288 protein-coding genes, 4 tRNA genes and 2 pseudogenes (2 of these 294 running past the window's edge) are annotated in these 324467 nt (G+C 63.0%); 152 read left to right on the forward strand and 142 right to left on the reverse strand.

Annotation, left to right across the window (positions count from 1 at the left end; all coding sequences use genetic code 11):
- The 7 genes from AC2T3R_RS00680 to AC2T3R_RS00710 all read left to right on the forward strand — a co-directional run.
- Positions 1–720 carry the 3' portion of a TauD/TfdA dioxygenase family protein gene (locus tag AC2T3R_RS00680; RefSeq protein WP_015268519.1) on the forward strand. 180 nt of this gene lie to the left of the window's left edge, so 720 of the gene's 900 nt are visible here — the last part of the coding sequence; its start codon lies off the left edge, out of view; the stop codon is at positions 718–720.
- 18 nt (positions 721–738) lie between these two features.
- Complete coding sequence (locus tag AC2T3R_RS00685; RefSeq protein ID WP_410953488.1) at positions 739–1758, forward strand: ABC transporter substrate-binding protein; 1020 nt, start codon at positions 739–741, stop codon at positions 1756–1758.
- Positions 1759–1764: 6 nt separating this feature from the next.
- Positions 1765–2628 carry an ABC transporter ATP-binding protein gene (locus AC2T3R_RS00690; RefSeq protein ID WP_085591750.1) on the forward strand — a complete coding sequence of 288 codons (864 nt, stop codon included), beginning with the start codon at positions 1765–1767 and terminating at the stop codon, positions 2626–2628.
- A gap of 14 nt (positions 2629–2642) precedes the next feature.
- Positions 2643–3506 carry an ABC transporter permease gene (locus AC2T3R_RS00695; RefSeq protein ID WP_015268522.1) on the forward strand — a complete coding sequence of 288 codons (864 nt, stop codon included), beginning with the start codon at positions 2643–2645 and terminating at the stop codon, positions 3504–3506.
- Positions 3507–3730: 224 nt separating this feature from the next.
- Positions 3731–4219, forward strand: a complete 489-nt coding sequence (locus AC2T3R_RS00700) for an Hcp family type VI secretion system effector (RefSeq protein WP_367245013.1) — start codon at positions 3731–3733, stop codon at positions 4217–4219.
- A gap of 9 nt (positions 4220–4228) precedes the next feature.
- Positions 4229–5206 (forward strand): hypothetical protein, encoded by a 978-nt coding sequence (locus AC2T3R_RS00705; protein WP_410953486.1) that lies wholly within the window; start codon positions 4229–4231, stop codon positions 5204–5206.
- 414 nt (positions 5207–5620) lie between these two features.
- Complete coding sequence (locus AC2T3R_RS00710; protein WP_486744488.1) at positions 5621–6073, forward strand: hypothetical protein; 453 nt, start codon at positions 5621–5623, stop codon at positions 6071–6073.
- A 542-nt stretch (positions 6074–6615) separates the two neighbouring features.
- On the opposite strand, the gene AC2T3R_RS00715 is transcribed toward AC2T3R_RS00710, so the two are convergent.
- The gene (locus tag AC2T3R_RS00715; RefSeq protein WP_486744489.1) at positions 6616–7185 is read right to left on the reverse strand and encodes a WCX domain-containing protein; all 570 of its coding nucleotides are present in this window, start codon (positions 7183–7185) and stop codon (positions 6616–6618) included.
- A gap of 207 nt (positions 7186–7392) precedes the next feature.
- Between AC2T3R_RS00715 and AC2T3R_RS00720 the strand changes: the two genes are divergently transcribed.
- From AC2T3R_RS00720 to AC2T3R_RS00755, 8 genes are all read left to right on the forward strand, one after another.
- Positions 7393–8187, forward strand: coding sequence for a tetratricopeptide repeat protein (locus AC2T3R_RS00720; RefSeq protein ID WP_410953485.1), 795 nt, complete (start codon positions 7393–7395; stop codon positions 8185–8187).
- A 233-nt stretch (positions 8188–8420) separates the two neighbouring features.
- A complete protein-coding gene (locus tag AC2T3R_RS00725; protein WP_025337266.1) occupies positions 8421–8873 on the forward strand; it encodes a MarR family winged helix-turn-helix transcriptional regulator in 453 nt (150 codons plus the stop codon).
- On the forward strand, positions 8870–10957 hold the full coding sequence (locus tag AC2T3R_RS00730) for an FUSC family protein (protein WP_025337267.1): 2088 nt from the start codon (positions 8870–8872) through the stop codon (positions 10955–10957). The genes AC2T3R_RS00725 and AC2T3R_RS00730 overlap by 4 nt, the downstream gene beginning before the upstream one ends.
- Positions 10954–11166, forward strand: a complete 213-nt coding sequence (locus tag AC2T3R_RS00735; protein ID WP_003255905.1) for a DUF1656 domain-containing protein — start codon at positions 10954–10956, stop codon at positions 11164–11166. The genes AC2T3R_RS00730 and AC2T3R_RS00735 overlap by 4 nt, the downstream gene beginning before the upstream one ends.
- A complete protein-coding gene (locus AC2T3R_RS00740) occupies positions 11163–12038 on the forward strand; it encodes an efflux RND transporter periplasmic adaptor subunit (RefSeq protein ID WP_410953484.1) in 876 nt (291 codons plus the stop codon). The genes AC2T3R_RS00735 and AC2T3R_RS00740 overlap by 4 nt, the downstream gene beginning before the upstream one ends.
- Positions 12035–13453, forward strand: a complete 1419-nt coding sequence (locus AC2T3R_RS00745; protein ID WP_015268531.1) for an efflux transporter outer membrane subunit — start codon at positions 12035–12037, stop codon at positions 13451–13453. Before AC2T3R_RS00740 ends, AC2T3R_RS00745 begins: the two co-directional genes overlap by 4 nt.
- Before the next feature lie 468 nt (positions 13454–13921).
- Complete coding sequence (locus AC2T3R_RS00750) at positions 13922–14197, forward strand: hypothetical protein (protein ID WP_075044274.1); 276 nt, start codon at positions 13922–13924, stop codon at positions 14195–14197.
- Positions 14194–14445 (forward strand): DUF3077 domain-containing protein, encoded by a 252-nt coding sequence (locus AC2T3R_RS00755; RefSeq protein ID WP_025337270.1) that lies wholly within the window; start codon positions 14194–14196, stop codon positions 14443–14445. The genes AC2T3R_RS00750 and AC2T3R_RS00755 overlap by 4 nt, the downstream gene beginning before the upstream one ends.
- 279 nt (positions 14446–14724) lie before the next feature.
- On the opposite strand, the gene AC2T3R_RS00760 is transcribed toward AC2T3R_RS00755, so the two are convergent.
- Positions 14725–15180, reverse strand: coding sequence for an REP-associated tyrosine transposase (locus tag AC2T3R_RS00760; RefSeq protein ID WP_486744490.1), 456 nt, complete (start codon positions 15178–15180; stop codon positions 14725–14727).
- Positions 15181–15562: 382 nt separating this feature from the next.
- Here AC2T3R_RS00760 and AC2T3R_RS00765 point away from each other — a divergent pair, with 382 nt between their 5' ends.
- Complete coding sequence (locus AC2T3R_RS00765) at positions 15563–17455, forward strand: FTR1 family protein (protein ID WP_486745260.1); 1893 nt, start codon at positions 15563–15565, stop codon at positions 17453–17455.
- Positions 17456–17588: 133 nt separating this feature from the next.
- Here the strand turns inward: AC2T3R_RS00765 and AC2T3R_RS00770 are convergent, their stop codons facing one another.
- The gene (locus AC2T3R_RS00770; protein WP_486744491.1) at positions 17589–17834 is read right to left on the reverse strand and encodes a TIGR02647 family protein; all 246 of its coding nucleotides are present in this window, start codon (positions 17832–17834) and stop codon (positions 17589–17591) included.
- 70 nt (positions 17835–17904) lie between these two features.
- Positions 17905–18207, reverse strand: a complete 303-nt coding sequence (locus AC2T3R_RS00775; RefSeq protein ID WP_085591763.1) for a hypothetical protein — start codon at positions 18205–18207, stop codon at positions 17905–17907.
- Between the two features lie 147 nt (positions 18208–18354).
- On the opposite strand from AC2T3R_RS00775, the gene AC2T3R_RS00780 reads away from it, so the two are divergent.
- Positions 18355–19017: a glutathione S-transferase gene (locus tag AC2T3R_RS00780; RefSeq protein WP_025337273.1), complete on the forward strand. Its 663-nt coding sequence runs from the start codon at positions 18355–18357 to the stop codon at positions 19015–19017.
- A gap of 132 nt (positions 19018–19149) precedes the next feature.
- Here the strand turns inward: AC2T3R_RS00780 and argH are convergent, their stop codons facing one another.
- Complete coding sequence (argH, locus tag AC2T3R_RS00785) at positions 19150–20544, reverse strand: argininosuccinate lyase (RefSeq protein ID WP_025337274.1); 1395 nt, start codon at positions 20542–20544, stop codon at positions 19150–19152.
- Between the two features lie 298 nt (positions 20545–20842).
- Between argH and AC2T3R_RS00790 the strand changes: the two genes are divergently transcribed.
- The 7 genes from AC2T3R_RS00790 (at position 20843) to rsd (ending at position 27294) form a co-directional block, all read left to right on the forward strand.
- On the forward strand, positions 20843–21586 hold the full coding sequence (locus tag AC2T3R_RS00790) for a LytR/AlgR family response regulator transcription factor (protein ID WP_015268539.1): 744 nt from the start codon (positions 20843–20845) through the stop codon (positions 21584–21586).
- 192 nt (positions 21587–21778) lie between these two features.
- Entirely contained in the window at positions 21779–22720 is a 942-nt protein-coding gene (gene hemC / locus AC2T3R_RS00795) for a hydroxymethylbilane synthase (RefSeq protein ID WP_486744492.1), read from the forward strand.
- A complete protein-coding gene (locus AC2T3R_RS00800; protein WP_410953480.1) occupies positions 22717–23484 on the forward strand; it encodes a uroporphyrinogen-III synthase in 768 nt (255 codons plus the stop codon). Before hemC ends, AC2T3R_RS00800 begins: the two co-directional genes overlap by 4 nt.
- 45 nt (positions 23485–23529) lie before the next feature.
- Positions 23530–24630 carry a uroporphyrinogen-III C-methyltransferase gene (locus AC2T3R_RS00805; protein WP_015268542.1) on the forward strand — a complete coding sequence of 367 codons (1101 nt, stop codon included), beginning with the start codon at positions 23530–23532 and terminating at the stop codon, positions 24628–24630.
- A complete protein-coding gene (locus AC2T3R_RS00810) occupies positions 24627–25865 on the forward strand; it encodes a heme biosynthesis protein HemY (protein WP_015268543.1) in 1239 nt (412 codons plus the stop codon). Before AC2T3R_RS00805 ends, AC2T3R_RS00810 begins: the two co-directional genes overlap by 4 nt.
- 221 nt (positions 25866–26086) lie before the next feature.
- On the forward strand, positions 26087–26593 hold the full coding sequence (locus AC2T3R_RS00815; protein WP_486744493.1) for a disulfide bond formation protein B: 507 nt from the start codon (positions 26087–26089) through the stop codon (positions 26591–26593).
- Between the two features lie 230 nt (positions 26594–26823).
- Positions 26824–27294: a sigma D regulator gene (gene rsd / locus AC2T3R_RS00820; RefSeq protein WP_486744494.1), complete on the forward strand. Its 471-nt coding sequence runs from the start codon at positions 26824–26826 to the stop codon at positions 27292–27294.
- Between the two features lie 9 nt (positions 27295–27303).
- Here the strand turns inward: rsd and AC2T3R_RS00825 are convergent, their stop codons facing one another.
- Positions 27304–27942, reverse strand: a complete 639-nt coding sequence (locus AC2T3R_RS00825; RefSeq protein ID WP_486744495.1) for an FKBP-type peptidyl-prolyl cis-trans isomerase — start codon at positions 27940–27942, stop codon at positions 27304–27306.
- Positions 27943–28322: 380 nt separating this feature from the next.
- Here AC2T3R_RS00825 and AC2T3R_RS00830 point away from each other — a divergent pair, with 380 nt between their 5' ends.
- Positions 28323–29441: an AlgP family protein gene (locus AC2T3R_RS00830; protein WP_486744496.1), complete on the forward strand. Its 1119-nt coding sequence runs from the start codon at positions 28323–28325 to the stop codon at positions 29439–29441.
- Here AC2T3R_RS00830 and AC2T3R_RS00835 read toward each other — a convergent pair.
- Complete coding sequence (locus AC2T3R_RS00835; protein WP_410953477.1) at positions 29417–29899, reverse strand: TIGR02444 family protein; 483 nt, start codon at positions 29897–29899, stop codon at positions 29417–29419. The two genes, AC2T3R_RS00830 and AC2T3R_RS00835, sit on opposite strands and share 25 nt — an antisense overlap.
- Before the next feature lie 50 nt (positions 29900–29949).
- Here AC2T3R_RS00835 and abc-f point away from each other — a divergent pair, with 50 nt between their 5' ends.
- From abc-f to AC2T3R_RS00850, 3 genes are all read left to right on the forward strand, one after another.
- Positions 29950–31860, forward strand: a complete 1911-nt coding sequence (abc-f, locus tag AC2T3R_RS00840) for a ribosomal protection-like ABC-F family protein (protein WP_410953476.1) — start codon at positions 29950–29952, stop codon at positions 31858–31860.
- Positions 31860–32447 carry a mechanosensitive ion channel domain-containing protein gene (locus AC2T3R_RS00845; RefSeq protein ID WP_486744497.1) on the forward strand — a complete coding sequence of 196 codons (588 nt, stop codon included), beginning with the start codon at positions 31860–31862 and terminating at the stop codon, positions 32445–32447. Before abc-f ends, AC2T3R_RS00845 begins: the two co-directional genes overlap by 1 nt.
- Positions 32448–32633: 186 nt before the next feature.
- Positions 32634–33266, forward strand: a complete 633-nt coding sequence (locus AC2T3R_RS00850; RefSeq protein ID WP_015268551.1) for a LysE family transporter — start codon at positions 32634–32636, stop codon at positions 33264–33266.
- A 48-nt stretch (positions 33267–33314) separates the two neighbouring features.
- Here AC2T3R_RS00850 and AC2T3R_RS00855 read toward each other — a convergent pair whose 3' ends face one another.
- Positions 33315–34067: a slipin family protein gene (locus AC2T3R_RS00855; protein ID WP_486744498.1), complete on the reverse strand. Its 753-nt coding sequence runs from the start codon at positions 34065–34067 to the stop codon at positions 33315–33317.
- 2 nt (positions 34068–34069) lie between these two features.
- On the reverse strand, positions 34070–35416 hold the full coding sequence (locus tag AC2T3R_RS00860) for an NfeD family protein (RefSeq protein ID WP_015268553.1): 1347 nt from the start codon (positions 35414–35416) through the stop codon (positions 34070–34072).
- Between the two features lie 98 nt (positions 35417–35514).
- Here AC2T3R_RS00860 and AC2T3R_RS00865 point away from each other — a divergent pair, with 98 nt between their 5' ends.
- From AC2T3R_RS00865 to AC2T3R_RS00875, 3 genes are all read left to right on the forward strand, one after another.
- Entirely contained in the window at positions 35515–35973 is a 459-nt protein-coding gene (locus AC2T3R_RS00865) for an aminoacyl-tRNA deacylase (RefSeq protein WP_015268554.1), read from the forward strand.
- A 61-nt stretch (positions 35974–36034) separates the two neighbouring features.
- Positions 36035–36277: a DUF2789 domain-containing protein gene (locus AC2T3R_RS00870; protein ID WP_015268555.1), complete on the forward strand. Its 243-nt coding sequence runs from the start codon at positions 36035–36037 to the stop codon at positions 36275–36277.
- A 69-nt stretch (positions 36278–36346) separates the two neighbouring features.
- Complete coding sequence (locus AC2T3R_RS00875) at positions 36347–36985, forward strand: NADH:ubiquinone oxidoreductase subunit N (protein WP_410953475.1); 639 nt, start codon at positions 36347–36349, stop codon at positions 36983–36985.
- 6 nt (positions 36986–36991) lie between these two features.
- On the opposite strand, the gene AC2T3R_RS00880 is transcribed toward AC2T3R_RS00875, so the two are convergent.
- The 6 genes from AC2T3R_RS00880 to AC2T3R_RS00905 form a co-directional block, all read right to left on the reverse strand.
- A complete protein-coding gene (locus tag AC2T3R_RS00880) occupies positions 36992–37429 on the reverse strand; it encodes a CBS domain-containing protein (protein ID WP_015268557.1) in 438 nt (145 codons plus the stop codon).
- Between the two features lie 295 nt (positions 37430–37724).
- On the reverse strand, positions 37725–39455 hold the full coding sequence (locus tag AC2T3R_RS00885) for a dipeptidase (protein WP_486744499.1): 1731 nt from the start codon (positions 39453–39455) through the stop codon (positions 37725–37727).
- A gap of 174 nt (positions 39456–39629) precedes the next feature.
- The gene (locus AC2T3R_RS00890; RefSeq protein WP_015268559.1) at positions 39630–39953 is read right to left on the reverse strand and encodes a hypothetical protein; all 324 of its coding nucleotides are present in this window, start codon (positions 39951–39953) and stop codon (positions 39630–39632) included.
- Positions 39954–40010: 57 nt separating this feature from the next.
- The gene (locus tag AC2T3R_RS00895; RefSeq protein WP_015268560.1) at positions 40011–40541 is read right to left on the reverse strand and encodes a DUF5384 family protein; all 531 of its coding nucleotides are present in this window, start codon (positions 40539–40541) and stop codon (positions 40011–40013) included.
- Between the two features lie 11 nt (positions 40542–40552).
- Complete coding sequence (locus tag AC2T3R_RS00900) at positions 40553–41056, reverse strand: hypothetical protein (RefSeq protein WP_015268561.1); 504 nt, start codon at positions 41054–41056, stop codon at positions 40553–40555.
- 216 nt (positions 41057–41272) lie between these two features.
- A tRNA-Arg gene (locus AC2T3R_RS00905) sits at positions 41273–41349 on the reverse strand.
- Between the two features lie 208 nt (positions 41350–41557).
- Here AC2T3R_RS00905 and AC2T3R_RS00910 point away from each other — a divergent pair.
- The 8 genes from AC2T3R_RS00910 (at position 41558) to AC2T3R_RS00945 (ending at position 48754) form a co-directional block, all read left to right on the forward strand.
- Positions 41558–42307, forward strand: coding sequence for a GntR family transcriptional regulator (locus AC2T3R_RS00910; protein ID WP_486744500.1), 750 nt, complete (start codon positions 41558–41560; stop codon positions 42305–42307).
- The gene (locus AC2T3R_RS00915) at positions 42304–44028 is read left to right on the forward strand and encodes a fumarate reductase/succinate dehydrogenase flavoprotein subunit (protein WP_486744501.1); all 1725 of its coding nucleotides are present in this window, start codon (positions 42304–42306) and stop codon (positions 44026–44028) included. Before AC2T3R_RS00910 ends, AC2T3R_RS00915 begins: the two co-directional genes overlap by 4 nt.
- A 63-nt stretch (positions 44029–44091) precedes the next feature.
- A complete protein-coding gene (locus AC2T3R_RS00920) occupies positions 44092–44337 on the forward strand; it encodes a 4Fe-4S dicluster domain-containing protein (RefSeq protein ID WP_486744502.1) in 246 nt (81 codons plus the stop codon).
- A gap of 118 nt (positions 44338–44455) precedes the next feature.
- Entirely contained in the window at positions 44456–45862 is a 1407-nt protein-coding gene (locus tag AC2T3R_RS00925) for an ABC transporter substrate-binding protein (RefSeq protein WP_486744503.1), read from the forward strand.
- A gap of 15 nt (positions 45863–45877) precedes the next feature.
- On the forward strand, positions 45878–46663 hold the full coding sequence (locus AC2T3R_RS00930) for an ABC transporter permease (RefSeq protein ID WP_410952668.1): 786 nt from the start codon (positions 45878–45880) through the stop codon (positions 46661–46663).
- Complete coding sequence (locus tag AC2T3R_RS00935; RefSeq protein ID WP_085618380.1) at positions 46660–47511, forward strand: ABC transporter ATP-binding protein; 852 nt, start codon at positions 46660–46662, stop codon at positions 47509–47511. Before AC2T3R_RS00930 ends, AC2T3R_RS00935 begins: the two co-directional genes overlap by 4 nt.
- Positions 47508–48473 carry a HEAT repeat domain-containing protein gene (locus AC2T3R_RS00940; protein WP_410952669.1) on the forward strand — a complete coding sequence of 322 codons (966 nt, stop codon included), beginning with the start codon at positions 47508–47510 and terminating at the stop codon, positions 48471–48473. The genes AC2T3R_RS00935 and AC2T3R_RS00940 overlap by 4 nt, the downstream gene beginning before the upstream one ends.
- Positions 48473–48754, forward strand: a complete 282-nt coding sequence (locus tag AC2T3R_RS00945; protein ID WP_085721676.1) for a DUF971 domain-containing protein — start codon at positions 48473–48475, stop codon at positions 48752–48754. Before AC2T3R_RS00940 ends, AC2T3R_RS00945 begins: the two co-directional genes overlap by 1 nt.
- Positions 48755–48943: 189 nt before the next feature.
- Here AC2T3R_RS00945 and AC2T3R_RS00950 read toward each other — a convergent pair whose 3' ends face one another.
- Both AC2T3R_RS00950 and AC2T3R_RS00955 read right to left on the reverse strand, forming a co-directional pair.
- Positions 48944–49807 carry an ABC transporter ATP-binding protein gene (locus tag AC2T3R_RS00950; RefSeq protein ID WP_410952670.1) on the reverse strand — a complete coding sequence of 288 codons (864 nt, stop codon included), beginning with the start codon at positions 49805–49807 and terminating at the stop codon, positions 48944–48946.
- Positions 49804–51393, reverse strand: a complete 1590-nt coding sequence (locus AC2T3R_RS00955) for an ABC transporter permease (protein ID WP_225903914.1) — start codon at positions 51391–51393, stop codon at positions 49804–49806. The genes AC2T3R_RS00950 and AC2T3R_RS00955 overlap by 4 nt, the downstream gene beginning before the upstream one ends.
- Before the next feature lie 297 nt (positions 51394–51690).
- Between AC2T3R_RS00955 and AC2T3R_RS00960 the strand changes: the two genes are divergently transcribed.
- Together AC2T3R_RS00960 and AC2T3R_RS00965 are read left to right on the forward strand one after the other, a co-directional pair.
- Complete coding sequence (locus tag AC2T3R_RS00960) at positions 51691–52728, forward strand: ABC transporter substrate-binding protein (RefSeq protein WP_486744504.1); 1038 nt, start codon at positions 51691–51693, stop codon at positions 52726–52728.
- 37 nt (positions 52729–52765) lie between these two features.
- A complete protein-coding gene (locus tag AC2T3R_RS00965; protein WP_486744505.1) occupies positions 52766–53671 on the forward strand; it encodes a TauD/TfdA dioxygenase family protein in 906 nt (301 codons plus the stop codon).
- 129 nt (positions 53672–53800) lie between these two features.
- Here AC2T3R_RS00965 and AC2T3R_RS00970 read toward each other — a convergent pair whose 3' ends face one another.
- Positions 53801–54715, reverse strand: a complete 915-nt coding sequence (locus AC2T3R_RS00970) for a LysR family transcriptional regulator (RefSeq protein WP_486744506.1) — start codon at positions 54713–54715, stop codon at positions 53801–53803.
- 156 nt (positions 54716–54871) lie between these two features.
- Here AC2T3R_RS00970 and AC2T3R_RS00975 point away from each other — a divergent pair, with 156 nt between their 5' ends.
- The 5 genes from AC2T3R_RS00975 to AC2T3R_RS00995 all read left to right on the forward strand — a co-directional run bounded on the left by AC2T3R_RS00975 (position 54872) and on the right by AC2T3R_RS00995 (position 63576).
- A complete protein-coding gene (locus AC2T3R_RS00975) occupies positions 54872–57244 on the forward strand; it encodes a TonB-dependent receptor (RefSeq protein WP_486744507.1) in 2373 nt (790 codons plus the stop codon).
- Positions 57245–57261: 17 nt separating this feature from the next.
- The gene (locus tag AC2T3R_RS00980; RefSeq protein WP_486744508.1) at positions 57262–58938 is read left to right on the forward strand and encodes an aryl-sulfate sulfotransferase; all 1677 of its coding nucleotides are present in this window, start codon (positions 57262–57264) and stop codon (positions 58936–58938) included.
- A 338-nt stretch (positions 58939–59276) separates the two neighbouring features.
- Positions 59277–60719, forward strand: a complete 1443-nt coding sequence (gabD, locus tag AC2T3R_RS00985) for an NADP-dependent succinate-semialdehyde dehydrogenase (protein ID WP_015268576.1) — start codon at positions 59277–59279, stop codon at positions 60717–60719.
- A 183-nt stretch (positions 60720–60902) separates the two neighbouring features.
- Complete coding sequence (gabT, locus tag AC2T3R_RS00990; RefSeq protein ID WP_023662096.1) at positions 60903–62180, forward strand: 4-aminobutyrate--2-oxoglutarate transaminase; 1278 nt, start codon at positions 60903–60905, stop codon at positions 62178–62180.
- Between the two features lie 136 nt (positions 62181–62316).
- Positions 62317–63576 carry a response regulator gene (locus tag AC2T3R_RS00995; RefSeq protein ID WP_410952677.1) on the forward strand — a complete coding sequence of 420 codons (1260 nt, stop codon included), beginning with the start codon at positions 62317–62319 and terminating at the stop codon, positions 63574–63576.
- A 130-nt stretch (positions 63577–63706) separates the two neighbouring features.
- Here AC2T3R_RS00995 and AC2T3R_RS01000 read toward each other — a convergent pair whose 3' ends face one another.
- Together AC2T3R_RS01000 and desA are read right to left on the reverse strand one after the other, a co-directional pair.
- The gene (locus AC2T3R_RS01000; RefSeq protein ID WP_486744509.1) at positions 63707–64735 is read right to left on the reverse strand and encodes a GGDEF domain-containing protein; all 1029 of its coding nucleotides are present in this window, start codon (positions 64733–64735) and stop codon (positions 63707–63709) included.
- Between the two features lie 100 nt (positions 64736–64835).
- Positions 64836–66020, reverse strand: a complete 1185-nt coding sequence (gene desA, locus AC2T3R_RS01005; protein ID WP_039614263.1) for a delta-9 fatty acid desaturase DesA — start codon at positions 66018–66020, stop codon at positions 64836–64838.
- Positions 66021–66166: 146 nt separating this feature from the next.
- On the opposite strand from desA, the gene dibA reads away from it, so the two are divergent.
- A complete protein-coding gene (gene dibA, locus AC2T3R_RS01010; RefSeq protein ID WP_486744510.1) occupies positions 66167–68062 on the forward strand; it encodes a phosphodiesterase DibA in 1896 nt (631 codons plus the stop codon).
- Between the two features lie 31 nt (positions 68063–68093).
- On the opposite strand, the gene AC2T3R_RS01015 is transcribed toward dibA, so the two are convergent.
- From AC2T3R_RS01015 to tcyJ, 9 genes are all read right to left on the reverse strand, one after another.
- Positions 68094–68738, reverse strand: a complete 645-nt coding sequence (locus AC2T3R_RS01015; protein ID WP_008096606.1) for a methionine ABC transporter permease — start codon at positions 68736–68738, stop codon at positions 68094–68096.
- Entirely contained in the window at positions 68728–69837 is a 1110-nt protein-coding gene (locus tag AC2T3R_RS01020; RefSeq protein WP_486744511.1) for a methionine ABC transporter ATP-binding protein, read from the reverse strand. Before AC2T3R_RS01020 ends, AC2T3R_RS01015 begins: the two co-directional genes overlap by 11 nt.
- Position 69838: 1 nt before the next feature.
- Positions 69839–70639, reverse strand: a complete 801-nt coding sequence (locus AC2T3R_RS01025) for a MetQ/NlpA family ABC transporter substrate-binding protein (protein ID WP_486744512.1) — start codon at positions 70637–70639, stop codon at positions 69839–69841.
- Positions 70632–72023 (reverse strand): LLM class flavin-dependent oxidoreductase, encoded by a 1392-nt coding sequence (locus AC2T3R_RS01030; RefSeq protein ID WP_486744513.1) that lies wholly within the window; start codon positions 72021–72023, stop codon positions 70632–70634. The genes AC2T3R_RS01025 and AC2T3R_RS01030 overlap by 8 nt, the downstream gene beginning before the upstream one ends.
- Positions 72023–73204, reverse strand: coding sequence for an SfnB family sulfur acquisition oxidoreductase (locus AC2T3R_RS01035; protein WP_486744514.1), 1182 nt, complete (start codon positions 73202–73204; stop codon positions 72023–72025). The genes AC2T3R_RS01030 and AC2T3R_RS01035 overlap by 1 nt, the downstream gene beginning before the upstream one ends.
- Positions 73205–73355: 151 nt before the next feature.
- Positions 73356–74597, reverse strand: a complete 1242-nt coding sequence (locus tag AC2T3R_RS01040; protein ID WP_486744515.1) for an SfnB family sulfur acquisition oxidoreductase — start codon at positions 74595–74597, stop codon at positions 73356–73358.
- Between the two features lie 326 nt (positions 74598–74923).
- On the reverse strand, positions 74924–75682 hold the full coding sequence (tcyN, locus tag AC2T3R_RS01045; RefSeq protein ID WP_013970435.1) for an L-cystine ABC transporter ATP-binding protein TcyN: 759 nt from the start codon (positions 75680–75682) through the stop codon (positions 74924–74926).
- Positions 75683–75684: 2 nt separating this feature from the next.
- Positions 75685–76353: a cystine ABC transporter permease gene (gene tcyL, locus AC2T3R_RS01050; protein ID WP_003255849.1), complete on the reverse strand. Its 669-nt coding sequence runs from the start codon at positions 76351–76353 to the stop codon at positions 75685–75687.
- Positions 76350–77144: a cystine ABC transporter substrate-binding protein gene (gene tcyJ / locus AC2T3R_RS01055; protein WP_015268587.1), complete on the reverse strand. Its 795-nt coding sequence runs from the start codon at positions 77142–77144 to the stop codon at positions 76350–76352. The genes tcyL and tcyJ overlap by 4 nt, the downstream gene beginning before the upstream one ends.
- 389 nt (positions 77145–77533) lie before the next feature.
- On the opposite strand from tcyJ, the gene epsC reads away from it, so the two are divergent.
- Together epsC and betT are read left to right on the forward strand one after the other, a co-directional pair.
- Entirely contained in the window at positions 77534–78466 is a 933-nt protein-coding gene (gene epsC / locus AC2T3R_RS01060; protein WP_486744516.1) for a serine O-acetyltransferase EpsC, read from the forward strand.
- Between the two features lie 333 nt (positions 78467–78799).
- Complete coding sequence (gene betT, locus AC2T3R_RS01065; RefSeq protein WP_170931082.1) at positions 78800–80761, forward strand: choline transporter BetT; 1962 nt, start codon at positions 78800–78802, stop codon at positions 80759–80761.
- A 114-nt stretch (positions 80762–80875) separates the two neighbouring features.
- On the opposite strand, the gene tauD is transcribed toward betT, so the two are convergent.
- The 4 genes from tauD to tauA are packed head-to-tail and all read right to left on the reverse strand — an operon-like array spanning position 80876 to position 84381.
- Positions 80876–81709 carry a taurine dioxygenase gene (tauD, locus tag AC2T3R_RS01070; protein ID WP_486744517.1) on the reverse strand — a complete coding sequence of 278 codons (834 nt, stop codon included), beginning with the start codon at positions 81707–81709 and terminating at the stop codon, positions 80876–80878.
- A 48-nt stretch (positions 81710–81757) separates the two neighbouring features.
- Positions 81758–82597, reverse strand: coding sequence for a taurine ABC transporter permease TauC (tauC, locus tag AC2T3R_RS01075; protein ID WP_085721692.1), 840 nt, complete (start codon positions 82595–82597; stop codon positions 81758–81760).
- Positions 82594–83382, reverse strand: coding sequence for a taurine ABC transporter ATP-binding subunit (gene tauB, locus AC2T3R_RS01080; protein WP_367244998.1), 789 nt, complete (start codon positions 83380–83382; stop codon positions 82594–82596). Before tauB ends, tauC begins: the two co-directional genes overlap by 4 nt.
- A 27-nt stretch (positions 83383–83409) precedes the next feature.
- On the reverse strand, positions 83410–84381 hold the full coding sequence (gene tauA, locus AC2T3R_RS01085; RefSeq protein WP_486744518.1) for a taurine ABC transporter substrate-binding protein: 972 nt from the start codon (positions 84379–84381) through the stop codon (positions 83410–83412).
- A gap of 508 nt (positions 84382–84889) precedes the next feature.
- Here tauA and AC2T3R_RS01090 point away from each other — a divergent pair.
- The 8 genes from AC2T3R_RS01090 (at position 84890) to AC2T3R_RS01125 (ending at position 92046) form a co-directional block, all read left to right on the forward strand.
- Complete coding sequence (locus AC2T3R_RS01090) at positions 84890–86224, forward strand: OprD family porin (RefSeq protein ID WP_015268593.1); 1335 nt, start codon at positions 84890–84892, stop codon at positions 86222–86224.
- Positions 86225–86389: 165 nt separating this feature from the next.
- Complete coding sequence (locus tag AC2T3R_RS01095) at positions 86390–87028, forward strand: peroxiredoxin (protein WP_013970445.1); 639 nt, start codon at positions 86390–86392, stop codon at positions 87026–87028.
- Between the two features lie 289 nt (positions 87029–87317).
- Entirely contained in the window at positions 87318–87911 is a 594-nt protein-coding gene (gene ssuE, locus AC2T3R_RS01100; protein WP_054573384.1) for an NADPH-dependent FMN reductase, read from the forward strand.
- An 84-nt stretch (positions 87912–87995) separates the two neighbouring features.
- Positions 87996–88961, forward strand: a complete 966-nt coding sequence (locus AC2T3R_RS01105; RefSeq protein WP_410952686.1) for a sulfonate ABC transporter substrate-binding protein — start codon at positions 87996–87998, stop codon at positions 88959–88961.
- Between the two features lie 59 nt (positions 88962–89020).
- Complete coding sequence (ssuD, locus tag AC2T3R_RS01110) at positions 89021–90169, forward strand: FMNH2-dependent alkanesulfonate monooxygenase (protein WP_013970448.1); 1149 nt, start codon at positions 89021–89023, stop codon at positions 90167–90169.
- Positions 90170–90179: 10 nt separating this feature from the next.
- A complete protein-coding gene (gene ssuC / locus AC2T3R_RS01115; protein WP_039614250.1) occupies positions 90180–90977 on the forward strand; it encodes an aliphatic sulfonate ABC transporter permease SsuC in 798 nt (265 codons plus the stop codon).
- Entirely contained in the window at positions 90974–91786 is an 813-nt protein-coding gene (gene ssuB, locus AC2T3R_RS01120) for an aliphatic sulfonates ABC transporter ATP-binding protein (RefSeq protein ID WP_486744519.1), read from the forward strand. The genes ssuC and ssuB overlap by 4 nt, the downstream gene beginning before the upstream one ends.
- Before the next feature lie 44 nt (positions 91787–91830).
- On the forward strand, positions 91831–92046 hold the full coding sequence (locus AC2T3R_RS01125; protein ID WP_003255829.1) for a TOBE domain-containing protein: 216 nt from the start codon (positions 91831–91833) through the stop codon (positions 92044–92046).
- 127 nt (positions 92047–92173) lie between these two features.
- Here the strand turns inward: AC2T3R_RS01125 and AC2T3R_RS01130 are convergent, their stop codons facing one another.
- The 4 genes from AC2T3R_RS01130 to AC2T3R_RS01145 all read right to left on the reverse strand — a co-directional run bounded on the left by AC2T3R_RS01130 (position 92174) and on the right by AC2T3R_RS01145 (position 97238).
- Entirely contained in the window at positions 92174–92800 is a 627-nt protein-coding gene (locus tag AC2T3R_RS01130) for a TetR/AcrR family transcriptional regulator (protein WP_486744520.1), read from the reverse strand.
- The gene (gene gshA / locus AC2T3R_RS01135) at positions 92800–94377 is read right to left on the reverse strand and encodes a glutamate--cysteine ligase (RefSeq protein ID WP_486744521.1); all 1578 of its coding nucleotides are present in this window, start codon (positions 94375–94377) and stop codon (positions 92800–92802) included. Before gshA ends, AC2T3R_RS01130 begins: the two co-directional genes overlap by 1 nt.
- 153 nt (positions 94378–94530) lie before the next feature.
- A complete protein-coding gene (locus AC2T3R_RS01140) occupies positions 94531–94914 on the reverse strand; it encodes a PaaI family thioesterase (protein ID WP_060501265.1) in 384 nt (127 codons plus the stop codon).
- A complete protein-coding gene (locus tag AC2T3R_RS01145; protein ID WP_015268601.1) occupies positions 94914–97238 on the reverse strand; it encodes a Tex family protein in 2325 nt (774 codons plus the stop codon). The genes AC2T3R_RS01140 and AC2T3R_RS01145 overlap by 1 nt, the downstream gene beginning before the upstream one ends.
- Before the next feature lie 217 nt (positions 97239–97455).
- On the opposite strand from AC2T3R_RS01145, the gene ompR reads away from it, so the two are divergent.
- Complete coding sequence (gene ompR / locus AC2T3R_RS01150; protein WP_012270052.1) at positions 97456–98196, forward strand: osmolarity response regulator transcription factor OmpR; 741 nt, start codon at positions 97456–97458, stop codon at positions 98194–98196.
- 13 nt (positions 98197–98209) lie between these two features.
- Positions 98210–99523: an ATP-binding protein gene (locus tag AC2T3R_RS01155; protein WP_013970454.1), complete on the forward strand. Its 1314-nt coding sequence runs from the start codon at positions 98210–98212 to the stop codon at positions 99521–99523.
- 114 nt (positions 99524–99637) lie between these two features.
- Here AC2T3R_RS01155 and rimK read toward each other — a convergent pair whose 3' ends face one another.
- On the reverse strand, positions 99638–100543 hold the full coding sequence (gene rimK / locus AC2T3R_RS01160; RefSeq protein ID WP_013970455.1) for a 30S ribosomal protein S6--L-glutamate ligase: 906 nt from the start codon (positions 100541–100543) through the stop codon (positions 99638–99640).
- Positions 100540–101022: a retropepsin-like aspartic endopeptidase RimB gene (rimB, locus tag AC2T3R_RS01165; protein ID WP_003257436.1), complete on the reverse strand. Its 483-nt coding sequence runs from the start codon at positions 101020–101022 to the stop codon at positions 100540–100542. Before rimB ends, rimK begins: the two co-directional genes overlap by 4 nt.
- A gap of 109 nt (positions 101023–101131) precedes the next feature.
- On the opposite strand from rimB, the gene AC2T3R_RS01170 reads away from it, so the two are divergent.
- Positions 101132–101533 (forward strand): RNA-binding S4 domain-containing protein, encoded by a 402-nt coding sequence (locus AC2T3R_RS01170; RefSeq protein WP_013970457.1) that lies wholly within the window; start codon positions 101132–101134, stop codon positions 101531–101533.
- 194 nt (positions 101534–101727) lie between these two features.
- Here AC2T3R_RS01170 and AC2T3R_RS01175 read toward each other — a convergent pair whose 3' ends face one another.
- The gene (locus AC2T3R_RS01175) at positions 101728–102522 is read right to left on the reverse strand and encodes a phosphatase PAP2 family protein (RefSeq protein ID WP_410952689.1); all 795 of its coding nucleotides are present in this window, start codon (positions 102520–102522) and stop codon (positions 101728–101730) included.
- Positions 102523–102644: 122 nt separating this feature from the next.
- Here AC2T3R_RS01175 and hslO point away from each other — a divergent pair, with 122 nt between their 5' ends.
- The 3 genes from hslO to AC2T3R_RS01190 all read left to right on the forward strand — a co-directional run bounded on the left by hslO (position 102645) and on the right by AC2T3R_RS01190 (position 105996).
- The gene (gene hslO / locus AC2T3R_RS01180) at positions 102645–103544 is read left to right on the forward strand and encodes an Hsp33 family molecular chaperone HslO (protein ID WP_013970459.1); all 900 of its coding nucleotides are present in this window, start codon (positions 102645–102647) and stop codon (positions 103542–103544) included.
- A gap of 179 nt (positions 103545–103723) precedes the next feature.
- The gene (locus AC2T3R_RS01185; protein WP_013970460.1) at positions 103724–105265 is read left to right on the forward strand and encodes a phosphoenolpyruvate carboxykinase; all 1542 of its coding nucleotides are present in this window, start codon (positions 103724–103726) and stop codon (positions 105263–105265) included.
- 290 nt (positions 105266–105555) lie between these two features.
- Complete coding sequence (locus AC2T3R_RS01190) at positions 105556–105996, forward strand: acyl-CoA thioesterase (protein WP_410952690.1); 441 nt, start codon at positions 105556–105558, stop codon at positions 105994–105996.
- A 55-nt stretch (positions 105997–106051) separates the two neighbouring features.
- Here the strand turns inward: AC2T3R_RS01190 and AC2T3R_RS01195 are convergent, their stop codons facing one another.
- From AC2T3R_RS01195 to fdhD, 3 genes are all read right to left on the reverse strand, one after another.
- Entirely contained in the window at positions 106052–106534 is a 483-nt protein-coding gene (locus AC2T3R_RS01195; RefSeq protein WP_025337335.1) for a glycine zipper domain-containing protein, read from the reverse strand.
- 256 nt (positions 106535–106790) lie between these two features.
- Positions 106791–109136: an FdhF/YdeP family oxidoreductase gene (locus AC2T3R_RS01200; protein WP_486744524.1), complete on the reverse strand. Its 2346-nt coding sequence runs from the start codon at positions 109134–109136 to the stop codon at positions 106791–106793.
- A gap of 5 nt (positions 109137–109141) precedes the next feature.
- On the reverse strand, positions 109142–109972 hold the full coding sequence (gene fdhD, locus AC2T3R_RS01205; RefSeq protein ID WP_486744525.1) for a formate dehydrogenase accessory sulfurtransferase FdhD: 831 nt from the start codon (positions 109970–109972) through the stop codon (positions 109142–109144).
- Positions 109973–110157: 185 nt separating this feature from the next.
- Here fdhD and lysM point away from each other — a divergent pair, with 185 nt between their 5' ends.
- A complete protein-coding gene (gene lysM / locus AC2T3R_RS01210) occupies positions 110158–110598 on the forward strand; it encodes a peptidoglycan-binding protein LysM (RefSeq protein ID WP_023661080.1) in 441 nt (146 codons plus the stop codon).
- 112 nt (positions 110599–110710) lie between these two features.
- On the opposite strand, the gene yrfG is transcribed toward lysM, so the two are convergent.
- The gene (gene yrfG / locus AC2T3R_RS01215) at positions 110711–111373 is read right to left on the reverse strand and encodes a GMP/IMP nucleotidase (protein ID WP_410952693.1); all 663 of its coding nucleotides are present in this window, start codon (positions 111371–111373) and stop codon (positions 110711–110713) included.
- A 64-nt stretch (positions 111374–111437) separates the two neighbouring features.
- On the opposite strand from yrfG, the gene nudE reads away from it, so the two are divergent.
- Both nudE and cysQ read left to right on the forward strand, forming a co-directional pair.
- Positions 111438–112004, forward strand: a complete 567-nt coding sequence (gene nudE / locus AC2T3R_RS01220; RefSeq protein WP_013970466.1) for an ADP compounds hydrolase NudE — start codon at positions 111438–111440, stop codon at positions 112002–112004.
- Positions 112001–112819 (forward strand): 3'(2'),5'-bisphosphate nucleotidase CysQ, encoded by an 819-nt coding sequence (gene cysQ / locus AC2T3R_RS01225; protein ID WP_486744526.1) that lies wholly within the window; start codon positions 112001–112003, stop codon positions 112817–112819. The genes nudE and cysQ overlap by 4 nt, the downstream gene beginning before the upstream one ends.
- Before the next feature lie 150 nt (positions 112820–112969).
- Here cysQ and AC2T3R_RS01230 read toward each other — a convergent pair whose 3' ends face one another.
- The 4 genes from AC2T3R_RS01230 to rfbC are packed head-to-tail and all read right to left on the reverse strand — an operon-like array spanning position 112970 to position 117230.
- Positions 112970–113425 carry a thioesterase domain-containing protein gene (locus AC2T3R_RS01230; RefSeq protein ID WP_486744527.1) on the reverse strand — a complete coding sequence of 152 codons (456 nt, stop codon included), beginning with the start codon at positions 113423–113425 and terminating at the stop codon, positions 112970–112972.
- Positions 113425–114831, reverse strand: coding sequence for a sigma-54-dependent transcriptional regulator (locus tag AC2T3R_RS01235; protein WP_486744528.1), 1407 nt, complete (start codon positions 114829–114831; stop codon positions 113425–113427). The genes AC2T3R_RS01230 and AC2T3R_RS01235 overlap by 1 nt, the downstream gene beginning before the upstream one ends.
- Positions 114828–116642, reverse strand: coding sequence for a sensor histidine kinase (locus AC2T3R_RS01240; protein ID WP_054573394.1), 1815 nt, complete (start codon positions 116640–116642; stop codon positions 114828–114830). Before AC2T3R_RS01240 ends, AC2T3R_RS01235 begins: the two co-directional genes overlap by 4 nt.
- Positions 116643–116684: 42 nt before the next feature.
- Positions 116685–117230, reverse strand: a complete 546-nt coding sequence (gene rfbC / locus AC2T3R_RS01245; RefSeq protein ID WP_486744529.1) for a dTDP-4-dehydrorhamnose 3,5-epimerase — start codon at positions 117228–117230, stop codon at positions 116685–116687.
- A gap of 279 nt (positions 117231–117509) precedes the next feature.
- On the opposite strand from rfbC, the gene aguA reads away from it, so the two are divergent.
- Positions 117510–118616, forward strand: coding sequence for an agmatine deiminase (gene aguA / locus AC2T3R_RS01250; RefSeq protein WP_486744530.1), 1107 nt, complete (start codon positions 117510–117512; stop codon positions 118614–118616).
- 514 nt (positions 118617–119130) lie between these two features.
- Here the strand turns inward: aguA and AC2T3R_RS01255 are convergent.
- Entirely contained in the window at positions 119131–121209 is a 2079-nt protein-coding gene (locus tag AC2T3R_RS01255) for a TonB-dependent receptor (RefSeq protein ID WP_486744531.1), read from the reverse strand.
- 502 nt (positions 121210–121711) lie between these two features.
- Here AC2T3R_RS01255 and AC2T3R_RS01260 point away from each other — a divergent pair.
- Positions 121712–123031 (forward strand): OprD family porin, encoded by a 1320-nt coding sequence (locus AC2T3R_RS01260; protein ID WP_013970474.1) that lies wholly within the window; start codon positions 121712–121714, stop codon positions 123029–123031.
- A 154-nt stretch (positions 123032–123185) separates the two neighbouring features.
- Here AC2T3R_RS01260 and AC2T3R_RS01265 read toward each other — a convergent pair whose 3' ends face one another.
- The 3 genes from AC2T3R_RS01265 to AC2T3R_RS01275 all read right to left on the reverse strand — a co-directional run bounded on the left by AC2T3R_RS01265 (position 123186) and on the right by AC2T3R_RS01275 (position 127185).
- Positions 123186–124856: an FMN-binding glutamate synthase family protein gene (locus tag AC2T3R_RS01265; protein ID WP_486744532.1), complete on the reverse strand. Its 1671-nt coding sequence runs from the start codon at positions 124854–124856 to the stop codon at positions 123186–123188.
- 240 nt (positions 124857–125096) lie between these two features.
- A complete protein-coding gene (locus tag AC2T3R_RS01270) occupies positions 125097–126464 on the reverse strand; it encodes an ATP-binding protein (RefSeq protein WP_486744533.1) in 1368 nt (455 codons plus the stop codon).
- 1 nt (position 126465) lies between these two features.
- Complete coding sequence (locus AC2T3R_RS01275) at positions 126466–127185, reverse strand: response regulator (protein ID WP_486744534.1); 720 nt, start codon at positions 127183–127185, stop codon at positions 126466–126468.
- A 140-nt stretch (positions 127186–127325) separates the two neighbouring features.
- On the opposite strand from AC2T3R_RS01275, the gene AC2T3R_RS01280 reads away from it, so the two are divergent.
- Positions 127326–129623, forward strand: a complete 2298-nt coding sequence (locus tag AC2T3R_RS01280) for a TonB-dependent siderophore receptor (protein ID WP_486744535.1) — start codon at positions 127326–127328, stop codon at positions 129621–129623.
- A gap of 475 nt (positions 129624–130098) precedes the next feature.
- Here AC2T3R_RS01280 and AC2T3R_RS01285 read toward each other — a convergent pair whose 3' ends face one another.
- The 5 genes and pseudogenes from AC2T3R_RS01285 to AC2T3R_RS01305 form a co-directional block, all read right to left on the reverse strand.
- Positions 130099–130305, reverse strand: coding sequence for a DUF3079 domain-containing protein (locus AC2T3R_RS01285; protein WP_486744536.1), 207 nt, complete (start codon positions 130303–130305; stop codon positions 130099–130101).
- Between the two features lie 125 nt (positions 130306–130430).
- Positions 130431–131063 (reverse strand): hypothetical protein, encoded by a 633-nt coding sequence (locus tag AC2T3R_RS01290; RefSeq protein ID WP_486744537.1) that lies wholly within the window; start codon positions 131061–131063, stop codon positions 130431–130433.
- Positions 131064–131072: 9 nt separating this feature from the next.
- Positions 131073–131260, reverse strand: a pseudogene (locus tag AC2T3R_RS01295) (XRE family transcriptional regulator); the annotation flags it as partial.
- Between the two features lie 260 nt (positions 131261–131520).
- Positions 131521–131596: transfer RNA gene (locus tag AC2T3R_RS01300), tRNA-Thr, on the reverse strand.
- Between the two features lie 98 nt (positions 131597–131694).
- Entirely contained in the window at positions 131695–131943 is a 249-nt protein-coding gene (locus AC2T3R_RS01305; RefSeq protein ID WP_486744538.1) for a hypothetical protein, read from the reverse strand.
- A 564-nt stretch (positions 131944–132507) separates the two neighbouring features.
- On the opposite strand from AC2T3R_RS01305, the gene AC2T3R_RS01310 reads away from it, so the two are divergent.
- On the forward strand, positions 132508–132783 hold the full coding sequence (locus AC2T3R_RS01310; protein WP_486744539.1) for a DUF3077 domain-containing protein: 276 nt from the start codon (positions 132508–132510) through the stop codon (positions 132781–132783).
- Between the two features lie 351 nt (positions 132784–133134).
- Here the strand turns inward: AC2T3R_RS01310 and AC2T3R_RS01315 are convergent, their stop codons facing one another.
- The 5 genes from AC2T3R_RS01315 to AC2T3R_RS01335 form a co-directional block, all read right to left on the reverse strand.
- Positions 133135–134340: a methyltransferase gene (locus AC2T3R_RS01315; RefSeq protein ID WP_486744541.1), complete on the reverse strand. Its 1206-nt coding sequence runs from the start codon at positions 134338–134340 to the stop codon at positions 133135–133137.
- 128 nt (positions 134341–134468) lie between these two features.
- Positions 134469–135158 (reverse strand): ABC transporter permease, encoded by a 690-nt coding sequence (locus AC2T3R_RS01320; protein ID WP_015268628.1) that lies wholly within the window; start codon positions 135156–135158, stop codon positions 134469–134471.
- On the reverse strand, positions 135158–135850 hold the full coding sequence (locus tag AC2T3R_RS01325) for an ABC transporter permease (protein WP_013970485.1): 693 nt from the start codon (positions 135848–135850) through the stop codon (positions 135158–135160). The genes AC2T3R_RS01320 and AC2T3R_RS01325 overlap by 1 nt, the downstream gene beginning before the upstream one ends.
- 54 nt (positions 135851–135904) lie before the next feature.
- Positions 135905–136660, reverse strand: a complete 756-nt coding sequence (locus tag AC2T3R_RS01330) for an ABC transporter substrate-binding protein (RefSeq protein WP_015268630.1) — start codon at positions 136658–136660, stop codon at positions 135905–135907.
- An 11-nt stretch (positions 136661–136671) separates the two neighbouring features.
- Positions 136672–137445, reverse strand: a complete 774-nt coding sequence (locus AC2T3R_RS01335; protein ID WP_003257472.1) for an ABC transporter ATP-binding protein — start codon at positions 137443–137445, stop codon at positions 136672–136674.
- A 665-nt stretch (positions 137446–138110) separates the two neighbouring features.
- Here AC2T3R_RS01335 and gabP point away from each other — a divergent pair.
- The gene (gene gabP, locus AC2T3R_RS01340) at positions 138111–139496 is read left to right on the forward strand and encodes a GABA permease (RefSeq protein ID WP_410952702.1); all 1386 of its coding nucleotides are present in this window, start codon (positions 138111–138113) and stop codon (positions 139494–139496) included.
- Positions 139497–139676: 180 nt separating this feature from the next.
- On the opposite strand, the gene AC2T3R_RS01345 is transcribed toward gabP, so the two are convergent.
- The 6 genes from AC2T3R_RS01345 to AC2T3R_RS01370 form a co-directional block, all read right to left on the reverse strand.
- On the reverse strand, positions 139677–140120 hold the full coding sequence (locus AC2T3R_RS01345; protein WP_013970488.1) for a hypothetical protein: 444 nt from the start codon (positions 140118–140120) through the stop codon (positions 139677–139679).
- 57 nt (positions 140121–140177) lie between these two features.
- Positions 140178–141158 (reverse strand): polyphosphate kinase 2, encoded by a 981-nt coding sequence (ppk2, locus tag AC2T3R_RS01350; RefSeq protein ID WP_486744542.1) that lies wholly within the window; start codon positions 141156–141158, stop codon positions 140178–140180.
- 207 nt (positions 141159–141365) lie between these two features.
- Positions 141366–141441: transfer RNA gene (locus AC2T3R_RS01355), tRNA-Phe, on the reverse strand.
- Positions 141442–141531: 90 nt separating this feature from the next.
- Positions 141532–141804 (reverse strand): oxidative damage protection protein, encoded by a 273-nt coding sequence (locus tag AC2T3R_RS01360; protein WP_003257478.1) that lies wholly within the window; start codon positions 141802–141804, stop codon positions 141532–141534.
- Complete coding sequence (gene mutY / locus AC2T3R_RS01365; RefSeq protein ID WP_013970490.1) at positions 141801–142868, reverse strand: A/G-specific adenine glycosylase; 1068 nt, start codon at positions 142866–142868, stop codon at positions 141801–141803. The genes AC2T3R_RS01360 and mutY overlap by 4 nt, the downstream gene beginning before the upstream one ends.
- Positions 142865–145111, reverse strand: coding sequence for an AsmA family protein (locus tag AC2T3R_RS01370; RefSeq protein ID WP_410952704.1), 2247 nt, complete (start codon positions 145109–145111; stop codon positions 142865–142867). Before AC2T3R_RS01370 ends, mutY begins: the two co-directional genes overlap by 4 nt.
- A gap of 387 nt (positions 145112–145498) precedes the next feature.
- Here AC2T3R_RS01370 and AC2T3R_RS01375 point away from each other — a divergent pair, with 387 nt between their 5' ends.
- The 6 genes from AC2T3R_RS01375 to hisF all read left to right on the forward strand — a co-directional run bounded on the left by AC2T3R_RS01375 (position 145499) and on the right by hisF (position 150483).
- Positions 145499–147160 carry an OFA family MFS transporter gene (locus AC2T3R_RS01375; RefSeq protein ID WP_015268635.1) on the forward strand — a complete coding sequence of 554 codons (1662 nt, stop codon included), beginning with the start codon at positions 145499–145501 and terminating at the stop codon, positions 147158–147160.
- 283 nt (positions 147161–147443) lie between these two features.
- Positions 147444–148037, forward strand: coding sequence for an imidazoleglycerol-phosphate dehydratase HisB (gene hisB / locus AC2T3R_RS01380; RefSeq protein ID WP_003255736.1), 594 nt, complete (start codon positions 147444–147446; stop codon positions 148035–148037).
- Positions 148038–148676, forward strand: a complete 639-nt coding sequence (gene hisH / locus AC2T3R_RS01385) for an imidazole glycerol phosphate synthase subunit HisH (protein ID WP_013970493.1) — start codon at positions 148038–148040, stop codon at positions 148674–148676.
- Positions 148677–148937: a DUF2164 domain-containing protein gene (locus AC2T3R_RS01390; RefSeq protein WP_410952705.1), complete on the forward strand. Its 261-nt coding sequence runs from the start codon at positions 148677–148679 to the stop codon at positions 148935–148937. It abuts the gene before it with no gap.
- A gap of 27 nt (positions 148938–148964) precedes the next feature.
- Positions 148965–149702, forward strand: a complete 738-nt coding sequence (gene hisA / locus AC2T3R_RS01395; protein WP_003257484.1) for a 1-(5-phosphoribosyl)-5-[(5-phosphoribosylamino)methylideneamino]imidazole-4-carboxamide isomerase — start codon at positions 148965–148967, stop codon at positions 149700–149702.
- A gap of 10 nt (positions 149703–149712) precedes the next feature.
- Positions 149713–150483 (forward strand): imidazole glycerol phosphate synthase subunit HisF, encoded by a 771-nt coding sequence (gene hisF, locus AC2T3R_RS01400; RefSeq protein WP_013970495.1) that lies wholly within the window; start codon positions 149713–149715, stop codon positions 150481–150483.
- Positions 150484–150603: 120 nt separating this feature from the next.
- On the opposite strand, the gene choV is transcribed toward hisF, so the two are convergent.
- From choV to AC2T3R_RS01415, 3 genes are all read right to left on the reverse strand, one after another.
- A complete protein-coding gene (choV, locus tag AC2T3R_RS01405) occupies positions 150604–151782 on the reverse strand; it encodes a choline ABC transporter ATP-binding protein (RefSeq protein ID WP_003257485.1) in 1179 nt (392 codons plus the stop codon).
- Positions 151779–152627: a choline ABC transporter permease subunit gene (gene choW / locus AC2T3R_RS01410; protein WP_169774667.1), complete on the reverse strand. Its 849-nt coding sequence runs from the start codon at positions 152625–152627 to the stop codon at positions 151779–151781. The genes choV and choW overlap by 4 nt, the downstream gene beginning before the upstream one ends.
- A gap of 81 nt (positions 152628–152708) precedes the next feature.
- On the reverse strand, positions 152709–153656 hold the full coding sequence (locus AC2T3R_RS01415; RefSeq protein WP_015268637.1) for a choline ABC transporter substrate-binding protein: 948 nt from the start codon (positions 153654–153656) through the stop codon (positions 152709–152711).
- A gap of 453 nt (positions 153657–154109) precedes the next feature.
- On the opposite strand from AC2T3R_RS01415, the gene AC2T3R_RS01420 reads away from it, so the two are divergent.
- Entirely contained in the window at positions 154110–155486 is a 1377-nt protein-coding gene (locus AC2T3R_RS01420; RefSeq protein WP_039613186.1) for an L-serine ammonia-lyase, read from the forward strand.
- 514 nt (positions 155487–156000) lie between these two features.
- Positions 156001–157107 (forward strand): choline metabolism transcriptional regulator GbdR, encoded by a 1107-nt coding sequence (gene gbdR, locus AC2T3R_RS01425; protein WP_015268639.1) that lies wholly within the window; start codon positions 156001–156003, stop codon positions 157105–157107.
- A 120-nt stretch (positions 157108–157227) separates the two neighbouring features.
- Here gbdR and AC2T3R_RS01430 read toward each other — a convergent pair whose 3' ends face one another.
- The 5 genes from AC2T3R_RS01430 to choX form a co-directional block, all read right to left on the reverse strand.
- Positions 157228–157485: a hypothetical protein gene (locus AC2T3R_RS01430; RefSeq protein WP_003257487.1), complete on the reverse strand. Its 258-nt coding sequence runs from the start codon at positions 157483–157485 to the stop codon at positions 157228–157230.
- A gap of 367 nt (positions 157486–157852) precedes the next feature.
- Positions 157853–158329: a thioesterase family protein gene (locus AC2T3R_RS01435; RefSeq protein ID WP_085721787.1), complete on the reverse strand. Its 477-nt coding sequence runs from the start codon at positions 158327–158329 to the stop codon at positions 157853–157855.
- Between the two features lie 10 nt (positions 158330–158339).
- Positions 158340–159305, reverse strand: a complete 966-nt coding sequence (locus AC2T3R_RS01440) for an L-carnitine dehydrogenase (protein WP_486744544.1) — start codon at positions 159303–159305, stop codon at positions 158340–158342.
- 18 nt (positions 159306–159323) lie between these two features.
- A complete protein-coding gene (gene cdhC, locus AC2T3R_RS01445; RefSeq protein ID WP_015268642.1) occupies positions 159324–160208 on the reverse strand; it encodes a 3-dehydrocarnitine:acetyl-CoA trimethylamine transferase CdhC in 885 nt (294 codons plus the stop codon).
- A 125-nt stretch (positions 160209–160333) separates the two neighbouring features.
- Positions 160334–161278, reverse strand: a complete 945-nt coding sequence (choX, locus tag AC2T3R_RS01450) for a choline ABC transporter substrate-binding protein (protein ID WP_015268643.1) — start codon at positions 161276–161278, stop codon at positions 160334–160336.
- A 147-nt stretch (positions 161279–161425) separates the two neighbouring features.
- Here choX and AC2T3R_RS01455 point away from each other — a divergent pair, with 147 nt between their 5' ends.
- A complete protein-coding gene (locus AC2T3R_RS01455) occupies positions 161426–162388 on the forward strand; it encodes a GlxA family transcriptional regulator (protein WP_189121507.1) in 963 nt (320 codons plus the stop codon).
- Here the strand turns inward: AC2T3R_RS01455 and AC2T3R_RS01460 are convergent.
- The 3 genes from AC2T3R_RS01460 to AC2T3R_RS01470 all read right to left on the reverse strand — a co-directional run bounded on the left by AC2T3R_RS01460 (position 162379) and on the right by AC2T3R_RS01470 (position 164230).
- Positions 162379–162930 carry a hypothetical protein gene (locus AC2T3R_RS01460; protein WP_486744545.1) on the reverse strand — a complete coding sequence of 184 codons (552 nt, stop codon included), beginning with the start codon at positions 162928–162930 and terminating at the stop codon, positions 162379–162381. The two genes, AC2T3R_RS01455 and AC2T3R_RS01460, sit on opposite strands and share 10 nt — an antisense overlap.
- Before the next feature lie 66 nt (positions 162931–162996).
- Positions 162997–163713 carry a hypothetical protein gene (locus AC2T3R_RS01465; RefSeq protein ID WP_080958440.1) on the reverse strand — a complete coding sequence of 239 codons (717 nt, stop codon included), beginning with the start codon at positions 163711–163713 and terminating at the stop codon, positions 162997–162999.
- Positions 163714–163828: 115 nt separating this feature from the next.
- Positions 163829–164230: a lysozyme inhibitor LprI family protein gene (locus AC2T3R_RS01470; protein WP_003257504.1), complete on the reverse strand. Its 402-nt coding sequence runs from the start codon at positions 164228–164230 to the stop codon at positions 163829–163831.
- 287 nt (positions 164231–164517) lie between these two features.
- Here AC2T3R_RS01470 and AC2T3R_RS01475 point away from each other — a divergent pair, with 287 nt between their 5' ends.
- The 7 genes from AC2T3R_RS01475 to AC2T3R_RS01505 all read left to right on the forward strand — a co-directional run bounded on the left by AC2T3R_RS01475 (position 164518) and on the right by AC2T3R_RS01505 (position 173874).
- A complete protein-coding gene (locus tag AC2T3R_RS01475; protein ID WP_003257506.1) occupies positions 164518–165495 on the forward strand; it encodes a dipeptidase in 978 nt (325 codons plus the stop codon).
- A 77-nt stretch (positions 165496–165572) separates the two neighbouring features.
- Positions 165573–166103, forward strand: a complete 531-nt coding sequence (locus AC2T3R_RS01480; RefSeq protein ID WP_013970507.1) for a DUF5943 domain-containing protein — start codon at positions 165573–165575, stop codon at positions 166101–166103.
- A 15-nt stretch (positions 166104–166118) separates the two neighbouring features.
- Complete coding sequence (gene dgcA / locus AC2T3R_RS01485; protein WP_013970508.1) at positions 166119–168179, forward strand: dimethylglycine demethylation protein DgcA; 2061 nt, start codon at positions 166119–166121, stop codon at positions 168177–168179.
- Positions 168180–168356: 177 nt separating this feature from the next.
- Positions 168357–170309, forward strand: coding sequence for a dimethylglycine demethylation protein DgcB (gene dgcB, locus AC2T3R_RS01490; protein ID WP_410952127.1), 1953 nt, complete (start codon positions 168357–168359; stop codon positions 170307–170309).
- Positions 170309–171541, forward strand: coding sequence for an electron transfer flavoprotein subunit alpha (gene etfA, locus AC2T3R_RS01495; protein WP_039613190.1), 1233 nt, complete (start codon positions 170309–170311; stop codon positions 171539–171541). The genes dgcB and etfA overlap by 1 nt, the downstream gene beginning before the upstream one ends.
- Positions 171542–171551: 10 nt before the next feature.
- Positions 171552–172322 (forward strand): electron transfer flavoprotein subunit beta, encoded by a 771-nt coding sequence (etfB, locus tag AC2T3R_RS01500; protein ID WP_400738071.1) that lies wholly within the window; start codon positions 171552–171554, stop codon positions 172320–172322.
- Between the two features lie 679 nt (positions 172323–173001).
- Positions 173002–173874, forward strand: a complete 873-nt coding sequence (locus tag AC2T3R_RS01505) for an RHS repeat-associated core domain-containing protein (RefSeq protein WP_486744546.1) — start codon at positions 173002–173004, stop codon at positions 173872–173874.
- A 43-nt stretch (positions 173875–173917) separates the two neighbouring features.
- Here the strand turns inward: AC2T3R_RS01505 and gbcA are convergent, their stop codons facing one another.
- On the reverse strand, positions 173918–175210 hold the full coding sequence (gene gbcA / locus AC2T3R_RS01510; RefSeq protein WP_410952124.1) for a glycine-betaine demethylase subunit GbcA: 1293 nt from the start codon (positions 175208–175210) through the stop codon (positions 173918–173920).
- 294 nt (positions 175211–175504) lie between these two features.
- Between gbcA and gbcB the strand changes: the two genes are divergently transcribed.
- From gbcB to AC2T3R_RS01540, 6 genes and pseudogenes are all read left to right on the forward strand, one after another.
- Complete coding sequence (gbcB, locus tag AC2T3R_RS01515; RefSeq protein WP_015268654.1) at positions 175505–176605, forward strand: glycine-betaine demethylase subunit GbcB; 1101 nt, start codon at positions 175505–175507, stop codon at positions 176603–176605.
- A 118-nt stretch (positions 176606–176723) separates the two neighbouring features.
- A complete protein-coding gene (locus AC2T3R_RS01520; RefSeq protein WP_486744548.1) occupies positions 176724–177431 on the forward strand; it encodes an RHS repeat-associated core domain-containing protein in 708 nt (235 codons plus the stop codon).
- Positions 177432–177773: 342 nt separating this feature from the next.
- Positions 177774–178004, forward strand: coding sequence for a hypothetical protein (locus AC2T3R_RS01525; RefSeq protein WP_003257514.1), 231 nt, complete (start codon positions 177774–177776; stop codon positions 178002–178004).
- Positions 178001–178303 (forward strand): cell division protein ZapA, encoded by a 303-nt coding sequence (locus AC2T3R_RS01530; RefSeq protein WP_003257516.1) that lies wholly within the window; start codon positions 178001–178003, stop codon positions 178301–178303. Before AC2T3R_RS01525 ends, AC2T3R_RS01530 begins: the two co-directional genes overlap by 4 nt.
- A 223-nt stretch (positions 178304–178526) precedes the next feature.
- Positions 178527–179555 (forward strand): annotated as a pseudogene (locus tag AC2T3R_RS01535) (HAMP domain-containing protein); the annotation flags it as partial.
- A 135-nt stretch (positions 179556–179690) separates the two neighbouring features.
- Positions 179691–180419, forward strand: a complete 729-nt coding sequence (locus AC2T3R_RS01540) for a methyl-accepting chemotaxis protein (RefSeq protein ID WP_486745261.1) — start codon at positions 179691–179693, stop codon at positions 180417–180419.
- Positions 180420–180526: 107 nt separating this feature from the next.
- Here the strand turns inward: AC2T3R_RS01540 and AC2T3R_RS01545 are convergent, their stop codons facing one another.
- A complete protein-coding gene (locus AC2T3R_RS01545; RefSeq protein WP_410952122.1) occupies positions 180527–181567 on the reverse strand; it encodes a threonine aldolase family protein in 1041 nt (346 codons plus the stop codon).
- Positions 181568–181905: 338 nt separating this feature from the next.
- Here AC2T3R_RS01545 and AC2T3R_RS01550 point away from each other — a divergent pair, with 338 nt between their 5' ends.
- From AC2T3R_RS01550 to purU, 6 genes are all read left to right on the forward strand, one after another.
- A complete protein-coding gene (locus AC2T3R_RS01550; RefSeq protein WP_025337394.1) occupies positions 181906–183159 on the forward strand; it encodes a serine hydroxymethyltransferase in 1254 nt (417 codons plus the stop codon).
- Positions 183160–183174: 15 nt separating this feature from the next.
- Positions 183175–184425, forward strand: coding sequence for a sarcosine oxidase subunit beta family protein (locus tag AC2T3R_RS01555; RefSeq protein WP_003255680.1), 1251 nt, complete (start codon positions 183175–183177; stop codon positions 184423–184425).
- Positions 184426–184439: 14 nt separating this feature from the next.
- Positions 184440–184775 carry a sarcosine oxidase subunit delta gene (locus AC2T3R_RS01560; protein ID WP_486744549.1) on the forward strand — a complete coding sequence of 112 codons (336 nt, stop codon included), beginning with the start codon at positions 184440–184442 and terminating at the stop codon, positions 184773–184775.
- Positions 184772–187789, forward strand: a complete 3018-nt coding sequence (locus tag AC2T3R_RS01565; protein ID WP_410952121.1) for a sarcosine oxidase subunit alpha — start codon at positions 184772–184774, stop codon at positions 187787–187789. Before AC2T3R_RS01560 ends, AC2T3R_RS01565 begins: the two co-directional genes overlap by 4 nt.
- 179 nt (positions 187790–187968) lie before the next feature.
- A complete protein-coding gene (locus AC2T3R_RS01570; RefSeq protein WP_013970521.1) occupies positions 187969–188601 on the forward strand; it encodes a sarcosine oxidase subunit gamma in 633 nt (210 codons plus the stop codon).
- 12 nt (positions 188602–188613) lie between these two features.
- The gene (gene purU, locus AC2T3R_RS01575) at positions 188614–189471 is read left to right on the forward strand and encodes a formyltetrahydrofolate deformylase (protein WP_013970522.1); all 858 of its coding nucleotides are present in this window, start codon (positions 188614–188616) and stop codon (positions 189469–189471) included.
- Between the two features lie 6 nt (positions 189472–189477).
- Here the strand turns inward: purU and AC2T3R_RS01580 are convergent, their stop codons facing one another.
- Positions 189478–189810, reverse strand: a complete 333-nt coding sequence (locus tag AC2T3R_RS01580; RefSeq protein ID WP_410952119.1) for a hypothetical protein — start codon at positions 189808–189810, stop codon at positions 189478–189480.
- Positions 189811–190081: 271 nt separating this feature from the next.
- Between AC2T3R_RS01580 and fdhA the strand changes: the two genes are divergently transcribed.
- A complete protein-coding gene (fdhA, locus tag AC2T3R_RS01585; protein WP_015268662.1) occupies positions 190082–191281 on the forward strand; it encodes a formaldehyde dehydrogenase, glutathione-independent in 1200 nt (399 codons plus the stop codon).
- Positions 191282–191403: 122 nt separating this feature from the next.
- Here the strand turns inward: fdhA and AC2T3R_RS01590 are convergent, their stop codons facing one another.
- Entirely contained in the window at positions 191404–192309 is a 906-nt protein-coding gene (locus AC2T3R_RS01590; RefSeq protein WP_410952118.1) for an RHS repeat-associated core domain-containing protein, read from the reverse strand.
- 196 nt (positions 192310–192505) lie between these two features.
- Between AC2T3R_RS01590 and AC2T3R_RS01595 the strand changes: the two genes are divergently transcribed.
- Entirely contained in the window at positions 192506–193087 is a 582-nt protein-coding gene (locus AC2T3R_RS01595; protein ID WP_013970525.1) for a DUF2780 domain-containing protein, read from the forward strand.
- A 214-nt stretch (positions 193088–193301) separates the two neighbouring features.
- Here AC2T3R_RS01595 and AC2T3R_RS01600 read toward each other — a convergent pair whose 3' ends face one another.
- Together AC2T3R_RS01600 and AC2T3R_RS01605 are read right to left on the reverse strand one after the other, a co-directional pair.
- A complete protein-coding gene (locus AC2T3R_RS01600) occupies positions 193302–194651 on the reverse strand; it encodes an APC family permease (RefSeq protein ID WP_024088008.1) in 1350 nt (449 codons plus the stop codon).
- A 245-nt stretch (positions 194652–194896) separates the two neighbouring features.
- Positions 194897–195784 carry a 1-acylglycerol-3-phosphate O-acyltransferase, YihG family gene (locus AC2T3R_RS01605; RefSeq protein ID WP_013970527.1) on the reverse strand — a complete coding sequence of 296 codons (888 nt, stop codon included), beginning with the start codon at positions 195782–195784 and terminating at the stop codon, positions 194897–194899.
- 182 nt (positions 195785–195966) lie between these two features.
- Here AC2T3R_RS01605 and rloA2 point away from each other — a divergent pair, with 182 nt between their 5' ends.
- The 4 genes from rloA2 to creD all read left to right on the forward strand — a co-directional run bounded on the left by rloA2 (position 195967) and on the right by creD (position 200344).
- A complete protein-coding gene (gene rloA2 / locus AC2T3R_RS01610) occupies positions 195967–196467 on the forward strand; it encodes a retropepsin-like aspartic peptidase RloA2 (RefSeq protein ID WP_003257529.1) in 501 nt (166 codons plus the stop codon).
- 241 nt (positions 196468–196708) lie between these two features.
- The gene (creB, locus tag AC2T3R_RS01615) at positions 196709–197389 is read left to right on the forward strand and encodes a two-component system response regulator CreB (RefSeq protein ID WP_039613202.1); all 681 of its coding nucleotides are present in this window, start codon (positions 196709–196711) and stop codon (positions 197387–197389) included.
- Positions 197389–198825: a two-component system sensor histidine kinase CreC gene (creC, locus tag AC2T3R_RS01620; protein WP_486744551.1), complete on the forward strand. Its 1437-nt coding sequence runs from the start codon at positions 197389–197391 to the stop codon at positions 198823–198825. The genes creB and creC overlap by 1 nt, the downstream gene beginning before the upstream one ends.
- A gap of 190 nt (positions 198826–199015) precedes the next feature.
- Entirely contained in the window at positions 199016–200344 is a 1329-nt protein-coding gene (gene creD, locus AC2T3R_RS01625) for a cell envelope integrity protein CreD (protein WP_486744553.1), read from the forward strand.
- A 164-nt stretch (positions 200345–200508) separates the two neighbouring features.
- Here the strand turns inward: creD and AC2T3R_RS01630 are convergent, their stop codons facing one another.
- The 3 genes from AC2T3R_RS01630 to AC2T3R_RS01640 form a co-directional block, all read right to left on the reverse strand.
- Complete coding sequence (locus AC2T3R_RS01630; protein ID WP_013970531.1) at positions 200509–201132, reverse strand: glutathione S-transferase; 624 nt, start codon at positions 201130–201132, stop codon at positions 200509–200511.
- Positions 201133–201135: 3 nt separating this feature from the next.
- Positions 201136–201804, reverse strand: coding sequence for a peptide-methionine (S)-S-oxide reductase MsrA (msrA, locus tag AC2T3R_RS01635; RefSeq protein ID WP_003257532.1), 669 nt, complete (start codon positions 201802–201804; stop codon positions 201136–201138).
- Between the two features lie 168 nt (positions 201805–201972).
- A complete protein-coding gene (locus tag AC2T3R_RS01640) occupies positions 201973–204663 on the reverse strand; it encodes a putative bifunctional diguanylate cyclase/phosphodiesterase (RefSeq protein ID WP_486744554.1) in 2691 nt (896 codons plus the stop codon).
- Positions 204664–205063: 400 nt separating this feature from the next.
- Here AC2T3R_RS01640 and AC2T3R_RS01645 point away from each other — a divergent pair, with 400 nt between their 5' ends.
- Complete coding sequence (locus tag AC2T3R_RS01645; protein ID WP_486743821.1) at positions 205064–206014, forward strand: IS110 family transposase; 951 nt, start codon at positions 205064–205066, stop codon at positions 206012–206014.
- Positions 206015–206305: 291 nt separating this feature from the next.
- Here the strand turns inward: AC2T3R_RS01645 and aceF are convergent, their stop codons facing one another.
- Complete coding sequence (gene aceF / locus AC2T3R_RS01650; RefSeq protein WP_015268676.1) at positions 206306–207946, reverse strand: dihydrolipoyllysine-residue acetyltransferase; 1641 nt, start codon at positions 207944–207946, stop codon at positions 206306–206308.
- A gap of 13 nt (positions 207947–207959) precedes the next feature.
- Positions 207960–210605 (reverse strand): pyruvate dehydrogenase (acetyl-transferring), homodimeric type, encoded by a 2646-nt coding sequence (gene aceE, locus AC2T3R_RS01655; RefSeq protein WP_003258640.1) that lies wholly within the window; start codon positions 210603–210605, stop codon positions 207960–207962.
- 383 nt (positions 210606–210988) lie between these two features.
- Here aceE and glnE point away from each other — a divergent pair, with 383 nt between their 5' ends.
- From glnE to AC2T3R_RS01695, 8 genes are all read left to right on the forward strand, one after another.
- Positions 210989–213922 carry a bifunctional [glutamate--ammonia ligase]-adenylyl-L-tyrosine phosphorylase/[glutamate--ammonia-ligase] adenylyltransferase gene (glnE, locus tag AC2T3R_RS01660; protein ID WP_486744555.1) on the forward strand — a complete coding sequence of 978 codons (2934 nt, stop codon included), beginning with the start codon at positions 210989–210991 and terminating at the stop codon, positions 213920–213922.
- Between the two features lie 203 nt (positions 213923–214125).
- The gene (gene waaF, locus AC2T3R_RS01665) at positions 214126–215175 is read left to right on the forward strand and encodes a lipopolysaccharide heptosyltransferase II (RefSeq protein ID WP_013970536.1); all 1050 of its coding nucleotides are present in this window, start codon (positions 214126–214128) and stop codon (positions 215173–215175) included.
- Complete coding sequence (gene waaC, locus AC2T3R_RS01670) at positions 215176–216234, forward strand: lipopolysaccharide heptosyltransferase I (RefSeq protein WP_015268679.1); 1059 nt, start codon at positions 215176–215178, stop codon at positions 216232–216234.
- Complete coding sequence (locus AC2T3R_RS01675) at positions 216234–217358, forward strand: glycosyltransferase family 4 protein (RefSeq protein WP_289805326.1); 1125 nt, start codon at positions 216234–216236, stop codon at positions 217356–217358. The genes waaC and AC2T3R_RS01675 overlap by 1 nt, the downstream gene beginning before the upstream one ends.
- On the forward strand, positions 217355–218161 hold the full coding sequence (rfaP, locus tag AC2T3R_RS01680) for a lipopolysaccharide core heptose(I) kinase RfaP (RefSeq protein ID WP_013970539.1): 807 nt from the start codon (positions 217355–217357) through the stop codon (positions 218159–218161). The genes AC2T3R_RS01675 and rfaP overlap by 4 nt, the downstream gene beginning before the upstream one ends.
- Positions 218161–218895, forward strand: a complete 735-nt coding sequence (locus AC2T3R_RS01685) for a lipopolysaccharide kinase InaA family protein (protein WP_421397167.1) — start codon at positions 218161–218163, stop codon at positions 218893–218895. Before rfaP ends, AC2T3R_RS01685 begins: the two co-directional genes overlap by 1 nt.
- Positions 218892–219644: a lipopolysaccharide kinase InaA family protein gene (locus tag AC2T3R_RS01690; RefSeq protein ID WP_367244975.1), complete on the forward strand. Its 753-nt coding sequence runs from the start codon at positions 218892–218894 to the stop codon at positions 219642–219644. Before AC2T3R_RS01685 ends, AC2T3R_RS01690 begins: the two co-directional genes overlap by 4 nt.
- A complete protein-coding gene (locus AC2T3R_RS01695) occupies positions 219644–221086 on the forward strand; it encodes a lipopolysaccharide kinase InaA family protein (RefSeq protein ID WP_013970541.1) in 1443 nt (480 codons plus the stop codon). Before AC2T3R_RS01690 ends, AC2T3R_RS01695 begins: the two co-directional genes overlap by 1 nt.
- On the opposite strand, the gene AC2T3R_RS01700 is transcribed toward AC2T3R_RS01695, so the two are convergent.
- From AC2T3R_RS01700 to AC2T3R_RS01735, 8 genes are all read right to left on the reverse strand, one after another.
- Entirely contained in the window at positions 221047–223866 is a 2820-nt protein-coding gene (locus AC2T3R_RS01700) for a dermonecrotic toxin domain-containing protein (protein WP_486744556.1), read from the reverse strand. The two genes, AC2T3R_RS01695 and AC2T3R_RS01700, sit on opposite strands and share 40 nt — an antisense overlap.
- A gap of 66 nt (positions 223867–223932) precedes the next feature.
- Positions 223933–224118 carry a hypothetical protein gene (locus tag AC2T3R_RS01705; protein ID WP_486744557.1) on the reverse strand — a complete coding sequence of 62 codons (186 nt, stop codon included), beginning with the start codon at positions 224116–224118 and terminating at the stop codon, positions 223933–223935.
- A complete protein-coding gene (locus AC2T3R_RS01710; RefSeq protein WP_486744558.1) occupies positions 224115–225227 on the reverse strand; it encodes a PepSY-associated TM helix domain-containing protein in 1113 nt (370 codons plus the stop codon). The genes AC2T3R_RS01705 and AC2T3R_RS01710 overlap by 4 nt, the downstream gene beginning before the upstream one ends.
- A 141-nt stretch (positions 225228–225368) precedes the next feature.
- A complete protein-coding gene (locus AC2T3R_RS01715) occupies positions 225369–227804 on the reverse strand; it encodes a TonB-dependent siderophore receptor (protein ID WP_410952112.1) in 2436 nt (811 codons plus the stop codon).
- A gap of 220 nt (positions 227805–228024) precedes the next feature.
- Positions 228025–228981, reverse strand: coding sequence for a FecR domain-containing protein (locus AC2T3R_RS01720; protein ID WP_486744559.1), 957 nt, complete (start codon positions 228979–228981; stop codon positions 228025–228027).
- Positions 228978–229496 carry an RNA polymerase sigma factor gene (locus AC2T3R_RS01725; protein ID WP_486744560.1) on the reverse strand — a complete coding sequence of 173 codons (519 nt, stop codon included), beginning with the start codon at positions 229494–229496 and terminating at the stop codon, positions 228978–228980. Before AC2T3R_RS01725 ends, AC2T3R_RS01720 begins: the two co-directional genes overlap by 4 nt.
- A 227-nt stretch (positions 229497–229723) precedes the next feature.
- On the reverse strand, positions 229724–230434 hold the full coding sequence (locus AC2T3R_RS01730) for a 3'-5' exonuclease (protein WP_486744561.1): 711 nt from the start codon (positions 230432–230434) through the stop codon (positions 229724–229726).
- Positions 230431–232368 (reverse strand): DUF294 nucleotidyltransferase-like domain-containing protein, encoded by a 1938-nt coding sequence (locus AC2T3R_RS01735; protein ID WP_486744562.1) that lies wholly within the window; start codon positions 232366–232368, stop codon positions 230431–230433. The genes AC2T3R_RS01730 and AC2T3R_RS01735 overlap by 4 nt, the downstream gene beginning before the upstream one ends.
- A 116-nt stretch (positions 232369–232484) precedes the next feature.
- Here AC2T3R_RS01735 and AC2T3R_RS01740 point away from each other — a divergent pair, with 116 nt between their 5' ends.
- A complete protein-coding gene (locus AC2T3R_RS01740) occupies positions 232485–233024 on the forward strand; it encodes a response regulator (RefSeq protein ID WP_085721480.1) in 540 nt (179 codons plus the stop codon).
- Between the two features lie 139 nt (positions 233025–233163).
- Here AC2T3R_RS01740 and AC2T3R_RS01745 read toward each other — a convergent pair whose 3' ends face one another.
- Complete coding sequence (locus tag AC2T3R_RS01745; RefSeq protein WP_486744563.1) at positions 233164–235341, reverse strand: malate synthase G; 2178 nt, start codon at positions 235339–235341, stop codon at positions 233164–233166.
- Positions 235342–235792: 451 nt separating this feature from the next.
- Between AC2T3R_RS01745 and AC2T3R_RS01750 the strand changes: the two genes are divergently transcribed.
- Positions 235793–236311, forward strand: coding sequence for a glycine cleavage system transcriptional repressor (locus tag AC2T3R_RS01750; protein WP_410952109.1), 519 nt, complete (start codon positions 235793–235795; stop codon positions 236309–236311).
- Positions 236312–236643: 332 nt separating this feature from the next.
- Here AC2T3R_RS01750 and rarD read toward each other — a convergent pair whose 3' ends face one another.
- The 4 genes from rarD to AC2T3R_RS01770 all read right to left on the reverse strand — a co-directional run bounded on the left by rarD (position 236644) and on the right by AC2T3R_RS01770 (position 240402).
- On the reverse strand, positions 236644–237531 hold the full coding sequence (gene rarD / locus AC2T3R_RS01755) for an EamA family transporter RarD (RefSeq protein WP_486744564.1): 888 nt from the start codon (positions 237529–237531) through the stop codon (positions 236644–236646).
- Positions 237532–237595: 64 nt separating this feature from the next.
- On the reverse strand, positions 237596–238570 hold the full coding sequence (locus AC2T3R_RS01760; RefSeq protein ID WP_486744565.1) for a serine/threonine protein kinase: 975 nt from the start codon (positions 238568–238570) through the stop codon (positions 237596–237598).
- A 162-nt stretch (positions 238571–238732) separates the two neighbouring features.
- A complete protein-coding gene (locus AC2T3R_RS01765) occupies positions 238733–239497 on the reverse strand; it encodes a TOBE domain-containing protein (protein WP_410952106.1) in 765 nt (254 codons plus the stop codon).
- Positions 239498–239670: 173 nt separating this feature from the next.
- Complete coding sequence (locus tag AC2T3R_RS01770) at positions 239671–240402, reverse strand: ComFC family protein (RefSeq protein ID WP_486744566.1); 732 nt, start codon at positions 240400–240402, stop codon at positions 239671–239673.
- Positions 240403–240491: 89 nt separating this feature from the next.
- On the opposite strand from AC2T3R_RS01770, the gene bioB reads away from it, so the two are divergent.
- From bioB to AC2T3R_RS01815, 9 genes are all read left to right on the forward strand, one after another.
- A complete protein-coding gene (bioB, locus tag AC2T3R_RS01775) occupies positions 240492–241550 on the forward strand; it encodes a biotin synthase BioB (protein ID WP_486744567.1) in 1059 nt (352 codons plus the stop codon).
- Between the two features lies 1 nt (position 241551).
- Complete coding sequence (gene bioF, locus AC2T3R_RS01780; protein WP_486744568.1) at positions 241552–242724, forward strand: 8-amino-7-oxononanoate synthase; 1173 nt, start codon at positions 241552–241554, stop codon at positions 242722–242724.
- Positions 242717–243448, forward strand: coding sequence for an alpha/beta fold hydrolase (locus tag AC2T3R_RS01785; RefSeq protein WP_015268698.1), 732 nt, complete (start codon positions 242717–242719; stop codon positions 243446–243448). The genes bioF and AC2T3R_RS01785 overlap by 8 nt, the downstream gene beginning before the upstream one ends.
- On the forward strand, positions 243441–244259 hold the full coding sequence (gene bioC, locus AC2T3R_RS01790; RefSeq protein WP_023662347.1) for a malonyl-ACP O-methyltransferase BioC: 819 nt from the start codon (positions 243441–243443) through the stop codon (positions 244257–244259). Before AC2T3R_RS01785 ends, bioC begins: the two co-directional genes overlap by 8 nt.
- 10 nt (positions 244260–244269) lie before the next feature.
- Entirely contained in the window at positions 244270–244950 is a 681-nt protein-coding gene (bioD, locus tag AC2T3R_RS01795; protein WP_024086137.1) for a dethiobiotin synthase, read from the forward strand.
- 230 nt (positions 244951–245180) lie between these two features.
- The gene (locus tag AC2T3R_RS01800; RefSeq protein ID WP_486744569.1) at positions 245181–245477 is read left to right on the forward strand and encodes a pyrroloquinoline quinone biosynthesis protein PqqE; all 297 of its coding nucleotides are present in this window, start codon (positions 245181–245183) and stop codon (positions 245475–245477) included.
- A 290-nt stretch (positions 245478–245767) separates the two neighbouring features.
- A complete protein-coding gene (locus AC2T3R_RS01805; RefSeq protein ID WP_015268701.1) occupies positions 245768–247573 on the forward strand; it encodes a phenylacyl-CoA dehydrogenase in 1806 nt (601 codons plus the stop codon).
- 281 nt (positions 247574–247854) lie between these two features.
- Positions 247855–249138, forward strand: a complete 1284-nt coding sequence (locus tag AC2T3R_RS01810) for a GGDEF domain-containing protein (RefSeq protein ID WP_013970563.1) — start codon at positions 247855–247857, stop codon at positions 249136–249138.
- A 123-nt stretch (positions 249139–249261) separates the two neighbouring features.
- Entirely contained in the window at positions 249262–251040 is a 1779-nt protein-coding gene (locus AC2T3R_RS01815; RefSeq protein WP_486744570.1) for an acyl-CoA dehydrogenase C-terminal domain-containing protein, read from the forward strand.
- Positions 251041–251394: 354 nt separating this feature from the next.
- On the opposite strand, the gene AC2T3R_RS01820 is transcribed toward AC2T3R_RS01815, so the two are convergent.
- Entirely contained in the window at positions 251395–252318 is a 924-nt protein-coding gene (locus AC2T3R_RS01820; RefSeq protein WP_004375209.1) for a LysR family transcriptional regulator, read from the reverse strand.
- A 208-nt stretch (positions 252319–252526) separates the two neighbouring features.
- Between AC2T3R_RS01820 and AC2T3R_RS01825 the strand changes: the two genes are divergently transcribed.
- Both AC2T3R_RS01825 and AC2T3R_RS01830 read left to right on the forward strand, forming a co-directional pair.
- A complete protein-coding gene (locus AC2T3R_RS01825) occupies positions 252527–253807 on the forward strand; it encodes an aspartate aminotransferase family protein (RefSeq protein ID WP_486744571.1) in 1281 nt (426 codons plus the stop codon).
- Between the two features lie 152 nt (positions 253808–253959).
- Entirely contained in the window at positions 253960–254118 is a 159-nt protein-coding gene (locus tag AC2T3R_RS01830; protein ID WP_009681539.1) for a YqaE/Pmp3 family membrane protein, read from the forward strand.
- A gap of 122 nt (positions 254119–254240) precedes the next feature.
- Here AC2T3R_RS01830 and AC2T3R_RS01835 read toward each other — a convergent pair whose 3' ends face one another.
- From AC2T3R_RS01835 to AC2T3R_RS01875, 9 genes are all read right to left on the reverse strand, one after another.
- Positions 254241–256064 (reverse strand): S9 family peptidase, encoded by a 1824-nt coding sequence (locus AC2T3R_RS01835; protein WP_486744572.1) that lies wholly within the window; start codon positions 256062–256064, stop codon positions 254241–254243.
- The gene (pqqE, locus tag AC2T3R_RS01840) at positions 256030–257190 is read right to left on the reverse strand and encodes a pyrroloquinoline quinone biosynthesis protein PqqE (protein ID WP_015268706.1); all 1161 of its coding nucleotides are present in this window, start codon (positions 257188–257190) and stop codon (positions 256030–256032) included. The genes AC2T3R_RS01835 and pqqE overlap by 35 nt, the downstream gene beginning before the upstream one ends.
- Complete coding sequence (pqqD, locus tag AC2T3R_RS01845) at positions 257162–257437, reverse strand: pyrroloquinoline quinone biosynthesis peptide chaperone PqqD (protein WP_004375207.1); 276 nt, start codon at positions 257435–257437, stop codon at positions 257162–257164. The genes pqqE and pqqD overlap by 29 nt, the downstream gene beginning before the upstream one ends.
- A complete protein-coding gene (pqqC, locus tag AC2T3R_RS01850) occupies positions 257434–258189 on the reverse strand; it encodes a pyrroloquinoline-quinone synthase PqqC (RefSeq protein ID WP_410952099.1) in 756 nt (251 codons plus the stop codon). Before pqqC ends, pqqD begins: the two co-directional genes overlap by 4 nt.
- Positions 258190–258344: 155 nt before the next feature.
- Positions 258345–259256 (reverse strand): pyrroloquinoline quinone biosynthesis protein PqqB, encoded by a 912-nt coding sequence (pqqB, locus tag AC2T3R_RS01855; protein WP_486744573.1) that lies wholly within the window; start codon positions 259254–259256, stop codon positions 258345–258347.
- Between the two features lie 78 nt (positions 259257–259334).
- Entirely contained in the window at positions 259335–259406 is a 72-nt protein-coding gene (pqqA, locus tag AC2T3R_RS01860) for a pyrroloquinoline quinone precursor peptide PqqA (RefSeq protein ID WP_003243383.1), read from the reverse strand.
- 158 nt (positions 259407–259564) lie between these two features.
- Positions 259565–261865, reverse strand: a complete 2301-nt coding sequence (gene pqqF, locus AC2T3R_RS01865; RefSeq protein ID WP_486744574.1) for a pyrroloquinoline quinone biosynthesis protein PqqF — start codon at positions 261863–261865, stop codon at positions 259565–259567.
- Between the two features lie 159 nt (positions 261866–262024).
- Positions 262025–262819 carry a carbon-nitrogen hydrolase family protein gene (locus AC2T3R_RS01870; protein ID WP_486744575.1) on the reverse strand — a complete coding sequence of 265 codons (795 nt, stop codon included), beginning with the start codon at positions 262817–262819 and terminating at the stop codon, positions 262025–262027.
- A 14-nt stretch (positions 262820–262833) separates the two neighbouring features.
- Entirely contained in the window at positions 262834–264516 is a 1683-nt protein-coding gene (locus AC2T3R_RS01875; RefSeq protein ID WP_486744576.1) for a flavin monoamine oxidase family protein, read from the reverse strand.
- A gap of 624 nt (positions 264517–265140) precedes the next feature.
- Between AC2T3R_RS01875 and AC2T3R_RS01880 the strand changes: the two genes are divergently transcribed.
- Positions 265141–265431, forward strand: coding sequence for a hypothetical protein (locus tag AC2T3R_RS01880; RefSeq protein ID WP_238067182.1), 291 nt, complete (start codon positions 265141–265143; stop codon positions 265429–265431).
- Between the two features lie 13 nt (positions 265432–265444).
- On the opposite strand, the gene AC2T3R_RS01885 is transcribed toward AC2T3R_RS01880, so the two are convergent.
- Complete coding sequence (locus AC2T3R_RS01885) at positions 265445–265906, reverse strand: Lrp/AsnC family transcriptional regulator (protein WP_015268712.1); 462 nt, start codon at positions 265904–265906, stop codon at positions 265445–265447.
- Positions 265907–266439: 533 nt separating this feature from the next.
- On the opposite strand from AC2T3R_RS01885, the gene nicB reads away from it, so the two are divergent.
- Positions 266440–267378: a 6-hydroxy-3-succinoylpyridine 3-monooxygenase gene (gene nicB, locus AC2T3R_RS01890; protein WP_410952095.1), complete on the forward strand. Its 939-nt coding sequence runs from the start codon at positions 266440–266442 to the stop codon at positions 267376–267378.
- Between the two features lie 73 nt (positions 267379–267451).
- Here the strand turns inward: nicB and AC2T3R_RS01895 are convergent.
- From AC2T3R_RS01895 to rpsU, 5 genes are all read right to left on the reverse strand, one after another.
- Positions 267452–267528, reverse strand: a tRNA-Ile gene (locus AC2T3R_RS01895).
- 16 nt (positions 267529–267544) lie between these two features.
- Complete coding sequence (locus AC2T3R_RS01900; RefSeq protein ID WP_486744577.1) at positions 267545–271288, reverse strand: EAL domain-containing protein; 3744 nt, start codon at positions 271286–271288, stop codon at positions 267545–267547.
- A gap of 281 nt (positions 271289–271569) precedes the next feature.
- Complete coding sequence (gene rpoD, locus AC2T3R_RS01905; RefSeq protein WP_013970578.1) at positions 271570–273420, reverse strand: RNA polymerase sigma factor RpoD; 1851 nt, start codon at positions 273418–273420, stop codon at positions 271570–271572.
- A 67-nt stretch (positions 273421–273487) separates the two neighbouring features.
- Complete coding sequence (gene dnaG, locus AC2T3R_RS01910) at positions 273488–275470, reverse strand: DNA primase (RefSeq protein WP_013970579.1); 1983 nt, start codon at positions 275468–275470, stop codon at positions 273488–273490.
- 303 nt (positions 275471–275773) lie between these two features.
- Entirely contained in the window at positions 275774–275989 is a 216-nt protein-coding gene (gene rpsU / locus AC2T3R_RS01915; protein ID WP_003255575.1) for a 30S ribosomal protein S21, read from the reverse strand.
- A 204-nt stretch (positions 275990–276193) separates the two neighbouring features.
- Between rpsU and tsaD the strand changes: the two genes are divergently transcribed.
- Complete coding sequence (gene tsaD / locus AC2T3R_RS01920; protein ID WP_015268715.1) at positions 276194–277219, forward strand: tRNA (adenosine(37)-N6)-threonylcarbamoyltransferase complex transferase subunit TsaD; 1026 nt, start codon at positions 276194–276196, stop codon at positions 277217–277219.
- A gap of 3 nt (positions 277220–277222) precedes the next feature.
- Here tsaD and plsY read toward each other — a convergent pair whose 3' ends face one another.
- Positions 277223–277792 carry a glycerol-3-phosphate 1-O-acyltransferase PlsY gene (gene plsY, locus AC2T3R_RS01925; protein ID WP_004375186.1) on the reverse strand — a complete coding sequence of 190 codons (570 nt, stop codon included), beginning with the start codon at positions 277790–277792 and terminating at the stop codon, positions 277223–277225.
- Positions 277793–277866: 74 nt separating this feature from the next.
- Here plsY and folB point away from each other — a divergent pair, with 74 nt between their 5' ends.
- Both folB and folK read left to right on the forward strand, forming a co-directional pair.
- Positions 277867–278223 carry a dihydroneopterin aldolase gene (gene folB, locus AC2T3R_RS01930; protein WP_004375185.1) on the forward strand — a complete coding sequence of 119 codons (357 nt, stop codon included), beginning with the start codon at positions 277867–277869 and terminating at the stop codon, positions 278221–278223.
- Positions 278214–278723: a 2-amino-4-hydroxy-6-hydroxymethyldihydropteridine diphosphokinase gene (gene folK, locus AC2T3R_RS01935; RefSeq protein ID WP_013970583.1), complete on the forward strand. Its 510-nt coding sequence runs from the start codon at positions 278214–278216 to the stop codon at positions 278721–278723. The genes folB and folK overlap by 10 nt, the downstream gene beginning before the upstream one ends.
- Positions 278724–278948: 225 nt before the next feature.
- Here folK and AC2T3R_RS01940 read toward each other — a convergent pair whose 3' ends face one another.
- From AC2T3R_RS01940 to AC2T3R_RS01990, 11 genes are all read right to left on the reverse strand, one after another.
- The gene (locus tag AC2T3R_RS01940; protein ID WP_410952091.1) at positions 278949–280055 is read right to left on the reverse strand and encodes a multifunctional CCA addition/repair protein; all 1107 of its coding nucleotides are present in this window, start codon (positions 280053–280055) and stop codon (positions 278949–278951) included.
- 55 nt (positions 280056–280110) lie between these two features.
- Positions 280111–281679 (reverse strand): SpoVR family protein, encoded by a 1569-nt coding sequence (locus AC2T3R_RS01945; RefSeq protein ID WP_013970585.1) that lies wholly within the window; start codon positions 281677–281679, stop codon positions 280111–280113.
- Positions 281676–282947, reverse strand: coding sequence for a YeaH/YhbH family protein (locus AC2T3R_RS01950; protein ID WP_013970586.1), 1272 nt, complete (start codon positions 282945–282947; stop codon positions 281676–281678). Before AC2T3R_RS01950 ends, AC2T3R_RS01945 begins: the two co-directional genes overlap by 4 nt.
- Positions 282948–283077: 130 nt before the next feature.
- Entirely contained in the window at positions 283078–285000 is a 1923-nt protein-coding gene (locus AC2T3R_RS01955; protein WP_015268718.1) for a PrkA family serine protein kinase, read from the reverse strand.
- A 283-nt stretch (positions 285001–285283) separates the two neighbouring features.
- Positions 285284–285613: a thiosulfate sulfurtransferase GlpE gene (gene glpE / locus AC2T3R_RS01960; protein WP_486744578.1), complete on the reverse strand. Its 330-nt coding sequence runs from the start codon at positions 285611–285613 to the stop codon at positions 285284–285286.
- 14 nt (positions 285614–285627) lie between these two features.
- On the reverse strand, positions 285628–286494 hold the full coding sequence (locus AC2T3R_RS01965) for a symmetrical bis(5'-nucleosyl)-tetraphosphatase (protein WP_486744579.1): 867 nt from the start codon (positions 286492–286494) through the stop codon (positions 285628–285630).
- A complete protein-coding gene (gene apaG / locus AC2T3R_RS01970; RefSeq protein ID WP_012270198.1) occupies positions 286494–286874 on the reverse strand; it encodes a Co2+/Mg2+ efflux protein ApaG in 381 nt (126 codons plus the stop codon). Before apaG ends, AC2T3R_RS01965 begins: the two co-directional genes overlap by 1 nt.
- A gap of 206 nt (positions 286875–287080) precedes the next feature.
- The gene (gene rsmA / locus AC2T3R_RS01975) at positions 287081–287881 is read right to left on the reverse strand and encodes a 16S rRNA (adenine(1518)-N(6)/adenine(1519)-N(6))-dimethyltransferase RsmA (RefSeq protein WP_410952089.1); all 801 of its coding nucleotides are present in this window, start codon (positions 287879–287881) and stop codon (positions 287081–287083) included.
- Entirely contained in the window at positions 287878–288867 is a 990-nt protein-coding gene (pdxA, locus tag AC2T3R_RS01980) for a 4-hydroxythreonine-4-phosphate dehydrogenase PdxA (protein WP_486744580.1), read from the reverse strand. The genes rsmA and pdxA overlap by 4 nt, the downstream gene beginning before the upstream one ends.
- Positions 288864–290183, reverse strand: a complete 1320-nt coding sequence (locus AC2T3R_RS01985; RefSeq protein ID WP_486744581.1) for a peptidylprolyl isomerase — start codon at positions 290181–290183, stop codon at positions 288864–288866. The genes pdxA and AC2T3R_RS01985 overlap by 4 nt, the downstream gene beginning before the upstream one ends.
- Positions 290164–292971: an LPS-assembly protein LptD gene (locus AC2T3R_RS01990; RefSeq protein ID WP_397462105.1), complete on the reverse strand. Its 2808-nt coding sequence runs from the start codon at positions 292969–292971 to the stop codon at positions 290164–290166. Before AC2T3R_RS01990 ends, AC2T3R_RS01985 begins: the two co-directional genes overlap by 20 nt.
- 130 nt (positions 292972–293101) lie before the next feature.
- On the opposite strand from AC2T3R_RS01990, the gene AC2T3R_RS01995 reads away from it, so the two are divergent.
- The 3 genes from AC2T3R_RS01995 to AC2T3R_RS02005 are packed head-to-tail and all read left to right on the forward strand — an operon-like array spanning position 293102 to position 295558.
- Positions 293102–294121: an aminoglycoside phosphotransferase family protein gene (locus tag AC2T3R_RS01995; protein WP_039613249.1), complete on the forward strand. Its 1020-nt coding sequence runs from the start codon at positions 293102–293104 to the stop codon at positions 294119–294121.
- Positions 294118–294789 carry an N-acetylmuramate alpha-1-phosphate uridylyltransferase MurU gene (gene murU, locus AC2T3R_RS02000; protein ID WP_486744582.1) on the forward strand — a complete coding sequence of 224 codons (672 nt, stop codon included), beginning with the start codon at positions 294118–294120 and terminating at the stop codon, positions 294787–294789. Before AC2T3R_RS01995 ends, murU begins: the two co-directional genes overlap by 4 nt.
- 1 nt (position 294790) lies before the next feature.
- Positions 294791–295558: a TerB family tellurite resistance protein gene (locus tag AC2T3R_RS02005; RefSeq protein WP_013970597.1), complete on the forward strand. Its 768-nt coding sequence runs from the start codon at positions 294791–294793 to the stop codon at positions 295556–295558.
- 108 nt (positions 295559–295666) lie between these two features.
- Here the strand turns inward: AC2T3R_RS02005 and AC2T3R_RS02010 are convergent, their stop codons facing one another.
- On the reverse strand, positions 295667–296665 hold the full coding sequence (locus AC2T3R_RS02010) for an alpha/beta hydrolase family protein (protein WP_486744583.1): 999 nt from the start codon (positions 296663–296665) through the stop codon (positions 295667–295669).
- Between the two features lie 94 nt (positions 296666–296759).
- Between AC2T3R_RS02010 and AC2T3R_RS02015 the strand changes: the two genes are divergently transcribed.
- From AC2T3R_RS02015 to trpE, 9 genes are all read left to right on the forward strand, one after another.
- Positions 296760–299147, forward strand: coding sequence for a PAS domain-containing sensor histidine kinase (locus tag AC2T3R_RS02015; RefSeq protein ID WP_486744584.1), 2388 nt, complete (start codon positions 296760–296762; stop codon positions 299145–299147).
- Between the two features lie 7 nt (positions 299148–299154).
- Positions 299155–299787 (forward strand): response regulator, encoded by a 633-nt coding sequence (locus AC2T3R_RS02020; RefSeq protein ID WP_169774891.1) that lies wholly within the window; start codon positions 299155–299157, stop codon positions 299785–299787.
- A 294-nt stretch (positions 299788–300081) separates the two neighbouring features.
- The gene (locus AC2T3R_RS02025) at positions 300082–301206 is read left to right on the forward strand and encodes an ABC transporter ATP-binding protein (protein ID WP_012270208.1); all 1125 of its coding nucleotides are present in this window, start codon (positions 300082–300084) and stop codon (positions 301204–301206) included.
- A 40-nt stretch (positions 301207–301246) separates the two neighbouring features.
- The gene (locus AC2T3R_RS02030) at positions 301247–302281 is read left to right on the forward strand and encodes an ABC transporter substrate-binding protein (RefSeq protein ID WP_410952083.1); all 1035 of its coding nucleotides are present in this window, start codon (positions 301247–301249) and stop codon (positions 302279–302281) included.
- 157 nt (positions 302282–302438) lie between these two features.
- Entirely contained in the window at positions 302439–303686 is a 1248-nt protein-coding gene (locus AC2T3R_RS02035) for an ABC transporter permease (protein WP_409279812.1), read from the forward strand.
- An 11-nt stretch (positions 303687–303697) separates the two neighbouring features.
- Positions 303698–304525, forward strand: a complete 828-nt coding sequence (locus AC2T3R_RS02040; protein WP_015268731.1) for an ABC transporter permease — start codon at positions 303698–303700, stop codon at positions 304523–304525.
- Positions 304526–304743: 218 nt separating this feature from the next.
- Positions 304744–305418, forward strand: a complete 675-nt coding sequence (gene rpe / locus AC2T3R_RS02045; RefSeq protein WP_003260678.1) for a ribulose-phosphate 3-epimerase — start codon at positions 304744–304746, stop codon at positions 305416–305418.
- Positions 305415–306233, forward strand: a complete 819-nt coding sequence (locus AC2T3R_RS02050; RefSeq protein WP_013970605.1) for a phosphoglycolate phosphatase — start codon at positions 305415–305417, stop codon at positions 306231–306233. The genes rpe and AC2T3R_RS02050 overlap by 4 nt, the downstream gene beginning before the upstream one ends.
- A 69-nt stretch (positions 306234–306302) precedes the next feature.
- Positions 306303–307784 carry an anthranilate synthase component I gene (gene trpE, locus AC2T3R_RS02055; protein ID WP_410952082.1) on the forward strand — a complete coding sequence of 494 codons (1482 nt, stop codon included), beginning with the start codon at positions 306303–306305 and terminating at the stop codon, positions 307782–307784.
- 131 nt (positions 307785–307915) lie between these two features.
- Here the strand turns inward: trpE and estP are convergent, their stop codons facing one another.
- Entirely contained in the window at positions 307916–309796 is a 1881-nt protein-coding gene (gene estP / locus AC2T3R_RS02060; protein WP_486744585.1) for an esterase EstP, read from the reverse strand.
- Positions 309797–310164: 368 nt separating this feature from the next.
- Here estP and AC2T3R_RS02065 point away from each other — a divergent pair, with 368 nt between their 5' ends.
- The 4 genes from AC2T3R_RS02065 to AC2T3R_RS02080 all read left to right on the forward strand — a co-directional run bounded on the left by AC2T3R_RS02065 (position 310165) and on the right by AC2T3R_RS02080 (position 313535).
- Positions 310165–310758, forward strand: coding sequence for an aminodeoxychorismate/anthranilate synthase component II (locus AC2T3R_RS02065; RefSeq protein ID WP_003259809.1), 594 nt, complete (start codon positions 310165–310167; stop codon positions 310756–310758).
- A gap of 9 nt (positions 310759–310767) precedes the next feature.
- Positions 310768–311817: an anthranilate phosphoribosyltransferase gene (trpD, locus tag AC2T3R_RS02070; RefSeq protein ID WP_013970609.1), complete on the forward strand. Its 1050-nt coding sequence runs from the start codon at positions 310768–310770 to the stop codon at positions 311815–311817.
- Entirely contained in the window at positions 311814–312647 is an 834-nt protein-coding gene (trpC, locus tag AC2T3R_RS02075; RefSeq protein WP_410952080.1) for an indole-3-glycerol phosphate synthase TrpC, read from the forward strand. Before trpD ends, trpC begins: the two co-directional genes overlap by 4 nt.
- A 183-nt stretch (positions 312648–312830) precedes the next feature.
- Positions 312831–313535 (forward strand): lipoate--protein ligase family protein, encoded by a 705-nt coding sequence (locus tag AC2T3R_RS02080; RefSeq protein WP_410952079.1) that lies wholly within the window; start codon positions 312831–312833, stop codon positions 313533–313535.
- Here the strand turns inward: AC2T3R_RS02080 and crp are convergent.
- Positions 313532–314176, reverse strand: coding sequence for a cAMP-activated global transcriptional regulator CRP (crp, locus tag AC2T3R_RS02085; protein ID WP_012270218.1), 645 nt, complete (start codon positions 314174–314176; stop codon positions 313532–313534). The genes AC2T3R_RS02080 and crp overlap by 4 nt on opposite strands.
- Positions 314177–314367: 191 nt before the next feature.
- Here crp and AC2T3R_RS02090 point away from each other — a divergent pair, with 191 nt between their 5' ends.
- Entirely contained in the window at positions 314368–314790 is a 423-nt protein-coding gene (locus tag AC2T3R_RS02090) for an OsmC family protein (protein WP_410952078.1), read from the forward strand.
- A 138-nt stretch (positions 314791–314928) separates the two neighbouring features.
- Here the strand turns inward: AC2T3R_RS02090 and AC2T3R_RS02095 are convergent, their stop codons facing one another.
- From AC2T3R_RS02095 to hemJ, 6 genes are all read right to left on the reverse strand, one after another.
- Positions 314929–315969: a hypothetical protein gene (locus tag AC2T3R_RS02095; RefSeq protein WP_015268737.1), complete on the reverse strand. Its 1041-nt coding sequence runs from the start codon at positions 315967–315969 to the stop codon at positions 314929–314931.
- 10 nt (positions 315970–315979) lie between these two features.
- Positions 315980–316627 (reverse strand): 2-polyprenyl-3-methyl-6-methoxy-1,4-benzoquinone monooxygenase, encoded by a 648-nt coding sequence (gene coq7 / locus AC2T3R_RS02100; protein WP_003258825.1) that lies wholly within the window; start codon positions 316625–316627, stop codon positions 315980–315982.
- Between the two features lie 65 nt (positions 316628–316692).
- The gene (locus AC2T3R_RS02105) at positions 316693–317031 is read right to left on the reverse strand and encodes a histidine triad nucleotide-binding protein (protein WP_085705561.1); all 339 of its coding nucleotides are present in this window, start codon (positions 317029–317031) and stop codon (positions 316693–316695) included.
- A gap of 63 nt (positions 317032–317094) precedes the next feature.
- The gene (locus AC2T3R_RS02110; protein ID WP_085618970.1) at positions 317095–317877 is read right to left on the reverse strand and encodes an SDR family NAD(P)-dependent oxidoreductase; all 783 of its coding nucleotides are present in this window, start codon (positions 317875–317877) and stop codon (positions 317095–317097) included.
- Between the two features lie 67 nt (positions 317878–317944).
- Entirely contained in the window at positions 317945–318901 is a 957-nt protein-coding gene (locus tag AC2T3R_RS02115; RefSeq protein ID WP_410952077.1) for an NAD(P)H-dependent flavin oxidoreductase, read from the reverse strand.
- Between the two features lie 28 nt (positions 318902–318929).
- On the reverse strand, positions 318930–319355 hold the full coding sequence (hemJ, locus tag AC2T3R_RS02120; protein ID WP_486744586.1) for a protoporphyrinogen oxidase HemJ: 426 nt from the start codon (positions 319353–319355) through the stop codon (positions 318930–318932).
- 141 nt (positions 319356–319496) lie between these two features.
- On the opposite strand from hemJ, the gene argC reads away from it, so the two are divergent.
- Together argC and erpA are read left to right on the forward strand one after the other, a co-directional pair.
- Positions 319497–320531: an N-acetyl-gamma-glutamyl-phosphate reductase gene (argC, locus tag AC2T3R_RS02125; protein ID WP_025337480.1), complete on the forward strand. Its 1035-nt coding sequence runs from the start codon at positions 319497–319499 to the stop codon at positions 320529–320531.
- A gap of 146 nt (positions 320532–320677) precedes the next feature.
- Positions 320678–321028, forward strand: coding sequence for an iron-sulfur cluster insertion protein ErpA (erpA, locus tag AC2T3R_RS02130; RefSeq protein ID WP_015268740.1), 351 nt, complete (start codon positions 320678–320680; stop codon positions 321026–321028).
- 59 nt (positions 321029–321087) lie between these two features.
- On the opposite strand, the gene AC2T3R_RS02135 is transcribed toward erpA, so the two are convergent.
- Both AC2T3R_RS02135 and AC2T3R_RS02140 read right to left on the reverse strand, forming a co-directional pair.
- A complete protein-coding gene (locus AC2T3R_RS02135) occupies positions 321088–322179 on the reverse strand; it encodes an anhydro-N-acetylmuramic acid kinase (RefSeq protein ID WP_486744587.1) in 1092 nt (363 codons plus the stop codon).
- 4 nt (positions 322180–322183) lie between these two features.
- Positions 322184–323605 (reverse strand): peptidoglycan DD-metalloendopeptidase family protein, encoded by a 1422-nt coding sequence (locus AC2T3R_RS02140; RefSeq protein ID WP_015268742.1) that lies wholly within the window; start codon positions 323603–323605, stop codon positions 322184–322186.
- Between the two features lie 213 nt (positions 323606–323818).
- Here AC2T3R_RS02140 and tyrS point away from each other — a divergent pair, with 213 nt between their 5' ends.
- Positions 323819–324467, forward strand: the 5' portion of a protein-coding gene (gene tyrS, locus AC2T3R_RS02145) for a tyrosine--tRNA ligase (RefSeq protein WP_486744588.1). The gene runs 551 nt beyond the window's last position; only the first 649 of its 1200 coding nucleotides appear in the window; it begins with the start codon at positions 323819–323821; its stop codon lies beyond the right edge, outside the window.

The following is a 324467-nucleotide window of genomic DNA, read 5'->3' on the forward strand; positions in this document are numbered from 1 at the left end:
TTTCGCGACCAACGCATCAGCCCTGACCAGCAGATCGCCTTCAGCCGCCGTTTTGGTCCATTGCAGATCCATGTGCTCAAGCAGTTCCTGCTCGCCGGCCACCCCGAGATCCTGATCGTTTCCAACATCATCGAGAATGGCCAGAACATCGGCTTGGGTGATGCCGGCAAGTTCTGGCACTCGGACCTGTCGTACAAGGAACTGCCCAGCCTCGGTTCCATGCTGCATGCCCAGGAACTGCCCGGCGAGGGCGGCGATACTCTGTTCGCCGACATGCACAAGGCCTGGGACGCTGTACCCGCGGCCCTGCGCAAGGTGGTCGAGGGCCGCAGTGCCGCTCACTCCTACACCGCCCGTTACGCCGAGACCAAGTTCGAAGGCAACTGGCGCCCGACCCTGACCGCCGAGCAGCTGGCGCAGGTACAGGAAGTCATCCATCCGGTGGTGCGTACCCACCCGGAAAACGGCCGCAAGGCGCTGTTCGTCAGCGAAGGCTTCACCACCCGTATCGTCGGCCTGCCAAGTGACGAAAGCCGCGACGTGCTGCAACAGCTGTATGCCCTGAGCGTGCTGGAGCAGAACATCTATCGCCACCAGTGGCAGCCTCACGACCTGGTGTTCTGGGACAACCGCTCGCTGATCCACCTAGCCACTGGCTGCCCCGCACACCTGCGGCGCAAGCTGTATCGCACCACCATCCAGGGCGATGCCCCGTTCTGACGACTGAGGAAACTCATCATGCGTAAATCCATCAGCCGCCTGGCGGCAAGCATCGGCCTGGGCGCAAGCCTTGTCGTCGGCAGCCTGGCGGCCCCCGCCACGGCGCAAGCAGAAGGCAAGATTCGCATCGCCGAACAGTTCGGTATCGTCTACCTGCTGCTGAACGTAGTGCGTGACCAGCATCTGATCGAAAAATATGGCAAGGAGCAGGGCATCGACATCGAAGTCGATTGGGCCCAGCTGTCGGGTGGTTCGGCTATCAACGACGCACTGCTGTCCGGTTCGGTGGACATCGCCGGTGCCGGCGTCGGCCCGCTGTTGACCGTGTGGGACCGTACCAAGGGCCGACAGAACGTCAAGGCCGTGGCCTCGCTGGGCAACTTCCCGTACTACCTGGTCAGCAGCAACCCCAATGTGAAGACCATTGCCGACATCTCCGACAAGGACCGCATCGCCGTACCGGCGGTAGGCGTTTCGGTGCAGTCGCGCTTCCTGCAGTACGCCGCCGCCCAGCAATGGGGCGACAAGGAATACAACCGCCTCGACAAGTACACCCTGGCCGTGCCGCACCCGGATGCAACTGCCGCGCTGCTGGCCGGCGGCACCGAACTCAACGGGCACTTCTCCAACCCGCCGTTCCAGGACCAGGTACTGGCCAACAAGAACGTGCACGTGGTGCTCAACAGCTACGACCTGCTCGGCCCCAACTCGCCGACCTTGCTGTTCGCCACCGAAAAATTCCGCAAGGACAACCCCAAGACCTACAAGGCCTTCGTCGATGCGCTGGCCGAAGCTGCGGACTTCGCCCAGAAGGACAAGGCGGCCGCCGCCGACACCTACATCCGCGTGACCAAGGCCAAGATCGACCGCGACACGTTGATCAAGCTGATCGACAGCCCGCAGTACGAATTCACCGTCACGCCAAAGAACACCTACAAGCTGGCCGACTTCCTCTATCGGGTAGGCGCCATCAAGCACAAGCCGGAATCGTGGAAGGACTACTTCTTCCAGGATGAACGCCCGCTGCAGGGGAGCTGACCGATCATGACCGCCCCATTGCCAGGCCACACGGCCAGCAACCTGAGCCGTGTCGCAACGCCGCCTTTGCTCAAGGTGGATAACCTCAGCCTCGAATACCGCACCGCACAACGCGTGGTGCGGGCCACCCACCAGGTCAGCTTCGAAGTCGACCGTGCCGACCGTTTCGTGCTGCTCGGCCCCTCCGGCTGCGGCAAGTCCACCTTGCTCAAGGCCGTGGCCGGGTTCATCTCGCCCCAGGAGGGGCAGATTCTGCTGCAAGGTCAGCCAGTCAGTGGCCCAGGCCCCGACCGCATCGTGGTGTTCCAGGAGTTCGACCAGCTGCCGCCATGGAAGACGGTGAAACAGAACGTCATGTTCCCTCTGCTGGTGTCGGGCCAGCTGAAACGCGCCGAGGCCGAGGAGCGGGCACTGCACTACCTGGAAAAAGTCGGCCTGGCCGCCTTCGCCGATGCCTACCCACACACACTGTCGGGCGGTATGAAGGCCCGCGTGGCGATTGCCCGGGCCTTGGCCACGCAGCCGAAGATCCTGCTGATGGACGAACCGTTCGCGGCACTTGATGCGCTGACCCGGCGCAAGATGCAGGAAGAATTGCTGCTGCTTTGGGAGGAGGTGCGTTTTACCCTGCTGTTCGTTACCCACTCCATCGAAGAAGCACTGGTGGTCGGCAACCGCATCCTGCTGCTGTCGCCCCACCCGGGGCGGGTGCGGGCCGAAGTGCACAGCCACCAGTACGACTTGGGCAGCCTGGGTGGTAGCGACTTCCAGGCCAGTGCCCGGCGCATCCATCGTTTGCTGTTCGATGAGGCGGATGCCCCCGAACAGCCCGACGATCTTGGTTTCAACGATATCCGTATCGCCTACTGACAGGAGCTTCAGCCATGACCACTACACCTGTACGCCAGGAATACGAGGTGCAGCTGGAGCCTTTGCTCAGTGTGCCTGTGGAACGCAACCTGCCATTGGCTCAGCGCCTGTGGCAGCACGGCTGGTTGCGCAAGGCGGTCATCCTGCTGGTGATCGCCGTACTGTGGGAGGCCATTGCCCGCTACCAGGGCAACGATCTGCTGCTACCGACCTTCCTGCAGACGGCCACGGCGTTGTGGGACGGCATGGTCAGCGGTGAGTTGCCGGCCAAGGTTGGCGTGTCGCTGGTGATTCTGCTCAAGGGTTACCTGCTGGGGATCATCCTGGCCTTCGGCCTCACCAGCTTGGCGGTGTCGACCCAGCTTGGGCGCGATCTGCTGGGCACTCTGACTTCGATGTTCAACCCGTTGCCGGCGATTGCTCTGTTGCCGCTGGCTTTGCTGTGGTTCGGGCTGGGCGACAACAGCCTGATCTTCGTGCTGGTGCACTCGGTGCTCTGGGCGCTGGCGCTGAACACCTATGCGGGCTTTCTCGGCGTGTCGGAAACCCTGCGCATGGCCGGGCGCAATTACGGCCTGAAGGGGCTGCGGCTGGTGCTGCATATCCTTGTCCCTGCGGCGCTGCCGTCGATCCTGTCGGGGCTGAAGATCGGCTGGGCGTTCGCCTGGCGTACACTGATCGCTGCCGAGCTGGTGTTCGGGGCCAGCAGTGGCAAAGGCGGGTTGGGCTGGTACATCTTCCAGAACCGCAACGAGCTGTACACCGACAAGGTGTTTGCCGGGTTGGCGGTGGTGATCCTGATCGGCTTGCTGGTGGAAGGGCTGGTGTTCAATACCCTGGAGCGGTTGACCGTTCGCCGCTGGGGGATGCAGCGCTGACGCGCATGTGCTTGGTTGGCCCGATCGTCGGCTTGCCGGTGATCGGGCTGATGTTGTCGGCCCAAATGGCGTAGCTCTGAAACACTTTCAAATATTTTCAAGCCGACTTGTCGTATAACTTGTAAGAAAACTCCTAATTTAGCATCGATCTCCGCAGAACGATTGCGTTGGAGTTTTTCCGTGCCTAGCCTGTTCCGCTCAATTGTTTACAAGGAACAGTAACCATGGCTTTCGACGCTTATATTCAAATCGCGGAAATCGCTGGCGAAGCAAAGGACGAGCAGTACAGTAACTGGATCGAAATCCTCGGCTACACGTTCGGCAGCAGCCAAAGCGCCTCCGCCACCGCCAGTTCCGCAGGCGGCGCCACTTCCGGGCGTACCACCCTGAGCAACCTCACCTTCACCAAGTACCTGGACAACGCCAGTTGCAAACTGCTCGAAGCCAGTTGCGCCGGGCAGCACCTGAAAGAGGTGAGGCTGGTCGTTTGCCGCGCTGGCGGCGATAAACTCAAGTACTACGAAGTGGTGCTCGAAGAAGTGATCATCGCCGACTACGCACAAAGCGCGCATGCCGGCGTACCGACTGAAATAATTCAGCTCGACTACGGCCGTATCAAGACCACCTACACCCGGCAGCAGCGTGTCGATGGTAGTGCCGGCGGCAATGTGACCGGTGGCTGGGACCGGATTGCCAACAAGAAGTTTGCGTGAGGACCGACCATGTCCGAGGCACGCAGCTTTATAAATCCCAAGGCGCAGAATTACGCGACGCTGAAGAACGGTACACCGATGAACGCCAACCAGCAGGCCAAGTTCGATGTGCTCAATGGGCATATCGTCAACACCGTGGTCTTGGCCGGCGAACTGGTGATCGTCGGTGACCCCGATACTTCTTCCTGCACCAGCCATGAAGCCTTTCTCATGGGCAAGGCGGCTGGCATCCACCGCGACATCATGCTCAACGGGGGCGGTGTTGACGGTTTCATGCTGGATAACTTCGAGATGCTGCAAAGTCTACTGGGCCATGCATCGATGGGGGCAGGGGCAGCGAGCGATGGCTGGGCCAGGTATCTGGATGCAATCAAGAAGACGCTGGAACAGATCGAGCAACTGCACCGCGAGCATATGAGTGGTGGTGCGTTCAGGGCGCGGGAAGAGTTCTATGCCAAGCGTGTGGAGCTGTTCAGGACGTTGGACGAACAGTTGGGGAGGACCGCCGCTTACGGTTCTGGATTACGAAATCAAGGATCGATCAAGCGGATGCTGCAGCTTTCTACCAAGCGTTATCTGAGTACCGGGGAGATTTCCGGGTATGCAGAGAAGGTAACGGGAGTGGCGAAGGCTGCGAATCTGATCAAGAAAGGGGCCTACATTGGGGTTGCATTGGATGTGGCGGCGACAGGGTTGTCCATTCATAAGGCGTGCACCATTGGCCGAGAAGAAGAATGTAGAAAGGCCAAATATGTGGAGGGAAGTGGTTTGGTCGGAGGTTTGAGTGGAAGCACCGTAATGGGGGCTGTCGGAGGTGCCGCAGGTACCCTTGTATGCGCTGTAGTACTCGGAATACCTAGTGGAGGGGCCGGTGCATTAGCGTGCGCGGTGGTCGGTGGAGCCGTAGGTGGAAAGATTGGTGGTGAAAATGGTAAAGAGGGTGGTGAGTGGCTTGGGGAAATTCTCTACGAGAGCATTAAGCCATGAGCTCATTTGAGATGAATGTGGTTGCGATTTGTTTTTTCTTCTTGGGTATAGTCGCGCTTTTAGTGCAAATATATATCGCCATAAGATATCTTGATGAGATTGAAGGGCTGCTATGGAAAAGTGATTTTGTATCGGGGAATAGGAAACTTTATTTGCATGCGGGCATCCTCGGTAAAATTATGCGTATCTGTACCATATCAACACTTCTGAGCACGCCATACCTATTTGCTCGCAAGGGATTGGTTGACGAGGCGCAACTGCAGAACTTTCCGGCGCGTATGAAAAGACTGCTTATAGTAACGTGGTGCACAATGTGTATTTCTTCAGTCGCATTCCTCGCGCTCGGGTCTTTTTAAGAAAGTGTTTGGAGGAAGCGCGCAGGCTGCAGTGTGATGCGCGGTGCTCCATTGCACCTTGTCTGAAGAAGCTTGCCGAGATGATGGGAGCAACACTGTTGTTGGTTTGATCCGCTTGGGAGGCGAGTGTGTGGAAAGAGGATTGAATGAAACAGTTGAAGTAATAGGAATGTCTATATTGCTAGTCTGGATGATGATTGGCGTGAGCCTTATGATTTATTTGGCATGCAGATATCTCGATCTGATTGAGTCGGAGCTTTCAGGATGCAGTTATGTGCGTGATAATCAGCTAAATTTCTCATCGGCGGGATTTTTAGGAAGGTTGTTGCGCACCTGCCTAGCCGCAAACATGCTTATGATGCCTGGGATCTTTGTACGCAGAGGAGTCGCGGATGCTTCCGATATATCGCGATTCCCAAGGCGTATTAAAATTAAGATACTAATTTCTTGGGGAGGGTTAATGGCTTCTACCATTCTATTTTTTGTTTTGCACAATATTTTGAAGTTTTAAGTTTGTCCAGTTGAATTTGCTCTCAAAGAGTTCTTCGCTAGGGCGGGAAAGGGCTCTGCTGTTATAAGTGACTTGCATTTTAATTTCATGGTGTCCTCATGGATAGGGTTCGGGGTTTCAGAATGATAGCATTTGAGCCGGGTTTCGTTGTGCTGGTTGTCTTTGGCTTGATATCAATAACGATGGCTGTCCTTGTATATGTATCTTATAGGTACATCAATGTGATTGAGGCCTTGCTCGAAAGATCTCACTATGTAAGAGGCGTAAAGGAGAACTTTTCCCAGGCGGGCTTGCCGGGCAAAGTTCTGCGTACGTGCAATATTGCATGTTTGTTGACTCTACCGGGACCTTACCTGCGGCGCGGATTCGTGAATCCCGAGGAAATGAAGAGCTTTCCGAGAGCTATGAAGCGGGTTTTAGTCGGCCTATGGCTAGCATTGACCATCGAAGTGTTGGCCGTGCTGGGGCTTCGGGCTTGGTTTTTTTTCTTTGAGCCAGGAGCCGAGTGAAATAACACAGCCCATGACTTTGCGTATTGATGCTCAAACTCGATGTACATTCTGATACTGTGCAGCCGCTTCAACGAGTGTCCTGGCAATCTCCATGCGTAGCTGGCTGGGCTGCTCGATCACCACGCCTGCTCCCTGGCTCAGCACCCACCAGCGCAACCCCCAGCCATCTTCCACGGTGGCCCGCAGCCGATGGCCATGCTCCAGCGCTGTCAGCTGCATATCGACACTCAACGGCGCTTCGCGCAACTGTCGAGCCAGCAGGTCGCTGACCCAGGCCTGTAGCTCGACCCCTTCACCTTGCGCCGGCTGCAGCGAACCACCGCGCAGAAAACCCTGCAGATCGAAATTCCCACGCAACTCGCCAGCAACGTTCGCCGACCAGTGCCAGCCAAACGGAATGCTCTTGTCATTGCGCTCCAGCGGAAATATCAGCGACAGCTCATTGAGATCACGCTCGACAGTGCGTTTGCTGACGGTGAAGCCCACGTCACGCAGGCGCCAGACCAATTCGGCGCTGGTAATGCCAGGGGAACGGCTGGGCAGCTGGCGCAGCAGCGCCCACTGTCGGCTGAGGGTGGCGCGAGTGGTGGCGAACGGCAAAAGATAACGTCCTTGTCTAGGCTTGCCGCAATAGGATGGCGGCAGGCGTGGGTCATGGCAATTGGCCACAGCCTGCTCAGATCAAGGAAGTCGCATTTGGTTGCCTGGTGCCGAATCGTTCGCGACAGGTTTTGACGTTACGTCACGCAGAATCACGCCTCATCACAGCCGAAGGTTGGGGTTGTGTGTCGTTCAATGAGGATGAACATGTCTGCTGCCAGCAATATCCATTCGCTGCTTGCCCGCCTTTTGCCCGAGCGGGTCATTGCCCCACCGGCCGCTGTCGGGAGGCGACAGCGACTGTTTGCCGGGATAGGGTTGCCCAGCCAGCGCTCGCTGCTGGTCAGTCGCCTGGACGAAGCCAGCGACTTGCAGACGGTTTACGTCGACCTGCGCCGCCAGGCCTTGCAAGGCAATGTGACGGCGCTCAACGACCTTGGCTGGATCTGGCTCAACGGCAAATATTGGCGTGCTGACACCGTGTTGGCCGGCCACCTGTTGCGCATGGCGGCCCTGCAAGGCAATGCCGCGGCGTGGTTCAACCTTGGGCAGCAACATTACTTCGGCAAAGGTATCGAACCCTCTTATCTACAGGCGGCGGAGTGCTACCGGCAGGCTTTCGAGCGGGGCATGCTGCATGCCGCTGCTGCGCTGGGTGACCTGTACGAGGAAGAAGTGTGCGATGGCAGCCTGCAGTGGCAGGTAGATCTTGTACAGGCCTACCAGTGGTTCCTGCGCGGGGCCGAGCAGGGCGAGGCACGCTGCCGTTTCGAGGTGGGCTACCGGTTGATGCACGGGCTGTACGTGGAGGCTGATCTCAAGGCCGCACTGTACTGGCTGGAACTGGCGGCAGCTGCGGGGGTGGTGCAGGCGGCCGAAGAGCTGGCGGTACACTTCAGCAGCCGTGACGAGGGCCGCTACCAGGAGTGGCGTGACCGGGCGGTGCAGATGGGCAGTACATTGGCCTTGACCATGAAGCTGGAAGACCAGATACAGCCCTGAATTTGCTGCTGCTTGTCCGGGCCCTTTCGCGGGCTCGCCCGCTCCCACAGGAATTGCACAAACTTCAGGTCCTGTGAGGTCCCTGTGGGAGCGGGCAAGCCCGCGAAAGGGCCTGTAAGACAAAAGCATGAACAACATTTCACCCAGGCTATCCGTCACCCCCGGTTGACGAAAGGGGGAGGCACAGGCGTATATTGATAGTTAGCAAACTATGAATATCCTTGGTTTCTGTCATGTCCCTTGATCTCCTGCGCCTGCAAGTCAGCAGTGGCATGGTGGTTGCTGCCCGCCATTGGCGGCGCATCTGCCATACCGCCCTGACCGGTTACGGCATTTCCGAGGCCTGCGCCGCGCCGTTGCTGATGATCGTGCGCCTGGGTGACGGCGTGCATCAGGTGGCCGTGGCCCAGGCCGCCGGCCTGGAAAGCCCGTCGCTGGTGCGCCTGCTCGACCAACTATGCAAGGCTGGCCTGGTATGCCGCAGCGAAGACCCGCTGGACCGCCGCGCCAAGGCCCTGAGCCTGACCGCCGAAGGCCGCACCCTGGCCGAGTCCATCGAAGCCGAACTGGTGCGCCTGCGCCGCGAGGTGCTGCATGGCATCGACCAGGCCGACCTGGAAGCCGCCTTGCGCGTGCTGCGTGCCTTCGAAGCCGCCGGCCTGGGCAACACAGGCGGGGCAGCATGAACGGTTTCTTCAGCTCGGTGCCCCCGGCCCGCGACTGGTTCTATGGCGTGCGTACCTTTGCCGCCTCCATGATCGCCCTGTACATCGCCCTGCTCATGCAGTTGCCGCGCCCCTATTGGGCCATGGCCACGGTGTACATCGTCTCCAGCCCGTTCCTTGGCCCCACCAGCTCCAAGGCCCTGTACCGTGCCGTGGGCACGCTGCTCGGCGCCGGCGGGGCGATTTTCCTGGTACCACCGCTGGTGCAGTCACCGTTGCTGCTGAGCATCGCCATCGCCCTGTGGACCGGCACCTTGCTGTTCCTTTCGCTGAACCTGCGCACCGCCAACAACTACGTGCTGATGCTGGCCGGCTACACCTTGCCGATGATTGCCCTGGCGGTGGTCGACAACCCGCTTGCTGTGTTCGATGTGGCGTCTTCCCGCGCCCAGGAAATCTGCCTGGGGATCGTCTGCGCGGCGGTGGTCGGAGCGATCTTCTGGCCACGCCGGCTGGCGCCGGTTGTAGTCGGTGCCACTGGTAGCTGGTTCACCGAGGCGATCCGCTATAGCGACACCTACCTGGCCCGCCAAGCCAGCGCAGACCAGGTTGGCGGCATGCGCGGGGCGATGGTTGCCACCTTCAACTCGCTGGAGCTGATGATCGGCCAGCTCGGCCATGAAGGTGCCGGTCCGCACACCCTGAAGAATGCCCGCGAGTTGCGCGGGCGCATGATCCACCTGCTGCCCGTGATCGATGCCCTCGACGACGCCCTGGTCGCCCTCGAAGGCCGCGCCCCGGCACAGTTCGCCCAGTTGCAACCGTTGCTCGATGCCGCCCGCGAATGGCTCAAGGGCACCGTCGACAGCGCCTCGGTCGCCCGCTGGACCGCCCTGCACGAACAGATCGAGCGCCTGCAGCCGGGCGCCGCTGCCCTCGACCAGCGCGCCGAACTGCTACTGTCCAACGCTCTGTACCGCCTGACCGAATGGGCCGACCTGTGGCAGGACTGCTGCAGCCTGCAACATGCCCTGCGCAGCGACGATTCCAAACCCTGGCGCGCGGTGTACCGCCACTGGCGCCTGGGCCGCCTGACGGCGTTCTTCGACCGTGGCCTGATGCTGTATTCGGTGGCCTCAACCGTGCTGGCGATCGTTGTAGCCTGCGGCCTGTGGATTGGCCTGGGCTGGAACGACGGCGCCAGCGCAGTGATCCTCGCCGCCGTGTCATGCAGCTTCTTCGCCGCCATGGACGACCCGGCGCCGCAGATCTACAGGTTCTTCTTCTGGACGCTGATGTCGGTCATCTTCTCCAGCCTGTACCTGTTCCTGGTGCTGCCCAACCTGCACGACTTCCCGATGCTGGTGCTGGCTTTCGCCGTGCCATTCATCTGCGTTGGCACCCTGACCGTGCAGCCGCGCTTCTACCTGGGTACCTTGCTGACCATCGTCAACACCTCGACCTTCATCAGCATCCAGGGTGCCTACGATGCTGATTTCTTCACCTTCCTCAATTCCAACCTGGCCGGTCCCGTGGGGCTGCTGTTCGCCTTCATCTGGACCTTGGTGATGCGCCCGTTCGGCGTGGAGCTGGCAGCCAAGCGCATGACCCGCTTCGCCTGGCGCGACATCGTCGAAATGACCGAGCCGGCCACCCTGGCCGAGCACCGCCAGGTCGGCGTGCAGATGCTCGACCGCCTGATGCAGCACCTGCCGCGCTTGTCGCAAACCGGGCAGGACAGCGGCGTGGCACTGCGCGACCTGCGCGTGGGGTTGAACCTGCTCGACCTGCTGGCCTATATGCCGCGTGCCGGGCAGCAGGCTCGCGAGCGCCTGAACACAGTGGTCGAGGAAGTCGGCGCGCACTACGCCGCCTGCCTGCGTGCCGGCGAGCGACTGCACGCCCCGGCTGCGCTGCTGCGCAACATGGAGCGCGCGCGCCTGGCGCTGAACCTGGATGAACTGTACGAGCGCGGCGATGCCCGTACCCACCTGCTGCACGCGCTGAGCGGCCTGCGCCTGGCGCTGCTGCCGGGCGTGGAGGTGATGCTCGAACCAGCCGAACAACCGCAACTGCCCCCCGGCCTCGACGGAGCGCCCCTGTGATTGGTGAACTGGATATCAGCGGGGTATTCCTGCCCACGCTGCTGGTGATGATGTTTGGCACCTACCTGCTGTTCCTCGGGGTGCACGCGGTGCTGGTGCGCCTGCATTTCTACCGTCTGGTCTGGCACCGGGCGTTGTTCAACGTTGCTCTGTATGCCGTGCTGCTTGGTGCGGTGGACCACTTTTGCCGAAACCTGATGCTGCCATGAAAAAACCTTTGCTGACCCTGGGCCGTGTGGTCCTGACCTTGCTGGTAGTGACCTTCGCCGCCGTGCTCGTGTGGCAGATGGTGGTGTACTACATGTTCGCCCCCTGGACTCGCGACGGCCACATCCGCGCCGACGTGATCCAGATTGCCCCGGACGTGTCCGGGCTGATCCAGAAGGTCGAGGTGCGTGACAACCAGACCGTCAACCGCGGCGATGTGCTGTTCACCATCGATCAGGACCGTTTCACCCTGGCCCTGCGCCAGGCCAAGGCGACCCTGGGCGAGCGCCAGGAAACCCTGGCCCAGGCCACCCGCGAAGCGCAGCGCAACCGCAAGCTGGGCAATCTGGTGGCCGCCGAGCAGCTGGAAGAAAGCCAGTCCCGCGAGGCCCGTGCCCGCTCTGCCGTCAGCGAGGCGCAGGTGGCCGTCGATACCGCCCAGCTAAACCTCGACCGCTCGGTGGTGCGCAGCCCGGTGGACGGTTACCTGAACGACCGAGCACCGCGTAATCACGAATTCGTCACCGCCGGCCGCCCGGTGCTGTCAGTCGTCGACAGCGCCTCGTACCACGTCGATGGCTACTTCGAGGAAACCAAGCTTGGCGGTATCCACATCGGCGATGCCGTGGACATTCGCGTCATGGGCGACAACACCCGCCTGAGTGGCCATGTGCAGAGCTTTGCCGCCGGCATCGAAGACCGCGACCGCAGCAGTGGCGCCAACCTGTTGCCCAACGTCAACCCCGCATTCAGCTGGGTGCGCCTGGCCCAGCGTATTCCGGTGCGCATCGCCTTTGATGAAGTGCCGCAAGACTTCCGCATGATTGCCGGGCGAACCGCCACGGTGTCGATCATCGAGGGCCAGCGCCCATGAAACAGCTGATCCTGGCGGGCCTGTGCCTGTCGTTGGGGGCCTGCATGATGGTCGGCCCCGACTATGAGGTGCCGAAGGACGCGGCGGTGCAACGCAGCGACCTCAACGGCCCGCTGCGCCAGGATGCCGACAGCGTGGTATCGGCACCGGTGCCTGAGGACTGGTGGCAGCTGTATCAGGATCAACGGCTGAACGAGCTGGTGCGCCAGGCCCTGAGTGCCAACACCGACCTGCGCGTGGCTGCCGCCAACATTGCCAAGGCGCGCGCCCAGGTCGAAGTGGCTGAGTCGCAAGGTGGCTTCAACGGCGGCGTCAAACTTGGCGCCCAGCGCCTGCAGGAATCGGGCGAGGCCTTCCTGCTGCCAGAGAAAGTGCCGGTGGCCAACATCGGCGAAGCCATCATCAGTGCCTCGTACCAGTTCGACCTGTGGGGTACTTTCAAGCGTGGCACCGAGGCGGCCAAGGCCAATGCCGACGCAGTGCAGGCCGCCGCCGATACCGCCCGCATCACCTTGGTGGCGGATGTGGTCAAGGCCTACACTCAGGTGTGCTCGGCCAACGAGGAATACCACATTGCCCGCGAGTCGCTCGACCTGCAGGAGCAGAGCGTGAAGCTTAACCAGCGCCTGCGTGATGCCGGGCGTGGCGACGAAACCCAGGTCACCCGCTCGCAGACCCAGTTCAAATCCTTGCGTGCCGAACTGCCACGCTTCAAGGCGGAGCGCGAGACCGGCATGTACACACTGGCTGCCTTGTTGGCAAAACCGGTTGATCAGCTGCCTGCCGGCACTGCCGATTGTGCCGAGCTGCCGCACCTGAACCAGCTGGTGCCGGTGGGCGATGGCGCGGCGTTGCTCAAGCGCCGTCCAGACGTGCGCCAGGCCGAACGGCAGCTGGCCGCTGCCACTGCCTACATCGGCGTGGCCACCGGCGCCCTGTACCCCGACATCAGCATCGGCGCCCAGGTTGGCACCATCGGTATCCTTGAGAACCTTGGCGAGCCGGCGACCAACCGCTGGGGCTTTGGCCCGCAGATCAGCTGGACCATCCCCACCAACGGCACCCGCGCCCGCATTCGCATGGCCGAAGCCTCGACCCAGGCAGCCCTGGCGAATTTTGATGGGGTAGTGCTGAACGCCATTCGCGAGACCCAGACCCGCCTGGCGCAGTACAGCGCCCTGCTGGACCGGCGTGACGCGCTGGCCGAGGCGGAGAAGTCGGCCAAGGAGGCGGCGGACCAGACGCACCGGTATTACCAGGCGGGGCGTGAATCGTTCCTGGCCGACCTGCAGGCGACGCGTACCTATACCGACATGCGCGCGCAGCTGGCAGCGGCCAATAGCCAAGTGGCTCAGGGGCAGATTGGTGTGTTCCTGGCGTTGGGTGGGGGGTGGAAGGGCACCGCCAAGCCTTGAGGCCCAATCGCCGGCAAGCCAGCTCCCACAGGTACTCCACCGCTTTTGGGGCCTGTGGTAGCCGGCTTGTACATGCCGCGAAGTTGGTGCGTACCCTGTGGGAGCTGGCTTGCCGGCGATCGAGGGCAAAGCCCTCGCCTAGGTTCTAGAGCTGTAAGACATTTCCGAACCAGAAACCAAATGCTTCAGTTCGGACGCCCTGTCGAATTATCCTACAGCACCTGTCGGAAGGTGCTGTCTTGGCTGGAAAGTGTTCCCGGAATACTGTCGCGGGGTCGCCTCGCAAGGCGATCGGGCGTGAGACACCCGGATTTCATTCGGTAGCACCGCTTTATGGCGGTCGTGTGCGGACAGGCTTCGGCCTGGCCGGGGTTACCGTATGTCCCGTGTCTCACACCGTACACGACTGCCACCTAACTTCGTGAGACAAGGAGGAGAGCAGTTCAATCCCCCATACGGAGTTCCTCCATGAACAAGCTCGTCCCCGATCCACCAGTTACCGATCTGCTTCTGCTCGACCCTCCCGCGCTCTCACTAATCGATCCACTCAGCCCCAAAGACTGCGAAGTGCTGATCAGCGCCATCACCCTGACCATCGACCACACCACCACAGTCCTGCTCGACAACCCTCCCGGCGACATGCGCAATGCCATGGGCATGAATATTCGATTGCTCTGCCGCCTGATCAATGCCGTGTGCGACCGCACCCATGCAACCCGCCACGATCAAGGAGCGACTCGATGAGCAATGACCCCAGAGACTCTGCAACCGCAGGAGTGGAAACCTTCGACTTGTTCCGCCTGCAGCCAAATGTGCCGTTCAGCCATGCTTTCTCGCAGCTTTCTGTGCTGCTGGGCTGTATTCGCCACCTGACCACCGAAGCGGAAATGGAAAACGACCGCATTGCCGGTAGCGCTGCGCGGATACTAAGCGAGATGGCCAAGGCCTTGATCGATGATATGGAGCGGGGGATGAACAAGGTTCTTCAATAGCCCTAAAGACCCCGGGGCCGCTGTGCGGCCCATCGCCGGCAAACCAGCTCCCACACCTGTACGCCACTGCTATCGAGTCCTGTGACTTACCTGTGTGGCTTACCGGCGATGAGGCCCAGACAGGTCAGCGCCTGCCACAGGCCTGATGTGTACCCTGTGGGAGCTGGTTTGCCGGCGATGAGGCCCAGGCAGGTCAGCGCCTGCCACAGGCCTGATGTGTACCCTGTGGGAGCTGGCTTGCCGGCGATAGGGCCCTGACAGGCAAAAGGCAAAGCCCCATCAAAGCCAAATTGCATCCCAATGCGGATAATCCCCCACCCTCGCGACCAATCCTGCCCGCTTCGGATTCATGACGATGTACCGCGCCATCGCCTGCACATCCTCCTCCCGGCGCAATGCCCGGTCATGAAATCCCTTCTGCCAGAGCTGGCCGCTTCGCCCTTGATACCTGTTGATCATCATGGTGCTGCGAGATTTCACCCTGCGCATCAAGCGCTTCAGGCTGCCCGGTCCAAGCTCGACCAGCCAATGAAAATGATCTGGCATCACCACCCAGGCCAGCGATCTGACGGCACCTTCCTCTTCAGCCTGGCGCAACTCGGCAACCAGCAAGCGGGCCAAGTGAAAGTCATTGAATATTGGGGCCCGGTCGAGGGTTGTGCTGGTAAGCAGATACAATCGACTGGTTTCCGAAAAACGGCCAAGCCGTAACTGGTCTGAGTGGGGACGATCCATGTTCCCTGTCTCCTGATGGTTTGCTCCTCAGGCTAGTGGCTATGGATCTGCGAATAACCAATCAATTGGTACCCGGTGTTTCCAGTGACATCGGCGCAACCTTTATCGCCGGCAAGCCAGCTCCCACCTCGACCTCATCTCCCTCAAGCCATGTGCAATACCTGTGGGAGTCTGGCTTGCCAGCGATGAGGCCCGAACCGGCAACACAAGACAGAATCTCCCACAGGTTCAGCGCATTCCCCCTCTTCATCTGATTTGTAGCAAGATTTTTCATGAAATCCGCCCAGCACCCTTGAGTGAAGCAAAGTGGAAGTGAACAATGTTCTCTTTCGCATTCCCTTCGAGACTGGCCATGAAAACCCGTTCCCGTCTGCTTGCCTAGCTGCCGGTTATTTTGCTCGGCCCGGTGCTGGCGCTGTGCAGCACCCTAGCGCTGGCCGAAGCCCCCGCCGAAGCCCCCGCCGAGGCCACCAAGGCCCTGCACCTGCTGGACTACATTGGCGCCGACTACCCGCCCACCGTGCAAGACGGCAAGGTGATCGACGATGGTGAATACCGCGAGCAGCAGGAGTTCAGCGCGGTATTGGCCGACTTGGTCAAAGGCCTGCCTGCGCATGCTGAACAAGCAGCCTTGGAGCAGGGCGTCCAGGCGCTGCGCCAGGCCATCGACCAGCGCCAGGACGGCCCGGCTGTTGCCAGGCAGGCCCGCCAGCTGGGCGCACGCCTGGCGGTGGCCTACGAGGTCAGCCAGGCTCCAGTGATTACCCCGGAGCCGGCCCGCGGCGCTTCGCTGTATGCGCAAAACTGCTCGATCTGCCACGGCGACACTGGCGCTGGCGACGGCCCGGCCGGCGTGGGCCTGGAGCCTGCACCCGCCAACCTGCGCGATGTTTCGCGCCTCGACCAGTTGAGCCTGTTCGACCTCTACAACACCCTGGCCCTGGGCATCGATGGCACCGAGATGCCTTCGTTTGCCGACCAGCTGGACGACCGCCAGCGTTGGGATGTGGCTGCCTACATCGCCAGCTTCACCGCCAAGCCAGAAGCCGGCAAAGGCGACAAGACCTGGAACATCGCCGACCTGGCCCGCCAGACGCCGGCCGAAGTCGCCGCCAGCGAAGGTGCCACGGCCGTGGAGGCGTTCCGCGCCCAGCGCGCCCAGCCGCCACAGGTCAAGCGAGGCCCTGCGCAATTGCTCGAATACACCGCGAGCACCTTGGACAAGAGCCTGGCGGCCTACCGCGCAGGTGATCACGACCAGGCCTATGACCTGTCAGTGGCGGCCTACCTGGAAGGCTTCGAGCTGGTGGAAAGCTCGCTGGACAACATCGACACCCAGGCGCGCAAGGACACCGAAAAATCGCTGATGGCCTACCGTCAGTCGCTGCAGGACGGCTTGCCCGTGGCCCAGGCCGAGCAACGCCTGAGCGAAGCCAAGGCCAAGCTCGAGCAGGCTTCCAAACTGCTGGGCAGCGATGGCCTGAGCTGGTCGCTGAGCTTTGTATCCGGCTTGCTGATCCTGCTGCGCGAAGGCCTGGAGGCGATTCTGGTGCTGGCGGCGATCCTGGCCTTCCTGCGCAATACCGGCCAGCAGTCGGCGGTGCGCAGCGTCAACATCGGCTGGGGCCTGGCGCTGGTGGCTGGTTTCGCAACCTGGGCGCTGGCAGCCTACGTGATCGACGTCGGTGGCGCCCAGCGCGAACTGCTGGAAGGCTGCACGGCGCTTTTCGCCGCGGTGATGGTGCTGTGGCTTGGCGTGTGGATGCACGATCGCCGCCATGCCGCCGCCTGGCAGGACTACATCAAGAGCAGCCTGGTCAGTGGTGGCGGACGGTTCGGTTTTGCCGTGCTGGCGTTCTTCTCGGTTTACCGCGAACTGTTCGAAGTGATCCTGTTCTACGAAACCCTGTGGCTGCAGGCCGGCCCAGCCGGGCACCAGGCGGTGCTGGCGGGTGGCGCCACGGCGCTGGTGCTGCTGGTGGGGTTGGCCTGGGTGATCCTGCGTGGCTCGGCCAAGCTGCCGCTGTCGCTGTTCTTCAGCATCAACGCCGCGCTGCTATGTGCCTTGTCGGTGGTGTTCGCCGGGCATGGCGTGAAGGCGCTGCAAGAGGCCGGGGTACTTGGCACGCGGCCGGTGGCGTTCTTCGAGTTCGACTGGCTGGGGATTCACGCTGACGCCTACTCGCTTTCGGCGCAGGCGCTGGCCTTGCTGGCCATCGTGTTCCTGTACGGGCGCTCGCGCCTGGCGGAAAGGCGCAGGGCAGCGGCCAACTGATTGGGGCCGCGCTGCGGCCCATCGCCGGCAAGCCAGCTCCCACCCTGACCGCATCGGCTTCAAGCCATTTGCAGTACCTGTGGGAGCCGGCTTGCCGGCGATGGGCTGCAAGGCAGCCCCTGGCATTATCAGTTCAGGCCGGCTGTGGCGCCTTGAGAATGTTCTGCAGCAACTGGACGCTTTCGACAGCGTCATGACCCAGGCTGGTCAGGTAGCCGCCATCAGGTTGATCGGTCAGCCCCTTTTCATGCAGGCGTTGCGCGGCGGCCACCAGGACGGGGGAAGCGTTCTTGTGAATCTTGATGCCTTCCTGGCTGCTGTCGTGCTTGAACAGCGAAAGGACTTCCAGTTCAGCGATCAGATCGGGGGTAAAAGGCATGGCGACTCCTGACTTCCAGACAAGGATGACGGCACCGTTCTACGGTGCCTGATCTTCGAGTGTAGCCGGGTTATTCGTCCTCGCCTTGATCCATCTCAGGCGGCAGCTCCGGCAGCGCGCGCAGGGCGTTCTCGTACCACTCGCGGTCGAACTCGCGGTCTTCCACCAGCATGTTGTCAATTTCGAAGGCCAGTACATGGGCCATCAGGTTGAGAATGTCTTCGCGCTCGTAACCGACCAGGGTCAGTTTGTTGAACGTGGCTTTCGCCGCCGCCGGGTCGCCGCTTTCGATCTGGTTCTCGATGGCCTGGGTCAGCGTTGCCTCGGCGAAGGCTTCGTCGTCGTCATTGTCGATGTCGGTGGGCTCGCTCATGGCGGTACTCCTGTGATGGGATGCACAGTGTGCCACGCCTGTGGCGGCAATGCCCGGGCATTGACGGGGCGCATGACGCTAGTCAGGAGCGGGCGTACGGTCTATAAAAGCCGGGCCAACCCCTTACGGCCTGGAGGCTGTTACCTCATGCTCAAGCTTCATGGATTTTCGGTCAGCAACTACTACAACATGGTCAAGCTGGCCCTGCTGGAAAAAGGCCTGCCCTTCGAGGAAGTCACCTTCTATGGCGGCCAGGCGCCACAGGCGCTGGAAGTGAGCCCGCGAGGCAAGGTGCCGGTGCTGCAGACCGAACACGGCTTCCTCAGCGAAACCAGCGTGATCCTCGACTATATCGAGCAGACCCAGGGCGGCAAGGCGCTGCTGCCGGCCGACCCGTTCGGGCAGGCCAAGGTGCGCGAGCTGCTCAAGGAAATCGAGCTGTACATCGAACTGCCGGCGCGTACCTGCTATGCCGAGTCTTTCTTTGGTATGCAGGTCGAGCCGCTGATAAAGGAAAAAGCCCGTGCCGACCTGCTGGCCGGTTTTGCCACGCTCAAGCGCAACGGCCGCTTCGCACCCTATGTGGCGGGTGAGCAACTGACCCTGGCAGACCTGATGTTCTGCTTCTCGGTCGACCTGGCCTGTGCGGTGGGCAAGAAGGTGCTGAACATCGACTTCCTGGCGGACTTCCCGCAGGCCAAGGCGTTGCTGCAGCTGATGGGCGACAACCCGCACATGGCGCGGATCGTGGCGGACAAGGAGGCGGCGATGCCGGCCTTCATGGAGATGATTCGCAGCGGCAAACGCTAAAAGCTGGGGCTGCTTTGCAGCCCATCGCCGGCAAGCCAGCTCCCACAGTTACAGCGCTTACCTTGAGGGTAACGCTATACCTGTGGGAGCTGGCTTGCCGGCGATCGAGGGCAAAGCCCTCGCCTTGAGGCCTTAACGCGAAGCCAGCAGCGCCTTGCCGCGGGCGACGGCCGCACGCACCTGCGCCGGTGCGGTACCACCAATGTGGTTACGGGCATTCACCGAGCCTTCCAGGGTCAGTACGGCAAACACATCCTGCTCGATCTGGTCGCTGAACTGGCGCAGTTCGTCCAGGCTCATTTCGGCCAGGTCCTTGCCGGTGTCCACGCCATACTTCACCGCGTGACCCACGATCTCGTGGCAGTCACGGAACGGCAGGCCACGGCGTACCAGGTAGTCGGCCAGGTCGGTGGCAGTGGAGAAACCGCGCAGAGCCGCTTCACGCATGATGGCGTGCTTGGGCTTGATTGCCGGGATCATGTCGGCAAAGGCACGCAGCGAGTCGCGCAGGGTGTCGGCGGCGTCGAACAGCGGTTCCTTGTCTTCCTGGTTGTCCTTGTTGTAGGCCAGCGGCTGGCCTTTCATCAGGGTCAGCAGGCCGGTCAGGGCGCCGAACACACGGCCGCTCTTGCCACGTACCAGTTCCGGCACGTCCGGGTTCTTTTTCTGCGGCATGATGGAGCTGCCGGTGCAGAAGCGGTCTGGCAGGTCGATGAACTGGAACTGCGCGCTGGTCCACAGCACCAGCTCTTCGGAGAAGCGCGACAGGTGCATCATCGCCACGCTGGCGGCGGCGCAGAATTCGATGGCGAAGTCGCGGTCCGACACGCCGTCCAGCGAGTTGCCGGCCACGGCTTCGAAGCCCAGCAGCTTGCAGGTGAGTTCACGGTCGATCGGGTAGGTGGTGCCTGCCAGCGCGGCGCTGCCCAGGGGCATGCGGTTAGCACGCTTGCGGCAGTCGACCAGGCGCTCGTAGTCACGGCTGAGCATTTCGAACCAGGCCAGCAGGTGGTGGCCGAAGGTGACCGGCTGGGCCGTCTGCAGGTGGGTGAAGCCGGGCATGATGGTTTCGGCTTCACGCTCGGCCTGCTCCAGCAGGCCCTGCTGCAGGCGAGTAATCTCGGCCAGGATCAGGTCGATTTCGTCGCGCAGCCACAGGCGAATGTCGGTGGCCACCTGGTCGTTGCGGCTACGGCCGGTGTGCAGCTTCTTGCCGGTGATGCCGATACGGTCGGTCAGGCGTGCCTCGATGTTCATGTGCACGTCTTCGAGATCGACGCGCCAGTCGAAGGTGCCGGCTTCGATTTCACCCTGGATGGTCTTCAGGCCATCGATGATGGTGTCGCGCTCGGCATCGCTGAGCACGCCGACCTGCGCCAGCATGGTGGCATGGGCGATCGAACCCATGATGTCGTGGCGGTACAGGCGCTTGTCGAAATCGACCGAGGCGGTGAAACGGGCGACGAAGGCGTCGACGGGTTCACTGAAGCGGCCGCCCCAGGACTGATTGGTCTTGTCGGTGCTCATGGATTCACTCATTGCAGGCGTGAACGAAAAAGTGGCGCCGATGATAGCAGGGTTTGGGCCGGCCGCCGCAGAGCGCTGGTCGACAGAATTGCGCGGAAAACGATAGAGAAGGATTTGCAGGAATGAACGGCAGTGTTCCACGGACCGTCTACAGTTGGACAGGAGGACTGGCAGTGAATCTGCCGGCCGAGTGAATCTTTGGCCTTCGCACCGGTCTAGAGCGTGACCTTAGTGTCGCTCGAACCATACCTGTCTACGCTATACCTGTGCGAGACTCATTCAGGAATCCAGCGCAATTATGAATGTCCTGATCGTTGATGACGAACCCCAAGGCCGTGAGCGCCTTAGCCGGCTGCTCGGCGAACTGGAGGGTTACACCGTGCTGGAGCCTAGCGCCACCAACGGCGAGGAGGCCTTGGCGCTGATCGAAAGCCTTAAGCCCGATGTGGTCCTGCTGGACATCGGCATGCCAGGCCTGGATGGCCTGCAGGTTGCTGCTCGCTTGTGCGAGCGCGAGGCGCCTCCGGCGGTGGTGTTTTGCACCGGGGACGATGAATACGGTGCCGAGGCTTTCAAGGACAGTACCCTCAGCCATGTGACCAAACCTTTCCAGGCCCAGGCCTTGCGCGATGCCCTGCGCAAGGCCGAAAAGCCCAACCGCGCCCAGTTGGCGGCGCTCACCAGGCCGGCCAACGAAGGCGGCGGCCCGCGTAGCCACATCAGTGCCCGCACGCGCAAAGGCATCGAGCTGATCCCTTTGCCCCAGGTCATCTATTTCATTGCCGACCACAAGTACGTGACCTTGCGCCACGAGGCCGGGGAAGTGTTGCTCGACGAGCCGCTCAAGGCCCTGGAAGACGAGTTTGGCGAACGCTTCGTGCGTATCCACCGCAATGCCCTGGTCGCCCGTGAGCGTATCGAACGCCTGCAGCGCACGCCGCTGGGGCATTTCCAGCTATACCTGAAAGGCCTGGACGGTGACGCCCTGACCGTCAGCCGGCGCCATGTGGCCGGTGTGCGCAAGATGATGCAAACCCTCTGAGCCTGTACCGGCCCAATCGCCGGCAAGCCAGCTCCCACAGGTATAGTGTCAGCCTTGAGCCTTGCACGGCTGAGGGAGCTGGCTTGCCGGCGATTGGGCGGTACAGGTAAGCACAGGATCCTGATCCACATCTGCTAGCGATACCGGCGATGCTGTTATCATCGACAGCATTTCTCTGGATCGGGGCGTTCCATGTCCACTCGCGAAATCCGCATTGCCACCCGTAAAAGTGCCTTGGCCCTGTGGCAGGCCGAATACGTCAAAGCCCGCCTCGAGCAGGCCCACCCCGGTCTGCTGGTGACCCTGGTGCCCATGGTCAGCCGTGGCGACAAGCTGCTCGACGCGCCGCTGGCAAAGATCGGTGGCAAGGGCCTGTTCGTCAAGGAACTGGAAACCGCCCTGCTGGACAACGAAGCCGACATCGCCGTGCATTCGATGAAGGACGTGCCCATGGACTTCCCCGAAGGCCTGGGCCTGTACTGCATCTGCGAGCGCGAAGACCCGCGCGATGCCTTCGTTTCCAATACCTTTGACAGCCTCGATGCGCTGCCTGCCGGCAGCATCGTCGGTACCTCCAGCCTGCGTCGCCAGGCCCAGTTGCTGGCGCGTCGCCCGGACCTGCAGATCCGCTTCCTGCGCGGCAACGTCAACACCCGCCTGGCCAAGCTGGATGCCGGTGAGTACGACGCCATCATCCTCGCCGCCGCCGGTTTGATCCGCCTGGGCTTCGAAGACCGCATCACCTCCACCATCAGCGTCGATGACAGCCTGCCGGCTGGCGGCCAGGGCGCGGTGGGCATCGAATGCCGCAGCGCCGACCGGGAAATCCACACGCTGCTGGCGCCGCTGCATCATGCCGATACCGCCGACCGGGTGGTGGCCGAGCGCGCCCTGAACAAACGCCTGAATGGCGGCTGCCAGGTACCGATTGCCTGCTATGCGGTACTGGAAGGTGACCAGCTGTGGCTGCGTGGCCTGGTCGGCCAGCCCAGCGGCGGTACCCTGCTGGTGGCCGATGCCCGCGCACCACGTACTGCCGCCGAAACCCTGGGCGTGCAGGTGGCCGAGGACCTGCTGGGGCAGGGCGCCGAGGCCATCCTCAAGGAAGTCTACGGCGAGGCCGGCCACCCGTGAGTTCGTGGCGCCTGTTGCTGACCCGGCCTGCCGAGGACTGTGCGGCACTGGCGCAAAGCCTGGCAGCGGCGGGGGTAGCCAGCAGCTGCCTGCCGCTGCTGGCAATCGAGCCCGTCGCTGTGGACAACCAGCAACGCCTGTTGCTGGAAGGCCTGCAGGGCTTCCAGGCGATCATCGTGGTCAGCAAGCCGGCAGCCCGTTTGTTGCTTGAGCAATTGGCCGAGGCCGGCCTGCGGCCACCCATGCAAGGTTGGTTCACCGTGGGCGAGGCGACCGCCGCCGTGCTTCAGGGTGCAGGCCTGGCGGTGAGCGTCCCGCCACGCGGCGATGACAGCGAAGCGTTGCTGGCGCTGCCAGCCCTGCGCCAGGCAGTTGCCGTGCCGGCACCGCGGATCTTGATCGTTCGTGGTGTGGGAGGTCGCGAACTGCTGGCAGAGCGTCTTGCAGAGCAAGGTGCTAGTGTCGATTATCTGGAACTGTATCGTCGCTGCCTGCCGGCTTACCCGGCGGGCACCCTGATGCGCCGCATCGAAGCGGAACGCCTCAATGGCCTGGTGGTCAGCAGTGGGCAGGGTTTTGAACACTTGCAGCAGATGGCCGGCGCCGATTGGCCGCAGCTGGCGCGTCTGCCGCTGTTCGTGCCCAGCCCTCGGGTTGCCGATCAGGCCAGGGCCGCCGGGGCCCAACAGGTTGTGGATTGCCGTGGCGCCAGTGCCACGGCCTTGCTGGCAGCCGTGCAGCGCAGCGCTGCACCTGCCTCTTAAGGCGCTAAGCTGAACGCGATGCGCCCCCATGCAAAGGATGGATACGTGAGCGAGACTGTCTTGTCCAATAACGATCAGCCGTCGGCACAGGCGCCGGCGGAACCCGTCACCACCCCACCTGCCAAGCGCTCCGGCAGTGGCCTGGCAACGCTGGCCCTGCTGTTGGGCGCGGCCGGGGTGGCGGTAGGTGGCTGGGGTGTCTGGCAGGTGCGTCAACTGCAAGGCAGCGAATTCAACCAGGGTCAGCACATCGAGGCGCTGAACCAGCGCGCCGAGGCCCTGCAGCAGCGTGAGCAGCAGATCAGCGCGCAACTGGCCAGCCTGCCGGCGGCCAGCGAGCTGGAAGACCGCCGCCGCCTGGTGGCACAGTTGCAGGGCGACCAGCAACGTCTCAGCCAGCGCCTGGAAACCATACTGGGCGAAAGCCGCAAGGAATGGCGCCTGGCCGAGGCCGAGCACCTGCTGCGCCTGGCCACCCTGCGCCTGTCGGCGCTGCAGGACATCACCAGTGCCAAGGCCTTGGTCGAGGGGGCGGACGAGATCCTGCGCGAGCAGAGCGATCCGGGTGCCTTCGCCGCCCGTGAGCAATTGGCGCGCAGCCTGGCCACGCTCAACAGCACTCAGCAACCGGACCGTACCGGCCTGTTCCTGAAACTCGCCGCTCAGCGCGAGCTGGTGCAGCAACTCAGCGCCCAGTCGCCAGAGTTCGACACCAATGCCGATGCCCTGGGCGCGCTCACCGCCGATGGTGATGGCGCCAGTCGCCTGTCCCAATGGTGGGCCGAAATCTCCAAGTACTTCCAGATCGACTTCAACGCCGATGACAACGTGCGTCCGCTGCTGGCCGGGCAGCAACTGAACCAGCTGCGCCTGGCCCTGAGCCTGACCATCGAACAGGCCCAGTGGGCAGCGCTCAATGGCGATAGCAAGGTCTACACCCAGGCGCTGGACGACGCCCGCAGCGTGCTGCTGGCCAACTTCAACGCCGACAACCCGCAAAGCAAGGCCATGCTTGACAGCCTCAATGCCTTGGCCGAACAGCCGGTGTCGGTGGTTACCCCTGACCTCAGCGAAAGTCTGGCTGCAGTGCAGGCCTATATCCAGCGCCGCCACCTGCCGGCCGATGCTGAAGGGGGCAAGCCATGAAGCGTGTCTACCTGCTGGCCGTGCTGGCGATCGTGGTCGCCGCGGCGCTAGGTATCGCGGTCGCCAAGCACAGCGGTTACGTGCTGATCTCCTATGGCAGCTTCCGCTACCAGTCGGGGCTGTGGGCGGCCCTGGCCGGCTTGCTGGTTGTGGTGCTGTTGCTGTGGCTGGTGCGCTACCTGGTCGGCCTGGTGCTGACTTCCAGTGGCGTGGTCAACCCGTGGTCGCGGCGTAATCGCAGCCGGCGTGTTCGTCTGGCCATCGAGCAGGGCCAGCTGGACCTCGCCGAGGGCCGTTGGGCCAGTGCCCAGCGCCATCTGCACCGTGCCGCCGAGGCCGAGCGCCAGCCGTTGCTTTATTACCTCGGTGCCGCGCGTGCCGCCAATGAGCAAGGCCGAACCGAAGACAGCGACAACCTGCTGGAACGTGCTCTGGAGCGCCAGCCGCAAGCGGAGCTGGCTATTGCCCTGACCCATGCGCAATTGCAGATGGACCGTGGCGAAAGCGACGGCGCGCTGGAAACCCTGCTGGCCATGCAGGAGCGCCACCCGCACAACGGCCAGGTGCTGCGCCTACTGCAGCGGCTGCACCTGGAACGCGGCGACTGGTCTGCCCTGATCCGCCTGCTGCCTGACCTGCGCAAGGGCAAGGTGCTGCCGGCCGCCGAGCTGGCTGCCCTGGAGCAACGTGCCTGGGGCCAGAACCTGAGCCTGGCCACCACCCGTGGCGAGGATGCGCAAAGCGCCCGTCAGGCTCTGGAGCGCGCCTGGCAGCAACTGACTGCTGCCCAGCGCCAGGAGCCACAACTGGTGCTGGCCTATGCCGAGCAATTGCGTCAGGTGGGCGCCCAGAGCGAAGCGGAACAAGTGCTTCGCACCGCCCTCAAGCGTGAATACGAAAGCCATCTGGCACGCCTGTACGGCCTGGTGCGCGGCGATGACCCGGCGCGCCAGCTGCAAACAGCCGAAGGTTGGCTCAAGGCCCACCCGCAAGATGCCAGCCTGCTGCTTACCCTGGGCCGTCTGAGCCTGCAGAACCGCCTGTGGGGCAAGGCGCGCGACTACCTGGAAAGCAGCCTGCGCATGGAGCGCAACCCCGAGGCTTGTGCCGAGCTGGCGCGCCTGCTCGCCGGCCTTGGCGAGACCGAGCGCAGCAACCAGCTGTTCCAAGAGGGCCTCGGCCTGCTGGACGAGCGCCTGCTGGCCCTGCCTTTGCCCGAAGGCGTACGCGCCTGACCTACCCCAGGGCCCGCGCAAAGGTGCGGGCTTCGGGGGCGGGTAACTTTTCTCTCTGTGTAAGTTAGATCTGCAGTCCATTTCTTCAGACGTTTCCTACCGCATGGTTGGAAATTTCCTTAGCGATTCAGCGACTTGTCCTTACTGTCGCGCCTTGAAACAAAGCGCTTCTTTCCTCTACCGTTTCAAGCATCTTCATTATCCCGGGACCTTCACCGCCCATGCTGCCGGCCCGTTTGCGCACCTTTTTCCTACCTGCCTGCCTTGCTGCACTGGCGGTACTGGCTGCGTCCTTCCACCTGGAAAGCGTCCTCGGGCTGGTGCCCTGCCCGTTGTGTTTCAGCCAGCGGTTGCTGCTTGGAGTGTACGCAATGCTGTGCCTGGCGGCAGTGCTGCAGGTACCGGGTACGGCGGGCATTCGTTGTTATGCGCGGGCGACGCTGGGCTGTTCGCTGGCCGGGGCGTTGCTGGCAGCGCGACATGTATGGTTGCAGGGGGATGACGGGGCCATCGCTGTCTGCCCGGTGCCGCTCGGGCGGCTGATCGAGCAATCCTGGGGCGAGGCAGCCCGGCAATTATTGTTCGGCGGCCCGGATTGCAACTCGCTGACCTGGAGCTTCCTCGACCTGACCCTGCCCGAGTGGAGCCTGTTGGCGTTCCTGCTGCTGGCAATGCTGCCCTTGAGTTGCCTGCTGGCGTATCGTTTCCGCACCCTGGCGAGAACATGACTTGGCGCAAGGTTGCACCATTGGCACGACCAATGGCCGTGTAACTGGGTATTAAACACTTGTATGAACTTTGTCCGCTGCGTACCTTGAAGGGCAGCACGCGCGGGAATAATCTCCCAGCACGCATACCGAAAACACAACTGCTCGATGCCGCCTGCTGATGTCACCTTTGTGCTGCACGGTCGTGGTGCGAGGTGCAGCGGCATCTACCCAGAAGGGAAGAGATTGCCATGCTCGATAGTTGTCAGAACGCTCAGGAACGCTGGGGTGGGGTTCACAAACTGATCGACCGCTGGCTGGAGGAGCGCCAGGAACTGGTGCAGGCTTTCCGCGCGCTGCGCGATGCCAAGCCGGCCTTCGCCGACAAGGACACGAACGGGGACTTTTGCGCGCTCCTCGTTGACTACGTTTCGGCGTGGCATTTCGAAGTCTGCGAGCAGTTGGTCAGTGAGGCCAAGGCCTTCGGCGACGAGAAGGCGCTGAAGCTGGCCGAAGATATCAACCCACGGATCAACGACAGTACTCAGGTCGCATTGGCCTTCAATGACCATTGCGCCAAGGGTGAGTGCAAGGACACCGAGCGCTTTGCCGAAAAGCTGGGCAAGCTGGGTGGCCTGCTGCACGAGCGCTTCGAACTGGAAGACTGCCTGATCGAAGTGTTGCACAACGCGCACAAGGAAGAAGGCGCATTACCGGCGTGAGTGTTGGCGTCAGTCGCCAACCGCCAGCAGTTCTATCTCGAACACCAGGGGGGTGTAGGGTGCAATCAGGTCGCCCGCACCCTCGGCGCCATACGCTAACGCCGACGGGATCACCAGGCGCCATTTGGCGCCAGCGTGCATCTTTGGCAAGGTCACCTGCCACCCTTCGATGACTGAGTCCAGGCTGAACCATTGGGGCGTCTGGTTCTGGTCGAACACCGAGCCGTCTGGCAGCCTGCCCACATAGCGCACCTGCACCTTGCCACCGGCTTTGGGCTGCGCGCCCGTGCCTGCTTGCAGTTCGCTGTAGAGCACACCCTCCGGTAGTTCGTGCACGCCATAACGACCACGCTCGTTGGCCATGAAGCGTGTTTCGGCAGCTTGCAGCTTCTGCATGGCGGCATCGCCTTCCTGTGCTTCCTGCTGCTGGAGCAAAGCCTGCATGCGTGCCTTGTCGAGTTTCAGCGGTTGCCCCTGGTAGGACTGGCGCAGGCCTTCTACCAGCGCATCCAACTGCAGGCGCGGCATATCCTGGCGCAGCCGCTCACCCAGGCTGGCGCCGATGCTGTAGGCGAGGTCATGTTCTTCGCTGTCGGCCAGGGCGATGGGTGCCAGCAGGCATAAACCTAAAAGAAGATATCGAGGCATGGTCAGTTCCTGCGCCAATGAGCGGGGAAGTATGCCAGTGTTCCGTTTTGTATTGTGTGCTCGCGGTCCCTGTAGGAGCGGCCTTGTGTCGCGACAGGGCTGCAAAGCAGCCCCGGCGATATCTGCGGTGGTGCTGAAATCAAGGGGCTGCTCCGCAGCCCATCGCGACACAAGGCCGCTCCTACAGGAGTGCTGTGCAATACAGATAACTGCCAAATATCAGCAATGATTTATTCAGCAACTACACTTGCTCGGAGCTGCAAGATAACAACTTTGCCCAGGCATGCAACGCGGCGTAAACAATACTGTCAACATGCCCTAGCGGCGGTAGCAGCAGAAGCATAGTATGAGCCGCAATCTCGTCAGCCAGGAGGTAAACCATGTCGGCTAAAAAGAAGCCAGTAAGCACGCCGTTACACCTGCTCCAGCAACTTTCGGGCAGCTTGCTCGAACACTTGGAAGATGCCTGCTCGCAAGCGCTGGCTGATGCGGAAAAACTGCTGGCCAAGTTGGAAAAGCAGCGTGGCAAGGCCCAGGAAAAACTGCACAACGGTCGCCTGAAACTGCAAGACGCGGCCAAGGCAGGTAAAGCCAAGGCGCAGACCAAGGCGCAAAAAGTCATTGGCGAACTTGAAGAACTGCTCGACTCCCTCAAGGAACGTCAAACCCAGACTCGTTCTTATATTCAGCAACTCAAGCGCGATGCCCAGGACAGCCTCAAGCTGGCCCAAGGTGTAGGCAAGGTTCGCGAAGCTGCAGCCAAGGCGCTTGACCAGCGTGCTGCCAAGACCTCCAAACCGGCAGCCGCCAAACCCGTCACCAAGGCTGCTGCTGCCAAACCTGCAGCCAAGCCGGCCGCCAAGGCCACTGCTGCTGCCAAACCTGCGGCCAAGCCAGCCGCCAAGGCCACTGCTGCTGCCAAACCTGCGGCCAAGCCAGCCGCCAAGGCCGCTGCTGCTGCCAAGCCTGCAGCCAAACCAGCTGCCAAAGCCACTGCTGCTGCCAAGCCTGCAGCGAAGCCAGCCGCCAAGGCCACTGCTGCTGCCAAGCCTGCAGCGAAGCCAGCCGCCAAGGCCACTGCTGCTGCCAAACCTGCAGCCAAGCCAACTGCCAAGGCTACTGCTGCTGCCAAACCTGCGGCCAAGCCAGCCGCCAAGGCCACTGCTGCTGCCAAACCTGCAGCCAAGCCAGCAGCCAAAGCCACCGCAGCCGCTAAACCTGCAGCCAAGCCAGCGGCGGCCAAAACGCCAGCCAAAGCCGCTGCTGCCAAGCCGGCCGCGAAACCAGCTGCCGCCAAGGCCCCAGCACGTACGGCCGCCAAACCCGCCGCCAAGCCAGCAGCTGCCAAGCCTGTTGCCAGCAAGCCAGCCGAAGCCAAACCGGCTACGCCAGCCGCCAGCACTCCGGCCGCCGCGACCAACTCGGCCACCCCGGCAGCTTCGGTAGCGCCATCGGCACCTGCCAGCACCCCGGCTCAGGCACCGTCTTCGGCGTCCTGAAGCGCTGCCGCCGCGACGCGCAATCCAACCAGCGCGTCGTGGTGGCGGGCCTGGTCCGGCGCCAGCCGGGCCAGCCAGTCGTCCATGGGCTCATGGGCGCTTGCCGGCCATTTTCGCGAACGCTCCTGCAAGCGTTCCAGCAAGGCTTTCTCGGCCTGTAATTCCAACCCTTTCACCTGCTCACGCAACGCCGCCAGCTGCGCATCACTTTGCGCTGCTGCTCGCCACTGTTGGCGCAAGCTACGTAATGGGTTGACCACTTCGCGCTGCCAGGGCTCGGTAACCTCGCGCAATGCCTGTACGCGTTCGTCCCGCACGGCCACGCCACGCGCCTGCAGCCAGGTTGCGCACAGCAGCAGACAGACATCGCCACCCAGCGCCTGCAGTTCAAGGCAGGCGGCTTCCACGCCGGGCCTGGCGTACAGGGCCAGGGCGTGATTCCACAGGTCGGTGTGCATGGTTCCACTCGCGCTATGGGCCGAGGAAGCTGGTAGACTCCGCGACCATCATGATCAGACTATCCAACCTCACTTTACAGCGTGGTCCGCAGCGCTTGCTAGAAGGCGCCGAGATGACCCTGCACACCGGTCACAAGGCCGGCCTGATCGGCGCCAACGGCGCCGGAAAATCCAGCCTGTTCGCCTTGCTGCGCGGTGAGCTGTCGCCCGATGCCGGCGATTGCCAGCTGCCCGGTGACTGGCGCATCGCCCACATGCGCCAGGAGGTCGATACCCTCGATCGCCTGGCCGTGGACTATGTGCTCGACGGTGACGTGCGCCTGCGCAAGGTCCAGGCCGAACTCGCTGCGGCCGAGCAGGCCCACGACGGTACCGCCCTGGCGCGCCTGCATATTGAGCTGGATAGCGCCGACGGCTATACCGCCGACGCCCGCGCACGCAAGTTGCTGGCCGGCCTTGGTTTCACCAACGAACAGATGGACCGCCGCGTCGGCGACTTCTCCGGTGGCTGGCGGATGCGCCTGAACCTGGCCCAGGCCCTGATGTGCCCCTCCGACCTGCTGCTGCTCGACGAGCCCACCAACCACCTGGACCTGGACGCTATCCTGTGGCTGGAGGACTGGCTCAAGGGCTACCCCGGCACGTTGTTGCTGATCTCCCACGACCGCGACTTCCTCGATGCCGTGGTCGACCATGTGCTGCACGTCGAGCAGCGCAAGCTGAACCTGTACAAGGGCGGCTACACCGCCTTCGAGCGCACCCGGGCCGAGCGCCTGGCGCAACAGCAGCAGGCCTACGAGAAACAGCAGGCCCAGCGTGCGCACATGGAAAAGTACATTGCCCGCTTCAAGGCCCAGGCCACCAAGGCCCGCCAGGCACAGAGCCGGATCAAGGCCCTGGAGCGCATGGAGGAGCTATCGGCGGCGCATGTCGATTCGCCGTTCGACTTCGTTTTCCGCGAGTCGCAGAAAATCTCCAGCCCGCTGCTGAGCCTGTCCGAAGGCCGCCTGGGCTACGGTGACAAGGCGATCCTCGACAAGGTCAAGCTGCAGCTCACCCCCGGTGCGCGCATTGGCCTGCTCGGCCCCAACGGCGCTGGCAAGTCGACCCTGATCAAGAACCTCGCTGGCGAGCTCGAGCCACTATCGGGCCGCCTGGTGCGGGGTGAGAACCTGGCCGTGGGCTACTTCGCCCAGCACCAGCTGGATTCGCTGGACGACAAGGCCAGCCCGCTGCTGCACCTGCAGCGCATTGCCCCCACCGAGCGTGAGCAGACCCTGCGCGACTTCCTGGGCGGCTTCGACTTCCATGGCGATCGCGTCGACGAGCCGGTGGTGAACTTCTCCGGTGGTGAGAAGGCCCGCCTGGCGTTGGCCCTGATCGCCTGGGAGCGACCGAACCTGCTGCTGCTCGACGAACCGACCAACCACCTCGACTTGGAAATGCGCCTGGCGCTGACCATGGCCCTGCAGGAGTTTGCCGGTGCCGTGGTGGTGGTGTCGCACGACCGTCACCTGCTCAAGAGCACCACCGACGACTTCCTGCTGGTGGCCGACGGCAAGGTCGACATCTTCGATGGTGACCTGGACGACTACAGCCGCTGGCTGGTCGAGTACCGCCAGCGCAGCGCGCCGGCCAGTACCACCCCGGTCAACCCGGACAAGACCGACAAGAAGGCCCAACGCCAGGCTGCCGCAGCCTTGCGTCAGCAACTGGCCCCGCACAAGAAGGCTGCCGACAAGCTGGAAGCCGACCTCAACCAGGTGCACGCGCAACTGGCCGAGATCGAGACCGCGCTGGGTGATGGTGGCCTCTACGACGCGTCGCGCAAGGACGAGTTGCGTGACCTGCTGGCGCGCCAGACCAAGCTGAAGCAGCGCGAAGGCGAACTGGAAGAGGCCTGGATGGAAGCGCTGGAAACCCTCGAAAGCATGCAGGCCGAGCTCGAGGCGCTGTCCTGATGGAGGAACTGCGTTCGCTGCTGCCAGGGCAATGGATGGACACCTTCTGGCTGGGCTTGCAGATACTGTTGATCCTGGTAGCGGCCTTCGTCCTGCAGCGCATCGTTGCACGCGGGCTGAGCCGCCTGAGCCAGCGTTACCCGTTGCCGCCGGAGCTGCTGGTGCCGGTGCGTGGTGGCCTGCGCTGGCTGATCATGGGCAGCGCGTTGCTGTTCGTACTGGAGCGCCTGGGTGTATCGGCGACGGTACTGTGGACAGCACTGTCCGGCTTCGTCGCGGTGGCAGCAGTGGCTTTCTTCGCCATGTGGAGCGTGCTGTCCAACCTGCTGTGCGCGGTGCTGATCTTCACCGTCGGGCCGTTTCGTATTGGTGATGTGGTCGAACTGGTTGACACCCTCGACAAGCCGGGCGTCAAGGGCCGGGTGATTGCCATCAACCTGCTGTTCACCACGCTGATGGAAATGCCCGAGGCGGGCGGGGCGCTGGTGCAGGTGCCCAATAGCCAGTTCTTCCAGAAGTCAGTACGGCGCTGGCGCGGGGCTGAGGTGCAGACGATGCACAAAGAGGCGCCCGCCGAAGCGGACTGATTAATCCTGTACCGTCCTCTTCGCAGCACAAGGCTGCTCCTACAGCGACCGCGTGACTCTGTAGGAGCAGCCTTGTGCTGCGAAGAGGACGGTACAGGTAGAACAAATCCTGCAAAATTTACTGGTTATTTTTTCACCAACACCTTAGCTTAACGTTTTGCAACATATGTCCGAGCGAGGTGTGTGATGTCGATGGAAGTGTGGTTGGGCTTCTTTGCCGCCTGTTGGGTGATCAGCCTTTCACCCGGCGCCGGGGCGATTGCCTCGATGTCCAGTGGCCTGCAATACGGTTTCTGGCGTGGTTACTGGAACGCCCTGGGCCTGCAACTGGGCCTGATCCTGCAGATCGCCATCATCGCCGCCGGCGTCGGTGCTGTTCTGGCTGCCTCGGCCACGGCGTTCCAGATAATCAAATGGTTCGGTGTCGCCTACCTTGTCTACCTGGCCTACAAACAGTGGCGTGCGCTGCCCTTGGACATGAGCGATGAATCCGCCGTGCGTCCGATCGGCAAACCGCTGAGCCTGGTGTTCCGTGGTTTCCTGGTCAACGTCAGCAACCCCAAGGCGCTGGTGTTCATGCTGGCGGTGCTGCCGCAGTTCATCAATCCGCATGAACCGCTGTTGCCCCAGTATGTGGCGATCACCGTGACCATGGTCGCCGTGGATATGCTGGTGATGGCGGGGTATACCGGGTTGGCTGCGCGGGTGTTGCGCCTGCTGCGTACGCCCAAACAGCAGAAGCGTTTGAACCGGACTTTCGCCGGGTTGTTCATTGGCGCGGCTACCTTCCTGGCGACTTTGCGTCGCGCGCCAGTCTGACAGACCGTATGTAGCCCATTCGCGGGCAAGCCCGCGAATGGGCCACCTCTATTTCTGCTTGTCCACCAACCCCTTGAGCAAATCCACCGGCAGCGGAAAGACGATGGTCGAGCTCTTGTCCCCGGCAATCGTCCCCAGCGTCTGCATGTAGCGCAACTGCATCGCCCCTGGCTCCTTGCTCAGCATCTGCGCCGCCTGCATCAACTTCTCCGAAGCCTGCAACTCACCTTCGGCATGGATCACCTTGGCCCGACGTTCACGCTCGGCCTCGGCCTGGCGGGCAATGGCGCGCACCATCGATTCGTTGAGATCGACGTGCTTGATCTCGACGTTGGCCACCTTGATACCCCAGGCATCGGTCTGTGCATCAAGCACCTGACGAATGTCCGAGTTCAGTTGCTCGCGTTCGGCCAACAGTTCATCCAGTTCGTGCTTGCCGAGCACCGCGCGCAGCGTGGTCTGGGCCAGCTGGCTGGTCGCCACGAGGAAATCCTCGACCTGGATGATCGCCTTCTGCGGGTCGAGCACTCGGAAGTAGAGCACGGCGTTGACCTTGACCGAGACGTTGTCGCGGGTGATCACATCCTGAGGTGGTACATCCAGCACCACGGTGCGCAGGTCCACCCGCACCATTTGCTGGATTATCGGGATCAGCAGGATCAGCCCCGGCCCCTTCACCTGCCAGAAGCGCCCCAGTTGGAACACCACGCCGCGCTCGTATTCGCGCAGGATGCGGAACGCCGACAGCAACAGCATCGCCAGCACGATCAGCACCGCGCCGAAGCCCAATTGCATGAACATGGTCATTCTCCTTGCGCCGCGGGCGCGGCGGCGCTCACTTCCAGCATGACGCCATGGCGCGCGGTCACCCGCACGTTCTGGCCCGCTTGCAGTGGCGTTGCACACTGCGCTTGCCATTGCTCGCCCTGGGCCAGCACAAAGCCACAGAACGGGTTGCCCGCCATCACCTGTGTGACGGTGACCAGGCTGCCGACCAGGCCGGCGTCACCGCTGACCAGCGCCCGTCGGCGGGCCTTGAGCGCCATGCCCAGCACACCGCCGATCAGCAGCGCCGAGAGCACCGCCAGGATGCCGATCAGGGCCAGCGGGATACCGAAGCCAGGGGCATCGGTGTCGATCAGGATCAGCGCGCCGACCACGAAGGCGACAATGCCGCCAAAGCCGACCACGCCGAAACTGGGCAGGAAGGCTTCGGCGATCATGAAGGCGATGCCGAGCAATATCAGCGCCACCCCGGCGAAGCTCACCGGCAACAGCTGCAGGGCATATAGCGCCAGCAGCAGGCATATACCGCCTACCACGCCGCCGACCGTCGAGCCGGGGTTCATGAATTCGAACAGCAGGCCGTACACACCGATCATGATCAGAATCAGCGCCACGCTGGGGTTGGTGATGACCGCCAACACCCGTGTGCGCCAGTCCGGCAGGTGCTCGACCAGGTTGGCGCCGGCGGTCTGCAGTTGCAGGGGCTGGCCAGCGACAGTGAGCGTTTTGCCATCGAGCTTGTGTAGCAGGTCACGCAGGTCATCGGCCATCAGGTCGATAACGTCAAGCCTCAAGGCCTCGCTGGCGGACAGGCTGACCGCCTCGCGCACGGCCTTCTCCGCCCAGTCGGCATTGCGGCCGCGCAGCTGCGCCAGGCCACGGATGTAGGCCGCCGCATCGTTGACCTGCTTGCGCGCGAGGGTATCGTCATCGCTGCCTTTGGCCTTGTCATCCTTGGGCGTGCCTGGCGGAGCACCGACCTGCACGGGGGTTGCGGCCCCCAGGTTGGTACCGGGCGCCATGGCCGCGACATGGCTGGCATAGAGGATATAAGTGCCGGCGCTGGCGGCGCGGGCTCCGCTGGGGGCGACGAAGGTTGCGACCGGCACTGGGCTGGCGAGAATCGCCTTGATCATCTGGCGCATGGCGCTGTCCAGCCCGCCCGGGGTGTCCATGCGGATAACCACCAGTTGTGCACCCTGTGCCTTGGCCTGGTCGAGGCTGCGCACCAGGTAGTCTGCGCTGGCAGGGCCGATGGCGTCATCGACACCCAGCACCCAGACTGCACCAGGCGCTGCCTGACCGCCTGGCGTAATGCCAAGCAGCAACACCAGCAACAGCCAGCGCCAGCAGCGGGCGATCACCTGTCGTCACCTCGTTTGCCTCTATTGCACAAGTTTAGCCCTGCCTGCTGGTACCCGGCCTAAAATTGGAAATTGGGGGGCGAAACCGGAGGTGCATCATGCGTATGGCAAAGACCCTGCAGGATCGCCTGGACAAGGCCAACTGCGATTACGACATCATTCCCCATCCACATTCGGCCACCAGCCTGGAGTCGGCCCGTACGGCCGGCGTGCCCGCCGAGCGGGTCGCCAAGTCGGTGATGCTCGATGACCGTCATGGCAACTACATCATGGCCGTTCTACCGGCCAACCGGCATCTGGACATGACCAAGGTGCGCATGTCCGGGGCCTGGCAACTAACCCGTGAAAGCGGCCTGCCGAGCCTGTTCGGCGACTGCGAGCGCGGTGCCGTACCGGCCCTTGGCGATGCCTACCAGATAAAAATGCTGGTCGACCCGAGCTTGACCCGCCAGGGCGATGTCTACCTGGAAGCGGGTGACCACGATCACCTGATCCACATGAGCATGGAGCAGTACATGAAACTGGTGCCGCACGCCGAAGTGCGCGAGCTGTGCTGATGTTTTCACACCAATGCCGGGCGGGCGTCGTGGACGGCTTGCCTGGCTCTCAGGAGGAACCATGGAAGCGCCGATTCATCCCTTTGCCGAGCTGTTCAAACAACTGGGCCTGCCTGACGATGCGGTGAGCATCGATCAGTTCATCGCCAGCCACTCGCCACTGAAGAACGACATCAAGTTGGTGGATGCGCCGTTCTGGACCGCTTCCCAGCGCGAGTTTCTCAACGACAGCATCAATGAGGATGCCGACTGGGCGGAGCCATTCGATCAACTCAACGAAGCGTTGCGCCGCCCTCGAAAATAAAGCGCCGAGTGGCACCTGACGAGTGATTGGCCGTTGCTATGCTCAGGAAAACAACAAGGGGATAGCGCGATGAAAGATCCCTACGCACCGGGTTTCTGGTGCTCCGTGACGATCCTGGGCACCCTGACGGCCAGTTACTTCTATGGCATCAGGCATTCGCAACAGATGAACCAGGCGGTGCATTTCCTGTATGCCGCTGCCGCTGTCACTGTGGCGGTTGCACTGGTGGCGCTGGCCTGGATCGCCTGGCAGCAACTGCACCTGAACAAGCGCGAAGTGGTGCAGGGGCGAACGTTGCTGACCATCTGGAACACCAAAGTTGCGCTGCGCCGCGTCGAGACGGTGTTCGACCGCTACTTCTGGGGCAGCTACTGGCATTCGGGGCGCACCTTCGAAGAGGTCATGGGCGAGCTCAAGGGCACGCCGCTGGAGCAGAGCCTGGATGCCCTGAAACGCCAGTGCCGCTTGCTCGACCGCGAAATTCATGACCACCACCACCACTGGCTGGCCAATGCCCGCGACCTGTCCAGCGTGGCCCAGGCCATGGCCCGTGAACGCTACCAGCTGGATCTGGGCGAACCAACCCGCAGCGGCAATGGCAACACTGCCGTGCTCAATCGGGATCTGGAAGTGCTGGTGTACACCTGGTCGGCGCGCCTGCGCAGCTTCGACCATCAGCTGGACGAACTGGAGCGCGCCTACCATTGAGGCGCTTCATTCACCGCGGATGTATTGCTCCAGTTGCAGGATCAGGCTGGCCTGTTCGGCGATGGTTTCCTTGACCAGGTCGCCGATCGACAGCAGGCCGAGCAGCTGGCCATTGTCGACCACCGGCAGGTGGCGCAGGTGGCGGTCGGTCATCAGGTTCATGCAGTAGTCGAGCTTCTGCTTCGGTTCCACGGTGACCACCGGCGCACTCATGATCTCGCGCACAGGGGTGGCGGCGGACGAGCGGCCCTTGAGTACCAGCTTGCGCGCATAGTCCCGTTCACTGACGATACCCACCACCTGGTTGGCCTCGACCACCGGGAGTGCACCGACGTTTTTTTCCGCCAGCATTTTCAGTGCGTCGAGTACCGAGTCATCCGGGCCGATGGTGTACACGGTCTGATGCTGGGACTTGGTCTTGAGGATTTGTTCGACGGTCTTCATACGGGCCTCTGCTGGGGAAAAAGCGATGTCTCGGAGTAAATAAAGCATCCGGCACGGCGCTCTGCACGGCAATGCAGGAAACGGCATCGAGTCGATTGAAAAACGTCATGAGTTGTCGCCTGTGCCGGCCTCTTCGCGGCTAAAGCCGCTCCCTCAGGGTGGGAGCAACTGTCTTGTGTTGCCTGTACTGGCCTCATCGCCGGCAAGCCAGCTCCCACAGGGATAGCACCTGGCTCGAGGCCGATGCGGTCGAGGTGGGAGCGGCTTTAGCCGCGAAGACGCCGGTAGAGTTGGCTCAGAGCTTCGGCATCTGCCCGATCCGCGCCACCATCTCACTCACCACCTGCAAGTCCAGCATGAACTGCTCCACGGTCTTGAACTCGTTGTCGTTGTGCCCGGTGTACTTCACATCCGGCATGGCCAGGCCGAACTGCACGCCGTTAGGCAGGTCGTGTACCGAGGTAGCACCCGCCGAGGTGCCGAACTCGTGCTTCATGCCCAGGTTCTCGGTGGCAACGTCCAGCAAGGCCTTGACCCATTCGCCTTCGGGGTTGCGGTACATCGGCTCGTCCAGGCTGTAGTCGAAGGCCACCGAGGTATGGCTCTGCCGGGTCCATTTGCCCAGCTTGTCAGCCAGTTCGTCCTTGATCTTGGCAATGGGCTTGCCCTTCGGAATGCGCAGGTTCACCGCCAGTTTCAGGCCTTTTTCATCCACCCCGACAAAGGTCAGCGAGGCGGTCAGAGGGCCCATGAACGAATCCTTGAAGGCCACGCCGAGCTTGTTGCCCAGGTAGTCCAGGCCCCAGTTGTCGGCGGCATAGCGGGCGGCATCGGTGAAGTGGTTGTGCTTGAGCGGCACATCCTTGCCCAGGCCGTTGATGAAACCAAGCATGCGCGCCACCGGGTTGACCCCGGACTCCGGCTCCGAAGAGTGGGCGGAAACGCCGGTCACGGTGAGCAACACCTGCTTGCCATCGGCCTTGGCAGCGATGCTGAAGTCGCCGCCATTGCGCTTCACGTAATCGGCGCCGGCTTTTTCCAGCTGGCTGGCCAGCTTCGCCGGGTTGTCGGTGACCAGGGTCGCGACCGAGGTTGTCGGGATCTGGTTGGTGGCCAGGCCGCCGGTCAGGTTGACGATCTCGGCACCCTTGCCACTGGCCTGGCGCTTGCTGAAGCTGGCCATGATCGTGCCGTAGCCTTTCTCGGCGATGACCACCGGGTAGCCGCCATCGAGGGCCAGGTTGTAGTCGGGCGTGGGGTTGCGCTCGAAGTAGTAGGGGATGGCATCACCGCTGGTTTCTTCAGTGGTGTCGATCAGCAGCTTGAACTGGCGGGCCAGCTGCAGGTTTTCGTCCTTGGCCACTTTCAGCGCGTACATCGCCACGACAATGCCGTTCTTGTCGTCTTCGGTGCCGCGGCCGTACATGCGGTCACCGACCAGGGTGACCTTGAACGGGTCCAGGCGCGTGCCATCGGCCAGCTTCCAGTTGTCCGGGTTGACCGGCACCACGTCGGCGTGGGCATGGATGCCGACCACTTCCTTACCGCTGCCCAGCGAAATCTCGTACACCCGGTTGTCGATATTGCGGAAAGCCAGGCCGAAGCTGTCGGCCAGGGCCTTGATCTTTTCGGCGATCCTGAGGAACTCGGGGTTCTCGTGCTGCGGCGTGCCTTCGACGTTGAAGGTGGGGATGGCCACCAGTTCACGCAGGGTTTCGCTGGCAGCCTTGCCGTACTTGATGCGGGTATACAGGCCGAGCAGGCGGTTGATCTCGTTCTGCTGCTCGGCGGCCAATGGCTTGCCGGCCAGGTAAGCATCCAGGGTTGCCGCGAGGTTGTCGGCCTTGGCCAGGTCGCTGCCTTTGAGCTTGCCGAGGAACTGCTTGAAGTCGCTTGGGTCGCTGCCGTCGAAGGCTTTGACGATGGCCGCGGACTGCTGCTGGGTAAGGTTGGCCTGTGCCGGTTGGGTGAACAGGCCGATGCTGGCCAGCAGCAGGGTGGTGGCGGTAAGTTTTTTCAGGTGCATGGTTGTGCGCATTCCTTCGCCAATCATTGTTGTGGGTTACCCGTCGGGAAACGGGAAGACGCCCACGCTAACACCAATGACCCGTGGCACGGGAGTGCCAGAAACGCGACATGTCGCACAAACGAAAAAGCCCCGGGCGCGTTGCCGGGGCCTTTCCAGTGCTTCCAACGGTGATTACAGCCCGTTGGGCAGGAACCTCGTGGCACCGCTGACATCGTCGATCTTCTTGATGCGGAAGGCCTTGATACAGGTTTCGTTGCGGGTATTGCTGTCCGGGCAGTATTGCTGGACGAAGTCGTTGAAGGCCATGTCCTGGCCATTCACGCTGAGGACGCGCTTGAAGTACTCGCCCTGGATGCCCTGCGCCTGACGCGATGCGGTCATTTCCTGGTCTACGACCAGGCGACCGTGCAGGTCGACGGTGGGGAACTTGGCTTCTTCCTGCAGGCAGCCGCTCAGCAGCAGGCCGGCCGTGGCCAGCATGATCAGACGTAGCATGATGTTGTCTCTGCAACGGGCGGTCACGGCCTGCGGGCCGGGACCGCACCTGGATGGTTACTCGCCGAACAGGCTACCGGCGCGTTTCACTTCCGCCTTGCCGGCGTCTTCGAGCAGTGACTTGGCGCCCGAGGTGACGTTGCGTGCGGAGTCTGCATTGGACTGGATCACGTCGGTGCGTGCAGCGCTGTCGCGCAGTTCGGCATCGATGTAGTCGTTGGCGCGGGCGACCTTTGCCTTTTTCGCTTGCAGGGCCAGGCGACGCTCTTCCAGCTCCAGCGCACGCAGGTCGTCCTCGTAGGCTTCTTCGCGGGTCTGCACGCGCTTGCGCTCGGCTGCTTGCGCCTGCTGTTTCTCGGCGGCACGCTGCGCGGAGGCACGTTGGGCCGCTGCGCGCTGCTGGCGGGCAGCAGCTTCGCGAGCTTCGGCGCGCTGCTCGGCGGCGGCGGCCTGGCGCAGGCGTTCGGTTTCCAGGGCGGCTTCGGATTGCTTGGTCTGCTGTTCGATCTGGTAGAGCTGATCGAACTGGCCTGCCATGGCAGTGGCGGCAGACAGTGCGAGGGCGGTGCCCAGAACAATGTGCTTCATGTGCTCAGGCCTCAGCTCTTTTTCGGATCTGGGCAGGTCGCATTTGGCTGGATGCGGGTTTCGTTGGAGATGGTCATGACCATCAGGGAGATGCCCCCCACTTCGAAATCGCACGGGCGGCCAACCTGGGCGGAGGTGTAGATCTTGCCGTTTTCCGAGTAGCCGATCAGCACGCCAGGCACCAGCGAGGTATCGCTGACCAGGGAACCGGCCAGGGCGCCGGCGCCACCGCCTGCCACGCCGCCGATGATCGCTGTGTCCTTGTTGTGGCCTGCACCCAGCGCCGCGCCACCCAGCGCACCCAGTACACCACCCACCATCATTGCGGCTTTCTGGTTCTTCTCGTTGCTGACCTTGATCTTGGTCGGCGAGACCGTGATGATTTTCACGGTCTTGGCTTCCTGCTGGGTGTTTACCTGGCTGGCATCGAACACATCGGATTGGTATTGCTCACCGGTCGCCTGGCAACCCACGAGGGTGGCGGCGATGGTCAAGGCCAGACAGTGTTTCAGCATTTTCATTCCTGATTCCCTGGAGGGTATGGTTAACCTTGCGACGATCCATCTGAAGGATGAGGCATAATGCCACTATTCTAGGCAGATGGATCCAACCAGGTAAAGCCATCAGGACTAAAGCCAGCTTCAGTAAGCGCCAAACGAAATAACGCGAGCAGGCCGACACTGTCTTGCAGAAACGACAAAGCCCGCGCAAGGCGGGCTTTGTGAGGGGTATGGCGCACTCGGCGGGATTCGAACCCACGACCCCTGCCTTCGGAGGGCAGTACTCTATCCAGCTGAGCTACGAGTGCAACGCGCACGCATGATACCCATCTGATCCGATGGCGTCCATCGCCTTGATCTGTAGCTGTTTTTACCTTTCGCCGAGAAGAGGCCGGCAGAAGCAATCACAAACGCATCTATCCATATGCGATATCGATATTTCCACGGCAGTTATTATGCCCTCTATTCTCTGGTCACAACTTGTTATAACAAGTATCCGATCAGCGAAGAGACCCCATGGCCGAACTGCTCCCCCTGTCCCCGGTACCGCTTTACACCCAGCTCAAGGAATTGCTGCGCGAGCGCATCCTCGACGGCACTTATCCATCGCATAGCCGCATGCCCTCGGAAAGCGAACTGGGCAAGGCTTTCGACGTCAGCCGCATCACCGTGCGCCAGGCGCTGGGCGATCTGCAGAAGGAAGGGCTGATTTTCAAGATCCACGGCAAGGGTACCTTCGTAGCCAAGCCCAAGGCTTTCCAGAACGTCAGTACCCTGCAGGGGTTGGGCGAGTCGATGACGCAAATGGGTTACGAGGTGATCAACCGCCTGCGCAGCCTCCGCCATGTGCCAGCCAATGCATTGGTGGCCGCGCGGCTGCAGGTCGAGGAGGGCAGCCTGGTCACCGAGATCCGCCGAGTACGGCTGATCAACCGCGAGCCGGTGTCGCTGGAGCTGACGTGGTTGCCCAAGGCCGTCGGCGAAAAGCTGGAAAAGGCCGACCTTGTCACCCGCGACATTTTCCTGCTCCTGGAAAACGACTGCGGCATTGCCCTTGGCCACGCCGACCTGGCCATCGATGCCGTGCTGGCCGACAGCGACCTGACCCAGGCCCTGGATGTTGAGGAAGGCTCGCCGATCATGCGCATCGAGCGCCTGACCCATGCCGTCGACGGTACGCCACTGGACTTCGAACACCTTTACTACCGCGGCGATGCTTTCCAGTACCGCCTGCGCATCGACCGCCAGAAGGGGAGCAAGGCATGAGCATCCAGACCCAGGACTACGACATCATCGTCATCGGTGGCGGTACCGCCGGGCCGATGGCGGCGATCAAGGCCAAGGAGCAGGACAAAAACCTGCGCGTGCTGCTGCTGGACAAAGCCAACGTCAAGCGCAGCGGAGCCATCAGCATGGGCATGGATGGCCTGAACAACGCGATCATCCCAGGCCATGCCACCCCCGAGCAGTACACCAAGGAAATCACCGTGGCCAATGACGGCATCGTCAACCAGGCCACGGTGCATGCCTACGCTACCCACAGCTTTGAAACCATCGAGCAACTCGACCGCTGGGGGGTGAAGTTCGAGAAGGACGAGACCGGCGACTACGCGGTGAAAAAGGTTCACCACATGGGCGCCTACGTGCTGCCCATGCCCGAAGGCCACGACATCAAAAAGGTGCTGTACCGTCAGCTCAAGCGTGCCCGGGTCGAAATCAGCAACCGTATGGTCTGCACTCGTGTGCTTCTCGATGGTGAAGGTGCGGCTGCTGGCGTGCTGGGTTTCGATTGCCGTAGCGGCGAGTTTCGCGTGGTGCGGGCCAAGGCGGTGATCCTTGCCTGCGGCGCGGCCGGGCGCCTGGGCCTGCCGTCGTCGGGCTATCTGATGGGCACCTACGAGAACCCGACCAACGCCGGTGATGGCTACGCCATGGCCTACCACGCAGGTGCCGAACTGGCCAACCTCGAGTGCTTCCAGATCAACCCGCTGATCAAGGACTACAACGGCCCGGCCTGTGCCTACGTCACCGGCCCACTGGGTGGATATACCGCCAACAGCAAGGGTGAGCGCTTTATCGAGTGCGACTACTGGAGCGGCCAGATGATGTGGGAGTTCCATCAGGAACTCGAGGGCGGCAATGGCCCGGTGTTCCTCAAGCTGGATCATTTGGCCGAGGAAACCATCCAGAACATCGAAGAGATCTTGCACAGCAACGAGCGCCCCAGTCGTGGCCAGTTCCACGCCGGGCGTGGCACCGATTATCGCCAGCACATGGTCGAGATGCATATCTCGGAGATCGGTTTCTGCTCTGGGCATTCGGCGTCGGGGGTGTGGGTCAATGAAAAGGCCGAGACCAGCGTCAAAGGGCTGTATGCCGCGGGCGATATGGCAGCGGTGCCGCACAACTACATGCTCGGGGCCTTCACCTATGGCTGGTTTGCCGGTGTGAACGCTGCGCATTACGTGACCGGGCGCGAATTCGCCGAGGTCGATGCCGAACAGGTCGAGCGCGAGCGCGCGCGGGTGTTTGCCCCGCTGCAGCGTCAGCATGGCCTGCCGCCGGCGCAGGTCGAGTACAAGCTCAGACGCATGGTCAACGATTACCTGCAACCGCCGAAGGTGACCAAAAAGATGGAAATCGGCCTGGAGCGCTTTGCAGAGATCGAACGTGACCTCGACCAGATGAAGGCCAGCAACCCTCATGAACTGATGCGTGCGATGGAAGTTTCGGTGATTCGCGATTGCGCCGAGATGGCGGCGCGGGCCTCGCTGTTCCGCGAGGAAAGCCGCTGGGGGCTGTACCACCACCGAGTGGACTTCCCCGAGCGCAACGATGGCGAGTGGTTCTGCCATTGCCATCTGAAAAAGGGCGAGAACGGTGAAATGACCAGCTTCAGGAAAGCGGTCGAGCCTTACCTGATTGCGTTGGACGCAGAAGAGCAGACCGCCTACGACCAGCTGCGGGTAAAGGCCGATGCAGCCTAGGCGACGCTGTGTCCTGTGAACACTTCGAAGAACGAGGGCCGCAGGCCCCGAGGACTCCGTGAAATGGCCTACCAGCCGCAAGAAATCTTCTTCCGCAGCAGCGCCCCCGTCACCATCGACGAAGACAAGTGCATCGCCGAAAAAGGCTGCACCGCCTGCGTGGAGGTTTGCCCCATGGACCTGCTGGCGATCAACCCGGCCACGCAGAAGGCCTACATGGCCTTCGACGAATGCTGGTACTGCATGCCCTGCGAAAAGGACTGCCCCACGGGTGCGGTGAAGGTCGACATCCCATACCTGCTGCGCTGATTCATCCCGCCATCCGGCGCACCACCGGACGCCCTCCTGCTGTGCCCCTCGTTTCCCACCACCCAAGCCGGGCGGCGGAGACGATCCAACTCTTATAACGACTCGAGGGGAAACACCCATGCGCCTTGTTGCAACCGTGGCCGGCCTCGCGCTGGCGCTCACTGGCCTGAATGCCAGCGCCGAAACCATCCGCATCGCCATTGGCACCCAGGACACCACCATCAACTGCGCCACTGGTGGCCTGCTGATACGCGAGCTTGGCCTGCTGGACAAGTACCTGCCGCATGACGGCAATTACAAAGATGCCAAGTATCAGGTGGAGTGGAAGAACTTCACCAGCGGTGCGCCACTGACCAATGAAATGGTCGCTGGCAAACTCGACTTCGGTGCAATGGCCGACTTCCCCGGGTCGTTCAACGGTGTTGCTCACCTGGATGCCAGCAAGCGCAGCCTGTTCGTAAGCGTGCTGTCGGGCAGCGTGCACGGCAGCGGCAATGGCATCGTCGTACCGGCGGCGTCCAGCGTGCAGTCGCTGGCTGAACTCAAGGGCAGGACCATTTCCGTGCCGTTCGCCTCCACCGCCCACGGCATGCTGCTGCGTGCCGTAGCAGCCCAGGGCTGGGACCCGCAGAAGGATGTGCGAATCATCGCCCAGGCGCCGGAAATCGCCGGTTCCGCCCTGCGTAGCAACCGCATCGAGGCCCATGCCGACTTCGTGCCGTTCGCCGAACTGTTCCCCAACCGCGGCTTCGCCCGCAAGATCTATGACGGCGCCCAGGCCAACGCACCGACCTTCCATGGCGCTTTGGTCGATGCCGATTATGCGAAGAAATACCCCGAAGTGGTCACCGCCTACCTGCGCGCCAGCCTCGAAGCCGATCGGCTGATCGCTGCGGAACCTGAGAAGTACAGCGAGTTGATCGAGAAAGTCACCGGCATCGAGGCCGAGGTCAATTACCTGTTCCACGGCCCGCTCGGCCTGCAGACCCGCGACCTGACATGGAAGCCTGAATACCGTCAGGCAGTCGCAACCTCCATCGATACGCTCAAGCTGCTTAAAAAGACCGACCGCGGCCTCGACACCGACAAGTTCATCGACGACCAATACATCCGTGCGGCCTTCAAGGAGGCTGGCCTGGACTACGACAAGGCGCTGAAAGACTACGATCCGCAGCCACTCAAGGCCAATGACGCGCTGACAGGCAAACCGATCACCGACTTCAGCCGCCTGGCACAGATCTGGGTGCGCGGCGAAGGCAAGGTCCGCCACTACGCTTCGCCGGAGGCCGCGCTTGGCGCCTTGGCCCAGCTGGAGCAGGAGGGCAAGGACATCCGCGCCATCTACGCCCAGGCCGCCGACAGCGGAATCAAGTTGCTGGCGAACCAGGCCTGGTTCGTGCGTAACGCCAAGGGTGAACTGGCGGCGTTCCTGCTCAAGGACCAGGCCGAGCAGTATGCCAAGGCCCATGGCGGTGAAGCGCTGGACTTCGTCAGCGCCAACCAGAAGCTGGTCGCCCAGCGCTGACCGGGAGGTACCGACATGACCTGCAACCTCAAGCGCTGGCCGGTGCGCCTGGCTTCGCTGCTGGCCTGCCTGCTGTTCTGGCAGGTCGCGGCGAGCGTGAAGCTGGACCTCGGGCTGCTGACGTTCACCTATGTCCCCACACCGAAGGCGGTGCTGGCAGCTGGCTGGCAGTTGCTGACCTCCAGCACCCTGCTGGCGCACCTGGGCAGTAGCCTGTCACGGGTTTTTGCCGGATATGGCGCCGCGGCGCTGATTGGCGTGGCCCTGGGGTTGTTGATCGGCCGCTCGAAATGGGCCGAGGACACCCTGCTGCCGCCACTCGAAGTGCTGCGGCCGATTCCGGCGGTGGCGTGGATCCCGCTGGCGATCCTGATGTTCCCATCGTCGGAACTGTCGATGGTGTTCATAACGTTCACTGGCGCGCTGTTCCCGATCCTGCTGAACACCGTGCACGGCGTCGAGGCCATCGACCCGCGCCTGGTGGCGTCGGCGCGCAGCCTCGGTGCAGAGCGTTGCTCGATCCTGCGCGAAGTGGTGTTGCCTGGAGCGTTGCCAAGCATCGTCACTGGCCTGGCCATCGGCATGGGTACTTCATGGTTCTGCCTGGTCACCGCCGAGATGATTTCCGGACAGTTCGGTATCGGCTACTACACCTGGGAGTCGTACACCTTGCAAAACTACCCGGACATCATCGTCGGCATGCTGCTGATCGGCGTGCTGGGCATGGGCAGCAGCGCCCTGGTCAAGCGCCTTGGGGAGTTGGCCACGCCTTGGTACCGCACGCGGAGGGCCAGTTGGTGAACAGTTATCAACCAGCACCAGGGCGGATCGACGGGCGTGGCCTGTCGATACGACTGGGGCACGGCAGCGAAGCATTCGAGGCGGTGCAGCGTCTGGACTTTGCCGTAGAGCCTGGCGAGTTCGTCTGCATCCTTGGCCCCTCCGGTTGTGGCAAGTCGACGTTGCTTGGCGCCCTGGCCGGGCACTTGGTGCCCAGCAGTGGCCAGTTGAGTGTGGATGGCCAGACCGTTGCCGGGCCGTCACCGCAGCGTGGCATGGTGTTTCAGCACCACACCTTGCTGCCTTGGCGTAGCGTGCTCGACAACGTGGCCTTTGGTCTGAAGATGCAGGGCCAGAGCCGCGCCGAACGTCGCCGGCAGGCTCGTGAAATGCTGCAACTGGTGGGGCTGGCCGACTTTGCCGGGCGCTGGCCCAGTCAGTTGTCCGGCGGTATGCAGCAACGGGCCGAGATTGCCCGGGTGCTGATCAACCGACCGCGCCTTTTGCTGATGGACGAACCCTTCGGTGCCCTGGATGCGCAAACCCGTGCACGCATGCAGGAGCTGTTGCTGGATATCTGGGCAAGCATCCGCACCACCGTGGTGTTCGTCACCCACGATATCGACGAGGCGCTGTTCCTGGCCGACCGTATCCTGGTGATGAGCCCGCGACCTGGCCGCTTTATCGAAGACCTGCACCTGGAGTTTCCGCGCCCACGCCGCGCCAGCCTGCTGACCAGCCCTGAATTCACTCACCTCAAGCGTCACTGTCTGGCCTTGCTCCGTCACGAGGAAGGCCGCGAACTCCCGCGCCTGACCCCGCTGGGCCTGCCGGACACTGAGCACCCACCGCTACGGATCGCGCTATGACTGAACGAACGACTGACAACCCCGACATCCTTGCTCTTCTGCCTCGCCTTGGTGCCGCTGATGCAGGCGTGCGCCGCATCGCCCTGATCGAACTGGCCGACCTGGAAGACCCGGATGGCTTGCCATGGCTCACCGATGCACTGCTGGTGGATGTCGCCGACGAGGTGCGTGCCGAGGCCGCGCGCCTGCTCGAGGCCTGGGAAGAACCCGAAGTTGTGCAGGCCCTGTGTGCTGCGCTGGCCGATGCTGCCGAGCCGGTACGGCTGGCTGCCGCCCAGAGCCTCAGCGAACTCAAGAGCCTTGAAACCGGTCAGCTGATCCTGCCATGGGTCAAGCATGCCGATGCCTTCGTCCGTGCCAGCGCCCTGCGTGCCTTGCGCGAGCTGCGCCTGGAAGATGCGGCAGAGCCTGCACTGCTGGCCCTGGCCGATGGCGACGCCGCGGTCCGGCGTGAGGCAGTGGGTATTCTTGGCTGGCTCAAACACCAGCCGGCATTGCCAGCATTGGCAAAGCTTGCCGCAGACGAGCCGGACACCGAGGTGCGCCGCGCGGCCATTGGTGCGCTGGGCCTCGCCCGCGACAGCGCGGTGGTGCCAGCATTGGTGGCTGCATTGGCTGACAAGGCCTGGCAAGTGCGCGAAGAAGCCGCCACCACGCTAGGCAAGGTGGGCCTGGCCCCAGCAGGCCCGGCACTGGTAAATGCCCTTGCCGATGACTTCTGGCAAGTCCGTCTGCGTGCGGCGCGGTCTCTGGGGCGGCTGCGTCATGTTGCGGCCCTGGACGCGCTTGGCGAGTTGCTTGGCCACGGCATTGCCAACCTGCGCAAGGAGGCGGCTCTGGCCCTGGGTGAGCTGGGCCAGGCGCGTGCCTTGCCGGTGCTGCAGGCCGCCGAGGCCGATAGCGATCCCGAGGTGCGCAAGGCTGTGCGGATCGCCATGGCGCAACTGCGCGGGGCCTACTGATGAACGCCCCGCAAGCTATTCGCAACATGCGCGGGCCCGGGCAACTGGTGCTGCAATGGCAAGACGGCGAACACAGCCTCAGCCATGCCCGCCTGCGCGGTGCTTGCCCCTGTTCACAATGCCGAGCGGCACGGCTGCAGGGGAGCATCAGTCTGGTGCGCGATGATGTGCGCGTGGTGCAAATCGAGCCGCAAGGATATGGCGTGCAGCTGGTGTTCAGCGATGGGCATGAACGGGGTATCTACCCTTGGGCTTACCTGCGTGACCTGATTGCCCTGTGAGTCTTCTTCGCGGGCATTCGCTGTCGCATAGAGACCTGAATTCGCAAGCGGTCCGCGTACCCTGTGGGAGCGGCTTTAGCCGCGAAGAATCCAACGCGGTGCATGGCACCGGCTGCGCCGGTGTTCGCGGCTAAAGCCGCTCCCACACGGTGTAGTTCTATGAGGAGGGGCATGCCCGCTCCCACAGGCTCAGAGCGCAATCAGCTCCGGCCTCAACCCTTCGACCCGGCGCACCGGCGGCGTCAGGTAGCCGCCATCCCCGGTGACCTGGTGCAGCACCTTCTCCCGCAGCTCGTGAAGTGCCGCGCCCGTACGCAACCGTGGGTGTGGCAGGTCGATCTCCACCACCGACTTGATCCGCCCCGGGCGCGGTTCCAGAACCACCACCCGGTCGGCCAGGTAGGTGGCCTCTTCGGCGTCATGGGTGACCAGCAGCGTGGTGATGCCTGCACGTTCGCGAATAGCCAGCAGCTCGTCCTGCAGTTGCTGGCGGGTCAGCGCATCCAGCGCGCCGAACGGCTCGTCGAGCAGCAGGATACGCGGGCTGGCTACCAGGCCTCGGGCGATCGCCACGCGCTGGGCCATGCCGCCGGACAGCTGGTGTGGGTAGGCTGACTCGAAGCCGACCAGCCCCACCAGTTGCACGAACTCGTGTACCCGCCGCGCGCGCTCACCCTGGGTGAGCGGTTCGTTGACCAGGCCCAGGGCAATGTTCTGTTCCACGCTCAGCCAGGGGAACAGCCGGTGCTCCTGAAACACGATGCCGCGTTCGCTACCAATGCCGCTGACAGTGTGGCCGTCCACACGGATGTTGCCGCTGTAGTCGGTATCCAGCCCCACCAGCAGGCGCAGCAGAGTAGATTTGCCACAGCCGGAAGCACCAACGATGGCGATGAATTCGCCTTGGTTGATCGACAGGTTGAAGTTGCGGATGGCTTCCAGCGGCTGCCCATCGACGCTGAACACTTTGCCGATCCCCTCGAAGCTGACCAGAGGCGGGGTGACGTCGGGCTGGTTGGCCGCGTGCAGGTGCGAGGTATTGAAGGCGTTCATGCGGTTCTCCAGCGCGTGGCGCGCGATTCGAGGCGTTGTCCAAGGGTGCCGAGCAGGGCGCCGACCAGGCCGATCAGCAGCATGGCGGCCATTACCTGGTCCATGCGGAACAGCTGCTGGGCGCCGATCATCAGGCTGGCGATGCCTCCGTCCGAGGGCATGAAGTATTCGGCACCGATGGTGCCCAGCCAGGCGTAGATCAGCGACAGGCGCAGGCCGGCAAAAATGGCCGGGGCTGCGCCGGGTAGCACCAGCAGCCGCAGGCGTTGCCACAGGTTCAGGCGCAGGGTGCGCGCCGCTTCGCCCAGCTGTGGCGAGAGGCTGGCGATACCGCGCTGGGTGGCGATCAGCAACGGGAAGAACGCAGCCATGCCGACGAATACCTGCTTGGCCCCTTCACCCAGGCCGAACCAGGCTGTGAGCAGCGGCACCCAGGCAAACAGCGCCACCTGACGCAACGCCGACAGGCTAGGCCCGAAGATACGTTCGGCATTGGCCGAAAGCCCCAACAGCAAACCGGCCAGCAGGCCAGCGCTACCGCCCAGCAGCAAGCCGGCCAAAGCGCGCTGCAGGCTCAGCAGCAAGGCTTGCGGCAGCGAACCATCGGCCAGGCCGGTCAGCAGGGTGCGCAACACTTCAAGTGGTGAGGTCAGGATGTTGCTGTCTACCCAGCCAAAACTGCTACTGAACTGCCACAGGGCCAACAGTGCCAGTGGCAGCAGCAGGCTTTGCCAACCCCGCGGCACGGGGCCACGGTGCTGCTCCCCTGTGGCCGCTTGCGGCCAGTACAGCAGGCGCTTTTCCAGGGCCGAGAAGCCGCGCTCCAGCAGTGCGCCGACCAGGCCGATCACCAGGATGCACAGCAGCACCAGGTCGAGCATGAACAGCTGCCGTCCCCACACCATCAGGTAGCCAATCCCTTCGCTGGAGGCCAGCAGTTCGACCGCCAGCAGCGAGGTCCAGCCGGTGGCCAGGGCGAGGCGTACGCCGGTGAGGAAGGCGGGCAGGGCAGCCGGTAGCAGCAGGCGCAGGAACAGTAGATGGCGAGGCAGGCGCAGCACCGCAGCGGCCTCTCGCAGCTTGGGCTGGGCATCGCGTACACCGACCAGCGTGTGCAAGGTGACGGGGACCACCACGGCTTTCACCAGCACCACCAACTTGAGCAGCTCGCCGATCCCGAAAAACAGCATGAACAACGGGATCCAGGCCAGGGTAGGAATCTGTGCCAGCGCCACGAAGGTCGGCAGCACCAGCGTTTGCGCCCGCCGCGAAGCTCCCAGCCAAACACCCAGCAGCAACCCGCTGCCGATGCCGACCGCCAGCCCCCAGAACAACCGCTGCAAGCTTATCCACAGGTGCCCCCACAGCTCGCCGGAGCCAAACTCCACCGCGCTCTGCCAAACCAATGCTGGCGCCGGCAGAATCTGCTCGCTCATCCAATGCTCCCGGCTGGCCACTACCCACAGCACGGCAATTGCTGCAGGCACCAGGTATGCGAGGCCTTTGTAGGAGCGGCCTTGTGTCGCGATAGGGCCGCACAGCGGCCCCCGGAGCCACCTCCGATTCCTGCTCAGAATTCCATTCATCGGCCATCTCTCAAGACGTTGTTAGATTATTCATTTATGGAATTAAAAATTCTGAAAAATGACTTTCAAGAGATAAGAGCATGCGTTTCATGCATACGGAAGCCCCCCGCCGTTGCGTTTTCCTCATATTTTCCATGCGCTTTTCGCAAGCCAGTCGCAGGCCCGCATGCCGCCTGATTTATGCCATTCAGTTACTGAAGAATGAATTTTCTGTCTTTGTAGGTTCTAGCCAGACCTGCCTAGCTTCTGGCCAAAGCGCCGGCCATCGCCGGTGGCAGCCTGCCAAGGAGCCTTGCCATGAAAACCCCGCTGCGCCACCTGATCACCGCCCTTGGGCTGGCCTTCACCCTCAGCGCCCACGCAGCTGAACCGGCCAAGCCAGCAAGCATCCGCATCGCCGTGCCCGACCTCAGCGCGGGCAGCAAGCCCAGCGCCGGTGGCGTGGTCGACGTGCTGCGTGACCAGCAACTGCTGGAGAAGGAATTCGCCAAGGACGGCATTCGCATCGACTGGCACTTCTTCAAGGGCGCCGGGCCGGTGGTGAACGAAGCGTTGGCCAACGGCCAGGCCGATTTCGCCTACCTCGGCGACCTGGCCGCCATCGTCGGCAAGGCCAATGGCCTGGATACCCGCGTGCTGTCGGCGGGGGTACGTGGGGTGAAGAGCTACCTGGGCGTGGTGCCCGGTTCCGGCATCAAGACCCTGCAAGACCTCAAAGGCAAGCGCCTGGCGGTGTTCCGTGGCACCGCCAACCAGCTGTCGTTCGCCAGCGCCCTGGCCAGCCAAGGGCTGAGCGAGCGCGATCTGAAGGTGATCAACCTGGACTTCAACGCCGCCAATGCCGCACTGGCCGCCAAGCAGATCGACGCCACCTGGGGCCTGTCCAACCTGCTGTCGCTGCGCGAACGCGGGCTGGTAGAGCTACCGGTCAACTCGCGTGACCTGGAAGGCGCCGGCAGTACCCAGGCAGTGCTACTGGGTACTGGCGATTTCATCCGCAAATACCCCGAGCTGGTGCAGCGCCTGGTCAATGCCCAGCAACAGGCCAGCGCCTGGCTGCGCGACGAACACAACCGCGAGGCCTATGTCGAGCTGGTGGCCAGCAATGCCAACTGGCCGCGCAGCATCCTCAGCGACGACCTGGCCAAGGAAGACCTGGCCCATTACTTCGATCCACGGCTGGACGCCGAATTCGTCGGCCAGCTGCAACAGGGCGTGGACCTGGCCGCCAAGGAGCGCCTGATCCGCCGTGGCTTCCAGGTGGCCGACTGGATCGAACCACGTTTCCTCGATGTTGCGCTGCAACAAAAACAGGCCGTGCAGGCCGCCCGCTGAACCCCGAAAACCCGACAATGACCGCAAGGACACGACCATGAGCAATGCCGCCCTGGCCACCGCGCCATATACCCTCGAACTCGACATCCACCCGGTTGCCGGCCGCATCGGTGCCGAAATTCGGGGGGTGAAATTGTCCGCCGACCTTGATGCCGCCACCCTCGACGCCATCCAGGCCGCGCTGGTGAAGCACAAGGTGATCTTCTTCCGTGGCCAGACCCACCTGGATGACCAAAGCCAGGAAGCCTTCGCCAAGTTGCTCGGTGAGCCGGTCGCCCACCCCACCGTGCCGGTGGTGGATGGCACCAGCTACCTGTTGCAGCTCGATGGTGCCGAAGGCCAGCGGGCCAACTCTTGGCACACCGACGTGACCTTCGTCGACGCCTACCCCAAGGCCTCGATCCTGCGCAGCGTGGTGGCGCCGGCATCCGGTGGTGATACCGTGTGGGCCAACACCGCCACGGCCTACCAGGAGCTGCCCGAGCCGCTGCGCGAGCTGGCCGACAAGCTATGGGCGGTGCACAGCAACGAATACGACTATGCCAGCGTGAAGCCCGATGTGGACCCCGCCAAGCTGGAGCGCTATCGCAAAGTGTTTACCTCCACGGTGTACGAGACCGAGCACCCGGTGGTGCGCGTGCATCCGATCAGTGGCGAGCGGGCGCTGCAGCTGGGGCATTTCGTGAAGCGCATCAAAGGTTATTCGCTGGCGGATTCGCAACACCTGTTCGCGGTGTTGCAAGGGCATGTGACGCGTCTGGAGAACACCGTTCGCTGGCGCTGGCAGGCGGGGGACGTGGCGATCTGGGATAACCGCGCGACGCAGCATTATGCGGTGGATGATTACGGGACCCAGCCGCGGGTGGTGCGGCGGGTGACCCTGGCGGGTGAGGTGCCGGTCGGGGTGGATGGCCAGTTGAGCCGCACCACGCGTAAAGGCTGATATCGCCGGGGCCGCTTTGCGGCCCTATCGCCGGCAAGCCAGCTCCCACAGGTACATCACAGGCCAGAAGGCTGCGGTGATCTTGTGGGAGCTGGCTTGCCGGCGATTCGGGGGCAAAGCCCCCGCCAGCTAAAACTCGGTATCGCAGGCAATCAACTGCCTGACCAGCCCCTGAGCCAACGGCGATAGCCCATACCCCACCCGGCTCACCACCCCATAACGGGTATAGAACGCTTCTTCCTGCTCCACCGTCAGGTCGGCCAGCTGCAATGCCACCAATCCCCCGTCACGCTGATACGGCCGCAAGTTGGCATTGCAGGCAATGCCGATGGTGTCCGAATGCATCACCACATTCAGCAGTGCATAGCCATGCTCGCACTCCACCGTCGGCAGAAAATCCTGCCGCCCGCTGAGGTCGCTGAGGATCTTGCGGATGTTCGGCGGGCGGAAGGTGGTGGCCAGGGGGTAGTCGAACAGGTCACGCGCCCGCACGCTCTCGCGCTCGGTCAACGGGTGCCCGACGCGGCAGCAGAAATGCCAGCGCTGCGGCGTCAGCTTGTGCACCTGGTAGTCCGGGTCGGACTCGAACTGGCGGGTGTCAGCGACGAAGAACTCGATCTCCTCGGCAACCAGCTTGCGGTTCAGCGCCTGCCAGTTATCCACCTGGAAGCAGGTACGCGCCGCGGGGTATTCGGCGACGAAGCGTGCCACCGCCCGCGGTACCAAACCCCCTGCCGGCGCCGGGCCGGAGCCGAAGCGCACCACGCCGGTAGTGGCACCGTTGAACTGGTGGATCTCGTTGACCAGGTTGTGCGCCCCATGCACCAGCCGCCGCGAATGCTCCAGCACCAGCAGGCCCTGGCGAGTCGGCGCCAGCTCCTTGCTGGCGCGGTCCACCAGGCGGCAGCCGATGTTGTGCTCGAGGGTCTGGATGCTGCGGCTGAACGCTGATTGCGACAGGTTCACCGCAGCCGCCGCAGCAACGAAGCTGCGGTGCTCGACAAGGGCAATGTAGTGGCGCAGCTGACGGAGATCGATATGCATTTTTTACATTGAAACTTTCGGTCGAATGCAATTGCTGACAAGGGTTAGCCCCCTTATAAAGGGAGTCACTTATTCCACAAAATATGATTTACAAATATTTATATCACCTAAAAGAATATAAGCCCGACTGACCGCGATTCGGTTCCGCCAACGGAAATGCTCGCCAGGGCCCATGCCTCAAGGAGCATTTGCATGTCCGGAGTTTCCCGTTGGCCTGCGCGCGCGTCGCGTTTCACCTTGCAACCCTTGGCTGCCGGCGTGCTGCTGGCGGCGTCCTCTGCCAGCTTCGCCGAAGAACCGGTCACTGCCACCCCGGCGGTGGAGCAGGAAGCCAAGCTCGGCACCGTCACGGTCAATGCCCGCCGCCGCGAAGAAACCGCGCAAAGCGTGCCCACGCCGATCAGCGTGCTCGACAGCGAAACCCTGGAAAGCCAACGCATCTACCGCGTGCAAGACCTGCAGCAACTGGTACCCAGCACCAACGTCGCCTACGTTCATGCCCGCCAGTCGAGCATTTCGATCCGTGGCCTGGGCAACAACCCCGCCAGTGATGGCCTGGAAGGCAGCGTCGGCATCTACCTGGACAACGTCTACCTCGGCCGCCCCGGCATGGCGGTGTTCGACCTGCTGGACGTGGAGCAGCTGGAGGTGCTGCGCGGCCCGCAAGGTACGCTGTTCGGCAAGAACACCACCGCTGGCGTGCTCAACATCACCACGCGCAAGCCCACCTTCCACCGCGAGGGCAGCATCCAGCAGTCGATTGGTGAAGACGGCTATCTGCAAACCCAAGGCAGCTTCTCGGGGCCGATCAGCGACACGCTGGCCGGGCGCATCAGCGCCTACCGCACTGAAGACGACGGCTATGTGAAGAACATCCACAACGGCGACGACCTCAACGGTGGCAAACGCCAAGGCTTTCGTACCCAGCTGCTGTTCAAACCGAGCGAAACCTTCAACCTGCGCTGGATCGGCGAATACAACGAAGAAGACTCCGACAACGGCATCCTCAGCTTGTACAGCACCGGCCCTACCATCAATGGCGTCAATCGCTACGAAAGCCTGGCCACCCAGGCCGGCGCGACGTTGGTGTCGGGCAAGCACCGCAAGGTCAACTTCGACGCCGACCAGCAGGTGACCGTTTTCCAGGGCGGTACCTCGGTGGAGGCCAACTGGACCCTGCCCAACGACTTCACCCTGACCTCGATCACCGCCTACCGCTGGTGGGATTTCACCCCGCGCAACGACGACGGCCTAAACGTGCCGGTGTTCTACAGCGCCGGGGTGTCGGTGCGCGACAAGCAGTACTCGCAAGAGATCCGCCTGGCTTCGCCCACTGGTGGTGCCTTCGACTACGTGCTGGGCGCGTACTACTTCAAGCAGGACCTGGACAACAAATCCTTCACTTTCTACGGGCCGCAGGCGGACATCTGGAACCTCACCCCGGCCGGCGCCCTGGCCAACGTCGACACCATTGGCAACGGGCACATCGACACGGACAGCTACGCGCTGTTCGCCCAGGGCACCTGGCACATCACCGACCGCCTGGACTTCACCGCCGGCGTTCGAGGCACCTATGAAGAAAAGAGCGCCTGGGTGACCCGCGATGCACCAACCGGCGGTGCGGCAGTAACCGGGGCCGCCGCAGCAGCACGCCAGGGCCGGGTAGGCGCCTACGATTCAGGCGACCTCAACCAGTACAGCTTCAGCCCCTCTGGCCTGCTGGGCCTGAGCTACCGCTTCAACGAGCAATTGCTGGGCTACGCCACCCTGACCCACGGCGAGAAGTCTGGCGGCATCAACCTTACCGTTGGCGCTGCGCCACGGCTGGGCACCGATTCGCTGCTGGTCGGCACCGAGCGGGTCAACAACGCCGAACTCGGCTTGAAAAGCTCGCTGTTCGACGACCGCCTGCAACTCAACACCAACCTGTTCTGGGCCGAAGTGCATGGCTACCAGGCCAACGTCTACGACCAGATCAACCGCGTGCAGTACCTGGCCAACGCCGGCCGCGTGCGCTCGCGTGGCCTGGAGTTCGAAGCCACGGCACTGCCGCTGCGCGGCCTCACGGTCAACTTCAACGGCTCGTGGAACGACGTGCGCTACACCGAGTACAAGGACGCCCCATGCCCGCCGGAAGTGAGCCTGGCCAATGCCACTGCCACCTGCGATTTGTCCGGCCACCAGGTGGTCGGCGCCTCCAAGTACATCGCCAACCTCAACACCCAGTACAAGTGGCAGGCCAGCGAGCACATCGAACCCTACGTCACCGCCAGCTACGCCTTCCGCTCCAAGGCGGTGGGCACCATCGACGATTCCGATTTCGGCCAGATCCCCAGCTACGCGCTGGTCAACCTTTCCGCCGGTGTGCGCCTGGACCAGGGCGACGGCGTGGTCGACCTGTCGCTGTGGGTGAAGAACGCCGGTGACAAGACCTACTTCACCAGCCTGTGGAACTCCGCCAACGGTGGCTATGCCGGCGTGCTCGGTACCCCGCGCACTTTCGGCGCCACCGCCCGTTACGACTTCTGAGCACAAGGAGCTATGCCATGAATGCCAAGACCGAAACCCCTGCATTGCCTGAAGGCGCCTGCCTGACCGCCAAGGTCCCCGAACGTGACGAGGCGCTGCTCGGCGACGTGGTGGTCAACCCTTATCGCCTGGCGCCGCTGACCGCGATCATTCGCGACGGTGGGCGCAGCCTGAGTGCCGCGCACGTGCGCGTGCTGGGGCGGGGCGAGCGTGGTGTGGACATCGCCTACGAGGTGTCCGACCGTTCGTTGTGGACCTATGGCGGCATCCCGGTATTCGGCCTGTACCCGGACCACGTCAACCAGGTGGAAGTGACCTACAAGCTCGACGGCGAGCGCATCCGCGAGCAGTACCAGATCTACGCTCCGGCCGTGCGCCTGCCGGTGGTGGCCAGGCAGACCGCTGCCTTGCCTGAAGTGCAGCCAGTCAAGGTAGCGCCAGGTTTTGAACAGCGCCTGTACCTGTTCAACCACCTGCAGGGGGACATCCCGGGCGGGCGTGCCTTCAAGTGGAATGCCCTGGGCGGTGCGGCGGAATGGGACCAGGTGGGCAACAACTGGATCGCCGACAGCAATGGCGACGTGCGCTGGTACCTGGACATCGAGCAGATCCACGACTCCAACCGCCGCGATGGCCTGGGCGGCACCATGGGCTTCCAGCAGACCCGCGACGGCATGCTGATCTGGGGCCAGGGCCAGACCTACTCCAAGTACGACCTGCTGGGCCGGCGCATCTGGCAGCGCAGCCTGCCCGACAAGTTTGCCGACTTCTCCCATGAAATCCGCGAGACCGCCAATGGCACCTACCTGCTGCGGGTGGGCACCAGCGACTATCGCCGGCCCGACGGCAAGCGCGTGCGCTCGATCCGTGATCACATCATCGAGGTCAACGAGGCCGGTGATGTGCTGGACTTCTGGGACCTCAACCAGATCCTCGACCCGTACCGTGGCGACCTGCTGGAAACCCTGGGCAAGGCAGCCATCCAGTTGCCGGCCGGGGTGCAGAAACAGGACGAGCGGCTGGCCAACGAACTGGCCGAAGGTGACCTGCCCTTTGGTGACACCCCGGGCGTGGGCACAGGGCGTAACTGGGCACACGTCAATGCCATCGACTACGACGCCGATGACGACAGCATCATCGTTTCAGCACGGCACCAGGGCGTGGTGAAGATAGGCCGCGACAAGCAGGTGAAGTGGATTCTCGCCTCGCCTCAAGGCTGGCCTGAGCGTCTGCGCGAGAAGGTGCTGACGCCGGTGGCGAGCGAAGGCTTCGACTGGTCGTGGACACAGCACACCGCCTGGCTGACCGGCAAAGGCACGCTGACCGTGTTCGACAACGGCTGGGGCCGCGACTTTGCGCCGACCAGGCTGACCGGCAACTACAGTCGGGCGGTGGAATACCGCATCGACGAGGCCAAGGGCACGGTCGAGCAGGTGTGGGAATACGGCAAGGAGCGCGGCGACGAGTGGTATAGCCCGGTGACCTCGGTGGTGGCCTACCGGCCGGAGACCGACACCCAGTTCATTTACTCGGCGTCGGTGAACTTCCTGACCCCGGAGAAACTGACCACCACCGTGCTCAACGAGGTGCGGCGCGGGACCCAGGAGGTGCTGGTGGAGCTGAAGGTGCACAGCCGGCAGCCGGGCAGCGTGGGTTACCGAGCCTTGGTGATCGACCTGGCCAAGGCCTTCTGACCCATCCCTCCGGGAGGGCCGTCGGTCCTCCCATCACATTTCCTTCAGCTCGTTCGTCTAACCTGTACTGGCCCTATCGCCGGCAAGCCAGCTCCCACAGGGCCCCCACAGGTGCCGAATTTTGTGGGGTCCCTGTGGGAGCTGGCTTGCCGGCGATAGGGCCGGTTGCTACGGCACAGAAATGTGAAATTTCCGCCAGGGTGTTCAACCATTCGTTCTTTTTTTCGAACAGCCTATTGTCCTACACCCCAGCAGCCGCTTAGCATTCGTTTGAGATTTCAAACGCTCGATGCCCTGCCTTGGGCGCTTTTCAACAATCAACAATTCGGGAAGCCGACATGCAGCTCAAAGACGCTCAGTTGTTCCGCCAGCAAGCCTACATCAATGGTGAGTGGCTGGATGCGGACAACGGCCAGACCATCAAGGTCACCAACCCGGCCACTGGTGAAGTCATCGGTACCGTGCCGAAGATGGGCACCGCGGAAACCCGCCGCGCCATCGAAGCCGCCGACAAGGCCTTGCCGGCCTGGCGTGCCCTGACCGCCAAGGAGCGTTCGGCCAAGCTGCGTCGCTGGTTCGAACTGATGATCGAGAACCAGGACGACCTGGCTCGCCTGATGACCACCGAACAAGGCAAGCCGCTGGCCGAAGCCAAGGGCGAAATCGCCTACGCTGCCTCGTTCATCGAGTGGTTCGCCGAAGAAGCCAAGCGTGTCTACGGTGACACCATCCCGGGCCACCAGCCAGACAAGCGCCTGATCGTCATCAAGCAGCCAATCGGTGTTACCGCGGCCATCACCCCGTGGAACTTCCCGGCCGCCATGATCACCCGTAAAGCCGGCCCGGCCCTGGCCGCCGGTTGCACCATGGTGCTCAAGCCTGCCTCGCAGACCCCATACTCCGCCCTGGCCCTGGTCGAGCTGGCCCACCGTGCCGGCATCCCGGCTGGCGTGCTGAGCGTGGTTACCGGCAGCGCTGGCGAAGTTGGCGGTGAACTGACCGGCAACTCCCTGGTCCGCAAGCTGTCCTTCACCGGCTCGACCGAAATCGGTCGCCAGCTGATGGAAGAATGCGCCAAGGACATCAAGAAGGTTTCCCTGGAGCTGGGTGGCAACGCCCCGTTCATCGTGTTCGACGACGCCGACCTGGACAAGGCGGTCGAGGGCGCGATCATCTCCAAGTACCGCAACAACGGGCAGACCTGCGTCTGCGCCAACCGTATCTACGTGCAGGACGGCGTCTACGACGCGTTCGCCCAGAAGCTGGCCGCCGCTGTTGCCAAGCTGAAGATCGGTAACGGCCTGGAAGAAGGCACCACCACTGGCCCGCTGATCGACGGCAAGGCTGTCGCCAAGGTCCAGGAACACATCGAAGACGCCGTTGGCAAAGGCGCCAAGGTACTGTCCGGTGGCAAGATCATCGAAGGCAACTTCTTCGAGCCGACCATTCTGGTCGACGTACCGAAGACCGCTGCCGTCGCCAAGGAAGAGACCTTCGGCCCGTTGGCGCCGCTGTTCCGCTTCAAGGACGAGGCCGAAGTGATCGCCATGTCCAACGACACCGAGTTCGGCCTGGCCTCGTACTTCTACGCCCGCGACATGAGCCGTGTGTTCCGTGTTGCCGAAGCCCTGGAATACGGCATGGTAGGTATCAACACCGGCCTGATCTCCAATGAAGTGGCACCGTTCGGTGGCATCAAGGCTTCGGGCCTGGGCCGCGAAGGTTCCAAGTACGGTATCGAGGACTACCTCGAAATCAAATACCTGTGCATCAGCGTCTGATAGCACGGTAAAGGCTTTACCTCTGCCAGCGGGGCGCGAGAGCGACGTCTCGCTGGCCTTTTTTACATCGCAGTACCTGGTGGCCAGGGCGTTCACGGCAGTCGATCAACGAATACTGTTCGCGAGCACTCCCAGCCACCCCCGAATAAAAGCGCCACTCCAGACCGGCGCAATGAGGGCATTATGAGCAAGACCAACGAATCCTTGATGCAACGTCGTGTCGCCGCCGTCCCACGTGGCGTTGGCCAGATCCACCCGATCTTCGTCGATACCGCGAAGAACTCGACCGTGATCGACGTTGAAGGCCGCGAACTGATCGACTTCGCCGGCGGCATCGCAGTACTGAACACCGGCCACCTGCACCCGAAAGTGGTTGCGGCCGTGCAAGAGCAGCTGACCAAAGTCAGCCACACCTGCTTCCAGGTGCTGGCCTACGAACCCTATGTAGAGTTGTGCGAAAAGATCAACAAGCTGGTCCCAGGCGACTTCGACAAGAAGACCCTGCTGGTCACCACCGGCTCCGAAGCCGTTGAAAACGCCGTCAAGATCGCCCGTGCCGCCACTGGCCGCGCTGGCGTAATCGCCTTCACCGGCGGCTACCACGGCCGTACCATGATGACCCTGGGCCTGACCGGCAAGGTCGTGCCGTACTCCGCTGGCATGGGCCTGATGCCAGGTGGCATCTTCCGCGCTCTGTTCCCTAGCGAACTGCACGGTATCAGCGTTGACGACGCCATCGCCTCGGTCGAGCGCATCTTCAAGAACGACGCCGAGCCGCGCGACATCGCCGCGATCATCCTCGAGCCGGTACAAGGCGAAGGCGGCTTCCTGCCAGCGCCGAAAGAGCTGATGAAGCGCCTGCGCGCCCTGTGCGACCAGCACGGCATCCTGCTGATCGCCGACGAAGTACAGACCGGCGCTGGCCGTACTGGCACCTTCTTCGCCATGGAACAGATGGGCGTTGCGCCTGACCTGACCACCTTCGCCAAATCCATCGCTGGCGGCTTCCCGCTGGCCGGTGTGTGCGGCAAGGCCGAATACATGGACGCCATCGCTCCTGGCGGCCTGGGTGGCACCTACGCCGGTTCGCCGATCGCTTGCGCCGCGGCCCTGGCCGTGATCGAAGTGTTCGAAGAAGAGAAACTGCTGGACCGCAGCAAAGCTGTTGGTGAGCGCCTGACCACCGGCCTGCGCGAAATCCAGAAGAAGTACCCGATCATCGGCGACGTCCGTGGTCTGGGCTCGATGATCGCTGTCGAAGTCTTCGAGAAAGGCACTCACACCCCGAACGCAGCTGCCGTTGGCCAGGTTGTCGCCAAGGCTCGCGAGAAGGGCCTGATCCTGCTGTCCTGCGGTACCTACGGCAACGTTCTGCGTATCCTGGTTCCGCTGACCGCAGAAGATGCTCTGCTGGACAAAGGCCTGGCTATCATCGAAGAGTGCTTCGCTGAAATCGCCTGATGTGACGTGCTTCAGAAAAAACCCGCTTCGGCGGGTTTTTTTTGTGCCCAGGAAAGCCTTGGGGCGCTATCGTTGTCGGAGGATTTGCTTAGGAAGCTGCGACGGACTGTGTGGCAGGGCTATTCAGGAGTTGGCGATGAACGCTGCAGACCCCACCCCACCAAGCGTACTTATTGTCGAGGGCGACCCCTGGGTACGTGACATGCTCAGCGAAATGCTGCTGAGCGTGCGCTGTGATGCCCGCTTGCAGCTCTGCGCCGACGGCTCGCAGGCCTTGAGCGCGCTGTCGAGCAAGCCCGACCTGATCATTGCCGCGCGCGAACTGGCAGGTGTCGATGGGCTCGACCTGTTGCGCAAGGTACGCGCGAAAGGCTCGAGGTTGCCGTTCATCCTCATGAGCAACCGCATTGACAGTGCCAGTGTGCATGAGGCGTTGCCCCTGCACCCTACTGCCTACCTGAGCAAGCCGCTGAACCTGGAAACTCTTCGCAAGCGCCTGGAAGAGCTGCTGCTGGCGGTTGGCGAAGAAATCGCCTGCCCGGTGCCGGCCTTGCAGCCAGGTGCCAGCCTGCCGGCCTACCTCGAGCAGCGTCGCGCTACCGCCGATGGCGGGCCGCTGCTGGCCGATGTGCAGGTGGCGATCAAGCGCGCGCTCAATCCCCAGGGCCTGAACCTGAGAGTGCTCGAAGAGGAAGTGCAGGGCGATCCGCAGATCACCGCTGTGCTGATTGCGGCGGCCAACAGCGCAGCGCTGCACCGCGAAGCACCAGTGCAGACGCTGCTGCAGGCCTTGAACAAGCTTGGCAGCACCCAGAGCATGAACCTGATCCTGGGCATGACCCTCAAGCGCAGCGCTCGCCTCAGCGACCCGCTGCTGGCGGAGCATGCTTCCCGCTACTGGGAGTTGTCGCTGCACGCTGCCGAATATGGCCGCACCTTGGCACGCATGCTCGAGCTGGACGAAGGGCGTTGTTATTGCGCGGGGTTGCTGCATTGCCTGGGCGACCTGGCGGTGCTGCGCTGCCTGCAGGAATGGCGGCTGGCCGGGGGCGAGCTGGATGAGGATCAGGTGCAGCTGTCGCTCAATGAGTTCGGTGCGGCGTTCGGCTCGGCGCTGCGCACGCGCTGGCGGTTGCCGCTGGGGTTGCGCGAGTTGATCGCGGCGATATACCAGCTGGGCGGCGGGGTGTACTCGCGGGAGATCCTGGCCATGAACCTGGCCGGGCAGTTGTCGCGGCTGTCGGCCGAGCAGGGGCTGGAGAAGGTGGCCAGCAGCAAGACTGCGCGGCTGCTCAAGCTTGGCCTGCCGGAGCTGAGGCGGTTGCGTAAGGTGGAGAACCCTGAGGTGAAGCCGCAGGAAGAGCCGCCGGTGGCTGAGGCCGAGGTTTCCAGCTGAGATTTTGGGGCCGCTTTGCGGCCCATCGCCGGCAAGCCAGCTCCCACAGGTACTGCACAAGGCTGGAGGATTGCGCCGTACCTGTGGGAGCTGGCTTGCCGGCGATTGGGGTGCAGAGCACCCCCAGAGCTCAGCCGCGGACGATCTGGTTCTTGCCCTGTCGCTTGGCCTGGTACATCGCCGCATCGGCCCGGGCATACAGGCTGTCCAGCGCCACATCCTCGTCAGTCAGCCCGGTCACCCCCTGGCTCACCGTCACCCCGTAGGTCTGCTCCCCATGGCTGAAGCTCAGCCGCTGGATCTGCCGCTGCAAGCGCTCGGCAATCTGCTCCGCGACCTGGGCACTACAGCCGGGGAACACTGCCGCGAACTCCTCGCCACCAATGCGCCCGAACAGGTCACCTCGGCGTAGCACGGCCTTGCCGCTGTCGGCGATCTGCTGCAACACCTGGTCGCCTTCCTGGTGACCGTAGCTGTCGTTGATGCGCTTGAAGTCGTCGATGTCCAGCAGCAGGAAGGCCAGTGGTGTACCGTCTTCGCGGGCGCTGTCGAAGGCTTGCTGGGCGCATTCGAAAAAGTGCCGGCGGTTGCTGCTCTGGGTCAGCACGTCGGTGGTGGCCAGGCGCTGCAGTTCACCTTCGAGCTGCTTCTTCTCGGTGATGTCTTCTGCGATGCCGACGATGATCACCCGGTCGCCATCGCGTTGCTGGTTGATGTAGCACTTGTCGCTCAGCCAGCGCAGCTGGCCGTCGGCATTGAGGATGCGGTACTCGCGGTCTTCCACCGAGCCCTTGAGCAGTACCTGGGCCAGGCTGCGCTCGGCGAACTCCAGGTCGTCGGGGTAGATGCTGTCGCGCCACTCGTTGTAGTCGGCCAGCACCAGGCTGGCCGAGCGGCCGAAGATGCGTTCGTAGGCGGGGCTGACGTACAGCACCTGACGGGTTTCCCAGTCGAAGGCCCATAGCACCGCATTGACGCTATCGAGCAGCGAGCTGAACAGCTGTTCGCGCTCGCTCAGGCGGGCAACCTCGCCTTGGGCGTGGAGCAGCGCAAGCAAGATCTGGGCGGCTTCCGGAGGCGGGGTGCCGGGCAGTGTCGTCGGAATGTTCTTGGCCATGTGCACGGAGCAGATCTCGGCGTGAAAGCGTGCGGCCAGCATCTGGCCCGCCACGCGGGCGATGTGCCAGATATGAGTGTAAACGAGAGGGCGAAGTTCCGGGCGGCACGCCCAGCCAAAGGGGCGTGCCGATCAACGGCGGTCAGGCGCCGGTCGGGCGCAGGGAGTACGTCTTCAGCTGTGCCGCGAAGTCCCGCAGGGCGTGGATGCCGCTGGTTTCCGCCTCATGTACCCAGTCCTTCATGGCGGCCAGCATGTCGTGGCCGTTGGCGCTGGTGCGCGCCCAGATCTGCTGCAGGGCCAGGCGTTTTTCGTAGATGGTCTTCAGCGCCTGGCTGTGGGCGAGCATCGACTCGATGCGCACATGGTGACGGTCTTCCAGCAGGCTGGTCTCGCGCGACAACAGGCGCTTGGCGCGGCGGAAGTGATGGCGCAGCGAAGCATCGACGCGGGCCAGCTCCTGCTTGACCAGCGGGCCGATCACCAGCTTGCGGTACTGGGCCATGATCTGGAAGCGGTTGTTGAGGATGGCCATGGCGGTGTCCATGTCCAGGCTGGCCTTGCCTGCCACCCGGTGGGCGATGGGCGCCACGCGCTGTACCTTGGCCAGGCGCAGCAGGCAGAACAGGCGGATCCACGCCCAACCCATGTCGAACTCCCAGCGCTTGACCGACAGCTTGGCCGAGTTGGGGTAGGTGTGGTGGTTGTTGTGCAGCTCTTCGCCACCGATGACGATGCCCCACGGCACCAGGTTGGTCGCGGCGTCGCGGCACTCGAAGTTGCGGTAACCGAGAGCGTGGCCCAGGCCGTTGACCACGCCGGCGGCCCAGAACGGAATCCACATCATCTGCACTGCCCAGATGGTGATGCCGATGGTGCCGAACAGCAGCAGGTCGATTACCGCCATCAGCGCGATGCCGCCCAGCTTGTAGCGCGAGTAGAGGTTGCGCTCGATCCAGTCGTCCGGGCAGTTCTTGCCATAGATGCGCAGGGTTTCAGGGTTGCGCGCCTCTTCCCGGTAAAGCTCGGCACCCTTGCGCAGCACCGTGCCCAGGCCCTTGTACAGCGGGCTGTGCGGGTCGTCGGGGGTTTCGCATTTGGCGTGGTGCTTGCGGTGGACGGCGGTCCATTCGCGGGTGTTCTGCGCCGTGGTCAGCCACAGCCAGAAACGGAAGAAGTGCTTGAGCGCGCCATTGAGCTCCAGGGCCCGGTGCGCGGAGTAGCGGTGCAGGTAGACCGTGACGCTGACGATGGTCACGTGGGTCATCAACAGTGTAATGCCGACCAGTTGCCAGGCCGACAAGTCGAGCAGGCCGTTGTACCACATAGGTGTAAATACCCTCGGAATGCGGGAGGAGGGGCTGATTATCCCTTGGGCAGGAAATAAATACAGTCACCCGTTCAGATAGGAAGTCACGACATGTTTCAGCCTTTATAATGCCCCATCATTTTTCATGGGCAATTGCACCCGACATGTCTGTTTCCGTTCGCGACGCCTTGCGCATGGCTGCGCTGTATGTGGTGCTCTCGATCCTCTGGCTGACGCTGGCCGAGGTGGTGTTGCACGGCATGACCGACGACCCCCTGGCACTGACCGTGGGCCGGCAGATCAACGTGGTGGTCTGGGTGCTGCTGAGCGCCGTGCTGATCTATGTGTCGCGGGTGCGGCTGCTCGACTTCATCGGTGTTGGCGCGCGTATGCGTGGTGAAGACCGTGAACGCCTGCGCATGGCTGCGGCAGTGTTCGACAGCACCCTCGAAGGCGTGCTGGTGACCGACCGCCATGGCCTGATCGTGCACGTCAACCGTGCCTTCATGCGTATCACCGGCTACCAGCAGGACGAGGTCATCGGCCAGCGCCCGAACAAGTTCAAGTCGGGCCGCCATGGCCTGGCGTTCTACCAGCAGATCTTCGCCACTCTGGCGGAAAAGGGCGAGTGGAGCGGCGAAATATGGAACCGGCGCAAGAGCGGTGAAATCTACCCGCAATGGCAGACCATTTGCGCCATCCGCGACGATCAAGGCGAGCTCAGCCATTACGTGGCGGTGTTCAGCGACATCAGCGCGATCAAGCATTCTGAACAGGAACTGGCCTACCTGGCCCACCATGACCCACTGACGGGCCTGCCCAACCGCCTGCTGTTCAACGACCGGGTCGAGCAGGCGCTGGCCGCAGCCCAGGCCAACAAGCGTGGTTGTGCCCTGCTGTTGCTGGACCTGGACCATTTCCAGAGCATCAACGACGGCCTTGGCCACACCATTGGCGACCAGTTGCTGAAGCTGGTGGGCGAGCGCCTGTCAGAGGTGCTGCGCAGCGGCGTGACCTTGGCGCGCCTGGGGGGCGACGAATTTGGCGTGCTGGCGGAAAACTGCCATGAGGTTGGCCAGGCGGGCAAGCTGGCGCAGGGCATCATCGAGCGCATGCGCGAGCCGTTCCAGTTCGACGGTCACCGCCTGTTCATCAGCGTCAGCGTGGGCATCAGCCTGTTCCCCAGCGATGCCTTGAGTGCCGAGCAGTTGCTGCGCAATGCCGACTCGGCGTTGTACAAGGCCAAGAGCAACGGGCGGGCCTGCTATGCGCTGTACACTGAAGAGCTGACCGCTCACGCCCAACACCGGGTCGAAACCGCCGGCGAGCTGCGCCGAGCCTTGGAGCAGGACGAGCTGCGGGTGTTCTACCAGCCGGTGCACGACCTGGCGACCGGCCGCCAGGTCGGCGTCGAAGCCTTGGTGCGTTGGCAGCACCCTGAGCGCGGCCTGGTTCCACCGGGCGAATTCATCCCGATTGCCGAGCGTACCGGGCTGATTGCCGAGATCGACGCCTGGGTACTACGCCAGGCGTGTCGGCAGATGGTGCGATGGCAGGGTGAAGGGCGGCAGTTGGCATTCGTGGCGGTGAACATTTCCAGCCGCCTGTTTGGCCAGCACGAGCTGTACCAGCAGGTGGCCGAGGTGCTGGACGACACCGGCCTGGCCCCGGCCTTGCTGGAGCTGGAGGTGACCGAGAGCGCGGTGATGGAGGACCCGGAGGTGGCGCTGGAGCAGTTGCATCGCCTGCGCGAGCTGGGGGTGACCTTGGCTATCGACGACTTTGGCACCGGTTATTCATCGCTGCTGCGGCTCAAGCGCTTGCCGGTGCAGAAGCTGAAGATCGACCAAGGCTTCGTTGCCGGGTTGCCGCTGGATGAGGACGATATCGCGATCGTCCGGGTGATCATCGCCCTGGCCCGCAGCATGGGCATGCAAGTGCATGCAGAGGGCATCGAGCAGGCCGAGCAGGCCAGCTTCCTGCTGCATGAGCAGTGTCAGCTTGGGCAGGGGTACTGGTTCGGGCGGCCGGTGCCTGCCGGGGATCTGCGCTGGGGTTGAAGGCCCCTTCGCGGGCATGCCCGCGAAGAATTCAGCGCTTGTTCAAGCCTTTCGCCAACCGGTCGCCACCCAACTGGATCAACGCCACCAACGCCACCAGCATGGCAATCACGGTCAGCATGATCTGGCTGTCGAAGCGCTGGTAGCCATAGCGGTAGGCGATATCCCCCAAGCCCCCGGCACCGATCGCTCCGGCCATGGCCGAGGAGTTGATCAGGGTCACCAGGGTAATGGTGAAGCCCCCGACAATTCCCGGCAGCGCCTCGGGCAGCAGCACGTGCCAGACGATGTGCCAGCGCCGGCAGCCCATGGCCTGTGCAGCCTCCACCAGGCCGTGGTCAACTTCGCGCAGGCTGACCTCGGCAATCCGCGCGAAGAACGGAGTGGCGGCAATGGTCAGTGGCACCACTGCCGCCCACACGCCATACGTGGTACCCACTACCAAGCGGGTGAAGGGGATCAGCGCGACCATCAGGATCAGGAACGGGATCGAGCGGAACAGGTTGACGAATGCACCCAGCACCCGGTTCAGCAGCGGCGCCTCGAAGATCCCGCCCTTGTCGCTGGTGACCAGCAGCACCGCCATCGGTACCCCCACCAGCAGGGCGATCAGCGACGACACACCGACCATCAGCAGGGTATCGAGCAAACCTTCCAGCAGGCGATCAAACCACATGGCCCAGTACCTCCACGTCCTCGGCCCAGCGGCGGGCGCGCTCCAGCAATTGATGGGTGTCGTGCGGTGAGTGCTGCACCGACAGGATCAGCTGCCCCAGGGCATGCTCGCCAATGGTTTCCACACCACCCTGCAGCAGGCGTACGCGGCCGCCAAGGTCGTTGAACAGGGCAGACAGTTCGGGCTCGCCGAGCAGGGTCAGCCTCAGCACCACGGCACTGTCGCGGCTTGCCGGGTTGGCCCGCAGGCTGGCTTGCAGCGCGGCTGGCAACCTGGCTTGCAACGGTGCCAGCAGGGTACGGGTGACTTCGTGGAGCGGTGAGCCAAACACCCGCCAGACCTCACCCTGCTCGACCACTTCTCCACGTTCAAGCACCACCACCCGGTGGCAGATATCGCGGATTACCGCCATCTCGTGGGTGATCAGCACGATGGTCAGGCCCAGGCGCTGGTTGATGTCGCGCAGCAGTTCGAGAATGGAAGCAGTGGTCTCCGGGTCCAGCGCCGAGGTGGCCTCGTCGCACAGCAGGATCTCGGGGTCATGCACCAACGCCCTGGCAATGCCCACGCGCTGCTTCTGCCCGCCGGACAGCTGCGCCGGGTACACGTGGTGCTTTTCCCGCAGGCCCACCAGCTCAAGCAGTTCGCGTACCTTGCGCTGGCGCTCCGCCTTGGCCACGCCGGCCACCTTGAGGGGCAGCTCGACGTTCTGCCACACGGTCTTGGCCGACATCAGGTTGAAGTGCTGGAAAATCATGCCGATACGCCGGCGCAGGGCTACCAGGTGGTCCTCGTCGAAGGGCGCGATGTCCACCTGGTCGATCAGCACCCGGCCCTGGCTGGGTTGCTCCAGGCGGTTGATGGTGCGCAGCAGCGATGACTTGCCGGCGCCGCTGCGGCCGATGATGCCGAAGATCTCGCCATGGCGGATGTTCAGGTCGATGCCTTGCAAGGCCGGTTGCGCCTGGCCCGGGTAGGTCTTGCCCAGGCCGATGAAGCGCACATGGGCTTCATTGACCTCCGGGCGCAGGGCCTGCTCCCTGGCCGTTGGCGGCAGTGGTTGTGTGGTGGGCGCCCGCAGCGCGCTGGCCTGGCTCATGTCAGCCCTCCCAACCGGCCTGGTAGAGCTTGCCGTGGGCTTTGTCCAAGGCTGCGCGCACCACTGGCGAGTGCTGGTAGATGTCGACGAACTTGGCCAGGCGTGGGTCGTCCTTGCTTTGCGGTCGAATGACGAACTGGATCACGTACTCCTTGTTCTCCAGGCCGTCGAACAGCAGTGCGGAGCCGGCGTCGAAGCTGTTGGCCAGGCGGATGTAGGCCGGGTAGCCCTGCACCAGGTCGGCGTCGTCATAGGCGCGAACCAGCTGTACGGCCTCGACCTGAAGGATCTTCAGTTTTTTCGGGTTGGCGACGATATCGTCCTCGGTGGCTTTGTAGCCGACCCCCGGCTTGAGGGTGATCAGCCCGGCCTTGGCCAGCAGCTGCAGGCCACGGCCGCTGTTGATCGGGTCGTTGGCGATGGCCACGCTGGCGCCTTCGGGCAGGTCGGCGAAGCTCTTGTACTTTTTCGAGTACAGGCCGACGTTGTTGATGATGCCCGGGGCGTAGGGCACCAGGTTGAAGCCCGCGGCTGCCTTGGCATTTTCCAGGAACGGGATGTGCTGGAAGTAGTTCGCGTCGATGTCGCCGCTGTTGAGGCTGACATTGGGTGCGATCCAGTCGCTGAATTCGACCAGCTTCACTTCCAGGCCTTGCTTGTGCGCTTCTTCCACTGCGGCTTCCAGCGGGATGGCAAAGGCCGAGGTGGTGCCGATCTTCAGCGGTTCGGCAGCCAGCGCGCTGGCGGACAGACCGAGGGAGAGGGCAATGGCCGCGACGGGCCGGAACAATTTATCAAGCATGGTGCAGGGCTCCAGTCGGGGCAGGGGTAGAGGTAAAGCGGTAGGCCGAGCCAGGGTGGTCGGCGGGCAAATGCGGGTGGTCGGCCTGGAACAGTTTTTCGCGCAGGGTGCCTTCGGCGTAGGCGGTCTTGTAGCGGCCACGCTGTTGCAACTGCGGGATGACCAGGTCGATGAAGTCCTCGAAGCTTTCCGGGGTTACGGTGCGGGTCAGGTTGAAACCGTCCAGGCCGGTTTCATCGACCCAGGCGATCAGCTGTTCGGCCACCTGCTCGGGCGCGCCGACCAGGGTCACGTAACGGCCACCCAGGGCGTGCTGCTGCAGCAGGCGCCGGCGGGTCCAGGCGCTGTCCTGCAACTGGCGCGTGGCCGACTGGATGGCGTTGCCCTGGCTGAAGGCAATCGGCTCGTCCAGGGCGTAGGCGGCGAAGTCGATGCCGGTGGACGCTGCGAAGTGCGCGACCCCGGCCTCGGCGCTGGCATGGCGCAGGTACTCGGCATGCTTGGCCTGGGCCTGCTGCTCGGTGGCGGCGACGATCACCGTGATGCCCATGAACACCTTGACCGCTTGCGGGGCGCGGCCAGCGGCTTGGGCGGCGGCGCGCACCTTGTCGACCTGGGCGCGGGTGGCGGCCTTGTCCTGGCCACTGATGAACACGCATTCGGCATGGTTGCCGGCGAAGGCCAGGCCACGCTGCGAGCTGCCGGCCTGGAACAGTACCGGTGTACGTTGCGGCGAGGGCTCGCACAGGTGGTAGCCGTCGACCTTGTAGAACTCGCCCTGGTGGTTGACCTTGCGCACCCTGTCGGGCCTGGCATAGACGCGCTGCTGGCGGTCGGCGACCACGGCATCGTCAGCCCAGCTGCCTTCCAGCAGCTTGTACAGCACCTGCAGGTACTCGTCGGCCTGGTCGTAGCGGCGGTCATGCTCGGGTTGCTGCGCCAGGCCCATGGCCCGGGCGGCGCTGTCGAGGTAGCCGGTGACGATGTTCCAGCCCACCCGGCCATGGCTCAGGTGGTCCAGGGTGGAAAGGCGCCGGGCGAACAGGTACGGCGCTTCGTAGGTGAGGTTGGCGGTAAGGCCGAAGCCCAGGTGGCGGGTGACGGCGGCCATCGCCGAGACCAGCAGCAGCGGGTCGTTGACCGGCAGCTGGATCGACTCCTTGAGGGTGACGTCCAGCGACTGGCCGTAGATGTCGTAGGTGCCGACGATGTCGGCGATGAACAAGCCGTCGAACAGCCCACGCTCCAGCAGGCGCGCCAGGCTGGTCCAGTAATCCAGGGTCTTGTACTGGGTCGAGGTGTCCCGTGGATGGGTCCACAGGCCGTGGTTGATGTGCCCGACGCAGTTCATGTTGAAGGCATTGAGCAGGATCTGCTTGGCCATCAGATGGTCCCCCGGCGTGGTGGGTTGGCATCGTTGAGGTAGTAGTTGCCGATGGCGTGGTACTTCCAGCGCACCGGGTCGTGCAGGGTGTGCACGCGGGCGTTGCGCCAGTGACGGTCGAGGTTGTGTTCGGCCAGGGTGGCCTGGCTACCGCCCAGTTCGAACAGGGTGGTGCCGGCCGCGAGGGAAATCTCGGTGCTGATGGCACGGGCCTCGGCCACCGCGATGGAGGCGGCGGCCACGTTTTCGGCAGTGCTGTCGTCGCGGGCGCGGTCCAGATATTCGCCCGCGCGCTCCAGCAAGGCTTCGGCGGCGTGCAGACGGATCGCCAGATGGCCAAAACTCTTCAGCGTCAGCGGGTCATCGCTGGCCTTGTCCAGGCCGGAGTCGACCCAGGGGCGGCTGCGGGTGCGCACGAAGTGCAGGGCATCTTCGTATGCGGCGCGGGCGATGCCGGTGTCGATGGCGGCATGAAGGATCTGCGCCAGCGGGCCGACCGGGGTGGGGCGTTCGAAGGCGCTCTGGAACGGCACCACGTCGGCGGCACTGACATACACGTTATCGAACACCACCGAGCCGCTGCCGGTGGTGCGCTGGCCGAAGCCGCTCCAGTCGTCGATCACCTGCAGGCCCTGGCTGTCGGCCGGGACGAAGGCCAGGTGCTGCACGCCCTGCTCATCGACCACCGAAGTGGGAATGCGCTGGGCGTATATGGCGCCGGTGGAGTAGAACTTGCGGCCGTTGATGCGAAAACCATCGCCGTCGCGGGACAGGCGCGTGGTGCGGTCGTTGGCGGTCTTGGTGCCCAGTTCGGCCAGGGCGTTGCCGAAGCGGCTGCCCGCCAGTACTTCGGCGTACAAGCGCTGTTGCTGTTCGGGCGTGCCGTTTACCCGCAGGACTTCCAGGCCGTAGAAATGGTTTTGCGGGATCTGCCCTAGCGAGCCGTCGGCCTGGGCGATGCGGGCGATTACCTTGGCCAGGGTGATGTTGGACACGCCGGCGCCGCCGAAGGCCTTGGGTACGCTGATGGCCCACAGGCCGGAGCGAGTGAACAGTTCCAGTTCGGCGTGCGGCAGACGGCGCTCGCGGTCGCGCAGGGCGCTGTCGCGGCGCAGGTGTCGGGCGACTTCTTCGGCGACGTTCAGGGCTTGGGTGTCGCTGGTGATGATTGCTGTCGTCATATTGCTCTCCGGGACCCTAGGGGCCGCTTCGCGCCCCAATCGCCGGCAAGCCAGCTCCCACATGGACCGCACAGGTCTTGAAGGCAGTGCAGGACCTGTGGGAGCTGGCTTGCCGGCGATTGGGCTGCAAAGCAGCCCCAAGGCCCTTAAATCAGATCCAGGAATGCCGTGCAGGCAAGGTGCCGTTGAGGTGGTAAGCGCCAACCGCGTGGTACTTCCAGCGCACTGGGTCATGCAGGGTGTGCACCCGGGCATTGCGCCAGTGGCGGTCGAGGTTGAACTCGGCGAGGGTGGCGCGGCTGCCGGCCAGCTCGAACAGCTTTTCGCTGGCCTGCAGGGCAATCTCGGTAGTCAGCACCTTCGCCTCGGCCACAGCGATCGAGGCCCGCGCCGCGCTTGCTGCATCGATCGGCTCGGCGTTGACCTCGTCAAGGACCCGCGCGGCCTTGCGCAGCAGGGCTTCGGCGGCGTGCAGCTCGAGCTTCAGGCGGCCGATGTCGGCGATTACGTAAGGGTCGTCGCTGGCGCGGTCGACCTTGGCTTCGATCCATGGCCGGGCCTTTTCACGCACGAAGCTGATGGCGTCTTCGATCGATGCTTCGGCAATGCCAGCATCGATCGCCGCCTGGATCAGTTGCGAGGCAGCGCCCTGGATGTTGGGAATGTCGCGCTGGCGCCAGTTGTCGATCACCAGGTCGGCATCCACCGGGACCTGGTCGAGCAGCACGGTGCCGCTTGCAGTGGTGCGCTGGCCGAAACCGGACCAGTCATCGACGATGCGCAGCCCCGGGCTGCCTCGGCGGACGAATGCCAGGCGCTGGCGACCTTCGTCGTCCAGTGCCTTGACCGCCACCCAGTGGGCGAACAGGGCACCGGTGGAATAGAACTTCTCGCCGCTGATGCGATAGCTGTCGCCGACGCGGGTGATCCTGGCCTTGAGAGTCAGGGTGTCCTTGGTGCCGCGCTCGGGGCCGGCATTGCCGATGCGCCAGCCATCGAGCACGCTGCGGTAGATCACCGCCTGCTGCGCCTCGGTGGCAGTCAGGCGCAACAGTTGCAGCATGCCGAACTGGTTCTGCGGGATCTGCCCCAGGGCCGGGTCGGCGGCGCTGATGATGCGGAACACTTCAGCCACGGTCTCGAACGACACCTCCGGGCCGCCATGTGCCTTGGGTACGCTGATGCTGCCAAGGCCGCTGCGGGTGAACAGTTCGATCTCGGCCCATGGCAGTTTGCGTTGCTGGTCGCGGCGGGCGGCCTGCTCGCGGGCGACCTCGGCCAGTTCGCGGGCTGCTTGCAGGGCTTCGGCGTCGTTGCGTAGAACCTTGGCCGGCAGCAGCAGGGGCGAGCTGTCGAGATCGCTGTGGAATTGGGTATCGGGTTGGCTGGACATCAGTACCGCTCCTTGGCTGCACTCAATGCCCTGGCGTTCCGTACTGGGGTGATCGTGATCCTGACCATTCCTGACCTCGCAAATGAATTATGTCGCTAACAGCTGATCGCGACAGATGTGTGCTGGTCCGGTGGTCCGGTTTATATACCCTAATGCTTTATAAAAAGTTTATGAACTAACTTTTTGGAATATATATAGAAGGAGGGATTTGCTGTGGATGTACTGGCCCTATCGCCGACAAGCCAGCTCCCACAGGACGCCACAGGTCTTGATTACTGTGGGGTATCTGTGGGAGCTGGCTTGCCGGCGATAGGGCCAGTGCAGGTTTACTCGGAAGCAGCAGTCCCCAGGAACTTGCGCAAGAACTGCCGGGTACGCTCTTCCTTCGGCGCCGCAAACAGCGCCTTGGCCTCGCCCTGCTCAACGATCACGCCCTTGTCGAAGAAGATCACCCGGTTCGCCACATCGCGGGCAAAGCTCATCTCGTGGGTAACGATGATCATGGTGCGCTTCTCCTCGGCCAGGCCGCGGATGGTCGCCAGCACTTCACCCACCAGTTCGGGGTCCAGCGCCGAGGTCGGTTCGTCGAACAGGATCACCTCCGGCTCCATGGCCAAGGCGCGGGCGATGGCCACCCGTTGTTGCTGGCCACCGGACAGGCGCCGCGGGTAGGCGTCTTCCTTGCCGGCCAGGCCGACCTTGGCCAGCAGGCGCCGGCCCAGTTCGATCGCCTGCTCGCGGGGTGTCTTCTTGACGATCACCGGCCCCTCGATCACGTTTTCCAGGGCGGTGCGATGAGGGAACAGGTTGAAGTTCTGGAACACGAACCCGGCCTGCTGGCGCAAGCGGCGAATCGCACTTTGCTGCCCACCCAGCGGGCGGTTGGCGTCGATGCTGATATCGCCAATCTGGATCTGCCCGGCATCGGGTGTTTCCAGCAGGTTCAGGCAACGCAGGAAGGTTGTCTTGCCCGAGCCGCTAGGGCCGATGATGGCCACCACTTCGCCGGGTTGTACGGTCAGGTCGATACCGTTGAGCACGGTCTGGCCTTTGAACCGCTTGGTCAGGCCTTTGACTTCAATCATGCTCAATGCTCCTGGTCATGCTGGTTGACTCGCGCTTCCATGCGGTTCTGGAAGTGCGCGAGGATGCTGCACAACACCCAGTAGATGACCGCCACCGCCACGTACATGGTGAACACTTCGAAGGTGCGTGCGGTGATCAGCTGGGCCTGGCGGAACAGCTCGGGCACCTGGATGGTTGCCGCCAGGGCAGTGTCCTTGACCAGCGAGATGAAGCTGTTGCCCAACGGCGGCAGTGCGGTGCGCAAGGCCTGGGGCAGGATCGCCCGGCGCATGGCCTGGACGCGGGTCATGCCGATACTGGCGGCGGCTTCCCACTGGCCACGGTCGATCGAGGAAATCGCCGCGCGCAGGATTTCGCAGATGTAGGCGGCCATGTTCAGCGACAGGCCGATCAGCGAAGCCGGGATCGGGTCGAGTTCTATGCCGATCTGCGGCATGCCGAAGTAGATGACGAACAGCTGCACCAGCAGCGGCGTGCCGCGGAAGAACGACACGTAGACCCGCGCCAGCCAGTTCAGGGGCAATATCTTCGACAACCGCATCAGTGCCAGGGCAAAGCCCAGCACCAAGCCGAAGAACATGCCGCCAACACTGAGCAGCACTGTATAGCCCGCGCCCTTCAGCAGGAAGGGCGCGGAGTCGACAACGAGTTGCAGGCTTTCAGCGATCATTTGGTGACATCGGCACCGAAGTATTTCTCGGACAGCTTGGCCAGCGTGCCGTCAGCCTTGAGCTTGTCCAGCGCCTTGTTGATCGCTGCCAGCAGTTCCGGTTCACCCTTGCGCAGGGCCACGCCGCTTTCCAGGCGCGAGAAGGCATCGCCGGCCAGTTCGGTGTCCTTGGCTTTTTGCGCGTACTCCAGCGCGGCCAGGCGGTCGATCAGGATGGCGTCGATGCGGCCGTTGCGCAGGTCGGCGAACTTGCTCGGGTCGTCTTCATAGGTGCGTACATCGGCTTGCGGCACGTCCTTCTTGACCCATTGCTCGTAGTTGGTGCCCAGGCCTACACCGACCTTCTTGCCTGCCAGGTCTGCGGCCTTGTGGATGTTCAGCTGCTCGGCCTTCTTCTTCAGGATCAGCGCCTGGATGCCGGAGATAGTGTAAGGCTCGGAGAAGTCATACTTCTTCTTGCGCTCTTCGGAAATGGTCACCTGGTTGATCACCACGTCCAGGCGCTTGGATTCCAGTGCGGCGAGGATGCCGTCCCACTTGGTCGGCTGCACCTTGGCCTTTACCCCCAGCTCCTTGGCCAGCAGCTCGGACAGTTCCACTTCGAAGCCGGTCAGCTTGCCGTTTTCGTCCTGGAAGCTGAACGGTGGGTAGGTGCCTTCGAGGCCGACGTTGATCACGCCTTTTTCCTGGATGGTCTTCAGCTGCTCGCCAGCGAAGGCCTGACTGAGCAGGCCGGCACCCAGCAGGAGTGCCAGGCTGGCGTTGAGTAGCGGTTTGGCGAATTTCGACATTTCAGAGCCCCGCGCTTGTTGTGTAAGTAGTGGGTGGCGACTATAGGGTCGGCTGCTTAGGCCAGGAAATACTAAAAAATTATTTTGTTATTTCCTTTTGGATTTTGCCAGGTGCTGGCTGCATTGAGGGTAGGCGAGGTTGCCTGCTCCGTCATCGCGGCTTATGCCTGACTTAGCGCAGGATGGAATAAAGCGTTGTTTTTTCCAAGGGATGGATTTGCCGTAGAGTGAATTGCGTGTAGGCAGGTCCGGCCTCTTCGCGGGTAAACCCGCTCCTACAGAGACCGCACAGGCATCGAAACCTGTGCAGTCCCTGTAGGAGCGGGTTTACCCGGGAAGAGGCCTGGCCTGGCGATAAAAATCGTTGGCCTCTCAGGCAGGAGAAAACCGTGAGCGAACAACCTTCATCCGGGCACTGGCAGTTGCAGAGCATCGTCACCGGCCTGCGCGGCGCCCGTGAACAATGGCGCACCCGCAATGGCCGCAGCAGCGGCGAGCAGGGCGGGCGTGAGCTGCCTTCGCGCGAAGCGATGCGGCACATCCTGGAGCAACTGTGCGGCGCACTGTTCCCCATGCGCCTTGGCCCGGTCGACCTGCGCGAAGAAAGCGAAGACTTCTACGTCGGCCATACGCTGGATGCCGCCCTGACCGCCTTGCTGGCCCAGGCCCGCCTGGAGCTGCGCTACGCCGCACGACAAAGCAAGGGCGAACTGGCCGGCGTCGATGCCCATGCGCTGAGCCTGGTGCAGGGATTCGCCGCCGCCCTGCCGGGCCTGCGCGTGCTGCTGGACACAGACGTGCTGGCCGCCTATCACGGCGACCCGGCTGCGCGCAGTGTCGATGAAGTGCTGCTGTGCTACCCGGGCATCCTGGCGATCATCCACCATCGCCTGGCGCACCATCTGTACCGGGCCGGCCTGCCGCTGCTGGCGCGCATCAGCTCGGAGCTGGCGCATTCGGCCACGGGGATCGACATTCACCCCGGGGCGCAGATCGGCCCGAGCTTCTTCATCGACCACGGTACCGGCGTGGTGATCGGCGAAACCGCGATCATCGGCGAGCGTGTGCGCATCTACCAGGCGGTGACCCTGGGCGCCAAGCGCTTCCCCAGCGATGAATCGGGCACCCTGCACAAGGGCCTGCCACGCCACCCGATCGTCGAGGACGATGTGGTGATCTATGCGGGGGCCACGGTGCTGGGGCGGATCACCATCGGCAAAGGCTCGACCATTGGCGGTAATGTGTGGCTGACCCGCAGTGTGCCGGCCGAAAGCAACATTACCCAGGCCAACCTGCAGCTGGATTGCCAGGACAAGAACTGATCTGGCATTTCATTGGCCTGTACCGGACTCTTCGCGGGCTTGCCCGCTCCCACAGCTACTGCACAAAATTCAATGTTCGTGCGGTCCCTGTGGGAGCGGGCGAGCCCGCGAAGAGGTCAGTGCAGGAGGGCACCAATCAGCGCCCCAATTCGCATTGAAATCCGATCCATGTTTAACTTGAACGCTTGTTCAATGAAAAAACGCTGGTCCGCTGCCGGTGTTCAACAGGAGGATTCCTTTGCTGAACCCGTTCATTCCGAGCCTTACGTCATTCGACGAGGTGCGCCCCCAATGAGTGCACCGAACCCTTCCCTTGCCAATGGCAAGATCCGCATGAACCCCCCGGTGTTCTATTTCGCGGCAAGTTTCATCCTCATCTTCGGCCTCGTGGTCATTTCCTATCCGCAAGCAGCAGGCGACTGGTTGCTGGCGGCGCAGAACTGGGCGGCCAACACGGTCGGCTGGTACTACATGCTGGCGATGACACTGTACCTGGTCTTCGTGGTGGTCACCGCCTTGTCCGGCTACGGCAAGATCAAGCTCGGTGCCGACCACGACGAGCCCGAGTTCAGTTACCTGTCGTGGGCCGGCATGCTGTTTGCCGCCGGCATCAGCATCACCTTGTTCTTCTTCTGCGTGTCCGAACCCCTGACCCACATGCTGCAGCCGCCCCAGGGCGAAGCGGGTACGGCCGAGGCCGGGCGCCAGGCGATGCAGATCCTGTTCCTGCACTGGGGCCTGCATGGCTGGGGCGTGTTCGCCTTCGTCGGCATGGCCCTGGCCTACTTCGCCTACCGGCACAACCTGCCGCTGGCCTTGCGATCGGCGTTGTACCCGTTGATCGGCAAGCGCATCAACGGGCCGATCGGTTATGCGGTGGACGGTTTCGGCATCATCGCAACGGTGTTCGGCCTGGGTGCCGATATGGGTTTTGGCGTGCTGCACCTGAACGCCGGCCTCGACTACCTGTTCGGCATCGATCACAGCCAGTGGGTGCAGGTACTGCTCATCACCCTGATGATGGGCGCGGCGGTGGCCGTGGCCGTGGCCGGGGTGGAGAAGGGGGTGCGGGTGATGAGCGACATCAACCTGTTCCTGGCCTGCGCGCTGCTGCTGTTCGTATTGTTCGCCGGGCCTACCCAGCACCTGTTCAACACGCTGATCCAGAACCTCGGCGATTACCTGGGTGCCTTGCCGCGCAAGAGCTTCGACGTTTATGCCTACGGCGAGAACCGCGACTGGCTGGGCGGTTGGACGGTGTTCTACTGGGCCTGGTGGATTGCCTGGGCGCCGTTCGTGGGCCTGTTCATCGCCCGCATCTCCCGTGGCCGCACCATCCGCGAGTTCGTCTTTGGTGTGCTGTTGATTCCGCTGGGCTTCACCTTGGCGTGGATGTCGATCTTCGGCAACAGTGCCCTGGACCAAGTCATCAACCACGGCATGACAGCGTTGGGCCAGTCGGCGCTGGATAACCCGTCGATGAGCCTGTACCTGCTGCTGGAGACCTACCCCTGGAGCAAGACGGTGATCGCCGTGACGGTGTTCATCAGCTTTGTGTTCTTCGTCACCTCGGCCGATTCGGGCACCGTGGTGCTGTCGACCTTGTCGGCCAAGGGCGGTGATGCGGACGAGGATGGGCCGAACTGGCTGCGTATCTTCTGGGGGGCGATGACCGCGCTGATCACCAGCGCGCTGCTGTTCGCCGGCAGCATCGACTCGCTGAAGTCGGCGGTGGTGCTGACCTCATTGCCGTTCTCGCTGATCCTGCTGTGCATGATGTGGGGGCTGCACAAGGCGTTCTACCTGGAATCGCAACGGCAGATCGCACAGATGCATTCGCTGGCCCCGTTCGCCCAGTCACGCCGCGGCCGTGGCGGCTGGCGCCAGCGTCTGAGCCAGGCGGTGCACTTCCCGTCGCGTGATGAGGTGTACCGCTTCATGGACGACGTGGTGCGCCCGGCAATTGCCGATGTGCGTGAAGTGTTCGAGCAGAAGGGCCTGGTGCTGATTACCCAGGACGACCCGAGCCACGACAACGTCAGCCTGAAGATTGGCCATGGCGAGGAACAGCCGTTCATTTACCAGGTGCAGATGCGTGGTTACTTCACGCCATCGTTCGCCCTGGGTGGGCTGGGTACGCAAGAGTTGAAGAACCGCCGTTACTACCGGGCGGAGGTGCACCTGAGCGAAGGCAGCCAGAACTATGACCTGGTGGGCTACAGCAAGGAGCAGATCATCAACGACATCCTCGACCAGTACGAACGGCACATGCAGTTCCTGCATCTGGTCCGCTAGATCGCTGGGGCCGCTTTGCGGCCCATTCGCAGCACAAGGCTGCTCCTACAAGGGATCGCGCTTCCCTGTAGGAGCAGCCTTGTGCTGCGAATGGAGGCCAAAGGCCTCCCAGTTTCAGAAGGGCGCATCCCCGAGGATGGTCGCCCGATGCATCACCCGCCGGTTCGGCCGGTAGTCATCCACCGCAAAATGCTGGGTCACGCGGTTGTCCCAGAACGCCACGTCATTCTCCTGCCACCGCCAGCGAATGCTGAACTCCGGCCGCGTCGCATGGGCGAACAGCAGTTTCAACAGTGCCTCGCTTTCCAGTTCGCCCAGCTCATTGATGCGCGTGGTGAACCCCTCATTGACGAACAGCGCCTTGCGCCCGCTCACCGGATGCGTGCGCACCACCGGGTGCGACAGCGGCGGGTTGTTGCGCCGGGTTGCTTCCCAGCGCGCCAGGTCTTCCGGCGTGGTACCAAAGCGCTCCAGCGGGAACGACTTGGTGAAGTCATGGGTGGCTGTCAGCCCGTCGAGCAGCTCGCGCAGCGGCGCCGACAAGGCTTCGAAGGCAGCGATGCCGCTGGCCCACAGGGTGTCGCCGCCGTAGGCCGGCAACTGCTTGGCGCTGAGCACCGCGCCCAGGGCCGGGGTCGGCAGGAAGGTCACGTCGGTGTGCCACACGGCGTTGTCGCGCACATCGGTAACCGCCGTGTCGAGGATCAGCACCTGCGGGGTTTCCGGCACGTTGGGATAGATCGGGTGGATGTGCAGCTCGCCGAAGCGGGCGGCAAACCGCGCCTGCTGCTGCGGGTTGATCGGCTGGTCGCGGAAGAACAGCACCTGGTGCTGCAGCAGCGCCTGCTCGATGGCGTCTCGTTCTTCGACGGTGATATCGCGGCTGATGTCCACGCCGCTGATCTGGGCGCCGAGCGCCGGGCTGAGGGGGGTGATGGTCAGGCTCATGTCGGTCTCTTCAATCAGGCGCCAGGCTGCTGGCGTGGTCAACAGGATTCAGTGGCTCTGCCCGTGCCAAGGCACCAGCCTGCGCTGCAAGGCACGCAGGCTCATTTCCAGTGCGAAGGCGATCAGGGCGATCAGCAAAATCCCCAGCACCACCACATCGGTGACCAGGAACTGCGCCGCCGACTGCACCATGAAGCCCAGGCCGCTGGTGGCGGCGATCAGCTCGGCAGCCACCAGGGTCGACCAGCCAACCCCCAGGCCAATGCGGATGCCGGTGAGGATGTCGGGCAGGGCGCTGGGCAGGATCACGTGGCGGATCAGCTGGGCCTTGGTCGCGCCGAGCGACTGCGCTGCACGCAGCTTGGCCGGGTCGACCGTGCGCACGCCGGTGGCAGTGGCAATGGCGATAGGAGCGAAGATTGCCAGGTAGATCAGCAGCACCTTGGACAGCTCGCCGATGCCGCACCAGATGACGATCAGTGGCAGGTAGGCCAGCGGCGGGATCGGCCGGTAGAACTCGATCAGCGGGTCGAGAATGCCGCGGGCCACGCGGTTGTAGCCGATGGCGATACCCACCGGGATGGCGGTGAGGGTGGCGGCAAGCAGGGCCACGCCGATGCGCCCCAGGCTGGCACCCAGGTGCTGCCACAGGCTGGCATCCATATAGCCTTGGGTCAGCAGGGTCCCGGCCTTGGCCAGGATGTCGGCGGGCGAGGGCAGGAATAGCGGCTCGATCCAGCCGGCCGCGGTCACCAGCCACCAGGCCAACAGCAGGCTGGCCAGGGTCAGGGTGCTGATCCAGCGGGTGGGCAGGGGGCGGCGCAGCTTGGTGGCTGGCCGGGGTTGGGTGTTGCGCTTGCCGGTGACCGGCAGGTCCAGGCTGCTCATGCGCGCTCCTGCAGGCTTTGGCGTTGAGAGAACACCCGCGCAAGTACGTGCTCGCGGGTTTCGATAAAAGCCGGGTCGGACTTGATAGCCCGCGCCGATTCACCCGCTGCGTAGCGCTGGCCGAAGTCCAGTTGCAGGCGCTCCACCACGCGCCCCGGGTTGGGCGCCAGCAGTACCAGTTCACTGGCGAGGAACACGGCTTCTTCGATGTCGTGGGTAATCAGGAACACCGGCTTGGCGGTGCGTTGCCATACCTGCAGCAACAACTCCTGCATCTGCTCGCGGGTGAAGGCATCAAGTGCGCCGAACGGTTCGTCCATCAGCAACACTCGTGGATCGGCTGCCAACGCCCGGGCCAGGCCAACACGCTGCTTCTGGCCACCGGACAATTGCCAGATACGCCGTTCGCCAAAGCCGTCGAGGTCGACCAGGGCCAGCATTTCGCGGGCCTTGGCCTCACGCTCGGCGCGTGGCACGCCGGCCAGTTCCAGGCCGAATGCGACGTTGCCCAGCACGTTCTGCCAGGGCAGCAGCGCATCGTCCTGGAACACTACGCCGCGCTCGGCGCCGGGGCCCTGGACGGGCAAGCCGTCCAGGGTGATGCGCCCGCCGCTGGGGGCGACGAAGCCTGCGATGAGGTTGAGCAGCGAGGTCTTGCCGCTGCCGGAAGGCCCCAGGGCCACCAGCAGTTGGCGTGGCCCCAGGCTCAGGTTGATGTCGGCCAGTACCGGGGTTTCGGCACCGGGGTACTGTGCGCTGATGCGCTCCAGTTCGAGCAAGGCCATGGCAGGCTCCGGTCGGTTTCTACAGGCTTAGTTGGGGAGGTACTTGGCGCTGACGTAGGGCGAGTAGTCCGGCAGCACCGCGTCGACCTTGCCTTGCTGCTTGAGGAAGGTGGCCGTGTCGGTCAGCGCCTGGGTGGTCGATGCGCCCAGTGCATTGGCCTGGTCGACGGCCAGTGGGTACACGTTGCCCTGCAGCAGCACCGGGATGTCGGCAGGCTTGGCGCCAGACAGTTTGGCCAGCTTGCTCACGTTGTCGGGGTTGGCCAGCCAGGCTTGCGGGTTCTTGCTGTAGTCGGCGTAGGCGTCGAGGGTGACCTTGGCGAAGGCCTTGACCACGTCGGGGTGCTTGGCGGCGAAGTCCTTGCGCACGATCCATGCGTCGAAGGTCGGTGCGCCTTTCTCGGCCAGCTCGCCGGAGGTGATCAGCACCTTGCCGTTTTCCTTGGCCACACCCAGGGCCGGGTCCCAGACATAGGTGGCGTCGATGTCGCCGCGCTTCCAGGCGGCAATGATTGCCGGTGGCGCCAGGTTGAGGATCTGCACCTTGGCCGGGTCGATGTTCCAGCTCTTCAGCGCGGCCAGCAGGCTGTAGTGGCCGGTGGAGACGAAAGGCACGGCGACTTTCTTGCCGACCAGGTCTTGCGGAGTCTTGATGCTGTCGCGGGCGACCAGTGCTTCACCGGCGCCAATCTGCGTGGCGATCAGGAAGGTCTCGACCGGCAGCTTGCGGGAGGCTGCGGCGGCCAGCGGGCTGGAGCCCAGGTAGCCGATCTGCACATCGCCGCTGGCTACGGCGGTGATCACGTCGGCGCCGTTATCGAATTTGCGCCAGTCGATGCTGGCCTTGCTGGCTTTTTCGTAATCGCCATCGACCTGCGCCACCTTGGCCGGGTCGACGGTGGTCTGGTAGGCCACGGTCAGGTCAGCAGCCTGGGCCAACCAGCTGGCGCTGGCGAGGGTCAGGGCGGCGAACAGGCGCAGCGGGGCGTGCGGGATCATGGTGAACCTCTCGTCAGGCAATCGGTGTGGTGGATGACGAGAAGGCTAATTGATCTAAGAAATGTAAAATAAATAACTTTTTTGCATTAGCTTAGGAGCCAATGGTTTGAGACGCGTTAACAGGGAAACGCTGTGATTTCGCTCAATGGTGAAATCCGAGAGTGCTGCTAGGCTTTTTCGTCCCGATAGAACGATACGGAATTAGGTTATGAGCAAACGTTTGCAAATAACCATTGGTTATGATGAGTCGGCTGCTTCTAACGAATAGCAGTAACAATTCCTAACATATTCCTTAAAAATCTTACCAATTCATAAAACGGTCATTTTGGATTTATAGGATTGTCATTATCCTGTAGCGCAGCTGGCGTCTTAGACCAAAGTCGCGAAACGTTTAGAAACGATTGACTTTACGGTCACGCTTTGGGACTAAATCGCCAATCCACGGTGAGCGGGGCAGCAGATCCCGCCACCAGAGATACACAAGAATTAGAACGTAGAGGAGCAAAACATGTACAAGTCCAGCCTGGCCCTGGCCGTGGCACTGGGGGTTCTCGCCCAACAAGCAGGCGCTGCCGGTTTCGTTGAAGACAGCAAGCTGTCGCTCAGCTCGCGCACCATGTACTTCAACGATGACAATCGCGAAAGCGGTATCGACCAGAAAGAAAGCGGTCAGGGCTTCAAGCTCGACTACCTGTCTGGTTTCACCGAAGGCACCGTAGGTTTTGGTGTCGACGTCCAGGCTTTGTGGGGCATTCACCTGGATGGTGGCCGTGGTAGCCGTCCAGATGCCAACAACACCTTCTTCCCAAGCGACTCCGATGGTTCGGCAGTTCACGACTGGGCACGCATTGGTGGTAACGCCAAGGCTCGCTTCTCCAAGACCGAGGTCCACTACGGTAGCGCCTTGGCGCCTATGCTGCCGATCCTGGTCTCCAACGACGGCCGTCTGCTGCCGCAGACCTTCGAGGGTGGCACCCTCCAGTCGAAGGAAATCGACAACCTGACCTTCAACGCAGGTCAACTGACCCACGCCATGGGTCGTGCTTCGAGCAACCGTACCGGTCTTTCCGTTTCTGGCGCCTTCCGCGACAGCAACAAGTTCCAGTTCGCCGGTGGTGACTACAAGCTCACTCCAGACCTGACCCTGCAGTACTACTACTCGAACCTGGAAGACTTCTACAAGCAGCACTTCCTGGGTGCTACCCACGTCTTCAAGATCGCCGACAACCAGTCGTTCAAGACCGACCTGCGCTACTTCGATAGCCGCAGCGACGGCAAGAATGGCGAGACAGGTTACGCCTTCGACAACAACGGTGGCTACGCGAAGAACGGGGGCGAGGTCGACAACAAGACCTGGAGCGCCATGTTCACCTACACCCTGGGTGGCCACGCGCTTATGCTCGGTCACCAGCAAGTGGGTGACGATGGTGGTTTCGTCTGGCTGAACCAAGGTAGCGTCCGCAAGGACGGCGCCACTTCCTCGCTGGAAGGCAATGGCGGCGCAAGCTTCTACCTGTTCACTGACAGCATGATCAACCAGTTCGCTCGTGCCGGTGAGAACACCACCTTCGGTCAGTACTCCTATGACTTCGCGTCCCTGGGCGTTCCAGGCCTGAAGGCTTCGGTGGCCTACCTGCGTGGTGACGACATCCGCAACAAGTCGGGCGACGGCAGCTACAACGAATGGGAACGTGACGCACGCGTCGACTACACCATTCAGCAAGGCTCCCTCAAAGGCCTGGGCTTCAGCCTGCGTCAGGGTGTCTACCGTGGTAGCGGCGAAAGCATCGGTGACAAAGACCAGACTCGCTTCATCGTGAACTACACTTACAACTTCCTGTAAGCCGTAGCTGAACAAGGAGCCTCGCCTAGTGCGAGGCTTTTTTGTGTCTGCGATTTCGTATGCCTTATGGTTATAAACAAATCATTATTTATTCTTTTTGTTTTTAATCGAATGCAGGCACATTGAACCCACACAGTACAGAACCCAGCACAGGAGCCGCAGCCCATGAGCCTAAAACTCGGCGATATCGCCCCCGATTTCGAACAGGATTCCAGTGAAGGCAAGATCCGCTTCCACGAGTGGCTGGGCAACAGCTGGGGGGTGTTGTTCTCCCACCCGGCCGACTTCACCCCGGTGTGCACCACCGAACTGGGCCTTACCGCCAAGCTGAAGGACGATTTCGCCAAACGCGGGGTCAAGGCCATCGCCCTGTCGGTGGACCCGGTCGATTCGCACCACCGCTGGATCGATGACATCAACGAAACCCAGAACACCGTGGTCAACTTCCCGATCATTGCCGACGCCGACCGCAAGGTGTCCGACCTGTACGATCTGATCCACCCAAATGCCAGTGACACCCTGACCGTGCGCTCGCTGTTCGTCATCGACCCGAACAAGAAGGTGCGCCTGACCATCACCTACCCGGCCAGTACCGGGCGCAACTTCAACGAAATCTTGCGGGTGATCGACTCGCTGCAGCTGACCGACAACCACAAGGTCGCCACGCCAGGTAACTGGCAGGACGGTGACGACGTGGTAATCGTGCCCTCGCTGAAGGACGAGGAAGAGATCAAGCAGCGTTTCCCCAAAGGTTACCGGGCGGTCAAACCCTATCTGCGGCTGACTCCGCAGCCCAATCGTTAAAGGATTCCTCGTTGCATTGCTCTTAGCCAAAGCAGGGATATTCGGGCCGTTTCGACGGCCCTTTTTTATGCCTGCTGAAACTGCGTTGGCTTCTTCGTGGGTAAACCCGCTCCCACAGGGATAGCGCAAGTCTCAGGCCTTGTGCGGTCCCTGTGGGAGCGGGTTTACCCGCGAAAGTGCCAAAACAGTTTTTTGATAAAAATGGAATAAACAAATGAAAAAATATGATTTCTAGATATATGCGGGGGCTGTTAATGTCACCTCCAACAGAACACAAGGAAGCGCTGCAATGCTGGTCGTCTCAATCGGTGGTAGCCCAAGTACCCGTTCACGCTCCGGCGTGCTGCTGGAGCGTTCTCGCCAGTGGCTGCAGGACCGTGGCGTCGAGGTAGTGACGTTCCAGGTGCGCGACTTTCCCGCCGAAGACCTGCTGCACGCTCGTTTCGACAGCCCGCAGGTGCAGCACTTCCAGCAGCTGGTCGCCCAGGCCGATGGCCTGATCGTCGCCACGCCGGTGTACAAGGCCTCGTTCGCCGGAGCCCTGAAAACCTTGCTCGACCTGCTGCCCGAACGCGCCCTGGCACACAAGATCGTGTTGCCTATCGCCACCGGCGGCAGCATCGCCCACATGCTGGCGGTGGATTACGCACTGAAACCCGTGCTGTCGGCACTCAAGGCGCAAGAGACCCTGCAAGGGATCTTCGCCGACGACAGCCAGGTCGCCTACGCAGAAGGCTCCAGGCCCGCGCAGCTGGTGGCGGCGCTGGAAGAACGCCTGCAGGACGCGCTGGAAACCTTCCACGTTGCACTAGCCCGCCGGCCGCGCCCCGTGGCGCCCGGCATATTGAACGAACGCCTGATCAGCGCTCGCTGGAGCATCTGACCGGCCCAACCCGCTTCACCACCTTACTCGCCCGACAACGAGGCAAGCAGGTGCAACCCGAACCCACTCGCACAGGAGAGCGCCATGCGCACAGTCTTCTTGCGTCGCGGTCTGGTCGCCCTGTTTGCGGCGGCTGTGTCCTTCGGCGCCATCACCCAAGCCCAGGCCGAGAGCCTGCGTATCGGTTACCAGAAATACGGCACCCTGGTGCTGCTAAAGGCCAAGGGCACGCTGGAAAAGCGCCTGGCCGAGCAGGGCGTGCAGGTGCAATGGACCGAGTTCCCCGGCGGCCCGCAACTGCTTGAGGGGCTGAACGTCGGCTCCATCGATTTTGGCGTCACCGGTGAAACCCCGCCGGTGTTCGCCCAGGCCGCCGGTGCCGACCTGCTGTACGTGGCCTACGAGCCGCCAGCGCCGCACAGCGAGGCGATCCTGGTGCCTAAGGGCTCGCCGGTCCAGTCGGTCAAAGACCTCAAGGGCAAGAAAGTCGCTCTCAACAAAGGCTCCAACGTTCACTACCTGCTGGTTCGCGCCCTGGAAGACGCCGGCCTGAAATACAGCGACATCCAGCCGGTGTACCTGCCCCCGGCCGACGCCCGCGCCGCCTTCGAGCGCGGCAGCGTGGACGCCTGGGTGATCTGGGACCCGTACCAGGCTGCCGCCGAGAAACAGCTGCAGGCTCATACCCTGCGTGACGGCAAGGGCCTGGTCGACAACCATCAGTTCTACCTGGCCACCCGCAACTACGCGACCCAGCACCCGGCGGTGATCAACACCCTGATCGAAGAAGTGCGTGCCGTGGGTGAATGGTCCCAGGCCAACCCGCAGGAAGTGACCGACCAGGTCGCGCCGCTGCTCGGCCTGCCTGCCGACATCACCCTGACCTCGGTCAAGCGCCAAGGCTACGGTGCCGCGCCGCTCACCCCGGAAGTGGTGGCCGCGCAACAGAAGATCGCCGACACGTTCCAGGCACTGAAGCTGATTCCCAAGCCGCTGAGCATCAAGGACGTGATCTGGACACCCCCGGCCAAGGTCGCCAGTGCGCCTTGATTGATTCGCCTGCGCCGGGGCGCCGCCCTGGCTGAGCCCCCCTTGAGGAGACAACTCCAATGAGCCTTGACATCTTCTGGTTCCTTCCTACCCACGGTGACGGCAAGTACCTGGGCACCTCCGATGGCGCGCGCGCCGTCGACCATGGCTACCTGCAGCAGATCGCCCAGGCGGCCGACCGGCTCGGCTTTGGTGGCGTGCTGATACCTACCGGGCGCTCCTGCGAGGACTCCTGGTTGGTCGCGGCATCGCTGATCCCGGTGACCCAGCGGCTGAAGTTCCTGGTCGCCCTGCGCCCCGGGATCATTTCGCCGACCGTGGCGGCACGCCAGGCAGCAACTCTTGATCGCCTGTCCAATGGCCGCGCGCTGTTCAACCTGGTGACCGGTGGCGACCCGGACGAGTTGGCCGGTGACGGCCTGCACCTGAACCATCAGGAACGTTATGAAGCCTCTGTAGAGTTCACCCGTATCTGGCGCAAGGTGCTGGAAGGCGAGGTGGTCGACTACGACGGCAAGCACATCCAGGTGAAGGGCGCCAAGCTGCTCTACCCGCCGATCCAGCAACCACGCCCGCCACTGTATTTCGGTGGTTCCTCCGAAGCCGCACAGGACCTGGCCGCCGAGCAGGTCGAGCTGTACCTGACCTGGGGCGAGCCGCCGAGTGCGGTTGCTGAAAAAATCGCCCAGGTGCGTGAGAAAGCCGCTGCTCAGGGCCGCGAAGTGCGCTTCGGCATCCGCCTGCACGTGATCGTGCGGGAAACCAACGAAGAAGCCTGGGCCGCTGCCGACAAGCTCATCTCGCACCTGGACGACGACACCATCGCTCGTGCACAGGCCTCGCTGGCGCGCTTCGACTCGGTCGGCCAGCAACGCATGGCCGCCCTGCACAACGGCAACCGTGACAAGCTGGAGGTCAGCCCCAACCTGTGGGCCGGTGTCGGCCTGGTGCGTGGCGGTGCCGGTACCGCGCTGGTGGGGGATGGCCCGACCGTCGCGGCACGCGTCAAGGAATACGCCGAGCTGGGCATCGATACCTTCATCTTCTCCGGCTACCCGCACCTGGAAGAGTCGTACCGGGTGGCCGAGCTGCTGTTCCCGCACCTGGATGTGCAACGCCCGGAGCAAGCCAAGGCCGGCGGCTATGTGAGCCCGTTTGGCGAAATGGTGGCCAACGACATCCTGCCCAAGTCCGTTGCGCAGAGCTGAGGGCCAGGCCATGAGTCGTGCAACTTCCAACAACCTTGGCCAGCGCCTGGCGCCATGGGCGCTGCCGGTACTGCTGCTGGCTGCCTGGCAACTGGCGGTCAGCGCCGGCTGGCTGTCGACGCGCATCCTGCCCGCGCCCAGCGCCGTGGTCAGCGCCGGCGTCGAGCTGGTGCGCAGCGGCGAGATCTGGACCCACCTGGCCATCAGTGGCTGGCGTGCCGGGCTGGGCTTCGTCATCGGTGGCAGCATCGGCCTGGTGCTGGGCTTCATCACCGGCCTGTCGAACTGGGGCGAACGCCTGCTCGACAGCTCGGTGCAGATGATCCGCAACGTGCCGCACCTGGCGCTGATCCCGCTGGTGATCCTGTGGTTCGGTATCGACGAGTCGGCAAAGATCTTCCTGGTGGCGCTGGGCACGCTGTTCCCGATCTACCTGAACACCTATCACGGCATCCGCAACGTCGACCCGGCGCTGGTGGAAATGGCGCGCAGCTATGGCTTGTCCGGCTTCAGCCTGTTCCGCCAGGTGATCCTGCCCGGGGCATTGCCTTCGATCCTGGTAGGCGTGCGCTTTGCCCTGGGCTTCATGTGGCTGACCCTGATCGTTGCCGAAACCATTTCGGCCAATGCCGGCATCGGTTACCTGGCGATGAACGCCCGTGAGTTCCTGCAGACCGACGTGGTAGTGCTGGCCATCGTCCTGTATGCCGTGCTCGGCAAGCTTGCCGACCTCGCAGCCCGGGGCCTGGAGCGTGTGTGGCTGCGCTGGCACCCGGCCTATCAAGTGGCGAAGAAGGAGGGCGCATGACCGTACTCAAGGAACAGCCGCCACGCCTGCTGCGTGGCATCCCGCTGGCTTCCAGCGGCCTGCGCAAGACCTTTGGCCAGCGCGAAGTGCTGAAGGGGATCGAGCTGCATATTCCTGCCGGCCAGTTCGTCGCGATCGTCGGCCGTAGTGGCTGCGGCAAGAGCACCTTGCTGCGCCTGCTGGCCGGTCTCGACCAGCCCACTGCAGGCCAGTTGCTGGCCGGTGCCGCGCCGCTGGAACAGGCCCGCGAAGAAACCCGCCTGATGTTCCAGGACGCGCGCCTGCTGCCATGGAAGAAGGTGATCGACAACGTTGGCCTGGGCCTGTCTGGCGACTGGCGCCCGCGTGCGCTGGAAGCGTTGGAGTCGGTTGGCCTGGCCGATCGCGCCAATGAATGGCCGGCGGCTCTGTCGGGTGGCCAGAAGCAGCGTGTGGCCCTGGCCCGGGCGCTGATTCACCAGCCGCGCCTGCTGCTGCTGGACGAGCCGCTCGGTGCGCTGGATGCATTGACCCGTATCGAGATGCAGCAACTGATCGAACGCCTGTGGCGTCAGCACGGCTTCACCGTGTTGCTGGTTACCCACGATATCAGCGAGGCAGTCGCCGTGGCTGACCGGGTGATCCTGATCGAGGACGGCGAAGTCGGGCTCGACCTCACTGTCGACCTGGCACGGCCTCGGGCGCGTGGTTCGCACCGCCTGGCCGCGCTGGAGAGCGAAGTGCTCAACCGTGTTCTGTCGGCCCCGGGCGCTGCGCCCGAGCCGGATCCTGTAGCCCCTTTGCCCACGCAACTGCGTTGGGCGCACTGACTGACTCACTTACCAGACTGAAGCCATAGAGAAGGAATCAAATCATGACCATCAAAGCCATCAACGTTCGCAACCAGTTCAAAGGCACCGTGAAGGAAATCCTGGAAGGCCCGGTACTGTCGGAAATCGACGTGCAGACTGCCTCGGGCATCGTCACTTCGGTCATCACCACCCGCTCTGTGCGTGAGCTGGAGCTGCAGGTGGGCAGTGAAGTGATTGCCTTTGTGAAGTCGACTGAAGTGTCCATCGCCAAGCTGTGATGGGTGTTGGCCATGGGGCTGCTTTGCAGCCCAATCGCCGGCAAGCCAGCTCCCACAGGTGCCCACAAGCTTCAGGCCTTGTGCTGTACCTGTGGGAGCTGGCTTGCCGGCGATGAGGCCATCAAATTTAACGCTTGGCCAGAAATGGGGGCAGATACAACCCCAGATACGCCTCGAACACTCGCTTGCCTTCCTCGGCCATGCGCGGGGTGATCGATTCATGCAACTGCACTGATCGCGCATACACCCGGTCACTCAATTCCATGGCCAGGGCAAACACGTCCACATCCACCGGCATCACGGGCAGATGAAAATGCTGGTCGAACAACTTGTGCATCAAGTCGCCCAGTTCCATGTCGTGCTGCCGGTCGGCCTGCACCACTTCGCTCAGGCCATGCTGGGCCAGGATCAGCTGCCGCGCCGCCGCGTCCTCGTTGTAGATATTCAGCATCCGCTGCTCGATCAGCCGTGACAGCTCGTGCCAGGTGTTGAACGCACTGCTGTCGATCGGCGCGCTCAGCGCTTCCCGAAAGGCCCGGTGCACATCGGCCGTCAACGCCTCCAGCAGCGCCGGCACGCTGGCGAAGAAGTGGTACACCGACGACGGCGGTATCTGTGCGCGCTCGGCCACGCTGTAGATCGACAGGCTCGCCACCCCCAGCTCGGCCAGCAACTCGCGTGCAGCAGCCAGGATCGCCTCGATCCTGGCCTGGCTGCTGGCGCGCGGCTTGCGCGGGGTGGCAGTGCGGGTCATCAGTTGCTGATCGCCAGGATGCTGGCCTGGTAGGCGCCGACGAACAGGTCGAAGTCGCCGACTTCCTGCTGTTCCAGGCGCGACTGCTCGGCCAGCGAGTCGCGGGCGAGGGTTTCGAAGGCCTGCTGGCGTTCGACCGGCAGTGGCTGCTCGCGGAAGGTTTCGGCGTGAATACGACTCTGGCGCAGGGCGAACTTGACGAAGCTTTCGTTATGCTCGGTCATGCGCGCCAGCACTTGGGCCGACGGGGTCAGCGAGGCGTCGTCGACCTTGGCCTGCTGGGCATCCAGGGCATTGCCGTGCTCTGCACCGCCTTGCGCCTGGTCGAGCAGATCGGCCAGTGGCCGGATACGCTCGATCAGCTCGCTGGCCCAGGTCTTCAGGCCGATCGGCTGGCCATTGCGGCGCAGTTCCAGGCCCGGGCGCCGGCCTTCCTTGACCACGGTCAGGAAGTTGTTGGTGCACTGGCCGCATTCGCCGTTGTCCAGTTGCGGGCTGTCTTCCAGCGCGCAGAACAGCAGGAACGCGTCGAGGAAGCGCGCCTCGGTCAGGTCGATGCCCACCGGCAGGAACGGGTTGATGTCCAGGCAACGCACTTCCACGTACTGCACGCCGCGCGAGGTCAGGGCCTGGATCGGCCGCTCGCCGGTGTAGGTGACGCGCTTGGGGCGAATGTTCGAGTAGTACTCGTTCTCGATCTGCAGGATGTTGGTGTTCAGCTGTACCCACTCGCCATCCACGTGCGTGCCGACTTCGACGTAAGGCGGGTAGGGCGTGCCCACCGCCTTGCGCAGGCTGTCGGTGTAGCTGGCCAGGTTGTTGTAGCACGGCGTGAGGCCGGCCTGGGCGTTACTCTGGTAGCCCAGGTCGCTCATGCGCAGGCTGGTGGCGTAGGGCAGGTACAAGGTTTCGGCATCCAGCTCTTCGAGCTGGTGCGGGCGACCACGCAGGAAGCCTTTGTCCAGGGCCGGGGAGGCGCCGAACAGGTACATCAGCAGCCAGCTGTAGCGGCGGAAATTGCGGATCAGCGCGATATAGGCCGACGACTGGTAGTCGCGGTCGCTCTCGTTGCCGCCTTCTGCGGCGCGCAGCAACGGCCACAGTGCTTCGGGCAGCGAGAAGTTGTAATGGATACCGGCGATGCACTGCATGGTGCGGCCGTAGCGCAGGGCCAGGCCCTTGCGGTAGACGTGCTTGAGCTTGCCGATGTTCGAGCTGCCGTACTCGGCGATCGGGATGTCCTCCTCGGCCGGCAGCGTACAGGGCATCGACGGGCTCCACAGGTATTCGTCGCCCAGCTTGCTGTAGACGAAACGGTGGGTCTCTTCGAGGCTTTCCAGCACCTTGGCCGGGTCGGGAAGGGCCGGGGTGATGAACTCCAGCAGCGACTCGGAATAATCGGTGGTGATCTGCTCGTTGGTCAGCGCCGATCCCAGGGCTTGCGGATGCGGGGTCTGGGCCAGGCGACCTTCGTCGGTCACGCGCAGACATTCGCGCTCAATACCGTGCAGGCACTGCTTGAGCAGGGGAAGATTGGCGCCGAGCAGGCTCAGGCGGCGGTTGAGGAGGTCGCTCAAGATGTATTCCTTCACGCGTCAGTCGCCCCAATATGGGGGTAGAGATAACGGTCTACAAGGGTAGGAAGAAAGGAACTGGCGTTGTCGCCTGGTTAACGCGGATCCAGCAGTGCCAGCGCACTGCTGAAAATACCGCAGATAATGCTTGGTGAGCTAGAGAACCGCGAAGGTTCCTTGCGCTTTCGCCACCAGCTTGTCGCCCTGAACTACGTCGGCGTCGACCACCAGGGTGCGCCGCCCGGCGTGAAGCACATGGGCGGTGCACAGCACCTCGCCATCACTGACGGCGCGCATGTAGTTGATCTTGCATTCGATGGTGACACTTTGCTGGTCAAAACCATGGCTGGCCGAGCAGGCCAGGCCCATGGCGATATCCACCAGGCTGAAGATCGCCCCTCCATGCAACTTCTGGCCACGGTTGCGCAGGTGCGGCTCGAGCGCCAGGGCTACCTCGGCAACACCTGTTTCCAGGCGTTGCAGGCGGCAGCCGAGGAGCTGGCTGAAGGCGCTTTCGACGTATTCGCGTGGAACGTCCATCACTTCTTCTTCAGCTGCTTGGCGTTGGCGAACAGGGCTGCCATGGCGTTGTTGGCCGGTGCTGCGGTGGCGGTTTCGCGCTGGCGCGGCGCCTGCTGCTGGCGGTTGCCGCCATTGCCACGGTTACCGCCGCGGTTGCCATCGACCTTCTCGCCCGGGGTGTCGCTCATGCGCATGGACAGGCCGACACGCTTGCGCGGGATGTCCACTTCCATGACCTTGACCTTGACCACGTCGCCGGCCTTGACCGCTTCACGCGGGTCCTTGATGAACTTCTCGGACAGCGCCGAAATGTGCACCAGGCCGTCCTGGTGCACGCCGATGTCGACGAAGGCACCGAAGTTGGTGACGTTGGTCACCACGCCTTCGAGGATCATGCCCGGTTCCAGGTCCTTGAGGTCTTCGACGCCGTCCTGGAAAGTGGCGGTCTTGAACTCGGGGCGTGGGTCGCGGCCAGGCTTGTCCAGTTCCTGCAGGATGTCGGTGACGGTCGGCAGGCCGAAGGTTTCATCGGTAAATTTCTTCGGGTCCAGGCGCTTGAGGAAGCTGCTGTCACCGATCAGCGAGCGGATGTCACGGCCGGTATCGGCGGCAATCCGTTGCACCAGCGGGTAGGCCTCGGGGTGCACCGCGGAGGCATCCAGCGGGTTGTCGCCGTTCATCACACGCAGGAAGCCGGCGGCTTGTTCGAAGGTTTTCTCACCCAGGCGGCTGACCTTTTTCAGTGCCGCGCGAGTGGCGAATGGGCCGTTGGCATCGCGATGGGCGACGATGTTCTGCGCCAGGGTAGCGTTAAGGCCGGAGATGCGCGTCAGCAGGGCCACCGAGGCGGTGTTGACGTCCACGCCCACGGCGTTCACGCAGTCCTCGACCACGGCGTCCAGGCCGCGCGCCAGTTTCAGTTGAGACACGTCATGCTGGTACTGGCCGACACCGATGGATTTCGGGTCGATCTTCACCAGCTCGGCCAGCGGGTCCTGCAGGCGGCGGGCAATCGACACGGCGCCACGGATCGACACGTCCAGGTCCGGGAATTCGCGGGCGGCCAGTTCCGATGCGGAGTACACCGAAGCGCCGGCCTCGGAAACCATGATCTTGGTGATCTTCAGCGCTGGGTACTTCTTGACCAGCTCCGCCACCAGCTTGTCGCTTTCGCGGCTGGCGGTGCCGTTACCGATGGCGATCAGCTCCACCGAGTGCTTGGCGCACAGCGCAGCCATGATCGAAATGGTGCGGTCCCAGTCGTTCTTCGGCGCGTGCGGGTAGACCGTGGTGTGGTCCAGCAACTTGCCTGTGGCATCGACCACGGCGATCTTGCAGCCGGTACGCAGGCCCGGGTCGAAGCCCAGGGTGGCGCGCGGGCCGGCCGGGGCGGCCAGCAGCAGGTCGTGCAGGTTGTGGGCGAACACATTGATCGCCTCGCCTTCGGCGTTGTCGCGCAGCTCGCCGAACAGGTCGGTTTCCAGGTGGGTGTAGAGCTTGACCTTCCAGGTCCAGCGCACCACTTCGCCCAGCCACTTGTCGGCCGGGCGGTTGCGGTTCTCGATGCCGACGTGGTTGCCGATCATCAGTTCGCACGGGTGCAGGGTGCCGGGCAGTTCTTCGCCGACTTTCAGCGAGGCGCTCAGCACGCCTTCGTTACGCCCGCGGAAAATTGCCAGGGCGCGGTGCGACGGCGCGTTGCGCAGCAGTTCGTCATGGGCGAAGTAGTCACGGAACTTGGCGCCTTCCTCTTCCTTGCCAGGCACGACGCGGGCGCTGAGCACCGACTCCTGCTTGAGGAAGCTGCGCAGCTTGTCGAGCAGGGCGGCGTCTTCGGCGAAGCGCTCCATGAGGATGTACTTGGCGCCTTCCAGCGCGGCCTTGACGTCGGCCACGCCCTTGTCGGCGTTGACGAAGCGTGCGGCTTCGCTTTCCGGGGCAAGGTCTGGGTTGTTGAACAGGCCGTCGGCCAGCTCGCCGAGGCCGGCTTCCAGGGCGATCTGGCCCTTGGTGCGGCGCTTCTGCTTGTACGGCAGGTACAGGTCTTCGAGGCGGGTCTTGGTATCGGCCAGCTTGATCTCGCGAGCCAGTTCCGGGGTCAGCTTGCCCTGCTCCTCGATGCTGGCCAGGATGCTGGCACGGCGCTCGTCGAGTTCGCGCAGGTAGCGCAGGCGCTCTTCCAGATGGCGCAGCTGGGTGTCGTCCAGGCTACCGGTCACTTCCTTGCGGTAGCGGGCGATGAAGGGCACGGTCGAGCCTTCGTCCAACAGGCCCACGGCCGCCTCGACCTGCTGGGGGCGTACGCCCAGTTCCTCGGCGATACGGCTGTTGATGCTGTCCATGTAAACCACCTGACATTTGTGAATACGGGGGTCGCCTGTGGGCCTGTCGCCCGGCGGCGCTGGATGAAAGCCGCGCATTATACCCATCGCAAACGGCTTGCGGTGATGGCGCCCGGCCAGCCGGAACTGGCGCCGGGGGAAAAATCTGCTAACAATGCTCACGCAACGTGCAGCAATGGCTACGCCATAATGCGCGGCGATATCAGAGGAGTTATTCATGACCGGCACGCCAAACACCGCTGAAGGTGACAAGATTCTCATCGTCGACGACGACCCGGGGCTGAGCAGCCTGCTGGAACGTTTCTTCACCAGCAAGGGCTACCGTGCCCGTGCGGTGCCCAACACCGAGCAGATGGACCGCCTGCTGCAGCGTGAGGTGTTCAACCTGGTGGTGCTCGACCTGATGCTGCCCGGCGAGGATGGCCTGTCGGCGTGCAAGCGCCTGCGCCAGCAGAACAACCAGATCCCGATCATCATGCTCACCGCCAAGGGTGACGAGCTCAGCCGTATCAAGGGCTTGGAGCTGGGCGCAGACGACTACCTGGGCAAGCCGTTCAACCCGGACGAGCTGATGGCCCGGGTCAAGGCCGTGCTGCGCCGCCAGGCACCGAGCGTGCCGGGTGCGCCGGGTAGCGAAGACGAGTCGGTCACCTTCGGCGACTACGAGCTGTCGCTGGCCACCCGCGAACTCAAGCGTGGCGACGAAGTGCACATGCTCACTACCGGCGAATTCGCCGTGCTCAAGGCGCTGGTGATGCACGCGCGCGAGCCGCTGACCCGCGACAAGCTGATGAACCTGGCGCGTGGCCGTGAATGGGATGCGCTGGAACGCTCCATCGACGTGCAGATCTCGCGTCTGCGCCGCATGATCGAGCCGGACCCGTCCAAGCCGCGTTATATCCAGACCGTGTGGGGCGTGGGCTACGTGTTCGTGCCGGACGGAAACGCCGGTAAATGATGCCGCGCCGTCGATGAAAACACCGCTCTGGTTTCCGCAAAGTTTCTTCGCCCGCACCCTGTGGCTGGTGTTGATCGTCGTCCTGTTCTCCAAGGCCTTGACCCTGGTCTACCTGCTGATGAACGAGGACGTGCTGGTCGACCGTCAGTACAGCCACGGTGTTGCGCTGACCCTGCGCGCCTATTGGGCGGCCGACGAAGAAAACCGCGACAAGATCGCCGAAGCGGCAGGCCTTATCCGGGTCACCGGCTCGGGCGTGCCCGAGGGTGAGCAGCACTGGCCCTACAGCGAAATCTACCAACGGCAGATGCAGGCCGAGTTGGGTGAAGACACCGAGGTACGGCTGCGCATTCATGCGCCGCCGGCGTTGTGGGTCAATGCGCCAAGCCTGGGGCCGGGCTGGTTGAAGGTACCGCTGTACCCGCACCCGCTGCGTGGGCAGAAGATCTGGAACGTGCTGGGTTGGTTCCTGGCCATCGGCCTGTTGTCCACAGCTTCGGCCTGGATCTTCGTGCGCCAGCTGAACCAGCCGCTCAAGCGCCTGGTGTTCGCCGCCCGGCAGCTGGGCCAGGGGCGCAGCGTGCGCCTGCCGATCAGCGATACGCCCAGCGAGATGACCGAGGTGTACAAGGCCTTCAACCAGATGGCCGAGGATGTCGAGCAGGCCGGGCGCGAGCGCGAGCTGATGCTGGCCGGGGTTTCCCACGACCTGCGCACACCGCTGACGCGCCTGCGCCTGTCGTTGTCGTTGCTGGACAGCGACAGCGAACTGAGTGACGACATGGTCCGCGATATCGAGGACATGGACGCGATCCTCGACCAGTTCCTGGCCTTTATCCGCGATGGGCGTGACGAGCCGGTTGAGGAGGTCGACCTGGCCGACCTGGTGCGCGAAGTGGTGGCGCCGTACAACCAGCCGGAAGAACGGGTGCGGTTGTGCCTGGAGCCGATCCCACCGTTCCCGCTGCGCCGGGTTTCGCTCAAGCGCATGCTGGGCAACCTGATCGGCAACGCCCTGCACCACGCCGGCAAAGGGGTCGAGGTGGCCGCCTATGTGTCGGGCGACGAGAGTGCGCCGTATGTGGTGCTGAGCGTGCTGGACCGCGGGACGGGGATCGACGAGTCGGAGCTGGAGACCATCTTCAACCCGTTCATTCGTGGTGACCGGGCCCGGGGGGGCAAGGGCACCGGGCTGGGGCTGGCGATCGTCAAGCGGATCGCGGCGCAGCATGGTGGGAATGTGGAGTTGCGCAATCGCTCTGGTGGCGGGATCGAGGCGCGGGTACGGTTGCCTTTGGGGCTGTTGCTGCCGCGTAATGCCGTGTGATTGACGGGGCCGCTTTGCGGCCCTTTCGCGACACAAGGCCGCTCCTGCAGAGGATCGCGTAATCCTGTAGGAGCGGCCTTGTGTCGCGATGGGCTGCGCAGCAGCCCCAAAATCTCAGCCCTTACCCTTGGTCCGAGTCTGATTAGGGCCGCCATTCTTCTCCAGATGCTCGATGATCATGGCGGCCACGTTCTTGCCGGTGGTCACTTCGATGCCTTCCAGCCCCGGCGATGAGTTCACCTCCATCACCAGCGGCCCGTGGTTGGAGCGCAGGATATCCACACCCGCCACACTCAAGCCCATTACCTTGGCCGCGCGAATGGCGGTCATACGTTCTTCCGGGGTGATCTTGATCAGGCTGGCCACCCCACCGCGGTGCAGGTTGGAGCGGAATTCGCCCGGCTTGGCCTGGCGCTTCATCGACGCAATGACCTTGTCGCCGACCACGAAGCAGCGGATATCCGCGCCACCCGCTTCCTTGATGTATTCCTGCACCATGATGTTCTGCTTCAACCCCATGAACGCCTCGATCACCGATTCGGCGGCCTTGGTGGTTTCGCACAGCACCACGCCGATGCCCTGTGTACCTTCCAGTACCTTGATCACCAGCGGGGCGCCGTTGACCATCTGGATCAGGTCGGGGATGTCGTCCGGCGAGTGGGCGAAACCGGTAATCGGCAGGCCGATGCCGCGCCGCGACAGCAATTGCAGTGAACGCAGCTTGTCGCGGGAGCGGGCTATCGCTACCGACTCGTTGAGCGGATACACACCCATCATCTCGAACTGGCGCAGCACTGCGCAGCCATAGAAGGTCACCGATGCACCGATGCGTGGGATCACCGCGTCGAAGCCTTCCAGCGGCTTGCCGCGGTAGTGGATCTGCGGTTTGTGGCTGGCAATGTTCATGTAGGCCCGCAGGGTGTCGATCACCACCATTTCGTGGCCCCGTTGGGTACCGGCTTCGACCAGGCGGCGGGTGGAATACAGACGCGGATTGCGCGACAGCACAGCGATCTTCATGCAGCACCTGTGGCAGTAGAAAGGGTGGCCGGGAAGGCCGGTTTGTCTTGTACGTATTTGAGGCCAGGGTTGACCACCAGCTGACCATGGATCAGGGCCTTGGAACCCAGCAACAGGCGATAACGCATGTTCTTGCGGCAGGCCAGGGTGAACTCCACTTCCCACACACCATCGCCCAGGGCCAGTGACGTGCGGATGACATAGCGGGTCTGGGCCTGGCCGTTGGAGCTCTTGATGGTTTTCATGGTCACCAGCGGTGCCTCGCAGCGGCGGTGGCGCAACTGCACCACCGAGCCAAGATGTGCGGTAAAGCGGACCCAGGGCTGGCCGTCGCGCTCGAACGGTTCCACTTCGGTGGCGTGCAGGCTGGAGGTGCTGGCACCAGTGTCGATCTTGGCGCGCAGCCCGGCCACGCCGAGGTCGGGCAGGGCGACCCACTCGCGCAGGCCGATCACAGTCAAATGGTCAAATGTCTTCACGAAACGCACCCTGCGGATGAGGTGGTGAACTGTAAGCACGGCGGGGATTTTTTGCATCCGATCGTTACGGTAGTACAGTTCGATGAAACACAGCGTTCGAGGTAACGGGATGGCACAAAAAGCCGAAGACGACGACAAGGTCCGCCTGGACAAATGGCTGTGGGCGGCACGCTTCTACAAGACTCGCGCGCTGGCCAAGGCGGCGATCGAGAGCGGCAAGGTGCATTGCCGGGGTGAGCGCTGCAAGCCGGGCAAGGAGCCGCGGGTGGGTGACGAGTTCGTGCTGCGCACCGGGTTCGACGAGCGCACCGTGGTGGTGAAGGCTCTGTCGGTGGTGCGGCGTGGGGCGCCAGAGGCGCAGACGTTGTACGAAGAGACCGAGGACAGCGTGCGCCGGCGTGAACAGGCGGCGGAACTGCGCAAGGCCGGGGCGATGGGCGTGACCACCGATGGGCGGCCGACCAAGAAGCAGCGGCGGCAGATTCACCAGTTGCATGGGAGCTTCGAATAGCCGGGGCCGTTTTGCGGCCCATCGCCGGCAAGCCAGCTCCCACAGGTACTGCGCAAGCCCTGAAACTTGTGCAATCCCTGTGGGAGCTGGCTTGCCGGCGATGAGGCCACGGCAGCCAGCACAAGGCCTGAGGCCTGCGCCCCCCTGTAGGAGCGGCCTTGTGCCGCGATGGGCTACGCAGTAGCCCCAAGGATCTAGCGGGTCACCGCCAAGCGCCCGACCAACGGTAACTTGGCCGCGATCGCGAACACCGGCGCCGTCCAGCGCATCAGCACCGCACTTCCCTTGGCCGCCAGCGGCGTGTAGCAGCTCCAGCCCAACGCCAGCACCGCCATCAGCAGCCCGCCGATGTAGTCATCCTGCCCCCAGTGGGCACCGGCCACCAGGCGCGGCAACATGAACAAAACCGCCAACCCCCAGACCACCAGGTACTGCACCAGGCGGCGGCTGAACACGCTCATGAACAGCGCCCAGACCAGCAGAACCGAGGCATGATCGCCCGGGAAACTCTTGCTGGAACGGTCCTTGAGCTCCCAGACCGCCTCCAGGTTCGGATAGTAGTCGCTGAGGTGCACCACCTCGTCGAACATCATCGAAGGGCTCTTGTGCTGCCAGCCGGCTGCATCAACCCACTTGGAAAACAGCGCGCGAATCACCACTAAGAGGATTAGCGTGACCAGGAAGCCGAAAAAGGCCTGGCGCACCTGGGTTGCCTTGAACACCCAGTCGCCACGGATAAGCACTGCCAGAAGGATCAGGCCGACGACGATGTCGAATGGGCGCAGGCTACCGACGGTCCAGATGTAGCGCCAGGTGGTGTTGTCGGCCAGCGGCGCATTCAGGCTGTGGAACAGCCACTCGTCGAAAGTCAGGCACAAGATCTGGCCAATGGGCCATAACCAGAAACACAGTAGAGCGATAGGAAGCAGCGTACAGGCTGCCAATGGCCCCCAGGACCACCTTGCTTGGAACAGTGGTCGATTGTCCATAAAATACCTCTATTGCAAACAGGAATCGGAGCGCCTTGTGAGCGCTCTGTCACGGGGTTCTCGCATGTTTTCCGACAACCCTTGTAACCATTTTGTCATCATTTTTCAGATAGCCAAAACCTATGAGCGACTTGCCTGATACCGATTTCACCCAACGTTTCATCTTCGACGAGCGCGATGTGCGCGGCGAGTGGGTGTCTCTCGATGACAGCTACGCCGCGGTGCTGGCGCGTCATGAGTACCCGCAGCCGGTGCAGGCACTGCTGGGCGAGCTAATGGCCGCCACCGCCTTGCTGGTGGGGGCGCTGAAGTTCGACGGCCTGCTGATTCTGCAGGCGCGTTCCGCAGGGCCGATCCCGCTGTTGATGGTCGAATGTTCGGGTGACCGGGACATCCGTGGCATGGCCCGCTACGAAGCGGACCAGATCCCGGCGAATGCGACCCTGTCGCAGCTGATGCCTGACGGCCACCTGACCCTGACCATTGATCCGGTCAAGGGCCAGCGCTACCAGGGCACTGTCGACCTCGACGGCGCCACCCTGTCGGAGTGCTTCACCAACTACTTCGTCCAGTCGCAACAGCTCAACACGCGCTTCTGGCTCAACGCCGAAGGCGGCAAGGCCCGTGGCCTGCTGCTGCAGCAACTGCCGCGCGATCGCCAGCCGGACGATGAAGAGCGTGAAGAAAGCTGGCAGCATGTTGTGGCATTGGCCACCACGCTCAAGGCCGATGAGTGGGCGCTGGACAACGAAACCCTGTTGCACCGCCTGTACCACGAAGATGCTGTGCGCTTGTTCGATATCCAGCCGCTGCGCTTCAACTGCAGCTGCTCTCGCGAACGTTCCGGCAATGCGCTGGTCAGTTTGGGCGAGCACGATGCCAAGGCGCTGGTGGAGGAATGCGGCGGGCAGGTTGAGATCGATTGCCAGTTCTGCAACGAGCGCTATTTCTTCGACGCCAGCGATGTGGCGCAACTGTTTGCTGGTGGCGGCACTGACGTAGCCTCAGAAACTCGTCACTGAAACGTTTAACTACAGGATAATCTCCTGTCGAATTGCGCAAAAGCGCAGTTCTGACAGGAGGGGCCTACTTTTTTTGGGCGTTTCTGGCATAATCCGGCCACTTTTTTCGCTGTAGTAGTTTTTTCAAGACAACTACAAAACGTTTGGAGCACTCGGCCTCGGGCCGGATGGGGTATCTCATGACGCAAGCCAAAAACACCGTGTACACCGACCTGAGCGTCGATGAGCTGGTAAAAGAAGCGCTGCAACGCGGTGAAGGCGTACTAGCCGATACTGGCGCACTGGTCGTGGAGACTGGTCACCGTACAGGCCGTTCGCCGGCTGACCGTTTCATCGTCGAAGAACCTTCCACCCAGGATGCCATTGCCTGGGGCCCGATCAACCGCAAGTTCCCGGCCGACAAGTTCGATGCCCTGTGGGACCGCGTCGAGGCGTTCAACAACGCCCAGGATCACTTCGTTTCCTACGTTCACGTAGGGGCGGCCGCCGAGCACTACCTGCCGGTGAAGATGACCACCCAGACTGCCTGGCAGAACCTGTTCGGTCGTTGCCTGTTCATCAACCCGGAGCAGTACAACCCGGCTGGTCGTGGCGAGTGGCAGGTCCTCAACGTCGCCAACTTCGTGTGCGAGCCTGAGCGTGACGGCACCAACTCCGATGGTTGCGTGATCATCAACTTCGCTCAGAAGAAGGTTCTGATCGCTGGCATGCGCTACGCCGGCGAAATGAAGAAAGCCATGTTCTCGGTACAGAACTTCCTGCTGCCGGCTGCCGACGTACTGCCGATGCACTGCGCCGCCAACATCGGCGAAGCAGGCGATGTAACCCTGTTCTTCGGCCTGTCCGGCACCGGCAAGACCACCCTGTCGGCCGACGAAAGCCGTTACCTGATCGGTGACGACGAGCACGGCTGGGGCGAGGGCGTGGTCTTCAACATCGAAGGCGGCTGCTACGCCAAGTGCATCGACTTGTCCGAGAAGAACGAGCCGGTCATCTGGAAAGCCATCAAGCATGGCGCCGTGCTGGAAAACGTCGTTCTCGACGCCAACAAGCACGCCGACTACACCGATGTCAGCCTGACCCAGAACAGCCGTGCGGCCTACCCGCTGGAGCACGTTGCCAAGCGTTCCGAAGCGAACCTGGGCGGCGAGCCGAACGCAGTCATCTTCCTGACCTGCGACCTGACTGGTGTACTGCCGCCGGTTTCGATCCTGAACAACGAGCAGGCGGCCTACCACTTCCTGTCCGGCTACACCGCGCTGGTCGGTTCCACCGAAATGGGTTCGGGCAGCGGCATCAAGTCGACCTTCTCCACCTGCTTCGGCGCCCCGTTCTTCCCGCGCCCGGCTGGCGAATACGCCGAGCTGCTGATCAAGCGTATCAAGGGCTTCGACTCGAAGGTCTACCTGGTCAACACCGGCTGGACCGGCGGTGGCTACGGCGTTGGCAAGCGCTTCAGCATCCCGACCACCCGTGCCGTGATCGCTGCGATCCAGAGCGGCGCGCTGATCGGTGCCGAAACCGAGCACCTGGACATCATCAACCTGGACGTGCCTAAGGCCGTTCCAGGCGTTGATACCGTGCTGCTCAACCCGCGCACCAACTGGGCTGACAAGGCTGCCTACGACGAGGCCGCCAAAGGCCTGGCCAAGCTGTTCATCGAAAACTTCAAGAAGTTCGAAGTTTCCGACGCCATCAAGGCCGCTGGCCCGCAGCTGTAAGCTGCACCCGCCTGCAACGAGAAAGCCGCCTCTTGGGGCGGCTTTTTTGTTTTCTGATTCCCGGCGAGTGCAGTCTCTTGTAGGAGCGGCCTTGTGTCGCGATGGGCTGCAAAGCAGCCCCGGCAATTCAGGCATGGAAGCTGAAACCCCCGGGGCCGCATTGCGGCCCATCGCGACACAAGGCCGCTCCTACAGAGGATCGTGACCCGCGAAGAGGCCGGCACAAGCAGCGGGAAACCGGTTTTTCTGTTTCACTGTCAGCATTCATTGCGAAGACAAGAGCCAGCCAGATGACCGAATCCCCTCAGCGCACTGCCTTCTCCCACTTCCACCCCATCCTCACTCGCCCCCAGGACAATGACCTGAATGGCCACGTCGCCGGTGCCACCGTGCATGGCTTTTTCGAAACCGCCATCCAAGCGTTCCTCGTCGAACAGGCCGAACTGGACCTGCGTGACGGCGAGCTGGCGGCCTTCGTGGTCAGTTCGGCGGCGGATTTCTACGCGCTGCCAGGGTTCCCGGATGTACTGGAAGTGGGGCTGGGGGTGACGCGCCTGGCGGGCAGTACGGTGGAGTACCGCCTGGCCCTGTTCCGCCCAGGGGAGCCGGAGGCGTGTGCGGCAGGCACGGTGGTGCAGGTGTTCATCGATCGCGCCAGTGGCCGGCCAGTGGCATTGCCAGAGACGCTGCAGGTGATCCTGTCTGGTGTAGTGCTGGAACAGCAGGCATAAAAAAGCCCCGCTGGCAGGGGCGGGGCTTTTGTTGCCGGGGCAGGGCCCTCAGGCGTTAGTCGCGCCAGTGGCGCTTGTGCTTGCGATGGCCGTAATGATGGCCGCGGTCCCAGTGGCGGCGGTCGTCGTCATAACCACGACGGTAACGGCGGCCTTCGTGGTAATCGTCTCTGTCGGCCTCCTTACCCATGTAGTTACCCAGTGCGCCACCGGCACCACCGCCGGCTGCCGCGCCAATGTAGCTACCGGTAGTGCCGCCCACGGAGCGGCCGACCACGTTACCGCCTGCTGCGCCCAGCGCGCCGCCGATTGCGGCTTCCCCACGCTGACGCTTGTCGGCACCCAAGGCACCGCCAGCCGCGCCGCCCAGGCCGGCACCAATGGCGCCGCCGGTGCTACCACCGATGGAGTTGCCCACCACGGAGCCCAGTACCCCACCCAATGCGCCGCCAATGCCGGCCTCGGTGGTGCCGCCTGCCATGGCAACGCCGCTGAGCAAGCTGAAAGACAACAACAGTATCGAGGAGTACTTCTTCATCAAGAGAGCCTCATTAGGATGACGGGGCGATTTTTGAGCCTTACAGGCGCGGCTGGCAACGGAAATCCGACGAGTAACACGAGTTGTACACAATTCTCTAACTTACTGTATTTACTGTGAAACTTTATCGTTTTTTCGCTGTCTGAGACCTTTATGACGAAGCCCTGAACCTTGATGGAACAGGGCTTTTTTCGTTTTTGGCGGCACGGCTTCCGGCCTCTTCGCGGTCACGCCCGCGAAAGGGCCAACACCATTCCTACAGGATGCGCCCGTCGTCCCGCGCACGCTCCAGTTTGATGGCAATGAACTTCGACGTCGGCGTATGGCTGCCATCGCCAATGCTTTCCAGCGGCACCAGCGGGTTCACCTCCGGGTAGTACGCCGCCGCCTGCCCGGCCGGGATGTCGAATGCCAGCAGGGTGAAGCCATGCACGCGGCGTACATGCTCATCCCCCCACAACGACACGATGTCGACCTGCTGCCCCGGCTGGAAGCCCAGGCGGATGATGTCGGCTTCGTTGGCGAACAGCACCTCGCGCTGGCCACGCACGCCACGGTAGCGGTCGTCCAGGCCGTAGATGGTGGTGTTGTACTGATCGTGCGAGCGCATCGACTGCATGATCAGGTCTGGCACCTGGCCGCTGGCGCGTACACGCTCGTCGAGCAGCGTGTCGGGCAGCAGGTTGGCCTTGAAGTTCGCGCGGCCGTTGCTGGTATTCCATTCGCGGCTGGCGGCGCTGTTGCCCAGGTAGAAACCGCCCGGCTCGCGCAGGCGCTGGTTGAAGCCGCTGAAGCCGGCGATGGTGTCGCCGATCAGCTCGCGGATACGGTCGTAGTCAGCCACCAGCCAGTGCCAGTCCACGGGCTTCTTGCCCAGGGTGGCGGCGGCGATACCGGCGATGACCGCCGGCTCCGAGCGCATCTGCGTCGACAGCGGCTTCAGCTGGCCATTGGAGGCGTGGACCATGCTGAACGAGTCCTCTACCGTTACCGCCTGTGGCCCTTCTGCCTGCAGGTCGATGTCAGTGCGCCCCAGGCACGGCAGGATCAGTGCCTGCTTGCCGTGCACCAGGTGGCTGCGGTTGAGCTTGGTGCTGATGTGCACGGTCAGCTCGCAGTTGCGCAGTGCCTGGGCGGTGCGCTCGGTGTCCGGCGTGGCTTGGGCGAAGTTGCCGCCCAGGCCGATAAATACCTTGGCCCGTCCGTCGAGCATGGCGTGGATCGCCTCGACGGTGTTATGGCCATTGTGCCGGGGCACGGGGAAGCCGAAGCGCTGCTCGATGGCGTCCAGCAGGGCCACCGGCGGGCGCTCGTTGATGCCCATGGTGCGGTCACCCTGCACGTTGCTGTGGCCACGCACCGGGCACAGGCCTGCGCCTGGCACGCCGATATTGCCGCGCAGCATCTGCAGGTTGACGATTTCCTGGATGGTCGGCACCGAGTGGCGGTGCTGGGTAATGCCCATCGCCCAGCACATGATCACCCGCTTGCCACGGCAGTACATGCGCGCGGCCAGTTCGACATCGGCCAGCGCCAGGCCGGACTGGGTCTGGATGTGCTCCCACGGGGTGGCATCCACTACCGCCAGGTAGTCGTCGACGCCATGGCCATGTTCGGCGATGAAGGCGTGGTCGAAGACTGCCGGTTCGCCGTTGGCCTGGGCTTCGCGTTCCCATTGCAGGACGAACTTGGCCATGCCGCGCAGCAGCGCCATGTCGCCGCCCAAGGCCGGGCGGAAGAATGCGGTGTTGGTCGGCCGGTCGCTGTTGGTCAGCATTTCCAGCGGGTTCTGCGGGTGCTGGAAGCGCTCCAGGCCACGCTCCTTGAGCGGGTTGATACACACCACCTGGGCACCGCGCTTTACCGCATCGCGCAGCGGGTCGAGCATGCGCGGGTGGTTGGTACCGGGGTTCTGGCCCCAGACGAAAATCGCGTCGGCGTGCTCGAAGTCGTCGAAGGTGACGGTGCCCTTGCCGACCCCGACGCTTTGCCCCAGGGCCACGCCGCTGGCCTCGTGGCACATGTTCGAGCAGTCGGGGAAGTTGTTGGTGCCGTAGGCCCGCACGAACAGCTGGTAAAGGTACGCTGCTTCGTTGCTGGCGCGCCCCGAAGTGTAGAACTCGGCCTGGTCAGGGCTGGCCAGATTGTTCAGTTCGCGGGCGATCAGGGTGAAGGCGGCGTCCCAGCTGATCGGCTGGTAGCGGTCGCTGGGAGCGTCGTAGACCATCGGCTCGGTCAGGCGCCCCTGGTACTCCAGCCAGTAGTCGCTCTGCTGCAATAGCGAAGTGACGCTGTAGCGGGCGAAAAAGGCGGCATCGACGCGGCGCTTGGTCGCCTCCCAGTTCACTGCCTTGGCACCGTTCTCGCAGAACTTGACCATGCCGCTTTCCGGCGAGTCGCCCCAGGCGCAGCCGGGGCAATCGAAGCCGCCGTTCTGGTTGGTCTTGAGCAGCGCGCGAATGTTCTTCAGCGCGTTATCGCTGCCAACCCAGGCCTTGGCCACGCTGCGCAGCGCGCCCCAGCCACCGGCGGGGCCGTGGTAGGGCTTGTAGCGAGGGGAGGAGGCTGGGGCGTTGTCCGGGAGGTGTTGGTACGAGGTCACGACTGTTACGACTCCGCCGCTGGGCTGTAGACCCGCGGTGCGCTGTGCTTGGGCAGATGGATAAGGTTGAGGTTGTGCTTGCGCGCCCATTGCAGGGCAAGGCCGGTGGGCGCCGACAGGCTGACCAGGGTCTGGATACCGGCCCGCAGCACCTTCTGGATCAGCTCCAGGCTGCAGCGGCTGGTGACGATGGCCAGGCCACCCTGGCTGTCGATGCCTTGGCGCAGCAAGGCGCCGATCAGCTTGTCGAGGGCGTTGTGCCGGCCGATGTCTTCGCGGCCGAGCAGCAGTTCGCCGTGGCGGTCCATGAACAGCGCCGCATGCACCGCGCCGCAGTGCTGGCCGAGGGGCTGGAAGGAATCGATGCGCTCACGCAGGCCGACCAGCCATTGAGCCGGTGGCAAGGCTGCGCCAGGCAACTTGGCCAGCTCTGGCAGTGCCTGCTCCAGCGCTTCGACTCCGCACAGGCCGCAACCACTGGTGCCGGCCAGCTGGCGGCGTTGGTTTTTCAGGTTCCAGAACGCACGGCTGGAAATCTCCAGGTCGGCGTACATTGCCGAGCCGCTGCCGGAGAGTTTCAGGTCGTAGATTTCCGTTGTGCCTTCGACTATGCCGCTGCCGACACTGAAGCCGACGGCGAAGTCTTCCAGGTCGGTGGGGCTGACCAGCATCACCGCCTGGTTCAGGCCGTTGTAGGCAATGGCCAGGGCCACTTCTTCGGCCAGGGGCGTGCTGTCGCGTCTGGCATCGTTGAGCTGGACGTAATCGTAGGTGTTGCTGGCGGCGGGCATGGTCAAGGGCGATGAGGCCGCGCAGACCGGAGGCTTGCTGTTCATCGGGGCTGACTGTTCATCGGACTATCGGCAACTTTCAGATAGCACAAGCCTAGGCGTGCGGGCCGGCGGCGTCTAATCGCTAGGGTCTATGCCTTGATAGACCGCGTCGATTGGTCGCATGGGGCGCCAGGGGAAAAGCTGGCCTAGACTGCTGTGTCCGAGGTTTCGTCAACAAGGGGAGCGTTATGAGCTTGTTCAGTTTCGTCAAGGAAGCGGGCGAGAAGTTGATCGACCTGCTGACCCCCGGCAATGCCAATGCCGAAGAGCAACTGAAGAAACACGTGGAAAGTGTCGGCCTGGGCAACCCGAATATCACGGCCACTGTAGAGGGAGACACGATCATCCTCAAGGGTGAGGTGGCCAGCCAGGAGGAGAAGGAGAAGATCATCCTGGCGGCGGGTAACGTCGCAGGCGTTGCCAGTGTCGACGACCAGATCACCGTGACCGGGCCGGTGGCCCAGGCCGCGCGGTTCGTGACGGTGGAGAAGGGTGATACGTTGAGCGCCATTTCGAAGAAGGTGTATGGCGACCCCAACAAGTACCAGAAGATCTTCGAGGCCAACAAACCGATGCTCAAGCACCCGGACAAGATCTATCCGGGGCAGGTGTTGCGTATTCCTGACTGATCTCTGCAGCCTGTACCGGCCTCTTCGCGGGCTCGCCCGCTCCCACAGGTACAGCGCCAGCCGTGAATGTGGCGCTGTACCTGTGGGAGCGGGCATGCCCGCGAATGGGGCCTCACAGGCCGACCAATAGCTCCCGGTAATCCTCGACCGCCGCAAACTCTTCGGTATCCCGCGGCCCTGCCTGGCTATCCGGCTGGCGCACCGCCAGCAGATGCCCCACGCCAAACCGTCGCGCACTGCGCAGAATCGCCAGGGTGTCATCGATAAACAGGGAGCGCTCCGGTTCAAAGCCTATGTCCGCCTGCAATGCATCCCAGAACTGCGGGCTTTCTTTCGGGTAGCCGTAGTCATGCGAGCTGATCAGCCGTTCGAAGTAAGGCGCCAGCTCCACCCGCTCCAGCTTCAGTGACAGCGAATCCCGGTGCGCATTGGTGATCATCACCACGCGCTTGCCCGCGTCGCGGATCGCGGCAAGGAAAGTATCGGCATCCGGGCGCAGGGCGATCAGGTCGGCGATTTCCTGTTTCAGCTCACGGATCGGCAGCCGCAGTTCGCGGCTCCAGAAGTCCAGGCAATACCAGTTAAGCGTGCCGGCATTGCGTTCGAACAGCGGCTGCAGTTCCATTTCCGCCATGGCCCGGCTCACCCCGTGCAGCTGCGCATAGCGCTGGGGCAGGTGGTCCAGCCAGAAGCGGTTGTCGTAATGCAGGTCGAGCAGGGTGCCATCCATGTCCAGCAGGACGGTATCGATGGCGGACCAGGGAAGAACAGGCATGGGAAACTCTCGATCAGTCGGCAAGCCACGGTATAGTAACCCGTTCACGCCAAGGAGCCGCCCCATGCGCCAGAAACCCACCGTCCTCAGCCGCGAAATCGTCGCCAGCAGCCGCCTGTTTCGCGTCGAAGCCGTGCAATTGCGCTTCAGCAATGGCAACGAGCGTACCTACGAGCGCCTGGTGGGCCGGGGTAATGGTTATGGGGCGGTGATGATCGTGGCCATGCTCGATGCCGAGCACGCGGTGCTGGTGGAGGAATACTGCGGCGGCACCGACGAATACGAGCTGTCGTTGCCCAAAGGCCTGATCGAGCCGGGCGAGGACGTGCTGGCGGCAGCCGACCGGGAGCTCAAGGAAGAAGCCGGCTATGGCGCTCGCCAGCTGGAGCACCTTACCGAGCTGTCGCTGTCGCCGGGCTACATGAGCCAGAAGATCCAGGTGGTGCTGGCCAGCGACCTGTACGAAGAGCGCCTGGAGGGCGATGAGCCGGAGCCGATGCGGGTCGACAAGGTTAACCTGCGCGAGCTCTCGGCCCTGGCCATGCACCCACAGTTCACCGAGGGGCGTGCCTTGGCGGCGCTGTACCTGGCGCGTGACCTGCTGATTCAGCGGGGGCTGCTGGAAGCATGAACGACCTGCAACTGATGCACGAAGTGGTCAAGCTGGCCCTGTTGGCGGGCGAGGCGATCTTGCCGTTCTGGCGCGCCGATGTGGCCGTGACCAACAAGGCCGACGATTCGCCGGTCACCGCCGCCGACCTGGCGGCGCACCGGGCGATTGCCGATGGCCTGCTGGCGCTGGCGCCGCAGATCCCGGTGCTGTCCGAAGAGGACTGCAACATTCCGCTGGCCGAGCGTCAGGGCTGGAGCCGCTGGTGGCTGGTCGACCCGCTGGATGGCACCAAGGAATTCATCGCCGGCAGCGAGGAGTTCACGGTCAACATCGCCCTGGTCGAAAACGGCGAGGTGGTGTTTGGCGTGGTTTCCATGCCGACCAACGGGCGCTGCTACTTCGGTGGTCGCGGGTTGGGCGCCTGGCGTGCGGAAGCGGGTGAGGCTCCGCAGCCGATCCAGGTTCGCGACGAGCCGCCGGCAGGTGGGCGTTTCACCGTGGTTGCCAGCCGTCGCCATTCCAGCCCGGAACAGGAAGCGCTGTTGGCCGGGTTGGGGGCTGCGTTGGGGGAACTGGAGCTGGCCAATATCGGCAGTTCGTTGAAGTTCTGCCTGTTGGCCGAGGGCAGCGCTGATTGCTATCCCCGCCTGGCACCGACCTCGCAGTGGGATACCGCGGCGGCGCAGGGGGTGGTGGAAGGGGCTGGTGGGGAGGTAATCGGGCTGGATGGCTTGCCGTTCCGGTACCCGGCGCGGGAGTCGTTGCTCAACCCGCATTTCCTGGCGTTGCCGGCAAATGCTGCTTGGCGCGAAGCCTTCCTGAGCCTGATCTGACGATCCAACAGGTACAGCAATCCTTCGCAGCTACGCGGAACCTGTGGGAGCGGGCAAGCCCGCGAACACCGGCGGAGCCGGTGCCGTAGACCGCGGTGCCTGCTTCGCGGGCGCGCCCGCTCCCACAGGGTTCGCGACAGCCTCCCAGTTTCAGCGGTGCAGCACGTACTGGCCGCTGAAGGTAACAGCAGGCTCGTCACTACCGGCATTGCTCACCGTGGTCTCCAGCGTCAACCGTGCCCTCCCGCGGCGCTGGTACATGGTCAAGAACCGCTCCCAGGTCTTTTCATCCGGCGCCGCACAGCGCGCCACAGCCGCCCCGGTAACCGGCAGCGGATAACTGATCTGCCCTTCCTGGATGACGATATGCCCGTCATCGATCCCCAGCTCGCGCAGGCGCAGGTGCAGCCAGCCCCAACCCACCAGCACCGCGGCGCAGTACAGGCTACCGCCGAACATGGTGCTCTTGTGGTTGACGTTGGCCGCCAGCGGCAATTGCAGGTGCAGGGTGTGCTGCTGCCAATCGAGCACTTCCAGGCCCATTTCGCGGGTCAGGGGGATGTCGCCGTGCAGGACGGTCTGCAGGTACTGGCTATCGGTGTTCATTAACGGTTGTCCTCTTGATCGTCATGCCCGCCGCTACCGCCATCGAAGCTCAAGCCATGCTTGCGCAGCTTGTCGTGCAAGGTTTTGCGGGGGATGCCCAGCGCCTCGGCCAGGCTGCGCATGGAGCTGTGTGGCTGGGCCAGTTCGGCAGCGATCAGCGAGCGCTCGAATTGCTCGACCTGTTCGCTGAGGTTGCCGCTCGGCATCGGTACCGAAGGCATTGCCGCAGGCGACGCCTGGCCGTCCAGAGCCAGTTCCAGGCCAAGGGCGAAACGCTCGGCGGCGTTCTGCAGCTCGCGTACGTTACCGGGCCAGTCGTGACGCAGCAGCATGGCGCGCTGGGCCGGCTGCAGGGCGTGTGGCGGCAGGCCATGGCGCTCGCTGGCGGCGTCGGCGAAGTGCTGGAAAAGCACCAGGATGTCATCGCCGCGTTCGCGCAGCGGTGGAATACGCAGCGGCGCCACGTTCAGGCGGTAATACAAATCGGCGCGGAACCGCCCTTGGTCAGCGGACTGGCGCAGGTCCTCCTTGGTCGCGGCGATGATGCGGATGTCCAGCGGGATCAGCTGGTTGCCACCCAAGCGCTCGACCACCCGTTCCTGAAGCATGCGCAGCAGTTTCACCTGCACATCCAGGCTCATGCTCTCGATTTCGTCTAGAAACAGTGTGCCGCCGTTGGCGAACTCGAACTTGCCGATGCGGCGTTTCTGCGCGCCGGTGAACGCCCCGGGCTCATGGCCGAACAGCTCGCTTTCGACCACCGACTCGGCCAGTGCGCCGGCATTGATCGCCACGAACGGCCCGTCGCGGCGGCTGGACAGGTCGTGCAGGGCGCGGGCCACCACCTCTTTGCCGGCACCGGTCTCACCCAGGATCAGCACATCGGCGCGAGTGCCGGCCAAGGCGCCGATCTGCTCGCGCAAGCGCTGCATGGACGGCGACTGGCCCACCAGGCGGGTGGCCAGTTGCTGGCGGTCGCTCAGGGCCAGGCGCAAGCTGCGGTTGTCCAGCACCAGGCGGCGCAGGGCCAGGGCGCGGCGCACGCTGTCCAGCAGGGCGTCGCTGGCAAAGGGCTTTTCCAGGAAGTCGTAGGCGCCGGCGCGCATCGCCTGCACCGCCAGCGGTACATCGCCGTGGCCGGTGATCAACAGCACCGGCAGCTCGTTGTCACGGCCGTGCAGTTGTTCCAGCAGCTGCAGGCCATCAATGCCCGGCATGCGGATGTCGCTGACCACCACCCCGGGCCAGTCGGCCTCGATGCGTTCGGCCAGGCCCTGGGCGTCGGCCAGGGCGACCACCTTGAGCCCGGCCAGGTCCAGGGTCTGGCTCAGGGCCTGGCGCAAGTGCGGGTCATCATCGACCAGGATGACCTGGGCTCGGCTGTCGATCAGTGTCTCGGTGGTCATGCCGAGGGGTCCTCCGAATTGGGCAAAGTAGCGCCAGGCGCGGCCACACGCAGTTGCAGGGTCAGCAGTGCGCCACCTTCCGGGTGGTTGGCCAGCAGCAGTTCACCGCCCAGGGCGCGCATCAGGCTTTCGCAGATGGCCAGGCCCAGGCCCAGGCCCTGGGTGCGGGTCTTGGTGGTGAAGAACGGCTCCTTGGCGTGCTCCAGGGCCTGGCGGCTGAAGCCGGGGCCGTTGTCGCGAATGTACAGGTAGACGCAGTCATCGCGCTGTTCGGCACTTAGCCACAGGCGGCGCGGGTTGGCTTTTTCGGTCAGGGCGTCGAGGGCATTGGCCAGCAGGTTGCCGAGCACCTGGCGCAGGCGGGTCTCGCCGGCCTGTACCCACAAGGTGGCCTCCGGCAGGTCGCGGATCAGCTCCACGGCCATTGCTCGGCGGCGCTTGGCCAGCAGCGCCAGGGCGTCGTCCAGGGCCGGCTGCAGGGCCACGCTCTCCGGGGCATGGCGGTCACGGCGGGCGAAGGCGCGCAGGTGGGCGATGATCGAGGCCATGCGCCCGGTCAGCTCGCCAATCAGCTTGAGGTTGCCGCGGGCTTCTTCGGTTCGCTGGTGGTCGAGCAGGATCTCGGCGTTTTCCGCGTAGCTGCGGATGGCGGCCAGCGGCTGGTTGAGTTCGTGACTGATGCTGGCCGACATGGTGCCGAGCACCGACAGCTTGCCGGCCTGTACCAGTTCGTCCTGGGCGCGCACGGCCTCCTGTTGGGCGTTCTCACGCTCCAGTACGGCGCTCTTGAGCCGGGTGTTCAGGCCTTCGAGGTCGGCGGTGCGCTCGGCCACGCGTTTTTCCAGTTCCTGGCGGCCGCGTGCCTCGAAGTCGATGCGGTCGATGTAGTGACGGCGCCGCTGCATCACCAGGCCAGCCAGCAGTATCAGCACCAGCAGGGTGCCAGCGCCAATGGCCATGACGGTTTGCACCGAACGGTCGACCAGCATGCGCGGGGCGAGGATGCTGACCTGCCATCCGGTTTCCTTGATGTCGCGGGTCTGGCTGATCCAGGCGTCCGGGTTGAGTACCAGCGGTTGCGGGGCTTGGGTCGGGTAGGGCTGGATGGCGATGATGGCCTGGCGCTCGGCCTCGGTCAGCGCACGGGTCGCGCGGAAGCGCCAGTCGGGCCGCGAGGTCAGGATGACCACGCCATTGTGGTCGGTCAGCAACAGCTGCTCGGGGGTGCGGCCCCACAAGGTTTCGGTGTGGTCGAGGTCGACCTTGACCACCAGTACGCCAACGATGCGTTCACGGTCTCGCACGGCGGCGGCGAAGAAGTAACCGCGCTTGGCCGATGTGGTGCCCTGGCCAAAGAAGCGCCCCAGGCGGCCGGCCATGGCTTCGTTGAAATACGGGCGGAAGGCGAAGTTGCGGCCGACGAAGCTGTCACGCTTGTCCCAGTTGGAGGCGGCCAGGGTGTTGCCGCTGACGTCCATCAGGTACATCACCTCGGCGCCGGTCTGCTGGACGATGTCCTTGAGCAGGCGGTTGGCATTGGTCACCGCTTCCAGGCGGAACGGGTCGGCCAGCACCCCGCGCAGTGCCGGCAGGTCGCCGAGTATCTGCGGCAGGGTTTCATAGCGGTGCAGGGTACCGAGCAGGTTGGCGACATACAGGTCGAGGGTCTGGCGGTTCTGCGAGGCCAGTTCTTCCTGGTAGTAACGTTCGGCCAGGTGATGCAGGGGCCACAATAACGGGACCAGGCACACGGCCAACAGGGCCAGGCTGCGCCAGCGGGGACGGCGTGGGGGCGTGGGTTTTGCAATCATCACGTAAATGCGCCAGAAAAGTCTGCCGCAATTATGCGCTAGTTAAGGCAGCAGTTCCGCCTCTGCCAGCGGCAGGCCGAGCTTGTCCTTGTCCGACAGCACCGGTGGCTGCTGCAGCCCCCAGTCGATGGCCAGCGTCGGGTCATCCCAGCGGATGCAGCGGTCGGCGCCCGGGTTGTAGTAGTCGGTGGTCTTGTAGAGGAACTCGGCCGACTCGCTCATCACCGCAAAGCCGTGGGCAAAGCCTGGTGGAATCCATAACTGGCGATGATTGTCGGCCGACAGCTGCACCGCGACCCATTGGCCGAAGGTTGGCGAGCTCTTGCGCACGTCCACGGCAATATCACGGATTTCCCCCTGCACCACGCGCACCAGCTTGCCTTGAGTGTTTTCCACCTGGTAGTGCAGGCCACGCAGCACACCCTTGATGGAGCGCGAGTGGTTGTCCTGGACGAACTCGGCCTTCACGCCGGTTTGCCGGGCGAACTCGCGGGCGTTGAACGCCTCGAAGAAAAAACCACGGCTATCACCGAAAACCTTCGGCTCGATGATCAGTACTTCAGGGATCGTGGTAGGGATGATGTTCATGGCGATTCGCTGGCCCGTTCTGCTCATGTATTGACCCTAGCCGGTCTGGCCGTTTTTTCCGCCTCGGGCTTCAACGGCGTTCACAAGGGCTGGCTATGGTAGATGTCGTGCCGTTTTGCTTCTCGGTCAAGGTTGGGGGTGTATCGATTGTTATCGATTTAATTCCCTTGTCTTCTCATGATTTTCCCGATTATCGGGCTTCAAATATCGATATATATCGGTTATAAATTGACAAACGCCCCAGCACAGTCCGGCTCAGGGCCATCACAGAGGTCAATCATGAAAACCCTCAACTCCACTCCCCGTGCCGATGGTTTCCACATGCCCGCCGAGTGGGCCCCGCAAACCCAGGTGTGGATGGTCTGGCCGGAGCGCCCGGACAACTGGCGCCTTGGCGGCAAGCCGGCGCAGGCTGCCCATGTGACCCTGGCCAAGGCCATTGCCCGCTTCGAGCCGGTAACCGTCGCGGTTTCCGCTGGCCAGTACGAAAATGCCCGCCGCCAGCTCGACCAGCCGAACATTCGCGTGGTCGAGATCAGCAATGACGATGCCTGGGTGCGTGACACCGGCCCGACCTTCGTCATCAACGACCAGGGTGAAGTGCGTGGTGTGGACTGGGGCTTCAATGCCTGGGGCGGCTTCGACGGCGGCCTGTACGCACCGTGGAACCGTGACGAGGAGCTGGCGGCCAAGGTCCTGGAAATGGAGCGCTGCCAGCGCTACCACACCGAAGGCTTCGTGCTCGAGGGCGGCTCGATCCACGTGGACGGCGAAGGCACGGTGATTACTACCGAAGAATGCCTGCTCAATCGCAACCGCAACCCGCACCTGAACCGCGAGCAGATCGAAGCGGTGCTGCGCGATCATCTGGCGGTGGACACCGTGGTCTGGTTGCCGGATGGCCTGTACAACGACGAGACCGATGGCCATGTCGACAACTTCTGCTGTTACGTGCGCCCGGGCGAAGTGTTACTGGCCTGGACCGATGATTCCAACGACCCCAACTATGCACGCTGCCATGCCGCCATGGAGGTGCTGAAGAACACCCGCGATGCCAAGGGCCGCGAGTTCATCGTGCACAAAATGCCGATCCCGGGTCCGCTGTTCGCTACTGCCGAAGAGTGCGCCGGGGTCGATCAGGTGGCAGGCAGCCAGGAGCGTGACCCATCGGTGCGCCTGGCCGGCTCGTACGTGAACTTCCTGATCGTCAACGGCGGCATCATTGCGCCTAACTTCGACGACCCGGCAGATGCCGAGGCCAGAGCGATCCTGGCTAAGATCTTCCCCGACCATGAGGTGGTGATGATCCCTGGTCGTGAGCTGCTGTTGGGCGGTGGCAACATCCACTGCCTGACCCAGCAGCAACCGGCACCGGTCAAGCGTTGAGCGCACGGTGAATCAAGAGGCCCGTCATGACGGGCCTTTTTTATTCGCGAGGGCCGTCCGCAGGCTGGTGCTGGCATAAGTTTTGTATTGTTTTCAGTGAGATAGCTCGGCCATGCCGCGCTCTCGGACCTGTAACAATCCTTACGTAGATTAGCCGCTCACGGGCCAGGGAGTACGTGTAGAAATGAACGCAGCAAGTGAGTCGGCTTTGCGCCCATCGGCAGTGAATCACCAATCGCTCAGGCTTGTGGCGAAGTGGTTGAAACACCATGGAAGCATCAGGGTCAGGACGACCGACCCACGACGTCTGCTTGCCGGACGATACCCCCAAGGGCTGATCAGCGAAGCAGAAATGCAGGCGCTGATGGCGGTGTGGCACTGATCGATTGCTTCAACCTGTGCTGGCCCCTTCGCGGCTAAAGCCGCTCCCACAGGTACCCCACTGGGCTCGATACATGTGGGGTACCTGTGGGAGCGGCTTTAGCCGCGAAGAGGCCGGCACAGGCGCTAGAGATCAGAAGCTGTAGCTGCCAGTCACCACCAGGCTGCGCGGGTCACCCACCTGGATCTGCGCCGCACTGGTTGCCGAGCTGTAATAGGTCTTGTCGGCGATATTGCTCAGCGCCGCCCGTACATCCCAGTCATGCGTGCGGTACCCCGCCAGTGCATCCCAGCGGCCATACCCCGGCAGCACCGTGGTGTTCTGGTTGTCCGCATAACGCTCGCCTACCAACGTCAGGCCGGTTTCGGCGTACCAGCCCAGTTCCGGTTTCCAGGTCACGAACAGGCTACCGTTGCGCTTGGCCACGTCATTGATGCGGTTGCCTTCCTGGCCGTTGTTGTCCTTGACGATGGTCGCGTCCTGCAGGCCGATGCCACCGCGCACGTACCAGTTGCCAACGATGTTGCCGGTGGCGGTCAACTCGATACCGCGCGAACGCTGCATGCCGCTGAGCAAGATGTTTTCCGGGACAAGCGGGTCGCGGGTGCGGCGGTTGTACAGCTCCAGCTCGTAGATGGCCAGGGTGGTGGTCAGGCGCTGGTCGAGCCAGTCGCTCTTCACGCCGATTTCCTTCTGACGGGTTTCTTCCGGCTTGGCGTCGTTACCGTTGCCTTTTGCGCCTGGGGTGATGCCGATCAGCCCGCCGCCAACCGGGGAGAAGGTCTTGCTCCACGAGGCGTAGAACGAATGGTCGCGCCACGGTGTATAGACCACACCAAGGCGTGGGCTGGTGCTGTTGCTGTCCTGTGTTTCGCGCACGCCATCCTTGTTGGTGGTCTGCACGTCGAACTGGTCGAAGCGTACGCCGGCAAGAACCTGCCACTGATCGTTCAGGCGGATCTGGTCTTGCAGATAAAGGCCGCGGCTATCGACCACGGTATGGTTGTCACTAAACAACGTCATTGGGCCATTGAGCTGCTGGTTGCGGCTGGGCTTGCCCAGGCCCTGGAGTTTCTGGTCGACCGCTTTGTACAGCACCGGGTCGCGCTTCTGGTTGCCGAACTCCAGGCCCAGCAACAGCTTGTGCTCCAGGCCCAAGGTGTCGAAGTCGCCCTCGGCCTCCAGGGTGTTGAACAGGTTTCGGGTGTTCAGGTCCTGCTGCCAGCGCTGGCGGGTCAAGGTTTCGGTGCTGGCGTCGTAGCCCGTGACGTAGGTGTTGTCGAACTCACTGTCGAGCTTGAACAGGCCAAGGGTATGGCGCAACTGCCAGGTTTCGTTCAGCTGATAGTTCAGGCGCGAGCGCAGCGACTGGGCGCGGTCGTCGATATAGTCGCGCTGGGTGTCGCCGTAGGTGGTGCTGCGGCCGACATCGGCCGGGCGGCCGTTGACCCCGGGGATGCCTCGGTCCGGGGTGCGGTTGTAGCGGCTGTATTCGTATTGCACCAGCCAGTTCAGGTCGGGGGTGACCTGCCAGCTGATCGACGGGGCGAACAGCTGGCGGCTGCCGTCGATGCCGTCACGGAAGCTGTTGTTGTCCTGGTTGCCCATGTTCAGGCGCAGGCTGACGGTGTCGCTGGGGTCGGCACTGAGGTCGGCATACAGGCTCCGCAGGTCTTCGCTGCCGGCCTGCGCCTCGATGCTCGAACGGCGGCCGTGCTCCGGCGCCTTGCTCACCCGGTTGACGATACCGCCCTGGCTGCCACGGCCATAAAGCACCGCTGCCGGCCCCTTGAGCACTTCGACCCGCTCGATGTTATGCAGGTCGCGGATGTACTGGCTGTCGTCGCGAATGCCGTCCAGGTAGAAGTCGTTGCTGGCTTCGAAGCCGCGGATGCGCACGCTGTCGAAGCGGGTGTCGGCACCGCTGCTGACGTTGGGGATGCCTTCCAGCGCCTTGCCCAGGGTGTTGCTGCCGTAATCCAGCACGTTGACGGTCTTCACCGTGTCGATGGCCTGCGGCACATAGCGTACTGGCGTCGAGGTGCGGGTCGCGGTGCTTACCTCCTTGACCCGCGGGTTGTCCTCTTCGCGCTCACTGTCGGCGGTTACCGACAGTTCCGGCAGGGTGGTGGTGGCGGCACTGGCCAGGCTGGCGCCGAACAGCAGCGACAGGCCAAGCGTCAGGGGTGAAAGACGGCAGGGTACAAGCATGGGCACATCCGGATCGAGCAGGTGAAAAATAGATGCGGATGGTAATGCTTGTTATTTGCTATTGCTTGAGTATTTGTAAAGGCTTGTCATTACATCTGTGTCAGTTTGTTACGGTCTCCACCGCGCCGCGTTTCCCTGTAGGAGCAGCCTTGTGCTGCGAAAGCCCTCACAGGAAATTGTCCGTTCGATCAAAAGGCTATTTCTCACACAAGATAAATTGTCCGCTGATAGCGCAAACCTGCATGGAAATGCACCAGACCCATAGGCAATTTTGGTTATATCAACCTGCATTTCACGACTTTTTGACATTTGTAATCGCACACGGCTAGGATTCGGCCAACGCCTGCTGGCCATGATCTTGGCCATGCTGCTGCCAGAGGCCGCCGTGTGATTACCGGCAGGCCTTCCAGTCTGGATCCGCATAGCGTCGAACCTACGAAGGGGCGTTGGTTCCTGGCGTCATATTGCAGAGCGTTTTTGATTAAGAAATAAGGAAAACAACATGTTGAAAACCAGGATCAGCCTGGTCGCCCTGGCGATGATCGCCGCGACCCAGGCCCAGGCCAATGATCAGGCCGACAGCAAAGGCTTCATCGAGGACAGCCACGCCAACGTCCTGCTGCGTAACGCCTACATCAATCGTGACAAGAAGCACGGCACCGACGACCAGATCGAATGGGGCCAGGGCGTCATCGCCAACTTCTCCTCCGGCTTCACCCAGGGCACCGTTGGTGTCGGCGTCGATGCATTCGGCCTGTACGCCGTGCGTCTGGATGGCGGCAAGGGCCACAACGGTGGCGCCGGTGTCGACTTCTTCAAGCCTTCGGACTTCAAGGACGAGAACGGCAACGCCAACTCGCCGCACAACCTGGCCCGTGGTGGCGCTGCAGTGAAGTTCCGCATCTCCAACACCGTGCTCAAGTACGGTGACCAGATGCCGGCACTGCCAGTGCTGCAGTACGACGACGCCCGTCTGCTGCCAGAAAGCTTCACCGGTACCCTGATCACCTCCAAAGAGATTCAGGGCCTGGAACTGAACGCCGGCCGCTTCACCCAGGAAGCGCGCAAGAGCGCCGAGCGCCGTGACGGTGGTGGCCTGAAGTCGATCAACGTCCTTGGTGGTAGCTACAAGTTCACCGACAACTTCACCGCTTCGCTGTACACCGCCGACAACGAAGACGTGATGAAGAAGCACTACCTGGGCCTGAACTACGTCTTCCCGATTGCCAACGACCAGTCCCTGACCCTGGACTTCAACGGCTACAAGTCGGACATCGACAACAAGTTCGTGAAATCCGCTGGGCTGAACGGCGACTCCAACACCATCTGGAGCCTGGCAGCCACCTACGCCTACGGTGCCCACTCGTTCACCATCGCCCACCAGCGCAGCACCGGCAGCACCGGCTACAACTACGGCTGGTACCAGAACGAGGGTGGCGTGGGTGACGGTGGTTCGACCATCTACCTGGCCAACTCGTACTGGTCCGACTTCAACGCCGAAGACGAGCGCTCCTGGCAGCTGGGCTACGGCCTGGACTTCGGTGCCTACGGCATCCCGGGCCTGACCTACAAGCTTGCCTACGTGGTGGGTGACAACATCAACACCCGCAACGTCGACAACCCGCAGGGCTTCGGTGAAGGTAAAGAGCGCGAGATCTTCAACCAGATCCGTTACGTGGTGCAGGACGGCCCGGCCAAGGACCTGTCGATCAAGCTGCGTAGCTCGTTCGTGCGTACCAACAACGCCGTGCAGCAGAACGGTTACAACGACGACGGCAACGAAGTCCGCGTATTCGTCGAGTACCCGATCAGCATCTTCTGATCCGCAGTTGTTTGCATAAAAGCCTGGGGCCGCGCTGCGGCCCTTCGCGGGCTTGCCCGCTCCCACAGGTATAGCGCCGCTTTCGAATCTGGCGCTATACCTGTGGGAGCGGGCAAGCCCGCGAAGGGCTGCAGAGCAGCCCCAGTTCTGGATGTCATGCTGGTTCAGTCTGCTCGTGACGAACAGCTGATGCCACAGCCCTTACTGCAATATCTCCAGTCTCCGGCGCAAAGCTGTCACTACGCGCCATCCGCCACATCCGCGCATAAAACTCGCTTTCAATCGAGCCACTGAGCAATTCGCCCGGCTTGAGGAACGTGTGCAGGTCCGAGAACAGCCCGATTTCGCTAGGGCTGATACGCCGCGCCAGGTGCTTGGGCTTGAGCTCCGAAGGGTGTTCCAGGCCCGCGGCAGCCAACATTTCGGCCAACGTATGCAGCGTGTTGCGGTGGAAGCTGGCCACCCGCTCGGCCTTGTCCGGCACCACCAGGGCGCGCTGGCGCAGCGGGTCTTGCGTGGCCACCCCGGTCGGGCATTTGTTGGTATGGCAGCTCTGCGACTGGATGCAGCCAATGGCGAACATGAAGCCGCGCGCGGAGTTGACCCAGTCCGCCCCGATGGCCAGCACGCTGGCGATGTCGAAGGCGCTGACGATCTTGCCTGCCGCGCCAATGCGGATACTGGCGCGCAGGTTCAGGCCGACCAGGGTGTTGTGCACGAACATCAGGCCCTCGCGCATCGGTACGCCCATGTTGTCGCTGAACTCGCGTGGCGCCGCACCGGTGCCGCCCTCCTTGCCATCGACGACGATGAAGTCCGGAGTGATGCCAGTGGCCAGCATGGCCTTGGCAATGCCCATGAACTCCCAAGGGTGGCCCAGGCAGAATTTGAACCCCACCGGCTTGCCGCCCGACAGCTCGCGCAGGCTGGCCACGAACTGCAGCAACTCGACTGGCGTGCGGAAGGCACTGTGCGCCGCTGGCGAGATGCAATCTTCGCCCACGCGCACGCCACGGGTTGCGGCAATTTCGGGGCTGACCTTGTGCCCCGGCAGGATGCCACCGTGGCCCGGCTTGGCGCCCTGGCTGAGCTTGATCTCGATCATCTTCACCTGCGGCGAGCGCGCCTGCTCGGCGAATCGCTGCGGGTCGAAGCGGCCGTCCTCGGTGCGGCAGCCGAAGTAGCCACTGCCGATTTCCCAGATCAGGTCACCGCCATGTTCGCGGTGGTACGGGCTGATGCTGCCTTCGCCGGTGTCATGGGCAAAACGGCCCATGCGTGCACCGCGGTTCAGGGCGGCGATGGCGTTGGCGCTGAGGGCGCCGAAGCTCATGGCCGAGATGTTGAAGATAGATGCCGAATAGGGCAGGCGGCATTGCGGCCCGCCAATGGCGATGCGGAACGATGCCGGGTCTGGCGTGGCCACTGGCAGCATGGAATGGCTGATGAACTCGAAGCCGGGCTTGTAGGCATCGTTGAGGGTGCCGAAGGCCTTCTCGGCGCTTTCGTTCTTGGCCCGGGCGTAGACCAGCGAACGCTGCGAGCGGGAGAACGGCAGCTTGTCGTCGTCGCCCTCGATCAGGTACTGGCGGATTTCCGGGCGGATGGTTTCGATCAGGTAGCGGATGTTGCCCAGGATCGGGTAGTTGCGGCGCACGGCGTGGTGGCTTTGCCGCAGGTCGTTCAGGCCGACCAGGCTGAGCAGCGTGGTGATCAGTGTCAACGGCCACAACCAGGCATGCTGGGGTAGCAGCGGCAGGCTGGCGAAGGTGAACAGCAGGCAGAGGGCGAGGCAGGCGTAGCGGCTGGGTAGAGAGTGTTTCATGGGTCCATCGCAGGCAGGATGACCGGGCATAGGATAGGCAAAGGCGGGGAGGGGAAAACCTGGGTAATCGGTAAAAGACTGTTACCTGAATGTGGTTGTGTTGCCTGTGCTGGCCTCATCGCCGGCAAGCCAGCTCCCACCTCGACCGCACCGATTTCAAGCCATGCGCAGTACCTGTGGGAGCTGGCTTGCCGGCGATGAGGCCCGTACAGGCGGTACAGTTCCTCCCCCGCAAAAGTGTTAGCGAGGTAACAACACGCTGACCCGCAACCCACCCCCCTCGCGGTTCGCCAACAGCAATTCGCCCCCATGGCTGGCAGCAATCCGCTGGGCGATGCTCAACCCCAGCCCATACCCCCCGGACGCCTGATTGCGCGACCCGTCACCGCGCACGAACGGGTCGATGATGGTCGCCAGCAGGCCCGGAGCAATCCCCGGGCCATGGTCATCGATATGGATGAACACCCCCGTGGTCGCCTGCTCCAGCGTGACCGAAACCTCCTTGGCATAACGCAACGCATTGACCAGCAGGTTCTGCAGGCAGCGCTGCAGCAGCAGGGCATCGACCCGCAGGCTGCCCGCCTGGCCATGCACCGGCAACGGCTCTTCGGCAGTGGCCAGCTCCGCGCACTGGCGCACCACCAGCCGGTCCAGGTCTACCTGTTGCAAGTTCTGCTGCTCCCCCGCGCGCAGGTAATCGAGCACCTGGCCGATCATGTTGTCCATCTGCGCGATGTTCTGCCGCAGGCGTTGCCGGTTTTCGTCGTCCGGCAAGCGCTCCAGGCGCAGGCGCATGCGCGTCAGCGGGGTGCGCAGGTCGTGGGACACGGCGGCCAGGAAGTAGGCCTTGTCGTTGACCATCGCGATCAGCCGCTGCTGCATGGCGTTGAAGGCCTGGGCCGCCTGGCGCACTTCCTCCGGGCCATCCAGCGCCAAGGGCGGCTGCTCGAGGTTGCTACCCAGGCCGCGCGCGGCATCGGCCAGGCGCCGAAGCGGGCGCAGGCACAGGCGCACGGCTATCAGGCACACCAGCAATACCGCGACGATGCGCAGCGCGTACACCCGCAACAGGTAATCGCTGATCAACACCCAGGCCGACTCGCCGCTCCAGCCTTGCAGTTCCTGGCCCTCGATGGTCAGCCAGTGCCCATCGGCCAACGGCACCGCGAACTGCAGATGCGCCTGGGCCGTGCGCAGGCCGAACAGGCTGCGCCAGACGATCGGCTGGCCCTGTTCGTCGGTCAACTGCACCTTCATCAGGCGCACGTCCTGGGCATGCCCCAACTCGTACTCGAGGGCCTGGTGCAGCAACAGCTCGACACGCCTGCGCCCGCGGCGCTCGTCCTGCACCGGCGTGGGTAGGGCTTCGCTGCAACGCAGTTGGTAATGCGCTGGCGCCTGCAGTGAACCGGCACGGCAGTCGGCCTGGGCGATCAACGGCGCGCTGCGTGCGGCAATCAGCCGGACAGGGGCCTCGAGAACCTGGGCAAAACGCACATCGAACCAGATGCTGCTGGACATCAACTGGATCAGCACGGTGCCGCTGACCATTATCAGCAGCAACTGGCCAAACAACGTGCGTGGCCACAGCCGGCGCAGCCAGCGCATGTCAGGCATCGGCCCCGTTGGTGGCGATGCTCAGCAAATAGCCTTCGTTGCGGATGGTGAGAATTTGCGCGCCACCCGCCGGCGCGTGGCGCAGGTGCTGGCGCAGGCGGCTGACGCACATGTCCACCGAACGGTCGTCGGGCAGGTGGTCGCGGCCGAACGCACTGCGCGTCAGCTGGTCGCGGGACACCACGCGGTTGTTGGCTTCCAGCAGCTCGCGCAGTACGCGGTAGTCGGAGCGGGGCAGGGTCAGGGTCTCGCCATCGGGGCGGGTGAGCAGGCGTTTCACGTGTTCCAGGCGGAAGCCGGTGAACAGCTGGGCATCTTCTACCGGCTCTTCGGCGGGCGCATCCAGGCGTTGCGGACGACGCAGCACGGCCTTGATCCGGGCGATCAGCTCGCGTGGCTCGAAGGGCTTGGCCAGGTAGTCATCGGCACCCACCTCCAGACCGATGATGCGGTCCAGCGTGCTGCCCTTGGCCGACAGCATGATCACCGCCAGCCCCGGCGTGGCTTGCAGCTGGCGGCACAGGCTCAGGCCATCTTCGCCCGGCAGCATCAGGTCCAGCACCACCAGCTCCACCTTGTGCCGGGCCAGTTGCTCGCGCATCTGCTCGCCGTCAGCCGCTGCCAGTACGTTATAGCCGGCATCTGTCAGGTAATCACAAAGAAGTTCGCGGATCTCGTCGTCATCATCGACAACAAGCAAGGTTGTGCTCATGCAGAAAAACACCTGTTCGGTGAGGGCCGGTGGCGCTCGTTACGTTCGATTACATCCCCGTACAAGCCGGGTCTGGAGCCCGGGGGGCCGATCCCTAGAATCCTAACAAAAAATCATCTGCAAATACGAAGCCTTCCCAAATGAACTCCGAGAGCACCCCGAACGCCTTCCCCTCCATCAGCCGAGGCGGCACGCGCCTCAAACCGCTGGCCCTGTTCATTGCCGTGGCCGTCAGCGGTGGCGCGATGGCTGCCGACAGCAAGCCCCTGGAACTGGAGGCCACGCAGATCGAAGACAGCGCCATGCTGCCTACCGACGAAGCCGGTCAGCTGGGTTACACCGTCGAAAGCACCCGCAGCTCCACCGGCCTGGCCCTGACGCCGCGCCAGACGCCGCAGTCGGTCACCACCATTACCCGCCAGCAGATGGATGACCGCGACATCCACACCATCGAGCAAGCGCTGGAAACCACCCCGGGTGTGACCGCGAGCAAGTCCGAAGTGGGCGGGCGTACCGACTACCGTGCCCGTGGTTACTCGATCAGCAACTGGAAGGTCGATGGCCTGCAGTTCCAGGGCGGCTCGGACTTCAGTGGCGGCGGCAACGCACTGAACATGGACCTGTACGAGCGCATCGACATCGTGCGCGGCGCCAACGGCCTGCTGGGTGGTACCGGCGACCCGTCGGCCACCGTCAACCTGATCCGCAAGGCACCGACCAGGACGTTCGGCGGTAGTGCCTACGCCACCTACGGCAGCTGGGACAAGCGCCGCCTGGGCGCCGACCTCAACCTGCCGCTGTCCGAAGACGGCCGCCTGCGTTCGCGCTTCGTGATGACCCAGCAGGACGCCAACTCATTCCGCGACAACCAGTCCGAGCGCTCCCGCGCCGCGCTGGCCAACTTCGAGTTTGACCTGGACGACGCCACCACCCTTGGTGCCGGCTACCAGTACGAGTACAACAAGATTGTTGGCGGTGGCTGGGGTGCGAACATCCCGATCTGGTACAGCGATGGCAGCAAGACCGACCTGCCGCGCAGCACCAACGTGGTACCCAGCTGGAGCTTTGGCGAGTACACCACCCGCACCGCGTTCGGCTCGCTGGAGCACCGCTTCGACAACGACTGGACGCTGGACCTGAAAGCCGCCCAGAGCACCGCCGAAACCCTCAACCACCGCGGCCTGGCCAAGGTCAACTCGGCGGGCCGTGGCAGCTACGGCGGCTACTGGGACCAGGATGGCAGCGGCGCCGTGCTCAACGGCCTGCACAGCTCCACCGACACCACCCAGCAGTCGGCGCAGATCGACCTGTCCGGCCCGTTCCAACTGTTTGGCCGTACCCACCAGGCGATGGTTGGCTACAACGACAGCCGCACCGTGGCCTGGTCGCCGGAATACACCTGCACCATGGTCGGTGACGGCATGGCCAGTGCGCCTGCGCTGGGTTGCCAGTTCCGCGCCAACAACGGCTTCCCGCTGACCGACTGGCGCAATGGCGTGGATGACGACTACAACATCATCGCCTCGCGCACCGGCCGCCACAGCAAGACCACCACCCGCCTGCAGGGCATGTACGCGGCAACCCGCCTGAGAATCACCGACCCACTGTCGGTCATCCTCGGCGTGCGCACCAGCAACTACTCGGCCACCACCCGCAGCGTGGCTGGCGCACGTACCAGCCAGGAAGAGAACGGCATCGTCACCCCGTACCTGGGCGCCGTGTACGACCTCAACGACAACTACTCGCTGTACGCCAGCTACACCGACATCTTCACCCCGCAAACCGCTGAAACCAGCAGCGGCAGCAAGGTCGAGCCGATTCGCGGGCAAAGCTACGAGACGGGTATCAAGGGAGAGTGGTTCGAGGGCCGCCTGAACGCCTCCGCGGCGTACTTCCGCACCAAGCAGGAAAACAAGGCAGTGCTCGACGGCGACCTCACCACTCCGACCGGTAGTGACGCCTACAAGGCCGGTTCCGGCCAGGAAACCGACGGTATCGACCTGGAAATCGCCGGCGCCCTGACCCCCAGCTGGAATGTGTACGCCGGCTACACCTACCTGCACTTCCGCCGCGTCGACAGCGATGGCCGCAGCGACCCGTCGCACCTGTTCAAGGCTTCGACCACCTACCGCCTTTCCGGCCCGCTCGACCGCCTGACCCTGGGCGCCGGGGTTACTGCGCAGAGCAACATCCGCGCAATCTCCAGCCCGGCGGGCCAGCCGAGCAATGGTGTGAGCAACGGTGCCACTGACGTGAACTGGTCCGGTTATGCCATCTGGAATGCCATGGCCAAGTACCAGCTGACCGACGACACCAGCGTCAGCCTCAACGCCAACAACCTGTTCGACAAGCACTACTACACCCGCTACGGGTTCTATGCCGGGGCGATTTATGGTGACCCACGCAACCTGTCGCTGACGGTCAGCACAGCGTTCTGATCAACCGCACCTGGGGCTGCTGCGCAGCCCATCGCCGGCAAGCCGGGCTCCCACAGGTACAGCGCACGCCTTGAGCCCGGCGCGCCCCGTTGGGACCAACTACCTTGCTCAATTTCTAACAGGTGGCGCGATCCCTGGGGGAGCGGACGCGCCCGCGAACACGGGCGAAGCCCGTGCCATCCACCGCAGCACCTGATTCGCTGGGTCGGCGCCAGGCTCAAACCATGCGCTGTACCTGTGGTAGATGGCCCAGCCCTTTGGGCTGCGCTATCGCGTAGATAACTGAAATTGCAAGCAATCCGCGTACCCTGTGGGAGCGGCTTTAGCCGCGAAGAATCCAACGCGGTGTATGGCACCGGCTGCGCCGGTGTTCGCGGCTAAAGCCGCTCCCATATGGCCCCTGCTAATTCAATGAGTTATCTGCAGTTCTATGAGAGCCCGGCTTGCCGGCTATGGGCCACAAAGCTGCCCTATTTCACCTAGGGCCAGTCTCTTGCTGGCGATCAACCGGCTTCTCCAGCCGGTCTTCGAAACTATCCCAGTCCTCACCAAACAGTTCCACCGGGTGCATGGTCCGGCTCGCGCCATTGCCACAGGCCAACGCCTTGGCCGGGCAATACAGGTCGCAGCCCCAGCAGATGCGCTCCGGGTGGCTGGGGTTTGTGGGGAATTTCTTGGCCATGGTTTCCTTCCCTCAAGTGCTGACGGATCTCAGGCTATGCTGCGTGCCTGCGTCAGGCTTGATTGAGATCAATCTTGGGGAGGAGTACAGCCACTACAAACCTCAACTGACCCAACATTACCGTATCAGTGGTGAGGGGGACGCGTTGCCAATTGGGCATAGCCGTTCGGCGGATGGTGGGCATCTACAAAGTGCCGGGTTTGCAGTTCAAGCACCATGTTCATCAGACTGGATACGGGCTCAGCCACGCCCCACGTAGCAGCAACCTTGTCGTAACGGTTTACCGCTTGCGCCTTTTCTACCAGTTTTCCATTCAGATCTTGAGCCAGGTCCTTCCAGCGGGTGACCAGCTTCTTCATCTGCTCGGTTTGTTCCGGCTTCATGCATGGAAAACGGCGAAGCCGGTCAACCAGATACATCAGGCGCCGCTTCCTCTCGGGTGCGAGCCTTGGCATGTTCAAGCGATTTTCCAGTGCTTCGCGCATATCCTCGTTTCTGTACCAGAAGAGGAGAGCGAAAGTCTCGGCAACGGCCTTGTCGAGCTTGTCCAGCGAGGTTTTTGTAGCTTGAACGACCAGGTGCTCGAGTGCCTGACGGGCATGTTGATCAGAGGGGGGCATGTCAGCGGACACAAGCGCCCAGAGTTTTTCTAGCGAGTAATCGAGCGAGGGGGTGTCGCAATGCTGGGCCCCATGCGCCGTATTCGAGGGCACAGTCATCGCCTCACTGGTATTACTGGCCCCACTCTCGCGCTTCATCGAGAATCAACCATTTGCAAGCTCGGATTTTCGGGATTGGGTTACGTTCAGCCTGGTCGCAGCATCATGCTGCTTGAGGCCCATTTTTTTGATGCAGGCCGTGATGAAAATGGACAGGTCCATTTTCAAGGCCATTTTGCTGGCCGTGTCTGCATCGTGGGTGGCGTGGAAAGGCTTTCGTGGAATTGAAGCGCCATCGGCTTGCCTCAGCAGGAATACCTAAAATTTACGATAAATCGTGGCGGGGCCAGGTGGGCGAGTCAAAGCGTTTATGTTGGAAGACGTGTCTGGTCTCTGGCTGCGCTCTTCTTTGGGATCGCTGGTGGCCGCTGCGCAGCCCATCGCAGGCAAGCCAGCTCCTACACCGACCGCATCGACCTCAAGGCCAAGGCTGATGTGGGCGACCCTGAAAACAAAAAAGGCCCACCTTTTGGTGAGCCTTTTTTGATACTGCGTATGGTGCCGGCACCAGGAATCGAACCCGGGACCTACTGATTACAAGTCAGTTGCTCTACCATCTGAGCTATACCGGCAATGGGGCGTCATTATAACGATCGGTTGGCGCCTGTAAACCACTTCGTTGCGAATGTTCGCAAATGACCTAAGTCACCGACCTGAAAGAAGAATTTTCCTACCAGCCGCGATGGATGGTGGTGACGCTCGGCTCGGTTTTGCCCGGGTTGAAGAACAGCTTGTCGTTGTCGCAGCCGCGCTTGCGGCAGGGGGTTTCGGTGCGCAGGGGCAGGCCGTTGTCGCCGCCCAGCTGCATGCCGGGGTGGTTCCAGCCCAGGCTGCTGTTGGAGTGGGGAGCGGTGCCGCTGGCGCAGCCGGTCAGGGCCAGGGCGAGGGTCAGCAGGGCGAGGGGCTTGGCTTGGGTCACGATGGTCGGGTCCGTTAGTCCATTGTCGGTTCTGGCGCAACGCCAGAAGGTCGCGGGGCTGGCGGGTAGCGCGCGACGTCACTTTTTAATCATTTGGGGGGGCGGATGATACACCGTTGCGGCGGTCGGGCATTAGCTTTGTGTTGCTTGTGATGGCCTATTCGCGGGCTTGCCCGCTCCCACAGGATCTCCACAACCCTTGAAACTGTGTAGTACTTGTGGGAGCGGGCGCGCCCGCGAATAGGCCATCAGCTGTACGAAGATTCTGAACTTTAGGGCTAACAGCTTCAGGGTTTGATGGCTTCGGAACTATCCTACGCGCGCCGCCGAAGTATCGCTGTTGTCGGGGAAATGGCTCACGGATACCGTTTTCGGGTCGCTCTGGCGACCGGGTGTGAGAACCCTGATCGAATAAGCGCTACCCATTTATGGTGGCCGTACGCGGGCAGACTTCGGTCTGGCCGGGCTTCCTTATTCGACCGGTTTCTCACCCCGCGTACGGCTGCCACCCAAATCCGTGAGAAAGATTTCTGGCAGTCCCCTCCCCGAGTAAGGATTTATGCCATGAAGAAAACCATCATCGAACCCATCACTACCGCAGGCGTGGAAACCTTCCTCGCAGCCGGTAACCCATCCCTCAATCTGCTACGCGTGGAGCCTGGCGTCCCCGTCGATGCTGCCTATGAGCATGTCTCGATCCTGATGGGCTACATCAAGCATCTGGTGCGCGAAGGGGATATGGAGGATGACCATAAATTCCTGGGCGCCGCCGATTATCTGTGCGACATGGTCAAGGCGCTGATGAACGATATCGAGATTGCCAAGAACAAGGCGCATTGAAAGGTGTGGGAGTGGGCACCGCGTTGCATGGCACGGGCTTCGCCCGTGTTCGCGGGCACGCCCGCTCCCACAGGAATCGCGTAAACCTGCAGATTTCTGAGCAAGAAAAAGAACCCACAAAGGCCGTGCAAACAATGCTTGCGCCAACCACAAGAAATGTTTATGCACAAGTGGCATCGGCGACTTGCGCGAAAGGCATGCCGGATCGATACACCGCCGGTCTTTGCGCAAACGCCTGTTTTTACTGGCCTTGACGCGCAAGCCGGAATAAGCCAAACGCTTGAAATAGCGCTTGGATCCAACAGGTAATCACAAGCTTGTTCACAGAGTTATCCACAGGTTGTGCTGCGGCTAACGGTCGCGTTCGGCAAGGATTAGCAGGTTGCGCGGGGTGAGTGGGTAGTCGCAGAACAGGCCAAGGCGCACGTTGTAGCCTTGTTCTTCGAGGAACAGGGCGCGATCGAGTACCAGCCACAGCTCCAGCGGCCGGCGGAACAGGTTGCGCACGCGCTCCAGGTTGCGGACCTCGGCCAGGCGTTGCCAGCCTGCGGCTTCCAGGGCAGCCCAGTCAGGGTTGCCAGTCAGCTGCAATTGCTTGAGTTCGGCCAGGTCGCGGCAGTACTGCTCGAAGGGCTTCTCCAGCCAGGCCACAGGTAGCGATGGCGTCGGCAGGTACTCGTCGGTCTGGCGCTGCTGGCGTTGCAGCAGGTCGAAGCCCAGGCGCCGGGCCATCGAGGTGTCGCGCTGGCGCCGCACGCGGGCGCCGGCGGTAACGGTTTCGCTCAAGGGCAGGCCCAGGTCGTCCAGTGACAGCCGCAGGCTGGAGGCTTGGGCGGCTGTGGATAACGCCTGGTAATGCTGCGCCGCGATGCGGTTGTAGCAGCAGGGGGCCACGGCCAGTTGTCGGCAACCTTGCTGGCTGGCCAGTTGCATCAGGCGCACATGCAGGTCGCCACAGGCGTGCAGGGCAACCACGCTTTTGTCGCCAGCCAGGTGGCGGGCGCTGTCGTTGGCCATCACATCCTGGTGCACATGCTGCGCCGGCAAGTGGTGGTGCGTGCTCAGGGCCTGGCCGGCGGCGACCAGTTCGGCGTCGTATTCCAGGCAGGTCAGGTGTTGGCCGGGTTGCAGCAGGCGGCGGCCCAGGTGGCCTTTGCCGGAGCACCAGTCCAGCCAGTGGCGAGGCTGTTCGCGAAAGGCCAGGTGGCTGGCGAAGGCTTCGATCTGCTGCCATTTGCGGCCGGGGACGGCTACGTCGAGGCGATGCGCGGCGGGGGGCAGGTCGTTTTCCGGGAGGTTGCCGAGTGCCGAAAGCTGTCGGGCTTGCTGGGCCAGTTGCGGGAACGGGGCGGGCAACGGGGCAGCGGTGGTGTCGGTTTCGGCGTCTGCCAGGGAGCATTGGCGCAGGTGGGCGGCAAGCTCGGGGTGGGCGGTTTCCCAGGCCAGCTGCAGGCTGGTGAAGGGGCGGGGTTTCCACAGCTGCTGGTGCTCGATCAGGAACTGGTCGAGGGCCTGGAAGCGGGTGCTTAGGTGGGGGCTGTGGAGGTGGTTGGGCATGGCAAGGATGTGTGGTGGATTCGAGGGCCTCTTCGCGGGCACGCCCGCTCCCACAGGTATAGCGCCACATTCAAGGTTGGCGCTACACCTGTGGGAGCGGGCGTGCCCGCGAAGCAGTCAGTGAGGTCTCAGCGGCCCTGGCACGCATCCACGCGCAACCAGCGCTCCAGCAGCTTGAAGCCCTGCACCAGCACGAACGAGATCACCAGGTAGAACACCCCGGCGGCAAAGAAGATCTCTACCGGCAGGTAGGTGCGGGCGATGATGGTACGGGCCATGCCAGTCAGTTCCAGCAGGGTCACGGTACTGGCCAAGGCGCTGGCCTTGAGCATCAGGATCACTTCGTTGCTGTACGCCGGCAGGCCGATGCGCGCGGCGCGTGGCAGCATGATGTAGAACAGCGTCTTGCCTCGCGACATGCCCAGCGCCCGCGCCGCCTCGATCTCACCCTTGGGGATCGACTGCAGCGCGCCGCGCAGGATCTCGGCGATGTAGGCAGCAGTGTGCAGGGTCATGGTCAGCACGGTGCACCAGAACGGATCGCGCAGGTACGGCCACAGCGAACTCGAACGCACCGCGTCGAACTGCGCCAGCCCGTAGTAGACCAGGAACAGCTGCACCAGCAGCGGCGTGCCACGGAAGAAGAAGATGTAGCTGAACGGCACCGCGCGCACATACCAGTGGCGCGAGGAGCGGGCGATGCCCAGCGGGATGGCCAGGATCAACCCGGCAACCACCGCGATGGCCACCAGCTCCAGGGTCAGGGTCGCACCCTGGGCCAGGCGTGGCAGCCATTTGATGATGACTTCCCAATTCATTATTCAGCCCTCGCAAAGCCGCGAGCGGCGCGTTTTTCCATGAAGTGCATACCGGTCATGGCAATGATGGTCAGGCTCAGGTAGATGCAGGCCGCGACCATGTAGAAGGTGAACGGCTCTTTGGTCACGGTCACGCCGATTTGTGCGTGGCGCATGATTTCTTCCAGGCCGATCACCGACACCAGGGCGGTGTCCTTCATCAGGATCATGAACAGGTTGCCAAGGCCGGGCAGGGCGATGCGCCACATCTGCGGCAGGATGATCCGCGACAGAATGCGGCCTTTGGACAGGCCAAGCGCCAGGCCAGCTTCACGGTGGCCCTTGGGGATCGCCAGGATGGCGCCACGGAACACTTCGGTGGCGTAGGCGCCGAAGCACAGGCCCAGGGCGATCACGCCCGCAGCGAACGCGCTGAGCTCCAGGCCCGGCATGTTCAGGGCTTCACCGAGGGCGTTCATCAAGCCGACGGTGCCGAAATAGATAAGCAGTACCCACAGCAGTTCGGGCACGCCGCGAACCAGGGTCGAATAGAAGCCACCAAGCCATTGCAGCGGCTTGATCGCGGAAGTCTTGGCCAGGGCGCCGAGCAGGCCCAGGACCAGGCCCAGCAGCAAGGCGCAAAGCGCCAGTTTTACGGTCATCAGGGTGCCGGCCATCATGGCCGGACCGAATCCGTGCAGGTCGATATTCATGGGCAGGTCATTCTAGGGACTGGCGCGCCGCAAGGGCGCGCCGGTCGGGGCGGATCATTCGATGCTGAACGGGAAGTACTTGTCGTTGATCTTCTTGTACGTGCCGTCGGCCTTGATTTCTGCCAGGGCCTTGTTCAGGTCGTCGCGCAGCTTGGTGTCACCCTTGCGCACGGCAATGCCGATCTTGTCGCTGTCCATCACTGGCTCACCCTTGAACTCGAAGTTCGAGCCGTCTTTGCTCTTCAGCCACTCGTACTGCACGTACTTGTCGGCCAGGATGCCGTCGATGCGGCCGGAAACCAGGTCGAGGTAGGCGTTTTCCTGGGTGTCGTACAGTTTGATCTCTACGTCGTTACCGTAGTTGTCTTCCAGCCAGGTGCCAGCCAGGGTGGCGCGCTGGGTACCGATCACCTTGCCCTTGAGCGAGGCCTTGTCAGTCTTGAAGTCGACGTTTTTCGGCGCGATGAACTGCAGCTTGTTGGAGTAGTACGGCTCGGTGAAGTCCACGGCCTGCTTGCGCTCGTCGGTGATCGACAGCGACGACACCAGGAAGTCGAACTTCTTGGCGTTCAAGGCCGGGATGATGCCGTCCCAGTCGGAGGTGACGACCGAGCACTCGACTTTCATCTTGGCGCACAGGGCGTCGCCGATGTCTTTGTCGAAGCCGACTACGTTACCGCTGGCATCCTTGTTGTTGAACGGTGGGTAGGCGGCTTCGATACCCATGCGCAGTTTTTCTGCGGCCAGGGCGTTGGCCGACATCACCAGCGTGGCAGCAGCTGCCAGGAGGAACTTCTTGTAAGTGTGCATGTATTGCTCCGTTAGCGGTGGCTGGACATGAATTGCTTGCAACGCGCCGAGGTCGGGTTCTCGAAGACCTGCTGCGGCGATCCCTGCTCTTCGACCAGGCCCTGGTGCAGGAAGACGACTTCACTGGACACATGGCGGGCAAAGCTCATCTCGTGCGTCACCAGCAGCATGGTACGGCCTTCTTCGGCCAATGCGCGGATAACGTTTAGCACTTCCTGGACCATTTCCGGATCGAGCGCCGAAGTTGGCTCGTCGAACAGGATGACCTTGGGCTTCATGGCCAGGGTACGGGCAATGGCGGCGCGCTGCTGCTGGCCACCGGAAAGCTGGGCGGGGTAGCTGTGACGCTTGTCGTAGATGCCCACCTTGTTCAACAGGGCTTCGGCGGCTTCGATGGCCTCGGCCTTGCTCTGGCCAAGCACGCGGCGTGGCGCCTCGATGATGTTGTCGAGGATCGACATGTGCGGCCACAGGTTGAAGTTCTGGAAGACGAAGCCGATCTCGCTGCGCAGGCGGTTGATCTGGCGGTTGTCGGCGGCGACCAGGTCGCCGTTCTTGGCGGCCTTGAGCTTGAGGGCTTCACCGGCAACCAGGATTTCGCCCTGGTGCGGGTTTTCGAGCAGGTTGATGCAGCGCAGCAGGGTGGATTTGCCGGAGCCGGACGACCCCAGGATGGAGATCACGTCACCGTCGCGTGCGGTCAGCGAAATGCCCTTGAGAATTTCCTGCTCGCCATAGCGTTTGTGCAGATTGCGGATTTCCAGCGCGGGCGTGGCCTGAGCCATGTGCGGTCCTCATGTGTACGGGTGCGTTCCCAGCTGTTGGCGGCCTTCCTGGCGTGCGCCACGCTAGCATAGCGGCATTATCACGGCCAACAGGGTCGCTGGGGACTTGGGGCGCTGGTGGGGCAGTTTGTCGCATCGTTGCAGCGCAACGTCGCGCGGATGTCCGCGAAGGTGTCGCCCAGCACCAGAGCCTTGATGAAAAAAGGCGCGATGGTGCCAGCTTTGGCCCGCTCATGGAAGCGGTTTTAGACCTTTCGCGGGCCCGCCCGCTCCCACAGGTTCTTTAAAAGGCTCAAATGGTTGCACCTGACCTGTGGGGGCGGGCATGCCCGCGAATGGGGGCGGCCAGGTCTTTGGGTTGTACCTCTAGGTTGCACTTTTTTGCATTGCAGCGGTGCACAAGGTGTTACCTGGGAGCACCTTTGGTGCGTTTGTAAGTGGGTATTTCAGTAATCCGATGATTTGGTGGCCTTTCGGTCAGCCGTTGGCCGAAAGCCCTCCAAACCGCATGCTAAAAGGGCTACCGACTTTTCTGACGAATGTATTCAGCACATGGCGCGCTTATTGCCAGTAGGAAACCGCCGATTGCAGCGACGCCCAGGTCAACCCCAGGCGCGCTCCGTAACCGCAGTCGGAGTGGTCCACTCCTTACAAAGGTAGTTTCAATGAGCGGTAACAATTCCAATGACCTCGCTCAGGGGCTCAAACAACGGCATGTGACCATGCTGTCCATCGCTGGCGTCATCGGTGCCGGCCTTTTCGTTGGCTCCGGCCACGCCATCGCTGCTGCCGGCCCAGCCGTGCTGCTGGCTTACGCTGCCGCCGGCACGCTGGTCGTGCTGGTCATGCGCATGTTGGGTGAAATGGCGGTCGCCTCGCCTGACACCGGTTCGTTCTCTACCTATGCCGACCGCGCCATCGGACGCTGGGCCGGTTTCACCATTGGCTGGCTGTACTGGTGGTTCTGGGTACTGGTAATTCCGCTGGAGGCCAACGCCGCCGCAGCCATCCTGCATGCCTGGTTCCCTGCGGTCGACCTGTGGGCGTTCTCCCTGGTCATCACCTTGGCGCTGACCCTGACCAACCTGTGCAGCGTGAAGAACTACGGCGAGTTCGAGTTCTGGTTCGCTCTGCTGAAGGTGCTGGCGATCATCGGCTTCATCTCTGTGGGTTGTGCTGCCTTGTTCGGCTTTGTGCCGAGCAGCCAGGTAAGCGGTGCCAGCCACCTGTTCGACACCCAGGGCTTCATGCCTAACGGCCTGGGCGCGGTGCTGGCAGCCATGCTGACCACCATGTTCTCGTTCATGGGTACCGAAATCGTTACCATCGCCGCTGCCGAGTCGAAGGACCCGGGCAAGCAGATCAGCCGCGCCACCAACTCGGTGATCTGGCGTATCTGCCTGTTCTACCTGGTGTCGATCTTCCTGGTCGTAGCCCTGGTACCGTGGAACGACCCGGCCCTGGCCGAGACCGGTTCCTACCAGACTGTGCTGAGCCGCATCGGCGTGCCGAATGCCAAGCTGATCGTCGACATCGTCGTGCTGATCGCCGTGACCAGCTGCCTGAACTCGGCGCTGTACACCTCGTCGCGCATGCTGTTCTCGCTGAGCAAGCGTGGTGACGCCCCGGCCATTGCCCAGCGCACCACCAAGTCGGCTACCCCGCATGTGGCGGTTCTGCTGTCCACTGCAGCGGCGTTCCTCTGTGTGTTCGCCAACTTCGTGGCCCCGGCCCAGGTGTTCGAGTTCCTGCTGGCCAGCTCTGGTGCCATTGCGCTGCTGGTGTACCTGGTGATTGCCGTGTCGCAGCTGCGCATGCGCGCCCAGCGTGAGGCCCGTGGCGAGAAGATCACCTTCAAGATGTGGCTGTTCCCGGGCCTGACCTGGGCGACCATTGCCTTCATCATTGCCATTCTGGTGGTAATGGCGCTGCGTGAGGACCACCGTGCCGAAATCATCGCGACCGCACTGCTGAGCATCGGTGTGGTGGCGGCTGGCTTGCTGGTGCACCGCAAGCGTGAAGCTGCCGGGAGGGTGGCGCTGGATAACTGATCCGCGCTGGCTGAAATGAAAAGGCCGCGTCCTGTGAAGGGCGCGGCCTTTTTTGTTGCCTGTTCCGGCTCTTTCGCGGGCTTGCCCGCTCCCACAGGGACGGCATTGCCTTTAAGCCTGGGGTGTACCTGTGGGAGCCGGCTTGCCGGCGATAGGGCCCGGGCAGGCTACACAGCCCTGTCAGCCAAATTGCTTCTGCTGCTGTTGCTGCTTGGCAACCAGCTCCGAAGCCGCCACGTAGGCGGCCTGGAACTCATCGCTCTCCAGCCAGGCCATGGTGGCTTCTTCGTCGGCCCCATCCAGCCATTTGCGGTAGGCATTGAACACCAGCACGATGTAATCGGTGGCGTGTTCTTCCTTGTGTCCCTTGAGCACAAGGGCCAGCAGCGGGTCTACCAGGAACACCGAAATCATCGGTACCAGGCCGCCTTCCTGGGCTTCCTTCATCTTCTTGAACAGCGGGTCGTAGCTGCCCGACTCCATGGCCTTGTTGTACACCTGCTCGATGCTGGCGCTGTCACCGGCACTGGCCTTGACCGCCTGGCCGCTGCGTACCATGCGGTTCTGCTTGGCCTTGCTGGCGGCGCGCTTGGCGCGTTTCTGTTGCTTGGTTGGGGTGGCCATGGTGAATCCTTGGTGGGGCGGAATTTGCGCGTATTGAAGCGCAGCAGGCACGCCGATTCAACTGGCCTGCGGCTCTGCCTCATCTTCCTCGAAGCCGCGGGACGCTCGCCCGACCAGTAGCGCATCCGGCGCATGCGCCACGCTGCGGTCCTTGCCCGGGTAGTCCAGCGAATGCAGGAAGTACCGGATGCAATTGATCCGCGCACGCTTCTTGTCATCGGACTTGATCACCGTCCAAGGTGCATCGGCCGTGTCGGTATGGAAGAACATCGCCTCCTTGGCTGCGGTGTAGTCCTCCCACTTGTCCAGCGACTTGATGTCGATGGGGGACAGCTTCCAGTGTTTGAGCGGGTCGTCCCGGCGCGAGATGAAGCGGCGCAGCTGCTCTTCGCGGTTCACCGAGAACCAGAACTTGAACAACAGGATGCCGCTGTTGCACAGCATGCGCTCCAACTCCGGCGCCTGGCGCATGAACTCCAGGTACTGCAGTGGCGAGCAGAAATCCATCACCTTCTCGACACCGGCGCGGTTGTACCAGGAGCGGTCGAAGAACACCATTTCACCTGCCGTGGGCAGATGTTGGATGTAGCGCTGGAAGTACCACTGGCCTTTTTCCTGCTCGGAAGGCTTCTCCAGGGCCACGATGCGCGCGCCGCGTGGGTTGAGGTGCTCCATGAACCGCTTGATGGTGCCGCCCTTGCCTGCGGCATCGCGCCCTTCGAACAGGATCACCACGCGCTGGCCGGTTTCCTTCACCCAGCTCTGTACCTTCAGCAACTCGATCTGCAGCGCATGCTTGGCCTTCTCGTAGTCCTGGCGACGCATGCGGGTGCGGTACGGGTAGCTGGTGGGCAAGCGGGCCGAGGTGCTGTCTTCGTTGCTGCCCTTGGGGGCGGTGGCGACTTCCAGTGCAGCAGGTTGCTGGCTGATGCTGGTGATCGTCGGCTCCGGCTTGCGCTGGCGTGGGCGGCGCGTGCGGGCTGGGGTGATGGCGGGCTCGCTGGGGGCGGGGAGCAGGAGGGGGGATTCTTCGCTCATGGAGGTCCTTGCGGGTCGAGTCGGATGTCCGTCTTCGATTGTGAAGGTGAGCGAGTGATAGCTATTTGATGTCTATCAATGAGACGTGAGGGGATTTGAGGATTGAAGCTGTTGGATTATGAAAATTCACAGACAACAAAAAACCCGCACTAGGCGGGTTTCTTGTTGTCGCTTCGGGTAACTTTGCAACCACCAGAAGCTTGAAGGTGGTGCCCAGAGACGGAGTCGAACCGCCGACACGAGGATTTTCAATCCTCTGCTCTACCGACTGAGCTATCTGGGCGACGAGGTGAATTAAATAGACTTTCAGACCGCTCGTCAACGACTTTTTGAAAAAATTTTAAATTAATTCCGTCGCTTACGTTCCGTGGGGTCATTCCGAGGGTGGAACGTAGCCTTCCGCCTGGGCGTATTCTTCGCCGGCGAAAAACTTGTCCATCTCGCCCTGGAGGAATTTGCGGTCCTCGGCGTTCATCATGTTCAGGCGCTTTTCGTTGATCAGCATGGTCTGGTGCTTCTGCCAGTCAGCCCAGGCTTTCTGCGAGATGTGTTCGAAGATGTCCTGGCCCTTGGCGCCGGGGTAGGGCGGGCGCTCCAGGCCTGGCAGTTCTTCTTTGTACTTGCGGCACATCACGGTGCGGGTCATCGGGCGTCTCCTGCAATCAGTTCGTCGGCCGCGCGTTTGAGCAGCTTTTTCACCGGGGCGGCGAGGCCCAGGCGCGGCGGGGTGGCGAGGTTATACCAGAGCCAGTCGGCCTCGGCCACGTGCTGGCCGACCGGGTCGACGCGCACCAGCCAGGGCTCGATCGCCAGCTGGAAGTGGCTGAAGGTATGGGTCAGGCCGTCCATGGCGCGGCTGTCAGCCAGGCGCAGGCCGTGCTGGTAGGCCAAGTCGTCGAGCTGGGCAATGTCGTCCAGTTCCGGCAGGCTCCACAAACCACCCCACAGGCCGCTGGACGGGCGACGGTAAAGCAGGATGGCGCCTTCGTGGTTGGCCAGCAGCGGCATCAGCGTGCGGCGTTGCGGCAGTGCCTTGCGCGGCTTGGGCTCGGGGTAGCGGGTTTCTTCACCGTGCAGGTGCGCTTCGCAGCCGCGCTGCAGCGGGCAGATCAGGCAGCTGGGCTTGCTGCGGGTGCACAGCGTGGCACCCATGTCCATCATAGCCTGGGTGTAGTGGTTGGCGCGCTGCTGTGGGGTAAAGCGTTCGGCCGTGGCCCACAGCTGGTTGGCCACCTTGGGCTCGCCGGGGTAGCCGGCCTGGGCGGTGTAGCGGGCGAGCACGCGCTTGACGTTGCCGTCGAGGATCGGTGCGCGGATGCCCATGCTGATACTGGCGATGGCGCCGGCGGTGGAGCGACCGATGCCGGGCAGTTCGGTGAGCTGCTCGACACTGCGCGGGAATTCGCCGCCATGCTGTTCGACCACGATCTTCGCGGCCTTTTGCAGGTTGCGTGCCCGGGTGTAGTAACCCAGGCCTGTCCACAGGTGCAGTACCTCGTCCTCCGGCGCCTCGGCCAGGGCCTGCACGGTCGGCAGGGCCTGCATGAAGCGGTCGAAGTAGTTGAGCACGGTGCTGACCTGGGTCTGCTGCAACATGATTTCCGACACCCACACCCGGTACGGGTTGATGCCCTGTTGCCAGGGCAGGTCGTGCCGACCGTGTTCGTCATACCAATCCAGCACTGCGCTGGAGAACTGCTCGGGGCTCATCGCTTGAACAGCCCCTTGAGCGCGTCTTTCAATTCCGGGCTCACTTTGTCTCCGAGTTTTTCATCGATCTTGTCTTGCAGACGGTTGCCGGCCACCTTGGCGGCAACCTTGCCCAGGCCGTCCTGGTCCAGGCGGCAGGCTTTGGCGCCCAGCTCCAGCGGGCCGCGGCAACGCAGCGGTATTTCGACACCCACATAGCGCTCGTTGACCTGGCAGGCCGGGTCCGGCATGGCGCGCTGGTCGCCTTCGACGACCACGCCAACGTTGTAGTCCATGCCCAGTACGCGCAGGTCGAGGTCACCATGGCCATTGACGGTCAGGCCCGGAATGCGCGCCTTGAGGTCCGGGTTGTTGGCAACGCCATTGCGTACTACCAGGCTGCCACGCAGTTCCTGGAACGGGGTGTCCTTGCCGCGAGGCTCGCCGGTGAGCGATTTGCGGTTCAGCGTGGCGATGGCCTTGCACAGCTGCTGTTCCAGGTTGGCATTGACCAGCACGCCATCGTTGATGACGAAGTTGGCGTTGCCGTTGAGGGTATCGACCAGGGCCTTCTGGCTGTTGCCGGTGGCGGTCAGGTCGCTGGTCAGGGTCAGCAGGCCTTTGACCGGTGGCGTCTGTTCCTTGCCCTCGGTCTTGATGAAGTGTTCCACCGGCACCCGTTGGATGCTGGTGTTGACGCCCAGCTGCGGCACGGCAGGGCGCACATCGACCGTGCCCTTGGCCTCGAAGGTGCCGTTGTACAGTTCACCGCGCAGGGTTTGCAGGGTCAGCAGGCCGCCCTGGCCGATCGCCTTGAGCTGGGCGTCTTCGATCGGCAGTTTGTCCAGGGTCAGCGAACCGAAGGCCAGGTCGGCTTGCAGGTCGAGGGCGCGCAGGCGGTCGACCGGCAGCAGCTTGTCGTCGCTCCAGGCGACCTGGGTCGGGGCGTTGGGGAGTGGCGTGGTGCCAGGGCCGGCGACCGCGGTGGCTTCCTGTTGCTTGACCTCGGCCTGACGCGCGGCGGTGGCGCCCTTGGCCTCTTCACTCTTGGCCGGCAGGTAGCGGTCGGCGTTGAAGGTGTCGCCCTTGAGCTGCAGGCGCAGGGCCTGTTTGGCGAAGTCTTCGACGGCCACGCGGCCAGTGAAGGTGCTGTCGTCCAGCTTCACCGCCAGGTCTTCCAGGGCCAGGCTGTTCGGCGTGCCCTGCAGGCGGGTGACCATTTCCAGCTTGGCGAAGGCCGCCGGGTCGTTGGTGGCCGGCAGCGGGCGGCCGATGCTGTCGAGGAAGGTGCGCAGGTCGAACTGGGCGATGGACAGGCCGCCGCTCAGCTGCGGTGCCTTGTCCAGGTCTCGCAGGTTCAGCTCGCCCAGGGCGCGCAGCTGGTTGGCCGAGACTTTCAGGCCGTTCCACGAGGCGACATTGGCGGCCAGGTCGACCAGCAATTGGCCTTGGGCGGCGAAGGTCACGGTCTTGCCGCCGGTGGGCTCACCCGAGGTTTCGCCCGACAGGCGCATGTCTTCGAAGTTGTAGCGCTTGAGCTTGCGGTCGAAGCGCAGCTCGCCGGCCAGTTCGGTGCGGGCCTTGATGTTCGGCTGGCTGGCGCTGAGGAAGGCGCTGGCCTTGAGTGGAATGTTCGCCCCTTCGTGGACTGGGCCGGTGCTCAGCTGGATGCTTTCGGCGCTGTAGCTCTGGCCGGTCTTGGCATCGGTGTATTGCACGCGGGCGTTGTTCACGGTCAGGCTGTCGATGTCCAGCTTGACGGCGCGTTCATTGCTGGCGACTGGTGCCGACGCCTGTTCGGCCGGTGCCTGGGCTGGAGCACTGGCCTGCCCATCGGCACTGGCGCCGTTCTGCGTGGGCAGCGGCTTGCCGATGTCTTCCCAGTTGCCATGGCCCTGTTCGTCACGGGCCAGGGTCAGGTTCAGGCCCTCGACGCGCACGTCGCTCATCTGCACTTCGCGGCGCAGCAGTGGCAGCACACGTACAGAAAGCCCGAGCATCTGCAGGTCGGCGAAGGGCTCCTTGGGTTTGTTCAAGGTGGCGATGCTCGCATCGTGCAACTCCAGGCCCAGCCACGGGAACAGACTCCAGCCAATGTCACCGTTGAGGGTCAGCTCGACGTGAGCCTTGTCACGTGCCAGCTGGCGAATCTCGTCTTTGTAGTCGTTGGGATCGAAGAGGTGGGTCAGGGCGAAGCCCAGCGCCACGATGATCAGCAGCAACCCGAGAAGCCCAAGTCCCAGGATTTTGCCGAACGCTTTCATGGGCGAGTCCTTGTAGTCCGTTTTTGAAATTCAAGCGCCAGAGTATAGCGCCGCAGTGGTTACCCCTGCGTATTCGACTAGAGATACGGGGCATTTCCTACGCGTACAGCAGATGGTACGGCTTTCGACAGCCATGATTTTGTCAGTTCCGAATGTGTGGCCTGTACTGGCCCTATCGTCGGCAAGCCAGCTCCCACAGGGATCCCGCTGTCCCCGAGGTCGGTGGGGCACTTGTGGGAGCTGGCTTGCCGGCGATAGGGCCGGTATAGGCAACATGACCGTTTCAGCCGAGCAAAAATTAACGATATCAGATTGCTTTCACGCTACTTGATACTGCTACCCTTGCGCCGCTTTGCCTGCACCCTCCCTATAAGAAGGATCTGATCCATGAGCAGTACCGTCGCGGCGGGGACCTTGGCCAGTGCGCCGGGCTTCCTGTCGAAGGAGCGCATCATCGCCCGTCCGGGCTTCAACCGCTGGCTGGTCCCACCGGCCGCCCTTGCCATCCACCTGTGCATCGGCATGGCCTATGGCTTCTCGGTGTTCTGGCTGCCGCTGTCGCAAGCCCTAGGCATCACCGCCCCGGTCGCCTGCGCGGCGGACATGGGCTTCATGGCCCGTATGTTCAGCGCCGAATGCGATTGGCCGATTTCCATGCTGAGCTGGATCTACACCCTGTTCTTCGTCTTCCTCGGTTGCTCGGCGGCCGTGCTGGGTGGTTGGCTGGAACACGCCGGCCCGCGCAAGGCCGGCCTGGTGTCGGCGCTGTGCTGGTGCGGTGGCATGCTGATTTCGGCGATTGGCGTGAAAACCCATCAGCTGTGGCTGATGTGGCTGGGTTCCGGCGTAATCGGGGGTATCGGCCTGGGCCTGGGCTACATCTCGCCGGTGTCGACCTTGATCAAGTGGTTCCCGGACAAGCGCGGCATGGCCACCGGCATGGCGATCATGGGCTTCGGTGGCGGGGCCATGGTCGGTGCACCACTGGCCACCGCGCTGATGGGCCATTTCGGCAATGCGCAGGAAGTGGGCGTGTGGCAGAGCTTCGTCGTCATGGCGGCGATCTACTTCGTGTTCATGACCGCCGGTGCCCTGGCGTATCGCGTACCGCCAACCGGCTGGAAGCCCGAAGGCTGGAGCGCCCCAGTGAAGAAAGCTGGCAACACCATGGTCACCGACCGCCACGTTCACGTCAGCGTGGCCTGGAAGACCCCGCAGTTCGCGCTGATCTGGCTGGTGCTGTGCCTGAACGTGTCGGCGGGTATCGGCATCCTCGGCATGGCTTCGCCGTTGCTGCAGGAAGTGTTCGCCGGCAAGCTGCTGGGCAACGGGCTGAGCTTCAGCGAGCTGAACAGCGCCCAGTTGGCGCAGATTGCCGCGATCGCCGCCGGCTTCACTGGCCTGCTGAGCCTGTTCAACATCGGCGGGCGGTTCTTCTGGGCGTCGTTCTCGGACTACATTGGCCGCAAGAACACCTATTTCGCCTTCTTTGCCTTGGGCGTGGGCTTGTACAGCCTGGTACCGAACATGGGGCACCTGGGTAACGTGGCGCTGTTCGTGGCGGCGTTCTGCATAATCCTGTCGATGTACGGTGGTGGTTTTGCCACGGTACCGGCCTACCTGGCCGACCTCTTCGGCACGCAGATGGTCGGCGCAATTCATGGCCGCCTGCTGACTGCCTGGGCGGCGGCGGGGGTGCTGGGGCCGGTGCTTATCACCTACCTGCGCGAGTACCAATTGGCGGCCGGGGTGGAGCGTGCGGCTGCTTATGACATGACCCTGTACATCCTCGCCGGCCTGCTGGTGCTGGGCTTTGTCTGCAACATGCTGGTACGACCGGTGGCCGACAAGCACTTCATGAGCGATGCCGAACTGGCTGCCGAGCGGGCGTTGAGCCATGACAAGGGCGCCGACGGGGCGCGCTCGCTGGAGTGGAAAGCGGCGCCGGGCAGCCTGCCGCTGGTGCTGCTGGCCTGGGCTGTGGTGGTCGTGCCGTTGGCCTGGGGCGTTTGGATTACCCTGCAGAAGACGGCTGTGCTGTTCCATTGATCAGTGGTAAAACCGGCTGACTTTGCTGGCTGTACTGGCCCTATCGCCGGCAAGCCAGCTCCCACAGGTATGCCACAGGCCTGGAAGATTGTGAGGCCCCTGTGGGAGCTGGCTTGCCGGCGATGGGCTGCAAAGCAGCCCCAAGCCATGCGGTTGTATAGACCTGTAACGGTATCCAGCCTGCGTAATTCCTCGTTTTGCCATATGTCATCCGCGTTTCAAGCCGGCGCGTTCTAGGCCTATAATGAAGCCCTTTTCGCCTAATGATTTTGCGGAGCTGGTGATGGTCGAACGTAAGGCTTCCGTCGAGCGCAATACCCTGGAAACCCAGGTCAAGTGCTCGATCAACCTCGATGGCAGTGGCAAGGCCCGATTCGATATCGGTGTGCCTTTCCTTGAACACATGCTGGACCAGATTGCCCGCCATGGGCTGATCGATCTGGATATCGAGTGCAAGGGTGACACGCATATCGACGATCACCATACCGTCGAAGACGTCGGCATCACCCTGGGCATGGCATTTGCCCAGGCCATCGGTGACAAGAAGGGCATCTTCCGCTACGGCCACGCCTATGTGCCGCTGGACGAAGCGCTGTCGCGCGTGGTCATCGACTTCTCCGGTCGCCCGGGCCTGCAGATGCATGTGCCGTACACCCGCGCCAGCGTCGGTGGCTTCGATGTCGACCTGTTCCAGGAGTTCTTCCAGGGCTTCGTCAACCACGCCCTGGTCACCCTGCACATCGACAACCTGCGTGGCCACAACACCCACCACCAGATCGAGACCGTGTTCAAGGCTTTCGGCCGCGCCCTGCGCATGGCCATTACCCTCGACGAGCGCATGGCCGGGCAGATGCCTTCCACCAAAGGGTGCCTGTAAATGCAGACGGTAGCCGTAATCGACTATGGCATGGGCAACTTGCACTCGGTGGCCAAGGCGCTCGAGCATGTAGGTGCTGGCAAGGTACTGGTCACCAGTGATGCCACGGTCATCCGCGAAGCCGACCGCGTGGTATTCCCGGGCGTGGGCGCGATTCGCGACTGCATGGCAGAAATCCGCCGCCTGGGCTTCGACAGCCTGGTGCGTGAAGTCAGCCAGGACCGCCCGTTCCTCGGCATCTGCGTGGGTATGCAGGCACTGCTCGACCACAGCGAAGAAAACGACGGTGTCGACTGTATCGGCCTGTTCCCCGGCCAGGTTCGCTTCTTCGGCAAAGACCTGCAGGAAGACGGCGAGCACCTGAAGGTGCCGCACATGGGCTGGAACGAAGTCGGCCAGACCAACGACCACCCGCTGTGGCACGACATCCCCGACCGTGCGCGGTTCTACTTCGTGCACAGCTATTACATCAATGCCGGCAAGCCGGCCCAGGTGGTCGGTCGCGGCCATTACGGTGTCGATTTCGCCGCTGCACTGGCCGATGGCTCGCGCTTTGCCGTGCAGTTCCACCCGGAGAAGAGCCATACCCATGGCCTGCAGCTGCTGCAGAACTTCGTCGCCTGGGACGGGCGCTGGTAAATGAGCAGGTCGAAGACCAAGGCCCCGGCCATCACCCTGGCCCCCGAGCAGGAGCGCGAAGCGCTGCACACGCTCAAGCGCTTCCTCGAAGACCGTTTCGAGCTGGAGCTGGGGTCGTTCGAAGTGGCCGAAGTCCTCGAACTGTTCAGCAAAGAAATTGCACCCCTTTACTACAACAGGGCGATTGCCGATGTTCAGCTGCACCTCAAGGAGCGGTTCGAGAGCATCGAAAGCGATCTGTGGGCGCTCGAGAAGCCCTGAAACCCCAAGAACAGACAGGTTCCCAAGATGCTGATTATCCCCGCTATCGATCTGAAGGACGGTGCCTGCGTGCGCCTGCGCCAGGGCCGCATGGAAGACTCCACGGTATTTTCCGACGACCCGGTGAGCATGGCCGCCAAGTGGGTCGAGGGTGGCTGCCGCCGCCTGCACCTGGTCGACCTCAACGGCGCCTTCGAAGGCCAGCCGGTCAACGGTGAAGTGGTCACCGCCATTGCCAAGCGCTACCCGACCCTGCCGATCCAGATCGGCGGTGGCATCCGCTCGCTGGAAACCATCGAGCACTACGTCAAGGCTGGCGTCAGCTACGTGATCATCGGCACCAAGGCGGTCAAGCAGCCAGAGTTCGTTGCCGAAGCGTGCAAGGCCTTCCCGGGCAAGGTCATCGTTGGCCTGGACGCCAAGGACGGCTTCGTCGCCACCGACGGCTGGGCGGAAGTAAGCTCTGTGCAGGTCATCGACCTGGCCAAGCGTTTCGAGGCCGATGGCGTCTCGGCGATCGTCTACACCGACATCGCCAAGGACGGCATGATGCAGGGCTGCAACGTGCCGTTCACCAAGGCGCTGGCAGAAGCTACCTCGATCCCGGTGATCGCCTCGGGCGGCATCCACAACCTGGGCGACATCAAGGCCCTGCTGGACGCCAAGGCCCCGGGCATCATCGGCGCCATCACCGGCCGTGCCATCTACGAAGGCACCCTCGATGTCGCCGAGGCCCAGGCCTTCTGCGACAACTACCAAGGCTGAGGACTGAACCATGGCACTGGCCAAGCGCATCATCCCTTGCCTGGACGTGGACAACGGCCGGGTGGTCAAGGGCGTCAAGTTCGAGAACATCCGTGATGCCGGCGACCCGGTGGAAATCGCCCGTCGCTACGACGAGCAAGGTGCCGACGAAATCACCTTCCTCGACATCACTGCCAGCGTCGACGGCCGCGACACCACCCTGCATACCGTCGAGCGCATGGCCAGCCAGGTGTTCATCCCGCTGACCGTGGGCGGTGGCGTGCGCACCGTGCAGGACATCCGCAACCTGCTCAATGCCGGTGCCGACAAGGTCTCGATCAACACGGCCGCGGTGTTCAACCCAGAGTTTGTCGGCGAGGCCGCGGACCGTTTCGGTTCGCAGTGCATCGTCGTCGCCATTGATGCCAAGAAGGTGTCCGGGCCGGGCGAAGAACCACGCTGGGAAATCTTCACCCACGGCGGGCGTAAGCCGACCGGGCTGGATGCCGTTGAATGGGCGAAGAAGATGGAAGGCCTGGGTGCTGGCGAGATCCTGCTGACCAGCATGGATCAGGACGGCATGAAGAACGGCTTCGACCTGGGTGTTACCCGTGCGATCAGTGATGCGCTGGGTATTCCGGTGATTGCCTCGGGCGGTGTGGGTAACCTGCAGCACTTGGCTGACGGCATTCTGGAAGGGCATGCCAGTGCGGTGCTGGCTGCCAGTATCTTCCACTTTGGTGAGTACACGGTGCCGGAAGCCAAGGCCTATATGGCTTCGCGCGGGATTGTCGTTCGCTGACAGAATGCCGGGAGGGCTTTGCCCTCCATTCGCAGCACAAGGCTGCTCCTACAAGGTTACGCGGTCCTTTGTAGGAGCAGCCTTGTGTCGCGAAAGGGCCGCAAAGCGGCCCCAATGGCATCAGCCGTGGTTCTTGCCGAGCAATGCGTGATAAAGCTCGGTATCCCCAAGTATCCCCACCACCTTGTCGTTATCCTGCAACACCAGCTTGTTGCCGGTCTGATAACGAATCTGCAGCGCCTCGCGCATGCCGATATCGGCATTTACCAACGTTGGGCGGCGGCCCAGCAGCTCCACATCCTGCCCTGGTGCCCAGTTTTGCAGGTCAAGCCCGTTCTGCCCCTGGCGTGCGCGCTTGATCGAGCCGCCTTCGCCAAGGTCCAGCCACGAGTCGATGCCGGGGTCCAGGCACACCGAACCGTTCACCCGCTTGCAGTTGTCCAGGCTGCGCATCAGGCTGCGCCCGCACAGCACGTTCAGTGGGTTGGTATGGGCGACAAAGGTACGCACATACTCGTCGGCCGGGTTGAGCACGATCTCTTCCGGCTTGCTGTACTGGATGATCCGCCCGTCCTTCATGATGGCGATGCGGCTACCCAGTTTCAGCGCCTCGTCCAGGTCGTGGCTGACGAACACGATGGTCTTGCTCAGCTTGGCCTGCAGGCCAAGCAACTCGTCCTGCAGGCCCTGGCGGATCAGCGGGTCCAGTGCCGAGAACGGTTCGTCCATCAGCAGGATGTCGGCATCCATCGCCAGCGCCCGGGCCAGGCCCACGCGCTGCTGCATGCCGCCAGACAGTTCGTCCGGCTTCTTGTTGCGCCACTGGGTCAGGCCCACCAGTTCGAGCTTCTCGTCTACCAGCTTGCGCCGTTCCTTCTCGGGGCGGCCCTGCATTTCCAGGCCAAAGCTGATGTTCTCGCGCACCGTCAGCCAGGGCATCAGGGCGAATTTCTGGAACACCATGGCAATGCGCTTGGTGCGCATCATCTTCAGTTCGGCCGGGGTGCAGTGGGCAATATCGATGTGCTTGCCTTCGTGCTCGACGAACAGCTTGCCGCGGCTGACGGTGTTGAGGCCGTTGATGCAGCGCAGCAAACTCGACTTGCCCGAGCCGGACAGGCCCATCAGCACGCAGATCTCGCCCTTCTGGATATCCAGGTTGGCCTTCTCGACACCCACCACCAGGCCGGTCTGCTTGAGAATCTGCTCGCGTGTCTGGCCTTGGTCGAGCAGTGCCAGCGCTTCGCGCGGCTTGTTGGAGAAGATGACGTCGACGTCTTCGAAACGAATGATGCTCATGCTTCACCCCTTACCGGCAGGTCCGGTTGCTTGCAGATACGGTCGAGCATGATCGCCAGCAGCACGATTGCCAGGCCCGCTTCGAAGCCCAGGGAAATATCGGCGGTGTTCAGTGCGTTGACCACAGGTTTGCCCAGGCCGTCAGCGCCGACCAGGGCGGCGATCACCACCATCGATAGCGACAGCATGATGCACTGGGTAACGCCGGCGGCGATGCTTGGCATCGCGTGCGGCAGTTCGATACGGGTGAGCAGCTGGCGCCGTGAGCAGCCAAAGGCCTTGCCGGCATCCATCAGCTCCTGCGGGACGTCGCAGATGCCCAGATAGGTCAGACGGATCGGGGCGGCGATGGCAAACACCACTGTCGAGATCAGCCCCGGCACCACACCCAGGCCGAACAGGGTCAGGGTGGGGATCAGGTAGACGAAGGTAGGTACCGTCTGCATCAGGTCGAGTACCGGGCGCATGGCGGTATAGAACATCGGTTTGTGCGCGGCGACGATGCCCAGTGGCACGCCGATGGCCACGCAAACCACCGTGGCGAAGGTGACCTGCGCCAGGGTTTCCATGGTTTCCTGCCAGTAACCCAGGTTGAGGATCAGCAGGAACGACAGGGCGACGAATGCGGTCAGCGCCCACTTGCGCTGGATGAAATGCGCCAGGGCGGCGAACAGAGCGATGAGCACGAACGGATTGAAGAAAGTCAGGGCACTGGTTACGCCATGGATCATGAACTCCAGGCCTTGCGCGATGGCGTCGAAGTAATTCGCGCCGTTCTGGGTCAGCCACTCGACGAACGACGCGATGTACTGGCCCAGGGGTATTTTCTGATCGATAAGCATGATAGCGAGCTTCCACCTGCATAGATTGAACTCAACCCGGGGCAGGCACGGTCCTGCCCCGAGGTAGCGCTATTGCGTATTTCGTTATTGCGTCAGCTTGGCCTTGGCCGCCTCAAGGCCGGGTTTGCCATCCACGGTGGTTACGCCGGCCAGCCAGGCATCCAGTTTGCCAGGGTTGTCCTTGAGCCACTTCTTGGCAGCCGCCTCGGGTTTCATCTTGTCGTCCAGGACATAGCCCATCATGGTGCTTTCATCCTTGAGCTCGAACGACAGGTTCTTCAACAGCTGGCCAACGTTGCTGCATTCCTGCACATAGCCCTTGCGGGTGTTGGTCAATACGGTCGCCTTGCCGAAGTCGGGGCCGAAGAATTCGTCTCCGCCGGTCAGGTACTGCATCTTGAAGCGGGTGTTCATCGGGTGCGGTTCCCAGCCGAGGAACACGATGGCCTCGCCGCGTTTCTGCGCGCGGTCGACCTGCGACAGCATGCCGGCCTCGCTGGACTGAACGATCTTGAATCCGGCGTCCTTCAGGCCGAAGGCGTTCTTGTCGATCATGCTCTGGATGGTGCGGTTGCCATCGTTGCCGGGCTCGATGCCGTAGATCTTGCCGTCCAGTTCCTGCTTGAACTTGGGAATGTCGCTGAAATCCTTCAGGCCCTTGTCATACAGCGCCTGGGGCACGGCCAGGGTGTACTTGGCGTTTTCCAGGTTGGCGCGCACGGTTTCCACGGTGCCGGCGTCGCGATACTGCTTGATGTCGTTCTCCATGGTCGGCATCCAGTTGCCGAGAAACACGTCCAGGTCCTTGCCGGTGGCCAGCGACTTGTAGGTCACCGGTACCGAGATCATGGTGGTGTGGGTCTTGTAACCCAGTGCTTCGAGCACAACGCTGGTGGTCGCGGTGGTGACCGTGATGTCGGTCCAGCCGACATCCGAGAACCGTACCGTCTTGCATTGCTCGGGTTCGGCGGCCTGGGCCAGCAAAGGCGCGGACAGCAACGCAACCAGCAATAGCGAGGGTGAACCTTTCATGGATGGACTCCTGTGATTTTGTCTTCGGGTTCGCGTGGGTCGCCGGGCTTTCTCAGGGTCCGGTCGACCAGGCCTGCAGAGGGCAGGATGCGTGGCCGTGCTTTACGAGTCGCTTTCGATAATCCTCCAGCGCCGTGCAATCGCCTACTGGTGGGGTCGTAACCAGTACGGAACGGGTCGTATCCAGTATGGGCGATGTCGTTTATGGATTTTTCCACCCCCTCAGCCGCATTTTTACGTCACCAGGCCGCCGTAAAGCGGCGTGGCAACGGTAGCTCCCCGGTTGAAAACAGCGCGGCGCTGCTGGACAAAAGTACGTCGGTTGCAGACGGCGAGGGGGTTGGTAAAAGCCCGATGATGCGTGCATTCAAGGCGGCCCGCTGCTTCAGCCTAGCAGTTGCCCCGCCCTGCGCATGGCGCGCAGAGACAAGCCCAGCAAGAGGTGATTCGACAATGGCCATCAGCGTGTTCGACCTGTTCAAGATCGGTGTCGGGCCCTCCAGCTCCCACACCGTAGGCCCCATGCGTGCTGGCGCCCTGTTCGTCCAGGGCCTGCGCGAACGCGGCGAGCTGGAACGTGTGAAGCGGATCGAAGTGCGCCTGTATGGCTCGCTGTCGGCCACAGGTGTGGGGCACGGCACCGACAATGCCACCATCATGGGCTTGATGGGTGAATGGCCTGACGCCATCGACCCGACCCAGATCGTGCCGCGTATAGCCGACCTGCGCGAAACCAACACCCTGCAGCTGGACAGCCGCCTGCCCATCGAATTCGTCTGGGCCCGCGACATGCTGTTGCTGGACGAGAATTTGCCGTACCACCCCAACGCCATGACCCTGGTTGCCGAAGGCGAACAGGGCGAGCTGCACCGCGACACCTACTACTCGGTGGGTGGCGGCTTCGTGGTCGATGCCGCCCAGGCCGCCAGCGGCGTGCTGGATGCTGACCAGACGGTGCTGCCTTACGATTTCAATAGCGCTGCCGAACTGCTGCGCCTGTGCAAGCAAAACGACCTCAGCGTGTCGCAATTGATGATGGCCAACGAGAAGGTCTGGCGCAGCGAGGAAGAGATCCGCGCCGGCCTGCACAAGCTCTGGGAAGCCATGCAGGAATGCGTCAACAACGGCCTCAAGTACGAAGGCACGCTGCCCGGCGGATTGAACGTGCGCCGCCGCGCCGCCAAGCTGCACCGCAGCCTGCAGGAAATCGGCAAACCCAACGTGATCGGCTCGACCATGAGCGCCATGGAGTGGGTCAACCTGTTCGCCTTGGCGGTCAATGAAGAAAACGCTGCCGGCGGGCGTATGGTTACCGCACCGACCAACGGTGCGGCGGGCATCATCCCGGCGGTGTTGCACTACTACATGCGCTTCAGCGATGCGGTGGACGAGTCCAGCGTGGTCGACTTCTTCCTCGGTGCTGCCGCGGTGGGCATCCTGTGCAAGAAGAACGCCTCGATCTCTGGTGCCGAAGTGGGTTGCCAAGGGGAAGTCGGCTCGGCTTGCGCCATGGCAGCGGCGGGTCTTGCCGAAGTGCTGGGCGCGACCCCGCCACAGGTGGAGAACGCTGCCGAGATCGCCCTGGAGCACAACCTGGGCCTGACCTGCGACCCGGTCGGTGGGTTGGTGCAGGTGCCGTGCATCGAGCGCAACGCGATTGCCGCGGTCAAGGCCATCAACGCAGTGCAGATGGCCCTGCGTGGTGACGGCGAGCACTTCATTTCCCTCGACCAGGTGATCCGCACCATGCGCGATACCGGGGCCGACATGCACGACAAGTATAAAGAAACTTCACGCGGTGGTTTGGCGGTCAGCGCGATCGAATGCTGATCCTATAGCTGACCTCACTGGCCCCATCGCCGGCAAGCCAGCTCCCACAGTACCCCACAGTGTTCAAGCCCTGTGGAGTACCTGTGGGAGCTGGCTTGCCGGCGATGGGGCCTCTGCTGACAAACAGGTGCAGTACGGAAGCCAATGCCCCCTTATGGTGCAGCGCGACGCATACCAATCGTCGGGTGTCGTAATCAGTGCGGGCATTGTCGGTGACACTCAAGAGTGTCGTTTCTGGGCATCCTACACTGCGCGTGTCACCAAATTGCTCAGCCATTCCACGCACACCGCCTAGCACGCCCGTTCTACGATGATTGACCAACTCGATCAAAGCACCTGATTTGCCTAACAAAGGCGTCGTTTTCAGGTTTTTTTGGATAGCCGTTCAACTTCAGGCACGGCGTTTGCGTAGAGATTGGCACCAAGGCCCCCACACATGAAACCGGGGCCATACATAACAAGAAATCAGTGCTTGCCTGAGGCACCCCCTGCATTTGTGTGAGGAGAAATCGCGATGACGTCGTACACCTCCGGGAACCCAACCCAGAACCGCACAGCCCCCCAGTCCATCGGGTTTCTCCTATTGGACAATTTCACCCTGATTTCCCTGGCGTCGGCCGTCGAGCCGCTGCGCATGGCCAACCAGCTGTCCGGCCGCGAGCTGTACCGCTGGCACACCCTCACCGCCGATGGTGGACAGGTGTGGGCCAGCGATGGCTTGCAGATAACCCCTGACGCCGCGATGCACAGTGCGCCTCCCATCGATACCGTGATTGTTTGCGGCGGCGTGGGCATCCAGCGCAGTGTCACCCGCGAGCATGTCACCTGGTTGCAAACCCAGGCCCGCCAGTCGCGCCGCCTGGGCGCGGTATGCACCGGCAGCTGGGCCTTGGCCTGTGCCGGGTTGCTGGATGGTTTCGATTGCAGTGTGCACTGGGAGTGCCTGGCTGCGATGCAAGAGGCTTTCCCGCGCGTCAACATGAGCACCCGGCTGTTCACCCTCGACCGTAACCGCTTCACCAGCTCCGGCGGTACTGCGCCGCTGGACATGATGCTGCACCTGATCAGCCGCGACCACGGCCGTGAACTGTCGGCGGCGATCTCCGAAATGTTCGTCTACGAGCGCATCCGCAACGAGCAGGATCACCAGCGCGTGCCGCTCAAGCACATGCTTGGCACCAACCAGCCGAAGCTGCAGGAAATCGTTGCGCTGATGGAGGCCAACCTCGAAGAGCCGATCGACCTGGACGAACTGGCGGTATACGTGTCGGTATCGCGCCGGCAGCTCGAGCGCCTGTTCCAGAAGTACTTGCACTGTTCGCCGTCGCGTTACTACCTGAAGCTGCGCCTGATCCGCGCCCGGCAGCTGCTGAAGCAGACGCCGATGTCGATCATCGAAGTGGCGTCGGTGTGCGGCTTCGTGTCTACCCCGCACTTCTCCAAATGCTACCGCGAGTATTTCGGCATTCCGCCGCGTGACGAGCGCGTGGGCTCCAACACCGCGCAGCAGGTGGCGATGATGCCGATCCCGCAGGCCATGACCCTGTCACCGCACAGCGGGCCGATGGCGGCCCTGAGCCAGGCGCGCAATGAGTCGACCTTTGCCAGTGTAAGGCTCTGAAACGGAGCCGGCCTCTTCGCGGGCTTGCCCGCTCCCACAGGAGGTGCACAGTGTTTGAACTCTGTGCAATCCCTGTGGGAGCGGGCAAGCCCGCGAAGAGGCCGGTGCAGGAAAACTCTGTCAGCCGCGCTTGTTGAACTGCGCCAACGCCGGCAACAGCTGTTTGTCGATGGCCTGGCGCACCGCCGGCAGGATCGTCGCACTACCGGTATACATTTGCTCCACCATCCCCTTCAGCGCCCGTGCATTGGGCTCGGTCAGCCCACGCACCACCGCTTCGCACGCCTGCTCGGCAGTAGCGCCGGCCGGAATCTCGAACCCGCGCGCGCGCAGGTGGCCTGCCAGATCGTCCTGGTCAATCAAATCCGCATGCATCATGGCTGTTGTCCCTTTTATCGCTAAGAGAGTGCTGCTGTGATTTACGACCGATTCTGTGACGCCGGCGACATGCCCGCAACAACAGAATGGCGCCATGGCTGCTTTGGCTAAGAACAGGTCGTTTACGGCTAAATCCAGTGTTCGGGAAGTGCGCAAACTCAAGCCATCTGCCGCAACGGAGGGTTTGGTCACCCTCGTTCGTGTACAGTGGATGTTGCTCGCTCTTGGCCCCGGATGCTCACGGCTTTCCGGGGTTATTTTTTGCCTGAATACATGACCTGTGGGAGCGGGCGTGCCCGCGAATGCGATGGTGGATTTACCGCCGCATTCGCGGGCACGCCCGCTCCCACAGGTCATATGTTGCTGCTCAGTTTGGTGTAGGCAGGGCTATCACACGGCCGACGAACTCAGCCGGGGGCACATCCTGCTGCTCATCCACCAACCCTTGCAGCAACTCCACACTACGCTCACTGAACGGTGCCGACCTCGGCCCCGCCAGGTCCACATGCAGCAGCATCTGCTCACTGGCCGCCAGCGCTTCGGCGAACCCTGCCCGGTGCAGGCTGTGGTACGCATGCAGGCGCTTGCGATCAAAGCCGATGATCTGCGTCTGCACCCATACCTCGGTGCCCAGCTTCACTTCGTGCAGGTAGTTGATGTGCGCCTCCAGGGTGAACAGCGAGTTACCGCTCTGGCCGCGGCTGTCGGCATCCAGGCCGATGCGCTCCATCAGCGCGTCGGTGGCGTAGCTGAAGATCAGCAGGTAGTAGGCATCGCGCAGGTGCCCGTTGTAGTCGACCCAGTCCTCCTGGACCGGGGTGCGGTAGGTGATCAGTGCGGGCATCGCGGTCTCCTCAGTCGCCGAAAGCCATGCCGTGGCTGGCCTTGCTGGTCTTTACCGCTTCCAGCACTGCCAACAGGGTGTCATCACGATAGCGCTCCAGCGCGGCGATGCTGCGATCCGCCAGTTGCTCGGAGGTCCCTTCGACCACATCGTCGATCAACTTGTCGGTGAGTTCCGGCGCCGGCAGGTAGGTCCAGGGCAGTTTCAACGCCGGGCCGAACTGGGCCATGAAGTGACGCATGCCCGCATCACCACCGGCCAGGGTGTAGGTGAGGAACGTGCCCATGAACGACCAGCGCAAGCCGGCACCGAAACGGATGGCATCGTCGATCTCGCCGGTACTGGCCACGCCGTCGTTGACCAAGTGCAGTGCTTCGCGCCACAGGGCTTCGAGCAGGCGGTCGGCGATGAACCCGGGCACTTCCTTGCGTACGTGTAGCGGGCGCATGCCCAGGGCGGTGTAGATGGTCCGGGCCGCTTCGATGGCCTCGGGGGCGGTGCGGTTGCCACCGACGATTTCCACCAGCGGCAGCAGGTACACCGGATTGAACGGGTGGCCGACCACGCAGCGCTCGGGGTGGATGGCCGACTCGTAGAACTCGCTGGGCAGCAGGCCCGAGGTGCTGGAACCGATGATCGTGTCGGGTTTGGCGGCGGCGCTGATCTTTGCGTGCAGGTCGAGCTTCAGGTCCAGGCGTTCAGGGGCGCTTTCCTGGATGAAATCGGCATCGCGGACGCATTCCTCGATGGTGGCGACGAACTTCAGGCGGTCTTGTGATGCGCCTGGTGCCAGGCCTTGCTTTTCCAGTGCCGGCCAGGCGTTGGCGATGCGCTTGCGCAAGGCCTGCTCGGCGCCTGGCGCCGGGTCCCAGGCGACCACGTCCAGGCCGTGGGCCAGGGCGCGCGCGACCCAGCCGCTGCCGATCACGCCACTACCCAGGGCGGCGAAGGTCTTGATCTCGGTGATGAAGGTCATGTTGGGCTCCTGAAAGTGTCAGCGGCGTTTGAGGTTCATCTTTTCCCGGCCTTCGGCCGGGGTCAGCACACGGGCGCCAAGGCGCGAAATGATCTCTACCGCGCGCTCGACCAACTGGCCGTTGCTGGCCAGCACGCCACGGTCCAGGTACAGGTTGTCCTCCAGGCCCACCCGCACGTTGCCGCCCAGCAGCACCGCCTGTGCGGCCATCGGCATCTGCATGCGACCGATACCAAACCCGGCCCAGGTGACGTTTGGCGGCAAGTTGTCGGCCATCGCCTTCATGGTGGTGGTATCGGCCGGAGCGCCCCACGGGATACCCAGGCACAGCTGGAACAGCGGGTCTTCGAGCAGGCCTTCCTTCATCATCTGCTTGGCAAACCACAGGTGGCCGGTGTCGAAGATTTCCAGCTCGGCTTTTACCCCCAGCTCGGTAATGCGCTTGGCGCCGGCGCGTAGTTGTGCCGGGGTGGAGACGTAGATCGAGTTGCCGTCGCCGAAGTTGAGGGTGCCGCAGTCGAGGGTGCAGATTTCCGGCAGCAGCGCTTCGACATGGGCCAGACGCTCCAGTGGGCCGATCAGGTCGGTACCCGCGCCGAACTCCAGTGGTGTTTCACCCGGGCCGATTTCCAGGTCGCCACCCATGCCCGCGGTAAGGTTGACGATGATGTCCACGTCGGCTTCGCGGATGCGCTCCATGACTTCTCGATACAGCGCCACGTCACGGCTGAAGCGGCCGGTTTGCGGGTCGCGCACGTGGCAGTGGACCACGGTGGCGCCGGCTTTGGCGGCCTCTACGGCAGACTCGGCGATCTGCTTGGGGGTGACTGGAACAAGGTGGCTTTTCGAGGCGGTGTCGCCGGCGCCGGTGAGGGCGCAGGTGATGATGACGTCGTGGTTCATGTCGGGGTTCCTTGAGAGAGCTGTGGTGGCCTTTTCGCGGGCATGCCCGCTCCCACAGGGTCTGCGCAGACCTTGTTCTATGCGCTGTACCTGTAGGAGCAGCCTTGTGCTGCGAAGGGGGGGTGTCAGTTGGCAGTGAGCTTGAGGTTGTCAGCAGCCGGCTTGCCATCGAAGGTGGTCACACCCTCCAGCCAGCGGGCCTTGTCCTCGGGGTGGTCCTTGAGCCACTGGCGGGCCGACTCCAGCGCATCCTTGTGGTCGAGCAGCGGCTGCATCATGCGGCTCTCGTCCTCGGCGCTGAAGTTCAGGTTGGCCAGCAGGCGGTGGGCGTTGGGGCAGCGCTCGGCGTAGTCTGGCGCGGTCACCGTCCACACTGTCGCGCGGCCTTCGTCCGGGCCCAGGGCGTCCTGGCTGTCGCCCAGGTAGACCATGTCGATATTCACGTTCATCGGGTGCGGTGCCCAGCCGAAGAACACCACAGCCTCGTTGCGCCGCACCGCGCGGTCGACGGCGGCGAGCATGCCGGCCTCGCTGGACTCGACCAGCTGGAACTTGCCCAGGCCGAACTGGTTCTTGGCGATCATCGCCTTGATCTGGGTATTGGCGCCGGAGCCTGGTTCGATGCCGTAGATTTTCCCACCCAGTTCCTTCTCGAATTTGTGGATGTCGGCGAAGGTCTTCAGGCCCTTGTCGGCCAGGTACTTGGGCACCGCCAGGGTGGCGCGGGCGTCTTCCAGGCTCGGCTTGTCGAGCACCTTGACCTGTTTGGCGTCGACGAACGGTGTGATGGTCTGGGTCATGATAGGGTTCCAGTAACCCAGGAACATGTCCAGGCGCTTGTCGCGGATGCCGGCGAAGATGATCTGCTGTGAAGCGCTGGTCTGCTTGGTCTGGTAGCCAAGGCCATCGAGCAGCACCTGCGCCATGGCGCTGGTGGCGATGACGTCGGTCCAGTTGACCACGCCCAGACGGACGTTCTTGCAAGCCGCGGGCTCGGCGGCGAATAGTGGGGAAGTGGCGATGCTGCTCAGGGCAAGGGTCAACAGGCTGCGGCGGATCAAGCTGTGCATGGTGGCTCTCCATCGGCAGTGCATATTGTTATTGGGGTTCGACCTCTCTGGGTCGTATGAAGAAGCTACGCTGCTGTCAGGGTGGAAAATCGCACCCTGGCGACCAACATTTGCACGGAGGCGACCACCTTTGCCGTGGAGCATGCAATGCCGCAAATCATTCACTTCCTGTTGTTGCCCGGGTTCTCGGCCATGGGTTTCATCAGTGCCCTGGAACCACTGCGGGTGGCCAACCGCTTCAAGGGCCCGTTGTATCGCTGGCAGGTGTTGAGCCTGGACGGCGGGGCGGTGCTGGCCAGCAATGGCATGTCGGTGAACGCCGATGCAGCGCTGGCGGCGGGCGAGCCTGGTGGCATCCTGCTGATCGTCGCCGGTTTCGAGCCATTGGCCTGTTATGGGCCGGCGCTGCAGCAGGCGCTACGCCGCCTGGACCATGAGGGGGTGGTTCTGGGTGGCATCGATACCGGCGCGGTGGTGCTGGCCGAGGCCGGCCTGCTCGACGGCCACCGCGCCACCGTGCACTGGGAGGCGCTGGAGGCGTTCAAGGAGAACTACCCGAGCCTGCAGGCCACCCAGGAACTGTTCGAAATCGACCGGCGGCGCATCACCTGTGCGGGCGGTACTGCCTCGATCGACCTGATGCTCGACCTGATTGCGCAATCCCATGGCAGCGAGCTGGCGGTGCAGGTTTCGGAGCAATTCGTGTTGGGCCGTATTCGGCCGCGGCAGGATCATCAGCGGATGCAGATCGCCTCACGCTATGGCATCAGCAACCGCAAGCTGGTGCAGGTGATCGGCGAGATGGAAAAGCATACCGAGCCACCGTTGAGCACATTGGAGCTGGCCGCCCGTGCCATGATCACCAGGCGTCAACTGGAGCGCTTGTTTCGCTTGTACCTGAATGATACGCCCAGTGGCTTCTATCTTGACCTGCGTCTGGACAAGGCGCGTCAGCTGTTGTGTCAGACGCAGATGAGCATCACGCAGGTCAGCGTGGCATGTGGTTTCGAGCTGCCGTCGTACTTCACCCGCCGGTACAAAAGACGCTTTGGGCGCTGTCCGCGTGAAGAACGTCAGGCGCTCAAGCCGCAGCTGCCGGATCAGAACTGATCGAGGTCAGAAAGCGCCTGGAGGCGGTTTTCGACCTGTACTCGTCGCGCCTCGAAAGCCCGGGCGTCGAGTTTCGCGCCCATGTGGTCCAGTTGCAGGGTAAGGCGCGTACGTGGGGCATCCGGGTCGGTCGAACAGCACAGGTTGAAGACGATCGCCAGCGGGCTGCCGCTGTCATCCAGGTCAAATTCGATGCGCAGGTGCGAGCTGGCCGAAGTGCTGCGCAGCAGGGCGAGGTCTGGCTGTTTCAAGCCATTAAGTATGTCGTTGGCAACCCGCTCGAACTTGAGGTTGCGACGTTGGGGCGCTGGAATCCAGCCGTTGAAGACGTCTTGAAACACAGCATCCGTGGGTACGCAGTTGATGCTTTTCGTCGTCCGTTCGATCAGTTCGACACCGCTGTTCTCCAGGCCCTGCAGAAAACGGCTGAACCAGCGCTGGCCATCCTGTTGGCGATCGTGAACCTGGTTGGCTTCCAGTTGCGCCAGGCGCAAGCAGGCATGAAGGTCTTCCCAGGGTTGGGTGGCAGGTTTGGTGGGCATGCTTTTGGCCCTCGCCGTAGGCGTAGGAAGGGGAACCTGGCGCCGCATGGCGGCGCCAGGCGCAGGTCAGATGTCCAGCGCCAGGATGTCGAACGCCTGGCTGGCCAACTTCATCCTGACGGCTTCGCGCATGGCGTCGAAGTGGCGAACACTGAACGAGCCCTGCTGCGAGGCCCGGTATACCCTGGTGTTCGACTTGTCGATGATGCGGCCAGCGGAACCTGCGGTTTTCTCGGCCTTGTCATAGCTCAGCTGAACGCTGGTCATGTGCATGATCGGCAGGCCTTGCGGTGTCATCTCGCAGGCCGAAATCTGAATGGTGCTGGATTTGCCCGAAACGCTCACGCTGCTTTCTTCGAGCAGTTGCTGCGCCTTGGGTGTTTGCACGATCACTTCGAAGGAGCGTTTTACACAGCGGCTCAGGCGGTGGCTGGCGCCGATCTGGACGGTGACGATCTGCGGCACCAGGGTGGCCAGCGTGTGGGTGTCCTTGTCGATTGCCTCCTCGACATGGGCGGCGCCGGTCAGCGTCCAGCCGAACTTGCCCAGGCCGTCGTTGTAGAAGTTGTACCACTCGCGCTGCTGGGTTTCCTTGTCGAACTTCTTGTTTGCCGACAGGTTCATCAAGCGCATGCCATCGAGCACGTCTTCGGCAACGCTGGCAGGTACATCCGGGGCAAAGATGCAGACGGTGTTGGCAACCATGACGGCGCGTTCTTCGCCTTCTTTCTTCAGGGCGGCAATGGCGCTGTTCATGTCGGTCTTGCTGATAGTAGAGGTCATGTCTTGGTTTCCGATCGAGTTCATCATCGGCACCTCGGGTGAGGCGCCGGGGACGCACTTTGGTTCGGATCGTCAAGACAGATAAGCCGAAAGCCTTTCCTGCCGAGGAACTCCCTTACTGCTGGCCGATGGACTGCAGGTACTCCGAGCGGTCATCGCTGCGTTGTGCCACGCAGGTGTTCCACGCTGCTTCGAACGCCTTGCTGCCCGGTTTCTCGGCATAGGTTTCGACCTTGCAGTCGGCATCGCGCAGTTGCGTCCACAGTTTCTCGGCCGCCTCCATACGCCCGGCCAAGGCGTCTGCCTTGTCGCCTTCGTCGGCGTACTGGTCGCGAATGCGCTGTATCAGGTCGTCATACGCCGACTTAAGTTCACGCTCGGCCGTCTGTTTGTTGAACGCCGCGCAAGCGAATGTCTGCTGGTCGGTCTCGACGTTGTCGCACGGGGTGCTTTCTTCCTCGCCGGCCTGGGCGCCCGATACGACAGCCAGCAGTACCAGCCATGCCATTGATTTCATCCGTTTTCTCCTCAACAAGGCTGACGAATCGGCTGGATTCTCGCTCAGCCGCCGACAAGACGATAGCTCCCTGAAGAAATGTTCATGAAACGGTCGGAAATGTCGTTATCGAGACTGTCTCTCATCGCCAGACGGCGCGCCAGAGGGCGCGATGTCGCGCATTGACGCTTTCGGCAAACCCCCTGTCGTTTTTGCATCGGGGCGCCTTTGGGCACAGGCATATGCTGGCCCCAAAGCGCCGGCAATAAGGTTTGGCGCAAACCCATTCAATAAAAGGGGACAGCCTGATGAGCCCAGCCGAACTTCACGCCGACAGCATCGTCATCGACGGCCTGATCATTGCCAAATGGAACCGCGAGCTGTTCGAAGACATGCGCAAAGGCGGGCTGACTGCGGCCAACTGTACGGTGTCGGTCTGGGAAGGCTTCAAGGCTACCGTCGACAACATCGCCGCCAGCCAGAAGCTGATCCGCGATAACAGCGACCTGGTGATGCCGGTACGCACCACCGCCGACATCCGCAAGGCCAAGGAACTGGGCAAGACCGGCATTCTCTTCGGCTTCCAGAACGCCCACGCCTTCGAAGACCAGATCGCCTACGTCGACGTGTTCAAGCAGCTGGGCGTGGGCATCGTGCAGATGTGCTACAACACCCAGAACCTGGTCGGCACCGGCTGCTACGAGCGTGACGGCGGCCTGTCGGGCTTCGGTCGCGAGATCGTTGCCGAAATGAACCGCGTCGGCATCATGTGCGACCTGTCCCACGTGGGCTCCAAGACCTCCGAAGAAGTCATCCTCGAGTCGAAAAAGCCGGTCTGCTACTCGCACTGCCTGCCTTCGGGCCTGAAAGAGCACCCGCGCAACAAGTCGGACGAAGAGCTGAAGTTCATCGCCGACCACGGCGGTTTCGTCGGCGTGACCATGTTCGCGCCGTTCCTGGCCAAGGGCATCGACTCGACCATCGACGACTACGCCGAAGCCATCGAGTACACCATGAACATCGTCGGTGAAGACGCCATCGGTATCGGTACCGACTTCACCCAGGGCCACGGCCAGGACTTCTTCGAATACCTGACCCACGACAAGGGCTACGCCCGTCGCCTGACCAACTTCGGCAAGATCATCAACCCGCTGGGCATCCGCACTGTGGGCGAATTCCCCAACCTCACCGAAACCTTGCTCAAGCGCGGCCACTCCGAGCGCGTGGTGCGCAAGATCATGGGTGAGAACTGGGTCAACGTCCTCAAGGACGTGTGGGGCGAGTAAGCCGCTCTCCAAGCCTGAAAGCCCCTGCCAGCAACGCCGGGGCATCCCGATAAAAAATTTTATGGAGTTGAGTTTCCATGGCCAAGATCGCCCCGCAATTGCCAATCGAAGTAGACAGCGAGACCGGTGTCTGGACCAGCGACGCCTTGCCGATGCTGTATGTGCCACGCCATTTCTTCGTCAACAACCACATGGGCATCGAAGAAGTCCTGGGCGCCGACAAGTACGCCGAGATCCTCTACAAGGCCGGCTACAAGTCCGCCTGGCACTGGTGTGAAAAAGAGGCCGAGTGCCATGGCCTGGAAGGCGTGGCGGTGTTCGAGCACTACATGAAGCGCCTGAGCCAGCGTGGCTGGGGCCTGTTCGAAATCCAGGACATCGACCTCGACAAAGGCACCTGCAGCGTCAAGCTCAAGCACTCCGCGTTCGTGTACGTCTATGGCAAGTGCGGCCGCAAGGTCGATTACATGTTCACCGGCTGGTTCGCCGGCGCCATGGACCAGATTCTCGCTGCCCGCGGCAGCTCGATCCGCACCGTGGCCGAACAGGTCTATGGCGGGTCGGAAGAAGGCCACGAAGATGGCCTGTTCGTTACAAAGCCGTTGTAAGCCGGAGATAGCGTCATGGCATTCGAAGCAATGTTCCAGCCGATCCAGATCGGCAAACTGACCATCCGCAACCGTGTGCTCAGCACCGCGCACGCCGAGGTCTACGCCACTGACGGCGGCATGACTACCGACCGCTACGTGAAGTACTACGAAGAAAAGGCCAAGGGCGGTATCGGCCTGGCGATCTGCGGCGGCTCGTCGGTGGTGGCCATCGACAGCCCGCAGGAGTGGTGGTCGTCGGTCAACCTGTCGACCGACCGCATCATCCCGCACTTCCAGAACCTGGCCGACGCCATGCACAAGCATGGCGCCAAGATCATGATCCAGATTACCCACATGGGCCGTCGCTCGCGTTGGGACGGCTTCAACTGGCCGACCCTGATGTCGCCGTCGGGTATCCGTGAACCCGTGCACCGCGCCACCTGCAAGACCATCGAGGTGGAAGAGATCTGGCGCGTGATCGGCAACTATGCGCAAGCTGCCCGCCGTGCGAAGGAAGGCGGCCTGGACGGCGTGGAACTGTCGGCCGTGCACCAGCACATGATCGACCAGTTCTGGAGCCCACGGGTCAACAAGCGTACCGACGAATGGGGCGGCACCTTCGAAGGCCGCATGAAGTTCGGCCTGGAAGTACTGAAGGCCGTGCGCGCCGAAGTCGGTGACGACTTCTGCGTGGGCATGCGTATCTGTGGCGACGAATTCCACCCCGATGGCCTCAGCCACGAGGACATGAAGCAGATCGCTGCCTACTATGACGCCACCGGCATGCTCGACTTCATCGGCGTGGTCGGCTCGGGTTGCGACACCCACAACACCCTGGCCAACGTCATCCCGAACATGAGCTACCCGCCGGAGCCGTTCCTGCACCTGGCGGCCGGCATCAAGGAAGTGGTCAAGGTACCGGTGCTGCACGCGCAGAACATCAAGGACCCGAACCAGGCTACCCGTATCCTCGAAGGTGGCTACGTGGACATGGTCGGCATGACCCGTGCGCACATGGCCGACCCGCACCTGATCGCCAAGATCAAGATGGGCCAGATCGACCAGATCAAGCAGTGCGTCGGTGCCAACTACTGCATCGACCGCCAGTACCAGGGCCTGGATGTGCTGTGCATCCAGAACGCCGCGACCTCCCGTGAATACATGGGCGTGCCGCACATCATCGAGAAGACCACCGGTGCCAAGCGCAAGGTGGTGGTGGTTGGTGCCGGCCCGGCCGGCATGGAAGCGGCCCGTGTGGCTGCCGAACGTGGCCACGACGTGACCCTGTTCGAGAAGAAGGAGCAGATTGGCGGGCAGATCACCATCGCCGCCAAGGCGCCGCAGCGTGACCAGATCGCCGGTATCACCCGTTGGTACCAGCTGGAGCTGGCGCGCCTGAAGGTCGACCTGCGCCTGGGCACCGCCGCCGACGTGGCTGCCATTCAGGACCTGCGCCCCGACATCATCGTGCTGGCGGTAGGTGGGCATTCCTTCCTGGAGCAGAACGAGCACTGGGGCGCCGCCGAAGGGCTGGTAGTCAGCAGCTGGGACGTGCTCGACGGCAAGGTTGCGCCGGGCAAGAACGTGCTGGTGTACGACACCATCTGCGAGTTCACTGGCATGTCGGTGGCTGACTTCATCGCCGACAAGGGCAGCCAGGTCGAGATCGTCACCGACGATATCAAGCCAGGCGTGGCCATGGGCGGTACTACCTTCCCGACCTACTACCGCAGCATGTATCCGAAAGAAGTGATCATGACCGGCGACATGATGCTGGAAAAGGTCTACCGCGAAGGCGACAAGCTGGTGGCGGTGCTGGAAAACGAATACACCGGCGCCAAGGAAGAGCGCGTGGTCGACCAGGTGGTGGTGGAGAACGGCGTGCGTCCTGACGAGCAGCTGTACTACGCACTGAAGGAAGGTTCGCGCAACAAAGGCCAGATCGACGTGGAGGCGCTGTTCGCCATCAAGCCACAGCCGATCCTCAGCCAGCCGGGCGAAGGCTACCTGCTGTACCGCATCGGCGACTGCGTGGCCCAGCGCAACGTGCATGCGGCGATCTACGACGCCTTGCGCCTGTGCAAGGACTTCTGATCGAGAAAAATCGTCGCCACCGGGCGCGGTCCCTGTGGGAGCGGGTTCACCCGCGAAAGCGTCAGCACAAGCAACAGAGTTGTCTGATCTGACGCATTCGCGGGTAAACCCGCTCCTACAAGGGGCCAATCCCACCTTCAGAGTGGCGCAAGAATCCAGCTGTTGTGGGAGCCTCCCATGTTGAACACCCTTCTACCAATCCTGCTGTTCGCTGCCCTTGGCCTGGCAGTGCTCGGCGCCCTGCGCCGGGTGCGCATGTGGCGGCGTGGCCGGCCGTCCAAGGTCAACCTGATCGGCGGCCTGCTGGCCATGCCACGCCGCTACCTGGTGGACCTGCACCATGTGGTCGAGCGCGACAAGTACATGTCCAAGACCCACGTGGCTACCGCTGGCGGCTTCGTGCTGTCGGCCGTGCTGGCGATCCTCGTGCACGGCTTCGGCCTGCAGAGCAAGATCCTCGGCTACGCGTTGCTGGTGGCCACGGTGATCATGTTCAGCGGCGCCATCTTCGTCTTCAAGCGCCGCCTCAACCCGCCTTCGCGCCTGTCCAAGGGCCCGTGGATGCGCCTGCCGAAGAGCTTGCTGGCGTTTGCCGCTAGCTTCTTTATCGCCACCTTGCCGGTTGCCGGCATCCTGCCGGCCAACACCGGTGGCTGGGTGATGGTGGGCATTCTCGGCCTGGGCGTGCTGTGGGGCGTGTCGGAGCTGTTCTTCGGCATGACCTGGGGCGGCCCGATGAAACACGCCTTCGCCGGTGCCCTGCACCTGGCCTGGCACCGCCGCGCCGAACGCTTTGGCGGCGGCCGTTCCACCGGCCTCAAGCCGCTGGACCTGGAAGACCCGAACGCGCCGCTGGGCGTGGAAAAGCCGGTGGACTTCACCTGGAACCAGCTGCTGGGCTTCGACGCCTGCGTGCAATGTGGTAAATGCGAAGCCATGTGCCCGGCCTTTGCCGCCGGCCAGCCGCTGAACCCGAAAAAGCTCATCCAGGACATGGTCATCGGCCTGGCCGGTGGCACCGACGCGCAGTTCGCCGGCAGCCCATACCCGGGCAAACCGATCGGTGAGCATGGCGGCCACCCGCACCAGCCGATCGTCAATGGCCTGGTCGACGCCGAAACGCTGTGGTCGTGCACCACCTGCCGTGCCTGCGTCGAGGAATGCCCGATGATGATCGAGCACGTCGATGCCATCGTCGACATGCGTCGTCACCTCACCCTGGAAAAAGGCGCCACCCCGAACAAGGGCGCCGAAGTGCTGGACAACCTGATCGCTACCGACAACCCGGGCGGCTTCGCCCCTGGCGGGCGCATGAACTGGGCCGCCGACCTCAACCTGCAACTGCTGTCGGAGGTGAAAACCACCGAGGTGCTGTTCTGGGTCGGTGACGGTGCCTTCGACATGCGCAACCAGCGCACCCTGCGCTCGTTCGTCAAAGTGCTCAAGGCGTCGGGCGTGGACTTTGCCGTGCTCGGCCTGGAAGAGCGCGACAGCGGCGACGTGGCGCGCCGTCTGGGCGATGAAGCGACCTTCCAGCAATTGGCTAAACGCAATATCCAGACCCTGGCCAAGTACAAGTTCCAGCGCATCGTCACCTGCGACCCACACAGCTTCCATGTGCTGAAAAACGAGTACGGCGCCCTGGGCGGCGACTATCAGGTGCAGCACCACAGCACCTACATCGCCGAACTGATCGCGGCCAACAAGCTCAACCTCGGCCAGCACAAGGGCGGCAGCGTCACCTACCACGACCCGTGCTACCTGGGCCGTTACAACGGTGAGTACGAAGCTCCGCGTGCCGTGCTCAAGGCTCTGGGTATCGAAGTGCGCGAGATGCAGCGCTCGGGCTTCCGTTCCCGTTGCTGCGGCGGTGGTGGCGGTGCGCCGATCACCGACATCCCTGGCAAGCAGCGTATCCCGGACATGCGCATGGACGACATCCGCGAGACCGAGGCCGAGCTGGTGGCCGTGGGTTGCCCACAATGCACCGCCATGCTTGAAGGTGTGGTCGAACCGCGCCCGCAGATCAAGGACCTGGCCGAACTGGTGGCCGACGTGCTGATCGAAGAGGACGCGCCCTCTGCCCCAAAGCCGCAAACGGCCAAACGTGAACCTGCGGAGGTGCACTGATGAGCGACATTATCCGCCGCGACCCACGCGCCGAGTGGATCGCCCGTAACCGTCTGCACCCGCTGCATGCAGCGATGCAGACGCAGCAGACCAGCTGGATGGGGCCCAACGGCCTCATCCGCAAGAACCCCCATGCGATTGCCGCAGGCTTCATCGGCCCGGCCGGCATCAAGCGCATCGACCGCAGCGGCGCCCAGCAGGGCACCGCCGTGGGCGGGCGACGCACGGCGGCGGCCGAGGTCAAGCTGCCGCTGCACCAGGTGCCGGCGCCGGCGTTCTACATCGCCGTGGTGCCGGACATGGTCGGTGGCCGCCTGAGCAGCCACGACCGCGACCTGCTCGGCCTGGCCCACAGCCTGGCCGGCAGCGACGGTGCGGTGCTGGCAGTGGTGTTTGGCGAGCACAAGGAAAGCAACTTTTCCACAGCCGGGGTCGACCGCCTGCTGGTCATCGAAGGCGAGGCTTTCGAAGGTTATGCACCGGAGCAACTGGTACAAGGCCTGCGGGCTGTGGATAACCAGTTCACCCCGCGCCACTGGCTGCTGCCGGACAGCCGCACCGGTGGTGGCGAACTGGGCCGACGCCTGGGCGCGGCACTGGGCGAGCGCCCGGCAACGCGGGTATGGCAGGTCAAGGACGGCCAGTGCATCGGCCGTGCCGGTGCCGGCCAGCAAGACCTGCAGCGCGCCGTACCACGCTTGATCCTGGCGGCGGCCGAGTGCGCCGAGCCAGTCAGCGAAACCCGTCACGAAGCGCTGCCGGTGGAGTTGTCCACAAGCGTGGCGCGCAGCCTGTCGCGCATTGAAGACCTCGGCTCGGTGGCCGTGGACCCGGCCACCATTGCCATGGCTGAAGCCGAGTTCATCGTCTCGGGCGGCAACGGGGTCAAGGACTGGGACCTGTATCACAAGGCCACCGCGGCCCTTGGCGCCACCGAAGGCGCCTCGCGGGTGGCGGTCGACGACGGCTTCATGCCGCGCAACCGCCAGGTGGGTGCCACCGGTACCTGGGTTACCGCGCGGGTCTACGTGGCTGTGGGTATCTCGGGCGCGATCCAGCACCTGCAGGGCATCGGCGCCTGCGACAAGGTGGTTGCTATCAACATGGACCCGGGCTGCGACATGATCAAACGGGCCGACCTGTCGGTGATTGGTGACAGTTCGGCGATTCTCCAGGCGCTGATCGAGGCTGTGGACAACTACCGCAGCGGCGGCCAGCGCGACGCCGCATAAGGGCACGAGCATGAGTACGAAAGTGATCAGCCTGGTTTCCATCGGTGCCCACCCCAGCTCCGGCCGCGCTCGCCGCGCCGAGCAGGATGCGCGCGCCGTGGAGCTGGGCTTGCAGCTGGCTGGGGATAACTTGCAGGTGGTGCATGCCGGCGACCCACGGGAAGAGGCGCTGCGCGCCTACCTGGGGATGGGCCTGGACCATCTGGATGTGCTGGAGCAGCCGGCTGGTGCCGACGTGCTGGGCGTGCTCGGGGATTACCTGCGCGATGCCGGGGCACAGCTGGTGCTGACCGGTAGCCAGGCCGAGACCGGCGAAGGGTCGGGCATGTTGCCGTTCCTGCTGGCCGAAAAGCTCGGCTGGCCGCTGATCGTGGGGTTGGCTGAAGTGGAGTCGATCGACAACGGCACCGCCCAGGTATTGCAGGCGCTGCCGCGCGGTCAGCGGCGTCGGCTGAAGGTGCGCCTGCCGTTGCTGGCGACTGTGGATAACGCTGCGCCCAAGCCGCGCCAGAGCGCTTTCGGGCCGGCGCGTCGGGGGGTGTTGGCGGCACGCAACGTGGCTATCGTCGATGACGAACTGCTGGCCGAAGCCGAACTGCAGCCAGCCCGCCCACGGCCCAAGCGGCTTAAGGTGATCAAGGCCAAGAGCGGTGCCGACCGGATGAAGGCAGCGACGGCCAAGGCCAGTGGCGGCGGTGGCAAGGTGCTGAAGGACGTTTCTCCGCAGGAAGGCGCCGAGGCCATTCTCAAGCTGCTGGTGGAAGAGGGCGTGCTGCGCTAGAGCCTCACGCGGTCCCGGTGTAGGAGCGGCCTTGTGTCGCGATGGGCTGCGCAGCAGCCCCGGTTATCTTGATTCGTAGTCGAGATCCTGGGGCCGCGCTGCGGCCCATCGCGACACAAGGCCGCTCCTACATTCCATACACAGCCTCGATCGGTCGCTTTTGCCCACCAAATCTGTTCGCCAAGGTGTGGATAAAGTGTTGGCGCATGGCCGCAGCCCCTGTATCACGTGGCCTCCAAGCTTTTGATCAAAAAACGATCAGTCTTATCCCTGCCTTCGCATGCAAAGCACGGCAGCACCCTGCTGATTTTGCCCACAATCGCTGTTAGCCGGTCTGTGGATAATCTGTTCGGCATCACCTGTAAGCGGCGTAGTAAAAGGTTTTGACAGATTTGTTCGAAAATTGATCAATCCCGCCTGAATCCTGCGCGATGCCTGAAAATCAGGCCTTTAAGTCACTTATCAACAGGGCGATTGCAGAAAATTCATCGGTTGCCCACAAACTCTGTTGGTGTCTCTGTGGACAAGGTGTATGAAGTCCGCTGTAGCCCAATAAAAATGCAGCTTTGGCTGATGTGATCAAATAATGACCAGGTGCCTGACTGATATTTTTGTCAGTACACAGACATATGATCAATCCGTTAACGTGTCCACATGCGACCAAAGTTGTGGATAAGTCATGACGGCATTCTTGTTGAGTACTGATTGGCAGCAGTCTGTATTGGGGGGAATAGCCTTCGACCCACGTGCCTTTTCGCCCTACGGTTTCATGCAAGCCCGCTCAGAACCCGTACTGGGTTTTTGTGGCCAACATCGGGGTTCTTTGACAGGACAATACTTGCTCGGAAATGGGCGTCGTTCCTATAGCCCTGTCCTCATGCGTTTTTTTAACCCTGACAAACTCAGCCCCTTCGACGACGGTGGATTGAATGCCTACGCCTATTGCAGCGGAGATCCAATCAACAGGATCGATCCGAACGGGCAGGTTTGGCGGACTGTGATGGGGGCGGTGTCAAGTATGGCTACCGTCAGTGGAGCGGTCGTGAGAACTGCAAGAAACGAGGCGTTGCGCTTGCAACACCAGCACCGCACCTCTCAAAGTCAACACTCTACGTATACCAAGCCGTCGTTGTGGAATCGCTTGAGTAACATTTTTTATGTCGCTGCCGGTACGACAGGTATTGCAGCCAACGCTACCGGTAATGGTTGGACAGCAGACGGTTCTTTGATAACACTCAGCAATTGGTTCGGCGTGGTCAACTCCGGAAGCAACATTGCGGCGGGCGTCACATCCAATTTCAATGCTGCGAAGGAGACCTGGGCACTGATGGGGCAGCCAGGAATACCGTCGAGCAGTGTCGTATTTGGGACGTTCGCGGAGCTATCCGGCATCAGGATGACGGGTGAAGCAGCGAGCTTCGTTGGTCGCAAGAGCTGGGATCTGGCAGGCAGGATCGCCCATACGGCTCAGGGCGCTTATCAAGCTTGGCGACAGTGGGGGAGGGGCACGACTCGGTCTGAAACCGAAATGCGTGATGTGCGCAGGCCCTGATGCCTCCTGGCACGTGTGATAACGCGCCAGGAGGTGGGGCGAGTTACTGCGCCTGAACCTCCTTCAGATACGGCGCCGGCTCCGCTCCCAGATTGTTCAGCAGCCGCTGGCTGTACCAGTCAATGAAGTTCACCACACCAAACTCGTAGGTTTTCGAGTATGGCCCAGGCTGGTAAGCGGTGGAGTTGATCCCGCGCTGGTTTTCTTCGGCCAGGCGGCGGTCCTGATCGTTGGTCGCGTCCCAGACCTTGCGCATCTGCTCAGGGTCGTAGTCCACGCCTTCCACGGCATCCTTGTGCACCAGCCACTTGGTGGTGACCATGGTCTCCTGGGCGCTTATCGGCCAAACGGTGAACACGATCATATGGTCGCCCATGCAGTGGTTCCAGGAGTGTGGCAGGTGCAGGATGCGCATCGAGCCCAGGTCCGGGTTCTTGATGCGGCCCATCAGCTTCTTGCACGCCTGCTTGCCATCCATGGTCATCGACACGGTTCCCTTGAGCAGTGGCATGCGCACGATACGGTTACGCAGGCCATGGCTCTTGTGCAGGTACGGGATTTTCTCGGCTTCCCAGGCAGCGGCGGAGGCGGCTACGTGGTCCTTGAAGGCTTGGTCGGCGCGTGGGTCGTTGGTGTCATCCCACTCCAGCAGGGTTTTCAGCAGCTCAGGGTGCGACCCATTGCAGTGGTAGCACTCGCGGTTGTTTTCCAGCACCAGCTTCCAGTTGGCCTTTTCCATCAAGGTGGTTTGTACCGCCACCTTGGTGTTTTCCATGTCGTACGGTTCCATGTAGTGGTCCAGGGTGGCCAGGAACTCGTCGATGGCGGGCGGGTTTTCCGCCAGGCTGATGAAGATGTAGCCGCCAGCGACCTTCACGTTCACCGGCTTCAGGCCATACTGGTTCATGTCGAAGTCGGCGCCCATTTCGGTGCCGGCGAACAGCAGGCGGCCGTCCAGCTCGTAGGTCCACTGGTGGTACGGGCAGACCAGCTTGGCCACCTTGCCCTTGTCGCTGACGCACAGGCGCGAACCGCGGTGGCGGCAGACGTTGTGGAAGGCGTGCACCTTACCTTCGGCGCCACGCACCACGATGATCGGGTTCTTGCCGATCTGCAGGGTGATGTAGTTGCCCTTGGCCGGGATCTCGCAGGTCATGCCGGCGATCAGCCACTCCTTGTGGAAGATCTCCTGCATGTCGATCTGGAACAGACGCTCGTCGGTGTAGAAAGGCTGGGGCAGCGAGTAGGTGCGCTCGCGGGTCTGCAGCATCTCGGCGGTGGCCTTGCGTGCAGGTTCCAGTGGATCGCCCAGGCTCAGGGTTGCGGTGACGTCCATCGTGTATTCCTCGGGGCCGTGTGCGGCCGGCAAAAGGTGGCTAATCGTTGTTGTGGTGCCGCAAGGCTGCTCATCAGAAACAGCTAGTTGTTTTGCCGTGGAGTGTGCGTCCGAAGGCGTCATGAACCGTATCCATGGGCGACATGGCCGATTTGAATTACGACGCGCCAGCCCTTGCAGTGCGGGGCTGGTCGCGATAAGCACGCCGATGTCGCTGGCAGGAATGTACGTCGTCTTCAGCTTGCGCATTATCCAAGCCATAAAACGGCCAATAGTCGGCTGCTGGAGATGAACATGTCCGATACCTTCCTCAATCCGGTCACTACCCAGACCTGGGCCAACGGCCGCCACATCGTGCGCTGCGTCAAGGTCATCCAGGAGACCTGGGACGTGCGCACCTTCTGCTTCATGGCCGATCAACCGATCATGTTCTTCTTCAAGCCGGGGCAGTTCGTCACCCTGGAGCTGGAGATCGAAGGCAAGCCGGTGATGCGTTCCTACACCATCTCCAGTTCACCGTCGGTGCCCTACAGCTTCTCGATCACCGTCAAGCGTGTACCGGGCGGCCTGGTGTCCAACTTCCTCCACGACACCATGCACGAAGGCGCCGAGCTGCCGGTGCACGGCCCGGTGGGGCTGTTCAACGCCATCGATTTCCCGGCGCAGAAGGTGCTGTACCTCTCGGGCGGTGTCGGGATCACCCCGGTCATGTCGATGGCGCGCTGGTTCTACGACACCAACGGCAATGTCGACATGGTGTTCGTGCACAGCGCCCGTTCGCCGAAGGACATCATCTACCATCGTGAACTGGAGCAGATGGCCTCGCGCATCCCCAATTTCAGCTTGCACATCATTTGTGAAAAGCATGGCCTGGGTGAGCCGTGGGCGGGTTATCGCGGTTACCTCAACCAGCGCCTGATGGAGCTGATCGCGCCGGACTACATGGACCGTGTGGTGTTCTGCTGCGGCCCGACGCCATACATGACTGCGGTCAAGCGCATGCTCGAAGCGGTCGGCTTCGACATGAAGAACTATCACGAGGAATCGTTCGGTGCGACGCCGCCTGAGGCCAAGGCCGATGCGGTGGAGCATGCCGAGCAGGCTGCCGACGCGCCGGAACTGGATGCGGCCGACCTCAACCTGGTGGAGTTCATCGGTAGCGAGAAGAGCATCCGCATCGCCCCGGGCGAGACCGTGCACGCGGCGGCGGCCAAGGTTGGCCTGATGATCCCGAAAGCCTGCGGTATGGGCATTTGCGGCACCTGCAAGGTGCTCAAGCTGGGCGGCGAAGTGGAGATGGAGCACAACGGCGGCATTACCGAAGAGGACGAAGCCGAGGGCTACATCCTGTCGTGCTGCAGTGTGCCGAAAGGGGATGTGCGGATCGATTACTGATCCGGTGTTCCCAGGGCCGCAAAGCGGCCCTGTTCTGTTTCACAACTGGTATTTCCGACAGTTCCAGATTACCCGAGGTACCAAATAGAATTGCCTCAGTCCTCTTTGAGTATTGAGCATGAACCGTTGCCATTTGCTAGTTGTGGATATGAGCGGTTCAGTGTTTTACGGCAGCCACTGCAGAACACACGGCGCATATGACCCCTATGGTGCACATCCAGGCAATGCTGCTTGGGTACTCGCATTTAATGGCGAGCGCCGAGATAACCTCACAGGCTTTTATCTGCTCGGCAATGGCAGAAGAGCATATAGCTCCGCATCAAGGCGATTCTTGTCTGCAGACCAGCTGAGCCCATTTTCCAAGGGGGGTATCAATGCTTATGCCTATTGCTTGGGAGATCCGGTTAACAGGCAAGATCCGAGCGGAGCATTCAGCATTCTCTCGTTTCTCAAAAGCGCGATATGGCTAGGCTCGCGGATTAAAGCAGCTTGGGCTCGTCCAGCTGGATTGAAGGTGTTGGCTGAAGCGGCTAAATGGACGGCCGGTATCGGAGGTAGCCTGGCTTTTTACGGAGTACCTGGTGGTAAAGAGTTGGCGACTGCTGGGAGTATTGTGAAGGCCGGGTTAAAAGGATTTTCGATCGGCAGGTCGCTGAAGAAACAGGTTGAGAATAGTTTTGGGCCTCTCATGATGGATTTGGCTGGGGCTGAATTTTCGCCCTTCGTTGGCCCTACCACCGCCAGCGAGTCTCCAAGCCCCTTGGAGCTTGCTGAACAGATCAGGGCTGCATCTCGCCAACCCATTAAAGTCCAAGGCAAGGCGTGACAATTCTGCAGTCACCGCACGGGCCTGTTGCGCCCCGGTAGCACTCTGCACCGACAGGTCATTGATGTTCGCCAGGTTGCGTCCACTTTCCGCGCCACTTCTTCCACAGCGCTGATCATCTCCATGAGGGTGCTGGCCGCCTGTTCGATTTCGTTGTTCTGCTGCTGGCCACGGGCGCTTTCGTCAGTCCTTTTCCTGACCGGCGGTTGACCCAGGTCGGAACAAGGGGCCGGCTACCCTGTCAATCTGCGGGTTAGACACTTTGTGAATCCGATATTTAATGGCGATGGGCCGCACTTTTCTTTATCGTGTGCGCCCCTCGCAACAACCTGAGATAGACCCATGCTGGAAGCTTCCCTGAATCAAATCGAGCAACTGGTCAGCGACCTGATGCAGAAGAACGCTCAACTCACCGAGCAGAACGCCGCCCTAGGTCAGGAACTGGCCCAGGCCAAGGAAGAGAACGAAACCCTGCAGCTGTCGCTGATGGAGCAGGAAGAGAAGAACGGCAGCACCGCCGCACGCCTGCAGGCCCTGCTCGAGCGCGCCAACGCCGGCGTCGTAGGCGCATGACACTTCGAGCGCAGCCGATCAATGTCGTGTCGATCCTCGGCAACGACTATTCGATCAAGGCGCCTGAAGGCCAGGAAGCGACCCTGGCCCAGGCGGTGCAGATGCTCAACACCGCCCTGGCCCAGACCAAGCGTCAGTACCCGACCCTGATCGGCGACAAGCTGCTGGTGCTGGCCGCACTGAACCTGTGTTCGCGGCAGATCGAGCTGCAGGATGAGCACCGCAAGACGCTGGAGCGTACCCAGGCGCAGATCGATGCCACGGTGGACGCCATCGTGCGGACCATAGCCGAACAATAAGGCCTTGCATCGACCTCTGTGGGAGCGGGTTCACCCGCGAATGCGTCAGTGCATTCAGCATCGCATTCGCGGGTAAACCCGCTCCCACAGGGTATCTGATTGCTTCAGGTCACTGGATTAACTGGATACGCAAGTGTATACACTTTCCGCAAAACAATAATTATGCGGGGAGTAGGGCATGCGTATCTGGCGTAAAAGCATCCAGTGGCAGTTGATTTCCAGCATGGGCGCAGCCCTGCTGGCGAGCATCCTGGTGGTGGTCATCATTTTCACGGTGGCGCTCAACCGTCTCACCGAACGCTACCTGGTCGATACCGCGCTGCCCGCCAGCATCGAGGCCATCCGCAACGACATCGAGCGCATGCTCGGCCAGCCGCTGGTGGCGGCGGCGGATATTGCCGGCAACACCCTGCTGCGCGACTGGCTTGCCGCCGGTGAAGACCCTGCCCATGCCGCTCCATTCATCGAATACCTGACCGCCGCCAAGCAGCGCAACCAGGCCTTCACCACTTTGTTCGTTTCGATCGAAACCGGCCACTACTACAACGAGAATGGCCTGGACCGTACCCTCAGCCGCAGCAACCCCAAGGACAAATGGTTCTACGGCTACATCGACAGCGGTGCCGAACGCCTGATCAACATCGACATCGACGGTGCCACCGGCGAGCTCGCGCTGTTCATCGATTATCGCGTGGAAAAGAATGGCCAACTGGTCGGTGTGGCCGGTATGGGCCTGCGCATGACCGAACTGTCGAAGCTGATCCATGACTTCAAATTTGGCGAACACGGGAAGGTGTTCCTGGTGCGTAACGATGGCCTGATCCAGGTTCATCCGGACGCTGCCTTCAGCGGCAAACGCCAGCTCACCGAACAGCTCGGCGCGGATGCTGCCAAGGTGCTGATGACTGGCGGCGAAGGCCTGCGCAGCAGCCGCTTCAGCCGTGACGGCGAAAGCTACCTGGCGCTCGGCCTGCCCCTTCGCGACCTCAACTGGACCCTGGTGGCCGAGGTGCCCGAGGAGGAAATCTACGCGCCAATGCACCAGGCGGTATGGCTGACCAGCCTGATCGGTGGTGCCGTGGCCCTGGTGTCGCTGTTGCTGGTGGTGCTGCTGGCGCGTGGCCTGGTGCGGCCGATCCGCCGCGTCACAGCGGCGTTGGTGCAGATTGGCAGTGGCGCGGGTGACCTGAGCCATCGGCTGGACGATTCACGTCAGGACGAACTGGGTGACCTGGCGCGTGGCTTCAACCGCTTCCTCGACAGCCAGCGCCGGTTGATCGGCGAGGTATTGCACACTTCCGAGCGGCTGCACCTAGCGGTCGAGCAGGTGACACAGGTGGTGGACAACACCGCCGAGCGTTCCGGGCGCCAGCAGGAAATGACCGAAATGGTCGCTACCGCCGTGCACGAAATGGGTTTGACCGTGCAGGACATTGCCCGCAATGCCGGTGATGCGGCCCAGGCCTCGCAATCGGCGAGGGACGAAGCCCTGCAGGCGCGTGAAGTGGTGCAACGCTCGATCCATGGTATCGAGGGGATGTCGGGTGATATCGGCAAGGCTGCCGAGGCAGTCAGCCAACTTGCCGATGAAGTAGCCTCGATCGACGAAGTTCTTGCGGTTATCCGTAGTATTTCCGAGCAAACCAACCTGCTGGCGCTGAATGCCGCCATCGAGGCGGCCAGGGCAGGGGAGATGGGCCGTGGATTTGCCGTGGTGGCCGATGAGGTGCGTACCTTGGCCCGGCGCACGCAGCTGTCCACCGACGAAGTGCAGCAGATGATCCAGCGCTTGAAGCAGGGCGCGGGTTCGGCTGTGAGTTCGATGCAGGCTGGGCAGCAGGCGACGGGTAGCGGGGTGGAGTCGAGCCAGCGCACCGGAGCGTCATTGGGGGCGATCACTGACCAGGTGGAGCACATCAGCGACATGAATCATCAGGTGGCTACTGCGACCGAAGAGCAGTCGGCGGTGACCGAGGAGATCAATCGTACGGTGCAGGGGATTTCCGACCTGGCGCGGGAGACCGCGGCGGAGGTGCAGGGCTGTCGCGAAGAGTGCCAGGCGCTGCGTGGCTTGGCGGATGACCTGACGCGGCAGATGGGTGGGTTCAGGCTTTAGATCAGTGTCGGCTTCTTCGCGGGCTTGCCCGCTCCCCACAGGTACTGCACAGCTCTCGACGGCTGCGATGTTCCTGTGGGAGCGGGCATGCCCGCGAATGCGGGCTGTCAGGCGCCGATGATGCTGCGGATATCCTCCGCCAGCTCGCGCACCCGCTCTTGCTCGGTATCCCACGAGCACATGAACCGCGCCCCGCCGCTACCAATGAAGGTATAGAACCGCCATCCCCTGCCGCGCAGTGCCTCGATCGCATGCTCCGGCATCTGCAGGAACACCCCGTTGGCCTCAACCGGGAACATCAGATCCACTCCCGGCAAGTCACTCACCAGCGAGGCGAGCAACTGCGCGCAATGGTTGGCATGCGCGCCATGGCGCAACCAGGCGCCATCTTCCAGCAGGCCCACCCAAGGCGCCGACAGGAAGCGCATCTTCGATGCCAGTTGCCCGGCCTGCTTGCAGCGGTAGTCGAAGTCCTCGGCCAGTTGGCGGTTGAAGAACAGGATCGCCTCGCCCACCGCCATGCCGTTCTTGGTGCCGCCAAAGCACAGTACATCGACACCGGCCTTCCAGGTCAGCTCTGCCGGGCTGCAGCCCAGGAACGAGCAGGCATTGCTGAAGCGTGCGCCGTCCATGTGCAGGTTCAGCCCCAGCTCCTTGCAGGTGGCGCTGATCGCCTTCAGTTCGTCGGGGCGATAGACGGTGCCCACCTCGGTGGCCTGGGTAATGGTCACCACCCGTGGCTTGGGGTAGTGGATGTCCTGACGCTTCAGCGCCACTTCGCGGATCGACTGTGGTGTCAGCTTGCCGTTGACGCTGGGCGCGGTCAGCAGCTTGGAGCCGTTGGAGAAGAACTCCGGCGCACCGCACTCGTCGGTTTCGACGTGGGCGGTCTCGGAGCAGATCACGCTGTGGTAGCTCTGGCACAGCGAGGCCAGGGCCAGGGAGTTGGCGGCGGTGCCGTTGAAGGCGAAGAACACCTCGCAGTCGGTTTCGAACAGCTTGCGGAAGTATTCCGCGGCGCGTTCGGTCCACTGGTCGTCGCCGTAGGCGCGGTCGTGGCCATGGTTGGCCTTTTCCATCGCTGCCCAGGCTTCGGGGCAGATGCCGGAATAGTTGTCGCTGGCGAATTGTTGGCTCTTATCTGTCATGACACTGTCCTGTGAACGACGCAGAACAGCACTCTAAACCATCGATTCAGCAGTTGCCTATACAAGCGGTGCATCGGCTGACTTCAGCGGTGCCTGTACTGGCCCTATCGCCGGCAAGCCGGCTCCCACAGGTACTCCACAGGGCTTGAGAACAGTGTCATTCCTGTGGGAGCCGGCTTGCCGGCGATGAGGCCAGAGAGGCCAGTGCAAAACGAATGTCGTAAACGCGCCATTGCAAGGCGTGCGCAGGCATCTGATCCGCCCCGGCCAGTCATAACATCGCCACAAAGGGCCACAGTGCCCCACGACAAAAAACGATCGCTGCCGGGAGATACACGATGTTCAGCAAGCAAGACCAGATTCAGGGTTACGACGATGCACTGCTGGCGGCGATGAATGCCGAAGAGCAGCGCCAGGAAGACCACATCGAGCTGATCGCCTCGGAAAACTACACCTCCAAGCGCGTGATGCAGGCCCAAGGCAGCGGCCTGACCAACAAGTACGCCGAAGGCTACCCGGGCAAGCGCTACTACGGTGGCTGCGAGCACGTGGACAAGGTCGAGGCCCTGGCCATCGAGCGCGCCAAGCAGCTGTTCGGTGCCGACTACGCCAACGTCCAGCCGCACTCCGGCTCCTCGGCCAACGGTGCCGTCTACCTGGCCCTGCTGCAGGCTGGTGACACCATCCTCGGCATGAGCCTGGCCCACGGCGGCCACCTGACCCACGGCGCCAAGGTGTCGTCCTCGGGCAAGCTGTACAACGCTGTGCAATACGGCATCGACACCAACACCGGCCTGATCGACTACGACGAAGTCGAGCGCCTGGCTGTCGAGCACAAGCCGAAAATGATCGTTGCCGGCTTCTCGGCCTACTCCAAGACCCTCGACTTCCCACGCTTCCGCGCCATCGCCGACAAGGTCGGTGCGCTGCTGTTCGTCGACATGGCCCACGTAGCCGGCCTGGTTGCCGCTGGCCTGTACCCGAACCCGATCCCGTTCGCCGATGTGGTTACCACCACCACTCACAAGACCCTGCGCGGCCCACGTGGCGGCCTGATCCTTGCCAAGTCGAACGAAGAGATCGAGAAGAAGCTGAACGCCGCGGTGTTCCCAGGCGCCCAGGGCGGCCCGCTGATGCACGTGATCGCCGCCAAGGCCGTTTGCTTCAAGGAAGCGCTGGAGCCTGAATTCAAGGCCTACCAGCAACAAGTGATCGAAAACGCCCAGGCCATGGCCCAGGTGTTCATCGACCGCGGCTACGACGTGGTTTCCGGCGGCACCGACAACCACCTGTTCCTGGTCAGCCTGATCCGCCAGGGCCTCACCGGCAAAGATGCCGACGCCGCCCTGGGCCGCGCGCACATCACCGTCAACAAGAACGCCGTGCCGAATGACCCGCAGTCGCCATTCGTCACATCGGGCCTGCGCATCGGTACCCCGGCCGTTACCACCCGCGGCTTCAAGGTCGCTCAGTGCGTGGCCCTGGCCGGCTGGATCTGCGACATCCTCGACAACCTCGGTGACGCAGACGTCGAAGCCGATGTGGCGAAGAACGTCGCGGCCCTGTGCGCAGATTTCCCTGTTTACCGCTGAGTGGAGTCACACACCATGCAACGTTACTCGGGCTTCGGCCTTTTCAAGCACTCCCTCAGCCACCACGAGAACTGGCAGCGCATGTGGCGCACGCCAACCCCTAAAAAGGTCTACGACGTGGTTATCGTCGGCGGTGGCGGCCATGGCCTGGCCACGGCCTACTACCTGGCCAAAGAACACGGCATCACCAACGTTGCCGTGATCGAGAAGGGCTACCTGGGCGGCGGCAACACCGCCCGTAACACCACCATCGTGCGTTCCAACTACCTGTGGGACGAGTCGGCGCACCTGTACGAGCACGCCATGAAACTGTGGGAGGGCCTGTCCCAGGACCTCAACTACAACGTGATGTTCTCCCAGCGCGGCGTGTACAACCTGTGCCACACCCTGCAGGACATGCGCGACTCCGAGCGCCGGGTCAGCGCCAACCGCCTGAACGGCGTGGATGGCGAACTGCTCAACACCGCCCAGGTCGCGGCCGAGATCCCGTACCTGGACTGCTCGAAGAACACGCGCTACCCGATCCTCGGTGCCACAGTGCAGCGCCGTGGCGGCGTGGCCCGTCACGACGCCGTAGCCTGGGGCTTCGCCCGTGCCGCCGACGCCCTGGGCGTGGACCTGATCCAGCAGACCGAAGTGATCGGCTTCCGCAAGGAAAACGGCGCGGTCATCGGTGTGGAAACCAACAAAGGCTTCATCGGCGCCAAGCGCGTCGGCGTGGTCACCGCCGGTAATTCCGGGCACATGGCCAAGCTGGCCGGCTTCCGCCTGCCGCTGGAATCGCACCCGCTGCAAGCACTGGTATCCGAGCCGATCAAGCCGATCATCGACAGCGTGATCATGTCCAACGCCGTGCACGGCTACATCAGCCAGTCCGACAAGGGCGACCTGGTGATCGGTGCCGGTATTGACGGCTGGGTCGGCTACGGCCAGCGCGGTTCGTACCCGGTGATCGAGCACACCCTGCAGGCCATCGTCGAGATGTTCCCCAACCTCTCGCGCGTGCGCATGAACCGCCAGTGGGGCGGCATCGTCGATACCTCGCCGGACGCTTGCCCGATCATCACCAAGACCCCGGTCAAGAACATGTTCTTCAACTGCGGTTGGGGTACTGGCGGCTTCAAGGCGACCCCGGGTTCGGGCAACGTCTTCGCCGCGAGCCTGGCCAAGGGCGAAATGCACCCACTGGCCGCGCCGTTCTCCATGGACCGTTTCTACAACGGCGCACTGATCGACGAACACGGCGCCGCCGCCGTCGCCCACTAACCGGAGACACCGTCATGTTGCATATTTTCTGTCCCCACTGCGGCGAGCTGCGCTCCGAAGAAGAGTTCCACGCCTCTGGCCAGGCGCACATCGCCCGCCCGCTGGACCCTAACGCCTGCTCCGACGAGGAGTGGGGTACCTACATGTTCTACCGTGACAACCCACGCGGTATTCACCACGAACTGTGGGACCACGTTGCCGGCTGCCGCCAGTATTTCAACGTCACCCGTGACACCGTGACCTACGAGATTCTGGAAACCTACAAGATTGGCGAGAAGCCGCAAGTGACCGCCAGCAGCAAGCAGAACAGCGCCGCGTCGACCGTCAAAGGCCAAGGGGAAAAAGTATGAGCCAGACCTATCGCCTCGCCAGCGGCGGCCGTATCGACCGCAGCAAGGTCCTGAACTTCACTTTCAACGGCAAGACATACCAGGGTTATGCCGGTGACAGCCTGGCCGCCGCATTGCTGGCCAACGGCGTCGACATCGTCGGCCGCAGCTTCAAGTATTCGCGCCCACGCGGCATCATCGCCGCCGGTACCGAAGAGCCGAACGCCATCCTGCAGATCGGCTCCAGCGAAGCCACCCAGATCCCCAACGTGCGTGCCACCCAGCAGGCGCTGTACGCAGGTCTTGTAGCTACCAGCACCAACGGCTGGCCGAACGTCAACAACGACGTCATGGGCATCCTGGGCAAGGTTGGCGGCAGCATGATGCCGCCGGGCTTCTACTACAAAACCTTCATGTACCCGAAATCGTTCTGGATGACTTACGAGAAGTACATCCGCAAAGCCGCAGGCCTTGGCCGCGCGCCGCTGCAGAACGACCCGGACAGCTACGACTACATGAACCAGCACTGCGACGTGCTGATCGTCGGCGCCGGCCCTGCCGGCCTGGCCGCTGCCCTGGCCGCTGGCCGCAGCGGTGCCCGCGTGATCCTGGCTGACGAGCAGGAAGAGTTCGGCGGCAGCCTGCTCGACACCCGCGAAACCCTCGACGGCAAGCCTGCTGCCGATTGGGTCAGCGCTGTGGTCAAAGAGCTGGAAAGCCTGCCGGAAGTGACCCTGCTGCCACGTGCCACGGTCAACGGCTACCACGACCATAACTTCCTGACCATCCACGAGCGCCTCACCGACCACCTCGGCGATCGCGCCCCTATCGGCCAGGTACGCCACCGCGTGCACCGCGTCCGCGCCAAGCGCGTGGTGCTGGCTGCCGGCGCCCACGAGCGCCCGCTGGTGTACGGCAACAACGACCTGCCGGGCAACATGCTGGCCGGTGCTGTGTCCACCTACGTACGCCGCTACGGCGTGGCCCCGGGCCGCAAGCTGGTGCTGTCGACCAACAACGACCACGCCTACCGCGCTGCGCTGGACTGGCACGACGCCGGCCTGCAAGTGGTCGCCATTGCCGACGCCCGCCACAACCCACGTGGCTCGCTGGTTGAAGAAGCACGTGCCAAAGGCATCCGCATCCTTACCTCCAGCGCCGTGATCGAGGCGAAGGGCAGCAAGCACGTCAGCGGCGCCCGTGTGGCCGCCATCGATGTGCAGGCACACAAGGTCACCAGCCCTGGCGAAACTCTCGAGTGCGACCTGATCGCCACCTCCGGCGGCTACAGCCCGATCGTGCACCTGGCTTCGCACCTGGGCGGTCGCCCGGTATGGCGTGAAGATATCCTCGGCTTCGTGCCGGGCGATGCTCCGCAGAAACGCGAATGCGTGGGTGGCATCAACGGCGTCTACGCCCTGGGCGACGTGATCGCCGATGGCTTCGAAGGCGGCGTTCGCGCAGCCACCGAAGCGGGCTTCAAGGCCACCGTCGGCAGCCTGCCGAAAACCGTTGCGCGCAAGGAAGAGGCCACCGTGGCACTGTTCCAGGTGCCGCACGACAAGGGCACTGCCCGCGCACCCAAGCAGTTCGTCGACCAGCAGAACGACGTCACCGCGGCCGCAATCGAACTGGCCACCCGCGAAGGCTTCGAGTCGGTCGAGCACGTAAAACGCTACACCGCGCTGGGCTTTGGTACCGACCAGGGCAAACTGGGCAACATCAACGGCCTGGCCATCGCCGCCCGTTCGATCGGCATTACCATCCCGGAAATGGGCACCACCATGTTCCGCCCCAACTACACGCCGGTTACCTTCGGTGCAGTAGCGGGCCGTCACTGTGGTCACCTGTTCGAGCCCGTACGCTTCACCGCCCTGCATGCCTGGCACGTGAAGAACGGCGCCGAGTTCGAAGACGTCGGCCAGTGGAAACGCCCGTGGTACTTCCCGAAAGCCGGTGAAGACATCCACGCCGCCGTGACCCGTGAATGCAAGGCCGTGCGCGACAGCGTGGGCCTGCTGGACGCCTCGACCCTGGGCAAGATCGACATTCAGGGCCCGGATGCGCGTGAGTTCCTCAACCGCATCTACACCAACGCCTGGACCAAGCTCGACGTGGGCAAGGCCCGCTATGGCCTGATGTGCAAGGAAGACGGCATGGTCTTCGACGACGGCGTAACCGCCTGCGTCGGCGACAACCACTTCATCATGACCACCACCACTGGCGGCGCCGCCCGCGTGCTGCAGTGGATGGAGCTGTACCACCAGACCGAATGGCCGGAACTGAAGGTGTACTTCACCTCGGTCACCGACCACTGGGCCACCATGACCCTGTCCGGCCCCAACAGCCGCAAGCTGCTGAGCGAGCTGACCGACATCGACATGGACAAGGAAGCCTTCCCGTTCATGACCTGGAAGGAAGGCAACGTCGGCGGCGTACCGGCCCGGGTGTTCCGTATCTCGTTCACCGGCGAGCTGTCGTACGAAGTCAACGTGCAGGCCAACTACGCCATGGGCGTGCTGGAACAGATCATCGAGGCAGGCAAGAAGTACAACCTGACCCCGTACGGTACCGAGACCATGCACGTACTGCGTGCCGAGAAGGGCTTCATCATCGTTGGCCAGGACACCGATGGCTCGATGAACCCGGACGACCTGAACATGAGCTGGTGCGTGGGCCGTAACAAGCCGTTCTCGTGGATCGGCCTGCGTGGCATGAACCGCGAGGACTGCCTGCGCGACAACCGCAAGCAACTGGTAGGCCTGAAGCCGGTCGACCCGAACCAGTGGCTGCCGGAAGGCGCCCAGCTGGTGTTCGACCCGAAACAGCCGATCCCGATGGATATGGTTGGCCACGTCACCTCCAGCTACGCGTCCAACTCCCTGGGCTACTCGTTCGCCATGGGTGTGGTCAAAGGCGGCCTCAAGCGCATGGGCGAGCGCGTCTACTCGCCGCAGGCGGATGGCAGCGTGATCGAGGCGGAGATCGTGTCTTCGGTGTTCTTCGATCCGAAGGGTGAGCGGCAGAACGTTTGACTCCGGGCCCTGTGGGGGCAGGCCAGGCCCAATCGCCGGCAAGCCAGCTCCCACAGGATCGATGCAGCTTTGAAGGTTGGCGAGCTCCCTGTGGGAGCTGGCTTGCCGGCGATGAGGCCGGTAGCCCCAACACACAAGCTGCGTCGCATCGACGAACAAGAATTCAAGGCAGGTAAGAAATGAGCGCTATCAACGTCTTCCAGCAAAACCCCGGCGCCGAGGCCAAGGCCCAGTCGCCACTGCACCACGCCGACCTGGCCAGCCTGGTTGGCAAAGGCCGCAAGAACGCAGGCGTGACCCTGCGTGAACGCAAGTTCCTCGGCCACCTGACCATTCGTGGCGATGGCCACGACCCGGAGTTCGCTGCCGGCGTGCACAAGGCCCTGGGCCTGGAGCTGCCAGTGGCACTGACCGTGGTCGCCAACAACGAAATGTCGCTGCAATGGATGGGCCCTGACGAGTGGTTGCTGATCGTCCCGGGTGGCCAGGAGTTTGCCGTTGAGCAAAAGCTGCGCGCAGCCCTCGAAGGCCAGCACATCCAGGTGGTCAATGTCAGCGGCGGGCAGAGCCTGCTGGAACTGCGCGGCCCGAACGTGCGCGAAGTGCTGATGAAGTCCACCAGCTATGATGTTCATCCGAACAACTTCCCGGTGGGCAAGGCAGTCGGCACCGTCTTCGCCAAGTCGCAACTGGTGATCCGCCGCACCGCCGAAGATACCTGGGAGCTGGTGATTCGCCGCAGCTTCGCCGACTACTGGTGGCTGTGGCTGCAGGACGCTTCGGCCGAGTACGGCCTGAGCATCGAGGCTTAAGGAGAACAGAACATGAGTCGGGCACCGGATACCTGGATTCTCACCGCCGACTGCCCGAGCATGCTCGGCACCGTCGACGTGGTGACGCGTTACCTCTTCGAGCAGCGCTGCTACGTGACGGAGCACCACTCCTTCGATGACCGGCTGTCGGGGCGTTTCTTCATTCGCGTGGAGTTCCGCCAGCCGGATGATTTCGATGAAGCCGGCTTCCGGGCCGGCCTTGCCGAGCGCAGCGAGGCGTTCGGCATGACCTTCGAGCTGACCGCACCTAACCATCGCCCCAAGGTGGTGATCATGGTGTCCAAGGCCGACCACTGCCTTAACGACCTGCTGTATCGCCAGCGTATCGGTCAGCTGGCCATGGACGTGGTCGCGGTGGTATCCAACCACCCTGATCTCGAACCCCTGGCACACTGGCACAAGATTCCTTACTACCACTTTGCCCTCGACCCCAAGGACAAGCCCGGGCAAGAGCGCAAGGTACTTCAGGTGATCGAGGAAACCGGCGCCGAACTGGTGATTCTTGCGCGCTACATGCAGGTGCTGTCGCCAGAGCTGTGCCGGCGCCTGGATGGTTGGGCGATCAACATTCACCACTCCTTGCTGCCAGGGTTCAAAGGCGCCAAGCCTTATCACCAGGCGTACAACAAGGGCGTGAAGATGGTTGGCGCTACCGCGCACTACATCAACAACGACCTGGACGAAGGCCCGATCATCGCCCAGGGTGTGGAGGTGGTCGACCACAGTCATTACCCCGAAGACCTGATTGCCAAAGGGCGCGACATCGAGTGCCTGACCCTGGCGCGAGCGGTGGGGTATCACATCGAGCGACGAGTGTTCCTCAATGCGAACAGGACTGTGGTGCTCTGACCGCGTCTAGCTTTTATCACGGGCATGGGCTTTCAGGGTTTCGCGGATGGCTGTAACGAACCTCTGGCGCATGTCCGCACCCAGTTTGTTACCTGGGATTGGATCGCCGTCGCGGTCCACCCAGCCTGCTTTGAACTCGTGAAGATCCATGCCTTCGGCTTCTTCGTCGAAGTCGTAGCCTGGACCATAAGCCGCGTAATAGAAGATCTTGTCGGCGTCCAGAAAGTACCGCTGTTTGCCGAACAATGCTGCTTCGATGTTTGGGTCGAAGCCCTGCTGCCTGGCAGCCTCGACCCAGTATGGCCAGAAGGCGTCCTCGGGGCGCTCAGTATCCGTCATGGTGGTTCTCCGGTTTGATAGACGATGGGTTACTGCATCCCTATCGAATCACTCGGTCGCCAACGTATTGCGGTAGATATTCATCGCCCCGGGCATGCGCGCGACCACCACCTGGCCGATTGCCGTTCAGAGGTATTTGCCTGTCGTTTCCAGTCAGCGCATCCGTCCCCATCAGGCCCACAATTCCCTGCATTCCAGTAACACATGCCGCCCACGGATGGCGGCGCGTTCAACCACCGCTGCATAAATATAAATCAAGCGAGGTAAGAGCATGTCTGGCAATCGTGGAGTGGTATATCTCGGCGCCGGCAAGGTCGAGGTGCAGAAGATCGACTACCCGAAAATGCAGGACCCACGCGGCAAGAAGATCGAGCACGGCGTGATCCTGAAGGTGGTCTCCACCAACATCTGCGGCTCCGACCAGCACATGGTCCGCGGTCGCACCACTGCCCAGGTCGGCCTGGTCCTGGGCCACGAAATCACCGGCGAGATCGTCGAGAAGGGCCGTGACGTCGAGCGCATGCAGATTGGCGACCTGGTCTCGGTGCCATTCAACGTCGCCTGTGGCCGCTGCCGCTCCTGCAAGGAAATGCACACCGGTGTCTGCCTCACCGTCAACCCTGCCCGCGCTGGCGGTGCCTATGGTTACGTCGACATGGGCGACTGGACCGGCGGCCAGGCCGAGTACGTGCTGGTGCCGTACGCCGACTTCAACCTGCTGAAACTGCCCGAGCGCGACAAGGCCATGGAAAAGATCCGTGACCTGACCTGCCTGTCCGACATCCTGCCGACCGGCTACCACGGTGCCGTGACTGCCGGTGTAGGCCCAGGCAGCACCGTCTACGTTGCTGGCGCCGGCCCGGTCGGTTTGGCTGCCGCTGCCTCGGCACGTCTGCTGGGCGCTGCCTGCGTCATCGTTGGCGACCTCAACCCAGCCCGCCTGGCTCACGCCAAGTCCCAGGGCTTCGAAGTGGTCGACCTGTCCAAGGACACCCCGCTGCACGAGCAGATCGTCGACATCCTCGGTGAGCCGGAAGTGGACTGCGCCATCGACGCCGTTGGCTTCGAGGCCCGCGGCCATGGCCACGAAGGTGCCAAGCATGAAGCGCCAGCTACCGTGCTGAACTCGCTGATGCAGGTTACCCGCGTTGCCGGCAACATCGGTATCCCGGGCCTGTACGTGACCGAAGACCCGGGTGCGGTGGATGCTGCCGCCAAGATCGGCGCGCTGAGCATTCGCTTTGGCCTGGGCTGGGCCAAGTCGCACAGCTTCCACACCGGCCAGACCCCGACCATGAAGTACAACCGCCAGCTGATGCAGGCAATCATGTGGGATCGAATCAACATCGCTGAAGTGGTTGGTGTGCAGGTGATCAACCTGGATCAGGCGCCGGAAGGTTATGGCGAGTTCGATGCAGGTGTACCGAAGAAGTTCGTGATCGACCCGCACAAGATGTGGGGTGCGGCGTGATGCCATGATGTAACGAGAAGCCCCTCATACTGAGGGGCTTTTTGCATGGGTGCGCCAGCGCATTAAGCTTGTCTGTAGCGGCCGTGCTGGTGATTTGGTGGTGGCGAGACGTGATGCAATACTTAATTTCTTCGAGCATTGCTCATTATTGCCCAAACAGCCAGCCCGACAATTATCCCGCCAAAAAGAACCCCGAATATCCCTCCAAGCATATTGGAGCTGCGTCTGTCTCCAATGATACGGTTAACTCTGACTTTGCTGGGTTGAGTCGGTTTTATGACCACAGGGGTGTGGATCTTTTTAATGTTCGAAAAAATGGGTTCAACGGGTTTTTCTGGGGCGATTGTCAAAGCTTTGGAGCCAGTCGGTGTAGATGCTGGAGCAGTACCTGCTAATGTGGAGGGATTTGCAGTTATCGTGGTGGCGTTATTTGCAATGTTATTAAAGCCTGCTTTTTTTCTGCTGGCGCCTTTTCCTACGAATCCGTGACCCCCATTAATAGCAAAATTGACCGATGCTTTCTTGAACGAGTTGAAAGCGCGGAAAAGCAGCAACCGGGAAGATTCACCCGTTGGGTCATCCCGATTGATAGGGTCTCCCACGCAGTAGGCATATGAATTCAGACCGCCTTTTCCGAATGGGCTCGACGGGTCTTCGGTGCACAAGCGCATAAGTCCGGGTGAGTGAAACCGACGCCCCGCACCCAGGGGGTTCCCTTGAGTAACCCGGTCATACCTCTGCCCAGTGAATCCCAGCAACGCTTCCAATCTGTCGGTGGCCAAGTATCCATAGGGTGAATACGCCATTGGCCAAGAACCAATACCGAGGACTGAATTGGCAAGGTCAACTCGAAGCATCTTTGCCGATGGTGCCTGATCCAGTTGGGCTAGCGCCATGTCATTTGCCCATAACAAGCGACGATTGCCCTGCGCGGCTATTTCAGTTGTCAGATTCTCACTCTTGTAGAAGTGCAGGCTACGCTGGGGAGCCAGACCCTGATCGTTCTTGCTTGTGGAAGAGGTAGGCATGATGGTGACCTGAGTGGTGATTGCTGTGTCGATTACTTTGCGGGTCCTGTAAAACCATCACAACTAGCAGTTTTAACAGGTCGTGAGCACTGTGGCGGATTGCAAAGGTGGTCGACAGCCGGGTCGGAACAAACCTGCAAAAAGCCAGTCAGATGTCGCGTTTCCCAGGCCATCCCGGCCCACGAGGTCCCACCCGATGAAAGCATTCACCTTGGCAACCCTGATGACCCTGGCCGCAAGCCCGGTGTTCGCCTTCAACCTCAGCGACGCCGCTAACGCCGTGTCGGCCATGCAGAACCAGAATCAAAGCCAGCAAGGCCAGGTGCAGGCACCCGAGGCGCAGGCAAACCTGCTCAACACCTTGGGTAGCCAATTGAATATCACCCCAGAGCAGGCCGTGGGCGGGGCAGGGGCCATGCTGGGGCTGGCGCGCAACAACCTGAGTTCCGACGACTACGGTCAGCTGACCAAGGCCGTGCCAGGGCTGGACCTACTTGCCGGGGCCAATGCACTGGGTGGCTTGAGTGGCTTGGGTGAGTTGCTGGGCAAGAACAGCGAGAGCCAGTCGGCGTTGAGCAATGCGCTGGGCAACAATGTGGAAAACCGCAGCGACCTGGACAATGCGTTCAAGGCGCTGGGCATGGATACCGGGATGATCGGGCAGTTTGCGCCGTTGCTGCTGCAGTACCTGGGGCAGCAGGGGATTGCCGGGTCGCTGTTGCAGAACCTGGGGAGTTTGTGGACCACTCCTGCTCCATTGACCCGACCTTCGGTCTGAGGGTTTTGCCAGCATCACAGCCTTGAAGGCTGACGCTGTACCTGTAGGAGCGGCCTTGTGTCGCGAAAGGGGCGCGAAGCGGCCCCGGCAATCTGTGTGGTGACGCTGAAATCCTGGGGCCGCTTTGCGGCCCTTCGCGACACAAGGCCGCTCCTACAAAGGCCAGCGCAGGCAATGAGAATGGTGTATCCCGCAAACACGGAATCGCGTCATGTCAGGTCGCTTCGGTAAAGTCTACTAGGCGTACCGGGCGGCGGAAGCCGGCGGTCAGTACTGCCAGGTACGCAAGACCCAGCGCAAACCAGCACAAGCCGATCACCAAGGTAAGCGCCGACAGGCTGGTCCACAGCCACAGTGTCAGCCCCAACCCCACCAGCGGCACCAGGCCATAGCTCAGCAGCCCTTTGAGGCTGCGCTGCGAGCCATCGTCCACCAGGTGGGTCTTAACCACCGCCAGGTTCACTGCCGAAAACGCCACCAGCGCACCAAAGCTGATCAGCGAGGCAAGGGTCGCCAGGTCGATTATCAACGCCAGCAACGAGAACGCCGAAACCAGCAGAATGGCGAACACCGGCGTGCCAAAGCGCGGTGACAGGTAGCCGAACGTTCGCTGCGGCAGCACCTTGTCACGACCCATGGTGAACAGAATGCGCGACACCGCCGCCTGCGAGGCCAGCGCCGAGCCCAGGCTCCCAGCTACATAGGCCGCAGTGAAGAAGTTGGCCAGGAATTGCCCACCCGCCTTGAACATTACCTCGTTGGCCGCCGCATCGGCATTGGCAAAGGTGGTGCCGGGCAGTACCAGTTGGCTGACATAGGCCAGCACGGTGAACAGCACGCCGGCGAACAGGGTGGTGAGGATGATTGCCCGTGGCACATCGCGGCGGGCATCGCGGCATTCTTCGGCCAAGGTCGAGACAGCGTCAAAGCCGAGGAACGACAGGCACAGCACCGCCGCACCAGCCATCAGCGCGCCGAAGCCCGGCTGCGAACCGTCGCCCAGCAGTGGTGAAAGCAGGTCGAGCGGTTGGCCGGCCAGGGACTGGCAGGACAGGGCGACGAACACCACGATGAAGACGATCTGTGCACCGACGATCAGGTTGCTGGTCTTGGCCACAGAGTGAATTCCGACCACGTTGAGCACCGTGACCAGGGCGATAGCAGCCAGCGCGATCGACCACGCAGGGATGGCCGGAAAGGCGATGTTCAGGAACAGGCCGATCAGCAGGTAGTTGATCATCGGCAGGAACAGGTAGTCGAGCAGCAGCGACCAGCCGGCCAGGAAGCCAACGTTCGGGCCGAAGGCCATGTTGGTGTAGGAGTACGCCGAGCCCGCGACCGGGAAGCGTTTGACCATGAAGCTGTAGGAGGTGGCGGTGAACAGCATGGCCACCAAGGTGACGATATAGGCGCCGGCCGTGCGGCCACCAGTAAGTTCGGTGACGATGCCGTAAGTGGTGAAGATGGTCAGCGGGACCATGTACACCAGGCCGAAGAACACCAGGGCGGGCAGGCCGAGGACACGGCGGAGCTGGACGGGGGTGGAGCTGGGTGGGTTGGCCATCGTTCGATCCAGAGCTTTTTTGTAGTTGTGCTTTGGTCGATTTTTATCCACTTAGGTGGGGTGTGACAAAGAAGTAATCCTAATGCTGATTATTAGCCAGGTTTTTAATCGGATTCTTGTAATGCCTGTACCTGCCTCTTCGCGGGCTCGCCCGCTCCCACAGGACCTGCACAGAATTCAAAAACTGTGGAGATCCTGTGGGAGCGGGCATGCCCGCGAAGAGGCCGGATCAGGCAGTAAAGATCTCAGCCCATCTCCACCCGCAGCTGCTCGATCCGCAAGTCCTTCTCCACCCACAACTGGTTCACCCAGGCCTGCACGGTCTGCCTGAACTCAGCATCATTCTCGTAATCCCCCGCCCACAGCATCGGGTCCAGTTCACGTACACGAATGTCGATAATCACCCGGCTGATGCTGCCATTGAGCAAATCCCAGAACCCCGGCGCCTTGTTGCCGGGGTACACGATGGTCACGTCCAGCAAGGCATCCAGTTGCTCGCCCAATGCCGCCAGCACGAACGCCACACCACCAGCCTTGGGCTTGAGCAGGTAGCGATAGGGCGATTGCTGCTCGCGGTGCTTGGCCTCGGTAAAGCGTGTGCCTTCCAGGTAGTTCACCACGGTCACCGGCTGGCGCTTGAACAGCTCGCAGGCCGCCTTGGTGATCTCCAGATCCTTGCCCTTGAGCTCTGGGTGTTTCTCCAGGAAGGCCTTGCTGTAGCGCTTCATGAACGGGTAGTCCAGGCCCCACCAGGCCAGGCCCAGCAGTGGTACCCAGATCAGCTCCTTCTTCAGGAAGAACTTGAAGAACGGTGTACGGCGGTTGAGGCTCTCGATCAGCGCCGGGATATCGACCCAGGTCTGGTGGTTGCTGACGGCCAGGTACGAAGTGTCCTTGCGCAGGTTCTCGACGCCGCGGATATCCCACTGGGTAGGAATGCACAGGGCAAAGATGGCCTTGTCGATCTCCGACCAGGTCTCGGCCACCCACATCACCGCCCATGAGGCATAGTCACGCCCACGTCCCGGCAGCACCAGTTTGAGCAGGGCGAAGACCAGCAGCGGGCAGATCAACACCAGGGTGTTGAGCAGCAGCAGGGTGGTAGTGAGGATGCCGGTCAGCAGGCGACGCATAAAAAGACTCTTGTTGTGGGAGATAAACGGTTGGCAATGATAAGCAGGGCAGTGGCCTACGCCAAATTTCCAGTGCCCTGCGGCGAGGACAAATGTTTCACATTATGTTGGATAGGCTTGTGACAGCGAACCTATCCTGCCAGTGCAGTCTAAGCACTGACCCTCCTCAAGGAAGCTTGCCTGTGAAACCTCTGCTTGCCCTGTTGTCGTTGTTGGCGCTGCCGGTCATGGCCGCCGAGCCCACAATCTATGGCCGTTACGAGAACATAGCCCTGCCCGAACTGGGCGAAACCCTGAAAGCCAAGATGGATACCGGTGCCTTCACCGCGTCGCTGTCGGCCAAGGACATCGAGCTGTTCACCCGTGATGGCGACGAGTGGGTGCGCTTCCGCCTGGCCACCAAGGACTCGGACGGCAAGGTGTATGAGCACAAGGTCTCGCGCATCAGCAAGATCAAGGGCCGTGCCGATGAAGAAGAGGAAGGCGATGCGCCGGAAATCTCCAAGCGCCCGGTGGTCGACCTGGAGCTGTGCCTGGGGGACGTGAAGCGCACCGTCGAGGTCAACCTGGTGGACCGCAGCAGCTTCAACTACCCGTTGCTGGTGGGCTCCAAGGCTTTGCGCGAGTTCAAGGCGGCGGTCAACCCGGCCAAGAAGTTCACCGCTGGCAAGCCTGACTGCTGATCGCAAGCTACCTGTGCCGGCCTCTTCGCGGGCACGCCCGCTCCCACAGGGATGGCGCGTGTCCTTGTGGGCTGCGCGGTACCTGTGGGAGCTGGCTTGCCTGCGATGGGGCGCATAGCGGCCCCACGATCTCAGCGCTGATGCAGAAATCGCCGGGGCCGCTCTGCGGCCCTTTCGCGACACAAGGCCGCTCCTACACAATAGTGCGTCGCCTATAGATATCTGCACAGGCCCGGACGCCATGCCCCACATCCTCATTGTCGAAGACGAAGCCGCCATCGCCGACACCTTGGTCTATGCCCTGCAGGCCGACGGCCATAGCACCGAATGGGTAACCCTGGGCAGCGCCGCCCTCGACCAGCAGCGCCAGCGCCCGGCCGACCTGGTCATCCTCGATATCGGCTTGCCCGATATCAGTGGCTTCGAAACCTGCCGTCAGCTGCGCCGCTTCAGCGAAGTACCGGTAATGTTCCTCAGCGCCCGCGACGGCGAAATCGACCGGGTGGTGGGACTGGAAATCGGCGCAGACGACTATGTGGTCAAACCCTTCAGCCCGCGTGAAGTGGCGGCGCGAGTACGGGCGATCCTCAAGCGCATGGGCCCCAGGGTCGAGCCAGCTGTCGAGACCACGCTGTTCCAGCTCGATACCTTGCGCATGCAGATCACCTACCGCGGCCAGCCTCTTCCCCTCACCCGCCACGAATTCCGCCTGTTGCAATGCCTGCTCGAGCAACCGCACCGGGTATTCAGCCGCGAACAGCTGCTCGACGCCGTGGGCGTGGCCTCTGACGTGGGGTACGAGCGCACCATCGACAGCCATATCAAGAGCCTGCGCGCCAAGCTGCGCCAGGTGGCCAGCGACGCCGAACCGATCCAGACCCACCGCGGCCTCGGCTACAGCTACAGCCCGGACCATGCCTGATGCGCCTGGGCATCCGGATCTTCCTGGTGTACTTCCTGTTCGTCGGGCTGGCGGGCTACTTTCTGCTCAACACGGTGCGTGAACAGATCCGTCCGGTAGTGCGACAGTCCTCGGAAGAAACGCTGGTGGACACCGCCAACCTGCTGGCCGAGATCCTGCACGATGACGTCAAGGCCGGCACCCTGAACCAGAGCCGCTTGCCCGAAGTGCTCAAGGCCTACGGCTCGCGCAGCCCGGGTGCGCAGATCTGGGGCTTGGCCAAGAACCAGGTCAGCCACCGCATCTATGTCACCGACGCCAAGGGCACCGTGCTGCTGGACTCCAGCGGCGAGGACCTGGGCAAGGACTACTCGAAGTGGAATGACGTGTACCTGACCTTGCGTGGCCAGTATGGCGCCCGTTCCACCCGCAGCGACCCCGACGATGAAAGCACCTCGGTGATGCACGTGGGCGCGCCGATCATCGACGATGGCAAGATCATCGGCGTGGTCACCGTGGCCAAGCCCAACAGCTCGCTGCAACCGTACATCGACCGCTCCGAACGGCGCCTGCTTACCCTGGGCCTGGGGCTGATCGGCCTGGGCCTGCTGATCGGTGCCGCGTTGTCGTGGTGGCTGGCGCGCTCGCTGCGCCGGCTGGCCCGCTACGCCCAGGCGGTCAGCGAGGGCGAGCGCGCCGCCCTGCCGCATTACAAGGGTGGCGAACTGGCGCACCTGGCCCAGGCGGTCGAGCGCATGCGCACCCAACTGGAAGGCAAGGCTTATGTCGAGCGGTATGTGCATACCCTGACACACGAGCTGAAAAGCCCGCTGGCGGCCATTCGTGGCGCGTCTGAGCTGTTGCAGGGCGATGACATGCCGGCTGACCAGCGGGCGCGCTTTGCCGGCAACATCGAGCGCGAGAGCGAGCGTTTGCAGAAGATGATCGAACGCCTGCTCAACCTGGCCCGGGTCGAGCAGATGCAGGCGCTGGAGGATGAGCAGCAGGTGGCGCTGGCGGCTTTGGTGGACGAGTTGCTGTTGGCCCATGCGGCGCGTATCGAAGGTGCCGATTTGCAGGTGCGCCAGCGGGTGCCGGCTGGCTTGCGCTTGTTGTGTGACCCGTTCCTGATGCGCCAGGCGCTGGCCAACCTGCTCGACAACGCGTTGGACTTCACCCCGGAGGGAGGCGCGCTGTTGTTCGACCTGGAGCGCGATGGCGAACGGGTGGCGCTGAGTGTGTTCAACCAGGGGCAGGCGATACCTGCCTACGCCATTGGGCGGGTGAGCGAGCGGTTCTACTCGCTGCCGCGGCCGGGGAGTGGGCGCAAGAGCACTGGGTTGGGGCTTAATTTTGTGGCCGAGGTGATGCAGCTGCATGGCGGGGCGTTGGCTGTGGATAACGTCGATGGAGGGGTGCGGGTGAGGTTGTGGCTGCCGGTGCGGCGTATCAGCTGACATTGCCGGGGCTGCTGCGCAGCCCATCGCGACACAAGGCCGCTCCTACAAGAGCGCGCGTCCTCCTGTAGGAGCGGCCTTGTGTCGCGATGGGCCGCAAAGCGGCCCCAAAAACACACAATCTCCACACCATCTCCCCGAGGCCTCCACGCAAGGCGCAGACACTGCGCCCACTGCCACAGGAGGCCCCATGAACAAGACCCTCGGTTTCAAACTCGGCATGATCGCCGTATTGATCTTGCTGTTGCTCGTCCCGCTACTGCTGATCAGCGGCCTGATCGGTGAACGCCAGGCCCTGCGCGACAGTGTGCTGCGCGATATCGCCCAGAGCGCCAGCTTCGATCAGCAACTCAGTGGCCCGCTGCTGGTGGTGCCCTACCGCAAGTACCAGCGCCGCTGGATCGAAAAGGACGGCGAGCGCACCCAGGAAACCAGCACCATTGCCGGCCACCTGTACTTCCTGCCGGAAACCTTCGCCGCCGACCTGGGCGTGGACACCGAACTGCGCGCCCGTGGCATCTACCAGGCCCGGCTGTTCCACGCCAAGGGCCGTATCAGTGGCCGCTTCAAGCTCCCGGAACGCTGGGGCATCGACAAGGATTTCGACGACTACCGCTTCGACAAGCCGTTCCTGGTGGTGGGTATCAGCGATATCCGCGGCATCGAGAACGGCCTTGAGCTGAGCATCGGCGAGCAGAAAGTACCGTTCGAAGCCGGTACCCGGCTCGACTGGATGCGCGGCGGCGTGCACGCCAGCCTGCCGGGGCTGGACGGCCTGCAGGCGCGTGAATTCAGCTATGGTTTCGATCTCGCACTGCAAGGCACCGGCCAGCTGCACGTAGTGCCGGTGGGCCGCACCAGTGCCGTGGACCTGCGTGCCAACTGGCCGCACCCGAGCTTCGTCGGCAACTACCTGCCCAGTCGCCGCGATATCGACGCCCAAGGCTTCAGTGCCCACTGGCAGACCTCGTTCTTTGCCACCAACCTCGAAGACGCCCTGCGCCAGTGCGCCACCGCCGGGCAGTGTGCGGACTTCAGCGAGCGCAGCTTCGGCGTCAGCTTCGTCGACCCGGTGGACCAGTACCTGAAGAGCGAGCGGGCGATCAAGTACGCCTTGCTGTTCATCGCCCTGACCTTCGCCGGCTTCTTCCTGTTCGAAGTGCTTAAGAACCTCAGCGTACACCCGGTGCAGTACATCCTGGTGGGGGTGGCGCTGGCTTTCTTCTACCTGCTGTTGCTGTCGTTGTCCGAGCACATCGGCTTTGGTTTGGCGTATGGGTTGTCAGCTTCGGCGTGTGTGCTGCTGATCGGCTTCTACCTGGGCCATGTGCTGCGCAGCCTGGGGCGTGGGGTGGGCTTTGCGGTGGGGTTGGCGACGTTGTATGCGCTGCTCTACGGGCTGCTGAGTGCCGAGGACTATGCGCTGTTGATGGGCTCGTTGCTGTGCTTTGGCCTGCTGGGGGTATTCATGGTGCTGACCCGGCGGCTGGATTGGGCCCGGGTGGGGAGGGTGGCATGAGGGAGGACAGAGAGATCGGGCGGTGGTTGGCTCTCAGAATCGGGCAGCTGTTTCCTTTGATACCGAGGTGAGGCCTTCGCGGGCACGCCCGCTCCCACAGGTACTGCACAGCTCGAAATACTGTGAGGATCCTGTGGGAGCGGGCGTGCCCGCGAAGAGGCCCTTCAGGCCACCGGAGAGGTTGCGACCATCGACGGCCGCTTGACCACCTCGGCATACCACGCAGCCAAGCCAGGCTGGTGCTCACGCCAGCCAAACTCGGGCTGGCGCAAATCCAGATACCCCAGCGCACAGGCCACGCCAATCGCTGCCAGGTCGAACCCGGACATCAACTCCGGCAAATGCTCCTGCTCCAGATTGGCCAGGCTACGGCGGATCTTGTCGCCCTGTGCCTGCAGCCAACCATCCCAGCGCTTGTCTACAGGGCGCAGGAAACTCTCGTAGCGGCTCGACACCGCCGCATCCATGATGGCATCGGCCTGCGACACCAGCGTCATGCGCCGCCAGCGTGCCGAGCCTTCGCGCGGCAGCAGCGGCAGGCCGACGTGCTGCAGGTCGAGGTACTCGCAGATCACCCGGCTGTCATGCAGCACGGTGCCGTCTTCCAGGCGCAGGGCCGGGATCTTGCCGATCGGGTTGTCCTGGTTGAGCTGTGGGTCGCCGCTGACCGGGCTGATGTTCACCGGCTGCAGCTGCACGCGCTCAAGTTGGCCGGTCTCGTGCAACACCACCATGACCTTGCGCACGAAAGGCGACAACGGCGAGTGGAACAGAGTCATCGTGCTCATGCTTCAGTTACCCTGCAGGCTCGGTGGCAGGCACACGCCGGTACCGCCGATACCGCAGTAGCCGTCCGGGTTCTTGGCCAGGTACTGCTGGTGGTAGGCCTCGGCGAAGTACACGGTCGGTGCCTGGTCGATTTCGGTGGTGATCTCACCGAAGCCGGCCTTGCTCAGTTCGGCCTGGAAGGCGTCGCGGCTGGCCTTGGCCTGTTCCAGCTGCTCAGGGCTGGTGCAGTAGATGGCCGAGCGGTACTGGGTGCCGATGTCGTTGCCCTGGCGCATGCCCTGGGTCGGGTTGTGCAGTTCCCAGAACATCGCCAGCAACTCGCGGTAGCTGACTCTGTCCTTGTCGAACACCACCAGCACCACTTCGGTGTGGCCGGTCAGGCCCGAGCACACTTCCTCGTAGGTGGGGTGGGGGGTGAAGCCGCCTGCGTAGCCGACCACTGTGCTGACCACGCCTTCACGCTGCCAGAAGCGGCGCTCGGCGCCCCAGAAGCAACCCAGGCCGAAGATGGCGAAGTCGATGGCACCTTCGAAGAATGGGCCGAGCAGCGGCGTGTCTTTGAACACGTAGTGGAACTCGGGCAGGCTCATTGGCGTTTCGCGGCCAGGCAGGGCCTGTTCCGCGGTTGGCATGACGTTTTTGTTCACCAGGATTTCCGAACGCAGGACCATGGCCGTTCCTCTGTGTTTATTCAGTTGGATAGGTGGTGGGGCCATCGCCGGCAAGCCAGCTCCCACAGGGATATCACAGATTTTGAGATATGAGCGGTCCCTGTGGGAGCTGGCTTGCCGGCGATAGGGCCCGAATGGGTTCTATAGTGCCCGAGGTTTGCGCGGCTGTCAGGCCACTGGGCCACGCGGATAGCGCTTCAGCCGTTCAGCCAGCTCGCGCCCCGGAATCGGCCGGTCGAACAGGTAGCCCTGGCCCACGTCGCAGCGGTGCCGGCGCAGGAACGCCAACTGCTCCGGTGTCTCGATACCCTCGGCCACCACCTTCAGCTTGAGGTTGTGAGCCATGGCTACCACCGCCGAGGTGATTTCCATGTCGTCCTGGTTGTCCGGGATCTCGTTGATGAAGCTGCGGTCGATCTTGAGGATGTCGATCGGAAACTTCTTCAGGTAGCTCAGCGACGAATAACCGGTGCCGAAATCGTCCATGGCCAGGGTCAGGCCCAGGGCCTTCAGTTCATCCAGCTGGCGGTGGGTATCTTCGGTGGCTTCCAGCAGCAGGCCTTCGGTCAGCTCCAGCTCCAGCAGGTGCGGGGGCAGGGCTTCCTCCTCGAGGATCGTGCTGATCGATGCCACCAGGTCCGGGTCGGAGAACTGCTTGGGGGACAGGTTGATGGCCACATGCAGGTTGCCCATGCCGGCTTCGCGCAGTTGCTGGCTCATGCGGCACGACTGTCGCACCACCCATTTGCCGATGGGGATGATCAGGCCGGTTTCTTCCGCCACGCTGATGAACTGGTCCGGGCGGATCATGCCGCGTTCAGGGTGGTTCCAGCGCAGCAGCGCTTCCAGCCCCAACAGGCGACCGCTGCGCAGGCACAGCTTGGGCTGGTAGAACACCTCCAGCTCGTTCTGGGTCAGGGCACGACGCAGGTTGTTCTCGACGAACAGCTTGTAGCTGGCTTCGGCATTGAGCACTTCGGTAAACACCTGCACCTGATGCTTGCCGTTGGCCTTGGCCTTGTGCAGCGCCAGGCCGGCGTTCTTCATCAGGCTGGCCGGGTCGGCGCCATGCAGTGGCGCGCAGGCCAGGCCCACCGAGGCGGTGACGTTGATCAGCTGGTTGTCGACGAACATCGGTTTGTCGAGTGTGCGCAGCAATTGCTGGGCGACACCCTGGCCATCTTCCAGGCTTGTATCGTCGAGCAGTACGGCGAACTCGTTACTGGCAAAGCGCGCCAGGATACCGCCGGAGTGCAAGCTGTTGCGCAGGCGCCGGGCCAGGCTGATCAGCAGCTTGTCGCCGGTCTGGTGGCCGAGGCTGTCGTTGATGCGCTTGAAGTTGTCGATGTCCACCAGCAGCAGGCACATCGAGTATTCGCCATCACGGGCAAAGCGCTCGTCCAGGCTGCGAATGAACGCCGGGCGGTTGCCCAGGTTGGTCAGGTTGTCGGTGTAGGCCAGGCGCTCGATGCGCTGCTGGGCCAGCTTCGTCTGGGTGACGTCTTCGTAGATGCCGATGTAGTGGGTCAGCTCACGGTTGTCGCCATATACCTTGGAAATCGAAAGCTGCCCCCAGTAGGGTTCGAGGTTCTTGCGCCGGCTCTTGAACTCGCCCTGCCAGCTGTTACCCATGGCCAGGCTCGACGGAGAGTCGAACAGCAGCTCGCTCAGGTTCTCCAGCGCTGGCAGCTCAGCCAGGTGGCGGCCTTGCACTTCTTCGGTGCTGTACTGGGTGATGGCAGTAAAGCTGGGGTTGACGTATTCCACCACACCGTCGCGGTTGACCAGCAGGAAGGCGCTGGCGCTTTGCTCGACTGCGCGCTGGAACAGGTGCAGGGCGCTGGCGGCGGTGCGCCGGTTGTGGTTGGTGATGACCTGGGCGAACTGGTCGGCCAGTTCGCCGGCAAAAGCGATTTCGTCCGACTGCCAGGCCCGTGTCTGGCCGGTCTGCTCCAGGCACAGCACGCCGACAACCTGGCCATCGACACGGATACTGGCATCGAGCATGGCCTTGTTATCCGGGCACAGGCTTTGCGTCAGGGCGCGGGTCCGCGGGTCGTGGCTGGCATTGTGGGCGTCGATGGCGCGGCTGGCGTGCAACGCGTCAAGGTAGTCGGGGAAGCGGCTGGCATCGATGGCTTCGGGCTGGCGGTGTTCTTGCGCGTCCCTGTACCAGGCGATGATCGGCTCCAGGCGCTGGTCTTCAAGGTGCCAGATACTCGCAATATCGACCTTGTAGATTTCGCAGGCGCTCTGGGTAATCAGCTGGGCGGCTTCCCGCAGAGAGTTGCCTGCGCTGTAGCGCTGGCGGGCCAGGCGCAGGATCAGGTCTTGCTGGCCACGTACCCGCTCCAGGTGCTCGAGTTGTTCCTGCTGCGCGCGCTGGTTCAGTTGCAGTGCCAGTTGCAGGCGGTTGTTGCGCGATTCCAGGTCGCTGGCACCGGCCTCGCTGGTATCTTCGGCGAGGTCGTCGAGCACGCTCAGGTAGCCGCGCAACAGATGGCGGTTGTGCTGCTTGTAGGCTTCCCCAGCCTCCAGCAGGCGTAGCGAAGCAGTTGGCGTGTGCAAGGTGTAGCGCACGCGGTAGTAGCCGCGCTGGGCCAGTTGCAGCTGGATCTCGTCGTGCAGCCGGTAGCGGGCCTCGGGTTCCATCAGGCTGGCGTAGGGTGCGTCTACCAGGGCGCAGAGCTCGCCAGCGTGCAGGCCGAACTGGCGCTCGCAGGCCGGGTCGAGGTAAAGCATGGCCCAAGTGGCTTCGTTGAGCCTTTCGAAGCGCAGCATGCCGAGCCGCGAGGGCACGGGTAACTGCGTGACGACCTCGGCCGCCACACGGCTGGCGGCATCGGGTTGGCTTTTCATCGAAGACTCGCTTGAAGAGGAAACGCGGCCTTTGGGGGCGGCAGGTCTGGCAAGGTTGCATCATGTCCCGGGGGCTGGCAAGCAGCCATGCGTGATGCTGTGGACGGGTTATCGGCTGGTGGGTGGGAATCTGTAGTCTGGGTGATATATCCGGGGCCGCTTTGCGGCCCATCGCAGGCAAGCCAGCTTGTGTCTTCAAGGTCTCTTAAACTCGAAAGGGTGAGAGCAGTGGATGGCAGACTGAAAGCCAGATGTGCTCTAAAGCACGAGTGGGAGCCTAGTCGCCATCCACCTCTCACTCTGACCTAAGCCCGAACAGTTGAATGAGTGGCGAACTCGTAGTCACAAGCTAGGGCTAAGTCAGAGTGCTCTCACTTCTTGAGTGTAAGAGGGCTTGGCGATGATTTCCTACTTCGTTGGTCTCGACGTTTCGAAAGCGACTCTGGATGTGGGCTTTCTTCCTGAAAGTATTCCCCAGTTCCAGGTCAGGAATGACCCAGAGGGCTTTGCGCAACTGATCGCATGCCTGAACGAGCTTGAGGTCGAACGGGTCTTGCTGGAAGCCACTGGTGGCTATGAACGAGCCGTATTCAAAGCCTTGCGACTGGAGGGTTTGAACGTCATCAGGGTCAACCCCAAGCGCTGTCGGGACTATGCGAGTGCCATGGGCAAAATTGCCAAGACTGACAAGATCGACGCCCAGATGCTGGCGCGGTTTGCCAGGGATTTCGAGGACTTGCCGCAGATAGAGCCTAATCAAGATCGGGATGAACTGGGAGAGCTCATCAAACTCCGTGGCAATCTTGTCCAGCATCGGGATGATGACAAGCGTCGGATGAAACAAACCACTTCAGTTACGGCCATTACCGTTTATACCGAGCATGTCGCTTACCTGAATGATCAGATTAAGGCTTTGGACAAGGCGATTGAGCGCGCCTCGAACGTGCTGGATCGCACGACAGCCATGCGGCTAAGGTCTGTGAAAGGGATTGGCGTCATCAGTTGTGGCACCTTCATGGCCTACCTACCTGAGCTGGGAAGCGTGACGGGGCGCGAAATTGCAGCCTTGGCTGGGTTAGCGCCGTACAACAAAGACAGCGGCAAGAAGAGTGGCCCGAGGAAGATCGAAGGCGGGCGTTACAGAGTCCGCAAGGCGGCCTACATGTCGATCTGGTCAATGATCCAGCATGTCCCAGAAGTTAGAACCCGCTATGAAGACCTGATAGCCCGAGGCAAGTGCGCAAAAGTTGCCGCAGTGGCGTGCATGCGCGTGTTGCTGGTGCGCCTGAACGCAATGCTGCGTGACGGAACGGAGTGGAAAGAGCTCAAGCCTCAGGTACCCGCAACCTGATCACGAACGAGGATCGATTTTCTACAAATGCGGGCTTCGCCAACGACACCGCTACGCGGTATCGAGCGAAGCCCTGCCCGAATGGCACGCTTGAAAATAAATTTCTAAAGACAGTTGCTCCCACAGGCGATCGCGGTACCTTGTGGGAGCGGCCTTGTGTCGCGATAGGAGGGCAAAGCCCTCCCGGCTTTCTCAAGGCAAAAAAAAGCCCCGCCAATCGACGGGGTTGAGGTACGAGCGTGGCAGCTCGAAAAGCATACTGCCCCTCGCAGGGAGGGGCAGCGGGCTGCCTTACAGCAGCATGGTGCGGATATCGCCCAGCACGTCGCCCAGGCGCTTGGTGAAGCGCGCGGCGGCAGCGCCGTTGATCACACGGTGATCGTAGGACAGCGACAGCGGCAGCATCAGCTTCGGCTGGAAGGCCTTGCCATCCCAGACTGGCTGCATGGTCGCCTTGGAGACGCCCAGGATCGCCACTTCCGGCGCGTTGACGATCGGCGTGAAGCCGGTGCCGCCAATGTGGCCGAGGCTGGAGATGGTGAAGCAGGCGCCTTGCATCTCGTCGGCCGACAGCTTCTTGGTGCGGGCTTTTTCGGCCAGCGCAGCCGCTTCGGCAGCCAGTTGCAGCAGGCTCTTCTGGTCGACGTTCTTGATCACAGGGACCAGCAGGCCGTCCGGGGTGTCCACGGCAAAGCCGATGTGCACGTACTTCTTGCGGATGATGGCCTTGCCGCTTGGCGCCAGCGAGCTGTTGAAGTCTGGCAGTTCCTTGAGCAGGAAGGCGCAGGCCTTGAGCAGCAGGGGCAGCACGGTCAGCTTAACGCCAGCCTTCTCGGCCACGGCCTTCTGCGCAACGCGGAAGGCTTCCAGCTCGGTGATGTCGGCGGAGTCGAACTGGGTCACGTGCGGCACGTTCAGCCAGCTGCGGTGCAGGTTGGCAGCACCGACCTGCATCAGGCGGGTCAGGGCCACTTCTTCCACTTCACCGAACTTGCTGAAGTCCACGGCAGGGATCGGCGGGATGCCGGCGCCACCGGTTGCGCCGGCGGCTGCCGGTGCCTCCTTGGCCTTCTGCATCATCGCCTTGACGTAGACCTGCACGTCTTCTTTCAGGATGCGGCCGTGCGGACCGGTCGCGGCAACCGCGCCCAGGTCGACGCCGAATTCACGGGCCAGCTGACGAACCGCCGGGCCTGCGTGAACCTTGGCGTTGCTACCGGCAGCCGGTGCGGTAGCAACCGGTGCAGGGGCAGCAGCCGGGGCTGCAGCGGCAGGTGCGGCGGCCGGAGCCGCTTCAGCCTTGGCCGGGGCAGCAGCGGCAGGTGCCGGAGCAGCAGCCGGGGCAGCACCCGCGACTTTCAGCTTGAAGATCAGGTCGCCAGTGCCGACTTCGTCTTCCAGCTTGCACAGGACTTCTTCGACCACGCCGGCAGCCGGCGACGGGATTTCCATGGAGGCCTTGTCGGACTCCAGGGTAATCAGCGACTGGTCGGCTTCGACGGTGTCGCCGACCTTGACCAGCACTTCGATGATCTTGGCCTTGCCCGACGAACCGATGTCCGGCACGTGGATGTCCTGCACGCTGGCGGCAGCCGGGGCTGCTGCCGGAGCTGGGGCAGGGGCGGCTTCGGCGGCCGGAGCCGGCGCAGCAGCCTGGGCCGGAGCGGCGGCCGGAGCCTCAGGGGCCGCTGCAGCGGCGCCCTCGGCTTCCAGGACCAGCAGCTCGTCGCCTTCTTTCAGGCGGTCGCCCAGCTTGACCTTCAGTTCCTTGATGACGCCGGCTTTCGGAGCCGGGATCTCCATGGAGGCCTTGTCGGACTCCAGGGTCAGCAGGCTCTGGTCAGCCTCGATACGATCACCGACCTTGACGAACAGCTCGATGATTTCACCTTCACCGCTGCCGATGTCAGGTACGCGAATGAGTTCGCTCACTTAAAAATACTCCTCAGCAGTCCAGTGGGTTGCGCTTGTCCGGGTCGATACCGAACTTGACGATAGCGTCTGCAACAACCTTTGGTTCGATCTCGCCGCGGTCAGCCAGGGCTTCCAGGGCAGCCAGCACCACGAAGTGGCGGTCGACTTCGAAGAAGTGACGCAGCTTCTTGCGGCTGTCGCTGCGACCGTAACCGTCGGTACCCAGGACCTTGAACTCTTTGCTCGGTACCCACTGGCGAATCTGCTCGGCGAACAGCTTCATGTAGTCGGTGGAGGCGATGACCGGGCCCTTGCGACCGTTCAGGCACTGCTCGACATAGGTCTGCTGTGGCTTCTGGCCAGGCTTCAGGCGGTTGGCGCGTTCCACGGCCAGGCCGTCGCGACGCAGTTCGTTGAAGCTGGTGACGCTCCACACGTCGGCACCGACGTTGAACTCTTCACGCAGGATCTTCGCTGCTTCGCGGACTTCGCGCAGGATGGTGCCGGAGCCCATCAGCTGTACGTGGTGCGCGGCTTCGCGGGTGTCTTCTTCCAGCAGGTACATACCTTTGATGATGCCTTCCTCGACACCGGCCGGCATGGCTGGCTGCTGGTAGGATTCGTTCATCACGGTGATGTAGTAGAAGATGTCCTGTTGCTCTTCGGTCATCTTCTTCATGCCGTCCTGGATGATCACCGCCAGCTCGTAGCCGTAGGTCGGATCATAGGTGCGGCAGTTCGGGATGGTACCCGCCATCATGTGGCTGTGACCGTCTTCGTGCTGCAGGCCTTCACCGTTCAGGGTGGTACGGCCGGCGGTACCGCCGATCAGGAAGCCACGGGTGCGGCTGTCGCCAGCGGCCCAGGCCAGGTCGCCAATACGCTGGAAGCCGAACATCGAGTAGAAGATGTAGAACGGCAGCATCGGCTGGTTGTGGCAGCTGTACGAGGTACCGGCAGCGATGAACGACGACATGGCGCCGGCTTCGTTGATGCCTTCCTCGAGGATCTGGCCCTTCTTGTCTTCGCGGTAGAACATCACCTGGTCTTTATCGACTGGCTCGTAGAGCTGGCCGACCGACGAGTAGATGCCCAGCTGGCGGAACATGCCTTCCATACCGAAGGTACGGGCTTCGTCCGGGATGATCGGGACGATGCGCTGGCCGATTTCCTTGTCCTTGACCAGCTGCGCCAGAATACGCACGAAGGCCATGGTGGTGGAGATTTCGCGGTCGCCCGAGCCGTCCAGGATCGCTTTCAGCGTTTCCAGTGGCGGGGTCGGTACGCTGAAGCTCTTGGCGCGGCGCTGTGGCACGAAACCGCCCAGGGCAGCACGGCGCTCGGCCAGGTACTTGGCTTCGGCAGAACCTTCTTCCGGCTTGAAGAACGGCAGGTTCTCCAGGTCGGCATCCTTGACCGGGATGTCGAAGCGGTCACGGAAGTGACGCAGGCTGTCGACATCGACCTTCTTGGTGTTGTGCGCGGTGTTCTTGGCTTCGCCGGCACCGGTACCGTAACCCTTGATGGTCTTGGCCAGGATGACGGTAGGCTGGTCCTTGTGGTTGACCGCCTGGTGGTACGCCGCATAGACCTTGTACGGGTCGTGGCCGCCACGGTTGAGCTTCCAGATCTCTTCGTCGGACAGGTCTTCGACCATGGCCTTGAGCTCTGGGGTGTTGAAGAAGTTTTCACGAACGTACGCGCCGTCTTTGGCTTTGTAGTTCTGGTACTCGCCGTCGATGACTTCGTCCATGCGGCGCTGCAGGGCACCGTTGGTGTCCTTGGCGAACAGTGGGTCCCAGAAGCGGCCCCACACGACCTTGTTGACGTTCCAGCCACCGCCACGGAACACGCCTTCGAGTTCCTGGATGATCTTGCCGTTGCCGCGAACTGGGCCGTCGAGGCGCTGCAGGTTGCAGTTGATGACGAAGATCAGGTTGTCCAGCTTCTCGCGGCCGGCCAGGGCGATTGCGCCCAGGGATTCCGGCTCGTCGCACTCGCCGTCACCCATGAAGCACCAGACCTTCTGCTTGCCGGCCGGGATGAAGCCGCGGGCTTCCAGGTACTTCATGAAACGTGCCTGGTAGATGGCCTGGATCGGGCCCAGACCCATCGAAACGGTCGGGAACTGCCAGAAATCAGGCATCAACCATGGGTGCGGGTACGAAGACAGGCCGTTGCCGTCCACTTCCTGACGGAAGTTGTTCATCTGGTCTTCGCTGATGCGGCCTTCCATGAACGCACGGGCGTAGATGCCTGGCGAAGCATGGCCCTGGAAGAAGATCAGGTCGCCGCCGTGTTCTTCGGTCGGGGCCTGGAAGAAGTAGTTGAAGCCGATGTCGTACAGGGTGGCGCTGGAGGCGAAGCTGGAGATGTGTCCGCCCAGGTCCGAGTCTTTCAGGTTGGTACGCATGACCATGGCCAGGGCGTTCCAACGCACCATCGAGCGAATGCGGCGTTCCATGAACAGGTCGCCAGGCATGCGTGCTTCGTGGGTGACAGGGATGGTGTTGCGGTATGGCGTGGTGATCGCATACGGCAGCTGGGAGCCACTACGGGTGGCCAGCTCGCCCATACGGGTCATCAGGTAATGAGCGCGGTCTTCGCCTTCTTTGTCGAGGACCGACTCCAGGGCATCCAGCCATTCCTGGGTTTCGATTGGATCGAGGTCTTGCATGGCTTGCTCCAGGGCGGAAAGGCAACCAGAATCGATTGCCTGAGATTGCGACTGGCCTTATGGGCAGACGTCGTGAATTCTTGGATTACCGGGGTGTCCTCCGGCGCCGTGTAGTTTTACTACATTTGCTTTCGCATTTCATGCTTTTACATGACGCGAGTAGTAGTAAAACTACATTTGTGCGACGTTTCGTCGCATGCTGGCTTGTGAGGAAAAACGTTCATGTTGGTTGGCATTGTGTCGCGAACGGGTAATTTTTGATGTTTGTTGCCATTTTTTCGCTTCTTTCAGCTATTTCCAACTTTTGTACGACAGTCCAACCGTGGTCCGGCTTCCCCTTGGCCGCTTCTTCCCCTCTATTTCACGCCGATCAAGGATAGACCATGCGCCTACCTTTGCCGTCCGATCTGCCCGCTTCCCTGCAGCCACTGGTCGCTCGCAATCAGCAATTCATCAGCGATGCCGTGGCTGCCCACCCGGAACTCGACCCCCAGGCCTGGAGCACTCTGCACCGGCAACAGTTCGATCAGGTAGCCGCCGCCAGCGACTTCGTGCTCGGCCTGGTCCGACGCGAGCCAGCGATGCTGTTCGGCCTGCTGGCCAGTGGCGAGCTGGATCGGCGTTACGCCGCGGGTGAACTGCGCGGGCACATCGCTGCAGCCGCCCAGGCGGCGCAGAGCGAGGACGAGCTGGCGCGCAACCTGCGGCGCGAGCGCAACCGCCAACAGCTGCGCATCATCTGGCGCGACATCACCCGCCAGGCCGCGCTGGGCGAAACCTGCCGCGACCTGTCCGACCTGGCCGACGCCGCCATCGACGAAGCCTACCAATGGCTGTACCCGCGCCACTGCCAGCAGTTCGGCACGCCTGTCGGCAACCGCAGCGGCCAGCCGCAGCACATGGTGGTGCTGGGCATGGGCAAGCTGGGTGCAGTGGAGCTGAACCTGTCGTCGGACATCGACCTGATCTTCGCTTTCCCCGAAGGCGGTGAAACCGAGGGGGTGAAGCGCTCACTGGACAACCAGGAGTTCTTCACCCGCCTGGGCCAGCGCCTGATCAAGGCGCTGGACCCGGTCACCGTCGACGGTTTCGTTTTCCGCGTCGACATGCGCCTGCGCCCGTATGGTTCGGCCGGCGCGCTGGTGCTCAGCTTCAATGCCCTGGAGCAGTACTACCAGGACCAGGGCCGTGACTGGGAACGCTACGCGATGATCAAGGCGCGGGTTGTGGCCGGCGACCAGGCGACCGGGGCACAGTTGCAGGAGATGCTGCGGCCGTTCGTGTACCGCCGCTACCTGGATTTTTCCGCGATCGAAGCGCTGCGCACCATGAAGCAGCTGATCCAGCAGGAAGTGCGGCGCAAGGGCATGGCTGACAACATAAAGCTGGGTGCCGGGGGTATTCGTGAGGTGGAATTCATCGCTCAGGCTTTCCAGCTGATCCACGGCGGGCGCGACCTCAGCCTGCAACAGCGGCCGCTGCTTAAAGTGCTGGCCACCCTCGAGGGCCAGGGCTACCTACCGCCAGCCGTGGTCGCCGAGCTGCGCGAGGGTTATGAGTTCCTGCGTTATACCGAACACGCCATCCAGGCCATCGCCGACCGCCAGACGCAGATGCTGCCGGACAACGAGATCGATCAGGCGCGGGTGGCCTACATGCTTGGCTATGCCGACTGGCAAAGCTTCCATGACCAGCTGACGCACTGGCGTGGCCGTATTGACTGGCACTTCCGCCAAGTGATCGCCGACCCGGATGATGAAGACGGCGAGGGCGAGCTGGTGGTGGGGGGGGAATGGTCACCGCTGTGGGAGCAGGCACAGGATGAAGATGCGGCTGGCCGTCAGCTGCAAGAGGCCGGTTTCCGGCAGCCTGCCGAAGCCCTGCGGCGCCTGGCCGCGCTGCGCTCCAGCCCGCAGCTGCGTTCGATGCAGCGGATTGGCCGTGAGCGCCTGGACGCCTTTATCCCACGGTTGCTGGCCCAGGCTGTGGAGCATGACAACCCCGACCTGGTGCTCGAGCGCGTGCTGCCGCTGGTCGAGGCCGTGGCACGGCGTTCCGCCTACCTGGTGCTGCTCACCGAAAACCCCGGGGCCTTGCGCCGCTTGCTGACACTGTGCGCCGCCAGCCCGTGGATTGCCGAGCAGATTGCCCGCTACCCGCTACTGCTCGACGAGCTACTTAACGAAGGCCGCCTGTTCAGCCCGCCACTGGCGCCGGAGCTGGCCAGCGAACTGCGCGAACGCCTGACACGCATTCCCGAGGACGACCTGGAACAGCAAATGGAGGCGCTGCGCCACTTCAAGCTGGCCCACAGCCTGCGCGTGGCTGCTTCGGAAATCAGCGGCAACCTGCCGCTGATGAAAGTCAGCGACTACCTGACCTGGCTGGCCGAGGCCATCCTCGACCAGGTACTGGCCCTGGCCTGGCGCCAGACCGTGGCCCGCCACGGCCAGCCCAAGCGTAGCGACGGCAGCTTGTGCGACCCGGGCTTCATCATCATCGGCTACGGCAAGGTAGGTGGCCTGGAGCTGGGCCACGGCTCGGACCTGGACCTGGTATTCATCCATGATGGCGACCCGCAGGCGGAAACCGACGGCGCCAAGCCGATCGACAGTGCGCAGTTCTTCACGCGCCTCGGCCAGCGCATCATTCACCTGCTGACCACCCAGACCAACTCGGGCCAGCTGTATGACGTGGACATGCGCCTGCGCCCGTCGGGTGCCTCGGGTCTGCTGGTGAGCTCGCTGGGAGCGTTCGAGCGCTATCAGCAGAACGAGGCCTGGACCTGGGAGCACCAGGCCCTTGTGCGGGCCCGGGTGCTGGTGGGCTGCAAGCAGGTGGGCACGGCGTTCGAAGGTGTGCGCGCCAAGGTGTTGGGCCAGGCCCGCGACCTGGAAAAACTGCGCAGCGAAGTGAGCGAAATGCGCGCCAAGATGCGCGACAACCTTGGCACCAAGGCCACCGCTGCCGGTACCGCGGCCAACGCCTTCGAGGCCGGTGTACCGTTCGATATCAAGCAGGATGCCGGCGGTATCGTCGATATCGAATTTATGGTGCAATACGCCGCTTTGGCCTGGTCCCACGACCACCCGGCCATACTCCGATGGACCGATAACATCCGCATTCTGGAAGAGCTGGAGCAGGCGGGTTTGATGCCGGCCAGTGACGCGGTGCTGTTGCGTGAAGTGTACAAGGCGTTCCGCTCGGCCTCGCACCGCCAGGCCCTGCAGAAGCAGGCCGGGGTTATCGATGCGGCGCAGTTTGCCGATGAACGCCGCGAGGTGCGGCGGATCTGGGGTGAATTGGGTTTGACCTGATACCGAGTTGGCTTCATTCGCGGGCATGCCCGCTCCCACAGAGAAAGTGCAGACTTAGAGGCCTGTGCAATACCTGTGGGAGCGGGCGTGCCCGCGAATGGGCCATGTGAGTGGTACACTGTCCGCCACATAGCCTGAATATAAAGAGGGGAGGCCAGGCTGTACCGCAGCCTGTAGCCTCCCCGAGCGTTTCTGGACTAAGCATGAGAATACTGATCATTGGCCCCAGCTGGGTCGGCGACATGGTGATGGCGCAGACCCTGTTCCAGTGCCTGAAACAGCAGCATCCCGACTGCGTGATCGATGTGCTGGCCCCCGAGTGGAGCCGGCCGATCCTCGAACGCATGCCCGAGGTCCGTCAGGCCCTGAGCTTCCCGCTCGGCCACGGCGCACTGGAACTGGCCACGCGGCGACGCATCGGCAAGTCCTTGGCCGGCCAGTACGACCAGGCCATCCTGCTGCCCAACTCGCTGAAGTCGGCGCTGGTGCCGTTCTTTGCCGGTATCCCCAAGCGCACCGGCTGGCGCGGCGAAATGCGCTTCGGCCTGCTCAACGACGTGCGCAAGCTGGACAAGGCCCGTTACCCGCTGATGATCGAGCGCTTCATGGCCCTGGCCTACGCACCCGGCGCCGAGCTGCCGCAGCCGTACCCGCGCCCCAGCCTGCAGATCGAAGCGCAAAGCCGCGACGCCGCCCTGGCCAAGTTCGGCCTGGAGCTTGACCGCCCGGTGCTGGCGCTATGCCCCGGTGCCGAGTTCGGCGAGGCCAAGCGCTGGCCGGCCGAGCACTACGCCACCGTGGCCGATGCGATGATCCGCCAGGGCTGGCAGGTGTGGCTGTTCGGCTCGAAGAACGATCACCCGGTCGGTGAGCAGATTCGCGATCGGCTGATCCCGGGCTTGCGTGAAGAGTCGTCCAACCTGGCCGGCGAAACCTCGCTGGCCGAGGCCATCGACCTGATGTCCTGCGCCCATGCCGTGGTGTCCAACGACTCGGGCCTGATGCACGTGGCCGCCGCGCTGAACCGCCCGCTGGTGGCGGTGTACGGTTCGACCTCGCCGGGCTTCACCCCGCCGCTGGCCGAGCACGTGGAAGTGGTGCGCACCGGCATCGAGTGCAGCCCGTGCTTCGACCGCACCTGCCGCTTCGGCCACTACAACTGCCTGCGCCTGCTGGAACCGGGCAAAGTCATCGCTGCCCTGCACAGCCTGACCGGGCCGGACCTGATCGATACCGTGGCCGAGGTCGACTAAGTGCGGGTACTGATCATCAAGACTTCGTCGCTGGGTGATGTGATTCACACCTTGCCGGCGCTTACCGATGCCGCCCACGCCATCCCGGGCATCCGCTTCGACTGGGTGGTGGAAGAAGGCTTCGCCGAAATCCCCAGCTGGCACCCGGCGGTCGACCAGGTGATCCCGGTGGCCATTCGCCGCTGGCGCAAGAACCTCTGGCAAACCATCAAGAGCGGTGAGTGGAAGGCATTCAAGCAGCGTGTACGCGAGCGCAAGTACGACCTGGTGATCGACGCCCAGGGCCTGGTCAAGTCGGCCTGGCTGACCCGCTATGTGAAGGCGCCTGTGGCTGGCCTGGACCGCTACTCGGCCCGGGAGGGCTGGGCCAGCCGCTTCTATGACCGGCGCCTGTCGGTTGCCACCGGCCAGCATGCGGTGGAGCGGGTGCGCCAGCTGTTCGCCATGGCCCTGGCCTACGACCTGCCGGAAGGCATCGGCAACTACGGCCTCGACCTCGAGCGCCTGCAACTGCCGCCGGCCGCCCCCTATGTGGTGTTCCTGCACGGTACCACCTGGGCGACCAAGCACTGGCCCGAAGCCTACTGGCGCGAACTGGCCGAGCGCATGGGCCGGCGCAAGCTGGAAGTGCGCCTGCCGTGGGGCAATCCTGCCGAGAAGGCGCGGGCCGAGCGCATCGCCCAGGGCTTGAACAACTGCCAGGTGCTCCCCAAATTGAACCTTGCCGGCGTCGCACGCGTGTTGGCGGCGGCAAAAGCCTGTGTGGCGGTCGATACCGGCCTCGGCCACCTGGCGGCGGCACTCGATGTGCCCACCATTTCGCTGTTCGGCCCGACCAACCCGGGCCTGACCGGCGCCTACGGACGGACCCAGATTCACCAGGCCAGTGACTGGCCCTGCGCGCCCTGCCTGCAGAAGAAGTGCACCTACAAACCGAGCGCCGACGACCTGCGCCGGTTCGATCTGAAACGCGAGTGGCCGCTGTGCTTCACTCGCCTGAATCCCGAGCATGTGGCGAGCCGCTTGAGCGCGTTGCTGCTGGCTGAGGATGTCCGTTGATGCAACTGGCTTTCGTGCTTTACAAATATTTCCCCTTCGGCGGGCTGCAGCGCGACTTCATGCGCATTGCCCTGGAATGCCAGAAGCGGGGCCACCAGATCCGTGTGTACACGCTGATCTGGGAGGGTGACATTCCGCCGGGCTTCGAAGTGCTGGTGGCGCCGGTGAAGGCGATTTTCAATCACCGCCGCAATGAGAAGCTCAGCGCCTGGATGGCCGCCGACCTGGCCAAGCGCCCGGTCGACCGCCTGATCGGCTTCAACAAGATGCCTGGGCTGGATGTGTACTACGCCGCCGACGGCTGCTTCGAGGACAAGGCGCAGACCCTGCGTGGCGGCCTGTACCGCCGCTGGGGTCGTTACCGGCACTTTGCCGAATACGAACGCGCGGTGTTCGCCAAGGACGCCCGTACCGAAGTGCTGATGATTTCCGAAGTGCAGCAGCCGCTGTTCATCAAGCACTACGGCACCCCGGTGGAGCGTTTCCACCTGCTGCCGCCGGGCATTTCCCAGGACCGCCGCGCGCCGGCCAATGCCGGCGAAATCCGCGCCGAGTTCCGCAAGGAATTCAACCTGGGCGATGACGACCTGCTGCTGGTGCAGATTGGCTCAGGCTTCAAGACCAAGGGCGTTGACCGCAGCCTCAAGGCCCTGGCCGCGCTGCCATCGGCCTTGCGCAAACGTACCAGGCTGATGGTGATAGGCCAGGATGACCCCAAGGTGTTCCAGCTGCAAAGCGCTACCTTGGGCCTGGGCGAGCAGGTGCAGTTCCTCAAGGGCCGCAGCGACATCCCGCGCTTTCTGCTTGGCGCCGACCTGCTGATCCACCCGGCGTACAACGAGAACACCGGCACGGTGCTGCTCGAGGCACTGGTGGCCGGCCTGCCGGTGCTGGTCTCCAAAGTATGCGGCTACGCCCACTATATCGCCGAGGCCGACAGTGGCCTGGTGCTGGACGAGCCGTTCGAGCAGGAACAGCTCAATGGCTACCTGCAGCGCATGCTCGAAGACCAGCAGGCCCGCGCCAGCTGGTCGCGCAACGGCCTGGCGTTTGCTGAAACCGCCGATCTGTACAGCATGCCGCAGCATGCCGCCGACGTGATCCTGGGGCAGGAGTCCGCATGAAGCTGATACTGGCCGAACCGTTCAAGCGCCTGTGGGCCGGGCGTGATGCCTTCGATGCCGTGGAGGCGCTGCAAGGCGAGGTCTATCGCGAACTGGAAGGGCGCCGCACGCTGCGCACCGAAGTCGCTGGCGAGGGCTTTTTCGTCAAGATCCACCGCGGCATCGGCTGGGGCGAGATCTTCAAGAACCTGCTTACCGCCAAGCTGCCGGTACTCGGCGCCGGCCAGGAATGGCAGGCCATACAGCGCCTGCACCAGGTTGGCGTGCCGACCATGACAGCCGTCGCCTATGGCGAGCGTGGCAGCAACCCGGCCGCGCAGCACTCGTTCATCATCACCGAAGAGCTGGCGCCGACCATCAGCCTGGAAGACTTCAGCATCGACTGGGTCAGGCAGCCGCCCGAGCCGCGCCTGAAGCGCGCGCTGATCGCCGAAGTGGCGAAGATGACCGGCGGCATGCACCGCGCCGGGGTCAACCACCGCGACTGCTACATCTGCCACTTCCTGCTGCACACCGACCGCCCGGTGACAGCGGAAGACTTCAAACTGTCGGTAATCGACCTGCACCGCGCGCAGACCCGGGCGAAAATCAGCCGCCGCTGGCGCGACAAGGACCTGGCCGCGCTGTACTTCTCGGCGCTGGACATCGGCCTGACCCAGCGCGACAAGCTGCGCTTCCTGCGCGGTTACTTCCAGCGCCCGCTGCGGCAGGTCCTTAAGGATGAAGCCGCGCTGCTCGCCTGGCTGGAGCGCAAGGCGCAGAAACTCTACGATCGCAAGCAACGCTATGGGGATGCACTCTGATGGCGGGGTGGACACTGGCGCCAGGCTACCAACACCTGGCGGCGGACTTCGGCAGCCTCGATGCTGTATTTGCCCTGCAAGGCGAGCGCCTGACCCGCGACCCGCTCAGTGAGGTGGTGCGTATCACGCGTGACGGGGTCAATTATTACGTCAAGCGCTACACCGGGGCCGGCAAGCACATGCGCCGTTACCTGGGCCGGCCGCGGATCAAGGCCGAATGGCAGAACCTCAAGCAGTTCGACAAGTGGGGCATCCCTACTGCCGAAGTGGTGGCCTGGGGCCTGGAGCGCAATGGCCTGGCCTTTGGCCGGGGGGCCATGATCACCCGCGAACTGCCGCGTACCGAAGACTTGTCGGCGCTGGCCGAGCGTAACGATGCACGCCTGGCCGATCGCGCCTGGGTCGGGCATGTCAGCAGCCAGCTGGCGCGCCACACCCGGGTCATGCACCAGCACCACTTCGCCCATAACGACCTGAAATGGCGCAACTTGCTGGTCGACGACCAGGGCACGCTATTCTTCATCGACTGCCCCACCGGCGATTTCTGGCGCGGCTTCATGTGGCGGCACCGGATGATCAAGGACCTGGCATGCCTGGACAAAGTGGCCAAATACCACCTGTCGGCGACCCAGCGCCTGCGTTTCTACCTGCAATATCGTGGCCGCGACCGGCTGAATGTGCGTGACAAGAAGCGCATTCGCCAGGTGGTGAGCTTTTTCGAGGGAAGGGAATGACCGATTACCTGGCCAGCGCGGACCTCGCGCTGCTCAAGCGCCATGGCCTGGACGACTTCGAGGCACTGTGGGCGCTGCAACTGGATGCCGTGGACGAACCGAACACCGGCCGCGGTGGCTGGAGCAGCGTGTACCGCCTGGAGCTCGAGGGCAAGGGCTACTACCTCAAGCGCCAGAGCGACTACCTGACCCGTACCCTGCACCGGCCATTCGGCGAGCCGACCTTCGCCCGCGAATTCCGCAACATCAGCCGTTACCAGAAACTGCAGATTCCGGCCTTGCAGGCGGTGTTCTACGGCGAGCGCAAGAAAGGCGGCACGCACCGGGCGATCCTGATGACTCGTGCTCTGGACGAATGGGCCGACCTCGACAGCTTGCTGGCCCGGTGGCCACAACTGAGCGATGCTGAACGCAATGGCGTCCTGCAGGCCTGCGGCCAGCTGGCGCGCACCCTGCACAGCGCCGGCCAGGTGCATGGTTGCTTCTACCCCAAGCACATCTTCCTGCGCCAGCGCCGCGAAGGCTGGGACGCGCAACTGATCGACCTGGAGAAGACCCGACCCCTGCTGTTCGGCATGCGTGACCGCCTCAAGGACCTGGAGCCGTTGCTGCGCCGCGCACCGGTCTGGGGCGAGCGCGATGTACGTACCTTGCTGGCCAGCTACCTGGCGCAGCCTGCCGATGGCACGCTGGTCGATACCTGGCTGCAACGCCTGACGCAACGCCGTCGTGAAAAAGAGGCCCGCTGATGCGTTTGTCTGAATTGAAAGAGGCCGGGCGCAGCCCCTCGTTGCCCCTGAGCATCACCCTGGCCGATGCCGCCGGCACGGCCGACCTGCAATTGCTCAGCCTGCTGCGCGTGCTGCCGGGCCAGCGCTATGTGGGTGCCGGCGTGTGGCGCGGTACCCCCGTGCTGGCCAAGCTGCTGGTCGGTGGTAACGCTGCACGGCATTTCCAGCGCGAACTGCAAGGCGTGAAACTGCTGGCCGAGCAGGGCCTGACCACGCCGAAGCTGCTGGCTGACGGCCTCAAGGAAGGCGAGGGCGGCTGGCTGCTGTTCGAATTCCTCGACGGCGCCGAGAGCCTGGCCGATGCCTGGGCGGCAGTGGAGAGTTTGCCGGTGTTGGCAGACGAGCAGCATCTGGTGCTGGGCGAGGCGCTCACTGCAGTGGCGCACATGCACGCCCGGGGTTTATGGCAGGAAGACCTGCACCTGGACAACCTGCTGCGCCACGGCGGCAAGCTGTACCTGATCGACGGCGCCGGCATCAAGGCCGAAACGCCTGGCCAGCAGCTGTCACGCCCGCGTGTGCTGGAAAACCTGGGGGTGTTCTTCGCTCAGCTCCCCAAGCGCCTGGAGCCTTTCATCGAAGAACTGCTGGTGCACTACCTGCTGGCCAACGCCGAGCATGCGCTGCCGCTGGAAGCCTTGCAGAAGCAGGTGGACAAGGTGCGCAGCTGGCGCCAGAAGGATTACCTGGAAAAGGCTGGTCGTGAATGCAGCCTGTTCAGTGTCGAGCGCAGCCTTTCGGGCTTGCGGGCAATCCGCCGCGACGAGGTCGAAGCCATGCTGCCGGTACTGGAGCAGGCTGACGCGTTGATCGACCAGGGTCACCTGTACAAGACCGGGGGTGCGGCCAGTGTGGCGCGCATCGAGGTTGGCGGCCGCACGCTGGTGCTCAAGCGCTACAACATCAAGAACACCGCACACTGGTTCAAGCGCTTCTGGCGCCCGAGCCGGGCCTGGCATTCCTGGATTGAAGGCCATCGCCTGGAATTCCTCGACATTGCCACGCCGCGTCCACTCGCGGTGCTGGAGCAACGGGTGATGGGGCTGCGAAGCCGTGCCTACCTGGTCACCGAGTATATCGATGGCCCTGACCTGGCCGAATGCTTCGCGCCCTACGTGGATAACGGCGATGCGCCCGAGGAGCAGGTGGATGCCCTGGTGCATGTGATGCAGCAGCTGATTCGCGAGCGTATCAGCCATGGTGACTTCAAGGGCCACAACCTGTTCTGGCACAACGGCCAATGGTCGCTGATCGACCTTGACGCCATGTGCCAGCACGCCACCCAGCTCAGCTTCGCCCCGGCCTACGCCCGTGATCGGGCGCGGCTGCTGCGCAACTGGCCGAGTGGCAGTGCCTTGCATCAGCGGCTGGACCGGCTGTTGCCCAAGCTGGCCGAGTAATCCGCCGGCAGTGCCAGCCAGTCGCTGCTGCGGCCTGGCTGGCGCACGCGAATGCGCCATTGGCCGCCCTGTTGGCGCAATACTGCCCAGGCGTGGACTGCGCCCAGTGCCTTCTCGGGCAGCAGCAAATGGTATTGCCCGGCAAGCAGGTGCCGTCGAACCGGCAACTGATGGTTACCCAACTGCAGATAGAGTTGCCCCCCAGCGTCGTGCAGGTCGGCGTCCCCTGCCACCGGTTCGCCCGCTAATGGTTGTTGCAGGCGTACCTCTTCCAACAGGTGGGCTATGTCAGGCAACCCGTCATGCCAAAGCACGATGGAATCGACCACCCAATTGCCGTTGCGCAGCCGTTTGATCGGCAGTTGCGCGTAGGCATCCGGCTGCCTGGGGTCGAGTACCCGCCAGCGATAGCCGTCGAAGTGGACGTTGTACAACCGCCCCTGGCTGTCCTTGACGAAGTACCGGTCCGGACCTGGCACGCTGTTGATCTGTTCGTACACTTCCTCGCCATGAACGCCGTCGATCCGGTAGCGCAGCTTGCTCACATCCACGGCCGCTTCGTGGGTATTCGGCAGTGGGCGCGGAGGTTGCGGTGGCAGGCCGCGCATCGCCCTGCGCATGAGGGGTGAGCCAGCGAAACTGGACAACCCGTCGGCGCTGTGGCTCAAAGCGGCCATGGCGTGGTGGAAGGTTGCTGCGTAATCCTCTTTTTCCAGGGCTTCGAAGCCGTCCCACAGCGAAATCGACATACGGCCGAAGGCCAGGGCTGACATTGTCGGGGCCGGTAGCACGAGGCTGATCATGTCGAGAACCAGGCGCAGCGTCGACAGCCCGTACTCGCCGAGCAGCTCGCGGTTGCTGCGGCTGTTGGTATCGGCCTCGGCGATCATGGCGTGGACCTGGGCCTTGTAAAGGGCATCGAAGAGGTTGCCGTTGATCATTGGTCTTTGCACATATGGCCCGAGGCGGCCTTTGCGCACCAACTTGTCGAGCCGCTTGCCATCAGCCAGAGGCGCGCGCTGGATCAGGTACTTTCGCAAGGAAGGCGTGCTGCGAAGGGTTCTGAGCAGCGCCCGGGTATCGGGGTATTCACGCCATGCGCGCCGGTCGGGAGCGTCCGGTGTATACAGCACCAGCGACGGCTGGTTGTCGCTCTCGGCATTGAGCAGCAGTACCCCTTGCAGCGTGTGCCCGTCGATGATCAGTTGGCGCACCGCGATACGATGCTCGTCGATGGTAGGGCGCCAATTGTTGTCGGGGTGGTCGGTGACGGCCTTGACCCAGCGATAGCCCCGCTCGTGGGTATCGTTCAGAAAGTGCCTGGCATAGCGGGCCTTGGCAGCCTCGGCGCGCATGCGGGCGCGGTTCATGTTGCCGTGGCATTGCATGCGCCAGCGCGCACCTGGAGACTCCAGCAGGTGGGTTCGCAGGTAGCGGATGTAGCCACTGCCGGCGTCCAGCTCACGCACCAGGCGCTTTACCCCTTCAGCGGATATTGATTCCAGCGTGGAACCGTCTTCGTGGTGTATTCGGGCAGTCAGCCAGTAATCGACGTCGAACCAGCCGATGTTCAGCAGGGCCAGCTCGTCCAGGCGGTAGGTGGTGGTTACCAGTTCGATGGTGCCACCGACATGGCGACGGTTGGCAACGGCCACGTAACCCGAAGGTGCCAGCGGGTTGATCAGCGGGCCGGTGCGGTGTGCAAGCGTGACGGTTATGCAGACTTTTTCGGCAGGCAATTCGATGGAGAATTCGCGCCGCAGCGCCTTGCCAAGGCGTTCGCGCACCCATGCCAGCAGGTGGTGGCGATTGCCGAACGCCTCCAGGGTCAAAAGGCCGGGTGCAGCAGCCTGGGTGATGGCCCCGGCGAGCTCTTGGATCGTTTGCATGATGTGCGTCAGGCTTTGCGTGGAGCTCTGGCGCAGCCAGGCGGGCAGGTGTTTTTCCAGCAGCAGCGCATAACGGGTGGACAACGCATATTGGCTGCCCATGAGATCGGTCAGTGACTGCTGTTTGGCCAGGGTGCTTTTCAGTGCCGGTAGATTCGGGTTCTGGTCAAGCGCCCAGGCGGCGTGCCAGGCGATGGTAAGCCGTTGATGCTGCGCGTCGATCACGTCAGTGGCCTGTTGTTCGACCAGGTCGCCAGTAAACCACTCGTAGCGCAGCCGGTCGGCACACCGGACCAGTTGCTGGTCCTGCAGGCGGGGGAGCAGTTGCAGCATTGGCCGGCTTTGCATGGGGTCGTCCAGGCGCTCGCACAGCTCCCTATGCAGTTCGGCCAGGTTGGCGAAGCCTTCAACGCCATGAGAAACGCTGCACAGCAGTGCCTGGCCCGTGGCTGTTGCAGGCTCGGCAACGGCCCCTTCCGGTGCGTCTGCCACCAATACCAGCACGCCGGGTAACGGCAACCGGCCATGGGGGCTTGAACGGTTGAATACCGGCCGATAAACCTGTGCCCGGTGGGAGTCTGGCAGGTGGTTGCGTTGCCAGGGTAGCGGCAGCTCCAGGGAGGTGCGCAGCAGGCTGATGTGGCTGTAGTCCAGGGTCTGGTCGGCGAGGCGCAGTTCCAGCTCGGCCAGAAGTTGCTCATGACGCAGTTCGCGCAGTTGTCGGGCGCGGCTGTGGCCTGCTTCGACAGGGTCGTTCCAGAACGCTGCCAGGTCACCGAAAAAACGCTGACGTATGGCGGGCGGTTCCGTTTCGCCCGCCAGTTCGGGTTTGCCCTGCTCAAGGGCGATGAGTTGTTGATCGAGCGCTTCGAGGCGCTGCAAAGGTGTCATGGTATGGCTCCTGGGAAGATGGCAGCCAACCATGTCGCAGCAAAAGAGTGTGCGTGTATTACCCGGTTACTGCCGTGAATGAGGGTAGAAACCTTGCAGGCCCAGAGCAGCCGACACTCCCAGGCCGAGCCAGGCGAGACTGTCCCATGCCCCGTCCCCCAGCAAGGCGGCAAACAGCCCCACGGCAGTGAGCAAGGCCACGACCATCGGCCAGATGAAGATGCGCCAGGTCGGCTGTGACTTGTGGCTCATGCCCGCGCCTCCCGCTTCGTGCGCTGTTTGCCCCACCACAGATACAAGCCGCTGCAGAGGACGATGATGGTCAGCACATCGAGTAGCGCCCACAGGATTTGCATGGGCCGGCCACCGTAGTCACCGAAGTGCAGCGGTTGCGACAGGCCCATGGCATCCATGTACCAGGGGCGTTCGCCGACGGCGGTCACTGCCAGTGTTCGCGCATCGATCAGCACGGGCGTGAGCAGGTGCGAGGTCAGGTGCGTGGCGCCCTTCATGAACACCGCATAGTGGTGCTCACTGGAAAAGCGTGTGCCGGGGAAGGCGATGAAGTCCGGGCGCATGCCGGGGGCGGCCTGTTCGGCGATGGTCAGCAGGTGGGTTGCCGGGGCGCGTTCGGTGAGCGGTGGGGCATCACGGTATGGGGCAACCATGGCGGCCAGGCTGTCGTTGCGCCAGGCGGCGATGACCAGGTCCGACAGCGCGCTGATGACACCGGTCACGCCTACCGTCAGTGCCCAGGCCAAGGTGACCACGCCGATCAGGTTGTGCAGGTCGAGCCAGCGCAGGCGACGGGATTTGCCGTGGCGCACCGTGCCGAAGTCCAGGCGGCGCATGAACGGTGCATAGAGCACGGTGCCGGAGATGATCGCCACGACGAACAGCACGCCCATGAAGGCCAGCAGCAGCTTGCCGGGCAGGCCGGCGAACATGTCCACGTGCAGGCGCAGCATGGTCATCATGAAGCCGCCGTTGGCGGCCGGCATGGCCACGGCTTCACCGGTGCGGGCGTCGAGCATGAAGGTGTGCGAAGAATTGGGTTCGGTGCCGGCGGTGGCGGCGGTTATGGCCACTACGCCGTTGGCTTCGTCCTCGTCGTAGCCGAAGTACTGCATGACCTCGTCGGGTCGGTGCTGCTCGGCCTTGATCACCAACTGCTGCAGGTCCAGGTGTGGGGTTTTGGCCGCCATTTCCCGCAGTTCAGGGGCATCGCCGAGCAGGTGTTCGAGTTCGTGGTGGAAGATCAGCGGCAGGCCGGTGACTGCCAGCAGCAGCAGGAACAGGGTGCAGACCAGGCTGCTCCAGGTGTGGATCACCGACCAGCGGCGGATGGTTGGGCTTTTCATCACGGTACCGATTTTTGCCTGTTGGAAGCTGGGGCAGCTGCGCAGCCCTTTCGCGACACAAGGCCGCTCCTACAGGTGAGCACGTTTTCCTGTAGGAGCGGCCTTGTGTCGCGAAAGGGCCGCAAAGCGGCCCCCGTTCACTCAGAACTTGTAATTGACACTGGCCACCACGTTGCGCTCGTCGCCGTAGTAGCAGTAGTACCCGTCACAGGTAGACAAGTAGTCCTTGTTGAACAGGTTCTTCGCATCCACGGCTACGGTCACTCCCTTGAGAGTGCTGTTCAGGCGGCCCAGGTCGTAGTGCACCGATGCGTCGTAGACGGTGTAGGACCCCACATGCCCCCAATCGGTGTTAGTGGTATTACCGTAGGTATCGCCCACGTAGCGCACGCCAACGCCGACCCCAAACCCATCCAGTGGTCCGCTGTGCCAGGTGTAGTCAGCCCAGGCAGTGGCCTGGTTGCGCGGCACCTGCGCCATGCGCTTGCCTTTCTCGTCACTGGTGCCTTTGATGATTTCGCTGTCGTTGTAGGTGTACGAGCCCACCAGTTTGAGGTTCTCGGTCACATCCGAGGTAGCCTCCAGCTCCAGGCCTTTGACACGCACTTCGCCAACCTGGCGGGTTACACCACCCTCGGTCACCGACATGTTCTCCTGCGTCAGGTCGAACACAGCAGCGGTGAACAGGCTATTGCTGCCTGGAGGCTGGTACTTGATGCCCAGTTCGTATTGCTTGCCTTCGGTCGGTTCGAAGGCATCGGTGCTGTTGACGGTGGAACCGGTGGCAGCCTGGAACGACTCGGCATAGGAGATGTAAGGCGTCAGGCCGTTATCGAATACATAGCTGAGTGCTGCGTTACCACTGAATTTCTTGTCGCGTTGGGTGTTGGTGGCATCGCCTTGGTTGTGGAAGGTAGTGCCGGTGTGCACCCAGTCCTCACGGCCACCAAGGGTCAGGCGCCAGTTGTCCAGGGCCATCTGGTCCTGGATATACAGGCCGGTCTGCTGGGTTTTCTGGTCGTAGTCGTACATGTCGAAGTACTGAACGTTCGAGAAATCCTGACCGTAGATTGGGTTGTGGATATTGCTCGGTGGCACACCAGCCGAGCCCCAGCGCCAGCGGGCATTGCTGTCCGAGCGCTGGTGGTCGAGACCCAACAGCAGGGTATGGGCAACCTGGCCGGTCTGGAAGTCGGCCTGGAAGTTGTTGTCCAAGGCGAACTGGGAGATGTCCTCCTCGACGATACCGGCGGTGCGTTGCACGGTGCCATCTGCGCTGACAGCTTCGTCCGGGCCGGCTGGCCAGATCGAACCACCGGCGGTAATGCCCTTGAAGTCCAGTTCGTTACGCGCGTAGCGCAGGTTCTGACGGAACTGCCAGGTATCGTTCAGACGGGTCTCGAACGCATAGCCCAGGTGGTAGTAGGTGCGGTCGTAGGATTCCCAATCCGGGTCGCCCAGGTTCTTGTGGTGCGAAATCTTGCCTGCGGGGCTATCCAGCTTGGTGCCTTGCAGTGGCAGGAACTGGCCGGTGATGCCGGTGTCATCGCGGGTGTACTGGCTGATGAAAGTCAGCTTGGTGTCGTCGTTGATGTTCCAGGTCAGACTGGGCGCGATGTTGTAGCGCTTGTCCGGGATGTGGTCTACCGGCGAACCGCTGTCACGCACGGTGCCGCTCACTCGGTACAGGAACTGGCCTGCATCGTCGAGCTTGCCAGTGCTGTCGAAGTTGATCTGCTTGTGGTTGTTGCTGCCAACCTGGGCTTCGACTTCGTGGCTGCTTTCCAATTGCGGCCGACGGCTGGTCATGTCAAGCAGGCCACCTGGTGGAGTCTGGCCGTAGACCGAAGAGGCCGGGCCACGCAGCACGGCGATGCGCTCCAGGTTCCAGGGCTCGATCTTGGGGGTGGCGTAGTTGCCCTTGGGCAATGGCAGGCCATCGAGGAACTGGGTAGGCACAAAACCCCGTACCAGCAACCAGTCGCTGCGCGAGTCGGATCCATAGCCGCTGCTCTGCACGCCAGCGGTGTAGCGAAGGGCGTCGTTCAGGCTGAGCACCGGCCGGTCTTCCATCTGCTGGCGGGTGATCACGCTTACCGAGCGGGGAAGTTCGGCGATGGCGGTGTCGGTCTTGGTGCCAGCTGCTGTCCGGGTCGCGGTGTAACCCTCTACCGGTCCCCAGGCGCTTTCATAGCTGGAAGTCGCATTGATCGCAGTCTCCGGCAACGCCAGTGTCCCTTCCGGCGTAGCCACCAGGCTGTAGCTGCCCACGCTGCTTTGCTGCAGTTGCAGGCCGGTGCCGCGTAGGGCGGCCTGCAGGGCACCAAGGCCATCGTACTGCCCGCTCACCGGGGCCGAGGTGCGGCCGCTTACCAATGCCGGGTCGATGGCCAGGGTGATGCCGGCCTGGCTGGCGATCTGGTTGAGAGTGGTGGCCAGCGGGGCGCTGGGCAGGTCGTAGGCGCGCTGAGCGGATTGCTCGGCGGCGAACAGGGCAGGGCTGGCCAATGGTGCGGTCACGGCGATGGCCAGGGCCATCAGGCTGGGGCGCAGGATACGATCAACAGCACGGGACATGCAGAGGCTCCTCGACGGATAAGTGCTTTCTGCTTCCTTGCCGAGCGAGATTTGAAAAGTGACAGGGCGAATCTGAAAAAAATTGAGAATTATTTGAAGTTGGCTTTTGCCTGTACCGGCCCTTTCGCGGGCTTGCCCGCTCCCACAGGTACCACACAGGTTTCAAGCACGGTGGGGTACTTGTGGGAGCGGGCGAGCCCGCGAAGAGGCCGGTACAGGTTTATTGGGGACCGACGGTCACCCACCACGGCGTATGCCGCTCGACCTTCACCGGCAGTGCCGGCACCAGCGACGACAGCGCCAGGTCGGTATCGGTCAGCGGGAAGCTGCCGGTCACCCGCAGGTCGGCGACCTGGTCGTCTACCCCGAGGTAACCGCTGCGGTACTGGCCAAGCGTGGCCAGCAGGTCAGCCAGGCGCACGTTGTCCACCACCAGCATGCCGCGGGTCCAGGCGTCGGCACCGGCTGGCACCGTGCCGATCCGGCCAAGGCCGTTGGCGTTCATCAGAACCTGCTGGCCTTCGCGCAGCACCTGTTCGTCGCCGCTGTTCAGCGGCATGGCGGCGACCGAAGCTTGCAGCACTTCCAGGCGCGTGCCGTCGTCCTCGCGGCGCACCAGGAAGCGCGTGCCCAACGGGCGCAGGCGGCCATCGTCGGTGCGCACCAGCAGCGGGCGCCGGTCCTGATGGCCGGTTTCGACCGAAATCTCGCCTTGGTGCAGCACGATCACCCGTTGCTTGCCGGCGTAGTCGATATCCACGGCCGTGTGGCTGTTCAGGCTCAACAAGGTGCCGTCTTCCAGGCGCAGGGTACGCAGTTCGCCGGTGGCGGTACGCTGATCGGCCAGCCAGTAGCTCGGTGCCAGCGATGGTGCGCCGACCCAGGCCAGCAGCGAGCCCAGCAGAAACATGCCGGCCAGCCCGCCGCCGACCTTGCCGATACGTCGGCGCAGCCCGGCGCGCGATTGCAGCAGGGCCTGGCGTGCCGGGCCGGCAGCGGCGCTCACGCGCTGGTCCATGGCACCGAGTTGGCGCCAGGCGCGGGCATGCTCCTCGCTGGCGGCATGCCAGCGCATGAATTCGCTGCGCTCGTCAGGTGTGCCGCTGCCGTTGTCGAGGCTGAGCTTCCAGGCAATGGCGGCTTCCAGCACCCGGGACGAAACCGGTGAACTGCTCACGTCGGCTCCCCGTACAGGGCCACGTAGCACTGGCGCATGCCCTGGGCGATGTACTGGCGCACCCGCGACACCGAAACCCCCATGCGCTCGGCGATTTCGGCATGGCTCATACCGTCCAGGCGATTGTGCAGGAATGCTGCGCGGGCCTTGCTCGACAGCTTGCCGAGCAGGCGGTCGATGGCCTTGAGGTCCTCGAGGATCAGGTGTTGCATTTCCGGGGAAGGTTGTTCGGCTTCCGGCATCAGGGCCAGTTCGGCCAGGTAGGCCTGTTCCAGTGCGGCGCGGCGGAAGTGGTCGAACATCAGGCCCTTGGCCACGGCGGCCAGGAACGCGCGGGGTTCGCGGGGCGTATCCAGTTGCGCACGGCCGAGCAGGCGCACGAAGGTGTCCTGGCTCAGGTCTTCGGCACGTTGGCGGCAGGCCATGCTGCGTTGCAGCCAGGCGAGCAGCCAGCCGCGATGGTCGCGGTACAGCGCACCGACCAGATCGGCGTGTGGGCTCTGTGCAGAAGACAAGCAGCGTCCCCCCGGAACGAATGCATTAACTAACGATAATTATTCGCGATTGTTGCAGAGGGGAGGGGGTGGGTGCAATGGACGCTTATCGGATGGCCATCATGGAAAAGGCAGGTGGCCAATCGCCGGCAAGCCAGCTCCCACAGGAAACGCGTTGATTCTGGAACTTGTGCAGTACCTGTGGGAGCTGGCTTGCCGGCGATTGGCCCTGTCAGGTCAATACAAATCTACAGGCCGTGGTTGTGCACCTTGCGCCTGCGCCACCCGCGCAAGCGCTGCTCCAGCTGCAGCGGGCTGTCCAGCTGCTGGCGCCGGGCCTGGCTGAACAGGATCAGTGCCAGTTCGGCGGTGACCAGAGCATCGGCGCTGGCGTGATGGCGCTCCTCTACCTGCAGGCCAAACCGCGCCACCCAGTCATCCAGCCCGGCCTCGCGCAGCACTGTGTCGGGGTTGAGCATCGGCGCCAGCTCGGCAACATCCAGGAAGGGCGAGTGCAGGCGATAGCCCAGGCTTTCCTTCAGCGCGCGGGCGAGCATGCGCTGGTCGAACGGCGCATGGAATGCCAACACCGGGCTGTTGCCAATGAAGTCGAGCAGGTCGAGCAAGGCCTCGGCCGGGTCGCAACCGGCAGCCAGGGCACTCGGGCCCAGGCCATGGATCAGCACGCTGGCGTTGGTCTTCTGCAAAGGCCGGTGCAAGGTGCGTTCGAACTGCTGGGCAAAGTCGATGGCGCCGTCTTCGATGGCGACGGCACCAATCGATAGCACCTGGTCACGGTTAGTGTTCAGGCCGCTGGTCTCCAGGTCCAGCACCACCCAGCGTTGCTCGCGCAGGGTACACACCCCCAATGGCGCTGGCTTGGGCAGCCGGGCCAGGCGCTGGCGCGTGGCGTGGTCCAGTTCCGGCGCACTGGGGCGCAGCCAGGCGAACAGGCTCATAGCTGGTACCGCAAGGCCAGGCTGCTTTGCAGGCGCTGGGCCTGGCGCAGGGACTCGCGCAGGATGCGCCGGTCCAGGTGGTTGAGGCTGTCCGGGTCCAGGCGGTTGGAATAGGGCAGGTTGTCGCGGGTCTGGCGCTGGTGCTGCTGCATGCGCGTTTGCTGGATGAAGTGGTAGGCCTCTTCATACGCTGCGCCATCCAGTACCTCGATCACGCCCTTGGCCACGAGCTGGCGAAGGCGCTCCAGGGTATTGCAGGCACCGATGCCGTTGGCCAGGGCCAGCAGCCGCGCAGCATCGACGAAGGGCGTCAGGCCCTGGACTTTGAGGTCGAGGGTGGCGGCCTTGTCGTTGCCCTGGCGGGTCAGCACGAACTCGCGCAGGCGGCCCACCGGCGGGCGCTGGCGCAGGGCGTTGTCAGCCATCATGCGCTGGAAGATGCGGTTGTCGGCCACTTGCTCCAGCAGGCCCTGGCGCAGCTGCTCGCAACCTTGCTCGTCGCCCCACACCACGCGCAGGTCGAAATAGATGCTCGAGCCCAGCAGGTTCTCCGGGCTGGCTTCGCGGACAAAACCGGCAAAACGCCGCGCCCATTCACTGCGCGACAGGCACAGCTCGGGGTTGCCGGCCATGACGTTGCCCTTGCACAGGGTGAAGCCGCACTGGGCCAGGCACTGGTTGATGTATTGCGCCAGCGGCAGCAGCCGTGCGCGGATGGCGTTGGCTTCGGCGCCGTCGACGGCTTCGAAGAGGATGCCGTTGTCCTGGTCGGTGTGCAGGGTTTGTTCACGTCGCCCTTCGCTGCCAAAGCACAGCCAGCTGAACGGCACGCCCGGGTCACCGCGCTCGGCCAGCGCCAGTTCGATCACCCGGCACACGGTGTGGTCGTTGAGCAGGGTGATGATCTGGGTGATCTGCGTGGATGACGCGCCATGGGCCAGCATGCGCTCGACCAGTTGGCTGATTTCGCCGCGCAGCGAGACCAGGGTGTCCAGGCGTGGCGCATGGCGGATGGTGCGCGCCAGGTGCACCAGGTCGACCCGTTGCAGGGAGAACAGGTCGCGCTCCGAAACCACACCGCACAGGCGTCGGTTTTCCACCAGGCATACGTGGGCGATATGCCGCTCGGTCATGGCCATGGCTGCGTCGAAGGCGCTGGCCTGGGGGCTGAGGTAGAACGGCTGGGCGGTCATATGCCGCGCGATGGGCGCGCCCAGGTCGGCATCGGCCGCCGCCACCACCTGGCGCAGGTCGCGCAGGGTGAAGATACCGGTGGGGTAGCGCTGCGGGTCGACCACCACGATGCTGCCAACCTGCTGCTCGTGCATCAGTCGCACGGCGTCTCGCAGAGGCGTTTCGGGGCTGCACACCACCGGGTGGCGCATGGCCAGTTCACCCAGTGGCGTGTTCAGCGAATACTGGGTGCCGAGGGTTTCCACCGCGCGCTGGCGTACCTGCTGGTTGACCTGGTCGAGGAGGCTGCTGACCCCGCGCAGGGCAAAATCCCGAAACACTTCCGACATCGAGAACACGCGGATGAACGCGGCCTTGTTCAGTTGCAGGCAGAAGGTGTCCTCACCGGCCAGGTGCTCGGTGCGGGTCGCCCGCTCGCCGAGCAGGGCAGCCAGCGGGAAGCATTCGCCGCTGGTGATTTCGAAGGTGGTCTCCACACCAGGCTTGACCAGGTGCTGGCGCTCGCCGACCACGCGGCCCTGCTTGACGATGTAGAAGTGCTCGACCGGCCCATCGGCAGGTTTGACGATGCTTTCGCCGCTGGCATAGAAGCGCAGCTGGCACTGTTCGACCAGGTAGGCCAGGTGGCTGTGTTCCATCTGGTTGAACGGCGGAAAACGCTGCAGGAACTGCAAGGTGCCCTGGATGTTCTGCAGCACTGCCGTCCTTCCCGCCTGGCTGTAGGCGTCCTTTTTGCTCATGAAACTGACCGTATCGCTATGCCGAACTATATATCTATATATATAGGTGCCGGCCATGTTGTTCTCTGCCTCCATGGTCGGCTTGCGGCGGGATGGTGCCCATTGGACGTAAGTCTATGAGCGCCCCTGTCAAAGACCCGACGAAAGGCCAGCCGGGTTACGCAAGTTCTGCGGTCCTAATGCTGAAGCGGAATTTTTTTGACGAGATGAGCATGCCTGAGCAACACGACATCCTGAGTGACGCCGAGCGTGAGGCATTGGCCCTCGTAAGTGCGCCCGTGGTTGCCAAGCCACTGGTGCTGGTGGTGGATGACAATGCGGTGAATCGTGAGGCGCTGATCCTGTACCTGAAAAGCCGGGGGATTGACTGTGTCGGGGCGGATGGGGCCGAGGAGGCCAGGCTGTACCTGCACTACCAGCAACGGATTGGCTTGATGATTACGGATTTGCGCATGCAACCCGAGGATGGCCTGGACCTGATCCGCAAGGTTCGCGAATCAGAGCGGGCGGCGTTGTCGATCATCGTGGTGTCGGGCGATACCGACGTGAAAGAGGCGGTGGACGTGATGCACCTGGGGGTTGTGGATTTTCTTCTGAAGCCGGTCGACCTGGACAGGCTGCTGGAGTTGGTGAAGAAAGAACTGCAGATCGCTTAGCTGAGGAGCCTGTTCCGGCCTCATCGCCGGCAAGCCAGCTCCCACAGGGACCGCACAGCGTTTGGGGCCTGTGCAGTCCCTGTGGGAGCTGGCTTGCCGGCGATTGGGCCGCAAAGCGGCCCGCTGTCGCAGATGTCGCTTACAGCCCGTTACGCGCCTTGAACTCGCGGCGACGGCGGTGCAGTACCGGCTCGGTATAGCCGTTCGGCTGCTTGCCACCTTCCACCACCAGTTCTACCGCCGCCTGGAACGCGACGTTGTCGTCGAAGTTCGGTGCCATCGGGCGGTACAGAGGGTCGCTGGCGTTCTGCTGGTCCACCACCACGGCCATGCGCTTGAGGCTTTCCAGCACCTGCTCCTGGCTGACCACGCCATGGCGCAGCCAGTTGGCCAGCAGCTGAGCCGAGATGCGCAGGGTGGCGCGGTCTTCCATCAGGCCGACGTTGTTGATGTCCGGCACCTTCGAGCAACCTACACCCTGGTCGATCCAGCGCACCACGTAGCCGAGGATGCCCTGGGCGTTGTTGTCCAGTTCGTTGCGGATCTCTTCGGCCGACCAGTTGGTGTCGGCGGCCAGCGGGATGGTGAGGATGTCATCCACCGACGCGGGTGTGCGCGAAGCCAGTTCACGCTGACGCGCCTGTACGTCCACCTTGTGGTAGTGCAGGGCATGCAGGGTGGCTGCAGTCGGCGATGGCACCCAGGCGGTGTTGGCGCCAGCCAACGGGTGGGCGATCTTCTGCTCAAGCATGGCTGCCATCAGGTCGGGCATGGCCCACATGCCTTTGCCGATCTGCGCACGGCCTTGCAGGCCGGTGGCCAGGCCAACGTCGACGTTGTTGTTCTCGTAGGCACCGATCCACTTCTCGTTTTTCATGGCGCCCTTGCGCACCACGGCGCCGGCTTCCATCGAGGTGTGGATTTCATCGCCGGTGCGATCGAGGAAGCCGGTGTTGATGAACACCACGCGCTCGGCTGCGGCCTTGATGCACGACTTGAGGTTGACCGTGGTACGGCGCTCCTCGTCCATGATGCCGACCTTGACGGTATTGCGCTTCATGCCCAGCAGGTCTTCGACCTGGCTGAAGATTTCGGCGGCGAAGGCTACTTCCTCCGGGCCGTGCATCTTCGGCTTGACGATGTACACGCTGCCGCTGCGGGTGTTCTTGCGGCTGGTGTTGCCATTGAGGTTGTGCAGGGCGATCAGGTTGGTGAACAGGCCGTCCTGGATGCCTTCGGGGATTTCGTTGCCCTGGGCGTCGAGGATCGCCGGGTTGGTCATCAGGTGGCCAACGTTGCGCACGAACAGCAGCGAACGGCCGTGCAGGGTCACGCTGCCGCCGTTGGGCGCGGCGTACTCGCGGTCCGGGTTCATGGTGCGGGTGAAGGTCTTGCCACCCTTGCTCACGCTTTCGGCCAGGTCGCCTTTCATCAGGCCCAGCCAGTTGCGGTAGACGATCACCTTGTCGTCGGCGTCGACGGCGGCAACCGAGTCTTCGCAGTCCATGATGGTGGTCAGCGCCGATTCCATCAGGATGTCTTTCACGCCGGCGGCGTCGGTGCTGCCGACCGGGGTGCTGGCGTCTACCTGGATTTCGAAGTGCAGGCCGTTGTGCTTGAGCAGCACGGCAGTCGGCGCGGCGGCATCGCCATGGAAGCCGATCAGTTGGGCATCGTCACGCAGGCCGCTGTTGCTGCCGCCTTTCAGGGCAACTACCAGCTTGCCGCCTTCGATGCGGTAGCCGGTGGAGTCGACGTGCGAGCCGGCCGCCAGTGGCGCGGCCTCGTCGAGGAAGGCGCGGGCGAAGGCGATGACCTTGTCGCCACGTACCTTGTTGTAGCCTTGGCCTTTCTCGGCGCCGCCTTCATCGCTGATGGCATCGGTGCCATACAGCGCGTCGTACAGCGAACCCCAACGGGCGTTGGCGGCGTTCAGGGCGAAGCGGGCGTTCATCACCGGTACGACCAGCTGTGGGCCGGCCATGTGGGCGATTTCTTCGTCCACGTTCTGGGTGGTGGCCTGGAAATCGTCGGCTTGTGGCAGCAGGTAGCCGATTTCCTGGAGGAATGCTTTGTAGGCTACGGCGTCGTGGGCCTGGCCTTTGCGTGCCTGGTGCCAGGCGTCGATCTTGGCTTGCAGCTCGTCGCGCTTGGCGAGCAGGGCTTTGTTCTTTGGAGCGAGGTCATTGATGATCTTCTCTGCACCGGCCCAGAACTGCTCGGCGACGATGCCGGTCCCTGGGATGGCTTCGTTGTTCACGAAGTCGTACAGGACCTTGGCGACCTGAAGGCCACCGACTTGAACGTATCCAGTCATTGCTTGCCTCACTCTGCTCAGCTATTTCGCTCTTCTGTATTAAGCCTGTAGCGCTTCTCTAAACACGGCACCAGTGCATGCCCCCGAGTAAAGTCCCGAGCGCGGCTGGGTGCGGCCTGCCAGACCGGCTGGCAGACAGTGTGCGTATTTTCACAGGCGCCTTGGCAGACATCCAAACGACGTTTTGTAGTCCGCGCCACGGGATACTACATGAAGCAGTAGGCGGGGCAAAATCAGACTAAAAGCGCCGTTATGCGACCCGTTGGTCGCGTATGGTCACGCTGGGAGTGAGTATGTTCGCAAAAAACAGGTGGATTGTTCCAGATAAATCTTGAAACAGTACACGATTCGTTGTGCGGATTGCCCTGCGGCAGGTTGCCGCGCCTTGCCTATACTGAGTCGATCCCCCGATTTTCTGCCGCACGGCGCGGTCCGACACGAGGAAGGGCTTGTGGATCATCTTGTACTGACTGTGATTGCCCCTGACAAGGCCGGCCAGGTCGAGCGCATTGCCCAGTGCATCGCCGACCACAGTGGCAACTGGCTGGAGAGCCGCATGTCGCGCATGGCCGGGCAGTTTGCCGGCATCCTGCGGGTGGCGGTGCCGGCGGAAAACTACGACGAACTGGTGGCTTCGCTGCAGGGGTTGGCCCGATATGACATTCGTGTGCTGATCGCCGAGAGCGGCATCGAGCCGTCGTGCACCTGGAAGCCGATTGCCATGGAGCTGGTAGGGAATGACCGGCCGGGGATCGTGCGTGATATCACCCGCTTGCTGGCTGAATTGCAGGTGAACGTCGAGCGGTTTTCAACAGAAGTGCGGCCGGCGCCGATGAGCAGCGAGCCGTTGTTTCATGCAGATGCGTTGTTGGCTTTGCCGTTGACTCTACCGCTCGAAGAACTGCAGCAGCGACTGGAGAGCCTGGCGGATGACTTGATGGTGGAGTTGAAGCTGCGGCCGGAGGATTGATCCGAGATTGCCGGGGCCGCTTCGCGGCCCATCGCGACACAAGGCCGCTCCTACAAGGGTTACGCGTTCCCCTGTAGGAGCGGCCTTGTGTCGCGATGGGCTGCAAAGCAGCCCCCTGCGGTTATCCCGATATCACGGGGAAGGCCCTGTGGATAACCTGGGGGTTCCCCTCTCCAGCCCAGGCCGCGCGCGCCTTACACGGCTTTGATCAAAAAACACCCAAAAATCAGCAGCTTGTGCACAAAGCACGGGGACGAGGGTGTGGATAACCTTTGGAGATGTCTCTGCAGGCCACGAATCACAAGGCCTGCAGAGTTGTGATCATTTTCTGATCAACTACGCTTGCGCAAACTGACCCACGCATCGACGCTGTAAATCGCCAAACCTGCCCAGATGAACATGAACGCCACCAAGTTGCTCGGCGACAAATGCTCATCAAACAGCAGCACCGCCTGCAGCAGCACCAGGGTCGGCGCCAGGTACTGCAGGAAGCCCAGTGTGGTGTACGGCAAGTGCCGCGCGGCAGCGTTGAAGCACACCAGCGGCACCAGTGTCACCGGCCCCGCAGCCATCAGCCACAACGCTTCGCTGCTGGTGTAGAACGCGCCTTGGGCACTTGTCGCCGCCGGATGCAGCAATAGCCAGCCAAGCGCCAGCGGTACCAGCATCCAGGTTTCCACCACCAGGCCCGGCAGCGCCGCCACCGGTGCCTGCTTGCGAATCAGCCCGTAGAAGCCGAAGCTCAGCGCCAGTACCAGCGACACCCACGGCAGGCTGCCCACCTGCCACACCTGCTGAGCCACACCCACCGCGGCCATGGCCACGGCCAGCCACTGAAGCCGACGCAGGCGCTCGCCAAGAATCAGCATGCCCAGCAGCACATTGATCAGCGGGTTGATGTAGTAACCCAGGCTGGCCTCGAGCATGCGCCCGTTGTTCACCGACCATACGTAGGTCAGCCAGTTGCCGGCGATCAGCGCCCCGCTCAGGGCCAGGATGCCCAGCCGGCGCGGGTTGTCACGCAGTTCACGCCACCAGCCTGGGTGTTTCCACACCAGTAGCAGCAACGAGCCGAACAAAGCCGACCAGAGCACCCGGTGGACAATGATCTCCACCGCCGGAACGCTCTGGATTGCCTTGAAGTACAGGGGGAACAGTCCCCAGATGATGTAGGCGCTGAGGCCCAGTAGGTACCCGCGACGCGGGTTTGCGGCGTGCATGCAGAATCCTTGCTTAGGTAGCTAAATAAAGCGACGCCTATTGTAGACAGAGGCGGGCGTGCTTCTAGAACAATTTCAGCGGCGCTTCATCCAGTGCGGCCATTTGCTCGCGCAGGGCGAGGATCTGGTCTCCCCAGTAGCGTGGCTGGCCGAACCAGGGGAAGCTCGGCGGGAATGCCGGATCGTCCCAGCGCCGCGCCAGCCAGGCGCTGTAGTGCAACTGGCGCAGGGCGCGCAGGGGCTCGATCAGGGCCAGCTCGCGCGGGTCGAAGTCGTGGAACTCGTTGTAGCCGTCGATCAGTTCGGCCAGTTGCCCCAGGCGCTCCTCGCGGCTGCCGGCCAGCATCATCCACAGGTCCTGTACCGCCGGGCCCATGCGGCAGTCGTCGAGGTCGACCACGTGGTACACCTCGTCGCGGTGCATCAGGTTGCCGGGGTGCAGGTCGCCATGCAGGCGGATGAGCTTGTGCGGGGTGCGGGCATAGATGTCCTCCACTCGCTTGAGCAGGTCGCGGGCCACCGATTCGAACGCCGGCAGCAGTTCGCGAGGGACGAAATCGCCTTCCAGCAGGGTATTCAGCGAGGCGTGGCCGAAGTTGTCCACAGCCAGCGCTTCGCGGTGCTCGAACGGTTTGCTGGCACCCACGGCATGCAGGCGGCCGAGCAACTGGCCAAGACGGTAGAGCTGGTCGAGGTTACCCGGCTCTGGCGCGTGGCCGCCGCGGCGGGGGAACAGGGTGAAGCGGAAGCCCTGGTGTTCGAACAGGGTGCGGCCGTCGTGCTGCAGCGGGGCGACCACCGGCACTTCGCAGTCGGCCAGTTCGGCGGTGAAGCTGTGTTCTTCGAGGATGGCCGCGTCGCTCCAGCGGCCTGGGCGGTAGAACTTGGCGATCAGCGGTTGCGCGCCCTCGATGCCCACCTGGTAGACGCGGTTTTCGTAGCTGTTCAGCGCCAGCACCCGGGCATCGCTGAGAAAGCCCAGGCTTTCCACGGCGTCCAGGACCAGGTCGGGAGTGAGGGTGTCGAAGGGGTGGGACATGGTGGCTCCGGGGGTAGGCGGCGTGGGGGCCATGGTAGCGCGTTATGCCTGTACTGGCCTCTTCGCGGGTAAACCCGCTCCCACATGGACGGCGCAGCCGCCAGGGAAACGATGCACCTGTGGGAGCGGGTTAACCCGCGAACCGCGCAAAGCGCGGCCAGGCTATGCAGGAATCCCAAGCAATACATAAGAGGGATGAAATTGAACCCGCACCGAACTGCCTGCTGCCACCCGCTGCCCAGCCAACCAATCCGTCTCGGCAAACGCACACAACGTCTGCCCATTCCCCAACGCCAACCGGACCTCACCAGGCCCATCAGCCTCCGCCAGCACCTCCTCCACCGTCGCCCGTAGGCAATTGCTATCCGCTTCGGCCTGTTCCTCGTCGGCCAGCAACCTCACCCACCCCGCCTTGAGCAGCGCCACTACCGTCGTCCCCAGTGTCAGTTCCAGCCGTGCGGTGCTGTCGTGGGTGATCAACGCTTCGACCTCCAACCCTCCACCCAACGCCAGGCTGACGCGATCATGCCGTCCTTCGCGGCGCAGGCCGCTGACCTGGCCCTGCAACTGGTTGCGCGCGCTGGTACGCAGCATCAGCCGGCCGAGCAGGTCGAGGTCGCTGGACTCCTCGGCCGCTTCGAGGATTTGCGCCTGAAGGGCCTGCAGCCTCTGGTACAGGCGCAGCACCCGCTGGCCTTCCGGCGACAGACGGGCACCACCGCCACCACGCCCGCCGGTACTGCGCTCGACGAGGGGCTGGCTGGCCAGGTTGTTGAGTTCGTCGATGGCGTCCCAGGCGGCCTTGTAGCTGATGCCCGCAGCCTTGGCGGCGCGGGTGATCGAACCTTCTTCGGCAATGTGCTGCAGCAGCGCGATGCGCTGGGGGCGGCGGGCGATGTGCTGGGTGAGGTGGGGGGGCAGGGGCATGGGCATTTGGTCTTGTGGGGGCCTGAGGATGGATAGTGTGTAGGAGCGGCCTTGTGTCGCGAAAGGGGCGCGAAGCGGCCCCACGGATTCATGCCTTGGCAAATATCGCTGGGGCTGCTGCGCAGCCCGATCGCGACACAAGGCCGCTCCTACACCGGGCGATCCGCGCTTGCTCATACATACCCCGGCTTGGCCGTACGCGCCAGGCAATACACATCCACCCGCCGCGCACCGGCCTTGCGCAGCACTTCGGCAACCGCTTGCGCGGTCGCACCGGTGGTCAACACGTCATCGATAATGGCGACATGCTCGCCCGTCAGCTTGCCCCTGACGGTAAACGCCTGGCGCAAGTTGCGTCGCCTGGCCTTGGCGTCCAGTTGTTGCTGCGCAGGTGTCTCCCGTGTGCGCAGTAGCAACCGCTCGTCGCAACGTACCCCCACGTGCGACGACAGCCAGCGCCCGAGCATCCCCGCCTGGTTGAACCCCCGCTCCCGTAGTCGACGTTTGGCCAAGGGTACAGGCAACAACAGGTCGGGGCGCGGTAGCCCTTCGGTAAAGCGGTGCAGCAGCCCATGCGCGAGCAATTCGGCCATCAGGCGCCCCAAGGGCCACTGGCGGTTGTGCTTGAAACGGCTGATCAGCGTGTCCACCGGAAAGCCGAAATGCCACAGTGCAAGCACCTGCTCGAAGGCCGGTGCGCGGCGCTGGCATTGAGCGCAAGTCAGGCCGGCTATCGGCAATGGCAGGGCGCAGCGCAGGCAATGATCGCCCAGCCAGGGCAGTTCCTGCTCGCAGGCGACGCACAGCGGGTAGGCCTGCTCGGCAGGTTCATCGCACAGCAAACACAATTGATTAATAAGTGAGCACTTGTAAACCAGTCTTTTCCAGTGTGGTTGACAGTTCATAGGCCTTCCATGACTATGCGAGCTATCTGTGATGCGCTGGCGGGCTTTCCTGTCCCGGCGCCTGCTTCAGCCTAAACAAGGAAACGCCAATGAGCGCCAGCACAACTGCAACAACACGTCACGACTGGTCCCTGGCCGAGGTCAAGTCGCTGTTCCAGCAACCGTTCAATGACCTGCTGTTCCAGGCGCAGACCGTGCACCGCGCGCATTTCGACCCGAACCGCGTGCAGGTTTCGACCCTGCTGTCGATCAAGACCGGCGCCTGCCCGGAAGATTGCAAATATTGTCCACAGTCCGGCCACTACAACACCGGGCTGGAAAAACAGAAGCTGATGGAAGTGCAGAAGGTGCTGGAAGAAGCCGCCCGCGCCAAAGCCATCGGTTCTACACGCTTCTGCATGGGCGCGGCGTGGAAGCACCCGTCGGCCAAAGACATGCCCTACGTGCTGGAGATGGTCAAAGGCGTGAAGGCCATGGGCCTGGAAACCTGCATGACCCTCGGCAAGCTCGACCAGGAGCAGACCAAGGCCCTGGCCCAGGCCGGCCTGGACTATTACAACCACAACCTCGACACCTCGCCTGAGTTCTACGGCAGCATCATCACCACCCGCACCTACAGCGAGCGCCTGCAGACCCTGGCCTACGTGCGCGATGCCGGGATGAAGATCTGCTCCGGCGGCATCCTCGGCATGGGCGAGTCGCTGGACGACCGCGCCGGCCTGCTGATCCAGCTGGCCAACCTGCCCGAGCACCCGGAGTCGGTACCGATCAACATGCTGGTCAAGGTGGCCGGTACGCCGCTGGCCGAGGAAGAAGACGTCGACCCGTTCGACTTCATCCGCATGCTGGCCGTGGCCCGTATCCTCATGCCCAAGTCGCACGTGCGCCTGTCCGCCGGCCGCGAGCAGATGAACGAGCAGATGCAGGCGCTGGCCTTCATGGCTGGCGCCAACTCGATCTTCTACGGCGAAAAACTGCTGACCACCGCCAACCCGCAGGCCGACAAGGACATGCAGCTGTTCGCACGCCTGGGCATCAAGCCCGAAGCGCGTGAAGAGCACGCCGACGAAGTGCACCAGGCGGCCATCGAGCAGGCGCTGGTCGAGCAGCGCAGCAGCGAGATGTTCTACAACGCCGCGACAGCCTGAAATGGCCTTCGACTTGGCAGCGCGCCTGGCCGAACGGCGCGCCGCAGACCTGTATCGGCAGCGGCCACTGCTGGAAAGCCCGCAGGGGCCGGAAGTGGTGGTCGATGGCCAGTGTTTGCTGGCCTTCTGCAGCAATGACTACCTGGGCTTGGCCAACCACCCCGAGGTGATTGCCGCCTGGCAGGCCGGCGCCGAGCGCTGGGGTGTCGGTGGCGGTGCCTCGCACCTGGTGATCGGCCACAGTACGCCGCACCACCAGGTGGAAGAGGCCCTGGCCGAACTCACCGGGCGCCCGCGCGCGCTGCTGTTCTCCACCGGCTACATGGCCAACCTGGGCGCCATCACCGCGCTGGTGGGGCAGGGCGACACGGTGCTGCAGGACCGCCTGAACCACGCTTCGCTGCTGGATGGCGGGTTGCTCAGTGGTGCCCGTTTCAACCGCTACCTGCACAACGACCCGGCCAGCCTGGCTAGCCGCCTGGACAAGGCCGTAGGCAATACCCTGGTAGTGACCGATGGCGTGTTCAGTATGGACGGCGACCTGGCCGACCTGCCGGCGCTGGCCGATGTCGCCCGCGCTCGCGGTGCCTGGCTGATGGTTGACGATGCCCATGGCTTGGGCACCCTCGGCACCCAGGGCGGCGGTATCGTCGAGCACTTCGGTCTGGGCGTTGAGGATGTGCCGGTGTTGATCGGTACGCTGGGCAAGGCTTGTGGTACCGCCGGTGCCTTTGTGGCCGGCAGCGAAGAGCTGATCGAGGCGCTGGTGCAGTTCGCCCGCCCGTACATCTATACGACCAGCCAGCCACCGGCGCTGGCCTGCGCCACCCTCAAGAGCCTGGAATTGCTGCGCCGCGAAACCTGGCGCCGCGAGCACCTGGCCGCGCTGATCCGCCAGTTCCGTGAAGGTGCGCAGCAGATCGGCCTGGAATTGATGGACAGCCCGACGCCGATCCAGCCCATCGTCATCGGCGACAGCGCAAAGGCCCTGCGCCTGTCACGCATGCTGCGCGAGCGCGGCTTGCTGGTGACGGCCATCCGCCCGCCCACCGTGCCGGCGGGCAGCGCACGCCTGCGGGTGACATTGAGCGCCGCGCACAGCGGGGCGCAGGTGCAGCTATTGTTGAATGCATTGGCCGAGTGTTATCCACAGTTGGAGAGCGCCGATGCGTAATCGACTTGTTCTGTTGCCTGGCTGGGGCTTGGGCACTGCTTCCCTGGAGCCGCTGGCCGCCAGCCTGCGTGCCCAGGACGCCCGCCTGCAGGTAGAGCTGATGCCCTTGCCGGAACTGGCCCATAGCGATGTGCAGGCCTGGGTCGACCACCTCGACCGCAAGCTGCCGAGCGATGTCTGGCTGGGTGGCTGGTCGTTAGGCGGCATGCTGGCCAGCGCGCTGGCGCACAAGCGAGGCGACCATTGCTGCGGCCTGCTGACTCTGGCCAGCAACCCCAGTTTCGTGGCTCGCCCCGACTGGCCCCACGGCATGGCCGAAGACACTTTTGGCACCTTCCTCGACGGCTGCCGCAGCCATACCCAGGTCACCCTGAAGCGCTTCCGTACCTTGTGCAGTGACGGTGCCCTGCAACCGCGCACCCTGCTACGCCAACTGGGTGTCGGCGTACCGGACACCGACCCGTTGTACTTGGCCACCGGCCTTGAAGTGCTGGCCAAGCTGGACACCCGCGAAGCACTGCAGGCCTACGGAGGCCCGCAATTGCACCTGTTCGCCGGCAGCGATGCGCTGGTGCCGGCAGAGGCGGCAAAGGCGCTGAGCGAGCTGCTGCCCGATGTGGAAGTGGGCCTGGTCGAAGAAAGCTCCCACGCGTTCCTGCTGGAATACCCGCAGGAACTGGCGGCGGGCATCAAGAGTTTCCTGCATGAGAGTGGCGATGACTGACCTTTCCCGTCCGACCCTGCCCGGCGCGCTGCCCGACAAGCGCCAGGTAGCGGCCTCGTTCTCCCGCGCCGCAGCCAGCTACGACAGCGTGGCAGCCTTGCAGCGTGCGGTGGGTTCGAGCTTGCTGGAGCAGTTGCCGGAAGGCCTGCAGCCGTCACGCTGGCTGGACCTGGGCAGCGGCACCGGTCATTTCAGCAGGGCGTTGGCCGAGCGGTTCACCCAGGCCAGCGGCGTTGCGGTGGATATCGCCGAAGGCATGTTGTGCCATGCCCGCAACGAACAGGGCGGAGCGCTCTATCACGTGGCCGGTGACGCCGAGCGTTTGCCGCTGCGTGATGCCAGTGTCGACCTGGTGTTCACCAGCCTGGCCGTGCAGTGGTGCGGCCAGTTCGCCAGCGTGCTGGCAGAAGCGCTGCGAGTGTTGCGCCCGGGCGGCGTGCTGGCCTTCAGCAGTTTGTGTGTGGGTACCCTCGATGAACTGCGCGCCAGTTGGCAGGTGGTGGATGGCCTGGTGCATGTGAACCGCTTCCGCCGTTTCGAGGACTACCAGCGCCTGTGCGCAGCCAGCGGCTTCGAGCAGCTTGGGCTGCAGCGCTGCCCGCACGTGTTGCACTACCCGGATGTACGCAGCCTGACCCATGAGCTCAAGGCACTCGGCGCCCACAACCTGAACCCTGGCCGGCCTTCCGGGCTTACCGGCCGGGCCCGCATGCAGGGCCTGCTGCAGGCTTACGAGGCGTTTCGCCAGCCCGAGGGGCTGCCAGCCACCTACCAGGTGGTCTATGGTGTGTTGCGCAAGCCACAGGCTTAAGGGGAGCGAGATGAGCCAGGCCTATTTTATTGCCGGTACCGATACCGATGTTGGCAAGACCACCATCGCTGCCGGCCTGTTGCATGCGGCACGGTTGCAGGGCATGAGCACGCTGGGGGCCAAGCCGGTGGCCTCCGGTTGCACGATGACACCGAAAGGCTTGCGCAACAGCGACGCACAGGCGCTGATCGATGAAAGCACGATCAAGCTGCCCTACGAGCAGGTCAACCCGTTTGCCTTCGAACCGGCCATCGCACCCCATGTGGCAGCGCGCGAGGCGGGAGTAACGCTTGCCGTGCCGGAACTGTTGGCGGCGATGCGCAATGTGCTGCAACAAAATGCCGATTTCACCCTGATCGAGGGGGCCGGTGGCTGGCGCGTGCCGTTGTCGGGGCTGGAAAATCTGTCCGACCTTGCGGTGGCCCTGCGGTTGCCGGTGATTCTGGTGGTCGGTGTGCGGCTCGGCTGTATCAGCCATGCCTTGCTAAGCGCTGAGGCAATCGAGCGCGACGGGCTGCAATTGGCCGGATGGGTGGCGAACATCATCGAGCCGCGTACTTCGCGCCTGGAAGAGAACCTGGCCAGCCTGGCCGAGCGTTTGCCGGCGCCATGCCTGGGGCGGGTGCCCAAATTGAAGCAGGCCAGTGCCGACATGGTGGCTGAACACCTTCAGCTGGATCTGCTGGATTAGCCGTTTCCAGGCCCGGCCCTTTCGCGGGCTTGCCCGCTCCCACAGGTACAGCGCAGGGTCCAGATATTGTGCGGACCCTGTGGGAGCGGGCAAGCCCGCGAAGAGGCCGGTACAGGAATATCCAAGGCCTATCAAATGGCACCAGGCCATTAGGGATTTAAACGGGCCTTTTCACCCCTGGCCTGCTTTAATTGGGCCTGTTCGTCATCCAGCGTCAATGGAGTCCTGACATGGAAATCACCGGTAGCTCCGCCTATTACGCGGGCCTGAGCGCAATCCAGACCGGCCAGAACCGCGTCGATCAGGCTGCCAGCCAGATCGCCAGCACCACCGCCGAGCGTAGCGCCACCAGCCAGTCCAGCGATTCTCAGGCCGAACGCCTGCGCGCGGTCGACCGCAGCCAGCAGATGGACCTGGCCACCAGCACCGTGCAGCTGGCCGTGGGCAAACTCGAAGTCGAGCTTGGCGCAAAGGTCGCCAAGGCATCCGACGAAATGCTCGGCCGGATCATCGACACCTACGCCTGACAGGGCGCTCACCCGATTTACACGCAGCCCCTGTGGGAGCGGGCGTGCCCGCGAATGCGTCAGATCAGGCACCTCTACTGCCTGGCCTGACCCTTTCGCGGGCACGCCCGCTCCCACAGGGGCGTCTTTATTTTTCAAGGCTTGGCATGAATACCATTTTTCGTGGCGCAAATGGCACCATAGTCCATCCTTGACATAAGGCGGAGCTAAACGTAAGTTTCAAACAACTGTTTGATCGACGGCCGCCAAGTGCGGGTCACCCCACAGAACTCACCTAGAGGTTCATCGCAATGCCTGATTACAAAGCCCCCTTGCGTGATATCCGCTTCGTTCGCGACGAGCTGCTCGGCTATGAGGCGCACTATCAGAGCCTGCCGGGTTGCCAGGACGCCACGCCCGACATGGTCGACGCGATCCTCGAAGAAGGCGCGAAGTTCTGTGAGCAGGTGCTGTCGCCGCTGAACCGCGTGGGTGACCAGGAAGGCTGCACCTGGAGCGAGTCGGGCGTTAAAACCCCGACCGGCTTCAAAGCGGCCTACGAACAGTTCGTAGAAGGCGGCTGGCCGAGCCTGGCGCATGACGTCGAGCACGGCGGCCAGGGCCTGCCGGAGTCGCTGGGCCTGGCGCTGAGCGAAATGGTCGGCGGTGCGAACTGGTCGTGGGGCATGTACCCGGGCCTGTCCCATGGCGCGATGAACACCATCTCTGCGCACGGCACCCCCGAGCAGCAGCACACCTACCTGACCAAGCTGGTATCCGGCGAGTGGACCGGCACCATGTGCCTGACCGAGCCGCACTGCGGTACCGACCTGGGCATGCTGCGCACCAAGGCCGAGCCACAGGCCGACGGTAGCTACAAGGTGTCGGGTACCAAGATCTTCATTTCGGCCGGTGAACACGACATGGCCGACAACATCGTCCATATCGTCCTGGCCCGCCTGCCGGACGCACCGGCTGGCACCAAGGGCATCTCGCTGTTCATCGTGCCGAAGTTCCTGCCCAACGCCGAAGGCGGTGTGGGCGAGCGCAACGGCGTGAGCTGCGGCTCGATCGAACACAAGATGGGTATCCACGGCAACGCCACCTGCGTGATGAACTTCGACGGCGCTACCGGCTACCTGATCGGCCCGGCTAACAAAGGCCTGAACTGCATGTTCACCTTCATGAACACCGCTCGCCTGGGTACCGCGCTGCAAGGCCTGGCCCACGCCGAAGTCGCGTTCCAGGGTGGCCTGAAGTACGCCCGTGAGCGCCTGCAGATGCGCTCCCTGACTGGCCCGAAAGCACCGGACAAGGCTGCTGACCCGATCATCGTCCACCCGGACGTGCGTCGCATGCTGCTGACCATGAAGGCCTTCGCCGAAGGCAACCGCGCGATGGTGTACTTCACTGCCAAGCAGGTGGACATCGTCAAGTACAGCCAGGATGAAGAAGAGCGCAAGAAGGCCGATGCCCTGCTGGCGTTCCTGACCCCGATCGCCAAGGCGTTCATGACCGAGGTCGGCTTCGAAGCAGCCAACCATGGCGTGCAGATCTACGGTGGCCACGGCTTCATCGCCGAATGGGGCATGGAGCAGAACGTACGGGACAGCCGCATTTCCATGCTGTACGAAGGCACCACCGGCATCCAGGCCCTGGACCTGCTCGGCCGCAAGGTGCTGATGACCCAAGGCGAAGCGCTGAAGGGCTTCACCAAGATCGTGCACAAGTTCTGCCAGGCGCAGGAAGGCAACGAAGCGGTCAAGGAGTTCGTCGAACCGCTGGCGGCGCTGAACAAGGAATGGGGCGAGCTGACCATGAAAGTGGGTATGGCCGCCATGAAGGACCGCGAAGAAGTGGGTGCGGCCTCGGTCGATTACCTGATGTATTCCGGCTACGCCTGCCTGGCCTACTTCTGGGCCGACATCGCCCGCCTGGCGGCCGAGAAACTGGCTGCCGGCACCAGCGAAGAAGCGTTCTACACCGCCAAGTTGCAGACCGCGCGCTTCTACTTCCAGCGCATCCTGCCGCGTACCCGTACCCATGTGGCGACCATGCTGTCGGGTGCCAACAACCTGATGGCGATGGACGAAGAACACTTCGGCCTGTCGTACTGATCCTGCCGCTGTAAAACGAACCCGCCTGCCTTCACCGGCAGGCGGGTTTTTGCATTTTGGGGCTGCACGCGATCCCTGTGGGAGCGGGCGTGCCCGCGAACACCGGCAAAGCCGGTGCCAGCCACCGCGTCGCCTGTTTCGCGGGCATGCCCGCTCCCACAAGCGATAGCGTGCAGGCCGAAACTTCCTGTTCTTCCCTCCTGAAACTCAACTGTTCATGTGCACTGCCGATGAAGTAAGGGCACAATGCCACCATTGATCTGCCGGGTTGGAGATTACCCTTGTTTCGTTTTAACGCTGTTCGCGCGAGTCACTTCCTGCCTTCGCTGATTCTTTTGCTGGCAGGACTCGCCGCGGCCTATGTGAGAGACCTCAGTGTCTTTTTCACATCGCTGTTCAACGTCCTGCCCACCTTGGTCCTGCTGCTGGGTGGCGCCTACTGTGCGGTGTACCGTCGCCAGCGCGAGCTGTTCCTGATGCTCACGGTGTATATCGCCTACTACCTGCTCGACACCCAGACCGACTTCTACCGTGACCATGGCCGCGTTCGCGAGGACGCGGCGGTGATCTTCCACCTCGTGTGCCTGCTGCTACCCGCCCTGTTCGGGCTGTATGGTGCCTGGCAGGAGCGCACCCACCTGCTGCAGGACCTGGTCGCCCGTGGCGCCGTGCTGTTCGCCGTGGGTAGCGTGGCGGTGGCCCTGGAGCAAAGCTACCCCCAAGCACTACTGACCTGGTTGGCGGAAATCCGCTGGCCAACCTTGCATGGCCAATGGATGAGCCTGATCCAGATGGTCTATCCGTTGTTCCTCGGCGTGTTCATCCTGCTGGTGGTGCAATACCTGCGTGCGCCACGGCCGCTCCACGCTGCGCAGGTGATGGGCCTGCTGGGCATCTTCTGGATGTTGCCGCAAACCTTCATCCTGCCGTTTACCCTGAACATCATGTGCAGCCAGGTCATGCTGATGATCGCCGCAGCGGTGGCGCACGAGGCCTACCAGATGGCTTTCCGCGACGAACTGACCGGCCTGCCGGGGCGCCGTGCGCTGAACGAGCGCATGCACCGCCTGGGACGCAACTATGTGATCGCCATGACTGATGTCGACCACTTCAAGAAATTCAACGACACCCACGGCCACGACGTCGGCGACCAGGTGCTGCGCCTGGTCGCCAGCCGTCTATCCAAGGTAACCGGGGGTGGCCGTGCCTACCGCTATGGCGGCGAGGAGTTCGCCCTGGTGTTTGCCGGCAAGACCGCCGAGGAATGCGTGCCCCATGTGGAAGCCGTGCGCGAAATGATCGCCAACTATGTGATGCACCTGCGCGACCAGCACAACCGCCCGCAGGATGATACCGCCGGGCGCCAGCGGCGGGCGGGCAGCAGTGGGGGTACGGTGTCGGTCACCATCAGCATCGGTGTGGCGGAGCGCCATGCCGATCATCGTAACCCCGAAGCGGTGCTGAAATCCGCTGACCAGGCGCTGTACAGCGCCAAGGGCGCAGGGCGCAATTGTGTCATGGTACATGGGCAACAAGCGCAGCGAGGGGCGGTGCGCACGGCGTGACCGAATTAGACTGTACGGTCTATTGATGACCCTATGTCTCGTAAAAGTTGTTCGGTTACACTGCCTGCAACCCAGTGTCGCGGTTCCCCGAGACCGCTCCGACCCGACTAGCGAGAGGTTGTCATGGCTGAATATAAAGCGCCCCTGCGCGACATGCGCTTCGTACTGAATGAAGTCTTCAACGCGGCCGAGCAGTGGGCGCAGTTGCCCGGGTTGGCCGAGGTTGTCGATGCCGACACAGCCATGGCCGTGCTGGAAGAAGCCGGCAAGGTTACCGCCAAGTCCATCGCACCGCTCAGCCGTGCCGCCGACGAAGAGGGCTGTCACTGGGAAAACGGCGCGGTAAGTACCCCAGCCGGTTTCATCGAGGCGTACAAAACCTACGCCGAAGGCGGTTGGGTGGGTGTGGGTGGCGACCCGCTGTTCGGCGGCATGGGCATGCCCAAGGTCATCTCGGCCCAGGTCGAGGAAATGGTCAACGCCTCAAGCCTGTCCTTCGGCCTGTACCCGATGCTGACTGCTGGCGCCTGTCTGTCGATCAATGCCCACGCCAGTGAAGCGCTGAAGGAACAGTACCTGCCAAACATGTACGCCGGCGTGTGGGCCGGTTCCATGTGCCTGACCGAGCCGCACGCCGGTACCGACCTGGGCATCATCCGCACCAAGGCCGAGCCCCAGGCCGACGGCAGCTACAAGGTCAGCGGCACCAAGATCTTCATCACCGGCGGCGAGCACGACCTGACGGAGAACATCATCCACCTGGTGCTGGCCAAGCTGCCGGACGCACCGGCGGGGCCTAAAGGCATTTCGCTGTTCCTGGTGCCGAAGTTCCTGGTCAATGAAGATGGCAGCCTGGGGGCGCGCAATCCGGCCACCTGCGGCTCGATCGAGCACAAGATGGGTATCCAGGCCTCGGCCACCTGCGTGATGAACTTCGATGAAGCGGTCGGCTATATCGTCGGTGAGCCGAACAAGGGCCTGGCGGCCATGTTCACCATGATGAACTACGAGCGCCTTGGCGTTGGTATCCAGGGCCTGGCGTCGGCCGAGCGCTCCTACCAGAATGCCGTGGAGTACGCCCGCGACCGCCTGCAGAGCCGCGCCCCGACCGGGCCACAAGCCAAGGACAAGGCCGCTGACCCGATCATCGTCCACCCGGACGTGCGCCGCATGCTGTTGACCATGAAGGCGCTGATCGAGGGTGGCCGTGCCTTCTCCAGCTACGTGGCCATGCAGCTGGACAGTGCCAAGTTCAGCGAAGACACCGCCGTGCGCAAGCGCAGCGAAGAACTGGTGGCACTACTGACGCCGGTTGCCAAGGCTTTCCTCACCGACCTGGGCCTGGAGTGCGCGGTGCACGGCCAGCAGGTGTTCGGCGGGCATGGCTACATTCGCGAGTGGGGGCAGGAGCAACTGGTGCGTGATGTGCGTATCACGCAGATCTACGAAGGCACCAACGGCATCCAGGCCCTCGACCTGATGGGGCGCAAGGTGGTAGCCAGTGGTGGGGCGTACTACCGGCTGTTCTCCGACGAGATTCGCCAGTTCATTGCCAGCGCAGGTAGCGAGCTGGATGAATTTGCCAAGCCGTTGGGTGCCTGTCTCGATCAGCTCGACGGGCTGACCGAGTGGGTGCTGGAACAGGCCAAGGGCAACCCGAACGAAATCGGAGCGGCTTCGGTCGAGTACCTGCATGCCTTTGGTTATGTCGCCTATGCCTACATGTGGGCATTGATGGCGCGGGCGGCGAAGGCGGGTGAAGGGGATGAGGCGTTCTATAGGGGCAAGCTGGGTACGGCGCGGTTCTACTTTGCGCGGTTGCTGCCGCGGGTGGACTCGCTGGTGGCTTCGGTGAAGGCGGGGAGTGAGTCGTTGTACCTGCTGGATGCCGAACAGTTCTGACAGATTTGGGGGCTGCTTTGCAGCCCATCGCGACACAAGGCCGCTCCTACAGGTACCGCGCAAGCTCGAATGGCTATGCGTTCCCCTGTGGGAGCGGCCTTGTGTCGCGATGGGCCGCAAAGCGGCCCCTGTCGTGTAAGCCTTTTCCTACACAACGTGGTGACTTTTCACCACTGTTCTCAGATTGGATCCACGGTTATTCTTTACCACATGGACGTTGCGCAGGAAGCGCAAAGGACAGATCAAGGATGACGACGAAGGACACCTGCCAGGATGGCGGGGCGATACGGATGTCACAGGGAAACAGTCTGGAAAACCCCGCTTCGGCGGGGTTTTCTTTGTGCGCGTGTTTTTTCAGCCCAGCACATCCAGCGGTGATGCACCCAACAGGCGGGCGTCCGTCTCTTCCTCCAGCAGCGTGCGCAGCAGCTCCACAGATGCCTGCTGGCGTTGGGCATCGCGGAACACCAAGCCAACCTTCAGCGGTACCCGTGGTTCGCTCAATGGCTTCCACAGCAGCCCCTGGTCATCCTCGGCGGCCTCCTTGGCCCGCCCCGGCAGGATGGTGGCCAGCGCGGTATGGGCCAGGCTGTCGAGAATCCCCGCCATGTTGTTCATCTCTGCCTGCACCTGCGGCCGACGCCCCTGGCTGGCCAGTTGCGCCTGCCAGATCTGGCGGATCTGGAATTCCTCGCCCAGCATCAGCATGGGCAGCTCGGCGGCCTGGCGAATGGACACCTTCTTGAAGTCCTTTAGCGGGTGGGTAGCCGGGATGACCAGTTGCAGTTCATCTTCATAGAGCAGCAGACCATGCAGCCCCGGCTGGCGTGGCGGCAGGTAACTGATACCGATGTCCAGGCTGCCATTGAGCAAGCGCCGTTCGATCTCCAGCCCTGACAATTCGTAGATCTGCACCACCAGGTGCGGCTGTGCCCTGCGCAGGCGTTCGAGCAGCTGCGGCACCAGGCTCGGCCGCACGGTCTGCAGCACGCCGATGGCCAAGGTACGCAGCGACTGGCCCTTGAAGTTGCGCATGGCCTCGTGGGCGCGCTGCAGGCCATCGAGCAACGGCAGGGCGTGGTTGTACAGGGTGTGGGCGGCCAGAGTCGGCAGCAGGCGCTTGTTGCTGCGTTCGAACAGGCTCAGGTCGAGGCTGTGCTCCAGCTGGCGTATCTGCTGGGAAAGCGCTGGCTGGGACAGCGACAGGCGCTCGGCGGCGCGGCCCACGTGGCCTTCTTCATACACCGCGACGAAATAACGCAGTTGGCGGAAATCCATAAGTGATACTTATCGAAAATGCTGGAAAAACGAAATGGTCGAAACCCCTCGCGAGGCCTAGTCTATCGCCGTATTCCAAAGGGTTACAGCGATGAATCGATCGATTGTTACCCCGGATGAAAAACACTTTTGATAGGCAAGGCAAAATATCGAGTGCCGCACCCAAGCCGCACCGTGACCGCCCCTGTCGTGATTGGTTGGAGCCCTGATGAACCTGTTCAACCTGCGCCGCCCGGCCCCTGCCGCCGTCGCCGAGCCCAAGCGTGCGCCGGTGATCGCGCCGGAAGCGCCGCAGCTGTCGCGTGAGCGCCTGATGCCCAGCACCGAACGCGCAGCGCAGGTATTCGTGCGTGGCCAGGGCTCCTGGTTGTGGGACAACGAAGGGCATGCCTACCTGGACTTCACCCAGGGTGGTGCAGTCAACAGCCTGGGCCACAGCCCCAGTGTGCTGGCGAAGGCGCTGGGCAGCCAGGCCCAGGCGTTGATCAACCCGGGCTCGGGCTTCCACAGCCGTGGCCTGCTGGGGCTGGTCAACCGCCTGTGCCAGAGCACCGGCAGCGACCAGGCCTACCTGCTCAACAGCGGTGCCGAAGCCTGCGAAGGCGCGATCAAGCTGGCGCGCAAGTGGGGCCAGCTGCACCGCAACGGCGCCTATCACATCATCACCGCCACCCAGGCCTGCCATGGCCGCAGCCTGGGCGCGTTGTCGGCGTCCGACCCGCTGCCCTGCAACCGCTGCGAACCGGGCCTGCCTGGCTTCAGCAAGGTGCCATTCAACGACCTGGTGGCGCTGCACGCCGAGGTGGACTCGCGCACCGTGGCGATCATGCTCGAGCCGATCCAGGGCGAGGCGGGTGTCATCCCGGCCACGCAGGAATACCTAAAGGGTGTGGAAACGCTGTGCCGCGAACTGGGCATCCTGCTGATCCTCGACGAGGTGCAGACCGGCATTGGCCGCTGTGGCGCGCTGCTGGCCGAGGAAACCTACGGCGTGCGCGCCGATATCATCACGCTGGGCAAGGGTTTGGGCGGTGGCGTGCCGCTGGCGGCCTTGCTGGCCCGGGGCACGGCGTGCTGCGCCGAGCCTGGCGAACTGGAAGGCAGCCACCATGGCAACGCGCTGATGTGCGCCGCCGGCCTGGCCGTGCTGGATACCGTGCTGGAGCCTGGCTTCTTCACCCAGGTGCAGGACAACGGCCGCCACTTGCGTGAAGGCCTGAGCCGGCTGGCCGGGCGCTATGGCCAGGGCGAAGTGCGCGGGCAAGGCCTGCTGTGGGCCCTGCAGATGAAAGAAAACCTGGCCCGCGAGCTGGTGGCGGCTGCCTTGCACGAAGGCCTGTTGCTCAACGCACCGCAGGCGGATGTGGTGCGTTTTTCGCCAGCGCTGACCGTGAGCAAGGGCAACATCGACGAAATGCTGCTGCGCCTGGCCCGTGCCTTTGCCCGTCTGCATGCCCAGCAGCAGGCCCGCCGCGAAATGCCAGCCTAGCGGCCTGGTGACATCGAGAATTCTACGAACCGTCTGGCGTTCCTGCGCATCGCCCTTGGCCTGTCTCATTCGGCCCGGGGCGTTTTTTTTGCCTGTTGAACCTCTGTGGCGGACGGCTAGTCTCTGATGTAACCCCTTCAGGAGAGACTCGCATGGACTTTATACGCATCATCATCGCCATCATCCTGCCGCCGCTGGGCGTTTTCCTGCAGGTGGGTTTTGGCGGGGCGTTCTGGCTGAATATCTTGCTGACCTTGCTGGGGTACATTCCGGGGATCGTGCATGCGGTGTATATCATCGCCAAGCGTTAGCCTAACAGGGCCTCATCGCCGGCAAGCCGGGCTCCCACAGGACTGCGCAGCGCTCAAGGCCTGTGTAATACCTGTGGGAGCTGGCTTGCCGGCGATTGGGCTGCAAAGCAGCCCCAAGATGCTCAGCCCCCCAACACCCGGCAATAGAATTTCCATTCTTCTTCCAGCGCATGCGCCAGGTTCTCCGCCTTGCGGAACCCATGACGCTCCCCCGCATAGAAGTGCCCTTCGGCTTCTATCCCGTTAGCCTGCAGTGCCGCCAGCATCGACCGCGTCTGCTCCGGCACCACCACCGCATCCAGTTCGCCCTGGAAGAAAATCACCGGTACCTTGATCTGCCCCGCATGCAGCAGCGGCGTACGCTGGCGATAGCGCTCGGCATCCTGCAGCGGGTCGCCAATCAGCCAGTCCAGGTAGTCCCCTTCGAACTTGTGGGTGGCCCGGCCCAGGGCAACCGGGTCGCTGACCCCGTACAGGCTGGCACCGGCGCGGAAAACATCATGGAACGCCAGGGCGCACAGGGTGGTGTAACCGCCCGCGCTACCGCCGCGGATGAATGCCTTGCGGCTGTCGATCAGCCCACGTCCGGCCAGGTATTCCACCGCCGCGCAAGCATCGGCCACATCGCTTTCGCCCCAGCGCAGGTGCAGGGCCTGGCGGTATTCACGGCCATAGCCGGTGCTGCCCCGGTAGTTCAGGTCGGCGACGGCGAAGCCGCGTTGGGTCCAGTACTGGATTCGCGGGTCGAGCACGGGATAACAGGCCGAGGTCGGGCCGCCATGGATGAACACCACCAGCGGTGCGGCTCCTTGCGACCGGGCTGCCGGGTAGAAGAAACCGTGGGCGCGATGACCGTCACTGCCGTAGTGGATCGACTGCGGCAGGCTGATATGCCTTGCCGGCAGCACTTCGGCGCCACCAGCCAATACGCTGACCTCGTGGTCGTTGCGGGCGATGGCGATGATCGCCGGCGGGCTGATCGGCGAGGCGGCAATGGCATACAGGTGTTCGGCATCCATGGCCAGGTTGCGAAAGCGCGTGTAGGCGCTGGCGAAACGCTCCAGGCGGCCATCGGCTGTACGCAGCCCCAGTTGCCCGAAGCCCTCTTCGAACCAGCTGGCCAGATAGCTTCGCGGCCCCAGCGCCAACCAGGTACTGGCGCCCAGTTGCCAGGGGGCTGCGGCGTGGTCCGCCGGTTCGGCAGGCAGGGCCTGCCAGCAGCCATCGACCTCGCCCCAGGGTTGCCAGAAGCCATTGCGGTCAGACAGGCAGTAGAGTCGGCCTTCGCTATCGAAGCGCGGCTGCTGCAGCGATTCGTCAGCGCCGGCCACACATTGCACGGGCCCCCAGTGACCACTTGCATCAAGTGTGCGGCACATCAGCCTGGTGACGGTCCAGGGTTGTGCCGGTCGGTCCCATTCGACCCACGCCAGGCGCTGGCCGTCGGAACTTACCGTAGGCGATGCATAGAAGTCGGCTCCTTCGGCGAGCACTTCGCGGGCTTGTTCACCCAGGGCGACCAAGCGATGCTCGACCCGTTCGCCATGCTGCTCCTCGACCGCCAGCACCAGGCCGTCCTGCCACTGCACATCGCCGTAGCGGCAGCTGGCATCATCGGTCAGGGCGCGCGGTGCTGCGCCTTCCAGGGCCTGGGTATAGACCTGCTGGTCCTTTTCGTTGACGAACAGCAGCCCATCGCCACCCAGGCAAAAGCTGCCACCGCCGTATTCGTAAACCCGGCTACGCACACTGAAGCCATCGGGGGTCAGGCAGCGGGCCTGCTGGTGCTGCCAGTGCCAGATGCGACAGGCACCATCGGCCGGGCGAAACTCGTTCCAGAACAGCCCCGCAGCGCTGACCTTGAGTTCGGCGAAGTCGGTGCCGGCCGCAACAGCCTGGGCCGCGCTGAACTCAGCCGCGGACGATGACACGGGAGTTTCGTTCATTGCGGAAGGTCATCTGTTCAATGGTGAGCTGGGCGCTTTCCGCCTCCTCGCGGGCCTTGAGGATGATGCCGTGGTCGGCCGACTTGGCGCACACCGGGTCGGCGTTGCTGGCATCGCCGGTGAGCATGAAGGCCTGGCAGCGGCAGCCGCCGAAGTCCTTTTCCTTCTCGTCGCAGGAACGGCAGGGTTCGGGCATCCACTCATAGCCACGGAAGCGGTTGAAGCCGAACGAGTCGTACCAGATGTGGTGCAGGTCGTGGTCGCGCACGTTGGGGAACTGCACCGGCAGCTGGCGCGCGCCGTGGCAGGGCAGGGCGGTGCCGTCCGGGGTGATGGTGAGGAACAGGCTGCCCCAGCCATTCATGCAGGCCTTGGGGCGCTCCTCGTAGTAGTCCGGGGTGACGAAGATCAGCTTGCACGGGTTGCCCTCGGCCTTGAGCTTTTCCCGATACTCGTTGGTGATGCGTTCGGCCCGTTCCAGCTGCGCGCGGGTTGGCAGCAGGCCCAGCCGGTTGAGGTGGGCCCAGCCGTAGAACTGGCAAGTGGCAAGCTCGACGAAGTCGGCTTCCAGGGCGATGCACAGCTCGATGATGCGGTCGATCTTGTCGATGTTGTGCCGGTGAGTGACGAAGTTGAGCACCATCGGGTAGCCATGGGCCTTCACCGCACGGGCCATTTCCAGCTTTTGCGCAAAGGCCTTCTTCGAGCCGGCCAGCAGATTGTTGACCTGCTCGTCACTGGCCTGGAAGCTGATCTGGATATGGTCCAGGCCGGCCTTCTTGAAGTCGGCGATGCGCGCCTCGGTCAGGCCGATGCCCGAGGTGATCAGGTTGGTGTAGTAGCCCAGCCGGCGGGCCTCGCCGATCAGTTCGGCGAGGTCCTGACGTACCAGCGGTTCTCCGCCGGAGAAACCGATTTGCGCGGCACCCATTTCCCGGGCTTCGGCCATCACCTTGAACCACTGTGCGGTACTCAGCTCCTGGCCCTGGGCTGCGAAGTCCAGTGGGTTGGAGCAGTACGGGCACTGCAGCGGGCAACGGTAGGTCAGCTCGGCCAGCAGCCACAGCGGCAGGCCGACTGCGGGCGTGGGCGGTAACTCAGGCGAGGACGATCCAGTGTTCGGCACGGGCCACCTCCATGAACTGCTCGATGTCATCGGCCACTTCCGGGACACCGGGGAACTGTTGTTCGAGTTCGCTGATGATCGCGGCAACGTCGCGTTGGCCGTCGATCAGGCCACCGATCAGGGCCGCGCTGTCGTTGAGCTTGATCATGCCCTCGGGGTACAGCAGCACATGGCCCTTTTGCGCCGGCTCGTACTGGAAGCGGTAGCCGGGGCGCCAGGCTGGCACTTGATTACGGTCGAAACTCATAGGGTGATCCCTTTGTGCCACACCCGTTCCTGGGTGACGGAATGATAGGGCGGGCGGTTCAGCTCGTAGGCCATGCTCATGGCGTCGAGCATGCTCCAGAGAATATCCAGCTTGAACTGCAGTATCTCCAGCATACGCTCCTGGCCCGCGCGGGTGGTGTAGTGCTGCAAGGTAATCGCCAGGCCATGCTCCACGTCACGCCGGGCCTGGCCCAGGCGGGTGCGGAAGTATTCATAGCCGGTCGGGTCGATCCACGGGTAGTGCTGCGGCCAGCTGTCCAGGCGCGACTGGTGGATCTGCGGGGCGAACAGCTCGGTCAGCGAGCTGCTGGCCGCTTCCTGCCAACTGGCCCGGCGGGCGAAGTTGACGTAGGCGTCCACGGCAAAGCGTACACCGGGCAGTACCAGCTCCTGGGAGCGCAGCTGGTCCGGGTCCAGGCCCACGGCCTGGCCCAGGCGCAGCCAGGCTTCGATACCACCGTCCTCGCCGGGCGCGCCATCGTGGTCGAGCAGGCGCTGGATCCACTCGCGGCGTACTTCGCGGTCCGGGCAGTTGGCCAGGATCGCGGCATCCTTCATCGGGATGTTGACCTGGTAGTAGAAGCGGTTGGCTACCCAGCCCTGGATCTGTTCGCGGGTGGCGCGACCCTGGTACATCGCCACGTGGTACGGGTGATGGATGTGGTAGTAGGCGCCCTTGGCGCGCAGGGCCTGCTCGAATTCGGCAGGGGACATTGGCAGTGCGTCGCTCATTCGGCTGGCTCCTGTATAGCTGAGTCTCGGCTCACCTCGCCCCCTGTGGGAGCGGGCGTGCCCGCGAACACCGGCGAAGCCGGTGCCATACACCGTGTTGGATTTTTCGCGGGCATGCCCGCTCCCACAGGGGGTTGTGTAACTCGCAGACCTTTTTACAACTCGATACTCATGCCATCAAAGGCCACTTCCACACCCCGGCGCAGCACTTCGGCACGCTCGGGTGAATCTTCGTCGAGAATCGGGTTGGTGTTGTTGATGTGGATAAGTACCTTGCGCTGGCGCGGGAAGCCATCCAGCACCTCCAGCATGCCGCCGGGGCCGTTCTGCGCCAGGTGGCCCATCTCGCGGCCGGTGCGGTTGCCCACGCCACGGCGCTGCATTTCATCATCTTCCCACAGGGTACCGTCGACCAACAGGCAGTCGGCGCCATGCATCATCGTCAGCAGCTTGTCGTCCACCTGGCCCAGGCCCGGGGCGTAGAACAGCTTGCCGCCGGTGCGGGTGTCCTCGACCAGCAGGCCAAGGTTGTCGCCCGGGTGCGGGTCGAAGCGGTGCGGCGAGTAGGGCGGCGCGGCGCTGCGCAGGGGGAACGGGGTGAAGCGCAGGTTGGGGCAGGCGTCGATGACGAAGCTGCCTTCCAGTTCGATGCGGTTCCACTGCAGGCCGCCGTTCCAGTGGCTGAGCATGTTGAACAGCGGGAAGCCGGTGGTCAGGTCCTGGTGAACCATGTCGGTGCACCACACCTGGTGCGGGCAACCTTCGCGCAGGCTGAGCAGGCCGGTGGTGTGGTCGATCTGGCTGTCCAGCAGGATGATGGCGTTGATGCCGGTGTCGCGCAGGGCGCGGGCCGGCTGCATCGGCGCAAAGGCCTGGAGCTGGGCGCGGATATCGGGCGAGGCATTGCACAGCACCCAGTGCACGCCGTCGTCGGACAGGGCGATGGACGACTGGGTGCGTGGCGTGGCCCGCAGGGTGCCGTCACGCAAGCCCTTGCAGTTGACGCAGTTGCAGTTCCACTGTGGGAACCCGCCGCCGGCGGCGGAACCGAGAACCTGGATGTACATGGCCACTCTCTCTGCAGAAACCGTAGCGAAAAAACGAAAACGCCCCGGCAGGCCGAGGCGTTGAACCGTAAGCCGGGCTTAGCGGTTGGCGAAGTACATGGTGACTTCGAAGCCGATGCGCAGATCAGTGTATGCAGGTTTGGTCCACATGGAATTACTCCTTCCGGATGAGGGGGTGGGTTTGTCAGCTACTACTTGGGTACCGCCATTGGCTGGAGGTTCCCATGGTTGGGATTGCGCTATCTTACAAGAAAAATTTGTACCGAAAGGTTAATTATTCGAAAACTCCGTTGCGGTTTTCGTAACAATCATGGGGTTGTACCCAGCCAGGAAGCATCTGGTGCGGCAGCGTTGGCAAGGCATAGCCAAGTGGAGCCTGTATCGAGCAAGTGGCTCAGCAGATGGTCCAGATCCGTCTGCCGCGTTTTCAGGATAGACCTGCCCAGCGCATCCAGCCTGCCGGGTTGTGTGGCCAGGAATGTCTGCCACGCCCATTCGGCGACTTCAGCGTTGCCCATCGCCGGTTCATCGAATTGCGCGGCCAGGGCCTGACGAGCGGCAGGGGCCAGGGTAACGCCCTGGCGCAGCAAGGTGAGCAGGTGGTCGAGGATCTGTACCTGGCTGGCATGAGGCGACTGGACCCCGAACAGCAGGCCGCCGACACCCTCTACCTGACGAAAGGTACTGAATACCGCATAGCCGAGTTGCAGTTCTACCCGTAGCCGTTGGTAAACCGGCCCTTGCAGCAACTGCGCGAGCAGGCGGCCAGCGGCTTCCATGGCCGCTGGCAGTGGGCAGAACAGCAGCAGGGCATGCTCACTGCCGGGTACTTCGGCATGTTGCCAACGGTGGTTGGCTAAGGTGGGCAGAGGGCCAGGCGCTGAGCCTTGCCCAGGGCAGCGCTGCAGCACGGTGCCCAATGCGTTCAGGGCGCCATCGTCGAAGCCGGCAGCCAGGCCGTGCCAGCGTGCTTGCTGCCACAGTTTGTCGAGATGCGTCTGTGCCAGGGTGCAGGCCGCAGCAGGTGCAGGCGTGGCGCCCAGCACGGCGTCGGGCAGCTGCTTGAGCAGGGCCCGGATGGGAATCAGTGCCGGAGGCTGCGTCGAACTGGGCAGCCAGCTGCCTGCCGGGGGCTTGCGCATCAGCGCCAAGGCTTGGTCCACAGTGCGCAGTACCGCTGCCGGCAGCCCGGCGCAGCGAAGTTGCCAGTATTCGCCAGCGGCACTGAACTGCAACTGCACCGATACGCGCTCGCAGCGCTCCTGCAGGGGGTGCAAGGCGCGTTCGAGCAGCGCATGCAGGCGCTGGCGCAACGGCGAAGGGACATGCCAGCGCAGGTACAGCGCCGCGTACTGACGAGCACCAGGCAGCTGGTCGCTGACTTTCAGTGCCGCTGGCAGCGGGTGCGGCCTGGCATCAGGCAAGTCGACCAGAAGCAGGGGGTCGACGGAGGGCAGTTGCCAATGCCCATGTGCGCGGCCCGGCAGGCCTTCCAGCAGGGCTCGGAGCGCCTGCAAGCCTTGTGTGTCCAAACCGCTGAACGGCTGGCCGGCGCTGTCCCGGCGGGCCAGCTCAAGCGCACTGGCACTGCGTTCGCGGCTTTGCTGCAGCAGCTCGAATTCGGCACTCAATTGCTCAGGGGCTGCCTGGCGGATGAAGCCGAACCAGCCCTGCAACAGGGCATCGGCTTCCTCTGGGCAGGCGTCCTCGCTCAGCTTCAGGTCAATGTGCCACAGCAACTGACCGGCGAAGGCATACAGCGCCTCGGCCTTGAAGCGTTGCAGCCAACCACGCTGGCGAAGCGCATGCAGCCAGGTGCCCGGGCGGCTATCGCCGAGGCAGGCGATGAGCAACTCAAGGGCCTGCTCGGCACCTGCCGGCAGGTTTTCGTGGCTGAACAGCAGGTGCGTGTCGGTCGCCGATAAAGGCGGTGGCAGAGCTTGTGGCACCCGTTCACCTGTTGCGAACAGCTTGGCATGCTGCCGGCCCAGTAATTCCAGTTCATCCAGCGATTGCGGGCCGCACAGGCTCAGGGTGACCTGGCCGCCTTGGTAGAAGCGCTGGTGAAAGCCACCGAGCGCTTGCTGGAAGGCAGGATCCTGCAAGGCCAGGGTGTGCCGGTTACCGGCATGAAAAGCGCCCAATGGATGGCCGGGCGCTGCCGATTGCAGCAAGGCGAACTGCTGCTGGGCCTGAGGGTTGCGCGACCAGGCAATGAACTCGGCATGGATTACTTCGCGTTCGCGGCGTTGGCGCTCGATGCCCAGGTCTGGTTCGGCCAACATCTGGCACAGGCGCTCCAGCCCCCCGGCCAGGGCGCTGGGCGGGACCTCGAAGAAGAAGTCGGTGGTGCGTTCGCGGGTGCTGGCATTGATCTGGCCGCCGAGGGCCTGCACATAGCGCATCAGGCCGTCGTCGAGAGGGAAGCGCGAGGTGCCGAGGAAGAACAGGTGCTCCAGGAAGTGGGCCAGGCCGGGCCATCTGGTCGGCGCGTCGTGGCTACCCGCGTGCACCCGCAGGGCCGCGGCCGAGCGCTTCAGGCGCGGGGCGTGGCGCAGGGTCAGTTGCAGGCCGTTGGCGAGGGTGAGGTGGCGGGTGGCGTCAGGCATGGAAACTCCGGGGCAGGTGTTCATGCTAACCCATTTGTGTTGGCAGGCTTGGCCCTATCGCCGGCAAGCCGGCTCCCACAGGTAATGCACATGCCTTGAAACCGGTGCGGTCGAGGTGGGAGCCGGCTTGCCGGCGAATGGGCCGCACAGCGGCCCCTGTCAGCCCTTACGCAGGTGCAGCTCCTGACGCAGATCGCTCAGGTAAGGAAACGCCGCCCGCCCCTGCACCACCCGCTCATGCTCCAGCTCCGCCAACAACTGGCATTCGTCTCGCCCGGCCATGGCCAGCAGGCTGCCATCCGGGCCGACGATGCTGCTCTGCCCGCAATACTGGATCTCGTCTTCCGAGCCGCAGTAGTTGGCATACACCAGGTAGCACTGATTCTCCTGCGCCCGCGCCCTCACGGTCACCTGGCAGATGAAGTCGTACGGCGACATGTTCGCCGTCGGCACCAGGATCAGCTCGGCACCGTCCAGCGCCAGGCGCCGGGCATTCTCCGGGAACTCGATGTCGTAGCAGATCAGCAGGCCGACCTTCCAGCCATCCAGCTCCACCACCGGGAAGTGAACGGCACCTGCGCTGAACATCGAGCGGTCCAGCTCGCCGAACAGGTGGGTCTTGCGATAGTTGCTCACGCTGCGGCCGTGACCATCGATCAACTGCACGCTGTTGTAGATCGCGCCATCATCGCCACGCTCCGGATACCCGTAGACGATGGCGATGCGGTGCGCCTGGGCGATTTCCACCACCTCCATGGCCGCCGGGCCATCGGCGGCCTCGGCCAGGCGCTCGACCTGGGCCAGGCCGATGTTGTAGCCGGTCAGGAACATCTCCGGGCACACCAGCAAACTGGCGCCGCGTTCGGCCGCCAGTTGCGCCTGGTGGCGCAACCGTTGCAGGTTGCCGGGCACGTCGAGTGGCTTGGGCGAGCCCTGGAACAGAGCGATACGCATGCTGCCTCCTTGTCTCAGTCCGGCAGGGCGATCGGGCCGATTTCGTCGAACACGTCGCCTGGACCGGGGTTGTCCGGGTGGGTGCGGCCACCGAAGTGGTTCATGATACCCCACACCGCATTCAGCGATGTCTGTACCGCGCCTTCCACCCAGGCCGGCGTCCACGACACGTCGTCACCAGCGATGAACATGCCGCGCTGTTCGGCAGGCATGTCCTGCTGCATGAAGTGCGCGTACATGCGCTGGTTGTAGCGGTAGTGCCCAGGCAGCGCGCCCTTGAAGGCGCCGAGGAAGTGCGGGTCGGCCTCCCAGGAAACGGTAATCGGGTCGCCGATGATGTGCCCGGCGATGTCGGTCTTCGGGTAGATCTTCTTCAGTGCGTCCAGGGCCAGTTGCACGCGTTTTTCCACTGGGTGCGGCAGCATCTTCAGCGCGTCGCTCATCCACGAGTACGACAGGCAGATCACCCCCGGCTTGTCGTCACCGTTGTCGAACAGGTAAGTGCCGCGGGTGAGGCGATCGGTGAGGGTCATGCTCATCAGGTCGCGGCCGGTTTCCGGGTCTTTGTCTTTCCAGAACGGCCGGTCGACCATGACGAAGGTCTTCGACGACTGCATGTAGCGGGTGCGGTCCAGGGCCATCCACATCTTTTGCGAGAACAGCGATTCCTCGCAGTCGATCTGGGTGGTCAGCAGCCAGGTCTGGCAGGTGGCGAGCACGGCACTGTAGTGACGGGTGTCGCCCCAGTTATCGGTGACCGCCAGGCGGCCATCGGCGGCGCGGGCGATGCGCTTGACTCCGGTACGCGGTGCGCCGCCATGCAGCCCGCTCAGGCTGGTGCCTTCCGGCCAATGCACGCAGCGCTCCGGTACATGGCGCCAGATGCCTTGCGGTACCTGCTCCACACCGCCGACTACCAGGTGCTGGTGGTCGTCGCAGTTGGTCATCACCACGCGGAAGATTTCCAGCATCGAGTTGGGGAAGTCCGAGTCCCAGCCGCCGGTGCCGAAGCCGACCTGGCCGAACACTTCGCGGTGCTGGAAGCTCAGCTGGGCGAACGAGCGCGAGGTGGCGACGAAGTCGTAGAACGTGCGGTCGTCCCACAGCGGTACCAGCTTGTTCCACAGCTCTTTCAGGCGCGGTACGTCACGGTCGCGGATGGCCTGCTGGATGTCGGCGAACTGGGCACCGCTTTCCAGTGCGTCGGCCCAGGCATCGGCGACTTCGTGGAACAGCTTGGGCAGGTCGGTGGGTTTTTCGGCGTAGTAGGTCTGGCCTTCCAGGTCGATCACCGTGCTGCCCGAGGCAGGGGTCAGCGGGTTGGGGAACGGTTTGGTCTCCAGGCCCAGCTTGTCCACGTAGTGGTAGAAGGCAGTGGACGACACCGGGAAGCGCATGCCACCCAGTTCGGCGATGATCCCGTCAGTGCCGTTGAAGGTTTGCGAGCGCAGCCGGCCACCCAGCTTGGATGCTTCGTACACCACCGGCTTGAGGCCCAGCTTCATCAGCTCGTAGGCCGCCACCAGGCCGGCGATACCGGCGCCCACGATTGCCACTTCCTCACCATGGTGCTCGGCCGGGATGCTGCCCAGGCCTGCGGGGTGTTCCAGCCAATCGTCGAAGGCGAAGGGGAAATCCGGGCCGAAGATGGTGACGGGTTTTTTACCATCGGCGGGGTGGCGGTTTTTCTTGTTCATGAAGTGACCTTGCCAGAGAGGCTGCGCAGCGGGCGGAGCCTGAGTATAGGAGATGCCTGGGGGCCATTTTAGGGAGTGGGGTGTTCGTTATTAAGGTGCAGATTGTTGTCTGAATGTAGCTTGTATCGTCGAAATGTATAAGCAAGATAGCTTTATGACGAGCAGGAGACCTACCAATCTCAAGCACAGCATCGGCCCCCTGTGGGAGCGGGCGAGCCCGCGAAGAAGCCCCCGCGGTGTATGGCACGGGCTGCGCCCGTGTTCGCGGGCACGCCCGCTCCCACAGGGTCTGCGGCGGGCTTACCAGGGTGTGATCAGATAGTTCCTACACCCATACCGGGAAATAAAGAATTACCCTACGCCCCCTATCGCCTCGGTCTGGCATCGCGGGAATCGCTTCATCGTTAACTTCACTGGGTCGCCGGAAATTCGGCGATCGGGCGTGAGAACCCGCGGACCATTCTGGAGGCGCACTGCTATGGCAGCTGTGCGCGGGCAGGCTTTGCCTGGCCGGGTACGCGCCTCCAAGTTCGCCGGTTCTCACCTCGTGCATGGCTGCCACCCAATTCCCGTGAGAAGGATGCGATTGGCCGCCGATCACCCTTGTGATTTGGAGGCTATACCATGACCAAACGCTTACCCGACCAACCCGAAAAACTGAAACCCACCGCAGAAAAAACCTTCTGCAACTGCGAATCCAGCCATCCGCCATTATTCGCCATACGCCCCGACATCGACGCCGCAGACGCCTTGGTCCACGCCTGCCTGCTGGCCCGTGGCCTCAATCAGATCGCCACCGACTACGCCCAGCATCACGCCCCCGAGCGCAGCCGTGACATTGTCTGGTCGATGCAGCATTCCGCCGAAAGCCTTTCGGCGATTCTGGAAGGCCTGCTCGACGGCCAGGAGGCCTGACCGCCAGCCAGGTTCAGAGCGGCTGCCCTCGGTCCACCTTGCTGCTGAGAATGATCGACGTGGTGGTCTTCTCCACCCCGTCGACACTGCCGATCTGGTCGAGCAACTGGTCCAGTTGCTCGGGCGAATCCGTACGCAGCCAGGCCACATAGTCGAACTCGCCGCTCACTGCGCACAGCTGCTGTACCTGGCCCATGGCACTCAGGCGCCGCACCACCTCCTTGCCCGAGCGCGGCTGCACCTTGATCCCCACATACGCCTGCAGCCCCCCACCCATCACCCGCTGGCCCAGGCGTACGCCATAGCCGGAGATGACCTTGTTCTTCTCCAACCGCTCCAGGCGCGAGTTGACGGTGGTGCGGGCGATACCCAACTGGCGGGCGAGGGTGGCGACGCTTTCGCGGGCGTTTATCTGCAGCAGGGCGATCAGCTGGCGATCGATTTCATCCAGCGTGATGGAGCGGGAGTCCGACATGGCGAGTCTCTACGGTTGGCCCGCTAGCCTAGCCAGCCAGTGCTGGCCAGAGCAAGGGCAGTCACAGCTGGCCACGCTGACGCGGTCCCTTGTGGGAGCGGCCTTGTGTCGCGAAAGGGCTGCGCAGCAGCCCCAGCAATATTTGCTCAGTGCCGAAATTCCGGGGCCGCTTTGTGGCCCTTTCGCGACACAAGGCCGCTCCTACAGCCGCCGCGCCGGCATGTAAGCATCGGGCGCAATGGCAGAACTGCTCGATTGGTGCGGCAGGTCGAGGTGCGGTCCAGGGTGGGATAGGGCTCACAAAATCTAACGATTTATCGCTGTCTAGATAGCCATGCCTGAGCAGAGAATGGCCCTCTCACGAACGTTGTGTTTCGGAGGACGAGGATGCCAGCCTACCACCTTGCATCAGCTCCCTCATTGCGCAATACTGCCGACAACAACTAACCCTCACGACCGGCGTGGCATGACCATCTGGTTGGAGGGGGAAAAAGCCGGCTTAAGCCGGTTTTTTCGTTTCTGGAGTGCAAAAAATGCAGAGAAAGCTTGATTCTGAGCCTCTGCGCACTCGTATCTATATCGACGGCTACAACTTCTACTACGGCTGCTTGCGCGGCACACCGTACAAGTGGCTCGACCTGCTACCTCTCTTTGAAAAGCACATCTTGCCTTCCATACTGGTCACGGACAGCCATGGCCAGATCAGGGCATGGCGGCTCCTGGAATCCCCCTCGATCAAATATTTCACGGCAAAGATCATCGAGTCGGTCGCCCGTGCTGGCGATTCAGTGTCGTCACAAGCTCGCTACCACACCGCTTTGCGCAAGCTGCATGACGGTCGAATAGAGCTCATCGAAGGTTATTACGCCGTCAATAAAATGAAGGTGAAGATCGTCGACCCTGAAAATCCGGACAAGGCTCCGCGTGAGTGCCAGGAAATCCAGGCCTGGAAGGTGGAGGAGAAACAGAGCGACGTGAATCTGGCCCTCCAGGCTTACCATGATTCGATCACGGGGCAGGTTGACCATGCCGTCATCGTTACCAACGATACTGACATCGCTCCTGCACTTCAGATGATTCGTGCTCACACAGATGTGCGGATTGGCGTGGTTGTGCCGACGTCGGGGCAAAACCGCTCGGCGAATACCGACCTGATCAAGTTTGCGCACTGGAAGCGAGAGCACATCAATTCAGGCGAGCTTGCGGCCTGTCAGCTACCGAGAGTGATTCCAGGGAGGAAACCAACCATCAAGCCGGAGTCCTGGTATGGGCAACCTGAACTGCTGCAGGAAATTCTGGATTTGGCCATTCCTGTACGCGGAAGCAGGGCGGCAGCGTTCAAGTGGATGGAGCAGCCCAATCAGTTCCTCAGTGGTGAGCGGCCGATAGAGCTGGTGGAAACTGCCGAAGGTGCGACACGGGTTCTTCAGTACATACAAAGCTGGATAGCCCAGCAAGATGAGTTGCCCTAGTCAGGAGAACATGGCGACTGCAGTCCCCGAAAAGACAAAGGCCTACGTTCTGCAACGTAGGCCTTTGATTATCTGGTGGGCCCACACGGACTCGAACCGTGGACCAAAGGATTATGAGTCCTCTGCTCTAACCGACTGAGCTATAGGCCCTCAGTAAGTGGCCGGATTATAACGAGGGTTTCGCACCTGTGCCATCTGAAAGATCCGATAGTGCTATGCGAAGAAACGTCGCCGCGAATTCGTCAGGTGGCAGGGGCAGGCTGACGATGTAGCCCTGGATCTGCTCACAGCCTTCTGCCGCCAGGAACCGTTGCTGGGCCTGGTTTTCCACGCCCTCGGCAATGATGGTCAGCTGCATGCTGCGGCCCAGGGCGATGATGGCGCGGGCGATGGCGGCGTCATGAGGGTCGTCGGGCAGCCCGCGGATGAACGACTTGTCGATCTTGAGAATGTCCAGTGGCAGGCGCTTGAGGTAGCTCAGCGATGAATAACCGGTGCCGAAATCGTCGATGGCCAGCTGCACGCCCAGTTTCTTCAGCTGGTACAACACGGCCAAGGCTTCCTCTGCCTGGCTCATGATGAAGTTTTCGGTGATTTCCAGCTGCAGGTCACCGGCTGTGAGCTGGTAGTGCTTCAGCAACTGTTCGATGCGCCTGGCAAGGTGGGGATGGCGTAGCTGGGCGCCGGCGAGGTTTATCGACAGCGGGCCGAAGGGGTCGTAGTGCATCTTCCAGGCCTGCATCTGCCGGCAGGCCTGCTCCAGTACCCAGTCACCGATCTGGAGTATGGTGCCGTTCTCTTCCGCCAGGTGAATGAAGTGCTCCGGCGGCACTTCACCAAAGGTCGGGTGGCTCCAGCGTATCAGTGCTTCGGCACCGACCAGGCTCTGTGTCTTGAGGCTGAGCTTGGGCTGGAAGCACAGGCTCAGTTCGTTGCGCTCGATGGCGCGGCGCAGTTCGTGCTCCAGGGCGATGCGTTCGCTGGCCTGGGCGGTGAGGTCGAGGGTGTAGGCTTCGACGCGGTTACGGCCCTTGGCCTTGGAGCGGTACATGGCGGCGTCGGCGTTGCGAATCAGTGTGGCAACGTCGGTACCGTCCTGTGGATAAAGGCTGATGCCGATGCTGGCGCTTGTGAAGAACTCATGCTCGCCAGCCTGGAATGGCGCGTTGAAGCAGGTCAGCAGCTTATTGGCGATGGCGCTGGCGTCACTGGGTTTGTGCAGGCCGGGCAGCAGGATGATGAACTCATCGCCACCCAGGCGGGCCACGGTGTCGACATCACGCACCTGCTCTTTCAGGCGTTGGGCGATGCCCTTGAGCAGCAGATCGCCGACCGGGTGGCCGAGGCTGTCGTTGATGTGCTTGAACCGGTCGAGGTCAAGGAACAGCACCGCGCCCTTGCGGTTGGAGACCTGCGCGCAGGTGAGCGCGGCCTGCAGGCGGTTCTCGAACAGGGCACGGTTGGGCAGGCCGGTCAGTGGATCATGGTGGGCCTGGTAGTCAAGCTTGGCCTGGGCGTGCTTGAGGCTGGAGATGTCGGCGAACACAGCGACGAAGTGGGTAATCTCGCGCTCGCTGTTGCGTACGGCGCTGATGGTCAGCCAGCCGGGGTACAGTTCGCCGTTCTTGCGCTTGTTATAGATCTCGCCTTGCCAATGGCCTTCATCGGTCAGCTGGTGCCACATGGCGGCATAGAACGCACTGTCGTGCTGGCCGGAGGCGAGCAGGCGTGGGGTCTGACCGAGGGCTTCGATCTCACTGTAACCGGTGATTTCGCTGAAGGCGCGGTTTACGGCACTAATGTGCTGGTCGATGTCGGTGATCAGCACGCCTTCGGCGGTGTTCTCGAACACGGTGGCGGCCAGCTGCAGCTTTTCCTGCATCAGATGGCGCTCAGTGATGTCGCGGGCGATGGTCAGTATGCAGTCGTCGCCAGCAATCGGCAGCGGCCGTGCAGAGAGTTCGCAGAGGCGAATCTGCCCGTCGCTGCGGCGCAGGTGGCACGTGAAGTCGCGTACGAAGCCGTCGCGTTTTAGCTGTTGGACCAGACGCTTGCGCTCGTTGAGGTCGACCCAGATGCCCAGGTCCAGCGAGGTCTGGTCGATGGTCGGGCTGAGGTCATAGCCGGTCAGGCGGCAGAAGCCTTCGTTCACTTCGAGCAGCAAACCGTCACTCTGGCGCGACAGCAGCAGGCCATCGGGCGAGGCATGGAAGGCCTTGGCGAATTTCTCTTCCGAGGTTTGTAGCTGCTCCTGGGTTTCCTTGAGCTGGCTGATATCGCGTACCGCCACCACCAGCGCGAGGTTGCCGTCGAGTTCAAAGGTTTCGGCCGAGGTCAGGCCGGTGAAGAGTTGGCCGTTGCTGCGGCGGAAGCTCATTTCCAGGTTGCGGATACCGCCTTGGTGCAGGCGTTCGAGCAGCCGCGGGCCGTCGCCTTCGACGCCCCACAGGTTGAGCTCGGTGGCGGTGCGGCCAATTACCTGGCTCGGGGTGAGGCCGATCTGCTCTTCGAAGGCCTCGTTCACCTCCAGCAGGCAGCCATCGCTGTGGCGGGCGATCAGCAGGATGTCGGGGCACTGCTGGAACACCGAGGCGAACTTCTGCTCGGACAGGCGCAGGGCGTCCTCGGTGCGCTTGGTCTCGCTGATGTCGATCATCAGGCCACGCATCACCGGCTGGTGGCCATGCTCGATCATGCTGACGATGTTGCGTACCCACAGTGGCTGGCCATCGGCCCTGATCACCCGGTAGTCGAGGCTGTGGTCGCGGCCGGCGGCAGTCTCGCTGTCGCAGTAGGCCTGGGCCCAAAGGGCATCCTCCGGGTGCAGGATGCTGCGCCAGAAGCCAGGTTTGAGCCAGTCGGCCAATGGGTAGCCGAGCAGGCCTTCTGCGTGGGGCGAGACGTAGCTGTAGGTGAAGTCGTTGGCGTCGGCCTCCCAGGCTATGGCGGACAGGCTCTCGACCAGGCTGCGATAGTGGTACTCGCTGCTGCGCAGTTCCTGCTCCAGGGCGATGCGCCGTGAAATTTCCGAACTGAGCCGGCGGTTGATGCGGATGACCGCTGCCAGCACGGCCATCAATACCAGCACCGTGGGCAGGCCATACACCAGCAGGTCCGACCAGAACATCCGTTGGTCGACCACATTGCCCACCCAGCGTTGCTGGATCTGGCTGACTTCGCTGCTGCTCATGTCGGCTATCACTTTGTCGAGAATGCCGACCAGTACTTTCTTGTCGCGCGGGGCGGCCATGGCCAATTGGTAGCGGTAGGGCGTTTCGCCGCTGACGTAGAGGCCGTCGAGCTTGAGCTGGCGCAGGCTCCAGATGCTTGAAGCGAGGTCACCGACCACGGCGTCCACTTCGTCGGTGGCCAGGGCCTGCAGGGTAGAGCTGACGTTAGGCAGGGCCACCAGGTTGAGGTCTGGGTGTTGGGTGCGCAGCAGTTCGTGCGGGGCGTAGTTTTCGACCACGGCAATCTTCAGGCCGTAAAGGTCGTCCAGGTTGCGCGGCTGTGCACCGCCTTTGTGGGCGAGGATAACGATGGGAAAGTCGAGGTACGGCCGGGTGAAGGCCAGGTAGCCTTGGCGCTCGGGGGTGGACATGATGCCGGGCAGCAGGTCGATGCGGCTTTCGCGTGCTTGCGCCAGTACCTCGGTCCAGCTGCTGGGTTCGACCGGTTTGAGCGTCACGCCCAGGCGGTGCTGGATCGTGGCGATGTAATCGGCGGCCAATCCCTGGTACCGGCCCTCCTGGTCGCGAAACTCGAACGGTGGCCAAGAGGCGTCTACACCCAGGCTTAGCTGCGGGTGGGCAGCCAACCAGGCTTTCTCCTCGTCTGTCAGGGTCAGGGCGCCGGCCGTTGTGTTCCACAAGATTAGGAGCAGCAACAGGATGGCCGGCATCAGCGGCATAGCGGCCTCACATTCAAGTGGTATGAAGTCGAGTGTAGACGGGCATTGCTGCAGGTGTGCGGTGGAAGGGCGGGCTTTGTGTTGTGGCGGTCGGCAGAGGCAGGTGAAGAGGAAATGGGGCCGCTGCGCAGCCCATCGCCGGCAAGCCAGCTCCCACAGGGATCGCGCAAGGCTGAAAGGTGGCGCAGTACCTGTGGGAGCCGGCTTGCCGGCGATGAGGCCAGAACAGGCAGTGGAAGGGCCGGAAAAGAAAAACCCCGGCCTGGGCCGGGGTTTTGTCATCACTCGTCGAGGAAGGAGCGCAGATGCTCGCTGCGAGTCGGGTGGCGCAGTTTGCGCAACGCCTTCGCTTCGATCTGACGGATCCGCTCGCGGGTCACGTCGAACTGCTTGCCCACCTCTTCGAGGGTGTGGTCGGTGTTCATGTCGATCCCGAAGCGCATACGCAGCACCTTGGCTTCGCGTGCGGTCAGGCCCGAGAGCACGTCACGAGTGGCTTCCTTGAGGCTTTCGACCGTGGCCACGTCAATCGGGGACTGCATGGTCGAGTCCTCGATGAAGTCGCCCAGGTGCGAATCTTCGTCGTCACCGATCGGGGTTTCCATGGAGATCGGCTCTTTGGCGATCTTCAGTACCTTGCGGATCTTGTCCTCAGGCATTTCCATGCGCTCGCCCAGCTCTTCCGGGGTCGGTTCGCGACCCATTTCCTGCAGCATCTGGCGGGAAATACGGTTGAGTTTGTTGATCGTCTCGATCATGTGCACCGGAATACGGATGGTGCGCGCCTGGTCGGCGATCGAACGGGTGATCGCCTGGCGGATCCACCAGGTGGCATAGGTCGAGAACTTGTAGCCGCGACGGTATTCGAACTTGTCCACCGCTTTCATCAAGCCGATGTTGCCTTCCTGGATCAGGTCGAGGAATTGCAAGCCACGGTTGGTGTACTTCTTGGCGATGGAGATCACCAGACGCAGGTTCGCCTCGACCATTTCTTTCTTGGCGCGGCGGGCCTTGGCTTCACCGATCGACATGCGACGGTTGATTTCCTTGATCTCGGCAACGGTCAGGCCGGTTTCGGTCTCAAGGTCGATCAGCTTCTGCTGGCAAGCGACGATGGCAGCGTCCTTTTCACCCAGGGCGGCAGCCCATTTGGTGTTGCGCTTGGCCAGGTCACCGCTCCAGGTCTGGTCGGTTTCGTTGCTCGGGAACATGCGCAGGAAGTCGGCACGCGGCATGCGGGCGTCACGCACGCACAGCTGCATGATGGCGCGTTCCTGCTGGCGCAGGCGGTTCAGGGCGTCACGAACACGCTCTACCAGTACCTCGAACTGCTTCGGTACCAGCTTGATCGGCATGAACAAATCCGCCAGGGCCTGCAGGGCGTCGATGCTTTCCTGGTGGGTGCGACCATTCTTCTTCAGAACCTTGTTGGTGGCCTGAAGCTGGTCGTTGACCGCGCCGAAACGCTGACGGGCGACTTCCGGGTCCGGGCCGCTCTCGGCCTCTTCCTCGTCGTCACCGCTTTCGGATTCGTCCTCGTCGTCGTCGGACTCTTCCTTCGCAGCGGCGGCCTTGGTGCCCGGGATCGGCACTTCTTCGGTCGGCGCGGCGATATTGTCGTCAGGATCGATGTAACCGCTGAGAACGTCCGACAGACGGCCGCCTTCGCTGGTGACACGGTCATATTCGCTGAGAATGTAGTCGACAGTGCCCGGGAAGTGAGCGATGGCGCCCATGACTTCACGGATGCCTTCCTCGATACGCTTGGCGATTTCGATCTCGCCTTCGCGGGTCAGCAGCTCGACGGTGCCCATTTCGCGCATGTACATGCGCACCGGGTCGGTCGTGCGGCCGATATCGGTTTCAACTGCCGCCAACGCAGCAGCGGCTTCTTCGGCCGCGGCTTCGTCGGTGTCGGCTTCCGCCAACAGAAGGGCATCCGCATCCGGAGCACTCTCGAATACGTTGATCCCCATGTCGTTGATCATGCGGATGATGTCTTCCACCTGTTCCGGATCTGAAATATCCTCAGGCAGGTGGTCGTTGACCTCCGCGTAAGTCAGGTAGCCCTGCTCACGACCGCGGGTGATCAACTCTTTGATACGAGACTGCTGTTGCGCTTTTCCGGACATAACACCCTATCCACTGAAGGTCTTGGCGGGCAAAAAACAAGCCGAGGATTATACCCGAGCATGGGCCTCACGCGCCAGATGAGGTCGGCGTTTGTGCGGGAACATTCCGGCTCAGCAGGGCGAGGAGCTGGGTTTTTTCCTCGCTGGTCAATTCGCTTTGACGTGATTTCCTGAGCAGTTGTTCCAGGCTGCGCTCGCGTTGGCGGGCGGACAAGCTAGTTATAGTGTCGAAAAACTGTTGTTCAAGGTTGTCGGCCACGATCAGCCATTCCTTTTCCGCCAGGGCCCGCAGCAGGCGCCCTTGTTCGGTGCCGTGCCAACGTGCGATCAACTGCATTGAGCTTAGCCCAGGATTTTTCTGCGCGGCTTCGATCAGTGCCACCAGCAGCTGGCTGTACAAGTGTTCTTCATCGGCGAAGTGGCTGGCATCTTCCACCTTGCCGGCCAGCAGAGGGTGGTGCAGCAAGGTGCGCAGGGCGGCCAGGGTGGGTGGCTCGACCGGGGCCGGTACGCGTGGTGGTGCTTCGTCCCGCTGCTGCCATGGCTTGCCACCCTTGCGGTTCTTGTCCCAGGGTTTGTCGCCCCATTGCTTCTTGCCAGCGCCCTTGTTCGGCTTCCACTCCTGTTCCTGATGAACGGGGGCGAAGTCGTGCTGCGGCATGTCGCCGTAATCGGGGGTATAGCTGGCCATGGCGTCATAGTCGTAGCCAGGGTCGTAGTCCGGCACGCTGCTGGTGGCCGGGGCGTGTTGCGCCAGTTGCTCGACCTGCTGCGGGTCGAGGCCGGTGATTTCCTTAAGCCGGTTGCGCATCAGCTGGCGCAGGTTGGCGCCGGGGATCTTTTCGATCAGCGGTGCGGCAAGGGTCGCCATGTGCGCCTTGCCTTCGAGCGAGCGCGGGTCGGCTTCAACGCTTAGCTGCTCGAAGAAGTAATCGGCCAGCGGCTGGGCGTGCTGGTTGATGCGGGCCATGAAGGCGTCGGTGCCTTCGGCGCGCACCAGGCTGTCCGGGTCTTCGCCTTCGGGCAGGAACAGGAAGCGCGCGCGGCGGCCGTCCTGCAGGTTCGACAGGGTCGACTCCAGGGCGCGCCAGGCGGCCTTGCGCCCGGCCTGGTCACCGTCGAAGCAGAACAGCACGCTGGGTACCACGCGGAACAGGCGCTTGAGGTGCTCTTCGCTGGTGGCGGTGCCGAGGGTGGCCACGGCGTTGCGCAGGCCCTGCTGGGCCAGGGCAATGACGTCCATGTAGCCCTCGACGACGATGATTTCGTCGAGGTTGCGGTTGTGCTTGCGTGCCTCGTACAGGCCGTAGAGTTCCTGGCCCTTGTGGAACACCGGGGTTTCCGGGGAGTTCAGATACTTGGGCTTGTCGTCGCCGAGCACTCGGCCACCAAAGGCGATGATGCGTCCGCGGCTGTCGCGGATCGGGAACATCACCCGGTCGCGGAAACGGTCGTAGCGCTTGCCGCTTTCGGCGTTCTCGATCAACAGGCCGGCATCGATCATCACCTTCTGCTGCAAGGTGTCGGCACCCAGGTGCTTGAGCAGGTTATCCCAGCCTGGCGGGGCGAAGCCCAGGCCGAAGTCACGGGCGATTTCCCCGGACAGACCGCGGCCCTTGAGGTAATCCACCGCTGCCTTGCGGGTCGGGTGGCTGCGCAGGGCCTGGCGGTAGAACTCCGAGGCGGCGTCCAGCAGCGGGTACAGCGGCGAATCGGTTGGCTGGCGCGGCTTGTGGTCGCGGCGACCTTGCTCGCGGGGTACTTCCATGCCGGCGGCGCGGGCCAGCTCCTCGACCGCCTGGGGGAAGTCCAGGTTGTCGTGGTCCATGACGAAGCCCAGGGCGTTGCCGCCGGCGCCGCAGCCGAAGCAGTAGTAGAACTGCTTGTCGGGGCTGACCGTGAAGGAAGGGGTTTTTTCCTTGTGGAACGGGCAGCAGGCGGAATAGTTCTTGCCGGTTTTTTTCAGCTGGACGCGCGAACTCACCACGTCGACGATGTCGAGGCGGTTGATAAGGTCGTCAATGAAACTCTGGGGAATCAGCCCGGCCATGGCAGTCTCGTCATCTGGCAGCTGGCAAGTCTAATCGCTCACGCGCCGAATGGGGCGAGTGCCGCTTGGGAAAGTGCGAGGGAATGTGTGCTCGTCGCCAGCCCCTGAGGGCTCGTCAGTCGGACGTGCACGTCTGGTCATACAACAAGGAGGACCAGCTCTGACGTTTCAGGCAGGTTGCCCATGTGCAGTTCGCATGAAGCTTGTGCAGGGCCTTGAGCTAGCTGCTCAAGTTTGAAGCGATCACTGCCATCGCCCGGCGGTTAGCCGGGCAGGGCAGAAGCTTTGCGTAGAACGTCTGTATTAGTACAGACGAACGGCGCGGCGCTGTTCGCGCTGAACTTTCTTGGCGTGACGCTTAACAGCAGCAGCTGCTTTGCGCTTACGCTCGGCGGTCGGCTTCTCGTAAAACTCGCGGCTACGAACTTCAGCCAGTACACCGGCTTTTTCGCAGGAGCGCTTGAAACGACGCAGAGCTACGTCGAAGGGTTCGTTCTCTTTAACTTTGACGGCTGGCATCCAGGGCTACCTTAATTCATTACCGGGGTAGACGTGCTCCTGGCAAAACAAAGGTGTGCTGGAGAACGTCGGTTTTCAAGGGTTGCGGATGTTAACCCTTAGCAAGCCGGAATGCAAAGCCTCTGATCGAAAACCGCTGGTCGGCATCCGACACGGGGACTATCATGCGCGGCTTCGAATTCAGCCCCCACAAGGGACGAACCCATGCTAGTACTGGGATTGGAAACATCCTGCGACGAAACTGGCGTCGCATTATACGACAGCGAACGCGGTTTGTTGGCCGACGCGCTGTTCAGCCAGATCGACCTGCACCGCGTGTTCGGCGGTGTGGTGCCTGAGCTTGCCTCGCGCGACCACGTCAAGCGCATGCTGCCACTCATCCGCCAGGTGCTGGATGAGGCCGGCTGCGTCGCCACCGAAATCGACGCCATCGCCTACACCGCGGGCCCTGGCCTGGTCGGTGCCCTGCTGGTGGGGGCCTCCTGTGCCCAGGCGCTGGCCTTTGCCTGGGACATCCCGGCGATTGGCGTACACCACATGGAAGGCCACCTGCTGGCACCCATGCTGGAAGAAAACCCGCCGGAGTTTCCGTTCGTCGCTTTGTTGGTTTCTGGTGGCCACACGCAGTTGGTGCGGGTCGATGGCATCGGCCAGTACGAGCTGCTAGGCGAGAGCCTGGACGACGCCGCCGGCGAAGCGTTCGACAAGACCGCCAAGCTGATCGGCCTGAACTACCCCGGTGGCCCGGAAATCGCCCGCCTGGCCGAGCGCGGCGTGCCTGGCCGCTTCGTGTTCCCGCGGCCGATGACCGACCGCCCGGGCCTGGAGTTCAGCTTCAGCGGCCTGAAAACCTTTGCCCTGAACACCTGGCAGCAGTGCCGCGATGCCGGCGACGACAGTGAGCAAACCCGTTGCGACCTGTCCCTGGCATTCCAGCAGGCGGTGGTGGAGACTTTGACCATCAAGTGCAAGCGGGCGTTGAAACAGACTGGCCTCAAGCGCCTGGTCATTGCCGGTGGCGTCAGCGCCAACAAGGCACTGCGTGCGTCCCTCGAGGACATGCTCGGCAGCATCAAGGGCAACGTGTACTACGCGCGCCCGCAGTTCTGTACCGACAACGGTGCGATGATCGCCTATGCCGGCTGCCAGCGGTTGTTGGCCGGGCAACAGCAAGACCTGGCAATCAGTGTGCAGGCACGCTGGCCGATGGAGCAGTTGCCGCCGCTTTAAGCTTCAGAAGTGCCGTTCGCGGCCTGCGAACAGGTCGCGCAGGTTGCTGCGATGGCGCCATACGATCATTGCCGTCAACACAGTGATCGGCAGCAGGGCCTCTGGCTCGCGCCAGGCCAGCAACGGCAAGGTCAGTGGTGTGGCGATCAGTGCCGCCAGCGAACTGGTGCGGGTGAGGTAGAAAGTCAGCAGCCATGCGCCGATGGCCAGCAGCGCGGCTGGGAAATACAGGGCCATGAGCATGCCGGCGGCGGTTGCCACGCCCTTGCCGCCCTGGAAGCGGAAGTACAGCGGGAACAGGTGGCCCAGCACTGCGCAAACGCCAATCCAGGCCTGCGCTTGCAGGTCCAGGCCGGCGCCGCGGGCAAGCAATACCGGCAACAGGCCCTTGCACAGGTCGCCAAGCAGGGTCAGGATCGCCAGTTTGCGGCCTGCCAGGCGTAGCATGTTGGTAGCGCCGGCATTGCCTGAACCGCTGGAACGCGGGTCCGGGCTGCCCGTAAGGCGGCTGAGGACGATGGCGAAGGACAGCGAGCCAAGCAGGTAGGCGAGCAACGCCAGTAACCAAAACATGCTAACTATTCCGGGCGAGGACGCCCTGATTCTAACGGCGCCAGTCGCCCTTGTCGTGCTGTGGAGAGAAGTGCTTGGACAGAGTGTTCATCGAAGGCCTGGAAGTCGATACCGTCATCGGTGCCTATGACTGGGAGCGGGATATTCGCCAGTGCTTGCGCCTGGACCTGAGCTTTGCCTGGGATAACCGCCCGGCTGCGGCGGGTGACGACCTGAACCTGGCGCTGGATTATGCCAGTGTGTCGGCCCGTATCCAGGCGTTTGCCGAACAGGCGCGTTTCGAGTTGGTTGAAACTTTCGCCGAGCGCCTGGTGGCGACGTTGATGGAGGAGTTCCACATCCCGTGGGTGCGGTTGAAGCTGACCAAGCCGGGTGCGGTACCGGCGGCCCGTGGCGGTGTTGGCGTGGAGATCGAGCGCGGATGTCTCTGAGCACGGTTTACCTGGGCCTTGGCAGCAACATTGATCGCGAGGTGCATTTGTGCGCCGGGCTCGATGCGTTGGCAGGCATCCTGACCGACATGCGCTGCTCGCCGGCGTTCGAAAGCCAGGCGGTGGGGATCAAGAGCGGTCCGTTCATCAACTTCGTGGTGACTGGGCAGACTGCGTTGCCGTTGATCGAACTGGACCGCCGGTTGAAGTTCATCGAGGCCGACAATGGCCGCTATGCCCCGGACCGCAAGGGGCTGCCGCTGGATATCGACGTGCTGATGTATGACGACTTGCACGGCACGTTCGATGGGCTGGTGTTGCCTCGGGCCGAGATCCTGAAGAACGCCTTTGTGCTGTGGCCACTGTCGCTGCTGGCGCCGGAGCTTGTGCATCCGGGGGTAGGCAAGACAATGGCGCAGTTGTGGCAGGAGGCGCGGATTGATCAGGTGCTGGCGCCGGTTGCCTTTGAGTGGCGTGGGTTGCAGCTGACTCCCGCGTAAGCCTGTTCCGGCCCTTTCGCGGCTAAAGCCGCTCCCACGGGGATCGTACACTTGGCATCATGCGATCCCTGTGGGAGCGGGCGAGCCTTAATGCCGGTCAGTTAAGCAAATTGGGGCCGCTTTGCGGCCCTTCGCGGGCTTGCCCGCTCCCACAGGTTAGGTGCGACGCTCGGAAAATGCGCAGTTCCTGTGGGAGCGGGCGAGCCCGCGAAAGGGCCGGTATGTTCAACCGAGCTTGTAAGCCTCGAGGACTTTCAGCCGCTCACCTTTGAGCGCTTCACCCAAGGCCTGGCCAGTCAGCCCTGCCTGCACCAACGGCTTGACATCCACTGCCCGCGCCGCCGCCGCTGCCCCTCGCAGGTAGTCGGCCTGTGGATAACCCGCTTTGCCCTCGCCCAGCGCTGTCATCTCGCAAGCGATCAGGAAGTCTTCGAACCGCTGTGGCCGCCGGTACACATCGAACTTCTGCAACAGTTCCAGCAGTGTCGTGGCAGGCAGCTCCTGCGCCTGGTTGCCCAGCTTCAGGCACTCACCCGTCAGCAGCGCCAGCTCCTGGCACTCCCGCGGCGCCTTCAGGCGCTGGTTGATGGCTTTGATCGCGGCTGATGCCAGCGACTGCAGCAGGCAGGCCCAGCGTACATGCAGGGGCTTTTCATGCATTGCCGCCTGTTCCAGCGCCGCCAGGGCCTGGGGGGCGTCACCAAGCTCTGGCAGCAGCTCCTGCAGGGCCCCACAAGCATGCAGCACCTGGAAGAACACCTGCGGCTGCGCCTCCATCAGCGCCCGCTCGATTTCCTTCCAGCTGCGCTCGGCGGTCAGCGCCTGCAATTCGCCAGAGGCACTGATCTGACGCATCAGCTCAAGCGTCTCATCGGCAACCCGGAATCCCAGCGGTGCATAACGGGCAGCAAAGCGCGCGACACGCAGTACGCGCAACGGATCTTCGGCGAATGCCGGGGAAACATGGCGTAAAATGCGTTGATCGATATCGTCCTGGCCATGATAGGGATCGTATACCGTACCCGTCTCGTCCTCGGCCATTGCGTTGATGGTCAGGTCACGACGGATCAGGTCTTCTTCCAGGGTCACATCGGGGCTGGCGTGGAAAGTGAAGCCGCCGTAGCCACGCCCGCTCTTGCGCTCGGTGCGCGCCAGGGCGTATTCCTCGCCGGTTTTCGGGTGCAGGAACACCGGGAAATCAGCGCCGACCGGTCGAAAGCCCTTGGCGTGCATTTCCTCGACCGTGGCGCCGACCACCAGCCAGTCGATATCGCTGACAGGGCGGCCGAGCAGGCGGTCGCGCACGGCGCCGCCGACTTTGTAGATGTGCATGTGCAGCTCTCCATAACTGCCGACAGGATAACCCGTCGGCAGCCTTGAAGTTGCACTAGAGGTGGTGAATGACAGCCAGATCCATGCGGCCATAGTCGGCGCTTTCGCCGTGCTCGCCGCGTGGTGGCATGTGGTGGGTTTTCATCACCTGCTCGCCCTGGACGGTCTCCAGGTGGATGTCGAAGCCCCACAGGCGGTGCAGGTGCTTGAGCACTTCATCGGTAGAATCGCCCAGCGGTTTGCGGTTGTGTTGCTGGTGACGCAAGGTCAGCGAGCGGTCGCCGCGGCGGTCAACGCTCCAGATCTGCACGTTCGGTTCGCGGTTGCCCAGGTTGTACTGCGCCGCCAATAGTTCGCGAATGGTCCGGTAGCCGGCCTCGTCGTGGATGGCAGGTACATACAGGTCGTCGCGCTGGTCGTCATCGAGGATGCTGAACAGCTTCAGATCGCGAATGACCTTCGGCGACAGGTACTGCAGGATGAAGCTCTCGTCCTTGAAGCTGCTCATGGCGAACTTGATGGTAGAAAGCCAGTCGCTGCCGGCAATGTCGGGGAACCAGCGCCGATCTTCTTCGGTCGGGTTTTCGCACATGCGGCGGATGTCGGTATACATCGCAAAGCCCAGTGCGTAGGGGTTGATGCCGTTGTAGTAGGGGCTGTCGAAGCCGGGCTGGAATACCACGCTGGTGTGCGACTGCAGGAACTCCATCATGAAGCCTTCGGTGATCAGCCCCTCGTCGTACAGGTCGTTCATCAGCGTGTAGTGCCAGAATGTCGCCCAGCCTTCGTTCATCACCTGGGTCTGGCGCTGCGGGTAGAAATACTGGGCGATCTTGCGCACGATGCGCACCACTTCACGTTGCCAGGGCTCCAGCAGCGGGGCGTTCTTCTCGATGAAATACAGGATGTTTTCCTGCGGTTCGGCGGGGAAGCGCGCATCATCTCGCTCGTTACCCTTGTCGGCGCTCTTCGGAATGGTCCGCCAAAGGTCATTGATCTGCCGCTGCAGGTGCTCCTCGCGTTCCTTCTGCCGCCGCCGCTCCTCTTCGGCGGAAATCGGATAAGGCCGCTTGTAACGGTCGACGCCGTAGTTCATCAGGGCGTGGCAGGAGTCGATCAGGTCTTCCACGGCATCGATGCCATGGCGCTCTTCACACTGGGCGATGTACTGCTTGGCGAACACCAGGTAGTCGATGATCGAGCTGGCGTCGGTCCAGGTGCGGAACAGGTAGTTGCCCTTGAAGAAACTGTTATGGCCGTAGCAGGCATGGGCAATCACCAGTGCCTGCATGCACATGGTGTTTTCTTCCATCAGGTAGGCGATGCACGGGTCGGAGTTGATCACGATCTCGTAGGCCAGGCCCATCTGGCCACGGCTGTAGGACTTCTCCGTGCTGAGGAACTGTTTGCCGTAGGACCAGTGGTGATAACCCAGCGGCATGCCGACCGAGGCGTAGGCGTCCATCATCTGTTCGGCGGTAATGACCTCGATCTGGTTGGGGTAGGTGTCCAGGGCGTAACGCTCGGCCAGGCGGCTGATTTCCCGGTCGTAGGTCTGGATCAGTTCGAACGTCCACTCGGACCCGGTGGAAATAGGTTGGCGTCTCTGTGCTCTGGCGGTCATGTGGCTAACCTGCGCTGGAAGAGTTCACGGAAGACCGGGTAGATATCGCCGGCCGATACCAACTGCTGCTGGGCGAACGTGTCGGGGAAGGCTTCGCCGATGCGCTCGTATTCGTACCACAGCGCCTGGTGTTCACGCGGGGTGATTTCAACGTAAGTGTAGTACTGCACATGCGGCATGATCTGCTTGGCCAGGATGTCACGGCAGATCGGCGAGTCGTCGTTCCAGTTGTCGCCGTCGGAGGCCTGGGCGGCGTAGATGTTCCAGTCGCTGGCCGGGTAGCGTTCGGCCATGACCTCCTGCATCAGCTTCAGCGCGCTGGAAACGATGGTGCCGCCGGTTTCCCGCGAATAGAAGAATTCTTCCTCGTCGACTTCACGTGCGCTGGTGTGGTGGCGGATGAACACCACTTCGATGCGGTCGTAGTTACGCTTGAGGAACAGGTACAGCAGGATGAAGAAGCGCTTGGCGATGTCCTTGGTGGCCTGGGTCATCGAGCCGGACACGTCCATCAGGCAGAACATCACAGCCTTGGAGCTGGGGTTGGGCTGCTTGACCAGCAGGTTGTACTTGAGGTCGAAGGTGTCGAGGAAGGGCAGGCGGTTGATGCGTGCCTTCAGGCGTTCGATCTCGTGTTCGACTTCCTGGATATCGGTGAAGTTGTCTGGCTCCTCGACCTTCAGGCGGGCGAGTTCCTTCTGTGCTTCGCGCAGCAGTGCGCGGCTGCTGCCGGTCAGGGCGATGCGCCGGGCATGGGCCGAACGCAGGGTGCGCACGATGTTGATGCGTGACGGGTTGCCTTCGTTGGCGATACCGGCGCGCACGGTCTTGAAAGTGTCGGCCCCGGTCAGGTGACGTTTGACCAGGTTGGGTAGCTCGAGGTCCTCGAACATGAACTCGAGGAATTCTTCCTGGGTGATCTGGAATACGAAGTCGTCCATGCCTTCGCCGGAGTTGCCGGCCTTGCCGCGGCCGCTGCCACCGCCGCCGCCTTGTGGCCTTGGGATGTGTTCACCGGCAGTGAATTCCTTGTTGCCTGGATGCACGATGGTCTGCTTGCCCCCGCGACCATGGTGCAGCACCGGTTCGTCGATGTCGCGCCCCGGAATGCTGATCTGCTCGCCATGTTCCATGTCCATGATGGAACGGCGGCTCACCGCCTCTTCGACGGCTTTCTTGATGTGTTCGCGGTACCGCCGCAGGAAGCGCTGGCGGTTCACCGTGCTCTTGTTCTTGCCGTTCAGGCGTCGATCTATAACGTAGCTCATGGTCCCTCCGGTAGCTGGGAACAGCTGCACGCTTCAAGCTACGAGCTGCTGCATATAAAGGCAGCAAAGCAGCTGCCGCCGCCCAGGGCTGGCATAGCAGCCCTGGGCGCGCGGTGGGTAGCTTGTCGCTTTATTGCGATTTCCTGACCCGCAGGTACCATTCCGACAGCAGACGAACCTGTTTGTCGGTGTAGCCACGCTCCACCATACGCGTGACGAAGTCGTTGTGTTTCTGTTGGTCCTCCTTGCTTGCCTTGGCGTTGAAGCTGATGACCGGCAGCAGGTCTTCGGTGTTGGAGAACATTTTCTTCTCGATCACCACCCGCAGCTTTTCGTAGCTCAGCCAGCTCGGGTTCTTGCCGTTGTTGTTGGCACGGGCACGCAGCACGAAGTTGACGATTTCGTTGCGGAAATCTTTCGGGTTGCTGATGCCGGCCGGCTTCTCGATCTTCTCCAGTTCTTCGTTGAGGGCGATACGGTTGAGGATTTCGCCGGTTTCCGGGTCGCGGTATTCCTGGTCCTGGATCCAGAAGTCTGCGTACAGCACGTAGCGGTCGAAGATGTTCTGGCCGTATTCGCTGTAGGACTCCAGGTAGGCGGTCTGGATCTCCTTGCCGATGAACTCGATGTAGCGCGGGGCCAGGTATTCCTTCAGGTAGCGCAGGTAGCGTTCGCGCACCTCGGCCGGGAACTGTTCCTGCTCGATCTGCTGCTCCAGCACATACAGCAGGTGCACCGGGTTGGCGGCCACTTCATGTGGGTCGAAGTTGAACACCTTGGACAGGATCTTGAATGCGAAGCGGGTCGATAGGCCGTTCATGCCTTCGTCGACGCCGGCCGCATCGCGGTACTCCTGGATCGACTTGGCCTTCGGATCGGTGTCCTTGAGGTTCTCCCCGTCGTACACCCGCATCTTCGAGTAGATGTTGGAGTTTTCCGGCTCTTTCAGGCGCGACAGCACGGTGAACTGGGCAAGCATCTTCAGCGTGTCTGGCGCGCAGTGCGCCTTGGCCAGCGAGCTGTTGATCAGCAGCTTGTCGTAGATCTTGATTTCGTCGCTGACGCGCAGGCAGTACGGCACCTTGACGATGTAGATCCGGTCGATGAACGCCTCGTTGTTCTTGTTGTTACGGAAGGTGTGCCACTCCGATTCGTTGGAGTGGGCCAGCAGAATCCCGGAGTAGGGGATGGCGCCGAGGCCTTCGGTACTGTTGTAGTTGCCTTCCTGGGTGGCGGTAAGCAACGGGTGCAGGACCTTGATCGGGGCCTTGAACATCTCGACGAATTCCATCAGGCCCTGGTTGGCCCGGCACAGCGCGCCCGAATAGGCATATGCGTCGGCGTCGTTCTGCGGGAATTCCTCGAGCTTGCGGATATCGACCTTGCCGACCAGGGCCGAAATGTCCTGGTTGTTCTCGTCGCCAGGTTCGGTCTTGGCGATGGCGATCTGGTTGAGGATCGACGGGTACAGCTTCACCACCTTGAACTTGCTGATGTCGCCGCCGAACTCCTGCAGGCGCTTGGTGGCCCAGGGCGACATGATGGTGTTCAGGTAGCGCCGCGGGATGCCAAACTCTTCCTCGAGAATGGCCCCGTCTTCGGTGGCATTGAACAGGCCCAATGGCGACTCGAATACCGGCGAGCCCTTGATGGCGTAGAACGGTACCTTTTCCATCAGCTGCTTGAGTTTTTCGGCCAGCGACGACTTACCGCCGCCCACCGGGCCCAGCAGATAGAGGATCTGTTTCTTTTCCTCCAGGCCTTGGGCGGCGTGGCGGAAGTAGGACACGATCTGGTCGATGCACTCTTCCATGCCATGGAAGTCGGCAAAGGCCGGATAGCGGCGGATAACCTTGTTGGAGAAGATTCGCGACAGTCTGGAGTTGGTTGAGGTGTCGATCAGCTCCGGCTCACCGATGGCCAGCAACAGCCGTTCGGCCGCCGATGCGTAGGCACTGCGATCCTCTTTGCACAGCTCGAGGTACTCCTGCAGCGAGAGTTCTTCCTGGCGCGTAGACTCGAAACGTTGTTGGAAGTGGCTAAAAATACTCATGACGTCACCTCGCTCGATACGTGGAGACGACGCCGGATCAGTCAGCTGATGCTGGCATGCAACCGGGGCTGCCGATTGCTGTATACCCCCCAGAACACCCTTTAACGCTACCGATGACCCGCACGCCGGTGTACCGGCTCTCCCCTTTTTCTGGATGGCCTGCGCTTAAGAATAGTTGGTTATCCGCAAGGTCAAGGGCGAGGGGCGGAGAAGTTGCGAACGACCGTTCGTCAGATAAGCCGCAAGCCCGCATGGGGCGCGGGCTGCAGTAAAAATGAAAAAATTATTCAGCAGTGCCCTCGGCGGTTTCGGCCGGGTAGGTGGCGCGCCACAGCTCAAAGCCGCCGTCGACGCTGTATACGTCCGAGAAACCCTGGTTCACCAGATAGGCCGCAGCGCTCTGGCTGGAATTGCCGTGGTAGCACACCACCAGGGTTGGGGCGTCGAGGTCGGCATTGCGGATGAACTCGGCAACAGAATGGTTATCCAGATGCTTGGCGCCAGTGATGTGGCCGGCGGCAAAGGCCTGCGGGTCGCGAATGTCGACGACTACCGCACCTTGCGCGCGAAGGGCCAGGGCCTGTTCGGGAGGGATGCGCTTGAATTCGCTCATGGGTACGGCTTCCTTCAGGATTGATCGTTCAGTGTAGGCGTTTGGGTGGGGAGGCGTAAGTTGCCGTCGTCGCTGCAGTCACAGCGGTGGTATTCGCCGCTGTCGACGTTGTACAGGGTCATGGCACCGCCCCATACGCAACCGGTGTCCAGAGCGATGATGCCGGGCTCGTTGACCTGCCCCTGAAGGGCGGCCCAGTGGCCGAAAATAATCTTTACGTGGCGCGAGCGGCGGCCTTTGTGTGCGTACCAGGGCTTGTAGCCTTTGGGGGCGGTATCCAGGCCTTCCTTGCTCTTGAGGTCGAGCTTGCCCTCGGCGGTGCAGAAGCGCATGCGCGTGAGGCAGTTGGTGATGACCCGCAGGCGTTCGATGCCGGTAAGGCTCTTGCTCCACTTGTTCGGCTCGTTGCCGTACATGCCGTCCAGGTACAGTTTCAGGCGCTCATCGTCACGCAGCACTTCCTCTACCTCGGCGGCCAGTTCCAGGGCTTTGCCCAAGGTCCATTGCGGTGGAATACCGGCGTGAACCAGCGCAATGCCACGGGGTTCGTCGTAATGCAGCAGCTTTTGCTGGCGTAGCCAGTCGAACAGCTTATCGGCGTCCGGTGCTTCGATGATCTCGCGCAGTGTGTCGCTTTTCTTCAGGCGTTCGACGTTATGCCAGACGGCCAGCAGGTGCAGGTCATGGTTGCCTAGCACGCACACCAGCGACTGGCGGATCGAATAAAGGAAGCGCAGGGTTTCCAGTGACTCGGGGCCGCGGTTGACCAGGTCGCCGACCAGCCACAGGTGGTCGACGGCGGGGTTGAAATTGACCCGTTCGAGCAGGCACTTGAGTGGCTGCAGGCAGCCCTGCAGGTCACCGACGGCATAGGTAGCCATCAGTGCAGCGCCCCGGGCACCGCCAGGCGGAAGGGGGCGATCTCGGCATCGAAGCGTTTGCCGTCTTCGGCGAACATCTGGTAGCTGCCCTGCATGGTGCCCACGCGGGTGCTGATGACCGCGCCGCTGCTGTAGGTGTGGCTCTGGCCCGGGTCGATATTGGGCTGCTGGCCGACCACGCCGGCGCCACGCACCTCCTCGACCTCGCCGTCACCGTTGGTGATCAGCCAGTGGCGCGACAGCAGCTTGGCCTTGAGCGAGCCATTGTTCTGCACGGTGATGGTGTAGGCGAAAGCGAAACGACTGTTTTCGGGGTCGGATTGTTCTTTGAGGTAGCGGGTCACGACGCTGACGTCGATCTGATAGCGGGGGTCGGACATGCAAGGGCCTTGGGCGAACTGACGCAATAATGCAGTCTAGGCCATTGGGAGGGGGGAGGGCCAGCGGTGAGGGGCTTGGGGATTGTGTTGTCTGTCCCGGCCCTTTCGCGGGTAAACCCGCTCCTACAAGGTACTGCGCAGATTTTGAGAGCTGTGCAGTACCTGTGGGAGCGGGTTTACCCGCGAAGAGGCCGGTACAGGAGATATCAGGCTTGTAGGTCAGCCAACTGGTCAGCCAGGCGCACGAAGGCGGCCAGGTCCAGCTGTTCAGGGCGCAGGCTGCCGTCCACACCGGCAGCTTCGATGGCGGCGCTGTCGAGCAGGCCTTTCATGGTGTTGCGCAGGGTCTTGCGACGCTGGTTGAAGGCTTCGCGTACCACTTGCTCCAGCAGCTTTGCATCCTTGGCCGGGTACGGCAGCACTTCGTGCGGCACCAGGCGGACGATGGCCGAGTCCACTTTCGGCGGCGGGTTGAATGCGCCAGGGCCAACGTTGAACAGGTGCTCGACCCGGCAGTGGTACTGCACCATGATCGACAGACGCCCCCAGTCACCACCGCCAGGGCCGGCGGCCATGCGCTCGACCACTTCCTTCTGCAGCATGAAGTGCATGTCGCGGATCAACCCGGCATGGCTGAGCAGGTGGAAGATCAGTGGGGTGGAAATGTTGTAGGGCAGGTTGCCCACTACCTTGAGGCTGCGCGGTGGCACGCCTAGCTGGTTGAAGTCGAACTTCAAGGCGTCGCCCTGGTGCAGGCGGAAATTGCTGCGGTCGGCGAACTTGTGCTGCAGGATCGGCACCAGGTCCTTGTCCAGTTCTACCACGTCCAGTTGTGCCCCGCTGCCCAGCAGGCCTTCGGTCAAGGCGCCCTGGCCTGGGCCGATTTCCAGCAGATGTTCGCCGGCCTTGGCGTTGATGGCACGCAGGATGCGGTCGATGATGCCGGCGTCGTGCAGGAAGTTCTGGCCGAAGCGCTTGCGCGCCCGGTGTTGGTATTGCTCGTTCATGGTCGGTTCTCGGCCATCTGGTAGGCGGTTTCCAGCGCGACGCGCAGGCTGCCGGTGTCGACCTTGCCGGTGCCGGCCAGGTCGAGGGCCGTGCCGTGGTCGACCGACGTGCGGATTATCGGCAGGCCCAGGGTCACGTTGACCGCAGCGCCGAAGCCTTTGTACTTGAGTACGGGCAGGCCCTGGTCGTGGTACATCGCCAGCACCGCATCGCAGTGCTCCAGATATTTGGGGGTAAACAGGGTATCGGCCGGCAGCGGCCCGCGCAGGTCCATGCCTTCGGTGCGCAGGCGGGCCAGGGTCGGCTCGATGATGTCGATTTCTTCGCGGCCCAAATGGCCACCCTCGCCCGCGTGCGGGTTGAGGCCGCACACCAGGATACGCGGGTTGGCAATGCCGAACTTGTCGCGCATGTCGGCATGCAGGATACGGGTTACACGCTCGACGCGCTCGGCAGTGATGGCGTCGGCAATGTCGCGCAGCGGCAGGTGCGTGGTCACAAGGGCCACGCGCAGGCCACGGGTGGCCAGCATCATCACCACTTGCGCGGTGTGGGTCAGCTCGGCAAGGAATTCGGTATGCCCGGAGAAGGCGATACCGCTTTCGTTGATTACGCCCTTGTGTACAGGGGCGGTGATCATCCCGGCGAAATGCCCTTCCAGGCAGCCTTGCCCGGCACGGGTCAGGGTTTCCAGCACGAACGCGGCATTGGTCTTGTTGAGCTGGCCCGGCACTACCGGGGCCGCCAGGGGGGTATCCCAGACGTACAGGCTACCCGCTGGCGCCGGCTGCTCGGGCCATAGGCCCGGCGCTACCGGCAGCAGGTTGACGGCCAGCCCCAGCTGCGTGGCCCGCTCGGCGAGCAGGTCACGGCTGGTGATGGCGATCAGGGGGTGGGGCTGGGCGTCTGCGGCGAGCAGCAGGCACAGGTCAGGGCCTATGCCGGCCGGCTCGCCGGGGGTGACGGCGAAGCGCAGGGGCTTCACTGGGCGGCCTGGTCAGCGCCAGGCAGCTTGATTTCAACGTAGGCCTCGTCGCGGATCTGGCGCAGCCAGGTCTGCAGCTCTTCGTCGTACTTGCGGTTGCGCAGTACGTTCATGGCCTGTTGCTCACGAGCCTGCTCGGTGCTGTCGGTGGCGCGACGGCCCAGCACTTCCAGGACATGCCAGCCGTACTGGGTCTTGAACGGTTTGGTCACGACGCCTTGCTGGGCGTTGGCCATCTGTTCACGGAATTCCGGTACCAGGCTGTTCGGGTCAACCCAGTTGAGGTCGCCGCCGTTGAGCGCCGAACCCGGGTCTTCCGAGAAGCTCTTCGCCAGCTCGCCGAAGTCTTCGCCGCTCTTGATGCGATCGTACAGGCGCTCGGCCAGTTGCTCGGTGGCCGCCTCGCTGCGGATCTCGCTCGGCTTGATCAGGATGTGGCGAACGTGTACTTCGTCACGTAGCACGTTCTCGCTGCCACCGCGCTTCTCCTCGAGCTTGAGGATGATGAAGCCGTTGGGGATGCGGATAGGCTGGGTAATTTCGCCAACCGGCATGCTGCTGAGCATCTTGGCGAAGTCTGGTGGCAGCTGGCCGGCTTTACGCCAGCCCATCTCGCCGCCTTCCAGCGCGTTTTCGCTGGCGGAGCGGGCAATGGCCATCTGGCCGAAGTCCGCGCCCTGCTTGAGCTGCTGGTACACATCGCCAACCTGGCGCGCGGCGGCCTGGATGGCTTCCGAGTTTGCCGCTTCCGGGGTCGGGATCAGGATGTTGGCCAGGCGGTACTCTTCCGACATCTGCATCTTGCCAAGGTCGGAGTTGAGGAAGTTCTTCACTTCCTGCTCGGAGACCTGGATACGCTCGGCCACGCGGCGCTGGCGCACGCGGCTGATGATCATCTCGCGCTTGACCTGTTCACGGGCGTCGTCGAACGACATGCCGTCACGAACCAGGGCGGCGCGGAACTGGTCCAGCGACATGCCATTGCGCTGGGCAATGGTGCCCATGGCCTGGTTCAGCTCTTCGTCGGTGATGCGGATGCCGGAGCGCTCGCCGATCTGCAACTGCAGGTTCTCGACGATCAGGCGTTCCAGCACCTGCTGATCCAGCGCACTGGCAGGCGGCATGCCGCCGCCACGCTTGGCGATGGTTTGCTGCACCTCTCGGACACGCTGGTCCAGCTGGCTTTGCATGACCACGTCGTTGTCGACGATGGCCACCACGCGATCAAGAGGTTGTACCGCGGCATGCACCGCGCCACTCAGCAATGCAACGCCCAGCAACGCCAGGCGCAGTCGATCAATAAGCTTGGTCTTCACGTTCACGATAACCTTGAATGCCTTGGTCGAGGAAAGATTCGACCTTGTTGCCGACTACACCACCGAGGCCTTTCAGCACGATCTGAAGGAAGATGCCGTGGTCGCCCTTTTCGTTTGTCGGAAGGGCTTGGCTGAAGTCGTCGTAATCGATCCAGTAACGGTTGATCAAACGCAGCTTCCAGCAGCAGTTGTCGTACTCGAAACCGCCCATGGCTTCCAGGGTGCGGTTGCGGTTGTAGTCATGCTGCCAGCGAGCGATGACGCTCCACTGCGGAACGATCGGCCAGATGACCGAGAAGTCATGCTGCTGGATCTTGTAGTAGTCCTTGATGTAGTTCGGGTCGCCCGGGTTGCCATAGTCGCCGCCGCCCACTTTCCAGGTACCGGTGGTGGAGTCGTAGGCGATGGTGTCGTTACGGTAGCGATAACCGAGGTTGACCACCTTGTTCGGGTTGTCTTCAGGCTGGTAATGGAACATCGCGCTGCCCGAGCGGGTGCTGCGGCTGTCCGGGTCCCAGTTGAAATCCGAATTGAAGCGCCAGTCGCGGTTGAAATAGTAGTTGTACAGCAGAGCGTACGGCGACACATCGGATTGCGCGTCTTTGCGGTCGCGGTAGTCGATGCCTGGCAACTGGACCTTGCGGTCTTTGAAGTAGTAGGCCTGGCCGATACTGAAGTTCTGGCGCTCGAAGCCGTTTTCCTCGATCCAGCGGGTGGTCACGCCCAGCGACAGCTTGTTCTCGTCGCCGATGCGGTCGACACCGCTGAAGCGGTTGTCGCGGAACAGAGAGTCGTAGCTAAAGAGCGTCTCCCCAGAGTCAAACAGCGGAATGTCGACCTGGTCCTTGTATGGAACGTAGAGATAGAACAGGCGCGGTTCGAGGGTCTGCTTGTAGTTCGTGCCGAACATGGATGTGTTGCGGTCGAAGTACAGGCCACTGTCGACGCTGAAGATCGGAACGTCACGGTTCTGGTTGCTCTTGAAGTCACCGTAAAGATCGATCCGGCCCGGGTTATCGATCAGGTCTTGTTTGCCCTTGCTGTCCAGATCAAGGTCATAATGTGTGTACATGTACTTCAGCTTTGGCGTGATATAGCCATAGCTGGCTTCCATCGGCAGGCTGATCGACGGTGCGACATTGAAGCGGTTGCCCGTGGAGCGAGCTACGCCGAAGATATTTTCGTCGAGTCGCTTACCCGGCACGCCGCCAACGCTGGTGTCTGGGTTGCCATCTTCGTCGAAGACGAAGTCATCTTTCAGATCGCGATCAAAGCGTACTGCTTCCGTCTCGTAACCGAAGTTCAAGCCGCTAGGATGGAACGGCAGCGTACCGTTGAATGTGATTTGCGGCAGGCGATCGTACGGCGTGATCTGGGAGATGGTCGCCATTTCATGGGCGTGCACGTTCAGTCGCGCGGTGTAGCTGTCGCCGCGCCAGGTCAGTGCACCCTGTTGATCCAGGATGTCCTTGCTTTCAACACCGATCTGATCAGACTCCAGGTCCTGGAAATAGAACGGGTCGCTGATGTCGGTGTAGTCCACCTCGGTCATCAGGCGCTCGTCCAGCCCGCCCTTGTGCTGCCAGTTGACCATCCAGCGCTGCTCTTTGTAGTCAGTCTGGTCTTTACGGTCGTCGTTCTTGTCGTTGAGGTACGCGCCACCGAACTGGCCTTCGCTGGAAGGCGTCAGGTAGCGGAACTCGCCTTCCATCAGCAGGCCGCGCTTGGTCATGTAGCGCGGATACAACGTGGCATCGTAGTTCGGCGCCAGGTTGAAGTAGTACGGCGTGACCAGCATGAAGCCGGTATCGCTGGTGCTGCTGAACGATGGCGGCAGGAAGCCGGACTGGCGACGGTCGTCGATCGGGAAGTAGATGTACGGTGTGTAGAACACCGGGAAATCCTTGACCCGCAGCGTAACGTTGGTCGCGGTACCGAAACCGGTGGCCGGGTTCAGGGTGATGTTGTTGCCCTTCAGCTGCCAGGCGTTGCTGCCCGGTTCGCAGGTGGTGTACGTACCGTCCTTGAGGCGGATGATGGCGTTCTCGCCACGCTTGGCGTACAGGGCACTGCCGCGGATGTGCGACTTGTGCATCACGTATTCGGCGTTGTCGACCTGGGCCTCGCCCGTGTCGAGCTGGATCTGTGCCTCGTCACCGACCACCAGAGAACCGTTGTCACGGATCTTGACGTTGCCCTTGAGCTCGCCACGGTTTTCGGTCTGGTAGAGGTTGGCCTCGTCGGCCTCGGCCTGCATGCTGCCCTGGCGCATCACCACGTCACCGGCGAGGGTAGCGATCTGCTGCTCTTGCTGGTACTTGGATACCTTGGCGTTGATGTAGGTCGGCGACTCGTCCTTTGGCGTGGTGTCGGCCATGCCAGGGCGGGTTGGCTCGATGTAGGCGCCACCGCAGTACGGGCCGGTTTCGGCCAGCTGTGCGGCAGTGAGCTTTTCACGCGGAACCCAGTCCAGGTGGCTGTAGTCTTCGCTACGCGACTTCAGGCCACGGCCCTTGGCCTCGGTGACCAGCATCGGCCGATCCGCGGTTTCGCCTTCGCTCGCGGCTTCGGTGCCGGTGCTGACGGCAGCACCCTCGTGCACCGGGCGCGGCGGCAGGTTGTTGGCTGGGGTCTTGGGCTTGCAGTCCCAACCACCGGAGGCGGACACTTGGCAGTCGAACTGTTCGGCTGCCACCACGTAAGACGTGGCCAGAGGTTGCAGGGCCAGCAGACCGCCGGTTACCAGCAACGGAAACTTTCTACGAAACGCGGGGGATTTCAATGCCATCTTATTAGTCCGGGCTTCCTGCGTGCCATCTGCCCGCGTGTGGGGCCGCACGCCTCTCGATGGTCTGAAAAAGATGCTGGATAATAAAGCATGACCCGCTTGACGGCTAGGGCCGTCGGAGACCCTTGTAATGCCTGAACACGATGTACGCCTGCAACAACTGACGGTCTGGCTCGATGAGCAGCTCAATGATCTTTTCCGGAAAAATGCCTGGGGCGACGTGCCTGCAGGCAGCTTGACCGCGGCCAGCAGCGACGCCAGCTTCCGCCGTTATTTCCGCTGGCAGGGTGCCGGCCACAGCTTCGTGATCATGGATGCACCACCTCCACAGGAAAACTGCCGACCGTTCGTCGCCATCGATCACCTGCTGGCCAGCGCCGACGTGCACGTGCCGCTGATCCATGCCCAGGACCTGGAACGTGGCTTCCTGCTGCTGGGTGACCTGGGCCACCAGACATACCTTGATATCATTGATGCGGACAACGCCGACGGCCTGTTCGCCGATGCCATCGACGCGCTGCTGGCGTTCCAGCGCCTGCCGATGGACGCGCCGTTGCCCAGCTACGACGATGCGCTGTTGCGCCGTGAAGTCGAGTTGTTCCCGGAATGGTACGTGGGTCGTGAGCTTGGCCTGGCCTTCAGCGATGCCCAGAAAGCCACCTGGCAACGAATCAGCCAGCTGCTGATCGACAGCGCACTGGCCCAGCCCAAGGTGCTGGTGCACCGCGACTACATGCCGCGCAACCTCATGCAGAGCACGCCCAACCCCGGCGTGCTGGACTTCCAGGATGCCGTGTATGGCCCGGTCACCTACGACATCACCTGCCTGTTCAAGGACGCCTTCCTCAGCTGGCCGCAGGCGCGGGTCGAAGGCTGGCTGCGCGACTACTGGCAGAAGGCGCAGGCTGCCGGAATCCCGGTGCAGGCCGACTTCGAGGCGTTCCAGCGTGCCAGCGACCTGATGGGTGTGCAGCGCCACCTGAAGGTGATCGGCATCTTCGCCCGTATCTGCCACCGCGACGGCAAACCCCGTTACCTGGGCGACGTACCGCGCTTCTTCGCCTATATAGAAGAAGTGATCAGCCGCCGGCCCGAATTGGCGGAGCTGGGTGAGCTGATTGCCGAGTTGCAGGCCGGAGCGCGTGCATGAAGGCAATGATCCTGGCAGCGGGCAAAGGCGAGCGCATGCGCCCGCTTACCCTGCACACCCCCAAACCGCTGGTCCCGGTCGCCGGCCAGCCATTGATCGAGTACCACCTGCGGGCCCTGGCTGCGGCGGGCGTCACCGAGGTGGTGATCAACCATGCCTGGCTCGGCCAGCAGATCGAGGACCACCTGGGTGACGGCAGCCGTTTCGGCCTGAGCATCCGCTATTCGCCCGAAGGAGAGCCGCTGGAAACCGGCGGTGGCATCTTCAAGGCCCTACCATTGCTGGGTGGTGCGCCGTTCCTGCTGGTGAACGGCGATGTCTGGACCGACTATGACTTCGCGCGCCTGCAGGGCCCCCTGCAAGGTTTGGCCCATCTGGTACTGGTCGATAACCCTGGCCATCACGGCCGCGGCGACTTCCGCTTGATGGGCGAGCGGGTGGTCGATGGTGACGATGCGCCTGGCACGCTGACCTTCAGCGGGCTGTCGGTGCTGCACCCGGCGCTGTTCGAAGGCTGCCAGCCTGGCGCCTTCAAGCTGGCGCCGTTGCTGCGTCAGGCCATGGCTGCGGGCCAGGTCAGTGGCGAGCACTACCGTGGGCACTGGGTTGATGTCGGTACGCTCGAACGCTTGGCCGAGGCCGAGCGCCTGATCGGCGAGCGTGCCTGACATGTGGTGGCCAAGCACGGTGATTGGTGTCGGTGCCGGCTTTGCCGTTGCCAGCATCCCCGGGGCTTTGCTCGGGGCGTTGCTCGGACAGGCCATGGACCGTCGCCTGCGTTTGCAAGGCTGGGAGGACATGCGCGAACGCCTGGGCGGGCGCCCGGCGTTGCAGGACGACGAATTGCTGTTCGTGATGCTCGGGCGCCTGGCCAAGTGCGATGGCCGGGTGGGCGAGCAGCATATTCAGCAGGCACGCCAGGAGATGGTGCGCCTGGACCTGGCCGAAGCGGCTCGGCTGCGTGCGATTGCTGCGTTCAACCGCGGCAAGGCGGGCAAGGACCGGCTGGGTGGGCACCTGCGGCGCATTCGCCAGCAGCCGCATGCGGCCGAAGGTACCCTGCGTGCCTGTTGGCGCATGGTCTGGGCCGACGGCAAGATGGGCAATAAGGAGCGTGAACTGCTGCTGGACTGGGGGCAGAAACTGGGCCTGAGCCGGCGGCAGGTGCAGGCCATGTCGCTGGAGTACGAGCCACGCAAGGCGGCGGGGCCGGAAGGGGTCGCCATGACCTATGCGGCGGCGTTGCGCTTGCTGGCGGTCGAGGCGGATACCGATGGCGACAAGGTCAAGCAGGCGTATCGTCGACTGGTCAGTCGGCATCACCCGGACAAGCTGGCGGGTACTGGTGCCAGTGAGTCGCAGGTGCGTGAAGCGACTGAACGGACCCGGGAGCTGCATCAGGCTTATGCCATGATCCGCAAGCGGCGCGGGCTTTGATGGCCCTATCGCCGGCAAGCCAGCTCCCACAGGTATTGCACTGACCCTGAACACTGTGGCGTACCTATGGGAGCTGGCATGCCGGCGACAGGGCCATCATGGCAAACCTTACCCCTGCGGACTCATCCACCCCCGCACCCGGCGGAACAGTTGCTCCTGCTCGGCCGCCTTGTTCCCCGGCATCGCAATTAGCGACAACTGTCGGTACTGGCTGTCCTTCTGCCGCTTGCTGGCCTGCAGGCGCTGTGCGGCTGCATTGCGGTCACTGCTGCGGGTGGCGTAGTAGATGTCGGCAGTCGGCACTTTCAAGGTTGGCGCCAGGCTTTCCAGGTCATGCTCCACCCGCGCCGGTGTCTGCGCGGCAACCATCACCAGTTTCTGCACCTGCGGTGGCCGTTTCTCGCTCAGGTAGCGGGCCGCCCAATATGCGCCGCTGCCATGGCCGATCAGCACGATGCTGCGGGCGTTGTGCTGCTGGGCAAAGGTCACCGCAGCATCCAGGCGGGCGAAAATGCGCTCGGCATCGGCTGGGTCGGTTTGTTCGCTGGCCTGTTTGGCGTCAGTGCTCTCTGCGGTGTCGGCATCGGCTGCGGTAGCCTGGGCGACGTTGGCATTGGCATCGGCTGGTACGTCCTTGGCCGGGGCGCTTTCGCCCTTGTCTGGCTGCGGCTCGGCAGCCGGCTTGGCCTCGACCCGCGCCTGCGGGCTGTCGGCGAGCAGGTCGGGCAGGCTGATGCTCAGGCTGTGCCAGCCGATATCGGGGAACTTTTGCCGCAGCGGGCCGACCGCGTTTGGCCAGTCAGCCGTTTCGCCAGCCCCCGGGACGATGATGACCGCGCCCTGTGGATCGCTGTCGTTGGCCGGTTTCCACAAGGCCAGGAAACTGTCGGCACCGGCCTGAAGGGTCTGCTGTTCGGCCTTGGGCGCCAGCCGTTCAAGTGCCTGGGCATCCTCCTGGCTGCGTTCCAGCAGCGGCGGGCGAGGAGCTTGGGCAACGGGTGCCTCGGTGGTGGTGGATGGTTTTTCGGCATCGGCGGCCAGGGCGCCGAGTGGAAGGATCGAGGCCAGGCAGCACATTGCCAGCGTCGTGCGATAAAGTGTGGACATGAGTCAACCCGGGGCCAGAATGATACCGGCAGCCTAATGGTATTTGCCCGTGACGGCCATGCTGCATGGCCGCTTTGCCAAGACGAGCGTGTAGATGAAGCGAGTGCGTCGCCTGTTGGTTATCGGCTGCTTTTGGCTGCCCTTGATTGCATTGGCCAGGCCCGAAGCGGTGCCCACGGTTGCCCTGGAACCGGCCCAGCAGCAATGGCTGGATACACACCGCAGTCTGCGTGTCGGCCTGGTGTTGCAGGCGCCTTACGCTCAGTTCGACCGGCGCCTGCAGCAGCTGTACGGGGCCAACGTGGAACTGGTGAGCAGCCTGGCGCAGGCGCTGCGGCTGGACCTTACCTGGCGCAACTTCGCCGACCAGGCCAGCCTCGAGCATGCCCTCCAGGCCGGCGAAATCGACTTTGCCCCGGGGCTTACCCAGACCCCCGCCAGCCTGCGTCTGTGGCTGTTCAGCGACCCATACATGCGCGTGCCGCAACTGGTGGTGGGGCCGCGCACCGGGACGATGGCCGTGGAACTGGAAACGCTCGGAGCCGAGCAGCGGGTGGCGGTGCGCATGCCCAGCCAGCTGGCGGACTACCTGCGCGGTAACTACAGCAACCTCAACCTGCAAGGGGTACCCAACGAGCGCGAGGCCCTGCAATTGGTGGTGGGTAGCCAGGCCAGTTTCGCCGTGCTGGATGAAGCCCAGCTCAGCCGCCTGTCGCGCGAAAGCGAGTTCGGCGAGCTGGCTGTGGTCGGCGATATCGGCCTGCCGCAACTGTTGCGCATCGGTTCGCGGCGCGACTGGCCGCTGCTGGCTGATGTGCTGGAGCGTGGCCTGCAGGCGCTGCCAGCCAAGGAACTGGAGCAACTGCACCAGCGTTGGCTGCAGCCAAAGTACCCACGCTTGAGCGAGTCGACAGGATTCTGGAAGAACCTGGCACTGCTGTTCGGCTTGCTGCTGTTGTGCGCGCTGGCCACCCTGGTGTGGCAGCGTCGGCAACAGCGCCAGCTGGAGCGCAGCCTGTTGGCCACGCGCGAAAGTCTTGTGGAGCGGCAAGTGCGCGAAGAAGCGTTGCGCCTGAGTCAGTTTGCCATCGACCAGAGCACGGTGGGCATCCTCTGGGTCAACTGGGACAGCCACGTACGCTACGCCAACCATGCCGCCGAGCGCATGCTGGGCTACGGCGAAGGCGCACTGCTGGAGCGGCCGCTGAGCGACTTTGAACCCAGCCTGACCATGGATCGCTGGCTGGAGCTGTGGAAGGGCGCACGTACCGGGGCGGGCGGTGTTGGTCAGTTCGAGACGCAGTGCCGCCGGGCTGACCGCAGCCTGTTGCCGGTCGAGCTGTCGCTGAGTTTTCTGCGCTTTCGTGACTCCGAGTACCTGGTGGTGTACCTCGCCGATGTCACCGAGCGCTACCGCGCCCTGGCGGCCCTGCGCGAAAGCGAGGCGCGGCTCAAGGGCATTGCCGGCAACGTGCCGGGGCTGGTGTTCCGCCTGGAGCGCGACCCGGCCGAGGGCGACCTGGAATTCCCCTATATCAGCGAAGGCAGCGAGGCCTTGGTGGGCTATTCGCCCAGTGAGATCCAGGACCCGCAGATGGGCCTGCGCAACCTGGTGCACCCTGAGGACCGTGCCGATTACCACCGGGTGCAGGACCTGGCCTTGGCCAGCGACCAGGACTGGTCATGGCAGGGGCGCATCCTCACTCGCCAGGGTGAACAGCGCTGGGCCGACATCAAAGCCAGTACCCGGCGCCTGGGTAACGGCCGGGTGGTATGGGACGGTGTGGTTTGGGACATCACTCAGGGCAAGCGGGCCGAGTTGGCGCTGGCCAGGTCCCAGGAGCAGCTGCGCGAACTGTCGGCCCACCTGGAAAGCGTGCGTGAGGAAGAAAAAGCCCGCATCGCCCGAGAAGTGCACGATGAACTGGGGCAGATGCTGACCGTGCTCAAGCTGGAAGTGTCGATGTGCGAGCTGGCCTTCGCCGAGCTGGACCCGGGGCTGAACGAGCGGCTGGCCAGCATGAAGCGCCTGATCGCCCAGCTGTTCCAGCTGGTGCGCGACGTAGCCACTGCCTTGCGTCCTCCGATTCTCGATGCCGGCATCGCCTCGGCCATTGAATGGCAGGCGCGGCGCTTTGAAGCACGCACGCAAATCCCCTGCCTGGTGCAAGTACCGGATAATCTGCCAGCATTGAGCGATGCCAAGGCCATCGGGCTGTTCCGTATCCTCCAGGAGGCGCTGACCAACGTGATGCGCCATGCCCAGGCGCATAGCGTGGAGATCGAACTGGTGCGTGAGCACGGGCAATTGCGCATGACCGTCAGCGATGACGGCCAGGGCTTTTGCCGCGACCAGCCTCGGCCCACCTCGTTCGGCCTGGTAGGGGTACGTGAGCGGGTGCTGATGCTGGGCGGCAGCATGGCGCTGGACAGTGAACCGGGCGAAGGCACCAGCCTGAGCGTGGCCATACCGTTGGAGTAGGAGAGCGATCGTGATTCGAGTGCTGGTGGCCGAAGACCACACCATTGTCCGTGAGGGTATCAAGCAGTTGATTGGCCTGGCCAAGGACATGCAGGTGGCGGGGGAGGCCGGAAACGGCGAGCAGTTGCTGGAAACCTTGCGCCACACCCCGTGCGAGGTGGTACTGCTGGATATCTCGATGCCAGGCGTGAATGGCCTGGAGGCGATTCCGCGAATCCGCGCGTTGCAGGACGCCCCGGCGATCCTGATGCTGTCGATGCACGATGAAGCGCAGATGGCGGCGCGGGCGCTGAAGGCCGGAGCGGCGGGCTATGCCACCAAGGACAGCGACCCAGCGTTGTTGCTGACCGCGATTCGCCGGGTTGCCGCTGGCGGGCGCTATATCGACCCGGCGCTGGCCGACCGCATGGTCTTCGAAGTGGGCCTGACGGAGTCGCGGCCGTTGCACACGCTGCTGTCCGAGCGGGAGTTTTCGGTGTTCGAACGCCTGGCCCAGGGCGCCAACGTCAACGACATCGCCCAGCAGCTGGCGCTGTCGAGCAAGACCATCAGCACCCACAAGGCGCGCCTGATGCAGAAGCTGAAAGTGAACTCGCTGGCTGAGCTGGTGAAGTACGCCATGGAGCACAAGCTGGTCTGATTGCGACATGCCTGTTCTCGGAACTTGCCGAGGTCCCTGTGGGAGCGGGCGTGCCCGCGAAAGGGCCTGACCTGCCGATCTCTATGGCTGAACCGGCCCCTTCGCGGGCATGCCCGCTCCCACAGGTTGGGCGGGTGGCTCGGATGAGCATTCCAAACCCGCCATCTTTGTAGGGGAATCCCTACAACAAATCTTCCATCCGGATGATGGTATTCTCTCAGCACCCCCGATTTTCCGGCGCTTGCCGCTTGTCTAGTCTATGCCTACGCAGTCATCCAACAAGAAGGTGCAGGCATGAGCGAGGCGAAGTCGAACGCTGCAACCAGCGAAACGCTGGTCAGCTTCCGTGGTGTGCAGAAGAGCTACGACGGCGAGTCGCTGATCGTCAAAGACCTCAACCTGGATATTCGCAAGGGCGAGTTCCTCACCCTGCTTGGCCCGTCCGGCTCGGGCAAGACCACCAGCCTGATGATGCTGGCCGGCTTCGAAACCCCCACCGCCGGTGAAATCCAGCTGGCCGGGCGCTCGATCAACAACGTGCCGCCGCACAAGCGCGACATCGGCATGGTGTTCCAGAACTACGCGCTGTTCCCGCACATGACCGTGGCCGAGAACCTGGCCTTCCCGCTGACCGTGCGCAACCTGAGCAAGACCGACATCAGCGAGCGGGTCAAGCGGGTGCTGAACATGGTCCAGCTCGATGCCTTCGCCAAGCGTTACCCCGGCCAGCTGTCCGGCGGCCAGCAGCAGCGTGTGGCCCTGGCCCGGGCACTGGTGTTCGAGCCGCAGCTGGTGCTGATGGACGAACCGCTGGGCGCGCTGGACAAGCAGCTGCGCGAGCACATGCAGATGGAGATCAAGCACATCCACCAGCGCCTGGGCGTGACCGTGGTGTACGTGACCCACGACCAGGGCGAAGCGCTGACCATGTCCGACCGGGTGGCCGTGTTCCACCAGGGTGAAATCCAGCAGATCGCCGACCCACGCACGCTGTACGAAGAACCCTGCAACACCTTCGTCGCCAACTTCATCGGCGAGAACAACCGCATCAACGGCACTTTGCTGGCCAGTGATGGCAAGCGCTGCCAGGTGCAGTTGCCACGTGGCGAGCGGGTCGAGGCGCTGGCGGTGAATGTCGGCCAGGCCGGCGAGCCGGTGACCCTGTCGATCCGCCCAGAGCGCGTGCGCCTGAACGGCCACAGCGAGAGCTGCGTGAACCGCTTCTCGGGCCGGGTGGCCGAATTCATTTACCTGGGCGACCACGTGCGGGTGCGCCTGGAAGTTTGCGGCAAGGGCGACTTCTTCGTGAAACAGCCGATTGCCGAGCTCGACCCGGCCCTGGCCGTGGGCGATGTGGTACCGCTGGGCTGGGAGGTGGAGCACGCCCGCGCGCTCGATCCGATTGCCGAAGCCCATTGATGGATTGCTTCACCAACCCTGTACTGTGGAGAGAATAATAATGCGCAAGCAGTTGAAACTGACCGCCCTGGCCCTGGGGCTGTTCGCCGCTGGCCAGGCCATGGCCGCAGACCTGACTGTTGTCTCGTTTGGTGGTGCCAACAAGGCGGCCCAGGTGAAGGCGTTCTACGAACCGTGGGAAAAGGCCGGCAAGGGCAAGATCATCGCGGGCGAGTACAACGGCGAGATGGCCAAGGTCAAAGCCATGGTCGACACCAAGAGCGTGTCGTGGAACCTGGTGGAAGTGGAGTCGCCAGAGTTGGCCCGTGGCTGTGACGAGGGCATGTTCGAAGAACTCGACCCGGCCCTGTTCGGTAATGAGGCCGACTATGTGCCGGGTGCCATTCAGCCATGTGGTGTTGGCTTCTTCGTATGGTCCACGGTACTGGCCTACAACGCCGACAAGCTGAAGACCGCACCGACCAGCTGGGCCGATTTCTGGGATACCAAGAAATTCCCGGGTAAGCGCGGCCTGCGCAAGGGCGCCAAGTACACCCTGGAATTCGCCCTGATGGCCGACGGTGTGGCGCCGAAGGATGTGTACCAGGTGCTGGGCACCAAAGAGGGCGTGGACCGCGCCTTCAAGAAGCTCGACGAACTCAAGCCAAGTATCCAGTGGTGGGAAGCCGGCGCCCAGCCGCCGCAGTACCTGGCCTCGGGTGACGTGGTCATGAGCTCTGCCTACAACGGCCGCATCGCTGCGGTGCAGAAAGAGAGCAACCTGAAGGTGGTGTGGAACGGCGGCATCTACGACTTCGATGCCTGGGCCATCCCGAAAGGTGCCAAGGATGTCGAGGAAGCGAAAAAATTCATCGCCTTCAGCGTGCAGCCAGAGCAGCAGAAGACCTACTCCGAGAACATCGCCTATGGCCCGGCCAATTCCAAGGCCGTGAGCCTGCTGTCGGACACGGTGAAGAAGGACATGCCGACCACGCCTGAAAACATCGCCAACCAGGTGCAGATCGATGTGGCCTTCTGGGCCGACAACAGCGAGCAGCTGGAGCAGCGCTTCAACGCCTGGGCGGCGAAGAAGTAAACGACCAGTGTAGGGGGCCGCTTTGCGGCCCATCGCCGGCAAGCCAGCTCCCACAGGGGGCCGCTGCCCTGGAGCCAGCGCAGTATCTGTAGGAGCTGGCTTGCCTGCGATGGGCTGCGCAGCAGCCCCATTTTCAGTTCGTATCGCGGAGTTCGCCATGGCCATTGCAGTGCCCCTCAAAGAAGGCGCAGGTCCAAGTCTCAAGCAGCGCCTCAAGCATGCCGAGCGGGTCAACCGCTGGAAGGCGCAGGCGTTGATCGCGCCGCTGGCGCTGTTTCTCCTGCTGGTGTTCCTGGTGCCTATTGCGGCGCTGCTGTACAAGAGCGTCGGCAACCCGGAAGTGGTTGGCGGCTTGCCGCGCACCGTTGGCGTCATCACCCAGTGGGATGGCAAGAGCCTGCCGGGCGAGGACGTTTACAGGGCGTTGAGCCAGGATTTGGCCGAATCGCGCAAGAACCAGACCTTGGGCGACCTTTCCAAGCGCCTGAACATGGAGCTTGCCGGTTACCGCAGCCTGTTGGCCAAGACCGCGCGGGCGCTGCCGTTCAAGAGCGAACCCGCTTCGTATAAAGATGCCTTGCAGGCTCTCGACGAGCGTTGGGGCGACCCGGCCTACTGGCAGGCAATCCGCCGCAACACCAGTACGGTCACCTCTTTCTACCTGTTGGCTTCGCTCGACCACCGTATCGATGACCTTGGCGAACTGGCCAAGGCCACCCCGGACCAGGCCATTTACCTGGACATCTTCGCCCGCACCCTGTGGATGGGTGTGGTGATTACCGCAATCTGCCTGGTGCTGGCCTACCCGCTGGCGTACCTGCTGGCCAACCTGCCGACCCGGCAGAGCAACCTGCTGATGATTCTGGTGCTGCTGCCGTTCTGGACCTCGATCCTGGTGCGGGTGGCGGCGTGGATCGTGCTGCTGCAGTCGGGCGGCCTGATCAACAGCGCGCTGATGGCCATGGGCATCATCGACCAGCCGCTGGAACTGGTGTTCAACCGCACCGGCGTATACATCTCGATGGTGCACATCCTGTTGCCGTTCATGATCCTGCCGCTGTACAGCGTGATGAAGGGCATTTCGCCGAGCTACATGCGTGCGGCGATCTCGCTGGGCTGCCACCCGTTCGCCAGTTTCTGGCGGGTCTACTTCCCGCAGACCTACGCCGGGGTTGGCGCTGGTTGCCTGCTGGTGTTCATTCTGGCCATCGGCTACTACATCACCCCGGCACTGCTGGGCAGCCCGAATGACCAGATGGTCAGCTACTTCGTGGCCTTCTACACCAACACCAGCATCAACTGGGGCATGGCCACCGCGCTTGGCGGGCTGTTGCTGCTGGCGACCGTACTGTTGTACCTGATCTATAGCTGGCTGGTCGGCGCCAGCCGCCTGCGCCTGAGCTGAGGAGCCTTGTCATGCTGAGCCCTTACATGTCGCCCGTGGAGCGGGTGTGGTTCTACAGCCTGCGCATTCTTTGCGGCTTGATCCTGCTGTTCCTCATACTGCCGGTCCTGGTGATAGTGCCGCTGTCGTTCAACAGTGGCAGTTTCCTGGTGTACCCGCTGCAGGGCTTCTCGCTGCAGTGGTACCAGGACTTCTTCGGTTCGGCCGAGTGGATGCGGGCCTTGAAGAACAGCATCATCGTCGCCCCGGCAGCCACGGTGCTGGCCATGGTGTTCGGCACCCTGGCGGCCATCGGCCTGACCCGTGGCGACTTCCCGGGCAAGTCGCTGGTGATGGCGCTGGTGATTTCGCCGATGGTGGTGCCGGTGGTGATCATCGGTGTGGCCAGCTACCTGTTCTTCGCCCCGCTGGGCATGGGCAACAGCTTCACCTCGCTGATTCTGGTGCATGCGGTACTCGGCGTGCCGTTCGTGATCATTACCGTGTCGGCGACCTTGCAGGGCTTCAACTACAACTTGGTGCGTGCGGCAGCCAGCCTGGGCGCCTCGCCACTGCTGACTTTCCGCCGGGTAACCCTGCCGTTGATCGCGCCCGGGGTGATTTCGGGGGCGTTGTTCGCCTTTGCCACGTCGTTTGACGAAGTAGTGGTGACCCTTTTCCTGGCCGGGCCGGAGCAGGCAACCCTGCCGCGACAGATGTTCAGTGGTATTCGCGAGAACCTGAGCCCGACCATTGCCGCGGCGGCGACCTTGCTGATTGCCTTCTCGGTAGTGTTGCTGCTGACTCTGGAGTGGTTGCGTGGGCGTAGCGAGAAGCTGAGGACCCAGCAGCCGACTTGATTAGTAGCTCAAGGCCTGCGCATTACCCTTGTAGGAGCAGCCTTGTGCTGCGAAGAGGCCGGTAAGACAAAAGCTATTCTTCGGCCCTACCGGCCTCTTCGCAGCACAAGGCTGCTCCTACAGACGCGAAGAGGTCGGTACAGGTTGATGCTAATCAGCCTTCATCCGCTTCCCTGGGTTACAATGCGCGCCACCGTGATTCTGCCAACAGGTGCGCCATGCAGCCCTACGCTATTGCCCCCTCCATTCTCTCCGCCGATTTCGCCCGACTGGGCGAGGACGTCGACAAGGTATTGGCCGCGGGTGCCGACATCGTCCACTTCGATGTCATGGACAACCACTACGTCCCCAACCTGACCATCGGCCCGATGGTCTGCACCGCCCTGCGCAAGTACGGCGTCACCGCCCCGATCGACGTGCACCTGATGGTCAGCCCGGTCGACCGCATCATCGGCGACTTCATCGAAGCTGGTGCCACCTACATCACCTTCCACCCGGAAGCCTCGCAGCACATCGACCGTTCGCTGCAGCTGATCAAGGATGGTGGCTGCAAGGCGGGCCTGGTGTTCAACCCGGCCACCAGCCTGGACGCCCTGAAGTATGTGATGGACAAGATCGACATGGTGCTGCTGATGAGCGTCAACCCGGGCTTCGGCGGGCAGAAGTTCATCCCTGGCACCCTCGACAAGCTGCGCGAGGCGCGTGCGCTGATCGACGCCAGCGGCCGTGATATCCGCCTGGAAATCGACGGTGGCGTCAACGTCAACAACATCCGCGAGATCGCTGCCGCTGGCGCCGACACCTTCGTGGCCGGCTCGGCAATCTTCAACGCCCCGGACTACCAGGAAGTCATCGCCAGGATGCGTGCCGAACTGGCTCAGGCCCGCCCATGAGCGGCTTCGAGCAGCTGTTCCCGGGGACGCTGCCCAGGCTGGTGATGTTCGATCTGGACGGTACCCTGATCGATTCCGTGCCAGACCTGGCCGCCGCCGTGGACCGCATGCTGCTCGAACTGGGGCGCCCGCCTGCCGGCCTGGAGGCGGTGCGCCACTGGGTGGGCAACGGTGCCCAGGTGCTGGTGCGCCGGGCGCTGGCCGGTGGCATCGACCACGCTGCCGTGGAAGATGCACTGGCCGACCAGGCGCTGGCGCTGTTCATGGACGCCTATGCCGAAAGCCACGAACTGACCGTGGTCTACCCCGGTGTGCAGGACACCCTGCGCTGGCTGCGCAAGCAGGGCGTGGAGATGGCTCTGATCACCAACAAGCCCGAGCGCTTCGTTGGCCCGCTGCTGGACCAGATGAAGATCGGCAACTACTTCCGCTGGATCATCGGCGGCGACACCCTGCCGCAGAAAAAACCCGACCCTGCGGCGCTGCTGTTCGTCATGCAGATGGCCGGTGTCACCCCGCAGCAGTCGCTGTTTGTCGGCGATTCACGCAGTGACGTGCTGGCGGCCAAGGCGGCTGGCGTGCAGTGCGTCGGCCTGACCTACGGCTACAACCATGGCCGGCCGATCCACGACGAATCCCCCAGCCTGGTGATCGACGACCTGCGTGCATTGCTGCCCGGTTGCGCAGACCCGGCCACTGGGATAACGTTGGCGGACCTTCAAGCCTCACAAGACAGAGAGTCCACCGTGGCGGTTACCGGCAAATTCTGGATGAAAGTCATCAAGGCCCTGGCCCGTTGGCGTTGGCGCGCCTGACTTCAGCCTGCCGGCGCGTGCCGGCCCGTCCGTTTGCCTGACCTATTGCTGCTTGCCACGAGGCTACCCATGACCCGCGAAGAATTCCTGCGCCTGGCCGCTGCCGGCTACAACCGCATTCCCCTGGCCTGCGAAACCCTGGCCGACTTTGACACGCCGCTGTCGATCTACCTGAAACTGGCCGACCAGCCCAACTCGTACCTGCTCGAATCGGTGCAGGGCGGCGAGAAATGGGGCCGTTACTCGATGATCGGCCTGCCGTCGCGCACCGTGATGCGTGTGCACGGCTACCACGTCAGCATCCTGCAGGATGGCGTGGAGGTGGAAAGCCACGATGTCGAAGACCCGCTGGCCTTCGTCGAAACCTTCAAGGACCGTTACAAGGTCGCCGATATCCCTGGCCTGCCGCGCTTCAACGGTGGCCTGGTCGGCTACTTCGGCTACGACTGCGTGCGCTATGTGGAAAAGCGCCTGGGCGCTAGCCCCAACCCGGACCCGCTGGGTGTGCCGGATATCCTGCTGATGGTGTCCGATGCGGTGGTGGTGTTCGACAACCTGGCGGGCAAGATGCACGCGATCGTGCTGGTCGACCCGGCTGAAGAGCAGGCTTTCGAACAGGGCCAGGCACGCCTGCAAGGCCTGCTGGAAACCCTGCGTCAGCCGATCACTCCACGCCGTGGCCTGGACCTGAGTGGCCCGCAGGCTGCCGAGCCGGAATTCCGCTCCAGCTATACCCGCGAGGATTACGAGAACGCCGTCGGCCGCATCAAGGAATACATCCTGGCTGGTGACTGCATGCAGGTGGTGCCGTCGCAGCGCATGTCGATCGACTTCAAGGCGGCGCCTATCGACCTGTACCGCGCGCTGCGCTGCTTCAACCCGACGCCGTACATGTACTTCTTCAACTTTGGCGACTTCCATGTGGTCGGCAGCTCGCCCGAGGTGCTGGTACGCGTCGAGGACAACCTGGTCACCGTACGCCCGATTGCCGGCACCCGCCCGCGTGGTGCTACCGAAGAGGCCGACCGCGCGCTGGAAGACGACCTGCTGTCGGACGACAAGGAAATTGCCGAGCACCTGATGCTCATCGACCTGGGCCGTAACGACGTCGGTCGCGTGTCCTCGACCGGCAGCGTGCGCCTGACCGAGAAGATGGTGATCGAGCGTTACTCCAACGTGATGCACATTGTGTCCAACGTCACTGGCCAGCTGCGCGAAGGGCTGACGGCGATGGACGCACTGCGGGCGATCCTGCCGGCCGGTACGCTTTCGGGTGCACCGAAGATTCGCGCGATGGAGATCATCGACGAGCTGGAGCCGGTCAAGCGTGGGGTTTACGGTGGTGCCGTCGGTTACTTCGCGTGGAACGGCAACATGGATACCGCCATTGCCATCCGTACCGCGGTAATCAAGGGCGGTGAGCTGCATGTGCAGGCCGGGGGCGGCATCGTTGCCGACTCGGTGCCGGCGCTGGAGTGGGAAGAAACCATCAACAAGCGCCGGGCGATGTTCCGCGCGGTGGCGTTGGCTGAGCAGACTTCGGCCAAATAAGTTGATCGGGGCTGCGTTGCAGCCCTTCGCGGGCATGCCCGCTCCCACAGGGAAATCACATGCTGCAAGGCCTGTGCAATACCTGTGGGAGCGGGCGAGCCCGCGAAGGGCCGCAAAGCGGCCCCATCAATTCAGAAGTCGACGCTGACGCCCAAACTCACTCCCTGCTGCGTCAATTCATCACTCTTGCGCCATTTATAGTTACCGCGCAAATGCACCCCCGCCACCACTTCATGGCTCACCCCCAGGCTCGCCCGGGTCAGGTCGCTGTGCGGCGTATACCCTGTCAGGGTGAAGTCATTCGCCGGCAGGCTGGTCAGGTGCATCGTCACATCCTGCTGGTCATCCTCGAACTCATGCTCCTGCGCCACCTCGGCGAACAGCCGGGTACTCGGCAGCACCTGCACACTGCCCAGCAACCCCACACCCAAACGGCGTGATGTACGTTCCTGATCATCGAAGCCCAGCGCCGTCGAGCGCCCGCTTTTCTCGTCATAACCATCCACCTTCACCCGCGCATAGTCGGCGCTGATGAACGGCGCCAGCTGCCAGCTGCTGCTCTCGGCCGCCAGGTTGTAGCCCAGCCGCCCCGACACCGCCCAGGCCTCGCCATCGGTATCGCCCTTTTCGCTGCGGTCGTTCACGCCAAGGGCGAAGGTGCGCTTGAGGTCGCTGTAGTCCAGGTGCCCGGCGGTCAGCGCCGCGTCGGCCCACCAGCGGTCCTGGCGGTATTGGGCGAAGGCGCTGGCAAGGTAGCTGTCCAGCTTGTAGTCCGAATCCTGTGCGCCGGCTTCCAGCTTCTGCCGGTACACGCCACCGGCCAGGCCCAGGCGCCATGCATCGTTCAGGCGGTAGCTGCCGCCCAGGGTCAGGTTGTAGCCGCGGCCATCGCCGCTGGCCGCGCTGCGCTGGCCGTCGAAGTCCAGGTCCTGGGCGCCGGTGGCAACGAAGGCTTGCCACTGGCCAACTGCCTGCCAGGGTGTCTGCCACTGGTTGCGCAGTTCGTCCTGGTGGGCACGCAGGCTGGCGTGGGCCATTTCCGGAAGCAAGGTCAGTTCCCAGGGGGCGGCGATAATCGAATAGGCGTAGTCGGCAATCAGTTGCTGGCCGGCTATGGTCGGGTGGACCGAGTCGTTGAACAGCAGCTTGGTCGGGTCTGGCGTGGCGCCGTTGATACCGTACACCGGATTTTCCACACAGCCTTCGCCGCTGTAGCAGGTGCCGACCAGGTTCTGGCCGCTGGCCAGGCCGAACTGCTCGGGGCTGGCCAGCGCTTCGCTCAGCAGCACGGGGATGTTCAGCGGAATGATTTCGGCATCGATCTGCCCCAGCTGGCTGAGCAGGGACTGGTTGAACGCGCCGGACAGCAGCGACAGCGGGTTTTGTTGCGGCGTACCGCTGAAGTTCGGTGTCTGCCCGAGGTCGGGCAGCAGCCAGACCATGATGTAGCGGGCACCGCCTTGCTGCAGGGCCTGGGCGCTGGCGGCCAGGCGGGCGCCGGCGGCCACGGCATCGGCCGGGCTGTTGACCAGGCCTTGCAGGAAGTCATTGCCGCCGCCAGTCAGGTAATACAACGCGTTGGGGTCGGCGCGCAGGCCGTTGGCCAGGTAGCCCGGTTTATCACGCAGTACCTGCCCGGCGTCGGGGCGCCCTGGCGGGATGACGGTCTCGGAGGTAGTGGTGATCGAATCCAGGATCTGCTGGGTGGTGTAGCCACCGACTGCCCAGTTGTTGCCGTCGGGAAGGCCCAGCACCGGATTGACCGGGGAGGTGGAGGGGCCAAGCTCGGTCGGGCTCACACCAAGCCGCCCGCCCAGGATCATCGGTGACACTGGAGCATAACTGCCATTGGCATCGCGGTTGGTGAAGCGCACCCCGCCAAACTGCCCGGCGTCGCTGAGGCTGTCACCAAACACGATCATGCTGGAGTAGGGCGAGGGTGCCGCGAAGGCCTGGCTGCAGGCTAACGTCAATGAGGCGAGGGTAAAGCGCAATAGCGGTGCTTTTCGCATCAGGGAACATCCTTTTCTTTGTTTTTATCAGGACAACCCCATCGACCTTAGCAAATCGCAGTGCATCCCTCCCAAGTCCATTCGTTTCCCCGTGTTTACAGGCATATTGCGCCCGTCGCCCCGGTAGGCTACTGTGCCGGAACGTATGAGCGAGACCTATCCTGTGTTGATCGTCAGCAAACTCTTGATGCGCGTTATCAAGGCCCACGCCCGTTGGCGTTGGCGCGCCTGACTTTATCCCCTGCCGGCCCGTCCGGCCCGCCCCCGTTTGCCTTCCTGACTACCGCCCCTGAATGGCCAAGCTGCGCCTTTGGCAGAAGCAGGAAGGTTCGAATTTTGAAGTCAGTAGATTCAAGAGGTTTAACCCGATGTTACTGATGATCGACAATTACGACTCATTCACTTACAACGTCGTTCAGTACCTTGGCGAGCTGGGTGCCGAGGTAAAGGTCATTCGCAATGACGAAATGACCATCGCCCAGATCGAAGCCCTCAATCCCGAGCGCATCGTCGTATCTCCAGGCCCGTGCACGCCGAGCGAGGCGGGCGTGTCCATCGAGGCCATCCTGCACTTTGCCGGCAAGCTGCCGATCCTTGGCGTATGCCTGGGCCACCAGTCCATCGGCCAGGCCTTTGGTGGTGATGTGGTACGTGCCCGCCAGGTGATGCACGGCAAGACCAGCCCGGTACATCACCGTGACCTGGGCGTGTTCGCCGGCCTCAACAACCCGTTGACCGTTACCCGTTACCACTCGCTGGTGGTAAAGCGCGAAACCTTGCCCGAGTGCCTGGAAGTGACCGCCTGGACCGCCCATGCTGACGGTTCGGTCGACGAGATCATGGGCCTGCGCCACAAGACGCTGAATATCGAAGGGGTGCAGTTCCACCCCGAGTCGATCCTGACCGAACAGGGCCACGAACTGTTCGCCAACTTCCTCAAGCAGACCGGCGGCCGCCGCTAAGGATCGAACATGGATATCAAGAGTGCGTTGAGCCGTATCGTCGGCCAGCTGGACCTTTCAACCGAAGAAATGCGCGACGTCATGCGCCAGATCATGACCGGCCAGTGCAGCGAAGCGCAGATCGGCGCCTTCCTGATGGGCATGCGCATGAAGAGCGAAAGCATCGACGAGATCGTCGGTGCGGTGTCGGTGATGCGCGAGCTGGCTGACAAGGTCGAACTGCAAAGCCTCGATGGCGTGGTCGATATCGTTGGTACCGGCGGTGATGGCGCCAACATCTTCAACGTGTCCACCGCCTCGTCGTTTGTCCTGGCGGCGGCAGGTTGCACTGTGGCCAAGCATGGTAACCGGGCGGTGTCGGGCAAGAGCGGCAGTGCCGACCTGCTGGAAGCCGCCGGCATCTACTTGAACCTGACGCCCACCCAGGTAGCCCGCTGCATCGACAGCCTGGGCATCGGCTTCATGTTCGCGCAAAGCCATCATTCGGCCATGAAGCACGCAGCCGGCCCGCGTCGCGACCTGGGGCTGCGCACCCTGTTCAACATGCTCGGCCCGCTTACGAACCCGGCCGGGGTGAAGCACCAGGTGGTCGGTGTATTCGCCCAGACCCTATGCCGCCCGTTGGCTGAAGTGCTGCAGCGCCTGGGCAGCAAGCACGTGCTGGTGGTGCACTCGAAAGACGGCCTGGACGAGTTCAGCCTGGCTGCACCGACCTTCGTCGCCGAACTGAAGAATGGCGAAATCACCGAATACTGGGTAGAGCCGGAAGACCTAGGCATGAAGAGCCAGAGCCTGCACGGCCTGGCCGTCGAGAACCCGCAGGCGTCGCTGGAGCTGATCCGCGATGCACTGGGCCGACGCAAGACCGAAAACGGCCAGAAGGCCGCCGAGATGATCGTGCTCAATGCGGGCGCGGCGCTGTATGCCGCTGACCATGCCATGAGCCTGAAAGCCGGTGTGGAACTGGCCCACGACGTACTGCACACCGGGCTGGCCTGGGAGAAGCTGCAGGAGCTGGGTGCCTTTACTGCAGTATTCAAGGTGGAGAACGAAGCATGAGTGTGCCGACGGTGCTGGAAAGGATCATTGCCCGCAAGTTTCAGGAAGTGGCCGAGCGCAGCGCGCGCGTCAGCCTCGCCGAACTGGAGGCCCTGGCCAAGGCTGCCGACGCCCCGCGTGGCTTTGCCAAGGCCCTGATCGAGCAAGCCGCGCGCAAGCAGCCGGCGGTGATTGCCGAAATCAAGAAAGCCTCGCCGAGCAAGGGCGTGATTCGCGAGCATTTCGTGCCGGCGGAAATCGCCGTCAGCTACGAGAAGGGCGGGGCGACTTGCCTGTCGGTGCTGACCGATGTGGACTACTTCCAGGGCGCCGACGAGTACCTGCAGCAGGCCCGCGCGGCGGTGTCGCTGCCGGTGATCCGCAAGGACTTCATGGTCGACCCGTACCAGATCGTCGAGGCCCGGGCCCTGGGCGCGGACTGTGTACTGCTGATCGTGTCGGCGCTGGATGACGTGAAGATGGCCGAACTGGCGGCCACGGCCAAGGATGTCGGCCTCGACGTGCTGGTGGAAGTGCACGACGGCGATGAGCTGGAGCGCGCGTTGAAAACCCTGGATACACCGCTGGTGGGGGTGAACAACCGCAACCTGCACACCTTCGAGGTCAGCCTGGAAACCACCCTCGACCTGCTGCCGCGTATTCCGCGTGATCGCCTGGCGATTACCGAGAGCGGCATCTTGAACCGGGCCGATGTGGAGCTGATGGCGATCAATGAGGTCTACTCCTTCCTGGTCGGTGAGGCGTTCATGCGCGCCGAGCAGCCGGGGCTGGAGCTGCAGCGGTTGTTCTTCCCGGAACAGGTGAAGAAGACTGTTCAGCAACTGGACTGATCAAATGAAGCCGGCGTTATTGCCGGCTTTTTTGTATGTCTGTAATGGCCCCTTCGCGGCGGTCGGACGCTTCGGCTCGCCCGCTCCCACAGGTTTTCCATCACCCTCGGGGTCTGTGGTAATCCCTGTGGGAGCGGGCGTGCCCGCGAAGAGGCCCTGAATAACAACATCAAAGGTGGATCAATGACCGATCAACCCCTGGCCCTGACCGTAGAACAAGGCCTGCACGCCGAACAGGAATTGCTGGCCGCCGTCTGCCGCGGGGAGTGCGACAGTGGCGTGCTGTTCTGGCGCCCGACCGACCACGCCCTGGTCATGCCCCGGCGCATGAGCCGTCTGGACAATTTCGAAGCCGCCTGCGCGGAGCTGGCGATTGCCGGCTGGCCGGTGCTGCTGCGCGAAACCGGCGGCGAACCGGTGCCGCAGTCACACTCCACGGTGAACGTAGCCCTGGTCTATGTTGCCCCCCGCAGCGAAGGAGACCACGGCCGTATCGAAAACGCCTACGAGCGCTTGTGCCTGCCGCTATGCGACGTGCTGCGCGAGTGGGGCGGGGTGGCGTCGGTGGGCGAAATCGACGGTGCCTTCTGCGATGGCCGCTACAACGTCAACCTCAATGGCCGCAAACTGGTGGGCACCGCCCAGCGCTGGCGCCAGGGGCTGGGTGGAAAGCGCCCGGTGGTGCTGGTGCACGGTGCGCTGCTGCTGGACAACGAGCGTGATTCGATGGTGGCTGCGGTCAACCGCTTCAATGAGTGCTGCGAACTGGAGCAGCGCTGCCGCGCCGATGCGCACATCGCCCTGCACGAAGTGGCGCCCGCGGCCCCATGGTTCGAGCGGCTGTCGCAGGCCTATGCCAAGGTGCTGACCGACCTGCCCAGAGACTAGCGGGTACCGTAGACCACCATGGTCTTGCCTTTGACCTGCACCAGGCTGCGTTCCTCAAGGTCCTTGAGGACGCGGCCGACCATTTCCCTCGAGCATCCTACGATGCGGCCGATTTCCTGACGGGTGATCTTGATCTGCATGCCATCGGGGTGGGTCATGGCGTCGGGTTGCTTGCACAGCTCCAGCAGGCAACGTGCGACACGCCCGGTAACGTCGAAGAACGCCAGGTCGCCGACCTTGCGCGTGGTGTTGCGCAGGCGCTGGGCCATCTGGCTGCCCAAGGCATAAAGGATTTCCGGGTCTTGGCGCGCGAGTTCGCGAAATTTCTCATAACTGATTTCGGCCACTTCGCATTCGGTCTTGGCGCGCACCCAGGCACTGCGCTGCTGTTCACCTTCGACTGGTTCGAACAGGCCCAGCTCGCCGAAGAAGTCGCCATTGTTGAGGTAGGCGATGATCATTTCATGGCCGTCATCGTCCTCGATGAGGATGGTGACCGAACCCTTGATGATGAACGACAGTGTCTCGGCCCGGTCGCCGGCGCAGATGATGTTGCTTTTTGCGGTATAGCGACGGCGCTGGCAGTGCACCAGCAGCTTGTCGATGTTCTTGATCTTGGCGGGTAGGGCGGAAGCAACCATCACGAAATCCTGTTCGATATGACGCATAGGCTTTTTATAAAGGTCGGCTGGCGGAACGCGCCAGTCATTTGGCGCCAGCTTATCAGACACTACAGGATGTTTCGGTACTAAACCGACACGACTCGTGCTTTTCCCACAGCCGTACAAGGTCTAAGCTGACACCCTTTTCCGAAAATCAGGAGTCCGGGTAGATGAAGGCACGTATCCAGTGGGCCGGTGAGGCGATGTTCCTCGGCGAATCGGGGAGCGGCCATGTCGTCGTGATGGACGGCCCGCCCGATGCCGGTGGCCGTAACCTGGGCGTGCGCCCGATGGAGATGCTGCTGCTGGGCCTGGGTGGCTGCAGCAGCTTTGACGTGGTCAGCATCCTGAAGAAGTCGCGCCAGGCGGTGGAAAGCTGCGAGGCGTTCCTGGAGGCCGAGCGTGCCAGCGAAGACCCGAAGGTGTTTACCAAGATCCACATGAACTTCGTGGTGAAGGGGCGTGGGCTGAAGGAAGCCCAGGTCAAGCGTGCGGTGGAGCTGTCGGCGGAGAAGTATTGCTCGGCTTCGATCATGCTCGAGCGTGCCGGGGTTGAGATTACCCACGGGTACGAGATTGTAGAGCTGGGTTGAACAGCAAATTTTGGGGGCTGCGTTGCAGCCCATCGCCGGCAAGCCAGCTCCCACAGGTATAGCACATGGCTTGAGGTCAATGCGGTCGAGGTGGGAGCTGGCTTGCCGGCGATGGGGCGCAGAGCGGCCCCAACAATTTCAGCTGCGAAGCGCCGGCAGCGCAGCCCGCACCCATCCCGGCAAACAATCGCGCATCACCCGGCTCAACCGCTCCCGCCGCTTCTGGTAAACCAGCCCCAGCCCGATAACCCCCAGCCCGATCAGGGTCACCACCACCGGGAACAGCAGCGAGTCGGCAAACACCTCGTACGACAGGTACCCCAGGTAAGCCGCCACACCCAACGCCCCGAACACCATGAACACCGGCCGGCGCAACAGCACCGCCATACCCATCAGGGCAATATTGATCAGGCAGTACAGGGCCTTGCCCAACTCACTGCCGCTGTCCACCAGCGTCAGCCCGCCCCAGAATGCCGCCAGCCCGGCCAGGTAGCCCCAGTGGGCATAGTCTTCGCGGGTGCGGCCGTCCACACCAACAAAAAACACCAGCAAGCCCAGACCGAACCACAGCGAAACCTCGCGGCGCTGTTCCCAGCTGAATGGCGAGCCGAAGAACCATTCGCTCAAGTCCATTGACATGAACCACAGGGCGACGGCAATCGGCATGACGATAAACGGGTAGGGGATCAGCCTCAGCATCAACAGCCCGGCAAGTACCGTGGCTGCTTCCATTGCCAGCCAGCCGCCCTGCACGTAGGTGTAGTACTGGTGATAGTTCGCCTGCGCATCATCCATTGGCCACCAGCCGACCAGCCGTTCGATGGCGAACACCGCCAACGGCACGATGCTGACCGCCACCGCCGCCAGCACCCCGGCCGCGACGGGCTGTACGCGCCGTTGCAGGTTAACGGCGAACAGTGTGAGCAGCAGAATATAGAGGCTGGCGATGAGCAGCAGCGCCCAGTCGCCGATGCGCATCCAGGCTTCGGTGAGCAACCAGCCCATGGCTGCCATGATCAGCATGGCGCCGAAGTAGAACGCGACATGGGCCAGCTGGAAGCTGCCACGCTGTGCTGGTCGCTGGCGCAGGAACGCCAGCAGGGCCTGGTCCTGGCCCGGCTGGAGAATGCCGGCTTGCACGGCGCGCGCCAGGTCCTTGGCGTCGAAACGGTCCGTCATGGTGATGCCTTCAGATACGGTAGGTACTCTTGGTCATGACTTTGGCCAACAGGCTCATGCCAAAACGGACTGGGGCAGGGAAGCGATAACCGCCGGCTTCCAGTGCAGACTCGGCGTGCTGTTCCTCGTCGACGCGCATCTGTTCGAGGATGGCCCGGGACTTTTCGTCTTCCTGCGGAATCTGCTCCAGGTGCTCGTCGAGGTGCTTGCACACCTGATGCTCGGTGGCGGCGACGAAGCCAAGGCTGACCTTGTCGCTGACCAGCCCGGCGAGTGCACCGATACCGAACGACATGCCGTAGAACAACGGGTTGAGCACGCTGGGGTGGCTGTTCAGTTGGCGAATGCGCTGTTCGCACCAGGCCAGGTGGTCCACTTCTTCCTCGGCGGCGTGTTCCATGGCCTTGCGCACTTCGGGCAGCTTGGCGGTCAGGGCCTGGCCCTGGTACAGCGCCTGGGCGCAGACTTCACCGGTGTGGTTGATACGCATCAACCCGGCAACATGGCGGGCCTGCTGTTCGTCAAGGTCGACGTCCGGCTGGACGATGGCCGGCGAAGGGCGGGCGGGTTGGCCGCTGAAGGGCAGCAAGGTGCGCATGGCGGTATCGGCCTGCAGCAACAAGCGGTCGAGCGGCGAGTAGTGACGTTCGGTAGCCATCGGGCACCTCCGCAAGAATGTGCCCGACAGTTTACCGCAATAGTGGCAGGGTCGCTTGCCGTGGATCAGCCCGGTGGCCAGTGCATCTGGCGCTGGCCAAGCACGTGCATGTGGATGTGGTAGACGGTCTGGCCGCCTTTCGGGTTGCAGTTCATGACCACGCGGAAGCCTTCCTCGCAGCCTTGCTCGACGGCCAGGCGCTGGGCGGTGAACAGGAGGTGGCCAGCCAGGGCCTTGTCCTCTTCGGTCAGGTCATTGAGGGTACGGATGTGCTTTTTCGGGATGACCAGAAAATGTACTGGTGCCGCAGGGGCAATGTCCTTGAAGGCCAGGATCTGGTCATCTTCATAGATGATATCCGCCGGTATTTCCCGGTTGATGATTTTGAGGAATAGATCGTCCACAGCACTAACTCCATGGTGAGGGTCGGGCCGAGTGTACTCAGCCGGGCGCCGCTCGCCCAGTGGCTATTCCATGCCGACCGGGCAATAGCGGCGGTGGATGGCCCCGGCCAGCTTGCGCACCAGCCAACGCGGCAGCAGGCGCGGGGCGAACGCCAGCCAGCGATTACGCCGGCCGGGCAGTATCAGTGCGCGGTTCTTGTCCAGCGCGCGCACGGTGTACAGCGCCACTTCCTCAGGGCTGAGGCAGCGTGGCTTGCCATCCAGCCGCGGAATGCGTCGGCGCGAGGAGCGCACCGGGCCGGGGCACAGTACCGAAACCTTGATGCCGGTGCGCTTGAGTTCTTCACGCAAGGCCTGGGAGAAGCTCAGTACATAGGCCTTGCTAGCGGCATAGGCGGCCATCCACGGGCCAGGCGCCACCCCGGCCAGGCCCGCGACATTGAGGATCTGTCCGCCGCCCTGCACGGCCATCAGGTTACCGATGGCGTGGCACAGGCGGCTCAGGGCCAGCACGTTGACTTCCAGCAAGTCCTGCTCGTCCGCCCACTCATGGGCCAGGAATGGCCCGTAGGTGCGCAGGCCGGCACAATTGACCAGCAGGTCTATACGTCGCTCGCCTTCCTCCAGTTCAAGCACGAAGCCTGACAGGCGTAACGGTTGGCTGAGATCGCAGGCGCGGAATAGCACCTCGACACCGAAGCGTTGGGTCAGTTCGATGGCCACCGGCTCCAGCGTTTCACGCTGGCGAGCCACCAGGATCAGGTTGCGCCCGCGCCGCGCCAGGGCTTCCGCCAGGGCGAGGCCCAGGCCGCTGGAAGCACCAGTGATCATGGCGTAACGGGTCATGCAAGGCTCCTGGGGGCTGAAGAGGGCGCCTAGTGTACAGCTTGGCCAGTCAAGGTGTTGCCTTTTGCTACAAGGTACGGGCGCGCAGGGCCTGGCAGCGTTCCAGGGCGTCCCGGTACTCGTCATGCAGCCGTCCGATCAGCGCGCTGGCGCTGGGCAGGTCGTCTATACCGCCGACCCCCTGGCCCGCCGACCACACGGTCTTCCAGGCCTTGGCTTCGTCGTCGATCGGCTTGAGCTTGCCTTGCTCATGGCCGCCCTTGATGGCGTTCATGTCATAGCCGGCCTGTTCCAGGCTCGGGCGCAGGAAGCTGGCGGGGACGCCGGACACCGCCGGGGTGTGGACGATGTCGGCGGCATGGGAATCGAGCAGCATCTGCTTGTAGGCGCTCGGGGCCTGGCTTTCTGCGGTGGCGATGAAGCGGGTGCCCATGTACGCAAGGTCCGCACCCAGCATTTGCGCGGCGAGGATCTCGTGGCCGTGGTTGAGGCAACCGGCCAGCAGCAGGGTCTTGTCGAAGAACTGGCGGATCTCCGCGGCCAGGGCGAACGGGCTCCAGGTGCCCGCATGGCCGCCTGCGCCTGCAGCAACGGCGATCAGGCCATCGACACCGGCTTCGGCGGCTTTCTCGGCATGGCGGCGGGTGGTGACATCGTGGAACACCAGGCCACCGTAGCCATGCACGGCATCGACCACTTCCTTCACCGCGCCGAGGCTGGTGATGACGATCGGCACGCGGTGTTCCACGCACAACGCCAAGTCGGCCTGCAGGCGCGGGTTGGTCGGGTGGACGATCAGGTTGACGGCATAGGGTGCTGGCGCCTGCAGCTGTGCCAGGCCTGCCTCTATTTCCTCCAGCCAGGCCTTGAAGCCGGTGCTGTCGCGCTGGTTCAGGGCCGGGAAGCTGCCGACCACGCCGCTGGAGCAGCAGGCCAGTACCAGCCTGGGGTTGGAGATCAGGAACATCGGTGCGGCAACCACGGGCAGGCGCAGGCGTTGTTCGAGGGAGGCAGGTAACGACATGGCAAGGCTCCTTGAGCGGGTGGCTATGTCAGAACGGTTTGACCACCACCAGAATTACGATACACAGCAGGAACAGCACGGGCACTTCGTTGAACCAGCGATAGTAGACGTGGCTGCGGGTGTTGCTGCCGCTGGCGAAGCGCTTGCGCTGGGCGCCGCACATGTGATGGTAGACGGTCAGCAGGATGACCAGGGTCAGCTTGGCATGCAGCCAGCCCTGGCTGAGCCAGCCGGGCGTGAGATAGAGCATCCACGCGCCGAACACGTAGGTGGCGATCATCGCCGGGTTCATGATGCCGCGAAACAGCTTGCGCTCCATGGTCACGAAGCGTTCCTGGCTGATGCTGTCCTGGCTTTGGGCGTGGTAGACGAACAGCCGCGGCAGGTAGAACAGGCCGGCGAACCAGCAGACCACGCTGACGATATGCAGCGCTTTGATCCATAGGTAAAGCATGGGGGAGTTCCTTCAGGTATTCACGGTCGTCAGATAGTAGTGGTCAAGCGCCCGAAGGGTCACCCGAAGAGTTGTTACAGGCGCCTTGCGCCCCTATTATCGTGCGCTTTCCAGACGGCTCGTTGATAAGGGGCAAGCGTTATGATCAAGGTCGGTATCGTCGGCGGCACGGGTTACACCGGCGTCGAACTGTTGCGTCTGCTGGCACAGCATCCACAGGCCGAAGTGGCGGTCATCACTTCGCGCTCCGAGGCGGGCGTTGCAGTGGCGGACATGTACCCGAACCTGCGCGGCCACTATGACGGGCTGGCGTTCAGCGTGCCGGACAGCAAGACCCTGGCCGCCTGCGACGTGGTGTTCTTCGCCACCCCGCACGGTGTTGCCCACGCCCTGGCTGGCGAACTGCTGGCGGCCGGTACCAAGGTGATCGACCTGTCGGCCGATTTCCGCCTGCAGGACGCTGCCGAGTGGGGCAAGTGGTACGGCCAGCCGCACGGTGCGCCAGAGCTTCTCAAGGACGCGGTATACGGCCTGCCTGAAGTCAACCGCGAGAAGATTCGCCAGGCGCGCCTGATCGCTGTGCCGGGTTGCTACCCGACCGCCACCCAACTGGGCTTCCTGCCGCTGCTGGAAGCTGGCCTGGCCGACCCGTCGCGCCTGATCGCCGACTGCAAGTCGGGTGTCAGCGGCGCTGGCCGTGGTGCGGCGGTGGGCTCGCTGTTCTGCGAGGCCGGCGAAAGCATGAAAGCCTACGCAGTGAAGGGCCATCGCCACCTGCCGGAAATCAGCCAGGGCCTGCGCCTGGCCGCTGGCAAGGATATCGGCCTGACTTTCGTGCCGCACCTGACGCCAATGATCCGTGGTATCCATGCAACCCTGTACGCTACCGTCGCCGACACCTCGGTCGACCTGCAGGCGCTGTTCGAGAAGCGTTACGCCGATGAACCGTTCGTCGACGTGATGCCGGCTGGCAGCCACCCGGAAACCCGCAGTGTGCGCGGCGCCAACGTCTGCCGCATTGCCGTTCATCGCCCGCAAGGTGGTGACCTGGTGGTGGTGCTGTCGGTGATCGACAACCTGGTCAAGGGCGCGTCCGGCCAGGCGGTGCAGAACCTCAACATCCTGTTCGGCCTGGATGAGCGCATGGGCTTGTCACACGCGGGCCTGCTGCCGTAAGCCGCCAGCGTTCAAAAAGGCCCGCGTCGTGCGGGCCTTTTTGTAGGTCGCGACTAAAGCCGCACAATTCTTGACCGATTTTCTCGGGAAAGCGGATAATGCGCGTCATCGAGTTTTATGGCGGCTACCACGCCGGGAGAATCAACATGAGCGTCGAAACCTTCACCCCCACCGCTTTGGAATTCACCCACGGCGCTGCGCAAAAGGTGAAGAACCTGGTTTCCGAGGAAGGCAACGATCGTCTGAAGCTGCGCGTGTTCGTCACCGGTGGCGGCTGCTCGGGCTTCCAGTATGGCTTCACCTTCGATGAGGACGTGGCCGAAGACGACACCATCGTCGAGCGCGAAGGTGTTTCCCTTGTGGTCGACCCGATGAGCTTCCAGTACCTGGCCGGCGCCGAGGTGGATTACCAGGAAGGCCTGGAAGGCTCGCGTTTCGTGATCAAGAACCCGAACGCTGCCACCACCTGTGGCTGCGGCTCCTCGTTCTCGATCTGAGGCCTGGCCATACGAAAACGCCGCGCAATTGCGCGGCGTTTTGCTTTCTGGCGTAACGTTCAGGCCGGGTAGATTGCGCCGAGTACGCGCAGGCCCTTGGCCGCTGTCACGCTAGGGCGATTGGCAGCGATGCCTTCCAGGCAGCAGTGGGCCAGCCAGGCGAAGGCCATTGCTTCGACCCAGTCCGGGTCCACGCCATGGGCGCCGGTGCTGGCGACACGGGCGTCGGGCAGCAACTGGCCAAGGCGTGCCATCAGGGCGCCGTTGCGCGCACCGCCACCGCAGACCAGCAGCGCTTCGGTGCCTTGCTGGGCGTTGCTCAACGAGTCGATGATGCTGCGTGCGGTCAGTTCCAGCAAAGTTGCCTGTACGTCCTCGTCGCGGTAAGCGGGCAGGCGGGCCAGGTGACCTTCCAGCCAGGACAGGTTGAATACTTCGCGACCGGTGCTCTTCGGGCCGATTCCGGCGAAGAACGGGTCGGCCAGCAGTGCGCTGAGCAAGTCGGCTTGCACCAAGCCCGAGGCAGCCCAAGCCCCATCCGCATCGTAGGCCTGGCCGCGCTTGCGTTCGATCCAGGCATCCAGCAGCACGTTGCCCGGGCCGCAGTCGAAGCCGTGGACTGGCTTGTCGTGTTCGATCAGGCTGAGGTTGCTGAAGCCGCCCACGTTGAGAATTGCCAGGCGCTGGCCCAGATGGCTGAACAGGGTTTCATGGAAGGCCGGCACCAGTGGCGCACCTTGTCCGCCGGCGGCCACATCGCGGCGGCGGAAGTCGGCTACCACGCTGATACCGGTAAGCTCGGCCAGCAGCGCCGGGTTGCCGATTTGCACGGTAAAGCCGCGTGCAGGTTCGTGGCGAATGGTCTGGCCGTGGCTGCCGATGGCGCGGATGGCTCCGGCCGGCAGTCCTTGCCTGGCCAGCAGATGGCAGATGCCTTCGCCTGCCAGGCTGGCCCAGCGGTTTTCCGCCAGTGCAGCGCGGGCGATCTCGTCAGGGCCGCTGCTGCAAAGGCCCAGCAGTTCCTGGCGCAGGTCGCCGGGCATGGGCAGGTAGTGGGTGGCGAGCAGTTCGAGCTGCTCGCCTTGTTCAATCAAGACAATGTCCAGGCCATCGAGGCTGGTGCCGGACATCACCCCCAAGTATAGCGCCATGTGCTTAGCGCTTGTTCGCTGCGAGCAGGGTGGCCTTTTCCTGATCCATGCGGGCGATCAAGGGCTGGCTCTGCTGCAGGAAACGCTGGCGTTCGTTCCTGGCAATCGGGTCGGCCATCGGCACTTTCTGGCTCAGCGGGTCAACGTGCACACCGTTGACCTGGAACTCGTAGTGCAGATGCGGTCCGGTGGACAAGCCGGTGGTACCGATGTAGCCGATGATCTGGCCCTGCTTGACCGAGCTGCCGGTCTTGATGCCCTTGGCAAAGCCCTGCATGTGGCCATACAGCGTCTTGTAGCGGTTGCCGTGCTGGATGATCACGGTATTGCCGTAACCACCGCGACGCCCGGCCAGTTCGATGCGGCCGTCACCGGCTGCCTTGATCGGAGTGCCGCGTGGGGCGGCGTAGTCGACGCCTTTGTGGGCACGGATCTTGTTCAGGATCGGATGCTTGCGGCCGGCAGAGAAGCGCGAGCTGATGCGGGCGAAGTCGACCGGGGTGCGGATGAATGCCTTGCGCAGGCTGTTGCCATCTGCGGTGTAGTAACTGGTGTTGCCCTGCTTGTTGGTATAGCGCACGGCGGTGTAGGTCTTGCCGCGGTTGGTGAAGCGCGCGGAGAGGATGTTGCCGGTACCGACGACCTTGCCGTCCATCACCTTCTGCTCGTAGACCACGTCGAATTCATCGCCCGGGCGGATGTCCTGGGCGAAATCGATGTCGTAACCCAGCACGCGAGCCATGTCCATGGTCATGCTGTGGGACAGGCCGGCACGTTGGGCCGAGGCCGACAGCGAGCTTTTGATCACGCCGTGGGCGTAGGCGGTACGCACAACCGGCTTGCTGATCTCGCGGTTGAAGGTATAGCCCTTGTCGGTCTTGGTCAGGCGAATGGTTTCGAGGTTGCTGACCTTGCTGTGCAGGCTGGCCAGCTGGCCGTCCTTGTCAAGCTCGAACTGCAGCACCTGACCATGCTTGAGCTGGCTGAACTGCTTGGCCTGCTTGTTGCTGGCCAGAAGGTCGTGCACCGCGTTGCTCGGCAGGCCGACCTTGGCGAACAGTGTGGACAGGGTGTCGCCACGGGCCACGGTGACTTCGCGGTGGCTGGGCTGCTTGGCAGCTTCGACGACCGGTTCGGCCGCAGGGGCTTCCTGCTCGGCCTTCTGGGTCTCGGGGGCGGCCTCTTCGATCTGGGCGAATGGTGAGCCTTGCTCACCTTCTGCCTGCACCAGGGGCGCAGCGCGGGATTCGTCCTTCAACTGCTCGGCAGGGCTCTCCAGCTCGAGGTTGAGGGTGGTTTTCTTGGCTTCCACTTCGCTGGAAGGAAACACCAGCAGGGCCAGGCTGAGCAGGGCGGCTATGCCGCTGGCGGCCAACAGATGGCTTTTCGGATAAAGCGGGGGCGCTTTAGGCGGTTCGTTGGTCATGGGCAAGGTGACTTTGAAAAAGGTGAAATGGAAAAGATGAATGACATGATGAAGATGAAATAACTGTATAAAATATAACCAAAACCATTTTCACGCAAGGGCGCGTAGACGCCGCAAGCCCGGGCTCGGGTCACATTCCTTTGCGAAACTTGTAATTGACGGCCGATCTTGTATGGTTGGCTCCCCCTGAATCTGAGCCTTGCGGGTTTGTCTATGAAGTCGGTTGAAGAGCAGCTGGCGCTTATCAAGCGCGGCGCGGAAGAAGTACTGGTCGAGTCGGAACTGGTGGAGAAGCTCAAGCGCGGCCAACCTCTGCGCATCAAGGCCGGCTTCGACCCGACCGCGCCTGACCTGCACCTTGGGCACACGGTGCTGATCAACAAGCTGCGCCAGTTCCAGGATCTGGGGCATCAGGTCATCTTCCTGATCGGTGACTTCACCGGCATGATCGGCGACCCGAGCGGCAAGAGCGCCACGCGCCCGCCGCTGACCCGCGAGCAGGTGCTGGAAAACGCCGAGACGTACAAGCAGCAGGTTTTCAAGATCCTTGACCCGGCCAAGACCGAGGTTGCATTCAACTCCACCTGGATGGACAAGCTGACCCCGGCCGACTTCATTCGCCTGGCGTCGCAGTACACCGTGGCGCGCATGCTCGAGCGCGATGACTTCGACAAGCGCTACACCACCAACCAGCCTATTGCCATCCACGAGTTCCTGTACCCGCTGGTGCAGGGCTATGACTCGGTGGCACTGAAGGCTGATATCGAACTCGGTGGCACTGACCAGAAGTTCAACCTGCTGATGGGGCGTGAACTGCAGCGCGCCTATGGCCAGGAGGCGCAGAACATCGTGACCATGCCGC

The sequence above is a fragment of the Pseudomonas sp. PVC-5-1 genome, assembly GCF_057444345.1.

What these genes read in the sequence shown, in the direction of transcription:
- AC2T3R_RS00685 (WP_410953488.1), top strand. Translation starts at nt 739, where the DNA reads ATGCGTAAATCCATCAGCCGCCTGGCGGCAAGCATCGGCCTGGGCGCA.
- AC2T3R_RS00690 (WP_085591750.1), top strand. Translation starts at nt 1,765, where the DNA reads ATGACCGCCCCATTGCCAGGCCACACGGCCAGCAACCTGAGCCGTGTC.
- AC2T3R_RS00695 (WP_015268522.1), top strand. Translation starts at nt 2,643, where the DNA reads ATGACCACTACACCTGTACGCCAGGAATACGAGGTGCAGCTGGAGCCT.
- AC2T3R_RS00700 (WP_367245013.1), top strand. Translation starts at nt 3,731, where the DNA reads ATGGCTTTCGACGCTTATATTCAAATCGCGGAAATCGCTGGCGAAGCA.
- AC2T3R_RS00705 (WP_410953486.1), top strand. Translation starts at nt 4,229, where the DNA reads ATGTCCGAGGCACGCAGCTTTATAAATCCCAAGGCGCAGAATTACGCG.
- AC2T3R_RS00720 (WP_410953485.1), top strand. Translation starts at nt 7,393, where the DNA reads ATGTCTGCTGCCAGCAATATCCATTCGCTGCTTGCCCGCCTTTTGCCC.
- AC2T3R_RS00725 (WP_025337266.1), top strand. Translation starts at nt 8,421, where the DNA reads ATGTCCCTTGATCTCCTGCGCCTGCAAGTCAGCAGTGGCATGGTGGTT.
- AC2T3R_RS00730 (WP_025337267.1), top strand. Translation starts at nt 8,870, where the DNA reads ATGAACGGTTTCTTCAGCTCGGTGCCCCCGGCCCGCGACTGGTTCTAT.
- AC2T3R_RS00740 (WP_410953484.1), top strand. Translation starts at nt 11,163, where the DNA reads ATGAAAAAACCTTTGCTGACCCTGGGCCGTGTGGTCCTGACCTTGCTG.
- AC2T3R_RS00745 (WP_015268531.1), top strand. Translation starts at nt 12,035, where the DNA reads ATGAAACAGCTGATCCTGGCGGGCCTGTGCCTGTCGTTGGGGGCCTGC.
- AC2T3R_RS00750 (WP_075044274.1), top strand. Translation starts at nt 13,922, where the DNA reads ATGAACAAGCTCGTCCCCGATCCACCAGTTACCGATCTGCTTCTGCTC.
- AC2T3R_RS00755 (WP_025337270.1), top strand. Translation starts at nt 14,194, where the DNA reads ATGAGCAATGACCCCAGAGACTCTGCAACCGCAGGAGTGGAAACCTTC.
- AC2T3R_RS00760 (WP_486744490.1), bottom strand. Translation starts at nt 15,180, where the DNA reads ATGGATCGTCCCCACTCAGACCAGTTACGGCTTGGCCGTTTTTCGGAA.
- AC2T3R_RS00770 (WP_486744491.1), bottom strand. Translation starts at nt 17,834, where the DNA reads ATGCCTTTTACCCCCGATCTGATCGCTGAACTGGAAGTCCTTTCGCTG.
- AC2T3R_RS00775 (WP_085591763.1), bottom strand. Translation starts at nt 18,207, where the DNA reads ATGAGCGAGCCCACCGACATCGACAATGACGACGACGAAGCCTTCGCC.
- AC2T3R_RS00780 (WP_025337273.1), top strand. Translation starts at nt 18,355, where the DNA reads ATGCTCAAGCTTCATGGATTTTCGGTCAGCAACTACTACAACATGGTC.
- argH (WP_025337274.1), bottom strand. Translation starts at nt 20,544, where the DNA reads ATGAGCACCGACAAGACCAATCAGTCCTGGGGCGGCCGCTTCAGTGAA.
- AC2T3R_RS00790 (WP_015268539.1), top strand. Translation starts at nt 20,843, where the DNA reads ATGAATGTCCTGATCGTTGATGACGAACCCCAAGGCCGTGAGCGCCTT.
- hemC (WP_486744492.1), top strand. Translation starts at nt 21,779, where the DNA reads ATGTCCACTCGCGAAATCCGCATTGCCACCCGTAAAAGTGCCTTGGCC.
- AC2T3R_RS00810 (WP_015268543.1), top strand. Translation starts at nt 24,627, where the DNA reads ATGAAGCGTGTCTACCTGCTGGCCGTGCTGGCGATCGTGGTCGCCGCG.
- AC2T3R_RS00815 (WP_486744493.1), top strand. Translation starts at nt 26,087, where the DNA reads ATGCTGCCGGCCCGTTTGCGCACCTTTTTCCTACCTGCCTGCCTTGCT.
- rsd (WP_486744494.1), top strand. Translation starts at nt 26,824, where the DNA reads ATGCTCGATAGTTGTCAGAACGCTCAGGAACGCTGGGGTGGGGTTCAC.
- AC2T3R_RS00825 (WP_486744495.1), bottom strand. Translation starts at nt 27,942, where the DNA reads ATGCCTCGATATCTTCTTTTAGGTTTATGCCTGCTGGCACCCATCGCC.
- AC2T3R_RS00830 (WP_486744496.1), top strand. Translation starts at nt 28,323, where the DNA reads ATGTCGGCTAAAAAGAAGCCAGTAAGCACGCCGTTACACCTGCTCCAG.
- AC2T3R_RS00835 (WP_410953477.1), bottom strand. Translation starts at nt 29,899, where the DNA reads ATGCACACCGACCTGTGGAATCACGCCCTGGCCCTGTACGCCAGGCCC.
- abc-f (WP_410953476.1), top strand. Translation starts at nt 29,950, where the DNA reads ATGATCAGACTATCCAACCTCACTTTACAGCGTGGTCCGCAGCGCTTG.
- AC2T3R_RS00845 (WP_486744497.1), top strand. Translation starts at nt 31,860, where the DNA reads ATGGAGGAACTGCGTTCGCTGCTGCCAGGGCAATGGATGGACACCTTC.
- AC2T3R_RS00850 (WP_015268551.1), top strand. Translation starts at nt 32,634, where the DNA reads ATGTCGATGGAAGTGTGGTTGGGCTTCTTTGCCGCCTGTTGGGTGATC.
- AC2T3R_RS00855 (WP_486744498.1), bottom strand. Translation starts at nt 34,067, where the DNA reads ATGTTCATGCAATTGGGCTTCGGCGCGGTGCTGATCGTGCTGGCGATG.
- AC2T3R_RS00865 (WP_015268554.1), top strand. Translation starts at nt 35,515, where the DNA reads ATGCGTATGGCAAAGACCCTGCAGGATCGCCTGGACAAGGCCAACTGC.
- AC2T3R_RS00870 (WP_015268555.1), top strand. Translation starts at nt 36,035, where the DNA reads ATGGAAGCGCCGATTCATCCCTTTGCCGAGCTGTTCAAACAACTGGGC.
- AC2T3R_RS00875 (WP_410953475.1), top strand. Translation starts at nt 36,347, where the DNA reads ATGAAAGATCCCTACGCACCGGGTTTCTGGTGCTCCGTGACGATCCTG.
- AC2T3R_RS00880 (WP_015268557.1), bottom strand. Translation starts at nt 37,429, where the DNA reads ATGAAGACCGTCGAACAAATCCTCAAGACCAAGTCCCAGCATCAGACC.
- AC2T3R_RS00885 (WP_486744499.1), bottom strand. Translation starts at nt 39,455, where the DNA reads ATGCACCTGAAAAAACTTACCGCCACCACCCTGCTGCTGGCCAGCATC.
- AC2T3R_RS00890 (WP_015268559.1), bottom strand. Translation starts at nt 39,953, where the DNA reads ATGCTACGTCTGATCATGCTGGCCACGGCCGGCCTGCTGCTGAGCGGC.
- AC2T3R_RS00895 (WP_015268560.1), bottom strand. Translation starts at nt 40,541, where the DNA reads ATGAAGCACATTGTTCTGGGCACCGCCCTCGCACTGTCTGCCGCCACT.
- AC2T3R_RS00900 (WP_015268561.1), bottom strand. Translation starts at nt 41,056, where the DNA reads ATGCTGAAACACTGTCTGGCCTTGACCATCGCCGCCACCCTCGTGGGT.
- AC2T3R_RS00910 (WP_486744500.1), top strand. Translation starts at nt 41,558, where the DNA reads ATGGCCGAACTGCTCCCCCTGTCCCCGGTACCGCTTTACACCCAGCTC.
- AC2T3R_RS00915 (WP_486744501.1), top strand. Translation starts at nt 42,304, where the DNA reads ATGAGCATCCAGACCCAGGACTACGACATCATCGTCATCGGTGGCGGT.
- AC2T3R_RS00920 (WP_486744502.1), top strand. Translation starts at nt 44,092, where the DNA reads ATGGCCTACCAGCCGCAAGAAATCTTCTTCCGCAGCAGCGCCCCCGTC.
- AC2T3R_RS00925 (WP_486744503.1), top strand. Translation starts at nt 44,456, where the DNA reads ATGCGCCTTGTTGCAACCGTGGCCGGCCTCGCGCTGGCGCTCACTGGC.
- AC2T3R_RS00930 (WP_410952668.1), top strand. Translation starts at nt 45,878, where the DNA reads ATGACCTGCAACCTCAAGCGCTGGCCGGTGCGCCTGGCTTCGCTGCTG.
- AC2T3R_RS00940 (WP_410952669.1), top strand. Translation starts at nt 47,508, where the DNA reads ATGACTGAACGAACGACTGACAACCCCGACATCCTTGCTCTTCTGCCT.
- AC2T3R_RS00945 (WP_085721676.1), top strand. Translation starts at nt 48,473, where the DNA reads ATGAACGCCCCGCAAGCTATTCGCAACATGCGCGGGCCCGGGCAACTG.
- AC2T3R_RS00950 (WP_410952670.1), bottom strand. Translation starts at nt 49,807, where the DNA reads ATGAACGCCTTCAATACCTCGCACCTGCACGCGGCCAACCAGCCCGAC.
- AC2T3R_RS00955 (WP_225903914.1), bottom strand. Translation starts at nt 51,393, where the DNA reads ATGAATGGAATTCTGAGCAGGAATCGGAGGTGGCTCCGGGGGCCGCTG.
- AC2T3R_RS00960 (WP_486744504.1), top strand. Translation starts at nt 51,691, where the DNA reads ATGAAAACCCCGCTGCGCCACCTGATCACCGCCCTTGGGCTGGCCTTC.
- AC2T3R_RS00965 (WP_486744505.1), top strand. Translation starts at nt 52,766, where the DNA reads ATGAGCAATGCCGCCCTGGCCACCGCGCCATATACCCTCGAACTCGAC.
- AC2T3R_RS00970 (WP_486744506.1), bottom strand. Translation starts at nt 54,715, where the DNA reads ATGCATATCGATCTCCGTCAGCTGCGCCACTACATTGCCCTTGTCGAG.
- AC2T3R_RS00975 (WP_486744507.1), top strand. Translation starts at nt 54,872, where the DNA reads ATGCTCGCCAGGGCCCATGCCTCAAGGAGCATTTGCATGTCCGGAGTT.
- AC2T3R_RS00980 (WP_486744508.1), top strand. Translation starts at nt 57,262, where the DNA reads ATGAATGCCAAGACCGAAACCCCTGCATTGCCTGAAGGCGCCTGCCTG.
- gabD (WP_015268576.1), top strand. Translation starts at nt 59,277, where the DNA reads ATGCAGCTCAAAGACGCTCAGTTGTTCCGCCAGCAAGCCTACATCAAT.
- gabT (WP_023662096.1), top strand. Translation starts at nt 60,903, where the DNA reads ATGAGCAAGACCAACGAATCCTTGATGCAACGTCGTGTCGCCGCCGTC.
- AC2T3R_RS00995 (WP_410952677.1), top strand. Translation starts at nt 62,317, where the DNA reads ATGAACGCTGCAGACCCCACCCCACCAAGCGTACTTATTGTCGAGGGC.
- AC2T3R_RS01000 (WP_486744509.1), bottom strand. Translation starts at nt 64,735, where the DNA reads ATGCTGGCCGCACGCTTTCACGCCGAGATCTGCTCCGTGCACATGGCC.
- desA (WP_039614263.1), bottom strand. Translation starts at nt 66,020, where the DNA reads ATGTGGTACAACGGCCTGCTCGACTTGTCGGCCTGGCAACTGGTCGGC.
- dibA (WP_486744510.1), top strand. Translation starts at nt 66,167, where the DNA reads ATGTCTGTTTCCGTTCGCGACGCCTTGCGCATGGCTGCGCTGTATGTG.
- AC2T3R_RS01015 (WP_008096606.1), bottom strand. Translation starts at nt 68,738, where the DNA reads ATGTGGTTTGATCGCCTGCTGGAAGGTTTGCTCGATACCCTGCTGATG.
- AC2T3R_RS01020 (WP_486744511.1), bottom strand. Translation starts at nt 69,837, where the DNA reads ATGAGCCAGGCCAGCGCGCTGCGGGCGCCCACCACACAACCACTGCCG.
- AC2T3R_RS01025 (WP_486744512.1), bottom strand. Translation starts at nt 70,639, where the DNA reads ATGCTTGATAAATTGTTCCGGCCCGTCGCGGCCATTGCCCTCTCCCTC.
- AC2T3R_RS01030 (WP_486744513.1), bottom strand. Translation starts at nt 72,023, where the DNA reads ATGGCCAAGCAGATCCTGCTCAATGCCTTCAACATGAACTGCGTCGGG.
- AC2T3R_RS01035 (WP_486744514.1), bottom strand. Translation starts at nt 73,204, where the DNA reads ATGACGACAGCAATCATCACCAGCGACACCCAAGCCCTGAACGTCGCC.
- AC2T3R_RS01040 (WP_486744515.1), bottom strand. Translation starts at nt 74,597, where the DNA reads ATGTCCAGCCAACCCGATACCCAATTCCACAGCGATCTCGACAGCTCG.
- tcyN (WP_013970435.1), bottom strand. Translation starts at nt 75,682, where the DNA reads ATGATTGAAGTCAAAGGCCTGACCAAGCGGTTCAAAGGCCAGACCGTG.
- tcyL (WP_003255849.1), bottom strand. Translation starts at nt 76,353, where the DNA reads ATGATCGCTGAAAGCCTGCAACTCGTTGTCGACTCCGCGCCCTTCCTG.
- tcyJ (WP_015268587.1), bottom strand. Translation starts at nt 77,144, where the DNA reads ATGTCGAAATTCGCCAAACCGCTACTCAACGCCAGCCTGGCACTCCTG.
- betT (WP_170931082.1), top strand. Translation starts at nt 78,800, where the DNA reads ATGAACCCCCCGGTGTTCTATTTCGCGGCAAGTTTCATCCTCATCTTC.
- tauD (WP_486744517.1), bottom strand. Translation starts at nt 81,709, where the DNA reads ATGAGCCTGACCATCACCCCCCTCAGCCCGGCGCTCGGCGCCCAGATC.
- tauC (WP_085721692.1), bottom strand. Translation starts at nt 82,597, where the DNA reads ATGAGCAGCCTGGACCTGCCGGTCACCGGCAAGCGCAACACCCAACCC.
- tauB (WP_367244998.1), bottom strand. Translation starts at nt 83,382, where the DNA reads ATGGCCTTGCTCGAACTGGAGCGCATCAGCGCACAGTACCCCGGTGCC.
- tauA (WP_486744518.1), bottom strand. Translation starts at nt 84,381, where the DNA reads ATGATCCCGCACGCCCCGCTGCGCCTGTTCGCCGCCCTGACCCTCGCC.
- AC2T3R_RS01090 (WP_015268593.1), top strand. Translation starts at nt 84,890, where the DNA reads ATGTACAAGTCCAGCCTGGCCCTGGCCGTGGCACTGGGGGTTCTCGCC.
- AC2T3R_RS01095 (WP_013970445.1), top strand. Translation starts at nt 86,390, where the DNA reads ATGAGCCTAAAACTCGGCGATATCGCCCCCGATTTCGAACAGGATTCC.
- ssuE (WP_054573384.1), top strand. Translation starts at nt 87,318, where the DNA reads ATGCTGGTCGTCTCAATCGGTGGTAGCCCAAGTACCCGTTCACGCTCC.
- AC2T3R_RS01105 (WP_410952686.1), top strand. Translation starts at nt 87,996, where the DNA reads ATGCGCACAGTCTTCTTGCGTCGCGGTCTGGTCGCCCTGTTTGCGGCG.
- ssuD (WP_013970448.1), top strand. Translation starts at nt 89,021, where the DNA reads ATGAGCCTTGACATCTTCTGGTTCCTTCCTACCCACGGTGACGGCAAG.
- ssuC (WP_039614250.1), top strand. Translation starts at nt 90,180, where the DNA reads ATGAGTCGTGCAACTTCCAACAACCTTGGCCAGCGCCTGGCGCCATGG.
- ssuB (WP_486744519.1), top strand. Translation starts at nt 90,974, where the DNA reads ATGACCGTACTCAAGGAACAGCCGCCACGCCTGCTGCGTGGCATCCCG.
- AC2T3R_RS01125 (WP_003255829.1), top strand. Translation starts at nt 91,831, where the DNA reads ATGACCATCAAAGCCATCAACGTTCGCAACCAGTTCAAAGGCACCGTG.
- AC2T3R_RS01130 (WP_486744520.1), bottom strand. Translation starts at nt 92,800, where the DNA reads ATGACCCGCACTGCCACCCCGCGCAAGCCGCGCGCCAGCAGCCAGGCC.
- AC2T3R_RS01140 (WP_060501265.1), bottom strand. Translation starts at nt 94,914, where the DNA reads ATGGACGTTCCACGCGAATACGTCGAAAGCGCCTTCAGCCAGCTCCTC.
- AC2T3R_RS01145 (WP_015268601.1), bottom strand. Translation starts at nt 97,238, where the DNA reads ATGGACAGCATCAACAGCCGTATCGCCGAGGAACTGGGCGTACGCCCC.
- ompR (WP_012270052.1), top strand. Translation starts at nt 97,456, where the DNA reads ATGACCGGCACGCCAAACACCGCTGAAGGTGACAAGATTCTCATCGTC.
- AC2T3R_RS01155 (WP_013970454.1), top strand. Translation starts at nt 98,210, where the DNA reads ATGAAAACACCGCTCTGGTTTCCGCAAAGTTTCTTCGCCCGCACCCTG.
- rimK (WP_013970455.1), bottom strand. Translation starts at nt 100,543, where the DNA reads ATGAAGATCGCTGTGCTGTCGCGCAATCCGCGTCTGTATTCCACCCGC.
- AC2T3R_RS01170 (WP_013970457.1), top strand. Translation starts at nt 101,132, where the DNA reads ATGGCACAAAAAGCCGAAGACGACGACAAGGTCCGCCTGGACAAATGG.
- AC2T3R_RS01175 (WP_410952689.1), bottom strand. Translation starts at nt 102,522, where the DNA reads ATGGACAATCGACCACTGTTCCAAGCAAGGTGGTCCTGGGGGCCATTG.
- hslO (WP_013970459.1), top strand. Translation starts at nt 102,645, where the DNA reads ATGAGCGACTTGCCTGATACCGATTTCACCCAACGTTTCATCTTCGAC.
- AC2T3R_RS01185 (WP_013970460.1), top strand. Translation starts at nt 103,724, where the DNA reads ATGACGCAAGCCAAAAACACCGTGTACACCGACCTGAGCGTCGATGAG.
- AC2T3R_RS01190 (WP_410952690.1), top strand. Translation starts at nt 105,556, where the DNA reads ATGACCGAATCCCCTCAGCGCACTGCCTTCTCCCACTTCCACCCCATC.
- AC2T3R_RS01195 (WP_025337335.1), bottom strand. Translation starts at nt 106,534, where the DNA reads ATGAAGAAGTACTCCTCGATACTGTTGTTGTCTTTCAGCTTGCTCAGC.
- fdhD (WP_486744525.1), bottom strand. Translation starts at nt 109,972, where the DNA reads ATGAACAGCAAGCCTCCGGTCTGCGCGGCCTCATCGCCCTTGACCATG.
- lysM (WP_023661080.1), top strand. Translation starts at nt 110,158, where the DNA reads ATGAGCTTGTTCAGTTTCGTCAAGGAAGCGGGCGAGAAGTTGATCGAC.
- yrfG (WP_410952693.1), bottom strand. Translation starts at nt 111,373, where the DNA reads ATGCCTGTTCTTCCCTGGTCCGCCATCGATACCGTCCTGCTGGACATG.
- nudE (WP_013970466.1), top strand. Translation starts at nt 111,438, where the DNA reads ATGCGCCAGAAACCCACCGTCCTCAGCCGCGAAATCGTCGCCAGCAGC.
- cysQ (WP_486744526.1), top strand. Translation starts at nt 112,001, where the DNA reads ATGAACGACCTGCAACTGATGCACGAAGTGGTCAAGCTGGCCCTGTTG.
- AC2T3R_RS01230 (WP_486744527.1), bottom strand. Translation starts at nt 113,425, where the DNA reads ATGAACACCGATAGCCAGTACCTGCAGACCGTCCTGCACGGCGACATC.
- AC2T3R_RS01235 (WP_486744528.1), bottom strand. Translation starts at nt 114,831, where the DNA reads ATGACCACCGAGACACTGATCGACAGCCGAGCCCAGGTCATCCTGGTC.
- AC2T3R_RS01240 (WP_054573394.1), bottom strand. Translation starts at nt 116,642, where the DNA reads ATGATTGCAAAACCCACGCCCCCACGCCGTCCCCGCTGGCGCAGCCTG.
- rfbC (WP_486744529.1), bottom strand. Translation starts at nt 117,230, where the DNA reads ATGAACATCATCCCTACCACGATCCCTGAAGTACTGATCATCGAGCCG.
- aguA (WP_486744530.1), top strand. Translation starts at nt 117,510, where the DNA reads ATGAAAACCCTCAACTCCACTCCCCGTGCCGATGGTTTCCACATGCCC.
- AC2T3R_RS01255 (WP_486744531.1), bottom strand. Translation starts at nt 121,209, where the DNA reads ATGCTTGTACCCTGCCGTCTTTCACCCCTGACGCTTGGCCTGTCGCTG.
- AC2T3R_RS01260 (WP_013970474.1), top strand. Translation starts at nt 121,712, where the DNA reads ATGTTGAAAACCAGGATCAGCCTGGTCGCCCTGGCGATGATCGCCGCG.
- AC2T3R_RS01265 (WP_486744532.1), bottom strand. Translation starts at nt 124,856, where the DNA reads ATGAAACACTCTCTACCCAGCCGCTACGCCTGCCTCGCCCTCTGCCTG.
- AC2T3R_RS01270 (WP_486744533.1), bottom strand. Translation starts at nt 126,464, where the DNA reads ATGCGCTGGCTGCGCCGGCTGTGGCCACGCACGTTGTTTGGCCAGTTG.
- AC2T3R_RS01275 (WP_486744534.1), bottom strand. Translation starts at nt 127,185, where the DNA reads ATGAGCACAACCTTGCTTGTTGTCGATGATGACGACGAGATCCGCGAA.
- AC2T3R_RS01280 (WP_486744535.1), top strand. Translation starts at nt 127,326, where the DNA reads ATGAACTCCGAGAGCACCCCGAACGCCTTCCCCTCCATCAGCCGAGGC.
- AC2T3R_RS01285 (WP_486744536.1), bottom strand. Translation starts at nt 130,305, where the DNA reads ATGGCCAAGAAATTCCCCACAAACCCCAGCCACCCGGAGCGCATCTGC.
- AC2T3R_RS01290 (WP_486744537.1), bottom strand. Translation starts at nt 131,063, where the DNA reads ATGAAGCGCGAGAGTGGGGCCAGTAATACCAGTGAGGCGATGACTGTG.
- AC2T3R_RS01310 (WP_486744539.1), top strand. Translation starts at nt 132,508, where the DNA reads ATGAAGAAAACCATCATCGAACCCATCACTACCGCAGGCGTGGAAACC.
- AC2T3R_RS01315 (WP_486744541.1), bottom strand. Translation starts at nt 134,340, where the DNA reads ATGCCCAACCACCTCCACAGCCCCCACCTAAGCACCCGCTTCCAGGCC.
- AC2T3R_RS01320 (WP_015268628.1), bottom strand. Translation starts at nt 135,158, where the DNA reads ATGAATTGGGAAGTCATCATCAAATGGCTGCCACGCCTGGCCCAGGGT.
- AC2T3R_RS01325 (WP_013970485.1), bottom strand. Translation starts at nt 135,850, where the DNA reads ATGAATATCGACCTGCACGGATTCGGTCCGGCCATGATGGCCGGCACC.
- AC2T3R_RS01330 (WP_015268630.1), bottom strand. Translation starts at nt 136,660, where the DNA reads ATGCACACTTACAAGAAGTTCCTCCTGGCAGCTGCTGCCACGCTGGTG.
- AC2T3R_RS01335 (WP_003257472.1), bottom strand. Translation starts at nt 137,445, where the DNA reads ATGGCTCAGGCCACGCCCGCGCTGGAAATCCGCAATCTGCACAAACGC.
- gabP (WP_410952702.1), top strand. Translation starts at nt 138,111, where the DNA reads ATGAGCGGTAACAATTCCAATGACCTCGCTCAGGGGCTCAAACAACGG.
- AC2T3R_RS01345 (WP_013970488.1), bottom strand. Translation starts at nt 140,120, where the DNA reads ATGGCCACCCCAACCAAGCAACAGAAACGCGCCAAGCGCGCCGCCAGC.
- ppk2 (WP_486744542.1), bottom strand. Translation starts at nt 141,158, where the DNA reads ATGAGCGAAGAATCCCCCCTCCTGCTCCCCGCCCCCAGCGAGCCCGCC.
- AC2T3R_RS01360 (WP_003257478.1), bottom strand. Translation starts at nt 141,804, where the DNA reads ATGACCCGCACCGTGATGTGCCGCAAGTACAAAGAAGAACTGCCAGGC.
- mutY (WP_013970490.1), bottom strand. Translation starts at nt 142,868, where the DNA reads ATGAGCCCCGAGCAGTTCTCCAGCGCAGTGCTGGATTGGTATGACGAA.
- AC2T3R_RS01370 (WP_410952704.1), bottom strand. Translation starts at nt 145,111, where the DNA reads ATGAAAGCGTTCGGCAAAATCCTGGGACTTGGGCTTCTCGGGTTGCTG.
- AC2T3R_RS01375 (WP_015268635.1), top strand. Translation starts at nt 145,499, where the DNA reads ATGAGCAGTACCGTCGCGGCGGGGACCTTGGCCAGTGCGCCGGGCTTC.
- hisB (WP_003255736.1), top strand. Translation starts at nt 147,444, where the DNA reads ATGGTCGAACGTAAGGCTTCCGTCGAGCGCAATACCCTGGAAACCCAG.
- hisH (WP_013970493.1), top strand. Translation starts at nt 148,038, where the DNA reads ATGCAGACGGTAGCCGTAATCGACTATGGCATGGGCAACTTGCACTCG.
- AC2T3R_RS01390 (WP_410952705.1), top strand. Translation starts at nt 148,677, where the DNA reads ATGAGCAGGTCGAAGACCAAGGCCCCGGCCATCACCCTGGCCCCCGAG.
- hisA (WP_003257484.1), top strand. Translation starts at nt 148,965, where the DNA reads ATGCTGATTATCCCCGCTATCGATCTGAAGGACGGTGCCTGCGTGCGC.
- hisF (WP_013970495.1), top strand. Translation starts at nt 149,713, where the DNA reads ATGGCACTGGCCAAGCGCATCATCCCTTGCCTGGACGTGGACAACGGC.
- choV (WP_003257485.1), bottom strand. Translation starts at nt 151,782, where the DNA reads ATGAGCATCATTCGTTTCGAAGACGTCGACGTCATCTTCTCCAACAAG.
- AC2T3R_RS01415 (WP_015268637.1), bottom strand. Translation starts at nt 153,656, where the DNA reads ATGAAAGGTTCACCCTCGCTATTGCTGGTTGCGTTGCTGTCCGCGCCT.
- AC2T3R_RS01420 (WP_039613186.1), top strand. Translation starts at nt 154,110, where the DNA reads ATGGCCATCAGCGTGTTCGACCTGTTCAAGATCGGTGTCGGGCCCTCC.
- gbdR (WP_015268639.1), top strand. Translation starts at nt 156,001, where the DNA reads ATGACGTCGTACACCTCCGGGAACCCAACCCAGAACCGCACAGCCCCC.
- AC2T3R_RS01430 (WP_003257487.1), bottom strand. Translation starts at nt 157,485, where the DNA reads ATGATGCATGCGGATTTGATTGACCAGGACGATCTGGCAGGCCACCTG.
- AC2T3R_RS01435 (WP_085721787.1), bottom strand. Translation starts at nt 158,329, where the DNA reads ATGCCCGCACTGATCACCTACCGCACCCCGGTCCAGGAGGACTGGGTC.
- AC2T3R_RS01440 (WP_486744544.1), bottom strand. Translation starts at nt 159,305, where the DNA reads ATGACCTTCATCACCGAGATCAAGACCTTCGCCGCCCTGGGTAGTGGC.
- cdhC (WP_015268642.1), bottom strand. Translation starts at nt 160,208, where the DNA reads ATGAACCACGACGTCATCATCACCTGCGCCCTCACCGGCGCCGGCGAC.
- choX (WP_015268643.1), bottom strand. Translation starts at nt 161,278, where the DNA reads ATGCACAGCTTGATCCGCCGCAGCCTGTTGACCCTTGCCCTGAGCAGC.
- AC2T3R_RS01455 (WP_189121507.1), top strand. Translation starts at nt 161,426, where the DNA reads ATGCCGCAAATCATTCACTTCCTGTTGTTGCCCGGGTTCTCGGCCATG.
- AC2T3R_RS01460 (WP_486744545.1), bottom strand. Translation starts at nt 162,930, where the DNA reads ATGCCCACCAAACCTGCCACCCAACCCTGGGAAGACCTTCATGCCTGC.
- AC2T3R_RS01465 (WP_080958440.1), bottom strand. Translation starts at nt 163,713, where the DNA reads ATGACCTCTACTATCAGCAAGACCGACATGAACAGCGCCATTGCCGCC.
- AC2T3R_RS01470 (WP_003257504.1), bottom strand. Translation starts at nt 164,230, where the DNA reads ATGAAATCAATGGCATGGCTGGTACTGCTGGCTGTCGTATCGGGCGCC.
- AC2T3R_RS01475 (WP_003257506.1), top strand. Translation starts at nt 164,518, where the DNA reads ATGAGCCCAGCCGAACTTCACGCCGACAGCATCGTCATCGACGGCCTG.
- AC2T3R_RS01480 (WP_013970507.1), top strand. Translation starts at nt 165,573, where the DNA reads ATGGCCAAGATCGCCCCGCAATTGCCAATCGAAGTAGACAGCGAGACC.
- dgcA (WP_013970508.1), top strand. Translation starts at nt 166,119, where the DNA reads ATGGCATTCGAAGCAATGTTCCAGCCGATCCAGATCGGCAAACTGACC.
- dgcB (WP_410952127.1), top strand. Translation starts at nt 168,357, where the DNA reads ATGTTGAACACCCTTCTACCAATCCTGCTGTTCGCTGCCCTTGGCCTG.
- etfA (WP_039613190.1), top strand. Translation starts at nt 170,309, where the DNA reads ATGAGCGACATTATCCGCCGCGACCCACGCGCCGAGTGGATCGCCCGT.
- etfB (WP_400738071.1), top strand. Translation starts at nt 171,552, where the DNA reads ATGAGTACGAAAGTGATCAGCCTGGTTTCCATCGGTGCCCACCCCAGC.
- AC2T3R_RS01505 (WP_486744546.1), top strand. Translation starts at nt 173,002, where the DNA reads ATGACGGCATTCTTGTTGAGTACTGATTGGCAGCAGTCTGTATTGGGG.
- gbcA (WP_410952124.1), bottom strand. Translation starts at nt 175,210, where the DNA reads ATGGACGTCACCGCAACCCTGAGCCTGGGCGATCCACTGGAACCTGCA.
- gbcB (WP_015268654.1), top strand. Translation starts at nt 175,505, where the DNA reads ATGTCCGATACCTTCCTCAATCCGGTCACTACCCAGACCTGGGCCAAC.
- AC2T3R_RS01520 (WP_486744548.1), top strand. Translation starts at nt 176,724, where the DNA reads ATGAACCGTTGCCATTTGCTAGTTGTGGATATGAGCGGTTCAGTGTTT.
- AC2T3R_RS01525 (WP_003257514.1), top strand. Translation starts at nt 177,774, where the DNA reads ATGCTGGAAGCTTCCCTGAATCAAATCGAGCAACTGGTCAGCGACCTG.
- AC2T3R_RS01530 (WP_003257516.1), top strand. Translation starts at nt 178,001, where the DNA reads ATGACACTTCGAGCGCAGCCGATCAATGTCGTGTCGATCCTCGGCAAC.
- AC2T3R_RS01540 (WP_486745261.1), top strand. Translation starts at nt 179,691, where the DNA reads ATGGTCGCTACCGCCGTGCACGAAATGGGTTTGACCGTGCAGGACATT.
- AC2T3R_RS01545 (WP_410952122.1), bottom strand. Translation starts at nt 181,567, where the DNA reads ATGACAGATAAGAGCCAACAATTCGCCAGCGACAACTATTCCGGCATC.
- AC2T3R_RS01550 (WP_025337394.1), top strand. Translation starts at nt 181,906, where the DNA reads ATGTTCAGCAAGCAAGACCAGATTCAGGGTTACGACGATGCACTGCTG.
- AC2T3R_RS01555 (WP_003255680.1), top strand. Translation starts at nt 183,175, where the DNA reads ATGCAACGTTACTCGGGCTTCGGCCTTTTCAAGCACTCCCTCAGCCAC.
- AC2T3R_RS01560 (WP_486744549.1), top strand. Translation starts at nt 184,440, where the DNA reads ATGTTGCATATTTTCTGTCCCCACTGCGGCGAGCTGCGCTCCGAAGAA.
- AC2T3R_RS01565 (WP_410952121.1), top strand. Translation starts at nt 184,772, where the DNA reads ATGAGCCAGACCTATCGCCTCGCCAGCGGCGGCCGTATCGACCGCAGC.
- AC2T3R_RS01570 (WP_013970521.1), top strand. Translation starts at nt 187,969, where the DNA reads ATGAGCGCTATCAACGTCTTCCAGCAAAACCCCGGCGCCGAGGCCAAG.
- purU (WP_013970522.1), top strand. Translation starts at nt 188,614, where the DNA reads ATGAGTCGGGCACCGGATACCTGGATTCTCACCGCCGACTGCCCGAGC.
- AC2T3R_RS01580 (WP_410952119.1), bottom strand. Translation starts at nt 189,810, where the DNA reads ATGACGGATACTGAGCGCCCCGAGGACGCCTTCTGGCCATACTGGGTC.
- fdhA (WP_015268662.1), top strand. Translation starts at nt 190,082, where the DNA reads ATGTCTGGCAATCGTGGAGTGGTATATCTCGGCGCCGGCAAGGTCGAG.
- AC2T3R_RS01590 (WP_410952118.1), bottom strand. Translation starts at nt 192,309, where the DNA reads ATGCCTACCTCTTCCACAAGCAAGAACGATCAGGGTCTGGCTCCCCAG.
- AC2T3R_RS01595 (WP_013970525.1), top strand. Translation starts at nt 192,506, where the DNA reads ATGAAAGCATTCACCTTGGCAACCCTGATGACCCTGGCCGCAAGCCCG.
- AC2T3R_RS01600 (WP_024088008.1), bottom strand. Translation starts at nt 194,651, where the DNA reads ATGGCCAACCCACCCAGCTCCACCCCCGTCCAGCTCCGCCGTGTCCTC.
- AC2T3R_RS01605 (WP_013970527.1), bottom strand. Translation starts at nt 195,784, where the DNA reads ATGCGTCGCCTGCTGACCGGCATCCTCACTACCACCCTGCTGCTGCTC.
- creB (WP_039613202.1), top strand. Translation starts at nt 196,709, where the DNA reads ATGCCCCACATCCTCATTGTCGAAGACGAAGCCGCCATCGCCGACACC.
- creC (WP_486744551.1), top strand. Translation starts at nt 197,389, where the DNA reads ATGCGCCTGGGCATCCGGATCTTCCTGGTGTACTTCCTGTTCGTCGGG.
- creD (WP_486744553.1), top strand. Translation starts at nt 199,016, where the DNA reads ATGAACAAGACCCTCGGTTTCAAACTCGGCATGATCGCCGTATTGATC.
- AC2T3R_RS01630 (WP_013970531.1), bottom strand. Translation starts at nt 201,132, where the DNA reads ATGAGCACGATGACTCTGTTCCACTCGCCGTTGTCGCCTTTCGTGCGC.
- msrA (WP_003257532.1), bottom strand. Translation starts at nt 201,804, where the DNA reads ATGGTCCTGCGTTCGGAAATCCTGGTGAACAAAAACGTCATGCCAACC.
- AC2T3R_RS01640 (WP_486744554.1), bottom strand. Translation starts at nt 204,663, where the DNA reads ATGAAAAGCCAACCCGATGCCGCCAGCCGTGTGGCGGCCGAGGTCGTC.
- AC2T3R_RS01645 (WP_486743821.1), top strand. Translation starts at nt 205,064, where the DNA reads ATGATTTCCTACTTCGTTGGTCTCGACGTTTCGAAAGCGACTCTGGAT.
- aceE (WP_003258640.1), bottom strand. Translation starts at nt 210,605, where the DNA reads ATGCAAGACCTCGATCCAATCGAAACCCAGGAATGGCTGGATGCCCTG.
- glnE (WP_486744555.1), top strand. Translation starts at nt 210,989, where the DNA reads ATGCGCCTACCTTTGCCGTCCGATCTGCCCGCTTCCCTGCAGCCACTG.
- waaF (WP_013970536.1), top strand. Translation starts at nt 214,126, where the DNA reads ATGAGAATACTGATCATTGGCCCCAGCTGGGTCGGCGACATGGTGATG.
- AC2T3R_RS01675 (WP_289805326.1), top strand. Translation starts at nt 216,234, where the DNA reads ATGCAACTGGCTTTCGTGCTTTACAAATATTTCCCCTTCGGCGGGCTG.
- rfaP (WP_013970539.1), top strand. Translation starts at nt 217,355, where the DNA reads ATGAAGCTGATACTGGCCGAACCGTTCAAGCGCCTGTGGGCCGGGCGT.
- AC2T3R_RS01685 (WP_421397167.1), top strand. Translation starts at nt 218,161, where the DNA reads ATGGCGGGGTGGACACTGGCGCCAGGCTACCAACACCTGGCGGCGGAC.
- AC2T3R_RS01690 (WP_367244975.1), top strand. Translation starts at nt 218,892, where the DNA reads ATGACCGATTACCTGGCCAGCGCGGACCTCGCGCTGCTCAAGCGCCAT.
- AC2T3R_RS01695 (WP_013970541.1), top strand. Translation starts at nt 219,644, where the DNA reads ATGCGTTTGTCTGAATTGAAAGAGGCCGGGCGCAGCCCCTCGTTGCCC.
- AC2T3R_RS01700 (WP_486744556.1), bottom strand. Translation starts at nt 223,866, where the DNA reads ATGACACCTTTGCAGCGCCTCGAAGCGCTCGATCAACAACTCATCGCC.
- AC2T3R_RS01705 (WP_486744557.1), bottom strand. Translation starts at nt 224,118, where the DNA reads ATGAGCCACAAGTCACAGCCGACCTGGCGCATCTTCATCTGGCCGATG.
- AC2T3R_RS01710 (WP_486744558.1), bottom strand. Translation starts at nt 225,227, where the DNA reads ATGAAAAGCCCAACCATCCGCCGCTGGTCGGTGATCCACACCTGGAGC.
- AC2T3R_RS01715 (WP_410952112.1), bottom strand. Translation starts at nt 227,804, where the DNA reads ATGTCCCGTGCTGTTGATCGTATCCTGCGCCCCAGCCTGATGGCCCTG.
- AC2T3R_RS01730 (WP_486744561.1), bottom strand. Translation starts at nt 230,434, where the DNA reads ATGAGCCTGTTCGCCTGGCTGCGCCCCAGTGCGCCGGAACTGGACCAC.
- AC2T3R_RS01735 (WP_486744562.1), bottom strand. Translation starts at nt 232,368, where the DNA reads ATGAGCAAAAAGGACGCCTACAGCCAGGCGGGAAGGACGGCAGTGCTG.
- AC2T3R_RS01740 (WP_085721480.1), top strand. Translation starts at nt 232,485, where the DNA reads ATGAGCGCCCCTGTCAAAGACCCGACGAAAGGCCAGCCGGGTTACGCA.
- AC2T3R_RS01745 (WP_486744563.1), bottom strand. Translation starts at nt 235,341, where the DNA reads ATGACTGGATACGTTCAAGTCGGTGGCCTTCAGGTCGCCAAGGTCCTG.
- rarD (WP_486744564.1), bottom strand. Translation starts at nt 237,531, where the DNA reads ATGCACGCCGCAAACCCGCGTCGCGGGTACCTACTGGGCCTCAGCGCC.
- AC2T3R_RS01760 (WP_486744565.1), bottom strand. Translation starts at nt 238,570, where the DNA reads ATGTCCCACCCCTTCGACACCCTCACTCCCGACCTGGTCCTGGACGCC.
- AC2T3R_RS01765 (WP_410952106.1), bottom strand. Translation starts at nt 239,497, where the DNA reads ATGCCCCTGCCCCCCCACCTCACCCAGCACATCGCCCGCCGCCCCCAG.
- AC2T3R_RS01770 (WP_486744566.1), bottom strand. Translation starts at nt 240,402, where the DNA reads ATGAACTGTCAACCACACTGGAAAAGACTGGTTTACAAGTGCTCACTT.
- bioB (WP_486744567.1), top strand. Translation starts at nt 240,492, where the DNA reads ATGAGCGCCAGCACAACTGCAACAACACGTCACGACTGGTCCCTGGCC.
- bioF (WP_486744568.1), top strand. Translation starts at nt 241,552, where the DNA reads ATGGCCTTCGACTTGGCAGCGCGCCTGGCCGAACGGCGCGCCGCAGAC.
- AC2T3R_RS01785 (WP_015268698.1), top strand. Translation starts at nt 242,717, where the DNA reads ATGCGTAATCGACTTGTTCTGTTGCCTGGCTGGGGCTTGGGCACTGCT.
- bioC (WP_023662347.1), top strand. Translation starts at nt 243,441, where the DNA reads ATGACTGACCTTTCCCGTCCGACCCTGCCCGGCGCGCTGCCCGACAAG.
- bioD (WP_024086137.1), top strand. Translation starts at nt 244,270, where the DNA reads ATGAGCCAGGCCTATTTTATTGCCGGTACCGATACCGATGTTGGCAAG.
- AC2T3R_RS01800 (WP_486744569.1), top strand. Translation starts at nt 245,181, where the DNA reads ATGGAAATCACCGGTAGCTCCGCCTATTACGCGGGCCTGAGCGCAATC.
- AC2T3R_RS01805 (WP_015268701.1), top strand. Translation starts at nt 245,768, where the DNA reads ATGCCTGATTACAAAGCCCCCTTGCGTGATATCCGCTTCGTTCGCGAC.
- AC2T3R_RS01815 (WP_486744570.1), top strand. Translation starts at nt 249,262, where the DNA reads ATGGCTGAATATAAAGCGCCCCTGCGCGACATGCGCTTCGTACTGAAT.
- AC2T3R_RS01820 (WP_004375209.1), bottom strand. Translation starts at nt 252,318, where the DNA reads ATGGATTTCCGCCAACTGCGTTATTTCGTCGCGGTGTATGAAGAAGGC.
- AC2T3R_RS01825 (WP_486744571.1), top strand. Translation starts at nt 252,527, where the DNA reads ATGAACCTGTTCAACCTGCGCCGCCCGGCCCCTGCCGCCGTCGCCGAG.
- AC2T3R_RS01830 (WP_009681539.1), top strand. Translation starts at nt 253,960, where the DNA reads ATGGACTTTATACGCATCATCATCGCCATCATCCTGCCGCCGCTGGGC.
- AC2T3R_RS01835 (WP_486744572.1), bottom strand. Translation starts at nt 256,064, where the DNA reads ATGAACGAAACTCCCGTGTCATCGTCCGCGGCTGAGTTCAGCGCGGCC.
- pqqD (WP_004375207.1), bottom strand. Translation starts at nt 257,437, where the DNA reads ATGAGTTTCGACCGTAATCAAGTGCCAGCCTGGCGCCCCGGCTACCGC.
- pqqC (WP_410952099.1), bottom strand. Translation starts at nt 258,189, where the DNA reads ATGAGCGACGCACTGCCAATGTCCCCTGCCGAATTCGAGCAGGCCCTG.
- pqqB (WP_486744573.1), bottom strand. Translation starts at nt 259,256, where the DNA reads ATGTACATCCAGGTTCTCGGTTCCGCCGCCGGCGGCGGGTTCCCACAG.
- pqqF (WP_486744574.1), bottom strand. Translation starts at nt 261,865, where the DNA reads ATGCCTGACGCCACCCGCCACCTCACCCTCGCCAACGGCCTGCAACTG.
- AC2T3R_RS01870 (WP_486744575.1), bottom strand. Translation starts at nt 262,819, where the DNA reads ATGCGTATCGCTCTGTTCCAGGGCTCGCCCAAGCCACTCGACGTGCCC.
- AC2T3R_RS01875 (WP_486744576.1), bottom strand. Translation starts at nt 264,516, where the DNA reads ATGAACAAGAAAAACCGCCACCCCGCCGATGGTAAAAAACCCGTCACC.
- AC2T3R_RS01880 (WP_238067182.1), top strand. Translation starts at nt 265,141, where the DNA reads ATGACCAAACGCTTACCCGACCAACCCGAAAAACTGAAACCCACCGCA.
- AC2T3R_RS01885 (WP_015268712.1), bottom strand. Translation starts at nt 265,906, where the DNA reads ATGTCGGACTCCCGCTCCATCACGCTGGATGAAATCGATCGCCAGCTG.
- nicB (WP_410952095.1), top strand. Translation starts at nt 266,440, where the DNA reads ATGCAGAGAAAGCTTGATTCTGAGCCTCTGCGCACTCGTATCTATATC.
- AC2T3R_RS01900 (WP_486744577.1), bottom strand. Translation starts at nt 271,288, where the DNA reads ATGCCGCTGATGCCGGCCATCCTGTTGCTGCTCCTAATCTTGTGGAAC.
- rpoD (WP_013970578.1), bottom strand. Translation starts at nt 273,420, where the DNA reads ATGTCCGGAAAAGCGCAACAGCAGTCTCGTATCAAAGAGTTGATCACC.
- dnaG (WP_013970579.1), bottom strand. Translation starts at nt 275,470, where the DNA reads ATGGCCGGGCTGATTCCCCAGAGTTTCATTGACGACCTTATCAACCGC.
- rpsU (WP_003255575.1), bottom strand. Translation starts at nt 275,989, where the DNA reads ATGCCAGCCGTCAAAGTTAAAGAGAACGAACCCTTCGACGTAGCTCTG.
- tsaD (WP_015268715.1), top strand. Translation starts at nt 276,194, where the DNA reads ATGCTAGTACTGGGATTGGAAACATCCTGCGACGAAACTGGCGTCGCA.
- plsY (WP_004375186.1), bottom strand. Translation starts at nt 277,792, where the DNA reads ATGTTTTGGTTACTGGCGTTGCTCGCCTACCTGCTTGGCTCGCTGTCC.
- folK (WP_013970583.1), top strand. Translation starts at nt 278,214, where the DNA reads ATGTCTCTGAGCACGGTTTACCTGGGCCTTGGCAGCAACATTGATCGC.
- AC2T3R_RS01940 (WP_410952091.1), bottom strand. Translation starts at nt 280,055, where the DNA reads ATGCACATCTACAAAGTCGGCGGCGCCGTGCGCGACCGCCTGCTCGGC.
- AC2T3R_RS01945 (WP_013970585.1), bottom strand. Translation starts at nt 281,679, where the DNA reads ATGACCGCCAGAGCACAGAGACGCCAACCTATTTCCACCGGGTCCGAG.
- AC2T3R_RS01950 (WP_013970586.1), bottom strand. Translation starts at nt 282,947, where the DNA reads ATGAGCTACGTTATAGATCGACGCCTGAACGGCAAGAACAAGAGCACG.
- AC2T3R_RS01955 (WP_015268718.1), bottom strand. Translation starts at nt 285,000, where the DNA reads ATGAGTATTTTTAGCCACTTCCAACAACGTTTCGAGTCTACGCGCCAG.
- glpE (WP_486744578.1), bottom strand. Translation starts at nt 285,613, where the DNA reads ATGAGCGAATTCAAGCGCATCCCTCCCGAACAGGCCCTGGCCCTTCGC.
- AC2T3R_RS01965 (WP_486744579.1), bottom strand. Translation starts at nt 286,494, where the DNA reads ATGGCTACCTATGCCGTCGGTGACCTGCAGGGCTGCCTGCAGCCACTC.
- apaG (WP_012270198.1), bottom strand. Translation starts at nt 286,874, where the DNA reads ATGTCCGACCCCCGCTATCAGATCGACGTCAGCGTCGTGACCCGCTAC.
- rsmA (WP_410952089.1), bottom strand. Translation starts at nt 287,881, where the DNA reads ATGAACGAGCAATACCAACACCGGGCGCGCAAGCGCTTCGGCCAGAAC.
- AC2T3R_RS01990 (WP_397462105.1), bottom strand. Translation starts at nt 292,971, where the DNA reads ATGGCATTGAAATCCCCCGCGTTTCGTAGAAAGTTTCCGTTGCTGGTA.
- AC2T3R_RS01995 (WP_039613249.1), top strand. Translation starts at nt 293,102, where the DNA reads ATGCCTGAACACGATGTACGCCTGCAACAACTGACGGTCTGGCTCGAT.
- murU (WP_486744582.1), top strand. Translation starts at nt 294,118, where the DNA reads ATGAAGGCAATGATCCTGGCAGCGGGCAAAGGCGAGCGCATGCGCCCG.
- AC2T3R_RS02005 (WP_013970597.1), top strand. Translation starts at nt 294,791, where the DNA reads ATGTGGTGGCCAAGCACGGTGATTGGTGTCGGTGCCGGCTTTGCCGTT.
- AC2T3R_RS02010 (WP_486744583.1), bottom strand. Translation starts at nt 296,665, where the DNA reads ATGTCCACACTTTATCGCACGACGCTGGCAATGTGCTGCCTGGCCTCG.
- AC2T3R_RS02015 (WP_486744584.1), top strand. Translation starts at nt 296,760, where the DNA reads ATGAAGCGAGTGCGTCGCCTGTTGGTTATCGGCTGCTTTTGGCTGCCC.
- AC2T3R_RS02025 (WP_012270208.1), top strand. Translation starts at nt 300,082, where the DNA reads ATGAGCGAGGCGAAGTCGAACGCTGCAACCAGCGAAACGCTGGTCAGC.
- AC2T3R_RS02030 (WP_410952083.1), top strand. Translation starts at nt 301,247, where the DNA reads ATGCGCAAGCAGTTGAAACTGACCGCCCTGGCCCTGGGGCTGTTCGCC.
- AC2T3R_RS02035 (WP_409279812.1), top strand. Translation starts at nt 302,439, where the DNA reads ATGGCCATTGCAGTGCCCCTCAAAGAAGGCGCAGGTCCAAGTCTCAAG.
- AC2T3R_RS02040 (WP_015268731.1), top strand. Translation starts at nt 303,698, where the DNA reads ATGCTGAGCCCTTACATGTCGCCCGTGGAGCGGGTGTGGTTCTACAGC.
- rpe (WP_003260678.1), top strand. Translation starts at nt 304,744, where the DNA reads ATGCAGCCCTACGCTATTGCCCCCTCCATTCTCTCCGCCGATTTCGCC.
- AC2T3R_RS02050 (WP_013970605.1), top strand. Translation starts at nt 305,415, where the DNA reads ATGAGCGGCTTCGAGCAGCTGTTCCCGGGGACGCTGCCCAGGCTGGTG.
- trpE (WP_410952082.1), top strand. Translation starts at nt 306,303, where the DNA reads ATGACCCGCGAAGAATTCCTGCGCCTGGCCGCTGCCGGCTACAACCGC.
- estP (WP_486744585.1), bottom strand. Translation starts at nt 309,796, where the DNA reads ATGCGAAAAGCACCGCTATTGCGCTTTACCCTCGCCTCATTGACGTTA.
- AC2T3R_RS02065 (WP_003259809.1), top strand. Translation starts at nt 310,165, where the DNA reads ATGTTACTGATGATCGACAATTACGACTCATTCACTTACAACGTCGTT.
- trpD (WP_013970609.1), top strand. Translation starts at nt 310,768, where the DNA reads ATGGATATCAAGAGTGCGTTGAGCCGTATCGTCGGCCAGCTGGACCTT.
- trpC (WP_410952080.1), top strand. Translation starts at nt 311,814, where the DNA reads ATGAGTGTGCCGACGGTGCTGGAAAGGATCATTGCCCGCAAGTTTCAG.
- AC2T3R_RS02080 (WP_410952079.1), top strand. Translation starts at nt 312,831, where the DNA reads ATGACCGATCAACCCCTGGCCCTGACCGTAGAACAAGGCCTGCACGCC.
- crp (WP_012270218.1), bottom strand. Translation starts at nt 314,176, where the DNA reads ATGGTTGCTTCCGCCCTACCCGCCAAGATCAAGAACATCGACAAGCTG.
- AC2T3R_RS02090 (WP_410952078.1), top strand. Translation starts at nt 314,368, where the DNA reads ATGAAGGCACGTATCCAGTGGGCCGGTGAGGCGATGTTCCTCGGCGAA.
- AC2T3R_RS02095 (WP_015268737.1), bottom strand. Translation starts at nt 315,969, where the DNA reads ATGACGGACCGTTTCGACGCCAAGGACCTGGCGCGCGCCGTGCAAGCC.
- coq7 (WP_003258825.1), bottom strand. Translation starts at nt 316,627, where the DNA reads ATGGCTACCGAACGTCACTACTCGCCGCTCGACCGCTTGTTGCTGCAG.
- AC2T3R_RS02110 (WP_085618970.1), bottom strand. Translation starts at nt 317,877, where the DNA reads ATGACCCGTTACGCCATGATCACTGGTGCTTCCAGCGGCCTGGGCCTC.
- AC2T3R_RS02115 (WP_410952077.1), bottom strand. Translation starts at nt 318,901, where the DNA reads ATGTCGTTACCTGCCTCCCTCGAACAACGCCTGCGCCTGCCCGTGGTT.
- hemJ (WP_486744586.1), bottom strand. Translation starts at nt 319,355, where the DNA reads ATGCTTTACCTATGGATCAAAGCGCTGCATATCGTCAGCGTGGTCTGC.
- argC (WP_025337480.1), top strand. Translation starts at nt 319,497, where the DNA reads ATGATCAAGGTCGGTATCGTCGGCGGCACGGGTTACACCGGCGTCGAA.
- erpA (WP_015268740.1), top strand. Translation starts at nt 320,678, where the DNA reads ATGAGCGTCGAAACCTTCACCCCCACCGCTTTGGAATTCACCCACGGC.
- AC2T3R_RS02135 (WP_486744587.1), bottom strand. Translation starts at nt 322,179, where the DNA reads ATGGCGCTATACTTGGGGGTGATGTCCGGCACCAGCCTCGATGGCCTG.
- AC2T3R_RS02140 (WP_015268742.1), bottom strand. Translation starts at nt 323,605, where the DNA reads ATGACCAACGAACCGCCTAAAGCGCCCCCGCTTTATCCGAAAAGCCAT.